This is a genomic window from Pedobacter cryoconitis, from assembly GCF_014200605.1.
In the GTDB taxonomy this organism is placed as follows: Bacteria; Bacteroidota; Bacteroidia; order Sphingobacteriales; family Sphingobacteriaceae; genus Pedobacter; species Pedobacter cryoconitis_B.
In genome coordinates, this window is sequence record NZ_JACHCE010000002.1 from 456,999 (window position 1) to 918,371 (window position 461,373).

Annotated in this window: 395 protein-coding genes, 6 tRNA genes, 1 pseudogene and 1 riboswitch (2 of these 403 running past the window's edge); of the genes and pseudogenes, 249 read left to right on the forward strand and 153 right to left on the reverse strand. The window is 39.1% G+C overall.

What is annotated here, in order from left to right; translation table 11 throughout:
• The 6 genes from HDE68_RS08050 to HDE68_RS08075 form a co-directional block, all read right to left on the reverse strand.
• A protein-coding gene (locus tag HDE68_RS08050; RefSeq protein WP_183880758.1) for a DPP IV N-terminal domain-containing protein crosses the window boundary here: on the reverse strand, positions 1 to 967 show its 5' portion. 1,151 nt of this gene lie to the left of the window's left edge; the window shows 967 of its 2,118 coding nt (coding positions 1-967); it begins with the start codon at positions 965 to 967; the stop codon falls past the left edge of the window.
• Between the two features lie 164 nt (positions 968 to 1,131).
• Positions 1,132 to 1,875, reverse strand: coding sequence for a DUF4377 domain-containing protein (locus HDE68_RS08055; protein ID WP_183880760.1), 744 nt, complete (start codon positions 1,873 to 1,875; stop codon positions 1,132 to 1,134).
• A gap of 155 nt (positions 1,876 to 2,030) precedes the next feature.
• A complete protein-coding gene (locus tag HDE68_RS08060; protein WP_183880762.1) occupies positions 2,031 to 3,095 on the reverse strand; it encodes a branched-chain amino acid aminotransferase in 1,065 nt (354 codons plus the stop codon).
• Positions 3,096 to 3,210: 115 nt separating this feature from the next.
• Positions 3,211 to 4,170 carry a tryptophan 2,3-dioxygenase family protein gene (locus HDE68_RS08065; protein ID WP_183880764.1) on the reverse strand — a complete coding sequence of 320 codons (960 nt, stop codon included), beginning with the start codon at positions 4,168 to 4,170 and terminating at the stop codon, positions 3,211 to 3,213.
• Entirely contained in the window at positions 4,170 to 5,468 is a 1,299-nt protein-coding gene (locus tag HDE68_RS08070; RefSeq protein ID WP_183880766.1) for an HAD-IB family phosphatase, read from the reverse strand. Before HDE68_RS08070 ends, HDE68_RS08065 begins: the two co-directional genes overlap by 1 nt.
• A 1-nt stretch (position 5,469) precedes the next feature.
• Complete coding sequence (locus tag HDE68_RS08075; RefSeq protein WP_183880768.1) at positions 5,470 to 6,438, reverse strand: NAD-dependent epimerase/dehydratase family protein; 969 nt, start codon at positions 6,436 to 6,438, stop codon at positions 5,470 to 5,472.
• Positions 6,439 to 6,511: 73 nt separating this feature from the next.
• Here HDE68_RS08075 and HDE68_RS08080 point away from each other — a divergent pair, with 73 nt between their 5' ends.
• The gene (locus tag HDE68_RS08080) at positions 6,512 to 7,699 is read left to right on the forward strand and encodes a formimidoylglutamase (RefSeq protein ID WP_183880770.1); all 1,188 of its coding nucleotides are present in this window, start codon (positions 6,512 to 6,514) and stop codon (positions 7,697 to 7,699) included.
• Here HDE68_RS08080 and HDE68_RS08085 read toward each other — a convergent pair.
• A complete protein-coding gene (locus HDE68_RS08085) occupies positions 7,590 to 8,477 on the reverse strand; it encodes a hypothetical protein (RefSeq protein ID WP_183880772.1) in 888 nt (295 codons plus the stop codon). The genes HDE68_RS08080 and HDE68_RS08085 overlap by 110 nt on opposite strands.
• 429 nt (positions 8,478 to 8,906) lie before the next feature.
• On the opposite strand from HDE68_RS08085, the gene HDE68_RS08090 reads away from it, so the two are divergent.
• Together HDE68_RS08090 and HDE68_RS08095 are read left to right on the forward strand one after the other, a co-directional pair.
• On the forward strand, positions 8,907 to 9,278 hold the full coding sequence (locus tag HDE68_RS08090; protein ID WP_183880774.1) for a DUF3592 domain-containing protein: 372 nt from the start codon (positions 8,907 to 8,909) through the stop codon (positions 9,276 to 9,278).
• Between the two features lie 85 nt (positions 9,279 to 9,363).
• Entirely contained in the window at positions 9,364 to 9,843 is a 480-nt protein-coding gene (locus tag HDE68_RS08095) for a hypothetical protein (protein ID WP_183880776.1), read from the forward strand.
• A 55-nt stretch (positions 9,844 to 9,898) separates the two neighbouring features.
• Here the strand turns inward: HDE68_RS08095 and HDE68_RS08100 are convergent, their stop codons facing one another.
• Positions 9,899 to 10,234: a hypothetical protein gene (locus HDE68_RS08100; protein WP_183880778.1), complete on the reverse strand. Its 336-nt coding sequence runs from the start codon at positions 10,232 to 10,234 to the stop codon at positions 9,899 to 9,901.
• 213 nt (positions 10,235 to 10,447) lie between these two features.
• Positions 10,448 to 11,722: a phosphoribosylamine--glycine ligase gene (gene purD / locus HDE68_RS08105; protein ID WP_183880780.1), complete on the reverse strand. Its 1,275-nt coding sequence runs from the start codon at positions 11,720 to 11,722 to the stop codon at positions 10,448 to 10,450.
• 231 nt (positions 11,723 to 11,953) lie between these two features.
• Here purD and secA point away from each other — a divergent pair, with 231 nt between their 5' ends.
• From secA to HDE68_RS08150, 9 genes are all read left to right on the forward strand, one after another.
• Positions 11,954 to 15,265, forward strand: coding sequence for a preprotein translocase subunit SecA (gene secA / locus HDE68_RS08110; RefSeq protein WP_183880782.1), 3,312 nt, complete (start codon positions 11,954 to 11,956; stop codon positions 15,263 to 15,265).
• A gap of 79 nt (positions 15,266 to 15,344) precedes the next feature.
• A complete protein-coding gene (locus HDE68_RS08115) occupies positions 15,345 to 15,770 on the forward strand; it encodes an SPOR domain-containing protein (protein ID WP_260171701.1) in 426 nt (141 codons plus the stop codon).
• 8 nt (positions 15,771 to 15,778) lie between these two features.
• Complete coding sequence (locus HDE68_RS08120; RefSeq protein ID WP_183880787.1) at positions 15,779 to 16,966, forward strand: M20 family metallopeptidase; 1,188 nt, start codon at positions 15,779 to 15,781, stop codon at positions 16,964 to 16,966.
• 9 nt (positions 16,967 to 16,975) lie between these two features.
• Positions 16,976 to 17,911 carry a hypothetical protein gene (locus tag HDE68_RS08125; protein ID WP_183880789.1) on the forward strand — a complete coding sequence of 312 codons (936 nt, stop codon included), beginning with the start codon at positions 16,976 to 16,978 and terminating at the stop codon, positions 17,909 to 17,911.
• 11 nt (positions 17,912 to 17,922) lie between these two features.
• Positions 17,923 to 18,723 carry a hypothetical protein gene (locus HDE68_RS08130; protein WP_183880791.1) on the forward strand — a complete coding sequence of 267 codons (801 nt, stop codon included), beginning with the start codon at positions 17,923 to 17,925 and terminating at the stop codon, positions 18,721 to 18,723.
• A gap of 131 nt (positions 18,724 to 18,854) precedes the next feature.
• A complete protein-coding gene (locus HDE68_RS08135) occupies positions 18,855 to 19,520 on the forward strand; it encodes an SGNH/GDSL hydrolase family protein (protein WP_183880793.1) in 666 nt (221 codons plus the stop codon).
• Between the two features lie 9 nt (positions 19,521 to 19,529).
• Positions 19,530 to 21,515 carry a DNA primase gene (gene dnaG, locus HDE68_RS08140; RefSeq protein ID WP_183880794.1) on the forward strand — a complete coding sequence of 662 codons (1,986 nt, stop codon included), beginning with the start codon at positions 19,530 to 19,532 and terminating at the stop codon, positions 21,513 to 21,515.
• Positions 21,515 to 21,877 (forward strand): YraN family protein, encoded by a 363-nt coding sequence (locus HDE68_RS08145; protein WP_183880796.1) that lies wholly within the window; start codon positions 21,515 to 21,517, stop codon positions 21,875 to 21,877. Before dnaG ends, HDE68_RS08145 begins: the two co-directional genes overlap by 1 nt.
• The gene (locus HDE68_RS08150) at positions 21,858 to 22,961 is read left to right on the forward strand and encodes a glutaminyl-peptide cyclotransferase (RefSeq protein WP_183880798.1); all 1,104 of its coding nucleotides are present in this window, start codon (positions 21,858 to 21,860) and stop codon (positions 22,959 to 22,961) included. Before HDE68_RS08145 ends, HDE68_RS08150 begins: the two co-directional genes overlap by 20 nt.
• Positions 22,962 to 23,002: 41 nt before the next feature.
• Here the strand turns inward: HDE68_RS08150 and HDE68_RS08155 are convergent, their stop codons facing one another.
• Together HDE68_RS08155 and pgi are read right to left on the reverse strand one after the other, a co-directional pair.
• Positions 23,003 to 23,548, reverse strand: coding sequence for a DUF4251 domain-containing protein (locus HDE68_RS08155; RefSeq protein WP_183880800.1), 546 nt, complete (start codon positions 23,546 to 23,548; stop codon positions 23,003 to 23,005).
• A 154-nt stretch (positions 23,549 to 23,702) separates the two neighbouring features.
• The gene (gene pgi / locus HDE68_RS08160) at positions 23,703 to 25,349 is read right to left on the reverse strand and encodes a glucose-6-phosphate isomerase (RefSeq protein ID WP_183880802.1); all 1,647 of its coding nucleotides are present in this window, start codon (positions 25,347 to 25,349) and stop codon (positions 23,703 to 23,705) included.
• Positions 25,350 to 25,636: 287 nt separating this feature from the next.
• On the opposite strand from pgi, the gene HDE68_RS08165 reads away from it, so the two are divergent.
• From HDE68_RS08165 to HDE68_RS08175, 3 genes are all read left to right on the forward strand, one after another.
• Positions 25,637 to 26,140 carry a hypothetical protein gene (locus HDE68_RS08165; RefSeq protein WP_183880804.1) on the forward strand — a complete coding sequence of 168 codons (504 nt, stop codon included), beginning with the start codon at positions 25,637 to 25,639 and terminating at the stop codon, positions 26,138 to 26,140.
• A gap of 121 nt (positions 26,141 to 26,261) precedes the next feature.
• Positions 26,262 to 27,339, forward strand: a protein-coding gene (gene prfB, locus HDE68_RS08170) for a peptide chain release factor 2 (protein WP_221300695.1) whose coding sequence is annotated in 2 segments (ribosomal slippage) — positions 26,262 to 26,321 and positions 26,323 to 27,339 — 1,077 coding nt in all. Because the reading frame shifts where the segments join, the coding sequence is not laid out codon by codon here.
• Positions 27,339 to 28,274: an alpha/beta hydrolase gene (locus HDE68_RS08175; RefSeq protein WP_183880806.1), complete on the forward strand. Its 936-nt coding sequence runs from the start codon at positions 27,339 to 27,341 to the stop codon at positions 28,272 to 28,274. Before prfB ends, HDE68_RS08175 begins: the two co-directional genes overlap by 1 nt.
• Here HDE68_RS08175 and HDE68_RS08180 read toward each other — a convergent pair.
• Positions 28,271 to 29,140, reverse strand: coding sequence for a transglutaminase-like domain-containing protein (locus HDE68_RS08180; protein WP_183880808.1), 870 nt, complete (start codon positions 29,138 to 29,140; stop codon positions 28,271 to 28,273). The two genes, HDE68_RS08175 and HDE68_RS08180, sit on opposite strands and share 4 nt — an antisense overlap.
• 45 nt (positions 29,141 to 29,185) lie before the next feature.
• Here HDE68_RS08180 and HDE68_RS08185 point away from each other — a divergent pair, with 45 nt between their 5' ends.
• A complete protein-coding gene (locus HDE68_RS08185; RefSeq protein WP_183880810.1) occupies positions 29,186 to 29,968 on the forward strand; it encodes an O-methyltransferase in 783 nt (260 codons plus the stop codon).
• On the opposite strand, the gene HDE68_RS08190 is transcribed toward HDE68_RS08185, so the two are convergent.
• From HDE68_RS08190 to HDE68_RS08225, 8 genes are all read right to left on the reverse strand, one after another.
• Positions 29,965 to 31,065: an outer membrane protein assembly factor gene (locus tag HDE68_RS08190; RefSeq protein WP_260171707.1), complete on the reverse strand. Its 1,101-nt coding sequence runs from the start codon at positions 31,063 to 31,065 to the stop codon at positions 29,965 to 29,967. The two genes, HDE68_RS08185 and HDE68_RS08190, sit on opposite strands and share 4 nt — an antisense overlap.
• Before the next feature lie 119 nt (positions 31,066 to 31,184).
• Positions 31,185 to 31,523, reverse strand: a complete 339-nt coding sequence (locus HDE68_RS08195) for a DUF6686 family protein (RefSeq protein ID WP_260171708.1) — start codon at positions 31,521 to 31,523, stop codon at positions 31,185 to 31,187.
• A 169-nt stretch (positions 31,524 to 31,692) separates the two neighbouring features.
• Positions 31,693 to 32,655 carry a hypothetical protein gene (locus HDE68_RS08200; protein ID WP_183880814.1) on the reverse strand — a complete coding sequence of 321 codons (963 nt, stop codon included), beginning with the start codon at positions 32,653 to 32,655 and terminating at the stop codon, positions 31,693 to 31,695.
• 177 nt (positions 32,656 to 32,832) lie between these two features.
• A complete protein-coding gene (locus HDE68_RS08205; protein WP_183880816.1) occupies positions 32,833 to 33,471 on the reverse strand; it encodes a hypothetical protein in 639 nt (212 codons plus the stop codon).
• A 99-nt stretch (positions 33,472 to 33,570) separates the two neighbouring features.
• Complete coding sequence (locus HDE68_RS08210) at positions 33,571 to 34,524, reverse strand: hypothetical protein (RefSeq protein WP_183880818.1); 954 nt, start codon at positions 34,522 to 34,524, stop codon at positions 33,571 to 33,573.
• A gap of 14 nt (positions 34,525 to 34,538) precedes the next feature.
• The gene (locus HDE68_RS08215) at positions 34,539 to 35,282 is read right to left on the reverse strand and encodes an HmuY family protein (protein WP_183880820.1); all 744 of its coding nucleotides are present in this window, start codon (positions 35,280 to 35,282) and stop codon (positions 34,539 to 34,541) included.
• An 11-nt stretch (positions 35,283 to 35,293) separates the two neighbouring features.
• Positions 35,294 to 35,944: an HmuY family protein gene (locus HDE68_RS08220; RefSeq protein ID WP_183880822.1), complete on the reverse strand. Its 651-nt coding sequence runs from the start codon at positions 35,942 to 35,944 to the stop codon at positions 35,294 to 35,296.
• A gap of 11 nt (positions 35,945 to 35,955) precedes the next feature.
• Entirely contained in the window at positions 35,956 to 38,295 is a 2,340-nt protein-coding gene (locus tag HDE68_RS08225; protein WP_183880824.1) for a TonB-dependent receptor, read from the reverse strand.
• 358 nt (positions 38,296 to 38,653) lie between these two features.
• Between HDE68_RS08225 and HDE68_RS08230 the strand changes: the two genes are divergently transcribed.
• From HDE68_RS08230 to HDE68_RS08240, 3 genes are read left to right on the forward strand one after another with little or no spacing between them, the layout of a single operon-like run.
• Positions 38,654 to 39,490, forward strand: coding sequence for a hemin ABC transporter substrate-binding protein (locus HDE68_RS08230; protein ID WP_183880826.1), 837 nt, complete (start codon positions 38,654 to 38,656; stop codon positions 39,488 to 39,490).
• A gap of 7 nt (positions 39,491 to 39,497) precedes the next feature.
• Positions 39,498 to 40,538 carry a FecCD family ABC transporter permease gene (locus tag HDE68_RS08235; RefSeq protein WP_183880828.1) on the forward strand — a complete coding sequence of 347 codons (1,041 nt, stop codon included), beginning with the start codon at positions 39,498 to 39,500 and terminating at the stop codon, positions 40,536 to 40,538.
• Between the two features lie 9 nt (positions 40,539 to 40,547).
• Positions 40,548 to 42,392, forward strand: coding sequence for a heme ABC transporter ATP-binding protein (locus HDE68_RS08240; protein WP_183880830.1), 1,845 nt, complete (start codon positions 40,548 to 40,550; stop codon positions 42,390 to 42,392).
• Between the two features lie 9 nt (positions 42,393 to 42,401).
• On the opposite strand, the gene HDE68_RS08245 is transcribed toward HDE68_RS08240, so the two are convergent.
• A complete protein-coding gene (locus HDE68_RS08245; protein ID WP_183880832.1) occupies positions 42,402 to 43,379 on the reverse strand; it encodes a helix-turn-helix transcriptional regulator in 978 nt (325 codons plus the stop codon).
• A gap of 157 nt (positions 43,380 to 43,536) precedes the next feature.
• Here HDE68_RS08245 and HDE68_RS08250 point away from each other — a divergent pair, with 157 nt between their 5' ends.
• From HDE68_RS08250 to HDE68_RS08345, 20 genes are all read left to right on the forward strand, one after another.
• Positions 43,537 to 44,517 (forward strand): deoxyhypusine synthase family protein, encoded by a 981-nt coding sequence (locus HDE68_RS08250; protein ID WP_183880834.1) that lies wholly within the window; start codon positions 43,537 to 43,539, stop codon positions 44,515 to 44,517.
• A gap of 251 nt (positions 44,518 to 44,768) precedes the next feature.
• Positions 44,769 to 46,064, forward strand: coding sequence for a c-type cytochrome (locus HDE68_RS08255; RefSeq protein ID WP_111634218.1), 1,296 nt, complete (start codon positions 44,769 to 44,771; stop codon positions 46,062 to 46,064).
• 46 nt (positions 46,065 to 46,110) lie between these two features.
• On the forward strand, positions 46,111 to 49,143 hold the full coding sequence (locus HDE68_RS08260; RefSeq protein WP_183880836.1) for a TAT-variant-translocated molybdopterin oxidoreductase: 3,033 nt from the start codon (positions 46,111 to 46,113) through the stop codon (positions 49,141 to 49,143).
• A gap of 23 nt (positions 49,144 to 49,166) precedes the next feature.
• Positions 49,167 to 50,639: an NrfD/PsrC family molybdoenzyme membrane anchor subunit gene (gene nrfD / locus HDE68_RS08265; protein ID WP_183880838.1), complete on the forward strand. Its 1,473-nt coding sequence runs from the start codon at positions 49,167 to 49,169 to the stop codon at positions 50,637 to 50,639.
• A 2-nt stretch (positions 50,640 to 50,641) separates the two neighbouring features.
• Positions 50,642 to 51,178: a DUF3341 domain-containing protein gene (locus HDE68_RS08270; protein WP_183880840.1), complete on the forward strand. Its 537-nt coding sequence runs from the start codon at positions 50,642 to 50,644 to the stop codon at positions 51,176 to 51,178.
• Entirely contained in the window at positions 51,150 to 51,758 is a 609-nt protein-coding gene (locus HDE68_RS08275) for a c-type cytochrome (protein WP_068403971.1), read from the forward strand. Before HDE68_RS08270 ends, HDE68_RS08275 begins: the two co-directional genes overlap by 29 nt.
• A 14-nt stretch (positions 51,759 to 51,772) precedes the next feature.
• A complete protein-coding gene (locus HDE68_RS08280) occupies positions 51,773 to 52,987 on the forward strand; it encodes a quinol:cytochrome C oxidoreductase (RefSeq protein ID WP_183880842.1) in 1,215 nt (404 codons plus the stop codon).
• Between the two features lie 61 nt (positions 52,988 to 53,048).
• The gene (locus tag HDE68_RS08285) at positions 53,049 to 54,314 is read left to right on the forward strand and encodes a cytochrome c oxidase subunit II (protein ID WP_183880844.1); all 1,266 of its coding nucleotides are present in this window, start codon (positions 53,049 to 53,051) and stop codon (positions 54,312 to 54,314) included.
• Between the two features lie 20 nt (positions 54,315 to 54,334).
• Positions 54,335 to 56,227, forward strand: a complete 1,893-nt coding sequence (locus tag HDE68_RS08290; RefSeq protein ID WP_183880846.1) for a cbb3-type cytochrome c oxidase subunit I — start codon at positions 54,335 to 54,337, stop codon at positions 56,225 to 56,227.
• Positions 56,228 to 56,312: 85 nt separating this feature from the next.
• Positions 56,313 to 57,371, forward strand: a complete 1,059-nt coding sequence (locus HDE68_RS08295; protein ID WP_183880848.1) for a COX15/CtaA family protein — start codon at positions 56,313 to 56,315, stop codon at positions 57,369 to 57,371.
• 17 nt (positions 57,372 to 57,388) lie between these two features.
• Entirely contained in the window at positions 57,389 to 58,291 is a 903-nt protein-coding gene (gene cyoE, locus HDE68_RS08300; RefSeq protein ID WP_183880850.1) for a heme o synthase, read from the forward strand.
• Positions 58,292 to 58,301: 10 nt separating this feature from the next.
• Positions 58,302 to 58,895, forward strand: a complete 594-nt coding sequence (locus tag HDE68_RS08305) for a heme-copper oxidase subunit III (protein ID WP_183880852.1) — start codon at positions 58,302 to 58,304, stop codon at positions 58,893 to 58,895.
• 30 nt (positions 58,896 to 58,925) lie between these two features.
• A complete protein-coding gene (locus HDE68_RS08310) occupies positions 58,926 to 59,633 on the forward strand; it encodes a cytochrome c oxidase subunit 3 (protein ID WP_183880854.1) in 708 nt (235 codons plus the stop codon).
• A 21-nt stretch (positions 59,634 to 59,654) separates the two neighbouring features.
• Positions 59,655 to 60,014, forward strand: coding sequence for a cytochrome C oxidase subunit IV family protein (locus tag HDE68_RS08315; RefSeq protein WP_183880856.1), 360 nt, complete (start codon positions 59,655 to 59,657; stop codon positions 60,012 to 60,014).
• Positions 60,011 to 60,718 (forward strand): SCO family protein, encoded by a 708-nt coding sequence (locus tag HDE68_RS08320; protein ID WP_183880858.1) that lies wholly within the window; start codon positions 60,011 to 60,013, stop codon positions 60,716 to 60,718. Before HDE68_RS08315 ends, HDE68_RS08320 begins: the two co-directional genes overlap by 4 nt.
• Positions 60,719 to 60,760: 42 nt before the next feature.
• Positions 60,761 to 61,333, forward strand: coding sequence for a DUF420 domain-containing protein (locus tag HDE68_RS08325; protein WP_221300696.1), 573 nt, complete (start codon positions 60,761 to 60,763; stop codon positions 61,331 to 61,333).
• Between the two features lie 132 nt (positions 61,334 to 61,465).
• On the forward strand, positions 61,466 to 61,717 hold the full coding sequence (locus tag HDE68_RS08330) for a hypothetical protein (RefSeq protein WP_068403944.1): 252 nt from the start codon (positions 61,466 to 61,468) through the stop codon (positions 61,715 to 61,717).
• A 15-nt stretch (positions 61,718 to 61,732) separates the two neighbouring features.
• Entirely contained in the window at positions 61,733 to 62,131 is a 399-nt protein-coding gene (locus tag HDE68_RS08335; protein WP_183880860.1) for a DUF983 domain-containing protein, read from the forward strand.
• Positions 62,128 to 62,790 carry a DUF2461 domain-containing protein gene (locus HDE68_RS08340; protein WP_183880862.1) on the forward strand — a complete coding sequence of 221 codons (663 nt, stop codon included), beginning with the start codon at positions 62,128 to 62,130 and terminating at the stop codon, positions 62,788 to 62,790. The genes HDE68_RS08335 and HDE68_RS08340 overlap by 4 nt, the downstream gene beginning before the upstream one ends.
• A gap of 2 nt (positions 62,791 to 62,792) precedes the next feature.
• A complete protein-coding gene (locus HDE68_RS08345; RefSeq protein ID WP_183880864.1) occupies positions 62,793 to 63,635 on the forward strand; it encodes an OmpA family protein in 843 nt (280 codons plus the stop codon).
• A gap of 85 nt (positions 63,636 to 63,720) precedes the next feature.
• Here HDE68_RS08345 and rfbC read toward each other — a convergent pair whose 3' ends face one another.
• The 3 genes from rfbC to HDE68_RS08360 are packed head-to-tail and all read right to left on the reverse strand — an operon-like array spanning position 63,721 to position 66,408.
• Complete coding sequence (gene rfbC, locus HDE68_RS08350) at positions 63,721 to 64,275, reverse strand: dTDP-4-dehydrorhamnose 3,5-epimerase (protein WP_183880866.1); 555 nt, start codon at positions 64,273 to 64,275, stop codon at positions 63,721 to 63,723.
• Between the two features lie 2 nt (positions 64,276 to 64,277).
• Complete coding sequence (locus HDE68_RS08355) at positions 64,278 to 64,580, reverse strand: DUF4286 family protein (protein ID WP_183880869.1); 303 nt, start codon at positions 64,578 to 64,580, stop codon at positions 64,278 to 64,280.
• Positions 64,581 to 64,596: 16 nt separating this feature from the next.
• Positions 64,597 to 66,408: a tetratricopeptide repeat protein gene (locus tag HDE68_RS08360; protein ID WP_221300697.1), complete on the reverse strand. Its 1,812-nt coding sequence runs from the start codon at positions 66,406 to 66,408 to the stop codon at positions 64,597 to 64,599.
• Between the two features lie 182 nt (positions 66,409 to 66,590).
• Between HDE68_RS08360 and HDE68_RS08365 the strand changes: the two genes are divergently transcribed.
• The 3 genes from HDE68_RS08365 to HDE68_RS08375 are packed head-to-tail and all read left to right on the forward strand — an operon-like array spanning position 66,591 to position 70,886.
• Positions 66,591 to 68,519, forward strand: a complete 1,929-nt coding sequence (locus HDE68_RS08365) for a prolyl oligopeptidase family serine peptidase (protein ID WP_260171710.1) — start codon at positions 66,591 to 66,593, stop codon at positions 68,517 to 68,519.
• 5 nt (positions 68,520 to 68,524) lie between these two features.
• Entirely contained in the window at positions 68,525 to 70,192 is a 1,668-nt protein-coding gene (locus HDE68_RS08370; RefSeq protein WP_183880871.1) for a sensor histidine kinase, read from the forward strand.
• 4 nt (positions 70,193 to 70,196) lie between these two features.
• A complete protein-coding gene (locus HDE68_RS08375; RefSeq protein WP_183880873.1) occupies positions 70,197 to 70,886 on the forward strand; it encodes a response regulator transcription factor in 690 nt (229 codons plus the stop codon).
• 88 nt (positions 70,887 to 70,974) lie between these two features.
• Here HDE68_RS08375 and HDE68_RS08380 read toward each other — a convergent pair whose 3' ends face one another.
• From HDE68_RS08380 to hemW, 8 genes are all read right to left on the reverse strand, one after another.
• Positions 70,975 to 72,264 (reverse strand): metallophosphoesterase, encoded by a 1,290-nt coding sequence (locus tag HDE68_RS08380; protein WP_183880875.1) that lies wholly within the window; start codon positions 72,262 to 72,264, stop codon positions 70,975 to 70,977.
• 48 nt (positions 72,265 to 72,312) lie between these two features.
• Positions 72,313 to 73,815 (reverse strand): sigma 54-interacting transcriptional regulator, encoded by a 1,503-nt coding sequence (locus HDE68_RS08385; protein ID WP_183880877.1) that lies wholly within the window; start codon positions 73,813 to 73,815, stop codon positions 72,313 to 72,315.
• Between the two features lie 15 nt (positions 73,816 to 73,830).
• Positions 73,831 to 74,928 (reverse strand): vWA domain-containing protein, encoded by a 1,098-nt coding sequence (locus tag HDE68_RS08390; protein ID WP_183880879.1) that lies wholly within the window; start codon positions 74,926 to 74,928, stop codon positions 73,831 to 73,833.
• Positions 74,929 to 75,117: 189 nt separating this feature from the next.
• The gene (locus HDE68_RS08395; RefSeq protein WP_183880881.1) at positions 75,118 to 76,002 is read right to left on the reverse strand and encodes a cupin-like domain-containing protein; all 885 of its coding nucleotides are present in this window, start codon (positions 76,000 to 76,002) and stop codon (positions 75,118 to 75,120) included.
• Positions 76,003 to 76,118: 116 nt separating this feature from the next.
• On the reverse strand, positions 76,119 to 77,000 hold the full coding sequence (locus tag HDE68_RS08400; RefSeq protein ID WP_183880883.1) for a cupin-like domain-containing protein: 882 nt from the start codon (positions 76,998 to 77,000) through the stop codon (positions 76,119 to 76,121).
• Between the two features lie 144 nt (positions 77,001 to 77,144).
• Complete coding sequence (locus HDE68_RS08405) at positions 77,145 to 77,696, reverse strand: fasciclin domain-containing protein (protein ID WP_183880884.1); 552 nt, start codon at positions 77,694 to 77,696, stop codon at positions 77,145 to 77,147.
• 33 nt (positions 77,697 to 77,729) lie between these two features.
• Complete coding sequence (locus HDE68_RS08410; protein WP_183880885.1) at positions 77,730 to 78,533, reverse strand: SDR family oxidoreductase; 804 nt, start codon at positions 78,531 to 78,533, stop codon at positions 77,730 to 77,732.
• A gap of 41 nt (positions 78,534 to 78,574) precedes the next feature.
• Positions 78,575 to 79,720 (reverse strand): radical SAM family heme chaperone HemW, encoded by a 1,146-nt coding sequence (hemW, locus tag HDE68_RS08415; RefSeq protein ID WP_183880886.1) that lies wholly within the window; start codon positions 79,718 to 79,720, stop codon positions 78,575 to 78,577.
• 192 nt (positions 79,721 to 79,912) lie between these two features.
• Here hemW and HDE68_RS08420 point away from each other — a divergent pair, with 192 nt between their 5' ends.
• From HDE68_RS08420 to gldN, 8 genes are all read left to right on the forward strand, one after another.
• On the forward strand, positions 79,913 to 81,088 hold the full coding sequence (locus HDE68_RS08420) for a metallophosphoesterase family protein (RefSeq protein WP_183880887.1): 1,176 nt from the start codon (positions 79,913 to 79,915) through the stop codon (positions 81,086 to 81,088).
• 61 nt (positions 81,089 to 81,149) lie between these two features.
• A complete protein-coding gene (locus HDE68_RS08425) occupies positions 81,150 to 81,698 on the forward strand; it encodes a histidine phosphatase family protein (protein ID WP_221300698.1) in 549 nt (182 codons plus the stop codon).
• A gap of 184 nt (positions 81,699 to 81,882) precedes the next feature.
• Positions 81,883 to 82,869, forward strand: a complete 987-nt coding sequence (locus tag HDE68_RS08430; protein ID WP_183880888.1) for a DUF4271 domain-containing protein — start codon at positions 81,883 to 81,885, stop codon at positions 82,867 to 82,869.
• A gap of 9 nt (positions 82,870 to 82,878) precedes the next feature.
• Positions 82,879 to 83,649 (forward strand): uroporphyrinogen-III synthase, encoded by a 771-nt coding sequence (locus tag HDE68_RS08435; RefSeq protein ID WP_183880889.1) that lies wholly within the window; start codon positions 82,879 to 82,881, stop codon positions 83,647 to 83,649.
• Positions 83,650 to 83,839: 190 nt separating this feature from the next.
• Complete coding sequence (locus HDE68_RS08440) at positions 83,840 to 85,210, forward strand: SUMF1/EgtB/PvdO family nonheme iron enzyme (RefSeq protein ID WP_183880890.1); 1,371 nt, start codon at positions 83,840 to 83,842, stop codon at positions 85,208 to 85,210.
• 24 nt (positions 85,211 to 85,234) lie between these two features.
• Positions 85,235 to 86,041, forward strand: coding sequence for a gliding motility protein GldL (gene gldL, locus HDE68_RS08445; protein ID WP_183880891.1), 807 nt, complete (start codon positions 85,235 to 85,237; stop codon positions 86,039 to 86,041).
• 44 nt (positions 86,042 to 86,085) lie between these two features.
• The gene (gene gldM, locus HDE68_RS08450; RefSeq protein ID WP_183880893.1) at positions 86,086 to 87,624 is read left to right on the forward strand and encodes a gliding motility protein GldM; all 1,539 of its coding nucleotides are present in this window, start codon (positions 86,086 to 86,088) and stop codon (positions 87,622 to 87,624) included.
• A 7-nt stretch (positions 87,625 to 87,631) separates the two neighbouring features.
• Positions 87,632 to 88,738: a gliding motility protein GldN gene (gldN, locus tag HDE68_RS08455; protein WP_183880894.1), complete on the forward strand. Its 1,107-nt coding sequence runs from the start codon at positions 87,632 to 87,634 to the stop codon at positions 88,736 to 88,738.
• An 88-nt stretch (positions 88,739 to 88,826) separates the two neighbouring features.
• On the opposite strand, the gene uvrC is transcribed toward gldN, so the two are convergent.
• The 3 genes from uvrC to HDE68_RS08470 are packed head-to-tail and all read right to left on the reverse strand — an operon-like array spanning position 88,827 to position 95,866.
• A complete protein-coding gene (gene uvrC, locus HDE68_RS08460; protein WP_183880896.1) occupies positions 88,827 to 90,632 on the reverse strand; it encodes an excinuclease ABC subunit UvrC in 1,806 nt (601 codons plus the stop codon).
• Complete coding sequence (locus HDE68_RS08465) at positions 90,633 to 92,858, reverse strand: penicillin-binding protein 1A (protein WP_183880898.1); 2,226 nt, start codon at positions 92,856 to 92,858, stop codon at positions 90,633 to 90,635. It abuts the gene before it with no gap.
• A gap of 2 nt (positions 92,859 to 92,860) precedes the next feature.
• Complete coding sequence (locus HDE68_RS08470; RefSeq protein ID WP_183880900.1) at positions 92,861 to 95,866, reverse strand: tetratricopeptide repeat protein; 3,006 nt, start codon at positions 95,864 to 95,866, stop codon at positions 92,861 to 92,863.
• Positions 95,867 to 95,939: 73 nt separating this feature from the next.
• Between HDE68_RS08470 and HDE68_RS08475 the strand changes: the two genes are divergently transcribed.
• From HDE68_RS08475 to HDE68_RS08520, 10 genes are all read left to right on the forward strand, one after another.
• A complete protein-coding gene (locus tag HDE68_RS08475; RefSeq protein WP_183880902.1) occupies positions 95,940 to 96,158 on the forward strand; it encodes an AtpZ/AtpI family protein in 219 nt (72 codons plus the stop codon).
• A gap of 49 nt (positions 96,159 to 96,207) precedes the next feature.
• Positions 96,208 to 96,597: a hypothetical protein gene (locus tag HDE68_RS08480; protein WP_183880904.1), complete on the forward strand. Its 390-nt coding sequence runs from the start codon at positions 96,208 to 96,210 to the stop codon at positions 96,595 to 96,597.
• A 14-nt stretch (positions 96,598 to 96,611) separates the two neighbouring features.
• Positions 96,612 to 97,742, forward strand: a complete 1,131-nt coding sequence (gene atpB / locus HDE68_RS08485) for a F0F1 ATP synthase subunit A (RefSeq protein ID WP_183880906.1) — start codon at positions 96,612 to 96,614, stop codon at positions 97,740 to 97,742.
• A 37-nt stretch (positions 97,743 to 97,779) separates the two neighbouring features.
• Positions 97,780 to 97,986: an ATP synthase F0 subunit C gene (gene atpE / locus HDE68_RS08490; RefSeq protein ID WP_041879754.1), complete on the forward strand. Its 207-nt coding sequence runs from the start codon at positions 97,780 to 97,782 to the stop codon at positions 97,984 to 97,986.
• A gap of 82 nt (positions 97,987 to 98,068) precedes the next feature.
• Positions 98,069 to 98,563 carry a F0F1 ATP synthase subunit B gene (atpF, locus tag HDE68_RS08495; protein ID WP_183880908.1) on the forward strand — a complete coding sequence of 165 codons (495 nt, stop codon included), beginning with the start codon at positions 98,069 to 98,071 and terminating at the stop codon, positions 98,561 to 98,563.
• A 25-nt stretch (positions 98,564 to 98,588) separates the two neighbouring features.
• Positions 98,589 to 99,137, forward strand: coding sequence for an ATP synthase F1 subunit delta (gene atpH, locus HDE68_RS08500; protein WP_183880909.1), 549 nt, complete (start codon positions 98,589 to 98,591; stop codon positions 99,135 to 99,137).
• Positions 99,138 to 99,182: 45 nt separating this feature from the next.
• A complete protein-coding gene (atpA, locus tag HDE68_RS08505) occupies positions 99,183 to 100,757 on the forward strand; it encodes a F0F1 ATP synthase subunit alpha (RefSeq protein ID WP_183880910.1) in 1,575 nt (524 codons plus the stop codon).
• 56 nt (positions 100,758 to 100,813) lie between these two features.
• Positions 100,814 to 101,695, forward strand: coding sequence for an ATP synthase F1 subunit gamma (atpG, locus tag HDE68_RS08510; protein WP_183880911.1), 882 nt, complete (start codon positions 100,814 to 100,816; stop codon positions 101,693 to 101,695).
• Between the two features lie 113 nt (positions 101,696 to 101,808).
• Complete coding sequence (locus HDE68_RS08515; protein ID WP_183880912.1) at positions 101,809 to 102,594, forward strand: 5'-nucleotidase, lipoprotein e(P4) family; 786 nt, start codon at positions 101,809 to 101,811, stop codon at positions 102,592 to 102,594.
• Positions 102,595 to 102,731: 137 nt separating this feature from the next.
• A complete protein-coding gene (locus HDE68_RS08520) occupies positions 102,732 to 102,947 on the forward strand; it encodes a hypothetical protein (protein ID WP_084359345.1) in 216 nt (71 codons plus the stop codon).
• 105 nt (positions 102,948 to 103,052) lie between these two features.
• On the opposite strand, the gene HDE68_RS08525 is transcribed toward HDE68_RS08520, so the two are convergent.
• Both HDE68_RS08525 and ruvC read right to left on the reverse strand, forming a co-directional pair.
• Positions 103,053 to 103,697: an FkbM family methyltransferase gene (locus tag HDE68_RS08525; RefSeq protein WP_183880913.1), complete on the reverse strand. Its 645-nt coding sequence runs from the start codon at positions 103,695 to 103,697 to the stop codon at positions 103,053 to 103,055.
• A gap of 31 nt (positions 103,698 to 103,728) precedes the next feature.
• On the reverse strand, positions 103,729 to 104,292 hold the full coding sequence (gene ruvC, locus HDE68_RS08530; protein ID WP_183880914.1) for a crossover junction endodeoxyribonuclease RuvC: 564 nt from the start codon (positions 104,290 to 104,292) through the stop codon (positions 103,729 to 103,731).
• A gap of 45 nt (positions 104,293 to 104,337) precedes the next feature.
• Here ruvC and HDE68_RS08535 point away from each other — a divergent pair, with 45 nt between their 5' ends.
• The 7 genes from HDE68_RS08535 to HDE68_RS08565 are packed head-to-tail and all read left to right on the forward strand — an operon-like array spanning position 104,338 to position 111,256.
• Complete coding sequence (locus HDE68_RS08535) at positions 104,338 to 105,315, forward strand: lysylphosphatidylglycerol synthase domain-containing protein (RefSeq protein ID WP_183880916.1); 978 nt, start codon at positions 104,338 to 104,340, stop codon at positions 105,313 to 105,315.
• A complete protein-coding gene (locus HDE68_RS08540) occupies positions 105,293 to 106,429 on the forward strand; it encodes a glycosyltransferase family 2 protein (protein WP_183880918.1) in 1,137 nt (378 codons plus the stop codon). Before HDE68_RS08535 ends, HDE68_RS08540 begins: the two co-directional genes overlap by 23 nt.
• Positions 106,429 to 107,538, forward strand: a complete 1,110-nt coding sequence (locus HDE68_RS08545; protein ID WP_183880920.1) for an ABC transporter permease — start codon at positions 106,429 to 106,431, stop codon at positions 107,536 to 107,538. The genes HDE68_RS08540 and HDE68_RS08545 overlap by 1 nt, the downstream gene beginning before the upstream one ends.
• A gap of 24 nt (positions 107,539 to 107,562) precedes the next feature.
• On the forward strand, positions 107,563 to 108,174 hold the full coding sequence (locus tag HDE68_RS08550; protein ID WP_183880922.1) for a ribonuclease HII: 612 nt from the start codon (positions 107,563 to 107,565) through the stop codon (positions 108,172 to 108,174).
• A 17-nt stretch (positions 108,175 to 108,191) separates the two neighbouring features.
• A complete protein-coding gene (locus tag HDE68_RS08555) occupies positions 108,192 to 109,394 on the forward strand; it encodes a glycosyltransferase family 4 protein (protein ID WP_183880924.1) in 1,203 nt (400 codons plus the stop codon).
• 41 nt (positions 109,395 to 109,435) lie between these two features.
• On the forward strand, positions 109,436 to 110,515 hold the full coding sequence (gene gcvT, locus HDE68_RS08560) for a glycine cleavage system aminomethyltransferase GcvT (RefSeq protein ID WP_183880926.1): 1,080 nt from the start codon (positions 109,436 to 109,438) through the stop codon (positions 110,513 to 110,515).
• 18 nt (positions 110,516 to 110,533) lie between these two features.
• A complete protein-coding gene (locus HDE68_RS08565) occupies positions 110,534 to 111,256 on the forward strand; it encodes a 2-phosphosulfolactate phosphatase (protein ID WP_183880928.1) in 723 nt (240 codons plus the stop codon).
• Here HDE68_RS08565 and HDE68_RS08570 read toward each other — a convergent pair.
• Both HDE68_RS08570 and gldB read right to left on the reverse strand, forming a co-directional pair.
• On the reverse strand, positions 111,251 to 112,045 hold the full coding sequence (locus tag HDE68_RS08570; protein WP_183880930.1) for a patatin-like phospholipase family protein: 795 nt from the start codon (positions 112,043 to 112,045) through the stop codon (positions 111,251 to 111,253). The two genes, HDE68_RS08565 and HDE68_RS08570, sit on opposite strands and share 6 nt — an antisense overlap.
• A 6-nt stretch (positions 112,046 to 112,051) precedes the next feature.
• On the reverse strand, positions 112,052 to 113,083 hold the full coding sequence (gene gldB / locus HDE68_RS08575; protein ID WP_183880932.1) for a gliding motility lipoprotein GldB: 1,032 nt from the start codon (positions 113,081 to 113,083) through the stop codon (positions 112,052 to 112,054).
• 113 nt (positions 113,084 to 113,196) lie between these two features.
• Between gldB and HDE68_RS08580 the strand changes: the two genes are divergently transcribed.
• The 3 genes from HDE68_RS08580 to HDE68_RS08590 all read left to right on the forward strand — a co-directional run bounded on the left by HDE68_RS08580 (position 113,197) and on the right by HDE68_RS08590 (position 117,214).
• A complete protein-coding gene (locus HDE68_RS08580) occupies positions 113,197 to 113,871 on the forward strand; it encodes a porin family protein (RefSeq protein WP_183880933.1) in 675 nt (224 codons plus the stop codon).
• Between the two features lie 6 nt (positions 113,872 to 113,877).
• Positions 113,878 to 115,515, forward strand: coding sequence for an NAD+ synthase (locus HDE68_RS08585; protein ID WP_183880935.1), 1,638 nt, complete (start codon positions 113,878 to 113,880; stop codon positions 115,513 to 115,515).
• A 640-nt stretch (positions 115,516 to 116,155) separates the two neighbouring features.
• Positions 116,156 to 117,214: a hypothetical protein gene (locus HDE68_RS08590; protein ID WP_183880937.1), complete on the forward strand. Its 1,059-nt coding sequence runs from the start codon at positions 116,156 to 116,158 to the stop codon at positions 117,212 to 117,214.
• Between the two features lie 55 nt (positions 117,215 to 117,269).
• Here the strand turns inward: HDE68_RS08590 and lnt are convergent, their stop codons facing one another.
• The 3 genes from lnt to rsmI form a co-directional block, all read right to left on the reverse strand.
• Entirely contained in the window at positions 117,270 to 118,898 is a 1,629-nt protein-coding gene (gene lnt, locus HDE68_RS08595; protein ID WP_183880939.1) for an apolipoprotein N-acyltransferase, read from the reverse strand.
• A 15-nt stretch (positions 118,899 to 118,913) separates the two neighbouring features.
• Positions 118,914 to 119,564, reverse strand: a complete 651-nt coding sequence (locus HDE68_RS08600; protein ID WP_183880941.1) for a PH domain-containing protein — start codon at positions 119,562 to 119,564, stop codon at positions 118,914 to 118,916.
• A gap of 91 nt (positions 119,565 to 119,655) precedes the next feature.
• Positions 119,656 to 120,366, reverse strand: a complete 711-nt coding sequence (gene rsmI, locus HDE68_RS08605) for a 16S rRNA (cytidine(1402)-2'-O)-methyltransferase (RefSeq protein WP_183881745.1) — start codon at positions 120,364 to 120,366, stop codon at positions 119,656 to 119,658.
• 44 nt (positions 120,367 to 120,410) lie between these two features.
• Here rsmI and serS point away from each other — a divergent pair, with 44 nt between their 5' ends.
• Complete coding sequence (gene serS, locus HDE68_RS08610) at positions 120,411 to 121,682, forward strand: serine--tRNA ligase (RefSeq protein WP_183880942.1); 1,272 nt, start codon at positions 120,411 to 120,413, stop codon at positions 121,680 to 121,682.
• A gap of 123 nt (positions 121,683 to 121,805) precedes the next feature.
• Here serS and HDE68_RS08615 read toward each other — a convergent pair whose 3' ends face one another.
• The 5 genes from HDE68_RS08615 to ileS form a co-directional block, all read right to left on the reverse strand.
• Positions 121,806 to 122,114, reverse strand: a complete 309-nt coding sequence (locus HDE68_RS08615; protein WP_183880944.1) for a hypothetical protein — start codon at positions 122,112 to 122,114, stop codon at positions 121,806 to 121,808.
• Positions 122,115 to 122,302: 188 nt separating this feature from the next.
• Positions 122,303 to 122,998 carry an SIMPL domain-containing protein gene (locus HDE68_RS08620; protein ID WP_183880946.1) on the reverse strand — a complete coding sequence of 232 codons (696 nt, stop codon included), beginning with the start codon at positions 122,996 to 122,998 and terminating at the stop codon, positions 122,303 to 122,305.
• 938 nt (positions 122,999 to 123,936) lie between these two features.
• A complete protein-coding gene (locus tag HDE68_RS08625) occupies positions 123,937 to 124,539 on the reverse strand; it encodes a lipoprotein signal peptidase (RefSeq protein ID WP_183880948.1) in 603 nt (200 codons plus the stop codon).
• The gene (locus HDE68_RS08630) at positions 124,539 to 124,922 is read right to left on the reverse strand and encodes a TraR/DksA family transcriptional regulator (RefSeq protein WP_041885291.1); all 384 of its coding nucleotides are present in this window, start codon (positions 124,920 to 124,922) and stop codon (positions 124,539 to 124,541) included. Before HDE68_RS08630 ends, HDE68_RS08625 begins: the two co-directional genes overlap by 1 nt.
• 5 nt (positions 124,923 to 124,927) lie before the next feature.
• Entirely contained in the window at positions 124,928 to 128,320 is a 3,393-nt protein-coding gene (gene ileS / locus HDE68_RS08635) for an isoleucine--tRNA ligase (RefSeq protein WP_183880950.1), read from the reverse strand.
• Positions 128,321 to 128,480: 160 nt separating this feature from the next.
• Between ileS and HDE68_RS08640 the strand changes: the two genes are divergently transcribed.
• The gene (locus HDE68_RS08640) at positions 128,481 to 128,735 is read left to right on the forward strand and encodes an isoleucyl-tRNA synthetase (protein ID WP_183880952.1); all 255 of its coding nucleotides are present in this window, start codon (positions 128,481 to 128,483) and stop codon (positions 128,733 to 128,735) included.
• Positions 128,736 to 128,807: 72 nt separating this feature from the next.
• On the opposite strand, the gene HDE68_RS08645 is transcribed toward HDE68_RS08640, so the two are convergent.
• The 6 genes from HDE68_RS08645 to HDE68_RS08670 all read right to left on the reverse strand — a co-directional run bounded on the left by HDE68_RS08645 (position 128,808) and on the right by HDE68_RS08670 (position 138,534).
• Positions 128,808 to 129,911, reverse strand: a complete 1,104-nt coding sequence (locus HDE68_RS08645; protein ID WP_183880954.1) for a C1 family peptidase — start codon at positions 129,909 to 129,911, stop codon at positions 128,808 to 128,810.
• A 145-nt stretch (positions 129,912 to 130,056) separates the two neighbouring features.
• Positions 130,057 to 131,907: an alkaline phosphatase gene (locus tag HDE68_RS08650; protein WP_260171714.1), complete on the reverse strand. Its 1,851-nt coding sequence runs from the start codon at positions 131,905 to 131,907 to the stop codon at positions 130,057 to 130,059.
• 18 nt (positions 131,908 to 131,925) lie between these two features.
• A complete protein-coding gene (locus HDE68_RS08655) occupies positions 131,926 to 133,449 on the reverse strand; it encodes a RagB/SusD family nutrient uptake outer membrane protein (protein ID WP_183880956.1) in 1,524 nt (507 codons plus the stop codon).
• Positions 133,450 to 133,469: 20 nt separating this feature from the next.
• On the reverse strand, positions 133,470 to 136,859 hold the full coding sequence (locus HDE68_RS08660; protein WP_260171715.1) for a SusC/RagA family TonB-linked outer membrane protein: 3,390 nt from the start codon (positions 136,857 to 136,859) through the stop codon (positions 133,470 to 133,472).
• Positions 136,860 to 136,963: 104 nt separating this feature from the next.
• Positions 136,964 to 137,923, reverse strand: coding sequence for a FecR family protein (locus tag HDE68_RS08665; protein ID WP_183880958.1), 960 nt, complete (start codon positions 137,921 to 137,923; stop codon positions 136,964 to 136,966).
• A gap of 68 nt (positions 137,924 to 137,991) precedes the next feature.
• A complete protein-coding gene (locus HDE68_RS08670) occupies positions 137,992 to 138,534 on the reverse strand; it encodes an RNA polymerase sigma factor (RefSeq protein ID WP_183880960.1) in 543 nt (180 codons plus the stop codon).
• A gap of 452 nt (positions 138,535 to 138,986) precedes the next feature.
• Between HDE68_RS08670 and HDE68_RS08675 the strand changes: the two genes are divergently transcribed.
• The 3 genes from HDE68_RS08675 (at position 138,987) to HDE68_RS08685 (ending at position 142,634) form a co-directional block, all read left to right on the forward strand.
• Positions 138,987 to 139,844, forward strand: coding sequence for a helix-turn-helix domain-containing protein (locus HDE68_RS08675; RefSeq protein ID WP_183880962.1), 858 nt, complete (start codon positions 138,987 to 138,989; stop codon positions 139,842 to 139,844).
• Between the two features lie 77 nt (positions 139,845 to 139,921).
• Positions 139,922 to 141,121 (forward strand): FAD-dependent oxidoreductase, encoded by a 1,200-nt coding sequence (locus tag HDE68_RS08680; RefSeq protein ID WP_183880964.1) that lies wholly within the window; start codon positions 139,922 to 139,924, stop codon positions 141,119 to 141,121.
• Between the two features lie 160 nt (positions 141,122 to 141,281).
• On the forward strand, positions 141,282 to 142,634 hold the full coding sequence (locus HDE68_RS08685; protein WP_183880965.1) for an aminopeptidase P family protein: 1,353 nt from the start codon (positions 141,282 to 141,284) through the stop codon (positions 142,632 to 142,634).
• Here the strand turns inward: HDE68_RS08685 and HDE68_RS08690 are convergent.
• The gene (locus HDE68_RS08690; protein ID WP_183880967.1) at positions 142,624 to 144,594 is read right to left on the reverse strand and encodes a glycoside hydrolase family 97 protein; all 1,971 of its coding nucleotides are present in this window, start codon (positions 144,592 to 144,594) and stop codon (positions 142,624 to 142,626) included. The two genes, HDE68_RS08685 and HDE68_RS08690, sit on opposite strands and share 11 nt — an antisense overlap.
• Before the next feature lie 321 nt (positions 144,595 to 144,915).
• On the opposite strand from HDE68_RS08690, the gene HDE68_RS08695 reads away from it, so the two are divergent.
• Both HDE68_RS08695 and tkt read left to right on the forward strand, forming a co-directional pair.
• Complete coding sequence (locus tag HDE68_RS08695; protein WP_183880968.1) at positions 144,916 to 145,869, forward strand: endo-beta-N-acetylglucosaminidase H; 954 nt, start codon at positions 144,916 to 144,918, stop codon at positions 145,867 to 145,869.
• 223 nt (positions 145,870 to 146,092) lie between these two features.
• Positions 146,093 to 148,105, forward strand: coding sequence for a transketolase (gene tkt / locus HDE68_RS08700; RefSeq protein WP_183880969.1), 2,013 nt, complete (start codon positions 146,093 to 146,095; stop codon positions 148,103 to 148,105).
• Between the two features lie 423 nt (positions 148,106 to 148,528).
• On the opposite strand, the gene HDE68_RS08705 is transcribed toward tkt, so the two are convergent.
• Genes HDE68_RS08705 through HDE68_RS08720 form a run of 4 tightly spaced genes read right to left on the reverse strand, consistent with a single transcriptional unit; the run spans position 148,529 to position 155,252 of the window.
• Positions 148,529 to 150,130, reverse strand: coding sequence for a SusD/RagB family nutrient-binding outer membrane lipoprotein (locus HDE68_RS08705; RefSeq protein ID WP_183880970.1), 1,602 nt, complete (start codon positions 150,128 to 150,130; stop codon positions 148,529 to 148,531).
• The gene (locus tag HDE68_RS08710; RefSeq protein WP_183880971.1) at positions 150,130 to 153,456 is read right to left on the reverse strand and encodes a SusC/RagA family TonB-linked outer membrane protein; all 3,327 of its coding nucleotides are present in this window, start codon (positions 153,454 to 153,456) and stop codon (positions 150,130 to 150,132) included. Before HDE68_RS08710 ends, HDE68_RS08705 begins: the two co-directional genes overlap by 1 nt.
• 43 nt (positions 153,457 to 153,499) lie before the next feature.
• Entirely contained in the window at positions 153,500 to 154,567 is a 1,068-nt protein-coding gene (locus tag HDE68_RS08715; protein ID WP_183880972.1) for a FecR family protein, read from the reverse strand.
• Positions 154,568 to 154,619: 52 nt separating this feature from the next.
• Positions 154,620 to 155,252: an RNA polymerase sigma-70 factor gene (locus HDE68_RS08720; RefSeq protein WP_183880973.1), complete on the reverse strand. Its 633-nt coding sequence runs from the start codon at positions 155,250 to 155,252 to the stop codon at positions 154,620 to 154,622.
• Between the two features lie 247 nt (positions 155,253 to 155,499).
• Here HDE68_RS08720 and HDE68_RS08725 point away from each other — a divergent pair, with 247 nt between their 5' ends.
• From HDE68_RS08725 to HDE68_RS08735, 3 genes are all read left to right on the forward strand, one after another.
• A complete protein-coding gene (locus HDE68_RS08725) occupies positions 155,500 to 158,613 on the forward strand; it encodes a SusC/RagA family TonB-linked outer membrane protein (protein WP_183880975.1) in 3,114 nt (1,037 codons plus the stop codon).
• Between the two features lie 35 nt (positions 158,614 to 158,648).
• The gene (locus HDE68_RS08730; protein ID WP_183880977.1) at positions 158,649 to 160,304 is read left to right on the forward strand and encodes a RagB/SusD family nutrient uptake outer membrane protein; all 1,656 of its coding nucleotides are present in this window, start codon (positions 158,649 to 158,651) and stop codon (positions 160,302 to 160,304) included.
• A gap of 104 nt (positions 160,305 to 160,408) precedes the next feature.
• Positions 160,409 to 162,667, forward strand: coding sequence for a GH92 family glycosyl hydrolase (locus tag HDE68_RS08735; protein ID WP_183880979.1), 2,259 nt, complete (start codon positions 160,409 to 160,411; stop codon positions 162,665 to 162,667).
• A gap of 71 nt (positions 162,668 to 162,738) precedes the next feature.
• On the opposite strand, the gene HDE68_RS08740 is transcribed toward HDE68_RS08735, so the two are convergent.
• The 4 genes from HDE68_RS08740 to HDE68_RS08755 all read right to left on the reverse strand — a co-directional run bounded on the left by HDE68_RS08740 (position 162,739) and on the right by HDE68_RS08755 (position 168,367).
• Positions 162,739 to 163,188, reverse strand: coding sequence for a barstar family protein (locus HDE68_RS08740; protein WP_183880981.1), 450 nt, complete (start codon positions 163,186 to 163,188; stop codon positions 162,739 to 162,741).
• A 4-nt stretch (positions 163,189 to 163,192) separates the two neighbouring features.
• Positions 163,193 to 163,603, reverse strand: coding sequence for a ribonuclease domain-containing protein (locus HDE68_RS08745; protein ID WP_183880983.1), 411 nt, complete (start codon positions 163,601 to 163,603; stop codon positions 163,193 to 163,195).
• A gap of 154 nt (positions 163,604 to 163,757) precedes the next feature.
• Positions 163,758 to 165,191 carry a SusD/RagB family nutrient-binding outer membrane lipoprotein gene (locus HDE68_RS08750; protein WP_183880985.1) on the reverse strand — a complete coding sequence of 478 codons (1,434 nt, stop codon included), beginning with the start codon at positions 165,189 to 165,191 and terminating at the stop codon, positions 163,758 to 163,760.
• Between the two features lie 5 nt (positions 165,192 to 165,196).
• Positions 165,197 to 168,367 carry a SusC/RagA family TonB-linked outer membrane protein gene (locus HDE68_RS08755; protein ID WP_183880987.1) on the reverse strand — a complete coding sequence of 1,057 codons (3,171 nt, stop codon included), beginning with the start codon at positions 168,365 to 168,367 and terminating at the stop codon, positions 165,197 to 165,199.
• A 319-nt stretch (positions 168,368 to 168,686) separates the two neighbouring features.
• A riboswitch (SAM riboswitch) is annotated at positions 168,687 to 168,799 on the reverse strand.
• Positions 168,800 to 169,226: 427 nt separating this feature from the next.
• On the opposite strand from HDE68_RS08755, the gene HDE68_RS08760 reads away from it, so the two are divergent.
• Both HDE68_RS08760 and HDE68_RS08765 read left to right on the forward strand, forming a co-directional pair.
• Positions 169,227 to 172,487, forward strand: coding sequence for a SusC/RagA family TonB-linked outer membrane protein (locus HDE68_RS08760; RefSeq protein ID WP_183880989.1), 3,261 nt, complete (start codon positions 169,227 to 169,229; stop codon positions 172,485 to 172,487).
• A gap of 7 nt (positions 172,488 to 172,494) precedes the next feature.
• Positions 172,495 to 173,952: a SusD/RagB family nutrient-binding outer membrane lipoprotein gene (locus HDE68_RS08765; RefSeq protein WP_183880991.1), complete on the forward strand. Its 1,458-nt coding sequence runs from the start codon at positions 172,495 to 172,497 to the stop codon at positions 173,950 to 173,952.
• Between the two features lie 83 nt (positions 173,953 to 174,035).
• Here HDE68_RS08765 and HDE68_RS08770 read toward each other — a convergent pair whose 3' ends face one another.
• A complete protein-coding gene (locus HDE68_RS08770) occupies positions 174,036 to 174,968 on the reverse strand; it encodes a universal stress protein (protein WP_183880998.1) in 933 nt (310 codons plus the stop codon).
• Between the two features lie 180 nt (positions 174,969 to 175,148).
• Between HDE68_RS08770 and HDE68_RS08775 the strand changes: the two genes are divergently transcribed.
• Positions 175,149 to 176,108: a GNAT family N-acetyltransferase gene (locus tag HDE68_RS08775; protein WP_183881000.1), complete on the forward strand. Its 960-nt coding sequence runs from the start codon at positions 175,149 to 175,151 to the stop codon at positions 176,106 to 176,108.
• Here HDE68_RS08775 and HDE68_RS08780 read toward each other — a convergent pair.
• From HDE68_RS08780 to HDE68_RS08805, 6 genes are read right to left on the reverse strand one after another with little or no spacing between them, the layout of a single operon-like run.
• Positions 176,105 to 177,448 (reverse strand): DUF58 domain-containing protein, encoded by a 1,344-nt coding sequence (locus HDE68_RS08780; protein ID WP_183881002.1) that lies wholly within the window; start codon positions 177,446 to 177,448, stop codon positions 176,105 to 176,107. The genes HDE68_RS08775 and HDE68_RS08780 overlap by 4 nt on opposite strands.
• 12 nt (positions 177,449 to 177,460) lie before the next feature.
• The gene (locus HDE68_RS08785; protein ID WP_183881003.1) at positions 177,461 to 178,438 is read right to left on the reverse strand and encodes an AAA family ATPase; all 978 of its coding nucleotides are present in this window, start codon (positions 178,436 to 178,438) and stop codon (positions 177,461 to 177,463) included.
• 2 nt (positions 178,439 to 178,440) lie between these two features.
• On the reverse strand, positions 178,441 to 179,610 hold the full coding sequence (locus HDE68_RS08790; protein WP_260171716.1) for a DUF4350 domain-containing protein: 1,170 nt from the start codon (positions 179,608 to 179,610) through the stop codon (positions 178,441 to 178,443).
• Between the two features lie 5 nt (positions 179,611 to 179,615).
• The gene (locus HDE68_RS08795) at positions 179,616 to 180,341 is read right to left on the reverse strand and encodes a DUF4129 domain-containing protein (protein WP_183881007.1); all 726 of its coding nucleotides are present in this window, start codon (positions 180,339 to 180,341) and stop codon (positions 179,616 to 179,618) included.
• A 1-nt stretch (position 180,342) separates the two neighbouring features.
• Complete coding sequence (locus tag HDE68_RS08800) at positions 180,343 to 181,218, reverse strand: hypothetical protein (protein WP_183881009.1); 876 nt, start codon at positions 181,216 to 181,218, stop codon at positions 180,343 to 180,345.
• A complete protein-coding gene (locus HDE68_RS08805; RefSeq protein ID WP_183881011.1) occupies positions 181,211 to 182,170 on the reverse strand; it encodes a stage II sporulation protein M in 960 nt (319 codons plus the stop codon). Before HDE68_RS08805 ends, HDE68_RS08800 begins: the two co-directional genes overlap by 8 nt.
• Positions 182,171 to 182,253: 83 nt before the next feature.
• Here HDE68_RS08805 and HDE68_RS08810 point away from each other — a divergent pair, with 83 nt between their 5' ends.
• Positions 182,254 to 182,985 (forward strand): RDD family protein, encoded by a 732-nt coding sequence (locus tag HDE68_RS08810; protein WP_183881013.1) that lies wholly within the window; start codon positions 182,254 to 182,256, stop codon positions 182,983 to 182,985.
• A 60-nt stretch (positions 182,986 to 183,045) separates the two neighbouring features.
• Here HDE68_RS08810 and HDE68_RS08815 read toward each other — a convergent pair.
• The 4 genes from HDE68_RS08815 to HDE68_RS08830 all read right to left on the reverse strand — a co-directional run bounded on the left by HDE68_RS08815 (position 183,046) and on the right by HDE68_RS08830 (position 184,458).
• Positions 183,046 to 183,123: transfer RNA gene (locus HDE68_RS08815), tRNA-Val, on the reverse strand.
• Positions 183,124 to 183,202: 79 nt separating this feature from the next.
• Positions 183,203 to 183,277 (reverse strand) — tRNA-Val (locus tag HDE68_RS08820).
• Positions 183,278 to 183,383: 106 nt separating this feature from the next.
• Entirely contained in the window at positions 183,384 to 184,109 is a 726-nt protein-coding gene (recO, locus tag HDE68_RS08825; protein WP_183881015.1) for a DNA repair protein RecO, read from the reverse strand.
• Position 184,110: 1 nt separating this feature from the next.
• Entirely contained in the window at positions 184,111 to 184,458 is a 348-nt protein-coding gene (locus HDE68_RS08830) for a diacylglycerol kinase family protein (RefSeq protein WP_183881017.1), read from the reverse strand.
• A gap of 197 nt (positions 184,459 to 184,655) precedes the next feature.
• Here HDE68_RS08830 and HDE68_RS08835 point away from each other — a divergent pair, with 197 nt between their 5' ends.
• The 4 genes from HDE68_RS08835 (at position 184,656) to HDE68_RS08850 (ending at position 189,776) form a co-directional block, all read left to right on the forward strand.
• Complete coding sequence (locus HDE68_RS08835; RefSeq protein WP_183881019.1) at positions 184,656 to 186,068, forward strand: sugar MFS transporter; 1,413 nt, start codon at positions 184,656 to 184,658, stop codon at positions 186,066 to 186,068.
• A 140-nt stretch (positions 186,069 to 186,208) separates the two neighbouring features.
• Positions 186,209 to 187,618: an alkaline phosphatase gene (locus HDE68_RS08840; RefSeq protein ID WP_183881021.1), complete on the forward strand. Its 1,410-nt coding sequence runs from the start codon at positions 186,209 to 186,211 to the stop codon at positions 187,616 to 187,618.
• A gap of 45 nt (positions 187,619 to 187,663) precedes the next feature.
• A complete protein-coding gene (gene rlmF, locus HDE68_RS08845) occupies positions 187,664 to 188,611 on the forward strand; it encodes a 23S rRNA (adenine(1618)-N(6))-methyltransferase RlmF (protein ID WP_183881023.1) in 948 nt (315 codons plus the stop codon).
• 22 nt (positions 188,612 to 188,633) lie between these two features.
• The gene (locus HDE68_RS08850) at positions 188,634 to 189,776 is read left to right on the forward strand and encodes a putative sensor domain DACNV-containing protein (protein ID WP_183881025.1); all 1,143 of its coding nucleotides are present in this window, start codon (positions 188,634 to 188,636) and stop codon (positions 189,774 to 189,776) included.
• Between the two features lie 63 nt (positions 189,777 to 189,839).
• On the opposite strand, the gene HDE68_RS08855 is transcribed toward HDE68_RS08850, so the two are convergent.
• The gene (locus HDE68_RS08855; protein WP_183881027.1) at positions 189,840 to 189,998 is read right to left on the reverse strand and encodes a hypothetical protein; all 159 of its coding nucleotides are present in this window, start codon (positions 189,996 to 189,998) and stop codon (positions 189,840 to 189,842) included.
• A 415-nt stretch (positions 189,999 to 190,413) separates the two neighbouring features.
• Between HDE68_RS08855 and HDE68_RS08860 the strand changes: the two genes are divergently transcribed.
• From HDE68_RS08860 to HDE68_RS08870, 3 genes are all read left to right on the forward strand, one after another.
• Positions 190,414 to 190,749 carry a PadR family transcriptional regulator gene (locus HDE68_RS08860; protein ID WP_183881029.1) on the forward strand — a complete coding sequence of 112 codons (336 nt, stop codon included), beginning with the start codon at positions 190,414 to 190,416 and terminating at the stop codon, positions 190,747 to 190,749.
• A gap of 4 nt (positions 190,750 to 190,753) precedes the next feature.
• Positions 190,754 to 192,343, forward strand: a complete 1,590-nt coding sequence (locus HDE68_RS08865; protein ID WP_183881031.1) for a PspC domain-containing protein — start codon at positions 190,754 to 190,756, stop codon at positions 192,341 to 192,343.
• Positions 192,344 to 192,438: 95 nt separating this feature from the next.
• Entirely contained in the window at positions 192,439 to 192,867 is a 429-nt protein-coding gene (locus HDE68_RS08870) for a CBS domain-containing protein (RefSeq protein WP_183881033.1), read from the forward strand.
• 20 nt (positions 192,868 to 192,887) lie between these two features.
• Here HDE68_RS08870 and HDE68_RS08875 read toward each other — a convergent pair whose 3' ends face one another.
• Both HDE68_RS08875 and HDE68_RS08880 read right to left on the reverse strand, forming a co-directional pair.
• Positions 192,888 to 195,494 carry a carboxypeptidase regulatory-like domain-containing protein gene (locus HDE68_RS08875; RefSeq protein WP_260171717.1) on the reverse strand — a complete coding sequence of 869 codons (2,607 nt, stop codon included), beginning with the start codon at positions 195,492 to 195,494 and terminating at the stop codon, positions 192,888 to 192,890.
• Between the two features lie 425 nt (positions 195,495 to 195,919).
• The gene (locus tag HDE68_RS08880) at positions 195,920 to 196,552 is read right to left on the reverse strand and encodes an NAD(P)H-dependent oxidoreductase (RefSeq protein WP_183881037.1); all 633 of its coding nucleotides are present in this window, start codon (positions 196,550 to 196,552) and stop codon (positions 195,920 to 195,922) included.
• 258 nt (positions 196,553 to 196,810) lie between these two features.
• Here HDE68_RS08880 and HDE68_RS08885 point away from each other — a divergent pair, with 258 nt between their 5' ends.
• Positions 196,811 to 198,025, forward strand: coding sequence for an OmpP1/FadL family transporter (locus HDE68_RS08885; RefSeq protein WP_183881039.1), 1,215 nt, complete (start codon positions 196,811 to 196,813; stop codon positions 198,023 to 198,025).
• Positions 198,026 to 198,045: 20 nt separating this feature from the next.
• Positions 198,046 to 199,368: an SGNH/GDSL hydrolase family protein gene (locus HDE68_RS08890; RefSeq protein WP_183881041.1), complete on the forward strand. Its 1,323-nt coding sequence runs from the start codon at positions 198,046 to 198,048 to the stop codon at positions 199,366 to 199,368.
• A 58-nt stretch (positions 199,369 to 199,426) separates the two neighbouring features.
• On the opposite strand, the gene HDE68_RS08895 is transcribed toward HDE68_RS08890, so the two are convergent.
• The 6 genes from HDE68_RS08895 to msrA form a co-directional block, all read right to left on the reverse strand.
• On the reverse strand, positions 199,427 to 200,341 hold the full coding sequence (locus HDE68_RS08895; RefSeq protein ID WP_183881043.1) for a hypothetical protein: 915 nt from the start codon (positions 200,339 to 200,341) through the stop codon (positions 199,427 to 199,429).
• 91 nt (positions 200,342 to 200,432) lie between these two features.
• Positions 200,433 to 202,013 (reverse strand): RagB/SusD family nutrient uptake outer membrane protein, encoded by a 1,581-nt coding sequence (locus tag HDE68_RS08900; protein WP_183881045.1) that lies wholly within the window; start codon positions 202,011 to 202,013, stop codon positions 200,433 to 200,435.
• An 18-nt stretch (positions 202,014 to 202,031) separates the two neighbouring features.
• Positions 202,032 to 205,217 carry a SusC/RagA family TonB-linked outer membrane protein gene (locus HDE68_RS08905; RefSeq protein WP_183881047.1) on the reverse strand — a complete coding sequence of 1,062 codons (3,186 nt, stop codon included), beginning with the start codon at positions 205,215 to 205,217 and terminating at the stop codon, positions 202,032 to 202,034.
• 206 nt (positions 205,218 to 205,423) lie between these two features.
• Positions 205,424 to 206,452 (reverse strand): FecR family protein, encoded by a 1,029-nt coding sequence (locus tag HDE68_RS08910; RefSeq protein ID WP_183881049.1) that lies wholly within the window; start codon positions 206,450 to 206,452, stop codon positions 205,424 to 205,426.
• A gap of 87 nt (positions 206,453 to 206,539) precedes the next feature.
• Positions 206,540 to 207,091 carry an RNA polymerase sigma factor gene (locus HDE68_RS08915; RefSeq protein WP_183881051.1) on the reverse strand — a complete coding sequence of 184 codons (552 nt, stop codon included), beginning with the start codon at positions 207,089 to 207,091 and terminating at the stop codon, positions 206,540 to 206,542.
• 192 nt (positions 207,092 to 207,283) lie between these two features.
• Positions 207,284 to 207,883 carry a peptide-methionine (S)-S-oxide reductase MsrA gene (msrA, locus tag HDE68_RS08920; RefSeq protein ID WP_183881053.1) on the reverse strand — a complete coding sequence of 200 codons (600 nt, stop codon included), beginning with the start codon at positions 207,881 to 207,883 and terminating at the stop codon, positions 207,284 to 207,286.
• Positions 207,884 to 208,188: 305 nt separating this feature from the next.
• Here msrA and HDE68_RS08925 point away from each other — a divergent pair, with 305 nt between their 5' ends.
• A complete protein-coding gene (locus HDE68_RS08925; protein ID WP_183881055.1) occupies positions 208,189 to 209,151 on the forward strand; it encodes an isopenicillin N synthase family dioxygenase in 963 nt (320 codons plus the stop codon).
• 54 nt (positions 209,152 to 209,205) lie between these two features.
• On the opposite strand, the gene HDE68_RS08930 is transcribed toward HDE68_RS08925, so the two are convergent.
• Positions 209,206 to 209,278: transfer RNA gene (locus tag HDE68_RS08930), tRNA-Thr, on the reverse strand.
• Between the two features lie 116 nt (positions 209,279 to 209,394).
• Entirely contained in the window at positions 209,395 to 211,212 is a 1,818-nt protein-coding gene (locus HDE68_RS08935) for a serine hydrolase domain-containing protein (RefSeq protein ID WP_183881057.1), read from the reverse strand.
• A 138-nt stretch (positions 211,213 to 211,350) separates the two neighbouring features.
• On the opposite strand from HDE68_RS08935, the gene mutL reads away from it, so the two are divergent.
• The 7 genes from mutL to HDE68_RS08970 all read left to right on the forward strand — a co-directional run bounded on the left by mutL (position 211,351) and on the right by HDE68_RS08970 (position 219,664).
• On the forward strand, positions 211,351 to 213,246 hold the full coding sequence (mutL, locus tag HDE68_RS08940; protein WP_183881059.1) for a DNA mismatch repair endonuclease MutL: 1,896 nt from the start codon (positions 211,351 to 211,353) through the stop codon (positions 213,244 to 213,246).
• A gap of 2 nt (positions 213,247 to 213,248) precedes the next feature.
• Positions 213,249 to 213,986, forward strand: a complete 738-nt coding sequence (locus HDE68_RS08945) for a rhomboid family intramembrane serine protease (protein ID WP_183881750.1) — start codon at positions 213,249 to 213,251, stop codon at positions 213,984 to 213,986.
• The gene (locus HDE68_RS08950; protein ID WP_183881061.1) at positions 213,979 to 214,845 is read left to right on the forward strand and encodes a rhomboid family intramembrane serine protease; all 867 of its coding nucleotides are present in this window, start codon (positions 213,979 to 213,981) and stop codon (positions 214,843 to 214,845) included. The genes HDE68_RS08945 and HDE68_RS08950 overlap by 8 nt, the downstream gene beginning before the upstream one ends.
• A complete protein-coding gene (locus HDE68_RS08955) occupies positions 214,845 to 215,954 on the forward strand; it encodes an endonuclease/exonuclease/phosphatase family protein (protein WP_183881063.1) in 1,110 nt (369 codons plus the stop codon). Before HDE68_RS08950 ends, HDE68_RS08955 begins: the two co-directional genes overlap by 1 nt.
• Before the next feature lie 72 nt (positions 215,955 to 216,026).
• The gene (gene cysS, locus HDE68_RS08960) at positions 216,027 to 217,487 is read left to right on the forward strand and encodes a cysteine--tRNA ligase (protein ID WP_183881064.1); all 1,461 of its coding nucleotides are present in this window, start codon (positions 216,027 to 216,029) and stop codon (positions 217,485 to 217,487) included.
• A gap of 12 nt (positions 217,488 to 217,499) precedes the next feature.
• Positions 217,500 to 218,357: a nuclear transport factor 2 family protein gene (locus HDE68_RS08965; protein WP_183881066.1), complete on the forward strand. Its 858-nt coding sequence runs from the start codon at positions 217,500 to 217,502 to the stop codon at positions 218,355 to 218,357.
• A gap of 419 nt (positions 218,358 to 218,776) precedes the next feature.
• Positions 218,777 to 219,664 carry a glycerophosphodiester phosphodiesterase family protein gene (locus tag HDE68_RS08970; protein ID WP_183881068.1) on the forward strand — a complete coding sequence of 296 codons (888 nt, stop codon included), beginning with the start codon at positions 218,777 to 218,779 and terminating at the stop codon, positions 219,662 to 219,664.
• Positions 219,665 to 219,935: 271 nt separating this feature from the next.
• Here the strand turns inward: HDE68_RS08970 and HDE68_RS08975 are convergent, their stop codons facing one another.
• The 4 genes from HDE68_RS08975 to HDE68_RS08990 form a co-directional block, all read right to left on the reverse strand.
• The gene (locus HDE68_RS08975) at positions 219,936 to 220,448 is read right to left on the reverse strand and encodes a hypothetical protein (RefSeq protein WP_183881070.1); all 513 of its coding nucleotides are present in this window, start codon (positions 220,446 to 220,448) and stop codon (positions 219,936 to 219,938) included.
• A 135-nt stretch (positions 220,449 to 220,583) separates the two neighbouring features.
• Positions 220,584 to 221,546 carry an AAA family ATPase gene (locus HDE68_RS08980; RefSeq protein WP_183881072.1) on the reverse strand — a complete coding sequence of 321 codons (963 nt, stop codon included), beginning with the start codon at positions 221,544 to 221,546 and terminating at the stop codon, positions 220,584 to 220,586.
• A gap of 2 nt (positions 221,547 to 221,548) precedes the next feature.
• Positions 221,549 to 222,916: a peptidylprolyl isomerase gene (locus tag HDE68_RS08985; protein ID WP_183881076.1), complete on the reverse strand. Its 1,368-nt coding sequence runs from the start codon at positions 222,914 to 222,916 to the stop codon at positions 221,549 to 221,551.
• Between the two features lie 63 nt (positions 222,917 to 222,979).
• Positions 222,980 to 223,564, reverse strand: a complete 585-nt coding sequence (locus HDE68_RS08990) for a hypothetical protein (protein ID WP_183881078.1) — start codon at positions 223,562 to 223,564, stop codon at positions 222,980 to 222,982.
• A 110-nt stretch (positions 223,565 to 223,674) separates the two neighbouring features.
• Between HDE68_RS08990 and HDE68_RS08995 the strand changes: the two genes are divergently transcribed.
• Positions 223,675 to 224,340 carry a hypothetical protein gene (locus HDE68_RS08995; RefSeq protein WP_183881079.1) on the forward strand — a complete coding sequence of 222 codons (666 nt, stop codon included), beginning with the start codon at positions 223,675 to 223,677 and terminating at the stop codon, positions 224,338 to 224,340.
• Complete coding sequence (rdgB, locus tag HDE68_RS09000) at positions 224,337 to 224,921, forward strand: RdgB/HAM1 family non-canonical purine NTP pyrophosphatase (protein WP_183881081.1); 585 nt, start codon at positions 224,337 to 224,339, stop codon at positions 224,919 to 224,921. The genes HDE68_RS08995 and rdgB overlap by 4 nt, the downstream gene beginning before the upstream one ends.
• Here the strand turns inward: rdgB and HDE68_RS09005 are convergent.
• Complete coding sequence (locus HDE68_RS09005; RefSeq protein ID WP_317617692.1) at positions 224,890 to 227,526, reverse strand: OstA-like protein; 2,637 nt, start codon at positions 227,524 to 227,526, stop codon at positions 224,890 to 224,892. The two genes, rdgB and HDE68_RS09005, sit on opposite strands and share 32 nt — an antisense overlap.
• Positions 227,527 to 227,630: 104 nt before the next feature.
• Here HDE68_RS09005 and tilS point away from each other — a divergent pair, with 104 nt between their 5' ends.
• The 3 genes from tilS (at position 227,631) to bshA (ending at position 230,707) form a co-directional block, all read left to right on the forward strand.
• Positions 227,631 to 228,965: a tRNA lysidine(34) synthetase TilS gene (tilS, locus tag HDE68_RS09010; protein WP_183881083.1), complete on the forward strand. Its 1,335-nt coding sequence runs from the start codon at positions 227,631 to 227,633 to the stop codon at positions 228,963 to 228,965.
• Positions 228,966 to 229,448, forward strand: coding sequence for a hypothetical protein (locus HDE68_RS09015; protein ID WP_183881085.1), 483 nt, complete (start codon positions 228,966 to 228,968; stop codon positions 229,446 to 229,448).
• Between the two features lie 110 nt (positions 229,449 to 229,558).
• A complete protein-coding gene (gene bshA, locus HDE68_RS09020) occupies positions 229,559 to 230,707 on the forward strand; it encodes an N-acetyl-alpha-D-glucosaminyl L-malate synthase BshA (protein ID WP_183881087.1) in 1,149 nt (382 codons plus the stop codon).
• 88 nt (positions 230,708 to 230,795) lie between these two features.
• Here the strand turns inward: bshA and HDE68_RS09025 are convergent, their stop codons facing one another.
• Positions 230,796 to 231,911 (reverse strand): lactonase family protein, encoded by a 1,116-nt coding sequence (locus HDE68_RS09025; protein ID WP_183881089.1) that lies wholly within the window; start codon positions 231,909 to 231,911, stop codon positions 230,796 to 230,798.
• A gap of 15 nt (positions 231,912 to 231,926) precedes the next feature.
• Entirely contained in the window at positions 231,927 to 233,450 is a 1,524-nt protein-coding gene (locus HDE68_RS09030; protein ID WP_183881091.1) for a pseudouridine synthase, read from the reverse strand.
• A gap of 294 nt (positions 233,451 to 233,744) precedes the next feature.
• On the opposite strand from HDE68_RS09030, the gene HDE68_RS09035 reads away from it, so the two are divergent.
• The 4 genes from HDE68_RS09035 (at position 233,745) to HDE68_RS09050 (ending at position 240,563) form a co-directional block, all read left to right on the forward strand.
• Entirely contained in the window at positions 233,745 to 234,455 is a 711-nt protein-coding gene (locus HDE68_RS09035; RefSeq protein WP_260171722.1) for a lytic transglycosylase domain-containing protein, read from the forward strand.
• Positions 234,456 to 234,621: 166 nt separating this feature from the next.
• Entirely contained in the window at positions 234,622 to 236,073 is a 1,452-nt protein-coding gene (locus tag HDE68_RS09040; protein ID WP_183881095.1) for a Gfo/Idh/MocA family oxidoreductase, read from the forward strand.
• Between the two features lie 151 nt (positions 236,074 to 236,224).
• Positions 236,225 to 239,068, forward strand: coding sequence for an excinuclease ABC subunit UvrA (uvrA, locus tag HDE68_RS09045; protein ID WP_183881097.1), 2,844 nt, complete (start codon positions 236,225 to 236,227; stop codon positions 239,066 to 239,068).
• 37 nt (positions 239,069 to 239,105) lie between these two features.
• A complete protein-coding gene (locus HDE68_RS09050; protein ID WP_183881099.1) occupies positions 239,106 to 240,563 on the forward strand; it encodes an NAD(P)H-hydrate dehydratase in 1,458 nt (485 codons plus the stop codon).
• Here the strand turns inward: HDE68_RS09050 and HDE68_RS09055 are convergent.
• The 3 genes from HDE68_RS09055 to lipA all read right to left on the reverse strand — a co-directional run bounded on the left by HDE68_RS09055 (position 240,556) and on the right by lipA (position 243,004).
• Complete coding sequence (locus HDE68_RS09055) at positions 240,556 to 241,503, reverse strand: anti-sigma factor domain-containing protein (RefSeq protein WP_183881101.1); 948 nt, start codon at positions 241,501 to 241,503, stop codon at positions 240,556 to 240,558. The two genes, HDE68_RS09050 and HDE68_RS09055, sit on opposite strands and share 8 nt — an antisense overlap.
• A 1-nt stretch (position 241,504) precedes the next feature.
• Complete coding sequence (locus tag HDE68_RS09060; RefSeq protein ID WP_183881103.1) at positions 241,505 to 242,056, reverse strand: RNA polymerase sigma factor; 552 nt, start codon at positions 242,054 to 242,056, stop codon at positions 241,505 to 241,507.
• A 69-nt stretch (positions 242,057 to 242,125) separates the two neighbouring features.
• Entirely contained in the window at positions 242,126 to 243,004 is an 879-nt protein-coding gene (gene lipA, locus HDE68_RS09065) for a lipoyl synthase (RefSeq protein ID WP_041880761.1), read from the reverse strand.
• 184 nt (positions 243,005 to 243,188) lie between these two features.
• Between lipA and HDE68_RS09070 the strand changes: the two genes are divergently transcribed.
• Positions 243,189 to 243,593, forward strand: coding sequence for an OsmC family protein (locus HDE68_RS09070; RefSeq protein ID WP_183881105.1), 405 nt, complete (start codon positions 243,189 to 243,191; stop codon positions 243,591 to 243,593).
• On the opposite strand, the gene ytxJ is transcribed toward HDE68_RS09070, so the two are convergent.
• The 3 genes from ytxJ to HDE68_RS09085 all read right to left on the reverse strand — a co-directional run bounded on the left by ytxJ (position 243,583) and on the right by HDE68_RS09085 (position 245,383).
• Positions 243,583 to 243,915: a bacillithiol system redox-active protein YtxJ gene (gene ytxJ, locus HDE68_RS09075; RefSeq protein ID WP_183881107.1), complete on the reverse strand. Its 333-nt coding sequence runs from the start codon at positions 243,913 to 243,915 to the stop codon at positions 243,583 to 243,585. The two genes, HDE68_RS09070 and ytxJ, sit on opposite strands and share 11 nt — an antisense overlap.
• 231 nt (positions 243,916 to 244,146) lie before the next feature.
• Positions 244,147 to 244,638 (reverse strand): 6,7-dimethyl-8-ribityllumazine synthase, encoded by a 492-nt coding sequence (ribH, locus tag HDE68_RS09080; protein WP_183881109.1) that lies wholly within the window; start codon positions 244,636 to 244,638, stop codon positions 244,147 to 244,149.
• Positions 244,639 to 244,711: 73 nt separating this feature from the next.
• Complete coding sequence (locus HDE68_RS09085) at positions 244,712 to 245,383, reverse strand: tetratricopeptide repeat protein (RefSeq protein WP_183881111.1); 672 nt, start codon at positions 245,381 to 245,383, stop codon at positions 244,712 to 244,714.
• A gap of 198 nt (positions 245,384 to 245,581) precedes the next feature.
• Here HDE68_RS09085 and recF point away from each other — a divergent pair, with 198 nt between their 5' ends.
• Together recF and HDE68_RS09095 are read left to right on the forward strand one after the other, a co-directional pair.
• Positions 245,582 to 246,685, forward strand: coding sequence for a DNA replication/repair protein RecF (recF, locus tag HDE68_RS09090; protein ID WP_183881113.1), 1,104 nt, complete (start codon positions 245,582 to 245,584; stop codon positions 246,683 to 246,685).
• Positions 246,678 to 246,968: a DUF721 domain-containing protein gene (locus HDE68_RS09095; RefSeq protein WP_183881115.1), complete on the forward strand. Its 291-nt coding sequence runs from the start codon at positions 246,678 to 246,680 to the stop codon at positions 246,966 to 246,968. Before recF ends, HDE68_RS09095 begins: the two co-directional genes overlap by 8 nt.
• Before the next feature lie 247 nt (positions 246,969 to 247,215).
• Here the strand turns inward: HDE68_RS09095 and HDE68_RS09100 are convergent, their stop codons facing one another.
• A complete protein-coding gene (locus HDE68_RS09100) occupies positions 247,216 to 247,926 on the reverse strand; it encodes an FKBP-type peptidyl-prolyl cis-trans isomerase (protein WP_183881117.1) in 711 nt (236 codons plus the stop codon).
• Between the two features lie 215 nt (positions 247,927 to 248,141).
• Positions 248,142 to 248,561: a nucleoside-diphosphate kinase gene (locus HDE68_RS09105; RefSeq protein ID WP_183881119.1), complete on the reverse strand. Its 420-nt coding sequence runs from the start codon at positions 248,559 to 248,561 to the stop codon at positions 248,142 to 248,144.
• 106 nt (positions 248,562 to 248,667) lie between these two features.
• Here HDE68_RS09105 and HDE68_RS09110 point away from each other — a divergent pair, with 106 nt between their 5' ends.
• The 22 genes from HDE68_RS09110 to HDE68_RS09215 all read left to right on the forward strand — a co-directional run bounded on the left by HDE68_RS09110 (position 248,668) and on the right by HDE68_RS09215 (position 279,458).
• On the forward strand, positions 248,668 to 249,681 hold the full coding sequence (locus HDE68_RS09110) for a DHH family phosphoesterase (RefSeq protein ID WP_183881121.1): 1,014 nt from the start codon (positions 248,668 to 248,670) through the stop codon (positions 249,679 to 249,681).
• A gap of 235 nt (positions 249,682 to 249,916) precedes the next feature.
• The gene (locus HDE68_RS09115) at positions 249,917 to 250,909 is read left to right on the forward strand and encodes an FKBP-type peptidyl-prolyl cis-trans isomerase (RefSeq protein WP_183881123.1); all 993 of its coding nucleotides are present in this window, start codon (positions 249,917 to 249,919) and stop codon (positions 250,907 to 250,909) included.
• A 70-nt stretch (positions 250,910 to 250,979) separates the two neighbouring features.
• Positions 250,980 to 251,747: a TatD family hydrolase gene (locus tag HDE68_RS09120; protein ID WP_183881125.1), complete on the forward strand. Its 768-nt coding sequence runs from the start codon at positions 250,980 to 250,982 to the stop codon at positions 251,745 to 251,747.
• Positions 251,748 to 251,753: 6 nt separating this feature from the next.
• A complete protein-coding gene (locus HDE68_RS09125; protein WP_183881127.1) occupies positions 251,754 to 252,770 on the forward strand; it encodes an asparaginase in 1,017 nt (338 codons plus the stop codon).
• Positions 252,771 to 252,783: 13 nt separating this feature from the next.
• Positions 252,784 to 254,193, forward strand: coding sequence for an MBL fold metallo-hydrolase (locus HDE68_RS09130; RefSeq protein ID WP_183881129.1), 1,410 nt, complete (start codon positions 252,784 to 252,786; stop codon positions 254,191 to 254,193).
• Between the two features lie 7 nt (positions 254,194 to 254,200).
• Positions 254,201 to 255,166: a YpdA family putative bacillithiol disulfide reductase gene (locus HDE68_RS09135; protein ID WP_183881131.1), complete on the forward strand. Its 966-nt coding sequence runs from the start codon at positions 254,201 to 254,203 to the stop codon at positions 255,164 to 255,166.
• 80 nt (positions 255,167 to 255,246) lie between these two features.
• A complete protein-coding gene (locus HDE68_RS09140) occupies positions 255,247 to 256,218 on the forward strand; it encodes a polyprenyl synthetase family protein (RefSeq protein ID WP_183881133.1) in 972 nt (323 codons plus the stop codon).
• Positions 256,219 to 256,290: 72 nt separating this feature from the next.
• Positions 256,291 to 257,742, forward strand: coding sequence for a M20/M25/M40 family metallo-hydrolase (locus tag HDE68_RS09145; protein WP_183881135.1), 1,452 nt, complete (start codon positions 256,291 to 256,293; stop codon positions 257,740 to 257,742).
• A 590-nt stretch (positions 257,743 to 258,332) separates the two neighbouring features.
• Positions 258,333 to 259,361, forward strand: a complete 1,029-nt coding sequence (locus tag HDE68_RS09150; protein WP_183881137.1) for a LacI family DNA-binding transcriptional regulator — start codon at positions 258,333 to 258,335, stop codon at positions 259,359 to 259,361.
• Positions 259,362 to 259,782: 421 nt separating this feature from the next.
• Complete coding sequence (locus tag HDE68_RS09155; RefSeq protein ID WP_183881139.1) at positions 259,783 to 262,767, forward strand: SusC/RagA family TonB-linked outer membrane protein; 2,985 nt, start codon at positions 259,783 to 259,785, stop codon at positions 262,765 to 262,767.
• 21 nt (positions 262,768 to 262,788) lie between these two features.
• Complete coding sequence (locus tag HDE68_RS09160; protein ID WP_183881141.1) at positions 262,789 to 264,369, forward strand: RagB/SusD family nutrient uptake outer membrane protein; 1,581 nt, start codon at positions 262,789 to 262,791, stop codon at positions 264,367 to 264,369.
• A gap of 41 nt (positions 264,370 to 264,410) precedes the next feature.
• On the forward strand, positions 264,411 to 265,448 hold the full coding sequence (locus HDE68_RS09165; protein WP_183881143.1) for a SusE domain-containing protein: 1,038 nt from the start codon (positions 264,411 to 264,413) through the stop codon (positions 265,446 to 265,448).
• 69 nt (positions 265,449 to 265,517) lie between these two features.
• Positions 265,518 to 267,992, forward strand: a complete 2,475-nt coding sequence (locus HDE68_RS09170) for a TIM-barrel domain-containing protein (RefSeq protein ID WP_183881145.1) — start codon at positions 265,518 to 265,520, stop codon at positions 267,990 to 267,992.
• Positions 267,993 to 268,006: 14 nt separating this feature from the next.
• Complete coding sequence (locus HDE68_RS09175; protein WP_183881147.1) at positions 268,007 to 269,860, forward strand: glycoside hydrolase family 13 protein; 1,854 nt, start codon at positions 268,007 to 268,009, stop codon at positions 269,858 to 269,860.
• Between the two features lie 71 nt (positions 269,861 to 269,931).
• The gene (gene pgmB, locus HDE68_RS09180; RefSeq protein WP_183881149.1) at positions 269,932 to 270,612 is read left to right on the forward strand and encodes a beta-phosphoglucomutase; all 681 of its coding nucleotides are present in this window, start codon (positions 269,932 to 269,934) and stop codon (positions 270,610 to 270,612) included.
• A 2-nt stretch (positions 270,613 to 270,614) separates the two neighbouring features.
• Complete coding sequence (locus HDE68_RS09185; RefSeq protein ID WP_183881151.1) at positions 270,615 to 272,936, forward strand: glycoside hydrolase family 65 protein; 2,322 nt, start codon at positions 270,615 to 270,617, stop codon at positions 272,934 to 272,936.
• A gap of 65 nt (positions 272,937 to 273,001) precedes the next feature.
• Positions 273,002 to 274,693 (forward strand): alpha-amylase family protein, encoded by a 1,692-nt coding sequence (locus HDE68_RS09190; protein WP_183881153.1) that lies wholly within the window; start codon positions 273,002 to 273,004, stop codon positions 274,691 to 274,693.
• A gap of 34 nt (positions 274,694 to 274,727) precedes the next feature.
• A complete protein-coding gene (locus HDE68_RS09195; RefSeq protein ID WP_183881155.1) occupies positions 274,728 to 276,077 on the forward strand; it encodes an MFS transporter in 1,350 nt (449 codons plus the stop codon).
• 114 nt (positions 276,078 to 276,191) lie between these two features.
• Positions 276,192 to 277,739, forward strand: coding sequence for a S10 family peptidase (locus HDE68_RS09200; RefSeq protein WP_183881157.1), 1,548 nt, complete (start codon positions 276,192 to 276,194; stop codon positions 277,737 to 277,739).
• 38 nt (positions 277,740 to 277,777) lie between these two features.
• Positions 277,778 to 278,740, forward strand: a complete 963-nt coding sequence (locus tag HDE68_RS09205; protein WP_183881159.1) for an acetyl-CoA carboxylase carboxyltransferase subunit alpha — start codon at positions 277,778 to 277,780, stop codon at positions 278,738 to 278,740.
• A 138-nt stretch (positions 278,741 to 278,878) separates the two neighbouring features.
• Complete coding sequence (locus HDE68_RS09210; RefSeq protein WP_183881161.1) at positions 278,879 to 279,112, forward strand: hypothetical protein; 234 nt, start codon at positions 278,879 to 278,881, stop codon at positions 279,110 to 279,112.
• A 52-nt stretch (positions 279,113 to 279,164) separates the two neighbouring features.
• Positions 279,165 to 279,458 (forward strand): YXWGXW repeat-containing protein, encoded by a 294-nt coding sequence (locus tag HDE68_RS09215; RefSeq protein WP_183881163.1) that lies wholly within the window; start codon positions 279,165 to 279,167, stop codon positions 279,456 to 279,458.
• 76 nt (positions 279,459 to 279,534) lie between these two features.
• Here HDE68_RS09215 and HDE68_RS09220 read toward each other — a convergent pair whose 3' ends face one another.
• A complete protein-coding gene (locus HDE68_RS09220) occupies positions 279,535 to 282,600 on the reverse strand; it encodes a DUF2723 domain-containing protein (protein ID WP_183881165.1) in 3,066 nt (1,021 codons plus the stop codon).
• Between the two features lie 232 nt (positions 282,601 to 282,832).
• Between HDE68_RS09220 and HDE68_RS09225 the strand changes: the two genes are divergently transcribed.
• The 4 genes from HDE68_RS09225 to pth all read left to right on the forward strand — a co-directional run bounded on the left by HDE68_RS09225 (position 282,833) and on the right by pth (position 286,175).
• Positions 282,833 to 282,903, forward strand: a tRNA-Gln gene (locus HDE68_RS09225).
• A gap of 73 nt (positions 282,904 to 282,976) precedes the next feature.
• On the forward strand, positions 282,977 to 283,918 hold the full coding sequence (locus HDE68_RS09230; RefSeq protein WP_183881167.1) for a ribose-phosphate pyrophosphokinase: 942 nt from the start codon (positions 282,977 to 282,979) through the stop codon (positions 283,916 to 283,918).
• Positions 283,919 to 284,012: 94 nt separating this feature from the next.
• On the forward strand, positions 284,013 to 284,591 hold the full coding sequence (locus tag HDE68_RS09235) for a 50S ribosomal protein L25/general stress protein Ctc (RefSeq protein ID WP_183881169.1): 579 nt from the start codon (positions 284,013 to 284,015) through the stop codon (positions 284,589 to 284,591).
• A gap of 1,023 nt (positions 284,592 to 285,614) precedes the next feature.
• Positions 285,615 to 286,175: an aminoacyl-tRNA hydrolase gene (gene pth / locus HDE68_RS09240; protein WP_183881171.1), complete on the forward strand. Its 561-nt coding sequence runs from the start codon at positions 285,615 to 285,617 to the stop codon at positions 286,173 to 286,175.
• Between the two features lie 10 nt (positions 286,176 to 286,185).
• Here the strand turns inward: pth and HDE68_RS09245 are convergent, their stop codons facing one another.
• The 5 genes from HDE68_RS09245 to HDE68_RS09265 form a co-directional block, all read right to left on the reverse strand.
• Positions 286,186 to 287,787 carry a response regulator gene (locus HDE68_RS09245; RefSeq protein WP_183881175.1) on the reverse strand — a complete coding sequence of 534 codons (1,602 nt, stop codon included), beginning with the start codon at positions 287,785 to 287,787 and terminating at the stop codon, positions 286,186 to 286,188.
• A 31-nt stretch (positions 287,788 to 287,818) separates the two neighbouring features.
• A complete protein-coding gene (locus HDE68_RS09250; RefSeq protein ID WP_183881177.1) occupies positions 287,819 to 288,655 on the reverse strand; it encodes a CheR family methyltransferase in 837 nt (278 codons plus the stop codon).
• A 1-nt stretch (position 288,656) separates the two neighbouring features.
• Positions 288,657 to 292,142: a response regulator gene (locus tag HDE68_RS09255; RefSeq protein ID WP_183881179.1), complete on the reverse strand. Its 3,486-nt coding sequence runs from the start codon at positions 292,140 to 292,142 to the stop codon at positions 288,657 to 288,659.
• A 172-nt stretch (positions 292,143 to 292,314) separates the two neighbouring features.
• Positions 292,315 to 293,001, reverse strand: a complete 687-nt coding sequence (locus tag HDE68_RS09260) for a LytR/AlgR family response regulator transcription factor (protein ID WP_183881181.1) — start codon at positions 292,999 to 293,001, stop codon at positions 292,315 to 292,317.
• Positions 293,002 to 293,006: 5 nt separating this feature from the next.
• Positions 293,007 to 294,509 carry a sensor histidine kinase gene (locus HDE68_RS09265; RefSeq protein WP_221300700.1) on the reverse strand — a complete coding sequence of 501 codons (1,503 nt, stop codon included), beginning with the start codon at positions 294,507 to 294,509 and terminating at the stop codon, positions 293,007 to 293,009.
• Between the two features lie 141 nt (positions 294,510 to 294,650).
• On the opposite strand from HDE68_RS09265, the gene HDE68_RS09270 reads away from it, so the two are divergent.
• The 3 genes from HDE68_RS09270 to HDE68_RS09280 all read left to right on the forward strand — a co-directional run bounded on the left by HDE68_RS09270 (position 294,651) and on the right by HDE68_RS09280 (position 297,894).
• The gene (locus HDE68_RS09270; protein WP_183881183.1) at positions 294,651 to 295,004 is read left to right on the forward strand and encodes an ArsC family reductase; all 354 of its coding nucleotides are present in this window, start codon (positions 294,651 to 294,653) and stop codon (positions 295,002 to 295,004) included.
• A gap of 161 nt (positions 295,005 to 295,165) precedes the next feature.
• Positions 295,166 to 295,903, forward strand: coding sequence for a hypothetical protein (locus HDE68_RS09275; RefSeq protein ID WP_183881185.1), 738 nt, complete (start codon positions 295,166 to 295,168; stop codon positions 295,901 to 295,903).
• A 29-nt stretch (positions 295,904 to 295,932) separates the two neighbouring features.
• The gene (locus tag HDE68_RS09280) at positions 295,933 to 297,894 is read left to right on the forward strand and encodes a M1 family metallopeptidase (protein ID WP_183881187.1); all 1,962 of its coding nucleotides are present in this window, start codon (positions 295,933 to 295,935) and stop codon (positions 297,892 to 297,894) included.
• Positions 297,895 to 297,964: 70 nt separating this feature from the next.
• Here the strand turns inward: HDE68_RS09280 and HDE68_RS09285 are convergent, their stop codons facing one another.
• The 7 genes from HDE68_RS09285 to HDE68_RS09315 form a co-directional block, all read right to left on the reverse strand.
• Positions 297,965 to 299,176 carry a DUF4374 domain-containing protein gene (locus HDE68_RS09285; protein WP_183881189.1) on the reverse strand — a complete coding sequence of 404 codons (1,212 nt, stop codon included), beginning with the start codon at positions 299,174 to 299,176 and terminating at the stop codon, positions 297,965 to 297,967.
• A gap of 29 nt (positions 299,177 to 299,205) precedes the next feature.
• Positions 299,206 to 301,584 (reverse strand): TonB-dependent receptor, encoded by a 2,379-nt coding sequence (locus HDE68_RS09290; protein WP_183881191.1) that lies wholly within the window; start codon positions 301,582 to 301,584, stop codon positions 299,206 to 299,208.
• A gap of 79 nt (positions 301,585 to 301,663) precedes the next feature.
• Positions 301,664 to 302,890 (reverse strand): hypothetical protein, encoded by a 1,227-nt coding sequence (locus HDE68_RS09295; RefSeq protein WP_183881193.1) that lies wholly within the window; start codon positions 302,888 to 302,890, stop codon positions 301,664 to 301,666.
• Between the two features lie 23 nt (positions 302,891 to 302,913).
• The gene (locus tag HDE68_RS09300) at positions 302,914 to 303,603 is read right to left on the reverse strand and encodes a hypothetical protein (RefSeq protein WP_183881195.1); all 690 of its coding nucleotides are present in this window, start codon (positions 303,601 to 303,603) and stop codon (positions 302,914 to 302,916) included.
• A 75-nt stretch (positions 303,604 to 303,678) separates the two neighbouring features.
• Positions 303,679 to 304,221, reverse strand: a complete 543-nt coding sequence (locus HDE68_RS09305) for a sigma-70 family RNA polymerase sigma factor (RefSeq protein WP_221300701.1) — start codon at positions 304,219 to 304,221, stop codon at positions 303,679 to 303,681.
• Positions 304,222 to 304,333: 112 nt separating this feature from the next.
• Positions 304,334 to 305,659 (reverse strand): mechanosensitive ion channel family protein, encoded by a 1,326-nt coding sequence (locus HDE68_RS09310; protein WP_183881197.1) that lies wholly within the window; start codon positions 305,657 to 305,659, stop codon positions 304,334 to 304,336.
• Positions 305,660 to 305,688: 29 nt separating this feature from the next.
• Positions 305,689 to 306,333 (reverse strand): hypothetical protein, encoded by a 645-nt coding sequence (locus HDE68_RS09315; protein ID WP_183881199.1) that lies wholly within the window; start codon positions 306,331 to 306,333, stop codon positions 305,689 to 305,691.
• Between the two features lie 118 nt (positions 306,334 to 306,451).
• On the opposite strand from HDE68_RS09315, the gene HDE68_RS09320 reads away from it, so the two are divergent.
• The 7 genes from HDE68_RS09320 (at position 306,452) to HDE68_RS09350 (ending at position 312,557) form a co-directional block, all read left to right on the forward strand.
• Positions 306,452 to 306,673, forward strand: coding sequence for a VF530 family DNA-binding protein (locus tag HDE68_RS09320; protein WP_183881201.1), 222 nt, complete (start codon positions 306,452 to 306,454; stop codon positions 306,671 to 306,673).
• 4 nt (positions 306,674 to 306,677) lie between these two features.
• On the forward strand, positions 306,678 to 307,379 hold the full coding sequence (locus HDE68_RS09325) for a carboxypeptidase-like regulatory domain-containing protein (RefSeq protein WP_183881203.1): 702 nt from the start codon (positions 306,678 to 306,680) through the stop codon (positions 307,377 to 307,379).
• Between the two features lie 170 nt (positions 307,380 to 307,549).
• Positions 307,550 to 307,963: a 30S ribosomal protein S12 gene (gene rpsL / locus HDE68_RS09330; RefSeq protein ID WP_008244597.1), complete on the forward strand. Its 414-nt coding sequence runs from the start codon at positions 307,550 to 307,552 to the stop codon at positions 307,961 to 307,963.
• 16 nt (positions 307,964 to 307,979) lie between these two features.
• Positions 307,980 to 308,447, forward strand: coding sequence for a 30S ribosomal protein S7 (gene rpsG, locus HDE68_RS09335; RefSeq protein WP_111633983.1), 468 nt, complete (start codon positions 307,980 to 307,982; stop codon positions 308,445 to 308,447).
• A gap of 16 nt (positions 308,448 to 308,463) precedes the next feature.
• Positions 308,464 to 310,578, forward strand: coding sequence for an elongation factor G (gene fusA, locus HDE68_RS09340; protein ID WP_183881205.1), 2,115 nt, complete (start codon positions 308,464 to 308,466; stop codon positions 310,576 to 310,578).
• A 62-nt stretch (positions 310,579 to 310,640) separates the two neighbouring features.
• Positions 310,641 to 310,946: a 30S ribosomal protein S10 gene (gene rpsJ, locus HDE68_RS09345; RefSeq protein WP_008244591.1), complete on the forward strand. Its 306-nt coding sequence runs from the start codon at positions 310,641 to 310,643 to the stop codon at positions 310,944 to 310,946.
• A gap of 288 nt (positions 310,947 to 311,234) precedes the next feature.
• A complete protein-coding gene (locus HDE68_RS09350; protein ID WP_183881207.1) occupies positions 311,235 to 312,557 on the forward strand; it encodes an outer membrane beta-barrel protein in 1,323 nt (440 codons plus the stop codon).
• A 71-nt stretch (positions 312,558 to 312,628) separates the two neighbouring features.
• Here HDE68_RS09350 and HDE68_RS09355 read toward each other — a convergent pair whose 3' ends face one another.
• A complete protein-coding gene (locus tag HDE68_RS09355; protein WP_183881209.1) occupies positions 312,629 to 313,255 on the reverse strand; it encodes a hypothetical protein in 627 nt (208 codons plus the stop codon).
• A gap of 78 nt (positions 313,256 to 313,333) precedes the next feature.
• Between HDE68_RS09355 and HDE68_RS09360 the strand changes: the two genes are divergently transcribed.
• The 33 genes from HDE68_RS09360 to dnaK all read left to right on the forward strand — a co-directional run bounded on the left by HDE68_RS09360 (position 313,334) and on the right by dnaK (position 333,148).
• Positions 313,334 to 314,170, forward strand: a complete 837-nt coding sequence (locus HDE68_RS09360; RefSeq protein WP_183881211.1) for a sulfite exporter TauE/SafE family protein — start codon at positions 313,334 to 313,336, stop codon at positions 314,168 to 314,170.
• An 8-nt stretch (positions 314,171 to 314,178) separates the two neighbouring features.
• A complete protein-coding gene (locus tag HDE68_RS09365; protein ID WP_260171726.1) occupies positions 314,179 to 314,565 on the forward strand; it encodes a DUF1634 domain-containing protein in 387 nt (128 codons plus the stop codon).
• 183 nt (positions 314,566 to 314,748) lie between these two features.
• Positions 314,749 to 315,366, forward strand: a complete 618-nt coding sequence (gene rplC, locus HDE68_RS09370) for a 50S ribosomal protein L3 (RefSeq protein ID WP_111633989.1) — start codon at positions 314,749 to 314,751, stop codon at positions 315,364 to 315,366.
• Between the two features lie 4 nt (positions 315,367 to 315,370).
• On the forward strand, positions 315,371 to 316,000 hold the full coding sequence (gene rplD, locus HDE68_RS09375; RefSeq protein ID WP_183881215.1) for a 50S ribosomal protein L4: 630 nt from the start codon (positions 315,371 to 315,373) through the stop codon (positions 315,998 to 316,000).
• A gap of 1 nt (position 316,001) precedes the next feature.
• Complete coding sequence (gene rplW / locus HDE68_RS09380) at positions 316,002 to 316,292, forward strand: 50S ribosomal protein L23 (protein ID WP_068403500.1); 291 nt, start codon at positions 316,002 to 316,004, stop codon at positions 316,290 to 316,292.
• 23 nt (positions 316,293 to 316,315) lie between these two features.
• Positions 316,316 to 317,140: a 50S ribosomal protein L2 gene (gene rplB, locus HDE68_RS09385; protein ID WP_183881217.1), complete on the forward strand. Its 825-nt coding sequence runs from the start codon at positions 316,316 to 316,318 to the stop codon at positions 317,138 to 317,140.
• Complete coding sequence (gene rpsS / locus HDE68_RS09390) at positions 317,140 to 317,406, forward strand: 30S ribosomal protein S19 (RefSeq protein WP_008244581.1); 267 nt, start codon at positions 317,140 to 317,142, stop codon at positions 317,404 to 317,406. The genes rplB and rpsS overlap by 1 nt, the downstream gene beginning before the upstream one ends.
• A 7-nt stretch (positions 317,407 to 317,413) precedes the next feature.
• Positions 317,414 to 317,776, forward strand: coding sequence for a 50S ribosomal protein L22 (rplV, locus tag HDE68_RS09395; RefSeq protein WP_183881219.1), 363 nt, complete (start codon positions 317,414 to 317,416; stop codon positions 317,774 to 317,776).
• A 5-nt stretch (positions 317,777 to 317,781) separates the two neighbouring features.
• Positions 317,782 to 318,642 (forward strand): 30S ribosomal protein S3, encoded by an 861-nt coding sequence (rpsC, locus tag HDE68_RS09400; RefSeq protein WP_041878513.1) that lies wholly within the window; start codon positions 317,782 to 317,784, stop codon positions 318,640 to 318,642.
• Positions 318,643 to 318,680: 38 nt separating this feature from the next.
• Positions 318,681 to 319,103 carry a 50S ribosomal protein L16 gene (rplP, locus tag HDE68_RS09405; protein ID WP_068403497.1) on the forward strand — a complete coding sequence of 141 codons (423 nt, stop codon included), beginning with the start codon at positions 318,681 to 318,683 and terminating at the stop codon, positions 319,101 to 319,103.
• 75 nt (positions 319,104 to 319,178) lie between these two features.
• The gene (gene rpmC, locus HDE68_RS09410) at positions 319,179 to 319,388 is read left to right on the forward strand and encodes a 50S ribosomal protein L29 (protein WP_068403496.1); all 210 of its coding nucleotides are present in this window, start codon (positions 319,179 to 319,181) and stop codon (positions 319,386 to 319,388) included.
• Between the two features lie 13 nt (positions 319,389 to 319,401).
• Positions 319,402 to 319,656 (forward strand): 30S ribosomal protein S17, encoded by a 255-nt coding sequence (gene rpsQ, locus HDE68_RS09415; RefSeq protein ID WP_037442595.1) that lies wholly within the window; start codon positions 319,402 to 319,404, stop codon positions 319,654 to 319,656.
• A gap of 1 nt (position 319,657) precedes the next feature.
• Positions 319,658 to 320,026: a 50S ribosomal protein L14 gene (gene rplN, locus HDE68_RS09420; RefSeq protein WP_041878524.1), complete on the forward strand. Its 369-nt coding sequence runs from the start codon at positions 319,658 to 319,660 to the stop codon at positions 320,024 to 320,026.
• Between the two features lies 1 nt (position 320,027).
• Positions 320,028 to 320,369: a 50S ribosomal protein L24 gene (gene rplX / locus HDE68_RS09425; RefSeq protein WP_068403495.1), complete on the forward strand. Its 342-nt coding sequence runs from the start codon at positions 320,028 to 320,030 to the stop codon at positions 320,367 to 320,369.
• On the forward strand, positions 320,369 to 320,941 hold the full coding sequence (gene rplE / locus HDE68_RS09430) for a 50S ribosomal protein L5 (RefSeq protein WP_221300702.1): 573 nt from the start codon (positions 320,369 to 320,371) through the stop codon (positions 320,939 to 320,941). The genes rplX and rplE overlap by 1 nt, the downstream gene beginning before the upstream one ends.
• Positions 320,941 to 321,210 carry a 30S ribosomal protein S14 gene (gene rpsN, locus HDE68_RS09435; protein ID WP_041878530.1) on the forward strand — a complete coding sequence of 90 codons (270 nt, stop codon included), beginning with the start codon at positions 320,941 to 320,943 and terminating at the stop codon, positions 321,208 to 321,210. Before rplE ends, rpsN begins: the two co-directional genes overlap by 1 nt.
• Positions 321,211 to 321,344: 134 nt before the next feature.
• The gene (gene rpsH, locus HDE68_RS09440) at positions 321,345 to 321,743 is read left to right on the forward strand and encodes a 30S ribosomal protein S8 (protein ID WP_041878531.1); all 399 of its coding nucleotides are present in this window, start codon (positions 321,345 to 321,347) and stop codon (positions 321,741 to 321,743) included.
• 18 nt (positions 321,744 to 321,761) lie between these two features.
• A complete protein-coding gene (gene rplF, locus HDE68_RS09445; protein ID WP_183881221.1) occupies positions 321,762 to 322,319 on the forward strand; it encodes a 50S ribosomal protein L6 in 558 nt (185 codons plus the stop codon).
• Positions 322,320 to 322,324: 5 nt separating this feature from the next.
• Complete coding sequence (gene rplR / locus HDE68_RS09450; RefSeq protein WP_037442582.1) at positions 322,325 to 322,678, forward strand: 50S ribosomal protein L18; 354 nt, start codon at positions 322,325 to 322,327, stop codon at positions 322,676 to 322,678.
• A gap of 18 nt (positions 322,679 to 322,696) precedes the next feature.
• A complete protein-coding gene (gene rpsE / locus HDE68_RS09455; RefSeq protein WP_068403483.1) occupies positions 322,697 to 323,215 on the forward strand; it encodes a 30S ribosomal protein S5 in 519 nt (172 codons plus the stop codon).
• 4 nt (positions 323,216 to 323,219) lie between these two features.
• Positions 323,220 to 323,399, forward strand: coding sequence for a 50S ribosomal protein L30 (gene rpmD, locus HDE68_RS09460; RefSeq protein WP_183881223.1), 180 nt, complete (start codon positions 323,220 to 323,222; stop codon positions 323,397 to 323,399).
• 107 nt (positions 323,400 to 323,506) lie between these two features.
• Positions 323,507 to 323,953: a 50S ribosomal protein L15 gene (gene rplO / locus HDE68_RS09465; protein ID WP_183881225.1), complete on the forward strand. Its 447-nt coding sequence runs from the start codon at positions 323,507 to 323,509 to the stop codon at positions 323,951 to 323,953.
• Between the two features lie 13 nt (positions 323,954 to 323,966).
• Complete coding sequence (gene secY, locus HDE68_RS09470; protein ID WP_183881227.1) at positions 323,967 to 325,310, forward strand: preprotein translocase subunit SecY; 1,344 nt, start codon at positions 323,967 to 323,969, stop codon at positions 325,308 to 325,310.
• Between the two features lie 6 nt (positions 325,311 to 325,316).
• On the forward strand, positions 325,317 to 326,102 hold the full coding sequence (map, locus tag HDE68_RS09475) for a type I methionyl aminopeptidase (RefSeq protein ID WP_183881229.1): 786 nt from the start codon (positions 325,317 to 325,319) through the stop codon (positions 326,100 to 326,102).
• A gap of 71 nt (positions 326,103 to 326,173) precedes the next feature.
• Complete coding sequence (gene infA / locus HDE68_RS09480; protein WP_008244555.1) at positions 326,174 to 326,392, forward strand: translation initiation factor IF-1; 219 nt, start codon at positions 326,174 to 326,176, stop codon at positions 326,390 to 326,392.
• Position 326,393: 1 nt separating this feature from the next.
• Positions 326,394 to 326,510 carry a 50S ribosomal protein L36 gene (gene rpmJ, locus HDE68_RS09485; RefSeq protein ID WP_010599887.1) on the forward strand — a complete coding sequence of 39 codons (117 nt, stop codon included), beginning with the start codon at positions 326,394 to 326,396 and terminating at the stop codon, positions 326,508 to 326,510.
• 81 nt (positions 326,511 to 326,591) lie between these two features.
• The gene (rpsM, locus tag HDE68_RS09490) at positions 326,592 to 326,969 is read left to right on the forward strand and encodes a 30S ribosomal protein S13 (protein WP_037442576.1); all 378 of its coding nucleotides are present in this window, start codon (positions 326,592 to 326,594) and stop codon (positions 326,967 to 326,969) included.
• A gap of 21 nt (positions 326,970 to 326,990) precedes the next feature.
• Positions 326,991 to 327,380, forward strand: a complete 390-nt coding sequence (rpsK, locus tag HDE68_RS09495) for a 30S ribosomal protein S11 (protein WP_041878538.1) — start codon at positions 326,991 to 326,993, stop codon at positions 327,378 to 327,380.
• Positions 327,381 to 327,445: 65 nt separating this feature from the next.
• Positions 327,446 to 328,054: a 30S ribosomal protein S4 gene (gene rpsD, locus HDE68_RS09500; RefSeq protein WP_041878578.1), complete on the forward strand. Its 609-nt coding sequence runs from the start codon at positions 327,446 to 327,448 to the stop codon at positions 328,052 to 328,054.
• A gap of 80 nt (positions 328,055 to 328,134) precedes the next feature.
• Positions 328,135 to 329,127, forward strand: a complete 993-nt coding sequence (locus HDE68_RS09505) for a DNA-directed RNA polymerase subunit alpha (RefSeq protein WP_068403471.1) — start codon at positions 328,135 to 328,137, stop codon at positions 329,125 to 329,127.
• A gap of 85 nt (positions 329,128 to 329,212) precedes the next feature.
• On the forward strand, positions 329,213 to 329,752 hold the full coding sequence (rplQ, locus tag HDE68_RS09510; protein WP_183881231.1) for a 50S ribosomal protein L17: 540 nt from the start codon (positions 329,213 to 329,215) through the stop codon (positions 329,750 to 329,752).
• Positions 329,753 to 329,865: 113 nt separating this feature from the next.
• Complete coding sequence (locus tag HDE68_RS09515; RefSeq protein ID WP_183881233.1) at positions 329,866 to 331,050, forward strand: class I SAM-dependent methyltransferase; 1,185 nt, start codon at positions 329,866 to 329,868, stop codon at positions 331,048 to 331,050.
• Positions 331,051 to 331,234: 184 nt separating this feature from the next.
• Positions 331,235 to 333,148: a molecular chaperone DnaK gene (gene dnaK, locus HDE68_RS09520; protein WP_183881235.1), complete on the forward strand. Its 1,914-nt coding sequence runs from the start codon at positions 331,235 to 331,237 to the stop codon at positions 333,146 to 333,148.
• Between the two features lie 179 nt (positions 333,149 to 333,327).
• On the opposite strand, the gene HDE68_RS09525 is transcribed toward dnaK, so the two are convergent.
• The 3 genes from HDE68_RS09525 to HDE68_RS09535 form a co-directional block, all read right to left on the reverse strand.
• Positions 333,328 to 334,227, reverse strand: a complete 900-nt coding sequence (locus tag HDE68_RS09525; RefSeq protein WP_183881236.1) for an NDP-sugar synthase — start codon at positions 334,225 to 334,227, stop codon at positions 333,328 to 333,330.
• 103 nt (positions 334,228 to 334,330) lie between these two features.
• Entirely contained in the window at positions 334,331 to 335,446 is a 1,116-nt protein-coding gene (locus tag HDE68_RS09530) for a M42 family metallopeptidase (RefSeq protein ID WP_183881238.1), read from the reverse strand.
• A gap of 103 nt (positions 335,447 to 335,549) precedes the next feature.
• The gene (locus HDE68_RS09535) at positions 335,550 to 336,785 is read right to left on the reverse strand and encodes a porin (protein ID WP_183881240.1); all 1,236 of its coding nucleotides are present in this window, start codon (positions 336,783 to 336,785) and stop codon (positions 335,550 to 335,552) included.
• Positions 336,786 to 337,098: 313 nt separating this feature from the next.
• Here HDE68_RS09535 and HDE68_RS09540 point away from each other — a divergent pair, with 313 nt between their 5' ends.
• The 3 genes from HDE68_RS09540 to can all read left to right on the forward strand — a co-directional run bounded on the left by HDE68_RS09540 (position 337,099) and on the right by can (position 339,769).
• The gene (locus HDE68_RS09540) at positions 337,099 to 337,377 is read left to right on the forward strand and encodes a hypothetical protein (protein WP_260171748.1); all 279 of its coding nucleotides are present in this window, start codon (positions 337,099 to 337,101) and stop codon (positions 337,375 to 337,377) included.
• Between the two features lie 77 nt (positions 337,378 to 337,454).
• A complete protein-coding gene (locus tag HDE68_RS09545) occupies positions 337,455 to 339,050 on the forward strand; it encodes a SulP family inorganic anion transporter (RefSeq protein ID WP_183881243.1) in 1,596 nt (531 codons plus the stop codon).
• A 5-nt stretch (positions 339,051 to 339,055) separates the two neighbouring features.
• Entirely contained in the window at positions 339,056 to 339,769 is a 714-nt protein-coding gene (can, locus tag HDE68_RS09550) for a carbonate dehydratase (RefSeq protein ID WP_183881245.1), read from the forward strand.
• Positions 339,770 to 339,828: 59 nt separating this feature from the next.
• Here the strand turns inward: can and pruA are convergent, their stop codons facing one another.
• Positions 339,829 to 341,457, reverse strand: coding sequence for an L-glutamate gamma-semialdehyde dehydrogenase (gene pruA / locus HDE68_RS09555; RefSeq protein ID WP_183881761.1), 1,629 nt, complete (start codon positions 341,455 to 341,457; stop codon positions 339,829 to 339,831).
• A gap of 164 nt (positions 341,458 to 341,621) precedes the next feature.
• Here pruA and lpxK point away from each other — a divergent pair, with 164 nt between their 5' ends.
• The 3 genes from lpxK to HDE68_RS09570 are packed head-to-tail and all read left to right on the forward strand — an operon-like array spanning position 341,622 to position 345,662.
• Entirely contained in the window at positions 341,622 to 342,683 is a 1,062-nt protein-coding gene (gene lpxK / locus HDE68_RS09560) for a tetraacyldisaccharide 4'-kinase (RefSeq protein WP_183881247.1), read from the forward strand.
• Positions 342,655 to 343,470 carry a purine-nucleoside phosphorylase gene (locus HDE68_RS09565; RefSeq protein ID WP_183881249.1) on the forward strand — a complete coding sequence of 272 codons (816 nt, stop codon included), beginning with the start codon at positions 342,655 to 342,657 and terminating at the stop codon, positions 343,468 to 343,470. The genes lpxK and HDE68_RS09565 overlap by 29 nt, the downstream gene beginning before the upstream one ends.
• The gene (locus HDE68_RS09570) at positions 343,470 to 345,662 is read left to right on the forward strand and encodes a putative porin (protein ID WP_183881251.1); all 2,193 of its coding nucleotides are present in this window, start codon (positions 343,470 to 343,472) and stop codon (positions 345,660 to 345,662) included. Before HDE68_RS09565 ends, HDE68_RS09570 begins: the two co-directional genes overlap by 1 nt.
• A gap of 3 nt (positions 345,663 to 345,665) precedes the next feature.
• Here the strand turns inward: HDE68_RS09570 and HDE68_RS09575 are convergent, their stop codons facing one another.
• Entirely contained in the window at positions 345,666 to 346,928 is a 1,263-nt protein-coding gene (locus HDE68_RS09575; protein ID WP_183881253.1) for an asparagine synthetase B, read from the reverse strand.
• Positions 346,929 to 347,114: 186 nt separating this feature from the next.
• On the opposite strand from HDE68_RS09575, the gene HDE68_RS09580 reads away from it, so the two are divergent.
• Together HDE68_RS09580 and HDE68_RS09585 are read left to right on the forward strand one after the other, a co-directional pair.
• Positions 347,115 to 347,576: a peptidylprolyl isomerase gene (locus HDE68_RS09580; RefSeq protein ID WP_183881255.1), complete on the forward strand. Its 462-nt coding sequence runs from the start codon at positions 347,115 to 347,117 to the stop codon at positions 347,574 to 347,576.
• Positions 347,577 to 347,579: 3 nt separating this feature from the next.
• Positions 347,580 to 348,113, forward strand: a complete 534-nt coding sequence (locus HDE68_RS09585) for a DUF5606 domain-containing protein (RefSeq protein WP_183881257.1) — start codon at positions 347,580 to 347,582, stop codon at positions 348,111 to 348,113.
• Between the two features lie 288 nt (positions 348,114 to 348,401).
• On the opposite strand, the gene rlmH is transcribed toward HDE68_RS09585, so the two are convergent.
• On the reverse strand, positions 348,402 to 348,875 hold the full coding sequence (gene rlmH / locus HDE68_RS09590) for a 23S rRNA (pseudouridine(1915)-N(3))-methyltransferase RlmH (protein ID WP_183881259.1): 474 nt from the start codon (positions 348,873 to 348,875) through the stop codon (positions 348,402 to 348,404).
• A gap of 149 nt (positions 348,876 to 349,024) precedes the next feature.
• Here rlmH and HDE68_RS09595 point away from each other — a divergent pair, with 149 nt between their 5' ends.
• Together HDE68_RS09595 and HDE68_RS09600 are read left to right on the forward strand one after the other, a co-directional pair.
• Positions 349,025 to 350,860 carry a MutS-related protein gene (locus HDE68_RS09595; protein ID WP_183881261.1) on the forward strand — a complete coding sequence of 612 codons (1,836 nt, stop codon included), beginning with the start codon at positions 349,025 to 349,027 and terminating at the stop codon, positions 350,858 to 350,860.
• Positions 350,861 to 350,951: 91 nt separating this feature from the next.
• Positions 350,952 to 352,289, forward strand: coding sequence for a GH1 family beta-glucosidase (locus HDE68_RS09600; RefSeq protein ID WP_183881262.1), 1,338 nt, complete (start codon positions 350,952 to 350,954; stop codon positions 352,287 to 352,289).
• Between the two features lie 72 nt (positions 352,290 to 352,361).
• Here HDE68_RS09600 and HDE68_RS09605 read toward each other — a convergent pair whose 3' ends face one another.
• Both HDE68_RS09605 and HDE68_RS09610 read right to left on the reverse strand, forming a co-directional pair.
• Positions 352,362 to 354,632, reverse strand: a complete 2,271-nt coding sequence (locus HDE68_RS09605) for an aconitate hydratase (RefSeq protein WP_183881263.1) — start codon at positions 354,630 to 354,632, stop codon at positions 352,362 to 352,364.
• A gap of 287 nt (positions 354,633 to 354,919) precedes the next feature.
• The gene (locus tag HDE68_RS09610; RefSeq protein WP_183881264.1) at positions 354,920 to 355,537 is read right to left on the reverse strand and encodes a polysaccharide deacetylase family protein; all 618 of its coding nucleotides are present in this window, start codon (positions 355,535 to 355,537) and stop codon (positions 354,920 to 354,922) included.
• A gap of 89 nt (positions 355,538 to 355,626) precedes the next feature.
• On the opposite strand from HDE68_RS09610, the gene HDE68_RS09615 reads away from it, so the two are divergent.
• The 6 genes from HDE68_RS09615 to ggt all read left to right on the forward strand — a co-directional run bounded on the left by HDE68_RS09615 (position 355,627) and on the right by ggt (position 364,695).
• Positions 355,627 to 357,003 carry a TolC family protein gene (locus HDE68_RS09615; RefSeq protein WP_260171727.1) on the forward strand — a complete coding sequence of 459 codons (1,377 nt, stop codon included), beginning with the start codon at positions 355,627 to 355,629 and terminating at the stop codon, positions 357,001 to 357,003.
• A 36-nt stretch (positions 357,004 to 357,039) separates the two neighbouring features.
• On the forward strand, positions 357,040 to 358,395 hold the full coding sequence (locus HDE68_RS09620; protein WP_183881266.1) for an efflux RND transporter periplasmic adaptor subunit: 1,356 nt from the start codon (positions 357,040 to 357,042) through the stop codon (positions 358,393 to 358,395).
• A gap of 75 nt (positions 358,396 to 358,470) precedes the next feature.
• Positions 358,471 to 359,469 (forward strand): NAD(P)H-dependent glycerol-3-phosphate dehydrogenase, encoded by a 999-nt coding sequence (locus HDE68_RS09625; protein WP_183881267.1) that lies wholly within the window; start codon positions 358,471 to 358,473, stop codon positions 359,467 to 359,469.
• 110 nt (positions 359,470 to 359,579) lie between these two features.
• On the forward strand, positions 359,580 to 359,897 hold the full coding sequence (locus tag HDE68_RS09630; RefSeq protein ID WP_183881268.1) for a hypothetical protein: 318 nt from the start codon (positions 359,580 to 359,582) through the stop codon (positions 359,895 to 359,897).
• Between the two features lie 206 nt (positions 359,898 to 360,103).
• Positions 360,104 to 362,884, forward strand: a complete 2,781-nt coding sequence (locus HDE68_RS09635) for a TonB-dependent receptor (RefSeq protein ID WP_183881269.1) — start codon at positions 360,104 to 360,106, stop codon at positions 362,882 to 362,884.
• A gap of 113 nt (positions 362,885 to 362,997) precedes the next feature.
• Positions 362,998 to 364,695 (forward strand): gamma-glutamyltransferase, encoded by a 1,698-nt coding sequence (gene ggt, locus HDE68_RS09640; protein WP_183881271.1) that lies wholly within the window; start codon positions 362,998 to 363,000, stop codon positions 364,693 to 364,695.
• Here the strand turns inward: ggt and HDE68_RS09645 are convergent.
• The 3 genes from HDE68_RS09645 to HDE68_RS09655 all read right to left on the reverse strand — a co-directional run bounded on the left by HDE68_RS09645 (position 364,684) and on the right by HDE68_RS09655 (position 367,524).
• Positions 364,684 to 365,019, reverse strand: coding sequence for a hypothetical protein (locus HDE68_RS09645; RefSeq protein ID WP_183881273.1), 336 nt, complete (start codon positions 365,017 to 365,019; stop codon positions 364,684 to 364,686). The two genes, ggt and HDE68_RS09645, sit on opposite strands and share 12 nt — an antisense overlap.
• Positions 364,976 to 366,871 (reverse strand): DEAD/DEAH box helicase, encoded by a 1,896-nt coding sequence (locus HDE68_RS09650; RefSeq protein WP_183881275.1) that lies wholly within the window; start codon positions 366,869 to 366,871, stop codon positions 364,976 to 364,978. Before HDE68_RS09650 ends, HDE68_RS09645 begins: the two co-directional genes overlap by 44 nt.
• Before the next feature lie 194 nt (positions 366,872 to 367,065).
• On the reverse strand, positions 367,066 to 367,524 hold the full coding sequence (locus tag HDE68_RS09655) for a DUF4293 domain-containing protein (protein WP_183881277.1): 459 nt from the start codon (positions 367,522 to 367,524) through the stop codon (positions 367,066 to 367,068).
• Positions 367,525 to 367,602: 78 nt separating this feature from the next.
• On the opposite strand from HDE68_RS09655, the gene truA reads away from it, so the two are divergent.
• From truA to HDE68_RS09730, 15 genes are all read left to right on the forward strand, one after another.
• Positions 367,603 to 368,361: a tRNA pseudouridine(38-40) synthase TruA gene (gene truA, locus HDE68_RS09660; RefSeq protein WP_183881763.1), complete on the forward strand. Its 759-nt coding sequence runs from the start codon at positions 367,603 to 367,605 to the stop codon at positions 368,359 to 368,361.
• A gap of 4 nt (positions 368,362 to 368,365) precedes the next feature.
• Positions 368,366 to 370,138, forward strand: coding sequence for an ABC transporter ATP-binding protein (locus HDE68_RS09665; protein ID WP_183881279.1), 1,773 nt, complete (start codon positions 368,366 to 368,368; stop codon positions 370,136 to 370,138).
• Between the two features lie 747 nt (positions 370,139 to 370,885).
• Positions 370,886 to 371,758 (forward strand): succinate--CoA ligase subunit alpha, encoded by an 873-nt coding sequence (sucD, locus tag HDE68_RS09670; protein ID WP_183881281.1) that lies wholly within the window; start codon positions 370,886 to 370,888, stop codon positions 371,756 to 371,758.
• A gap of 161 nt (positions 371,759 to 371,919) precedes the next feature.
• Positions 371,920 to 372,396, forward strand: coding sequence for a methionine-R-sulfoxide reductase (locus HDE68_RS09675; protein WP_183881283.1), 477 nt, complete (start codon positions 371,920 to 371,922; stop codon positions 372,394 to 372,396).
• 136 nt (positions 372,397 to 372,532) lie between these two features.
• Positions 372,533 to 372,931 carry a septal ring lytic transglycosylase RlpA family protein gene (locus tag HDE68_RS09680; RefSeq protein WP_183881285.1) on the forward strand — a complete coding sequence of 133 codons (399 nt, stop codon included), beginning with the start codon at positions 372,533 to 372,535 and terminating at the stop codon, positions 372,929 to 372,931.
• Between the two features lie 382 nt (positions 372,932 to 373,313).
• Positions 373,314 to 374,285 (forward strand): ribonucleoside-diphosphate reductase small subunit, encoded by a 972-nt coding sequence (locus tag HDE68_RS09685; protein ID WP_221300704.1) that lies wholly within the window; start codon positions 373,314 to 373,316, stop codon positions 374,283 to 374,285.
• Positions 374,286 to 374,362: 77 nt separating this feature from the next.
• The gene (locus HDE68_RS09690) at positions 374,363 to 376,741 is read left to right on the forward strand and encodes a ribonucleoside-diphosphate reductase subunit alpha (RefSeq protein ID WP_183881287.1); all 2,379 of its coding nucleotides are present in this window, start codon (positions 374,363 to 374,365) and stop codon (positions 376,739 to 376,741) included.
• A gap of 79 nt (positions 376,742 to 376,820) precedes the next feature.
• On the forward strand, positions 376,821 to 377,036 hold the full coding sequence (locus HDE68_RS09695) for a cysteine-rich CWC family protein (RefSeq protein ID WP_183881289.1): 216 nt from the start codon (positions 376,821 to 376,823) through the stop codon (positions 377,034 to 377,036).
• Positions 377,037 to 377,110: 74 nt separating this feature from the next.
• Positions 377,111 to 377,743, forward strand: a complete 633-nt coding sequence (locus HDE68_RS09700; RefSeq protein ID WP_183881291.1) for an ABC transporter ATP-binding protein — start codon at positions 377,111 to 377,113, stop codon at positions 377,741 to 377,743.
• Position 377,744: 1 nt separating this feature from the next.
• On the forward strand, positions 377,745 to 378,878 hold the full coding sequence (locus HDE68_RS09705) for a hypothetical protein (protein ID WP_183881293.1): 1,134 nt from the start codon (positions 377,745 to 377,747) through the stop codon (positions 378,876 to 378,878).
• Positions 378,879 to 378,973: 95 nt separating this feature from the next.
• Complete coding sequence (locus HDE68_RS09710) at positions 378,974 to 379,849, forward strand: carbon-nitrogen hydrolase (protein ID WP_183881295.1); 876 nt, start codon at positions 378,974 to 378,976, stop codon at positions 379,847 to 379,849.
• Positions 379,833 to 380,888: an agmatine/peptidylarginine deiminase gene (locus HDE68_RS09715; protein WP_183881297.1), complete on the forward strand. Its 1,056-nt coding sequence runs from the start codon at positions 379,833 to 379,835 to the stop codon at positions 380,886 to 380,888. Before HDE68_RS09710 ends, HDE68_RS09715 begins: the two co-directional genes overlap by 17 nt.
• Before the next feature lie 82 nt (positions 380,889 to 380,970).
• Positions 380,971 to 381,714: a 3-oxoacyl-[acyl-carrier-protein] reductase gene (fabG, locus tag HDE68_RS09720; protein WP_183881299.1), complete on the forward strand. Its 744-nt coding sequence runs from the start codon at positions 380,971 to 380,973 to the stop codon at positions 381,712 to 381,714.
• Between the two features lie 325 nt (positions 381,715 to 382,039).
• Positions 382,040 to 384,121, forward strand: a complete 2,082-nt coding sequence (locus HDE68_RS09725; protein WP_183881300.1) for a hypothetical protein — start codon at positions 382,040 to 382,042, stop codon at positions 384,119 to 384,121.
• 13 nt (positions 384,122 to 384,134) lie between these two features.
• A complete protein-coding gene (locus tag HDE68_RS09730) occupies positions 384,135 to 384,746 on the forward strand; it encodes a trimeric intracellular cation channel family protein (protein ID WP_183881302.1) in 612 nt (203 codons plus the stop codon).
• On the opposite strand, the gene HDE68_RS09735 is transcribed toward HDE68_RS09730, so the two are convergent.
• The 5 genes from HDE68_RS09735 to carA form a co-directional block, all read right to left on the reverse strand.
• Positions 384,743 to 385,042 (reverse strand): FtsB family cell division protein, encoded by a 300-nt coding sequence (locus HDE68_RS09735; protein WP_183881304.1) that lies wholly within the window; start codon positions 385,040 to 385,042, stop codon positions 384,743 to 384,745. The genes HDE68_RS09730 and HDE68_RS09735 overlap by 4 nt on opposite strands.
• Positions 385,043 to 385,125: 83 nt before the next feature.
• A complete protein-coding gene (eno, locus tag HDE68_RS09740; protein WP_183881306.1) occupies positions 385,126 to 386,418 on the reverse strand; it encodes a phosphopyruvate hydratase in 1,293 nt (430 codons plus the stop codon).
• Between the two features lie 110 nt (positions 386,419 to 386,528).
• Positions 386,529 to 387,620 carry an ABC transporter permease gene (locus HDE68_RS09745; protein WP_183881307.1) on the reverse strand — a complete coding sequence of 364 codons (1,092 nt, stop codon included), beginning with the start codon at positions 387,618 to 387,620 and terminating at the stop codon, positions 386,529 to 386,531.
• A gap of 12 nt (positions 387,621 to 387,632) precedes the next feature.
• Complete coding sequence (locus HDE68_RS09750; protein ID WP_183881309.1) at positions 387,633 to 388,400, reverse strand: ABC transporter ATP-binding protein; 768 nt, start codon at positions 388,398 to 388,400, stop codon at positions 387,633 to 387,635.
• Positions 388,401 to 388,499: 99 nt separating this feature from the next.
• Complete coding sequence (carA, locus tag HDE68_RS09755; RefSeq protein WP_183881311.1) at positions 388,500 to 389,612, reverse strand: glutamine-hydrolyzing carbamoyl-phosphate synthase small subunit; 1,113 nt, start codon at positions 389,610 to 389,612, stop codon at positions 388,500 to 388,502.
• A 260-nt stretch (positions 389,613 to 389,872) separates the two neighbouring features.
• Between carA and panB the strand changes: the two genes are divergently transcribed.
• The gene (gene panB, locus HDE68_RS09760) at positions 389,873 to 390,688 is read left to right on the forward strand and encodes a 3-methyl-2-oxobutanoate hydroxymethyltransferase (protein WP_183881313.1); all 816 of its coding nucleotides are present in this window, start codon (positions 389,873 to 389,875) and stop codon (positions 390,686 to 390,688) included.
• 2 nt (positions 390,689 to 390,690) lie between these two features.
• On the forward strand, positions 390,691 to 391,377 hold the full coding sequence (locus HDE68_RS09765; protein ID WP_183881315.1) for an RluA family pseudouridine synthase: 687 nt from the start codon (positions 390,691 to 390,693) through the stop codon (positions 391,375 to 391,377).
• A 16-nt stretch (positions 391,378 to 391,393) separates the two neighbouring features.
• Here the strand turns inward: HDE68_RS09765 and HDE68_RS09770 are convergent, their stop codons facing one another.
• The 6 genes from HDE68_RS09770 to HDE68_RS09795 form a co-directional block, all read right to left on the reverse strand.
• Positions 391,394 to 391,858, reverse strand: a complete 465-nt coding sequence (locus HDE68_RS09770) for a hypothetical protein (RefSeq protein WP_183881317.1) — start codon at positions 391,856 to 391,858, stop codon at positions 391,394 to 391,396.
• Between the two features lie 301 nt (positions 391,859 to 392,159).
• On the reverse strand, positions 392,160 to 393,578 hold the full coding sequence (locus HDE68_RS09775) for a glycoside hydrolase family 30 protein (protein ID WP_183881319.1): 1,419 nt from the start codon (positions 393,576 to 393,578) through the stop codon (positions 392,160 to 392,162).
• Positions 393,579 to 393,584: 6 nt separating this feature from the next.
• Positions 393,585 to 395,885 carry a glycoside hydrolase family 3 N-terminal domain-containing protein gene (locus HDE68_RS09780; RefSeq protein WP_183881321.1) on the reverse strand — a complete coding sequence of 767 codons (2,301 nt, stop codon included), beginning with the start codon at positions 395,883 to 395,885 and terminating at the stop codon, positions 393,585 to 393,587.
• A 57-nt stretch (positions 395,886 to 395,942) separates the two neighbouring features.
• Entirely contained in the window at positions 395,943 to 397,361 is a 1,419-nt protein-coding gene (locus HDE68_RS09785) for a RagB/SusD family nutrient uptake outer membrane protein (protein WP_183881323.1), read from the reverse strand.
• 13 nt (positions 397,362 to 397,374) lie between these two features.
• On the reverse strand, positions 397,375 to 400,284 hold the full coding sequence (locus HDE68_RS09790; protein ID WP_183881325.1) for a SusC/RagA family TonB-linked outer membrane protein: 2,910 nt from the start codon (positions 400,282 to 400,284) through the stop codon (positions 397,375 to 397,377).
• A gap of 269 nt (positions 400,285 to 400,553) precedes the next feature.
• Positions 400,554 to 402,461, reverse strand: coding sequence for a 7TM diverse intracellular signaling domain-containing protein (locus tag HDE68_RS09795; protein WP_183881327.1), 1,908 nt, complete (start codon positions 402,459 to 402,461; stop codon positions 400,554 to 400,556).
• Positions 402,462 to 402,597: 136 nt separating this feature from the next.
• On the opposite strand from HDE68_RS09795, the gene lgt reads away from it, so the two are divergent.
• Positions 402,598 to 403,434, forward strand: a complete 837-nt coding sequence (lgt, locus tag HDE68_RS09800; RefSeq protein WP_183881329.1) for a prolipoprotein diacylglyceryl transferase — start codon at positions 402,598 to 402,600, stop codon at positions 403,432 to 403,434.
• Here lgt and HDE68_RS09805 read toward each other — a convergent pair.
• From HDE68_RS09805 to HDE68_RS09815, 3 genes are read right to left on the reverse strand one after another with little or no spacing between them, the layout of a single operon-like run.
• Positions 403,424 to 404,620: an MFS transporter gene (locus HDE68_RS09805; RefSeq protein ID WP_183881331.1), complete on the reverse strand. Its 1,197-nt coding sequence runs from the start codon at positions 404,618 to 404,620 to the stop codon at positions 403,424 to 403,426. The genes lgt and HDE68_RS09805 overlap by 11 nt on opposite strands.
• A gap of 41 nt (positions 404,621 to 404,661) precedes the next feature.
• Positions 404,662 to 405,300: a hypothetical protein gene (locus HDE68_RS09810; protein ID WP_183881333.1), complete on the reverse strand. Its 639-nt coding sequence runs from the start codon at positions 405,298 to 405,300 to the stop codon at positions 404,662 to 404,664.
• 19 nt (positions 405,301 to 405,319) lie between these two features.
• Entirely contained in the window at positions 405,320 to 406,033 is a 714-nt protein-coding gene (locus tag HDE68_RS09815) for a YqjF family protein (RefSeq protein WP_183881335.1), read from the reverse strand.
• A 667-nt stretch (positions 406,034 to 406,700) separates the two neighbouring features.
• Between HDE68_RS09815 and HDE68_RS09820 the strand changes: the two genes are divergently transcribed.
• Complete coding sequence (locus tag HDE68_RS09820) at positions 406,701 to 407,042, forward strand: single-stranded DNA-binding protein (RefSeq protein ID WP_183881337.1); 342 nt, start codon at positions 406,701 to 406,703, stop codon at positions 407,040 to 407,042.
• A gap of 56 nt (positions 407,043 to 407,098) precedes the next feature.
• Here the strand turns inward: HDE68_RS09820 and HDE68_RS09825 are convergent, their stop codons facing one another.
• From HDE68_RS09825 to HDE68_RS09835, 3 genes are all read right to left on the reverse strand, one after another.
• The gene (locus tag HDE68_RS09825; protein ID WP_183881339.1) at positions 407,099 to 409,156 is read right to left on the reverse strand and encodes a TonB-dependent receptor; all 2,058 of its coding nucleotides are present in this window, start codon (positions 409,154 to 409,156) and stop codon (positions 407,099 to 407,101) included.
• Positions 409,157 to 410,476: a PQQ-dependent sugar dehydrogenase gene (locus HDE68_RS09830; protein WP_183881341.1), complete on the reverse strand. Its 1,320-nt coding sequence runs from the start codon at positions 410,474 to 410,476 to the stop codon at positions 409,157 to 409,159.
• 186 nt (positions 410,477 to 410,662) lie between these two features.
• Positions 410,663 to 411,898: an isocitrate dehydrogenase (NADP(+)) gene (locus tag HDE68_RS09835; RefSeq protein WP_183881343.1), complete on the reverse strand. Its 1,236-nt coding sequence runs from the start codon at positions 411,896 to 411,898 to the stop codon at positions 410,663 to 410,665.
• A gap of 129 nt (positions 411,899 to 412,027) precedes the next feature.
• On the opposite strand from HDE68_RS09835, the gene HDE68_RS09840 reads away from it, so the two are divergent.
• Positions 412,028 to 412,453 carry a hypothetical protein gene (locus HDE68_RS09840; protein ID WP_183881345.1) on the forward strand — a complete coding sequence of 142 codons (426 nt, stop codon included), beginning with the start codon at positions 412,028 to 412,030 and terminating at the stop codon, positions 412,451 to 412,453.
• Here the strand turns inward: HDE68_RS09840 and HDE68_RS09845 are convergent.
• Positions 412,445 to 414,286 (reverse strand): DNA polymerase III subunit gamma/tau, encoded by a 1,842-nt coding sequence (locus HDE68_RS09845; RefSeq protein ID WP_183881347.1) that lies wholly within the window; start codon positions 414,284 to 414,286, stop codon positions 412,445 to 412,447. The two genes, HDE68_RS09840 and HDE68_RS09845, sit on opposite strands and share 9 nt — an antisense overlap.
• Positions 414,287 to 414,495: 209 nt before the next feature.
• Here HDE68_RS09845 and HDE68_RS09850 point away from each other — a divergent pair, with 209 nt between their 5' ends.
• From HDE68_RS09850 to rplI, 5 genes are all read left to right on the forward strand, one after another.
• On the forward strand, positions 414,496 to 416,967 hold the full coding sequence (locus tag HDE68_RS09850) for a TonB-dependent receptor (RefSeq protein ID WP_183881349.1): 2,472 nt from the start codon (positions 414,496 to 414,498) through the stop codon (positions 416,965 to 416,967).
• Positions 416,968 to 417,038: 71 nt separating this feature from the next.
• Complete coding sequence (locus HDE68_RS09855; RefSeq protein ID WP_183881350.1) at positions 417,039 to 418,292, forward strand: outer membrane beta-barrel protein; 1,254 nt, start codon at positions 417,039 to 417,041, stop codon at positions 418,290 to 418,292.
• Positions 418,293 to 418,370: 78 nt separating this feature from the next.
• Positions 418,371 to 418,733, forward strand: coding sequence for a 30S ribosomal protein S6 (gene rpsF / locus HDE68_RS09860; RefSeq protein WP_183881352.1), 363 nt, complete (start codon positions 418,371 to 418,373; stop codon positions 418,731 to 418,733).
• Complete coding sequence (gene rpsR, locus HDE68_RS09865; protein WP_008244392.1) at positions 418,733 to 418,996, forward strand: 30S ribosomal protein S18; 264 nt, start codon at positions 418,733 to 418,735, stop codon at positions 418,994 to 418,996. The genes rpsF and rpsR overlap by 1 nt, the downstream gene beginning before the upstream one ends.
• Before the next feature lie 9 nt (positions 418,997 to 419,005).
• Positions 419,006 to 419,449, forward strand: a complete 444-nt coding sequence (gene rplI, locus HDE68_RS09870; protein WP_068403319.1) for a 50S ribosomal protein L9 — start codon at positions 419,006 to 419,008, stop codon at positions 419,447 to 419,449.
• 117 nt (positions 419,450 to 419,566) lie between these two features.
• On the opposite strand, the gene HDE68_RS09875 is transcribed toward rplI, so the two are convergent.
• The gene (locus HDE68_RS09875; protein WP_183881354.1) at positions 419,567 to 419,860 is read right to left on the reverse strand and encodes a hypothetical protein; all 294 of its coding nucleotides are present in this window, start codon (positions 419,858 to 419,860) and stop codon (positions 419,567 to 419,569) included.
• A gap of 35 nt (positions 419,861 to 419,895) precedes the next feature.
• Entirely contained in the window at positions 419,896 to 420,993 is a 1,098-nt protein-coding gene (gene tal / locus HDE68_RS09880; RefSeq protein ID WP_183881355.1) for a transaldolase, read from the reverse strand.
• A gap of 140 nt (positions 420,994 to 421,133) precedes the next feature.
• Here tal and mtgA point away from each other — a divergent pair, with 140 nt between their 5' ends.
• The gene (mtgA, locus tag HDE68_RS09885; protein ID WP_183881357.1) at positions 421,134 to 421,862 is read left to right on the forward strand and encodes a monofunctional biosynthetic peptidoglycan transglycosylase; all 729 of its coding nucleotides are present in this window, start codon (positions 421,134 to 421,136) and stop codon (positions 421,860 to 421,862) included.
• Positions 421,863 to 421,884: 22 nt separating this feature from the next.
• Here the strand turns inward: mtgA and HDE68_RS09890 are convergent, their stop codons facing one another.
• On the reverse strand, positions 421,885 to 422,364 hold the full coding sequence (locus HDE68_RS09890) for an ABC transporter ATPase (protein ID WP_183881359.1): 480 nt from the start codon (positions 422,362 to 422,364) through the stop codon (positions 421,885 to 421,887).
• A gap of 51 nt (positions 422,365 to 422,415) precedes the next feature.
• On the opposite strand from HDE68_RS09890, the gene HDE68_RS09895 reads away from it, so the two are divergent.
• Positions 422,416 to 422,892, forward strand: coding sequence for a hypothetical protein (locus tag HDE68_RS09895; protein ID WP_183881361.1), 477 nt, complete (start codon positions 422,416 to 422,418; stop codon positions 422,890 to 422,892).
• Here HDE68_RS09895 and HDE68_RS09900 read toward each other — a convergent pair.
• Genes HDE68_RS09900 through HDE68_RS09910 form a run of 3 tightly spaced genes read right to left on the reverse strand, consistent with a single transcriptional unit; the run spans position 422,816 to position 425,767 of the window.
• Complete coding sequence (locus HDE68_RS09900; RefSeq protein ID WP_183881363.1) at positions 422,816 to 423,655, reverse strand: MBL fold metallo-hydrolase; 840 nt, start codon at positions 423,653 to 423,655, stop codon at positions 422,816 to 422,818. The genes HDE68_RS09895 and HDE68_RS09900 overlap by 77 nt on opposite strands.
• The gene (locus tag HDE68_RS09905) at positions 423,645 to 424,445 is read right to left on the reverse strand and encodes a (Fe-S)-binding protein (protein ID WP_183881365.1); all 801 of its coding nucleotides are present in this window, start codon (positions 424,443 to 424,445) and stop codon (positions 423,645 to 423,647) included. The genes HDE68_RS09900 and HDE68_RS09905 overlap by 11 nt, the downstream gene beginning before the upstream one ends.
• 26 nt (positions 424,446 to 424,471) lie before the next feature.
• Positions 424,472 to 425,767 (reverse strand): 4Fe-4S dicluster domain-containing protein, encoded by a 1,296-nt coding sequence (locus HDE68_RS09910; RefSeq protein WP_183881367.1) that lies wholly within the window; start codon positions 425,765 to 425,767, stop codon positions 424,472 to 424,474.
• A 211-nt stretch (positions 425,768 to 425,978) separates the two neighbouring features.
• Here HDE68_RS09910 and HDE68_RS09915 point away from each other — a divergent pair.
• A tRNA-Phe gene (locus tag HDE68_RS09915) sits at positions 425,979 to 426,051 on the forward strand.
• 1,198 nt (positions 426,052 to 427,249) lie between these two features.
• Here HDE68_RS09915 and HDE68_RS09920 read toward each other — a convergent pair.
• A complete protein-coding gene (locus HDE68_RS09920) occupies positions 427,250 to 427,543 on the reverse strand; it encodes a hypothetical protein (RefSeq protein WP_183881369.1) in 294 nt (97 codons plus the stop codon).
• A gap of 317 nt (positions 427,544 to 427,860) precedes the next feature.
• On the opposite strand from HDE68_RS09920, the gene HDE68_RS09925 reads away from it, so the two are divergent.
• The 10 genes from HDE68_RS09925 to HDE68_RS09970 all read left to right on the forward strand — a co-directional run bounded on the left by HDE68_RS09925 (position 427,861) and on the right by HDE68_RS09970 (position 445,011).
• Positions 427,861 to 428,457 carry an RNA polymerase sigma-70 factor gene (locus HDE68_RS09925; RefSeq protein ID WP_183881371.1) on the forward strand — a complete coding sequence of 199 codons (597 nt, stop codon included), beginning with the start codon at positions 427,861 to 427,863 and terminating at the stop codon, positions 428,455 to 428,457.
• Between the two features lie 73 nt (positions 428,458 to 428,530).
• A complete protein-coding gene (locus HDE68_RS09930) occupies positions 428,531 to 429,562 on the forward strand; it encodes a FecR family protein (RefSeq protein WP_183881373.1) in 1,032 nt (343 codons plus the stop codon).
• 200 nt (positions 429,563 to 429,762) lie between these two features.
• Positions 429,763 to 433,200 carry a carboxypeptidase-like regulatory domain-containing protein gene (locus HDE68_RS09935; protein ID WP_260171731.1) on the forward strand — a complete coding sequence of 1,146 codons (3,438 nt, stop codon included), beginning with the start codon at positions 429,763 to 429,765 and terminating at the stop codon, positions 433,198 to 433,200.
• A 2-nt stretch (positions 433,201 to 433,202) separates the two neighbouring features.
• Positions 433,203 to 434,903 carry a DUF4397 domain-containing protein gene (locus HDE68_RS09940; RefSeq protein ID WP_183881377.1) on the forward strand — a complete coding sequence of 567 codons (1,701 nt, stop codon included), beginning with the start codon at positions 433,203 to 433,205 and terminating at the stop codon, positions 434,901 to 434,903.
• 9 nt (positions 434,904 to 434,912) lie between these two features.
• Positions 434,913 to 436,109 (forward strand): hypothetical protein, encoded by a 1,197-nt coding sequence (locus tag HDE68_RS09945; RefSeq protein ID WP_183881378.1) that lies wholly within the window; start codon positions 434,913 to 434,915, stop codon positions 436,107 to 436,109.
• A gap of 34 nt (positions 436,110 to 436,143) precedes the next feature.
• Complete coding sequence (locus HDE68_RS09950) at positions 436,144 to 437,238, forward strand: fasciclin domain-containing protein (protein WP_183881380.1); 1,095 nt, start codon at positions 436,144 to 436,146, stop codon at positions 437,236 to 437,238.
• A 4-nt stretch (positions 437,239 to 437,242) separates the two neighbouring features.
• Positions 437,243 to 438,481 (forward strand): fasciclin domain-containing protein, encoded by a 1,239-nt coding sequence (locus HDE68_RS09955; protein WP_183881382.1) that lies wholly within the window; start codon positions 437,243 to 437,245, stop codon positions 438,479 to 438,481.
• Positions 438,482 to 438,513: 32 nt separating this feature from the next.
• Entirely contained in the window at positions 438,514 to 439,512 is a 999-nt protein-coding gene (locus tag HDE68_RS09960) for a fasciclin domain-containing protein (RefSeq protein WP_183881384.1), read from the forward strand.
• 21 nt (positions 439,513 to 439,533) lie between these two features.
• Entirely contained in the window at positions 439,534 to 442,776 is a 3,243-nt protein-coding gene (locus HDE68_RS09965; protein ID WP_183881386.1) for a TonB-dependent receptor domain-containing protein, read from the forward strand.
• 33 nt (positions 442,777 to 442,809) lie between these two features.
• Complete coding sequence (locus tag HDE68_RS09970; protein ID WP_183881388.1) at positions 442,810 to 445,011, forward strand: IPT/TIG domain-containing protein; 2,202 nt, start codon at positions 442,810 to 442,812, stop codon at positions 445,009 to 445,011.
• Between the two features lie 174 nt (positions 445,012 to 445,185).
• Here HDE68_RS09970 and HDE68_RS09975 read toward each other — a convergent pair whose 3' ends face one another.
• The gene (locus HDE68_RS09975) at positions 445,186 to 446,118 is read right to left on the reverse strand and encodes an AraC family transcriptional regulator (protein ID WP_260171733.1); all 933 of its coding nucleotides are present in this window, start codon (positions 446,116 to 446,118) and stop codon (positions 445,186 to 445,188) included.
• 165 nt (positions 446,119 to 446,283) lie between these two features.
• Here HDE68_RS09975 and HDE68_RS09980 point away from each other — a divergent pair, with 165 nt between their 5' ends.
• From HDE68_RS09980 to HDE68_RS10000, 5 genes and pseudogenes are all read left to right on the forward strand, one after another.
• Positions 446,284 to 447,777, forward strand: coding sequence for an aldehyde dehydrogenase family protein (locus HDE68_RS09980; protein ID WP_183881389.1), 1,494 nt, complete (start codon positions 446,284 to 446,286; stop codon positions 447,775 to 447,777).
• A 44-nt stretch (positions 447,778 to 447,821) separates the two neighbouring features.
• Positions 447,822 to 448,873: pseudogene (locus HDE68_RS09985) on the forward strand (2,3-butanediol dehydrogenase).
• A gap of 6 nt (positions 448,874 to 448,879) precedes the next feature.
• Positions 448,880 to 449,260: a DUF779 domain-containing protein gene (locus HDE68_RS09990; protein ID WP_183881391.1), complete on the forward strand. Its 381-nt coding sequence runs from the start codon at positions 448,880 to 448,882 to the stop codon at positions 449,258 to 449,260.
• Positions 449,261 to 449,376: 116 nt separating this feature from the next.
• Positions 449,377 to 449,449: transfer RNA gene (locus HDE68_RS09995), tRNA-Phe, on the forward strand.
• 204 nt (positions 449,450 to 449,653) lie between these two features.
• Complete coding sequence (locus HDE68_RS10000) at positions 449,654 to 450,781, forward strand: Fic family protein (RefSeq protein ID WP_183881393.1); 1,128 nt, start codon at positions 449,654 to 449,656, stop codon at positions 450,779 to 450,781.
• On the opposite strand, the gene HDE68_RS10005 is transcribed toward HDE68_RS10000, so the two are convergent.
• The gene (locus tag HDE68_RS10005) at positions 450,751 to 450,969 is read right to left on the reverse strand and encodes a hypothetical protein (protein ID WP_183881395.1); all 219 of its coding nucleotides are present in this window, start codon (positions 450,967 to 450,969) and stop codon (positions 450,751 to 450,753) included. The two genes, HDE68_RS10000 and HDE68_RS10005, sit on opposite strands and share 31 nt — an antisense overlap.
• 78 nt (positions 450,970 to 451,047) lie before the next feature.
• On the opposite strand from HDE68_RS10005, the gene HDE68_RS10010 reads away from it, so the two are divergent.
• The 8 genes from HDE68_RS10010 (at position 451,048) to HDE68_RS10045 (ending at position 459,176) form a co-directional block, all read left to right on the forward strand.
• Positions 451,048 to 451,917: a helix-turn-helix domain-containing protein gene (locus HDE68_RS10010; RefSeq protein ID WP_183881397.1), complete on the forward strand. Its 870-nt coding sequence runs from the start codon at positions 451,048 to 451,050 to the stop codon at positions 451,915 to 451,917.
• Positions 451,918 to 452,025: 108 nt separating this feature from the next.
• Positions 452,026 to 452,445, forward strand: a complete 420-nt coding sequence (locus HDE68_RS10015) for an ester cyclase (RefSeq protein WP_183881399.1) — start codon at positions 452,026 to 452,028, stop codon at positions 452,443 to 452,445.
• 148 nt (positions 452,446 to 452,593) lie between these two features.
• Positions 452,594 to 454,333 carry a GMC family oxidoreductase gene (locus tag HDE68_RS10020; RefSeq protein WP_183881401.1) on the forward strand — a complete coding sequence of 580 codons (1,740 nt, stop codon included), beginning with the start codon at positions 452,594 to 452,596 and terminating at the stop codon, positions 454,331 to 454,333.
• An 11-nt stretch (positions 454,334 to 454,344) separates the two neighbouring features.
• On the forward strand, positions 454,345 to 454,971 hold the full coding sequence (locus tag HDE68_RS10025) for a gluconate 2-dehydrogenase subunit 3 family protein (protein WP_183881403.1): 627 nt from the start codon (positions 454,345 to 454,347) through the stop codon (positions 454,969 to 454,971).
• A 203-nt stretch (positions 454,972 to 455,174) separates the two neighbouring features.
• Positions 455,175 to 456,488: a gluconate:H+ symporter gene (locus HDE68_RS10030; RefSeq protein ID WP_183881405.1), complete on the forward strand. Its 1,314-nt coding sequence runs from the start codon at positions 455,175 to 455,177 to the stop codon at positions 456,486 to 456,488.
• A gap of 15 nt (positions 456,489 to 456,503) precedes the next feature.
• Positions 456,504 to 456,977, forward strand: a complete 474-nt coding sequence (locus HDE68_RS10035) for a RidA family protein (protein WP_183881407.1) — start codon at positions 456,504 to 456,506, stop codon at positions 456,975 to 456,977.
• A 1-nt stretch (position 456,978) separates the two neighbouring features.
• On the forward strand, positions 456,979 to 458,094 hold the full coding sequence (locus tag HDE68_RS10040; protein WP_183881409.1) for a D-TA family PLP-dependent enzyme: 1,116 nt from the start codon (positions 456,979 to 456,981) through the stop codon (positions 458,092 to 458,094).
• An 11-nt stretch (positions 458,095 to 458,105) separates the two neighbouring features.
• Positions 458,106 to 459,176 (forward strand): dipeptidase, encoded by a 1,071-nt coding sequence (locus HDE68_RS10045; RefSeq protein WP_183881411.1) that lies wholly within the window; start codon positions 458,106 to 458,108, stop codon positions 459,174 to 459,176.
• An 83-nt stretch (positions 459,177 to 459,259) separates the two neighbouring features.
• Here the strand turns inward: HDE68_RS10045 and HDE68_RS10050 are convergent, their stop codons facing one another.
• Together HDE68_RS10050 and HDE68_RS10055 are read right to left on the reverse strand one after the other, a co-directional pair.
• Positions 459,260 to 460,399: an acyltransferase family protein gene (locus HDE68_RS10050; protein WP_183881413.1), complete on the reverse strand. Its 1,140-nt coding sequence runs from the start codon at positions 460,397 to 460,399 to the stop codon at positions 459,260 to 459,262.
• Between the two features lie 19 nt (positions 460,400 to 460,418).
• Positions 460,419 to 461,373, reverse strand: the 3' portion of a protein-coding gene (locus HDE68_RS10055) for a RagB/SusD family nutrient uptake outer membrane protein (protein ID WP_183881415.1). Its footprint extends 833 nt past the window's final position; only the last 955 of its 1,788 coding nucleotides appear in the window; the start codon falls outside the window, past its right edge; its stop codon occupies positions 460,419 to 460,421.

A 461,373-nucleotide genomic window follows, 5' to 3' on the forward strand; every position in this document is an offset into this window, starting at 1 on the left:
CGGTTCTATCGGTTTTTAAGATATAATGTTTTTTATCTTCAAGGTAAGTGATACGGCCATCAAAGTCAAGATCTACCCACGAAGGTTGCTTTTCATCATAAATCTCTTTTTTAGCGCCGGTTTCTGGTTTAACAACATAGAATTTCAGGTTGTCCTGTCCACGGTTCATCCATTGTACCATCATATTGCTGCCATCATAACTCCAGTATGGCATACCGAAATACTGATCGTCTTTTTCGTTGAAATCTGCCCATACAATATCACCGCCTGCTGTCGGAACAAATCCTATTTTTACTTCCGGATTTGGATCTCCAGCTTTAGGGTAACGTGTTTTCTCTACATATCCATGCTGTCCGGTTGATCCGTTAAGGGGGACTACAGGCACTTTTGTATCATCGAAATGCATGAAAGCAAGATGTTTGCTATCCGGTGACCACCAGAAAGACCTGTATTCTGTAGGTCTGCCCAATATTTCTTCATAATAAACCCAAGAAGAATAACCATTGTAAATGACATCTGTACCGTCATTCGTATATCTGATCTCTTTACCTGTCAATACATTGACTGCGTACAGGTCATTGTTGCGGGTAAAAGCAACATATTTACCATCTGGCGAAAGTGTAGGGTTTTTCTCCTTATCCGGATTATTGGTTAAACGTTTAGGTTTGGCTTTGCCATATTGAATATAAACGTCGCTATCGATCACCATCACCTCTACATTACTTTTAGACGGTGGGGTATAGGCTGTACGCGCACCAGAGCTGATGTCTATGGTATAGAGTTGATTTTTATCGCCTTTTTCTACAAAATGGTTTTCATCACTCCAGCCATAAATTTTATTCAGATTAGTGGTCAGAGAGGAGCTGCGCCCCTGTGTTTGCTCAAAATTAAGTCTTTGCTGCTGTGCCTGCAGGTTGAAACTGATAGATAATCCGACAGCCAGACTAAATAGTAAAGAATTCTTCATGTTAAAAATTTAGTAGGGGCAAACATAATAAAGCTGATGCGCATTATTTGTATTGTTTAACAGATGTTACCATTAGCAATACAGATCTTCAGCCGGGCCCCGGAATTCTTTAAAGGGAGAGCGTTATTCTTACAGGAGGAAATTATTCTTTAGATGGGTCTGCGTTATTCTTTAGACGGTTCTGTTACAGGGCCGGTTTCCAGATCGGACATGCCAAACATCACGACCAGCTTATTGCCCTGGTAAAGATTTAAAGTCTGATCGGCAATGTCATATCTGAATGTTCTATCGTTCAGCATATTTACCAAATCGTTTTCCAATCTCATTTTTTCTTCAGAACAAGCCATCATAGTACTGCCGATCTGTTTAAAAGTGATTGCACCTTTACTGAATTCATAAGCACCAAAAATGTTGTTACAGCCAGCTGAGCCATTAAACCGCTGATCTTCTCTATGGAAAATCAGGTAGGCAGGGGACTGGTCCTGTGTAATTCCATTCAGCTGGATGAGGTTCCATTTATGGTTAAATACAAAGTTGGCCTCAGCGGTGTTCTGCTGTGTTCCACTACCCTGAGATATTTTTTGTTGTTTGATTACCCTTTTTAGTTTGTACAGGTACATAGAAGCGTCAGCAGGAACATTTGTTCTTTTGGTACGGGTAACTAAAAGTGTGTAGCGATAACCTGGTTTATAGCTGAAACCTGTTATCCCGCCATAGAAAAATTCCCAGTCTTTACTGGTTCTGTATTTGACCAGGTAGCAGGTTTGCGGCCCCATACCTGTGCAGTTTGCGCGTTCTTCTTTGATCACCATCTGGATATCCTCTGCTTTGGTATAACTGGAGAGTCCTGCTATAAAGGCAATGGTCAGAATTAATTTTGTACTGAAATTTTTTAATAGATGTTTCATTGTATGTGTATTCTAATTTACGCTAACATGATGTACAAATGGGACCATTTCCATAAATATAAAAAAAGGGATGCTCATAAACGATGAACATCCCCATTTTTATTTCGAAATTTTTTAGCCTGTAATGCTAAACAATCTCTTTGGTTTATTTTGAATTAAATTGCCCGGTTCCAGCCAAATTCATCAGCTGTAACGCCATAGCGGATATCATTTAATTTTTTAGCGATTGCAATAGAAACGGTACGTGTAGCAGGATCTGTCAGGTTATATTTTTTACCCTCATAAGTGATCTCGCTGATTTGTGTAACCGTAGCAGCAGTACCTACAGCAAAAGCTTCTGTTAATGTACCGTTTTCAATGTTCTCCAGAACTTCCTGTATCATTACCCTTCTTTCCTCTACTTCAATACCCATGCTTTTTGCCAGCAGGATAATTGTATCTCTTGTTACCCCATCCAGAATGGTTTCACGTACTTCGGGAGTTACAATTTTACCATTGATGACAAACATCAGGTTGGCAGCACCAGATTCTTCCAGATACTTGTGTTCTTTAGCGTCTGTCCAGATCAGCTGGTCAAAACCTTCTGCCTGGGCTTCAACTGTCGGAAGCATTGCTCTTGAATAGTTACCTGCTGTTTTTGCAGCACCTACACCACCATCCGCAGAACGGGTATAATGTGTTTCAATTTTAACTTTCAGCGGTTTGCTGTAATAAGGGGCACTTGGATTAGCAAGGATCACAAACTTATAAGTTGATGATGGTCTGACGCCTAAAACAGGGTCTGTGGCAAACATTACAGGTCTCAGGTATAAAGAATAATTCTCTTCAGACGGAACCCATGCTTTATCAATATCAAGTAATGCAGCAATACCCTGCATAAATACTTCTTCAGGAATAGTTGCCATCGCCATGCGGACAGCGGATTTATTGAAACGTGCAAAGTTCTTATCAGCTCTGAATACACTTACACTGCCATCGGCTTGCTTGTAAGCTTTCAAACCTTCAAAAATTGCCTGTCCATAGTGTAACGCAGAAATAGCCGGGCTCATTGGAATAGGGCCGTAAGGAAGGATTTCAAAATTCTTCCACTCACCGTCTTCGTAGTCAGCCACGAACATATGGTCTGTAAAAACTTTTCCAAAAGGCAAGTCAGTGTAATCTGTTTCAGCCAGTCTGGAATGACCAGCTTTTGTGGTTTTTATAGTTAATGTATCTATCACGGTTTCTCTAATTAAATCAGTACAAAATTACGAAATATTCGTCTTATAAAATATTTTATTTCTATTTATGACAGTTTTTCGTTGCAAATCAGGTTCGCTGTCATAAAAAAGGCATTTATTTTTTGATAGTTTTCAGGACGCTCAGTACCCAGGCCTTCCCCCATTCTTCCAGTTGTTCTTCTGTCCACAGAAAGGGGTAAAAGATCCTCTTCTGAAAACGCGGAGGCAGGTATTTCTGCCAGTTTGTGCCCCCGGTAGCAGCGATATCCACAGGATCTCTTTCCAGGTATCTTACCGCAGATTTATAATGTGATAAAGGCCATTCGACATTGACAAACAAATCCAGCTTTCTTAATTCTTCGGCTAACAGGCTTACATCCTGGCCATCGTTAAGGAATTTAGTATATAAAATTGAAAAGTTAGTCTGTTCCCGGTCTTTAACCAACTGCAGAAACTGCGCCGCATATTTATTGATAAACTGTTTTAAAGTCAGCGTTTGTTTTCCGCTGGCCAGTTCGGTTGCTCCAAATTTCCAATAGATGTTTTCAAACTTCTCTTCTATACTTGCACCAGCAAGTTCTTCTCTTTTACTCTTATCAACTAAGCGGGTAAAATCGGTTGCACAGATTTCTATCATCCGGTACTGACCAGATTGAAAACCACTGGCCGGTAATAATGACATCCTGAATTTAAGGAACTGCTCTTTTTCCATTCCATCTACCATGACATCAAAAGAACTGGTCAGGGCATTGAAATAGGCATTGATACGTTTCACACGTGCAGTGAAAAATTCTACTGTTAAAGCAGAATGTTCAGCAATCTGTTTGCATTCATGCAGGCACAGCTTAAAATAAAGCTCTGTAATCTGATGATACATAATGAAAATCTCTTCGTCCGGAAAGGGTGTTTTAGGGCTCTGAAGACTCAATAAGGTGTCCAGGTGGATATAATCCCAATAGGTTAAGAAATCAGCATAGAGCAGCCCGTCAAGATAGGCAGCCATATCCTGGCCCATAGCCTCATACTTTTCCTGTAGTTTATCCAGTTTGCTTTTTATTTCTGGTGTCAGTTCCATTAGTAAAGTACTCTGAATTTTATGGTTTGGTCAATCTTCTTTAAAGATTTAAAAAGGTCTTTGTCATATTCGGCATTGATATCAGTAATGGCATAACCAATCGTAGCATTGGTCATTAAAAACTGACCTACAATATTGATGCTGTGTTTTGCAAAAACAGTATTGATCTGCGCCATAATCCCCGGTACGTTATGGTGTACATGAATCAGGCGGTGTGAAGCGTCAATTCTTGGCAATTGCAGGTTAGGAAAATTACTGCTCAGATAAGTAGTTCCCTTATTCATAAAGTCCAGCATGCGTTTAGGAATAAAATTGGCATTCCTCGGGTTGTTTTTAGGATCTTCAAAAACCACGATACCCATAGCTGTACAGGCTTGTAAGTCCAGTTTACCTGCTGCGGCACCCAAATAACCTATCGTCTTTAGTTTTAATGCGATTTTTAACTTTTCAGGATCCATTTTCTCGCCTTTAGCCAGCAAAATCATATGGACATCCTTCACATATTTATCTTCAAAAGAAGTTTTATGACGAATAGAAAGACCGTCTTTTTTCAAAAGCATCAGGCTTTCTTCCGGAATATCCCCGATAGCCAGACACAAAATCCTGTTTTTAGGGTAAGAAATCGCCCTTGGCAGATTGTTAACATATAAGAACTCATCGAAACTAGGCGTAACATGGTCAGCTCTGCTTACAATACTTTCTCTGGAAATATTTTCTGTAAAAGCGTAAAATTTCTTGATCATCCCGCTTTCACGAAGCTGAAAATCAGAATAACCATCACCAATACCATAAAGTTCTCCCTCCAGGTTAAGGTGCTGCATCAGTTTTACTTTTCCACCTTCTTCGCTCAATGGGTTTGCATGATCATAATCTATAATCTTGCCGTCGCCAGTGGTGACGAAAGTATTGGCGTAAATATTTTCTTTTTTGATATGATACTGGCTTACCACAGGGGTAATAAATTCTTTAAATCCACCGGATACGATCAATACCTGGTCAGCATGTTTTTTAAAGAAAGCTGCATTGCGGGAGAAAGATTTTGATACTTTTTTCTTTAAGCGGGTTATCAGTTGTTTCAAATGATCTTCTGAAGCTTCCAGTAATTTTACTCTTTGCGCCAGACTTTCACTAAATGATAGTTTCCCTTCCATAGCCAGGTTAGTCAGGTCTTCAATCTTCTTGAAGATAGCTTCCTTATCCGGGTGTTTTTTTAGGGAGATACGGGCAAGCTCATCCAGAGCTTCTACCTGTGTGAAAGTGCTGTCGAAATCAATGATGTAAATATTCTTTTGCTTCATTTTAAAGTTTTTTTAAACCTGCACATACTTCCTGAATGCTTTGATGCAGGGGCTTAAAGGTGATACCCGTACTATTCCTGATTTTATCGTTACTGTAAAAACTAATATTTAAACTGCTTTTGGCAGCATCGCTGGTCAGTGCGGCTGCTTTTCCTGTAAACAGGGAGGCGAGTTTGGCTGCGCGCCATGCAATGCCAAGCATCCATGGTTTCGCTTCTTTGGATGGGGCTTTAACACCCATTCCCTGAGCAATTTCTGAAAAAAACTGCTTATAATGATAATTCTCTGCAGATATTGTAAATCTTTCGCCAGTAATCTCACTCTCCATCAGGATGATCATGCTTTTTGCAACATCTTCTACGTCTACAATCCCGGTTGCGCCTCTGGTATAATAGCCCAGGCCGTCTTTAACAAGTTTGAAAATTGCACCGCTGCCTGAATATCCGGCATTGGGACCGATAATTACTGAGGGGTTAACAATGACAGCATCCAGCCCTTCGGCCATGCTGCGCCAGACTTCCATTTCTCCTTCATATTTGGAAATTGCATAGGAGTGGACGGTAGCATCATATTCCCAGAAATCTTTTTCAGTAATCTGCTGCCCCTTTTTAGGTTCACCCAGCGCGGCAACTGAACTTACATGAAGCAGTCTTGCCTGATGGTAAACACAAAGATTTGCCACATTGCTGGTCCCTTCAATATTCACCTTTAATAAGGCTGCTTTATCTTTAGGATCAAAAGATACAATTGCTGCACAGTGATATACCTGGCTGATATGTTCAAAGGCATCCTCCAAAGCGGACAAGTCATTAATGTCAGCTACCACCCATTCTATCAGTGTATTGTCTTTTAGTAAGGCAGGAATTGTTGAGTTCTCCCTCTTAAGGGCACGTACCTTTTTGCCCTGCCCTGTCAGCTGATAAATGAGTTCAGATCCTAAAAATCCTGTGGCACCGGTAACTAAAATCATTTCATTTTTTTTAGGATGTTCATTAATATATGATCTCAAAAATAGATATTTGACGGCATAGATACCATTAATTATGTCCTTATCCGATTTTTTCTCTCCTTTAGCTCTCGAAAAATTCACACCTAAACAGGGCTTTTATACCAGTCAGATGGGTATGAAGGCTAGTTTTTATACTGAAAAATTTCCTGAACTGGGCGATAAAGAATTTGATATTGCTATTATCGGTGTCAAGGATGACCGTGCTGCGGTCAATAACAGTGGCTGTTCATTAGGTCCGGATTACTTCAGAGAGCAGTTCTATTTATTACATGAAGGTGCTTTTGAGAGCCGGATTGTGGATTTGGGTAATATCCTTGCGGGTGCGACAATTTCTGATACTTATGTAGCGCTGAAAATGGTGGTCACCGAATTGATGCGCCTTGATATTGTTCCGGTAATTATTGGTGGCGGTCAGGATCTGACTTATGCGCAGTACATGGCTTATGAAGCTCTGGAGCAGAAGGTTGACCTGGTCGTTGTAGATAGTAAATTTGATCTGGACGAAGACGGAACTGAGCCAGGGAATATCGAAACCAGATCGGATGCTTATCTGAACAGGATATTTATGCATCAGCCTAATTATTTATTTAATTTCAGTAATATAGGATTTCAGACCTACCTGGTGAACCAGGATAGTTTGAAGGTGATGAATAAGCTTTATTTTGATGTTCACCGTCTGGGTGAGTTTTTAACTGATGTGAGTTCTGCTGAACCGGTGATCAGGAATGCAAACATGATGAGTTTTGATTTTTCCTGTATCCGCTCTTCTGATTCTTCTGCAAATGGAAATGCCGGCCCGAATGGTTTCTATGGGGAACAGGCTTGTAAGATTGCGCATTATGCGGGATTAAATGATAAGTTAACCTCTGTCGGCTTTTATGAATTTAACCCCGCTTTTGATAATGGCAGCCAGTCAGCAATGCTGCTTGGTCAGATGGTGTGGTATTTTGTAGATGGTTTTTACAACCGTAAAAAAGATTTCCCATTAAATCCTAAGTCTCAATATTTAATTTATCGTGCAAGTTTGAATGATGGCACAGGCGAAATGCTTTTTGTAAAAAGCAAGAAGTCTGACCGCTGGTGGATGCAGGTGCCTTATCCTTCGGGGGTCTCTAAAAACGAAAGATTCCATCTTGTTCCGTGTAGGTACGAGGATTATACGATGGCTGTGAACGGGGAGATGCCTGATTTATGGTGGCGTACTTATCAAAAGCTGCTTTAGTCCAGCTGGATTGTGCCCAGCCTTTATTCTTCTCAAAGATAAAATCCCCTGCTGTAATGACTGCACTGCAAATTCTTGCCGGATTAAATTCTTTGTGATTGTAAAGTAACTTTAAATGGTGTTTTGTGAAGAAGTACTGAAGCACAATACTTGTAATACAAAGGCATCCATGGGGCAGTTGAAAGCTGAGTTTCTGTTTTTCCAGGCTTTTTTGTTCTTTGGTAAGCTCTATCTTTCTGTAATCCGGGCGTACAGATTCATAGCCGTTTTGCAGATCAATAGCAGTCATACTGATTGTGATCATACAGCTGTGACAGTTTTCTGGAAACTTTATTTCACCTGGGATATTGATTTCAGGTAAAGTTAAATTGAGCTCGTGACCTGAAAGGGTGATGACGGGCTCTACCCAAAGACTTTTATGCAATGGTGAATTCAAATTGAAATCGAATCCGTTTAACCTCGCAAAACCATCTGTTGTAAATTGATGAGTTTCGTTTTTCACGGGATAGTATTGGGAAAGTATTTCCTGGAGTTTTCTCGTTAAGCGATTAATCATTGGGCCATCGTGAAATCCGAAAATCATGTTTCTATTGGACCAGCGGATAGATTTGCCCAGCATACTTGCCCTTCCAAAAAGATAAGCCTTTTTTTTAGTGTCCGGGCTTTGCCTTACTGTCTTCTCGCCAGGTTTAGTCTGTACGATCTGTACATTTTTAAATTTTCTGAACACGAGGTTTTTTAGCTTTCCAATCAGGAAGTTGCCTTTGCGTATTGCCATAAGGTGAATAATTTAAAATGAATTTATGTTTTATTTTACTTTAAGTTAAGTTAACTTCTGTGTGAATCCAAATCAAGTAAACCTTAGTTCCATAGCCAGTCCACCTATTTTAGAAAAAAGGTGGACCTAACGTGGACTCACCGTGGACTCAGGGTGGACCCATATACCGGTCAGCACGGGTTTGACTGCTCTGGTTCACGGCTTTACGATATAAAGTCTGAGCTTATGTTTTGTCTTATAAGTATAGCTTTTGTTTATTTTGGCGTAATAAAATGATGTGATTAATTGGGTCATTGTTGTTTATATCGTATATTGGGTGACGTTTGCCTCTGTGATAAGGTTGTTTGCGTAATAAACAAGAATTGATACAATATTCCGGCTGGAATTAAAGGGAACGTGTTAAAGAATATGAATTATATGGTGATGTATATGTTAGCTGTAGGTTTACTGTTAACAGGTTTTGGCCTTTCTAAGATTTTTAAGAGAAAGCAGTATAAACGCTCCGGAATAAAGGTTGACGGTATTGTATCTGATATAGTCGCAAGTGGCAGGAATTATTATCCGATTGTTAGTTATGAAACACTGGATGGAGTGGAAGTTGTAGAAGAATATCCGTTAGGAACTTCCCCCTCTGCTTTTAGAAAAGGAGAGCGTATCGCTGTGTTTTATAAACAGGAGAATTGTAAGAAGTTTATCATTGATACTAAAAAGTCTGAATATATCGAGTTTGCTTTTGTAGCAGTTGGGGTGTTGGTTGTTGTTGTTGCAGGATTTTATTTAGTGGGGGGAGAGCTGTTTTAAGCTCTTAGAACCAGAAGATGTTTCTATTAAATAATGAGTTTAAAAAGGCATTTTTTACCTTTGTCGCATATCCCGCTAAAAATATATGGTTTACCCAATTAAAACAGCTGCACTACAAGAAAATCTTGACTTTTATGGAGAAGTAATCTTAATGGAGAAGAGGGCGACCCAATACATTACAGGGTTTCCCTGGTGCAGGGCTGTTATAGAATCATCTCTTTATTTCAATTTAGGCGAGAAACTATGTGTTTTCTTATACGAAATTGATAATTCTTCAAGTAAAGAAGATAATTTTCTCTGGATAGTAGTTGGTGATCTTCCATCTATGTATCTGGATATTTATGGGCCTAAAAATACTGTTCACGTACTTGCAGATTATGTTGATCTGGCTAAAAACTGGATATCAAATGTCGAAGCCGGTTTATCGGTAACGGGCTGTTATCCATTTAATATTGCACCAACTATAGAAATGGCAGATTTGCTGAAAAAGAGAGTGGTGTTAATAGAAAATGCGATTCTTGCGAATATGGATGAAATCGGGTTGCCAGCTGGTTTGAAGGCGTAGGTTCAAATTAATATCTGTAAATAATAAACCCGGCAGATAGCCGGGCTTATCTATATTACTCAATAAATAATTGGTTCACTACATACAGGGTTTTAGTACCATTGTCATAGCGAATCACTGCATTGGCCTTGCCATCAGCGTAGATCTTTCCTGTAATAGACGTTACGTTTAGCCAGGTGCCGCTGATGGTATCATATACTTCTGCGCTGGTAAAATTCTGAGCACTATCTCCAAACAAAGAGATAATATATCTGCCTTGCTTTACTTTGCCATAATTGATGCTTGTGCTTTTGGCCTTGACAATTAAACCTGTTGCTGCCATTACTGGCTGGAGTGTCAATGAGCCCAGCATACAGCCGGCAATCATTGCATTGATCATTAATTTTTTCATAAGGATATGATTAGGTGATTAATCCTAAATATATTTAATTATCCTGTGATTATTTCATGATTTATTATCGGATGTTTAATTTTTATGAAAATTATAAGTTAAACCGATTGACAAGGTATTAAGACAGGGATATGAATCAGGTTGGAGATATTCTTTAAAATAAAAGGCCCGGAACAATTGTTCCGGGCCTTTTTTAAGGTGAAAAATTTGATATTACATCAAGTCAAAACCTATATCTTCTCTGAAATATTTTCCGTCAAAATATATTCTTGCTGCATCGGCCGTTGCCGACTGCAGTGCTTCAAACATATTATCCTGTAAACTGGTAACCGCTAACACACGTCCGCCGTTACTTTTAATTACGCCACCCTCAGCAATAGTACCTGCATGAAAAGCTAAAGATTTGCGGATATTATCAATCCCGGTCATCACTTTACCTTTTTCATAATCTCCAGGATAACCGCCTGCTACAATAACAACTGTAGCTGCACTTTTCGGGCTGATTTTCAATTGAACATCTTTTAACTTCTTTTTCGAAGCTGCGATGAAAAGTTCTACCAGATCATTCTCAATTCTTGGTATCACACTTTGGGTTTCAGGATCACCCATTCTGCAGTTATATTCAATGATCATTGGTTTATCGCCAACTTTGAATAAGCCGAAGAAAATGAAACCTGTATAATCTATTTTATCTTTTTTTAATCCGTTTATCGTAGGAATAATAATACTGTTCTCTACTTCTTTTAAGAATTTCTCGTCTGCAAATGGAACCGGAGAAACAGAGCCCATACCCCCTGTATTCAATCCGGTATCACCCTGACCAATACGTTTATAATCTTTAGCTTCCGGTAAAATCACATAGTTATCACCATCAGTCAATACAAATACAGATAATTCGATACCTGTTAAAAACTCTTCGATAACTACAATTGCACCTGCATTTCCAAATTTGCCTTCGCTTAACATCAAAGTCAGCTCTGCCTGTGCATCTGCTTTGGTTTCGCAAATTAAAACACCTTTACCAGCTGCCAGACCGTCTGCTTTTAAAACAACGGGTAAGCTGTGGTTCTCAAGATAAGCTAATCCTTCCTGCAGCGTATCTTTAGTGAACGATTTGGATCCCGGATGCGGAATACCATGGCGTGCCATAAATTCTTTTGAAAAATCTTTGCTGCCTTCCAGTATAGCGCCTTCTTTTTTAGGACCGATCACAGGGATTCCTGCAAGTTTTTCGTCGGCCAGGAAAAAGTCGTGAATACCATTGACTAAAGGTTCTTCGGGCCCGACAACAACAAGCTCAATTTTCTCCGTTAAAACAAATGTTCTGATTGCGGCAAAATCATTCGGATTAAGGTTTACATTTTTACCATATGCTGCTGTGCCACCATTACCTGGTGCAATAAATAGTTTTGAGCATTGTTCAGATTGACTCATTTTCCAGGCGAAAGCACTTTCTCTTCCACCAGAACCTAATAGTAAGATATTCATATCAGCAAAGATAACCGCTTTGTCTAAAATTTATAAATTATTATCATTCAATCATTACCCCCGAATGACAAATTGTACTTGTCTGCTTAAATAAAGGCAATATAGCCCGTACAATTACAAGATATTTTGTAGTTTTATCCCTCGATAACTGCCAAAGTGACCTGTCCGCGGATATGGCTTGGTTGTTGTAAAATGATGATTTAAAAACAAATAAAAACATAAATAGAAACGATGCTAGGATTTTTAACCAAAGTTTTTGGAAGCAAATCAGAAAGAGATATTAAGGCAATCCAACCACTTGTCATTAAGATAAATGAAGAATACGCTAAACTTTCGGCTTTAAGCAATGATGAATTGCGGAACAAAACTGTCTACTTTAAGGACGTAATCGCTAAATCTTTAGCTGAAATTGATACCCAGATAAGTACACTGAAAACTAATGCTGAAGGTCAGGATTTATCTTTACCTGAAAAAACTGCCATTTATGAGCAGATCGATGTATTAGTAAAAGACAGAGATAAATCATTAGAAGTTGTATTGATGGAAATTCTTCCTGCTGCTTTTGCAGTGGTAAAAGAAACATCGAGACGCTTTTCTGAAAACCCAACACTTGAAGTAACTGCGTCGCCTTATGACAGGGAATATGCTGCACGCAGGGCGAATGTTAAAATCGAAGGTGATAAAGCTTTCTGGGCTAATTCATGGGATGCTGCGGGAAGTACTGTAGTATGGAACATGGTTCACTATGATGTTCAGTTAATTGGTGGTATTGTATTGCACAATGGTAAAATTGCTGAGATGGCAACGGGTGAGGGTAAAACGCTGGTAAGTACATTACCTGCTTACCTGAATGCTTTAGCTGGTCAGGGTGTACATATTGTAACGGTGAATGATTACCTGGCACGACGTGACTCGGAGTGGAATGGTCCTTTATTCGAATTCCACGGTATCAGAGTAGATTGCATCGATAAACATGAGCCTAACTCTCAGGAACGCAGAAATGCTTACCTGGCTGATATTACTTATGGTACGAACAATGAGTTCGGTTTTGATTATCTGCGTGACAATATGGCGCAGGAACCAGGACAACTGGTACAACGTAAATTGCATTTTGCAATGGTCGATGAGGTCGATTCAGTTTTAATTGATGATGCCCGTACTCCTTTAATTATCTCAGGTCCGGTTCCTTTTGGAGATCAGCATGAATTTCATGAGCTGAAACCAAGAATCGAACGTTTGGTAAATGCGCAGAGAGAGTATGTAACCAAAGCTTTAAATGAAGCTAAAAAATTAATTGCAGATGGTAAAACCGGAACCGAAGAAGGTGAAGGTGGTTTAGCTTTATTAAGAGCGCACCGTGGTTTACCGAAAAATAAAGCACTGATCAAGTTTTTAAGTGAAGGAAATAATAAAAATATCCTGCTTAAAACGGAAAACAGCTATATGGCTGATCAGTCGAAAAATATGCCTAAAGTGGATTCTCATTTGTATTTCTACATTGATGAGAAAAACAACCAGGTAGAATTAACAGAGAAAGGTATTGAGCTGATCACTAAATCTGGTGAGGATGAGCATTTCTTCGTATTGCCTGATGTAGGTACTGAAATTGCTGAAATTGAGAAATCAACTTTAGAAAGTGAAGATAAAGTTGCTCAGAAAGATGCACTAATGCGTGATTACTCTATCAAAGCTGAGCGTGTCCACTCTGTGAATCAATTGTTAAAAGCTTATACCTTATTCGAAATAGATGTTGAATACATCATTGATGAAGGTAAAATCAAAATTGTAGATGAGCAGACTGGTCGTATCATGGATGGCCGTCGTTATTCGGATGGTTTACACCAGGCTATTGAAGCTAAAGAAAATGTGAAAGTAGAAGATGCTTCACAAACTTATGCGACAGTTACTTTACAGAACTTCTTCAGAATGTACCATAAATTATGTGGTATGACTGGTACAGCAACAACTGAAGCTGGTGAGTTCTGGTCAATTTATAAACTGGATGTGGTAGAAATACCTACAAACAGGGTGATGTCAAGATTAGATGAGCAGGATTACGTTTACCGTACTGTTCGTGAAAAATATAATGCAGTTGCAGAAGAGATCGTTAAATTAACAGAAGCAGGCAGACCAGTATTGGTGGGTACTACCTCTGTAGAGATTTCTGAGCTGTTAAGCCGCATGTTAAAATTACGTGGTATTAAACACAACGTACTGAATGCGAAAATGCACCAGAAAGAGGCTGATATCGTAGCTGAAGCTGGTCAGGCAGGAACGGTTACGATTGCAACGAACATGGCTGGTCGTGGTACGGATATTAAATTAGGTGCTGGTGTTAAAGAAGCAGGTGGTTTAGCTATCGTTGGTACAGAGCGTCATGAGTCTCGTCGTGTAGACAGACAGTTACGCGGTCGTGCAGGTCGTCAGGGAGATCCGGGTTCTTCTCAGTTCTTCGTTTCGCTTGAGGATAACTTAATGCGTTTATTTGGTTCTGAGCGTATTTCTAACATCATGGTTAAAATGGGAATTGAAGATGGTGAAGTGATTCAGCATTCTATGATTACCAAATCTATTGAGCGTGCACAGAAGAAAGTAGAAGAAAATAACTTTGGTATCCGTAAGCGTTTACTGGAATATGATGATGTGATGAACTCACAGCGTTCTGTAATCTACGCTAAACGTAAAAATGCTTTGTTCGGTGAGCGTCTGGATGTAGACATGAACAACATGGTATTTGATGTTGCTGAAGATGTGGTTTCTGAATATAAAGAAGCGGGTAATTATGAAGGGTTCAAATTAGAGGTAATTAAAAACTTCTCTTTGGATACTGATATTACAGAAGCAGAATTCAGTTCAAGAAGTATCCATATTTTAACGGATAAGTTGTTTGAAGAAGCAACTACTTTTTACGCAAGAAAATCTGAAAATATCATCCTTCAGGCAATGCCTGTATTAACACAGGTATTTGAAGAACGTGGTGATCATATTGAACAGATCGTTGTTCCTTTCACTGACGGAATCAGAAGTATCCAGGTTCCTGTTGAATTGAAAAAAGCAATTGCTAATCATGGCAGAGAAGTAACGAAATCTTTTGAGAAAACTATCGTTCTTGCTTTAATCGACGAATCATGGAAAGAGCATTTGCGTGAAATGGACGAATTGAAACAGTCTGTACAGAATGCAGTTTATGAGCAAAAAGATCCATTAATCATTTATAAAATGGAAGCTTTCAACTTGTTTAAAAACATGTTGAACGCAGTCAATAAAGAAGTAGTAAGTTTCTTATATAAAGGTGGTATCCCGATGCAGCAGGAAGCTGATGACATCAGAGAAGCACAGGCACCTAAACCGGTAGCAAGCAGATTACAGCTGTCAAAACCTGAATTTGCATCATCAACCAGTACAGGAGATGTACAGTTTGATGATACCCGCGAGGCTGTTCCGCAACAACCGATACGTAAAGAAGTGACCATCGGAAGAAACGATCCTTGTCCTTGTGGAAGCGGCAAGAAATACAAAAACTGTCATGGTGCAGGATTGTAATTTGTAATAGACATAAAGAATGCCGATTTTTGTAAAAAGAAATCGGCATTCTTTTTTTATAATAGTTTTACCCCTTTCTATGAGATCATTTTTTACATTCATTATTTGTTGCTTTTCTCTGGCAGGTTTTTCTCAGAAAAGAGGAGAAGTAGTCATTGTTAAAGATCCGCTGATTGATAGCCTGATTGAAAAGAGGATTGCTTTAAACAAGAAAGCAGCTCCTGTGACCGGGCATAGAACTGGCGGGGCAATTGTGCCGCAAATGGGCTACCGTGTACAGGTATTTTATGGCTCAGACAGAAGGAAGACTTTTAATGAACAGGCACGTTTTAAATCAGCTTATCCAAAGCTGAATACTTATATTACTTATAAAGTACCTAATTATTATCTCCGTGTGGGAGATTTCAGAACACGTCTGGAAGCCCAGAAATTGATGAATGAACTCAGGTCAACCTTCCCGACTTTGTTTATTTTCAGAGAAAAAATCAATGCACCCCGTTTATAGCAAATCAGATGATTAACAAAGAACAGATTCAAAATTTAGCGCATACTATATTTCAGGACGTTGTCGGTTATCGCCAGCATCTTCACATGAATCCGGAACTTTCTTTTGAAGAGTTTCAGACCTCAGCATTTATTAAGGAGAAACTAACCGCATGGGGTATCCCTTTCACGAGTATGGCAAAGACTGGTGTAGTTGGCTTAATTCAAGGAGATCTGCCCTCGGAAGAGGTTATCGCCCTGCGTGGTGATATTGATGCCCTGCCAATCATTGAAGCAAATGACAAGCCTTATGTTTCAAAGAATCCAGGGGTAATGCATGCCTGCGGACATGACGTGCATACTTCATCTTTGTTAGGTGCTGCTTATATTCTGAATGAAATGAAAGCTGAGTTTGGCGGGACTATTAAACTGATTTTTCAGCCGGGAGAAGAAATGCTGCCTGGTGGTGCAAGTCTGATGATTGCCGAAGGAGTACTAGAGAACCCAAGGCCATCAGGTATCATAGGACAGCATGTAATGCCCTGGATTGACGCTGGAAAGGTTGGTTTCCGTTCTGGTATTTATATGGCATCTGCCGATGAATTATATGTAACTGTAAAAGGAAAAGGCGGACATGCCGCACAGCCTCAGCAAAATATTGATCCGGTATTAATTACTTCTCATATCATTGTTGCTTTACAGCAGATCGTAAGCCGTTATGCTGATCCAAGATTGCCATCTGTGCTTTCTTTCGGAAAGGTAATTGCGAATGGTGCGACTAATATTATTCCTAATGAAGTGAAACTTGAAGGAACTTTCAGAACGCTGAATGAAGAATGGCGTGCAGAGGCTAAACGCCTGATGAAGAAAATGGCCGAAGGTATTGCTGAAAGTATGGGTGGCAGCTGTGAGTTTAACATCATGCATGGTTATCCTTTTTTAGTGAATGAAGAAAAAATTAGTGCGAGTGCCCGTGGTTATGCTGAGGATTATTTAGGTAAAGAAAATGTTGTTGATCTGGATATCTGGATGGCTGCTGAAGATTTTGCTTATTATTCTCAGGTTACTGATGCTTGTTTCTATCGCTTAGGTACTGGAAATGAGGCTAAAGGGACTAAATATTCTGTGCATCATCCAAATTTTGATGTAGATGAAGATGCTTTAAAGATATCTACTGGTCTGATGGCTTATATCGCTTTAAAGCAATTAGGAAACTAAGGTTTGAAGATGAAGAGCCTGATCATCGCTACTGTTTTAATGGTAAGCTGGTATGGAGGATTTGCACAGCAGATTCCCCGTTTTAATCCTGATACGATTAAGACTATCCAGCTGGATTCTAATGTGAATATCGTAGCGCAGAAGTTAAGTGTGGAGACTTTTATTAAGGCTATTACCACGGATACGAGCTTCTATGCAGCTTTCAGAAAGATGAAAAAGTATAGTTTCATTGCTGAAAACAGGATTTTTACTTATGACAAGAAGAATAAGGTAAACGGAAAGATTTACCGCAAAATCAGACATTCTAATTCCGGCCCTGTAAAAATGGAATACCTGGTTAAACAGGATACGGGTAAGGTGTTTAAAAAGAATGGTAAGTATCAGTTGTATACGGTAGAGATGTTTGATTACATTTTTATGAATGCCTATAAGTCTGACTTTGTTCCTAATGCAGCTTCTGCTGCTCCGGCAGGTAAGGGCGATACCAATTCAGGTTATAAAGAGAAGTTGAAAACACTGATTTTTAATCCTGGAAAACCGGTAAAAGGAATTCCTTTTATTGGAAGTAAAACGGAGATTTTTACGGCAAATATGCGCCAGTATTATGATTATAACTTCCAGAGCGGAACTTATCTGGATTCTATCCCTGTATACCGTTTCAGGGTAAGTGTTAAAGATGATCTGAGTAAATGGACTAAGGACGGCCTGATGATTAAAGAGCTGATTACGATTTTTGATAAACGTGATTTTGCAATTCTTGGCCGTTATGTAGATATGAAATACAGCAATATGCTGTTTGATTTTGATGTGCAGATGAATATTGAAATGGGATATTTTGGAGATGATAAATTGCCAACCAAGATTACCTATCAGGGGAATTGGAATGTGCCTTTCAAGAAAGAGGAAAGGGCAAGCTTTTTGATCCTGCATAAAGATTATCACTAGAATTTTAAGGAATGACGCATCAGCAGATATTAGATAAACTGGCAGCCGGAGACTTAGTTTCCTGTATTGATGATGAACTGGCCAGATTGGTAGGCTGGTCAATGAATTGGGAATTGGAAACTGCAGAGCAGCAAATGGCTGATTTTCTTCCTAAATTATTGTCCCGGTGGAATTGTGTTTTGAATGCCGGGAAAGATGAGATTGATGCACATTATAAACAGAAAGTAGTTCTTGTATTGGCTGTATTACTGCATAAGTATGGTTTTAAAGATAAAACGATCACGGCGGAAGCTTTAAAAGCAATTGACAAATTGAATAAAGGTGTGGTGCTGAGTGATCATTTTTTCAGAAAAACGGATGAGATCAAAGCAGTTTTAAATTCAGCGCCTGTACCACTAAAAAAAAGACCAGGGCATCGCGATAGTATCACTTTCTACAGGCCAAAAGATGTCATTTCATTCCAATTGGATGGTCAGTTTTATGCGGCTTATATACACCGTTTTATGAGACAGAATGATTGCCCTGTTATAGAATTTTACGATCAGGTTTTTACGCAGGTTCCTGAATTAAAGGACCTGAAGAATTTGAAAGCCAGAGGGGCTGTCTATAATGATGGTATAGCAAGAATTTCCCTTGATGCTATTTATTTGATGAAATATCTGCCTGACCTGGCAAATCAGGTTCATCTGATTGCTGCAGGCGTAGAAGAAAAACCTTCAAATGACCATCTGGAAGAGTCTGTCGGGATATATGGAATGAGTGATATATTCCGGATACAAGATTCGATCAGGGGTATGTTCATGCCACGTTAAAAATCAAACATTACCAATAGGTCCGAAAGCTTTACCTAAAAAATAGCTAAATTGGTTACCTTTGTTACTCTGGGAATCTTAACCAGATTTCCGGCTATACAGACCTATTCTAACCTTCAAACCGCATGTTAATGAAAAGATTTATTCAAACAATGGCATTTCTGGCTGCAGGATGCCTGTTAATTACTTTTACGGCTATGAAAGCCAAATCTAAGAAGATTATTTTCTTTGGTGATTCGATTACTCAGCAAGGGGCCCAGCCGGGTGGATATGTTGATCTAATCAGCAAAAAACTAAGTTCCTCAACTTACGAGGTAATTGGTGCTGGGATTGGCGGGAATAAAGTATATGATCTTTATCTGCGTTTAGAAGATGATGTTTTAAATAAAAAACCAGATTTGGTCGTTATTTATATCGGTGTAAATGATGTTTGGCACAAACAGAGTTCTCATACGGGAACGGATCTGGATAAATTTGTGAAATTCTATCAGGCATTAATTAATAAAATTCAGACTAATGGTGCTAAAGTTGTCGTTTGTACACCAGCAGTTATTGGAGAGAAAAAGAATGGTTCCAATGAACTGGATGCTGAACTGGATAAATATTCGGCAGCGATCAGAGAACTGGCCACTAAAAATAAACTGGTGTTATGCGATCTGAGAAAGTTGTTTACGGAATATGATTTGCAGAATAATCCGCAGGATCTTGCAAAAGGGATCTTAACAACTGATGGAGTACACCTTAATGAAAAAGGGAATCAAACGTTAGCTGCAACATTGATACCGCTAGTCAAGTAATTTGTTTGAATGATATATCAGGATACTATTAACAAGATTATGGACACTTCCCGTATTGAGGAAGTTGTCGGTGATTTTGTGTCTTTAAAAAAGCGTGGGACAAGCTTAATTGGTAATTGTCCTTTTCATAATGAAAAAACACCTTCTTTTCACGTATCGGTAACGAAAGGCATTTATAAATGCTTTGGTTGCGGTAAGGGTGGAGACTCTGTGCATTTTATTATGGATCACGAGAAGTATTCTTATCCTGAGGCCCTAAAATATCTTGCACAAAAGTACAATATTGAGGTAGAGGAGACGGAAGAAAGCCCACAGGTAATTGAGGCTAACAACGCGCGGGAAAGTTTATATGTAGTCTCTTTGTATGCAGCAAATTATTTTGCCAACGAATTGTGGACTGGTGAACAGGGCCGGGCAATTGGTCTGAGCTATTTCAAAGAGCGGGGGTTCCGGGAAGATATTATTAAGAAATTTGAACTGGGATATTCTCCTGATCATTGGGATGCTTTAATCCTGAGTGCTGCTGCGGCAGGGCATAAGGAAGAGTACCTGGAAAAAACAGGTTTGGCTATCCGTAATGAAAAAGGAAAGGTCTATGACCGTTTCCGTGGAAGGGTAATGTTCCCTATTCACAATTTTACGGGCAGGGTGATTGGTTTTGGTGGCAGAACACTGAAAACGGACAAGAATGTTCCTAAATATGTCAATTCTCCTGAGAGTGATATTTACCATAAATCCAATGTGCTTTATGGTCTGTTTCAGGCGAAAAAAGCAATTCGCGATTTAGATAATTGTTATCTGGTTGAAGGTTATGCGGATGTGCTTTCTGTACATCAGGCAAACATTGAGAATGTGGTAGCCTCTTCCGGTACTTCATTGACCATAGAGCAAATCAGGCTGATCGGGCGCTTTACGAAAAATGTAACCATTCTGTATGATGGTGATGCTGCGGGTATCAAAGCTTCATTGCGTGGACTGGATATGATTCTGGAGGAAGGGCTGAATGTGAAGGTTGTAAACTTTCCTGATGGCCATGACCCGGATTCTTATATGCACAAGGTTGGTGCCGGTGTTTTTAAAACTTACATAGAGAATAACCGTAAGGATTTTATTCTCTATAAGGCCGATATCCTGCTTAAGGAGGCAGGTACAGATCCGATTAAACGTGCTGGTATTATCAGGGATATTGTAGAAAGTATCGCCAAGATACCTGATGAAATTAAGGTTTCTGTCTTTGTCAGGGAATGTAGTCATCTGCTCCAGGTAAGTGAGCATACACTAATGACCGAGCTGAACAAAATGCGGAATGCCAAATTTAAAAAAGGCAATCAGAGCAATCAGGGGCAACAATATCAAAGGCCATCAGCAAATAACCAGTCATTTTCTGCTTACCCGGACGGACCGCCGGATAATCTTTTTGATGATAATGCCGGGCCTGATCTTCCGGAGATGGAGGTTGTTGCTGATGATGATTTGCTGCAGGAGCATGAAATAATAAGACTTTTACTGGCATTTGGCCATGAGCTGGTGAGCTGGGATAATATCGATAATATGTACATCGGATCGTTTATCATGCAGAATCTGTCTGATGTAACTTTCGAAAATGAAATCTGTAAGCTGATTATTCAGAATTATAAAGAAGAGATTGAGAATGGGCATTTGCCTGTGGCGAATCAGTTTATCACCAATGAGAACCGTAAAATTGCTGATTTAGCGATTACTTTATCTACTTCTCCCCATTCACTCAGTGAGAACTGGTATAATAAACATCAGATTTACGTAAGGGATGAAACGGTGAATCTGAAGGCAACCATTCTTGGCGGCTTATATCATTTGAAAAAGAAGAAAGTTGAACGTCTTTTATTAGGGTTATTGCAGGAAATAAAGGCAGAGCCTGATCCGGTTAATCAGGATATTCTGATGGGAAAATATGCTTTTATGAAAAATGTGGAGCGTGAAATATCTAAGTTTTTAGGTTCTGTAGTCATTAAATAATGGCAGCGCATAACGAACTGGGAAAAACAGGCGAGCTGCTTGCTGCAAGCTATCTGGAAACCCGTGGTTATCGTATCCTGGAAAAAAACTGGGTCCATAAAAGGGCAGAAATAGACTTAATTGCTTTTTATGACAGTAAGCTTATTTTTGTTGAAGTAAAAACCCGTAGCTCTGTCAGCTATGGAGAGCCAGAGGATTTTGTGGACTGGAAGAAAGAGAAACAGCTGGAATTTGCCTCTTCTGTCTATATCGAAAGAAAGAACCATCAGGGGGAAATCCGTTATGATATTGTTGCAATTGTTTTTGAAAATGAACAACTTTATAAAATTAATCACATTGAAGATGCATTTTGGCCAAACTAATACGCTCGTTAAATTACCTAAATTAATCCTGTTGATCTGTTTGCTTACGGGCATTGCTTTCGTGATTTCCTGTAAAAATAGCGGGAGTCAAACGCAGGTACTGAGTTTCAAAACCCCTGAGCAGGGACAAGGTTATGGACTGGGTGAGGATGTTAAAGTACAGTTGGATGTGCCTGCTGATGAAAAAATCAGCAGTATCAGTTATTTGCTGGATGGTAAAGTTGTCGGGACAAAAAATGATGCAACTGCATTGACGATCAAAACTGATAGTTTATCTCTGGGCTATAAGCTGATTACAGCTATAGTGGATAACGGGTCAAAGAAAGATACAGCTACAATCAATATTGTGCTAAAATCGGCGGTTAAACCAACGCAGTTTAGCTATAAGGTGATCAATACGTTTCCGCACGATACAAGTTCATATACCCAGGGTCTGGAATATCATAATGGCCGTTTGCTGGAAAGCAGTGGTGAATATGGTTTTTCTACTTTAAAATGGGTGAACCTGCAGACTGGTAAAGCGTCTCCAAAGATTGAACTGGATAAGAAATTTTTTGGTGAAGGTTCAACACTGATTGGTGATAAGATAATCTTACTGACCTGGAAAGAAGATGTAGGTTTTGTTTATGACGCCAAAACTTTAAAGCAGGTAGGTACTTTCCCATATCAGAACAGCAGGGAAGGATGGGGACTGGCATTTGACGGGAAACGCATTGTCAAGTCTGACGGGACGAACAGAATCTGGTTTTTAAACAAAGATACTTATAAGGAAGAAAGCTATATTGACGTCTATGATAACAACGGACAGGTAGATCAGCTGAATGAACTGGAGGTTGTAGACGGGAAAATTTACGCCAACATCTACCAAACAGATAAAATAGCTGTTATAGACCCTAAAAGCGGCTCTGTGTTGAGTTATATTGATCTGACCGGAATCTTACCGGCAAAAGATAGATTTCCTAATACAGACGTCCTGAATGGTATTGCATGGGATGCTGCTGGCAAACGTCTTTTTGTGACAGGTAAGAAATTTAGCAAACTATTCCAGATACAACTGGTTCCGGCTGTCCCTGCTTCAAAGTAGGACTGATCTCTAAAAAAGAAGCAGTGCATGCAGAAGATTGATTACTGTCTGTTTTCCTTTTTTACTTTGGGCCAGTTGATATTTCCATTGTAGGTGATAGACTGCTGACTATTGCTTGTGATGGTGAGCGAAGCATTACCGGTTTTCGTAACCGAAAGTGTCAGTTTGTAATTGTCTTTAACATCTTTAGGGGTCATCTGGATCAGCCACCCGCCCTTTTTGGTTTTGGTACTTTTATAGCTGAAATCTTTAGAGGTAAACTTGATTCCGCTATCATTCGGATCTCCAATTTTAGGGGTATAAGAGCGGCCGTAATAAGGCAGATAAGCAACCAGGCTGTCTGGTGTAACCGATAAGTCGTAATTTGATCCGTTGAGATTGATATTGCCTCCGTTACCTACGTATCCTGGCATCCTGCTCATTACATTATTGATATCTGCTGCATTCAGTGGGCTTGCACTTGTCGCTGCAAATACATAATTTTTATCGCCAATAACTTTTGCTGTAGTTTCCTGATTAGTCTGTGCTTTGAGTTGCAAGCCTGAGAAAAGCAGGGTTATGATCAGAAAATTTTTAAACGTTTCCATTTGTGTTTATTTATGTGTGTAAAACTTAGAGGGTCTTTTGATTCAAAGGTTTAAACAATAATTAAAGATACAAATGAAAACGTTTATATGATAATGCTTTTTCGGTACTTAACTAGCTTTTTAATAGCTTGTTGTTGCTGAAAATGCTATTGGACTATCTCCATGTTTTATACTGGTTGATTAATCCGTTAGTAGAAACATCGTGCGAAGTCACTGCATCATTGTTCTTCAATTCAGGAAGAATGCTTTTTGCCAGCTGTTTTCCTAATTCAACACCCCATTGATCAAAACTGAAAATGTTCCATACAATTCCCTGAACAAATATTTTATGTTCATAGATTGCAATCAGGCTTCCAAGGCTGCGTGGTGTAACTTTTTTCAGCAAGATAGAGTTAGTCGGTCTGTTCCCTTCAAAAACTTTGAATGGTGCAAGTTTTTTGATTTCTTCTTCAGACTTACCTTCTTTTTTCAATTCGGCAGTTACCTGTTCTTCGGTTTTACCGTTCATCAGGGCTTCTGTCTGTGCAAAGAAGTTTGATAGTAAAATTGGGTGATGCTCTCCTATAGGGTTCAGGCTTTGTGCAGGTGCGATAAAATCGCATGGTATGATACGTGTTCCCTGGTGGATCAGCTGATAAAATGCATGCTGACCATTTGTACCTGGTTCACCCCAGATGATCGGACCTGTTTCGTAAGTTACGTCGTTACCATTACGGTCTACATGTTTACCATTACTTTCCATATCTCCCTGTTGGAAATAGGCAGCGAAACGGTGTAAATACTGATCGTAAGGTAAGATAGCTTCTGTTTCTGCATCAAAGAAATTAATGTACCAGATACCCAGTAAAGCAAGGATTACAGGAGCATTGTTCTCAAATGGGGTATGCTCAAAATGCTCGTCTGCTGCATGTGCGCCAGCAAGTAATTCTTTGAAATTAGCAAAACCTACACTTAAAGCGATAGGCATTCCAATTGCACTCCATAAAGAGTATCTTCCGCCAACCCAATCCCAGAAACCAAACATGTTTTCGGTATCAATACCGAATTCGGCAACGTCTTTAGCATTGGTAGATAATGCCGCAAAATGTTTAGCTACATCTTCTTGTTTTGCACCTTTGCCCAGGAACCAATCTCTTGCTGTATTGGCATTGGTCATGGTTTCCTGCGTAGTAAATGTTTTAGAAGCTACCAGGAAAAGGGTAGTTTCAGGGTCAACAGTTTTCAGGGTCTCTACGATATGTGTGCCGTCAATATTAGACACGAAATGCATTGTCAAATGGTTTTTATATGCTTTTAAAGCTTCAGTAACCATTACCGGCCCTAAATCAGAACCTCCAATACCAATATTTACGACATCTGTAATAGGTTTGCCTGTATAACCTTTCCAGGATCCGGAAATAATTGCCTCACTGAATTTCTCCATTTTGGCTAATACTTCATTTACATCATCCATGACATTTTTGCCGTCAGCATAAACTGGTTTATTGCTTTGATTACGTAATGCGGTATGTAAAACTGCTCTATCTTCTGTCTGGTTAATCTTTTCACCGCTAAACATTGCTTTGATAGCTTCATCCAGTTTACATTCTCTGGCAAGCTGCATCAATAATGCAAGGGTAGTATCATTGATCCTGTTTTTAGAGTAATCCAGCAGGATGTCTTCAAAAACCAGGGAAAACTTCTCAAAACGCTTTTCATCTTCTGCAAACAGTTGTTTTAAGTTTTTCTCATTGATATCAATGAAGTGATCGGCCAGGTACTTATAGGCCGCTGTCTCTGTGAAATTTATGGTTGGTAGCATAATGTTGGTGTTTCTTTCTGTAAATGTAATGATTTATGATGAACCTAAATGTCGTTAGAATGGGTTGCAATTAATAGTAAAAAGCACACTAAGGTTCAATATTTTACTTTCCGCTGTTGATTAAACGGGCGGTATCCGCTCAAATATAAGCTGATAGTTAATGTATTATAAAATTATACGTAATGACCTGATTTTGAAGAAATAGTGCGTTTTTTTAGTCTTTCTATGGTTTTTTTTATATTATATTTAATAAAAAAATAATAGTTCACCTATAAAAACTACCCATCATGCTAGAAAATTTAAATCAACTGGTAAAAGATAGTACTCAGGATGCTATCGTAAATAACACTGATATTCCTAATGAGCATAATGAGGCTGCTATTTCTGCTGCTTCGGGTTCTATTATAGATGCATTAAAGCAACAACTGTCTTCTGGCAACATTGGTGGCCTTGTGGATGCTTTTAAGGGTGGAAATATTGAAGGCAGTGCTGTTGCACAGGATGCTTCTGCAGGCTTTATTGATAAACTGGCTGGTATGGGCATTAATCTTGATACTGCTAAAGGAATTGCAGCTTCTGTTATCCCGGGGATAATTGGTAAGTTCATTAATAAGACAAACGACCCTAATGATAGCTCTTTTGATATCAAAGATGTGCTGAGTAAAATATCAGGACCGGATGAGAAATTTGAATTGTCTGATCTGACTAACTTGTTTACTGGCACTAAAGAAGGCGAAGCTGGTGCGCAGGGTGGTGGAATTGTAGATAAACTTAAGGGGCTTTTTAGCTAAACCTATAAATGAAATTCGGGAAAGGCTATCTGGACATTGTTCAGATAGCCTTTTGTATTTAGAACCTGTTTAAATTCAGATGCTCAAACTGTTTACGGGCTCTTTTTATATATTTGTGATTATGACAAAAGAACAAATACAGGATTTAAGGGACAGAGTAGCGTCGCTGAGGAGGCATCTTTGACGTCGAAACCCGACTCGAAGCTATTTATATAGAACAGGAGCTTACCTTACAACCAGATTTTTGGGATGATCCCAAAAAGGCTGAAAAGCATTTAGCGGAAATGAACGCTAAAAAAGTGTGGACTGATGCCTGGCAGAAAGTTAACGCTGAATTTGAAGATACTCAGGTGCTGTTTGATTTCATGCAATCGGGAGATGCCACCAAGGAGGAGATGGAGGAGCAATATGAAAGATGTTTGCACCTGATTGAGGATCTTGAACTGAAAAACATGTTAAGCAGTAAGGAAGATCAGCTGAATGCGGTGATGCAGATTACTGCCGGGGCTGGTGGAACTGAAAGCTGTGACTGGGCAGCTATGCTGATGCGGATGTATATCATGTGGGGCGAAAAGAATGGTTATAAGGTAACTGAACAGGATTTTCAGCCTGGCGAGGTAACAGGTGTGAAAACGGTTACTTTACAGTTTGCCGGTGACTTTTCTTATGGATATCTGAAGGGGGAAAACGGAGTACACCGTTTGGTACGTATTTCACCTTTTGATTCTAATGCACGCCGTCACACTTCATTTGCTTCTGTATACGTTTATCCTTTGGTGGATGATACGATTGAGATCGAAATTAAAGATGCCGATATAGAATTTGAAACTTTCCGTTCTGGTGGAGCGGGTGGTCAGAATGTAAATAAGGTGGAAACAGCGGTACGTTTGTATCACAAACCTTCTGGTATTGTAATTAAAAACCAGGAGTCACGTTCGCAGCTGCAAAATAAGGAGAACGCATTAAGGCTTCTTAAATCGCAATTATATGAAGCTGTAATGCGCGAAAGAATGTTAGCATCTGCGGCGGTAGAAGGCTCGAAGATGAAAATAGAGTGGGGCTCACAAATCAGAAACTATGTTTTACATCCGTATAAACTGGTCAAAGATCTGAGAACCAATTATGAAACTTCTAATGCACAGGCTGTCCTTGATGGAGAGCTGAATGACTTTTTGAAAGCATATTTAATGGAATTCTAATGAATAAAAGCTGGTTGCTACTTTTGATTATGGGTATAATAGGTATGAATGGGGTAAATGCCCAGGAAATAATGAAACTGTATCCGGGGAAAATACCAGGTGCAATTGCAGGGCCTGCTACTTATAAGCAAAAGGAAACAATCATTAATGGTAAAGTTTTTGGACTGAGCAAGGTGACTGATCCTTCGCTCAGTCTTTATAAAGCAGATCCGCTTAAAGCAAATGGTGCTGCTGTTATTATTTGTCCGGGTGGAGGCTATGCGTTTCTGGCCACAGACCATGAGGGAGAAGAAGTAGCACGCCGTTTTGCTGCTTTGGGTGTAACAGCCCTGGTATTGAAGTATCGTTTGCCAAGCGATACAATTATGACCGATAAATCTTTCGGGCCTTTACAGGATGCCCAGCAGGCAATTTACCTGGTACGCAAAAATGCAGCAGCATGGAATATTAACCCTGCAAAGATTGGGATTATGGGTTTTTCTGCTGGCGGACATCTTGCGGCTTCTCTTGCTGTTCATTATGGGGATAGTAAAATCAAGAATCCCGAAGGGTTAAGCCTGAGGCCAGATTTTGCTATTTTAATTTATCCTGTAATCAGCTTCACAGCCTCTGCACATACAGGCTCCGTAAAAAACCTGATTGGTGAAAAGGCTACTCAGTTACAAAAAGAATACTTTTCTAATGAGCTTCATGTCAATGCGCAAACTCCGGTAACTTTCCTGGTGCATGCGAATGATGACGATACGGTTCCGGTTGAAAACACGATTTTGTTTAATCAGGCTTTGACGAAGAATAAAGTTCCCGTTGAAACACATCTGTATCAGGCTGGAGGGCATGGTTATGGAATGCACAATAAGACAACTTCTGATGACTGGTTCCAGCGTTTACAGGAGTGGATGAGAGGTAACCATCTGCTGGAAGGAAAAGCAAATTAAATTTCCGGGTTAATCAGAATATCCTGTAACTCTTTTAATTCCTGAACCTTTTCTTCTGAGCCCAGATTTTCATAAGCTGAAATCAGGTTACGTATAATTCTGCGTATAATCTCTACATTACTGCAGGGCGCGTAAAAACCAGGTAAGGGCTGCAGGTTTAACTGGCGTAAAAACTGGTCTACATCATGTTTTCCGAAAATGGCGCCTTTATTGAATGCATTGATATAAAAAAGGACACCGAATTCATGTTCTTCCTTTTTGCTTTCATCGATATAACCGAGAATAAAATGCTGCGGCAGGTTGACACCATAAACAGGAATATCAAGTTTTTGGGCAATAGTGGCATATATAATTGCCAGTGAGATCTGGTTTCCTTTTTTGGTTTCCAGTACCTGGTTAATATAAGAATTCTGCGGATCGTGATGATTTTTTGTGTTCCCTTTGAAGCCGTGTATATTGTAGAAAATATGATTGATGAGCTTGATTTTCTCTACAGAACTCATTTCATATTGTAAACCAGTCCATATTTCTCTTTTGATCTCTTCAATCTGGTTGATGACTTTCTGTTCATCAAGATCGGGATACTGGTATCTGTTAAGGACCAGGGCTCCCTGTAAAAGGTCAAATGCACCACTCTGATACCAAAGGTTAAGATCTTCTTTTACGGTGTTAAACTGGATCTGGTGTACGATGTTTTCTATACGTTCCTGTAATAGGGTATCGAGCGATTTTTCCCATTCTGTTTCCAGAAAATGAATGACAGAAGTTCCATGTTCGAGCAGGCGTTTTGCGACCTGTTCGAAAACTTCCGGATCAGTATCATCGAGTAATTTGACGAGTGCTTTTATTTCTGAACTATTTTCCATTAAAAAATACCAATTAGAATGCTTCGTTTACCTATTTTTGCTTTTATGGCATTACAATTTATCAGCGATTATCTGAAGCATCGTTTAACTTCTAAAAGCAGACACGGAACCCATTCGCCTTTTGTTTACCATTTGGTAGATGAGGTAATTTACGATTTTAACTCCAAAACTGAATACAAAGGTATTGAGGAGCAAAGAAAAAAACTTTTAAATGACGATGATCTGATTACTGTAACTGATCTCGGTGCAGGTTCTCATCTGAATAAAAACCGTACAAAAAAGGTAAAAGAGATTGCTAAAAATGCTTTAAAGTCACCAGGACTTGCGCAGCTGATCTATCGCCTGGCAAAAAATAGTAAGCCTGCTAACCTGATTGAATTGGGGACTTGCTTAGGGATTACCACTGCTTATCTATCTGCTGCATGTCCTGATTCGGATATTGTTACGATTGAAGGCTGTCCTGAAACTGCCAAAAAAGCTTATCAGAATTTTCAGGACCTTGAACTGGATAATATAGAATTGCAGGTGGGTAATTTTGATGTTTTACTACCTGTGGTTATTGAGCAGGCCCCTCAACTGGATTTTGTTTATATAGACGGTAATCACCGTAAAGATGCAACTATCAATTATTTCAACTGGTGTCTGCCTAAGGTACATGAACACTCTTTACTGATCTTTGACGATATCTACTGGAGTAAAGGAATGAAAGAAGCCTGGGAAGAAATCAAGAACCATCCGGATGTTACAGTAACTGTAGATTTGTTCTGGATTGGTTTAGTTTACTTCAAAAAAGGACAGAAAAAAGAGCATTTTAAGATTAAGTTTTAGAATGCTTCGGCAAGACTCAGGTAAAATCCTGATTGTCTTGCTTCATTAGGTCTTTTCTCTCCAACTGCATAATCTGCTCTTACACTAAGGCCTTTGGCAGGATCGTAGAAGTATCTTACGCCAGCGCCATAAGAAGGCTTAAACTGCTTAAAAGAGAAATCGCCATTCGCAAAAACGCGTCCGCCGCCACCAAATGCAACTAAACCAAAACGATTGTTGTAACGGTAGCGTAATTCTGTTTGTGCAGCCAGTAAATTTTCATCTCTGTATCTGCCTGAGTAATAACCACGCATGATTTCATCATTACCAAGCTGTGGTAAAAGATAGAACGGGGTACTTTTACTTTGTATCGTGTAATAGATACCGTTTACACCTAATACGAGTTTCTTAGCGAGTGGCCAGAAATTGCGGACAATAACTTTGATCTGACTGCCTGTAAAATCGTTCCCGCCAAAGATATTTGGGGCATACTGGTAAGACACCCTTCCAAAAAAGCCTTTGGTTGGATAGTTATTTGAATTTCTTGTGTCGTAGGTTTGTGATACGCCCAGGAAAACCACTGAGCCCCCGTTCTGACCTAACACAGCAGGATCAGTATCATAAATCCCTCCCGGCACTTTATCTCTGAAATTATAGTTCTCATAGCCCAAGGATATGCCTGTATAGAAAAAGGGAAGAATGTTTTTTTCTACATCAAAGAATGCCCTGATCTGGCGTTGTACGAGCCTGTCTTTATTGGCTTCCAGTGTTTGGTTACCTATGCCAAAAAAGTCAAATGGCATACTTCTGAAACGCAGCTCGCTGATCAGGTGAAAAGCATTATGCTTAGTCCATACATCGCCCTTAAGGCTGACATTATAAGTGCTTTTTGTAGAGAAAGAAAGTACGGTTGAAAAATTAGAACTACGGTTTAAGGTGTCTTTTTTGTCCAGATAAGTTGAATAAAGACCGCCGACACCAAACTCCAGACCTATCTCCTGTGAATATCTTAGCAGAGGAAGAGGCATAAAACTAGCTTTACGCGTAGTGTCTACATCTTCTGATAACATGCGTTTGATCAGTTTCATTTGTCCAAATCCATGAAGCGTTGAGAGCATTAGGGTGGTGCAAAGTAAAAATTTTCTCATTAGAGGGTGCTGCGCGTAGTTATAACAGGTAAAATAAAGGCGCTAAAGTAAGCAAATTATGAGTGAGTTTTACAGTGCTTTATTTATAGCTATTGGTTTGTCCCCGGCTCTGTTCCCATCAGGGTATAAACCTCTTTCATAAATACAGCTTCATTTAACATGGAGCGAAAAGCGTCCAGCTCGTCATGTGTAAAAGCAAAGCTGATATCTTCGTTGGGTGTGCGTAATAATATTCTCTCCTTTTTGTCTGGAAAAGGAAGGCTTGTTTCTGCAAATGAAAAGTTTTCAATGATGTCTTTGAAATTCAGAAAGTCGTGGTGTGTGAAATTTAACAGGAGATTGTTATGCCATATATAAAATACATCGCAGCATGGGCAATGAGAAATTGCAGTGTCTTTTCCTGAACTTAAAACTATTGTTTTGCACATAATATTGCATTTTTGAGTTTAACCATTAAGCGTAAAATGAAAGCGTCTTCTGGAATAATTCAAACATAGCATATTATTTATAATAATTCTAAATAAAAGCTAAATAACCTGAATCACCGGCTTTAGCTATAGTGATTCAGGTAGAGAGGTTATGTATGGAGACGTTAATTTATTTAATGATCAGCCTGGTGTAAAGTGTATTTGTTTTGGCAGGATGATACATATCTGCGGTATAAGCGTAATTGAGAATGCTATATGTTCCTGCTGATATATTGTCCGGAATTCTGATTGTTACTGCCTGATCTGTTTTGGACTGAATAATCAGATTTTGTGGAGTTGACGTCAGGCTCGCGGATGCACTTACGGTAGAAAGTGTACCAATATTAATTCCTGACAGCGTAAATGTATCACCGGCTTTAAATGTTTTGGTATAAAGCAGGTCTGCTTCGGGGATCAGAGGTAAAACTTCTCCCATCAGACAGCGCCCTGAATAGATAGTGCGGGAACCGGAGACAATCTTTATTTTAAAGTAAGTTCCTTTTTTTAGTTTCCCGGAAAGAACTTCTGAGATAATACGTGTTTTGGCAATTGCTGTGATGACCATTGGGATTTCACTACCGCCTTCTAAATCAAGATAAACTTTGGTAGCCAGGCTGTCGGTTAGAAAATAATCGCCCTGAATATCAAGTTCTGTATCCGGATAAAAGACTCTTACTCCATTGTTATCATGTGAATAAAACGGAGAAAATCCAGAAATATATGGAATAGGCTGGTTGATCACTGGTTTAAGGGTATAAACTGTTTGTGAACCGTCCTGAGCGGTAACTGTATATTTAGTTGTTTCTTTAAAAGCGACCTTTTTACCTGATGCAGGAGAGATACTGGCCCGCTCTGCAACGGTAATCTGTGGGGTAATACTATCCGGAACCTGAGTGAAAGGTGGCCAGTAAACGGTGATGTCCTTTGCAGTGATTGCACCTTTTAAGGTTTCTCCATCATTTCCTTTCAGGCTAAAGCTAACCAGGTTACTGTAAGAATAATCAGTATATTGTTTTTTACAACTGGTGAAAAGAACGATAACTGATAAAATCAGTAAACCGGAAAATATTTTAATAGTGGATTGTAATTTCATTTTTTGGTTGGGTTTGCAAATTTATTTACTTTCGCAAATTATATTAATAATCATCCGGGTTAATTGCTTCGTCTAAAGGGTAATTAAGCTTGTGTTTTAGAAGGGAGCTGTAATTTTCGAGAAGAGCAGCTCCTTTTTAATTTCCTTTAATTCTCAGCAAATCTGGCAGGCACCCTGCTAAACTAATTTTTTGTAGTTAAATGAGATCTGACCGAAGTAGTTACCTGCTGTCGCTGGATCAGCTGAATAACCTACAGTAATGATTTGTAAAACATATAATTCTGTAGCTGCTGCTACCGAAGTACCTTTATATAACACGACATAACGATCTGCTACCGGACCTGAAAGATGTGTAGTTACATTGTAAGCATACCATCCTGGTGCTGATGTATTTGAACCTAAAGTAGTAGCTGGTTTTACATTTAATGTAGTAAATGCAGATTGAGCTATTGCAGCTAAACTAGTTGATGGTACGTCTGCATAAGCTAATTTATAAGCTCCACCTGTATTTGCATTGATATTACCGTCAAAAGATCCATTGAATGAAGCCTGGTAAGCAGATGCAGCTGTAGTTGTTGTATTATTGGCAAGATCAAAATAAACAGTTCCCCAGTTACCTGCTGAACCTCCCGGAGAAGATAGTGGAGTTGTAAATGCGCCTGTTACTACCGAATTGGCAGGGATTGCGTTTACTGCGTTATTAGTATTGTTTTTTAAAGATGTATTTGAAGTTTCGTTGTTGTCTTTTTTACAAGATGTAGCTAATACAGCTAACAGAGCGAACATTCCGGTTATTTTTAGAAAATTTGTTTTCATGTTTTTAGATTTTTAAGAGAATTTAATTTTTAATTAGGTATTGTTTATTTGCGTGGGACAGTTGCCAGCCCGGATGATTAATGTCTTTATTTTGATAGGTTACTTAGTAGGGTTAATTGTCAGTGGCATGGATTGTTTGAAATCATTGAAACCTGTAAATCTGGCGGTGAAAGCCACTGTACCATAATTACCTGTTGCCAGTGTTTCGGGTACTTTGATTACAGCTTCGGTACGTGAATAGGAGACAATAGGGAACTCTACCTCTTGCCCTTTAATATTTACACTGAAAGAAGTGAAATTGACGAATACTGAATTTCCGGCTTTAATCGTAAAGGTATCTCCTTGTTTGAATGTGCCTGCAGTGATTACGACGATATAGGGTTGAAGATATTTCAGCCTAACCGGATATTTTGATTGTGTTGAAATGCCTGATTTCTTTACTTTAATATAGTAAAGTCCCGTGTCTATAGCTGGTGGAATAATCAGTCCGGATAAGCTGTAGATATCCTCTATTGGATTGATGCTGAAATCAGAGCCTTTATCCATGTCAGTTTCCTTACTGGTGGTTTTACTGATCAGCGATACTTTAAGTTTATTCGGATCGGTGGTATAGAAATTCCCTATGATACTCATGCTTGTATTCAGGCCGTATTGAGCAGTTTGGGTTGCTGTAGAGCTTTCTTGTAAGACCAAAGGGTTAACCTGCTGTATTTTAATAACCAGTTTATAGGTCGTGCTGGTTTTATCTGCTCCGGTTACTGTATAGGTGGTTTTATCACTTAATACATCTACAGGCTCTACGGTTTCTTTTAAGGTAGCACCATCTGCTAACTTAACTTTTGGATCTATCGCATTCAGCTCATAATAAAATGGGATATAAACTGTAATGGTATGATCTGTTTCATCAATAACACCTGCAATATTTCCGTCCGAAACGGGTACATTATATTCCAGTATTTTACTATTGGAAAGGGCAGGTGGGGCTATAGTTTTTTTACAGGCTGCAAAACCGGTAAGTGACAGCAATAAATAGAGAATCGGGATACGTTTCATTATAAAATATGAGCTTATTTAATTTCAAATTTTGTACTTCCTTTAGGTACCAGGACATATTCAAATGTGAAGAACATGTGTGGTGTGCTTCTTAACCATTTATCGGCTGTAAAAGCATCTTTATAACAAGAGATCATTTTGATCTTTGCATAGTTTCCATTTCCTGTGCGTACAATGACGGTCCTTTTCTCTGGTAACGCATAGGCTACGTGTTGTTTTTCATAACTGCCATCACCTCTTCTTGTTCCGGCAAAATCATATTGATACCAGCCCATGCCTTCTCCGAAATCACCTGAGTCATCAGTGCCGATTAAGCTTTTTCCTGTTCTGAACTGCGCATCAGCCGGTACTTCTGTCACCTGATCAAATGGCTTGTCCAGGATAAGGATGCCACCTGATCCTGCACCACCGTTACCGTAGTTATTGGCATCTTTTCCATTGTTTCCGCTCATAAAGCTGTTATATAATCCGCTGAAAGCGATATCCCAGCGGGTAGTTTGAGCAAGATTGGCAGCTGTTACCTGTTTATTTTCCAAACTAAAATATAGCGTAGGTTGTGGTGCAGTAGGATTTGCATCATCTGTGGGCGCGGCAAAATTTTCTACACGTTGTAATTTGTAAAAGGGAACTGAGCCGGCTACCGGTGGGTCAACTGGTTTACCTGGTTCAGGGTCATTGTTTTTAGAGCAGGAGGTTAAAAACAGGAATAATAAGGGTAATATATAGAGGGGCTTAAATGGCTTTAGGAAAGTTCTCATATTCTTTTGGTCTAGTCTTTAGTGGATAGGTTTCTGCTGCCGTCTTGTTGTACGAAATAGCGGAAGGTAAAGTAGGGTGCAGGCCAGTTCAGATCGCTCACTGTAGCTGGTGCACCTTTATACATACTGATGAGTTGTAATTTGGCATATTTTCCATCCGCGGTTCGTAAAATATAGGTTCTGTTTTTGACCGGAACAGCGATGTGGGTTTTAAGTTCATAGAAATACCAGCCATTGCCTGCTCCTGAATCCCATCCTGCAGAATTAATTGCATTGTTGGTGAATTCTGTGTCAGAAGGAGCTTCTTTAATTTGATCATAGGCCTGATTAACGACAAACATTGCGCCTTTTGCTGCTGTACCTGGATTATTTACAGGGCTGTTTGGTGATATATAAGAATTATATTCTTTAGTAAAGGATATGTCCCAATCAGTACCTGATTTCTTGCTGACATCTATTTTTGCACCGGTTTTAAAGCTGAAATAGAAGGGCGCAAATTCTTTTCCGCTGCCTACTGTATTGCCTACATCGCCCGGCAGGTCATTAATTACTGTGCTTTTGCCATCCTCCAGCTGTGGTTTAATTTCGTCTTTAGTACAGGCTGTGAATAAGACCAGCATTGCAGGTAAGAACAAGGTTTGTTTAAGTAGTTTTATATTCATCTTGTGATTTTTTAGAGTTGATCTTTAAAGAATTTCCAGGTAATACCGCCTACGATTGTTCTTCCCTGCTGTGCAGGCATTAACTGATCCCGGTAATTGAGTAAGTTGTCGGCAGTAAGCTGAAGGGATAAATGTTTGCGGTAAAATGTTTTTTGAACGGATGCATTGAAAAGGAAGAAGCTGCGGACAAAAGTGTCATAATTGTCTATGAAATTGTTGGCGCGGTTGGCTTCCATAAAGCCGTATTTGCTGCGGTAGTTTACTCTGAAGGAACCTGTAAGGCCTGATTTTTCATGTTCATAAGTAAATTTGATATTAGCCATATGACGGGAGCGGTTGGCCATCCCGAAGTAATCGGCTCTGGTGGATCTTCGCATTTCGTTTTTGTCGGTATCATAGACCTGGCCGTAAAGTCCCTGACCTGTTTTGATAGAGTCTATTACACCGCGGTCTATCGCATAAAGCAGCTGATAACCGGCATTGATATTTAATGAACGTGTCGCAGCCCAGTTTAAGCTGATTTCTGTACCAGTTAGATAGGCTCTGGCGATATTGACATAAGAAAATATCTGCTGACCACTTGTTTTTGTAGCCACTTGTTCTGAATTGATGAAGTTCTTAATATCATTATAGAATACATTTACATCTAGTTTGACTGATTTAATAGCTGTAAATGTAAATCCTGTACTATAAGATACAGAGCGTTCTGGTTTTAACTGACCTACACGACTGGCAATTGGCCAGATACTACTGATCTGTCCTGCGTCTTTAAGGACTTGTATCTCTCTAGAAAATTCTTCAGCACCTAATACGGTATAGCCTGTTTGAAGATTGGTGAAGACCAGGTATAGCTGCTGGAAATTCGGTGTCTTGAATCCTGTTCCAATAGCTGCTTTAAAGGTTAAATCTTTGATTGGAGTATAACGGAAACCAATACTTGGATTGATCTTGCTGCCATATTTATTATGATAGTCGTAACGGGCACCACCGGTAATACCAATTTTATCACTTGTTTTCCAGTCTGCCTGCCAATAAGCAAAATAATTGCTCATGTCTTTTGATCCCCTGTAAGAAACATCGTTTAAATGTTCATAAGCTCCGCCGATACCGCCTGTCAGATTTAAGGTTTTTGTTAATTCGTGCGTAGCCTGTACTTCTGCTCTGTGGAGATATTGTGTAAATCTGTTTCCTGGGATAAGAGCGCCGCTGTTAAGATCTGTAATATCCTGTTCGGTCTGATAACGGGTAAGGTAATATTGTGTTTTTAACCTTAATCCATTTCTGAAGTTATTATTTAAGGATAGCGATCCGTTCAGATCACGTTCATCCATTACATCTGTACTTGGCCTTACTCCATAATTCAGCTCATTTACAGAGTGACGTGTGGTATAACGGCCATTGAAATTCAGTGTGGAAATTTCATTCAGCATATATCTGCCTCTGCCCTGCAACGAATAGCTGTCAAATGGTGGGGCAGTTTTACCTTCTTTTAAATAAGGATTGGCATTGAAACCATCGGTGCGGTAATAGTTGGCAGAAATATACGCTGATCCTTTTTTACCAGCAAAAGGAGTTTCGCCTTCAAGAGTTGCATCAACGAGATTATAACTTCCATAACGTAAGGCCGCAAGTCCTTGTGGCTGGGTGATATTTTTACGTGTAACAATGTTCACGACCCCTGCCAATGCTTCGCTACCATATAAACAGGATGATGCACCTTTAATGATCTCTATCTTTTCAATGTTGGATACGGTAATTCTGGAAAGGTCAAAATTTCCTGAATTACGTCCTACCATAGGCTGCCCATCAATCATAATCATGGTATAACCGCTGTCAAAACCCTGCATTTGTAAACCAACGGCTCTGTTTCCTGAGCCAATATCACTAACAATGGCCAGTCCGGTTTGTTCTTTTAATACTTCATCCAGTCTGCGGCTACCCATTTGTTCAATAGTTTTACGGGTGATGACTGTACTGGGCATAATGGAATGTACCATGTCTATCAGGTTGTCTGGATTATGATGTCCGGTGCTTATATTTACCTGATCTAATCCGTTCTCTGCGGTTTGCAGTTTGATATGAAGAGGTTTAGTATGGCCGGGGGCGATGTCCGTTTCTGCCGTATATGGGCTGAACCCTACTGCGGTTATTTTAATTGTATAGGTTCCTGTATAAAGACGGGTAAGTTCAAACCCTCCGTTTTTGTCACTTATTGCAACTCTGTGATCTGGTTCAAGCAGGACTGAAGCACCAGATAATGCATTATTCTTTTCATCTGTTACACGTCCTTTCAGTATGCCTTTTGTCTGGGCTTTTACTGTAATTGTGAACAGAGTTAGTAATAGCATCATGCTGTATATTTTTAGTGTTCCAGTCTTGTAGTACATTGTTATTTTTAATCGATCTAAATAAGATGATGAAGCAAAACTGGCTAATTAATTTCATATATGATTTGTTCAATGCGTATTAAGATTTATTCAAAACGTATTATCTTTTGTTCTATCCGTATTATTATTTTCTTTAATTGATCTTTTTTGCATCTGATTTTATACTGATAGTTTCATTAAACAGGTAATAAACAACATGTTTTTAATTTTAATATTATTTCAGATGGGTTTCCAGGTCAGAATACGGATAGAATAAATGGAAATGAACAACTTGTATTTAGATTGATTAAACACGTTGTTTGTATAAAGATTTTAAAATAAAATGAAGAAATTAAGCTGTTTGCTTTTAATGATTACCTGGTATTTGGGGTCATATGCTGCTGTTCCAAAGCGGATTATAACTTTGAGTGCTGCTTTGTCAGAGACTACTGATGCTCTGGGCCTTGGAAAAAATATTGTTGCTGTAGATGTGACTACTACTTATCCTGTCTTTCTAACTAAGTTACCGAAAGTGAGTAATAACAGATCTGTTTCTGCTGAGGCATTGATTGCTTTTGCCCCGGATCTTGTACTTGCACCTGAAGGCAGTGTGTCAAAAGAGATTCAATATCAGTTGAAATCGGCGGGCATACGTTTCGTAAGTATCAAACAGGAATATTCTGTGAACGGTGCCTTAAAATTTATCCGGCAGGTGGCTGAGGCTTTACAGTTGGCACCTAAAGGGGAATTGCTTGCTCGGCAAACAGAACTGAAAATTAAACAGGCATTAGCCGGTATAAAATCAGGCAGTAAACCTGCGAAAGTCCTTTTTATTTATGCCAGAGGTACCGGGGTAATGATGGTGGCAGGGAAGAAATCAAGTCTGGATGCAGTGATTAGTCTGTCCGGAGGTAAAAATGCAATTAATGAGTTTGAGGATTTTAAACCTTATACCACAGAAGCACTGGTAAAAGCTAATCCGGATGTCATCCTGATGTTCGATTTTGGATTAACCAGTCTTGGCGGTGTAAATGGGATTTTAAAAATGCCGGGTGTAGCACAAACTTCGGCTGGCAAGAATAAAAGGATTGTACAAATGGATCCGGCATTGTTAACAAATTTTAGTGTTCGCCTGGATCAGGCTATAACGGCATTGAATGGTAAGCTGATGGAGTTATAGATTTGTTATGAAACCTATTTTTGTTTATTGTTTACTAATTGCGGCTTTAATGGCCTCTTTATCTTTTTCTCTGGGATTGGGTGCAATGGATATTCCTGTTAAAGATGTCCTCCTGATTTTATTCCATAAGACAGGGCTTTTTAAGCACCATATGGTTCCTGAGCAATATGAAACTGTGATCCGGATTGTACGTTTACCAAGGGTCCTTCTGGGCGTACTGGTTGGTGCCGGTCTTGGGATATCGGGTGCCGCTGTTCAGGGAATTTTCAGAAACCCGCTTGCTGAACCTGGTTTGATTGGTATTTCGGCCGGGGCATCATTGATTGCTGTAGCCATTATTGCATTGGAAATAGGGGTGCTTTCAGGATTGGGTAATTTATTGGGTTACTATTTACTGGCATTTGGTGCTTTTGCTGGCGCTGGTATAGCGGCCATGCTGGTATACCAGATTTCACGTACCGATGGCAGGCCAAATGTGGCAACCATGTTACTGGCCGGCATTGCAATTAATGCACTTGCTGGTGCCTTAACAGGGCTAATTACTTATCTGGCTAATGAACAGCAATTGCGTAATATCACTTTCTGGATGCTGGGCAGTCTGGCTGGTGCTACCTGGGAAACTGTTTTAGCTTTATTACCTTTTATTGTAATCCCGGTCGTACTGCTGCCTTTTATGGGCAAAGCTTTGAATGCATTTGCTCTGGGTGAGGCACAGGCCGATCATCTGGGCCTGAAAGTTAACCTGGTTAAACGCCGGGTGGTTATCCTGGCAACAATGGCTGTTGGTGCTGCGGTAGCGGTGTCGGGGGTGATTGGTTTTGTAGGGCTTTTAGTGCCGCATACGATCCGTTTATTTATAGGTGTTGATAATAAATATGTATTACCTGCATCAGCTTTGCTGGGGGCGCTGATTCTGACCCTGGCAGATATGATTGCAAGAACTGTGGTTTCGCCGGTAGAACTACCAATCGGGGTGATCACTGCACTTTTAGGGACACCGCTGTTCCTTTATATTTTAATTAAAGACAAAAAGAAATTGCTTCAATAATATCTGCCAATGCTAACCGTAGAAAATATAACGTACGAAATCAATAACAGAACACTGATCAGGAATCTTTCTTTTAGCATGTGCTGTGGAGAAGTGGTCGCTATTCTGGGGGCTAATGGTGCTGGAAAATCTACTCTTCTGAAAATGCTGAGCGGGGAGAAGAAAAATGCAGAAGGAAATATTTTACTGAATGGTAAAGCAATTCATAGTTATGCTTCTGCTGATCTGGCTAAAAAGAGAGCAGTGCTGAGTCAGCATAATGTAGTGAATGTAGATTTTCTGGTCAGGGATATTGTCATGATGGGCAGATATCCGCATTATAAGAATAACCCTGGTAAAAATGACAGGAATGTAGTGCGGCAGACAATGGATGTTTGCGGGGTGAGTGAACTCGAAGAGCGCTCTATCCTGACTTTATCGGGTGGTGAACAGCAGCGTGTTCAACTGGCAAGGGTACTGGCGCAAATATGGGATTGCCCGGGCGCATTGCTGTTAATGGATGAGCCTGTTTCGGGTATGGATCTGCAATATCAGCAGCAGACGCTGGCTATCGTGACCGCATTGGCGAGAAAAAACTTTATGGTGATTACTGTCTTGCATGATATTAATCTCGCTGCACAATATGCGGACAGAATATTAATGTTGAAAAATGGGCGCAAGTGGAATGATGGCAGTCCTGCTGAAGTACTGAATACACGTAATGTTTATAATATATTTTCAATTGAAGCGGAAGTGAGTATTAACCGCCAGAGTTTAAAACCTTTTGTGCTTCCTAAGGAGGTACTGATAGATTCAAATAAATTTCATTCTAATTCATATCATATGAGTACTGATAACCTGAAAAATTTAAAAGAGACATACTTGTCTTATAAAAATGCTAATCCTGGAAAAAGAATCCGTGATATAGCTGCTGCACTCAACGTAAGTGAAGCGGAACTGCTGATGACTGGTTTGGATGAAACTGTTACCCGTTTAAGCCATGATTTCGAATCTGTTTTAAAAGCGGTGCCAACATTAGGCCATGTCATGGCCTTAACCCGTAACGAATATTGTGTACATGAGCGTAAAGGCGCCTATGAGAAGATTTCTTTTACTCCTCATGCTGGTTTGGTATTAGGGGACGATATCGATCTGCGTTTATTTTTAAGCGGCTGGAAATATGGTTTTGCCGTGGTAGAAGAAAAAACAACAAGTCTGCAGTTTTTTGACGGCCTGGGTGTGGCTGTTCATAAAATTTATCTGACTGAAAAGAGTAATAAGGACGCTTTTAAAGCTTTGGTTGATAATTTTACAGCCCACGATCAGCAGGCAGCAGTGCTGAGTAAAGATCAGCAGAGAAGACCTGCTGCAGGCAAACCTGATAGTGAGGTTGACCTGACTGGTTTTCAGGAAGGCTGGAATAATATGCAGGATACACATGAGTTCTTTATGCTGATGCGGAAGTTTGGGGTAAGCAGGATTCAGGCAATGCACCTTGCGCCAGAGGGAAGAACAAAGGAAATTGCCCTGGATACTTTTAAAGGATTGATTACTGAATGTGCAGAACGGCAGGTTCCGGTAATGGTATTTACTGGTAACCCTGGTTGTATACAGATCCATTCAGGACTGGTAACTAACCTGATGGAAAGAGGGGAGTGGTTTAATGTCCTTGATCCTGAATTTAATCTTCATTTAAGGTTAGATGGAATTTCGAGTATATGGCAGGTGGTTAAGCCTTCTGCTGACGGGGATATTAATTCGCTGGAAGTTTACGATAAGGATGGAGAGATGATTGTTCAGTTTTTTGGTAAACGTAAACCTGGAATTCCTGAACTGGAAGAGTGGCGTGAGATTTTAAAACTGGAATTAGCATAGTGTTAAACACTATGCTCTGACTCCGCTAGGCAGAATGCCAAAATACTTTTTAAATGCTTTACTGAAATTAGCCTGGTGTTTGAAACCGGTAAGACCTGAGACCTCATATACGCTCATTTCTTCTTCCAGTAGTAAACGCCTGGCTTTTTCCATACGCAGCCTTGTAATATAATCGTACATAGTTACCCCGTAGTACTCTTTAAAACCTGTACGCAGCTTAAATTCATTCAGCAGGATTTCTTTGGCCAGTTCCTTATGTGTGGGAGGACTTACAAAACGCTCATTTAATATATTACGTGCCTGTTCCAGCCGGTCAAAATCTCCGGTTTTAAAAAGATCCTGTTTTACTGTTCCGTTATCATTTCTCAGCTGTTCGAGCTGGTACATTAATAATTCCAGTATTTTGGACTCTGTATGCAGTCTTTTTAATTCGCCGGACTGACGGCAATCCCGTATTTCATTGATAACCCTTCTCATCTCGGGCGTGACTGCCATATCCTCATTGGAAAAAGAAGTAAATTGTCCTTTTTCTATATCTCTTACAAAACGTTCATGCAGGATGGAATGACGGTCGATCAGCGAGAAATAATAATCTTTCGAAAGCACAATCATAAAATAGGTATACTCTACTTTGGCAATTAATTCATGGTTTGCCTGGGTTGAAGGAATATAACGGATATTATGCCGGCTGTTGCCATGTGACGCTGTCGATATCTTTTTGCCGGATGCATTCTTATAAAAGATGAACTGGCTGGTAATTGTTTCTCCGTTAATATCTGTATGTATGTTGGTAGGCCCATCAAATAGCATGGTTGAGTGCATGAGGAACATGCCTCCGGTAGTGAGCTGGTAATTGACCATCTGTACCGGTGAGCGCTGTATCATCACCTGTTTTTCTGCAAGTATATTATTAGGAGAGTAAATGTCGGGCACGTCTTCGACGAATAACCATTCGTCGAGATCGGAAATTTTTGCTTTTACAATCATCTAATTTATTTTCCCAAATATACTTGTTTTATTTATAAGGATTCTAAATAAAAGAGCTTATTCATTAATACTGATGGTTCATTAACCGGGACTCGTTTTTAATAATATTTACTTATTTTTGCGGCGGTTTATACAAAACAGAATAATTTTAATTAAAATGAGCGTAACAAGAGGACCAATATCAAAATTCATGGAAGGGCATTACCTCCATTTCAATGCAGCAGCTATGATGGATGCAGCTAAAGGCTATGAAACGCATTTAGATGAAGGCGGTAAAATGATGATTACCCTTGCTGGAGCAATGAGTACTGCTGAACTGGGAATTTCATTAGCAGAGATGATCCGTCAGGACAAAGTTTCTATAATTTCATGTACAGGTGCGAATCTGGAAGAAGATATTATGAACCTTGTTGCCCATTCACATTATAAACGTGTACCTAACTACCGTGATTTAAGTCCTCAGGACGAATGGGATTTATTAGAAAACCATTATAACCGTGTAACTGATACTTGTATCCCTGAAGAAGAGGCTTTCAGACGTTTACAAAAACACATTCACGAAATCTGGTCAAATGCTGAGAAAGCAGGAGAGCGTTATTTCCCACATGAGTATATGTATAAAATGTTGCTGAGCGGTGTGCTTGAGCAATATTATGAAATCGATCCTAAAAATTCATGGATGCTTGCAGCTGCGGAAAAAAATCTGCCGATTGTAGTTCCGGGATGGGAAGATTCAACCATGGGAAATATCTTCGCTTCTTATGTGATGAAAAGCGAATTGCAGGCTTCTACTATGAAAAGTGGAATTGAATATATGGGTTACCTTGCTGACTGGTATATTAAAAACAGCGCAGGAAAAGGAATTGGATTCTTCCAGATTGGTGGTGGTATCGCAGGAGATTTCCCTATCTGTGTAGTACCTATGTTATATCAGGATATGGAAATGGAGAACATTCCTTTCTGGAGTTACTTCTGCCAGATCTCTGATTCAACAACTTCTTATGGATCGTATTCTGGTGCTGTTCCTAATGAAAAGATCACCTGGGGCAAGCTGGACATCAATACCCCTAAGTTTATCGTAGAGTCTGATGCAACTATCGTGGCTCCATTGATTTTCGCATGGATATTAAAAATGTAAATTAAAAATCCAAATCCTTATCTGGATTTTTGTCGTATAGAAAATCAGCAAATCTAAAAATTTGCTGATTTTCTTCGTTTAAAGCCATAAAAAGGAAAAGTTTAGAATGATTATAAATTGTATTTACTGTCATTTCTTTGTCATTGGTAACTTAATAAATTTTACTTTTGTGGACGTTTTGGTGAAGAACAAGAGTTTAAACATCAATACGTTCATTACAGTTTTTTAAAATAAAGCATAAAATACTCATTATGAGGAATATCTCATTGATCATTAGAAGAGTTTGGAAGTCGGCATTTATGTTTACGGCTCTATCTGTTTTAATCGTTTCTGGTACGCAAGCACAAGACGCAGTAGAAGGTAGAAAAATCTTCAAGGAAAAATGTACTTCATGTCATGCATTAGACCGCGATTTGATCGGCCCGGCATTACAAACGATTGTACCTACAAAGAGCGAAGCGTTTTTGTTGAAATGGATAAACAATGCTCCGGCATTTATCGCGTCGGGAGACAAAGAGGCTGTTGAGGCTTCGAAGTTCAATCCGAATGCTGATATGACAGCATTTCCTTCATTAACGCCTGAGCAGATTAAAAGTATCCTTGCTTATGTAAAAGTAGGTGAGCCTAAAAAAGTTGAAGCTGCTGGTGCTGCTACTGGTTCTGATGAAGTTTCAAACTTCTCAATCGTAGGGGTAATTGCAGTAATCCTGATCTCTATCATTGTATTAGTGATTCTGGCCAGAGCAATTAAAATGCTTGAGCGTCTGATCCTGAAAAAACAAGGTGTAGAAATCGAAGAAGACGAAGAGAAAACTTCAATGCTTGCTGGCATTGGTCAGTTATTCAAAAACAAGAAATTTGTTTTCTTTGTTATCCTGTGCTTAGTGATAAGCTTAGGTTCATTTGGATGGATGGGCATGTGGAACACTGGTGTTTCTACGGGGTACCAGCCAACTCAGCCAATTAAGTTCTCTCACGAGTTACACGCTGGTGTAAACCAGATTGACTGTCAGTACTGTCATGCAGGCGCATTTGAATCTAAAAATGCGACTATCCCTTCGCTTAATGTTTGTATGAACTGTCACAAGCAGGTTCAGGCAAGAGACAGCCATGATGGAAACATTTCTCCTGAGATTCAGAAAATCTACAATGCATTAGGTTATGATGCAGATAAAATGACTTATGACAAGTCTAAAGAAAAACCAATTGAGTGGGTACGTGTTCACAACCTTCCTGATTTCGCTTACTTCAATCACTCACAACACGTTGTTGTAGCTGAAGAAGCTATCCGTAAAGAAAAAGGGTTGAAACCAAACGAACCTGTTTGTTTTGCTTGTCACGGACCAGTTAATACAATGGAAGAGATCTACCAATATTCTCCTCTAACCATGAAATGGTGTATCAACTGTCATAAAGACACCAAGTTAGAGGTTAAAGACAACGCATTCTACACCAAAATTATTGAGGCTCATGAGAAAATCAAAAAAGGTGAGAAAATTACGCCTGCAGCGTTAGGTGGAATTGAGTGTGGTAAATGTCACTATTAATAGAGTTTAGTAAAAAGAACGTTCGATAAACAGTAATATAGCTTAAATGGAAAGCAATAAAAAATACTGGAAAGGCTTAGAGGAATTTAACAAGACCTCCGATTTTGTTGAAAACAACAAAAACGAATTTGCGGAGCCGCTTCCAATAGAAGATGTTTTAAATGAAGCAGGATTAAGTACAGTAACTCCTCGCCGTGACTTTTTAAAAGCCTTAGGCTTTGGTCTTGGTGCGGTAACACTTGCCGCTTGTCAGCCTGCTCCGATTCACAAATCAATACCTTACCTGATTAAACCTGAAGAAGTAATCCCGGGTATCCCGAATTACTATGTATCAAGTTATAATGGTCAAAGCATCCTGGTGAAAACCAGAGAAGGCAGACCGATCAAGATTGAACCAAATCCTAATGCAGGTGAGTTCAATTGCGGTACTGATGCTCAGGCTCAGGCTTCTGTATTAGATTTGTACGATGTTTCGAAACTTAAAGCGCCTGTATTAAAGAATGATGAGACTACCTGGGCGAAGGTTGATGCATTTGTAGCTGCAGAGCTGGCAAAAGCAAAAGCTTCGGGCAAGAAGATCCGCATTGTTTCTTCTTCAGTGTACAGTCCTTCTACTAAAGCAGTGGTTGCAGACTTTATAGCTGCTTATCCTGCAACAAAACATGTACAGTACGATGCAGTATCTTATACTGGTATCATCAAAGCAAATGAAAATAGCTTTGGTAAAGCTGTAATTCCTAAGTATAACTTCGACAAAGCTGACTTAATCGTAAGTTTTGCAGCTGATTTCTTAGGAACATGGATTAGCGGAGAAGAATTCACTTCTCAGTATGTGGCTAACAGAAACCACAAATCATTAGCAAAAGGTAAAATGTCACGTCACTTCCAGTTCGAAGCCGGAATGAGTCTGACAGGTACTAATGCTGATACACGTATCCCGGTAAAATTATCAGAGCAGGGTCCTGCACTGATTACCTTATATAATGCAATCACTGGTGGCAATTTAGCTGGTGGTTCTTTACCTAAGAACGGTACTGCTGAAAAAGCACTTAAACTGGTTGCTAAAGAATTAGTTCAGCAAAAAGGAAAAGCTTTAGTAGTATGTGGTTCTAACGATGTTTCTACTCAGATCCTTGTTAATGCGATCAACTCTGCTATTGGCAGTTATGGTACGACTATCGATTTAGATAATCCAAACAAACGTTATTCAGGTAACGATGCTGAATTTGCAGAATTCTTAAATGAGATGAACAGAGGCGAAGTTGCTGCTGTATTCTTCCTGGATAACAATCCTGCTTATGATGTGGTTAATGTGAAGTCATTCACTGATGGATTAAGTAAAGTTCCATTGAAAGTTTCTTTCTCAGACCGTAAGGATGAGACATCTGCTTTATGTGATGTAATTGCAACTAATCAGAATTACTTAGAAGCATGGGGTGATGCAAATAGCTACGAAGGATATTATTCTATCGTTCAGCCAACAATCAACCCTGTATTCAATTCACGTCAGGCCGAAGAAAGTTTACTGATCTGGTCTAACGCACCTGTTAAAGAATACTACCAGTATGTACGTAACAACTGGGAGAAAAATATACTTCCTGGTTTAGGTAAAAAATGGGATGATGTATTAGAAACCGGGGTATTTGCTTCGGCGCCTAAAACAGCAGGATCTTACAGCTTCAATCTTTCATTAGCCGCTGTTGCTCCATCAGTAGTGAAAAGCAGTGCTGCTTTAGCTAAAGATATCGAGCTTCAGGTTTATGAAAGTGTAGCGATGCGCGATGGTAAACATGCAAATAACGCATTTTTACAGGAATTGCCTGATCCGGTTTCAAAAGTAACCTGGGATAACTATATTGCTCTTGCGCCTAAATTCGCTGAGTCATTAGGAATTAAAGAATTTGATGTTGTTGACGTAAAAGGAAGCAACGGATATACAATCACTTTACCAGTTCTGGTTCAGCCAGGACAAGCACAAGGTACTGCTTCTATAGCTTTAGGTTATGGACGTACTAAAGTTGGTAAGGCTGGTGATAATGTAGGTAAAAATGCATATCCATTTGTAACTTTCAGCAATGGAACGTTACAGTATGCAAATACTGTAACTATTACTAAAACGGGTGCAACCAATGAGCTTGCACAAACACAGACTCACCACTCTTTCGAAGGAAGAAACATTATTCGCGAAGCAACTTTCAAAGAATATGTGAAAAACCCTTCTGCAGGTACTGGTAAGCATGACAGCGAACATAAAACTTACGATTTATGGGATAAATATGAGAAACCAGGAAATAACTGGGTTATGGCAATCGATCTGAATGCTTGTACTGGTTGTGGTTCTTGTATTGTTGCCTGTAACGTAGAAAATAATATCCCTGTAGTTGGCCGTGATGAGGTTCGCAGACGCAGAGAGATGCACTGGATCCGTATTGACCGTTACTATAGCTTTGAAGAAGGCGATAAGAGCGTGTCTGAGGAGAAAGAGATTGCACATATGGAAAACCTTGACCGTGTATCAGTTGTACACCAGCCAATGTTATGTCAGCACTGTGATCACGCTCCTTGTGAAACTGTTTGTCCTGTACTGGCAACGACTCACTCTTCGGATGGTCTGAACCATATGGCTTATAACCGTTGCGTAGGTACTCGTTACTGCGCAAATAACTGCCCGTACAAAGTTCGTCGTTTCAACTGGTTTAACTACTGGAATGATTCACGTTTCGATAACTACCTGAACAATGAATTTACTCAGCTGGTTCTTAACCCTGATGTAACTACACGTTCAAGAGGTGTTATGGAGAAATGCTCAATGTGTATCCAACGTATCCAGGCTGGTAAATTGTCAGCTAAGATTGCTAAACGTCCATTGAAAGACGGAGATATTAAAATGGCATGTCAGGAAGCTTGTTCAGCCAATGCAATTATATTTGGTGATGGCAACGATCCGGAATCGGAAGTATCGAAAGCATTACGTAGTGAGCGTATTTACTATGTATTGGAAGAAATCAATACACAACCGGGAGTAGGTTACATGACAAAAATTAGAAACACAGATTCATTACCAACAGTACAAGCGTAAGCTGATATTAAAGAAAACACATTATGTCAGGACATAACGAATCAATATTAAGAGAACCACTAATCACCGGCAATGATATCACGTATGCAAAAATTACGGATGATATCTTAATGCCAGTTGAGAATAAGCCCAACAGGGCCTGGTGGATAGGTTTTATAGTTTCCCTTATGGGAGCGACCTTATGGTTAGTTGCAGTAAGTTATACTTTCTGGAACGGTATCGGATCATGGGGTCTGAACAAAACTGTAGGATGGGCATGGGATATCACCGGTTTCGTATGGTGGGTAGGTATTGGTCACGCAGGAACACTGATTTCGGCAGTATTATTACTCTTCCGTCAAAACTGGCGTAACTCGATCAACAGGTCGGCAGAGGCGATGACGATTTTCGCCGTTATCTGTGCCGCAACGTATGTTGTATCCCACATGGGAAGACCATGGTTAGCTTACTGGGTATTACCTTTACCGAATCAGTTCGGTTCATTATGGGTAAACTTTAACTCACCACTGGTTTGGGATATGTTTGCAATCTCTACTTACTTCTCTGTATCCTTATTATTCTGGTACACAGGTTTATTACCAGATATTGCTACTATCCGTGACCGTGCGACTGGTTTACGCCGCAGAATTTATTCTATCTTCTCTTTCGGATGGAATGGTAACGTTAAAACATGGCAGCGTTTCGAGACTGTGTCTCTGATCCTTGCCGGTATCTCTACACCACTGGTACTTTCAGTACACACGATTGTATCTATGGACTTTGCAACCTCGGTTATTCCGGGATGGCACACTACAATCTTCCCTCCATACTTTGTGGCTGGTGCGATCTTCTCTGGTTTCGCCATGGTATTAACCTTATTACTGGTTGCCCGTAAAGTATTGGGTCTTGAGAACTACATCACTATGTTCCACATTGAATCGATGAACAAGATCATCATTCTTACCGGATCTATCGTAGGTGTGGCTTACATCACTGAGTTTTTTATTGCCTGGTATTCAGGTTCAGAATATGAAGCATATGCATTCATCAACCGTTCAACTGGTCCATACTGGTGGGCATACTGGATGATGATGACTTGTAACGTAATTTCTCCGCAGTTACTGTGGTTCAAGAAAATCCGTTTGAGCATACCTGCAACATGGATCTTATCTATCGTGGTAAACATCGGTATGTGGTTTGAGCGTTTCGTAATTATTGTAACCTCATTACACCGTGATTACCTTCCATCAAGTTGGGCCATGTTCTATCCAACATGGGTAGATGTGAGTGTCTTTGTAGGTTCAATCGGGGTATTCTTTACTTTATTCCTGTTGTTCTTAAGGGTTCTTCCTTCAATTGCAATTGCAGAGGTGAAACTATTACTTAAAACATCAAGTGAGCAAGCTAAACTTGCACAGATTAAAGAAGGTCATTTGGACAAAACTCACGTGAAAGAATACGTTGAGTCTTTAGAGAAATTTGATAGTGTTAAACAAGAAGAATACGCAAAAATATAACAATGAGTAATATCAAATATATTTTAGGCAGTTTTGGCGATCCTGACGAGATGATGCATGGCATTGAAAAGTTACAGGAGAACAACATTAAGATCCATGATGTTTATACGCCTATGCCTATCCACGGCATCGAAGCCAAATTAGGAGTTAAAAGATCAAGATTGGATATCCTTGCATTTTTCTGCGGGATAACCGGAACAGTATCAGCATTTGCACTGATCTATCTTACCTCGGTAGTAGACTGGAGACATAATATTGGTGGTAAACCAGCATTCGCATTACCGGATTTTATTCCGATTATGTTTGAGGTAACTATTTTATTCTGTGCATTTGGATTAGTAGGATCTTATTATGCATCTACTCACCTTTTCCCAGGAAGAGCGCCAAGAGTAATGGACTTAAGAGCCACAGATGATAGATTTATTATAGCTGTTGATGCTCAGGAAAACGGAGATCACAGTAAAATTGACGGATTATTAAAAGAAGCTGGTGCTATAGAAGTTAAGCACAATGAAAGGAAGTATATTAGCTATGAATAAGAATAAAATAGTTGCAGCCTCATTTGTTGTTCTTGCCCTCGCTGTTACAACACTTTCGTCTTGCAGGAATAAGAATAATCCAGGTTTGGAATATGCTAGAAATATGTATGATCATATTGCTTACGATCCTGATCAGCCGAACAAGAATTTTGCAAACGGACAAACTGCACAAACACCTCCTGCTAACACAAGTCCTGTAGGATTTGTAAAGTATGAGTATGCAAATACTAAAGAAGGTTATGAAGCCGCAGGTTTAAATCTGCACAATCCTTTAGCTAAGACACCACAGAATTTATTGTCAGGTAAACACTACTTTACTGTATTCTGCGGACCTTGTCACGGTGAAAAGGGAGATGGTAAAGGACACCTGGTTCAAATTGAGAAATTTACAGGCGTACCAGCTTATCATGGTGATGCAGCGTCATCACGTGGTGGCTTGATGAAAGATTTATCAGAAGGTAAAATCTATCACACTATCATGTACGGATTAAATAACATGGGATCACATGCTTCTCAGCTTACTCCAGATCAAAGATGGAAAGTAGTGATGTATGTTCAACAATTACAAAAAATACAATAGAAAAGCAGATATAAATGGGAACTCACAATTATAATTTCAATGAGCAGTTTGAGTTTACAGGAAAGGCTAAAAACTTAAGCATTGCAGCGATCCTAATCGGTATCGGTAGTATAGCTTACGGTTTTTCTGATCATGGACTCCATGAGCGGACTTTTGCCAACCTGTTACTTATGGCCTATTACTTCGCCTGTGTATGTATGTCAGGTGCATTCTTTTTAGCTGTTCAGTTTGTAGCGCAGGCAGGATGGTCTGCATCAATCTTACGTGTACCTCAGGCTATGGCAAAAACATTGCCTATCGCAGTAGTGATCCTGATCGTCGTTATCAGTCTTGGACTATACACACATAATCTTTATCACCACTGGAACGCACCGGGTCTAACTGATCCGTCTTCAGGTAACTATGATAAATTAATCGACGGAAAGTCTGCTTTCTTAAATGTACCTTTCTTTTTAGGACGTCAGGTAGTATTTTTAAGTATCTATTCTTTCTTCGCTATATTACTGTCTAAATTATCAACTAACGAAGATTTAGAGGGAGGGTTAAACTCATACACTAAAAGTTTTAAATACTCTTGTATATTTTTAGTTATCTACGGTTTCACTACACCAATCTTTGCATTTGATACAGTAATGTCATTAGAGGCACACTGGTTCTCTACGATGTTTGGATGGTATAACTTCGCAGCAATGTGGGTGAGCAGTTTGGCTACTATAGCTGTAATTATCATTCTGTTAAGAAAAGCAGGTTATATGCAGTGGGTTAACAATAGCCACCTTCATAACTTAGGTCAGTTTATCTTCGGATTCTCAATTTTCTGGACTTATGTATGGTTTGCTCAATTTATGTTGATCTATTATGCAAACATGCCGGAAGAAACTGTGTATTTTTACAAACGATTTGAGTTTTACAAGTTCTGGTTCTTTTTGAATTTAGTAATGAATTTCCTTGCCCCGGTTCTGTTATTAATGGATCGTGATAATAAAAGACAAGAAAATATCATGCTTGGTGTTTGTATCATAGTATTGTGCGGTCACTGGGTAGATTATTACCAGATGATTATGCCGGGTACTGTAGAATCACATAATGGTTTTGGTATTATTGAAATAGGAACAGCTATTGGTTTTGTAGGCTTGTTTACCTTTACAGTATTATCTGCATTAAGTAAGAAACCTTTAATTGCAAAGAATCACCCTTTCCTTCAGGAGAGTCTGAATCACCATTTGTAAGCCGGGTTAGAGTTATATACATTAATTTATAGTAGAAGTACATCGTACTACTTTTAAGAAAATGAGTTTAAGAAAATTTATAAGCAATAAGACAATAGCGGCCCTGGCAGTAATTCTTACTGTGTTTGCAAATACGAGCGCATTTGCACAAGAAGCTGCCGCCGGTGCTGCCGCTACGGCTGCGAAAAAACCTATTGATATGTTCCCGATCTATAAGACGGCAGCATTCTATACCCTGTTATTTTTACTGCTTTGCTTATTTATAGCAATAGTTGGTAAAGCAATGCGTGTATATGAATTAACGCGTGAAGCTCAGGATAAACCTGCAGGAATTAACTGGAATACTGTAAATGGTGTTCTGTTTGTGATTTTCTTAATCGTCGGATTGTACGGTGTTTATTTTGAATATACAGTTCACGGAAAGATGATTCTTCCGGATGCTGCTTCAGAGCACGGTGCGAAGATTGATCAGATGTTTAACATCACGTTAATCCTGACAACCATCGTATTTATCGGAACACACCTTGTATTATTCCTGTTCTCTTATTTCTACAAGAATACTGGTAAAAGAAAAGCATATTACTACCCGCATAATAATGCATTAGAGCGTATCTGGACAATTGTTCCGGCATTAGTGCTTACTGTATTGGTATTAATGGGATTCCTTACCTGGAGATCTATCTTCTATAAAATTGAAGATCCTAATAACAAACCATTGAACATTGAGATCACTTCTCAGCAGTTTGCATGGACAATCCGTTATCCTGGAGCTGATAAAATTGTAGGAAAGAAAAACTATAAATTGATTACCGGAACGAACAGTTTAGGTATGGACTTTAATGATAAAGACAATCTTGATGATCAGATGGCAGAGGAAATGGTTATTCCTGTCAACAAACCAGTAAGATTGATTCTGACCAGTAAAGACGTACTTCACAGTTTTTATATGCCGCATTTCAGGATTCAGTTAAACACTGTTCCGGGTATGACTTCTTATTTCGAATTCACACCAACAATTACTACTGCTGATATGCAGACTAAAGTAAATGATCCAGCATTTAAATTCTTGTTTTATTGCTCGAAAATCTGTGGATCTGGTCACTATAACATGCAAAAGGTTGTTAGAGTTGTTTCTCAGGCTGAGTATGATGCCTGGATAGTTAAACAACCTAAGTTTATCAATAACGATTTGAGAAAGCAATTTAACTTGCCAATCGTACCAGAACCAGCAGCTGCACCAGCGGCGGCGGCTCCAGCTGATAGTACAGCTAAAGCTGCGACAAGTGCTCCTGCTGTAGCAATGAATAAACCGGCTTTAAAAAAATAATTATACTGGAATAGCGCATTATGTCAACTATAACATTACACGATACACATAACAACGATCACCATGACGGTCACGATCATGGGCATCACGAACAATCTTTCATAAGCAAATACATTTTTAGCCAGGATCACAAGATGATCGCTAAACAGTTTTTAATAACTGGTATTGTTATGGCTGTTATTGCAATGGGATTGTCTATCTTATTTCGTCTGCAATTAGCATGGCCTGATAAAAGTTTCCCTATTCTTGAAACATTTTTAGGAAGATGGGCAGAAGGAGGAAGGATCAAACCTGATTTTTACCTTGCTCTGGTAACTATACACGGTACCATCATGGTATTCTTTGTACTGACCGCAGGATTGAGCGGTACGTTTAGTAATTTACTGATTCCTCTTCAGCTCGGTGTACGGGATATGGCATCGCCATTTATGAACATGCTTTCATACTGGTTATTCTTTATCGCCTGCGTTGTGATGATGAGCTCATTCTTTATTGAAACAGGACCTGCAAGTGCCGGATGGACAGTTTACCCTCCATTATCTGCTATCCCGAAAGCTATCTCAGGATCAGGTTTAGGTATGACATTATGGTTAATCAGTATGGTTCTTTTTGTAGCTTCTCAGTTAATGGGTGGTATCAACTATGTAAGTACTGTATTAAACATGCGTACTAAAGGTATGGACCTTTGGAAAATGCCATTAACTATCTGGGCTTTCTTATTGACAGCTATTTTAGGTATCTTATCATTCCCTGTTTTAGTAGCGGGTGTTGTGTTATTGATTTTTGACCGTAGTTTCGGTACAAGTTTCTATTTATCAGATATCGTTATGGGTACTCAGGTATTACCTAATGAAGGTGGTTCTCCAATCTTATGGCAGCATTTATTCTGGTTCCTTGGTCACCCTGAGGTATATATTGTAATTATGCCGGCTTTAGGTATCTCTTCAGAGGTTATCTCGGTAAATTCAAGAAAACCAATCTTTGGTTACCATGCAATGGTTTACTCATTAATCGGTATTACTATCCTTTCCTTCATCGTATGGGGTCACCATATGTTTGTAACGGGGATGAATCCATTACTGGGTGGTGTGTTTATGATCACGACGCTGATTATCGCTGTTCCTTCAGCAGTAAAAACTTTCAACTATTTAGCTACATTATGGCGCGGTAATATCAGGTTCACACCTGCAATGTTATGTGCGATTGGTATGGTTTCATTCTTTATTTCAGGTGGTTTAACTGGTATCTTCTTAGGTAATGCCTCTTTAGATATTAACCTTCATGATACTTACTTTGTAGTTGCCCACTTCCACTTAGTAATGGGATCTGCTGCAATCTTTGGTATGCTTGCTGGTGTTTACCACTGGTATCCAAAAATGTTCGGAAGAATGTTAAACGAGAAATTAGGTTACCTTCACTTCTGGGTTACATTTATCTGTGCTTACTTAGTATTCTTCCCATTACACTTCTTAGGTTTAGATGGTGTACCACGTCGTTACTATGCATTCACTGAATTTGAATTCATGCAGAAATGGGTTACTGTAAATATCTTTGTAACATGGGCTGCTATCGTTGCAGCTTTAGCTCAGGTGGCATTCCTGTTCAACTTCTTCTACTCAATTTTCAAAGGTAAAAAAGCAACACAGAACCCTTGGGAGTCTAACACCTTAGAATGGACTACGCCTGTTGAGCATATCCATGGTAACTGGCCAGGAGAAATCCCTACAGTATACCGTTGGCCATATGATTACAGTAAGCCAGGTGCTGAACATGATTTCATCCCTCAAACCGTTCCTTATTCTCAAACCATGAGCTCTAACATGCCACATGACTTTGAAGGAAACGCTGAATCTGAGCGCATCCAGAAAGAGTGGGAAGAAAAACAAGCAAAAGAAAAAGCAATACTGGATTAATCTCCTTTATTAAAATTATACAATGAGGTTATCTGCTTGAGTATCTACTTAGAACGATAACCTCATTTTTTTTAAAAGCAAACCAATGGTTCCTAAATCTGAAACGAGATTTATCCGGTTAAACCTGATTACCTTAATAGTGACGTTAGTACTCATCTTAGCAGGTGCAGTAGTACGCAGTACAGGTTCAGGTATGGGTTGTCCGGACTGGCCAAAATGTTTTGACCAATATGTTCCGCCAACATCAGTAGATCAGTTACCGAAAGATTATAAAGAGAAATACGTAGCAGGCAGGGTTAAGAAGAATGAGCGTTTTGCGCTTATGCTTGATAAAATGGGAAAAAAGGATGTTGCTGATAGCATTCGTCACGATATGAGCATAACTGTCCCCGAAGAATTCAATGCGGCTAAAACCTGGACTGAATATATTAACCGGCTTACCGGAGCTGTTACCGGATTTTTACTAATAGCAGTAACCGTTCTTTCATTTACGTACAAAGGCAAGGCTAAAAGGGTTATAGTATTAAGTATACTAAATCTGTTTATGGTAGTTTTTCAGGCATGGCTGGGCTCAATAGTAGTTTCAACTAATTTACTGGCCTGGGTCGTTACTGTTCACATGCTGCTTGCACTGGTCATGCTGGCGATACTGGTTTATACTTATTACTATGCACAGACTCTGTATAAAGAGCCAACGGTAGTTATTTCTAAAGTATTCTGGTTAAAGCTGCTGATTCTTGTCTCTCTTTTGTTAAGCGTACTGCAGATCGTTCTGGGAACAGAAGTAAGGGAAGCAATTGATGAGATTTCAAAAAACCTGTTATATCAGGAAAGAAATACATGGGTCGGGAAAATAGGGGATATATTCTCTTATCACCGCGATCTGGCGATTTTTGTAGTTGTACTGAACGTATTTATTTATCAGTTTGTAATGAACAAATTTGGTGGTAAAGCAACAGAGCTGAAGTTAGGAAATTCAATTGTACTTGTCCTGATGGTACAGATTGCAAGTGGATTATTATTATCTAATTTAGCATTGCCGCCAGCAGCTCAGGTTATACATTTAGTATTCTCAACAGTTCTGTTTACACTCCAGTTTTATCTTTATCTGCTGGTATACAGAACAAGTACTTATAATCAATAATATTAAAACACATAGAATTGAAATTATTTTTCTCAGATTTATCTAAACTCATCAAATTCAGACTTACTTTTCTGGTTGTGTTTTCTGCGTCAGTTACTTTTCTAATTGGCTCAAGAATGCAGGTTGCCAGGGGTGAGGTTCCGTCTATTGACTGGGGAAACTGGCTGATCTTAGTGGCCGGTGGATTTTTAGTTACTGCAGCAGCTAACTGCTTTAATGAGATTATAGAAAAAGATTTGGACAAACTGATGACCCGTACAATGGACCGTCCAATGCCAGCAGGAAGAATGACAACAGGACAAGGCCTTGTCCTTGGTTTGATCATGGGAATGCTTGGAACCTGGTTATTAGGAAAATTAAATCTTGAAACGGGGCTTTTATCTGTATTTTCTATCTTATTATATGCTTTTGTTTATACGCCTTTAAAACGTAAATCTCCAATTGCAGTATTTGTAGGTGCAATACCAGGTGCTTTACCACCACTAATTGGTTATCTGGCAGCATTAGGTCACACTACAAATTTTACACATGTAGATTATGAAGTAGCCGGAATCCTTTTTCTTGTTCAGTTCGTTTGGCAGTTTCCACATTTCTGGGCAATTGCATGGGTTCTGGATGATGATTATAAAAAAGCGGGTTTCAGGTTGTTACCAACCAAAAAAAGGGATAAAACAAGTGCATTTCTTGTTTTCCTGAGTACGTTAATATTAATACCTGTGAGTTTACTGCCTACCTTTTTCGGTTTTGGTGGTTATTATATCGCAGGAGTTTCCATCATAGCCGGAGTGATCTTTTCATTGCTGGCATTTAAACTACTGGTAAAACTGGATATAGACAGTGCACGTAAAGTTATGTTCTGTTCTTTCTTTTACATACCACTGGTTCAACTGGTTTTATTGTTTGATTTTATAGGTAAATAGTTTTTTTTATATGGTACATACATTAAAACAGGAAGACGTAGCGCAGGATAGATTAGCTACCTCTTTTAAAGCTAAGAAATTTGTTCTCTGGCTTTTTGTAGTGTCTTCAACGATTATGTTTGGAGGTTTTACAAGTTATTATATCGTTTTTGCGGCATCTAAAGGAAAAGGACATGGTTTAGTTCTTCCGGATGTCTTCATGTACAGCACAGCTGTGCTTGTACTGAGCAGTATCTGTTTATTTTTTGCGGCCAGAGCCGTGCGTCAGCAGAATATACAGACACAGAAAATATTTCTATGGTCAACTATGGTATTGGGGATTGCTTTTGGTTATCTTCAAGTCGATGCCTGGTCGGCATTATACCAAAGTGGTGCAACGCTGGTAAATAATAACGCAGCAATTTCAACAATTTACATTGTTTCAGGCATGCACTTACTACACATTTTTGCAGGTCTTTGTTTCATCCTGAACAGTCTTTGGGGTGCATATAGCAAAGTTCCTAAAGAAAATGCGGTATATCGCATAGAAATAGCCTCTATATTTTGGCATTTTATAGATATATTATGGATATATCTCTATGTTTTTTTACTTTTGAACAGTTAGACTTTTTAACAAACTATTACAATTTTTAAAATGAATTCATTATCACAATTAGATCAGGTAAAAACTACTCCATGGAGTGGCGGCCGTTCACCGTGGTCGGTAGAATACGGAAAAATAATGATGTGGTTTTTCTTGCTATCAGATGCATTTACATTCTCTTCATTATTGGTATACTACGGAGCGCAACGTTTCACAAAGTTTACATGGCCTGATCCGGATTTGGTATTCCAGTCTATTCCAGGTGTTATGGATTCTGGAGCACCATTAGTGTTCGTAGGTATCATGACTTTTATTCTGATCATGAGTTCAGTAACAATGGTATTAGCTGTTGAAGCTGGTCACAGACGTTCTAAGAATGAAGTTGTTGGATGGATGATTGCTACTATTATTGGTGGTTTCATGTTCCTTGGATGTCAGGCTTTAGAGTGGACTCACCTTCACCATGAAGGTTTCTGGTGGGGAACTATTCCTAAAGCAGAAGAATTACAGCATTTCTTTGTTGGTCCTGTGTCTAACGTTGCAGCACAACAGTTTGCTAACTTATTCTTTACGATCACAGGATTTCACGGATTCCACGTATTTACAGGTGTTCTATTAAATATTATCATCTTAATTATGACTATCAACGGAACTTTCGAGAAACGTGGTCATTACCTGATGATTGAAAAAGTAGGTTTATACTGGCACTTTGTTGATTTAGTTTGGGTATTCGTATTTACCTTCTTCTATTTAGTTTAATTTCCTTTAATAAAAAATATTATGTCTGAACATAACTTACAAAATACAGAAGAGCATGCACATGATGAGCATGCTGGCCTAAGCAAATCTAAAATCTGGCAGGTATTCTTTATCTTATTAGGGATTACTGTTGTAGAATTTATCATTGCATTAGTGATTTTACCAAAAAATCTGATTCCTCATACTGCTGGTAATATTGCTTATATCTTATTAACTCTTTTAAAAGCATATTATATTGTGGCCTACTTTATGCACCTTAAGTTTGAAAAAACAGGGTTGCAACTATCATTGGGGCTTGCATTTATATTTATTGCATACTTTATAACCCTGATGCTTATTGAAGGTGGTTATTTGCACATACACATGTCTTTTAACCCATGAAGTTTACCTCAATAAAAAAAATAATAATCCTGGTATCGATTTTAGCGGTACCGGGATTTTTATATTATGAACTGGTTGAACAAGGTAAAAACAGGTATAAACCCTTACCTTTTTTCGGCCCTAAGAAAGTAGCCGCTACTTTCCATTCTAAAAGAGGAAAACAGATACCTGATACTATTTATCATCAGTTACCTGATTTTAAATTTATCAATCAGCAGACAGATACAGTAAGCTGGAAGAACTATGAAGGAAAGATAATTGTCCTGAATTTATTCTATACCTCCGGAAATAACTATGCAGTAGAATTTGCTAATAAAGCAATGAACGTGTATGTAAATACCTATGCCAAGAATCCTTTAATTCACTTTATAGGTCTCAGTATAGATCCGGTAACAGATGCTCCGGCCAAACTTCTACCTTACGCTGATAAATTAAAAGCTAAGGCAGGTAAATGGGATTTACTAACCGGTGATAGTACGCAAGTTTATAACTGGATTAATAAAGGGCTTTATGTAGATGCCCAGCAGCATTTTGAAAAAGGTGAACGTAAATTCATCTACAGTAATTTATTTGTTCTGCTTGATCCGCAACACCGCATCAGAGGTTATTATGATGCCACTAATCAGGAAGCGCTCTCCAAGCTGAATGATGAAATAAAAGTTCTCGTAGCCGAAGAACTTAGAAATGTAAGAGACGGTAGGTAACCTGTAAAACTGGTTGCCCGAAGCTTTAAATAGATACACACCATGAACATTAATGACAAATTCTTTTTACGTCTGATCTGGATTGTTTCTGCAGTAGTACTTGCTGTAGTCATTGCCCTGAAGATTGTACCCCCACCAACAGTAAAGCCATCATTTATCTATTTATTACCGCATTTGATCGGTGGTATTAATGCGACTTGTGCAGTATTGCTGATCCTTTCTCTGATCTTCATCAGGAAAAAAAATATACAGGCCCATAAAGTCACTAACGTGATTACTTTTATCCTTTCCGCTATCTTTCTTATTTTTTACATCCTGTTCCATCTTTATGAAAAAGATACTAAATACGGAGATATAGATCATAATGGAATACTTTCTGCCGCTGAGCTTGCTGCTGTAAGCGGTACCAGAATGATTTATTTCTTTATTCTGATTACCCACATCATGCTGGCTGTAATTGTGCTGCCGTTGATCCTGATTAGTTTCTTAAGAGGATTCAGTATGCAGATCGAGAGACATCGCAGGATTGTGAGATGGGCTTATCCGGTATGGCTATATGTTGCAGTAACCGGAGTCATTGTCTACCTGATGATTTCACCTTATTATAATTTTTAAAAGGAACCCTGCATTTTTACATTAGACTTATGTAATGCAGGGTTTAATTGTTCGTTATATCTTATATTTGTCAGTATAGTAATTAACCCCATGAAACTTGCGCTTTGTAAGCTTCATAAACGATAGAATCCAATGAAAAGAGCTATTATATTCTTTATTCTTTTGGTTGCTGTAACAGCAGGAGCTGGTCTGCAGAAAGCTGCTGCACAATGTGCTATGTGTACAATCAGTGCAGAGCAGGGAACTCAAAACGGGAATACACAGGCTGTAGGCTTGAATACAGGTGTTTTATACCTTATGGCGATTCCTTACCTGATGATTGCAGCTATTGGCTTCTTGTGGTATAAAAGATACCGTCGTTCACAAGCTTCCCTGCGTTCCTGATCTCCTTCATTCTAAATGGAGAAAACAACAAAACTATATGCGCTTGTCAATGGTAAATGCCCGCATTGCCGCAGAGGGGATATCTTCACGGGTACTTTGTATGGATTCAATTTACAGCGTACAAATGATATCTGCAGTCATTGCGGACAACGTTACGAAATAGAACCAGGATACTTTTATGCTTCGATGTATGTTAGTTATGCCATGAACGTAGCGGAGATGATTGCCATAGGGATTGCCACTTATGTTTTTTCGGGAGGTAATCTTGAATTTGATTCTTTATGGCTTTACGTGGGGGTGATCTTTAGCGGATGCTTTTTACTTGCGCCATTCAACTATCGTTATTCACGGGTGATTTTATTACATTGGCTCTCCCCTAAAATTAGTTATAACGCCTATTACGATCAACCATGATTAAGCCAGAAACACTAGCTTTTTTAAGCGCAGTAGCAGCAAATAATAACAGGGAATGGTTTGCCCTGAACAAGGAATTCTATGAAACAGCAAAGGCTGATGTCATTCGTCTGGTTGATGAACTTATTCCTGTTCTGGCAGTCGTGGACCCCCGGTTTCCATTAGAAACACAAGCTAAGAAATGCGTAATGCGCATCTACAGAGATGTGCGTTTCAGTAAAAATAAAGACCCTTATAAAAACAACTTTGGAATTTCTTTTTCTGTAAAAAATGCAGAAGGAAAAGGACCGGAGTTTTACTTGCATCTCCAGCCTGGGAATTCTTTCCTGGCAGGTGGGTATTGGATGCCTGAGGCACCGCTGCTCAAGAAGATCAGAGAAGAAATAGACTACAATACCTCCGAATTTCTGGAGATCATTGAAGCTAAAAGTTTTACAGAACTGTTCAGTCTGAGTACACAGGATACTTTAAAAAAGGCACCTAAAGGATATGACCCTGAGCATCCGCAAATTGATTTGCTGAAACTAAAAAGCTATATCGCTGTCCTTCCGCTTACAGATGCTGAGTTATTAAAACCAACATTAGTTAACCATTTAAAAAAGGCTTTTACGGTTATTTACCCATTTGTCCGCTTTTTGCGGGGAGCCATAGCACCATAATTATGAAAAGAGTCATTTTGTTTTTAAGCATAGGCTTACTGGCCAGTGCATTTAGTTCATGTGTAGTTCTGTCGCCTAAAAAGTATAAAGCTTTACTGGCCAGGCAGGATTCTTTAAGCAATGGCTGGACCGGCGCACAGGGGTCTATTGACAATTTGCAGAGTGCCATCTCGAAATTACAGCGGGATACAGCAAATCTGAATGGACAGATCAATGAACTTCAGGGTAAATATAAAGCGATAAACGGCAGTTATGCGAAATTGAAGGATAATAGCTCTTCGGCAATCAGTAAGCTCTCAGAAGATCTTAAAAAGCGTGAACAGCGTCTTAAAGAAGTGGAAGAGGTTTTAAGAAAGCGTGATGAAGCATCTAATCAGTTAAAAGAGAAATTACAGCAGGCATTGCTGGGATTCTCTAAAAACGGATTAACTGTAGAGATGAAAAATGGAAAGGTTTATGTCTCTCTTACAGATAAGCTATTATTCCCTTCTGGAAGTATTGTGATTGATGAGAAAGGTAAACAGGCATTAACTCAGCTGGCTAAAGTATTAAAAGAACAGCCTGAGATTATTATTGCAGTAGAAGGGCATACAGATTCACAGAAAATCACTAACCTGGGCCAGATCAAAGATAACTGGGATTTAAGTGTATTGCGTTCTACTTCTGTAGTTCGTTACCTTACAGAAACTGAAAAAGTTGCAGGAGTAAGACTGACTGCTACAGGAAAAGGAGAGTTTCAGCCATTGGAGTTAAACACGACTCCGGAAGGCCGCAGTAAAAATCGTAGAATTGAGATTGTATTGTCGCCTAAACTGGATGAACTATACGATCTTATCAAGAAATAAGAATAAACAGTAAAAAAAAATGGTCTTCCGGATTAACAGGAAGACCATTTTTTTTTACTGTTTTAGAAAAGACGTTTGATCCCAATTAAAAAGGGCTTACAAAATCTTTAAATGAAGCTAGTACAAGATCTTTATCAGAAAGCAGAAGCTCTTCTTTAGTCAGCTCTTCACTCCAGTTGATATTCAGATCCGGATCATTCCAGATTACACCGCATTCAGAATCTTTATCATAATAGCTGGTCACTTTATAAGTGAAAATAGTATCATTTTCAAGCGTTAAAAAACCGTGAAGAAACCCTGGTGGAACCCATAATTGTTTGTGATTTTCACCACTAAGTACAATACTGAAATGCTGACCGTAGGTAGCAGAGTCTTTTCTAACATCTACTGCTACATCAAGTACTTTCCCTTGTATTACTCTAACTAGTTTACCTTGTGCAAAAGGTGCTTTCTGTGCATGTAAACCACGCAGCGTTCCTTTTTGCGAAAAGGATTGGTTGTCTTGTATAAAATCGGCATGAATGCCAGCTCCGGCAAATGCACGGGCACTAAAACTTTCGTAAAAATAACCGCGGTTATCCTTCCATATTTTAGGCTCAATGACAAAAAGGTCAGCTATTGGTGTTTGTACTATGTTCATAATTAGGCTATATATTCCATTACGGTAGTGAAAGAAACAAATTTATCCTTAAAACGTGTATTTAATTCTGCAGCAAATTCATTAGCGTGCTTTAGCTGATAAGCCTCATAATCTTCGATTGACTCCACAACATATTGAGCGCAATAGGTTACCCCCTCATTTGGTGAATCGACCACTTTTAATAATCTGCTGGAAACGAATAATCCAGTCGCCATCACTTCAGGAACATGCTCTTCTTGCATCCATTTCAGCCATGCCGCAGCAGAAGCTTCTTCAATAATCAGGGTTACATTGTATAATAACATGGGGCAAATATATAAACTAAGATTCAATATTATCACCTCTGATTCTCCTGAAATGTTTACGTGCTTCGGTCACAAACATGCTTCCCGGAAAATCAGTAATCAATTGCTGATAAAGTGTTTTTGCCTGTTCAGGATCATTGAGCTGATCTTCATATAATCCGGCAAGGATAAAAAGTGCTTCATCTGCCCAATTGCCTTTTTGCTGGTGGTTAATCAACTCTTTAAGTAAAGGAACTGCCAGCATAAAATCTTTGTTTTTGATATGAATGTCTGACTTAAACATCAGGATGTCGTCTGTAAGGCTGTTTTTTGGATATAAGAACGGGATGCTATCTACTTTGGCAATCGCTGCCGCAGAGAGATTACGGAATTGCAGTGCTTCGGCAGCTGCATACATTTTAAGTGCCAGTGTATCGGTAGCAGTCTCCAGGTGATCGGAGATCAGCAGGCTGAGATTAAGGGCGTCATTAGCGATTAACTGCTCTGTAGAGGCTTTTAATATGTCTGCCTGAGATTTGGCATAGCTAAAATTTCCCTGCTCAAATGATAACCTGGCCGATCTGTATTTGGCTTCCGTTCCTATATTTTGATTTTCAAACTCTTTAGCAACCTGTCCATACATCAGAATTGCCTCCCAGGGCTGCTGTGTAAGTCTGTAAATATCTCCCAGCTCTAATTTCATCTCGCCCATTTCAATACTGGAAATACCAGGTATCTTTAGTGCAGCTTCCAGCGCTGTCTCTGCTTTTTTGGGGTCCTGCAGATAATAAGTTTGCAGATTGGCCCATTTTCTCAATGCAAAAAGTGTTCTCGTATTGCTGCCATATTCGTCCAGAATCTCCTGATACTGGTCCGCAAGCAAGATAACATCCTTCTTATCACTCTTTCCTGAGCGAAGCAATTGGTATCTGGCATCAATCAGTGCTAATTTTGAAGGAAGATAAAACTCATTTTCCTTGCCTTTTAGTAGTAAATAACTATAAGCTTTGATCGCCATCTCATAAGCCTTATTGGATGTAAACAATTGAGCATGTTCAAATAAAATAGTCCCATTATCTTTAATTCTTTTATCCTGGGCTATTAATTGACGTAATGCCATTTCATAATCCTTCTGCTGTAGATATTGCCAGATCAGCAATCTGGAATAAGATTCGTTTTGCGGGTCCTTCTGCAGTCTTTTAAGTAAAGCCGTCTGGAGCATCAGATAATCTGCATTATTCTCAAATACGGAAGGGATTACCGTTTCGGCTTGTTGAAGCATTTGCGGCATAGTGGATAATGCATTCAAATACTCTTCACTTAGTTTGTTCTTATCTTTCTTAAAACGGTACAAACTCAATAATTCAAAAGTAAAGGCCTGATCATTTTTTAGATTTTTCCTGCCCTGTAAAAATACGGAGATAGCCAGATCATATTCTCCAAGCTGATAGATATCATTAGCGAGAGATCTGATTTTAGCTTCATCGTCGGGCAGGGTATGCAGCAGGTGATCAAAAGTTTTGGCAGAATTTTCAGGATCACCTTTTTCTTTATAAATCCGGCCCTGTATAAGTTCATATTTTAGTGTTCCTGGATTTTGTCTGATTAATTTTTTAATAGCCTTATCTGCGCTCTCATATTGCTTTGATTTCAGCAGGGCATTGAAATAGAGATCCAGATAGGCTTCGCTTTTTGTTTTAAACAAGAGTTTTTCCAGCAGAACAGCAGACTTCTGATATTCTCCATTTTGATAATATTGCATTGCCATTTCATTATCATTACTATCCTGAGCAAATAATGGAACTGAGCAGACCAGAAAGAAGATGATTGCAAATACTCTTTTTATCATATTGTGGATCATTCTGTATATCAAAAATAAAGATAATAAATTCTGTAAGCCTGACTTCAATAGCAATCCGGTATTTTAAATGTTACCTGTGGTTTCTTTAACAGCGATAAAATATTGCTATTTTGAGTCGCTCTCCATTTGCGGTTAAGGTAACAATATTAGTGTATTGCCCGTTTAGACAAATGGCGTTGCGTATTTTTGCAGACTACCAGAATGCTATGACCGTAAAGAAAAGATATTTATTCCTTGTTTTTCTTGCCCTTTTTAGTGCTTGCCGGCAAAACAGGCAGGTTAGGGTTATCCCTGTGGCAGACTTCTTTAAGTCACAGGATAAAGGAGCTTATGCAATTTCTCTGGATGGTAAAACGATGTCTTATCTAAAATTGCAGGGTAAAAAGCAAAACCTTTTTGTTGAAGACCTGTCCACAGGAAAATCGGCTCAGATTACACGTTTAAATGAAAAAAATATCAATTATTACTTTTGGGTAAGTAATGATGAAATAGTCTATTACAAAGAGAAAGCAGGGGCAGAGCGTTTATCAGATATTTTTATTATCAATAAAAATGGAGAAAACGAGCGTCAGCTAAATGATAATAGCAAAAGTCGTATGCACGTGCTTAAAGACCAGCTGATTGATGGTAAATTTTTGCTTGTATCATCTAATAAAAGAGATTCAACTGTATTTGATGTCTACCGGTTAAATGTAAGAAATGGTCATATGGATATGGCGGCTAAAAATCCAGGGAATATTACGAACTGGGTTACAGATTCCAAAGGTCAGATTCGTTTAGCAACTACCAGTGATGGTGTAAATCAGACCCTGCTTTACAGAGAAAATGAAAATCAGGCTTTCAGATCTATAGTAACCAATAATTTCAAGACCACATTTACGCCGATCGCTATCTCAGATAACAGGCCAAATATTCTTTATGCAATTTCTAATGTAAACAGGGATAAGAATGCGCTCATAGAATTGAACTGTATCAATGGAAAGGAAAGCAAAGTACTTTTTAGCAATGATACGCTGAATGTAGTAGATGCCCAGTATTCTGAATCTAAAAAAACAATGGCCTTTGTGATTTGTGAAACCTGGAAGAAAGAAAAGCATTATCTGGACTCCTCTGCCAGGAGGTTATATGCAAAACTGGATAAGCTGTTGCCGGGTACTGAATCAAAAATCATTGACAGGGATAAGGCGGAGAATACTTTTATTGTAAGAACTTTTACAGATAGAAACCCCGGATCTTATTACTTGTATATAGCAGATAAAGGAACCATCAGGAAACTCAGTGATTTTAATCCTTACGTTAAAGAAGCTGAAATGTGTGAAATGAAGCCAGTTTCCTATAAAGCCCGTGACGGACTGAAAATTCAGGGATATCTTACCTTGCCTATTAATAAATTACCGGAGAACCTGCCTGTTGTCGTGCTGCCGCATGATGGTCCGGGACGTAGAAATTCATGGGGCTATAATGCCGAAGTGCAGTTTCTGGCCAACAGGGGATATGCAGTTTTTCAGGTTAATTATCGTGGGTCATCAGGTTACGGAAAATCTTTCGCTGCTGCAGGATCAGGTCAATGGGGGGAGAAAATCAAGGATGATATTAATGATGGTGTAAGGTGGCTTATTGAGAATAAGATTGCAAACCCAAGAAAAATAGCTATTTATGGTACGGGGTTTGGGGGGTATATCGCGTTAAACAGTTTGTATTCAAGTCCGGGAATGTATGTTTGTGGCGGGTCTAACTCAGGAATAATTAACTTATTCAGCTATTTGAAAGCTATTCCCCCATTCTGGAAAACCAATTTGCAGATGTACTATGAAATACTGGGTAATCCGCTGACAGAAGGTGACCGGATGCGTCAGATTTCCCCTGTCTTTCATGCTGATAAGTTCAGGGTACCAGTATTTATAGCACAGAGCCCTAAAGATCCCAGAAGTAATTCGGGAGAAGCTATTCAGTTTGTAAAAGAACTTAAGAAACGGAACGTAAATGTAACTTACCTGGAGAAAGAATATAGTGAGTTCTCCCCGCAGGGTGAAGATGTTCGTCAGGCATTATATGCTTCATTAGAACAATTTTTATCTGCTAATTTGTCTAAGAAATAAGTTATATGAGTTCAGAAAAACAAAGCGGTTACCGTAAAAACTTTTCATTGATCGTGACCTTTATTCTGTTGATCTCTGTCTTGTTTATCCTGTCTCTATTCCTGGCTTATAACTTCAGTAAAAAATTTATAGAGAATGAATTTGTATCAGAAAAGGTAAAAGTATTAGAAGAAACGATCAAACCATACAATGAGTTCTTTCAGAATAAGGTCCCCGAAATTTCTTACTATAATGGATATCTTGATTCGGCCAGTGCATCAAAGTTTGTAGATACAGTAATCAATACTTATCCATTTGTTTCCAAAGTGGTTTTCTATGATTCCGAGATTGGGAATACCCAGGTTGGAGACGGTTTGAATACTGGTCATTTCGCTTTTGGTCCAAAATCTATTTATCAGTTCGGCGACCTGGTCCCTTTAGATTCCGTCAAACTGTTTTCGAGGGATGATACGAAAAAATTTAGCAGGGGTGATGATTTTAATGCTTTGGGTATAAAGCTGATCTCTTATATTGAAAGCCTGGATACGACAAAAGTGCCTAGCCAGGAAGAACTTTTTACCAATTTCAGCATTATCCGTTCTAATAAAATCACCTATTTAAATATTCCCAGACTGGAAGATCTGAAAGTGTATAAGCAAATGCTCAGACAAAAACTGAGTCCGTCGCCAGTTTATCAGCAGGATATGTTATCTTTTCATCTGGACCCCTATAAGCTCAGGATTATCAATACGCGTCCTTTATTATATCAAAATATAAGAATAGAGCCGCTCACTTACGATCCTTTAAATACTTCTACAGAATATGTAGCCACAGAGATTACTTTGCCAGGGCCGTTTTCAGATTATAAGCTTTATTTTATTTCTGCAAAATCATTTGTCGCTCAGGAGATCCTGAGTTATTTTATGCCTATTGCAATGGTCATGTTATTGTTCTATGGTATTTTAGTGCTTGTTACAGTCTTGATTTATAGAAATCTGAATATCAATCATAAGATGTTTAAGCTACAGTACGATTTTATGAATAATCTGACTCACGAGTTTAAAACTCCTGTGAGTGTCATTAAAATAGCGGGAAATAATATTAAAAGTGCAAGTTCGTTAACTGAACGTGAGCTTAAATTATATGGGAAAATTCTTGATGAAGAAGCCGATAAATTAAATGGGCTGATGAACAAACTCCTGGCTTTTACACAAATTGAAAACGGGGCCATACAGCTTAACCACGATACAATAAATATTGTGGATTTTATTGAAAGTACGATTGAATCGCATACGCTGAAACATCCTGATTTTGCCGTAACCTATGAAGTTACCGGGTTTTCAGCATTTGTTACTGATCCGGTATTACTGGGCAGCCTTTTTGATAATCTGGCAGAGAATGCCTATAAATATTCTCCGCCAGAACGGAAACGTTTACATATTGTAGCAAGAATGATCAAAGGAAAAGTGGTATTCAGATTTATAGATCAGGGAATTGGTATTCCTACACCGGAAATTAATAATATCTTTAAGAAGTTTTACCGCATACAGAACCAGTATAATCAAAATGGAAGTGTAGGCCTGGGCTTAGCCTTCTGTAAAGAGCTGGTGAATTTTATGAAAGGTGAGATTACAGTAAAAAGTAAAGTAAATAAAGGGACAGAGTTTAAAATAGTGTTGCCTTATAATAATTAATGATATGTCTAAAGGAATTAAAATACTGATCGTTGAGGATGATGAAAATTTAAGGTTTTTAGTAGTACACAGGCTGAAATCAGAAGGCTATGATGTCATGGAAACTGGTGATGGAGAGCTGGCGGTGAAAGCTATCATGGAAGAAAAACCTGATATTGTCTTATTAGACTGGATGCTGCCAGGTAAGCAGGGATCAGAGGTTTGTCAGGAGGTCCGTCAGCAGGGATTTGAAAACCTGGTTATTATGATGACAGCCAAAGCTCAGGATGTAGATAAGATCGATGCTTATACTTTTGGTGTCTCTGACTATGTAACCAAGCCTTTTAATATGGATGTACTGGTTGCTATGCTGGAAAGTAAGGTGAAGTTTCTGCTAAACAATGATAAATCAGAAATTCACCGTTTTGGCGATATGGAACATCATCCAAATATCCATACGCTTTACAGAAGCGGGAGGAAAATTGAGCTGACTATATTAGAGAATAGGATTTTACTGTATTTCCTTAGAAACCCGAATAAAGTGATTAACCGTGATGAGCTGATGCTGGTTGTCTGGGGATATAATTCTGATGTAAATACCCGTACACTTGATATGCATATTGTACGTTTGAGAAAGAAAATTGAATTGAACCCTGATAATCCGCAGTTACTGCAAACAGTAAGGGGAGTAGGTTATCGTTTTAATGCCGGATAATTAAACCGGTATTTAGATACCCTTAAAGATTACATGACAAACTTCCATATTAAGGCAGCTTGTCATGTAATATCTTTTAATAATCAGCCTAAGCTCTTTTAAGCGTGAAAATTGTAATCTCTGGTAAGATTCCTACTCTTCCGGGATAACCCAGGAAACCGTAGCCTACGTTCACATATAGCTGTTGTTTTTGCTCCTGATATAATCCTGCCCATTCTTTATAGATATATTCTATAGGACTCCATTGATAGTTTTCAGTACGTACACCAAATTGCATACCATGTGTATGACCGCTAAACATAGCATCTATCTGAGGGTACTTTGGCAGAACCTCTGCACGCCAGTGTGAAGGATCATGGGATAGTAAAAGCTTGACAGGAAGGTCATCCGTGTCTTTTGTGGCCAGATCCATGCGTCCATATTTAGGAAAGCGTCCCATGCCCCAGTTCTCAATACCAAGGATACCTATTTCTTCACCGTCTACCTTAAGTCTGCGGTGCTCATTCATGAGCAGGTCCCAGCCCATTAATTCGTGGGTTTTAATCACGTCTTTTAAGTTTTTGACTTTGGCAGGGGAAGATTCTTTTCCGAAGTGATAGTCACCGTAATCGTGATTCCCAAGAGATGAATAAACACCAAGAGGTGCTTTTACCTTGTCGAAAATATTCTGGTAGTCTCTCATCTCAGTAGCCATATCATTGACAATATCACCAGTAAAAAAGATGAAATCAGGCTTTTCTCCAAGCAGCATTTCAACACCGCCTTTTACAGCAGTTTTATTATAGAAACTTCCGGAATGGATATCTGAGATCTGTCCCATTGTAATACCGTCAAAAGCAGCAGGTAAATTTGGGAGTATCAGTGTTTTTCTTCTTATCTGGTAGTCATAGGCACCGGTAGCAATTCCCCAGGTCAATGAAGTCAGGGGAATTGCAGCTGCCACCAAACCCGCTTTAACGATAAATGCTGATCGGCTGATCGGTTCAGCAGCAGGAAAAATAGCTGTATCAGCAGCAGATACATTGGCATTGCTGTTACTTTCTGGATCAGCTGCAGGTTTTTTCAAACGCTTGTAAAGAGATATGCTTAGCCTGCGCAGGTCATCAATCACAAGAAAGGGCAGCATCACAATTTTGCAGGCTGTAGTCAGAAAGAAAGTCACCAGTATGATAGCACGGAGCGAAAGAAATAGATTCGAAAATATGCCCGCAAAGACACCAATCACCAATACAATCGTAACCCCCCAGTAAATACGGGTAAATCTTGTCTTGGCTTTTTCACTCCAGTTTTTGAAGACAGACAAAATTGCCTTGACAAAATAGAAATCGAATGCTATGATTAAAAGGCATCCTGCAATAAGAAAGGGTAATCTTCCCATTATTTAGATTAAGGTAAAAAAATATTTAAAGCGCTTTTTTATACAGAACTATGAATTGAAGTCAATATCATCATCGTCATCATCTTCAAGTTCAGTATTAAATAAGCTGTCAAACATATCAGAGAAACCAAAGCCACCACTCAGGTATTTTTTATTTAACTGTGAATATTCTGCTAAGCCATGTAATGCAAATTCCATTAATAACAAGGTCTGATTCGCGCTCAGCTTAGGATGAAACTTTTTAACTAAAGCGTTCAGCCCTTCAACCTGCATCAGTTCTTTTTTATATTGTGCTGCTGTCAGGTTATCAGCAATGTCAAGTGTATGTCCGTCCGTGAACCAGTCTGTAATCAATTGATAAGGATTTGCTGTTTTGCTTTTCTTTGCTTTCTCAGGGTCAGGGAAATAACGGTTGAAAAGACTTTTGATAGCTTTACCAATCAATGTGTTCGCCACTTTAGCAGGTCCTTCCAGTTCGCCTTCGTAAACTAACTCTATTTTTCCGGTCACTGCAGGGATAATACCAATCAGATCAGCTAACCTGACAAAAGTGTTTTCTTCCCCGTTAATCAGCATTCTTCTCTCAGCAGTGCTGATCAGATTTTCATAAGCTGAAATCGTTAAGCGTGCAGATACACCAGACTTCTGATCTATAAACTCACTTTTACGGGCCTCAAAAGCAACCTGTTCAATCAGATCTTTCACTAAACCATCAGCTTCAATTTTTAATTTCTGGGCTTCTGTAATTTTAGCTTCCTGGAAAGTAATCTTTCTGGAAATCGCAATCGTTTTTGGATAATGCGTAAGGATCTGACTTTCAATCCTGTCTTTTAAAGGAGTCACAATAGAGCCCCTGTTGGTATAATCTTCAGGATTGGCTGTAAAAACGAATTGTACATCCAGCGGAAGACGAAGTTTAAACCCTCTGATCTGAATATCCTTTTCCTGAAGCATATTGAATAAAGCCACCTGTATCCTTGCCTGTAAATCAGGAAGCTCGTTAATAACGAAAATACTCCGGTGTGCCCTCGGGATTAATCCAAAGTGGATCACACGCTCATCATTATAAGTTAATTTCAATGTGGCGGCTTTAATCGGGTCCATATCACCAATTAAATCTGCTACAGTCACATCTGGTGTAGCCAGTTTCTCTGTATAACGGTCCGAACGGTGCTGCCAGCTGATAGGTGTAGCATCACCATGCGCAGCAACTTCCTGTTTCCCATACCAGGAAATAGGGTTCAGCGGATCATCAAAGATTTCACTTCCTGTAATGTAAGGGATGTATTCATCAAGCAAGTTGACCATTAAACGGGCAATACGTGTCTTAGCCTGTCCCCTTAAGCCTAATAGCAGGATATTATGTCTGGATAAGATTGCAGTTTGCAATTCTGGAATAACAGTTTCGTCATAACCCAGGATACCTTCAAAACCAGCATCTTTATTCTGAAGCTGCTGAATGAGATTCTTACGTAATTCGTCTTTAACTGTTAATGAAGTATAATTTGAGGCTTTTAATTCGCCAAGAGTTTTAATTGAGGTCTGCTCCATATGTTTTCTTTCCGTTTAACGGACTGTTTTTCTTCTGTTTTTAATATAATCTTCAAAAATATATTCACCTAAACCAGTCAGGGAGCTGTAAAATGCCCTTCCGCCGTTTATTTCAGTAAATTCCCTTACAAATTGTTGCAGATAGGGGTCCTGAGCGATCATAAATGTAGTAATAGGAATATTCAGACGTTTACACTGAGCGGCCATGTTCAGGGTCTTGTTAATCACCTTTCTGTCCAGCCCCATACTGTTCTTGTAATAACGGCCATTCTCTTTCAGACAGGTCGGCTTACCATCAGTAATCATAAAAATCTGTTTATTATGGGTTTTTCGGCGGCGCAGCAGATCGGCTGCGAGCTCAAGACCAGCCAGTGTATTGGTGTGATAGGGGCCAACCTGCAGATAAGGTAAATCTTTAACTGTAATTGGCCAGGCATCGTTACCAAATACAACGATGTCTAAAGTATCCTTGGGGTAACGGGTATGGATCAGTTCAGCAAGGGCCATGGCTACCTTTTTTGCAGGAGTAATCCGGTCCTCGCCATATAAAATCATAGAATGTGAAATATCGATCATCAGCACCGTTGAAGTCAGTGTCTTATAATCTTTTTCCTCTACTTCAAGATCATTCTCAGTTAACGTGAAATTGCCGATACCGTGATTGATCTGTGCATTTTGTATAGATGCAGTCATATCAATCTGGTCAAGGCTGTCGCCAAAGGTATATTCACGGCGATCGGCGTTTTTCTCCTCTCCGATACCAGAAATATTACTGTTGTGATTGCCTTTACCTGCCTTTTTCAGTTTTCCGAAGATCTCTTCCAAAGCAGATTTACGAATAACCTGCTCAGTTTTGGAAGTGATGTCCATATTTCCATCTTTTGAGTTCTCCCTGATATAGCCCTTATCTTTCAGCTCATCAATGAAATCACCCATACCGTAATCACCTGTGGTAAACTTATATTGTTTATCAAGCTCGTTCATCCATGCCAGTGTTTCACCTGCATCACCCGCAGTATAATTCAATAGCTGGGTAAATAACTTCAGCATTTCATCAAACCCGCCCTTAGGCTTGTCATCTGCTTGAAAATTAGAAAAATGGAAACCTTTCATATTGTTATATATAACGGAATATCGAAGGTAAAAGTTTGCAGGATGATTAATGTTACCCGCTTGTAAAAATACCCTGCAGGATATTTTAAAAAAAATAAAGGTGTCCAGCATTGCTGGACACCTTTTTATGGGTTAAAGACTATCAATAAGCCGTAATTTGAAAGAGAATCAGGACACAAAAATGTGTGCTTATTTTTTCGGATAACCTTTGGCCAATGCTTTTTCGGCTCTTTTAACTGCTAATTTCTCTCTGAACTCAGCATAAGGAGCTTTCAGTGCCATTTTTAAAAGACTGTCCAGGCCACCTTTAATCGCCAGGTTAAATAAACTCTGTGCTTTTCTGATCGGAGAAGCATCCCATGCCCTTAAACTCAAAGAGAAAGAGCCATCCAGATATTTCATCCAGTGCCACATACCTGTAGGCATGAACAGCGTATCACCATGCTCCAGAAAAACTTCATATCCTTCTACACCTCTTAAAGCAGGGAACTTATCAAAATCAGGATTAGCTACATCATAGTCTTCCAAAGCATAGGTTGCATTAGGAATACAATAAAGACGCTCTTTCCACTTGTTATCAAATAATATGATATGTTTTCTGCCACCAAAATGAGTATGGAAAAGGTGTGGAAGGTCTATGTCATAATGCAGAAATGTTACTGAATTTGAACCGCCAAAAAACATGGCAGGCATACTTTCTATAAAACCACCCATTAAATCTTTAGGCAGGACGATGTCTTTGATCAGACTTGGTACATGCTTAAACAGGTTAAAGAAAAATATACGCAGTTCCGTAGGCTCAGATTTAATCAAATCAAGATAGTCACCGAAACGCATATGCGCTGCCGCTGAATTGATTGGTTTAGACGGGTCTACTTTTGCATTATCATATAAAGGGACTTCCAGGTTACCGGCAATTTCCTTCAGGTATTCAGTTGTCCACTTTTCTCTTGCAGGCCAGTCTTTTGTCAAGCCTTTAATGATCAGGGGTCTTCTAGGGTCTAAATAGTTTTTTTTAAAGTCTGCTGGACTGATATTCTCAACGGTATCTACCGGCTTTAATATAAAGCTCATAATCAAAAAAGATCTTGTTTGAGAACAAAAGTGTAAATTAAATTCTATTTATTTATATAAAAAGGCAAGGTATGACTCAGAAAAAATTTACTATCTAAGATTAAACTGATTCTTAATTAGGAAGGAACCTGTTCTGCAAGTGCTTTATTTGCCCTTTTAACAGCCAGGCGTTCTTTCCATGCCATGTATTTCTCTTTGAAATTAGCTTTCATAAAATCATCGAATTTACGCTGGATAGTCAGGTTATAAAGACTCCTTGCTTTTACTGCCCATGACTTATCCCAGGCACGCAGGCTGATAGAAAAAGATCCGTCCAGATATTTCATCCAATGCCAGTAACCCGTAGGCATAAATAGGGTGTCACCATGTTCCAGAAAGGCTTCTACACCCTTTACGCCTTTGAGCGCAGGGAACTTATCAAAATCGGGATTCTCGATATCATAATCTTCCAGTGCATAAGTAGCATAAGGAATCTGATAAAGACGTTCCTTCCATTTGTTTTCAAATAAGATGACATGTTTGCGGCCATTAAAGTGAGTATGGAAGATATGGGCCATGTCTATATCGTAATGCAGAAAAGTAACAGAGCCCTTTCCACCAAAGAACATATTTGGATAACTATCCAGAAAACCGCCCATCAAATCTTTTGGGGCGATATAATCTTTTAATAATTTGGGTGCTTGCTTAATCGGGTCAAACAGAAAGATACGGAGGTCTGTCGGTGTAGTTTTAATCAGGTCAATATAATCTGAAAATTTCATCTCTGCAGCTGCAGCGTTAATTGGCTTTGCAGGATCAGCTTTTGAGCTATCATATAGCGGGACTGTTTTGTCCCCAACCACAGTTTTCATGTAATCCATAGACCATTTCTGATACGCTGGCCAGTTCTTAGCCATGTTTTTGATTATCAATGGTCTGCGGGCATTGAGATAATTTTTTTCAAAATCCTCTTTGGAAATATCATCAACGCAATCAATCTGAGTTAAATCAAACTTCATGTTAAAATAATGTTAATTCATGTAAAATTATAGATTTTTCAAATTATGAACCAAAGAGTTTATAAAAAATAGAAAAATTCTGACAATAAAAAAACACAGCAAACGTTGCTGTGTTTTTTTTATTATTAGAAATGTTTTCTAAAATTAATTAGGCATCAAAACGCTGTCTATAACATGAATAACGCCATTTTTCTGCATTACGTTTGCGATAGTTACCGTAGCTGTTCCACCTTTTTCATCCGTCAGGATCAGTTTATCTCCGTCCATAGAAGCCCAGAGTTTTCCACCAGATACTGTAGTTAATTCAGCTTTTCCATTGCCTGCTTTAATTGCTTTAGCAATTGCTTTTGAATCCATTTTTCCAGCAACAACGTGGTAAGTAAGGATTTTAGTTAACATAGCTTTGTTCTCTGGTTTTAAAACTGTTTCTACAGTTCCTGCAGGCAATTTATCAAAGGCTTCGTTTGTTGGTGCAAAAACTGTGAAAGGGCCAGCACTTTTTAAAGTTTCTACAAGACCTGCAGCTTTAACAGCAGCAACCAATGTAGTGTGATCTTTTGAGTTTACTGCATTATCAACAATATCTTTATTGGCATACATTGCTGCACCACCAACCATTGGATTTTTTTGAGCGTAAACTGAAGTTGAAAATGCCATAGCTGCTATGACAAGTACAGGTAAGATGAATCTTTTCATGATTTTGTTTTATAGCAGGAGATACGGGGAATTTTAGCGCTTGGTTTTCTGATCAGTGATATTTATTCTTCTCATGTACCTGGAGAACCTCAGCGGAAAGAAACGTTTAAATAAAATACCCTTCACTTCTTTACCGCCCATATAAACTTCTTCTTTGTTTTGCTGAACAGCTTTAACGATTTCTTTAGCACAGTCGGCAGGTGAAAGACCATTTGCCTGATTTTCGTCCATTTTGCTATGTAAAGAGCCATTTGCAGTTAAGGCATTCAGAGAAATATTTGTTTTAATATAACCCGGGCATACCATTGTAATCTGGATATTTTTATCAAATACTTCTAAACGCAGCGAATCAAAGTAACCATGCAATGCATGTTTTGATGCGGCGTAAGCGGAGCGTAAAGGCGTACCAAATTTGCCCATCAAACTGCTGATACAAACGATTTTTCCACCGCCTTTAGCAATCATTCCAGGTAATACGGCCTTACTTAAAGTGACTGTTCCCCAAAAATTAACAGCCATAATTTTTTGTTCAACAGCCAGTTCTGTTTCCAGGGATAAGGAACGCTGGCTTAAGCCGCCACTGTTAATCAACAGGTCTATCTGTCCAAATATTTTCTGTGCATCCCTGGCTTTATCATTCAATGAGGCTGTATTTTCCAGATCCAGGGAAAGGACATGTACATTAATCTGATTTTTACAATTTCCCTTTACCCGGAATAGTTCATCCCTGTTACGGGACGAAATAATCAGTTTTGCACCAGCATTGTTATAAGCATATACAAGAGCTTCTCCAATACCAGAAGAGGCTCCTGTGATCCAGACTATTTTATCTTTCATTGAATGAATTGTAATTGTTCTTTAATGGTGATGAAGCTATCTTAATATTCCGGATGTTCATCTAAAAGAAACAGTTCCGAAGCGATATAATCCGCAAATAACTTACCATCGGGTGTAAGTATCAATTTATTGTTTTCATTTTTTAGCCAGTCCCTTTGTATAAAAGGAATTATGTTTTTTAGGGTATCCTCCAGAAATATCTTCCCGAATTCGTCACCTATTTTTTGTAAATCTGTGCCCCACATGGTACGCAGTGAAGTCATAATATACTCGTTAAAACGGTCGTAGATATCCAGGTCTTCTACAGTTTCTGCCAGTTTACCTAAGGCAAGCTGCTGCATATATTTAGCATTGTTCGCCACATTCAGGTACCTGATATTGCCATTGAAACCATGTGCCGAAGGACCAATGCCCAAATAAGGAATACCTCTCCAGTAATTGGTATTATGTACTGCATGGCGGCCGGGTAAACTATAGTTTGATATTTCGTAATGATCAAAACCAGCAATAGCCAGTTTCTCTGTCAGTGTGATAAACTGCGCAGCACTCTGTTCATCATTAACCGGTATTTGTTTTCCTTTTTTTATTGCTGCGGCCAAAGCTGTTTTGGGCTCTACCGTTAAGGAATAGGCCGAAATATGCGGGGTTTGCAGACTGATCGCTTTGTTTATATTGCTCAGCCATTTTTCATCAGTCAGTAAAGGAAAGCCATAAATCAGGTCAATATTCAGGTTTTCAAAACCAGCATCCTGACTGCGTTTAATACAGGTTTCAGCTTCTGTAGAATTATGTGCCCTGTTCATCCAGACCAGGTCATCATTGAAAAAAGATTGTACACCTATACTGAACCGGTTTACAGGAAGCTGACGCAATTGTGCGATTTTCTTCGCATCTAAATCGTCAGGATTAGTTTCAATGGTGATTTCAGCATCGGCTGCTATAGAAAAGTTTGAGGTGAGCGTATCAAAGATTTTAGCGAGTGATTTCTCTGGTAAAAGAGAGGGGGTGCCACCGCCAAAATAGATGCTGCCGATCTGCTGATCCGAGATTCTGCTCTTTTTTAAGAGGATCTCTTTGCAGATTGCATCTGTCATTTCATCCACATACTGTAGAGAAGTACTAAAGTGAAAGTCGCAATAATTACAAGCTTGTTTGCAAAAAGGGATATGGATATAAATTCCTGCCATTATGCAAAGGTAAGTGCAATTATATGTTTTTAGCTATTTTCTTTGCTGTGTAAATTGAATGTAAAGCAACCCCGATAAAACCATATTCAGTATTAATTAAATATCAATATTTGATTAATCTTTTCCTATTGGCAAATACACCACAGAGAAATAACTTCTTTTGCTTCCAGAAAGAAAATCAACCCTAAAACGATGAAAAATAATCAGATCCCAGTTTTTATACTGGCTGCATTGCTTCTTTTTGCAGGATGCAAAAAGAAAAATAATGAAGTTAATGAAGAGCCGGATATGTCTCCGGTACAATTTATTTTTACCTCCGATGCGCATTATGGTCTGAACAGGGCTACCTTCAGAGGAGGAGCTAAGGTCGATGCACATGTAGTGAATGCTGCTATGATAGAAAAAATGAACAGTCTGTCAGCGCTGACTTTACCAGATGATGGCGGGGTGAACGGTGGGAAAAAAATAGGCGCAGTAGATTTTCTTCTGGAAGCTGGCGATATCGCTAACCGGATGGAAACCAGTGCCAGTGTTCAAACGGCTGCACAATCCTGGGAGCAGTTCAGAATCGATTATCTGCAAAACCTGACCTTAAAGAATAAAAAAAATGAGAAGACCGAAATATTCATAGTTCCGGGAAATCATGATGTTTCTAATTCCATTGGATTTTATGGTGCAATGTCTCCGTTAACTGATGCCAGTTCAATGGCTAATATCTATAATCTGATGTTAAAAACTCCGTCACCTAAAACTGCTGAAACGTTTAACTACAATACAGATCGTATTAATTATTCAAAGGAAATAGCTGGTGTTCATTTCTGTTTTATTCAAATGTGGCCAGATTCTGCAGTCAGAATCTGGTTAACTAAAGATTTACAGAACGTAGCTAACAGTACACCTGTAATTATTGTTGCGCATGACCAGCCTGGTGTTGTTTCCAATCACTTTACAAATCCTAACGGTACATTTTCTATTAATGCGACCGATAAATTTGATAATGTACTGGATGAACATTTTAAAGATGGAAAGGTAACTACAGTGACCGCTACTATTGAACAAAAGGCTTTTGCAGCGTTTTTAAAACAGCACTCCAATATTAAAGCTTATTTGCATGGTCATGTGCATGAAAGTAAATTCTATGTCTGGAACGGTCCTGATAATGATGTCGCATTGAACGCGGTGAGTGCCGACTCTCCAATGAAAGGTCTGGTTTCTGCAATTGATGAGACCAAATTATCCTTCCAATTTGGTGTTATTGATCCTAAAACAATGCTGATGACGATCAGGGAATGTTTCTGGAACAGTAACCCTTCTACTCCTGCAGAATCAGTTAAATGGGGTAATTCTGTAACGATAAAACTTAGATAAAATGTAATAAAACAGGATAGCGGATCTGCATCTATCCTGTTTTATTGTATTTTTAGACCATATGAAAAATACTTTTTTAGCAATTCTGTATGTATTGTGTGGCTTTGTTTTACCCTTAACGGCAAAATCGCAAACCAAAATTGTAATTATCCGTCACGGTGAAAAACAAGATCAGAATGAAAATCTAAGCTGTAAAGGTCTTAACAGGTCTTTAAAGTTAACCAGTGTCCTGTATAAAAAAATCGGGGTGCCGGCTGCAATTTATGTACCTTCTATAGGCAATGGCAATAAAACAAGTCATTCGCGCATGTTTCAAACTATTACCCCCTTTGCAGTTCAATATAATATAAGCATTAACAGCAGTTTTGATGGTGCTGATTACGCAGCTATCGCCAAAGAACTCAAACATAAAAAAGGGACGGTATTATTAGTCTGGAATCATGGTAATATCCCTGCCCTGGCTAAAGCATTTGGTATAAAACATCAGAAATTAAACTGGAACCCGAACGACTTTGATTCTATCTGGATCATTACAGGTGACGGTAAAGACAAAGTGTTAAAGGCAGACAAAGAAGGAATCCTTCCAGGGGCTGCCTGTCCTGTTTTCTAAATCTCAGGTAGGGAAAGACATAGGGTTGACTCAACGTGGACCTGAACTGTAAGCGAAGTGGAGACATATACTTGTCATCCCCTGGGTTACTATATCCTGGCCGCTATTCTATCCTGATGCATGAATGTGAATAATAATATCTTAGATTTGCACAAAGAAATAATCCCGTTACTTTTATTGCCCGATGTATAAATATTTTCTAGTAACTTTTTTTCTGCTGTATATCACTGGCTTTGGAAAGACGAATGCGCAGGATCAGCCAGTGGTCAGAGATTCTACTGTAAAACGCTGGGTTTATAAACCAAGGGTGATCAGGGACTCTGCTTTTTTGGCAAAGCAGAAGTTTGTTACTGATTCTATCATGACCCATACCTGGATCCTTCCGGATTCATTAATCAATAAACATATCCTGATAGACAGTATTGTAAAAGCTAACGTTTTTGAGAAACTTGATCTTGATGCCTGGTTCAAAAAATATAGTAAACTTAAGAAAGTAAGTCGTTTTAGAACGGGCAACCCTTTGCTGAAAGGGCAGACCTGGGTACTCGGTTTTATCGTGCTTTTGCTGGTCATTTTTGCCATTCTCAGGATCTCTTTTGCGAAGCAATTACAGAGTATTATTCAATCTTTTTACAGCAATCGTGGATTAAATAACCTAAATAAAGAAGATAATGTGTTCAGTTCCTGGCCATTTTTGTTCTTATTTATTCAATTTGGATTCACAATTGGAATGTTTTTTTACCTCGTTGCACAATATTATCAGCTCGCTTATGTACATCAGGGTTTCCGTTTTTTTGTGAGCGTTTCCATCCTGATTGTTGTGCTATATGCTACGAAAATTCTTTTATTGCGTGTACTCGGACATCTGTTTAACATCCAAAAAGCCGTCCACGAGTACGTTTCTATATTATATTTGAGTTATTTTAACATCTCTTTAATCTTTATTCCACTAGTTGTAGCTTTTGCCTTATCACCAATGAAATATGGTATATACTACATAGTTATCTCTTTTATTTTGCTGGGGATAATCTTCACGTTTCAATTTATAAGAGCAGGAATAAATATTTTATCTCATTATCGGTTTTCTAAATTCTATTTATTTATGTACTTTTGTGCCCTCGAAATATGTCCTATTTTGATATTAATCAAGGCAATAGGATTAGAGCTGTAATTAGGTAAAATGCAAGAAAAAACAGAAGATAGGTTGCGTAAAGTAAAAAGTATACTGATAACTTTGCCGAAGCCGGAAACAGAGAAGTCCCCATACTTTGATTTGGCTAAGAAATACAATTTAAAAATTGATTTCAGATCCTTCATCCATGTGGAAGGTATTCCAGCAAGGGACTTTAGAAAAGACAAGATCACATTAGCTGATTTTACTGCTGTAGTATTTACAAGCAGGAATGCGGTAGATCATTTTTTTAGAATTAGTGAGGAAATGCGGTACGAAGTACCTGCAGATTTGAAATACTTCTGTATTTCGGAATCAACCGCGCTATATCTTCAAAAATATATCCAGTACCGGAAACGCAAGATATTTTTCGGAAAGCAGACCGCTGCCGATTTATCTGAAGTATTGAAGAAACATGCGGGGGAGAAATTCCTTTATCCGTGTTCGGATGTAGCTACAGAAGATACGATGAATTTCCTGTTGAAAAATGGATATGACCTGACACCGGCGGTATTATTTAAGACAGTAGTAAGTGATCTTTCTGATCTTGCTGAAGTGACTTATGATATGATCGCTTTTTTCAGCCCTTCCAGCATTCAGTCGCTATATACGAATTTTCCTGATTTCCATCAGAACAATACACGTATTGCAGCATTTGGAGTGAATACGCACAAGGCGGTTAAGGACAATAACCTGATCGTTGACATTGCAGCCCCTTCACCAGAATCACCTTCTATGATTATGGCTATTGAAAATTACATTAAGAAGTCCAATAAATAAGTACTGTTGATTTATTTTCCCAAATTGGGGAAAAGAGATCACGAGCCAATAATTTTAAAATCTGAAAAGCAAGATGTTATTAAATCGTTAACATCTTGCTTTTTTTGCTTTTAAGACATATATTTATCTCATAATAATTGTTTATATCAATCATATTTGATAAAATTGTTGTAAAATTGCTCTTGGGCTTATGAGGAAAATTTACACACTGGGTTTTTTATTAATTACAGCATTGTTTTCTAGCTGCGGAAAAGGTGGGCAAGGAGAGCTGGTTGGTGTATACAATAAGAAGTTCAACAACAAAAAAATGCCAAGAGGTATGGTCTATATTCCTCAGGGCAAGACGCTGATCGGCATGTCTGACGAGGATATTAACAACTCACAGACTTCCCCAAGCAGGATGACCTCATTCAGTGCGTTTTATATGGACGAAACTGAGATCACGAATGCTAAATACAGACAATTTGTGAACTGGGTAAGAGATTCAGTAGCTTTGACAACGCTTGGCCCAAGTGGAGCTCCTGGTTATTTCATTACTCCCAAAACTCAGACAGCAGGAGGAGCAAGCCTGACTTCGGGACAGAAAAATATTGACTGGAAAAAAGTTGGTAATGGTTCTGTGCTATGGAACGATAAAAAGGGTGGTTTAAGCGCTAAATTGAAGGATATGTATTATTCCGGAGATGATGCTTTACCAGGCCGTAATGATTTAGACATTAGAAAATTCAGATATTCTTATAGTTTCGTGAATCTTGATCTGGCAGAAGCCGGAAGAAAAGACCCGACTAAAAAACGTAAAGACTTTATTGAAAGTTATGTGGATTCACCAGATCCGAATAACCCTAACCAGTTTCCTTCGGTAAATGTTTACCCGGACACCATGGTTTGGAAAATAGATTATTCTTATTCTCAGAATGATCCGATGGTGAAATCTTATTTCAATCATCCTTCTTATGACAATTACCCTGTAGTTGGGGTAACCTGGGAACAGGCAAATGCATTTTGTGTATGGCGTACCCGCTTGTATGAGCCGGTTGCTGCTTCAAGAAAAATCCCCTTAAGCTCACGTCCTGAATACCGATTACCAACAGAAGCTGAATTTGAATATGCAGCAAGAGGTGGTAATGTGAAAACAAAATATCCCTGGGGTGGCCCTTATGTAAGGAATACGAAAGGGTGTATGCAAGCTAACTTTAAAGTAGGCAGAGGAAATTATTCTGATGACGGTGGTTTATATACCGTTAACGTGAGGTCTTATTTCCCTAACGACTATGGTTTGTATAATATGGCCGGTAACGTTGCCGAATGGACTGTTACAGCTTATAACAATTCAGCAGCACCTTTATTGCTGGATTTCAATCCGAACTTCACCTATGTAGCTAAAACTACAGACAGTAAATACCTGAAACGTAAAGTGGTAAGAGGCGGTTCGTGGAAAGACATAGGTTTCTTTTTACAGAATGCAGTAGGCACTTACGAATACCAGGACCAGGCAAGATCTTATATCGGATTCAGATGCGTATCTTCTTATGCAGGTACTGACATCCACTTCAAAAATTAAAAAACAACATCTATCTTTAGGAATATGGCAGCTAAAAAGAATTCTAACTGGTTACACTCAGCAATCTCATGGGGTGCGAGTATCGTAATTTTGGGGGCATTATGTAAAATCCTTCACATTGGAGGTATCTGGGGGAGTTATGCAATTGGTATAGGTTTAGGTGTTGAGGCAGCTTTATTCTTTATCACCGGATTTTTTCCGCCAGAGCCAGAATTAGCATGGGAAAGAGTATATCCGGAATTAAGAGAAGATTTTAAAGGTGAACTACCTGTAGCTACCGCAAGACCGGTTGCTGCGGCAGGACCTTCTTCTACAGCAGCGCTGGATAAAATGCTGGGCGATGCTAAAATCGGCCCTGAATTAATTGAAAGCCTGGGTAACGGTTTGCGTAGTTTTGGGACTCAGGTGGCTAACCTGTCGACAGTTTCTGATGCAGCAGTTGCAACGAATGACTTTGCAGGAAAAGTAAAACAAGCTTCTGCAGGTTTTGATCAGTTGAACGGTGCTTTCAGTAAAGCAACTTCACAATTGGTAGAACTGGGTGAGAGTGGTACGGCTTCTAAAGCTTACCATGAGCAGGTAAATAACCTGTCTAAAAATTTATCTGCATTAAATGCAGTTTATGAATTGGAATTACAGGATTCTACTTCACACCTTAAATCAATGAACAAATTCTATCAGAACCTTTCTGATACAATGGGTAACTTCAATGAGTCAATCGATGATTCTAAACAATTTAAGGAAGAAGTTGGTAAACTGGCTAAAAACCTGTCTTCGCTGAATGCTATTTATGGCAACATGCTGACAGCGATGAACCAGCCACGTCCATAAATCAGGTAATCAATTTATTTAATCACCACAGAGAACCATAACTAATGGCCGGAGGAAAAGAAACAACGAGGCAGAAGATGATCAATATCATGTATTTGGTATTGTTAGCTATGCTTGCGTTAAACGTATCTGATACTATACTGAATGCCTTTAAGAATATCAATGATAGTCTTGATTCGTCAAGGACGAATGTGAGCACGAGCATTGATCAGTTGTTCGCTTCATTTCAGAATACAAAACTTAAAGAAGAACCTGCAAGGGCACAGCCGATTTGGGAAAAAGCCAATCTGGCAAAAAAATATGCTGATGACCTGAATAGTTATATTCAGCAATTGAAACAGCAATTCAATACTGCAGGAGGGGGCATAGACCCTGAAACAGGTGATTTGAAAGAAAGAGGAAATCAGGATATCGCACAGGGCATTATGATTAATGCTAAAGAAGGCGAGAAGCTGAAAGCTAAAATCAATGATACCCGTGAAAAACTAATTTCATTATTAGAGAAAGATGACCGGGCACATGTTTCGTTTTCTTTGGATGCAAAAGATCCGGAGAAAAGTGTAGAGGGTAAAAAGAAATGGGAAGACATTAACTTTGGTGAGGGTACTCCTTTAACAGCTGCAAATACAGTATTGACTAAAATTCAGTCAGACACAAGAAATGCTGAGGCTGAAGTTGTTAAGAAATTATTCGGGAACATGGATAAGGCAATGGTAAATCTTGACCATTTTGAAGCCGTAGTTGTTGCACCAACTTCTTATGTTGTACAGGGGCAGCCTTATACTGCAGAGATATTTTTAACAGCTAGTGATACCAGGTCAAGTGCTGATATTTCTGTTGGCGGTAACAAATTACCAACTAAAAATGGTAAAGGAACATATACAGGTAGTACAGGTGCTGTGGGTGTGTTTAAATGGGCGGGGTCAATTCGTGTTAAACAAACAGACGGAACATTTAAGGAATATCCAACACCAACACAAACTTACCAGGTTGCAAAGCCATCGGCTACTGTCTCTCCTGATAAGATGAACGTAATCTATGCAGGAATTCCAAACCCGTTCTCTGTTTCGGCGGCTGGTTTCCCACTAGAAAGTGTAAAAGCAAGTATTTCGGGTGGCTCAATGAGCGGTTCAAATGGTAAATATAATGTCAGTGTTGGCGGCGATCAGATTGGTAAAGTGGTAAACATTACTGTTACAGCCAGCAACGCTGGTAAAACACTTAACCTGGGCTCGCAACAATTCAGGGTAAAGGCATTACCTACGCCAAAGGCCTTTATTAAAGGTAAATCTGGTGGAAATGTGGAACTGGAATGGTTATCAAGAGCTAACGTGATCGAAACTGAGCTGGATGATTTCGTATTTGATATTAAATATAAGGTCATCAGGTTTAACGCTACTTTTATTAATCCAAGATCGGATGCTGTGAACATTCCTAATAATGGTGGTTCTTTCAGCGGACAGATTAAAGGAGCCTTGAATTCAATCAAGCCAGGTGCAACTGTTATCTTTAAGGATATTATTGCTGAAGGACCTGATGGCAGACAAAAGAATTTAGATGGTATTACATTTACAGCTAAATAGAATCAAGATGAAAAATTTTTTATACCTGATCATCCTGTTGTTTCTGGGAACCGCATCTTTCGCGCAGAACAAACCTGTAAAACCAATTGTAAGTCAGCGTCCAAAAGTTAAACCAGTTAAAACTGCTGATACGCCTCCACTAACACCAGTTGCAGATCAGCCTGTTACACCAGCTGTACAGCAGGCCGTTAGTCCGGTGTCGGAAGCCGTTACGCCAGTGAATAACCCAAGGGCTACTAACCCTGTTGTCAATACTCCTGCTGTGAATTCAGTGGTGGCAAATTCACCTGTTGCAACATCAGCAGCTGCAGTTGCTGCTCCGCTGGTTAAAAAACCAAAAATTAAAACCCCGCCAAAAGATGGCTTTTTTGCCAGAAAAGACGTGGATAGCAGTGTAATGGTTCCTTATGCTGATGTAAGAGAAGAAGATGTATTTTATTCTAAGCGTATATGGAGAGAAATCGACTTGCGTGATACGATTAATTCAGTTTTAAATACAGAAAACGCGAAACTGATCGAGATTTTACTGGAAGCGATAGGAAATGAAGAGCTAACGGCTTATTCACCTAAAGATACCACTTCGGGGAAGCTGCTTGAGGATAATGACTCTTTCAAAATCGCTTTAACTTCGGCCGAGGCATTGAGAAATGCAAGAGGAACTTCTGAGGGGGAAGCTGATGCGAAAGGTAAAATCGGCGAACCTGTTCTGAAACGTTTAAGGGCGGACGAGTTTTTGAAATACAGAATTAAAGAAGATTGGATACTTGATGTTAAAAGATCTGTATTTGAACCCCGTATTGTTGGTTTAGCGCCATTAAAAATGGTTGAAGGGAATTGGCAGCCAGTATTCTGGATCTATTACGATGAGGCCAGAACTTTGCTAAGCAAAAAGAAATTGCAGGACCCGGCAAATGATGCTTCGGTATTAACCTTTGATGATTTCTTTGTCAGACGTTTGTTCTCCAGTAATATTGTGAAAGAAACTAACCCGGCAAATAAAACTATAGTGGAGATTCTGAATCAGACAGATCCTAAAGATCCAAGAAAATTATATGAATCTGAACGGATCAAAAAAGGTATGGCAGACTATGAACAGAGTTTGTGGGAATACTAAACCCTGATTTGTTACCATAAAGCATTAAAAAGAAAAAGCTGCTATCCTCCTGTGTGAGATAGCAGCTTTTTCTTTTTAATGCCGTTTTTTAAATGTCTTTTGGACTAAAGTGGGTAAGCAGGGTTTTAACCTGAGACTTGTTCAATACCTTTTCCAGTTCAGCTTCGGTTGCTTCTCTGATCTTTTTAACCGATTTGAACTGACGTAAAAGTTTATCGGCAGTAGTTTTACCAATACCAGGAATATCTTCCAGTTCTGTTTTTAAAGTGCCCTGATCTCTTTTCTTTCTGTGGAAAGTAATCCCAAAACGGTGAGCCTCATCACGGAGCTGCTGAATAACCTTGAGTGTCTCTGATTTCTTATCCAGGTGAAGCGGGTAGCTGTCACCAGGGTAATATAATTCTTCCAGTCTTTTGGCAATACCGATAACCGTGACTTTATGTTCTATCCCGAGTTTTTTTAAACTGCTTACTGCAGACGATAGCTGGCCTTTACCGCCGTCAATGATGATTAGTTGAGGTAGTGACTCCTCTTCTTCTAACATGCGCTTATATCGCCTGTAAACAGCTTCTTCCATCGTCGCAAAATCATTTGGGCCTTCCACAGTTTTTACGTTAAAGTGTCTGTAATCTTTTTTAGAGGGTTTAGCATCTTTAAAGACTACAATTGCCGAAACAGGATATGCGCCCTGGAAGTTAGAGTTATCGAAACATTCAATATGGACAGGCATTTGAGTAAGCATCAGGTCTTTCTGCATTTGTGTTAAAATGCGTTCAGATCTTAAGTCAGGATTTAGTTTTTCGTACTGATTCAGCTTTTCACGTCTAAAGAACAATACATTTTTATGGGAAAGTTCCAGCAGGTTTTTCTTTTCACCAAGCTTGGGAACTGTAAATTTTAAATTTTCATCTTTCAGTCTGATATCAAAAGGAACGATGATTTCTTTGGACGTACTGCTGAATTTTGTCCTGAATTCTGTAATGGCCAGTGTGAGCAGTTCTTCATCAGATTCATCCAGTCGCTTTTTAATTTCTATCGTCTGGGTCTGAATGATACTGCCATTCATAATTTTAAGATAATTCACAAAAGCATAACGCTCATCAGATGCAATACTAACCACATCAACATTGGTAATCGAGCTATTGACTACTGTCGATTTACTCTGATATTTTTCTAAGACAAGCAATTTTTTCTGATACAGATGAGCATATTCAAAATTCAGTTCATCGACTGCTTTTTTGATAATCTGTTTCACATCTTTGATTACATTGCCGATTTTACCATTCAGAATATCCTTGATCTCTTCTATATTATGCTCATAGTCGGTATCTGACTGATAAGCCTGGCAAGGGCCTTTGCAATTGCCGATCTGGTACTCCAGACAGACCTTAAATTTTCCGGCATTGATGTTTTCTTCGCTGAGTGGAAGATTACAGGTGCGCAGCGGATAAGTCTCTTTAATCAGGTCGAGGATGGTGTGCATCATTCCTACAGAGGCATAAGGCCCAAAATAAGTAGATCCGTCCTTAACCATTTTTCTGGTCCAGTACAAGCGCGGGAAAGGTTCTTTTTTGATAATAATCCATGGATAGGTCTTATCATCTTTCAGCATGATATTATACTTGGGCTGATGCTTTTTAATCAGGCTGTTTTCCAGGAGCCAGGCATCAATTTCCGTATCAACAATGGTAAAGGTAATCTTGCGGATTTTGGAAACCAATACCCTCGTTTTACCATTCATCTGATTATCATTATTGAAATAAGAACCGACCCGGTTTCTTAAATCTTTCGCCTTGCCGATATAAATAAGCGTATCCTCCTGATCCCAGTATTGATAAACACCGGGTTTATGAGGTATATCGGCCAATGCCTTTTTGTAATCAAAAATGCTCATTTAAAAACCCAGCTTCTTATCCAGTTCTGTTGTATCGGTTTGTTGCTGCTGATACTGGTTACAATCGTAAGTGATAGATACTCCGCTTTTTGGTACTTCGAAATCTCCTTTACCTACTTTTAATTTAGGATTAGCATATACTTTCTTCAAAAATCCACCAAAAATAGGCATAGCTGTTTTAGAACCCTCACCTTCTCTGGTGCTGATAAAGTGAAATGCACGGTCTTCGCAACCTGTCCATACACCCGCAACAAGATCGGGGGTAATCCCTACAAACCAACCATCTGAGTTGTTCTGCGTTGTTCCGGTTTTACCGCCAATAGGGTTTTTAAGACCGTATTTGCTGATCAGTCCATAACCATAACCGGTTTTAACCACACCTTCGAGCATACGTGTCATCACATAAGCAACATCTTCGTTCATTGCAGGGTGTTTCTGTGGGGTTTGAGAGAATAGGACCACTCCGTTTTTATCTTCAATTCTTAAGATATAAGTAGGTTGTGTCCAGACCCCTTTATTGGCAAATACGCTGTATGCACCAACCATATCAAAAACCGAGGCATCAAAAGAGCCCAGTGCAATGGAAGGATAAGCTGGTACATTCGAAGTAATACCCATATTTTTTGCCAGTGTTGCCACGGCAGTTGGACCTACCTGTTTCATTAAATAGGCCGCAATATAATTCTGAGAAAAGGCCAGTGCTTTTTGTAAAGTAATATAACCTGGTAAAGTACCGCCCGATTTTGGTGTCCATGGTGCACTTCCCGGAACTTCGATCGTAACTGGTTCGTTTAAGACCTGGTAACACGGAGAATAGCCATTTTCAATAGCTACAGAATAAGTGAAAGGCTTAGCTGTTGAACCCACCTGTCTTGTTCCCATTTTTACCTGGTCGTATTTAAAATGTTCGTAATTGATACCGCCAACCCATGCTTTAACATAGCCTGTTTTCGGGTCCATCGCCATCATGGCATTTCTTAACAGCAATTTATAATACTTCACAGAGTCGATCGGTTTCATCAGGGTATCCAGATTTCCTTTCCAGGTGAAAATACTCATCTCGGCAGGGGTATTAAAATCCGTTTTGATTTCTGCTTCTGACTTCCCTTCCAGCTGCAGGGCCTTATAACGGTCAGATCTTTTAATTCCCTGCTCAATCTGCATCTCTTTATCCTTGAAAGGGTTTTTGCCTTTCCAGCCTTTAATAAACTGCGCCTGCAGAACTTTCATCGCCTCTTTCTGAGCTTCCTCAGCATAGACCTGCATATCGTAATTGATCGTCGTAATTACTTTTAAACCGTCTCTGTCCAGATCGTATGGTGTACCATCTGCTTTTAAAATAGAGCGTTCCTGGAAAATTTTCTTGATATCACTTTTTAGTACGGCTCTGAAATAAGGGGCTATCCCGTCATTTACAGTTGCAGCACTGAATTTAAGAGCTAATGGTTTTGCTTTTTCTTCTTCGTATTGCTGTTGTGTCAAAAGATCTTCTTTCACCATATTTGACATCACCGTATTACGGCGGGCTAATGATCTTTCCGGGTTACGGGTAGGAGAGTAGCGGGTAATACCTTTTTGCAGTCCGACCAATGTTGCCGCCTGAGCTACAGTCAGCTGATCGGGAGTGGTATTGAAATAAACCCTTGCTGCAGATTTAATTCCATAAGCCTGGTTTCCAAAATCTACGGTGTTTAAATACATCGTGATGATTTCTTCTTTGGTAAAGTTACGTTCCAGTTTTACGGCAACAATCCATTCCTGGAATTTTTGCATCAGACGTTTAAAGAAATTACGCTGACGGCCTTCTTCAGAGAAAAGGTTCAGTGCTAATTGCTGTGTAATGGTACTGGCACCTTGTTTTTTACCAACCAGGTTATAAAATATAATGGTAAATGTACGTTTGAAATCGATACCTGAATGCTCTTTAAACCTGGTGTCTTCTGTAGAGATCAGGGCATTGATTACATTCGGGGAAATCTCAGGATAGGTTACATTAGAGCGGTTTTGTACAAAATAAGTACCTAAAACCCTTTTGTCTTCTGTTAGGATTTCAGTAGCCTGATTGCTCTTCGGGTGCTCAATATCTCTGAAAGACGGTAATGTTCCAAATAGCCCGAAGCCGATTGCAACAATAAAGATTGCAAACAGGATCACAGCTCCTATCAATAACTTCCAGAGCGTAATGTTATAACTTTTTATCTCTGCAGCCGAAATATTTTTGGTCATTTTTAGTAATTGTTTTTGTAGAAATCTAAATACTTAGTTACCAACTCCTTGTTCCGGAGCTTTTCGAAATTCTCCTTACTGATAATGAAGCTGCTGTAAATACCAGCAGGCACTTTCATAATCTGTTTTAATTGAGGAGTTATTCCGTCAGCGTAACTTTTTGCTTCTGCAAAACTAAGAAAGTTCCCAACATATATCAGTTGGTCATTGTCAAATTCTGTTAATTGATGTTTCAAACCAGCTCCGGGGAAGTTTCCGCGGTTAAACTGCCCGATACCAAAACGTGAAGAGCTTAGGGTTAAGCTGGCATCTGCAACATCGACCACAAAATAATAGACTTTAGAAATATCTGTACTGAATATTTTGTCTTTGACCGGAGCCGGTACAGGTGACTCTGCTAATTTTACAGGAGCAGTTGGACTTGTGACAGGCATTGTAATGGCTGGAACTGGTGTTTCAATTACTGGTTTTGTTTCAGCAACGGCAGTAGTGACAACAGGGGTAACCGGATCAGTTACGGGTTTATTGACAGGGTTAACAGGTGTTTCTTTGACGATTGCTTCCTGGGTTATTGCTGGCTGCACTACTGGTTGAATAACCGGTTTGGTCACTGGCTGTTGAACAACAGCAACTGGTTTCTCTTTTGCCGGCTGTACAATCGGCTGAAGATCTGGCTGCGCAGCAACCGGAACAATTTTCTCTGCCACTGGTGCAGAAGTAAAGAAACGGGGCTCGGCCGGATCAAAATCTGGTAAGGCAACTCTTCTTTTACGGAATTCATCCTGGTGAGTGGCAATATAAGCCAGGTGATCTTTGACTAAGGGCACAATTAATTTATCATCCGGATAAGTGCTGGTGATCGATTTAAAAGCAGCAGTTAAACTATCAATAGACTGTGTTCTTCCTATAGCTATTGCGCGCAGATAACTGAGTTGCGGGTTAATCAGGGCAGCAGGAGATTGGCGGATCGTTGAGTTAACTTCTGTAATTACCGACGGGAATGCTTTGCCTTCATAAAGCTCAAATACCTGGTTATATTTCTTAATACCTGCTGCTTCAAGATCTGATTGTTTCATAGAGTAATCAGGATCAAGAAGGGTTTTTGCATATATGCTTGCGGGAAACTTCTCCAATACCAGTGCTTTATATTTGGCTGCACTTGCAGGATCTGATTTTTTAGAGGCCAGGTATAAACTATAGTAAATAGAACCCAGGTGATTATTATCCGGGAACCGGCTTAGTATTAATTGATAAATACGGATAGCCTCCGGCTGATCATCCAGTTCCTGCTGATAAAAGCTTGCAATTTCATAATAAGCATCAATGATTTTGCCATTTGAAGCAGCCACAGCATCCGGGGTTAGCGGGATAGCGGCCAAATAATGTTTTCCGGTAGTGTCTTTGTCAGCTATTAATTTTTCAGCTCCGATCTTATCCGTCGGATAACCGTCGTTTTCTACTTTAGCAATACTTTCACTCGTGGTTTGTGAAGATGATTTGATACTTTGGCGCCAGTTATCTTCTAGTTTTCTATTGCCCCATTTGGTCTGGAAATCACTAAGGCCCCTGCTTAATGCAGCTGCGTTACTGAAATAAAATGAACTTGCTGTCTGTGCTGCTCCACCAAGGCTATTACGTCTTTGTGCATCTGGAAAAAGGTCATTTCTAAAAGCTCCTGAATTGGTTGCCACAGGGGTTACTTTAATCGCTGTCAGTTTTTTGATTTTGGCCAGACGGCCTGCTTCGGGTAATTTGGCGAGCATTTGCAAAGTATCCTGGAAAGCGATTACAGCATATCTGTCGGTAATATATTCCAGGTTCTGGCTTTTCTTTAAGATTTGTGCATATCCGGGATAGTTTTTAGGCAGTGTATTAACCGTACTGTCATAGTATGATTTTGCTTTCAGGAAGTCTTTATGTTTATTGAAATTTAGATCTGCCATCCTCAGATAAGACAACCCTTTCTGATAGTTATTCTTTGTACTGTTCCGTATTGATAACTTATAGTATTTTTCTGCTTCGGGGATATTATCTTCTTCTGCATAATCTTCTGCAATCTGATAATAAATCTGATCATGATAGTCCAGGTTTTTATCATCTTTCAACAGCGCAAGCAATTGCTTTTTGCGGTTTAAATGTTCTCCATTTAATATACCGGTAATTTTGATCCTGTTCAGATTGGCATTAAAATATAACTCAAAACCGGCATTGCTTTTTTGTACTTTGGTATAAAGCGCTAATGCCTGCTGATATTTTTTCTGTCTTTCATAGAGCTGGGCAAGTATATAAGTCCAGCGGATACGGTTACGGTGAAGCTGACTTTCTTTCACTGCATTTTCCAGTATAGGAATAGCATCATTATATCTGTTCTGATAAATATAAGACTGGGCAATGGTCGCCATAGGCTCAGACCGCTTTTTTTTGATCAGGGCCAGGTTATCATAAACAGTATCAAGGATAATCGCAGCATCGTCCATATTATTGAGCTGCATCAGGCTTCTTGCTTTCCAGTTCTGTGCAGTAACCAGCACATTCATATCTTTAGTATATGTTTTTGCTGTATAGTCGAAATATTCTTCAGCAATAAAATAGTTAGTTTTAAGATAATAGGCTTTACCCAGTAACAGATAGGCATCGTCTATATAATTGCTAAAAGCTTTGTCTGCGATAATTGCCCTTGATTTTTTGACGATAGCATCCAGTGCCCTGTCATTGGCAGGAGGATGAAGGACGGTTTCCGAACTGAATTTCTCCGGATCGGTATATACCGGTAAAACATCACTATAATTGTCTATATATGAATTATATGACTCTTCTTCATAATTATTGAGTATAACATTGGCATTATAGATATAGTTATAACGCGCAGTTAAATTTTGCATTGCCCTGCTCGTTGCCGTATCTTTAGGGGTACTGCAAGCCACTAAGAAAGAGCTTCCCAGGAAGAATAATAACAGTTTCAAATCGGAGCGTCTGAGATTCTTCAAATAAGTGGTTTGAGTCAACATTTAAAATATGTTAGAATGTATGCAAAAATATTTTATTCATCAATATTTCTATGCAAATTATTAATTTTTTACTATGAGCGATCCACAGAAGGATAAAAAAGCAACAAATTTTATAAAGTATACTGGAATTGGCTTTCAGATGCTGGCCACTATTGGTGTATTTGCCTTTGTGGGATATAAAATTGATAATTATAGAAATAGTGAAAAGCTGATTTTTACTGCATTGCTTGGTCTTTCTGGTGTGGTCATTTCACTTTATCAGGTTATCAGACAACTGAATAGTAAAGAGTAGCAGTTATATTCTCTGTTAATTTTAATACTTTTGTCAAAAAAAAAGTATTTTGAGTATTTTAAAGTTTACGTTGTACTATCTCATCTATTCGCTGCTCCTTGCCGGGGTAGCTTTTGCCTTACCTGTATTATTTCCAAAAGTTCCTTTGCTTGCAAATAAGTTCTGGTTACTGTTTGGTTTTATTGGCGGGCTTACCTATATAGCTTATATAATGGCTTATCTGGGGATAAAAATGGATCCTGAGACAGGTATAATGGCTATTATGGGGTCGATTGTTTTGAAAATGATATTTTCTATGGCTTTTGTCCTGATTTACAGCCTGAACACTAAAGAAAAGGGGTTGGTTTTCGCGCTCAACTTTTTTTCTTTATATTTATTGTTCAGCTTCTTTGAAATATACTCGCTGTTATGTAACTTGCGCCACCAAAATAATAAGTAAAAATCTGCCAGTAAATGGATTGTAGCCACGTTTTTGATTTTAAAGTTAATAGGTTAACCCTTGTTTTTACGCTTTTTTTAGCGTTATTCTTTGTAACACCCCTGTTATATGCGCAGGAAGACACATCGAAAGCAACCGTAACCGCTCACGCCGAACCAGAGGCTGAGAAAAAGTTCAATTTAGGTAAGTTCGCCTTACACCACATTGCGGATTCGCATAGCTGGCATGTAATCGGTGACACTTTTATTGGCCTGCCTGTCATTTTGTATACACAAGGTGGATTGGTAAGTTTTAATTCTGATGAGTTTCATGGAGATGATGAAGCGAAATTAGTAATTGAGCGTGCCGGTCAGCGTTTTGTGAAATTGCATGAAAAGATATACTATGCTTCTGAAACTGCAAATGCAGAAGGAGAATATGTAGAGCTTGATGCAAATCATCATGCAAAAAATGCACGTCCTCTTGATTTCTCAGTAACCAAGAACGTATGTACCTTATTACTATCTGTAGTAGTGATGCTGCTGGTCTTCTTAAATGTGGCCAACGGATACAAAAAAAGAAAAGGTAAATCACCAAAAGGATTACAGTCATGGATTGAGCCTCTTATTTTATTTGTAAGAGATGATATCGCAAGACCAAACTTAGGTCACAAGTATGAGCGCTTTATGCCATACCTGCTAACTGTGTTTTTCTTTATCTGGTTTAACAATATGCTGGGTCTGATTCCTTTCCTTCCGGGAGGAGCTAACTTAACAGGAAATATCGCAGTTACTGCAGTATTGGCTGTGATCACTTTAATCATTGTAGTAACCAACGGTAATAAGTATTACTGGAAACACATTTTTACACCTGATGTACCATGGTGGTTATATGTTGTATTGGTACCGGTTGAGATCATTGGTGTATTTACAAAGCCTATCGCTCTTGCTATACGTTTATTCGCAAATATTACTGCTGGTCACATTTTAATGTTATCACTGATCGGATTGATCTTCGTGTTTAATTCTGTATATGTTTCCGTAGTATCGGTTCCATTTGCTTTATTTATCGGAGCAATCGAATTGCTTGTTGCTTTTATACAAGCGTTTATTTTTACCATGTTATCTGCGCTTTTCATTGGAATGGCGATAGAAGAACACCATTAATAGAATTTTTTAACAACAATTAATATATATAATCATGATTACAGGAAGTATTGCTGCAATTGGTGCTGGATTAGCTGCTATTGGTGCAGGTGTAGGTATCGGAAAAATCGGTAGTTCAGCTATGGAAGGTATTGCTCGTCAACCTGAAGCAGCCTCTAAAATTCAAACTGCGATGTTAATCGCTGCTGCTTTCGTTGAAGCGGTTGCTCTTTTCGCAGTAGTTGTTGCATTAATTGCCAACTAAAAAAAATGGTCATGTACTTTGCAGGATTGCTGCAAAGTACATACTGTGATTTAAGAAATAAAGATTTAATATATATACTTAGATGGAATTATTAGTACCGGAAATTGGTTTAGTTGTTTTTCAGACAATAGCATTTCTATTGTTGATGTTTGTTTTGGCCAAATTTGCATGGAAACCTGTATTAGCGGCTATTAAAGAACGTGAGCATAATATCGATGAAGCTTTAAATAAAGCTGAATTGGCGAAACAGGAAATGGTACGCTTGGCTGCACAAAACGAGGAGTCTATGAAAGAAGCCCGTGCAGAAAGAGACTTAATGCTGAAAGAAGCAAAAACGTTAAAAGATTCAATCGTTAATGAGGCTAAACATCAGGCACATACTGAAGGAGCTAAATTAATCGAAAAAGCAAGAATTGAAATTGAGAATCAAAAGAAAGCTGCATTGGCTGAATTGAAAGATCAGGTTTCATCATTATCAATTGATATCGCTGAACGCGTATTGCGCAATCAGTTAGCTGATAAAGCTAAGCAACAGGATTTTGTTGCTGGTTTATTGAAAGATATTGAATTGAACTAATTCCCTGCCCACAAATTAAATTAACATGTCAGAAAATAAAGCAGCATCAAGATACGCCAAATCATTAATTGATCTTTCTACAGAGCAAAATGCACTGGAAGAAATGAAAAATGATATGGTGCTTATTGAGCAGGTTATTGATCAAAACAGTGAGCTTGAGGCGATTCTTCAAAACCCTGTTATTACTCTGGATAAAAAATATTCGATTTTGGATGGAGTTTTCGGTAAAAGCGTTCACGCAATTACCCGTTCTTATCTGAAACTGCTTGTCAGTAAAGGTCGTGCTGCTATTTTATTTGATACTACTAAAGCATTCGTAAGACAATACAATACACTCAAAGGTATTGTAACTGCCGAAGTATTATCAGCTATAGCACTAACCGATGCAAATAAAGCAGAGATTATCAGCGTGGTTAAAAAAGAAATTGGCGCAAACCAGGTAATTATCCAGGAAAAGATCAGCGATAAATTAATCGGTGGTTTTATCTTAAAGGTTGGCGACAAACAATTTGATGCCAGTATTGCTGGTAGTCTAAATAAACTAAAAAAGGAATTGGCCCACGGCGTGGTTTAGATCCGATAACAATATACAGAATTACAAAAGAAATAATATAAAATTATGGTAGAGGTAAGACCAGACGAAGTATCGGCAATTATCAGGCAACAATTGTCGGGCTTTAAATCAGAAGCCGAACTTGAAGAAGTTGGTACCGTATTACAAGTGGGTGATGGTATTGCCCGTGTTTATGGTTTGACTAAAGTTCAATCAGGTGAGCTAGTTGAATTTGAAACAGGCTTGCAGGGTATTGTTTTGAACCTTGAAGAAGATAATGTTGGTGTGGTTTTATTAGGCCCGTCAAGCACTATTAAAGAAGGTGATACAATTAAACGTACTAAAAAAATTGCCTCTATTAAAGTTGGTGAAGGTATGTTAGGCCGTGTAGTTAATACATTAGGTGAACCTATCGACGGTAAGGGACCAATCATTGGTCAGACTTACGAAATGCCAATCGAACGTAAAGCTCCTGGTGTAATCTACCGTCAGCCAGTTAATGAGCCTCTTCAAACAGGTATCAAAGCTATTGATGCAATGATTCCTATCGGCCGTGGTCAGCGTGAGCTGGTTATTGGTGACCGTCAGACAGGTAAGAGTGCTGTTTGTATTGATACAATCATCAATCAAAAAGAATTTTATGAAGCAGGTAATCCTGTTTTATGTATATATGTTGCTTGTGGTCAGAAAGCAAGTACTGTAGCAAACGTTGTGCGTACTCTTGAAGAGAATGGTGCAATGGCTTATACAGTAGTGGTTTCGGCTTCAGCTGCAGATCCTGCTCCATTGCAGTTTTATGCTCCATTCTCTGGTGCAGCAATTGGAGAGTACTTCCGTGATACAGGTCGTCCGGCACTGATCGTTTATGATGATTTATCTAAACAGGCAGTAGCTTACCGTGAGGTATCTTTATTACTTCGTCGTCCACCGGGACGTGAGGCTTATCCTGGAGACGTATTTTATCTGCACAGCCGTTTATTAGAGCGTGCTGCTAAAATCAACTCTAACGATGAGATCGCACAAGCGATGAATGATTTACCTGAATCTCTGAAAGGTATCGTTAAAGGTGGTGGTTCATTAACTGCATTACCTATTATCGAAACTCAGGCGGGTGACGTTTCTGCTTATATCCCAACTAACGTAATTTCGATTACTGACGGACAGATCTTCTTAGAATCTAACTTATTTAACGCAGGTGTACGTCCGGCGATCAACGTAGGTATCTCGGTATCACGTGTTGGTGGTAACGCACAGATTAAATCAATGAAAAAGGTAGCTGGTACTTTGAAATTAGACCAGGCTCAATACCGTGAATTAGAGGCATTCTCTAAATTCGGATCTGATTTAGATGCAGCAACTAAATCTGTATTAGATAAAGGTTCAAGAAACGTTGAGATATTAAAGCAAGGTCAGTTCTCTCCAATGACTGTTGAGAAACAAGTTGCGATCATCTATATTGGTACTAAAAACCTGATGCGTTCAGTTCCTGTAAATAAAATCAGAGCATTTGAAGCTGAATATTTACAACAATTGGAATTACGTCACCCACAAACATTAGCTGCTTTAAAAGCTGGTAAACTGGATGATGAGATTACATCTGTATTGGAAACTGTAGCTAAAGAATTAGCAGGTAAATACTAAATAAAATAAAAGAGCCTGTTTAATTTTTAAACAGGCTTAAAGAAGATTAAAAAAGAATGGCTAATTTAAAAGAAGTAAGAATTCGTATATCATCAGTGCAGTCTACGCAGCAGATCACCAAAGCCATGAAAATGGTTTCGGCAGCTAAGCTGAAGCGTGCAACTAATGCTATTATACAGTTACGTCCGTATGCTACGAAGCTAAAAGAGATCTTAGGGAATCTTTCTGCCAACCTGGAAGGATCTTCATCACCATATATCGAAGAACGCGAGCCTAATAAGGTATTAATCGTAGTTGTATCTTCAAACCGTGGTCTGGCTGGTGCATTCAATATGAATGTAATCAAGGCAACTAATAACCTGATCTCAGAGAAATACAGTGAGCAGTATAAAAATGGTAATGTAAGTATCGTAGCTATTGGTAAGAAATCTCAGGATTTTTACGAGAAAAGAAACTACAACGTGATTGGAAATAACAATGATGTTTATGCTGCATTAACTTTTGAAAACGTAACTAAAATTACTGATTCTATCATGGCCGGATTTAAAAACGGTGAGTACGACAGAGTAGAATTAGTTTATAACCGTTTCAAGAACGCTGCTGTACAGATTTTAACTACTGAACAGTTATTGCCTTTACCACAAAACGAAAAAGCAGAAGAAACTAATCAGCATCAGGTAGATTATATTCTTGAGCCTTCACAAGAGGAAATTGTAAAAGAATTAATCCCTAAGTCAATCAAGATTCAGTTATTCAAAGCGGTATTGGATTCTCATGCTTCAGAACACGGAGCAAGGATGACTTCAATGGATAAAGCAACAGAAAACGCAGGAGACCTGTTGAAAGCATTAAAACTTTCATACAACCAGGCACGTCAGGCTGCAATTACTACAGAGCTTACAGAGATTGTAAGTGGTGCTGCAGCATTGAACGGATAATATTCCCGTTTAAGTTATAAAGGAAAGGCCGTTATCTAATGATAACGGCCTTTTTACATATAAACAACGTTTTGGGGAATTTGAATAATTAATTTTGCACAAACATTTACATCATGACAAAATTCTTTTTCCAGGTCGCATTAACTTTTCTGCTTCCTCTAGATTTAATTGCACAGACTAATCCAGCTGCCCAGGCCGCAAAAGATTATACGATTGCTGTCGCATGGCAGCAGCATTCAGGAGAATACAGAGCATTATCTTTCCAGGCCTATAACTTCGCTAAACTGTCCTTACAGGAGCGTTTAAAAGGTGCTGATGCTTCAAAACCTAATTGTGTGGTTGTTGATATAGATGAAACAGTTTTAGATAATTCTCCTTTTCAGGGACATGAGATTCAAAAGGGTTTAAGTTATGCAGCTAAAGACTGGTCGGAGTGGACTGCTAAAGCAGCAGCTGATACCGTACCTGGTGCATTAGGATTTTTAAAATATGCACAGACCCAAAATGTAGAGACATTTTATATCACTAACCGTGATCAGGCAGACTATAAAGCAACTTTATCTAACTTACAGCGTTTAGGTTTTCCTTACGCTGACGACGCGCATTTAGTGGTTAAACAGGGTACTTCTGATAAGGAACCACGCAGACAGCAGGTATTGGGGAAATACAATGTCCTGCTGCTTTGCGGTGACAACTTAAGTGATTTTTCCAATGTCTTTTACAGAGAGGGAAAAAATACAAAAGAAGAAGTAGATAAAGCGCAGCAGGAATTTGGGAATCACTTCATCGTCTTACCTAACCCGATGTATGGTGACTGGGAGAAATTATTGTATAAAGGTGAACACCTGAATGAAACACAAAGAGCTCAGCAAAGAATTGAGGGGCTGAAAAGTTATTAAGAGCGCTAAATAAGCTGAGTATTCAGACCTGAACAGCCTCTGACAGCCTTTTGAACTTAATTCAATAAATTCTTAGTTGAACATGCTTTTTTTGTTGGAATAATATTAATTTTGCAACAGAATTAAAAAATAAAAAAATGGAGCAAACGCCAAAACACAATACTAAAAGCATGCAAAATGCAAATCAAACATCAATATATAAATTATTGGTTGCGGGTATCGTTGTGAGCATGTTAGGAGTTTATTTGCGTTTCGCATTTGACTCAACTACTTTATCTCTGGTATCATGGATCGTATTATTCCTTGGTGCATTTATTTGCTGCAAAGCAGTATTCAAAATCCTAGGTTCATAATTCCAGAAAATAAAAGAAACTGATTAATTTCAAATCGCTTCTCCAAAGAAAAAGCCTTCTGCAAATAATTTGCAGAAGGCTTTTTTATGGCACAGGATTTTATAATTAAATCCCTAAACAGTTATTGCTTTTGTAAAATACAGAAGTGCGGTTGAAAGTAGTTACTCCAGGACTCATTCCTGTAAAAGGTAAATGCTTAAATCCTTTTTCTTTAAAAAAAGTAAAAGCCTCAGCATAATCCGGACGTTCAGAATTATCCAATACAATTATACCATTTTCAGTAAGAGATAATATAGATTCTTTACAGCAGTTTACACGGTCTCTGCCATCAACAATAATGATGTTAAACTTCTGTTCAGTCGTAACAGCGCTCTTAGAATAATCTCCTCCACGAACCAGTTCGCAGTAGATCATTTTTACATTAGGTAGTTTGATATTTGCATTTCTTTCAAACCAGGCTTTGTCATGTTCTACAGAGGTCACTGATTTGGCATGTTTTGCATAAAACAAGGTTGAGTTTCCACAGCCAAACTCAAATATATCATGTTGTTTACCGATTCTGTCCTTAATGAAGTCAATAAAGGAGTAAGTTACCCATGGAATTGGTTCTCCATGTTCGTCTACAGCTGATTTTGTTTCCCGGGCTTTGAACCAGCCCACATCTGCTAAGTATCCTTTAAATCCCAGGGATAATAATGTGCGTAATTTGCTGGGATTAAATAGGGTCAGTCTTGATATATTATTATCCAAAATTGTAATTGATTAAAACTCAAATGTACTATTATTTAACTCTTTTCTGATTGTCTTTTGCAAAAGCATCCCATCCTGAATAAGATTTCCCGTTGCCGCTTGTGGATACCCTCTGGAAAGAATGGCACACCGCAACTGCCAGTCCATCTGTAGCATCAAGAAACTCTGGGGTTTCTTTGAAATTCAGCAGTCTTTGCAGCATCGCGGCAACCTGTTCTTTTCCGGCGCTTCCGTTGCCCGTAATAGACTGTTTGATTTTTCTTGGTGCATATTCAGTAATCGGCACATCCCTTGACAGGGCGGCTGCCATACAGATTCCCTGCGCCCTGCCTAGTTTAAGCATCACCTGTATGTTTTTTCCGTAAAACGGAGCCTCTAATGCCATCACATCTGGTTTATATTGTTCTACCAGGCCAACTGTTTTGGCAAAAATGCGCTGGAGCTTTAAAAAATGATCATCCAAATGATTCATCTTGACTATGCCCATTGCAATCAGTTCTATTTTGCTCCCCTTCTCTAAGATTACACCATAACCCATCACGGCAGTTCCCGGGTCGATACCCATGATTACCCTCTCCTTTTTTTTAGCCAACATAGAACAATATTAAGCATATTTGCACAATATAAAAGAAACGATAATTTGAGATCTGAATATAAACGTATATTTTCCTATGCTATTAAAGTAACAATTGTTGCTTTTGCATTCTGGTTCATCTATCATAAACTTACCTCCAACCAGAACCTTGAAAAATTCAGGGATATCATATCCACCATCCCGCGCATAGAAATTACTGCGGTAATTTCATTGGTTCTTTTACTTATGCTGGTCAACTGGGGGCTTGAAGCACTCAAATGGAAGCGGTTACTCCGGCAAATTGAAAAATTAAGCGTATGGCAATCCATTGAATCTGTCTTTTGCGGTTTAACACTGGCTATTTTTACACCAAACAGATTAGGTGAATATGGCGGGAGGGTGTTTTTCCTTTCCCCTAAACGCAGAATTATAGGAGTAGTGGCTATGGCAGTGGGGAATATCGGACAGATGGTACTGACCAATATTTTCGGTGCGATAGCTTTATGTATCTTCTTACTTCGTTTTCTTGATCTGGATTACCGGCTTAACTATGCAATTATAGTCCTGGCTGCCATGTTCTGCCTGTTTTTCCTGATTTTCTTTTTCAATATCCGCTGGTTAAACGGACTATTGCTTTCGATGCGTTTTACCAGGAAGTACAAGAAGTTTTATAGTATTCTTGGACGTTACCATAAGAAAGAGCTTTTTCAGATACTTATGTTTTGCCTGGCGCGTTATGTTGTATTCAGTACGCAGTACTTTATTATGTTTTACTGGCTGATTGCCGATATTCATTACCTCGACATACTAATGATGGTTTGTATCCTGTTTTTTGTACAATCGACCTTACCATCTCTTGATTTATTTGATATTGGGATAAGAAGTGCAACTGCGTCTTATTTTTTTAGCTTTGTAACCAAACAGGATGTCGCTGTGATTGCATGTACGGCAAGTATCTGGCTGATAAATATTATTATTCCTGCTATATTAGGTTCATATTTTGTTTTTAAATTAAATTTTTTTGGAAGTCTTAAGCGTCGTTAGTTACCTGTCTGCATTTTTAACCATTATATATCTTCTTGTCGTTGCCGGATTTATCAGGGGGTGGCATAAACTGATATCATTTAAATATAAACAGACTACAGGTTCTACAGCTGTTTCGATTATCATCGCTGCCCGTAATGAAGCTGAAAACATTCACCGGACTATTGAAGCCCTGCTTGCTCAGGATTATAACAAGGCGTTGACTGAAATCATATTTATTGATGACCATTCGACAGATAATATGGCAGAAATCGTTAAATCATATACTTCATCAGGAGTAAAACTGATCTCTCTGAAAGAAAATCAGGCATTAAATTCTTATAAGAAAAAGGCTATTCAGACAGCTATCGGACAAGCTACCGGAGATCTGATTATTACCACAGATGCGGATTGCCGGATGGGAACATCATGGCTTAAAACGATCATTGCGTTTTATGAAGAGAAACAATATAAAATGATTTCATCGCCTGTGGCCTATGATGAAGAGAAAAGTTTTTTCGAAAGGGCACAATCACTGGAATTTCTTTACCTGATTGGTTTGGGAGCCTCGACAATAGGGAACAAAAAACCTTCTACCTGCAACGGCGCTAATTTAGCTTATGAAAAAGCAGCTTTTTACGAGGTAGGTGGTTTTCAGGGCATAGATGATCTGGCTTCTGGAGATGATGAATTGTTACTGCATAAAATTGCTGCCCGTTATGATAACCGCATCGGTTTTCTGAGAAATTCTGATGCAATGGTTTATACCCATGCCAAACCTAATCTGGGAGAATTTATACAGCAACGCAAACGCTGGGCTTCAAAAAGTACACGTTATAAAAATAAATCTATCATTGTACTGGGTGTATTTATCTGGTTCTTTAATGTAAGTATCCTGTTGAACCTGCTGGTTGGCCTGTTCTTTATCGGCTTCCTTAAGATTGCCCTTGTGCAATTGCTCTTAAAAATCATTGTAGAGTTTATATTCCTGATGGATGTGACTAAATTCGCTAAAAGGAGAAGCCTGATGGTATTATTACCTGTACTTAATGTGCTTCATGTCCTTTATATCATCTATATTGGTATTGCCGGTAATTCGGGTAAGTATAACTGGAAAGGCAGAATGGTTAAATAATGGAAGAAAGTGTTAGCCCCTCAAAAAGAATATGGGTCAGGTTTAAGAGAAATAAACCTGCCGTTGGGGGATTAATATTTATTCTGCTGTTATTGGTCATGGGGCTTTTAGGTTATCTGATTACACCAGATCAGACGCCAATGGCGAATACGATGCATTTGCAATTAAGCAATAAAAAGCCGGGCAGGTCATTTCAGTTTCTGGTAATCAGTTATAATCCCGATTTTAAAAAGGTCAGTTTCCTGAAAAAAATGCTATTCGGGCAGGAAGCTGAATTCAAAAGTATTCCTATTACGGATTATAGGGTTGCTGGCAGCAAATTATGGATCAAAGAATATATCGGTGATGATGAAGAGGCCGCAGAAAGCAGTATTTCGCTTCCTGCAGACCACCAGGGATATCTTAAAACCCATATTTTTCAGCAAACATTCTGGTTGGGTACAGATGGTTATGGCAGAGATCTGTTAAGCCGTTTAATTCTGGGTATCCGTGTTTCTCTTTCCGTAGGTTTAATGGCTGTACTGATCTCCATGAGTATCGGCTTAAGTCTGGGAGCTATGGCAGGCTATTTTGGTGGAATTACAGATTCGGCTGTTAGCTGGCTGATGAATGTGATCTGGTCATTACCTTCCTTATTATTGGTTATTGCGATCTCTTTTGCTTTAGGAAAAGGTTTCTGGCAGATCTTTATTGCTGTAGGTTTATCCACCTGGGTAGATGTAGCCAGATTAGTCCGTGGACAGGTGATGGCACTTAAAGAAGCTGAATTTGTAGAAGCCGCAAGAGCATTGGGTTTTCCGGCATCGCGGATACTTATGCGGCATATCCTGCCAAATATCGCAGGGCCTGTACTGGTGATCGCTTCTGCCAATTTTGCTTCCGCTATTCTGCTCGAAACAGGATTGAGTTTTCTGGGTTTTGGTGCACAGCCGCCTATGCCGGGCTGGGGTGGAATGATTAAAGAAAATTACGGATATATTGTCATGGATGCAGCCTATCTGGCTATTTTACCGGGAATGGCTATTATGTTAACCGTTTATGCCTTTAACCTGATGGCGATAGGCCTGAGCGACGCTTTTAAAGTGAAATCTCCAGGTACACTGGTTTAAAAAATTCCTTTAACTTTGCCCGATATGTTATTGAACTGTTTTCAACAAGAATTTTTAGAAGCGGGTTGTGATGAAGCCGGCAGAGGTTGTTTAGCCGGACCTGTTTACGCGGCCGCAGTAATTTTACCGCTCGACTTTACTGCCGGAGAGTTGAATGACTCCAAAAAATTAACACATAAACAGCGGGTAGCTTTAAGACATATTATTGAAAAAGAAGCTGTAGCGTGGGCTGTAGGAATTGTTGATAACAACGAAATAGATGAAATTAATATCCTGAATGCTTCATTTCTGGCTATGCACAGGGCCATTGAACAACTGGTTGTTCAGCCAGGATATTTAAGTATAGATGGAAACCGTTTTAAAACATATCCTGATATTCCGCATAGTTGTATTGTTAAAGGAGATGGTAAATATTTGAATATTGCTGCCGCTTCTATACTGGCGAAAACACACCGTGATGAGTACATGGACAATCTTTCTGCACAATTCCCAGCTTATCAGTGGCAGCAGAATAAAGGTTATCCTACTAAAGTTCACCGTTCGGCAGCTTTGCTTCACGGGCTTACTCCATATCACCGTAAAACTTTTGCAATAAGTGATCCTGAAATAATTCTCGTTACAGATAATGCCGGATAATTCGTATTTTCACCTTATTGAAAACACTTATACTCAGCAACCGTGTTCCCTTTCCTCCAAACAGTGGTTATCCTATCGTAGTTTACAATACGATGAAAGGATTACTGAATCTGGGGGTGGATATTACTTTGTTCAGTATTAACACCAATAAACATCGTGTAGATGTAGATGACATCTATGATCCTGTATATGATCAGATTAAATTTCACTCTTTTGATCTGGATACGGAGGTTAATCTATGGGGTGCATTTTTCAATATCTTTTCCAATGAATCTTATAACGTCTCTAGATTTTACGATGACGATGCGGCGAAGCTGCTGGAAAATATTCTTCGTGAAAATGAATTTGATATTATCCAGTTTGAAGGGCTATTTGTGGTTCCCTATCTTGATGTTGTTAAAACAAACAGTAAAGCAAAACTGATTTATCGTGCACACAATATTGTTTTTGACGTTTGGGAAAGGTTAGCGAATTCAGAACGTTTTACACCCAGACGTAAATATCTCCAGTTTTTATCCCGCAGGTTAAAAATTTATGAGACTGAACAAATTAATCGTTTTCATCAGATTTTTGCAATCAGTCAGCCAGACCGTTTAAGCATTCTTTCTTTTGGCTGTGAGATTGGTATAGAAGTATTCCCTGTAGCCCTGGATTTCGAAAAATATACTATTGACCAGTCTAAAACCAGTTTCCCTACTTTATTCCATTTAGGGGCTATGGATTGGCGGCCTAATAAGGAAGGGCTGGAATGGTTTATAGAAGAAATCTGGCCGGATATAGAGAAACTAAGCTCAGAACTCCGGTTTTATGTGGCTGGTAAAAGTATGCCGCAGCATTTTTATGATTATGATTCCGATAACCTGGTCGTGGAAGGCGAGGTTTTCGATGCGATAGAATTTATGAATTCGAAGGCGATTATGATTGTCCCTTTGCTTTCGGGTAGTGGAATGCGGGTGAAAATCATTGAAGGTATGGCGATGAAAAAATGCATTATTGCTACGACCTATGCTGCAGAAGGGCTTAACTGTGAAAATGGTAAAGATATCCTGATTGCTGATACTGCTGATGAGTTTTACCGCTGTATTTTACAATGTATTACCCATCCGAACAGATGGCGTGAAATTGGTGAAAATGCCCGCAGGACAGCAGAAAGAGATCACAACCTGTCCACTATTTCGCTAAGGATGCTGAATGTCTATGAGCGATTAGTAAATGGATAATTTTTATGTACTTTTGCCCTCAATTTTAAGAGCAATATCGCATGAATAATACCGCATTAACAGAAAAACATATTTCATTAGGAGCCAAAATGGTTCCATTTGCAGGATACAATATGCCCGTTCAATACGAAGGCATTAATGCAGAACATGCTACAGTTAGAAAAGCCGTAGGCGTTTTTGACGTAAGCCACATGGGTGAATTCATCCTTAAAGGTGAAAATGCATTGGACCTGATTCAACGTGTAATCAGTAATGATGCTTCAAAATTATATGATGGTAAAGTTCAGTATGCTTATCTTCCAAACGAAGATGGTGGTATTGTAGACGATTTACTGGTTTACAGAATCGACGAAAAAACTTATATGCTTGTTGTTAACGCTTCAAACATTGAGAAAGACTGGAATTGGATTCAGAAATTCAATACACAGGATGTAGAAATGCACAATATATCTGACAAAACTTCTTTATTAGCGGTTCAGGGACCTAAAGCAGCAGAAGCATTACAAAGCTTAACTGATATTGACCTGGCTTCTATGGAATATTATACTTTCACTAAAGGCGTATTTGCCGGTATAGATAACGTAATTGTTTCTGCAACTGGTTATACAGGTGCCGGCGGTTTTGAGCTGTACTGTGATAATGAGCATGCTGAAAAGTTATGGGATGCCGTTTTCCAGGCAGGGGCAGCATTTAATATTAAGCCAATTGGTTTAGGTGCCCGTGATACTTTACGTTTGGAGATGGGTTTCTGTTTATATGGAAACGACATCGATGATACTACTTCTCCGATTGAAGCTGGTTTAGGATGGGTAACCAAATTCACTAAGGCCTTCACGAATTCAGAAGCATTGCTTGCTGAAAAAGAAGCTGGTGTTAAACGTCGCCTGATTGGTTTTGAAATGATTGACCGTGGTATTCCCCGTCATGATTATGAAATTGTTGATGCAGAAGGAAATGTAATTGGAAAAGTAACTTCAGGTACGCAATCCCCATCTTTACAAAAAGCAATTGGTATGGGTTATGTAACTAAAGCACATGCTAAAGAAGGTACTGAAATTTATATCAGCATCCGCAACACATCAATTAAAGCTAAAATAGTAAAGTTCCCTTTTTATAAATAATCCGCTGCCGCCCTGATCATGCAAAGAAAGATTGAAGTCTGTTTAACGCCTGCCCTTATAGATTTATACGCTATTGAGCATAGCATTGTCGTAGTTATAGATATTTTAAGAGCGACCTCTTCTATGGTTTATGGAATTGATAATGGCGCACAGGCAATCATTCCGGTAGCTCAGGTCGAAGAATGCATGAGTTATGCAGATAAAGGTTATTTGCTGGCAGCAGAGCGAAACGGGGAAATAGTTGAAGGCTTTGACTTCGGTAATTCCCCGTTTTCCTATACCGCTGAAAAAGTTGCGGGTAAAACTATTGTCCTCACGACTACCAATGGCACTAAGGCGCTTCATTTGGCCAGAAAACGTGCAAGTCGGGTGGTGATTGGTTCTTTCCTGAACCTTGGGGCTTTATGTGAGTGGCTTAAAACTCAGGAAAAAGATGTATTGCTGCTTTGTGCAGGATGGAAAGACCAGTTTAACCTGGAAGATACCATTTTTGCGGGTGCGGTGGTTAGTGAGCTTCGCCAGGGTTTTACACATTATGACGATGCTAGTGTAGCTGCAGAAGATCTTTATCTGCTGGCTAAAGATGATTTAAGAGCCTATATCCATAAATCTTCTCACAGCCACCGTATGGTTGCGCTGAATATAGAAGAAGATGTGAAATTCTGTTTGCAAACTAATATCTGCCAGACAATCCCTGTACTGGAAGGTGATCAGCTTGTCGCTTTGAATACTGGTTTATAAATTATCCGGAGTATTCAGTTCCTTTAACAGCGTTTTAAAACCTTCATGGTGCTGGATTGTTTTGAGCGTTTCCTCATAAGCAAGCCAATAAATTGTTTCAGCCTTTTTCATATCGAAAGTGCTGATTTCACCCATTCCTTTAGGTTCAATTAAAAGGTTACAGAAAGCTGCTTTCTGTTCCATGTCTTTGTTGACAGACATGAGGCCAGCTCTGGCCATTAAAGTGGTGATATGCGTGATGCTGTCTACCGGTTTCAGGTGATTGCAGGAAGATCCTATAATAAAATCGCAGTTGTTTAGTAAAGGCTCAACAGGGAAATTGTTCAGGATTCCTCCGTCTACATACATTTGTCCGTCGATCATAATCGGTTTGAATATTCCAGGGATACAGGAAGAGGCCTGTACAGCTCTGATTAAAGGTCCTTTGGTGAAATAGACTAATCTGCCCTCACTGAAATTTGTCGCTGTAATCGTCAATGGGATTTTCAGGTTTTCTATTTTATTATCCGGAAAAAACTCCTGCAGCAATTGCGCGGTATGTTCAATACTCACTAAACCCAGTGCGCCTAAAGATGGTCTTACGAAACGCAGCAGTTTTGTTTTCATAAAGACGTCCAGTGCATATTCAGGGTCAATTCCTGCAGCATAAAAAGCGCCTACTATAGATCCTGCACTTGTTCCGCTGATATGACTGAATGTTATTCCGGCATTGGTTAATGCTTTTAAAACACCAAGGTGGGCAATTCCCCTGATTCCGCCGCCAGACAAAACAATTCCTACTTTCTTCATATGCTCTTACATTTTGGGTTTATACTTTGCCCCGTTTAATATCTTTTGCGGATCCTGCTCTTTCATCAGTTCCTGCAAGGTAACCTTTGGATTTTCGGCCATATATTTTCTGACCATCTGCCAGCCTATCCATACCCCCAGCTTTGGGGCAGATTCATTTTTCAAACCCAGACCGGGCGTAAAAGGTGCCTCAGTAAGATACATCTGTATTTTCTGACTGTCTGTTTCAAATAAAAGATTATTCTCTATCAGGTATGCCCAGATATTGCCCTCAAAAGTTTTGCACCATTCCAGCTGTTTATCTGTGTATCCGATTTTCAGGGTCTCCGAAGTATTATCCGGTAATACCTGGTCCATAAAATACAAAATCTTTCCATTCTCTACCATTTTTGAAAGTAATGAATGGCTGTCGTCCTTTGATGGAAACAGTTCTTCTCTGGCAAAAGTTTCTGTTATTCTTGGTACTACATAATCGGGTGTAAACCGTCTTGATAAATATAATGGGACGCTTTTTACAATCGCTCTGTAAAATTTACTGTCTTTCCCTAAAAACATGTCGAGGCCTATACCCATATAGCCATCGCCAATAGGGGTTTGAACTGAGAAGCCAGAAATAAAAGAAATGAATTTGGGAACTTTGACCTGAGGATAGTAGTACTTAATGTATTTAAAGGTTTGGGTCAGTTCCTGTTCTATAGGTCTCATGTCTTTAAATACGCTGTCTGCTTCTGCATTCAGATCTGTATAAGCCTGATCCTTATAGAGTGTAGCTAAGATTTCAGCATCACTATAACTTTTGTCGCCCACCATTCTATGGATATAATCATCATAAAAATAGTTGTACTTTTTGCGCAGCAGCAAATCTGTTTCTTCTATATTTTTGTGTTTCCCTGCATATAAGTCCTGATCAAATCTTTCGATCTTAATATCAAGCTTTATATCATCGACATTAGGTTTACCTGCTTGTTTACAGGAAAAAAAAGTGGCTACACACAGAAAAATTAGATAGATTTGGAGATGTTTAACGTTATAGTTCATTGGTAACAAATATAAACAGATCAAGGAGTAAACCATCATGAGCAGGCTTCAAAAAAAAGATACAAATGCCTGTGATCTGCTCCAAACACTTATTATAAACAAATATGATACAAATGAAACAAATAGTTACTGGACTTTTACTGACATTTTTAACCACTGCAGCTTTTGCACAGCAAGGGCAGGAAACTTATTATGGTTTTAGATTAGGCCTGACAGCACATCCAACATTTGGCTGGGCTAAACCTGAGGGCGGTAAAGGCAACGGATTTAGTTTGGGCTTTTCTTATGGTCTGCTTGCTGATTTAAATTTTGCAGAAAATTACAGTCTGGCTACAGGACTGACAATTACGACAATCAATGGGAAGACTTCGGAAATTAATCCAAGCCCATTTTATAATGCGGCAGTTTATCCTGGTAATACTTTATATGATCTGAAATATAAAATGCAGTATCTGGAGGTTCCTTTGACGTTGAAATTGAAAACTGATAAGATAGGGGATGTACGCTGGTATGGACAATTCGGTCTTTCTAATGGTTTTAATATTGGCGCCAGACAGGATGTGTCAGTTGCCGGCAAATCTATTGTTAGTGATGAGTCTATTAAAAAGAATACTAACTTTTACCGCGCTGGTTTGATTGTTGGTGCAGGATTGGAATATGATGTCGCAAAACATACGAGTGTAACGACGGGATTAACGCTTAATAATGGATTTACTGATATTTCTTCTGCATCTGGCAGAAATGTTCGTAATCATTATATAGGTTTGAATATAGGGGTATTCTTTTAGCAGATTATGAAGATAGCATTAGCGCAGCTCAATTACCATATTGGTAATTTTGAAAGCAATACAAAAAAAATAATAGACCATATTAAACTGGCAAAAGCCGATGGGGCAGATCTTGTTGTATTTGCAGAGCTGGCAGTCTGTGGTTACCCACCGCGTGATTTTCTGGAATTTGAAGAGTTCATTTCTTTATGCGAGGATGCGGGAAAAGAGATCGCTGAACATTGTGACGGAATAGCTTGTATTGTAGGTTTGCCTGTACGCAATGAGCAGGCGGCTGGTAAGGATTTATTTAATGCAGCATATTTTATTGAAGATAAAAAGATAAGGTCGGTTGCTAAAAAAGCATTACTGCCTAATTATGATGTCTTTGATGAGTACCGCTATTTTGAACCTGCTACACAATTTGAGTGTATTGATTTTAAAGGGGTAAAGATTGCATTAACGATTTGTGAGGATCTCTGGAATATTAATAATAATCCGCTGTATGTTTCTAATCCAATGGATGAGCTGATTCAGGAGAACCCTGATGTGATGATTAATATCGCCGCTTCTCCGTTTTCTTATCAGCATGATGATGAACGCAGGGTTGTACTGTCGGATAATGCGAAAAAGTATAAGTTACCTTTGTTATATGTGAACCAGGTTGGTGCACAGACGGAGATCATTTTTGATGGCGGTTCTATGGTTTTTGACCAGGATGGAAATATGCTGGATGAAATGGATTATTTTAAGGAGCAGCTTAAGATTTATACGTTTGAGGAAGGGAATATTGAAGGGGTTGCTCAGGAGCATCAGCCAGTGTCTGATATCGCCCAGATTCATGATGCACTTGTTTTAGGGATTCAGGATTATTTTGTGAAGTCTGGCTTTTCTAAAGCGGTACTGGGCTTGTCTGGTGGAATAGATTCTGCGATTGTTTGCGCACTGGCCTGCCGCGCACTGGGACCGGAGAATGTGATGGCGGTTTTAATGCCGAGTAAGTATTCTTCTGATCATTCTATTAAGGATGCACTGGATCTGGTAGAGAATTTTGGCTGCAAACATGAGATAATTTCTATTGCGGAAGCAGCCGATGCTTTTGATAGCATGATGGCTGGCGCGTTTAAAGGTTTGCCTTTTAATTTGACGGAAGAGAATATTCAGGCAAGAAGCAGAGGGATTGTAGTGATGGCGATGTCTAATAAGTTTGGTTATATTTTACTGAATACTTCTAATAAAAGTGAGTGCGCTGTAGGGTATGGAACATTGTATGGCGATATGTGTGGTGCGATAGGAGTGATTGGAGATGTGTATAAGACGCAGATTTATGAGCTTGCACATTATATCAATAAAGATGGAGAGGTTATTCCTGAGAATACGATCGTTAAGCCGCCTTCGGCGGAATTAAGGCCGGGACAGAAGGATTCTGACTCTCTGCCGGATTATGATACGCTGGATACGATTCTTTTCCAGTTTATTGAACTGAAAAAGACTTCGAAGGATATTATTAAAATGGGGTTTGAAGAAGGGTTAGTGAGAAGGATTATTAAGATGGTGAATGGCGCGGAATTTAAAAGATACCAGACTCCGCCGATTTTAAGGGTTTCTCCGAAGGCTTTTGGTAGTGGTAGGAGGATGCCAATCGTCGGTAAATATCTTACTTAGGTTTCTTCTTCCAACTGTGAAGATAATAAAAACAGCCTTGCTGTATTTACTGGCTGACGTTCCCTCTGCGAGGGCCCTGATGCCAGAAATACAGCAAGACTGTTTTTTTATTTTAAAGATAGTTGGACGGAGAAACCCAACCGGATACAATGGCCCGGACTGATGGGCATTTAGATTGGTTGGGAAAGGAGGAAAACTAGGTGGTTAGCCTTTTTAGGATTGCTAATTGGTTATACTTTTAGGATAGCTGATTGGTTATACTTTTAGGATAGCTGATTGGTTATACTTTTAGGATAGCTGGTTGGTTATGCTTTTAGGATTGCTGGTTAGATAGACTTTTAGGACTGCTGGTTGGTTATGCTTTTAGGATTACTGGTTGGTTATACTTTTAGGATTACTGGTTGGTTGTACTTTTAGGATTGCTGGTTAGATAGACTTTTAGGATTACTGTTTGGTTACACTTTTAGGATTGCTAATTGGTTATACTTTTAGGATTGCTTTTGATCGGGCTTTTGGCTTGATTTATGGTGGGTTTTGATGGATTGCCTTGTGGTGATCATTTTGATGTTTTTGAATGAAGAAATTATCTGGGTCTGGCTTTTTTGTTATTTGTTTGATGTGCTTTTTTAGCGCAAAGTCTATGGGTTTTGAGCTAGCTAATCCGAAGGATTCTGTAGGGCTTATAGAGCAGCCGGTGACAATAAATTTAATGCCGGGACAAAATATGAAGACGCTTGGCCGCAGGTTATATCTTCCTATCAGATATATTGGGACTGATAAGGTAAAACTTAGGGTGGTCTTTGATACGGGGTCTCAGGGATTGATCCTGGAGGCCAAAAGCTTATTACCGGCTTCACTGGTCGCAGATACCGGAATTGTATTTAAGGATAAGGATTCTTTAATGCTGAATGGGATTACTGTAACCAGGACTAAGACCAAGTCCAGCTATGGCGGAACACGTTCCTACTATGGGAATATTGCTTATGCCCCGATTGTAATAGGGGACAAGATGGGACAGGTCAGGACAAAGAGAATGCCCTTTATTCTGGTTTATCACGGCGTTTATGACCTGACCGGAAAGCCTGCTAAGGTAGATCAGCATTGTGATGGGGTCGCCGGAGTGAGCTCTGGTGGGGAGATGAAGACAGGTTTGGTCTTTAAACGGGAGAATGTAGTTAGCCCCTTTAATTATTTGAGTTTTGGAAATAGTGTAGAGGCTGGGTTTATCCTTTCACCTCTTGACAGGGTTAAATGGGAAGGGGTTTCTGCTATGGAAGGAAATTCTGGACAGCCTTTACTGACTTTAGGGATCACTGAACAGGCAAAGAAAGGGTTTGTATTACATCGTCAAATGGCCGGAAATGGCCGGTTCTATCCCTATGTCAGGGGGATTATTAGCTATAGTGGAGTGGTAATTTCTCCGTCTTATGTTTTATTTGATTCAGGAAATCCTGCCGGAGGGGTAATTTATGAACCCGATAAAAGCAAGAAAGGGAAAATGGAAGCGGGAGTGGCAATCAGGTTTGTCAGTGATGAAGGCGCCATCTATGATTATGCAGTTAATAATAGCAATTATAAGACGACGCTTGATGCACGCAAAAGTAAATCGGTGTCTATTATAGGGATTAACTTTTTTCTGGAAAACTCCTTTATGCTAAATTATGCCAGTCACACTATCGGTATTAAGCCTGTTCTTTAATTTGTTTTTAAAGAAAGAGCAAATTGTTTATAGGGTGACCGGCTATTGTTTTTGTTTATGCTTTCTTCTTTTTGAAGAAGGTATTGTAAGGGATAAATAATGCCAGTACGATACCAATTATACCCAGAAGCTGAGCAATGATATCTCCGCTTTTTACATAAAGGGTAAGCTGATCATTCAGGTTCACATCCATTTTCAATGCGTCACGTGTCCACCATTTAGATTGTTTTACAATATCCCCGCGCTGGTTAATGAAGCCCGAGATACCGGTATTGGCAGAACGGACTACCCATCTGCGGGTTTCAATTGCACGCAGTTTAGCATACAGGAAATGCTGGTCTTTACCAGAGGTATTTCCCCACCAGCCATCGTTCGTGATGATCGCGATGAGCTGAGCCCCGTTTTTAACAGATTCTCCAATCCAGCTTCCCCAAAGGGATTCATAACAGATAACAGGTGCCACGCCTACGCCATTCTGAGAGTAAAATACACCTGGGTTTTCCTGCCATCCCCAACCGGAAACAGTACCTCCAAGGCCCGCAAAAACCGGGGCAAGGAAGGATAAGGCTTTTGGAAAGGGCATTTTTTCTACGCCAGGTACCAGTTTTGATTTGTGGTAGAACTGAACATTTGCCGAGTTCTCAACCTGCATAGCCGAATTGAAGTTGTCGTAGTATTGATTGTTCTCAGGATCGAATTTAGCTGAGATAGTACTTTTGTCATTGTAGAACTTAAGACTTTCTATTCCTGTGATCAGGGTCCCGTTTTTGTATTTATTCAGGAAGGATTGTGCAGCCATGTATTCTGAAGTACTGCGAATGCGATCCTCATTAGCATAACTGGGGATGGCAGTTTCTGGCCATATGAAATATTCTGTGTTGACCTGGGCTACAGAGTCTGATAAATGAGTCAGGGTTTTCAACTGCTCGGCAGGGGTAATGCCTCCCATTTTTTCGTAAGGATCAATGTTAGGCTGAACCACCACTACATTAATTGGCAGGCTTTTTTCTTTATAACCATAATATTTCACCAGGGATATCGCAGCCGGAACAATCAGGAAAATCAGCCAGCCCAATGCAGGTCTGATTTTGAGATAACCGGTATTGGATTTAAAGCTTTTATAAGCTTCGAATGCCAGGATATTACTAACCAGAATCCAGATTGAACCACCATAAACTCCGGTCGACTCATACCATTGCGCAAGCTGATGCATACCGGCAAGTCCGTTACCAAGGGTCATCCAGGGGAAAGCGAGGTCCCAGGTGGCATGTAAATACTCCATAGCCACCCAAAAGCTGACTAAAGCAAGGTAGGCTATACGTTTGTTACTGACGATAGTACTGAAACGGTAGTAAAGCCAGAAGGCAAAAGTCATTAACAGGGCTCCGAGTCCGTAAGGAATCAGCGAAATGACCAGCGCAACAGCAGGATTGTTATAGGCACTGATAGCGTTGTATACCCAATAGATGCAAGCGGTGTTCCAAACCAGAAAGGCAAGGCCCGCAGTCAGGAAAACCTTTTTACCTGTTTTCTTTTCTCTTTGAGCGATGATTTGATCCAATGCAATAAACAAGGGCACAAAACCGATGAAGAGAAGGGGGGCGGCAAAAGTATGCGGTGGCCATGCCAGCCATAATAAAAATGCAGTTAATAGGGCGAGCAGGTAGGTTTGTATCGCTTTCATGGATTGGGTATATGCTTAGAAAGTATCTAATATGTCGGCTTTTTTAGCCTCGTATTCAGCTTGGGTAATTAATTGTTTGTCGTATAAAGTTTTTAGCTTCCTTAGCTTCAGGGTAGTCTCATCTTCAGGCTCTTCTACGGGTACAGGTGGAACATAAGTCTCAGCCACAGGTTCCTCCGCAGGGATGCTTTCCGGAATAATTGTTTCGATCACAGGTGCCGCAGGTGCAGGTTGCTGTGCTCTTTTATCTTCAAGCTCAGCCTGTCTTAATTGCTCCTTGTAGGCTTCCAGTTGCTCGTAAGCCGCCTGATATAGTTTTCTTGCCTGTACTTTAGGGATATATTCAGTGATGATGTTCTCCCCATGCTGCGGTACACAGATGAATTTAGAACCAAATATTTCTTCTTTGAAAGAAATCTCCTTAATGCTTTTCCAGGAGATGTCCTTGAAGTTCATCGTGATACCGAAATTGGCAGGCTCACAATAAAAGATGCGTTTATTACTCACTACAATACAATCAGGAAGAAGATTTACTGCAGGTCTTTTTTGTACCGCAAGGTAGATCAGTTCTTCGTTGGTAGTCAGCATATCGTTCAGCTTGCCTAAAACTTTTTCAACAGCCTTAGGATCTTGCTCATCGCTCAAAAATCTATCTATTAAAATCATATTGTTTAATTTTAAGCTCTTAGAGCCTGTTTATAATTTATAAGAAACTGTTTAAGTCTAAACAGCTTCCATTGATTCTGCTCCACAGGAATTAATCCTTTTCGTAAGAGCGCTTTTCTTTCCTGGTTTCTTCTTTACCAGCAACACAAATTACAAATTCACCTTTTAAAATATTGTTTTCAAAGTGTGATTTTATTTCCACTAAAGTACCTCTAACGGTTTCTTCATACATTTTAGTCAGTTCCCTGCTGACAGAGGCCTGTCTCTCTTCCCCAAAAAACCGGGCAAATTCTTCCAGTGTTTTTAATAAGCGATGGGGACTCTCATAAAGGATGATCGTCCTTTCTTCGTCTGCAAGTTTCTTCATACGGGTTTGTCTGCCCTTTTTAACGGGCAAAAATCCTTCGAAAACAAAAGCATCTGTAGGCAAACCAGAGTTAACCAATGCTGGTACGAAAGCCGTGGCACCCGGTAAACATTCTACAGGTAAATCATTTTTTAACACTTCTCTGACCAGGAAAAAGCCGGGATCAGAGATTGCAGGTGTTCCCGCATCCGAGATCAGAGCCACATTTTTACCTTCCTTCAGAAATTTGATGATCTCTGAGGTAGCCTTATGCTCATTATGCTGATGATGTGAGTAGGCCTTTTTATCAATGCCGAAATGCTTCAATAAAGGGGCACTTGTACGGGTATCCTCTGCCAGAATAACATCTGCTTCCTTTAAAACGCGGACAGCCCTGAAAGTCATATCTTCAAGATTACCGATTGGTGTAGGAACCAGAAATAGTTTACCGCCCATAATATTCTCCAAACTCTTGTTATATTTGTTAAAAAAATTAAATAATGCTGCAAGTTAACTATATCCGTGAAAATAGAGAGAAAGTTTTAGAACGCTTAGGCGTCCGTAATTTCAAACAACCTGAACTGGTTGATGAAATTATCAAATTAGATGAAGAACGCAGACAGACTCAAACTTCGCTGGATAACCTATCCGCTATCGCTAATGCCAATGCCAAAAAGGTTGGAGAATTGATGCGTACCGGTCAAAAAGAAGAAGCTGAAGCAGTTAAAGCAGAGACTACCTCTAACAAAGAACATATCAAAACGCTTTCTGACCAGTTGAATGTGGTAGAACAGCATTTATATAATGCATTGGTACAATTACCTAATTTACCTGGTGAACAAGTTCCTGCGGGCGCTACACCAGAAGAAAATGAAGTAGTGCTGACGCATGGTGCTCCTGCAGAACTGCATGATAAAGCTTTACCGCACTGGGAACTGACGGCAAAATATGATATTATAGATTTTGAACTGGGAACTAAAATTACTGGTGCAGGTTTTCCTGTCTATAAAGGCAAAGGAGCCCGTTTACAGCGTGCCCTGATTAATTTCTTCCTGGACCGTGCTACAGAGCAGGGCTACAGAGAAATGCAGGTCCCTTTGATGGTGAATGAAGCTTCGGGTTTCGGAACAGGTCAGTTACCTGATAAAGAAGGACAGATGTATCATTCTACAGTAGATAATCTTTATCTGATCCCTACTGCCGAAGTACCTGTGACTAACCTTTACCGTGATGTCATTTTGAAAGAAGAGGAATTACCAATTAAAAATACAGCTTATACTCCTTGTTTCCGTCGTGAAGCAGGCTCATATGGAGCGCACGTACGTGGATTAAACAGGCTGCACCAATTTGATAAAGTAGAGCTGGTACAGGTAGTACATCCTGATAAATCATACGAAGTACTGGAAGAGATGAGTGCTTATGTACAGGAGCTTTTAAAAGATCTTGGCTTGCACTTCCGTGTATTACGTTTATGCGGTGGTGATATGGGCTTTGTTTCAGCGATGACTTACGACATGGAAGTATGGAGTGCGGCACAGCAGCGCTGGCTGGAGGTTTCTTCTGTTTCTAACTTTGAGGCTTATCAGACTAACCGTTTGAAATTAAGATTTAAAGGAAATACAGGAAAAACACAATTGGCGCATACTTTAAATGGTAGTGCTTTAGCCTTGCCGCGTATTGTAGCTGCCATTCTGGAAAACTATCAGACAGAAGATGGTATTAACATCCCGGAAGTTCTGGTAAAATATACTGGATTTGATCGTATAGATTAATCCTTTCGTCAATTGTAAACGTAAATTCTGCTGATCCTTGTTATTTATCTGCAGAAACGACCTGAAAAAGCGGGTGTTCAATAAAGAACACCCGCTTTTTCAGGTCAGTTAATCCTGGTTTGATTACAAGATCAGGATTAATAATAAAATGATGATAATAATTGCACCAACAGAAAGATAGATACCTCCACCCATACCGCGGGCTTGTTTTTTCATTTCTCTAAGTTCTTTGCGCAATTCTTTTTTCTCAGCTCTGGACATATTAGATTTATCCATTGCTCTGATTTCTTCTACACGGTTAGTGATCTTTTCCAGCTGAATTTTCTGTTCAGTGGTCATCTCAACTTTGTCTTTAGTTGTGGCAGCAGAGACTGTGTTCGCACTAACTCCTAAAAGGAAGACTAACAAGAAAGAGTAGATTAATTTTTTCATGGGTTTGTTATTTAAATTGTTGGGGTTTTGACAGATTAAGATTATAACAAAAAACCTACCAAATTGTTGGTAGGTTTTCTTTGTATTGAATTAATACTTAGTTGCCAGTATTTTAGCTAAATCGCGGGCAATTTAAATGAAGCAGCATTGGCATCAGGTCTAAATATAATGTATGCTGTAATAGTCACTTATTTAATTTCAAAAACTGTATTCATTACATAGCTCAATTTGATCTTCTTGAAATCGATCTCAGGTGCGCTGCCACCATCATCAGCCATAGAAGCTTTCATCATCATATTTGCACGGTAAACAGGGTAGCTCTCATTATTTTGTTCCTGAATATCGATTACGCTGCCCAATTGATTTCCCAGTGCTTCTACCAAATAAGTTGCTTTTGCTTTTGCAGCCTGTAAAGCTTTAATCTTCAATTCTTTCTTTAGCGGTTCAATTTTGGAATAATCGTAGCTATCCACATTGGTATAAGCTACACCTTTAGGGTCAACAGAACCAATGATCTCGTTCCATTTATTCAGGTCAGTAACCTTAAGGCGGTATTGTTTGCTCACTAAGAAATCAGGATTTTTCTTTTTCTCAGGGGCGGTATTGAAGCTCGATAAGCTATTGATTGTTAAATTCTCTTTAGAGATACCCGCAGATTGTATGGCATTATACAATTGTTTCTCAAGGTCTGTAATTTCAACTTTCTTCTTGCTGTTACCATCTTTCAGATATTCTTTCAGCGAGATGCTGAGATAGATAATATCCGGGGTAACTTCCGTTTCGGCGGTTCCAATAACGGTGATCTTTTTGCGTAAATCTACTTGTTGGGCTATAGCGCTAACACTGATTAGGGTAACAAAGGCAAAGACTAATAACTTTCTCATAATAATATTCAATTTGTGTGTATTTACAGATTAGATGTAAAAACCATGCCGATTCCATAATAAAAACCGAAGAATTTTAATTTCATCTAAATTAAGAATATTCCCCGTCCATACCCTCATTTATTTTATTCATAAAAAATCCCTGAGAATCAGGCCCTTTTGAGCCCATTCAGACAATTCCCTAAAGACCTAAACCCAATAATTCATTCACAATTAATTATAATTCTCTCTATATTGAACAGGCAAACACAGTCATGCCGTCAGAAAATAAATCCCGGTACCCCAATTATATAGTACACCTTATCCAAATAAAGCAGAAGTCAAGATATCTATGTGTCTTTTCGATTGTTTCCTGGCATGTTTTCAATAAGGTTTCTCCCGGGTTGTCTTCAATAAGGCTCTGTTACTTCGGTTTTCCCCTGAATTGTTTTCAATAGGTTTTCTCCTGTGTTGTCTTCAATAAGGCTCTGTTACTTCGGTTTTCTCCTGAATTGTTTTCAATAGGTTTTCTCCTGTGTTGTCTTCAATAAGGCTCTGTTACTTCGGTTTTCTCCTGACATGTTTTCAATAGGTTTTCTCCCGGGTTGTCTTCAATAAGGCTCTGTTACTTCGGTTTTCTCCTGAATTGTTTTCAATAGGTTTTCTCCCGGGTTGTCTTCAATAAGGTTATCTCTATGTGGTTATCTTCTAGTTCGCCAACCAACAACCCACTCACATTTAATCATATTTAATCTCTTTTACCAAGTTGGAAAGCCTTTTTTTAAGCTATTCAACAGGAGTAGAGGAATCAAAACAGGGGCAGTAATTTTGCTGGCATCAGGGCCCTCGCAGAGGGAACGTCCGCCAGTCAAAATAACTGCCCCTGTTTTGATTCCCCCTCCCTTAACCAAAAAAAGGCTTCCCCTTTCGGAAAAGCCTTTTAAATAAGATAAAATAACCTAATCTTCTACGACCTCATTATTCGGCCCAATCTCTTCCTTAACCTCTTCCTTAAAATACTTTTTCTGGAAGATAAGAATAGCGATTACCCCAACAGATATGGCAGCATCTGCGACGTTAAAAACCGGTCTGAAGAAAATATAGTCTTCTCCGCCCCATATAGGCACCCATTTAGGAAAGATACCCTCCATTATCGGAAAGTAAAACATATCCACCACACGGCCGTGAAACAGCGAAGCATAGCCATATATTTTGCCATAAGCAACAGAGTCAATGATATTACCTAATGCCCCTGCAAAAATCAGTGCGACATTAAGTATCAGTCCTCTGTGGTATTTGTGTTTAACCAGGTAAAACAGACCATATCCGATTGCTGCGACCGCAGCAATTCTGAATAATGATAAGGCAAGTTTTCCAAATTCACCACCAAATTCCATTCCGAAGGCCATTCCATTATTCTCCGTAAAATGTATAATAAACCAGTTTCCAATAATTTTGAATTCCTGGCCGATATACATATTAGTTTTAATCCAGGTTTTCAACACCTGATCTACAAGCAGAACAAGGAAGATAACCAGCAAAGGTTTAGAATAGCCTTTCATTATGCCTGCTTCAATTTAGCTTCCATGCTTAAAGTAGCATGAGGTACAGCGCGTAAACGTTCTTTCTGGATTAGTTTACCGGTTTCGCGGCAAATACCATAAGTTTTGTTCTCTATACGTACTAATGCAGCCTCTAAATTCTCAATGAATTTTTTCTGACGTGCGGCTAACTGATTGAGTTGTTCTTTCTCCAATGTGGCTGAACCATCTTCCAAAGTCTTGTAAGTACCTGAAGTATCTTCAGTACCATTAGAATTCGGGCTGCTCAAAGAATTCGTTAAGTTGAGAAATTCCTCTCTCGCCATACGCAGTTTATCCTGGATTAGTTCTTTAAATTCTTGTAGCTCGTTATCTGAGTAACGGGTTTTTGTAGGTTTTTCCATATTAATTATTGTTTTGCAATCAGAATCAGTAACTCAACTTCATCGATTACGATTTTGTTTCCTTTATCTAAATTAGTTGTCAAATTAATATCATCAGCCAATATTTCAGCGCAAATGTATGTTTTATTCTGTGTTACTGCTGCGGAGATCAAATTATGATTTTGTAAACTCACGGTAATACGATCAGTCACTTCAAAATTAAGTTCCTTTCTTAAATTCTGAATTCTGTTGATCAGCTCACGTGATAAACCTTCTTCTTTTAACTCTTCTGTTATTGTAACATCAAGAGCAACAGTGAGGTTACCAATATTTGTCACCTGCCATCCAGGAATATCTTCAGCAATGATTTCAACGTCCTCCAGCAAAATTACATAGCTGGTCTGAGGAACAAGGTAAGAACCTTCTGCTTCAAATTTGCTTAAATCCCCCGGGCTCATACCACTAATTGTTTCAGCTACTGATTTCATGTCTTTGCCCACCTTTGGTCCAAGAGCTTTGAAATTAGGCTTGATCTTTTTCTTGATAAAACCGGCAGTGTCAGTAATATATTCAATATCCTTGATATTAGTCTCAGATAAAATAATTTCTTTAACCAGTTCAACTCTTTCTTTGAAAGTTTTATCCAGTACCGGTAACAATATTTTAGCCAGCGGCTGACGTACATTGATACCCGATTTCTTTCTTAACGAAAGTGCCATAGAAGAAATATTCTGAGCAAGTTCCATGCGCTCATTCAATTCTGTGTCAATCAGTGAATTGTCACCCTCTTTCCACAAACTCAAATGCACCGACTGTTCAGCAGTTTTTTTATTCACTGATAAATTCTGGTATAACCAGTCTGCAAAGAAAGGTGCTACCGGAGACATCAATTGAGATACACTCATTAAACAAGTATATAATGTCTCATAAGCAGCCTTTTTATCATCAGTCATTTCGCCTTTCCAGAAACGGCGGCGTGATAAACGGATATACCAGTTACTTAAATGCTCGTCTACAAAAGTCTGAATAGCTCTTGCTGCTTTAGTAGGCTCATAAGTATTATAACTTTCATCTACTTCATTGATCAGATTCTGTAACAGGGATAAAATCCATCTGTCCAGCTCAGAGCGGTCCTTTACAGGAGTTTCATTATTTTCATCAATCTCAAACTTATCAATATTCGCATATAAAGCGAAGAAAGCATAAGTATTGTAAAGCGTGCCAAAGAACTTACGTCTTACTTCGTCCAGGCCTTCGGTATTGAACTTCAGGTTATCCCATGGAGATGCATTACTGATCATGTACCATCTGGTTGCATCAGCACTATAAGTATCGATTGTATGGAAAGGATCAACACCATTGCCTAAGCGTTTAGACATTTTGTTACCGTTTTTATCCAGTACCAATCCGTTTGAAACGACATTTTTATAGGCAATACCCTGATTACCGATACGCTCATTGATCGCTTTGATTTCGTCGCTGGTCTCACTTAACATGACAGCAATTGCATGTAAAGTAAAGAACCATCCACGGGTCTGATCTACACCTTCAGCGATAAAATCTGCAGGATAAGCATTTTCAAACTCTTCTTTATTTTCAAAAGGGAAATGCCATTGTGCATAAGGCATTGCACCACTATCAAACCATACATCGATCAGGTCGAGCTCACGGGTCATTTTCTCTCCTTTTGAAGAAGTCAGGATGACATCATCCACAAAAGGACGGTGCATATCTTTCAACTCAAAAGCAGCTTCCATAAAGCCAGCATCAACCGATTTTTTGATCTCTGCATTCAGCTCAGCGATAGAGCCGATACATTTTTCTTCCGTACCATCCTGAGTTCTCCAGATTGGCAGCGGAGTTCCCCAATAGCGGGAGCGTGATAAATTCCAGTCTACCAGGTTTTCAAGCCAGTTACCAAAACGGCCTGTTCCCGTAGCTTCCGGTTTCCAGTTGATAGTTTTATTCAAGGCTACCATTTTATCTTTTACCGCCGTAGTTTTAATAAACCAGCTGTCAAGAGGGTAGTACAAAATAGGTTTATCAGTTCTCCAGCAATGCGGATAACTGTGTTCGTATTTTTTAACGTCGAAAGCTTTGTTCTCTTCTTTCAGTTTAATGGCAATCAGGACGTCCGTAGGCTTGAAATCAGGGGCTTTACGTTCCTCATCACTATAATATTCTTCTTTTACATAATAACCTGCAAAATCAGTGACTTCGTCTACAAATTTACCTTGCTTGTTTACTAAAGGAAGTTCATTGCCCTGTTCATCTTTAACCATGACATAAGGCATATCATTTTCTTTCACTACACGAAAATCGTCCGCTCCGAATACAGCTGCAAGATGGACAATACCAGTACCATCTTCTGTAGTCACATAATCAGCAGGGATCACGCGGAATGCTTTTGCTTCTAATTCTGCATTAGTTACATAGGGCATCAGCTGATGATAGTTCAGACCAACCAGATCTTTACCAGTAAACTCGGCCGTGATCGTCCACGGAATCAGTTTATCACCACCTTTATAATCTTCGAAAGAAATGTCTTTAGCTTCTGCTTTGAAATGTTTTCCAATCAGGTCTTTAGCCATTATAACACTAACAGGCAGGAAAGTATACTGATTGAAAGTTTTAACTTTTACGTAATTTATCTTTGCACCAACAGCCAATGCGCCATTTGACGGTAAAGTCCATGGCGTAGTTGTCCAGGCGATAAAAGAAGTTTCTTCTGTATCGTTTTCAAATAATAAAGACATTGCCGGGTGCTGTTGTTCTTTTTTAATAGCGAACTGTGCAGTGATCGAAGTGTCTTTCAGCATTTTATAGGTACCCGGCTGATTCAGCTCATGTGAACTTAATCCTGTTCCCGCTGCAGGGGAATACGGCTGTACGGTATATCCTTTGTATAAAAGGCCTTTGTCGTAAAAAGTCTTTAAGATCCACCACAGAGACTCAATATATTCGTTTTCGTAAGTGATATAAGGTTTCTCCAGGTCTACCCAGTAACCCATTTTCTCGGTAAGGTCATTCCAGATGTCGGTATAACGCATCACCTCTTCACGGCAGGCCGCATTGTATTCTTCTACTGTGATTTTAACCCCGATATCAACTTTCGTGATACCCAGTTTTTTCTCTACAGCAAGCTCAATAGGCAATCCATGGGTATCCCAGCCACCTTTACGTTTTACCTGGAAACCTTTAAGGGTTTTATAACGACAAAAAATATCTTTAATAGCACGAGCCATGACATGGTGAATACCAGGCATGCCGTTTGCTGAAGGCGGGCCCTCATAAAAAGTAAATGGGTTAGATTTTGAGCGGGTAGAAATACTTTTTTCAAATATATTTTCTGCCTTCCAAAATTCCAGTATCTCTTCGCCTATCTTAGGTAGTTCTAATTGTTTAAATTCCCTATACATCAATCCAGTATCTTAAAAAAATGAGGATGCAAAGTTAAGTATTAAGAATTAAAAAAAGGTAGATATTAAGGAAATACATTGATCTTCAAAAACTTAAATTGGTTTGGTTTTTGATGTTTAAATTTATAGTGTATAAATTGATAACCATAATCTCAAGATCATGATCAAAGTAATGAAACTTCAAAAGGCGGTATTCGCCATTATTATAGCCATACTTGCACTTGTTGCTTACCTGATAATGAGTGCAAACGGGATTACATGGAGCAAATATATATTGGAACTTTCAGGATTATTCCTGATCCTGGGGGCACTGCTTCTTCTTTATCCTATACTATTTGCAAGAAAAGATAAAGAAGGCTGTGTGGAACTTGACCCGGATGTACCGGTTGAAACTGCAAAACCTGTAGAAGAATAGACAAATTAATAAATAAAAAAGGGGCTGTGTTTTATAAAATACAGCCCCTTTTTTGATGAATAAGATGAAAGATTACAACCCTAATTTTTTCTTTAATTCTTTAGTCAGCGCCGCTTTTGGAAATACCAGACTTACCGTGTTAATTGCAAAATAAGGTTCAGAAACTTCTATATATCCTTTGAGCGGACCTACTTCGCCCCATGAGTTTTTAACTTTAAAGAAGTACTTTCCATCTGCTGCCTGTTCTAAACCAATCAGGTGCATCAAGTGATTATCCTCTGTAGTTAGATTTTCATATAATTCCTGACGCAATTCAGGAGAATAAGCCTGTTCTTTAACAGCCGGGTTCAGAACAGGTAATTTAGCATCGGCAGTATCTGCAAATAAGATTGCATAACCTTTTTTCTGCTGAAAGTTTTTATTGCTCACATCAGCATCCCACATGACAGTGTAACCATCTTTTATGGCCGTTTTAGTCAGGTTAATCATTTCCGCTAAAGGCAGATTGTAAAAAGATCCATTTGCGAAATTATCAGGGGCTTCTAAAATGAACTGTGCATAATAGGGGTGATGGGTGAATGAAGTAATATTGACATAGTCATTCGCATCAAACTTCAATACCTCTTTAGCAAAAGTTTTAGCAGTATAGTTTTTTCCTTTATAATCAAAGTTAGCTGGCGGATTACCGATTTTCTGATTCAGAATCTGCTCAAAACCCTGCAGCCAGTTTGCAGCTAAAGGACGGTGTTTCAATACCTCATCAAGATATGATTTCAAGGTGTCTTTCAGGCCTCTGTGGTCAGGGATTTCGCCGGTTACCCCCTGAAAAGCATTTTGTGGCATTGCCCCGTAAAGAGAAATACCACGGATCAGGTCATGTCCCAGGCCACCCTCACTAAACTGCGCCTTGCCCTGACGTAAAATATAGTTTTTTGCTTTTTCTATATAAATGTTGCGTGCAATGTACATTTCAGAGAGATTAAATTCTCCCAGCCCTTTACGCAATTCCTCTGATTCGACCAGAGAAGTAGCCGAATAATTCCAGCAGGTTCCTGTTTTTCCCTGGTTTTTAACAGCTGTTGCTGCATTGATTTTAATGGGTTTCAAGGTGCTTTCCTGTGCTTGTGCAGACAGGATGGTGCCTAATCCAAAGGCCAGAAAGAGAATTTTTTTCATTGTATAAATAATTTTAGCAGCGATTATAGGTTTTTGATGCCCCTAAAATAAAAAAATACAGGGCATAAAAGAGACCGTATCCTTTAAGATACAGTCCCCTTTAGTATTCTGCCCGAAAAATAGGCTTAGAAATAGTTGTCTTTTATTACTTACCTGTAAATAATTTCATGATCTTTTTGAAGATCTCAGTATTGGAATAAGTACCGGTAAAGTCCCCAGAATGCGGGCCATAAGCATAAACAGGTACCATAATATTGGTATGGTCGTTTGTACTGAACTCTCCCTGAATTCTGCCTTCGGCAGCAGAAGCATCCAGTAAAGTTAATCCACCAGTTTCATGATCTGCTGTAATGAGCACCAGTGTTTCTCCATCCTGATCTGCAAAACGTAAAGCCTCAGCTACAGTCTTATCAAAATCGTGTAATTCAGTTACCACATATTTTAAATCATTGACATGGCCTCCGTAATCAATCTGAGCACCCTCAGTCATGATAAAGAATCCTTTTTTATTAGCGGATAACAATTTAATAGTGTGTTTTAACGACTGAGCAAGCATATCACCTCTGCCATCTTTTACAGGGCGGGTTGCTGAGTCCGGTAATAAAACCAATTGTTTACCACTGCTTTTCTGCTGGAAATCTGCTACCGATTTACTTAAAGTATAACCCTTGTTTTCCAGTTTTTTCATCAGACCGGTATCCGGATTCTGAAGAAAACTTTTTTGATTAGAACCTACAAGGATATCTACATGGCTATCCAGGAAATCTTTCGCTATCGCTTCATTGTACGAACGGTCCGGCTGATGTGCATAAAAAACAGCAGGCGTAGCATCAGTAATATCACCTACACTGATAATCCCACTTTTCAAACCATAGGTGGCTAAGGTGTCAGCCAGATTTGTACGTTTTTTATCATCCGTACCCATCCCGATATAACGGTTATTGGTTTTCTCGCCCATGGCAATAGCCGACCCGCCGGCTGCAGAATCTGTATTCCCTGAATTGGCAGCTGCGGTCTGTGAAAAACCACTGTTGCGCAGCATTGTGATATTCAGATTTCCATGGTTAGCAATCCATCCCGCATGGATCTGAGCCAGGCCCATACCGTCACCAATCAGCAGAATGATATTTTTTACTTTCTTATCTGCACAATCAGATTTATAAGTTGGCTGATAGACAGGATAAGCAACCGGATTTGTATACGTCAGTTTATCCTTACGCAAATAAAACTCATGCAATTTTTCCGGTACATCAGTATTGATCCAGTCTACGCCAAATTTCTCCAGTTCCAGCCAGGTATTCGGACTGTCCTGGCTTGCCCAGAAGCGGAAGGGTTTGCCTTTTTGATGTGCTGCATCAATTACTGCTTTTAGCTTAGCTGCATCAGGTCCGGTAGGTGTTCCTTTGCCATTCCAAACGGTATAGTTTTTTAAATCTTCACTGATCATAGCTACCCTTTTCAACTGTTGCTCTGTATAGACAGTCGTTGGACGGCCATCAAAAGAAATGATTAAAGGATAGTTTTTGAAATCTGCTGGTTTTGGCATATCCCCGCTGATCACAATACTTACTGCATCTGGATTAGCCGGTTTGTTTACCATATCCTGGAAAGGTTTCAATTCTTTCAGCAATTGTGGTAAAACATGCTCATGATCTTCTTTGATATCGATAACCAGCTGTAATTTTAATTTAGGATCTGCATAAGGATGGTTCCCATTTTGTTTGTACAACCTGTAAAGCGGTTCCAGATATTGTTTCAAAAGGGTCGCTTCAGGCTTGATCTCCTTCAATTCATGGGCAACATATAGCTGTCCATCCTTCAGAAATACATCAGCTTCAATAGAGCCCATGCCCGCGTAATAAGCGCGGAGCAATGGGATATTTTGTTTGTAATCATTATGGCTATGTCCGGAATTAAATGATAAAGGCTGTTGTGCCTGTACATTTACTGCCAGTAAAAGCAGTGCAAAAAAGGAATAGCCCGATAGTTTTTTCATGTGCTTAAATTTAGTCATTTACCAGCCGGCATTTTGTTTAATTACACCACCGCTGTTATCAATTTCTTTTTGTGGAACAGCCCATACATCATGTACCTGTGGATTAAATCTTCTTGCAGGCCATACTACTGCACCACTGTATCCATGCGCTGGCTGTGCATAAGCTGCTTCTGCATCTCCCCAGCGTACCATATCGCGGTGTCTGTCTGCCCATTCGCCAGCCAGCTCAAGCCGGCGTTCTCTTTTAAGGTCTGCAAGTGTCATTCCGTTTGCAACAGGAAGTTTTGCCCGTACGCGGATTCTGTTCAGTTCTTTATCACCAGCCCCTGCACCACGCTGCATAATTGCTGCTTCTGCTTTGATTAATAAAACCTCTGCAAAACGCAGTAAAGGAAGATTTAAATCTGTAGTAGGGTGGTCACCGCTTTGGCTGATATGTTTTCCTACCGGATCAGCAAAACTGAACGGGTCCATATATTTTCTGAACTGGAAACCAGATAAACTGTTGATTGATGAATAAACGTTGTCTTCACCAAAGTACATGAAATGATCTCCTGGTTTTAAGATGCTTGCCTCACGGCGGATATCACCGGCCTGGTAAGAATCATATAATTCTTTGGTAGGTACATAATAACCCCAGCCATTGTATTTTCCCCATCCTTTATTTTCCAGCATCACACCAGGAAGTATACTTCCCCAGCCACCTGCACCTGCAGGAGTAGAAACTGCTGACCAGATATATTCCGATCCCCAGTTGTTGGTTGCTTTGAACACATCGGCAAAATTTGGCATCAGTTCACGTTTTCCGAAATTGATCACTGAATCTGCATATTTTTCTGCATTGGCATAATCCTTTTTATAAAGAAAGGCTTTAGACAACACTGCCCATGCGGCCACTTTATGCGGACGGCCGTAGTCTACTGCTGCCAGCTGATCAAAATAAGGAAGATAGTTTGCTGCCTGCTGCAATTCGCTGATCAGGTAATCGTAATTCAGGTTCACATTTGCTGCTCTTGGTGTCGCATTCGGATCGTCCATATTAGCTCTGGTGACAATAGGGACGCCAGCTTTAGCATTACCATAATTAGACGCTAACTGGAAATACATATATCCGCTGGTAAAATAAGCTTCGCCAATCAGTCTCTTTTTTAAATTGGCATCCATTTCAATTGCAGGGACATAACGGATCACGTCATTTGCTCTTTTTATCGTGGCATATCTCATTTTCCATTGTCCTTCGGTATAATCCCCACCAATATAAGCAGAGTTAAAATCCCTTACGTTATCGCCCTGCGCTTTTACACGCCCGGTAATCATGTCATCACTTGCATTGATGAACCAGAAAAAACCACGTCCGTAAAAGTTTTCATCATCATACAGTTCGTACATGGCATTGGCACCTTTTACTGCATCGGTGCTGGTTTTCCAGAAGTTACCTTTTGACGGTGCGCCTTCTGGTGTAATGTCTAATTGTTTTTTACAAGAGCTGATCGTAACAAGTGTTAAACCAGCTATGAATATGTAGAGTAAATTCTTCTTCATTGTCGTTGAATAAATAAGGATTAAAAATTAAGACTTGCGCCAAACAGGAAAGTTCTTGCTTGCGGGTAACGGCCTACATCTACGCCATACTGATCCATTCCTACCTCAGGGTCGAAGCCAGAATAATTAGTAATCGTGAACAGGTTATTAGAAGTTACATACAAACGCAGGTTGCTGATTTTAGAAGTTTTTAACAGGTTTTTAGTGAAGGTATAACCCAGTGTAGCACTCTTCAATCTTAAATAAGAACCACTTTCCAGATAAAAATCTGAAGTTGTAGAGAAGTTACCATTCGCATCACTTGCCGATATACGCGGAAGGCTGCTGCCTGTATTGGTTGGGCTCCATGCATCCAGTACACCTTTTAGCAAGTTGTAGTTCTGACCACTTCCTGCATTCAATCCTGTATATTTTAAGGCATTGAACAATTTGTTCCCTTTCACGCCCTGAGCAAATAAATTCAGGTCAAAGCCTTTGTAGCTTGCATTGAAACTAAAGCCATAAGAGAAGTCCGGATAGGCACTGCCTTTGAATACACGGTCATTGTTATCAATTTTACCATCGTTGTTGCTGTCTACAAAACGGAAGTCTCCGGCTTTTGCATTTGGCTGGATCATATTTCCACTTGAATTTTTATAGTTTTTAGCTTCCTCATCCGACTGGAAAATTCCATTGGTCTGCACTACATAGTAAGAGTACAATGGCTGACCAACTTGTAAACGAACAGGGGTTAGTGTGCCACGTACGTTAAAATCTACCGCCCGGCCTTCTAAATCTGCTGGTAAAGAAACCAGGTTGTTATTCATTTTAGTGAAAGTGGCATTGATACTGTACTGAAATGCCGCCTCTGGTTTATTGTTATAGTTTAAGCCAACTTCGATCCCTTTGTCTCTTGATAAACCACCATTTTTCCATTGTCCGTCAACACCGGTTGTTCCTGATAAAGGCTGATAGATCAGCATATCTTTAGTATCCTTAATGAAATAGTCAGCAACCAGGGTTAACCTGTTTTTGAAGATACCTAAGTCAAGACCGATGTTTGTCTGTTTAGATTTGGCCCATGTTAAGTTAGAATTTGACAAAACATTCTCATAATAACCCTGGTATTGGACCGGGTTCAGGCCCATGTAAATCGTAGTCTGTTTAAGGTTTGGGTTAACTGCCTGAGCGGTAACACTGGCCAGGTTACCCAGACGGCCATAACTAGCTCTGATTTTCAAATTACTGATCCAGTCAATTGAACTTATAAAGTCTTCTTTGTTCATTAGCCAGCCTGCGGATGCAGAATAATAATTAGCAAAACGATTTTGCTTTGCAACCAAAGAAGTACCATCTCTTCTTCCGATTAGTGAAAGCAGATATTTGCTTTTGTAATCATAATTTGCACGGGCGAAGAAAGAAGTCAGTGCTTCTGAAGATACATCACTGGTTGGTAAAAATGGTATAGTTGCATTCACCATATAGCGGTACTTAGGAGATTCATCATCAAAACCCTGTGCAGAAACAGTCAGATATTCTGCGTGTCTTTTCTGATAAGAGAAACCGCCAATTGCATTCAGGTGATGTGAACCGAAATACTTATCGTAAGTAAGCACTTGTTCTGTCAGCAAGTCGTTAATTGTATTGGATGTTTGTGTAAGTTTATTAAAATCGAAGATCTTACCAATTTCAGGGACCTTAGTCTGGAAAGTTTTACTGTTATTAAAGGTTTTAGTGAAAGATAAGTTCGAACGGAATTTCAATCCTTTTAACAGATCAAGTTCTGCATAAGGATTAGCCACAATCGTATTCACAGGATTGCTGACATCCAGTCTTTGCAGGTAAGCTACCGGGTTGATAATATCCCCGTAAGCACCTGCATATTTTAAAGGCAGACCTGAGAAACCACCTTCTGGAGTGTAGGGTGCAACATTGGAAGGGTAAAATATAGCGGATATAATGGTACCAGTATATGCACTTTTTGTATTTGCACCGTTAATGTTAGGATTGTTAGAGTTTGATCCGTTTCCATTGGTATAATCATAGAATAGGTTTTCTCCTATTTTCATCCATGAATTGATGCGGTGTTCAGAGTTAATACGGAAATTATAACGGTTACCATAAGTGTTTAATAAGGTTCCTTCTGCTTTACGGTAATTGAAACTCAGGTAAAAATTCGATTTGTCGTTTCCACCAGTAATTCCCATGTTATAATCCTGAATTAATCCTGTTCTGAAAATTGCATCTACCCAGTCGGCACGGGTGATCTGTCCATCAGGATACTTAACTGCATCGAAAGCCTCTTTTCTAGGGATGCCCGCATTATCAGCAGCCAGATTTGAAACATCAGCAAATTCTTTTGCGTTTAATGACTTCAGCTTTTTCCAGGCAGTTTGTGTACCTACCTTAGCGTCGAAAGTAATATTTAGTTTCTGATTACTTCCTTTTTTGGTAGTGATCAGGATAACTCCACCCGAAGCCCTTGCTCCATAAATTGCAGCCGCTCCGTCTTTCAATACAGAAATAGACTCTATATCATTTGGGTTCAGTACCGGTGTACCATAAAATAGTGATCCGTCAATTACATATAAAGGATCTTCTCCGTTGATACCACCCTGACCACGAATATTTACTTTGGCAGTAGCCGTAGGGTCTCCACTTTCATTGACAACAACTACTCCAGGTGCTTTTCCTTGTAGAATGGTTCCGATATCATTCACTGATCTGGAGTTTAATTTATCAAGTGATACTTCTGCAACAGCTCCCGAAATAGTGGCTTTCTTTTGCGTACCGTAACCCACAACGACAACTTCATTCAGTTGTGAGTTATCTTCTATCAGCACAATATTGATAGCAGTTTTTCCTTCAATTTTTACCTGCTGTGTTTTATAACCGATCATCGTGAAGATCAGTGAAGCTTCTTCGGGGGCAGCAATACTGTATTTTCCATCAGCATTTGTTGTTGTACCTAAAGTTGTTCCTGATACTTTAACCGATACACCCGGCATAGCCAGTCCGGTAGAATCTTTTACCGTTCCGGAAACTGTACGGTCTGCTTTTTTTATTGGTGCTGGTATCTTTTTGATGATCACATAATCACCTTTTTCCAGACACTCAAATCCAAGTTTATGCAAGACCAGTTCAACTTTTTCATTCTTAAAAGTCTCGTTTAATGCTTGTTTATTAATCGACAGCTGATCCTGATTATAAACAAAATGAAGACCTGTTTTAGTCTCTATTTCTTTTAAGATTGCTTGTTGCGATTTCTCTTTGGTAATGGTTAGTGATACTGTAGCACGATCTAATTTCTGAGCCATTGTAGCAGAAGCGAATAGTGTTCCGCAAAAGGTACAAATGAGTGAGAAGACTAATAATGAATACTTCATGGCTTTATAAAGGGCTGTTAACCTCTTATAGGAGGGTGTTTTCATATTGTTAATTGGTTTTTTTTTGCGCGTTAATGAAATGATGAATTAAAATAATGGCGGGTGCTGATCTGACCAGCACCGGTTAAGGAATGGGATTTAGCAGTTCATTACTTATAGATTTTAAATGATTTATGATCAGGAGATATCTCATATTTAAGATTGTACAGGCTGGAAATGATGCTGATGATTTCTTCTGGTTTCTGCTTGCTGTGGAAGGTTGCCGTACAGCCAAGATCCCCAAGATGGGCAGGGCTCAGGTCAATTTTTATGCTGTAGATATACGCTAGTTTTTGCAGTGCCTGCTGCAGGTTCATCCCTTCAAATACAATCCTGGTATCCGCAACAGGCGCCTGACTGATAATTGCTGTTTCTTTGTTCTTATCATAAGTAATCTGCTGACCTTTGATCAATGTACCAAATACCTGATTTTTATTGCCGACAGCTACTTTTCCGGTGTTTACTAAAATATTCAGGGAGTTGGAAGCTTTAAAGGCGCGGATAGTAAATGAAGTTCCCAATACTTTGGTATAAATCTTTCCGGGTAACTGAACAGTAAACGGACGTTTTTCTTCATGGGCGATTTTGAAAAATGCTTCTCCTTCTTCGAGAGCAATCTCTCTGTTTGCAGCAGTGAATTTTGCAGGATAAGACAAACGGCTCGATGGGCTTAAAGTGATTTCTGAACCATCAGCCAATCTGATTGTCTTTTTCTCGTTTGCCCTGGTACTGGCTAATAAAGATGGAGCAGATAGTTTTTGCTGTTGAGGATGTTTAGGGTTTTTCCACAGGACTAAACCAATACTGCAGACCAGGATAACTGACGCGGCAAGTTGCAGAAAGGAGTTACTTCGTATAAAAGAGATGTTTGATCTGGCAGGAGCTTGTATCTGTGCTTGCAGGTTAGTCAGCATCAGGCGTTCTATAACTGCTTTTCGGCTTTGACTGAGTACCTTATTGTTTTCCTCATAAGTATTGTACCAGTTTTCAACCTGTTCAATCTCCTGGGGAGTAGCTTTAGCTTCTAAATATTTTTTCAGCAGCTCTTCTGCCAGTTTTTTATCTTCCATCTATTAACCTGTCAGTTAAAATGGAAGATCGTACCGGCGATTTGCGTTAACGTTAGGTTACCTTTATGTTAAAAGAAGAATATGGTCAGATAGGCCAGTCTTTTCCTGATAATTTTTAGTGCTGCGGTAAGCTGATTCTTTACCGTCTGTATAGACAGGTTAAGTTCTTCTGAGATTTCATTATTAGATTTTTCCTGCTTCCTGCTCATCGAAAAGATCTGACGCATCCGCTCCGGAAGCTCTGCTATGGCCTGATCAAGCTCCTGGTTAATCTCTTTGACAGTCAGTCTGTTGGTTGGGGTAAGCGCAGAGGTGTTACCCATCAGGGAAAGCAAATCTTCTGAGTACTTTTCTTTGGTAATATTAGCCCTGAAATAATTGATGACCCGGTATTTTACTGATCCCTGCAGGTAGGCGGCCAGGGATTCCCTGATTTCAAGCGTTTCTCTTTTTTCCCAAAGGGAGATGAAAATATCCTGGGTGATATCTTGCGCAATGTCTTCTGAGCCAATACGTTTGTATGCAGCATCAAAAACGTGCTCCCAGTGTTTCCTGTAAATAATTTCCATTGCAGTTTGATCGCCTTGTTTTAAGGAAGTGATGAGATCCATAGCTGTAGTGGGCATTTAATTTTGGGGCGAAATTAAAGTATTGGTGTTGTCTTAATGTTATGAAAAGAACAACCATTTACATACTGATTATATTATTTTTCTTAAATCCGGTACCAGAGTATGATTGTTATTGTTACTTGCGGTTGACCTGCTGTTGACGGGTCTGGGAAGAGTTGTAATCGGGCTCTACAGTGTAACGAGAAGCCATTGAAAGGGGGTTGGAAGGACCTTGGAAGGACATTGAAAGGACCTTGCGAGGACTTTAGTCCTTCCAACGTCCTTTCAATGGCCCTTCAATACCTTTTAAATGGTCTTTTTGAATATAACTTAAACGTAGGAACAAGGGTTGGATACTAATTCTGATGCATAAGAATGCAAGAGAAATTCGGGGTGAAGGAGCGGCCTGACATTAGGCTGCCTTATGGAAAAAGTTATCTTTGTATAGGCATATCATGGAAAAGAAAAGCAAACATATTCCTGTGAACAGATTACCTTCCGGAATCAGAGAAGGAATATTTATTGGAAGAATATTGTTTGATGGGCTCCCTGGTGCCAAAGAAGTGGAGCGGCCCCACCGGGACAACGGGCATTTATTCATTTTACAGGAAAAGGGAACAACACATCTTGAAATTGACTTTCAAAAATATAGTATAGCAGCCTCGTCTCTTATTTACATACACCCTGATCAGATACACCGTGTGATCGCATTTGAAGATGCAACGGTTACCAGCTGGATAATCACCAGCGAAAACCTGCAGCAGGAAAACCTGGATTTGCTGGCAGACCTCACACCTGTGAACGCTTTGTCTTTAAAAACGGAGACTTTCTCTATGATTTTAAAAACAGCGTCACTCTGCATACAATTTTCTGAAAGGAAACAAGAGAAGCTGTTTAATTCTATTCTAAAAGAAAGTTGTAATACCCTGGTCACTTTAGTCATATCTCAGTATCTGGCTCAATCTAAAAACACTGATAGCCATTCACGTTTCGAGCTCATCACCAAATCGTTCAAATCCTTATTAGAACGTGATTTTGCAAAGATAAAAAGTCCGGGTGCCTATGCTGAATGTCTGAATATATCTACTCCTTATCTGAATGAATGTGTCAAAACCGTAACCGGAAATCCCGTCTCATTCCTCATACAGCAGCGTGTTATTCTGGAAGCCAAACGTCTGCTTTGTTATTCTGATAAATCCATAAAGGAGATTGCAGCCGAACTCGGCTATGATGATTATTCTTATTTTACACGGTTATTTGTTAAAGTTACAGGGATGACACCTTTAAATTTCCGGGCTAAAAACCTCGATTAGTCCTGTATTCACTGCGTATCCGCATTGTTTACGCCTGATATAAGATGTTCCTTTGTCTCATTCAAAGAGATAAGAAAATGGAAACATCAAAAGCAATAAATCTATTACAAAATAAAGAAGTAGCTATCGTAGGTGGTGGCCCGGGTGGTTTAACACTGGCCAGGCTTTTACAGCTCAAAGGTGCAAATGTGAAGGTCTATGAAAGGGATTTTAGCAAAGACGCACGTGTGCAGGGTGCAATCGTTGATCTGCATTTTGAATCAGGTCTGAAAGTTATTGCAGCTGCAGATTTGATGGATGCTTTTAAAGCGAATTACATGACCGGGGCTGACCAGTACCGTATGCTTGATCAGGATGGGAATGTTCTTCTGGATGAACATAGTCAAGTCTCTGAACTTGGTTTTGGCGACGAACACTTTAGACCAGAGATTGACAGAGGGGCGTTAAGGAACATTCTGATAGCCGCTCTTTTGCCGGATACCGTTGTTTGGGATAGTCAGTTTGTAAGCATGGCACAGGTCAGTGATGGCTGGGAACTCCGGTTTAAAAATGGCAAAACAGCTACTGCAGCCCTGGTTATCGGGGCAGAAGGGTACCGCTCAGAAATCCGTTCTTATGTGACAGATATTAAAGCGCTGTATTCGGGGGCAACCATTATCCAGGGTGAAATAGATGATCCGCAAAAAGAATGTCCTGAAATTTATGCATTGGTTGAAAACGCTAATCTGATTGCAATGGGTATTGGAAAAACTATCTCCGTGCAGCCAAGGGGAGATGGGGGGCTAACGTTTTATGCTTCCTCTCTTTATCCCGAAAACTGGATCAAAACCAGTGGGATAGATTTCAATAACGCGGAAGAAGTATATGCTTATTTAATTAAATATTATGAAGATTGGAACCCCATATTTTTTACGCTTTTTAAGGCAGGCAGCCATTTTGTACCAAGGCCGTTAAATTATTTTCCTTTAGACCAGGATTGGGATACCAAACCAAACCTTACATTGATGGGAGATGCAGCGCATCTGATGCCTCCTTCGGGCGAGGGGGTGAATACGGCCATGCTGGATGCTTTGGATTTAAGTGAATGTCTTACCAGTGGTGAGTTTCAGGATTTACATAGCGCTATTGCAGCATACGAAAAAAGAATGCGGGCAAGAGCAGTTATATTAGGGAAGGAAGCAGTGGAGGGCATCAAAGATTTTGCTTCTCCTTCTGAAGAATCAATTCAAAAGTTAATTCTACAGTTTAGCCCAAACGAATTGTCAAATGATGCGTAAAAGCATCCGCAATTAAATTCTGACTTTGACTGGTATATACGTTTCGGGCTAATTTAAACAGGTTGTTTTCCTGGTATGAAAATTGATTGTTGATATCTGCCTATTTTTAAGGAGAAAGTTAATTTTTATTTGATAAATTTGGATCTATAAACAATCAGATATGTTCGCTAAAGAAGTCTACCAGGAAAGAAGAAATAAGCTTAAGTCAGTGATTGGTGAAGGGATTATCCTTTTGCCGGGAAATGAGGAAAGCGGAATGAATTTCAGGGATAACACTTATCATTTTCGTCAGGATAGTTGTTTCCTGTATTTTACAGGGATCAGCAGGCCGGGGCTTTGCCTTATAATTGATATTGATAATGATCAGGAGATTTTATTTGGAGATGAACTTACGGTAGATGATATTGTCTGGACTGGTGCATTGGAGACTATCGAAGCACAGGCTGAAAAAGCCGGGATTCCTTTTACAAGAAAGAGAACGGAAGTCATCAATGCTTTGACAGGAAACAGAAAAGTTCATTTTCTGCCGGTTTACAGAGCGGAAACTTCTATGAAACTGATAGATTGGGGGCTGACAGGGCAACCTTCTGTTGAGCTGATTAAGGCGATTGTGGCACAGCGTTCCATCAAAAGTGAACAGGAAATCCAGGAAATTGAGAAGGCCATTGGAATTAGTGTGCAGATGCAGTTAAAAGCGCAGGAAATTGCCCGCCCGGGGATGACTGAAAATGCAATTGCAGGTCAGTTACAGGCGGTAGCTATGGCGAATGGAGGCCAGCTTTCTTTTCCGAGTATTCTTACCGTCAACGGAGAGATTTTGCATAACCATGCAAGCAATACCGTTTTGAAAGACGGACAAATGGTTTTATGTGATTGCGGTGCAGAGAATGAGATGTTTTATGCAGGTGATTTAACACGTACTTTCCCGGTTGGTAAATCTTTCACGCCATTGCAGCAGGATGTTTATAATATTGTTCTGCATGCACAATTAAAAGCTGCCGAAGCACTTAAACCAGGAATTTTGTTTAAAGATGTGCATCTGCTTGCCTGTGAACATCTGGTACAGGGCTTATCTGATTTAGGTTTAATGAAGGGTGATCCGAAACAGGCTGTTGCTGAAGGTGCACATACTTTGTTTTTCCAATGTGGTCTTGGTCATATGATGGGGCTTGACGTACATGATATGGAAAACCTGGGTGAAGAATATGTAGGCTATACCGCCGAACTGAAAAAGAGTAAGGATTTTGGTTTGAAATCTCTTCGTTTAGGAAAAGCCCTTGAACCGGGTTTTGTTGTTACGGTAGAACCTGGATTATATTTTATCCCGGTACTGATAGACTCCTGGTCTGCTGAAAATAAACATGCTGAATTTATTAATTATGATAAGGTAAAGCAATTCAGAGATTTTGGCGGGATAAGAATTGAAGATGATTTCCTGATTAGCACAGCGGGAAGCCGTCTTTTAGGCCCCCCGCTGATCAAGAATTTAGCCGATGTTCATGCTAACCGATAGGCGTTAAAATAGCGGTATAACCGCCGCCGGCAGCCATATCGATATGAAGCGTTTCTCCGGCAATAACTTCTTTACTGATGAGCTGATAGTCGGCAGCATGTTTGCCGGCATTAATTCCATCTTTTAAGATTTCGATCTTATACTTTTTTCCCTCAAGGAAAGTCAGGGGGATATCAAAACCCCTGGCATCCCAATTGGTCATCCCACCTATATACCAGTTATTTCCATTTTTACGGGCAACAACTGCATATTCTGATATTTTGCCTTCCAGTGCAATTGTTTTATCCCAGACAGTTGGAAAACGGGCTATATAATGTGTGTATACTGGTTCTCTTAAATAATTGGAAGGATTATCACAAAACATTTGCAGCGGGCCATCATACAATACATACATGGAGGCCTGGTGAGCCCTTGTCCCTCTGCTCATTGGTGAAGTCATACTGATATGAAATTCATCTTTATTGCTGTTCAGCATTGCGCCGGGTGTATAATCCATTGGCCCTGCTACCATTCTTGTAAAAGGCAGGGTTGTATTGTGAACCGGAGTAATCGTTTCTTCCCATTTATTGTTTTCCATTCCTTTGACTCCTTCATAGTTGATGACGTTAGGATACTGGCGGTTTAATCCCACTGGTTTATAAGCTCCATGGAAGTCGATCAGTAATTTGCGTTTGGCAGTTTCCTGAGCTGCTCTTTCATAAAAATTAACCATGTATTGATCTGCCCTGGCCATGAAATCTACTTTCACTCCTTTCACGCCCCATTTCACATATTGGTCAAGAATGGCATCCATATGCTGGTCCAGAGGTTTCCAGAGGGCCCATAAGATTACGCCTACTTTTTTTGTTGTTGCATATTTAACGAGTTCTTCGATGTTGAGCTGCGGATTTGGTGCTAAAAGATCGGTCGTTGTGCGTGACCAGCCCTCATCCAGAATGATATACTCCAGACCGTAGGCTGCAGCAAAATCTACATAGTATTTATAGGTTTCGGTATTGATACCCGCTTTGAAATTAACACCATAAATGTTGTTATCATTCCACCAGTCCCAGGCTACCTTACCTGGTTTGATCCATTCTGTACTGGTTAGTATGTTGGGTTTTGCGAGCTTATAAACCATTTCATTTTCCAGTAACCCTTTATCCGAAGGACTGATAATAATTGTTCTCCAGGGAAAAGTTCTGTTTCCTGTTGTTTTAGCGTGATATTCTGCTTTTTTAACTATAATTTCTGCACGGTCTGAATTAGGTTTAGGTGTAGCTTCGAGGATAACTTTAGGAAAACGGCCTGTCAGTGTTTTGGTACCTGTTCCATATAAAAACAGATTTGGGTAATCATGAAGATCGGCTTCGGTAATCACCATTTTAGTGCCTGCAGGCGTAGCTATATACAACGGCAGATAACCATATTGTTCTTCGGGAATCTCTTCGAGTTTCGTCGGTTTGAAGTCGGCTTCATAATGTGATTGCAGTTCTGGGTTATTCTCTTTAGGAAGATAGATCCGGCAATTTTCATTGAAGTTGAAGGTTACTTCTTCATAATTGACTTCAATAGGCTGAGGGCCTAATTCAGTGACGAAGCGATAGGCTACACCATCGTTATAGGCTCTGAACTCTAAGCCATAATTACCCTTCATCACGAGTTTAAGTTCATTATAAACTTCCGGGATTAATTTATTACGGACAGGAATAATAGAAACGATAGTCTGATTGACAGATTTACTGACCGTTTTTGAAACAACGGGTACAATACCCGGGTTTTTGCCGTCCTTTAAGATCATGCTCATTGCACTGGGATTAAGCAGGATCTCCTGATCTTTCAAGACTGACCAGGTAATGTTTTTGCCAACCGATATTTTGACAGTGATTTTTTTATCGGGTGAGGTTAAAGTGTAGTCTTTTGCGAAGGCTGCGGTTTGAATAAGCAGGGCAAAACATAAAATTTTGATTGTTTTAGACATGGTGAAATTGGTTGTTTACAGGCTGTAAAGGTTTAGATTCGCTTTTGGTTTTTGCTAAAACCTATTAACGTATTTGGTTGATAGTTAGATAAATATAGTTATTTATCAGGTTTGACCAAATGTTTTGATTAACCTTGAAATGAGTTCGTATTTCGCTGATAAGTAAGTGTATATAAAAGAAATCCGGGCTATTGTTATGTTCAGAACAATCTCCTAACTTAGATTTGCTTAAACGTTTTACCTTTTTAAGAATTGAAAAGGTTTAACCGCAGAGTAACCAAATAATTAAACAACAATTAATCATCTACCAAATTAATTAGTATGAACACAAAATTCAATGCAATCTTAAAAAAGACTGCAATCACTTCGGTGAGTCTTGTTCTTTTAATGGCATCGGCCTGTAAAAAAGATCAATCAGCAATTTCAAATTCAGATCAAAGTCTTTCTGGAGCTAAAACAGAAGCAATTGGTCAGGCAGGCCCGCTTGGGGTTTGTTACGTCGAAGTCAACAGCAATGACATGTTAGAAGTTGGCAAGTATAAATTAGCTAATGGTAAGCAATTATTTGATATCGGGATTATTTTCGCTGCCAATATCAATTACAATACCACCACAAAAAAGGCAGAGCTATTTTTCAATCCGCAAGTAACTAATGTATTAAACAATAAGGCCACTAAAATTAAACCACTTCAGGATAAAGGGATTAAAGTTATGCTTTCTGTTTTAGGAAATCACCAGGGTGCTGGTTTCGCTAATTTCCCTAATCAGGCTGCTGCACAAGAATTTGCACAGCAATTAAGCAATGCGGTAACCACTTACGGACTGGATGGTATTGACTTTGATGATGAGTATTCAGAATATGGTAACAATGGAACGGGGCAGCCAAACTCAAGTTCTTTTGTATACCTGGTTACAGCGTTACGTCAGTTAATGCCTAACAAAATCATATCATTCTATAACATTGGCCCATCAGCTTCTAACTTATCTTATAATGGCGTAACAGTAGGTTCTAAAGTGAACTATGCATGGAACCCTTACTATGGAACTTATTCCGTACCTAATATCCCGGGTTTGACTAAAAGCCAGTTAGGCCCTGCGGCTACAGACATTATGGCAACGAGTGTTTCGACTGCAACTACTAATGCTACAAAAACTGTGAATGATGGTTATGGCGTTTACTTATATTATAATTTGACAAGTACTAATAAAGCTACTTATTTATCAAGTATCTCCAAAGCACTTTATGGTGGTCAGGCTACAACTTATACACCATAATACTAAATAATTACACACCAATGAATGAGGGGGCGCCAAAAGCGCTCCTTTTTTTATTCGGTTTAACCGGTTCCCGCCGGTAGGTTAACAGGGAATCCTGAACCAGCATAAAATCCTGTTATTAAAATATACTTGTTTATATTTATGTTCTGTCAAAAAACGAATTGTTTAAAACAAATCGGGCCTGGTGATCGTAGTAAATTATAACAATAAATACTTAGAAATGGATTCAAATCTTAACATTGAAGAATTAGCTATTAACACTGTACGTACATTATCAATTGATGCCGTACAGAAAGCGAACTCCGGGCATCCGGGTATGCCTATGGGTGCTGCACCAATGGGACATGTTTTGTATGCTCATTATATGAAGTATAACCCTAAAAACCCGGATTGGGCAAACAGGGATAGATTTATCTTGTCGGCGGGACATGGCTGTATGTTACAATACAGTTTATTGCACCTGACTGGTTTTAATGTAACTATTGATGACCTTAAGAATTTCCGCCAGTTAAACAGTAAAACTGCAGGTCACCCTGAATACGGTTTGATTGATGGTGTTGATGTAACTACCGGTCCGTTAGGGCAGGGTTTTGCAAATGGGGTAGGTTTTGCAATTGCGCAAAAGCATCTGGCATCCAGATTCAACAGACCGGGTTTTGACTTGTTTGATTATAAAATCTATGCGATATGCAGTGATGGTGATATGATGGAGGGCGTAACTTCCGAAGCTGCTTCTTTAGCAGGCCACCTGGAGCTGGGCAATATGATTTATCTATATGATGATAACCATATCTCTATTGAAGGAGATACCGATATTGCTTTTACAGAGGATGTAACCAAACGTTTTGAAGCTTATAACTGGCATGTACAGGAAGTTAGTGATGGGAATGATATTACCGCAATTATCAATGCAGTAAGAAATGCGAAAGCAGAGATCCACCGCCCGTCCTTAATTAAAGTCCGTACACAAATCGCTTACGGCAGTCCGAATAAGGCAAATACATCCGGCTCTCATGGTTCTCCGCTAGGTGCTGATGAGATCAGGTTAGTTAAAGAATTTTTTGGTTTTGATCCTGATAAATCCTTCTTCGTTCCGAAGGAAGTTGATGAATATTATCAGGCTGCTGGTCAAAAAGGAACAGAGGCCAATCAAAAATGGGATGAGCTTTTTGCCCAGTATAAAACTAAATATCCTGAACTTGCCGAAGCTTATGAGCAGGCGCATCATGGAGAATTACCAAAAGACTGGAAAAAAACATTGCCGGTGTTTGCCCCATCAAAAGATAAAATGGCTACCCGTCAGGCCTCAGGAAAAGTACTGAATGCAATTGCTGCCAGTTTACCAGGTCTGATAGGAGGATCTGCGGATTTGGCCCCATCAACTGATACCAACCTTAAAGAGTATACTTCTTTCACTCCCGAAGACCGCACCGGGCGTAACTTCCACTTTGGTATCCGTGAGCATGCCATGGGTTCTGCCCTTGTAGGTATGGCCTTAACTAAAGGTGTTATACCTTTTGGAGCAACGTTTCTGATGTTTTCAGAGTACATGCGTCCGCCAATCCGTTTGGCAGCCATCATGAAAATCAGGCCTATCTTTGTATATACCCATGATAGTATTGGCCTTGGAGAGGATGGTACCACACATCAGCCTGTGGAGCAATTGATTTCTCTGCGCTCCATCCCAAATATTACTTTGATTCGTCCTGCCGACGCCAATGAAACTGCGCAGGCATGGCGTGTAGCTTTGGAGCATAAAGACGGGCCTGTAGCCCTGGTATTTACCAGACAAGGTTTGCCTGTACTGGACCAGGAGAAATATGGAAAAGCAGAAAACCTTGAAAAAGGTGCTTACATCCTGTCCGAAGCCGAAGGGAAGACTGCAGAATTAATTCTGATTGCTACCGGTTCTGAAGTAGCCCTGATTCTTGATGCACAAGCCAAACTAAAAGAAGAGGGAATAGCGGCCCGTGTAGTAAGTATGCCATCCTGGGAACTTTTTGAAAAACAAGATGCAGCCTACAAAGAAAAAGTTTTCCCGAAAGCGATCCGTAAACGTCTTGCCGTAGAAACCGGTTCCCCATTGGGCTGGCATAAATACGTAACTGACGAAGGAGATATCATAGCGATGCATACTTTCGGAGAATCTGCACCAGCAGAAGAACTTTACAAAGTATTCGGTTTTACAATCGATAACGTCGTTACAAAATCTAAAGCGTTATTGGGTAAATAGTAGTATTGATTCAAAAGTAAAAATACAAGCCCCTTCAACACAAATTGAAGGGGCTTGTATTTAAAACTGATAATAAAATGGACATAAAACAGGAACATGTCCATTTTTCTTTAAAATCTGAACATGTTACCCAAAATACTAATCTAAGTGGTTTAGTCTCTCCAAAGGTTCTTTCAAAAAAATGTTCCTGCAAAGGATATTCTTTCAAAAGTGTTTCCTTCAAAAAAATGTTCCTGTAAAGGATATTCCTTCAAAAGTACCAATCCAACAAATAACATCATAACCTCCATCTAACCACCATACCCATCCGTGGATAATGAAATAAAAATTTATGCTAACATGATGGCATAGCATGGCCGTTGCCCCGAAGGGCAAAAGGAAATGCAGCCAGAATGTAGCATAAATTTTTATTTCAGGAGGAACTTACTGATCCCACCACACCCTCGAAGTCAGCAAATCGCCCCCTGGCAACCTTGCTACAGCGGCCTTATAATTATCCGTATTATTTAATACCTCTGTCGATAAATAAATCAGTCTTCTGGGAATCGTTCCATTGGTTACATTTCCAGGGTAATTAACAGGTGTTAGTCTCGGATAGCCCGATCTTTTCCAATTCAGCCAGCTCTCAATAAAGTTAAAATAAGTACCTGTAGTGACCCAATACTGCGTATTAATCATTTCAAAAGCCTTCTCATTACTGGATTCATCAAGCGGATGCTTCGTCACATAATCATTAATCACTGCATCCGGGATTTCCGCCAGTTTATCCAATTGTCCCATTCCTTTTAGTGCACCACGTAACCCATTTGCATAATGTCCGGCTGCGGTGCCCGGAATATTCCATCCTCTGACTTTAGCTTCAGCCATTAAAAACTCTGTTTCCGCGTAAGTCATGACAAAATTAGGCCCTCCAAGTTTCAGATAAACAGAAGTTCTGGGTCTTGAATATTTTCCAAGCGGTGCAAAATCGGCACCTGTGCCTGTGCCGCCGGGATAGCCTGCGTATTTGCTGATATCATATGCGCCACCTGATAAATCATAGCCATTAGGTAAGCCAATCTGAACTGCAGGATCAATATTTCCAGTAAGGTTCTCATTGATATTATTTGCCAGTCCATTTTGCGGAACCTCGGCAATTACACCCAGCCTGGGGTCATTGGTTTTTCTTAATTCGTCAATTAAAGTCTGACTCCATCTTACCTCCCTGTAATCAGATACTGTTCGCAAAGCCAGAGAAGTACCGTTCTGGCCATCCAGATTTGATTCATCAGTCATAACCAGTGTATTATCACTAATATCAGAAAACAACCCTGCTGCTGCAGCTTTCTCTACCCAGGGCCTGGCTTTGTCGGGTGCGACCTTCGTTAAACGCATCGCAACCCTTAACATAAGTGCATATCCGAATTTCTTCCATTTGATGATATCACCCTGATAAAAAAGATCGGCTGTGGGTTTCGGTTTTGCAGGGTCTAAACCATTAATTGCCTTATCCAGATCGGTCAGCATTGAATTATAAATATCCTCCTGTTTATCGTATACCGGGTATTTAATTCCATCCCTTGCTTTCGAAGCCTGTGAATAGGGCACATCTCCATAAGTATCTGTGATCCTTTGTAAGATTAATACGAACATAATATCGCCGATATTAATCAGGTTTGAATATTTAACAGGGTCATTTTGTTTAGCCAGGCGCTGCATTTCTCTGATGGTAGAAGCATCGGCATAGCCTTCCTCAAATATTCTGCCCTGATAATCTGTAAAACTACCTGCGTTTACATATTTATCTCCATTATTATAATATAAATAAGTAGAGGCCAGGAGCTGCATCATCGTACTTTGATAAAGTAATTGATAATAACCTTTATTAGAAGATTTGAACTGGGCTGTAGAAAGCAGTTCATCCGGATTGTAAGATTCTCCGGGTGACTTTGTCGGGTCTGTATTGATTTTATCCAGTTGTGCTTTGCTGCAGCCAAATTCAGTAACTATTAACAAACTTAGCAGGAGTGTGCAAATCTTCTTCATTATTTCTTTGAGGGTTGAAATTTGAAATTGACGTTGATACCGAATGTCCGGACAGCAGGAAAAGAGGCGCCTTCTATACCCGCATAATTCAGGCTGGAAGCAAATTCTGATTCCGGATCAATGTTTTTAGTGTATTTAACCAGTGTAAATAAATTTCTGGATACCAGATCAATAGAAATGGAATTGAAAGGTGTTCTTTTTAATTGATGCGCGGGGATAGTATAACCTAAAGTAACCTGTCTCAGTTTGATGAAGCTACCGTTCAATACAGATAATGCTGAAATATTGGTTGCTAGCTGAGGATAATAATTATAAGCAGGTACATTGGTTGTATTTATTGTGCCATCAGGGTGTACGCCTGCTGCTACTATACCGGTCTCTCTGCCTTCGAGCGTAGCTTTATTCAAGCCAAACACATAAGAATAGTTTTCTGTGGCTGATAAAATCTTATTTCCATATTTGAAGTCAATCTGCATGGAGAAGCTGAAGTTCTTATAGTAAAAATTGTTACTAAACCCACCATAGACATTGGGCAGCGTACTGCCCATAGGTTTTAAATCTCCACGTACCGGAATACCGTCAGAACCGATAATTATATTTCCCTTTGCATCCCTTAAATAATCATAAGCCATAATCTGGGTAACCGGTTTTCCAACTACCATCGCTGTATATGCATTTAATGGTCTGTAAGTACCTGCTAATGCATATTGACTGGAGCCGTCAATTGATAATAGCCGGTTATCAATATGACTGATATTGAAGCCTGTCCGCCATTTGAAATTCTTATGGTCAATGACTATACCCTGTAAAAGTACTTCAACACCCGAATTACGGGTCTTTCCTAAATTAACATAGGCAGAAGTAAAACCAGAGGTGACAGACTGTTTTGCATTAATAATTTCATTATGAGTAATGCGGTGGAAATAAGTAAGATCAAAAAAGAGACGGTTATTGAACATTTTTAAATTAATTCCCGTTTCAAATTCATTCAATGTAAAAGGTCTGAGGTTATAATTAGGCAGATCTCTGGAAAAATTACCAAGAGGAACCCCATTGACATCACTTGTCGTATAATAATAAGTTTGCGTGGTATAAGGCTGTATCGGTTCTCCACTGGTTTTTGCAAAACTGGCTCTCAATTTACCATAATTCAGCCCCGTTAGTTTCAATAGATCGGAGAAGACGAAACTAGCTGAAACACCCGGAACAAATATACCACGGTTGTTTTGGGGCAGGGTAGAGTAGACGTCATATCTACCGGTTGCAGAAAGATTCAAATAGTTTTTATAGCTCAGATCTGCGGTGTAATAAGCTGATTCTGTGACGATTTTAGCATAAGTATTGTTTTTAATTATAGTCACAAGATTTGAAGGTGTATACACATAGGGGATGATAAATCTTGATCCCATCAGCCCATCCGATTCTGCTAATCTCTTTCGGAAATTCGTTCCAACAGAAACATCAAGCTTAAGATCCTGAGTCAGGTTTCTGTTGGCAGCCAACAAGAAATCACTGTTTAATTCTGATATTCTGGATTTTTTCAGCGTATTGATACCCCCTTCTCCATTTACAGAAAATGCTGCACCAGTTGGTATAACACCTAGTATATTGTCATTGCTTACATCATAACCCAGCCTGGCCTGAAGATAAATCCAGTCACTAAACTTATACTTAGCAGAAGCAGATGAAATAAAACGATTGCGGCTAGAATAATCTGCCTGTTTATTCAGAACGAAATAGGGATTAGTTTTATATTCATCATCGTTCCACGGGGTTTCGGCACCTGTATTAAGATTATAACCAGGGGCTAAAATGGCCTGGTTAATATTTGTAGCTAATGCAGCAATGCCATAATTTGCATTTAAAGGGCCGTCACTCAGGTAAGATCTGTTTTTATTATACTCACGAATATAATTTCCGTTAAAGGTGACGCTTAGTTTTTTTGTCAGGTCATGTGTAGTGTAAAGGTTGACAGTTTTCCGGTCTAGACTACCATTTCTGATAATAGACTGCTGATTTAGATTGGAGGCCGATAAATGAATACTTCCCTTTTGTCCGCCATGACTTATCGAAACGGTATTTGTAAATGCAGGGGCCGTTCTGTAGAATTTCTGAATATTATCTTTTACTGCCGAATAGGGGTATTTATTGCCATCAAACTGAATTACAGGCTGGTCATCGAGCTTTTCTCCCCAACTGTACAAACCAGAGGCCACGGCTGCGGCAACAGTTTCTGGTCTGTGATTCTGTGTGCCCTGACCATATACATATTGAAAATCTGTATTGTTAACCGCTTTATCAAAAGATAGATTAGTATTATATTCTATGGCTGTACCTGAGTTTTTTCCTGCGCTTTTAATTGTAATCAGAATTACACCATTTGCTGCACGTGCCCCATATAATGCTGAAGCTGCGGAGCCTTTCAAAACAGTAATTGTCTCTACATCATCCGGATTGATATTGCTAATTCCGTCTCCATAATCTGCACCCCCGTATTCATTTGCGCTTCCACGCTGGGTATTGTCAATGGGAACTCCATTAACCACAAACAATGGAGAACCGGCAGTCATACTTGCTGCCCCGCGTAATAATATTCTTGCGGATGAACCTGGTCCGCCATTTACGCCACTGATATTTAAACCTGCTACCTGGCCTTCCAGTGCATAAACAATATTTGATTCTCTGGCTTTGGTTAAAGAATAGCCATCAATGGCAGAAATAGCATAGCCGATTTTACGTTCTTCTTTGGGAATATTTAAAGCAGTAATCAATACTTCGTCCAGGTCATTTTTTAAAGGGTGCAAAGAGATTTCAACAGCAAGGTTTTCTTTGACAGGAAATTCGCGGTGCTGATAACCTACCTGGCTTAATACAAGAATAGCGTTTGGGGCTGCGGGAATAGAAAACTCACCTTTAGCATCTGTTTTTGTGCTGAAGCGCGTACCCCGGACCTTAACTGATGTTCTTGCTATAGGAATAGAATTTTCATCTGTTATTTTTCCTTTAACTAACCGGATGGCCCGGTCTTCTGCGAGTGGCCTGATTGCAATCAGGTTATTCTCTAATAATTTGTAGGTAAAAGCAGTGCCTTGCAGGAGCTGGTCCAATACCGCAAAAACCTCTTTATCCTTAACTTTAATAGTTATTTTTTTTGTGGGTATTTGAGCCTGACTATAAATGAAATGATAAGACGTCTGATTTTGTATGGCATCAATGATCTTCTCAAAACCTACGGATTTTAATTTCAGAGTTACCTTTGTTTGTGAATAGGCATTCAGGGTAATCTGCAGCGCAAAAAAAATCAGCAGTTTTACTACGGTCTTCATCTATAACATTTACGCTTTTGTAACCCATATCGCTTTAGCGAGATTATTTTACAGCGTAAAGATAGATAGTTTTTCCTTGTATTTTATATTGAAAGGGGGTAATGACCTGTAATGCTTTTAAGGCTTCTGATAAAGTCTCTTTTTCAAATTCTCCGGTAAAACTGGCATCTTTCAGTTTGTCGGATTCAAAGACGAAGCTGACATCGTACCATCTGGCTAAACGCAGGCTTAACAGAGAGAAATTTTCATTTTTGAACAAGAGTTTGTTATTCATCCATGAGGTTTCAAGAATGGCATTTTTATCATCTTTATAATAAGTCATTGGCCTGATACTGTATATATCTCCATTCAAGTGTTCTGCACTGCTGTCTGCTGCATGAATTAAAGTGAATTTCTCTGCAGGGTTAAGCAGGATATGTTTTGCTGGTCTCTTGTTTAGTGTGATTTCTACTTTCCCTCTCAGCAAGGTAGTTTCAGTTGCCTGTTCATCATCATATGATTTCACGTCAAAAGCAGTCCCCAAAACTTTTATACTGATGTTTTTAGTATGTACAATAAAAGGATGCTGATGATCTTTGGCGACATCAAAAAAGGCTTCCCCACTTAAATAGACTTCTCTTGTCCCCCCTTTAAAGGAAGCGGGATATTTAATTTCACTTGCGGCATTCAGAGTGACTTTACTTCCATCGGCAAGAACCAGTGTGGAAGTTTGTCTGCCTGGTGTATATGTTTTTTTCCAGGCTATAGCCGTGGTTTTATCTGACAGGCTATTTGATTTGAAAAACTGATAGGCGAAGAATGTACAAAGTCCAAAAATGAAAATAGCAGCAATACGGTACCATTGTCCGAATGTTCGAACAACTGGTTTTGAATTAAAAATCGGTTTAGGTTCGGTCCCAACAACATTGATTCTTTCTTTTATTTGCCGAAAAATGAAATCCATATTTTCGTAAGGACGATCTTGTTGCTTAAAATAAATGATTAAAGATTCATATTCACGTCTGTAATCTTCATTTTCTGCAAGTATTGCCATAAAATGCTGATCGTCATGGGCAGAGATCTCTCCCGATAATTTTTCGCTAAGTAATTCAGTGAATCTCTGATCAGTCATTGGACATTATTTATACTTTGTATAGAGTAGTACCCTTTTTTGTTAAAATTGCTTACAAGAATTGAAAAATATGTAAAAAAAATATTAAAACTATTAAATTAAGTGTATTATCGCTCTTCGCGTCCTTTGTATAAATATGGTGATAAGCTTTGAGACTTATTCTTAATTTGTCTATTGCCCTGAATAATTGTGTTTGTACTGTTCTTGGTGAGATTTCCAGAATTTCTGCCACTTCCTTATATTTCATGCCATTTTCTTTAATCAGCTTAAAAATAATCCGGGCTTGTTGCGGAAGTTTGTTGATCGCCTGGTCTAATTTATAATGCAGCTCTTTATTTTCCAGCTCCTTTTCAGGATCTGCATGGTGCATAAATTGAAACTCATTGGATGGCTCTATTTCTACCAGGTGAACATTGGCATTTTTCTTAATATATTTCAGAGATTGATTCCTGACCGCAGTAAAAAGATAAGTTTCAAGATTGAGAATTACCGTTTCTGCCTTCCTGTTTTCCCAGCAGCGCACAAGAATATCAGAAATAATCTCTTCGGCTACTTCTTTTTTTCCTACATAATAAATGCAGAATTTGATCAGCCTGTTGAATAAAAGATAGTATAAAGCTTCGAAAGCTTTAACGTCGTCTTCCACGCAAATCTTTGTCCATAAGGGAGATAAGTCAGGTTTCAAGGCCTCTTGGAATTAATAACAGTTATAAGAATTGGCAAGATAAATAATTAAAATAATAAATCGATGATTGTTTAAACGCTTGCTAATTCGATTTTATTTAATAAAAAGTGATTTTCTTGTAGGCAATTATTACTTAAAAGGGGTCTCTCCCTTAACATGTATTTTTTTTAGGAAGATATATGAGGTGCCTTCATCGGTTTTTGAGGGCAAAAGAGCTAACCAAAATATTTAACTGTAATCAGCAAAAATGAAAAAAACATTACAATTGACGTGTTTACTACTTTACGCTTCGTCGCATGCTTTTGCAACGGTAAAGTCAGATCATCCTAAACTATTAACTCCTTTAATGAATATTCCAGGTTTCTCTGCAGCCGATCAGGTGAAGGGAACGGTGCGTGATGCTACTGGAACTACTTTACCAGGAGTGTCGGTTCAAGTAAAAGGGACTAAGCTGGTTACGCAAACGAATGCGTCCGGACAATATGGTATAGCCGCTAAAGCAGGCGATATCCTTGTTTTCTCTTATATAGGGTATGATAAGCAAGAAATCACAGTTGGTAGTCAGACTACTGTTGATGTGGTATTGAAATCTAACACACAAGAATTGAATACGGTAGTGGTAACGGCTTTGGGTATCAAAAGAACAAGCCGTTCAACAACTTATTCTACACAACAGGTTGACGGTGACGAGCTGACCAGAGCAAAAGATGCCAACTTAGTGAACTCACTAAACGGTAAAGTTGCAGGTTTAACGATCTCACGCAGTTCATCAGGTGTGGGTGGTTCAGCAAAAGTAATCTTAAGAGGAAGTAAATCAGCTTCTGGTAGTAACCAGGCGCTGTATGTTATTGATGGGGTTCCTATGAATAACAGTATTTCGAGTCAGGCCGTTTCAAGTACAGGAAATGGTGCTTCGACACAACCTAACTCTGCTTACGGCGGAAGTACTTCTTATGATGGTGGTGACCCGATTTCTAACTTAAACCCAGAAGATATTGCGAGTATATCTGTGTTGAAAGGTGGTTCGGCAGCTGCATTATATGGTAGCCAGGCTGCAAACGGTGTAATTATCGTAACTACGAAGTCGGGTGAAGCCGGAAAAGCGAAAGTTAATTTCACTTCGGGTTTCAGTATTGATCAGGCGGCAACGAAACCAGAATTTCAAAATAAATACGGCCAGACTTCGGGAAACTCCAGCCAGAGCTGGGGCCCTGCTATCACCAATGGTCAGGATAATTTAAAGTCGTATTTCAGAACGGGACAAAACTATACGAACTCGATTAGTTTATCTGCAGGTTCAGAAAAATTACAGACTTACTTTTCTTATGCTAACACAACTTCATCAGGCATTCAGCCAGGAAATGAGTTGAGCCGTCATAACGTCAATCTGAAAGAGACAGGAAGTTTCTTCAATGACAAACTGACTATTTCCGGAAACGTAAACTATATCAGACAAAAAATTAATAACTCTCCACTGATTGGTCTTTACTTTAATCCATTGACAGGATTGTATTTATTCCCAAGAGGGCTGGATATTAAACCTTACAAAACCGGATTTGAGCAGCTTGATCCAACAAGAAACCTGAATACACAAAACTGGCCTTTCTTATCGGAAGATATTCAGCAAAATCCATGGTGGATTAACAACAGAAATCAGAATGAGCTGAACAGAGATCGTCTGATGCTGAACGTGAGTGCCAAGTATAAAGTAAACCCATGGTTAGATATTCAGGCCCGTGGAAGTATGGATACTTATACTGATACTTATGATCAGAAAAACTATGCAGGAACTTCGATCACGTTAACGGATAAAAACGGTAGTTATGTATATTCAAACAATAATTCAAGACAGCAATATGCTGACGTTATCGCAAATTTCAATGTTCCGTTAGAACACTTCAAGATCACAGGAACTGTGGGTACAAGTATCCAGGACTTTTATGATAACGGAGTTACTTTTAACTCAGGAAAAGACGGATTAAACATCCCTAATAAATTCGTAATCCAGAATTTTAAAGCATTAAACCCATTAAATTCTGGGAATACATATAACCATAAACAAATACGTTCAGTTTTTGCAAGTGCAAGTGTTGCATTTGATAACTGGATCAACTTAGATGCAACAATACGTACAGACTGGTCTTCGGCTTTAGCTTTTACTACTGGTAATCCTTTTTCTTATCCTTCGGTAGGTATCAACTTTATCATTAACGAAAAACTGAACTTACCACAATGGGTTAGTTTTGCAAAAGTTCGTGGTTCTTATGCACAGGTAGGTAATGATGTACCAAACTATGTAACTAACATTCTGAACTCTTTTGGTGCAGGTGGTGGAATTTCAACGCCAATAAGATCTTCTTTTGTGGATTTAAAACCTGAGCGTACTAACTCTCTTGAATTTGGTACGGAATGGAGGTTCTTCAGCAACCGTTTAAACTTTGACTTTACATTCTATAAAACAAATACCAAAAATCAGTTCTTTACAGCTGACGCTTCTCAGGCTTCGTTGTTTAACCAGTATTATTTCAACGCTGGAAATGTACAGAATAAAGGTATAGAAGTTGTTTTAGGTTATGACATCTTAAACGGAGATGGATTGAAATGGAAAACAACGGTTAACTATTCCATGAACAGAAACAAAATCCTTGCGCTTTCTCCAGAAATCAATGAGTTTACTTTAAGTGGTGCTTCTGGTGCTAACTATGTTTCTAAATTTAAAGTAGGCGGGTCGTTCGGTGATATCTATGGTACTTCACTGAAACGTGATGATCAGGGAAGAGTATTAATCATTGATGGAAAACCTACAGCAGCTGACGGTGGTAATAACACTTTCCTTGGTAATGCAAATCCAAGATGGCAGTTAGGATGGGGTAACACATTCAACTATAAGAATTTCTCTTTGACTTTCTTGCTTGACGGTAAGTTTGGTGGCAAAGTAATGTCTATTACGGAGTCTATGCTGGAACAATATGGTGTAGCTAAAGTTACAGGTGATGCCCGCGATCAGGGTGGTGTTTCTGTGAACGGTGTAGACCAGGCAGGAAACCCTGTTTCTAAAGTAGATGCTCAGAAATGGTACAGTGTTGTAGGTGGTAGAGAAGGTATTTCGAGCGAACACATGTACAGTGCTACAGTGGTACGTATGAGAGAATTATCTTTTGGTTATAATATACCTATGAAACCAGGTTTCATTAAAAACCTGAAGTTATCTGTTACAGGCAGAAACTTATTTTATCTGTACAAGAAAGCTCCGTTTGATCCCGAGTTGAGTATGTCAACTGCAAATGGTCTTTCAGGTGTAGATATCTTTATGCCGCCAGCTTTGCGTAATTATGGCTTCTCTTTAAATGCTAACTTTTAGTAACCAGTTGTTTTTTTAACAATAAGACAAAGAAAATGAAAACGAAATTCAATATATCAATTCCGGCAAACAGGTTGCGCGTAGCAGGCGCGTTATGCCTGGCTGTGTTGACCATTACTTCCTGCAAAAAAAGCTTCGAAAATATTAATACAGATCCTGTAGGTATCTCAGATAAAGAATTAATTGCTGATTATAATGATCTTAAATTCTTCTTTCAGATGGAGCAGAGATCAATTGTTAACTTCTCTGGCGGTGGTGATCCAAACTCTTACCAGGTTCAGCAGAATTTAAATGCTGATAACTTTTCTGGTTACTTTATGTCACCTACTCCATTTAATGGTGGTAATAACAATACCAACTATTTCATGGTTCAGGGCTGGAATGGTGAGGCATTTAAAGTAGGCTATTTAAATATAATGGCTAATGTCAGAAAACTGAAAAACAACGGGATCGACCAGACTTATCCATCAGTTTGGGCGGTATCTCAATTGATCAAAGTTACGGCGATGAGCAGAGTGACCGATATCTATGGTCCTATTCCTTACAGTACTGTAGGTTTAAAGGTGAATAACCCTTATGATAGCCAGAAAGATGTTTATTATCAGTTCTTCACTGAACTGGATGATGCGCAGAAGAAAATTAACGACTTCGTATCAACAGGTAAAACTCTTCCTTTTAGCTTTAGTGATTTTGATTTAGTATACAATGGAAACCTGGCTACCTGGTTAAAATATGCAAACTCTTTACGTTTGAGGTTAGCGATGCGCCTGGTCAAAGTTGATCCTGGAAAAGCTCAGTTAGAAGGGGAGAAAGCAATGAATCCTGCAAATGGAGGATTGTTAACTTCTCCTGCAGATAATATGGCAGTTAAAGTTCTTGGTGTAGGGTTCAGCAATCCATTGGTATTTATCTCTCAGGATTGGGGAGATACAAGAATGGGTGCTGCAATTGAATCTTACTTATCAGGTTATGCAGATCCAAGATTACCAAAGTATTTTGATAAGTCTACGGATAAGAACTTAGGCGGACAATATAAAGGAATCCGTATCGGTACAAATATTGTTTCCAAAGATGACTATGTTGGTTATTCTGGTTTGAATGTGAGCAATGGAACACCGACCTTCTCGAAATCAAGCCCTGTTCAGTTAATGACAGCTGCAGAGGTTTATTTCTTACGTGCTGAAGCTGCCCTGAGAGGGTGGGCTAATGCAGGTGGAAGTGCTCAAAGCTTATATGAACTAGGTATCACAACTTCATTTCAGCAATATGGTCTGGGTGATGCGAGTACTTATATCAATAATGCTACGAATGTTCCTGCAGCTTATGTTGATCCTAAGAATGCAGTAAACAATGCGCCTTCACCAACTTCTATTACCGTGAAATGGGATGGCAGTGCTACCAATGAGCAAAACCTGGAACGTATTATTACGCAGAAATGGCTGGCAATTTTCCCTGAAGGTCAGGAAGCATGGTCAGAATACCGTCGTACAGGATATCCAAAACTTTTCCCTGTAGTTCAAAATAACAGTGGCGGTACAATCAATACTGCAATTCAAATCAGAAGATTGCCATTCCCACAGAACGAACGTAATACTAACAGTACTGAATTAGATAAAGGTATCCAGTTATTGGGTGGCCCTGATAATGGTGGTACAAGATTATGGTGGGATGTAGCCAAACCGAATTTCTAAAATCCGGTTTAAAACAATAAAATTACACGCACCGGTCTTTTTATCGCCTGTTTCTGGCATAGAAAGACCGGTGTTTTTTTATTTTTACAGCTTATATATTTACAATGAGTAGAAAAAAAACAGGTCTGATATTTATTTGCAGTTTGATTTTTAGTTTTAATCTGAGTGCACAAAGTAATTTAAGTCAGTATGTAGATCCGATGATAGGTTCGGATGCACATGGACACGTATTTGTTGGTGCTAATGTACCATTTGGTGCAGTACAGTTAGGCCCTACAAATATTTTTGAGGGCTGGGACTGGTGCAGTGGGTATCATTATTCAAGTAATACCATTGTTGGTTTCACCCATACACATTTAAGCGGTACGGGAATTGGTGACCTGAACGATGTACTGGTTATGCCGGCTACAGGTAAGGTGCAATTGGATAAAGGGACTAAAACTGATCAGAAGAACGGGTATGTATCTACCTTCTCTCATGCAAATGAGGTAACTAAACCAGGCTATTATAGCGTTGTTCTGGATAAATATAAGATCAAAGCAGAACTTACGGCTTCGGAGCGGGTTGGTTTTCACCGTTATACTTTTGCTCCAAAACAGGATAATCCACATGTGATGCTGGATCTGAGTGATGGTATAGGCTGGGATAAACCTGTAGAAACTTATATCAGGCAGATTAACAGTACTACTTTGGTCGGTTATCGTTTATCTACCGGATGGGCCAAAGATCAGCGCTTATACTTTGCTGTTAAACTTTCACAACCTTTAAGCAGTATGTCACTTTATGACAGTACGCAGGTGGCTTCTTCTGTTACGGAGGCTAAAGGCAGAAAAATTAAAGCGGTATTGAATTTCAAAGCTATTGAGAAAAATATCCTGCAAATGAAAGTGGGTATCTCTCCGGTGAGTTATGAAAACGCATTAGCTAATATCACTGCTGAGATTCCTGCATGGGATTTTGCTAAAGTAGTAGCGGCTGCAAATACGAAATGGAATAAAGAGTTGTCTAAAATTGAGATCGAAGGCAGCAAAGAGACTAAAAAGGTTTTCTATACAGCTTTATACCATACCATGATTGCCCCATCCTTATTTAATGATGCCAATGGCGATTACCGTGGTACTGATAAGAAAGTTTATCATAAACCTGGATTTGATAACTATACTACTTTTTCATTATGGGATACTTACCGGGCTTTTCATCCTTTGTACACTATTGTACATCCTGATAAAGTATCAGACATTATCAATTCATTTCTGGCTATCTATAAACAACAGGGAAAATTACCAGTATGGCATTTAATGGGAAATGAAACCAATACCATGATCGGATATCATGCGGTGCCGATTATTGTAGATGCTTATCTGAAAGGTTTCAGAAAATATGATACTGAGCTTGCTTACGAGGCGATTAAACATTCTGCGATGCAGAAAGAGGACGGTATAGAATATATACAGCAATTGAAATATATTCCTGCCGATAAAGTGAATGAAGCGGTGGCAAAAGGGCTGGAATATGCGATTGATGACTGGTGTATCGCCCGTATGGCTAAAGCAATGCATAAAGAAGAGGACTATGTTTATTTTAGCAAGAGAGCTAAATTATATGCTGAATATTTTGATCCGAAAATAGAGTTTATGCGTGGTAAACTTGCGGATGGCAGCTGGCGCAAACCTTTTGATCCTGTTGCTTCTAAACACCGTGAAGATGACTATACAGAAGGAAATGCATGGCAATATACCTGGTTGGTTCCACAAGATCCGGAAGGCCTGATCCGCTTGTTTGGTGGTGAGGGTGGTTTTACCAGGAAACTGGATTCTTTATTTAGTATCAGTTCTGTAGTAGAAGCAGGTGGTTCTCCTGATATCAGCGGGTTGATCGGGCAGTATGCGCAAGGTAATGAGCCCAATCATCATACACCTTATCTATATGCTTATGCAGGTAAACCATGGAAAACTGCACAGGTAGTACGTCAGATCACAGATTCATTGTATACTGCTAAACCAGACGGTCTTTGTGGTAATGAAGATCTGGGACAGATGTCATCCTGGTATGTGTTTTCTGCTTTAGGATTCTATCCTGTTAATCCGGCTAACGGAGAATATGTATTTGGTTCTCCATTAATCGATAATGCAGTTATTAATCTTCCGGGTGGTAAGAAATTCGGAATTAAAGTGGTTGGTAACGGGCCGAAAAATAAGTATATCCAGAAAGCGATGTTAAATGGCAGGCCTTATACTAAAAACTATCTGAGACATGATGCGATCGTAGCAGGGGGGATGCTGACCTTATATATGGGTGATCAGCCATCTGCAACATGGGGAGTTAGTGAAGCAGACCGGCCTAAATCCGGGGGGGCTGAATAAGACCTTCTTTGTTATAAAAAAAGGGTTGCTCCATGAGCAACCCTTTTTTTATAACGTTTATTTGAGCATGACTATTTAGCTTCGTGATAGCTGATATTCAATTTCTCCAGTTCTGATACTGTTGCAGGTGTTTTCTCAATGTAGATATTAAACACCGCTTTATTTCTGAAATCTTCTTCACCGGGATAATTAGGAACGTTATCCCATTGCTCGGCTACATCGTTCAGCAAATTCATTAGATTAGTTTTCCGGGCAAGATCTTTTTCCTCACACAAGAAAAAAGAGTAATTACGAACTATAATAGCGAACTGAGATTCATTTAACCAGCTTAAATCATTCAGCAGTTCTTCCAGTGAATCCAGGCTGCTGCTGTAATAATCGGGGAAGTCCAGTTGTTTAGCTATTTCGTGAATAAATTCATCCACAGTTACAATTTCACGGCCATCTATCCGGACAATATGTGTATTGTCTTTAATCAGGTCCTTTTCTTTTCCGGCTTCAAAGAGGCAATATCCGTTCATGTTTTTAAAATTTTGTAAATGTTTTATAATGATCTCCTGTATAATAACGAATGCCATCAGCTCCGATTATAATCCGTTCCGCTCCTCTGTTCTTTCCTCTGACCTTAGGATTGATGTCATACTCTTTATAAGCTACACCCGGAGGTAATCTGCCTTCCCGGTTCTGAAACACTGTTCCGCCAACGTATCCCTGTGGGGCCTTGTTGTTTTTAGCTACATAAGCAGCAACTGTATAGGCCTTTTGAGGGACACCAGCTACCTTAATGTTATCTTCGGCGTCTGTATCTGTTGATGATAAAGTACTTATTGCTGTTTTGTTCTGCTGTGCTGAGATCGTTTGATCGTTTGAAGAATGGGCTCCTCTGCAAGAGAAAAGCAGCACACAGCAGGTTATTAAGGTTAGTAGAATTCTCATATCCTTCTTTTTTAGCGACTAAAATCCGGACTGTATAAGAGTCCCCTTAAATATCAGTCATTTAAATGATAAAATTATAAGATTCTGAATATTTAATAGAATGATAATCAGAATAAAACATATATCAATGTGATGATATTTAAGGGGATAGATATTAATTTACATCAAACCAGAGTTTGGTGGTTAAAGCATCTGTTCCCTGATGTGCTACTGCAGCATTATAAGCATCAGGATTTAAGGACTGCTCTGTACCAGGATAAATAAATCTTACCGGTATTTTGCCATTTAATGATCCTGCTACTGCCGGTGTCAATATCGGGTAATCCAGTCTTCTCCATTCCGCAAAGGCTTCCAACCCCTGACCAAATAAGGCGATCCACTTCTGGTTCCCTATTGATTTTCTGAAATTTGAAGGATTATACTGCACCTCTGGTCTGGCCTGATAAACTGCAATATCTGCCGGAGAGATGCCATACTGCGATAAGGACGCGGCTATAGCCTGGTTGTAAAGTGAAGCTGCATCCTCGTTTGTAAAACCTCTTGCTGCTGCCTCTGCACGGTCAAATAGTACTTCTGAATAGCTGATAATCACAGCCGGTGCAGTTGGTGCAAGAAAATAAGCACCTGGTTTTGAAGTGCTGGTTAAGCCAAGGGCAGAAGCATCACCTGGCAGTAATCCATTAGGTACACCTGTATAAAGCTGGGTTTTAACAGCTTTACTTGCATATACTGGCAGACGCGGGTCATTTAAGGCCGTTAGCTGATCTACAACTGTTTTACTCACCCGGTAATCGTCACGGGTGTCAAACAGGTTACTGATTGGATTCTGATTAGGAGAAGCTTTATAATTTAATTGTGCATTCTCCAGATTCGAGCTGATATATGTTCCGCCTTCGGCTTGTATAGCTGCAATAACCTGTTTTGAAATTTCCGGTTCACGATCAGCAATGCGCAGTGCAATTCTTAAACGTAAAGAATTGGTGAACTTTTTCCAGGAAGCAATATTATTTGCATAAATAACGTCACCCAAAATTGGTTTTCCAGCAGGGTCTAAACTGGCCTGTGCTGTTTTCAGATCGTTTAAGATGCCAAGATATACATCTCTTTGCGTATCGTATTTTGGGGTCAGGTATTGATTAATATCACCGGCCTGTGAATAAGGAACATCACCATAAGCATCCGTTTCTAAGGCAAAGATCCATGATTTAAGTACCAGGGCAACACCTTTATAATTGGTATTTCCCTGGGCATCTGCCAGTTTAACCAACTGATTCAGATTGACAATTCCCAGTCGGTATCCGGTTGTCCATAAATCCTGAAAAGAGGTATTGCTAAAAATATATCTATCAGGATCTGTATATTGGATTTTGGCCCAGTGCTGTACAAAAAGCAGGCTTGAGTTCATATTATTGGTAGCACCCCAATAAGTATCTGATGTGTTTTTAATGGCTGCTGTTAACAGAAATTCAGGCTGTGCAGTTGCTGAAGAATTCGGGTTCACATTGGTTTCATCCAATGCTTTTTTGCAGGATGCTGCTGTAATAAGCAATAGGCCTGACAGTAACAGAGGTATATATTTTGTTCTCATGGAAATTAGAATTTGAAGTTAAGATTGAAACCCATTGTGCGTACAGTAGGTAAGCCAAGATCTTCCAGACCTTGTCCGTTACCAGTATTAAAAGCGGACTCAGGATCTATGTTAGGAACATTCTTGTGCAGGATAAATAGATTTCTGCCTACGGCCGAAATAGTGGCACTTTGCAGGCCTATAGATTTAATCCATTGTGATGGCAGGGTATAGCCTAATTTTATCTCTCTTAGTTTAATATAGGTTGCGCTGTAAACAGAAGCCTCATCTATATTATTGAATGATTTATAATACTGACTAGCTGGTATAATAGTATTGTTTGGTGTGCCATCTGCTAAGAATCCTTTGAAGATCATTCCATCGTCATATACTTTTGCACCTCCCGGAGCTGCTGCGCCCGGGCTAACCTGTACGGCATTACCTGCGGCATTTTTATAATAACTTAGTCCTCCGTTTTCAGTACCGCGTCCCGGAAGGGTAGAAGCTAAAACACCTGTATAAGTCCCTGTACTGTTGGTTCCTGAATAAATCTGACCACCAATATGTGCATCAACCAATACGCTTAAACTGATTCTTTTATAAGTGAAAGTATTGGTAATACCACCTAACCAGTCTGGTGTGTATTTTCCAAGGATTTTTTTAGCAGGACTTGCCTGTGGCGTACCGTCAGCTCCAACAATGATATCTCCGGCAGCATTTCTTGCATAAGCGGTACCGAAAATTGTTCCATATGGCTGTCCTACAGTTGCCAGGATCTGAACAGACCCGTCCGACCCCAGCTGGTAACTTTTTAAGTCCTTATAAAGTTCTTTTACTTTACTGCGGTTCATCGAGTAATTCACATTGATGTCCCAGCTAAAGTTTTTTGTTTTAATCGGTGTAACGCCTAATTGAGCTTCAATTCCTTTATTGTTAATGGTTCCGCCGTTAACCAGTTTTTTTAGGAAACCAGTGGCCGAACTCACATCCAGACTTAAAATCTGGTTAAAACTGTTGGTATTATATAAACTTAAGTCAAAACGTAATCTGTTTTTGAAAAAGCCCAGTTCAAAACCTGCTTCTGTTGAATTGGTTGTTTCTGGTTTCAAATTAGGATTCAGATCTGTGTCACTCAGGTTTTGCTGTGGATTACTATCAAATGGTGCAGTAAATGCATAGTTGTTATCTAGCTGGTAAGCAAAGGCATCTTTACCCACCTGAGACCATCCACCGCGAAGTTTGGCGAAGTTTAAAACATCACCTTTAATATCAAATGCTTCGGTAAGAATTAAACTTGCATTTACTGAAGGATAGAAATAAGAGCGGTTTTGAGGAGGCAGGGTAGATGACCAGTCATTACGTGCTGTTAAGTTTAAATAGGCGTAATTTCTGAAACCCAGCTGAGCAGAACCAAATGTACTATATACCCGCTGTTTGTTATAAACGTTAGAGGAGATCAGCGGATCTCTTGAATTACTCAAAGTATAAAGATTGTTAACAGCCAGTTTAGGGGCTTTTTGGTCATTGTTCTCGATCGTGGTTGTCCGTATATTTCCACCTAATAAAACGTCAAGGTTAAAATCTGAACTTAACTTTTTAGTATAATCCAATCTTCCTTCGGTATTGTTCTCACTAAAAGTATAGGCATCTTCTTCGTAAGAACCAAATGGAGTACCGTTAGTTCCATAAGCAATTTTGATCTTTCTGCGGTCTGTATAATAGTCGTTTCCGGTTCTGAAATTCGCTGATAAACCATCAATGATCTTATAGTTTATTTCTGCACTTCCAATCAGCCTGTTACGGATCTGACCAACAGTATTCTCATAGGCAACAAAGTATGGATTACTGTAATAGCTATTATTCCAGTTGATATTATTTCCATTCGCATCTTTGTAGGTCTTTAACTGACTGACATCAACCTGGCGGCCAAACCAGGTAAATTGAAGCATGGTACTGCTGGCTCTTTTTCCTCCCGAACCAGGTAAGTTTGCAGCACTGCTGTTCACATAATTGGCTGAGGCATTGAAAGTCAGTTTTGGGGTTATTTTATAAGTTGCATTTAACAGGAAAGAGTTTTTTGATTGCGAAGAGTTAGGAATAACCCCGGTTTGATCCAGGTTGTTATAAGAAAAACGTAAATCATATTTATCTCCAGATCCTGAAATCGCAATACCATTATTCAGGGTACGACCTGTATTAAAGAAGTCACGTACATTATTTGGATGTGCAATAAATGGTACTGGTACACCATTAGAGTTGAACTGTGGGATTAAACGTCCGTCTAATCTTGGGCCCCAGCTTTCATCTACGCCGTCATTAATACCTCCGCCTTTACCATCTACATAGCTGAACTGGCCATTAGCACCTTGTCCGTAGGAGTTCTGGTAAGAAGGAATCGTTAATAAAGTAGAGAATGTAGCATTTGAATTTACACTGATACCTAAACCCTGACCACTCTTACCTTTTTTAGTGGTAATCAGGATTACACCCGCAGCAGCTCTGGACCCATAAAGGGCAGCGGCATTGGGGCCTTTCAATACACTCATAGATTCAATATCCTCCGAATTGATGTCTGAAATCGTATTAGCAAAATCACGCGAACCACCTGTGCCTAAATTTTGAGAGTTATCTACAGGTACTCCGTCAATCACAAACAGTGGCTGATTATTATTTGATATAGAAGTTTCTCCCCTGATAATAATCCTCGAAGAACCCATATCACCCTGGCTGTTCGTTACCTGTACGCCAGCTATTTTGCCCGAAAAGGCATTAACCAGGTTGGTTTCTTTTGCTTCGGATAAATCTTTTGACTTCAGCTCCTGCACTGAATAACCCAGCGATTTCTTTTCTTTAGGAATGTTTAAAGCCGTAACAACAACCTCACTTAGCGCATTGGAAGACTCCTCCAGTTGTATGGCAATGGTTTTTGCAGATGTTACTTTGATTTCCTGATTGCTATACCCAATGGATATAGCTTTGATGATATCATTGGTTTTGGCAGCGATACTGAATTTACCGTTACCATCTGTCTGGGTACCAATATTTGTCCCTTTAACGATAATACTTACCCCTGGAAGAGGTAGCCCGGTCGATTTTTCTGTGACCACTCCAGAAATTTTTTCTGTTTGTGCGACAGCAGTCTGTACGATTATAAAGGATAATATGATCCCAAATAAGTATTTGTATGTTTTATACATATAAAATTAAATAGCGGAATGATTTTCCGGATTGAAAAAATGGTGTGTTTGTTTGAAGATCGCTGAACAGCGATTATTTGTTATGCGTTAACAACAGCAGTTTTTCTGCATATAGCTGTAAGACTGCATATATAGAAGGTACATTGGAGCATGGCTGCTCTTTAAATGATTGTGTAATTGTGTTTTCATCGAATTGTATAATTGGTGTGTTTAGTTTCATCTGTATTTATGATCCTGTATTCTTTGAAGACTCTGCGTTATCAGAAATGATTAAGGAAACAGATGATAGTAAACCACGATATGGTTTTTTTATAGCTATCACTTATCTTTTCCGCTTAATGTGGATAGGAGTTAGCACCTTTTACACAGAATAAATGTATATAGGTTGCTAAGACTTCACAGGGCCTTTCCCTCGGTCTTTCTGGATAAGTAGAAATCAATGAACAACTAAATCGTCTGCAAATATATAAATAAACTACTAAATCTATAGTATTTATTTGTTTAATAGTTTTTCTGATATTATGCAGACAATTGGCCTGAATTCTTTAGGGAGAATTCATGAATTTCTGAGAATGTCAACTAAAATTGGTTAAACGTTTTAATAAAAAAGAACATTTCCCTTTATAGTGACATAATGTAAAATAGTTAATTGCCTGGATAAGGTGATTTCTCAATTTATTGCGTTTTTCATATATTATTTGATGTTTTTTAGCAAAAAACATAATTTTTAATAAGTAAATGGGTGGTTTTTTTTGTACTACGCATGTAACTTTTATGTTAAAATAATTTAAAATTATTTTTTTTGACTGCTAAATTATTTTATCTTACAGCCGAATCACTAATAAAACCTAAATTTTTTATGAAAAAAAGACTACTATTTTTCTGTGTCTTTTTGCTATTTGCTATACAAGTAAATGCGCAAGATAAGACAGTAACGGGGACGATCACCTCAAAGTCGGACGGGATGCCACTCCCAGGTGTTACAGTCCGTGTTAAAGGAGCAAAACAAGGAGCGATGAGCGCTACAAACGGAAGATTTACTATTTCCGCACCAAAAGAATCCACTACACTTGAAGTTAGTTACATTGGTTATGTTGCGCAAAGCGTAACTATACCGGCATCAAACGTTGTTAATGTTTCTTTATCCGAAGATTCTAAACAACTGGACCAGGTTGTTGTTACAGCAATGGGAATTTCACGGAAAAAGAATGAGCTGCCATTCGCTGCTCAGGAATTGAAGGCTGAAGAAATCACCAGAACAAGAGATATTAATATTGTAAACTCATTAGGCGGTAAAGTTGCCGGTTTAGATGTTAAACGTAGTAATGCGATGGGCGGATCAACAAATATTGTTATCCGTGGATCTAAATCCATTACTGGTAATAACCAGGCTTTATTTATCATTGATGGTGTCCCTGTATCAAATGCAAGTTCTAATACTGCCGATCAGACATCAGGTCGTGCCGGTTATGATTATGGTAATGCCGCATCAGATATCAACCCTGATGACGTAGCTTCAATGACTGTGCTGAAAGGTGCGGCTGCTACCGCATTATACGGATCAAGAGCTGCCAATGGTGTGGTAATCATCACTACAAAAAAAGGAAGTAAAAATGGGACTAACATTACTGTAAATAGTGGTGTGACCTTTGGCAAAATCGATAAATCTACTTTTCCAAAATACCAGAAAGAATATGGTCAGGGATATAACTCTCCGGCTACTGACGGAGACGGTAATGTTGTGCCTACACCGGGTTTCTGGTATAGAGATGTTTTTGGTACTGGTAAAGTAATGACTCCTCAGTTTAGTTCTGATGCTTCATACGGTCCTAAATTTGATCCGAATCTGATGATTTATCAATGGGAGTCACTGGACCCTTTTTCTCCTAAATACAAAACAGCTACCCCATGGGTAGCAGCTGCTAATGACCCTTCAACTTTTTTCCAGACTGCTGTTACTTCTAACCAAAGTGTGAGTATAGACGGAGGTGGTGAGAAAGGTACCTTTAAAATTGGTTACACCCGTAACGATGAAAGAGGAATATTGCCAAACAGTAAAATCACTAAAAACCTGTTTAACTTCGGGTCTACTTATGAGATTGCTAAAAACTTAACAGTAAATGCTTCCGCCAACTATTCTAAAGTTGACGGTTTAGGACGTTATGGTACAGGTTATAGCGGATTAAACCCTATGCAGGGTTTTCGTCAATGGTGGAACGTAGCTGCAGATATTAAAGATCTGAAGACTGCTTACGAAAGAAACAATAAAAATATTAGCTGGAACTGGGGAGATGCAACTGGTACAGGCCCGATCTATGCTGATAACCCTTATTTTAACCGTTACCAAAACGTTGCAAGTGATACAAGAGACCATTACTTCGGTAATGCCGGTCTGAATTATAAAGTAAATGACTGGTTTGATGTTGTTGGCCGTGTATCTTTTGACGGAACTTCGACCATGCAGGAAGAACATATTGCTATCGGAAGTACACAATTACCTCTTTATTCCCGTACTAACGGAACATTTGCGGAAACCAACTTTGACCTGTTGCTGAATTTCAACAAAAAAATCTCTGAAGATATTTCATTCAAAGGTTTATTGGGAGCCAATTTACGCCGTAGTAAATTAACAAGCATTACAGCAAAAACAAATGGAGGTCTGGTTGTTCCTAACCTGTACGCGTTGTCAAACTCAGTAAGCCCGATTGAAGCTCCGCTGGAATTATTGGAAAGAAGAGCAGTTGATGGTGTTTTTGCAAGTACTACATTTGGTTATAAAGATCTGTTCTTCTTGGATGCAACGATCCGTAGAGATCAGTCTACAACTTTACCTACTAATAAAAACTCTTTCTGGTACCCTTCAGTAGCAGGAAGTTATGTGTTCTCTAATTCATTAAAAGACCTGACCTGGTTATCTTATGGTAAAGTGAGGTTAAACTATGCCGAAGTGGGTAATGATGCACCTCCTTTAAGTGTTTATGATACCTATGCCAAACCAACTGCATTTAATTCTATTCCATTTTTTGCAGTGCCAGATACCAAAAATAACAATGATTTAAAACCAGAGCGTACTAAAAGTATAGAAGCAGGTTTGGAAACAGCCTTCCTGAACAGCCGTTTAGGGTTTGATCTGACTTTCTACAAAACAAATACAGTAGATCAGATTACACCAGTTCAGGTAACTTCTGCAACAGGTTTCTTAAGGAAATATGTGAATGCGGGTGAAGTACAGAATAAAGGGGTTGAGGTATCAGCATTCTTTATTCCGGTAAAAACTAAAGACTTCTCCTGGACATTGAACGTAAACTGGTCTATGAACCGCAGTAAGGTTGTTTCTCTTTTCGAAGGCGTATCCAATATACCTTTGAATTATGCTTCTTCAACAGGTGCGACTGGATTATCAGGTGCTGTTACGTATAATGCTGCAGTTGGTGAGCCATACGGTATTATCCGCGGAACAAATTATATTTATAAAAATGGCCAGCCGGTTGTAAATGCCAATGGATATTATGCAGCTACAGGAAGTGCCTCAGAAATTATCGGTGATCCTAATGCAAAATGGATGGGTGGTATCGGAAACACGTTCAAGTATAAAAATGTTTCCTTAAACTTCCTGATTGATATCCGTAAAGGTGGAGACCTTTGGTCACTGGATCAGTGGTATGGCCAGGGAACTGGTCTGTATGCTGGTTCTGCAGGAACAAATGATTTGGGCAATCCTTTAAGAAATACACTGGCTAATGGTGGTGGTATTGTTTTACCAGGTGTTTTAGCTGATGGTACACCAAATACAAAACGTATTGATGTATCTAACTCAGGTAATTCGGCTTATGGTTATCCAAACAACCCTCCACGTGCTTCAGCAATCTATGATGCAGGTTATATCAAATTAAGAGAGGTAGCATTAAATTACTCTTTACCTGCTAAATGGGTAAATAAACTGCGTGCATTCAAAGGAATTGATGTATCACTAATCGGACGTAACCTTTGGATCATCCATAAAAATGTTCCTTTCGCAGATCCTGAAGATGGTTTAAGTTCAGGTAATATCCAGGGCTATCAGAGTGGATCTTACCCGGCGGTAAGAACAGTAGGTTTCAATGTTAGATTTAAATTATAAGCAGAATATGAAAAAAATATATATCATTTTAGTAGCAGCAGCATTTTTCAGCTCTTGTTCTAAAAACCTGGGAGACTATAATGTCGATCAAAAAAAGGCGACTGTGGTTCCCGGTGTTACGTTAATCTCCAATGCGGAGAAAAACTTTACGGATATCCTAACCACACCAAACGTAAACTCAAATGTATTCCGCTTTTACGTACAGTACTGGACAAGTACAGAATATCTGGATGAGCCAAGATATAATTTAACAGCGAGACCTATACCTGCTGCACTCTGGGATGCGATTTATCAGAAAGTAATTGTCAACCTGAGAGAAGGTAAGAAAGTTATTGGTGCAGATCCATTATTGAATGCTGATATCAAAATCAATCAGCTTGCGCAGGCAGAGATTCTGGAAATAATGGCATGGTCCACTTTGGTAAATACATTTGGAAATGTTCCTTACTCTCAGGCAATGGATATTTCCGTAGTTAATCCAAAATATGATGATGCTGCAACTGTTTATAATGACCTACTTGTACGTTTAGATGCTGCATTAGGAAAATTAAAAACTTCTGCTACAGGTTTAGGAACGGCTGATATCATTTATAAAGGTGATATCAATGCATGGGTTAAATTCGGTAACTCTTTAAAATTGAGATTGGGATTGATCATTGCGGATAAAGACCCGGCAAAAGCAAAAACTACAATTGAGTCTGCAGCACCTAATGTTTTCAAAAGTGCTGCTGATAATGCAATCTTTAAATATCTTGGCAGCCCACCAAATAACAATCCTATTTCAACAAATGCGAATATCTTGCTGACAAAAAGGAAAGATTATGTAGGTGCTAAGCCTTTCATTGACAGGTTAAATGCTTTAGCAGATCCACGTCGTAAAGGTTTCTTCACGACAATAGGAGGTAATTTTGTGGGTGGAAACTACGGGTATTCTAACTCTTTTGGAAACTGCTCTACAATGACTGACAAAATCATCTCTTTAGATTTTGAAGCACTATTGCTTGACTATCCTGAAACTGAGTTTGCATTGGCAGAAGCTGCTGCAAGAGGTTTCAGCGTTGGCGGTACAGCTGCTGATCACTATAATAATGCGGTAACCGCTTCTATTATTTACTGGGGTGGAACTGTGGCTGATGCGACAACTTACCTTGCACGTCCTGATGTTGCCTATGCAACAGCCGGAGCAACTTACAAAGAGGTAATTGGTACTCAGAAATGGATTGCCTTATACAACAGAGGCTTTGAAAGCTGGACAGAATGGAGACGTCTGGACTTCCCTAAATTATTGCCACCAACAAACGCTACTGCGCCTCCGGGACAATCTGTACCAGACGGTTTAGTTATACCTAAACGTTTAATTTATCCTATTGGAGAGCAAACGCTGAACGGTGCTAACTATACAGCAGCATCTGCTGCAATAGGTGGTGATGCCGTTACTACAAAACTTTGGTGGGATATGTTTTAATCCTGATCAACTCATATGAAAAGAAGGCCGTATCATCATTGTATGATACGGCCTTCTTGTTTACAAGATATTTTTCTGCCTTATTAGCTAATAGCCGAAGCGATAATATTCTCCTGATAACCCAGTTCCACATCAGTAATTAACCGCTCTGCAATGTCCTCATGGCAAGGATATACTAAAAGCGGCAGATTAATGTTTGCTGCCATCTTCTGTGTATTACTCAGATTAAGCAGTTCTTCCAGGAAACTTTTATGGCGGTGTACCATGACAAACATATCGCAGGTAACATGCTCAGTAAGCCATTTCAATCCTTCTTTAAGCGGAACCCCTTTAACTGTTCTGTAGTAGATTTTAGGATAATTTATTTTGTTCGATATTTCTTCCAGAAAGTTAGTGACCAGCTTTTTAGTAGAATCTTCTGTTGTTCCAGGAGTCTGTACATAGGCTAATGTAATATCCGCATGAGAAGGCTTTGCAAGTTCTGTAAGTGCATGGACAATCTCCAGATCACTCTTACTCATATCGGTAGCAAAAATCAGCTTATCAAGATGCTTAAAGAACTGGTTTTCTGGTACCACTAACACAGGTAGTGATACAGAACCTATAATATCGCGCATATGATTGCCCATAATTAGAGAGGCCAGTCCTTTTCTATGTGTGCCCATCACCAGCAGCATCACATCTCTGTCAGCGGCTATTTTATTTACTTGTCTGAATAAGGGGCCTTCCTGGCTTTTACAGGAGATTCCTGGTTTGAAGGCATTGATAGGTAAAGTTGATAACTCTTCTTCCAGTCTGCCAGCCAGTAATTTCAGCTGTTCTTCACTGTCTTGCTGCAAATTATTAAAATTCTCCATTGACCAGTACACCTGCCCCCCAAGCGGTTCTGCAGCTGGTACTAAAAAAGAATTATACAGTGTGATGTTGGTTTGGAGGTGCTGGGCAAGACGTAAAGCATATCTTGCTGCATTTTCTGCTCTTTCTGAAAAATCAGTTAGTACGGTTATCGTTTTCATAACGGAGAATATTTAAAATTTACTGTTATAAAGTTGAGGAATAATGGGTTGCGGAACTGTGATAGTTATCATGTTATGGTATGATACTGGTCATCATTATGTTTTTTTGACAGGATATATTTTGAATAATAAAAATCATTGCTACATTTACGTAATTAGTTACGTAAATGTGTTTATATAATGGAATTCTTTAATCAGGTAGGTAAAAAAGCAATAGGAAGCAGATTGCGCATGTTAACAGAAAAGATAACAGAAGATGCAGCTCAGATTTATAAATGTTATGATATTGATATGCAGCCTAAGTGGTTCCCTGTTTTCTATGTGTTATCACAAGGAGAGGCAATGACGATTACTGCAATTGCTAAAGAGATTGGTCATTCTCATCCTTCGGTAAGTAAGATTATTGGTGAAATGGCAAAAAATGGTCTGGTCAACGAAAAGAAAGATGAAGCTGATGGCCGTAGAAATATGGTGAGTCTTTCGGCAAAGGGAGATGAAATAACCGTAAAAATACAGAATCAGTATGCAGATTTAGATCAGGCAGTGGCCGATATAGCCGCTCAGTCAAGAAATGATTTATGGAAAGCAATGGAAGAGTGGGAGTTCTTATTAGGACAAAAAACACTTTTGCGCCGGGTGCAGGAGATTAAAAAAGAAAGAGAAAGTAAAGAAGTAACTATTGTGGACTATATGCCGGCTTATCAGCAGGCATTCAGAGCCCTGAATGAACAGTGGATTTCAAGCTGGTTTAAAATGGAGCAGGCCGATTATAATGCACTTGACGACCCTCAGGGTTATATTCTTGATAAAGGGGGGTATATACTGGTTGCCTTATATAAAGGAGAGCCTGTTGGAGTTTGCGCCCTGATCAAAATGAATGATCCTGACTATGATTACGAACTGGCAAAAATGGCTGTATCACCTGCTGTACAAGGCAAAAGTATTGGATGGCTACTTGGAAGTGCAATCGCTCAGAAAGCAAAAGAACTCGGTGCTAAGAAGATATATCTGGAGAGCAATACGATTCTTAAACCAGCGATCAATCTGTATCATAAACTGGGATTTGTTAAAGTCGCAGGACGTATTACCCCATATGAACGCTGTAATATCCAAATGGAGCTCAAACTTAACCAGGATTAGATTTTTTGCTGCGCCTTTATTGCCAGATACCGGTTAACAACGTTGATCGTTAACTTATCTGGTGCGGTAAGCATACACAGGATACCATGTTTTGAAAGCTCTTTGACCATTAACCGCTTTTCGTAGACAAATTTCTCTGCAATAGTTTTAATGTAAATACCTTCTACATCCTGAGCTGGTGTTTCACTCATTGATTTGACTTCTGTGTTCTCAAAGAATACGATCAGCAGGAGATGAAATTTAGCGATGTGTTTTAAAAATGGAAGCTGTCTGTGTAAGGCAGACATGCTTTCATAATTGGTGAAAAAGACAAGCAGGCTGCGTTGTTTGATCACTCTTCTTACTGCCAGGTTCAAGGATTCAATATTGCTTTCCAGGTACTGTGTCTTCTCTTTATACAGGACTTCCATTATTTTACCCAGCTGGCCGGGTCTGCGGTCTGCAGGGACTATACTTCCTATCTTTTCTGATAAGGTGATTAATCCAGCTTTATCATCTTTTAATAAGGCAACATTGGAGAGTACCAGGCTCGCATTGATCGCATAATCCATCAGGCTCAATCCTTCAAAAGGCATTTTCATTGTCCTTGATTTATCAATTATACAATAGATATGCTGAGCTTTCTCATCTACAAAAGAATTAACCATGAGTTCCCCTTTTCTGGCTGTCGCCTTCCAGTTGACAGTCCGGTAATCATCGCCCTGCACATAAGTTTTTACCTGGTCAAATTCCATACTATGTCCAATACGCCGGATTTTTTTAATCCCTATTTCAGTCAGTCTGTTGGATATCGCTAACAGCTCATATTTACGCAGTTGGAGAAAGGAAGGATAAACCGGTATGGTATGCTCTTTTCCAAAATTGAATCTTCTGGAGAGCAGGCCGATTGGTGATCTTACATATAAGCGGGTCTGACCAAATACATATTCTCCTCTTTTAGTTGGTCTGAGTTTATAGGTAATGGTTTGCTGTTCGCGTGTTTTTAAATTGCTTTTGAACCATAAATCTCTTTTTTGAAACTGAAAGGGGATCTCATCTATAATTCCAATAGTCACCGGGAAGCCGAAAAAATTCTCTACATAGATATGAAGCTCATTTTCATCTCCGTTACTTAGTCTTTCGGGAAGATCGCGGCGGAGAAATACCCCTTTACCTCTGAATAATAAGCCCAGATCAATAAAGATCAGTAAAACCAATACCCCAAAGCAGATATAAGGAAGATCGCCAAGCCAGGGCAGAAAAAATGTAAACAGGAATAAGCTTACGCATAAGCCTAAACCGGCAAACAGTCTTTTATCCAGGAAAAGATCGGTGTAATATTTGTCGAACAAGTCTTTCAATCTCTTTGCGGTTTATCTTGGGATCTCTATTTTTTGAATAATCTGAGCTACAATATCGGCCGTAGTCAGCCCTTCCATTTCTTTATCAGGACTCAGCATAATGCGGTGCGCCAGTACAGGGGCTGCCACTTTAATAATATCCTCTGGAGTCACAAAATCACGTCCCTGCATGGCAGCAATTGCTTTGGCCCCATTAATAAGGGCTAAAGAAGCACGGGGAGAGGCACCCAGGTAAAGTGATTTGTTGTTCCGTGTTTCATGTACAATTTTTGCTGCGTATTCAATCAATTTAGGCTCTACATGTAAGGCTTTGATCATTGTACGACAGGTCTTGATCTGGTCTATACTTAAAACAGGTTTAATCTCTTTGAGTTCGTTTTCCAGTTTATGCTGATGCTGTCTCGATAAAATGATAATTTCTTCTTCGAGTGTAGGGTATTGAATCTCAATTTTGAATAAGAACCTGTCCAGCTGAGCTTCGGGCAATCTGTAAGTTCCTTCATGTTCAACAGGGTTCTGGGTAGCCAGTACCATGAAAGGCTCATCCATTGGGTAAGTCTGGCCATCTACAGTGATCTGACGCTCTTCCATGACTTCAAATAACGCAGATTGTGTTTTTGCAGGTGCCCGGTTAATCTCATCAATCAGGATGATATTACCGAAAACCGGACCTTTTCTATAAGCAAAGGATGCTGTCCGGGGATCAAAAACAGAGGTCCCCAAAACATCAGAAGGCATCAGGTCGGGCGTAAACTGAATTCTTGAAAATACAGCATTAATACTTTTCGCTATCAATTTAGCACTCAACGTTTTTGCGACTCCCGGAACACCTTCCAGCAAAAGGTGGCCATCGGCCAGAATGCCGGCAATCAGAAACTCAATAGTATCTTTTTGACCTACAATGATATGGCCAATTGACTCTCTGATCTGTTCTACTGCCAGATTAAGCTGTGTGAGGTCGGTTCTTTGATTTGATGTTTCAGCTTCCATTATTATTTCGCTTGATTATAAAATTTCTCTATTAGTTTGTTCAGTTCAATAAGCAGGAGGTCAGTAACCTTATTTCCGCTTTGAATTCCATTGATGACTGAAAATAATTCTCTGACGGTCTCTTCTTGTACACCTGAGATCAGGATTAAAGAAGAAACCAGTTTCCCGTCTGTTTTTAAAGTTTTCAGACGATAGGTTAACCGGATAAATTCCAGAAAGTAATTGATTTTCTTTTGTGCTATATCCTGGTTATCCCGTTCCTGGTAATATACTTTTCCGACCACCTTTACAAAATCGGCAGAAGCGTTTTTTAAAGGGAGTAAAACAGGAATAACCCTTTGCCTGCGCTTGATTTCATAAATCACAAAAATCAGCAGTCCGGTCAATGACAGATAGTAGGCCCAGCGGAACTGGTCATATTTAAGGAATACACTTAATATAGAACCATTGTCGGAAGTGCTGGCTGTATTATGTTCATCCCAGATCAGTGTTTCCGTTTTTTGCAGGTAGGAGAGAGCTTTGGCGGTATAAGCTGCACCTGCAGGGTTTAATAAACTATAATTAGTTAGTAATTGCGGATTTGGTAAAATGTATAAAGCCCCTTTACCAAAAGCATATTTTACAAAATTGACATCGCCTTTTCCATTTCTCCCCAGCACAGTACAGCGGGAGCTATCAAGCCTGGAAAAGTACTGATCTCCTATACCTTTTTCAAAGACATAACCCTGTTTTGATTTCAGAGAAGGATTGACAAAATTGATAGGTTCAGATTTCAGTCTGGGTATAAAGTTGTTGTTAATCTCTAGTTTCAGCGTGTCGTTAAGTAATTTACCGAGATCAAATGCAGCCATGAATACCTGATTACCCCGGGCCATAAATTTCACCAGTTCCTGATAATCCAGTTTATCAAACTTCAGGTTGCCGGCAATAAAAAGATAAGAAGTGTTCTGATACCTATTATTTTTCAGGGTATTATATACTGGTAACCTTGATGTTTTGAAAACTGCTTCCGGAAAAATAGCCGTCTTTTCATGGTTTAAGATATAAAGCCCATAAGGGATTTTATCTTCCTTTAAATAACTTGGAGACCAGTCTGTTGCTTTAGGTTTATAATATTGTGCAACCAGGTACAGGATCAATGCAGTGGCACTGCCAATAAGATATAATTTCATCCCCCTCATCGTATTCCTGTATTAAACTGGTCATAACTGTTTTTTACTTCTTTAAAGTTCTCCTGGTCAATAAAGAATTCGCCATACCAGATGTATTCAAATTGCGTCGTAAGGAGGCTGAATTGTTCTCTTTGATACGGATCGGTAAGCTCTTTGATATAAGTCTGATTGGTCTTTTCTGGTTGCCAGTTAATCAGGTTACTATTATTTAATTTCTTAAGAGACCGCAAATACATCAGTCTGACTGCCATTCTGTAATTTGAAGTGAGGATTGCTTTATCGATCTCGGTATTGAAATCTATTTCGTGGATATTATCAGAAGCTGCGACATAAGGAACGGCTATAGTTTTTGATTTTCCAGTAAAAATATTGAAATCAACTCCAGTAAATTTCATGACTACAAAAACAATCAATGCAATGAAAACGGCAATAATAATATATCTGAACATACTGCCCGAGTAATTTGCTGTTGCAATACCACTAAACTGTCTCCAGAACCAGGCCCAGAACTTATTCCATAAACTATCATCTACCGGTATTGTCTGGTCATATCTGAAATCGGGCTGTTGTCTGTAAGTGTCGATTTTCAGGGTATCAAAGTGTCTGAGCTGTAATTTACTGCTGTCATTTTTGAGCTGTTCTGTTTTTAATGCTATAGGCTGACCTGCCTGAACAGGAATGGACTGCAGGGTTAAAAAGAAAAGCAGCAAGATGACTGGATATTTAAGCATACTAGTATTCTTCTTTGCTATGGAAGGGGGTTTCATCCTGACCCATTTTCTGAATACGTTCCATTAAACCGCTGCTGTTCTGACGTTCGGACAGGTTAAAATAACAAAATGAAACGCCTACTATAGGTATAATCATAAAAACCTTGCAAAGTTCCTGCAAAATGGAAGAAAAGATAATTAAACCAGTACTTATTCCTTTAACGCCTCCAGTCAGTGTACTTACCATCACCATAATTGTAGCCGGTAAAGAGGCAAAGGCAGAAGTTGCATAAGTAATCACCCAGATGATCAGTAAGGTCGCTGCGGTAGTCCACCATTGCTCTTTTAAGAGTTTGAAAGACTTGCTGAATGCATAACCCAGACTGGCATTTTCAAAGATCATAACTGGAGTCATCAGTGATATTGCAGGAAACAGGTAAAGTCCCGGAACAAGGCACATGACAAGACTGATAATGATGAGCAGACTAAGCAGTATACTACTGCCAAATATCCGGAGAAAGTAATATCTGAAATAGCCCCATACTTCATCTACTTCAGGCGCAATATTTCCCTTCTCAATATATAAGGCTATAAAGCTCAGGATAGAAACATTAATTGCCGTATAGAACACTGATCCAATTAGTGCAACAAAAAAATAACTGATTGTCGCATAACCTGCCAGTCTGCCCAGGGTATCCCTGGGATCTATATTTCTCAATGATGTTTGCAGGCTAGTCTGCTGTACAATTAACGCAACCATCCCGGCAATAATAAATATGCCGCAAAAATAAACGAATACTTTAAGCAAGGGCTTGAAATTCTCTTTACAAAAGCGGACGGTATCATTAATTATTTCGCCAAACTCTCTGAGTTTTTTGAATTCTACTTTTTCAGACATTTTTATGGGTTTGATTACGTTTTGAGAGAATTGAGGGGTACAGGATGACGTACCAGATGATAAAAACAAGAGATACACCAAGGATACTGATACTTAACCACAGGGGCATTTCGGTATGACGGGTAATAAAACCTTCAAAAAAGGCAGCGATCAACAGGATTGGAATTAAACCCAGGGCAATTTTTGTCCCATCTTTAGCACTTTGTTTAAAGGCCTGAAAACGGGTATAGGTTTTTGGAAAAAGAAGACCATGTCCCAGTACCAGGCCAGCTGCTCCGGCGATAATGATTGCGGAAATTTCTAAGGTACCATGAATCCAGATGACCAGAATAGATTCTGTTCCCAGCCCTTTACTGAAAAAATAGTATTCAAAGGAGCCTAACATAATCCCATTTTGCAGCAGATAGTAAATAGGGCCAATCGATAAAAAGATCCCGCTTACAAACATCAGCAGCGATACATAAATATTATTGGCAGCAATAGAAAAAAACATAGGGAATTCAGAGCTATGTTTATATACGCCGAAGGGGTCACCTTTAGCAATATTTTCATTGGTCATATTGACGTAGCTGTCACCCAGAATAAGCCGGATAAAATTATCATCGTATTTTGCAGAAAGTGCACCTATTGATGCAGAGATAATGAAAAAAATAAAAGCATATGCAATCTGCAGCCGGTAGGTATAGAAAAGCAGCGGCAATTCAAATTTCCAGAAATTGACAAATCTGTTTTTCTCTTCTTTTTTATTCTTATAGATGGATTGGTGCAGGAGCGAAGCCAGACCATTTAAATAAACAGTGGTTTTGGATTTCGGATAAAAGGTTTTGGCATAAGAAAGATCATTGGTAATGTCAATGAAGCGATCTGCAACCTCATCCGGACTGGTTGCGGGTGAACGTTCATAGGCCTTCCATTTCTCAGAATTCTGTTTAACGAACAAAGCCTCCCTCATGTCGAATCTAATTTTCTGTTAAAATACTGACAAAAAGTGATTTTGCAACAAAAAATTAAATATCAATATTATATTTGAACTTAATGGAAACAATAAAAGTAAACACCAGTCAGCAGGTAGATATTGACTATCCTGTTGCAGGATTGGGTGAACGTATAGCGGCAAGAATGATTGATTTTGGTCTGCTGATCGGGGTACTTTTAGTATTCGTTTTATTTGCCGGATTGATCACCAATCCAAAGACCAATGTTTTTTTTATTGGGCTGATGATCATTTACGCTGCAGCTTATGTTTTTTATCACCTGATCTGTGAGATTTTTTTCAATGGGCAGAGTCCGGGGAAAAAGTTAATGAAGATAAAAGTGGTGAGCCTGGATGGCGGACAGGCAAGTATAGGCCAGTATTTTATCCGCTGGTTATTCAGGCTGGTTGATTTCTGGTTATCAGGACAAGTGGGAGGGTTATTATGTGTGGCACTATCTGAGCATAAACAGCGGATTGGAGATTTGGTTGCAGGAACAACTGTGATTAAAACCGTAGGGCGCACCACATTAGAAGAAATTGCTTTTGAACCTGTAGAAGAAGAATATATCCCTGTTTTTGCTAACGTACATTTGTTAAATGATCAGGAGATGGAGCTGATCCATGAAGTACTGACTACTTATTACAAAACGGCGCATTATGAGCTTATTTATGCAATGGCCGATAAAATTAAAATGCGTCTTGGTATAAGTTTACCAGCAGGTATGCATGAGCTGGCTTTTTTGAATACCGTTGTTAAGGATTATAACCAGGTAACTTCGGTTGCACAATAAGAATTTGGGATAGGAATCAAACAAAAAAGCCTTTCAGTATTACTGAAAGGCTTTTTTGTTTGGTGGGAGATACTGGGTTCGAACCAGTGACCCCCTGCTTGTAAGGCAGGTGCTCTGAACCAGCTGAGCTAATCTCCCTTTGGTCCTTGTCATTTTAGCGCCTTGACCTGGCGTGGTTTAAATAAAAACCCTTCTGTTTTTTGAAGGGCTTATTTAGTGGGAGATACTGGGTTCGAACCAGTGACCCCCTGCTTGTAAGGCAGGTGCTCTGAACCAGCTGAGCTAATCTCCCCTTTGGTTCTTCTTAACATTGATCTGGCTATTTGACTAACCTTCTTCGTTGTTGGGAGTGCAAATATACACCTCTAAACTAAAACTCCAAAACTTTTTTAATATTTTTAAGATAAGATCTCTTCTAATATTTGGTGAGATTTTATTTCTCCAAAAGATGCGGTGTGTAAGGTGTAGTATATCAGTATTTTATCGAGGATAAGTCTCCTTGTTGTATTATCTATTTTTATTTCATTTAATTTTTCAAAAGGGGTGATGAAGAGTAAAATAAATAATTCTGCGGCTGTTTTTTCTATAAAATAAGGATGAACAGGGGTCAGTGATTTAAATTCCCCCTCTTGTAAATCGAAATAACTCTGGTCGCTTTTAGTCTCCAAACTCGGTGCAAAACCTAAAAACCTGGAAAGTTTTAATAAAAAAGCAAGGTGAAAGTTGGCACTTGCCTGATCTGTTTCATCAAACCAGGATATGGCATTGAAGATATAATCAAATATATTTTCGTCCGCATGCTGCTGACGTATACTTTTATAGAGTACTTCATTCAGAAAAATAGTGATCGTACTTTTGATAATATCGTAAGGAATAGTACGGAATACAGGAGAAGGCCTGAGTTCAGAAATACGCTGTATACTGGAATTGGTTTTGTGATAAACAACCATATCTACCAGGTGAAGTGCCTGCAGCATATTCATTTTAATCTTTGCTTTTGGCTTCTTTACGCCATTAATCATATAAGACTGAATGCCGAATTTGGCTGTAAAGATTTGTACCACTACACTGTTTTCACTGTATAATGTTGTTTTTAAGACTATCCCACGGGTTTTGTGGAGCATATCAGCTTAGTTTTGGAATAAAAATAATAGCTGCAATAATAACTGAGATAAAAGCAGCTACAATTACAGCGCCGGCAGCCACATCTTTCACTTTTCCAGCCTTTGGGTTGAAATCCGGAGAGACCAGGTCAACCAAAAGTTCAATTGCAGTGTTTAAAAGTTCGGCAACCAATACAAGACCAATGGCCAAAATAATCCATAGCCATTCATGGCCAGAGAGTTGGAAATACCATCCTGCAATTCCAACCAGCAGCGTAGCAACCAGGTGGATTTTAAAATTCATTTGCGTTTTTACGGTATAAGCAATTCCGGATAACGCATATCCAAAACTCTTGATTAATCTTCGCATAGTATTAGCTGTCGATCAAACTTACTGAATTAAATAAATATTTGGTTTTAATACCCTGATACAATGTTATTTTTACCTAATCAACACAATTTTCCGTCCAGGAAACAGTTTATTTTCTTTTATTTGCTGATTCGATTTAGAAGCTGCTAAAAACAGCTCTTTTCAGCAATTAACTCATTCAGATATTTTAATCAAACATGGAAACCACTACTCCCGTTAAAAAAAATAGTTCTATTATCCCTCTTGTTACAATGACGCTCCTTTTCTTTATGTGGGGATTCATCACCTGCATGAATGATATTTTAATTCCGCATTTAAAAGTGCAGTTTAATTTGAACTTTCAACAATCAATGCTGGTTCAGTTTGCTTTTTTTGGTGCATATTTTATCGGGTCATTAATTTACTTCCTGATCTCCTATTTCAACGGGGACCCGGTTAACAAAGTTGGTTATAAGAAAGGAATTATTGCAGGAGTACTGCTTTCGGCTGTCGGTTGCTGTCTTTTCTATCCCGCAGCAACCCTTTCCATTTATGGGGTCTTTCTGGCTGCCTTATTTGTGCTGGGTTTAGGCTTTACCATTTTACAGATCACTGCAAATGCTTATGTGACTTTATTAGGCCCGGAAGAAAGTGCATCGAGCCGTTTAAACCTGACACAAGCTTTTAACTCATTCGGAACCACAATCGCCCCGATTCTGGGCGGACATTTAATATTTACCCTATTCCTTGAAAAAAACGGGGCTGCATCAGCAGATTCTACCCGTATCCCTTATCTGATTTTTGCCGGTATCCTGGTTCTGCTTGCCATAGTAATCAGTAGGGTAAAACTTCCATCTTTCAGTAGTGAGGAATCATCAGAGCGGGGTCTGGGAGCCTTGAAATTCCCGCAATTAAAAATGGGTATCTTCGGGATTTTCTGTTATGTAGGTGCAGAAGTTGGAATCGGAAGCCTGCTGATAGCATTTATGGAGCAACCGGATGTAACCAACCTGACAGAAGTAGTCAGCAAAAACTACCTTGCCCTGTACTGGGGCGGAGCAATGATCGGAAGGTTTTTAGGCTCAATCTCACTTAGTGAATTGCCACAGGCAAAAAAGTTGATTTATATGGTACTTACCGCAGCAGCTGTATACTTACTGGTCTTCAGTATCGTTGACCTTACTTTTGCACAAACAAGTTTCTTTATCGTCTTTATTGTATTGAACATTATTGCCTTTGTGATCGGTAAATCTGCTCCGGCACGTACGCTGGTAATCTTTGCAGGGGTGAATATCGCGTTATTACTTGTTTCAGTTTTCAGTAAAGGGAGCATGGCTTTATACCCGATTTTAGGTATAGGCCTGTTTAACTCTATTATGTTCTCTAATATTTATACCCTGTCAATTTCAGGTTTAGGAAAATACGTTAGCCAGGGATCATCTTTATTGGTAATGGCAATTTTAGGTGGTGCTTTATTACCATTAATTCAGGGCAGTATTGCCGATGCTATGGGAATTCAAAGTTCATTCATTTTGCCGGCACTATGTTACCTGTACATCCTGATTTTTGGATTGTATTGTGCTAAACGCGGACATGGTGCTAATGAAAAAGCCGTAAGAACAAATCATTAAACGCTTAATTGCAAGTTATGAAACCTCCTGTTTAATTAAAAACAGGAGGTTTTTGTTTTTATTAACAATATAGTAATGCCAGGTTCAAGTTAACCGCATAGCCGAAGAATACTTTTGGGCTGTTAAATCAGAACAAGCTTATGAATAGAAGATCATTACTCAAAGGAGGTTTGCTGGCCGGATTAGGTCTGCCATTTTTATCACCGGCACAATTGTTAGCTCAGCCGAAGCCATTCGCTAAAAAGGCAAAGAATGTGATTATGCTGGTCAGCGATGGTATGAGTACCGGTACATTGAATATGGCAGATCTGTATGCAAACCGCGCCTTTGGTAAAGGGACCAACTGGATACAATTATACAAAGATTCTAAAGTTACCAGGGCATTGATGGATACGGCATCTGCCAATTCACTGGTTACCGATTCTGCTGCTGCAAGCTCTTCGTGGGGCGGAGGGATGCGGGTTAAAAACGGCTCTTTAAATGTGGGCCCGAAAGGGGAAATGCCACAGCCAATTTTACAGAAATTTAAGCAAAGCGGTAAAAAAGCAGGTTGTGTAACCACCGTTCCGGTTACACATGCTACCCCAGCAGGTTTCTGTGTAAATATAGACAGCCGTGACGGACAGGATGAGATTGCAGAAATGTACCTGAAATTGAAGTTCGATGTGATGTTTGGGGGTGGTGCTGAACATTTTAACGCTAAAAGAAAAGGCGGAAGTATTCTTCCTGAATTTCAGGCACAGGGGTTCAAAGTAGCTCAGAACAGAGATGAAATGTTAAGTCTTAAAAACTCTGGTCCTGTAATCGGCCTTTTCGCGGCCGATGGCTTACCTTATGAAATAGACCGTAAAAACTCTCCTGAACTGATGAAAACTGTTCCTTCATTAGCTGAAATGATGAATAAGGCAATTTCGCTGATGAAAGATAATCCCAAAGGATTTGCGCTTCAGGTTGAAGGTGGTAAAGTAGACTGGGCAGCACATGGAAATGATACCGGAGGTTTAATTTTTGATCAGTTAGCCTTTGATGAAGCTGTAGGTGAGGCAATCGCATTTGCAGAAAAAGATGGAGAAACATTAGTCATTATCACTACAGACCATGGAAACTCGAACCCTGGTTTATTTTATGGCGACACTTATAAAGACTTTGACCGTATTCAGCATTTTAAACATAGCAATGAATGGATACTGAATCAGTTGAATAACACTTCGAGTGAGAAAAATGTAACTGAATTAATTGAAGCAGGTACAGGAATTGGAATTACCGCTGCCGAAGCCAAACAATTACTTACACATTTTTCGGATGTGATTCCCGGTGAATTATACAATGCTGCTAACCTGCCATTTAATGAACTTGCAAAAATTCAGGGAAAATATACACTGGTTCAATGGGCAGGAATGAACCATACTGCAGATTATGTAGAACTCACCATGTTTGGTCCTGGCAGTGAGCTGTTAAAGCCATTTATCAAGAACTATGAACTGCATAATTTCATGTTAAATGCTGCTGCAATGCCAGCAGAGTTTTTAGCACCTGCCTTTAAATCGTAGGGTAATCTGTCAATTAACGCTTACCTTTGAGGTAAGCGTTAAATTATGTCTGTTGAAAAACAAATTCTGCATCCCCGAAATCTGCACCGTTCAAGGTACGATTTTCCACAATTAATTAACAGTTGTCCGCAACTGGAACCTTTTGTATTTATTAACCCTTATGGAGATCAATCTATAGATTTTTCAAATCCTAAAGCAGTAAAAACATTAAACAAAGCCCTGCTGATTCATTTTTATGGCTTATCAGACTGGGACATTCCTGAAAACTATCTTTGTCCGCCTATTCCGGGCAGGGCCGATTATATTCATTATCTGGCAGACTTGCTGGCATCTGTCAATGGAAATGAGATTCCAAAAGGCAATACCCTCAAAGTACTGGATATTGGAGTGGGAGCAAACTGTGTTTATCCGATTATCGGACATCAGGCATACGGGTGGTCATTTGTAGGTTCTGATGTTGATAAGAGGGCGATCAGTTCGGCAGAAAATATTGCTGCAATTAACCCTCCGCTGGCCAGGGATCTGACTTTCAGAATCCAGAATGCCCCGGCAAACATCTTCAAGGGTGTAGTAAAACCCGGAGAGTTATTTGATATCACGCTATGTAATCCGCCATTTCATACCTCTGCCGAAGAAGCACAAATGGGCAGTCAGCGTAAAGTCCGTAACCTGGGTAAACAAAAGGGAAGAGAAGTAGTGCTTAATTTTGGTGGCCAGAGTTCTGAATTATGGTGTAAAGGCGGTGAGGTTGAGTTTATCCGGAAGATGATAGAAGAAAGTGCACAAATTGCAAAACAATGCGTTTGGTTTACCAGTTTAGTTTCCAAAAGTGCGCATCTTTCGACAGTTTATTATGCACTGGATAAGGTAGGTGTTAAAGGTGTGAGAACTGTAGAAATGGCTCAGGGACAGAAACAGAGCCGTTTTGTGGCCTGGACATTTTTGTCTGCCGATGAGCAGTCAGAATGGAGCAGAAAGCGATGGAAAAAATAATTTAATATCTTAACTTTAAGCCATGATCTATAAACCTACTTATCAGGCGGCACAAATTATCGCTCCTAAAGTTGAAGCCATCTTTGCGCAGCATCTTGCTGCAGCCAGAGAAAGTGGGGAGGAAGATCTTGCTCCTTTGCCTTCGGCAGAGATCGTAGAGGCTATTATTGATGCTACCTTTTGGGCAAGCATCCGTAAAGAAGAAGGGCATTCCCCGAAAATTTCACTGGCTTTTTTGCCTCCCGCACAAGGGGGCAGTCCATTACTCTTTAAGAACCGCCTGCCGCTTAATCCGACCATTCTGACCAAGATTGCTCCGGGTGTTGAGCGTGCAGGTATTCATATTGGGGTCTGGCAGGAAGATGGAGAGCTTTATATCTGGGGGACCACTACAAGTATCCCTAATTTCTGTTTTGTATTAGATGTCTCGGAACCTGCACTGCTGGTCATCAAACACCGCAGGATATATGGATTTGGGAAATTTACCAATATAGCTGTACTTAAGGGCGATCAGATTAAGATTGTCGATGTCAATAGTGCAAGACATCCGGATTGTCCGCCTATGTTACTTTCTTTACTGGACCTTACTGCACCTTCTTACTGGAATGACACTGTGAATGTGCTGATCCAGCTTGCTGTATCTATGCGTTCACATCAGCGTGGAGGTACTTTGCTGGTCGTACCCAATGGAAATAAAAACTGGTTGCAATCTATTATTAAACCTATTCAGTATGCTATCCAGCCGGCTTTTTGTGGTTTATCCAATTTATTGAAACAAGATAGAAAACAGGCCAGTCAGATCTTCTGGCAGACTGTGCTCAAAAGAGAGGTAGAGCATCTTGCAGGGCTAACTGCTATTGATGGGGCCACAGTAATCAGTGATGATTATGAGCTTCTGGCATTTGGCGCTAAAATAGGCCGGGCGAAAGGCAAAGAACTGATTGAAGAACTATCATTTGTTGAGCCCATTGCTGGTGGCGGAGCTATCGTAATGCACCCGGCAAAAGTAGGGGGGACACGTCATCTTTCGGCTGCACAGTTTATACAGGATCAGAACGATGCTATAGCACTGGTTGCTTCACAGGATGGGCATTTTACCATTTACTCCTGGTCTCCTTTACAAGAGCGTGTAATGGCGCACAGGATAGATACACTGTTGTTGTAGACATAAAAAAAGCGTTCATCAAAAGATGAACGCTAAAAAAAATTAATTATATTATTTAGGTTCTTAAGAAAAGATAATTGCTCCGGCAATCACCGCCAGGAACAGGATAATCATGACCACTCTATCGATATTAACCCATTGTTTTTGAGTTATCGCTTTTTCTTGTTTCACACGCTCATGCCTGGCAAAGGTGTGAGTTAACAGATTCAATTTTATAAGCATATCTGAGTATTTAATGACCACTAAGCATAAGGCAAACGCTGAGCCAAAACCCTCAGATTATGTTAAAATGTTGATAATTATTTCTTTCTGTTGATAGTGCTTTTTTATTTTATAGAAAAGAAGGCTTTTTCAACAACTATATGACAATCAGTTGATTGCCTGTGTACTATTTAGACGACAATTTTGTCCGGAAATTTTGGCTGTTATTTGTCTGCCTCCACATCTTTTGGCCCTTAAAATCTTTATTTCAAATTGTAAAACCGGTCATTTCTGACTGATAATCAGCTTCAAATATCTTCCTGAATTATTTTGTAATAAAATTATTAACCTTTAAATCAGGTATTTATAAATTTATTTTGTTTTTATACAGTACTATGTATTGCATATTACTATATAAAACACATAACTTTGAATTATGATAGCAGAAAATACACAAACGCAAATGCGCAAGGGCATACTCGAATATTGTGTGCTCCTGATTATATCAAGGGGAGAAATTTATGCCTCTGATATTATCGCCGAATTAAAGTCGGCAAAACTACTGGTTGTTGAAGGAACGCTTTACCCGCTTTTGACCAGGTTAAAAAACAATGGGCTGTTAAGTTATAACTGGGTTGAGTCTACTTCCGGTCCGCCCCGTAAATATTATACATTGACACCTTTAGGGACCTCAATACTGTCCCAGCTAGACGGAACCTGGCAAGAATTATCATTTGCAATAGCGAAATCAAAGAACCAAACTAACCCTTAGAACCATGAAAAAGACATTGAATATAAATATCGGCAACTCGATCATCCACATTGAAGAGGGTGCTTATGAATTGCTTACCAGTTATCTGATAGAGGTTAAACAGCATTTCGGGAAAAGCGCAGATGATTTTGAAATCGTTTCAGATATCGAAAACAGGATTGCTGAAATGTTTACTGAGATTTTGCATACTCAACAAAAGCAGGTGATAGAACTGGAAGACGTTCAGGTAGTGATTGGTTTAATGGGATCGGTTAAAGATTTTGAAGAAGGGGCAGAGGAAGAGCCGGCTACTGATTTTAATAGTCCTTATACCACTGCATTTGCAGAACGCAAAATCTATAGGGATACAGATGAAGCGATGGTGGCAGGGGTCTGTTCTGGTCTGAGCCATTACCTGAAAATGGATGTCAGTATATTACGTATCGTTACTGTTTTATCGATCTTTTTAGGTGGGTCGGGCTTAATCGCTTACCTGGTATTATGGATTGCAATACCAAAAGCGTCAACCAGAGCCGAAAAAATGGCCATGAAAGGGGAGGCTGCTAACTTACAGGGTTTCAAAAGAAGTTTTGAAGAAGAACTGTCAAATTTAAAAGATAACCTTAAAAATGCGAATGAACATCTGCAGCCTTTAGTTAAGCAGTCGGGTAATTTTATTACAGAGTTTATCACTGTTCTGGGAACCTTTTTACAGGGATCGGGAAAGATCATTTTTAAGTTCATTGCTATTATATTGATGATTACCGGATCAGTTTTGCTCCTGGGTGATTTCATCTCACTGGCTGCAATATTAGGCGTATGGTATTCGGGGGTGACACAGATTTTTCCTTTGAATATTATTAATGGATCTTACCTGACGTTTTTCAGTACCGCTGTATTTTTTGTAATCGGTATTCCGCTTTTGGGCGTGATTTTACTTTCAGTCAGAGTAGCTTTTAACACGCGTCCGATTCATCAGATGGTATCTTATGGTTTGTTGTTAAGCTGGTTATGTGCACTTTCTGTTGGTATTTTCTTTGTCGCAAAAGTGGGGAGTGAATTCAAAGAAGAGGCGACCTTTGCACAAACTTTGTCACTCCAGGTACATCCGGTATACACATTGGAAATAGATAAATCTATGTTTTTCAGCAAAGAAGATAGCTTGCGTTTACAGTTGAACTCCACAGCTTATGCAGGTAAAATTATTCAGAAAGATCCCGAAAGATCTACCTCGGCACCTAGAAATGTAACGATCAGAATAGAAAAAAGTGATAACAATATTCCATCGGTTACAGAGAGTTACAGCTCAAAAGGAAAAGATTTTGCGAGTGCATTAAACCAGGCGAAAAATATCCGTTACGACTTTATACAGAAAGATTCACTACTTAAATTCAGTCCTGAAGTTCATCTTCAGAAAAATGCTTACTGGAGAGATCAGCATGTAGAGCTGTTGATTAAATTACCTGTAGGGACTAAACTAAGAATCAATAAAAATCTTGACCGTTATCTTAATGGATATTCTTTATGGGATTGCGACGACGAAAATTTTGTAGATGACAGGTATGAAGGCGTGATGACCGGCGAAGGGTTAAAATGTCAGATAGAAAAGAAATAGCATCCGGGGGTTTTAAACTGATAAAAAACACAGGTTAAGCGTATACTATTTAAGATTTTTTTTAGTAAATTTAATTAGCTAATTCTTAACCTGTTATGAAAACCGTAAAACAATTACTCAGCACTAAATCCGCACAGATCTTTTCGGTTACAGCAGAAACGTCTGTTCTGGATGCCCTTAGCGTAATGATGGAAAAGAACATCAGTGCGCTGCTCATTCTGGAAGGCAGCCAATTATCAGGCATATTTACAGAAAGAGATTATGCACGCAAGATCGTTCTAAAGGGTAAAACCTCTGCCGATACTTCTTTAAGTGAAGTCATGACCGCACATCCGATTACGGTTTCGACAGGCGACAGTCTGGAACATTGTATGAAGATCATGACAGACCGCCATATCAGGCATCTGCCTGTTGTAGCAGAAAACCTGGTCATTGGGATGGTCTCTATTGGTGATGTAGTTAAATTCATCATTGAAGACCAGAAACAGACCATTTCCCAATTAGAAGGTTACATTAACAGTTAGGTTTCCCGTTAACACAGTTATTATTTAACTGTGTAACGGTAAATATAACGGCCAACATTACCATTGGCATCCAGACCTTCAATAACTGCTCTGTAGGTACCTTTGCCGTCTGCGTTATAGAACTCAAGCACTGTATCGCCTGTGGCATTGGTTACAACTTTAGGATTCCAGTAAATGGTTGTTCTTAAATCGTTACCAGTATAAGAACTGGTTTGAGTCAGGTATTTAGGGGCATAGAATTCTCTTGTTTTCGTATATCCTTTAGGAGTAAACTTAAGCATATTGCTTTGTGGCATCATTTTCTTTAAGTCAGCAAGGCTCATATTAGACTTAGGTATTTTTTTCGTGTTCACGACGATTACACCATTGCAATTATAATTCTTGAAAACAAGACCCAGCTGATCTTTTAAGAAGATCTCTACAGATTCTACATCCGATGGCTGCACACTGCTCAGATTAATCGCATCTACTGCATTTCCATTAATAAATACCTGTACCGGCGTACTTTTGTTCCCCTGCATATAATCGCGGGTAATGAAAAACTTATCTGTATCAAAAGTAAGGCCCATAGCCATTGTTTTAAGACACATTAACATATCGTTACAACCCGAAAACCGTTCTCCGTCAATCTGGTGATCAGGCATCATGCTAAGCCCGGTTAAAGCGGTATAATCTGCATGGCTTGGCTTTTTAACCGTTGCCCCTGTAATTTTCACCTCTTTAAGGGTACGCAGATTGCTGTATTGTTTTTTACTATTATCCAGGTAAGCTGATAAAGTACTGTCAATATTGACAACTTCGGTTGCCAGGTTCGGATTATTGGTCACCTCAGGGAATGGAGGATTATCCAGAACAATCATCATATTGCTTCCTGCAGCATTATATTTTGCATTAATCAATAGTTCTGCACCATCTTCAAAAACAAGGTTAGGGAAGGCAAAAAGACCAGAGTTTGTGGTCAGGGTTTCTGATGAAAGTGTTCTGCCCGGACTGGTCAAACGTAAAGCCCCTTTTCTGACCGGCATTCCTGTCCTGTCTCTCAGCATACCTGTGATGCTCATTCCCTGTTCAGGAAGAAAAGTATTTGCAGGGAACCTGCCAGCCATGATCTCTTTATAAGAGAAACGGCGGTACCCCTGCGTAAGCATTAGAACATCCAGTTCTGCACGTTTTTTCTCGTCTGTTTTAACAAAGTAATAGTTAGGGCGTTCAACGAATCCCTGCAGATCGGAAGTAAGCAGAAGAGAACTTAATATTGTTGTTTCTGTGTTTTCATCTACAGGTACTTTCTGCTGATCAGTGACACTAACCGAGAAATTTCCAACCAAACGTTGTGTAGAATCTTTAGCAGAGACAGTCATCCTTACTTTCTGTCTGACTTTATAAGCCGGAAGATCTGTTTTTAAAGTCAGGTTCATTGCATTTTTGTGAAGCACAAAAACAAGACGTTCGCTGATCGGTTCACCGGTTGCATTAAAAAGGGTTAACTGAATAATCCCCGAAGGAAATTTGTCCGTTGGTATTTTAGCTGCTGTAACTTGTGTCAGCAGTTTGGATTGGGCAGCATAATAAACCTGACCGGCATTTTGCGCTACGAGATAAACACTTTTACCCTGATTTTGCTTGAAGTAAGTATCACTGGCTACAATTTTAAAATTGATCAGGCCAGGATTAGTGGTGTTTGCCTGTACAGAGATTCCTGATTCAACTGCTTTGGGTAAGCTGATTACTTTTTTAGTGCCATCACTGAAAATTACCGTTGCATTATAGGTTTTACCAGCCTCAGTATTCAGGTAAAATGTGCCCATACCTAAATGGGTTGAGTTGAAAGCAGTAATCTGATTACCGTCACTGTCAGCTATTGTGCCTTTGGCTTCAATAGCCAAACCATCTTGTTTAATTGCCTTAAAAGCTATCTGAGTTGGTATACCCTGAATGAGTTCGCCACCTTCCGGAAAAAACTGGATATCAGTAGCTGCTGTTTTTGGTTTCAGTACAAAAGAAGAATTAAGGATTTCCTGGTTACCCATATTTAATTCGGTAGTCAGATCACCTTTGGTGATTATTTCATTTTTACGCGGACTGATGCTGATTTTTAAAACACCATTCTGGTCGGTAACCCCTTTACCTTTACTAACTACTTCGTAGTTTGAAACTACGCTCCAGGTAACCGGCTTATTCGCGAGGATTACTTTATCCAGGTTCTTGAACTGGATTTGTGCATTGATGACCTGGCTTTTATCAGTCTGTACGTTATTGTAGGTTAAATGGGTAATTAATTTTTTGTCAATTGCTTCCCCGATTGGAATAGTTTTGGTGAAAAAGTAATCGATACTGGAGTTAAGCATCCAGGTGGTATAGGCTCTTACATAGTAATTTCCTTGTTTGAAATTTACCATATCAAGCTCCAGACTTCCATAAGCCATACTATTGGTTACGGGTAACTTCAATGATTTTACTAAAGAGTCCTGACTATTCAAAACGTCCACATAAACCACTTTACTTAATGGCGAAGGAATGTTTTGTTCAGAAGTAAGGTAAGCTTTGAAAAACAGGGTATCAGCTACGCTATAATAAGGTTTATCGAAATGAAGATAAACTTTTTCCACAGGGTGCTGTTCTGCCATAATCTTGGATTTATTAAGAATAGAGCTTAGCATAGCGGTGTCCTGTTGAGCTGATGCCTGGAAGTTCAGAGAAAAGCAAAGTATAGAGAGTACAAATGATAGTTTAAAGTAGTTCATGAATAGCTTATGATACAAAATTAATCTTGCTAATATATTGAATTAAGCAGGAGGTTCCATAAGATCTTTAACCTTTAACATATTTTGACATTTACAGAAGGATTTCTGTTTTAGGGGAAGACTTGTATAAGCGTAGGGGATGTTTCCATATCCACTCTGGTGTAATTCCATAGGGAGTCTACCTATTTACCGCAAAAAGGTGGACTCATACCCTAGTCAATACGAACAGGTCCACTCGCTAATGTTTAATAAAACATAAAAAAAGGGAGTCTGGTTTCCCGGACTCCCTTTCAAAATATAGAGTGAGTTTAGTTATATTCGATCACGAATTCATTATGCGGGGTACGAACTTTTTTCAGGTTAACCAACCAGTCTTCACTTTCACTTCTGTAACCTAATGGCAGTAAAGTAACACTGCGAAGCCCTCTTTGTCTTAAGCCTAATAACTCATCCAGTTCTGCAGGATTAAATCCTTCCATTGGAGTCGCATCTACTTTTAATAAAGCAGCTTCTGCAAGTGCAATACCGAAACCAATATAGGCTTGTCTTGCGGCATGGTTAAAGTTTACTTCTTCAGTTCTTGTAGTATAGTTTGAGCTCAGTTGAATTTCATAATCCGATGGAGTTTCATCAGGCAGGCCGCGTTCTGCATTTGCACGTGCAAAAGTAGCTCTGATGTTCTGTTCTGTATAATTCTCCCAGGCTGCGAAGATCAGCAGATGTGAAGAATCAACTATCTGAGATTGTCCGAAAGCTACAGTCTGGATTTTGGCTTTTAATTCCTGGTTAGTAACCACTATTACTTTAAATGGTTGAAGACCGGAAGAAGTAGGAGCAAGACGTGCTGCTTCAATAATTTGGTCAACCTTTGCCTGAGGGACCTTTTCTCCGTTCATTTTTTTTGTTGCGTACCGCCATTTAAGCGCATCTATTAAACTCATAATTTTATTATTCTAAGGTTATAATGCTGTTACAACATCTAATTAATAACAGTGTTAACAAATGTAAGCATGTTATGCAATTTTGATGAAAAGCACTGCTGATTTTACTTTGGTATGATATTGAAATTCTGTGCTGAACTAAATGAATAAAAGAAAACTGTCATAAGATTTGGATAAGTTTTATTTATTTAGTAAAATCGTTAATTGTTATGCTTGCATAAATAATAGCAGATGCTTATCAATTAATACTAACCAAATATGAAAAAGATTTTACTTAGTTTTTTACTGGCAGTGCCTATTCTGGGCTACTCCCAATCCTATCAGGTTAACCTTCAGGGACAAAAGCAGACCGCTATGGGCGGTGCAGGTACAGGGGTTGCTTTAGATGAAGCAGCAGTTTTCTTTAACCCGGGTGCTGTATCATTTTTAAAGAAGAATGGGGTGCAGGCAGGGGGAAGTGCAATTTTCCTGAAAGCTGCTTTCAAAGAGAATGGTTCTAATATCACAGAATATACAAAAGATAAAACCGTAGTAGACCCATCGGCCTATGCTGTATTTGGTAATCCAAATAACAGGCTTCGTTTTGGTTTGGGTGTTTATGTGCCATTTGGTGGTGCCGTACACTGGGACCCGAACTGGACTGGTAAGTATACCGTGACTTCATTAGATCTGCAGGCCATCTATGTTCAGCCTACTTTGAGTTATAAAATTACGGATCATATCGGTATTGGTGCGGGGCTGGTTTATTCGAGAGGAAAGGTTGATTTGAAAAGAGCGGTTCCTCTTACGCTGAACGACGGTACTTCTGCTACTGCGCAGCTTAAGGGACATTCCAATGATTTTGGCTGGAATGCAGGTATCTATGTAGAAACTGTATCTGGCGTAACCATTGGTGTTTCACACCGGTCACAGGTAACTGCAAAGGTGAAAGACGGAGATGCGATTTTTAGAGTTCCCGATGCATTAAAAGATGGATTTCCGACCAGCTTTAGCGCTAACTTACCTTTACCGGCAACCTCTTCTATTGGTTTAGGATTTTACCCGTCTTCAAAAACAATTATTGCAGTTGATGCAAACTGGGTTCACTGGAGTACGTATAAAGTACTGGCTTTTGATTATAACAACAATTCAAGAATTCCAAATACAAGTTCTCCAAGAAACTATCATGATGGTGGTGCGGTACGTGTAGGTATTCAAAATATGGCTACAGACCGTCTGGCTTTAAGATTAGGTGCAGCTTATGCATTTACACCAGTAGGCAAAGGTTATGTAACGCCAGAAGTTCCTGATGCTAACCGTATCCTGTTAAGCGCAGGTTTAGGTTACAAGGCATCTGAAAGATTCAGTATTGATTTGTCTTTCTTGTATGAAAACATCAAATCAAGGAATGAAACCAATTTTGAAACCAATTTAAGCGGAGCTTTCAAGACTGTTGCTTATATCCCTGGTTTAGCTTTATCTTATAAATGGTAATCACCTTTCAGAAAAACATTATGAACTCGAAATTTATATTCAGAAGTATTCTTGCAGTCGCTGTTGTTACAGCAGCATCCTGCAAGCCAGAATTAAAAACCGCAACCCCCAGCAAAGGAAATGCTGATTTTTCAAGATATATCTCCGTTGGAAACTCTCTGACATCAGGCTTCGCAGACAACGGATTATACCTGGAAGGACAGCAAAATTCATATCCGTTAATGATTGCGACACAAATGCAGACAGTAGGTGGCGGTGCCTTCAGTACACCTTTCTTTAACGCAAACCAGTCGGATGGTACAGGTTATAAAAAGCTGTCAGGTTTTACCGCTACAGGCGATCCTGTAATTACAGATGTACCTGCTCAGGCAGTGATTGGTTCGGCAACTGTACCAGGTTTCGGTACCGTACCATTATTTACAAAATATACAGGAGACCTGAACAATTACGGTGTACCGGGAATCAGGTTAAACAATATTACCCTTACTTATTATGGAAATTTAAATCCCTATTTTGAGCGTTTATTGCCTAATACCTCACCTGCAAATACTATCCCGTATTTGAGTTTTGTAACCGCTAAACCTTATACTTTTTTCAGTATGTGGTTAGGTAACAATGATGTTTTAGGTTATGCAACAGGCGGTGCTTCAGTTCCTGCTGATTTTCCTACTGACAAAGCACTTTTTGCACAGTTATATAATCTGGCTGCAGGTACGATGGTCAAAGGTGGAACTGGTGGTGCGGGAACAGCTAAAGGTGTAGTTGCGACTATTCCTGATGTTTTGAGTACTCCTTATTTTACAACAGTTACTTTAAAAGCATTATTAACAGCTGTTCAGGCTTCAGCACCAACAGTTCAGGCTATTTTTATTCAGCCTGGCAGCGGAGCCCCAAGACCTGCTACAGCAGATGATTACTTCCTGCTTCCATTAAAGGCTGCAAACGTAATTGGAAAACCAAATGCAGCAGGTATTCCATATGGCTTGCATCCGCTAAATCCGGTTGAAAGTAAATATGTACTGGATAAAGCTGAGGCTGCTGTAATTGTAGATTATACCAATTCTTACAATGCAACTATCAAATCTGTAGCAGCAGCAAATGGTCTTGCTTTAATGGATGCGAATGCATTATTCAAAAGTTATGCAGCAGGTAGAGTTGTGAATGGCGCAGCGGTTAGCGCGGCTTATATTACAGGAAACCTTTTCTCTCTGGATGGGATTCACCTGACTCCGCTGGGTTATGCAATTGTTGCGAATGAATTTATTAAATCTATCAATTCACAATACGGTTCAAGTATTCCAATTGTAGATGTGACTAAATACAGAGGAGTGAAATTCCCTTAGTTATTGTCTCTATAAAGAAAAAGGCAATTCTCAATTAAGAGAATTGCCTTTTTTTATGCTATAAATCTCCGATCTTTTTCTCCGATCCAAAATCACAGGCAGCACAGCCATTTGTTTCCAGTGCATTGTTACCCACACAAGAAGTGTAATTCCAATAATTACGATCTCTGTATAAAGGGCCCGGACCAATACCCCAGTCGCCATTGAAACTGAACTCATCTTTATTACATCCCATTCTAACCAGGTTTTTAGAAGTCAGCACTTCATCTTTACTTCCATCCGGATTTCTGTAATCGCCATAATAACTGCATTCAAACCCTATAATTGTTTTAGATCTTGAATCGTGGTATAAACCATGAGCTATTTTACCTACATAAGCTTCCACTCTTTTGCCTTCGGTTGTACTTCTCCAGTTTTTAGTAAACCATCCTTTATGCTGGAAATAAGTCACTGTAACTACACGCTGGCTTTGTTTATCAATTTGTATCACCATATGTTCAAGATCATAATTATGACCTCCTAAGTTACCGAAACATGGTCTCTGACGTTTATAAGCCCACCAGTATTCAATGAAAATACGATTGGGGTCAGTTGGATGAGCTTGTACATCATAATAAGTCGGGAAGTCCATACTTCTGGATTCCGGATCTTTTTCAAATACTAACTTTCCACCACATACAATACTGGATTGAAGTGTGTTTGCCCAGACATCTTCAACAGAGGTAGGGTATTCCGGAGCAGCACGGTCAAATTTCAGCAGCGGAGCAAATTTTGCTGCCCATACATCTGCTTCATTACCGTTTATTCTGTTCGGGCTTTCCTGACAGCTCGCACAAAAAGAGGTTGGTGCAGCGTTGACCCAGGTCTTTGAAGACTTGGAACCGCTTACTTCGAGTTCCTCCTGAGCAGACTTCTTACATTGCACCAGTAAGGTAGCTAAGGCTAATAATAGTACCGGATAGATTTTTTTCATGGTTTTAGATTTTAGATTTTGTTTTAAGATAAGGCATAGCATGGGCATAAGACGTTAAAAACATCAGTCATGCTGTATAATTTAAATGGTTTTAATAGCCCGTGTTTTGTTTCAGATTTGGGTTCAGAATACGTTCTCCTGATGGAATCGGGAATATCCTTTTATAAGTATTCTGGTCTGTTTTATATCCCCAGCTCCCTTCATATTTACCAAAACGGATCAGGTCATTTCTTCTCCAGGTTTCCCAGTTCAGTTCGCGTGCGCGTTCTCTTAATAATTCATCAAGGGATATAGACGTGAATGCCTCTGCTTTTCTTTTTGTTCTGAGTTCATTGACAATTCCTAAAGCTGTTTGTCCGTTAGTAGGGGCAGCTCCTCTCAGTATAGCTTCAGCTTTCATTAATAAAATATCAGCATATCTGAAAACGGGTACGTCATTTCCTCCGTTGTTAGTCGTAGCAGCAGCATCCGGCGCATACTTGTTATTGCGGATTCCTTTAGCACTTCCTAAAACATCACTTCCTACATCAAAATTCTGAACATTTACAAAGGTGATCTGAGGAGAGAATTCCAGTTGCCATGAAATTTGTGTTGCCCCATCATCGCCGCTATAATTCGCGTCAAGACCTTTTTTTGTGGTGCTGATCAGAATTGGTTTACCCGAATTGTCAAACTGTTTTCCTGTTAACCAGACATTGTTCCTGACATCAGTTTTACTGTCAAAATTTGCATAGAATTCTGGCAGCGTACTGGTCGGTCCGCTGATTCTCCATGGCAGCCCATATTTTGCAGATAAAGCATAATGCAGGTTGTACCAGGTAAAACGTTGTCCAGGAGCCTGAACATTATCATAAGGGATAGCAAAAATAAACTCAGAAGTTGCCGGACCGTTGTCAGCTTTGAATATACTTGCATAGTCATCGGCCAGGGCGAATTTGTTTGATTTAATCAGCATATCGCACATCGCAACAGCATCATTATTTCTCTCCGTACCAGTATAGACCTCTGCATTCAGATACATTTTGGCTAAAAGGGCATAAGCAGCAAATTTAGTAGGACGGCCATAAGTAGATTTATCATTCACCTCACTTAAACGTGGCAATGCGTCTTTAACTTCTTTTTCAATAAATGCAAATACGTCTTTACGGCTCTGTGTTTGCGGCTGGTTGGCATCTCCAAATTTTGTAGTCAGTGGGATATTGCCATAAACATCCATCATCAGATAGAAACAAAGTGCCCTTAATGTTTTAATTTCAGCTGCGATATTTAATTTTGATTCACTGTCTGGTGACTGCTCAAATAAAGCAAGTATCTGATTACAGCTGCTGATGGTACTGAAACCCCAGCTCCATACGCCGGCAACCTGAGGATTGTCGGCATTCCAGGTATGGTAGTGAAGCTGCTGATAACGGCCTCCATCAAACCAGTTACTTCCGCGGGTTGGAATAATAGCCTCATCGGTACTTAAACTCTGTATCTGCCAGTAAGTAGTTGCAAACTGATCCCTGAATTTAGCATAAGCAGTACCCGAAGCCAATAAAAACTGTGCCTCTGTTTTAGGGAAATTTGCAGGAGTAAGTTCATTTTCAACAGGTACCTCAACTTTAGTACAAGCAGAAAATAAAAGGGTAACGGTCATCACCGTTAGTATAGATCTTATTAATTTCATCATTTCTATTATTTAACCTGATTAAAATGAAAGATTTGCACCAAAAAGGAAAGAACGGGTACGTGGATAATAGTTTTTATTATCTATACCAGGTGTTAAACCGCCCATGCCTATCTCCGGATCAATACCACTGTAACCTGTGATTACTGCGATATTATTTCCTGTAACATAAAACCTCAGTGACTGTATTCCTTTTATTTTTGGCATCGTATAACCCAGTGTCATATTATCCACACGCAGGTAAGATGCATTTTCTATATACCTGTCCGAATAACGGTAGGCATAGGCATTTGCAGGACTTTCATCTTTCGAATAAACTGGCAGGTTATATGTTTTACCATCTGCAGGACGGTTTAGATCGGCAAGTGTAGCGTTAAAAACTTTTCCTCCCAATGAGCTTCTAAGAAAGATATTTAAATCAAATTGTTTATACGTAAAAGTATTGCTCCAGCCCAGTAATAATTTAGGTTGTGCGTTTCCTGCATAGTAATAATCAGTATATTCTTTTGGAGAAGTGGTCAGTGCACCACTCTTATCATAGTATTGAGATACTCCTTTACTGTCTTTACCTGCATATTTAAAGGTAAAGAACTGTCCAACAGGATATCCTGGCTTTAAGATCTGAACAGTTGTTCCTGACTGGCCTTGTCCACCTGGTGAAGCCTGTGGAATAGAATCCAGTTTGAAGGTATTATTTGATAATGATAAAAGTTTGTTCGCATTGTGAGCCATGTTAAATGAACTTTGCCATTTAAACTTATCAGACTGAATAACCTTTGCATCGATAGTCAATTCGACCCCTTTATTGCTGATAGAACCTACGTTGGCTGTAAATAAATTGCTGTAATATTGTGTAGAAGAAACAGGGTAATCCCAAATCAGATCACTCGTTTTTTTATCGTAGTATTCAGCAGTTACATTTACTCTTCCTTTTAAAATTACCGCGTCTATTCCGGCATTGAACATCGCTGTTTTTTCCCACTTCAAATTTGGATTGGCATTTTGGTTGGCACCAATAGAATTGATAAAGTTTCCATTATAATAGAAGGTACCTGAAGTTCCGTAACGAATCTTTGAAATCAATGGGTTAAATCCTAATGAGTTTCCTGTAACCCCGTAACCTGCTCTGAATTTCAGATCCTGAAAAACCTGCTGTGATTTCATGAAAGGTTCTTCAGTGATTCTCCAGGCAACAGAAGCCGCAGGAAATGTTCCCCAGCGGTTGTTTGCCCCGAATGCTGAAGATGCGTCCCTTCTTACAGAAAATTGTGCAATATATTTACCGGCATAGTTATAATTTAAACGGCCATAAAAAGATATTAATCTTAATTTTTGATAGATGTTATCTCCCCAGTCTGTTTTGAAATTGCCAATCGGACTTCCAAGACCAATATTGCTGTATCCTAATTCATCTGTCGGGAAATTCCTATTGTTAGCCTGGAAACCATCATTATTGACATCTTCCTGGATACTGTAACCAGCAAGTACATTCAGCGCATGTTTATTCAGCTGCTTGTTGAAGGTTAAGAAGGTTTCACCGGTTTTACGTGTGCTCTCATAAGCAGAGCGATAGGCTTCACCATTTAATCCTTGTTTTAAGGTGTAAGTACTGTTATAATAAGTTCCACGGTTATTCAATTCTTTTTGGGTACTTAAGCTGACATCGTATTTAAACCCATAAGGTAATTTTACTGCTGCGGTAACGTTAAGCAGGGTGATTGTAGTTTTTAATCTGTCTTTAGCATTAGCAAGCAGAGAAACCGGGTTATAATATTGTACACGTTGTAAGTTCTCAGAATATACACCGTCCTGCATCACCGGGACAGTTGGTAAAAACCGCAGCGAATTATAAAGTACCAGGTCCTGATTTGGAATCTGATCTGAATTACTGCTTGAATTACTCAGGTTTAATCCCAGTTTTAAGTGATCATTCAAAACACTCTGAGATAAATTAAGGCGGCCGATTAACCGGTCCAGAGCACTTCCCTTTAAAATTCCTTTATCATTAAAATAGTTTAAACCAGCACTGTACTGTGTTTTGTTATATCCGCCGCTCAAAGAGATGTTGTGGTTCTGTATTAATCCGCCCCTGGTAATTTCTTTCTGCCAGTCTGTATTTGCCCCTTTGGCATCTGCAGGATCAAGGCTGATCTTGTTTTTATCCAGATAAGCGGTCAGTTCCTGCGCATTCATCATTTTAAGGCTCCTTGAAATGTTCTCTGTACCGGCATAACCGCTGTAGCTTACTATAGGGTTTCCTGATTTACCACCCTTGGTCGTAATCATGATTACCCCGTTAGATGCGCGTGTTCCATAAATGGCAGTGGCCGATGCATCTTTCAAAACACTGATATCTTCAATATCATCGGGAGATACCAGTCTGAAATCAGCTCCAGGGACACCGTTAATCACATAAAAGGGTTCCTGAGCAGCACCTACACGTAGTGTGGAAGGCCCGCGTAAACTCATGGTAGGAGTAGCATTCGGATCGCCGGAACGGGTGATATTCAAACCGGCAACCTTGCCCTGTAAGAGCTGGGCAGGATTGCTTAATCCTCCTTTGTTAAAATCTTCCTGGCTTACTTTAGTCACCGATGTACTCAGTACTTTGCGGGACTGTGTACCATAACCAACTACTACAATTTCGTTTAACTCTTCCTGATTACCAGTTAAAGCTACATTGATAGAGGTCTGATCAGCACTGACTTCATAAGGTTTATAGCCGATGTAATTAAAAACCAGGATATCCTGTGCTTCGGTACTGATGGTGTATTTACCGTCTGTATCAGTCACAGTTCTTTGCTGTTTGTTTTTTACGATGACCGAAACACCAGGAATGGTCTCTCCGGTTGTAGCGTCCGTCACCTTTCCGGTAACGGTAATCTGTTTTTTTGCTGTCTTAACAAATATGGTTTTATCATCAATCTCGAAAGTCAGTCCGCTTTGCTGGCCTATTTTACGCAGCACATTTTCTAAAGGCTGATTTTTCTCAGCCAGTGTAACCGGAAGATTCAGGGTTTTTTCAGACGCACTGTGTAAAAAGTGATAGCCTGTTTGTTTTTCAATTAGGGCAATAACGTCTTTCAGTGGTTTCCCTGATACATTAATAGTACATAAAGGATGGTCTGGCGTGTTAGCCCGGATATTGTGGATACACAATAAAAACAGACATAAAAAACAAGTCAGATATTGTTTGATTCTTTTCATTAATTGGTTGTGTTTTGACAGGAGATAACCATCGCATATCCCTGGGTTTGGGATTACCGTAAGGTTTTCATACTTTTGATTTAATCGATAATTTAATTGAGTTCTTCGCAGGAACTGATTAAAAGAGCCTTGTGTCCCGATCTTATCGGTATGCAGGGCTTTTGTGTTTTTGTAGATTTATTTACGCATAGTTTATCTTTAAAAGGTTAATTACATTTTCCGGTGATATAAACCGTTTTCTCTTTTATTTCCCAGCTGATTCCTGAGATATAGCTTAGTCTTTTTAAGACTTGCGTAAGCGCCATTCCTGCAAATGAACCTTTGAGTTTACAGTCTTTCAGGTCTGCATTTTTCAGGTCAACCTGTACATTGTACCAGCGGGAGATTTTCTTTGCAGCTTCTGGCCAGCTTTCATAATCCAGTGTGAGTGTGTTATCTTTCCAGCCGGCAGCATATTCTTTAATAAAAGGCTTAACTAAAGAAGACTTATCTTTTTTGTCATAGACAAGCTGATCTCCTGGTTTTAGGATCTGTCTTTTTCTGGCATCATTATCTATATCAACCTGTACTTTTCCTTCTACCAGGGAAACTTTTGCAACTTCGTCATCAGCATAGCCTGATACGTTAAATTTTGTACCTAATACCAGGGTCTGGATATTTCCGGAATGGACAATGAAGGGCTTTTCAGGATTTTTTTCTACTTCAAACCAGGCTTCTCCTTTGAGCAGGATTTCTCTGTTTTTATTACCGTAATCAGAAGGGATTTTGATAGAGGATAGCGTATTGAGCACAACAAGAGAGCCATCGGGAAGGGTGATATTCATTTTTTGTCCCGCAGCCGTATGTTTCTCTATATAAGTGATTGCATCCGGTTTGAAAGTCATACTGGAATCGGACTGGTAAAACACAAGGGCAAGACATAGCAATACCATTGCAGCAATTGCTGATAACCATGCCATGTTTTTACTGATCGTATATACCTTTTTTGAAGAAATGTCTTGCTGTAAAGGTATTTCTGCTGCGTCCATACGTTGATGGAGACGCGCTAAAGCATTTTGTGCTTTAGGTATATTGTTATTTATTTTTTTACCTGCATTCCATAGCTCAGCTATCTCATTGAACCCTTCGGCAAATTCTTTATCGTTCTGAACTTTTGCCAGGAGCTGCTGTACTTCATCATCACTTATTGAACTTTCCAGGTATCCGATAATTAACCTGTAGTCATATTCATCCATTTATCCCTTTTTTTAAGGAGGTTGCAAAAAGAGGGTAGATTGATTACAGGAAATTTCGATTTAATATAATGGTAATATGGTTAATGATTATTTAACAAAGGTGATCTTGTCACGGATGTATAAAATGGCCCGGTAAACCATCGTTCGGACTGTTGGCAGGCTTTTGTTCAGCGTTTCTGCGATCTCTTTGTCAGAGAGGTGATGTTTCCATTTGAGAAGGAATACAATTTTTGTTTGTTCAGGGAGACCTGTAATGATATATTCTATCATTTTTGTCCTGTCTTTCAAAAAGAGCTTTTCATCCGGGCGTGACAAATCTGCGTCTGGTAACTGGTCTGCGTATTCTGTTGTTAAATAGCTGATCCCTTGATTATTCCTATATAAATTGTTGATCTTATTTCTTAAAGCAGCATACAGATAAGCCCGTAAAGAGGTATGGATAGCAATCGTTGAGCGTCGCAGCCAGAGGTCAAGAAAGAGGTCGGAAACAGCATCTTCGGCATCATTTTCTTCACATCCGCCAGATTTGCAGAAGCCAATCAGCGCAGTATGGTATTTGAGAAACAGCAGGTCAAAAGACTTCCTGTCACCATTTACTATTTGCGCAAATAATTCCTTATCGTCATGGACGTTCTGCATGAGAACAATATTAATACACTGATATCAGGATTTTTGGCTAGATATGTTATCATTTAATTAATTATCTGTTTCCTGAAATCAGAAAATGAATTATCCGGCGGGATTGGGCTGAAAAAGAAAATCCGCTCCATAACTATAATATGAAGCGGATTCTTATAAATTGATTTTGTTTCTATGGTGATACCAATCGTATTAGTGTTTCAGTTTTGCTTTAAATATCTTTTCCAGCTTTTCCATTTTTGGAAGGATGACCAGACGGCAGTAGGGCTGATTAGAATTCTTATTAAAATAATCCTGATGATAATTTTCAGCTACATAAAAAGGCTCTGCTTTTGTAATCTCAGTTACCACTGGTTTGCCATAGGCATTTGTTTTATTTAATTCAGCTTTATATTGTTCTGCAGCTGCTTTTTGCTCAGGGGTGTGGTAAAAGATTACAGAACGGTATTGTGTACCCGCATCAGCTCCCTGACGGTTTAGTGTGGTCGGGTCATGGCTCTTCCAGAATACTTCCAGCAGCTCATCATAAGAGATTTTAGCAGGGTCGTAGGACAATTCAATAACTTCTGCATGTCCTGTTGTACCGGAACAAACATCTTCGTAAGTTGGATTAGGGATCTGTCCGCCTTCGTATCCAGATTTTACGGCACTTACGCCGTTCAGTTTTTGGAATAATGCTTCTGAACACCAGAAACATCCCATGCCAAAGGTTGCTTTCTGTAATTTTTTCTGCTGTGCATTTGCACCGCTGACTGATAAAAAGATTAGTGCGATGATGGTGAAATATTTCATTTTTTGTGTGTTTTTAAAATAAACGGATTTACTGCTCCGGTATGCTGTATAGCCCATACAAATTTACTGGATTGATACTAACTTATACGTACCTTAAAAGACTATGGTTTGCTGATGGCTGTAATTCGGGCTAAATTGACAGTGTTCTGATAAACGTTTTAATTCTTAACAATAAATACCTTCTTTATGAAATTGTTAATAACTTAAAATGTTGTAAATTAGTAATATGTGCTGTAATAATTCACATTAGACAACTTTATTAACAATTGTTTTATAATTTCGATTCAAACATTAAGCAAAATATTATGTCTACACCTTATATTCCAACCTTAGATCTTGGTTCTTATATTGACGGAACAGAACACGACCGTAAAAAGTTTTCTGATGAATTGGGCAGAGCCTTTAATGATTCAGGATTTGTGACCATTACAAACCATGGCCTGAGCCAGGAGCTGATTGATAAATTATATCAGAATATCCAGGGCGTTTTTCGTTTACCAGCAGATCAGAAAGCTAAATATGAAAAACCAGAGCTTGCCGGACAACGTGGTTACACAAGCCCGGGTAAAGAAACAGCTAAAGGTGCTAAAACAGCAGATTTAAAAGAATTCTGGCAAATTGGTCAGACTGTTGTTGACGGAGATCCTATTAAATATGAGTACCCTGACAATGAGTATCTGGAAGAAATCCCGGGATTCAATGAAGTAACAAATGAAGTTTATCAAAAACTGGAAAGCAATGGTAAACATCTGTTAAGAGCTATCGCTACTTATTTGAGTTTACCTATTGATTATTTTGATCAGCATGTACATAATGGAAATTCTATCTTAAGGGGTATTCACTACTTCCCGATCGAAAATCCTGATGCTTTACCTGATGATGCTGTTCGTGCAGGTGCACATGAAGATATTAACCTGATTACTTTGTTAATCGGAGCAAGTGCTGACGGACTGGAAGTATTAACACGCAGTAATGAGTGGTTGCCAATTAAAGCACATCACTCTGATATCGTTGTCAATGTAGGTGATATGTTACAGCGTTTAACGAATAACAAACTTCGTTCAACTACACACAGAGTGGTTAACCCACCAAGAGAGCTGATGAAAACTTCACGTTTTTCAGTTCCTTTCTTCCTTCACCCACGTTCTGATATGGACTTAACAAGTCTTGATTCTTGTGTAGATGAAGCACATCCAAAACAATATACTGACATGACAGCCGGAGAATACCTGGACGAACGCCTGAGAGAAATAGGCTTGAAAAAGTAAAATATCAGGCATAAAAAAAGGGTTCATGTAAATGAACCCTTTTTTTATATTCCGAGCCTTCTATCGGGATCGAACCAATGACCTACTGATTACAAGTCAGTTGCTCTACCAGCTGAGCTAAGAAGGCTTTAATGCACGGTTATTCGCTAACCGGGTGCAATTATAGAAAAATTGATCCTGAATACAAAATCTCTTCTTTAAAAAAATCGCTTTAATTTTATATCTCCCTGTTTTATAGGGATTTTATTTTTGCATCCCTTTGTCGATTGCGTTGTTAATTACGTCCTCAATTCGCGAACGGATACCCATACTTACTAATTTGTTGGTCACCGAAGGGTTGACACGGTTGGATAAAAATACATAAACCAGACCTCTTGCCTGGTCTACCCACACTGCAGTACCCGTATATCCGGTATGTCCGTAAGTTTGTGAAGAAGCTGTTGAGGAAGGATATTTCTTTGCTAAATTCGGGTCCCAGCGGTCAAAACCCAGTCCTCTTCTGCTCACATTTGATTGCTGCGCAGTAAAGGACTCTACAGTTTGAGGTTTGAAATATTGCTGACCGCCATAAGTTCCTTTGTTCAGCAGCATCTGATACATGATTGCCATGTCATTTGAACTGGCAAATAGACCCGCATGTCCTGAAACACCACCCACCAGTGCGGCACCCTGGTCATGTACATAACCAACCAGTAATGTTTTTCTGAAATAGGTGTCGTTTTCTGTAGGGATGATCTGATCCTTGTTAAATCTGTTTCTTGGCAGGAAGCCAGCGGTCTGCATCCCCAGCGGTGCATAGAAATTTTCGGCTGTATAATCATTCAGATGTTCTCCGCTGATCTGTTCAACAATATCTTTCATCACATACATGCTGATATCACTGTAAACATATTTGCCCCTTGTTCTGATTGGTGCGTTAAGCATTTGCGGCCACATCACATCTTTGAAATAATCTTTCCTGATAAAATAGCCGTCAGCTACTTTAGTCGGGTAGGCTGCGGAAGAATCCGGACTGTGGTCTGTAGGTTTTACACCATCATGGAAAGCGATATAAGGGATAAAGCCAGCCTGGTGCAGCATCACATCCCGAACCGGTATGCTGTTCATTGCTGTAGGTCTTGCCAGGGCAATATAGGCGCCGATATTTGTATCTAATTTAAGTTTGTTTTCTTCCACTAAGCGCATGACCATAGGCGTGGTCGCTGTAATTTTAGTCACAGAGGCGAGGTCAAATATATCTGTCACCTTATCAGCAGGGCCGCCATAAGTATGTGTGCCATAGGCTTTGTTAAAGATTACTTTGCCGTCTTTTGCTACTAAAACTACCATGCCTGGAGCTGCCCTTGCGGCAATTGCTTCGGCTGTAATGTTGTCGATTTCTTTCAGGTTGTCGGAATTTACGCCTGCATCTTCCGGAACGGTATATTTCAGACGGGTTACTGTTGTGGTATAACCAGACCCGGCGGTATATTTTCCGGAAATATTGCGGGGTAATTTGTTGGTTGCGGCTATTCCCCCAAAAATAAGCTGAGGTACCAGTGAGGCTGCCTGTATGCTTTTATCCTGGCTCCAGACCAGTGGGGCGCTTAAAGAATCAAATGGGGTCAGATTAGTCTGCTGGCCATATAGCGCAACAATCACCGATTTAGTTTTGGCCATCGAATTGATGAAATTTATATATTTCGCTTTCGTGGTTTCCTGATCCGGGATTGAAATGATTACAGTATTGAAAAATTTAAGGTCATCTTCCAGTTTTCCCAGTTCAGGAGAATTCTCATATCCTGCAGAGCTGAAAGAGGTGACTTTCGCGTATTTATTCAGTAAACTATCTGCCGTATGCTGATATAAAAAGCCAAGACTAACTGAAGCGATATTCTTTTTTTCTAAGCCTGTCAGCGGAATGATCCCGTTTTGATTATTTAGTAAAACAGTATGCTGAAGGATATTAGAATTGACTTTTAACAGTTCTTCATTTTTTTGATGTTCCTGTGCGCAGGCACTAAAGGAAGAAATGGCAAGAAAGCAAACAGTGATAGTTTGAACAAGATTGTTTTTGTACATAAAAAGCTTATAGTTCATTCAGAACGCTAAATATATAAAAAGCTTGTACTGGCTTAGTCATTAAATGGTATTTATAATCAAAAGATTTATGTATAAGGCTTATTTTCGTTAAATTAGCGACCTTTACCAAGGAAATAAATGTCAGATATAATACAACTTTTACCCGAGAGTGTTGCGAATCAAATTGCTGCCGGAGAGGTAGTTCAGCGACCTGCATCGGCAGTGAAAGAGTTGATGGAAAATGCCATTGATGCGGGGGCGAATAAGATACAATTGATCCTTAAAGATGCTGGAAAAGCGTTGATTCAGGTGATCGATAATGGATGTGGAATGAGCGTTTCTGATGCACGTAAGTGTTTTGAGCGTCATGCAACTTCGAAAGTGCGTAAGGCAGAAGACCTGTTTGCGATCCGGACCATGGGTTTCCGTGGGGAAGCAATGGCGTCTATTGCGGCTATTGCGCAGGTAGAGATGAAAACCCGCCGTTATGAAGATGAGCTGGGTACGCTGATCGAGATTGAAGGGGCAACGATCACTAAACAGGAACCTGTTTCTACACCGCAGGGAACAAGTATAAGTATCAAAAACTTATTCTTTAATACTCCGGCAAGACGCAACTTTCTGAAGAGTAATCCGGCCGAAATGAGACATATCATGGACGAGTTTCAAAGAGTATCGCTGGCTAACCCTGCGATTGCTTTCACGCTGCACCACGATGGTATGGAGATTTTCAGGTTACCTTCATCTGCTTTAAAACAAAGAATAGTCCATTTATTTGGAAATAATTATAATGAAAGACTGATTCCTGTTGAAGAGGATACTACAATTATCAATCTTAAAGGCTTTATTGGTAAACCACAGTTTGCCAAGAAAACCAGGGGTGAACAGTTCTTTTTTGTAAATAACCGCTTCATTAAGGATGCTTATCTGAACCATGCGCTGAATAAAGCTTATGAGGATTTACTATCAGATGATAACTTCCCTTTCTATGTGCTGTTTATAGACATTGACCCTGCTAAGATTGATGTTAATGTACATCCTACTAAAACAGAGATCAAATACCTGGATGAGAAGTCGATTTATGCGATTATTCACTCTGCAGTAAAAAGATCTTTAGGCAGGTTTAATATTAGCCCGACTATCGACTTTGACCAGGAAACTGCTTTTAGCGGAATGATCAGTCCTAAGTCTCTGGATGAAATTATCCCGCCAAGTATCAGTTTCAATCCTGATTTTAATCCTTTCGCTGCCGAAAAAACTGCCGATAAAGGCTTCTCTGATTTTAAAAATACAGAAAGCAGTTTCGGGGGCGCAGATACCGGTTTCAGAAATACAGAGAGCAGGTCACATCAGCCGGTTGCTAAGAACTGGGGTTCACTTTACGAAATTTCTAAAGAGAAACCTGCTGAACAGGTGAAGATGGAGTTGCCAGGCAATGGTCCTGATGATAAATATGCACCTCTACAGAAACAGCTGATGCAGCTGCACAATAAATATATCATTTCGCAGATTAAATCGGGTTTAATGCTGATTGATCAGCAGGCTGCACACGAAAGGATATTATATGAGCGTTTTAGCATAAACCTGGAAGACAGGAAAGGTGCTTCGCAGCAGAGTTTATTCCCGCAGACAGTTACCTTAAGCCCTAATGATTATGAGCTGGCCAAAAGTTTGCTGGATGATATCAAGAGCCTGGGTTTTGAAGTCCGGGAGTTTGGAAAAAACACTTTAGTGATCGAAGGGATTCCTGTTGATCTGGGAAGTAACCAGATTAATGAGACACAGCTTTTTGAGCATTTAATTGAAGGGTTCAAAAACTCTCAGCAAGAATTGAAACTGGATAAAAGAGATGCGCTTGCGCGTAGTATGGCAAAAAACAGTGCAATTAAAAGCGGTGTTGTTTTAGGTCAGCAGGAAATGAATATGCTGATCGAACAGTTGTTTGCCTGTAAAGCACCGAACTTCAGTATCAGCGGAAGACCTGTAATACAAACCATGTCATTGACAGAAATAGATAGAAAATTTGATAAATAATGATGAATAATATTCATATACCTCCAGTTGTTAAAAACCTTCTGATCATCAATGGACTGTTTTTCGCAGCTAAATATATTTTTCAATCTAAAGGGATTGATCTTGATCTTCTTCTGGGGGCTTTTTATTTTGACTCTCCGTTGTTTAAGATCTGGCAGCCGATTACGTATATGTTTATGCATGGGAATTTTACCCATATTTTATTCAATATGTTTGCTTTGTTTTCTTTTGGTTCAGTATTGGAAACCAGATGGGGAACCAAGCGGTTTATCAATTTTTATCTGATTACCGGTTTAGGTGCATTAGCTTTACAGTGGGGCGTACAGGCTTTTGAAATTTATCAGATGACAGGTTCTGCGATTAACCCCGGAGCTGTAACTGTTGATATTGCTAAAGGAATGGCTTCCTTAAATCTCAGGGGTTTAACTCCTGAACAGAGTGAAACCTTTTTAGGGATCTACTCTGGCCCTATGGTAGGTGCTTCGGGAGCTATATTTGGTTTGCTGGTTGCTTTTGGAATGTTATATCCGAATGCAGAATTGTACATCATGTTTATTCCGGTACCAGTGAAGGCTAAATATATCATTCCGGTATATATTCTGATAGAGCTGAGTTTAGGGGTAGCTAGTTTTCAGGGAGACTCTATAGCACATTATGCCCATTTAGGAGGTGCATTGTTAGGGTTTATACTCGTGAAGTTATGGAAAGAGAAAAATACATTTTACGATTATTATGACTAAGAAAAATCTATTAGAAGACCTGAAATATAAAGTTTTCCAGTCTGGAAATCCGGTGTTTTTTTACATTGGGATCAATACGATTGTATTTGTCGCAGTTGCCCTTTTTGGGGTTACGTATTTTCTGGCCGGAAATACCAATGTCCGGTTCCTGGATTATGTGGGTGAGTATGTTGCTTTTCCTGCGGCATTGCCCAAACTTCCTTTCCGCTTTTATACGGTACTGACTTATCAGTTCTTCCATAATGATATTTTCCACATATTATTCAATATGTTATGGTTATTCTGGATGGGCAGGATCTTTTTGGACTTCCTGAAACCACGCCAGTTTCATTTCGTATATCTTGCCGGGGGAATAATGGGGGCAGTCATTTATGCATTGGCTTATAATATTTTCCCTGTTTTTGCGCCGCATGTGTATGCCGCTACACTCATCGGTTCGTCGGCATGTGTCATGGCTATTGCAGTGGCTACGGCTACTTTGGTCCCGGATTATTCGATGAACCTGATGTTTATCGGGAATGTGAAGCTGAAATATCTGTTAATGGCCTATATTGTCATTGACCTGATCAGTATTGCTTCTCAGAATCCAGGGGGGAGTTTTGCACATCTGGGTGGGGCTTTGCTTGGCTTTGTTTATATTAAATTGTTGCAGGGCGGAAATGATTTAAGTGGCTGGTTTGAGCGTAAGCCAGTATTAAAAGTCGTTAAAAATGATAAACCTAATTCCGGAGCAAGGAATAAAAGTAATAAGGTTAACCAGAAAGAGGTTGATGCTGTTCTGGATAAAGTTTCCAAATCAGGCTATGATAAATTAAGTAAAGCAGAGAAGGAGATTTTATTCAAGGCGAGTAAGGATTAATGAAGAAACGCAAGCTTACATTTCTAGGGAAGATCACACTACTGATCGGGATTATTGCTGCCTTTGCCTTGCTATTAGGGATACTGGCCGGAAATCTTGATCCGCGGGAACATGAACTCATCGCTTTCTTTGGGCTTGCCTATCCTTTCGTCTTATTAATCAATGTCATCATTATTATTTTCTGGATTTTACGGGGCAGAATATTATTTGCCTTATGTACGATCGCTGTTATACTGATTGGCTGGCACCCGCTGATTGCTACTGTAGGCTTTGTAGGTGAATCTGGTGAAGGGCCTAAATCCTCTCCCGAACTGATCAGGATGATGACCTATAATGTGCATAGCTTTAAACCTTATGGAGAAGCGAGCAATGAAACGGTAAAACAGCAAATGCTGGAGGTTGTAAAAAATGAAGACCCCGATATTATCTGTTTTCAGGAATATTATACCCGGCGCAAGGGAACATTTGCCATTACAGACAGCCTGAAACGCATGCTGAAAACTTCCAATTATTATTTTATCCCTTCCTCACAAAACGATTATGAAGCTACTGGCCTGGCTATTTTCTCCAGATATCCGATAGTGAATAAAGGAAGTATCGTGTTCAGTACCAATCATGGAGGCAATGCCAGTATATATATTGATATCATGGTAAATAAAGAGCGGGTAAGGGTTTATAATGTGCATCTGCAATCTATCTCTTTTGATAAACAGGATTATAATTATCTGGATAAAGTAACGCAGAAAATGGATACCGAGATTTTACCTGCAAAGCGGATTGTCAGCATGCTGAAAACGGCATTTCTAAAAAGAAGCGGTCAGGTTGATATCATGAAAGATCATATGAAGACTTGTAAAACCCCTTTCCTGATTGCCGGAGATTTTAACGATACACCAGCTTCATATGCAGTTACGCAGCTTACTAAATCTTTACACAATACATTTGTGGAGCAGGGAACTGGCTTAGGGCGTACCTATAATGGGAAATTCCCTAATTTCCAGATTGATTATATCTCGGCAACGCCAGCTTTCAAGGTAATTAACCACCGCATTATACAGGCCAGGTTATCTGATCATTTCCCTGTAAGAAGTGATTTAAGAATCAACTAATATACCCGCAAATTTTTATCTTTGTTATCTTGGGCCCAGCATATTCGTGGGCTAAATAAAAAATATATACTAATGGAGAACGGTTTACAGCTTTACAATACCCTTACGCGCAAAAAGGAGAATTTTGAACCCTTAAATGGCCACCATGTGGGCATGTATGTTTGCGGTCCTACTGTTTATAGTGATGTACATCTGGGTAATTGCCGTACTTTCATTTCTTTTGATTTAATTTTCAGATACCTGAAATATATGGGCTTCAAAGTTCGCTATGTACGTAATATTACAGATGCGGGCCATTTGGAAGGTGATCGTGATGAAGGTGATGATAAGTTTGCTAAAAGAGCAAAACTGGAGCAACTGGAGCCGATGGAAATTGTTCAGAAATATACATTGGGGTTCCATGAGGTATTGAGAATGTTCAATACACTGCCTCCAAGTATTGAGCCAACTGCAACCGGTCATATCATTGAGCAGATTGAAATGATTAAGGATATTATCGCCAATGGCTATGCTTATGAAACAAATGGAACGGTTTACTTTGATGTCGAAAAATATAGTAAAACTTATAACTATACGGTATTGACCAATCGTAACCTGGACGATATGATGGCGAATACAAGAGAGCTTGACGGACAGGACGAGAAACGTGGAAGACTTGATTTTGCTTTGTGGATTAAGGCTAAGCCTGAAACATTGATGCGCTGGCAATCTCCATGGGGCCTTGGCTTTCCTGGCTGGCATATTGAGTGTTCTGCAATGAGCGCGAAATATCTGGGTGAAGAGTTTGATATTCATGGTGGTGGAATGGATCTTGCAGCAACGCATCATACCAATGAAATTGCGCAGTCAGAGGCTTGCTACCATAAACATCCTGCTAAATACTGGATGCATACCAATATGCTGACTGTTAACGGACAAAGGATGTCTAAATCGTCTGGTAATGGTTTTATGCCTTTACAATTGTTTTCTGGTGATCATCCTTTGTTAACTAAAGGATATAGCCCAATGACAGTTAAGTTCTTTATGCTTCAGGCACATTACAGAAGTACACTGGATTTCTCAAACGATGCACTGGATGCGTCAGAAAAGGGATTCAGAAGATTGATGAATTCATTGAGCTTACTGGAAAAACTGGTTCCTGCTGCAAATAGTGATTTTGAAATTGAGCCGATCGGATTAAATTGTGTGAAAGCAATGAATGATGATTTCAACAGTCCGGTTGTTATTGCTGAGCTGTTTGAAGCGGCAAGGATTATCAATACTGTTTATGATGGAAAGGCTGGTATTTCTGCTGCCGAACTGGAGAAATTAAAACAGTTGATGCAGGACTTTGTTTATGATATCTTTGGACTGAAAGATGAAGAAAGCTCAAATACAGAATTAAATGATGTATTGGACATGGTGATTGATATCAGAAAAAGTGCAAAAGAGAATAAAGACTACGCTACTTCTGATAAAATCCGTATAGGTCTTCAGGACATCGGTATTCAATTAAAAGATAGTAAAGAAGGAACTACCTGGAATAAATTATAAATAATATTAAACATGATCAATAAAATTATCTGCACGCTAATGGCTGCAACCTGTACTTTAGGCGCATTCGCTCAAAATACAGATGGAAGTACGGGCTCATTAGTGAAAGCGGAACAGGAATTTGCAGCGAAGGCTGCAAAGGACGGTGTTAAATCTGCATTCAATGCTTATACGGCAAATGGGGCATTGGTATTCAGACCTAATCCGGTAGATGCAAAGACATTTTACGCCAGTCAGCCTGATGATAAAAATCTGAGCTGGGAGCCTTCATATGCAAGAGTTTCGCGCAGTGGCGACTGGGGCTTTACTTCTGGTGGTTATACCTTAAATGGAGAGACAAAATCTTATGGTGAGTATCTTTCTGTATGGAAAGCAATTAATGGCAGATGGGAACTTGTTTTGGATTTGGGTGCTGAACACCATAAACCTTTACAGCCTGTAACTACGCATTTTGTGGAGCCTAAAGATTACTTTAAACCAAAATTTAGTGGTCCAAAACAAGTTGCTGCTGGTAAAGATATTATCCTGACAACAGAAAAAACACTGGATGCAACTTTGAAATCTTATGGAATTGCTGCTTATGGCGGATTCCTGAACCCTGATGCAAGAGTTATCTTTCCTGGTTATGAACCGGTTATAGGAAAAGATAAGATTATTGCTTTCTATAATAGTATGGTGAGTAAAATGAGCATCAGAACTGTAGGTGCCGATAAAGCACTGGGCGGTGATCTGGCTTATACTTACGGGATAGCGACGATTGATTACAGAACAGATTTAAGAGAAAGCTTTAATTATGTTTTTATCTATGAGCGTCAGCCTGATTATAACTGGAACCTGATTCAGCAGATATACACGCCTGCAGAACGTTAGGTTTCTTAGAGCCTGTTTAAAATTCATCTGATAATTTGTTTATGCTTCTTTTTAGCTGCAACTTCGTTCTATTCATTTCAGGTAGGAAGGCTACCAGAAAGAAATAGAACTTGTTTCGCTTAAAAATAAACTATAAAAAATTTTATCATCTAAATTTAAACAGGCTCTTATTTCCGAAAAAAAAGGGTTTCTTAGTAAGGTTTAGATTTTAAACTGATACTAAGAAACCCTTTTTTTTATTACTGGATTTTCAGCAGTTAGTATTTACGCAGTGGTAAAAAATCAATTACAAGGTACTGTGATGACTGAACCACTGACAGAACTTAAATGAATTATATCATAAATGTGGTTTAACCGTTAAATGATCAGGAGCTGTTTAAATGATAATGAAAGTAAACGGCCCCTTAAAGAGAAGAAATATGAAGAAACACTTACTGTTAGGAATTGCATTTTTGTTGAGCCTGCAAGGTTATGCGCAGACATTTGATAAACAGGGACAAAGAGGGGCAAGGGGGTTAATGCCCGAAAATACGATTGGTGGGATGCTCAGAGCCCTGGATCTTGGGGTAACAACTTTAGGGATGAATGTCGTGATCTCTAAAGATAAACAGGTCGTGCTTTCCCATGAACCTTATTTTAATAATGAAATCAGTCTTACCCCGGATGGAAAGGAAATTCCTTTGAAAGATGAGAAGAAATATAATATGTATGAGATGGATTATGACCAGATCCGTAAGTTTGATGTGGGAAGTAAGGTACATAAGCGTTTTCCCGGTCAACAGAAAATTAAAGCATATAAGCCTTTGCTAAGTGAAGTGATTGATTCTGTGGAAGCCTATGTTAAATTACATAAGCTGCCTAAACCTAATTATGCAATTGAGATTAAAACAATCAGAAAAGGAGATCTTGAATTTCATCCCGAACCTGCGGAGTTTTCTCAGCTGGTGATGGATGTAGTGGAGAAAAAGAAGATGAACAAAAGGACGGTTATACAAGCTTTTGATATCAGATGTCTGCAATATGTACATGATAAATATCCAAAAGTGAGAACGGCCCTGATGATCGATGAGAAGGAAGATTTTGAAAATAATATTAAAGATTTAGGGTTTAACCCGACGTTTTATAGCCCGTATGCAGTGCTGGTAGGGAAAGGGCTGGTGGATAAGTGTCACGCCGCAGGGGTGAAAATTGTACCGTGGACAGTGAATAGTTTGAAAGATATGGAGTATATGGTGGGGCTGGGGGTCGATGGTATCATCACCGATTTTCCTAATCTATTCCAGCAGTTGGAATTGCCGAAAAAATAGTGCTTCCAATTCTATAGTCTAAACTGAAAAAAAAAGCTGTTGTTGTTTTTCTGACGGACGTTCCCTCTGCGAGGGCCCTGATGTCAGAAAAACAACAACAGCTTTTTTTTTCGAAGTCTAACTGTTAAATTGTTTAGCACGATTGGGCAGGAAATCCAAATGATGAATAAAATGGACAATTGGCTCTTCATTTGGAGGTTGGATGGCTAGGAAGAAAGGTTAGATACGCTTTTGACGAAGCAAAATGGAAAAACCTTTGACGAAGTAACCTTTATTTACATTGATGTATTAACCTCACGATTTCATCTAATTGCTCCTCGCTGTAACCATTCGCAGTGCTTGCCCGGATAGAGATTCTGTTTTTAAAAATATTGTCGTTGTAGAGGACGAGCTTCCACGCTCCCCCGGTTTTGCTAACATCGTATTTATAAGCGCCTCCCGCTTGGTCTAATTCAACGGTAGTGTATTTTGTTTGCGCCCAGCTATTTGTATAAGTATAAACTAATGTTTTAGTGAGAGTTGAAATACTTACACTGATGGGGGCTTTATTAGTGCACACAATCAGCACGAGAATGGATAGGTTAATACTCTCAAAGAGGGTAAATTCATGGAGGTTATGTATACGTATTAAGGTGAAGAGGGATGCTATTAACAAAAAAAGGAGGTAAAAAGCCCATTTTTTGATTAGACTGATGGGTTTGCCATTTGGCAGGAATATTTTTGGATCTGATAAAGGCAGATCAGTCGAATCGTCTTGTTGCTTCCCGTTTTTTAGATTTTCCATCTTTTAGGTTCTAACCAGCCTGATATTCTGTTTTTTAACGGATATAAATATCGCTGTTACACAAATGTAATAGATAACTAAATTAGTTCAAATAGCTGATATTGGGCTTTACCTGAATAGTAAGGTATAGATAGGTTAAAGGAGGTTCTTAATGATTTTTTCCACAGACAGGCCTTCTGCCTCAGCACGGTAATTTCTTACGATACGGTGGCGCAGGATAGCCTCTGCGACTGCCTGTACATCTTCGATGTCAGGAGAGTATTTACCAGAGATAGCAGCATGACATTTTGCACCCAGAATAAGGAATTGAGAAGCTCTTGGGCCCGCTCCCCAGTTTACATACTGGTTAACCTCAGCGGTAGCCAATGGGCTTCCGGGACGGGTTTTTCCAGTGAGCTTTACGGCGTATTCCAGGACATTATCTGTCACAGGGATCGTACGGATCAATTGCTGGAAGAACTGAATCTGATCAGCATTAATTAGTTTTTTTAACGTAACAGGGTTATTGCCGGTTGAGTTTTTGACGATAATAAGCTCTTCCTGGAAGCTTGGGTAAGTTAGCAGCACGTTAAACATGAAACGGTCAAGCTGGGCCTCAGGGAGTGGATAGGTGCCTTCCTGTTCAATAGGGTTCTGGGTAGCGAGAACGAAAAAGGGTTTAGGCAGGATGTGTTTGTGGCCTGCTGCAGTAACGGATTTCTCCTGCATCGCCTCAAGGAGCGCTGCCTGGGTTTTTGGAGGGGTTCTATTGATCTCATCTGCAAGAACAATATTAGAGAAGACAGGACCTTTGATGAATTTAAAGTTCCTGTCTTCTCCTAAGATTTCTGAGCCAATAATATCTCCTGGCATCAGATCGGGAGTAAATTGTATTCTGTTAAAATTAAGGTCCAGCACATCTGCTACTGTTTGTACCAGTAATGTCTTTGCCAGTCCGGGTACGCCTACCAATAAGCAATGTCCACTGCTCAGGATAGAGATGAGTACCGACTTAACAGCCTCGTCCTGCCCAATAACGACTTTACCAATCTCATTTTTTATGTTCTTATAGGATTGATGAAGGGCATCAACTGCCTCTTTGTCGCTATTGTACTGCATAGTTATTTTTTTTCTTCCGACATTGGTTTAGTCCAGATCTTTAACTCATCACATGAGGTATAATCAGGATCAATTCTAATGTAAGTGTTTTTTCTGCGTTTTTCAAACCATTCGCTCATTACACGATCCATTTTTTGTTGCTGAGCCTTTTCCTTGAATTTTGTATAATCCTGCTCAAGGTTACCTTTATGTGGTGGAATCTTAGATTTCAACAGGATAATCTTGTATCCTTCTTTTCCATCTGCTCCTGTAAATGGTACTGGTCTTGAAACTTCGCCAACTTTCATGGTATCTACAACAAGAAACACTTTAGGGTCCAGTTTGTCTGCTGGAATAAATGTCGTTCTCGCAGTTACGTTATCAGCAAATAAAAGCATCCCCCCGTTATATTTGGACTCTTTACTCGCTGAGTATAATGATGCAGCAGCAGAGAAACTGAGTTTCTTGGCAAGTACATTGTTGTAAACACTATCTGCATGTAACTTAGCACGGTCTAAACTCTGTGGGGTAGTCTGAGGGCGGATCAGAATATGACGGGCATGTACCTGCTCTCCCCTGCGTTCTACAACCTGTAAAATGTGGAAACCAAAGTCTGTCTCAAATACCGGAGAAAGTTCTCCCGGCTTTAATTTAAATGCATAGGCTGTAAATTCTTTAGCCATCATCGTACGGTCAAAGAAACCTAAATCACCACCCTCTGGCGCCGAACCCGGATCTTCTGAATACGTTTTTGCTAAAAAGCCGAAGTCTTCTCCACTTTTCACACGCAGCCTGATTGCATCCAGCTTATCAAAGAAACGCTGCTTCTCTGATTTAGTAAGCTCCGGATTAATGACAATCTCTCCAACCTCGTACTCTGCAGGAATATCAGGTAAGCTGTCTTTTTTATAAGAATCGAAATATTTTTTTACTTCTACAGGAGTAATGCTCACTTTCTCAGTGATCGTCCCCTGCATTTTGTTGGCCTGCAACTGATCTTTTACGTCAGGTCTCAGCTCATCTTTATATTGTAATACAGAACGGTTCAGGAATTCTTCCAGTTTATCCTGGCCTCCCGCACGCTGAATCTGGTAACGCATTCTTTTATCCAGCTCATCGTCTACCTGCTTATCGTCTACCATTACGGAGTCAATATTTGCCTGTTGCTTTAATAAGTGTTGAACCAGCATTTGCTGAAGGATATAACATTTTACCTTCTCATCAACCGGATTTCCTGAATTCAGGTACATGACGTATTGTTGATTTAATTCAGATAACAGGATTACATCACTTCCCAATACCGCAATCACCTTATCTACGCTCTTTGTTTGGGACTGTACATTTAAAAACAAGAAGAGCAATCCGCTTGCTATCAATAAAATTTTCTTCATTATACTATTTTCAATTATATTTTATTTGCAAATTTACTATTATTCAATGATTTGTCTGCGGTATTATCTGATCAGTTTGCTTAATACATTCTGATCGATGGTTATTTTATATTTCTTCCGCAACGCTGTTACCCAATTACACTCCAATTGCTTTTGATAATCCTGTGCCGCTTCACCTTTACTGTCTTCATAGGATAAGGAATAATTCTCAATATGTGCATTGTAGTACTCATGTATCAATTTATCATTATTGTCAACCCCATCCCATATTTTCTTCTCAGATATATTGAAAAGTAAAAGGGCCTCACAAAACTCTTTGGTTACCAGCGAAAAGTCTGCTTGTTTAGCTTCTGGCGGTGCTGAATCCAATAATGCTTTCTCGTAATTTTTTGTTTCTGAAATATAAGTACTGTCTTTATCTAATCCCGCTTCCCTGGCATCCAGAACTTTAAGCTTAAAATCAATGTATATATTTAAAAATGAGATTAACTCTGTCAGCGTTGGTTTAGTATTTTCAGGTCGATGTTTCTGATATACCCATACAAATTCCTTCTGACTAACAGGACTGCCATTGATCACAGCTACGCTTTGAGCGACAGTACTGAAATAGAAAAAACAGAGAACAAGAATAAAACAGATTTTTCTCACAAAAGGTTTAAATGGTATTTTTAAGGTATAAAAGTAATAAATTAAGGCACTATAATAAGATATTTAACTAATTTTAACACAAAAATTATTTCCCAAAAAAGGCATAATTCATGGGTGAACAGTTAACTACCAGTGCAGAAGCTCTTCGTTTATTTTTTACGGAGGATATTTACCTGGTTAATAGTGATGATATCATACTTTCTGAAATACAAACTGAGACGAAATCTGCTCCTGTAATTCAGGTTGCAGCACCTCCTGTAGCTGAGACTAAAGCCACTGTTGCAGAGGTTGCGGTCCCTGTTATAGAAACCGTTATTCCTGTTATTCAAACGGAGAGCCCGGTTACTGAACAGCCGAAACCTGTGGCCAAAACTGCAACCGCCGAACCTGTCGTTTTTAAATATCTGGGCAAGAATCAAAAGAATATTCTTATCCTGGTACACGATGATCAAAATGATGTCAGTACAGACAAAGGCAAAGAATTGCTGAGAAATATTGTGAAAGCACTTCAATTAACGGCAAATGATTTTGCATTATTGAATTATGCGGCCTACAAGAATACGGGTTTTGAAGAACTTCAAAGTTTTTTCAAGCTTAACCTGGTCCTCTCTTTTGGCGTTAGCTCTCTAAATCTTGGGATGAAGGAACATCCTGTGAACGAAATTATTATGTATGGCACTGCACAGCTTATTTTTTCTGCAAACCTGGATCAGCTTGCTGATGATCAGACCGGAAAGAAAACATTGTGGGGGAGCCTTAAGAAACTGTCGATATGATCAGACAATTAGTCTTTGCGACCAATAATCTAAATAAAACGAAAGAAGTCAGTACCCTGCTTGCCGGTCAATACGAAGTGTTGAACCTGAAAGATATTGGCTGTACAACAGATATTCCTGAAACAGCCGATACATTTGCTGGTAATGCAGGCTTAAAGAGTCATTTTGTAGTAGAAAACTTTAACCTCGATTGTTTTGCTGATGACAGCGGACTGGAAGTGGAAGCGCTGAACAATGAGCCGGGGATCTACTCTGCCCGTTATGCAGGGGGAAGGGGAGATGAAGCAAACCTTGACCTGGTCTTACAAAAAATGCAGGGTCAGCAGAACAGGGCTGCACGTTTTATTACCGTCATCTCCTTAATTCAAAATGGCAGGGAATCTCTCTTTGAAGGAACCATTCAGGGTACCATCAGAGAAGAAAGCTCAGGTATTAACGGCTTTGGTTATGATCCTATTTTTCAACCCGATGGTTATGAGATCACTTTTGCCGAAATGGATATGGAACAGAAAAATAAAATCAGTCACCGCGCAATCGCTATGCGTAAGCTTATTGCTTTTTTAAAGGAACAGGCTGTTTAGTTAAAGAATCTGCCTTTTTGATTAATGCAGGCAATACCTTTTGGATGGTGTCTGCAATTTTTGGCGGTACTTTTTCGATCAGCTTTAATGGATTGATATTCTTTTTGAGTGAATCAACTGTGTTGTTTAATGAATCAGTAGCTTTTTTCAAAACAGCTGGATCAGTATCTTTAGCAGCTTTCCTGATCATGCCCCCTGCACCAGGAACCTGATCATTAATGGCATCAATTATCCCATCTTTCTGATCTTTGACAACCGGCTTGCCTGGTGTTTTTACACCTGGTTTTGCAGGAGTCTTGCCTGTGGTTTTTACTGGTGCTTTGGGTTTGGCTATTGCCTTAGGATTGGTAATATCCCTTTTGGAACGCGGTCGTAATTCCGGTTTCCAGATAAAGCCTGTTAGAATTACATCTTGTTTAATATCAGCTACAGGTGTTGTTGCACCCTCCACGTCTTTGATGGGGACGACATCAGCGATCTCACTATTTTTAAAATTAACCTTAATCCTGCTGCTGATAGTCTGGTTCATCTTATCGTATTTCTTACCATCGTCAGTTTTTGTAAAATAGACACTTTCTGCATTTCCATCAACATACATGCTTTTCAGTGAGCCGTCTTTAAAAAAACCAGTTATCATTTTACCCTTAATCTGATTAAACTTGGCAGAATCAGTATCCACATTGACTGCGAATGCTTTGCTGATCACCTGGACAGAGTTTATCTTTTTATTCCTCAGCTGCAGATAAATTGTATCACCTGTTTGTTGTGAACTCTGAGACCAGATGATCGGGTTCTTATACCAGCGTAAGGTTGAATCTGCACTTGTGTAAAAAAGAGAATCTGCTTTGGCCTGCATATTCGATTTAAAAACATTCACGTGGTGATATGCTTTAATAATCCTGGTAAGGACAGTGTCCGCCGGATTAAATGGCAGACTATCTTTTGCTGTTTTTTTGATCACAGCTTTTAATCCAGACCTGACTTTTGCTGTATCTGTCTTGATTTTTGAAATGTCTGTTTTAATTTTTGCCGTATCAATTTTAATTTTTGCTGTATCAATTTTTAGCGGAAGGCCTGTCTTTAAAACAGATGTTTTCAGGCTATCGCCTTTCAGCAAAGGAACCCCCTTTTTAATCACTGAATCGACACCTTTCAGGATGCTGGTTTTCTTTCCTACAGAATCTGTTATCTTTTTAAGATCGGGCTTGTTAGCATCCACAGCTTTTTTTAACTGCTCAGGGACTTTTAGCTCCTCCGCCTTTTTCATGATGGAATCGATTGTTTTTATGGGGACCTTCGCTTTCAAAAGACTATCTCTTTTCAGACTGTCCCTGCCACTTAAAACAGGTTTTATGCCGTTTTTAGGGTTTTTCTTGTCATCGGCAGGTGCTTTCGGGTTTTTAGCATTCGCACCAGCCGGAGCTGCAGGTTTTTTTGTGTCACCTGCTTTCTTTTTACTGCCTACTTTGCTACCCTCACGATCTTCCTCGCCCAGTTCATTATCTTTTTTAATTACCGGGCCTTTAATCAGTTTTAATGTCTTTTGCATGACCATTTGTGTCTCGAGCGTATCTGCCCCTAACCACAGACTATCTGCACGTTTTACATTTTTGACCGTAATAGAATCACTTGTCCCCATACCGGCATAGGCATTTTTGGTCACCAGGGTTCGCTGATCTTTCTTAAAATAGAAGCCCAGCTGACCATGCATCAGCATTTTATCAACGGTATCTTTGAAAACAATATTTCTTACTGCCTTACCATATCCTGCAATCCCGTCATAATACAAACTATCTCCTTTAAGAGATCTGCTGCCTGAAGTGTAAAGATTGTTTTTACCGAAATAGGCATAAGTAGTTTTAGTATTATATGCCCCGTTTTCTGTATACAGATTACCTCCATCTTTCTCTTTGATATTAGTAGGGCCATAAAAATAGGCCCAGTTGGAGAAGGTATTATATCTTAGTGTATCAGATTTTATCGTACTCTGCTCAGTAACGACCAGCACATTATAGCGAAAATAAGCATCTCTGCTATTCGCAAAATAATATCCGTTTTTACTGGTTATCGTCGCATCCTTATTGACAATTTTACCTCCGCTTACATAAGTGCCAACTTTAGGCGCCATGGCATAATCCAGTACATTTGTCGTCAGTACAGAAGTTCTGTCCAGCAAACGGACATTACTGGTTAAGTGGGCCTGTTTTGAATTTCCATCGTAAGTAAGAAAGTCTGAATAAATATTTATTGTATCTGCCTGATTGATGTGTACATTGTTAAATGCCTCGAAATAATTCTTCGCAGTGTAAAAAACAGCACTGTCACAGGTAAGGATTGCATTGTCCTGCTTGAATACCGGTTTCCTGAGATAAGTAATGTCTGTTTTAGTAATGATTTTACTCCTTTCTGAACTTTGCAGAATGATTTTTGTCCTCTGCTGCGCAGTTTGAACAGTATTATGCTGTGCAGAAAGAGAAAATGGAAATATAAAAAACAGGAATACTGCTGCAAGCCTGATCGTCAGGTTACTGTATAATGCATTCATAGCTGCACCATGAATGTTAAAAAACGTATTTATTTTACCGGAAACGTGTATTTTTTGCACAATACAAAGTTAGTTTTTTGCTTACCATTATGGTAGCCTGTTTAAAATTTATCTAATAATTTGTTTATGCTTCTTTTTAGCAGCAAATCTCCTAATTTTGGACGATGTTACCTTTGCAGAATTTCCTCGATTACATCTGTCAGAATTCCCTGTTCGATCCGGACCAGCGAATTCTTTTGGCCGTTAGCGGAGGTAAAGATTCGGTTGTCATGGCTCATTTTTTTAAGGAAGCTGGTTTTAAGTTTGGAATAGCACATTGTAATTTTGGACTTAGGGATGAAGAGTCACAAAGAGATGAACGTTTTGTCAGCTCCCTTGCTGTTCAGCTGGAGGTACCGCTGTATGTAACGCATTTCGCAACTAAAGCGTATGCTGCCGAACATAAAGTGTCTACTCAGATGGCAGCCAGAGACCTGAGATATCACTGGTTTGAAGAAATCAGACAACAGGAAAGTTATGCTTATATTGCTGTTGCCCATCATCAGGATGATGCCATAGAAACAGTTTTACTCAATCTGGTCAGAGGCACAGGTATTGCAGGTTTACATGGCATTCTGCCTAAAAGAGATTATCTGATCAGACCATTGTTGTTTCTTTCGCGTGCAGGAATTGATGAAGCCGTACAGGAGAATAATTATGATTTCGTAGAAGATAGTTCTAATTCAAGCACTGCCTATGCCAGAAATAAATTGCGGTTGGGTGTAATTCCGCTGCTTAAAGAAATCAATCCCAATCTTGAACAGACTTTTGAACATAATATTCTTCGTTTTGCGCAGACCGAAATAGTTTTGCAGCAAACGGTTGCCCGTATCAGGACAGAGATTTGTGCCGAAAGAAGAGAGGGGATATACTTTTCACTGGAGAAAATTAAAGCACTGCATCCTCAACAGCTTCTTTTATTTGAATTGCTGAAAACTTATAATTTCACAGAAGCGGTAGTGGAGGATATTCTGAATTCTTTAGAGAAACAAAGCGGTACTTCATTTTATAGTTCCAGTCATCGTTTAACAGTAGACCGTGATGAATTGATTCTGACTGTCGCCGGAAAAGAAGAAATTTATACAAATAAAGTTATTCATCTTTCGGATACAGAAATTCCATTCGGCAGCCAGATTTTTAGTATTACTTATTCCGATGAACCTGCTTTTGAGAATAATCCTCAGAAAGCATTTATAGACGCTGATCAGCTGATCTTTCCGCTCATCGTCAGAACATGGCAGGATGGAGATCGTTTTATGCCTATAGGCATGAGAAATTATAAGAAATTAAGTGATTTCTTTATTGATCAAAAAATACCTCTGCCCCAAAAAGATAGTATTCCAATTCTGATTAACGGGAATGGCGATGTGGTCTGGGTTGCGGGTTTACGTCAGGACAATCGATATAAAGTAACTGCTACAACAAAAAAAGTCGCTATATTCGAACAGAAATTAAATTAAATGGGCAATAAGTACGCTTTTCTGGAGAAACAATATATAGGCAGGGATTACATCAGGATATGTATCCGGTTGCTAATGGCCGCCTTCTGTTTTGGCGCATACGTGTATGAAAGAGACCGTGATAATACACAGGATTTATTTCTTGTGGTAGGTTTTGGTATCATTGGTATATCTATTGCCTTATTATTTCTGATTCAGTATAAAACTATCATTCACAATAAAAGTATGATCATTGACGGTCTGTGGACAGCCAAAAAGGTCAAAATAGATTTAAATAGTATTACCGATGTCCGAAAAGATACTTACAGCAGTTATCTTTTCAATAATCCGGTTTATAACCTGCACCGTAAAGGAAGTATTCGTTTTTATTCTTCAGGGAAAGATGCAGTTGTACTGACAGACCGTGACGGACTGGAATATTATATTGGTACCCAAAGACCAAATGAAATGCTTTTGGTCATTCAGGCCGAAATGAAAGATTAATTCTGTCACAAATCAAATAATTGCAATTGTTTAACACAAAGATCAGTTTTAGTACTGTAATTTGCGGGTGAAACAGTTTAATTAAAACTGTTATAGATAATCTATAATTGATGAAAATAGGTATTGTTTGTTACCCTACATTTGGCGGTAGCGGTGTTGTCGCTACAGAATTAGGAAAGGCATTGGCTGATGAAGGACATCAGGTCCATTTTATCACCTATAGCCAGCCTGCAAGGTTAGACTTTTTCTCTGCTAACCTTTATTACCATGAAGTATCTGTCCGGGATTATCCCTTATTTGACTATGCACCTTATGAATCTGCATTAGCCAGTAAACTGGTAGACGTGGTTAGGTTCGAAAATCTGGATATACTCCATGTACATTATGCAATTCCACATGCTTCTGCTGCTTTTATGGCGAAACAGATCCTGGAAACCTATGGTATTTTTATACCATTTGTAACCACGCTCCATGGAACTGATATTACACTGGTAGGGAAAGACCCGACTTATAAACCTGTGGTTACATTTTCTATCAATAAGTCTGATGGGGTAACTACTGTTTCCAACGATCTGAAAGAAGATACGAATAATCATTTCGATATTACAAACGAGATCAGGGTAATTCCGAATTTTATAGATTTCAGCAGATTCAGTCTGAAGCCAAAAGATCATTTCAAGAAAGCTATAGCGCCTAATAATGAAAGAATCCTGATCCACACTTCTAATTTCCGTAAGGTAAAAAGAACGGCGGATGTGATCAAAATGTTCAGACTTATCCTGAATAAAATCCCTTCTAAATTATTAATGGTAGGGGATGGACCTGACCGTGCTAACAACGAGCAATTGTGCAGAGACCTTGGTATCTGTGACCATGTACGCTTTTTGGGAAAACAGGATGCTGTGGAGGAAATTCTTTCTGTAGCTGATTTATTCCTGATGCCTTCCGAAACAGAGAGTTTTGGTTTAGCCGCATTAGAAGCTATGGCTTGTAAAGTGCCTATCATTACTTCGAATGCTGGTGGTTTGCCAGAATTGAATGTAGATGGCTTTTGCGGATATATGAGCAACGTTGGTGATGTAGATGATATGGCAAACAAGGCTATTATGATCCTTGAAAATGACGAAGTGTTGAATACGTTTAAGGAAAATGCTTTTAAAAGGGCACAGGACTTCGATCTGAAAAAGATATTACCGCTGTATGTAGATTATTACAATGATATTATAGCGAAGAATCTAAAGTTACAGGCTGTCCTGTAAAGTTCGGCCCGTATTATTTAAAGCAAAAAAGCCCGGTAATATTAATTACCGGGCTTTTATATTTTTAGAGATTATGTTTATACGTTATCTATTTTTTAGCTACAAATTCGAAACAGACAGGAGCCCCTATATCGATTCTTTTTCCACTATCTGTTAAAGCACCAGTTACTTTATTACGTTTAAAGATGACCACGTTATTGGTATACTGATGACCAACTAAAAGCCAGTTACCACTTGGGTCAATGACAAAAGCTCTCGGGCCATTACCCAGCGTGCTGGTCTGACCTTTATTAATCAGATGACCGTTACTTTGAACAGCGAATGTTGTGATCGTATTGGCAGTACCTCTGTTACTTGTATATAAGAACTTGCCATCAGCAGAAAGCTGTATGTCAGAACCTCCATTTTCACCTTTAAAATCTCTGGCTACCATAGAGATCTCCTGGATCTTTTTGAACACACCGTCAGTATAACTGAAAACGGTTACCTCTGGTATCATTTCCTGTATCAGGTAGGCAAATTTACCATTACTGCTAAAGGTAATATGTCTCGGTCCGCTGCCAGGTTTGATACTGATGCTGTCTTTTAAAACCAGTACATCATGTGCCGAATCTTTATGATAAGCATAAGTATAAACTTTATCTTTTCCTAAATCATTAGAGATCACATAACGATGATCAGGGCTAAAACGCACCATGTGAACATGTGCACTGTTTTGCCTGTCTTTGTTTACGCTTGATCCGATATGTCGAACAACCTGTTTCGCAGGAGTCAGTGCACCATTTGCCTGTCTGCCGAAAACACCAATAGTGCCTCCGCTATAATTGGCAATCAGTACATTTTTATCATCTGCAATCAGGTAACAAGGATCTGCACCTTCTGATTTTTGTTTATTTAAGAATCCTAATTTTCCTGTAACCGCATCAAAACTAAAAGCACTTACCATGCTTTTGTCTCCGTTCTCATTTACTGCATAAACAAATTTACGGTCTGGCGTAACTTTAAGGTAGCTTGGATTAATCACGTTCTTCTCTACATTATTCAAATGGAATGCAGCATTGGAAGTGTTAAAATCGTAAACATAAATCCCTTCACTTTTACCAGGAGCAGTATATGTTCCTACGACAAGATGATAATCTGCCTTTTGTGCCTGAGCAGAAAAGTAACAAACGGTAGCGGTTAACAGACAAAGTAGTTTTCTCATAAATCGGGCTATAATTTACTGGATCAGATGTTTGATCTGAATCAGTTCATGTTCTTCTAAAAAGCGCCATCTTCCACGTGGAAGATCTTTCTTGGTCAGGTTGCCATAAACCACACGGTCTAATTTAACAACTTCATAACCCAGGTGTTCAAATATTCTACGGACAATCCTGTTTTTACCACTGTGGATCTGGATGCCAATTTCACGTTTAGAACCTCCGGCAACGTAAGATACAGAATCTGGTTTAATAATACCATCTTCTAATTCCAATCCGAACTGAATTTTGTTCAGGTCACCCTGACTTAAGCTTTTACTTAATTCAACATGATAGATTTTAGTAATACCATTTCTTGGATGAGATAATTTATCTGCTAAATCACCGTCATTGGTCATTAATAAAAGTCCGGTTGTGTTACGGTCTAAACGTCCTACAGGATATATACGTTCTCTGCTGGCTTTTTCAACCAATGACATGACTGTACGACGCTCCTGAGGATCATCAGTAGTAGTAATATAATCTTTAGGTTTATTTAAGATCACATAAACTTTCTTTTCACGTTTCAATAATTCACCATTGTAACGTACTTCGTCTTTACCCGGATCTACTTTATGTCCCAGTTCAGAAACCGGTACCCCGTTTACAGAAACAACACCAGCAGCAATCAGTTCATCTGCCTTACGACGTGAACAAATACCAGAGTTGGCGATGTAACGGTTCAAACGGATTTTTCCGTCATCTATAGTATTACTTTCCTTGCGGGCACGCATAACAGGTGCCGATTTAGCAGCAAAAGGCCTTGGCGCACCAGAATATGGTTTTGCCGGCGCACCTTCTTCTCTCTTTCTGAAAGGTCTGCTGTCTGTGCTTCTGGAAGTATTCTTTTTATCATCGAAAGTTCTGAATGGTCTTTCGCCATCAGTACTGAAATTGTCTTTCTTTATATAACTACGGCCTTCATTTCTTGGCATTTCTTTAGAACTGCCTTCTTTAAATGCACGTGGTTTGAATGTTTTGCCGCCAGCACCTCTTGATGAGAAGCTTTTCGCCTCACCATCTTTACCTGCTCTTGGTCTGAAACTGCTTTCGCCATCTCTTGGAGGTCTTGATGAGAAGCTTTTTGCATCGCCATCTCTGCCTGCTCTTGGTCTGAAACTGCTGTCACCGTCTCTTGGTGGTCTTGATGAGAAGCTTTTTGCATCACCATCTCTGCCTGCTCTTGGTCTGAAACTGCTGTCGCCGTCTCTTGGTGGTCTTGCTTTGAAATCTTTAGCATCGCCATCTCTGCCTGTTCTTGGTCTGAAACTGCTATCACCATCTCTTGGAGGCCTCGCTTTGAAATCATCACCATCTTTGCCGGCTCTGGGTCTGTAATTGTCCTTTCCAGCACCAAATTTACTCTTGTCGTTCCCCTCTTTATCCCCAAACTTGCTTTTACCTTTGTAAGAGCTATCTGCTCCACTACGGCCTTTACCTGTTGTGCTTCGGTTTCCCGGTTTGGACTTGTCATCCCGACTGTTCCTGTTGTTGTTATTTGTCATGATACGCTGTTAACCACATAATTAATGCGGGGTGCAAATTTAATAAAAATCGAGCAATTAGTCATTTATATTTTCATGTTGTCAGTTAAAAATAAAATCACGGCCTATGGGTGTTTAAACGTTGATTTTAAAGCTTATTCTTGTAAAATGTTGATAATTAGCTTAATATACGTTACATTTGCAGGCGTTTTATAATTGTTCACCAAAAAAAGGAGGAAAATGATAAAGAAACACATAATAACATGTTCAATAATTTTAGGATTATTGGTTATGGCAAAAGTGTTTGCTTACAACATGCCCCAAGCATTTAAAAGTCACAAAAAAGGACTTAACAACACTACAAAAAGTATTACCACTACTACCACTACTATTACAGAAGAGCCTGTAAATCTGATGGCTCAGTTAAATTTTGCAGAAGAAACTTTACCTGTGGGTGACATTCGGGTGGAGCGAAAAATGAAGAAAACTCTTGCGGGATATAATTACAGTAATCTACAGACAAATCGTCTGCACCGAATGGCCGCAGAGTGGTTCCCGATTATCGAGCCGATTCTTGCTGCTTATGGCATCCCAAATGATTTTAAATACATGCCTCTTGTTGAATCTGGTTTACAAGGCGGAATGTCTCCGAAAGGAGCAAATGGAGCCTGGCAATTTATGCCTGGTACTGCACGTACTTACGGACTCAAAGTCAACTCAGAAGTTGACGAACGTAAAAACTTACGTAAATCCACTATAGCAGCCTGCAAATACATCAAAGAATTGTACGGCGTTTTTGATAGCTGGACTTTAGTTGCTGCAGCTTACAATGTTGGTGATAACCACATGAGAAAGCAGATCGACAGACAAAATCAGGATAATTATTTTAAGATGAAGCTTAACCGGGAAACCGGGGGATATGTTTATAAGCTTATTTCGATGAAACAAATTATTCAGGACCCTTCACGTTACGGTTACCGTGCTTCTCCAAAAGGAGTACTGGCTATGAATACCCAGAGTGAATAGGAAATCAGAATGAAATAGAAAAGCCGGCTTAAGCCGGCTTTTTTATGCCTGTTCAATAACAAATCTCTCTGCTCAGTTAATAATTCTTTTACTTTCTTTTAATTTACACGTGATTTTGATACGTTGTAAAACGTATATATTTAGTGAGTTTAAAAATACTCTTCTAATGAAATCTGTTATACGTATAATATTAATTGGTATCGGCCCCCATTCAAAACGCGTCTATCTCCCTGTACTTACCAATTTAAGGAAGAAATTCAAGGTTGAAATCCTATTGGCAGTTGATGTTAAATCTGAAGAAAAGAAGATCAGACATCATTTCGAAAAAAATGATTATAAGGTCAACACCTTATTTATTGATCCTTTTACTGGTCAGATACCAGAAACCCTAAAAGCTGAGCTGGATCAGTTTGTTAATGATAATGATATCAATGCAGTTATTATAGCCACCGAACCATCGGTTCATCATGTTTATGCAGAATGGGCTTTAGGTTTAAAACTTCATATTCTAATGGATAAACCAATCAGTACGAGAGAAAATGCAGTTTCTGATCTGGAACAAGCGCATGGAATCCTTGCTGACTATCAGAACCTGCTGAAACTTTACAATGACTTCCAGTCTGAGAAATCGACTATCTTTTCTGTTAATGTTCAGCGGCGGTATCATCCGGGTTTTCAGTGTGTCATGGAGAAGATCAAAGAAGTGGGCGAAGCAACCAATTGTCCTGTGACCGCTATCAATTCCAGTCATAATGATGGACAATGGCGTTTGCCGTCAGAAATGGTTTCTCAGGATTATCATTCCTATAATAAAGGGCATGGAAAGATGTCGCATAGCGGTTATCATTTATTTGATATCGTTAGTCAGCTTTATCATTGCACTGGCATCACTGACAAGGCACCAGACCATATGGAAGTTATCAGCTCACTGATTCAGCCCGATGGCTTTATTACACAGATGAACGAGCAGGATTATCTGACTTATTTTGAAAGTGACTACAAAGATGTGAAGACCTACGACGATCAGCAGTTATCGGAGATTTTTCAGAATTACGGAGAGATTGATGCAACCATCATGGTCAGAATGCTCAAAGACAAGAAAAACATTGCTAATATAACCATCAATCTATTGCATAACAGCTTTAGCAGAAGGAGCTGGGTGATACCTGATGCGGACCTTTATAAAGGAAATGGCCGTGTAAAACATGAATATCATAATATTCAGCAAGGCCCTTTCCAAAGCATCCAGATTCATTCATACCAGGCTAAAGACAAACATCAGTATAACAGCAGGAAAGATCACAAACCAGGCGGAAATAATCATTTTGATATTTATATATTCCGGAATATCGGTATGCTGGGAGGAGAACATCCGCTGGAGGTGATTACAATGAAAGATCTTTCAGCAAAACACAATCTGGATGATTCCAGGCTGTTAACTGAACAGGCCAAAACGGCAGTCGTTGAAGAATTTCTTAATTTCATTCACGGACATGTGGATAAAAAAGACCTGGTCTCCAATATTGACAGCCATCTTGACGGCGTTAAAATGATGTCAGCTTCTTATGTTTCACATATTAATCATAAAGCCGGTAAAAACCCGGTTGTGAATATTTAAAAACACGCCATTGTCATACCCATGTTTCTTTGATCCTATCCGTTTACAATAAATAAACCACGATAGGCTATTAAAAGAAAAATGGGTACTTTTGTGGCTGCAAATTTGCTTTCTTTATTTTAAAGATTTCAAGAGCGTTTTTTAGATATATATGAGCAAAAATACCATCGACCTGGGTGAACAAAAAGATGTTGAAGTATACGGTGCAAGGGTTCACAACCTCAAAAATATAGATATTTCCTTTCCGCGTAATCAGTTGGTTGTCATCACTGGTTTAAGTGGAAGCGGTAAATCATCTCTTGCATTTGATACGATTTATGCCGAAGGACAACGTCGTTATATGGAAACTTTCAGTGCATATTCCCGTCAGTTTATGGGAGGTATGGAAAGACCGGATGTAGATAAAGTTTCAGGATTAAGTCCTGTAATTGCTATTGAACAGAAAACGACGAGCAAGAATCCAAGATCTACTGTAGGGACCATTACAGAGATTTACGATTTCATGCGTTTACTATACGCCCGTACTGCAGATGCTTTCTCTTACAATACCGGAGAGAAAATGGAGCGGATGAGTGAAGATCAGATTCTGAATAATATTTACAATAAATATGACGGTGTTGCAGTCAATATCCTTGCCCCTGTAGTTAAAGGCAGAAAAGGGCATTACCGTGAACTGTTCGAGCAAATACGTAAACAAGGATATGTTAAAGTTCGTATTGACGGAGAAATACAGGATATGACTCCAAAAATGCAGGTGGACAGATACAAGATCCATGATATTGAAATTGTAGTAGACCGTCTGTTGGTAGATAGAAAAGATCATAAACGATTAATAGATTCTGTACAGACCGCAATGCGGGTAGGTAAAGGGATTATTAAAATCAGCGACAAGGAGAATAATGTTTCTCATTTCAGCCGCTTTTTAATGTGCCCTACTACCGGGATCTCTTATGACGAGCCGCAACCAAATAGTTTTTCTTTCAACTCTCCGTATGGAGCCTGTGAGCAATGTGATGGTTTAGGTTATATTTTCGTTGTAGACAGAGAATCTGTGATGCCTAATCCTAAGCTGAGTATTATGAACGGTGGATTGGCCCCGCTTGGAGAATACAGGGATATCTGGATGTTCCAGGTGATTAAAGCACTGGCAAAGAAATATAACTTCTCTCTTTCTACCCCTATAGAAAAGTTAAGTGAAGAACATATCCATATCATTCTGAACGGAAGCCCTGATTTGCTTTCTGTAGCTGTTGAATATAACAAATGGAATGTACAGAACTATCAGATCACTTTTGACGGGATTATTAAATTACTCGAAGAGCAAAACGAGAAAAAAGGAGAAGGGGCTGTTGATGATATGGAGACGTTCCGGAAACTTAAAACCTGTCCTTCCTGTAATGGTGCAAGGCTGAAAAAAGAAAGCCTGCATTTTAAAGTAGACGGTAAGAATATTTTTGAACTGGCAGAAATGGACATTAATAGCCTGAAAGAATGGTTCACTAATGTAGAAAGCCGTTTAAATGAGAGACAGAATACCATTGCCAAAGAAATTCTAAAAGAAATCAGGACCAGGCTGGGCTTTCTGACTGATGTAGGGCTGAATTATCTTTCACTGGACAGAACAGCAAGAACATTATCAGGAGGTGAAGCACAGCGGATACGTCTGGCCACACAAATCGGGTCACAATTAATGAATGTCATGTATATTCTCGATGAGCCAAGTATTGGTCTTCATCAGCGTGATAATGAGCGGTTGATTGGCGCGCTGAAAAACCTGCGTGATCTTGGAAATACAGTGTTGGTGGTAGAGCATGATAAAGACATGATTCTGGAAGCAGATTACGTTATTGACGTTGGTCCGGCTGCTGGTTTACATGGTGGTCAGATTGTTGCCGAAGGAACCCCTGCAGAGATTCTTAAATCAGGAACACTGACTGCGGCCTATCTGAATGGAAATAAAGAAATTGCAGTGCCTGCAAAAAGAAGAAAAGGAAACGGGCATAAACTATCTATCATCAAAGCCAGTGGTCATAACCTGAAAGAAGTTTCGGTGGATTTTCCATTAGGTAAATTTATCGCGGTTACCGGAGTTTCCGGAAGTGGTAAATCAAGTTTGATCACAGAGACACTTTATCCAATTTTAAACCACCATTTCTTCAGAGCGAAAAAACATCCTTTGCCTTATGAGAAGATCAATGGCATCAAAGAAATAGATAAAGTAATTGAAATTGATCAGGCGCCAATTGGCAGAACACCAAGATCAAATCCATCTACTTATACTGGTGTTTTCTCCGATATCAGAAACTTATATGTACAACTGCCTGAAGCTAAGATAAGAGGGTATAAACCCGGCCGTTTTTCTTTCAACGTCAAAGGCGGAAGATGTGAAACATGTCAGGGGGCGGGAATGAAGGTTATTGAAATGAATTTCCTTCCTGATGTGCATGTACCTTGTGAAGAATGCGGGGGCAGAAGATATAACAGGGAAACGCTCGAAGTACGTTACCGTGGTAAATCGATCAGCGATGTATTGGATATGAGTATTGAAGATGCCTGTGCATTTTTTGAAAACATGCCTGTTATTTACCGTAAAATCAAAACCTTAAAAGATGTTGGACTAGGGTATATCACCCTGGGGCAATCTTCCACTACTTTATCGGGCGGTGAGGCGCAAAGAGTTAAGCTGGCTACTGAATTATCTAAAAAAGATACTGGTAAAACCTTCTATATTCTGGATGAACCGACAACTGGCCTGCATTTTGAAGATATCAATGTACTGTTAGGCGTACTCAATGAGTTAGTAGACAAAGGAAACACTGTCCTGGTTATTGAACATAACCTGGATGTAGTTAAAGTTGCAGACTGGGTTATTGATTTAGGAGAAGAAGGCGGAGCAGGTGGCGGAAGAATCATTTTTGAAGGTACGCCGGAAGGCCTGATTCAAAATCCAATCAGTTTAACAGGGAAATTCCTGAAAAAAGAAATGAAACATTAGTCTATTTTAAATGCAGAACCTGATTAATCAAGAGCAGATGCGTTCAGCAGACGTATTTACCGTTAAAAATCAAGAGATATCAGCTATTGAATTAATGGAAGCTGCGTCGGAAGCTTTTGTTGGAGAATTTATAAAAGAGATTACCGGCGAAGATACCCCAATAGATATCTTATGTGGTAAGGGAAATAACGGGGCTGATGGATTGGCTATAGCCAGAATCCTTAAAGATAAAGGATATAACCAGGTCGGCGTTTATCTGATTGATTTCTCAGGCAATGAGACCGAAGAATATAAAATAAACCTGAACCGTTTAAAAGATCTGTGGTTCCCTTTAACTACAATCAAGGCTGTTGCAGAGCTGAAAACTTTGAAAAATGGAGTTATCATTGACGCTGTTTTAGGCTCTGGTTTGAATAAAGCACTAAGTGGTCTTTATCTGGAACTGGCGCAGTTTATTAACGGATTAAATGCCCGGGTAATTGCAGTAGATATACCTACAGGTTTTCCGGCAGAAGGGATCTTAGATCAGAGTAATGTTTATATCAGGGCAGAACTGGTTATCTGTTTTCAGCGGCCAAAGCTCAATTTCTTCTTTCCTGAATCTGCCAATGCTTTAGAACGTTTCAGGGTAGTTGAGATCGGCCTTGACGAAGATTATATTGAAAGTCTGGATTCTCCCTATAAACTTTTAAATGGGTCTGATATCAAAGCTTTATTTAAACCGAGAAAATCTTTTACACATAAAGGTACTTATGGCCATGCATTAATTATTGCAGGTCAAAAGGAGACTATGGGAGCTGCGATTCTTGCTGCTCAGGCCTGTCTTTATGGAGGGGCAGGATTGACCACGCTTTCTATCCCTGAAAGCGGATTAACAGCTTTAAATACAGCTCTGCCAGAAGTGATGTATATCAACCGTACCGCATTACAGGGGACTGAAAAATTCAATGCTGTAGCGGTGGGGCCAGGTTTGGGTACTGGTACAGAAAGTGCTGAACTACTAAAAAGCCTGTTAAAATTAAAGAAACCCTTAATTATTGATGCTGATGCCTTACACTTGCTTGGGAATCAGAAAGATTTATTGAAAGAAGTGCCCGAAGGTTCCATATTGACCCCTCATATGAAAGAATTTGATCATTTATTTGGTCAGCATGATTCCTGGTGGGCCCGTTTAGAAACCGCAAGGGAACAGGCTATTGAATTGAAATGTGTCATCGTACTTAAAAACCAATATACTTTTATCGTCAATCAGAATGGGAAAGTAATGATCAATTCAACTGGAAATCCAGCAATGGCACAAGGTGGAATGGGAGATGTACTAACAGGATTGATTGCTTCATTTTCGGCTCAGGCTTACCTGGCTGAGCAGTCTGCCTATACGGCCTGTTATTTACATGGATTGTCCGGAGACCAGCTTGCGGTGTCAAAAGTTTCTGTGAAAGCATCAGCAGTCGCAGAACAGATACCTGAAGTACTAAAAGGATTAATTAAATAGATACGCCACCCATAGCAACCATCTTTTCCATTGTAGGACTGATACTGCCTCCGCGTTTTTCAAGAGTTACTGCAAATGCTTGTGCATTTCCAACTTCTTTCATCGCAACCAGCAGTTTTTTAGGTTCAGCTGTTGCATCGAATACACCAAGATCTACTGGTTTGCCATCTACAATTGCCCATAACTGATATTGATGAGCTGCATCATTTTGAGGAAGGGCCATTTTAGTGTTGTCCACCATAACATGCTGTCCTTGTTTATGCCAGTAAACCATCATGTTAGCCTGAGGAGAGATTTTAGTTCCGGCAAGTTTAACAGCTTTCCATGTTGGATCTGCTGCAATCGTTGCGATTTCCTGTAAATCTTTATTCTCATCTTTCATAAAGCTTACTGTACTTGCAAACTTCTCTTTGTCCACATTTAAAGCAAGGATTTGCTGATTGGCAGTGGTTAACTTATCATGTGTTGAATAAAGGGCAACTACGCTGACAACTAATAAACCTACACAGGCAACCAGTGCGTATCTCAGCGTTTTTATCGTCGAAGCCGCGTGATCAGCATTTAAAGGAACAATCTTAGCTCCATGATTTATCGCTGAACCAGAATTTATCGCAGCATGATTGTTTATCGATGAGCTATGATTTAATGAATGGTGATTTATTGAACTGTGATTTACCGGAGCTGATCCTTTATCCGTATTTACTTCGTTAGCGGAAATACTGATTTTCTCAAAGATTTGTTTATCCAGCCCGCTGGTTGGTTCAATAGCATGTTTAATCGCATACTGTTCCATAGCAACTTCGATCGCACTAATTTCTGCTTTAACTGCAGCGTATTTAGTTGCCATCTCTTCAACTTCTTGCTGTTCACGGGCATCTAGTTGCCCGAGAACATAAAGTTCAAGTATGCCTGTTTCGATATATGCTTTTGCTTCTTCCACTTTAATTAAAATGCTTTCTTAATTCCATAATAGCCATCCGGATACGGGTCTTAACCGTACCTAATGGTAAATTCAGTTCCTCTGCAGCCTCTACATGAGTATAGCCCTTAAAATAGACCATATCCAACACACTATTGAATTCAGGTTTAAGTGCAGTAACCATGTCTTTTAAACCCATCGTGTCAGCATTAAAAGTTATCTTTCTTTGCTGGTCAATGAAATCTACGTTATTTTCTATGTCTTGGTTTTTATTGGCATTCCTAAAGTCTTTGGAACGTAGCTTATCTATGGAAAGATTACGTGCAATATTAATCATCCATGTAAATAAACGGCCTTTAGAACTATCATAGTTGTCCGCAGAGTTCCAGATTTTAATGAAAGTATCCTGTAAAAGATCCTCAGCAATTTCAGAATGCTGTACAATTCTAAAGATTACACCTAGCAGTGCACCTGAATACATGTCGTATAGTGCCTGAATAGCGATCTTTTCGCGATCTTTCAGTGCACGCACCAGATCTTCTTCTGTAAGGGATATTTTTTTATTCGGTGCCAATGTTTGCTAATATACAGAATGTCTAACAAGTTCAAACATATTTTTGTTTTGTTTGAAATGTCTAAGCTACTAAAAATCGAAAAGGTGTTTCTCTGCATGGTATGAAGAACGGACTAATGGACCGCTTTCTACATATCTCAAGCCTTTTGCCATTCCAATTTCTTTATATTTAGCAAACTGATCAGGATGGATCCAATCTACAACCGGGTGGTGATTACGTGTTGGCTGTAAATATTGACCTAAAGTCAGGATATGTACACCATTGGCAACCAGGTCATCCATTGCTTCCAGTACATCATCTTCAGTTTCTCCCAATCCAAGCATGATACCTGTTTTAGTTCTAAGACCGAATTCTGATATTCTTTTCAGACATTCCAGACTTCTGTCATATTTAGCCTGAACACGTACCTGTTTAGTTAAACGGCGTACAGTTTCAATGTTATGTGACATGACCTCAGGACGCTCTTCCAATACACGGTAAAGGTTATCCCAGATACCTCTGAAATCAGGGATCAAGGTCTCTAAAGTTGTCGAAGGACTTTCTCTGCGAATAGCCTGTAAAGTTTCTGCCCAGATAATAGATCCGCCATCTTTTAAATCATCACGGTCTACCGAAGTAATTACGCAGTGTTTTACCTGCATTAATTTAACAGAGTTGGCTACACGGTTAGGCTCATCTGTATCTACAGCTTTTGGTCTGCCTGTTGCTACTGCACAAAATGAGCAGGAGCGGGTACAGATATTACCAAGGATCATAAATGTTGCCGTACCAGCGCCCCAGCATTCGCCCATATTAGGACAATTACCGCTTTCACAAATGGTATGTAATTTATGTGTATCTACAAGACTACGCACTTGTGCATACTCTTTACCTACAGGAAGCTTAACTCTAAGCCAGTCTGGTTTACGTTGTACTGTGTTTGCTGAAACAACCGGAAGTTCGATCATGCAGCAAAGTTAAGCAATAGGTTTCAATTGTTATAAACATGAAATGTATGTAAGGTGTAATGTTATGCTTAAATAGCAGGAAAATATGACAAACGGAAAGAAATAGATAGCCTCAGATTGTTGGCTTCGTAAATAATTTATGTTAATCTTGTATTACAGGTTTATAAAAGCCCGGAAAAACAATATGGCAACTTCAAAAATAACTTACAACGGAGGGCTGAGAACCAGCTCTGTTCATTTACGCTCGGGAAATGAAATTATTACAGACGCACCTGTGGATAATAAAGGTAAAGGCGAAGCATTCTCACCTACAGATTTGCTGGCTACCTCACTGGGAAATTGTATGCTCACTATCGTAGGTATTGCAGCCGCAGAACACGGCTTTAATATTGACGGTGCTACTTGTGAAATTACAAAAATCATGGCAGAAGGGCCAAGAAGGGTAGCAGAAATCATTGCTGACTTCCAGTTTCCTGCAAATAACTATACTGAGAAAGACAAAAAGATTATCGAAAGAGCTGCAAATACCTGTCCGGTATTTTACAGCCTTCACCCTGATTTAAAGAAAACCGTTACTTTTAATTATTAATAAGTTCGGCCACTTCATCTGCTGAGATGTCACTATGTGAGGCATCCAATACGCAATCACCATCCTTGATTAATAAAATCTGAGGAGATTCATGATGAACCTGAAATGTTTCAGCTATCTGTGCAGAAATTGCACGGTGGCTGATCAGGTCCAGGAAATAAAGGTTGGTGTCTTCAGGAATCACTTCCCAGTCAAGCTCAAACCTTTTTTTTGCCATCATACTCACTGAACAACGGGTGCTGTGTTTAAAGATTAAACTATAACCCGCCTGCGTTTTTATGTCACTGATCTGATCTGGATCAGTAATGTTCTTCCACTCCATCAAATTTCTATTTTAAATTATATCCGGCTTACTTTCTCCGGTTGCCTTTTGGATACGAACTGTATGCCGGGCAAATACGGTTAGAGCAAGACTCTAAAACTATTATTGCAAAGAATACTCCAAGCAATACGATTGCTATCTTTTTCATCAGTATAGATTTTATTTTCTACCGCTAATCTACACTATTCCAGAAAATAAAACAATTCAGTATTAAGGGCTTTTAAATAAAGCTTAAGCTGTTTCCAGCAAATGAGCCATTTTTATTGCCGTAATCGCTGCTTCATCTCCTTTATTACCATGTTTACCACCAGATCTGTCTAAGGCCTGTTGTAAGTCATTGGTCGTTAAAACACCAAAAATAACTGGTTTGCTATATTTAATACCTACTTGTGTTACACCGTTAGCTACTGCATCACAGATAAAGTCGAAGTGTTTGGTATCACCCTGGATTACACATCCAAGACAGATAACCGCATCAAGATCGGCATGTTTCTTTAATAAAATCTCGGCTGCACCTGTTAATTCAAAACTTCCCGGAACCGCTATAGAACGAATATTTTCTTCTTTAACGCCATGTTTTAAAAGTGTTTCCAATGCACCTTTGTAAAGACTGCCTGTTACATCCGCATTCCATTCAGCTACTGCAATAGCAATTTTATAAGCTCCACCATCAGGGACAGTAGTATGAGAAAAGTCGGACAGGTTTTTTAATTGTGTTGCCATGAGACAAAGATAAGTATTAAAACAAAAAAAAGGCCCGCATAAAATGCAGGCCTTTGTAAAAATATGTGGAATATTATTTTCCTTGTGCAGCAGTAGCACGAGCAATATACTCGTCAATCATCACAGCTTCCTGACTTGCAGGGAACTCATTTTTGATTTTGTTATAGGCTTCTTCTGCATTTTTGAAGTCTTTTTGTGATTCGTAAACCAATCCTAATTTTTTAAGGAATAAAGGAGAAGTAAATTTGTTGCTTGATTTTTCAGCCGCTTTCTTGTAATAAGTAATTGCCTGGCTATAATCTTTCAGTTCACTGTAAGCATCACCTAACATTCCTAATGCCAGCGGATCTGCAACAGGACTTCCTGTTTCTGAATATTTACCTAATACCTCAGTTGCTTTTTTGTATTCACCTTTACGTAAATAGATTCCGCCAAGATATAAGTTAGCTAAGTTAGCTGATTTTGTATTGTTGTATTCTTCAGCGATTTTCTCAAATCCAGGATAACCTGCATCGCCCGAAATAGCTTTATTAGCCAGAGAATCTACCCCAACATATTGTTCTGCTTTGTACATTTTTGCAGAAGCTTCCTCAGCTCTGCCTTTCAAATATACATTCTGATACCAAAAGTATATGATCACTAATACGATTACCGCTGCGGCAATGAATAAAAGGCTTTTAGAGTTTTCCTCTAAAAATGAACCTTTTCTAACGTTATGATTTACTTCTTTTTCTGTTGTGGACATTTTATTAATAAAAATTAAGGATTGCAAAAATACATTTTTCGGTTAAAGTATCAACCTCTTTTTCAGTATTTAAATAAAAATTTTAAACGCGCACTGTTTTAGAACCTCCTGAATTAGATGTGAATAGGATAATGGTGAAACAAATCTGTGTATCAGCTTCTTTTAACAAACCTAAAAGGTAACTTTGCAGTTCATACTATGTGGTTAAAAAATATTACTCTGCTCAACTTCAAAAATTATTCGGATGCTGATTTACGGTTTTCAAAAACAGTGAATGCATTTATAGGAAATAATGGTGCCGGGAAGACCAATTTACTGGATGCGATCCACTATTTGTGTCTTTGTAAGAGCTATTTTAATCCTATTGATAGTCAGCAGATCAAAACTGCCGAAGAACTTTTTATGATCCAGGGGGATTTTGACCGCCAGGAAAAAAATGAGAAGATCACCTGCGGGGTCAAGAAAAATCAGAAGAAACAATTCAAGAGAAATAAAAAGGAATACGATAAACTGGCTAATCATATCGGGCTATTCCCGCTGGTAATGATTTCACCTTATGATGTCACCATTATCATGGATGGAAGTGAAGAAAGACGCAAATTCATGGATAATGTGATTTCTCAGACAGATTCGCAATATCTGGATGAGCTGATGCAATATAACAGACATCTGCTGAACAGAAATGCGCTGTTAAAACAGATTGCAGTTACCCGCCGTTATGATCCGGCATTGCTGGAAATATTTAATGAGCAGCTGATTAGCTGCGGAGAGAAGATTTTTGCAAAGCGCAAGCAGTTTATGCTTGATTATATAGAGTTGTTCAACAAATATTATCATTATCTGACCGCCGAGGCAGAAGTCGTTAACCTGACTTATCAGTCTCAGTTAAATGATACCCCATTCGAAACTTTACTGCTTCAATCTGTAGAAAAAGATAAAGTCCTGGAAAGAACGACAACCGGGATACATAAAGACGATCTTATTTTTACCATCAGCGACATGCCGCTTAAAAAATTCGGCTCACAGGGGCAGCAGAAATCTTTCCTGATTGCTTTGAAACTGGCACAATATGCCTATGTGGAAAAATATAAAGGTTTTAAACCTTTGCTGCTGCTGGATGATATCTTTGATAAGCTGGATGAACACAGAATGCATAAATTGATGGAAATGGTTTCTCACCACGACTTCGGGCAGATTTTTATTACGGATACCGGAAAAGAAAGAGTACTTAATATCTTTGATAAGATCAAAGTTCCTGTAACTTTATTCGAAGTAATTAACGGAGCCATACACCATGCGTAAACCTAATGACATGACCCTTAAGGACGCCATTTCAAAAATGCTGTCTGTATATAAGATTAAAGGGAAGTTTGATGAAACAGGCGTCGTTGCGATGTGGCCTGAAATTATGGGCACTGCAATCGGAAACAGAACCACGCAGATCTATATTGCGCATAAGAGGCTGTTTGTCCGGATTGAATCGTCAGTGATCAAGAATGAGCTCTTAATGGTAAGAACCGGCATCATCCAGAAACTGAATGAACGTGCCGGTTCAGAGGTCATCAATGAAATTGTATTCTTGTAGAACTTAGTTGCCGCTTCCGCCGCCAAAAATTTTACTGACCACCCATATGATTAGGGCCAGCACTACAACAACTACAATTATACCGGACCAGACTCCGGCCTTGAATATACTCTCTACAAGTTGACAGCTACTTAAAGTTGTCATTATTAAAGCCACAAGGGCAAGGGGTAAATATCTTTTCGTGTTCATAGCAGATTAATTAGTCTTCTTTGAACAAGTAATCCTGGAAATGGTTTTTAAAAAAAAATTATTTACTGTTTACTTTTAATAATTCAACTTCAAAAATCAGCATACTATAAGGAGGTATATCCTGTCCCATCGGGCGTTCGCCGTATGCCAGGTTATAAGGGATAAAGAATTTATATTTAGAACCAGGGGTCATTAACTGTAAACCTTCTGTCCATCCCGGAATAACTCTGTCTACACCAATTGAAAGTGGTTCTTTTCTATCATAAGAACTGTCAAACTGTTTTCCGTTAAGCAAAGTACCCTTATAGTTTACAGTGACATTATCTGTTGGTTTCGGGGATGCCCCGTTCCCCGGGCTAACCACTATATATTGTAAGCCGCTGGCCGTACTTCTTACACCGGGAACTTTTAAATTACCTTCCAGGAAGTTCTTTTCTTTAGCAATTTCTGCTGCATATTTTTCCATCGTAATTCCTTTAAACAGGTTACCAATAACTTTTTGTGAAGATTGTTCCGTTAATAAAGGTGCATGACCCTGAAAAACATCTTTTAAACCTTTCATCAGTAAATCATAGTTCAGTGCTTTAACACCATTGGCTTTTAAACCTGAGGCCATGGAAAATCCAAAAGCATAACTCGCTGAATCCGTAATGCCAGTCATTTTTACCGGGGCAACTGTTGCTTTTTTAGTTGCAGGCTTACGTTTAGTTTGTGCGGTTGCCGCATATCCGCATAAAGGGATCAAAAGGGTAATGGCTAATTTTTTCATTGCTATAAGAGGTTCGTTTATTTTAGTTTGGGCTCCTTATATTTTAAAACGGGGGCTGATTTTAACGAAACCATCATGTGCGGCAGAGCAGAAACTGAAATGAACAGGAATCAGGTAGCGCAGGATAGCTTCATCACCGTTAAAAAAACAATTAGACTATAATGAAAATAAGCACCCTTTTGAGGTGCTTAGATTAATAATTTATTCGGCAGGAACTAGAAACGTTCAGCAGCAGTAAAGAAGAAATCTCCTTCAATTGCAGCATTTTCGTTCGAATCAGATCCGTGAACAGCGTTTGCATCAATAGATTTAGCATATTTCTGACGGATAGTACCTTCAGCTGCATCAGCTGGGTTTGTAGCACCGATCAGGTTTCTGAAATCTTCAATTGCGTTATCTTTTTCAAGAATTGCAGCTACGATTGGACCAGAAGACATAAAGCTAACTAAATCACCATAGAATGGACGATCTTTGTGTACTTCATAGAATTTACCAGCAGTTTCTTCTGTAAGTTTAGTGTATTTTAAGGCAATGATTTTAAAACCAGTAGCAGTAATGTCATTGATAATTGCTCCGATATGTCCATTTGCTACTGCATCTGGCTTAATCATTGTAAATGTTCTGTTTGTAGTCATCTTTGTGTTATTTATTTTGCAAAATTACATTTTCTACTGTTAATATTAAACACCAAAATTTAAACCTCTTGTTATTCATTAAATTATTAGATTTGCAACGAAAATTATGCTATCCCTTTCCCAACTTAAAACATTGCTGGCAACGCCGCAAAAAATTGTAATTACTACACACCATAAACCTGATGGCGATGCTATGGGCTCTTCTTTGGGCTTATATGCTTATCTGATCCAGAAGGGACATCATGTAACCGTAATTACCCCAACAGACTATCCGTATTTCTTACACTGGTTACCAAATAACTCGGATGTACTGATTTATACGGATGCGAAAGAGGAAGCAGAGCAATTAGTTGCTGATGCTTCTTTGGTTTTTTGTCTGGATTTCAACACTTTAAGCCGTATCAACGAACTTGGTGAAGTAATCCGCAATTCATCTGCTTATAAAATTATGATCGATCATCATCTTGATCCTGAGGATTTTGATGATTACAGACACTGGAGTATCAATGCTTGTGCAGCAGCGCAGCTGGTTTATGACTTTATCGTCAATGAACTGAATGACGGCGAATTAATGAACAAGGACATTGCTACCTGTCTGTATACCGGAATTATGACCGATTCTGGCTCTTTCCGTTTTCCTTCTGCCACTTCAACAGTTTACCGGATTGGTGCTGATCTGATTGATGCAGGGGCTGAACACTGGCGTATTCATCAGCTGGTATATGATAATGCAACAGAAAACCGTTTGCGCTTTCTGGGTAACTGTCTGACTAATAAGCTGGAGATTCTGAGAGAATATAATACAGCTATTATCTCTGTGACTGCCGAAGAATTAAAGCGTTTTAGTATTGTTACCGGTGATACAGAAGGTATTGTTAATTACGCACTTTCTATCAATGGGATCAAATTAGCAGCTTTTATCATCGAAAGAACGGATAAAGTTAAATTATCTTTGCGTTCAACAGGAGATTTCCCTGCAAATGAGATTTGTAAGAAGTTTTTCAATGGCGGCGGACACCGAAATGCTGCCGGCGGATATTCTGATAAGAACCTGGACGATACTGTAAACTACTTTAAATCAATTTTATCAGAGTATAAAACTCAATTGTTGCTTAATTAATTTAAAGTTTGCTTAAACTTGCTCTTTGTAAAAGAAAAAACAACTAAAATAAAATAGTGCGTAAAGCTGATATTGTATAAATTGCAGGAAAGCTGGGGCGTGCTTTAGGAAACGAAAATAAAAAACAATAAATCTGAAATGAAACCATCATGTGCAGCAGCACACAAACCGAAATGAAAAGAAATCGGGTAGCATATGATAGCTTCATGACCATTAAAAAAACAATTATATTCCAATGAAAAAAACATTAGTAATTCTTTTTGCAGCTACACTTGGTTTAGCGGCTTGTAACAACTTCAAAAAAGGTCCGGGAGGCCTGATGTACACGATCCACAAAACTGAAGGAAAAGATAAGATCGTTGAAGGTGATATCATCAAAATCAATGCAATTCAAAAAACTGAAAAAGATTCAGTAACCAGCAGTACTTATGATATTCAGCAGCCAGCTGTATTTCCAGTATCTAAAAAACAATGGGCAGGAGATATCTCTGATGCTTTAATGTTATTAGCAGAAGGTGATAGTGCTACTTTCAAAATTGACCTGGATTCAATGGCTAAATATTCAAACCAGCCAAAACCAGCTACACAAAAAGATAAATACATGGTTTTCACTGTGAAAATCGAAAAAGTAATGCACAAAGCTAAAGGTGAAGCTGATTCAACTTTCCAGAAAAAAGCTACTGAGTTTTTCCAGAAAGATTTCCAGGCAACTGTTGCTAAACATAAAGCAGCTGAGGCAGGAAAAATCAAAAACTTCATTGAAGAGAATAAATTAAAAGTACAAACTACTGCTTCTGGTTTACAGTATGTAATTACTGCTCCTGGTGATGCACAAAGAGCTACACCTACAGATACTTTAATGGTAAATTACACTGGTAAATTACTTACTAAAAAATCAAATGGTAAAGAAAGCATTTTTGATACAAGTGTAGAGAAAATTGCTAAAGAATCAGGTAAATACAACCAGATGGCACAATATGGCCCACGTCCATTTACTATTGGAAGAGCAATTCCAGGATTCGACGAAGGTCTTAAATTAATTGGAAAAGGTGGAAAGATCACTTTGATCATCCCTTCAAAATTAGCTTATGGTGAAGGCGGAATGCCTCAGGGTGGTATCACTCCATTCTCTCCACTGGCTTTTGATGTTGAAATTACTGACATCAAAAAACCTACAGGAGCACCAGCGCCAGCAGCACCGGTTATGGCTCCTGCAGCTAAAAAATAATTTTGATTTTAATCATTACTATAGACCCTGTCCGGATTACCGGACAGGGTTTTTTTATTAACTTTGTTTTATGTTTTTAACCGATACGCATACACATTTGTATTACGAAACGGAAGAAGAAAAGCAGGCATTACTTTTTCAGCGCTGCTTTGAAAATAAGATAGACCGCTTATTTCTTCCTAATGTAGATATCTCTTCCATCGCAAAGATTGATGATCTGGTCAGAAAGTATCCGGATAACTGTTTTGCTATGGCCGGACTGCACCCCTGCGAAGTCAAAGAAGGATATCAGCAGGTGCTTGCAGAAATCTATAACAGTATTGAAGGCCGTAAGATTTACGCCATTGGTGAGATCGGTATAGACCTTTACTGGGATAAGACAACACTGGCCATACAGCAGGATGCCTTCAGGGAACAGATCAGATGGGCCAAAGCATTAAAGCTTCCTATTGTGATCCATTGCCGTGAAGCCTTTGATGAAGTCTTCGAAGTCCTTGAATCCGAAAAAGGGGATGACCTGAGAGGGATTCTTCATTGTTTTACAGGTAACCTGGAGCAGGCAAAAAGAACAATCGAATTGGGTTTCTATCTTGGTATAGGCGGAGTTGTTACCTATAAAAAGGCAGGTCTGGATGAAGTGCTTTCGCATATTCCTTTAGAACACCTGGTACTGGAAACAGACTCACCTTACCTGGCACCGGTGCCTTACAGAGGGAAACCTAATGAAAGCAGTTACCTTGTACATATTGCACAGAAAGTTGCTGATATTTATCATATTCATGTGGAACAAGTCGCAGAAGTAACTACAGCCAATTCTATAAAAATATTTAACGTCTAGCCCTACATGACAAAAATTCTCATTATCTATACAGGTGGAACTATCGGTATGGTCAATAACCCGCTGACGGGTTCATTAATTCCTTTTGATTTCGAGCAGATCCAGCAGAATGTACCTGAGCTGGCCCGTCTGAATTATCATCTTTCAGTTCATTCTTTTGATCCCATTCTGGATTCCTCGAACATGGATCCGGTTATCTGGGCAGAGCTGGCAGGGATTATTGAAAAGACCTATAATGATTATGATGGATTTGTGGTCTTACATGGTTCAGATACGATGGCCTATACGGCCTCAGCATTGAGTTTTATGCTGAAGAATCTGGCAAAGCCAGTGGTACTGACCGGTTCGCAGTTGCCAATCGGTGAAATCAGAACAGATGCCAAAGAAAACTTAATTACTGCACTGGAAATCGTGGCTACCAAAAATAACGGGGTTGCAATGGTACCGGAAGTATGTATTTATTTTGACTATCAATTGTTCCGTGGTAACCGTTCTATTAAATATAACTCGGAGAAATTTGAAGCTTTTCAATCTCCTAATTACCATATTCTGGCAGAAGCAGGGGTAAACCTGTCATTTTATAATAACTATATCAATGAGCTGCCAAAAGAGCCTTTACAGGTGCAATCAAATTTCAATGCAAATATTGGCGTATTGAAATTGTATCCTGGTATTACGGCACAGGCTGTTCAGGCGATCACCAGATCTGCCGTTGATGCCATTGTACTGGAAACTTTCGGATCGGGCAATACAACGACTGCACAGTGGTTTATCGATAGCCTGCAGGCTGCCATAGATCAGGGTAAATTAATTGTTGATATTTCACAATGTCAGGGAGGTTCAGTGGAACTGGGTAAATACGAAACCAGTAAAAAATTGCAGCAAATGGGCATTATCAGTGGTTTTGATATGACATTTGAAGCTACAGTTACCAAACTAATGTACTTGATGGGTCAAAATCTCACAAATACTGAAATTGCAGGGCTAATGGAGCAATCTTTGCGCGGAGAATTAACAGCGTAATAAAAATAGACTAATGAAGATAGAGCAAATTTATACAGGCTGTCTGGCCGAAGCAGCTTATTATATTGAAAGCAACGGAGAGGCAGCGATTATTGATCCTTTAAGAGAAGTACAGCCATATCTTAAAAAAGCTAAACTGGCAGGCGCTCAGATTAAATATATTTTTGAGACACATTTTCATGCTGATTTCGTGTCAGGACATGTTGATCTTGCCCAGCATTCAGGAGCTAAAATTATTTATGGCCCTACCGCACAGACTACATTTGATTCTTATATAGCAACCGACGGCGAAACCTTTAAAATCGGGGAGCTGACGATTACAACTTTACATACTCCGGGGCATACACCAGAGTCTACTACTTATCTGCTGAGTGATAAACAGGGTAAGCCTTACTGTATTTTTACAGGAGATACTTTATTTATTGGCGATGTGGGCAGACCGGATCTGGTACAAAAGGGTGCACTGACTGCCGAAGATATGGCAGGTACACTGTATGATTCCCTGCATACAAAAATTCTTACTTTACCTGATGATGTCCTGGTTTATCCGGCACATGGGGCAGGTTCTGCCTGTGGTAAACATATGAGTAAAGAAACGTTTGATACCCTTGGCCATCAGAAGGAAGTGAATTATGCACTGAAAACTTCTGGCCGGGAAGATTTTATCAAACAAGTAACGGAAGGTACTTTACCACCACCACAATATTTTGCAAAAAATGCAGCTATCAATAAAAACGGCTATGAAAGCTTTGCTGACGTTAAAGAAAAGGGATTAATCCCGATGGAGCCGGAAGAGTTTGAAGCAACTGTAAATCATGTGGGTGCATTGATTCTGGATACCAGAGATCCACAGGAATTTGCTAAATCTTTTATCCCTTCGTCAATTAATATTGGTTTGAACGGACAGTTTGCTCCCTGGGTTGGCGCATTGATTACCGATTTGAAACAACCTTTGTTATTAATTGTAGAAGAAGGCAAAGCCGAAGAAGCAATTACCCGTTTAGCAAGGGTAGGTTACGATGAGACGATCGGTTATCTGGCAGGTGGAATAGCTGCCTGGATAGCTGCCGGTAAAGACGTGGATACCATTGATTCCATTGCAGTGGCTGATTTTGAGGACGTGGTATATACAAATCCTGATCTAAAAGTACTGGATGTACGTAAACCCGGTGAATATGAAGCGGGGCATCTGGAATGTACACTGACCCGTCCGCTGGATTATATCAATGACTGGACAAATGAGATTAATCCGCTTGAAACCTATTATATCCATTGTGCAGGTGGTTACCGTTCTATGATTGCCGCTTCTATTTTAAAAGCAAGAGGGGCAGACCGTGTAATTGATATCAAAGGGGGTTATGCTGCAATCCGTTCTACAAGTTTAAAACGGACAGATAACTCTGTAAAAGAAATTAAATCCTGATTTGTTAATGGAAGAATATGATGTTCTGATCATAGGTGCAGGCCCAATCGGCATGGCTTGTGGGATAGAAGCCAAAAAGGCAGGACTTAAATATGTGATTATAGAAAAGGGTGCACTGGTTAACAGTCTGTATAATTACCCTGTTTTTATGACTTTTTTTTCTACTTCCCAGAAGCTGGAGATTGGTGAGGTTCCTTTTGTAAGCATCAGCCCTAAGCCTAACCGGAATGAAGCGGTAGAATATTATCGCCGGGTGGCGGAAAAATTTGATTTACAGATCAATCTTTTTGAAAAGGTAGAGGAAGTGAATAAAGTATCTGCAGCAGCATTTGAAGTCAGGACTTCTAAAAGAACTTATAAAACTAAAAATGTGATTATTTCCACAGGGTTTTATGATGTGCCGCTATTAATGGATATTCCGGGAGAAAATCTGCCTAAAGTGGCACATTATTATAAAGATCCGCATTTATATGCTTTTCAGAATGTTGTGGTCATCGGGGCAAATAACTCTGCTATAGATGCTGCATTGGAAACTTACCGTAAAGGGGCAAAAGTAACTTTAGTAATCCGTAATGCTGAAATTGGTTCTTATGTGAAATACTGGGTACGCCCGGATATAGAAAACAGGATTAAAGAGGGAGAGATCAAGGCTTATTTCAATGCAGAAGTGACTGCTATAGCAGAAGATACTGTAACGATCAAAACACAGCAGGAAACGCTGACACTGGAGAATGACTTTGTGATTGCGATGACTGGTTATAAACCTGATTTCGCGATGCTCAGAAAATTGGGTGTACAGCTTGAAGGTGAATCTTCTGCACCTGCATATAATCCTGAAACAATGGAAACAAGCCTGCCTGGTTTATACCTTGCGGGTGTAGTTTGCGGCGGTATGGACACGCATAAATGGTTTATTGAGAACTCCAGGGTACATGCAGAACAGATCTTTAAACACATCACGCTTCAACATTAATCGTAATAATTTAATTTTAAAATTTCATTCAACCAGAATTAACTGAATTTAGTTAAGTTTGCACATATTTTCAAACCTGAATGCCGGGAATAAATCAGATTAAGAAACCCATAGCCGCAGATATAGCAGTCTTTGAAGAAAAATTCAAAGCTTCAATGCATAGTGACGCCCCATTACTGGATCGCATCACACACTATATCGTCAAGAGAAAAGGTAAACAGATCAGACCTATGTTTGTATTTTTTGCCGCTAAACTTTGCGGTGGGATTATTGAATCCACACACCGTGGAGCTGCTCTGGTAGAGTTATTGCACACTGCAACGCTGGTCCATGATGATGTGGTGGATAATGCCTACGAACGCAGAGGGTTCTTTTCAATCAATGCTTTATGGAAGAATAAGATTGCTGTACTGGTAGGTGACTATCTGCTGGCCAAAGGTCTTCTGCTTTCTGTAAACAATAATGAATTCCGCCTTCTGCAAATCGTTTCTGAAGCTGTAAAGCAAATGAGCGAAGGAGAACTATTACAGATTGAAAAGGTGCGCAGAATGGATATCAGTGAAGAACTTTATTTTGATGTGATCCGTCAGAAGACTGCATCGCTGATTGCTTCCTGCTGTGCCTGTGGTGCTGCATCGGCTGGTGCTGACGATGAGACTATTGAAAAAATGCGCTTATTCGGTGAAAAGGTGGGTATTGCCTTCCAGATTAAAGATGATACTTTCGATTTTGGTACTGATGATGTGGGTAAACCTCTGGGGATAGATATCAAGGAGAAGAAGGTTACGCTTCCACTAATCTATGCTTTAAACCGTGCGGATAAGGCAGAGAAGAAGAAAATGATCAACCTGGTAAAAAACCATAATGATGAACCTGCCAAAATACAGCAGATCATTGATTTTGTGAATAGCAAAGATGGGGTACATTATGCGACAGAGAAAATGACGCAGTATCAGCAGGAAGCATTTGATATCTTATATACTTTTGAAGAAAGTGAGGCCAGAACAGGCCTTGAACAATTGGTCCGCTATACTACGGAACGTAAAAAGTAACAATTTCTATACACGATATTTTTGTGTTTATATATTTTAATTAAAAGCTTATTTTAATCGAAATATATTTCCATGAAGATTTTTTCCTCTCTCTTTCTTGCCGGGCTGGCAATTTCTGCGCATGCCCAGGATAATTACAGTAAAGCCTTTGATCAGATCAATACTGATGTACAACAGCATTCCAAAGCTTATAGTACATTGAAATCTGCTACGGAGACTATTGGCCACCGCTTAACGGGTTCTGCCAATGGGGCCAGAGCGGAAGCCTATGCTTTTAATTTATTTAAGTCTTATGGTTATGATGTGCGCTATCAGCCTTTCGAAGTGGAAAGCTGGAGCAGAATCAGTAATGAAACGAAAATAGGGGATGGAGAAGGTTCTTTGAAGGCTATACCTTCGGTAGCTCTCGCACATTCGCCGGTAAAATCGGCTGTTACAGCTGAAGTGATAGATTTGGGAAATGGCCTGGAAGATGATTATGTGAAAGATGGAGGGAAGGTTAAGGGAAAAATTGCTTTGGTTTATCTGGGGGTGTTACCGGGATCGCCGCAAGGAACTCCTTCTTTACATCGTTCTGAAAAGACAGCTATTGCAATTCAGCATGGCGCAGTAGGGATTATCATTATCAATGGAGTAAAGGGTGGTGTTTTGCTGACCGGTACGGCTTCTGTAACGGGCAAACTGATTACAATTCCAGCGGTGTGTATCGGATTGGAAAATGGTATAGCGATTAAAGAGCAATTGAAGTCAAAAGCGCAATACGCGAGTTTAAATATGACGAATTTCTCGGGGATGATTAAAGCGAGAAATGTGATCGCTACACTGAAGGGTGAATCGCTTCCACAGGAGAAGATACTTGTCGGCGGACACCTGGATAGCTGGGATCTGGCTACGGGTGCCATTGATAATGGAATCGGTTCTTTTGCTGTGATGGATATGGCAAGGTCTTTTAAAGCACTTAATTTGAAAACGAAGCGTACGGTTGAGTTTATTCTTTTTATGGGCGAAGAGCAGGGTTTGTTAGGGTCTAAGGCTTATATCGCCCAGGCGGAAAAGAAACATGAGTTAGAGAAGGTAAGGTTCATGCTGAATTATGATATGACGAACGATCCTAAAGGGTTTGCAACAAGCAGGGTAGAGATGAAGGGCGCGTTTACGGATTGGGGCAGCCAGATCGCTAAAATTGATACAGGTTTTAAGAATTTGTTTGTTGCTGGTGCATGGTTACATAGCGACCACCAGCCTTTTATGCTGGCAGGAATTCCTACGGGCGGTGGCACGGGCGGCCAATTGCCGAACCATTCGGGACAGTTTTATCACTCTGATGGAGATAGCTTTAAATTGGTGGATGAACAGGGTTTGAAGAATACGGTAAGGTATAGTGCCATGCTGACTTATGCGCTGGCCAATACGGAGGTTATTCCTGTAGGAGTACAGACTGAGGATAAGTTGAAGAAGTTTTTACAAGAGAACAACCTGGAAGAGCCGCTGAGGATTGCAGGGGAGTGGCGTTGGGGGGGCTAAGTCTACCCTAATAAAAAAAGGTATACCATGTTCGGTGGGCATTAATTTCCTGAAGAAGGAAAAGAACGCTATTCCCTCACATTGGTATACCTTTTTTTTATACGATATCCTGTTGCAGGATGGCCGGGAAGATGGGTTAGGTAGAAGATAGTTATGCAGGAAGAAACCTTTGATTATACTGGATGGAATCCTGTCTGATTTAGGATGAGCTATTACCACAATGTGGTTAAATACTATGGTTAGGCTATAGTATTTAATTTTTATTTAAAAAGTAATTCACCTTAAATTCAGTGTTTATCCGATAAAAATTGAATGAGGTCTGAAGCACCCCTGAAAGAGCTTCGAACAATGTCTCGACAAGGTATGTTTACTGTATTGATAGTCAGTGATTTATGATTGGGTCGTTTGGTCTGTTTTTGAAGTGTTTTTTTACGCTTAAAGGGTTAATTTATGGTGTCTTCATTCTTATACAATGGCCTGGCTTACTGCATTCTAAAAATGAGGGCAGTGTGAGGGGGCCAAATTATTAATTAGGAGAGGTTACCGATTTTCGATTATATTTACCCTATAAAATAATTGCAGGGGCGTAGATGCGTAATATCAACATAAAAGAACTGGCGAAAGCGCTTAATTTATCGACTTCAACTGTTTCCAGAGCATTTCGGGATAATAGTGATATCAGTAAAGAAACCAAAGATAAAATATTGGCGGCTGCAAAAGAACTGAATTATCAGCCAAATCATTATGCAAGCAATCTAAGAGAACAGCGCAGTAAAACTATTGCTGTGATTGTTCCCGAACTGGCCAATAATTTCTTTGCACAGGTTATTCATGGAATTGAAGGGGTAGCCAGAGCTAAAGGTTATCATATTCTGATCTATGCCACGGATGATGAGTATGAGAAGGAAGTTTCCTTTATCAGACATCTTCATAATGGAAGAGCTGACGGGATTATTATGTCCGTATCTGGCGAAGCCAATGATCATAATTACCTGAATGAGCTCCACCAGAAAAGACTACCGCTGGTTTTCTTTGACAGGGTATATGAAGATATTATTACACCAAGAGTCATTACCAATGACTATGACAGCAGCTTCTCTGCTGTACAACATCTGATTAAACAGGGGTGTGAACGTATTGCCTGTTTAGTTATTAATAAGAACCTTTCAATCGGTAAAACCAGGATGCAGGGGTATCTGGATGCACTGGCAAAATATAAGATCCCTTTTGATGATCGCCTGATCGTAGATTGTACCAATAGCTATAAAAGGAATAATGTAATTCTGAAGGATATGCTGAAAAACCTAAAACCTGACGGGGTATTCACTTCTGTAGAACGTCTGGCCTTTGCGACTTACTATGCCTGCAATGATCTTGACATTAATATCCCCGGACAGGTCAAAGTTGTGGGCTTCTCGAGCCTGCAGATCGCACCTTTACTGAACCCTTCCTTAACTACAGTTACCCAGCCATCTACAGAGATTGGAGTGGAGGCAGCATCGCTTTTATTCAAAATGCTGGAGCGCCCTGAGACAGTCAATGTCAATGAAAAAATCATACTCGAATCCAAACTTGTGAAGCGAAATTCTACAGCCTCCGGAACGTTAAAAAAACGTTAAATTTCTATAAAAAAATCGTGTGTTTTTGAGCAGAATATTTTAGGTTTCTCCGGAAATACGCAGAATTCCAGTTTTTTTTTCTGTCGTCATTGTTAATAATGTTCTCTAAGTTCGGGAACGTTCCCGGTATCGTTCCCGTAAAACTGGTCAAAAATGGCTTAGTGTAAAAAAAACACTTTTATGAGGTCTTATTTTGATTTAATATTTTGATTATCAGATGTTTATTTAGATGTTTTTGGAATATTGATGAAAAAGTTGGTAGAATTTATTAGGGTTTTTTTGATCTTTTGAAATATTAAATATTGTGTTAAAAAATTATTTGATATAAAATTTTGAAATATGATCCCCGAATGTAAATTTACGATGTGTGTGATACACACCCTGGATTATCCAAATATATAACCAAAAAAAACTATTAAATATGAAAGTATTTTACGTGATGAGGTATTGTCTGCTACTGGTTTTTACCATCACAGCATTGACTGTACAAGCACAAACCGGTTCAATCACTGGTAAAATTGTTGATGAAACCGGTATCGGCCTTCCGGGAGCATCAGTACTGATCAAAGGCCAGGGCAGAAGTGCAAGTACAGATGCCAGCGGTACCTATAAAATTACTGGTGTTGCCAATGGCCCGGTTACCCTGACTGCTAGTTATATCGGTTACAGTTCTATTGATCTGAATGTAACTGTAAAAGGAAATACTGCAGCAAATTTCTCCCTGAAACCAGATGCACAAAACTTAAATGAAGTTGTCGTGATTGGTTACGGTTCGGTACAAAAGAAAGACCTGACAGGATCAGTTACCACGGTAAGCTCAAAAGATTTCCAGACGGGTAATATTACTTCTCCGGAACAACTGATCGCAGGTAAAGTAGCCGGTGTATCTATTGTATCCAATGGCGGACAACCAGGATCAGGAAGTGTAATCCGTGTACGTGGCGGAGCCTCACTAACTGCAAGTAATGATCCTTTGATCGTTATTGACGGTGTCCCTTTTGGTAACAATCTGACTGTTGGTGCTACAAGTGGTAATGTGATAGCTGGGGTTGGTAACCCTTTAAGCTTAATTAACCCGAATGATATTGAAACTTTCACCGTATTGAAGGATGCGAACGCAACTGCGATATATGGATCAAGAGCTTCGAACGGGGTTATTCTGATTACGACCAAAAAAGGTAAATCTGGTGAGCCTTCAATTGATTTTAGTACTGTAAATTCTTATTCTACTGTAGCTAAGAAAGTAAGCGTGTTAAGTGCAGATCAGATTCGTGCTTATGTAAATGCCAATGGTAATGCTGCACAGAAAGCATTATTAGGAACAGCGAATACAGATTGGCAAAATGTAATCTATAACAGCGCTTTCACCACAGATAATAATCTGAGCATTTCAGGAAGCTTTAAAAATGTGCCTTATAGAATTTCTGGTGGTTACCTGGATCAGAAAGGTCTGTTACGTACCGACCGCATGACAAGGGCCACTGCAGGAATTACCGTAAACCCGACTTTCTTTGATAACCATCTGAAAGTAGACCTGAATTTAAAAGGATCTTTAAGCGAAACCCGTTTTGCGAATACAGATGCTGTAGCTTCTGCAATTTCTTTTGATCCTACACAACCGGTATATGCAAACAATGCCTATGGAGGTTATTATGAGTGGGTAGGGTCTACAGGGCAATTAAATCCTAATGCACCTAAAAATCCTCTTGGATTAATTGAAGAAAAAGAAAATAATGGTAAAGCAGACAGGAGTTTTGGTAATTTAAGACTGGACTACTCTTTCCATTTCTTACCAGAATTGCACTTCAATGTAAACGGTGGATACGATGTGTCTAAAGGATATGGAACAGTAAGAGTTCCTGAATATGCAGCGCAAAGTAATGCAACATTAGGAACGGCTACTCAATATGAGGCAGTGCAGCACAATAAAGTAGCGGAAGCTTTCTTTAGCTATAATAAAGATCTGAAAAGCATCAGAAGTAATATCAATGCAACTGCCGGATATGGTTTTTACGAGAACTCTACGACAACTTATAATTTTACAGACTATAATGCAATTGGTGTAGTACAGAAAGTCCCTGTATTTCCTTTTGATACCCAACAGAACAGATTGTTGTCTTACTATGGACGTTTAGTATATACTTTTGCTGATAAATATATCCTTTCGGGAACGATGCGTTCTGATGGATCTTCTAAATTCAGCGAAGCCGGAAGATGGGGCTATTTTCCATCAGCAGGATTTACCTGGAGAGCAATTGATGAATCATTCTTAAAAGACAGCAAAGTTTTCTCTGATTTGAAAATGCGTTTAAGTTATGGGGTTACTGGTCAGCAGGACGGTTTTGGTAACTATACTTATCTGCCTAACTATTATACCAGCGTGAATGAATCGCAGTACCAGATCGGAGATAAGTTTTATCATATGTTTACTCCAATTCAATATGATAAAGACCTGAAATGGGAAACTTCTACAACTTATAACGCAGGTATTGACTATGGATTTTTCAATGGGAGAGTTTATGGTAGTGTAGATGTGTATTACAAAAAAACGAAAGACTTGTTAAGTCTTGTACCAATTGCAGTTGGAACAAACTTTAGTAACCAGTTATTAACTAATGTGGGTAACATGGAGAATAGAGGTATTGAAGCAAGTATCAATGTAGGTATCATTAAAACAGATGATATCAAATGGGACATGGGCTTCAACTTTACTTACAATAAAAATAAAGTGACCAATCTGAGCCTGAACCCGGACCCTAACTTTAAAGTAGGTGCTGGTGATATTACTGGTGCAACCGGTACTACGTTAAAATGGAATGCGCCTAACTATAACCCAGGTTCTTTCTTCGTCTATAAACAGGTTTATGGTTCAGATGGAAAACCTCTGGAAGGTGTATATGCAGATCTTAACCATGATGGGGTAGTGAATGATCAGGACAGATATTTCTACAAGTCACCTGTACCTAAATATATAATGGGCTTCACCACCTCATTTACCTATAAAAAACTAACATTAAGTACAGTGTTACGTGCTAATATTGGTAACTATATTTATGACAACGTTTCCTCTAATCTTGGTGTAAACAGAAATATATTAAGTCCTAGCGGATTAATTAATAACGCAAGCACTACGTTCTTCGATACTAATTTTTCGAATAACCAATACCTGAGTGATTATTATATACACAATGCTTCTTTCCTGAAAATGGATAATGCTGGTCTTGCCTATAACTTTGGCCGTTTCTCACCAAATTCAAAAGCAAATCTGCGTATCACAGCAAATGTTCAGAATGTATTCGTAATCTCTAAATACAAAGGGATTGATCCGGAAAACAGTACTGGTATAGATTATAACTTATACCCAAGACCAAGAACTTATAGTTTAGGTCTTAACGTAGGATTTTAATAATATAAATTTAAGAGAGAGATGAAGAATCTATTCAAAATATTTGCGGCTACGGCCGTATTACTGGCCACCTTCTCGTCTTGTAAAAAAGACCTGAATTTAAAGCCAACTAACGATATCACTTCGGATGTCGCTTATTCTACTCCTGATGGGTACAAACAAGTTTTGGCTAAGATCTACGGAAGTTTCGCTACCACAGGTGGCGGAGGCTCAGGATCAAGTGACCTTGGTGGTATTGACGCTGGTGCTTCTGATTTTATCCGTTTATACTGGAATGCACAGGAATTAACTTCTGATGAAGGTATTTGTGTATGGAATGATCCTGGAGTTTATGATTTAAACTATCAGACTTATACTTCTGATAATGTGATTCTGCGTGGTTTATATACCAGAAGTTTATACCAGATCACTGTAATCAATGAGTTTCTACGTGAAAGTACACCTGAGAAATTGGCTTCCCGCAATATCACAGGTACCGATGCGACTAATATTGCAGCTTACAGATCGGAAGCCAGATTTTTACGTGCTTACCAATACTGGGTACTGATGGATATGTTTGGTAACCCACCATTTATTACCGAAGCAAATGACATTGGTAAAGTTGCACCTCAGCAAATCAAACGTGCAGATCTGTTCAAATATGTAGAAAGTGAATTGTTAGCGATAGAGCCAGAATTAAAAACTACAAATGAATATGGAAGAGTAACCAGAGGGGCTGATGAAATGTTATTATCACGTGTATATCTGAATGCTGCGGTTTATACCGGAACGGCTAAATATACAGAGGCTGCTGCTTATGCAAGCAAAGTAATCTCAGCTGGTTATACCTTAAATCCTGTTTACAAGAATCTATTCCTTGCTGATAATGATCAGAATAATTCTGAGGTGATCTTATCGATCAACTATGACGGAACTTTCACTCAGAATTTTGGTGGTACTACTTTCCTGACCAACGCATCTATCAACGGTGATATGAACCCTGCAAGTTTTGGTGTACCAAGTGGTGGCTGGGGCGGTATACGTACACGCTCAACACTGCCTGCTCTGTTTGGGATTACCGGCGCTTTCACTTCTAATCCGGATTCAAGAGCCATGTTTTATGGTGATAAAGCTGCAAATGATGACGTAGCCGTATTTACTGATGGTTTACGTGCTATAAAATTCAGAAATGTGAATAAAGCAGGTGTTACAGCACCTTCAAACAATGGAACTTTCTGTTCTATAGATTTCCCGCTGTTCCGCTTACCGGAAGCTTACCTGAATTATGCAGAGGCTGTACTGCGTGGTGGTGCTGGTTCAACCAGCCAGGCTCTGACTTATGTTAACCTTTTACGCCGCCGTGCTTATGGTAATGATTCTGGAAATGTAAGTGCATTGACTTTAGATAATGTTTTGGCAGAAAGAGCAAAAGAATTCTTCTGGGAAGGTTACAGACGTACAGATTTAGTACGCTTTGGTAAATTCACTGATGGTTCTTACCTATGGCCTTATAAAGGTGGTGTTAAAGCTGGGCGTGGTACAGATGCAAGCCGCAGTATTTTCCCATTGCCATCTGCAGATTTGATTGCCAATCCTAATCTATCTCAAAATCCAGGTTATTAATCATGTCGGGTTCAGCTGACAAAACATAAATAGATAAACAGATGAAATCATTATATATAAAAACCATGACCTATAGCCTTTTGATGCTATTATTTGTGTCATGTAAAAAGGATGAGACTAAAGTTGTGGCCAGCAATGGTACAGCTCCGGTTTTTACAGCTACGCAAAGCACGCTGGTATTAGACAGTGCCAGTGCGAAGAAAGATGCGGTTGTTTTGAACTGGACAGCATCATCCTTTAATTATAGCGCAGCCATATCCTATGCTGTACAGCTTGATCTTGCCGGCAATAATTTCAGCGGACCTAAAGAAGTAGCATTGAATACTGCCTTAACAAAAACTTTTACTGTTGCCGAAATCAATAACCTGGTTAACCAGCTTGGACTGACTCCTGGTACTGCAGGTAAAATAGAAATGAGGGCTAAAGCGAGTATCGGTGATGTTTTTGCACCTGCTTATTCGAATGTATTAACGCTAACGGTAACACCTTATCAGATCATTATCGATTATCCTTCACTATATGTTCCTGGATCTTATCAGGGCTGGGACCCGAAAAGTGCTTCGAAAATCTCTTCGGTAACTGATAATAAAATTTATGAAGGATATATTAATTTCCCTGATGCAAGCACAGACTTTAAGTTTACTCCACAACCTGACTGGAATGGCGTAAATTATGGTACTTCATCACCAGGTACACTGAATGCCGGAGGCGGAGACAACCTGCATCAGGATGGTGCTGGTTATTATCTGGTCAAAGCCGACACTAAAGCATTGACTTATTCACTGACCAAAACAGTCTGGGCTGTAATTGGTGATGCGACAGGTTCAGCTTCCAGCGATACGCCAATGGCTTATGATGCTGTTAATAAAGTGTGGACAGTGACTAAAGCGCTATCAGTTGGTTCATTTAAATTCAGAGCCAATGGTACGAATGATATTAATTTTGGTATCAGTAAACAAGTAACCGGTAAACCGGTATACAATGGTGATAACATTCCTGTTGCCACAGCAGGAACTTACAAGATCATTTTAAACCTGGCTATTCCGGGTAACTATACTTACAGTCTGATTAAACAATAAAATAAGAAATGCCCTGAATTTATTCAGGGCATTTCCTTCGTTAATTCCTATTAAACTTTTCCGATCCATATGAGAAAACTGTCTACGATCCCTAAGCTGCTGTTGTTTTTAACCCTCCCTGTTCTGGGCTTTGCACAAAGTAACCCGGTGCTGGGCACAGGAGATATTACATCGGTGAATATTGCCGGCCAGAAAGTATCTTTTACTACAACACATGCACATGGAGAAGTAACAGTTTACAGTCCTGCTGTGATCAGGGTCAGATTAGATCAGAAAGACCTGGGCAAAGACTTTTCTTATGCAGTGATTTCCAAACCGGTTAAAACCAATGTTACGATTACTCAGAATGAGCAGGAGATTACAGTAAAGACCGATTCCCTGAAAGCCAGGATTACTAAAAAACCTTATAGTATTACTTTTTACACTTTAGACGATAAAGTGATCAGTCAGGATGAAAAAGGACTGACTACTTCGTGGGTATCCAATGAAGTAACGACTTACAAAAAAATGCAGGAAGGCGAACGTTTTGTTGGCCTTGGCGAGAAAACAGGTAACCTTGACCGTAAAGGCAGCGGTTATACCAACTGGAATTTTGATGCCTATGGTTATTCGACCGGACAAGATCCGATTTACTCCACTATACCTTTTTATATGGGGATACATCATGGTTTAAACTATGGTATATTTCTGGACAATACTTACCAGAGTGATTTTAACTTTGGGGCCAGCAACAACAGATTCTCTTCTTTTGGTGCGCAGGGTGGTGAAATGAACTATTATTTCATCTATCATCAGCGTCTGGCAGATATCATTACCTCTTATACCGCCTTAACAGGCCGTATGAACCTGCCTCCGCTCTGGAGTTTAGGTTATCAGCAAAACAGATATACTTATTACCCTGAAACAGAAGTTTTCCGCATTGCGCAAACACTGAGGGAAAAGAAGATTCCGGCAGATGGAATCACACTGGATATCCATTATATGGACCAGTATAAATTATTCACCTGGGACAAATCACGTTTCCCGAATCCGCTGGCTATGAATAAAAAGCTGGCAGCTATGGGTTTTACCACAACGGTTATCGTAGATCCGGGCATTAAAGTAGAAAAAGGTTATCAGGCTTACGAAAGCGGCCTGAAAGAAAATATTTTTATTAAATATCCGGACAGTACAAATTACTCTGGCCAGGTTTGGCCGGGCTGGTGCAACTTCCCTGATTTTACCAGCGAAAAAGGAAGATCATGGTGGAGAAACGAAGTTAAGTTTTTTGCGAATACAGGTGTTTCAGGCATCTGGAATGACATGAACGAAATTGCTACCTGGGGAAATAAGATGCCAAATAATGTTTTGTTTGACTATGATGGTGCAATTGCAAGTCATAAACAGGCACATAATGTCTACGGGTTACAAATGGCACGTTCAAGTTATGAAGGGGCTAAAGCGTCTATGGGCAACAAACGTCCGTTTATTTTGACCCGTGCAGGTTATGCCGGATTACAACGTTATACCGCAATCTGGACCGGAGATAACCGTCCTGAAGAAGATCATATGTTATTAGGGGTACGCCTGATTAATAGTTTAGGTTTAAGTGGTGTCCCTTTTGCCGGAATGGATATCGGCGGATTTATTGGTACGCCAGGTAATTCACTGTTTGCAAGATGGGTACAGATTGGTGCATTTAATCCGTATTTCCGTAACCATGCTGCTGTCAATACACAGTCTTCTGAACCCTGGACACATGGCGAAGAAGTATTGGAAGTTTCAAGAAACTACATCAATCTCCGTTATAAACTGATGCCTTATCTGTATTCAACTTTTTTCGAAGCTACCCAGAATGGTTTACCTGTGATGAGAACACTGGCGATTGATTATACATTCGATGCAAAAGTATTTGATACGCAATTTCAAAATCAATACCTGTTCGGTAAATCCTTTATGGTCCTGCCATTTGAAAGTACTAAGGAATTTGGAAATGCCTATTTTCCTAAAGGATTATGGTATGATTTGTATACGGATGAAACACAGACTGGTGGAACAGAAAAGATCCTTCGCCTTTCTAAAAACAAGCTTCCTGTATATGTGAAAGAGAGCAGTATTGTACCGATGCAATCATTGGTTCAGTCTACGCAGGAGAAGCCAGCTGATACCCTGGTACTGCATATTTATAGAGGAGCTTTGACGAATTCTTTTGTATATTATGAAGATGATGGTCAGACTTTTAATTATGAAAAAGGTGATTTTTATAAACGTAAAATCACCTATGATCCTATAAAGCGTAGTATTATATTTGAGCAGGCAGAAGGATCATTCCCATCGAAATTTAACCAGCTTAAAATTGTTTTTCATGGTTTCAGTGAAGCAGATAAAATAACGGGTTCAACAGCTCAATTAAATAAAGGCCAACAAATCAAGGATGAATTTAATTCGTTCATGATACCAATTTCTCACTTCGATCCTCAGGGAACTGCAAACCCCGCAGAAGGAGCAAAGGTTAAGAGTTTAATCCTTAACAATGCTTCGGCACAGTTTGTAATTACCTATTAAAAACCCCCTTAAAAATGAAGAAACTATTAATCGTACTATTTGTTCTGTTTACTGCAAATGCATGGGCACAGGCTAAACCGGACCATGTGGAGCCCATGTTCTGGTGGGCAGGTATGAAAAACCCTAAACTTCAGCTATTGGTTCACGGCCAGCGGATCGGTGAATATACCGTGAACCTGAATTATCCTGGTGTAAAACTGATTGAAGTTCACAAAGTGGAGAATCCAAATTATCTGTTTATTGATCTGGAAATTGCTGCGGATGCTAAAGCGGGTAAGTTCCCGATTTCTTTTATGGATAAAGGGAAGAAAGTATCAGAATATAGTTATGAATTGAAAAACAGAGATAATTCCAATGCCCGTATTCAGGGGGTAACGGATAAAGATTTTATCTATTTATTAATGCCTGACCGTTTCTCGAACGGAGATAAATCAAATGATATTGTTAAAGGGCTTGCGGAAACTACACTGAACCGTGATTCGATGTATTACCGTCATGGCGGCGATATTCAAGGGGTAATTAATCACCTGGATTATCTGAAAGAGTTAGGTGTAACTACGATCTGGATGACTCCGGAGATAGAAAATGATATGGCAAAAGCTTCTTATCATGGTTATGCAGTAACAGATCATTATAAAATAGATCCGCGTTATGGTACCAATGCTTTATATAAAACTTATGTGGATAAGGTACATGCGAAAGGGTTAAAAGTGATTAAAGATATAGTACACAATCATATTGGAACAGGACATTGGATCTTTAAAGATATGCCAATGAAAAACTGGGTAAATCAGTGGCCGGTTTATACACAGACGAGTTACCGTGATGAACCGGTTATGGATCCGCATACTTCGGAAGCTGATAAGAAAAAACAATTGGATGGCTGGTTTGTACCCAGCATGCCCGATCTGAATGAAAGAAATCCTTATGTACAAAACTACCTGACCCAAAATCATATCTGGTGGATTGAATATGCCGGAATTGACGGGTTGAGACTGGATACTTATGCTTATAATGATCCTGCATATATGGCCGACTGGGCTCTGAAACTTAAAGCCGAATTTCCTCACTTGTCTATTTTTGGAGAAACTTTAGTTAACTCTGTACCAGCACAGGCTTTCTTTACACAGGGAAATACAGTAAACAGAGGTTTTGATACACATTTACCAGGTGTAACAGATAACATGATGAAAAGCGCGGTTTATGAAGCGCTGAACGGGACAAATGGCTGGACGGATGGTGTTTTCAGATTATACAATATCGTTTCACAGGATTTTCTATATCAGGATGCAACAAAGAATGTAATCTACTGGGATAACCATGATATGAGCCGTTTCTATTCTATGATCAAAGAAGATATCAATAAGTATAAATCAGGTATGGCGCTATTATTGACTATGCGTGGTATCCCTCAGCTATACTATGGAACAGAGATCCTGATGAAAAACTATTCTGATCCTGATGGACTGGTACGTTCAGACTTTCCGGGAGGCTGGGCTGGTGATGCAAAAGATAAATTTACTGCTGCCGGCCGTAATGCACAGGAAAATGAAGCATGGAATTTTGTAAGTAAACTGGCTGTTTACAGAAAGAACAGTCCCGCACTGCAAAATGGAAAGATGATGCAATTTGTGCCTGAAGATGGAATGTATGTTTATTTCAGGTACCTTCCTGAAGGAAATGGGGTTAAAGATGTGATGGTGATCTTAAATAATGAAGATAAAGCTAAAACACTGGAAACTTCAAGGTTTGCAGAAAGAATGAAAAATACAGGCTCGGCTGTGAATGTGATCAGCGGAGAAAAATTAAATACAGTTAAAACGATTAGTGTACCAGCTAAAACAACACTGGTACTGGAATTGAATTAGAATTTTTAATTGCTTAGCATTTAAATTTTGTAACATGGAGCCAGCAAGCTTCATCTATAATAGAAATAAGAATGGAACATATAAATATAGCCTGCATTTTTGATCTTGACGGAGTATTGGTAGATACGGCTGTTTATCATTATCAGGCATGGAAGAAACTGGCAAACTCACTGGGTTTTGATTTTACAGAGGCACAAAACGAACAGCTTAAAGGGGTAAATAGAATGCGTTCTCTGGATATGATTTTAAACTGGGGTGGAGTGGAAAAGACGGCAGCTGAAAAGGAAGAACTGGCTACTTTGAAAAATAGCTGGTATGTAGATATGATTAGTAAGATGTCTGTCTCGGAAGTATTACCAGGATCACTGGATTTGCTGAAAGCATTGAAAGCTCAGGGAATTAAAATTGCCTTAGGTTCGGCAAGTAAGAATTCAGGATTAATTTTGGAAAGAACTGAAATAGCACATTTCTTTGATGCGATTGTAGATGGTAATTCGGTGACGACTTCAAAGCCTGATCCGGAAGTTTTTATTAAAGGAGCAGAATTATTAAATGCAGATCCGGCAGATTGTATTGTTTTTGAAGATGCATCTGCTGGTGTACAGGCAGCAATTGCCGCAAAAATGGCTGTAGTAGGTATCGGAACGGAAGCGAATTTGCCAGGGGCAGATGAGTTTCATAAAGACCTTTCGACAATCACTGTCGAAGGGCTGATTAATTTAGTAAAGCATAAGCATAGCGTAAAAGGGTAAACATGAAGAATTATATACAAGCAGAACAGTGGAACATCATTGAGAATGGTTTTGATTCTCATTTGAATAAGATATCGGAAAGTATATTCAGCCTTGGTAATGGCCGGATGGGACAACGTGCAAATTTTGAGGAAACTTATACCGGTGATACTTTACAGGGAAACTACGTTGCAGGTGTTTATTATCCGGATAAAACCCGTGTAGGCTGGTGGAAAAACGGATATCCTGAATATTTTGCCAAAGTATTGAACGCTGCAGACTGGATGGGTCTGGAGCTTCGGTTAGATGGAGAACTTTTAGATTTAAATTTATGTAAAGTAACAGCTTTCCAGCGTTTGCTGAACATGAAAGAAGGTTACCTGGAACGTACATTTACTGCAGAACTGGCTTCGGGTAAACAAGTGCAGGTAAAGGCTAAACGTTTCTTCAGTATTGCGAATGATGAAGTTGCAGCGTTACATTATCAATTAACCCCGCTAAACTTTTCCGGAAAACTGGATTTAACTTCTTTTATTGATGGAGATGTTAAAAACCAGGATTCAAACTATGAAGAGAAGTTTTGGGATGAGGTGAGCAGGGTACAGGGTACAAAGGGTACTTATTTGACTTTACGCACTAAAAAAACTGAATTTGATGTTATTACAGGGGTGAAGACTCTGGTAATTAAAAATGATAAAGCGGTTGAGCTTTCTATTGATACAACCAATCTTGAGAAATATCTTTCTGAAAGCGTTTCCATAGTGCTAACAGAGAATGAAGGAATTGATATCTATAAAATAGCAACTAATCTTTCTTCACAAAATTATCCTGCTGCTGACCTGCAGGCAAGAGCCGAAGAAGTGGTGAATGCTGCGGTAGCTAAAGGTTTTGATGAATTATTAAAAGAGCAGGCTGCTGCCTGGGCAACCAAATGGCAGGAAGGAGATATTATTATAGAGGGTGATGTAGCTGCACAACAGGCAATCCGTTTTAATATTTTCCAGTTGAATCAAACTTATACCGGAAAAGATGCACGTCTGAATATCGGTCCTAAAGGTTTTACCGGTGAGAAATACGGAGGTTCTACCTATTGGGATACCGAAGCTTATTGTATTCCTTTCTATTTATCGACCGCTCCGCAGGAAGTTTCTAAAAACCTGTTGGTTTACCGTTATAAACACCTGGAAAAAGCAATTGAAAATGCAGAGAAATTAGGCTTCAATAAAGGTGCGGCTTTATATCCGATGGTAACCATGAATGGTGAAGAATGTCACAATGAATGGGAAATCACCTTTGAAGAGATTCATAGAAATGGAGCTATCGCTTTTGCGATCTTCAACTATATCAGGTATACAGGTGACGTTGCTTATCTGAAAGAATTCGGATTAGAAGTATTGATTGGTATCGCCCGTTTCTGGAAACAAAGAGTAAACTGGAGTGCTGATAAAAAGCAATACGTGATGCTGGGTGTGACCGGGCCTAATGAGTATGAAAATAATATTAACAATAACTGGTATACCAATACATTAGCCAGCTGGTGTTTAAAATATGCTGCTGAGGCTGCCGGAATTGTGAACGCAGAAGATCCGGAACAATATCAGCTTATTGTGGCTAAAACTTCTTTAAAAGAGGCGACAGAATTTGCAGATTGGAAAAAGATCTCTGAAAATATCTACCTGCCATATGATGAAGAGCGGGGGGTGTTTTTACAACAGGATGGATATCTGGATAAGGAGCAGATCCTGGTAAAGGATCTTCCTGCTTCAGAGCGCCCGTTGAATCAGAAATGGAGCTGGGACAGGATTTTGCGTTCTTGTTTTATTAAACAGGCGGACGTTTTACAGGGCATGTACTTCTTTGAGGATGACTACGACATGGATACTTTAAAACGGAATTTTGATTTCTATGAATCACGTACCGTACATGAAAGTTCTTTATCGCCTTGTGTACATAGTATTTTAGCGGCTAAACTGAATGATGGTGACCGGGCCTATGAGTTTTATCTGCGTACTTCGCGTTTAGATCTGGATGATTATAATAATGATACGGAAGATGGCCTGCATATTACTTCGATGGCCGGAACATGGATGAGTATTGTTGAAGGATTTGGTGGAATGCGTGTCAAAGAGAATACGCTTTCGTTTAATCCTTTCCTTCCTGAACAATGGACTTCATTCGCTTTTACAATCGGATTCCGCGGAACTCAGTTCAATGTGAAAGTCACTAAAGATGAAATTATAATCAATACAACAAGTAAAGAGTTGGTGCACATCAATATATTTAATAAGTTACACCCTGTTTCGGCAGGTGAAACAGTAATTAATTACAAAGGGCTATTGGTATGATGAAAACCCGTTACTGGATTTTAACCATAGTTATTTTACTGTTTTCTGGATTTATAAATAGAGGTATGGCGCAGAATAACAAAAAGATAATGATTTACCAGCTTTTACCAAGGTTATTTGGTAATAAGCAGCAAAGTAATATTCCTTACGGAACGATTCAGCAGAATGGCAGCGGGAAATTCAATGATATCACAGCGCAGGCCCTGGATGGAATTAAAGAACTGGGGACAACACATGTGTGGTTTACAGGGGTAATTTCTCATGCGACTTTAACGGATTATAGCAGTGCCGGATTACCAGCCAATAATGCGAAAGTAGTGAAAGGCAGAGCGGGGTCTCCGTATGCCGTAAGAGATTATTATGACGTAGACCCTGATTTGTCAGTGAATGTGGCTAACCGGATGGCGGAGTTTGAAGCATTGATCAAAAGGACGCATGAGAAAGGGTTAAAAGTGATTATTGATTTTGTCCCTAATCATGTAGCCCGTCAGTATCAGTCAAAGATGAAGCCTGCCGGGGTTAAAGATTTCGGAGAGGGGGATGATGTACATGTGGCTTTTAGTGCGGCCAATGATTATTATTATGTACCGGGAAAGGATTTTGTAGTTCCGGCCCCGAAATCTGATCAGCAAACACCGCTTTCGGTTTTGCAGCAGCAGAATTATACGGAATCGCCTGCTAAAGCAACAGGAAATAATGTTTTTTCAGCAAGCCCTTCGGTAGATGACTGGTATGAAACTATAAAACTGAATTATGGGGTAGATCAGGTGAATGGGGCGAAACAGTATTTTGCACCGACGCCGGCAGTATGGACTAAAATGAGAGATATTTTGGTTTACTGGACAAAGAAAGGGGTAGATGGTTTCCGTTGTGATATGGCGGAGATGGTTCCTCTTGAATTCTGGCACTGGGTAATTCCGGAAGTTAAAAAGGTAAATCCTGAACTGATCTTTATCGGGGAAGCTTATGACCCTTCTACTTATAAATCGTTTCTGACTACTGGTAAATTTGATTATTTATATGACAAGGTTGGACTGTATGATGGTTTGAAGAAACTAATCAGAAGTGAAGATCAGGCCGATGTAAATGATATCAGAAAAGTATGGCAGCATGAAAGTGCGGGTTTTGGAGATCAGATGCTGCGTTTCCTGGAAAACCATGATGAGGAACGTATTGCTTCTGCTGGTTTTGCCGGACAAGCCGAATTGGCATTACCTGCAATGGTTGTTTCTGCTACTTTATCCGGCGGGCCGGTGATGACTTATTTTGGTCAGGAAGTTGGTGAACCGGGCAGAGGTGCAGAAGGATTTGGCGGAGAGGATAACCGGACTACTATTTTTGATTACTGGGGTGTTCCTGAACATCAAAAATGGATGAACAACGGGGCTTTTGATGGCGGACAATTAGTTGGTGCGCAAAAGGAGTTGAGAAATTACTATAAAAAACTGCTTCAGTTTGTAGGTGCATCGGAAGCTATCGCCAATGGTCAGTTATGGGAAATCCCGGTTGGCGGCAATATGAACAAAAGGATGTATGGTTATGTCCGTTATACTGCTAATCAGCGTTTACTGATCCTTGTCAATTTTGACCGTCATTACAGGATGGAAAGCCAGGTACAGATTCCGGCAGAGATTTTACAGAACCGTCCGGTTACTAACGCTGTTGATCAGCTTTCCGGCCAGAAATTAAATGATATTAAAGAGAATACAGTACCTGTCTGGGTATTGCCAATGAGTGCGCAGATTATCGCATTCTAAGAAAGACCTGAACCGCTAAACCAAACCAATCCTTATGGAACTAAATAAAGCCGCTGCCTCCAAACCAAAATTGTCCAATGCACAGATCTTTAATATGAGTGCTGGCTTTTTTGGGATACAGTTTGGTTTTGCTTTGCAAAATGGAAATGCTTCAAGAATCCTGCAGACTTTTGGTGCAGATGTGGAACATCTATCCCTTTTCTGGCTGGCAGCCCCTTTAACAGGGATGATTGTACAACCGATTATTGGTTATTACAGTGATAAAACCTGGAACCGTTTTGGCAGAAGGAGACCTTATTTCCTGATTGGCGCAATTTTAACGGCTATTGCTTTGATCCTGATGCCTAATGCAGGCGCTATGGCGAGTTTCCTCCCACCGATTATTATCGGGGCAGGAATGCTGATGATCATGGATGCCTCTATTAATGTGGCGATGGAGCCTTTCAGAGCTTTAGTTGGGGATAAATTACCGGAAAGTCAAAGAAGTTTTGGCTTTTCGATGCAGACTTTTTTAATAGGAGCGGGTGCCATATCGGGTTCGTGGCTACCTTATGTCTTCTCTGAATACCTGGGCGCTTCGAAAGTTGCAGCAGCAGGACAGGTGCCGCATAATGTAATTTATTCCTTTTATGCGGGTGCAGCCATCTTACTGATTACGATCTTATGGACGGTATTGTCCACTAAAGAATATCCGCCGGAGGAAATGGCTTTATACCATGCTGGGGAACCAGAAGCAGAGGAACAAAAAGGTTTATTGTCTATTCTGACGGATTTCTCGAATATGCCTTTAACGATGAAGCAGTTGGGACTGGTTCAGTTTTTCTCGTGGTTTGCACTGTTTTCGATGTGGGTATTTACTACGCCTGCTATCGCTCAGCATATTTATAAAGTGCTTCCCGGCGATACTTCTTCGGTTAAATTTGCTGATGCAGGGAATTGGGTAGGTATTCTGTTTGGTGTTTATAATGGGGTTTCGGCTATTTATGCCTTGATTTTACCTTCTATCGCCAGGGCAACCAGCCGTAAAGTAGCTCATGCTTTTTCTTTACTGGCGGGTGGTGCAGGATTGCTGTCTATTTATTTTATTAGTAATCCGGATTATCTGATCTATTCTATGATTGGTATCGGCCTTGCCTGGGGGAGTATCCTTTCTATGCCCTATGCGATTTTATCGAGTGCGATACCTCCGCGTAAAATGGGTGTTTATATGGGAATATTTAATTTCTTTATCACGATGCCACAAATTGTCAATGGTATTTTTGGCGGGATCATTGTGAAGCAGTTTTATCATGGAGAAGCTATTTACGCGATTGTTCTTGCCGGAATATTTATGATCCTGGGCGCAATCTCTGTATTATATATACAGGGAAGTAAAGAAAAGTAAATATCTGTTTATGCTGAGTAAGGGGATAATATTCGGAAGAGTAACATTTTTAAGGGATTAACATAGATTTCTGATCTTATTTTGATATTTGAGGACCTAAACAATCCGATTGAAATGAAGATATTTTATACGTTAATCCTGGCTGGATTGTGTGTTTGCTATACGGCGACTGCACAAAAGATGCAGCCAATCAAACCTGTTCCTGAAACTAAGAAAGCTGATAGTTCAGCAAACAGTGAAGTAAATTCCCGTAAAATAGTTACAGAAAGTGCAGTAGTTACACAGCATCAGGTTACCATTAAAGGACAGCGTGTCCCTTATAAAGCGATTACCGGCACTTTACCAGTATGGGATGAGGCGGGTAAAGCTATAGCTGGCCTGTTTTATACTTATTATGAAAGAACAGATGTCAAAGATAAAACCAACAGGCCACTGGTGATCTCTTTTAACGGTGGTCCCGGTTCTGCATCAGTATGGATGCATATTGCTTATACCGGGCCTGTATTGTTGAATATTGATGACCAGGGGTATCCAGTGCAGCCTTATGGATATAAAGAGAATAAGTTCTCTATACTGGATGTGGCTGATATTGTCTATATCGACCCTGTAAATACGGGTTATTCCAGAGCAATTAATAAAGATATTCCGGGTAGTAAGTTTTTTGGCGTCAATGCGGATATTAAATATCTGGCAGAGTGGATCAATACTTTTGTAACCCGCAATAACCGCTGGGGTTCTCCTAAATTTCTGATTGGTGAAAGTTATGGTACTGCCCGTGTCTCTGGTTTAGCCCTGGAACTTCAAAATTCGCAATGGATGTATTTGAATGGTGTGGTACTGGTTTCACCAACTACGCTTGGGATAGAAAGAGGAGACGCCCTGTCTGCTGCTTTACGTTTACCTTATTTTGCTGCTGCTGCATGGTATCATAAAATGTTGAAACCTGAATTTCAGGACCGGGCTTTAAGGGCATTATTACCGGAAGTAGAACAGTTTACGATGAATGAACTGATCCCTGCTCTAGCTAAAGGAAGCCAGTTGGGTGAGGAACAGAAAAAAGTAATTGCAGCAAAAATGGCTGCCTATGCCGGCATTAGTGAAAAAACTATTTTACAGCATAACCTGGACGTACCAGCTGATTTTTTCTGGAAAGAATTACTGCGTGATCAGGGCTTTACCATCGGCAGGCTGGATTCAAGATATCGCGGGATGGATAGACAGGATGCAGGGGAAGGGCCTGATTATAATGCAGAGCTGAGTTCCTGGTTACATTCTTTTACGCCTGCAATTAATATGTATATCCGCAATGAACTCAATTATAAGACTGACCTGAAATATAATATGTTTGGCTCTGTTTATCCATGGGATAATACAGGAAACCATACTGCAGAGAATTTACGGGATGCAATGGCACAAAATCCTGCTTTGCATCTGTTTGTACAATCTGGTTATTTTGATGGTGCATGTGATTATTTTAATGCAAAATATAGCATGTGGCAAATGGATCCGGGAGGGAAATTAAAGGATAGAATGAGCTGGGAAGGGTATGAAGGAGGCCATATGATGTATTTAAGAAGTGCTGATCTGCAAAAAGGAAATGACGATCTGAGAGACTTTATTAAAAAATCTTTACCTAAAGCAGGAGTCGCTTCGAAATTTTAGACTTTTCTAAATAAAATACCTATTTTTACCGCCCACTTATGGAACAGATAAAAACGTCATTTGATTTTGAAAAACCTATTGCTGAACTGATGCAGCAAATTGAAAAGGTTAAACAGGTTGCTGATAAAACAAAAGTAGATATGTCTGCTACACTGATTGAGCTTGAAGATAAGCTGTCTAAAACGCAGAATGCACTTTATGCAAGTCTTACAGGCTGGCAGGAAGTACAGTTGTCACGTCATCCGGAAAGGCCTCAGACGCTTGACTATATTGGAATGATCTGTGATGATTTTATTGAATTGCACGGTGACCGTACAGTAAGGGATGATAAAGCGATTATTGGTGGTTTTGCTACTATTGGTGGCGAAACAGTCATGGTTATTGGTCATCAGAAAGGTAAAAACACGAAGGAACGTCAATACCGTAATTTCGGAATGGCTAATCCTGAGGGATACCGCAAAGCTTTAAGGCTGATGCGTCTTGCAGAAAAATTCAACAAACCGGTTATTTCTTTTATTGATACAATGGGTGCTTATCCTGGTATTGAGGCAGAGGAACGCGGACAGGGTGAAGCAATTGCAAGAAACCTGATGGAAATGTCGGTCCTGAAAGTACCTATTATTTGTCTGATTATTGGTGAAGGTGCATCAGGTGGTGCATTGGGTATCGGTATCGGTGATAAAGTATATATGCTGGAGCATACCTGGTATTCGGTAATTTCTCCGGAATCATGTTCTTCTATTTTATGGCGCAGCTGGGACTTTAAAGAGAAAGCAGCGGAGTGTTTGAAGCTGACTTCGAATGATATGCTGAAAAACAAACTGATTGACGGTATCATTAAAGAACCCCTGGGAGGTGCACATCAGAATCCTGCTGCAATGGCAGAGACAGTGAAAACTCAGATCCTGAAAGATATTAAGGCTCTTGGAAAAGAGAAAACAGAAAAGATGATCTCTAATAGAATTGATAAGTTCTGCGCTATGGGCGTAGTTGTTGAGTAATTCAAAATACAAGAAGAAAAAGGCTCAGATAATTTATCTGAGCCTTTTTTTTGGATTTTTTTTTATCTGAACAAAACGTTAAACCTTCATGATTTGCCAGAGTCAGAAGGTTATAAATGTTTATTTAATTTGGAATTTATGAAACTCACCAGATTTTTCATAGCAGCATTAGTGATGATATCCTTCAGTACTTTAGCAAAAGCACAGTCTGTAGTTGAAACTGTTTATCCTGGTCATTACTATCGAAGGGTAGTGGTTGTTCACAGGCCGGCTATTGTGGAGCGCGTTTATGAACGCCCTGTTTATTATTATAACTACAGGCCATCAGCTTATTACAGACCATATCGTCATTACTATAGACATTGCTGGTAAAAGAGCTTTAGCAGCAGGAGTTTATTTTTTTATGGATTTTAATTAAATGATGATGAAAAAGATAAGATATGTTACGGTACTACTGTCGTTATCAGTTATGTTATTCGCCGCTTCCTGTGCTCCTTCCTATTATGTGGCCAGCCGGCCTGTTGAGCCAGTCTATGTGCGTCCGGTTGCACCCTATCCAAATGCTTATTGGGTGCCGGATGAGTGGACATGGAGAAATGGAGTATATATACATGTTAATGGCTATTATGTCCGGTCAAGACCTAACCATGTTTATGTTCGTGGATATTGGCGTCCGGGAAGGCGTGGCTACGCCTGGCACAGAGGGCACTGGAGGTAGGTTTTCTTACCTTTCCTATCAACAAAAAAAAGCCTGCCGTATTGTACGGCAGGCTTTTTTTTGTTTGTAATTTCTGTTATTCTTCCGGAGATTGCTGCGCAGGACCTTGTGGTTCCTGAGCCTGCTGTGCGAAGTAGATCGAGAATCTCGATTCCAGTCCCTGGAACTGTTGTGCCAGTTTCTGAGATAACTTAGTTTGTTTTTGTTGTGCTGTAGTTTTAACCATCTGGTTAAGGAACTGTAAGCCCAGCTGAACATTTTGTCCGCCTACAAATCTGTTTTTGCTTTTGGAAACGTCAGCCAGATAAGTTAACTCTTTCTGGATATAATCCGCCGATTTCTCAATCAGCGCATTAGCTCTGTTAGTGTCTCCTAAGATATACAGGTTTTCTGCAAAGAAGTAAACTCCCATCATAGAGCGCATACCATAGAAACGCTCAGGCATTACTTCGAAATAACGGGTTACTACTTTTTTCGCATCAGCGATTTTTCCTTCTTTAATTAATCCGGAGATTGTAGTGTTGAATACATTGTTGAAAATAGAGATATCATCTGCAGACTGCGGATCAAGGTAGCTTGCATTTTTAACATTACCCCATTTGAATTTGGTGTACATGTTATGGTAAAGAATATCTGTATTCACTAAATCGCCCCTGCTTGATGCTGAATCCGTTTTAAGCGGTAATAAACGCATAGCCAGACCTTCAGTATATAAATAGTTGTCTAAACCATTAAACTGGTCAGAAGGAACTGTACTTGCAAAATAAATAGGTCTTTTCCAGTTGTTATGTACCAGGATGTCCAGCATGGCCAGTGTACCTTTGGTGACATAACTTTTGTTAAATGTCCATTGCATTACAGGGGTAATTTTTGAAGCATCTGCTGCTTTAACTGTTCCTGTTTTAATTACATCTTCCGGGTTAATGGTTAGCTTGAAGTTTTTAGTAGGAATGAAATTCTCTTTAGTTCCGTTTTGCAATGGAATTTTATCATCATCGTCATCTGATAATAATACATCAAGAATGTTTTTTAATTCTACTGAACCTGCAAGTTTGTAATCCTGGTAATACATTACATCTCTCACACCTTGTACGTATTGAGAAGGTTTCATGCTGATAGGAAGTGGTGCAGATTCGTTCTGCTTACGTTTCATGCCGTCAATGTACCAATCTGTATCAAATAAACTCAGGTTGACCAGTCTTACGTCAGGCCTTACATTTTCTACCTCCTGGATATACCAGAGCGGGTAGGTGTCATTATCACCATAGGTAAACAGGATCGCATTCGGGGCACAGGATTCCAGGTAATCAACTGCAATATCATGTGCAACCATTTTCTCAGAACGATTATGTGCTTTCCAGCCTTGTGCGCCCATAATTACAGGACCTGCAAATAAAGATATGGTAGTGGCAGCAATCGCCCCATTTTTTGGTGTGATTTTACTGAATACCCATTCTCTTAAGGCCAGTACTCCGAAACCGACCCAGATGGCAAAGGCATAGAATGAACCTGCATAGGCATAATCCCTTTCTCTTGGTTCCAGTGGTTTCTGGTTCAGGTATAAAACAATAGCCAGACCTGTAAAGAAGAATAACAGACCTACTATACCAGCATCTTTTTCATTGCGTTTGAAATGCCATACTGCACCTAATAATCCTAAAATTAATGGAAGGAAGAAGAAGCGGGTATAAGCACTGCTTTCTGCAATAGAAGGAGGTAAATGACTCTGGTCGCCCAGCATCATGGCATCAATAGGTTTAATACCACTTAAAAATTGTCCCTGGTAAATACCAGCACCCTGATCATCGTTTTGACGGCCAACAAAGTTCCACATGAAATAACGCATGTACATGTTGCCGATCTGGTATTTAAACAGGTAAGAAATGTTATCAAATAAGCCAGGGAAGTGGCTGTCATCAAAACCCATCAGGCCTTTATATTCCTGTACGTGTCTTGGATCGTCACTATACATCCTTGGGAAAGGGGTTACTCTGTCATATTCATAGTCGGTTTTTTTACCGGCAACTTCGTATTTGGTATCTCCTTTTCTATAAATGTTTTTACCTTCTTTAAGACTAACTTTCTCAGAGTTGTAATTAGGACCGAATACGAGTGGTCTGTCTCCGTATTGCTCTCTGTTCAGGTAACTTAAGAAAGAGAATGCATTGTCAGGATTACTGTTATTCAGATTAGGGTTTGCTTTTGCTCTGATAATGATCATTGCGAAAGAGCAGTAACCGAAAATAATCAGTGCTGTAGAAAGGAATGCAAGGTTTAGTGTCTTGTTACGTTTTTTAATGGAATAGGTAATCCCCCAGGTTAAAGCACCTATTAAAAGGAGTGCAAAGAAGATTACACCGGTTCCGAAGCCCAGCCCTAAAGTATTAACGAAGAATAAATCAAAGTAAGCACCAAATGAAACTACGTACTGTATGATACCATATTGCACAAAGGCAAGAATCAGTACACCCACAAAGAAAGTCTTTACAATTCCGAAGTTAGTAGGTTTTGGTGTTTTCTTGAAATAGTATACAAAGGCTATCGCAGGGATAGTTAGTAAGTTTAATAAGTGGATACCGATGGATAAACCCATGATATAGGCGATAAACAATAACCATCTGTCTGCACGGGGCTCATCTGCATTGGCTTCCCATTTCAGGATACCCCAAAATACGATCGCTGTAAATAGTGAAGATAATGCATATACCTCAGATTCCACTGCCGAGAACCAGAAACTGTCAGAGAAAGTATAAGCCATAGCACCTACAACTCCGGCACCCATTACTGTAATCAGGTTTCCTGTAGTCAGGTCTGCATCAGTTTTAATGACCATTTTTTTAGCCAGAGCAGTAATTGACCAGAATAAGAACAAAATAGTTGCTGCACTTGCAAGCGCAGAACCCACATTCATAAAATAGGCAATCTTATGAATATCGCCGAAAGCAAATATCGAGAAGAAGCGCTGAATCATTAAAAATAAAGGTGCACCCGGTTGGTGAACGACCTGCATTTTAAGTGCAGAGGCTATAAACTCTCCACAGTCCCAGAAACTTACCGAAGGTTCTAAGGTAAGTATATAGGTGAGGGCCGCCAGGACAAAGCACATCCATCCTGTAAGGTTATTAATTTTCGAATAGTTCATTTCTTTTTTATTATAAAATTTTGGCTTCTAAAAATGCAGCCGAAAATAATCAAATAGATTGATAATAGTACATATATCAATTCATATTAACAAATTTTAATGTGTTAGGGTGGTTTAAAGGCTGTTTTTAAAAATATTTCATTTTTTTTTGCGGAAGATTTGCATTTATCAAAAAGGTACGTATATTTGCATTCCCAAACGAAACAACTCATGGTTGGTTTGCTAGGAAGATTGCCCGATAGTATAAAGGTAGTACAACGGTTTTTGGTACCGTTTGTCTAGGTTCGAATCCTGGTCGGGCAACTAAACAATATATCGGATTGTGAGTAATCACAATCCGATTTTTTCGTAACCCAGCATTGATACCCGTCTAATCATGCCATTGCAATTTAATCCCGTTAAACTTTTCGCCGGAACCGGTACAAAAGCATTAGCACACAAAATTGCCGAAAGTTACGGCAAACCACTCGGTAATGTAACCTTAAGCAGGTTTAGCGATGGTGAGTTTCAGCCCTCATATGATGAAACAGTTAGAGGATGCGACGTATTCCTTATCCAATCTACCTACCAGCCTTCTGATAATTTAATGGAACTTTTGTTGATGATTGATGCCGCAAAGAGAGCTTCTGCGCATTATATCACTGCTGTTGTTCCTTATTATGGTTTGGCCAGACAGGACAGAAAAGATAAACCAAGAGTTGCTATAGGAGCAAAGTTAGTTGCCAATTTGTTGAAATCTGCAGGTATTCACCGTATTATGACGATGGATTTGCATGCAGCACAGATACAGGGTTTCTTCGATATTCCTGTGGACCACTTAGATGGTTCAGTGATTTTTGTTCCTTATATCAAAAGCTTAGGCCTGGAAAATCTGACTATTGCTTCTCCGGATATGGGTGGATCTTACAGAGCACGTACTTTTGCCAAGTTCTTTAATGCAGAGGTTGTAATTTGTGATAAACGCCGTAAACGTGCCAATGAAATTGAGTCTATGTCAATTATTGGAGATGTAACCGGAATGGACATTGTGCTGATTGACGATATTTGTGATACAGCAGGAACACTGGCTAAAGCTGCGGCTTTAATCATGGAAAAAGGGGCAAAAAGTGTAAGAGCGGTTTGTACACACCCTGTGTTATCAGGTAAGGCTTATGAGACTGTTGAAAATTCTCAGCTTACGGAACTGATTGTTACAGATACTATTCCTTTAAAACAGGAAAGCCCAAAAATCAGAGTACTGAGTACAGCTGGTTTATTTGCAAAAGCAATTGCGAATGTAAATGAACACGGTTCAATCAGTGATCTGTTCAGAGTTTAATATTAATAACAAATAAATATAAAACAAGATGAAACCTGAAGGGTCTGCAAGACCATGAAAGCTTCATCTCCATTAAAAAACAAATTAAAACAAGATGAAAATAATCGCAATTAGCGGTTCTCCAAGAGAGAACGTAGGGAAACGCGATGCTAAAGAGCTTCGCTATGAAGGTAAAGTTCCTGCAGTATTGTATGGTGGTAAAGAACAAGCACATTTTGCTGTAGTTATTACAGAATTAAAAGATGCTATTTACACTCCAGAAGCAAACTTTTTAGAAATTGATATCAATGGTACAAAAACCAAAGCAATCATAAAAGAGTTACAATTTCACCCATTAACAGACGTATTATTACACGTTGATTTTCTTCAGTTATTTGATGACAAAGATATCGTTATGGAAATTCCTGTAAAATTAACAGGTACTTCTCCAGGTGTTAAAATGGGTGGTAAATTAGTTCAGAAATTACGTAAACTTCGTGTTAAATCTTTACCAAAAGATATGCCACAGGTAGTTGAAGTAAGCATTGCTAAATTAGAAGTAGGTAACTTATTCCGTGTACGTGACCTTGCAAAAGGTGCTTATACTGTTACTAACACTCCAGAAGATACAATCGTTTCTGTTGGTATGTCAAGAGCTCTTAAACAAGCTGAACAACAAGCAGGTAAAAAATAAGCTGATCTTTTTCAGTTATTTAAAAGCAGCACTGAATTTCAGTGCTGCTTTTTTTGTGGGTTATTTTTCTGCCGATAGGAGAATTGTTTCAAAAATGGGATCAAGTCATCAACTTGTGGAGCAGTCTCTTTTTAAGCATAAATTCTGACACGCTAAACAGAAAGTCTTTGCTATCAGGGATGCTCTGATGGCTCTGGAAGTTGCGCTGAAAGCTTTCAATTTGCATGGGAATGACTCAGCAGAAACAAGGCCTGGCAGTTAGTAAATAAATTCAAAATAGGTAAATAATCAATCTATATCGGCCGGGTACTGTCCGGGTACTGTTCGGGTACTCGTTAGGGTAAGAGCAATGCTAAAGTAACGTAAGAGCATGGCAAGTCCAAGTAAAAACAACTAGTTGAAATGACTTAGAGTTACTATTCTTAAAGGCTGTTTACAACCTGTTCTTACACCGACCACTACTCAGGCACAACCAAATCATAACCGGATGAAGATTAATGAAATTATAATTTTCCCTTTGACTAACCCATGGACAATTGCGGACAATTGCAGACAGCTGCGGACAATTACGGACATTTTTTACTCATCAGGATAATCTATAACGCGAATAGCTTACATTGGTAGAAAGGCATTTATTTATTATGGGAAGTTTAACGGGTAAATTTTCAAAGGGAATCCTGGACGATTTCATTTTTAAGGCAGCAGTCTGGAGTACGGGTTGTTTCAAAAGTTCTGTACCGGGCACAATGAAACAATCAATGGAAACCGAAAAAAACAGGATCTTTCCTCCCCCTAAGAATTCCGCTGAAGCGTTGACCGATCTCTGATCAAAGTAATCAGGGCGTTGAATAATGATAAATTGAACTATAAAATCAGGAAGTAATTAGCTTATTAAAGAATCGTAACCATCTGCTTTGAACTCAAAAAATATCAAACCCAAAACTTGAAATTTCATCCTTAATCCACAAGTTTATGACTTGATCCCAAAAATGGCAGATTTGATAGAAACTGTTATCTTTGGACATGAAATATTTGATAGTTGGTCTGGGGAATATCGGATCAGAATATGCGGGTACCAGACATAATATAGGTTTTGAAATTGCAGATGAACTGGTTAAAGGGCTTGGTGGTTCGTTTTCTAATATACGTTTAGCTTATTATTCAGAAGTCTCATGGAAGGGCAGAAAACTTCATGTGATTAAACCTACAACTTACATGAACCTGAGCGGAAGAGCGGTAAACTACTGGATGCAGGAATTGAATATCCCTTTAGAAAATGTATTGGTTATTGTAGATGATATCGCACTGCCTTTAGGGAAATTACGTCTTAAATTAAAGGGCAGCAGTGCCGGACATAATGGACTGAAAAGTATTGAAGCGAGCTGCGGAGGACAGGATTATCCAAGATTACGTTTCGGTGTAAGTGATAATTTTCCAAAAGGCAGACAGGCTGATTATGTATTAAGCGGATTTGATCAGGATGAACTGCCTGAACTGCCTGCACTGATTGAAAGAAGTGTAGCACTGATCCAGAGTTTTGTGACTGTTGGACCAGCTCATACGATGACTGCTTTTAATAAATAATAAAAAAACATTAAACCATTAATGTCTTTTTATCTATAAAATGTGTGATTTTTTGATGTAATAATCTTAATTCAAAAGGTTTGCTTAATACATCGTTTGCACCCGCATCAATTGCCGCTTTTTTATCATTTTCCATGACTGCTGCAGAGAAGGTGATGATAGGGATATCTTTCTTGCCGGCTATAAAATCTGTTCTGATCAGTTTGGTGGCCTCCAGCCCATTCATGACAGGCATGAAAGTATCCATAAGGATTAAATCATAGTTATTATCTCTAAGCTTATCTAGTGCTTCCTGTCCGTTATCTACAAAATCGGCCGTCACTTCCCAGTCTTTCATGATTTTAACGATCAGAAATTTGTTAATAGGGTTGTCCTCGGCAACCAGAATCCTTACATTACTGAAAGGAAGGAGCTTTTCCTGTGTATTTTCTTTGGGCTGAGGAATATCCTGCAGTACTTCATACCAATTGACAAAACAGAAAGTGCTGCCCTGACCTTCAATACTGTCTACAGTGAGTATTCCACCTTTTAACCTGGCCAGGTTTTTAACAATAGACAAACCAAGGCCCGTACCACCAAAATTTAAAGCAGTATTATCATCTGCCTGTTCAAAAGTCTCAAATATTTTATCAATTCTATCTGCAGGAATACCTATACCAGTATCGGTCACAGAGAACCTGATCTGCAGGTTATTTCCTTTACGGTCGATGATTTCTACTTTGAGTGTTACACTGCCTTTATTGGTGAATTTAATAGCATTACCAATCAGGTTCATCAGAATCTGATTCAATCTTAAAGAATCTGCCGATACATTTTTAGGCAATTCGGGATCAAAAATAGTAATCAGCTCAAGGTCTTTTTCTTTTGCCCTTATGCTTAACAGATTATTTACTGCATGACAAACCTCAACAATATCTGTAGCTGTACGGTTGATCTTAAACATACCGGCGTCTATTTTCGATAAATCGAGGATGTCATTAATTACACCAAGTAAAGAGTTGGACGAGATCTGTAAGAGTGAAATCATCTCATTTTGCTCAGGAGTAAGTGCTGTTTTTTCCAATAGATTGGCCAGGCCAATTATACCATTGATAGGTGTGCGTATTTCGTGGCTCATATTGGCCAGAAAATTTTCTTTTATCTTTTTTCCCTGTTCTGCAAGTTCTTTTGCTTTGATCAGGTCTTTCTGATAGGCTTCAAGTTGTTTATTCTTTTTAACAATATCTCTTTGTGTCCTTACAAACTGTAAAAAGGAATCTACTTTTGCAGAAGTCACATAGGGGTTTAGTGGTTTATATAAATAATCAACTGCTCCTGTATTGAGTCCTTTTACTGCATACTTGGCATCAGTTGAAATTGCTGTTACGAAAATAACCAGAATGTCTTTGGTCCTGGGGTTGCTTTTTAAGATCTCTACCAGCTCGAACCCATCCATTTCAGGCATCTGAACATCTACCAGAGCAATCGCAATATCCATCTCCCATGCCAGTCTGAGTGCTTCATTAGGCAGGGTAGTAGATATAAGATTTACATCATCTCTTTCTAATAAGGCTTCCAGGGCGATTATATTTTCGGGTCTGTCATCAACAATAAGAATGTTAATCTTTTCCATAATTTTAAGGGTGGTATCTTTTTGAAAAGATCTATGCTATTTTCTGGTAAATATTATTTTTTTGATCTACGATCTTAAAGCGTCCGATTTCGGTATTTCTAAGGGTCTCTTTTAAACCTAAACAAAGAAAGCCAAAGTTAGCTAAACTATTGTAAAAAAGATCAATCACCTTTTTTTGCAGGGTTGAATTGAAGTAAATCAGCACATTTCGGCACGAAATCAGCTGGAACTCATTAAATACTCCGTCAGACGCTAAATTATGCGCCGAAAACAACATGTTTTTCTTCAAGGAATGATTTATTGAGGCAGCTCCATAACGTGCGGTATAATAATCAGAGAGCGTATGTAATGCTCCTGTTTTCTGATAATTTTCTGAATAGTGTTTCATTTTTTGCAAGTCGTATATTCCATTTTTCGCAAATTCTAAAACATCTGCATTAATATCTGTTCCGTAGAAAAAACTTCTTTCGTACAAGTTCTGTTCTGAAAACAGAATGGCAAACGAATAAAGCTCTTCTCCGGTCGAACAACCTGCATTCCAGACCTTTATTCTTTGATAGGATCTCAGATAAGGTATAATATGCTCAGTAACTGATTTGTAAAAGGGAGGATCCCTGAACATCTCTGTTACATTTACGGTTACTTCAATTAAAAAGTATTCAAAGTAATCGTGGTCATTTGTCAGTAATGTACGTAATTCAAACAAACTCAGTTGTTGCAGCTGCATAATTCTTGTCACCCTTCTTTTGAGAGAGGCAGCAGAATAATTACTGAAATCAAAACCATGTATATTGTTAATGAAGTCAGTGAGACTTTCTAATTCTTCGTAGCTAATTACTTCTTCGGGATTCGCTGCTTGTTGTTCCATATTAACTTAGCCAGACTCTTAACATAGACAACAACTGGTCAATATCCACTGGTTTGGCGATATAATCGTTAGCCCCTGCTTCGATACATTTTTCACGATCGTTCTTCATAGCTTTAGCGGTTAACGCTATAATTGGCAGTTTCTTATATTTCTTTTGCTCTCTGATGGTCTGCATTGCTTCATAACCATCCATTTCGGGCATCATAATGTCCATCAAAACCAGATCAATAGTTTCTGTTTCCTCTAGTTTTTCTAATGCTTCTCTACCATTGTTGGCAATTACAATATTGATATCATAAACTTGCAAAGCACTCGATAAGGCGAAGATGTTTCTCATATCATCATCGGTAATCAGAATTGTTTTACCTTTCAATGCCTTCTCTATGGTAGATACTGTTTTTGTTTTAGATGTACCTTTGACAGTCTGGAAATTATCCTGTTTTTTCAGCTTATTCATAAACAGGCTTACTTCGTCGATCAATCTGTCATTAGATTTATTCGACTTCAATACCATGGCTTCCGAATATTTCATGATATGTGCTATCTTATCCTGATCAAGCTCCATTGCGGTATTGATAATTACCGGGATATGGGTAAACCGGTCTTGTGTTTTTATCCGGTCAAGTAAGTCAAATCCTGAGATATCAGGGAGATTTAAATCGAGAATGATACAGTCAAATGTCTGATCTTCCAGCATCTTTAATGCCTCCTGACCTGTAAAAGCCTGTGCAACTTCAATCCCTTTTTCTACCAGCTGCTCTTTAACTGCAAGACTTTGCAGCTCATGGTCTTCAATAATCAGTACAGTCTGGAAGTTGTACAGGATGTGACCTGAGTTTAAAACAGAGAAAGCATGATCAAGCTGGTCTTCTTCTATTGGTTTTTTTAAGAACCCGATGGCTCCTTCTTTTAAAGCTTTTTCACCTCTGACTTCTCCGGCAGACATCATATGTACAGGGATATGTTTGGTCAGCGGGTTTGATTTTAACCGGTTTAGGATATTCCATCCATCCATCACAGGCAGCATGACATCCAGAATAATTGCATCCGGAAGTTTGGTAGTTGCCATATCCAGACCTGTATCACCACTATGGGCAAGAAGTGGCTCAAATCCTTTTTCTATAGCATAATCTTTCAATACGTCAGCAAAAATCAAGTCATCTTCAACAATTAATAAGGTCTGTTTCCTGTTTTTATTGACCGGGTTCAGTGCCGGGGCTTCTGCTATAAATGGTATTGATACAGGCGCAGTTTGCTGTTGTTTAAGTTCATAGGGTGTCCCTGAAATTTGTTCATCAGGGATCACCGGCAGATATAGGGTAAAACAACTTCCTGTTCCCGGTTCACTCCTTACCTGTATTTCTCCACCTAATATATTTGCAAGTTCTTTACTGATCGACAAGCCAAGACCGGTTCCGCCATATTTTCTACTGGTTGTACCATCTGCCTGTTTGAAGGCTTCAAAGATTAATTTTTGTTTATCTGATGGAATGCCTATTCCAGAATCTTTTACACTGAATGAGATGACCTGTTGATTTGTATTTTTAAGCTGGTCTGAATAGAATTTAATTTGCTGGTCGGCAATACTGATATCCAATTTAATCTCCCCATGTTCGGGTGTGAACTTGAAGGCATTGGATAAAAGATTTTTAATAATTTGTTCTGCTCTGGATAAGTCAGTTAGCATTCGCTCAGGTAATTCGGGGCTCAGTGTAATCTGATAAGCTATCTTTTTGCTTTTGGCAATCTCTGTAAAGAGAGATTCCATGTTTTGTTTGATTTCCAGAGGTCTTACCTGCTCAATATTCAGATCAACTTTACCTGATTCGATTTTAGACAGATCAAGAATGTCATTAATTAAGGTTAATAAATCACTGCCGGCATTGTGAATCACCCCGGCGTATTTAAGCTGTTCATCGTTTAGATTTTCAGGTCTGTTTTCTTTTAATATCCTTGCCAGGATAAGGATACTATTGAGTGGTGTACGCAATTCATGGCTCATATTAGCCAGAAATTCAGATTTGTATTTGCTGGATACTTCAAGCTCTTCTGCTTTTAAGCTCATAGCTTCCCGGGCTTCATTAACCGACATATTACGTTCTTCCAGTAAATTTGCTTTTTCTTCCAGCTCTGCATTAGTCTGACGAAGTTCTTCCTGCTGTACTCTAAGTTCTTCTTCGGAGGCTTGCAATTCTTCAGATTTGTGAATCAGTTCTTCGTTGGTAGTCCTTAATTCTTCCTGCTGACTTTCCAATTCTTCTGCTTGTTGCTGTGTCTGCATAAACAGATCACGTAACTGAGCCCTTGCAACTGCGCTATTAATACCAACGCCTATGCTTTCTGTGATAATATTTAAGAAAGTGCTAATGATTTCAGAAGGTGTGGTAAGTAAGCCCAGCTCTATGACTGCAATAATCTCTTCTTCGAATAAGACAGGGAGTACAATGATTGTATTTGGTGCGGTATTGCCCAAACCAGACGATATTTTCAGGTAATTTGCTGGTATCTCATCTATTTGTTTAATTCGTTTTTCTAAGGCAGCCTGACCTACCAGACCTTCGCCGATAGCAATTTCTTTAATCTTGCCTTTTTTCTCAGGATAAGCGTAACCGCCAGTTAACTGTAAAGTCTGTCTTTTGGGATTAAACAAGTATAATGCGCCTACTGAGGCAGATAGATAAGTACATAATTCGGTAATCACATGAGTGGAGAGTTCGTCAATTTCCTGTTCTCCGCGCATGGATTCATTGATGGCAGAGGCACCGGAAAGTAACCAGTTCTTTTGTTTATTCTGTTCTGAAAGTGCCTCCAGTTGATTGTTATTCTCTCTAATCGTTATTTCTGTTAGCTTTTGTTCATCAAATGTTCTTTTGATAAAGGTGAATAAGTACAGAATTAATCCAAAAATGATCACCGAACTGATAATAACGACAATTGTAGATTGTATAGCGCTATTGATCCTTTTGTCTGTTCTGATTTTTAAGAGTACTTTTTCTGCCTGTATAGCATCATGGTTAGTTCTAAGCAGGCTCGTTTTAAATACCCTTCCCTTATCGGTAAGAATCATTTTGACCGCAGAATCTTTGCCGAGCGTGGTATTGGTCTGGAGAATATCCTCCATATCTTTTACTTTTTGTGCGGAATACAATTCAAGAGAATCCAGGCGCTGCTGCTGATCCGGATTGTCGGTAGTCATTCTTTGGATTTCCTTTACCTTAGGGATGATCTGGTGAATGTTTTTAGTGTAGGTGTCAAGGTATTCGGCACGTTGCGTAATGATATACCCTCTAAGAGAGGTTTCAGAATTTAATAATTTCAATTCTATTTCCTGTGCAACATCAATTACGTCGTAAGTGTGGTTTTCCCATCTGGCATCTTCATTCATGAGCTGAATGCTGATGTAGGAAGTGACTGCAGAGATGAGAACAAATAAAAGGGAAATAACAAATCCTGTTAGTACCTGTTGTTTAAATGTTAATTTGAACATATTTGATTGAAAATCTGATGATTAATATGGCTGATTATCCGGTGCCTGTCTGGTGTTTATGATGAACAGACCTGAAATAACGGACAATAATACAGATAAATACGCATGGATCAGGACTTAGTCTGAAATATGCCGGTTGTTTTTAATCACTTGTTAAAATTTTAAACTTCTTTTAGAATTCTTGCAGGCATTGGGCATAGGTAGGTCCTATAGGAATAATCTTGTCACCAATCCATACCTGGTTCCGGTCAAATCTGGTGACTGCATTTTTGGCTACAATAAAAGCACGGTGTGTACGGATGAATTTTTTGGCAGGCAGCAGGGCATGCATCTCACTGATTGGCATCCTGGTACTGAGGGATGAATTGTCCAGTAAGTTAATCTGGGTGTAATTGCCAGCAGCTTCGATAAACAAAATGTTATTAATCTCTACTTTAATCTGTTCGTAGCCATCTTTGATGAATAGATATGCAGATGACTGGGGGCTATTATTTGCCTTTTTACGCAGACTATGTAATTCTTCTGCCTTATTGCAGGCTTTTAAAAAACGCGCCAGCGAAAAAGGTTTAAGCAGATAATCGAGTGCATTCAGTTCGAACCCTTTAACTGCATGTTCTGCATAGGCGGTTGTGAAAATAACCAGTGGTGGATTACTTAAGCTGTTCAGGAAGTCAATACCATTGATATCGGGCATCTTGATATCAAGAAAAATAAGGTCTACTTCATTTTGCTGTAAAAAAGCAATAGCATCAAAGGCATTTGTAAATACAGCCTGCAATGTAATAAAGGAAACTTTAGAGGCGTGAGATTTTACCACATCCAATGCTATCGGCTCGTCATCTATGGCTATGGCAATCATTTTTTTTAGTCCAGGTTCAACGTTAAATGTACAAAAAACTCCTTGGCGCTTTCTCTGATGATCAGTTCATGCTTTTTAGGGTAGAGTAAATTTAAGCGTTGTTTTACATTTTGAAGGCCTATGCCACTATTTATTTTTTCGGGATCACCATCAGCCTTCAGGTGGATACTATTGTTAACGTCAAAGTATAAGGTCTTTGCTTTGGTTTGCAGGGTGACTTTAATATGGGAAGGAGATTGCAGGCTGATCCCATGTTTGAATGCATTTTCAACGAAGGGGATTAATAGCATAGGTGAAATTTGTAAATCGGCCAGCTGTTCTTCAATTTCTGCTTTGATCAGAATATCTACAGTGGTTGAAGTTCTGAGTTTTTGCAATTCTATGTAATTATTTAAATAATCAATGTCCCTGGTGAGGGAAATTTTGTCCTGCATATTTTCATGCAGCATAAAACGCATCATATCTCCCAGTTTCTGTATACCTTCTCCTGTACGGTCGGCCTTTTCTTGTAAAGCAGTTCCATAAAGAGTGTTTAAAGCGTTAAAAAGAAAGTGAGGATTGATCTGAGATTTAAGAAATCCAAGGTTTGCATCCGACTTGCCTAATTCTTTTTGTAATGCAAATATCTGCTGATCGGTAGCATTTCTTGTTTTATAGATATACCAGGCAAGGGGGGTACTGATCATCAGCTGGGCGGCTATATGAAAAGCATTAACTATAGGAAACATTTCGCCTCTTCCGATAATCACAACAGCTATTAATCCTAATGGTATGGAAAAGAGAAGGGTTAGCAAGATGTTTTTACCAAAAAAATGACGGAATTTTTTACCCTGAGCAAGAGTGGTTGGGATCAGATAATAAATACTATAGATAGTTAAAAAGGTACAGGACCCGATGACTAATGTCCAGCAAAGGATAACCTCGAAATCTACGCCTATGGTGAGCCAGACCAATAGACCGGCAAACCAGAAAGCGGATGCAAATGCAATCTCAAGTTTCATCCTTTTATTACTTTCTTCTTCTTTATGTTCTATCAATTGTATGATCAGCTTCTTTAAGGCCACATAGATGGCAGTCAGAACGATCACCCAGCCTGCATAAGCGAAACCTTTAAAAAAAATGTGATTATATGCTTCATCCAGATTATCATATTGTACCAGCATATAGGCGTGACTATAGGTCTGCGCGATACTCAAGACTAATCCTGAAAATAAGTAAACGCCAAATAGAATGGAAAGGTTAATACCTGTGTTTTTCTTTTGATATAATGGCGGCAGACAGCAGAAATTGAGCAGTAGAAAACTGAAATAAAGAATGGAATATTTATACAATCCCGGCAGGAAATAATTGGAAAGATAACTAAAGCTTACTCCGGCTTCTTTAAAGTTGTAGGGAGTTGAAATGTTATTATCAGAACCATTTGAAATGAGCATCATTACAGCAAAGCCGTAGAGCATGCTAGTTGTCCAGAATTCTATTTTGCCTAAATCTTTAATGTCTATTTTCATATTGCTGGAATTAGCTGTTGTATTCGGATTCCTCTGCAATAGTACAAAGCGTTTCTCTTTATACCGTCAAAATGTGATGAATGCCTCAAAAAATGTGACGAATTAGGAAATATCGGTATCTTTAGCTTTTATATTATACAGATGATAGTTTACGGAATTCCAAATTGTAATACAGTTAAAAAAGCAAGAACATGGTTGACAGGTAATGGCATAGCCTATGAATTCCATGATTTTAAAAAGCAGGGTATCACTGCTGAAAAACTTCATGAATGGTGTGCTGCTTTTGGCTGGGAAGTAGTTTTAAATAAAAAGGGTACGACCTGGAAAAAACTGACAGCTGAGCAGCAGCAGGAAGTTAAAGATGAAAAATCGGCCGTTGCTGTTTTATTGAACCATACGAGTGCGATTAAAAGACCTGTTATAGAGCAAAACGGTAAAGCTATCCTGATTAGCTTTGATGAGGAACTGTATAGTAAATTATTGACTGCTGTTTAAATTGTTCTGCTGTAAGGGAACAATTACCTGTTAATTTTTGTTAAAAAATAAGATGCAGAGGCAAACTGGATTATATTTGAGATCTGCACCTGTAAAAAACCACGTATGTTCCCGAATTCTCTATACAGGGAAATGACCGGAATAGCGAAAAATCAAACACAATGAAAACGTTTAAGCGATTAATTGCCGTATTGTTTCTGACAATACCGCTATATACATTTGCGCAGACCGGTATAACGGGTGGCGTATTTGATTATGACAACAAGAGTTTCCCTTTGCAAAAAGTAACTGTAAGAAACCTGAATAATAAGGAAAGTACATTTACTGGCGCTGCCGGACAATTTACAATTAAGGCTAACAAGGGTGATTTGCTGGAGTTTTCTTTACCTGGGTTTCATACGGATACTTTGTATCTGACCAATATGCTTTCTAAAACTATTTATCTCCCTGCTTCGTCTACACAGCTGAAACAAGTGGATATTCAAAGTGCAAAACTTTCTAAGGATCTGAACCTGAGAAATCCTAATGCCAAAGGTTTTGAACGTGTACATGGTATTTCTCCAACGCAAAACATTCAGCGTGCAGGAGGAATTGGCCTGGCATTCGGCTCTGGAAAAGTAAGAAGAGAAAAAGCTAAGGAAAGGGCACTGGAAGAGAAAGGCGCATATGAGGCCGAAATCAGTCAGTATTTTAATGAGGAACATGTTAGCAGTTTAATCAAATTGCAGGGCCAGGAGCTTAAGGAGTTTATTGAACTTTACCGGCCTACAGTAGAGAGAGTCAAAGCTGATGATCCTTTCAATTATGATTACTATATTGCTGTTGCTTATCAGACCTGGTTGAAGTTGCCTCCGTCACAAAGAAAACTGCCTCCTATGAAAAAGCTGGAAAAGAACTAGCCTACTCAGCAAACATTAAACCCGATATAATGAACCATCAATTTATCCAGAAAACACTCCTTTTTGTAGTGTTTTTTGCTTTTAGCATCAATTCGCAGGCACAGGTTGCCGATAGTAAGTACGATCCGCATTTGGCTTTCAGCCCTTTGTTTTATACACAAAATGGAAATGAGTTCCGCTCAGCAAGTGGTTATCCAGGCGCTAAGTATTGGCAAAACCGTGCAGATTATAATATTTCTGCTGTTTTGGATGATCAGAAAAATACTGTGACAGGTACAGTAACGATTACTTATAAAAATAATAGCCCGGACCAGCTGCCTTATATCTGGTTACAGCTGGATCAGAATCTTTTTGAAGAGCATTCAAGAGGAAATGGACTGATAAAGGCGGGCAGCCGTTATGGTGCAAGAGGAGAGAAGGTAAATGGTGGGTATAAGATTGCTGATCTTGCGGTTTCTCAGAAAGCACAAGGGGTTAAGTTTAGCTCTATTGTTGAAGATACGCGTATGCAGATCCGTCTGGATAAGCCTTTGGCACCAAATGAACAGCTTACCATAAAAATGAATTACTCTTTTGTAATCCCGATTAATGGATCGGACCGTATGGGACATCTGGTTACTCAGAATGGAGAAATATATTCTATTGCACAGTGGTTCCCGAGATTATGTGTTTATGATGATGTACTGGGCTGGAATACGCTTCCATATTGGGGAGCAGGAGAATTTTACTGTGAATATGGAGATGTTAATTTTAGTGTAACTGCTCCTGCCAGCCATATTTTAATGGGATCTGGTGAGCTGCTGAATCCTGAGGAGGTATTTACTCCTGAGCAATTGAAAAGATGGAATGCAGCAAAATTAAGTGATAAGACTATTTCTATACGTACGGCCGATGAAGTGACGGATGCTAAGTCCCGCCCTGCAAAAGATAAGTTAACCTGGAAATACAGAATGTCTAATACAAGGGATGTAGCTTTTGCTTCTTCTAAAGCTTTTGTGCTGGATGCAGCAAGAATTAATCTGCCAAGTGGTAAGAAATCACTTGCGGTTTCTGCACAGCCGGTAGAGAGCAATGGTCAGGATGGTTATGGAAGGGGTGTAGAGTATGTAAAAGCTTCTATAGAACATTATTCGAATAAGTGGTTTGAATATCCTTATCCGATGGCTGTTAATGTGGCTTCGAATATTAGTGGGATGGAATATCCGGGGATAGTTTTTTGTGGCTGGAAGGCTAAAAATGCGCAGGCATGGGGTGTGATAGATCATGAGTTTGGTCATAGCTGGTTCCCGATGATTGTGGGTAGCAACGAACGTAAATATGGCTGGATGGATGAAGGTTTTAATACTTTTATTAATGGCCTGGCTTCGGAAGCTTTTAATAATGGAGAGTATAAAAAACCACATGATAATATGCAGGCTGCTGCTAAGTATATGGCGAAACCTGAAAGGGAGTTTATTTTGTTAAGCCCGGATGCAATGATGGAAGCTAATATTGGTGTGAATTTATATAGTAAACCAGCATGGGGTCTTCAAATCCTGAGAAATGAAGTTTTAGGTGCTGATCGTTTTGATTATGCATTTAAAAATTATATTAAACACTGGGCCTTTAAACATCCTACACCATTTGATTTTTTCAGGTCTATGGAGAATGGTGCTGGTGAAGATCTTTCCTGGTTCTGGAAAGGATGGTTTCTGGAAAACTGGAAAACGGACCAGGCAATTACGAGTGTAACACCGGTGAAAAACGGCGGACAACTGGAGAGTTATAATATTGTTATAACTAACCTTGAGCAAATGCCAATGCCGATCATTTTACAGGTTAAGGATAAAAATGGTAAGGTGGATACAATTAAAATACCAGTGGATGTCTGGATGAGAAATAAGAGCTGGACAATTAATTACCCGACTACGGTTGAATTGCTTTCTGCGGAGTTAGATCCTGAAAAGGTTTTTCCGGATGTGGATGTAACGAATAATACGTGGTTTAAATAGTTTTTTTTAATTGCAGGAAGCCCCGGTATCAGTAAAATGGTACCGGGGCTTTTTTATGATTTATTATTTTCTATTTAATTTTGTCTAAGCGTGATAAACTGTTGATCCCTTCTATTTTCAGGCCTTTAGTGATTACAGAGGTAGCTGGATTATACTGATAAACGAAGACACCATCAGTGGTTTTTGCAGCTATAGATACTTTCCCGTCTTCAAGCAGCACGTCTTCCGAGAAACCAAACATACTTTTTGGGATATTCAACTTGGTTTTAGTTTTGTTAACGACGTCTACAACATAATAATCCATGATGTATGATTTAGTGTAAGATTCCCAGTTTACAATCTGGCTTCTGTCAAGAACTTTTACAATTGCTTTTCCGTTTCCAATGTAGAATAGGCCAAGAGCTTCTTCTTTTGTTCTTTCTGTAAGTTCATAGAAATAATCAGGGTCAATCTGTGTTGCACCGCTTTTAACACGGAAGATACCAAATGGCTTATTTTTAACGTCTGTTGTCCAGGTATTTGGAGAAGCCATAAAATAAGATATACCATTGTCAACAAAGGAGTTTGACATATTCAATGAATAATGCTCAGGAAGAGTGAACCTGGTGTCTTTGGTTACTTTGATATTATTCATTGCAGGGTAATCGAATGTTGCCAGGTAAGTTGTATCTACCGGTAGATCACCTGCATTCGCATTCTGAGTATAGGTCAGGTTTATTTTGTTGTCTACGATAGTTGCTCCATATCCCCAGAAATAATGGTCTTTAAGTAAACCCGGTACATTGATTTTACCACTTGAGGTAATAGTCATTGTCTCTACATTAAGAATCGCATATTCAAACTGGATGGATGCGTTACTGCTGAATAGAATAAGGGTTTTATCGTCTTTCCATTTGTAGAAGCTGGAATAATACGCCCAGCTGATCTGAGTGAATGGGATCTCTTTAACGATCGTGTTGACCTTGTTATTGGAAGTATATTTAACCAGGTTTCCAGTGTCGTCGTTTCTACCATAATAGAATCCATTCTTAGTAGTTATTGTGGTAAGATTTGTACCTACGCCTATACCAAGAAGATTAGCGGTACCGCTTGTTAATGACCCAACTTGAAGCAGGTACTCTGCAGCTGGGTTACCTGCTGATACTCTAAGGCTATATGTGCTTTCTGTTACCGGCTTTTCATCAGGTGTACTGGTGTTTGTTTCACTTTTTTTGCAGGATGATAATCCTGAAATGATTATTGCTGACGCAAGTAAGGGGAATAATTTGTTGGCTTTTAACATAATATGGTTTGATTTTTAATTGTGTGGGCTTATTTAATAAAGTAGCGTAGTTTCAGGAAAACTGATCTTCCTGGTTTTTGTAATCTGAAATTGTCATAGGCAATTACATTGGTCAGATTGAAAGATTCTGCCGAAATATTGTATTTGCCATCCATAAATGAATAGGATAGTGAGGCATTATGGATTAGCTGACTCGGGATCTGATTGTTTGATTCTTTACTCCCAAGTGATTCCCATCTGAGGTAAAACCAATGGACGTATTGTGTTGACCAGTTAAACTGTAAACGTGAATGTTTGCCAATCAGATCATTTTTACCAATTCCGATATTGGCATTTCCATAAATCCATGGCTGATTTGGAATTCTGTCGTTAATTGCAGGGCCGCCGGCTTGTGTCTCTCCAAGGTTGCGGGCATTTTCGTAACTGGCATTGACAGAGGCTTCGAGCAATTGGCTATAGCTATATCTGATTTCTGCTTCAACGCCTTTTATTTTTGTTTTACCTACGTTTGAATAAACAGTAAATTTACCAGAAGGTACACCCATCAGGATAAAGTCTTTGGCATCTCTGTAGAAGTATGAAGCTTCTACGGCTATTCTATGAGCGTTGTGCTGGTAATTATAATAAAGTCCTGCGTTGATGTTTTTACTCTTTTCAGGTTTTAATGCACTGTTTGCTGCTACGGTAATACCATCTCCAAATAGCTCGTCTGGTTCCTGTAAACGGTAAGCATTCTCATAGGAAGCTTTAATACCTGCATTTTCTATGATTTTAAATCTGGTAGCTATTCCATAACCAAAATTGTTCTGGTTGATGCGGCTGTCTTCCTTTGTCCAGCCGTTACCTGCGCCCAGTGAAAGTGCGTCAGGTACGAATGCACTGTATCCATAGTATTTTGCGAATGGGGTAATGGTCAGCCTGTTGTTTAACAGATTATTTTGATAAGCAAGACCTAAAATGTTTTTAGTGATGGTGTTGGGTACTGCAAATGGATTGTTCTGCAGTTTTCCAATATCTTCTTTAGATGAACGTGCAAAATGACTATAGGTGTAGTTCAGATTAAGGCTCTGATGCGCATCAATCTCATAAGCAAAGTTTGCTCTGATTGTTGTTGCGTTATTTTTAAAACGGGTAATTGTTTTAACACCGCCAATTTCACCGGCAATTAATTCCGGAGCCCCAATTCCTCCCCATCCGTATTTGTGAGAGGCAGTGTCTGTGACTTTGTATTGGGTAGAAGAATAGGAAGCTGTCGTATTCAATGAAAGGCCTTTGATCAGAAAGTCTTTTTTTCTGTATTTCAGGCTTGGCATGAAGAAGTGTTCCCGGTTATTTACCCCACCGTAAACGATGTTCTGGCTTGCACCTGTTTGTATCTCTTTGTAAAGGGAAGAGTAAATAAAACCAAGGGTTAGCTGATCTGCCCATGATTTGTTGATTACACCAACATCAAACTGGCCCATGGTAGTTTTATAGGCGTCATGGAAACGGTAAGCGTCTTTTTGTACAGTTTCTCCATTTTCATTAACCTGTATCGGCGCACCGTATTTTGGGTTATTGCGCATTAAATAATCATTATCTGAATAATTATGATAACCACTGAAATTAAAGATTAGTCCAGTTTTGTCTGCTGTATACCTGCCTGAGAGTGCAGCCCGGCTGGTATTGAATGAGCCATAGCTAAAACTGGCGTCCAGAAACTTTTTAGTATGCTGGTCAGTGACGATATTTATCGCTCCGCCCAATGCATCAGATCCTAGTTCTACAGGTACAACGCCTTTATAAATTTCAATGCGTTCTGCAAGGTTAACCGGGATGTTGTTCAGGGACATTGCGGTTCCAAATGTTTCCATAGGTATGCCGTCCAGAAAGAACTTGACTTGTTTGCCTGAAAGACCGTTCATTGCAAATTTAAAGTCTGACCCCATTCCGCCCTGCTCTCTTATCTTGATTCCAGAAGTTCTGTTCAGGACCTGGTTTAAATCGGCAGTGGTATTGGCAAATTTTTTAAGGTCTATGGTATTCACAGCAAAACCTGATTCTTTGAGCTCCTGACTTTTTGTTTTACCGGTAATGGCGACATTGTCAAGCTCCTGAAAATTCTTTTTTAAGGTAAAGGATAGCGAAAGCTGCTGTCCTGATTTGAGGGCTATTTGTTTGGTAGTTGAAATATAGCCCATGTAAGAAGCTATAACTACATAATTGCCGGGAGGAATTTGTGTAAGCTCATAATACCCGTCAGTATTTGAAACGGTCCCTGTTTTAGTGTTTTTTAATACGACTGAGGCTCCTGGGATTACAGCTGTACTGTCTTTGATGTATCCTGAAATTATAGCACTTTTTTGTGCGAAGGCTGTAAAGGATAAAAAGGTTATAGCTAGCGATAGTAGAATTTTACGAAATGACATCTTTTCTAATCTGGTGTGTTTATACTGTTAGTAGCATAATCACCACTTTCCCGAAGGTGGAAAAGAAAAAAAGTTTGCTTTAATTCAGTTTGTCGGTCCGCATGATAAAATCAGTGTCCCCTGCCAGCTGTAACCCCTTTCTAAGGGTACCTGTAGTTATATTATAGATCCATATATAATTGCCATGTAAGGTGGAGTTCACAGCAATGTAAGCGAGGTTACCTTCTACAATAATACATTCTCTTCTGGTTCCTTTATCTAATGGAAGAGCTAGTTTTTTAATATCCTTTTTAAGCAGATCAATAACATAAAATTCGAAATGAGCGGTATTGTAATGGTCGCTTAATCCTTTGAACAAATCTTTTCTTTCGCTTCTGATGATCGCTTTGTGGTTGCCCAGATACCAGATGCCGTAGGCATGGTTCTGGATTACTGAACCTGAAATATTGAAGAAATAGGATTTGTCAGGAGCTTGGTCCCCTTTATTAATCCTGAATATCCCTGTGGGCAGTTCCGGCCGGTTTCCAAGTGCTATACCCGGGCAGGACATAAAATAGTAGTCTCCCTTTTCGTCATTGAAAGCATAGGACTGTATAGTATTGATCCCGCCGGGAGAAGTGGACCTGGTATCTTTGTCAGTTTTAAGCAGCGTCATCTCCGGATATTGGAGAACTGATACATAACTCGTATCACTGGTGCTGTAATTGGAAGCACCCAGTTGCTGATTATAACTATAACCGATCAGCAGTTTATCTTTTCTGAGTTCTGTGAAGCCTATGGATATGGAAGTGAATTTCCCAGACGGATGCGGAATGTTAATATCACCTCCCGATATTCTGGTCATGGCTGCTGCATTTACTTTCAAATATTTTACCTGAGTATAATCTGCTTTGTTTAGGCCGGTTAGTAAAAGAGTGTCTCCGGCAATCCATTTGCAGTTTTCAATGGAAAAATCTTTCAATGGCATGGCGGCAACAAGAATTAATTGTTTTCCGTTGATTTTGTATTTTTCAAATGATGCTTTTTTTCTGCTCAGATGATAATAATATCCTTCGTGAACAATGACATCACGATCCATTACTTCTCCATTTAATAGAGCACCCCGATCTTCTGGTTTTATTGTTCCACTGCTCAGGGAGTCTATCTCCAGAAGATACTCTTTACCATCTTTGGCCAGAATATAGATACTGTATTTTTTTTTCGATGGATTTAAATCTTCTTTTTCCTGTTGATGGCAGGATGAAAAAAAACAGCATAAAATAAGTGAACAGAGCAGAAGAGCAGCAGTTTTTGCCGTATGGTGCATAGCTAATATTGTTATAAGATGCTTTAGATTTTAAACTTACTGATAATCTGTTTTTGAAGTACGGGGGGCAGATCCATGAGGTTTCTTTCGTTGATGAGGATAAACTGGTCATGCTGAGATTTACCATTCATTGCGATATAGGTCTGACCTGTCTTGAAAATTACTTTTCCTCCGTTCCCTCCTATATTCAGTTCAATATCTTCTTTGGGTGAAATTAGAATGCTCCCTGAAAAATCAATGATCCCTGTCTGGTAGTTTATTTTTGCGGTTGATTCCGGGGCCAGTGCAATACAGTAGGCTGCGGATTCGATATGTCTTACATCCATTAGAGAATTATTATTTACAGAGACAAACTCTAAAGGGGCTGCAGGGGTAAAATAAACTCTGTAACTGATGAATGAAATGAATCCGAGAATAAGAGAAGCAGCTATGACTTTTTTCCAGGTAATGGTATACTCCGGTTTTAATTTCGGGATTTTGTTTGCAGGTGTAGTTTTCTGGTCTTGAGGTGTGGTTTTTTGCGCTTCGAGTGGAAATATAGTTTGAATCTCTGCCCACATCTGTGCTTTATGTTCTTCCTTATTTTCGGTAGCCGGAAGTTGTAATTCCAGATCTGTTTCTTCAGAAAATAGCCAGTTCTCTACGGTTTCACATTCTTTGGGGGAACATTCGCCGAGGTGGTATTTTTCTATAAGTTCCTTACTGATCTTCATGCTGGCTATTCTTAATACAAACTTAGATAAAATATAAGTAGCATAATATAGGATTTTCCGTAAGCCGGATTGAAATTAAATAGCGTAACTGGCAAGACTGAGTTTGAGCATATTGGTGGCCTTATGAATATGGTATTCAACGGCGCGTTCAGAAATCAATAATGAGGAGGCGATTTCTTTATTGCCTAAGCCTTCTTCGCGGCTCATTTTATAGACCCTTTTACATTGACAAGGGAGCTTTTCCACAATGGTGCTTACTTTTTCTTTAAGATTGTTGAAAAGGATATGTTCTTCAGTGCAATTGGTTGACATCTTGCAATCCTGCATTTTGAGATCCATATGTTTCTCCCTGCTGATTTTATTTCTGATGTATTCAAAACTCTTGAATTTAGCACAACGGACAAGATAATGCTCGGTTTTTTCAAGTTCGAGATTTTCCCGGCGTTCCCACAGGGACTTGAAGATATCCTGAACCATTTCTTTTGCGGGTTCAGTTTCCCTGATGCTGTTATAGCATACAGCATAGACTTTTTCCCAATAGAGATTATAAATCCATTCGAAATTTTTCTTATCGATAGAAATGGAAGTAAGTGAATCTATGCTTTTTATATCTGCCAATGGAAGGGTGTATTGTCGGGCAAATATAGTTTATTTATAATGATTACAAATAAACTTGTTGAATTCTCTTTTATAATTCTTTGAGTGGTCTTTTAAACTGATCGTATTGATTTTAGCGGGCCTGGGATGCAGGCGGACGGCTAACTGTGAGCGGATCATTAAAGCTTATGGTTGTGGTATCTCCCGAAGCTTCTGTTTCGTAAATCTGAAGATCAAAGTAACGGGCTGCTGCAATCATATGGTCAAAGATATCTGCCATGATATATTCATAGTCTGCCCATTTTGTTGTACTGGTGAATACATAGATTTCAATTGGCAGACCGTTGGGGGTAGGGGCAAGATGCCTGACCATCATGGTCATTTTTTTATGTGTTCCTGAATGTGAATTGATATAGTTATCAATGTACTTCCTGTAAAGTCCGGCGTTGGTGAGGTTTCTGCCGTTGATTAAAAGTGATTTGTCTATTCCTAAACGTTCATTGTTTTTATCAATATCCTTTTGTCTGTGTTCGATATAACTGGTGAGGGACTGGATCTTTTTAAATTCTTCTACTTCGGCCGGAGTGATAAACCGGATAGTTGCCTGTTTAATTAGAATTGCCCTTTTAATCCTTCTTCCCCCCGCCTCGCTCATCCCACGCCAGTTCTGAAAAGAATCTGAAATCAGGGAATAAGTAGGAATAGTGGTAATGGTCTTATCAAAATTCTGAACTTTAACGGTAGTGAGATTAATAGCAATGACATCACCATCAGCTCCGTATTTTGTCATGGTAATCCAGTCTCCGATTCTTACTGTATCGTTGGCTGTGACCTGGATACTGGCTACAAAACCCATGATGGTATCTTTGAACATCAGAAGCAGTACTGCTGAGATCGCACCCATTGCAGTGAAAAAAGCAATGGGAGATTGTCCGGTCAGATGAGAGAAGATGACCACTGCACCGATAAGGTAAAGGATCATCCTCGCGACCTGAATATAACTGTCTATTGGCTTTTCACGGAAAGTTGGTTTGGTACGCAGATCATCGCCACTGGCTTTAATTAATGCCAGCAGCATCCAGATCACGATGAATACCATATATACATCTGTAATGGCATTCATAGGTTTGATCATATCAGGGAAATCCGAAAATAAAATCGGAATAACTGCATTGACCAGAATCAGGGGTGCACATTGCGCCAGGAAATGGGGAAATCGGTTATTGAGTAAATGATGAAAGAATTTGATTTTTGAACGTTTACTGAAACGGATCAATACAATACGTAACAGCCGTCTAACCACATGGTGGAAAATATATACGATAATCAGCAGTGCAAAAAGAAGCAGGAAAAGATTGACAAATGCTGCCAGATCTTCAGGTACACCCCATTTTACCAGCAGGTTATAGGTCCAGCGGCTTGTCGTACTTAAAGTATAGGTAAATCTAAATTCTCTCATGCTTTAACTGTGCAGGTTTAAAGCTGTGTTTAGCGTGCTTTAAAAAAACTTTCTTTTAATTTCTGTGCGTCTATGATTGGTGCAGGTTCGTCCAGTCTGATTAACCAGCCTTTTTGTTTGAGTAAGGCGATTTCTACTTTGGCCACAGAAAGATCTTTCCCTTTAATGTTTTCGCGGTAGATTAGTGGTGCAGGTGGTTCAACGTTTGCAGTAGTGGAAAACAGAACTTCAATATTAAATTTTGGCCATAACTGTATGTCACCAAGATTTGCTGAGAAGATCTTTTTAGCACTGTGAGCCGGAATAACGGCTGCAAATTCACCTTTATAGTTTCCTCCTTTTTCTGTAGTAAGCGTAGCCAGTACCTGGAAAGAAGTTTCATTTAATAAGTTGAAATGGGCAACTGCTGTACTGTGCTGATCGGTTACCAGACCAAGATAAATTCCTTCTTTGATAAATTCTGCAACGGGAACAACTACAGTCTGACGGTTGGAGACTACTGTATTCTCATCCGGAATTTCACCATGTACTAAAGTCACTTTAGAGGCTTGTACCGGAATTTCAAAATCATTTGAATCAGTTACGCCAATCGTGTCTTTGTCAATTATGCGGGTAATATACCCTTCTATATTTTCGTCTACAAAACGGACGAAATCACCTAGGTTCAAGTTCATATCATTGTTTTTTTAAGGGAATACTAATGTTATTCATACAAACCTAAGGAATTATATAGAATAAATGGGTTTGGCGCAAATTCGCTAAGTTTTTTATCTTTGCAGTAAGGAAAAATTTATGTCGGAAGAGAAACAGGTTAATAATCCACTACACGGGAAAACATTGGAGTTTATTCTTAAACAACTGGTTTGGCATTATGGATGGCCTGAACTGGGTGCACTGATTAAGATTGCCTGTTTTAATAATGACCCAAGTTTAAAATCAAGTCTGACCTTTCTGAGGAAAACGGAATGGGCACGTAAAAAGGTTGAGAAGCTTTACCTGAATACTTTTCATTAGCCATATGCTTCGCCGGCTATGTTTGTTCAGCTTTATCTTCTTTTTTTATACTGGCGCTAAAAGTCAGCAGTTACAGGGAACTGTCTCTGACAGGGCTACTCAGTTAAGACTGGAACAAGTAGAAGTATTTAATCAGCAGACAAGGAAAAAAACAACGACGAATGCTAAAGGTGAATTCAGTATTGCTGCTGCGGCTAACCAGGTAATTATCTTTTATCAGCCGGGTTATTTACCTGATACACTTTTTCTGGTTGACCTGAAACCTGTGAAAAGATATCTTTCGCTGAATAATAAACTATTACATACAATAGAAATTAAAGCGGGTGCTTTTAACCCGGAGGCGGAGTATGCTGATGTGTACCGGAAAGCCCGGTTTGCAAAATTAGCTCAGAATAAACCTTTTATACTTTCTCCTTCCGGGCTCTTTGGAAAAGAGGGCAGGGATGCAAGGCGGTTTAAACGTAATTTGGAGAGAGAAAAAAGCGAACGTAAAATAGATGAGCGTTTTAATGAGCGTGCGGTTACGGCACTGACCCCGTTAAAAGGAGCAGAGCTGGATTATTTTATGGTGCTATACCGGCCTTCATTAAAAGAGCTGGATAAATTGGATGAAGAGGATTTTAAATTCTATTTAATAAATGCTTATAAAACGTTTAAAGCTTTGCCCGAAGCACAAAGAATTTCTCCTTCTCTAAGGGAAAAATAAATATTCTTGATCTCGTAAATAGCCTGTAAGTCTGTGTTTTCGTTTTTTTATGTTTCAAAGGGATTAAATTATAGTTAACCCCTTGATTTATAAAATGTATTGTCTTACCTTTGCAGTCCCTTATTGAGGGGTAAAGTTTTTAATAAAAATATAGAAAAAAACAAAAAACAATGCCAACCATTCAACAATTAGTTAGAAAAGGTAGAGTAGCACTGGAGTTCAAGAGTAAGTCTCCTGCGTTGGACAGCTGTCCACAGCGAAGAGGTGTATGTACACGTGTATATACCACTACCCCTAAAAAACCAAACTCAGCAATGCGTAAAGTTGCACGTGTACGTTTGACCAATGGAAAAGAAGTTAACGCTTATATTCCTGGAGAAGGTCACAACTTACAGGAGCACTCCATTGTATTGATCCGTGGTGGTCGTGTTAAAGATTTACCAGGTGTACGTTATCACATCATCCGTGGAGCATTAGATACTTCAGGAGTTGCTGGTCGTAACCAACGTCGTTCAAAATACGGTACTAAACGCCCTAAACCAGGACAAGTAGCTGCCGCACCAACAAAAGGTAAAAAGAAATAATTAGGAGGAACAGAAAATGAGAAAGTCAAAACCAAAAAAGAGAATTATCCTTCCTGATCCGAAATTTAACGATGTTCAGGTGACGAGATTTGTAAATAATATGATGTACGATGGAAAAAAATCTATCGCTTACTCTATTTTTTATGATGCAGTAGAATTAGCTGAGAAAAAATCTGGTGAAAATGGATTAGAAGTATGGAAACGTGCTTTAACTAATGTAATGCCTGCAGTAGAGGTTAAGTCACGCCGTGTTGGTGGTGCTAACTTCCAGGTTCCTACAGAAGTTCGTCCAGACCGTAAAATTGCTTTAGGCATGAAATGGTTAATTTCTTATGCACGCAGACGTGGTGAAAAAACCATGAAAGAAAAATTAGCAGGAGAAATCGTTTCAGCTGCTAAAGGTGAAGGTGCTGCAGTTAAGAAGAAAGAAGATACGCACAAAATGGCTGAAGCCAACAAAGCGTTCTCACATTTCCGTTTTTAATTATTGAAAACATAAGATGTCAAGAGATTTAAAATTCACAAGAAACATTGGTATTGCTGCGCACATTGATGCTGGTAAAACCACTACTACAGAGCGTATCCTTTATTATGCTGGTGTTAGTCACAAAATTGGTGAAGTGCACGAAGGTGCTGCAACCATGGACTGGATGGCACAGGAGCAGGAGCGTGGTATCACTATTACTTCTGCTGCTACTACAGTTGGCTGGAAATATAGAGGACAAGATTACCATATTAACATTATCGATACACCGGGTCACGTGGATTTTACCGTTGAGGTAAACCGTTCACTTCGTGTATTAGATGGTTTGGTATTCTTATTTTCTGCGGTTGATGGTGTTGAGCCTCAATCTGAAACTAACTGGCGTCTGGCTAACAACTACAACGTTGCCCGTATTGGCTTCGTCAACAAAATGGACCGTTCAGGTGCAGATTTCTTGAAAGTTGTTGGACAGGTTAAAAGCATGTTAGGCAGTAACGCAGTTCCTTTACAATTACCTATCGGTGCTGAAGAAGGCTTTAAAGGTGTAGTTGATTTAATCAACAACCGTGGTATCGTTTGGAATGAGCATGATAAAGGTATGACCTTTACTGAAGTGCCAATTCCAGAAGATATGCTGGATGAAGTTGCTGAATGGAGAGAAAAATTATTAGAATCTGTTGCTGATTACGATGAGACTTTGATGGAGAAATTCTTCGAAGATCCTAACTCAATCACAGAACGTGAGATCCTGGATGCTTTACGTAAAGCAGTATTGGATGCTAAAATTGTACCTATGGTTTGTGGTTCATCTTTCAAAAACAAAGGTGTTCAGACTATGCTTGATTACGTGATGGAATTATTGCCTTCACCAATGGATCAAGAAGGTGTAATTGGAACTAATCCAAACACAGGTGAAGAAATTTTACGTAAACCAAGTGAGGCAGAGCCTTTTGCAGCTTTAGCATTTAAAATTGCAACAGATCCTTTCGTTGGTCGTCTTTGCTTTATCCGTGTTTACTCGGGTAACTTAGAGGCTGGTTCTTACGTTTATAACGCACGTTCTGAAAACAAAGAGCGTATCTCCCGTATCTTCCAAATGCATGCAAACAAGCAAAACCCTATTCCAAATGTTGGAGCTGGTGATATTGCTGCGGTTGTAGGTTTTAAAGATATCAAAACAGGTGATACACTTTGTGATGAGAAAAACCCAATCATTCTGGAGTCAATGGTATTCCCTGAGCCAGTTATCGGTTTAGCTATTGAGCCTAAAACTCAGGCTGATGTTGATAAATTAGGTATCGGATTATCTAAATTAGCTGAAGAAGATCCTACATTCAGAGTACAAACTGATGAGGATTCTGGTCAGACTATTATCTCTGGTATGGGTGAGCTTCACTTAGATATCCTGATTGACCGCTTAAAACGTGAGTTTAAAGTAGAGGTTAACCAGGGAGCGCCACAGGTTTCTTACAAAGAGGCAATCACTGGTACTGTTCAACACCGTGAGACGTATAAAAAACAATCAGGTGGTCGTGGTAAATTCGCGGACATTCAGATTGTTATTTCGCCAATCGATGCTGACTTTGAAAAAGGTGGTTTACAATTCGTAAACGAAATTACTGGTGGTTCTATTCCTCGTGAATTTATTCCTTCAGTTGAAAAAGGATTTGCTGCTTCAATGTCTAACGGAGTTTTAGCTGGATACCCACTTCCGGATATGAAAGTTCGTTTAATTGACGGTTCATTCCACGCAGTCGATTCAGATGCTTTATCTTTCGAACTTGCCGCTAAAATGGCATACCGTGAAGCATTACCAAAATGTAGCCCAGTATTGATGGAGCCAATCATGAAAATCGAAATCTTAACCCCTGAAGAAAACATGGGTGATGTTATCGGTGACATGAACCGTCGTCGTGGTCAGCTTTTAGGTATGGATACACGTAATGGTTCTCAGGTAATTAAAGCAACTGTACCACTTTCTGAAATGTTTGGTTATGTAACTCAGTTACGTACAATCACTTCAGGTCGTGCAACGTCTACTATGGAGTTCGATCACTATGAACCAGCTCCAAGAAACGTTATGGATGAAGTAATTGCTAAATCAAAAGGCAGAATCAAATCTGCTGAGTAATAAAAAATAAACCGGCCGCCTGTTATTAATAGCTCTAACAGGCAGCCTTAAATAAAAATAAAATGAGCCAAAGAATCAGAATTAAATTAAAATCTTACGATTACAATCTGGTAGATAAATCTGCTGAGAAAATCGTTAAGACTGTAAAACCTACGGGTGCAGTTGTTAGTGGACCAATTCCATTGCCAACAGAAAAGAAAATCTTCACTGTTTTACGTTCACCACACGTGAACAAAAAAGCACGTGAGCAGTTTCAATTATGTGCATACAAACGTTTGTTAGATATTTATAGCTCTAACTCTAAAACTGTTGATGCGTTGATGAAACTTGAATTACCTAGCGGTGTTGAAGTAGAAATCAAAGTTTAATGCTTTTTTAGATTACAAAGAAAAAGGCCTGTGGAATTTCCGCAGGCCTTTTTTTGGTTTCCGTTGTTATTGGAATCCTTGTCTTTTCTATTTTATTCTTGTGATGATTGCTTTATTATTATGAAAAAAGACCTTTCCGTTTTGGAAGGGTCTTTTTAGTAGTAACATATATTTGAATTATTTTTATTGGTTAATTGACTGTTAATTAGTGTTTTGTGCTTTGTGTTGATTTGTGGCACTGGCTTGGATAAGCTGGTAAATATTAAAAATAAATACACCTCATTCGTAATGAAAAAACTAATACTGGCAATAATTGCTCTAACTACTGTTACGCTAAATGTACAGGCACAACAAGACATCTTAAAAGTGAAAAAAGATACAGTGGCCCGATCACTGCCTTCACCTATTGATTCACCTCCTTTTCCAAGTTCAGAGTGGGACGGTGCTCCTCTGATTGGTGTGAACTCTGAAGCACCAAACTATCCTTTGCAAAAACTACTGGGGCTTAAGGGACGTTTTAAAATATATGGATGGCTTGATTTCGGTGGCAATATAAGTTCATCGAAACATTCCAATGCCCCTGAATCTTATGATTTAGTGCCCAATGGTGTCGGACTGGATCAGGCTATTATCAAAATAGAAAGACAGCCTAATACGGTGCAGACCAAACATTTTGATTATGGTTTTTTGTTGACGAATATATTTGGTACAGACTATCGTTATACGACTGGTAAAGGTTATTTCAGTGACCAGTTATTGAAGCATAATAATAAATATGGTTATGATCCTGCTGAAATCTACGGATTGCTTTACTTTCCTAAAGTAGCGGATGGTCTGGTTTTAAAAATAGGACGTTTTATTTCTCCTGCTGATATTGAAGCGCAGTGGGCACCTGATAATTATTTGTATTCACACTCTCTGATGTTTACAGTTGATCCCTATACTTTTACCGGTGTGCAGGCCACTTTTAAATTAGGAGCGCACTGGCAGTTAATGGCAGGGGCACATGCGGGTAATGATATGGCTCCATGGAGTAATTCAGCGAGTATTAATGGCCTGCTGATGGCACGCTGGGTATCGGATGATAATAATAACTCTCTTTTCGGAGGGATCAATTCACTGGGATCAGGAAAGTATAAAAATAACCATGATAATCTGCAGATGGCTGTGGCTACCTGGGGACACCGCTTTAGCGGTCGGGTGCATATGATGACTGAGGTTTATTATATGTGGCAAAAGGATGCATTGGTTGGGGGAACTGTGATAGACGGACCTCCAAAAGATTTTTATACCGGAGTAGGTGCCGGGAATCTGATACCAGGAACTTCACAGGCTGTTGGGGCGGTTAACTATTTTCAGATTAAGTTCTCTGCGAAGGATTACTTGTCTGTACGTAATGGCTATTTGAGTGATCCTCAGGGAAACAGAACTGGTTATGCTACTCAGTATTCAGATCATACGATAGGTTTTGTGCATCACTTTAATAGTTTGATCATGATCCGTCCTGAAATTAGATATGAGCATGCTTATAAAGATGGGATAACTCCATATGATAATGGTGTTAAAAAGGATCAGTACACTGCCGCAATGGATATAATTGCGAGATTTTAATGTAGTGTGAATTTAAGTTCTTTTATAAAAAAAAGCCGCTGAAAAAGTTCAGCGGCTTTTTTTATGAATTGTTATTGAAGCCCACGGCTTTTATAATCATCAAGTTTATTACGTTCATCTTGTAATTCTCTGGCTAATTTCTTTTCTTTTTCATTAGCCTTCACTTTATAAGCCTGATATTCCTGAGAAATTTCTTCATACAGGCCGCTTCTATATTTTGCTTCGTGAATATTTTTGGCAGACCTGATGGTTACAAAGGCAAAGCCTAATGCCAGTACGATAATCAGTGTCCATACAATTGTGTTATAAGTCCCTTTGGCAAAAGGAATGCCTAAAAAGGTGATTTCATTAACTTTTGAATTTGAGGTGGCCAGTGAGCTTTGATTTCCCCTGATCTGGTTATTGAGGTCGGTAATTGTTTTAGCCTGCTCGGCAACTTTAGCATTTACAGTTTTATAAGTATTGCGTTCTTTCCGGATTGAGTCAGTGACGCTCTTATAAAAAGATGCAAGCCTGTATGGATTGATCAGTTTATAAGTGTTAAGTGTTTTTGATTTTGAAAGCATAAACTCATACTGACCTCTTAAGCTTGGGTCGGCTTTTGTGCTGTCAACAGGAAGTTTTACCTGGGCACTGGCCTGCATAAATGATAGGTTAATCATCACAAGGGTAAGGAGCGGGAATAAGAATTTGTTCATTTGGAATAGGTTATTTATAATTTAACAATGAGATTTTAATTTTATTGTGTTTTGATTGTAGATAGTATATTTGTCTCAATGTCGGTATTACTATTTACAATTATTGTTTTGGCGGGTGCTTTTTTAGCAGGACTTGTTGGTTCTTTAACAGGCCTGGGTGGGGGAGTGATCATAATTCCCTTATTAACACTGGTTTTAGGGGTTGATATTCATTATGCTATAGGCGCTTCTATTGTTTCTGTAATTGCGACCTCATCAGGTTCTGCGGCAGCTTATGTTAAAGAAGGGATAACAAATATCCGTATTGGAATGTTCCTGGAAATTGCCACGACGATAAGTGCGGTGATTGGTGCAATAATTACCGTTTATATCAATCCCGGATATATTGCTGTGATCTTTGGATGTATCCTGCTTTTCTCTGCGGCAATGATGGTACGTAAAAAAGTGGACCACTCGGATGATAAAACAACTGGTATATTAGCTAATTTCTTTAAGTTAAACGGAAGTTATCCCACTGCCGGCGGTACAGTTAAGTATGGCGTTCATAATGTGGTGGGCGGCTTTATAATGATGTTCGTGGCTGGAATTATATCCGGTCTTCTGGGGATCGGTTCTGGAGCTTTAAAAGTGGTGGCGATGGATAATATTATGCGTTTACCATTTAAAGTCTCTACAACAACCAGCAATTTTATGATGGGAGTAACTGCTGCAGCGAGTGCGATTGTTTATTTACACCGCGGACAAATTGATCCCGGTATTGCTATGCCAGTTACTTTAGGTGTATTGACGGGGGCGACAGTGGGTTCTAAATTATTAGTAAAAACGAATACAGACAAACTAAAGGTTATATTTGCAGTAGTGGTAACTTTTCTGGCGCTGCAGATGATTTATAACGGACTGGCAGGAAAACTGTAATGAAGCAAATGGGTAAACATTATTTCGCAGATAAGGATATACAGGTAATTCTGGGAACATTACTCCGGGTAGGTGTGATTGCTTCTATGCTTGTGGTTTTTATTGGCGGTCTGATTTATCTGAGCGGATACAGCCGTGAAATCATTGATTACAGTGTTTTTAATCCTTCGAAAACCAAATATTCTTCTATTCTCGCTATCTTTCAGGGCTTGAGTGTATTAGACGGAAAAGCGATCATCCAATTCGGAACTTTGCTACTGATTTTTACACCGGTTACCCGGGTTGTGTTTTCGATTTTTGGCTTCCTGATTGAACGCGATTATTTATATGTGCTGATAGGCGTGTTTGTATTGTGTGTAATTCTGATCAGTTTGAGTAACAAGCTGGTAGGATAAATAATGGCTTAACTGCGTTTTATCCGATCTCTCCAAAAATAATAGCATTTATTTGCAAAATAAATTCGCTAACTATTTGATCATTAAGATTTATTTCTTATTTTTGCCCTCCCTTAATAGGGATGTGTATCCACCTTGAACGAAGCCCTACTGCTTCGATGGGTGTTAAATTAAAAAAAGAAAATGTCAGGTATTATTGGAAAAAAAGTAGGAATGACCAGCATTTTCGACGCCGATGGAAAAAACATTCCATGTACGGTGATCGAAGCTGGGCCTTGTGTAGTTACACAGGTTAAAACCGCAGAGAAAGACGGTTACGTTTCAGTTCAGTTAGGCTTCGATGAAGCTAAAGAAAAGAACACCACCAAGCCTTTGAAAGGCCACTTTGCGAAAGCAAGCACAACTCCTAAACGCAAGTTGGTAGAATTTGAACCGTTTGAAGAATCGTTGAATTTAGGCGATACTGTAACGGTTAATATTTTTGCTGAAGGCGATTTTGTTGATGTAGTTGGTACTTCAAAAGGTAAAGGTTTTCAAGGTGTTGTGAAACGCCATGGATTTGCGGGTGTGGGTGGACAAACTCACGGTCAGCATAACAGAATGCGTGCGCCAGGTTCATTGGGTGCGGCTTCGTATCCAGCACGTGTATTTAAAGGTATGCGTATGGCAGGTAGAATGGGTGGAGATAGAGTGAAGGTTCAGAACTTACAGGTTTTGAAAGTTTATGCAGATCAAAATCTTGTTGTAGTTAGTGGTTCCATTCCAGGAGCTAAAGGTTCTTACGTAATCTTAGACAAGTAAGCAGATGGAATTAAATGTAGTAAACATTTCAGGAAAAGAGACAGGTGCCAAGGTGCAACTTCCTGAGTCGGTATTTGGTGTAACACCTAGCGATCATGCAATTTATTTAGATGTTAAACAGTATTTGGCTAATCAACGTCAGGGTACTCACAAGTCTAAACAACGTAATGAAATCGCTGGTTCAACACGTAAATTGTATAAACAAAAAGGAACTGGTGGTGCTCGTGCGGGTAGTATCAAATCTCCATTGTTTAATGGTGGTGGTCGTGTATTCGGTCCTCAACCACGTGATTACAGTTTTAAACTGAACAAAAAATTAAAATCACTGGCACGTAAATCTGCGTTGTCATACAAAGCTCAGGATTCAAACATCCTTGTTTTAGAAGATTTTACTTTTGACTCAATCAAAACTAAAAATTACATCTCTTTAGTTAATGCTTTAAGCTTAGCTGGTGAGAAAACTTTATTGGTTTTACCTGTTCAGGATAACAATATTTATTTATCAAGCAGAAACATTCAGAAAGTAAAAGTAATTACTGTAGATCAGATCAATACATATGATGTATTAAACTGTGGTAAACTTTTGTTAACTGCAAATACTGTTAAAACATTGGAGGAGGCATTTGCCAAGTAATATGGAATTTTTAAAGAAACCAATACTAACCGAAAAAGCATCTGCACTTACAGAAAAGTCTAGCCGCTTTACTTTCCAGGTTGAACACAAAGCAAATAAATTGCAAATTAAACAAGCTATCGAAAAAATGTATGGTGTTAACATCCTTGCAATCAATACTATGATTGTAAACGGAAAGTTAAAATCAAGAAATACAAAAGGTGGTTTAGTTACGGGTCGTAGCCCGAAATACAAAAAAGCGATTGTTACTCTGGCAGCAGGTGAAACAATTGATTATTACGCGAACATTTAATAAGAATTGAATATTTTATAACTATGGGCTTAAGAAAATTTAAACCAGTCACTCCGGGTACCCGCTTTAGAGTTGGGGCCAGTTTTTCGGAGATTACAGCAACCAAGCCCGAAAAATCATTGGTTGTTTCTTCTAAGAAATCGGGAGGACGTAACAATACAGGAAAGATGACTATGCGCTACATGGGTGGTGGTCACAAAAAATCTTACCGTTTAATTGATTTTAAACGTGATAAGTTTGATATTCCTGCAACAGTTGCTACTGTTGAATACGATCCAAACCGTACTGCACGTATCGCATTATTACATTATGCTGATGGTGAGAAGCGTTACATTATTTCGCCAGAAGGATTACAAGTTGGGCAAAAAGTATTATCAGGTGATACTGCAACTCCAGAAGTTGGAAATGCTTTAAAATTATCAAATATTCCATTGGGATCGATTATACACAACGTGGAGATTCATCCAGGTCGTGGAGCTCAATTGGCTCGTAGCGCTGGTGCTTATGCACAATTAGCTGCTCGTGATGGTAAATATGCTACATTGAAAATGCCTTCAGGTGAGACAAGATTAATCTTGACTACTTGTTTAGCTACTATCGGATCTGTTTCAAATTCAGATCACGCAAATGAAGTATTAGGTAAAGCAGGTCGTAAACGTTGGTTAGGACGTCGTCCTAGAACACGTCCAGTTGCGATGAACCCTGTCGATCACCCAATGGGTGGTGGTGAAGGTCGTTCATCAGGTGGTCAGCCAAGATCAAGGAATGGTATGTATTCTAAAGGCTTCAAGACCCGTCAACTTAAAAAATACTCAAATCGTTTCATCATAGAGAAAAGGAAGAAATAATGGCTCGTTCGATTAAAAAAGGACCTTATATTGACCATAACGTAGAGAAGAAAGTAGTATCTATGAATGATTCAGGCAAAAAGTCTGTCATTAAAACTTGGTCACGCAGATCAATGATCTCACCAGATTTTGTGGGTCATACATTTGCAGTGCATAACGGTAATAAATTTATACCGGTATACGTAACAGAAAACATGGTTGGTCACAAGCTGGGAGAGTTTGCTCCAACCAGAACATTTAGGGGTCACTCTGAAAAGAAAAAATAATTAAGAGATGGAAGCAGTAGCGAAATTAAACAATTGTCCAACCTCACCACGTAAGATGCGTTTGGTTGTAGATCTTATCAGAGGTGAGCGTGTTGAGAAAGCATTACATATTTTAAAATTTACCAATAAAGAAGCTGCAACAAAAGTTGAAAAACTTTTATTATCAGCTATCAAAAACTGGGAAACTAAAAATGAAGGTTCTCGCCCTGAAGAAAACCAATTATATGTGAAAACTATAATGGTTGGTGGCGGCCGTCAGTTGAAAAGACTGAGACCAGCACCTCAAGGTCGTGGTTACAGAATACGTAAGCGTTCTAACCATGTAACTTTGGTAGTAGATAGTAAAAACGTTGAAACTCAAACTAATTAGTAGAAATGGGACAAAAAGCACATCCAATAGGAAACAGGTTAGGAATCATCAGAGGTTGGGATTCTAACTGGTTCGGTGGCAACAACTATGCTGACAAATTAGTTGAGGACGAAAAAATAAGAAAATATCTTTCTGTGCGTATCGCAAAAGGAGGAGTAGCTAAAGTAGTTATCGAACGTACGTTAAAACGTATCACTGTAACTATCCACACTGCCCGTCCAGGTATCGTGATCGGTAAAGCAGGAGCTGAGGTTGATAAAATCAAAGAAGAGTTAAAGAAATTGACTAAAAAGGAAATTCAAATTAACATTTTTGAGATCAAACGTCCTGAGCTTGATGCACAACTGGTAGCAGAAGGTGTAGCAAAACAATTAGAGGCAAGAATCTCTTTCCGTAGAGCCATGAAGTCAACTATCGCATCAACAATGCGTATGGGTGCTGAAGGTATCAAAATAATGACTTCAGGTCGTTTAGGCGGAGCAGAGATGGCTCGTAACGAGCAGTATAAAGAAGGAAGAATTCCTTTGCATACTTTCCGTGCTGATATTGACTATGCATTAGCTGAGGCATTAACTACCTATGGTAAGATTGGTGTTAAAGTATGGATCTGTAAAGGCGAAGTTTATGGTAAACGTGATCTTTCTCCAAACATTGGTGCAGTAAGTAACGCTCCTGGTAAAGGTGGCAGACCTGAAGGTGCTTTTGGTGCAGGTGGCAGAGACAGAGATAACCGTGGCGGTGGTGACAGAAGAAACGACAACAAAGGTGGTCGTGGAAGAGGTCCAGGTCAGGGTGGTCCAGGTCAAGGCGGTCCAGGTAGAGATAATAGAGGCGGAAATACTCCTAACAGAGGTCCTCGTAAATAATTAGTTAACAGATCGTTTTACGATAATATTAAGATAAAATGTTACAGCCAAAAAGAACGAAGTTCAGAAAGATGCAAAAGGGCAGAATGAAAGGTTTAGCTACACGTGGAGCTGAATTATCATTCGGGTCTTTCGGGATTAAATCTTTAGAGGCGACCTGGATTACAAGTCGTCAGATAGAGGCAGCCCGTATTGCGGTAACTCGTTTCATGAAACGTGAAGGCCAAGTGTGGATTAGAATTTTCCCGGACAAACCGGTTACTAAGAAACCAGCTGAAGTACGTATGGGTAAAGGTAAAGGTGCTCCAGAGTACTGGGTAGCTGTTGTTAGACCAGGACGCATCATTTTTGAAGCTGAAGGTGTATCTTTAGAAGTTGCTAAAGAAGCAATGAGATTAGCTGCTCAAAAATTACCTATCCAAACAAAATTTGTAGTACGTAGAGATTACGTAGAAGCATAAAAAAAAGTTTTGGGGTCAATGTTGTAAGTAACTTGTTATTATAACCGCTAGACCCAGAACATAAAAATTAATAAAATGAAGAACTCAGAAATCACAGGGCTTTCAAAAGAAGAACTAGTAGTCAGGATTGCAGAAGAGAAAGAAAACTTAGTTAAGTTAAAATTTGCACATACAATTTCGGCTATAGAGAATCCTACCCGTATCACTAAGGTAAGAAAAGACATCGCCCGATTAAATACTGAAATGACTAAGCGTAATGCTGAGTCAGCTAGTGAAACTAAATAACTTTAGAGTCGAAATGGAAAGACAATTAAGAAAAACAAGAACCGGGTTGGTGGTAAGCAACAAAATGGATAAATCTGTTGTTGTAGCGGTAGAACGTAAAGTGAAACACCCGATCTATGGTAAGTTTGTTAAGAAAACTACCAAATTTATGGCTCATGACGAGAAAAACGATTGTGGTATTGGTGATACAGTACTTATCATGGAGACTCGTCCGCTGAGTAAAAACAAGAACTGGAGATTAGTGGAAATTTTAGAGAGGGCTAAATAACATGGTACAACAGGAATCAAGATTAAACGTAGCCGACAATAGCGGCGCAAAACAAGTATTGGTTATCCGTGTACTTGGTGGAACCGGAAAGAGATACGCTTCTATTGGTGACAAAATCGTTGTTACCGTTAAAAGTGCATTGCCTTCAGGTAACATTAAAAAAGGAACCGTTTCTAAAGCAGTTGTTGTAAGAACAAAGAAAGAGATCAGACGTAAAGATGGTTCTTACATCCGTTTCGACGATAATGCAGCAGTCTTATTAAATGCACAAGATGAGCCGCGTGGAACACGTATTTTTGGCCCGGTAGCGAGAGAACTGCGTGAGAAACAATTCATGAAGATTGTATCATTAGCACCGGAGGTATTATAAAATGAAAAATAAAGTAACTGTTCAACCAAAAATTAAAATCCGTAAAGGAGATTTAGTAAAGGTTATCGCTGGTGATTCAAGAGGCCAGGAAGGTAAAGTGCTTTCAGTATTAATTACTAAAAGCAGGATACTGATAGAAGGTGTTAACCTTGTATCTAAACATACAAAACCAAATGCTGCTAATCCTAACGGAGGTATCATTAAAAAAGAGGCTGCTCTTCATATTTCTAACGTTGCGTTAATTGATCCTAAATCAGGAAAAACTACGCGTGTTGGCAGAAAGCTTAACGCTGATGGGAAATTAGTTAGGGTATCTAAAAAATCAGGAGAGGAGATCAAATAATGACTTACATACCAAGATTAAAGACTAAATACAAAGAGGAAATTGTAACTGCTCTTAAAGAGAAGTTCAATTACAAAAGCGTAATGCAAGTTCCTAAGTTAACTAAGATAGCTGTCAACCAGGGAGTTGGTCGTTTCTCTGTAACTGACAAAAAGATTATGGACAGTTCTATTTTAGAAATGACTACAATCACAGGTCAGCAGGCAGTAGGTGCGAAATCTAAAAAAGATATCTCAAACTTCAAATTACGTAAAGGTATGCCAGTAGGTGTACGTGTAACTTTACGTGATAACAACATGTTTGAGTTTTTAGATCGTTTAATTTCCGTAGCTTTACCACGTATCCGTGATTTCAAAGGTATTAATGATAAAGGTTTTGATGGAAAAGGTAACTACACATTGGGTATTACTGAACAAATCATCTTCCCTGAGATCAACATCGACAAAATCTCTAAGATTTTAGGTATGGATATTACCTTTGTAACTTCAGCAACAACTGATGTTGAAGCATTGGAACTTTTAAAGCAATTTGGATTACCGTTTAAAAACCAAACCCTTAATACAGATCAATAATGGCAAAAGAAGGTGTAAAAGCTCGCGAAATTAAGCGCCAGAGATTGGTAGCTAAATATGCAGACAAACGTGCAGAATTAAAAGCTGCAGGTGATTTCGAAGGATTAGATAAGTTACCAAAAAACTCATCACCAGTACGTTTACACAACCGTTGTAAATTAACTGGCCGTCCACGTGGTTACATGCGTACTTTCGGTATATCAAGGGTTACATTCCGTGATATGGCATTAGCAGGAAAAATTCCTGGAGTTACCAAAGCAAGCTGGTAAAATCGTTTTACGTTAGAGAGTTTTACGCATCATGCGTTTAACTTCTAACGTTATACGTTTAAATAGAAAAATTAACCGATGGAAGGTCGCTCCGAATAGTTCGGAAAGGAAACCACTATCACAAATCAACAAAGATGAATACAGATCCAATAGCAGATTATCTTACAAGAGTAAGAAATGCCATTAAGGCAAATCACAGAATTGTAGAAATTCCTGCATCAAATCTTAAAAAGGAAATTACTAAAGTACTTTTTGACAAAGGTTACATTGCCAACTACAAGTTTGAGGAAACAACAGTTCAGGGAACGATTAAAATCGCTTTGAAATACAATCCTATAACTAAAATACCTGCTATCCGCACTTTAATGCGTATCAGCAAGCCAGGTTTAAGGCAGTATGCAGGCGTTGATAATATGCCAAGAGTATTGAACGGTTTAGGTATCGCTATCTTGTCTACTTCTAAAGGAGTTATGACTGATAAAGAAGCAGCCAGACTAAACATTGGTGGCGAAGTTTTGTGTCACGTTTATTAATTAAAGGAGGATAGCAAAATGTCAAGAATAGGAAAAGCCCCAATTAATGTACCTGCTGGAGTAACAATTACAGTTGATAAAGACAATTTAGTAACTGTAAAAGGCCCAAAAGGTGAATTACAACAAGCAGTTGATGCAGACATCACTGTTACTCAGGAAGACGGTGTAGTTACTGTAACACGCCCGACTGAACAAAAAAGACACAAAGCATTGCATGGTTTATACCGTTCATTGTTAAACAATATGGTTATTGGTGTAACAGAAGGTTACAAAATCTCTCAGGAATTAGTTGGTGTGGGTTACCGCGCAACTAACACAGGTAATACACTTGATCTTGTTTTAGGTTTCTCTCACCATTATGTATTCCAATTACCGGAAGAGATTAAAGTTACTACTACTTCAGAAAAAGGTCAGACTCCTAAAATTATTTTAGAAAGTATTGACAAACAACTGATTGGTCAGGTTGCAGCGAAAATACGCTCGTTACGTGCACCAGAGCCATATAAAGGTAAAGGTATCAAGTTTGTAGGCGAAGTGTTAAGAAGAAAAGCAGGTAAATCAGCTTCTAAAAAATAATCATCATGGCAGGGAAAAAATTATCTCGTAGAGATCGTATAAAAAAAGGAATCAGAAAAAGACTTACCGGTTCTGAAAGCCGTCCACGTTTATCAGTTTATAGAAGCAATAAAGGAATTTATGCTCAAATCATTAACGACGTAACTGGAAGCACAATCGTATCAGCATCATCATTATCAAAAGATTTTTCTGGTAATGGAAACAAATCAGAGCAATCTGTAGCTGTAGGTAAATTAGTAGCTGAAAAAGCAATCGCAGCTGGCATTAAAGAAGTTGTTTTCGATAGAAATGGCTATTTATACCATGGTCGCGTAAAATCGTTGGCAGAAGGTGCCCGTGAAGCTGGTTTAGTATTTTAATCTGAAAATAGGATAAGAATGTCAACTATCAATATAAAAAGAGTTAAGACTAGCGAGGTCGAATTAAAAGACCGTTTAGTTAGTATACAACGTGTTGCCAAAGTAACCAAAGGTGGACGTACTTTCAGTTTCTCAGCTATCGTAGTTGTTGGAGATGAAAACGGAATCGTAGGTTATGGTTTAGGTAAAGCAAAAGAGGTAACTGAAGCTATTGCTAAAGGTATCGATGATGCTAAAAAGAACTTGGTAAAAGTTCCTTTATTAAACGGTACTGTTCCTCACGAACAAATCGGTAAATTCTCAGGTGGTTTTGTATTAATCAAACCAGCTGCAGTAGGTACTGGAGTTATCGCGGGTGGTGCAATGCGTGCTGTATTAGAAAGTGCTGGTGTACACAACGTATTAGCAAAATCAAAAGGTTCATCAAATCCTCACAACGTGGTAAAAGCAACAGTAGATGCTTTAACAAAAATGCGTGATGCTTATACCATCGCTCAGCAACGTGGTGTTGATTTAAACAAAGTTTTTAACGGATAAGAACATGGCTAAGATCAAAATAACCCAGGTAAAAAGTATCATTGACAGAAGCGAGCGTCAAAAAAGAACTATGCAGGCATTAGGTTTAAAAAAAATGAACCAGTCTGTTGAAGTTGAAGCTAACGCTGCTATCATTGGGATGGTAAGAAAAGTGAATCACTTAGTAGCTATCGAAAGTATATAATTCGCAGAGGTTGTAAATTAGTTTAATTTTGCTAATTTGCAACCTTTGTATATGTTTAACCGTTGCCCTGATTAGTGAAAGCGAAGGGCAGCACAATAAGTTTCAAAATGAACTTAAGTAATTTAAAACCTGCATCAGGTTCTACTAAAAACAGTAAGAGAATAGGTCGTGGTACTGGTTCTGGTCGTGGTGGTACTTCCACTCGTGGTCATAAAGGTGCTGGATCACGTTCTGGTCACAAAACTAAAATCGGTTTTGAAGGTGGTCAGATGCCATTACAACGTCGTGTACCTAAGGTTGGTTTCAAACCAATTAACCGTGTTGAATATGTAGGCGTTAACTTAGACGTGTTACAAGGTTTAGCGGAAAGATTCAGCTTAACATCTATTGATTTTGCTACTTTGCAAGATCATGGTTTAGCACACAAAAACGATCTTGTTAAGATCTTAGGACGTGGTGAAGTAAAATCTAAAATCGAAGTTAAAGCACATGCTTTTTCTGCAACTGCACAGAAAGCTATTGAAGCTGTTGGAGGCTCAATAGAAAAATTGTAATTAATTATAATTAATGAAGAAGCTCTTTACTACTTTAAGTAATATTTGGAAAATTCAAGAATTAAAAGAGCGTATAGTATTTACGCTCGTAATTCTTTTGGTCTACAGGTTCGTTTCTCACGTGGTTTTGCCAGGTGTGGATGCAACAGCTTTAGGCGATAATCAGAAATCTGGAATCCTGGGTCTGCTGGATATGTTTGCTGGGGGATCATTCTCCCGCGTATCTATTCTTGCGCTTGGGGTAATGCCATATATTTCTGCATCAATTGTAGTTCAGTTATTAGGTATCGCTGTTCCTTCTTTCCAGAAAATGCAAAAAGAAGGAGAGAGTGGCAGAAATAAACTAAATCAGATTACCCGTTACTTAACTGTAGCTATTACAGCTGTTCAGGCTGTTGGTTATGTAAAGACTCAGGTTCCTCAGGAAGCAATTCTTATTGACCACACTTTATTCTTCGTTCTTGCAACATTTGTTTTATCTGCGGGTACTTTGTTTGTAATGTGGTTAGGGGAAAAAATAACAGATAAAGGTATAGGAAATGGTATTTCACTAATCATTATGGTTGGTATTATAGCACGTCTTCCAGTAGCTTTACAACAGGAAATCAGTTCAAGACTTCTGGGAGAGGGTGGTGGTTTAATCGCTCTTGTTCTTGAAATCGTAGCACTGTTTGCTGTGGTAATGTTTACTATCCTTATTGTTCAGGGTGTCCGCAAGGTTCCTGTTCAGTATGCGAAACGTATTGTTGGTAACAGACAATTCGGTGGAGTAAGACAATATATCCCTTTAAAAGTGAATGCTGCAGGTGTAATGCCTATCATCTTTGCTCAGGCACTGATGTTTATTCCAACTACAGTAACTCAGTTTTTTCCTAAGCTGCAGAATACCTGGTTAATCCAGTTTAGTGATCCTACTTCACTGGCTTATAGCTTAACATTTGCATTTTTAATCATTGCTTTCACATTCTTCTATACTGCGATTACTGTTAATCCGGTACAGATGTCTGATGATATGAAGAAAAATGGCGGTTTCATTCCCGGTATTAAACCAGGTTTGTCAACTTCATCATTCATTGATGATGTAATTTCTAAGATCACCTTTCCAGGTTCAGTATTCTTAGCTATTATCGCTATCCTTCCATCGATTGCTGTAAAATTTGGTATCAAATCTGAATTTGCGCATTTCTATGGTGGTACTTCCCTGCTGATTTTAGTAGGTGTTGTATTGGATACTTTGCAACAGATTGAAAGTTATTTATTAATGCGTCATTATGATGGATTAATGAAAACAGGAAGAGTAACAGGTCGTACCGGTGTAGCCGCTGCAAATACAAGCAGCAGCAGTGCTGTAATTTAATATTGAATGTCTAAGGTTTATTATAAGTCTCCCGAAGAGGTAGAGCTAATCAGGGAAAGCTCATTATTAGTGTCTAAGACGCTCGCAGAAGTTGCGAAAATCATAGCACCGGGGGTTACAACGATGCAGTTAAACAAACTCGCGGAGACTTATATACAAGATAACGGAGCAATCCCTGCATTTCTAAACTATAACGGATTTCCATATTCACTTTGTATTTCTCCTAATGAGCAGGTTGTTCATGGATTCCCAAGTGACTATGTGATACAGGAAGGTGATTTAATTTCTGTTGATTGTGGTGTTATTAAAAACAATTTCTTTGGTGACTCGGCTTATACTTTCTCTATCGGAGAAATTAGCCCTGAACGTCAGAAACTTGTTGATATCACTCAGGAATGTTTAAAGCGTGCCATTGATAAGGCTGTTGTCGGATCCCGTATCGGTGATGTCGGATTCGCAGTTCAGTCCTTAGCGGAGGAGAACGGTTTTGGTGTAGTGAGAGAGCTTGTTGGTCATGGTGTTGGTGTTAAATTGCATGAGAAGCCTGAAGTACCAAATTACGGGAAACGGGGCACAGGGATGAAATTAGAGGAAGGAATGGTAATTGCCATAGAACCAATGATTAATGCCGGTACAGCTAATGTAAAGTTTTGGTCTGATGGATGGACTGTTACTAGTCGTGATGATTCACCGTCGGCACATTTTGAACACACAATCGCTGTTAAAAAGGGTAAAGCAGACGTTTTATCAACCTTTTCATTTATTGAAGAAGTTTTAAAAGAAAAAAGGTAAATAATTAAATATTTTTATTTAATTTTGCAACCCTGTTTAATAGCAGCTAATCAAGTAAAAATCAATATTATATGGCTAAACAAGCCTCGATTGAACAAGACGGTGTAATAAGAGAAGCATTATCAAATGCCATGTTTCGCGTTGAGCTGGAAAATGGTCATGAGATTATTGCCCATATCTCAGGTAAAATGAGGATGCACTACATCAAGATATTACCAGGGGATAAAGTAAAATTAGAGATGTCGCCTTACGATTTATCAAAGGGCAGGATTACTTATAGATATAAATAAAATGAAAGTTAGGTCATCAATTAAAAAACGCAGCGCTGATTGCAAGATTATTCGTCGTAAAGGTAAACTTTACGTAATCAACAAGAAAAATCCTAAGTACAAGCAGCGTCAAGGTTAAGAGAAAATTATTGAGGTATGATTAGATTGAATGTACAGGTTACTCAATCTGTCGTCAATTAATCAAACATTTAGTACAAATATGGCAAGGATATCAGGTATAGATTTACCAAGAAACAAAAGAGGCGAAATTGGACTAACTTACATCTTCGGTGTAGGCAGATCAACTGCTCAGCGTATATTAACTGAGGCAGGTATCGATTTTAGCAAAAAAGTACAAGACTGGTCTGATGATGAGTTATCAGCGATTCGTACAATCATTAACGACGGAATTAAAGTAGAAGGTGCTTTACGTTCTGAAGTTCAGTTAAACATTAAACGTTTAATGGATATTGGTTGTTACCGCGGATTACGTCACAGAAAAGGTTTACCAGTACGTGGACAACGTACTAAGAACAATTCTCGTACTCGTAAAGGCAAGAGAAAAACAGTTGCTAACAAGAAAAAAGCTACTAAATAAAATTAGTAACGAATAATAATTATGGCTAAGAGTAAAAAAGTAACCAAAAAGCGTATTGTTGTTATTGAACCAGTTGGTCAAGCACATATCAATGCGACTTTTAATAATATCATTGTTACCCTAACAAATAACAACGGTCAAACTATTTCATGGTCTTCAGCTGGTAAAATGGGCTTCAAGGGTTCTAAAAAGAACACTCCATACGCTGCCGGACAAGCTGCATCTGATTGTGGTAAAGTAGCTTTTGATTTAGGTCTGCGTAAAGTAGAAGTTTTTGTTAAAGGTCCAGGTTCAGGTCGTGAGTCTGCAATTAGAACATTGCAAATCTCTGGTATCGAAGTTACCTCAATCAAAGATATTACACCGCTTCCACACAATGGATGTCGTCCTCCTAAGAAGAGAAGAGTTTAATTTATTAATTTTTAAAGCTAAGAGTCTGCAGCTTAAGGTTGTATGATACTTTAAAACAAAAAGCAATGGCAAGATATACAGGACCTAAGTCCAAAATCGCGCGTAAATTCAGAGAACCAATTTTCGGTCCTGATAAAGTATTAGATAGAAAAAACTATCCTCCTGGACAACATGGTGCGTCTAAAAGAAGAGGTAAACAATCTGAATATTCAGTACAGTTAATGGAGAAACAAAAAGTTAAATACACTTATGGTGTATTAGAACGTCAGTTCCGTAACTTGTTTACTAAAGCATCTTCCCGTCAGGGCATTACAGGTGATAACTTATTACAATTATTAGAAGCTCGTTTAGATAATACAGTTTATAGATTAGGTATTGCAACTACTCGTTCTGCTGCACGTCAGTTAGTTAGCCATAAACACGTAACAGTGAACGGTGAAGTAGTAAATATCCCTTCTTATCAATTGAAAGCTGGTGATGTTGTTGCAGTACGTGAGAAATCTAAAACTCTTGAAAGCATCACTAATTCAGTAGCAGGAAGAGTAATCAATAAGTTTAATTGGTTAGATTGGAATGCATCAGAATTAAGCGGTAAGTTCTTAACTTATCCAAATCGTGACGAGATTCCAGAAAATATCAAAGAAAACCTTATTATAGAGTTGTACTCTAAGTAATAAATTTAGTTAAAGCCTTTTATACAGGCTTTAACTATTTTACGTTACATAATTTTAATAACGATCTAAAAACATTATAAATGGCAATTTTAGCATTTCAGAAACCCGATAAGGTCATCATGCAGAAATCAACGGATTTCGATGGTATATTTGAATTTCGTCCTTTAGAACCCGGTTTCGGTGTAACAATTGGTAATGCCTTGAGAAGAATTTTACTTTCTTCTTTAGAGGGCTATGCCATTACAAGTATTCGTTTTTCTGGCGTATCACATGAATTTTCTACAATGAAAGGTGTTGTAGAGGATTTAACTGAAATTATCCTTAATTTGAAACAAGTTCGTTTTAAAAAAGCTGGTGATTCAGGTGAATCTGAAAAAGTCTTTATTGTAGTTAATGGCCAGGATCAATTTCTTGCAGGAGATATAACTAAATTCTCTAACAACTTCGAAGTCCTTAATCCGGAATTCGTAATTTGTAATATGGAGAAATCAGTTACTTTAGAGGTAGAATTAACTATCAATAAAGGACGTGGTTATGTTCCAGCTGAAGAAAACAAAATTAATGATGCTGTAGTTGGTGTAATTGCAATCGATTCGATTTTTACTCCAATGAAAAATGTAAAATACACGATTGAAAATTATCGTGTTGAACAAAAAACAGATTATGAAAAATTAATTTTAGATATATCTACTGACGGATCTATTCATCCTGAAGAAGCATTAAAAGAAGCTGCTAAAATTTTAATTCAGCATTTCATGCTGTTCTCTGATGAGAACCTGGTATTAGAATCTCAAGCTAAAGAAGAAACTAAAGAAGTTGATGAAGAAATTTTACATATGCGTAAAATTCTTAAAACTGAATTAGTTGACCTTGATTTATCAGTTCGTGCGTTAAACTGCCTAAAAGCAGCTGATATCCGTACACTTGCTGATCTAGTTTCTTACGATGTAGCTGACATGTTAAAGTTCAGAAACTTCGGTAAGAAATCATTAACTGAAATTCAGGAATTAGTAAAATCTAAAAGCTTATCATTCGGTATGAATTTAGGTAAATACAAACTGGACGAAGAATAATTTCAACAGACAAATAACAAATTGTTAATAGGCTGTAATTCCCTCTTTAATTAAGAAGAGACGGTACAGACTAAATAGAAAAAAAATGAGACACGGTAAAAAACACAATCACTTAGGCAGAACTAAGTCCCATCGTAAAGCGATGTTGGCTAACATGGCCTCATCATTGATCAAACACAAAAGAATCTCTACTACTTTAGCAAAAGCAAAAGCTTTGCGTATGTATGTTGAGCCTTTGATCACTAAATCTAAAAACGATACTACTCACTCTCGTCGTACTGTTTTTAGTTATTTACAGGACAAAGATTCAGTTACTGAATTGTTCCGTGACGTAGCTGCTAAGGTTGCTAACCGTCCAGGTGGTTATACCAGAATTATCAAATTAAACAATCGTTTAGGTGATAACGCTGAGATGGCATTAATTGAACTTGTTGATTACAACGAAGTTTACGGTAAAGAAGCTGCTGCTGAAGAAAAGAAAACAACTCGTCGTGGTAGAAGTAAATCTACTACTAAGAAAGCTGATGCTACTGACGCTCCTGCTAAAGCAGAAGCTGCAGTTGAAACTGAGGCTGTTGTTGAAGCTCCTGCAGCTGAAGAAACAAAAGAAGATAAAGGAGAATAATATTCTTCCTCATCAAAATACAGAAGGCCCTGTTCTTAATTGGACAGGGCTTTTCTTATATATAAGAACATCGTAAGAGCCTGTTGTTTAAACAGGTTGTAAATTTATAATTTATGTCCAATCAATCTATCCTTCAGGATTTCCAGAAGCAATTAGCGGAGAGTATTCCGGCTAATGTATTTGTAAAGATTTCCCTTGGCAATTACCAGGGAAATGATAAGGAACTAAAGAATGTATATGTCCGCCGGATAAAGATTAAAAAAGTAGAAATGCTTTCTTTTACTTACCGGAATAAGACAAGGGATATTGTCAAGAATTTTTCGATTGAGGACGGTCTGACCAGGATTGGTCATTTCATCAGCAATGATTTTAAAATCTGTACTTTTTTTAGCACAGAGAAAGAAGTGATTGTTGAACATGATAAAAAAGGAGTGATCACGGTTAGAGAAAGATTCATCAAAACGCAGGTTCCGGTTCTGCTTTCTCATGATAAAGAGAAGAAAAGGCTGATTCAGCCTGCTGGCAAAAATTACTTACAGGAATTAAATATTACTGATGCAACCGGAGCTGTTTATAAAAATGCACAGGATAAGTATAAGCAGATTAATCAGTACGTGGCCTTATTAGATCCACTGATCAGGACTCTGCCTGCCGGGAAGTTCAAAAAGGTGGTGGACATGGGGTCTGGTAAGGGATATCTTACTTTCGCTTTATATGACTATCTGGTTAATGTATTAAAGATTGAAGCAAGTGTTACCGGGGTTGAATATCGTCAGGACCTGGTGGACTTATGTAATAAAATAGCTTCGAGGTCAGATTTTGAAGGACTTGATTTTGTTCAGGGGACTATAGAAGATTATGCTTCGGAAGAGATTAACCTGTTGATAGCTTTACATGCCTGCGATACGGCCACGGATGATGCGATTTATAAGGGGATTAAAGGCAATGCCGAACTTATTGTTGTTGCACCCTGTTGCCACAAGCAAATCAGAAGACAGATAGAAAAAGGGAAGGCTGTAAATGAGCTGGACTTTTTAACGAAGTATGGTATCTTTTTAGAGCGCCAGGCAGAGATGGTGACTGATGGAATCAGGGCGTTAATATTAGAATATTTTGGGTATAAGACTAAGGTATTTGAATTTATTTCAGATGCACATACTCCAAAAAATGTACTGGTTGTAGGGGTGAAAACCAAAGAACAACCAGTAGCTAAAGAAGAGATTCTGGAGAAGATTAAACGGACAAAAGAATATTTTGGCATTGAGTATCATCATCTTGAAACTTTAGTCAAGTTTTGAGGTATTTACAGCCATAGAAAATGTCAATTATGACAACCTGTCAGAATTGTAAAAGGTTTTTATTTACATTTCAACTAAAATCTAAAAACCAGTGCCTGTTTAACTGACAAATGCCAATTGGCACATTGCTTGTTAAATAGAATTAGGAAATAAGAATTCATAACATAAACAAAGATAAAATAGCATGTCAAAAATTATTGGTATAGACTTAGGAACAACAAACTCTTGCGTAGCCGTAATGGAAGGTAACGAACCTGTAGTTATAGCCAACAGTGAGGGGAAACGTACAACGCCATCCATTGTTGCTTTTGCAGAAAATGGTGAGCGTAAAGTAGGTGATTCTGCAAAACGCCAGGCAATCACTAACCCAACAAAAACAATTTATTCAATTAAGCGTTTCATGGGCAGCAGCTTTGCTGAGGTTGCTAAAGAAACTGGTCGCGTACCTTACAAAGTTGTTAAGGGTGACAACAATACTCCACGTGTTGAAATTGATGACCGTAAATATACTCCACAGGAAATTTCTGCAATGATCTTGCAAAAAATGAAAAAAACTGCGGAAGACTTTTTAGGTCATGAAGTAACTGAAGCAGTTATTACTGTTCCTGCTTATTTCAATGATGCTCAACGTCAGGCTACGAAAGAAGCTGGTGAAATCGCTGGTTTAACAGTTAAACGTATCATCAACGAGCCAACTGCAGCTGCTTTAGCTTACGGTTTGGATAAAGCACATAAAGACATGAAAATTGTTGTGTTTGACTGTGGTGGTGGTACTCATGACGTTTCTGTATTAGAATTAGGTGATGGTGTATTTGAAGTAAAATCTACTGACGGTGATACGCACTTAGGTGGTGATGACTTTGACCACATTATCATTGACTGGTTAGCTGCTGAATTCAAAGCTGAAAATGGTATGGACCTTAACCAGGATCCAATGGCATTGCAACGTTTGAAAGAAGCTGCTGAAAAAGCTAAAATTGAGCTTTCAAGCACTACTTCTACAGAAGTTAACTTACCATATATTACTGCTGATGCAAGCGGACCAAAACACTTAGTTAGAACTTTAAGCCGTGCTAAATTTGAGCAATTGGCTGCTGACCTGATCAAACGTACTATCGAACCTTGTAAATCTGCATTGAAAAATGCTGGTTTAAAAACTTCTGATATCGATGAGATCATTTTAGTAGGTGGTTCTACACGTATTCCTGCTATTCAGGATGCAGTAAAAGCATTCTTCGGTAAAGAGCCATCTAAAGGTGTAAATCCTGATGAGGTTGTAGCTATCGGTGCTGCAATTCAAGGTGGTGTTTTAACTGGTGAAGTTAAAGATGTATTATTATTAGACGTAACTCCTCTTTCTTTAGGTATTGAGACTATGGGTGGTGTAATGACTAAACTAATTGAAGCTAATACAACTATTCCTTCTAAAAAAGCAGAAACTTTCTCTACAGCTGCAGATAACCAGCCTTCGGTAGAAATCCACATCTTACAAGGTGAGCGTCCAATGGCTGCTCAGAACCGTACGATTGGCCGTTTTATCTTAGACGGTATACCTCCATCTCCACGTGGTGTTCCTCAGGTTGAAGTTGCTTTTGACATTGATGCGAATGGTATCTTACACGTAAGTGCAAAAGATAAAGCTACTGGTAAAGAGCAAAAAATTCGTATTGAAGCTTCATCTGGTTTAACAGAAGAAGAAATCAAAAGAATGAGAGAAGAAGCTGAGCAAAATGCTGATGCTGATAAAATTGCTAAAGAAGAAGCTGATAAAATTAACAGCGCTGATGCTTTAATCTTCTCAACTGAGAAACAATTAAAAGAATTTGGTGATAAAATCTCTGCTGATAAAAAAGCTCCGATTGAAGCTGGATTAGCTAAATTACAAGCAGCACACGCAGCAAGAAGTTTTGCTGATATTGATGCAGCTCAGGAAGAATTACAAGCAGCATGGAATGAAGCATCTGAAGAGATGTACAAAGCTGGTCAGGATGGCGGTGCACCTGCTGAAGGTGGTGCTCAGTCTAACGGTCAAACAGCTGATGCTGCTGATAACGTTACTGATGTTGACTTCGAAGAAGTAAAAGACGATAAAAAATAATCGAATTGTAACCATATAAAAAAGAGGGTAACTGAAAAGTTATCCTCTTTTTTTATGCGCTGTCTTTTCTAAGCTAAATCTTGACCAGACCTTATGGGATAATATTTTAATGATAAAAGGCCTTAAAAATTAATTTAAAGCCTTTTAACAGATTATTATAATAAGGTATGGTTTTTATGTTAATTCCACAAATTCTCAGGGTAAACGCCGTCTTTGATCAATTGATCAATACATGCCTGTACGATAGGTTTATCTTCTTTATAAGTTACTCCAAACCATTTACTATCTGTAGGAACAACTTTAAAGTCTGCCGTTTCTGAGCTCAGTAAACTATCTGCTACCAATGGAATAAAGAACTCTGCTTTCGGGTTGTCTTTATTTGCGTGGGCGAAGTCTCTGAAAAGTTCTTCCGAAATCTTAAACATTTCTGGTGTGAAGCCCCAGAAGTTCATCGATACGCGTGTATCTAATGATAAAGGATATTGTTTTTCATCTTCTTCATAGATAATAGCCTCTCCATCACGGAATACTTTAGTACGCTCTATTACTTCTTCCAGGTAACCATCTGCGCTAACTTTACAAACACCACGTGATACAGAACCGTAGTCTGATAAAGTTTTGCCAATTTCGTAACCAATCATAGAATAGTTGCTGCCGCTAACTTCGGTAGTTAAAAATTTAACCATTTTCTCATAAGCATCCAGACCATAGAAATCATCTGCGTTAATTACACAGAATGGTTCTTTTATTGCATGTCTTGCTGCAAGTACAGCATGGGCTGTTCCCCACGGTTTACTTCTTTCTATTTCAATATCAATTCCATATTGTTTAAGATCGAAATTCTGAAATACATAGTCCGTTTCAATTTTTCCTGCAAGTTTCGCATCAAAAATAGCTTTGAAGTTTTCTACATATTCTTCTTTGATAATAAACACTACTTTCCCAAAGCCGGCTTTGATAGCATCATAGATAGAATAGTCGATTATGGTCTCGTCATTAGGGCCAAAACCATCAATTTGTTTCATGCTGCCATAGCGACTTGCCATACCGGCTGCGAGTATTAATAAGGTAGGTTTCATTGATTTTTATTTTTTTAGTTCAGGACATTTTTAGACAATAGTCTGTCATAAAAAAGCGTGTCTGAAAGATCAAACACGCTTAATATTTGGTGAAGATAAGATCTTATTTATTGTATTTAAAATCGTGGTCTTTTTTTATGTTCAACAAAGAGTGATAGATCAGACTAATCACATTATCTACATCTTCTTTATGGATCATTTCGACTGTTGTATGCATATAACGCAAAGGTAGTGAAATTAGTGCTGATGGTACACCACCATTTGAATAAGCAAAGGCATCAGTATCAGTTCCTGTAGAACGTGAGGAAGCCTGGCGCTGGAAAGGAATTTCATTTTTCTCAGCAGTCTCGATTAATAGTTTATTCAGGTTAGTTTGTACTGCTGGTGCATAGGAAACTACCGGACCTTTACCGCAGGCTAAATCTCCTTGTGTAATCTTATTGATCATCGGTGTGGAAGTATCGTGGGTTACATCAGTAACTATAGCAACATGTGGTTTAATCCTGTGTGCAATCATTTCTGCACCTCTCAGACCAATCTCTTCCTGTACAGAGTTCACAATATACAAAGCGAAAGGTAATTTCTGTTTGTTTTCTTTAAGTAAACGTGCTACCTCTGCAATCATAAATCCACCTGCACGGTTATCTAAAGCACGTCCTACATAGTAGCGATCGTTCAGAACCATAAATTCATCCTCGTAGGTAATGACGCAACCTACATGGACACCTAATGCTTCAACTTCTTCTTTAGTGGTACAACCGCAATCCAGAAAAATATTCTTTAAAGCAGGTGCTTCTTCTTTTTCTCCTGCACCACGTGTATGAATTGCAGGCCATCCGAAAACAGCTTTCACTAAACCTTTATCAGTATGAATATTTACACGTTTTGAAGGAGCGATCTGATGATCCGAACCACCATTTCTGATTACATAAATTAAACCGTCACTGGTGATATAGTTTACAAACCATGAAATTTCATCAGCATGTGCTTCTATGACTACTCTATATTCTGCTTTTGGATTAATAACGCCTACTGCTGTTCCGTAGTTATCGATAAAGCTTTCATCGATATAAGGCTTTAGATAGTCTAACCAAAGTTTTTGACCAGGGTATTCAAATCCTGTTGGGGATGGATTATTGATATATTCTTCAAAAAACTGAAGTGATTTCTTAGTTACGACAGATACATGTTTCTGCTTCTCGTCTTTCTTTTTAGCCATCTTTATATTTTTATGATAAACAAATATATAAAGATGACTTTAAGCATGACAGCATAAGTGGTTATTTTTTATTATAATGAGCTATTTCCCTATATCTGGCAGATTACCAGCGATATTGTAAACGTGTGGTAAAGACATCATCTCTGATATCTTTATTATAATCTGTTAATTGGGTAGGGGAGTTGATTACCCGTTCATTATAAACGGTAAGCTTTAGTCTTGAACTAAACAGATAAGTCATACCATAGCCGAGTGTCCTGAATTTAATATCGCCGGCAGTGGTATTATTGTTCAGCATCCCAATCTGACTTTCACTTATTTTACGATTAGGATCATAGACATCGTATGCAAGTAAAGCGCTGAATTTGCTTTGAAGGATTTGCTGTGTAAACCAGATATAATAGCCAGAAAAATTACGCAGATAAAGGTCTGTAGCGGGCTGAATAGAAAAACTCTGGCTGGCGAGCGTTCCACTTACTGTGCTTGAAGAGGCTACCCCTGGCTGTGTTCCTGCAACATATTCGGCTTTAAGACTAGTTGTCCCAAAAGTATTGTCATATTGGATCTGAATATTTCCACCATAATAATTTCTCTTTAAATTAGAGCCTTTTATTGAGGGATCAGTGTTTTTTGTGAACCCGTTTCCGTTATCTGAATAATAGGTATCCGTATTACTGCGGACCGAACCCTTATAAATTGAACCTCCGAAACCGATATGAAGTTTTTTATTGGCAAGACTATCAAATTTAAAAGATAGATTACCAATAACATCTTTTTTGGAGTCATAATCTCTGGCGAAAAGCCCGCTTCCATTAACAACTGCCAGATCCATATTAAGAAAGCTGAGTTCTTTAATAGGCTGGTAGGATAACATAGCTCCAATATCGCGTTCGCGTGGCATGATAGTTTGAAATACTCTTGCACGTTCGGGGAAATCTCTATAACCTGAAGAATATACAATTGAATAACCGAAGGGTCTGTTAAAAAGACCTGCTGTTAACTGAAACCTTCTGTTATCGGGTTGATGGAGCTGGATAAATGCATCCATTAATTGCACACCATTCTGGGTAGCATCAATCTGAAAAACTATGCTGGAATATTTATCTACGCGGTCGATTTTAAGACGGCCCCTCCGGATCATAAAACGGTTATCCGAGTTTTCTGCAAAGTCACCCCCGGAAAAAGACGAAATCCCTGGCGATTGTGCCATCTGAAATTGTGTCTGAAGATAACCGGTAATCTTAATGTCATGGATGTCATAAGAAGATGGGGCATTGTTACTTTGACTGAAGACTAACAGCGGATAGAAGAAAACCAGGGTTAGCAGACTTTTTTTCATAAATATTTGTTGTTTTTTAACAATAATGAAAATTCATAAGCTTTGAAAAGCTCATGCAGGTTTCATTAATTCATAGGTTTAGGAATTGCGAAAGTACAGTTATTGCTAAATTAATTCATCATGTATTCTGTAATTCTAAAAAGGCAATCTGATACCCAAAAACTTAATTACATTTTTTTTACATATTTTATTGATAAAAAGTGCTTCTTGGTATTACATTTGGAAACTAAAAAAGCTGAATACACACGGGATGTCCTTTTATAAATATCGATTACATATTGTTATAGCCTTCATAAGCATCTTCACTGTGAAGATGATTATTTCTGCTGCACCAGTATTTGTCGGTCATATGGATAAAAACACTATTAAAAGTGTTATTCTCCAATTGGAGCAGGAACATAGTTCTGATTGTGATTCAGGAAAGTCTTTACTTAAATTTATCGATTATAAACCGATTGATTTTCATAACACCTATACTTATGTACCGTTACTGGTAGATTTCGGAATCAGGAACTGTTATATTGATCACTTTAAACGGTACGTAAATCCTTATCATCCTTCGGTACCCACACCGCCGCCTAACTTTTCTTAATTTTTACAGATTATAACGGCTAAACCTATGGTTTAACCGCAATTAAATAATTATAAGTAATAATTAGCAGGAATGTTATGCAGAATGGAAACTCAATCTCCTCAAAGGTTGGATTGAAGAAATATATCTTAAAAAAGAATTTAAAGCGCGATTTCCCGGCAAGTATTGTCGTGTTTTTAGTGGCCCTGCCTTTGTGTCTGGGTATAGCCCTGGCTTCGGGCGCACCGCTGTTTGCGGGTATTGTGACAGGTGTAATTGGGGGAATAGTAGTCGCTAGTGTAAGCGGATCTCAATTAAGTGTAAGTGGTCCTGCTGCAGGTTTGACAGTTATTGTATTAGGTGCGATAGCTCATTTAGGCAGTTATCAGGTATTTTTACTGGCCGTAATGCTGGCTGGACTAATGCAGGTCATTCTTGGGTTTGTAAAAGCAGGAACAATCGGTAATTACTTCCCCTCCAGCGTAATTGAAGGGATGCTTGCTGCAATTGGACTGATACTGATACTTAAACAATTACCACATGCATTAGGTGTTGATACAGATTTTCTGGATGAAAATTTAAGCAATGGTCATATGTATAGTGTGGTTGGGGAAGCATTAAAACTACTCAATCCTGCTGCTATAATCATTACTGTGCTTTCTATTGCTATTCTGATCTTTTGGCCAAAATTCAAAAAGCTGAGTGTGGTACCTGCGCCGTTACTTGTTGTAATGTTAGGTATAGGGTTAAGCTTGTTTTTTCAGCAGACACAATTTGCTTTAAGAGCTGAGCAAATGGTTAGCATCCCTGTAGTAAATGGATGGACAGAGTTTTCCGGTTTGTTTACTATGCCTGACTTCTCGGCGATTCAGAATAAGGAAGTATGGATAGTTGCCTTAACAATTGCTGTTGTGGCAAGTTTAGAAACATTGCTGAGTATCGAGGCTGTAGATAAGATAGATCCTGTAAAAAGGGTTTCACCAACCAACAGAGAGCTAATTGCACAAGGAGTGGGAAATATGACAAGCGGTTTGCTTGGCGGATTACCAATGACCTCTGTAATTGTAAGAAGTTCTGCAAATGTGAATGCAGGTGGAAAAACTAAGATGTCTGCCATATTACATGGTTCCTGGTTATTATTATCTTTCCTTTTTATACCGGGACTGATCAATATGATTCCACTGGCCTGTCTGGCAGCAATTCTGCTGGTAACAGGATATAAACTGACAAGAATCAGTTTGTTTAAACATATGTACCATAAAGGCTGGGACCAGTTTGTTCCATTTTTTATAACGGTAATTGCCGTTTTATTGACTGATTTATTGAAAGGTGTGGCTATTGGTATGTTGTTATCAGTGTTTTATCTGCTTCGTACCAACATGCGTAATCCTTTCTTTTATAAAATTCAGGAAGAAGGAAATAAAAAAAATCTGAGAATTAAACTGTCTGAAGAAGTTTCGTTTCTGAACAAGGCAGCAATACAGGTTGTATTGACAAAAATCCCTCAGGAAACCAATGTAATTATTGATGGAAGCAACTCCAGATACATTCATCCGGATGTTTTGGAAACCATCTACAATTTTAAGCATAATGCTTATACAAAGGGGATTATCGTTACCTTAGTAGACATCAAAGAACATTATATAGTACCAAAAATAACTAACAAAATCATTGAAGATATTCATAAAATATAAATATTATGTGCGCAAAATTAGAATCTCATAACCACAATATAACTTACGAAGGATTATTACAGGGAAATAAAGACTGGGTAGCGTCTACTTTGGCTGAGGATCCAACCTTTTTCGACCGTTTATCAGCAGGACAGAAGCCACCGATTTTGTGGATAGGATGTTCAGATAGCAGGGTTCCTGCCAATCAGATCACCAATACCAATCCGGGAGACATTTTTGTTCATCGTAACATTGCAAATGTTGTAGTGCATACGGATATGAACATGTTAAGTGTATTGGATTATGCAGTAAACGTATTGGAAGTAGAGCATGTTATTGTTTGTGGACATTATGGCTGTGGTGGTGTTGCGGCAGCACTAGGTAATAAACAATTCGGAATTATTGATAACTGGCTTAGAAATATTAAAGATACTTATCGTTTGCACTACCATGAACTGGACAGGATCTCAAATGAGAAAAAACGTACAGACAGACTGGTAGAATTGAATGTAATAGAAGGTGTATTTAACCTGACAAAAACATCTATTGTTCAAAACAGATGGGGAAATGGTAAAAAACTAGGTATCCATGGCTGGGTTTATAGTCTGGAAACAGGATTGATTAAAGATTTGGGAGTAACTACAGAATCTAACGATCACATTTCTTCTGTATTTAAAATAGAAGGACTAACTAAGCCTAAAATAGAAGTGCAGGCTAAAACAACTACTGATCAGAAATAATTCAGCTATAAATAATAGTATAAAAAAGCCGGTATTAACCGGCTTTTTTTATGTTTTGATTATCCCATGAATGGGTAACGGTAATCCTTAGGCGGATCGAATGTTTCTTTGATTGTACGTGGAGAAGCCCAGCGTAATAAGTTAATCATTGAACCAGCTTTATCGTTAGTACCTGAACCTCTGGCACCGCCAAATGGCTGTTGACCAACTACAGCACCCGTACATTTATCATTGATATAGAAGTTACCAGCTGCATTACGTAGGGCATAAGATGCTTTTTCGATAGCATAACGGTCCTGAGCAATCACAGCACCAGTTAAAGCGTATGGAGAAGTGGTATCAATAATTTCTAAAACCTGATCAAAATCTGCATCATCATATACATATACACTTAAAACAGGTCCGAATAATTCTTCGCACATGGTTGTATATTTAGGATCATCAACTACTAAAACTGTAGGCTCAATAAAATAACCTTTAGATTTATCATAGTTTCCACCTGCAATGATTTCTACTCCCTTATCAGCTTTTGCCTGATCAATATATTTTGCCAGTTTAGTGAAAGAGCGGTCATCAATAACAGCATTGATGAAGTTACCGAAATCTTCAGTTCCACCCATTTTGAAGGTAGCAAGATCACGCAGCATCAGTTCTTTAATTTTTGGCCATAGACTTTTCGCGATGTAAGTTCTTGAAGCAGCAGAACATTTCTGTCCCTGATATTCAAAAGCACCACGTAAAATAGCTGTACTTGAAACCTCAGCATCCGCAGAACCGTGAACAAGAATAAAATCTTTACCGCCGGTTTCACCTACAATACGAGGATATGTTTTGTACTTGTGGATATTTGTACCTATCGTTTTCCAGATATTCTGGAATACAGCAGTAGAACCGGTAAAGTGAATACCAGCAAAGTCAGGACTGTTGAAAATAACTTCACCAGCTTCAGGGCCATCTACATAAACAAGGTTAATAACCCCGTCAGGTAAACCAGCTTCTCTGAAAATTTCCATTAATAAATTAGCTGCATAAACCTGAGTATCCGCAGGTTTCCAAACGACAACGTTGCCCATTAATGCTGCTGATGTTGGCAGGTTTGCCGCAATAGCAGTGAAGTTAAAAGGAGTCAAAGCAAAAACAAAACCTTCTAAAGGACGCTGTTCAACTCTGTTCCAAACACCTTTAGGTGATACAGGAGGTTGTTGTTTATAAATGTCAGCCATATAACTTACGTTGAAGCGTAAGAAATCTATCAGCTCACAAGCTGCATCAATTTCAGCCTGATAAGCATTTTTTGACTGGCCAAGCATTGTTGCCGCATTTAATTTATAGCGGTATGGGCCTGAAATTAACTCAGCGATCTTTAAAAATATAGCTGCACGTTGTTCCCATGGCAAGTTTTCCCATTGAGGCTTTGCTGCTAATGCCGCATCTATTGCCTGTTGTACATGAGTTTTGTCGCCTATGCTATATTGTGCTAAAACGTGTTGGTGATCGTGCGGTGGAGTAACTGTTCCTTTTTTATCAGTATGGACTGCTTTGCCACCGATATACATTGGGATGTCACCTTTTTTTGAACGTGCTTCAGTTAAAGCAGCTTTCAATAATTCACGTTCTTTACTTCCTGGTGCATAACCTAAAATAGGTTCGTTCTCAGGTGTTGGTACGTTAAAAAATCCTTTGAGCATGATATAATATTGTTGTTTGTACAAAGATAGTTTTTTATTTTATTGCCTGTCAATCCATTCTACTATATGATATTCTTCTAACAGACAATAGGGCGGCAGAAAATAATTCTTATTTTTGAGGAACTGTTTAAATTTAGCTGATAGCTTTAAGCAGCTTCCATAACATGATAAAATACGCCCGGTTACTATTACTGCCCTTTTCTGTGATCTATGGTATAGTGATTATTTTTAGAAATAAACTCTATGACCTGGGGTTTTTCAAATCCACAAAATTTGATATACCAGTTATATGTGTAGGAAACCTGGTGGTTGGCGGTTCAGGAAAAAGTCCAGTTACTGAATATCTTGTGCATTTGCTGGCTGATTATAAAATTGCAATTTTAAGCAGGGGATATGGACGTGATACCAAAGGCTTCTTATATGCAGACCAGACTTCTACAGCAAAGTCAATAGGTGATGAGCCTTTGCAATTTTATCATAAATTTCCGCAAGTAACAGTTGCCGTTTGTGAAGACAGAGTTAAGGGAATAAAGCAGCTGAAAGATGCACATGATGTGATTATACTGGATGATGCTTTCCAGCATAGAAGGTTAAGCCCGGGTTTTAGTATTCTTCTTTTTGAATTTCAAAAACTATTAGAGACACAGTTTCTGCTGCCCGCCGGAAATATGAGAGAACCTTTCCGGGGTTATAAACGGGCAGATCTTTTGCTGGTTACAAAATCGCCCTGGCAAATAAGTGAACTGCAAAAAGAGCAGTGTAGCAGTCACTTTAATAAATCAGCAGTTTCTAATCAGCTTTTCTTCTCTTCTATACACTATAAAGATTTGCAGAGTCTTTTCAGTTCAGCTACGCTTAATATTGAAGATCTGAAAAATAAAAAAATCTTTTTACTGACAGGAATAGCCAATCCAAAACCCTTGTTTGACTATCTATTGCAGTTTTCTCCAGCTATTGAGCATCACGATTATCCGGACCATCATTCATTCAGTTCGGGAAATTTGAGTAAATTGGTAAAAGCCTATATTCAGGATCAGGCGAAAGAAAAAATTATTATCACAACAGAAAAGGATGCGCAGCGTTTATTTGATGTTACAATCAAAGAATTACTGTTAAATTTGCCTGTATTTTATTTGCCTATCAATATAAATATTGAGGCAGACTGTAAAAAAACATTTGACCAAAAGATACTAAAATATGTTTCAGACACTACACGAGACCGTTGAATATATAAAACTAAAATGTGATAATTTCCAGCCGGAAATAGGAATAGTACTTGGAACCGGATTAGGCGGACTTGTAAATGAGATTGAAGTAGAATTTAGTCTGATGTATTCTAATATTCCCAATTTTCCGATTTCGACTTTAGAGTTTCATTCAGGAAAATTGATTTTTGGAAAGCTAAATGGTAAAAAGGTAATTGCTATGCAAGGCAGATTACATTACTACGAAGGATATTCTATGCAGCAGATTACTTTTCCGATAAGAGTAATGAAAGCGCTGGGTATTCAGCATTTGTTTATTTCAAATGCAGCGGGTTCTTTGAATGCTGATTTTAAGAAAGGCGATCTGATGATTATCAATGATCATATCAATTTGCAGCCCGAAAGCCCGTTACGTGGAAGAAATGATGCTGATATGGGACCAAGATTCCCTGATATGAGTCAGCCTTATCAAAAAGATTTTATCAAACGTGCCCTGGAAATCGCAAAAGAAGAAAAAATCACCTGTCATCAGGGAGTTTATGTTTCTGTGACAGGCCCTAACCTGGAAACAAAAGCAGAATACAACTATTTACGTATTATTGGTGGTGACGCAGTAGGGATGAGTACTGTTCCGGAAGTCATTGTTGCCAATCATATGAGTATTCCTGTTTTTGCAATTTCAGTATTGACCGATGAAGGATTTACAGATGTGCTTGCTCCGGTAAGCCTGGAAGAAATTGTAGAAACAGCAAGAACTGCTGAGCCTAAAATGACAAAAATATTAAGCCAGTTAATTCTTTCTTTATAATGCGTAAAACCATTGTTTTATTTCTTTTGAGCTGTCTCTTTTTCGGGGCGAAGCAAGCTATTGCTCAGGATTTGAAGACTTCTGTGAATCAAAATAAAGAATTGGATTCCTTAAGAAGTAAACTTGAAAATAGTAAGGATTCGGTTGTTTTTACCTCCAGGTTTGTTCGTTATACAACGCTGCAGCTCACTAAAGATAGTATTCAGACATTGGCGCTGGATACCAGTTTAAGGGGAATGCAGAATTTCAGTCCTATAGCACAGCCCAGAAGGCCGACGCTCAATACCGGAAATATCGGGTTAGCTGCTAAAGATCTGTTATTTGTACCTTCAAAGACAATTGGCTTTGATCCTGGATTTCATTCACTGGACTGGTATGCCCTTGGAAATAATGATATCAAATATTATCAGGCAAGGACACCATTCAGTAATCTTTATTTTGCAGGGCAATATAGCGGAGAAGGGGAGCAGATCTTTAAAGTTATGCACACGCAGAATATTAAGAAAAACTTAAACGTAGGTGCAAGTTATAACCGGATCGGGGCTAATGGATTTTATCCCAGACAAAGGGGAGATGTGCTGAACGGTACTTTTTTCAGTTGGTATACTTCGCCAAATAAAAGATACGCACTTTATGCAAATGCTATCTTTAATACCTTGAAAGCTTTTGAAAACGGATCGATTGTAAATGACGATATCTTCGGGAATAATCAATTGTCTATAGACAGGATGTCTCAGAGTGTCAGGTTATCTGCTTCGAGGCAAATCTACAGAAAGAACACCTTTTTCCTGAAACAAACTTATTTTGTAGGTCGTATTGATACTCTGGATCAGGAAATCAGTAAAAAGATTCTGCCTACCAATAAGATCTCTTATACAATAAAATATGATAAGGATTCTTATGCTTTCCAAAAGAATGAATCGGATGATCATACCGTATTGCCGGCAGGGATGCGCGATCTTACTTATACCAATGACAGTACTTCGGTAAAGCATATCCAGAATGAATTTATTTATAGTTTCTTTCTTCGGGGGAAATCCAGTTCAGTAATCAAAAATGAGTTAAAGCTGGATGCGGGAATACGTCATGATTTCTATAATTACTCCCAAATGGTTGGTGTATTGCCTACTACCACTACCAATACCAATACTGATGATAAAGGAGTAGTTACTACGACTACAACTACTATTAATAACAAGTACTTTTCTAATTATACAAAATCATTTCAAAACGTTACCCTTTTAGGCTCTGCAGGTTACAGGTTTAGTAACCGGATAGATCTGAACGTTGATGTACAGCAAATATTTCAGGGCAGACAGGCAGGAGATTTTATGTATGAAGCTAAAAGCAATGTGCTGGTTAGTCATAACCTGGGCAGGATAGTTTTAGGGGCTTATTTACAGAATAAATCACCAGAAGAGATTTATGATACCCATTACGGAAATCATTTTGGGTGGACCAATAGTACTGTCGATCCTAAGTACGTGGATTATAGAAACACTCCTGCTGTTATTGCTAGTAAGGCTGATTCCAATATATTTATCATTAGTCCGTTCAACAGAACAAAAACTGTAAACCTGTCCTTTAAATATATCAATGATAAACTCGGATTGGATGTTGGTGCAGAATACTATATGATTAATAACTATTTGTATTTTTTGCAGGGAAATACGACAGTTGATTCGCTTACGATCAGACCAATGCAGGAGTCAAAAAGTATTAGTGTATTAAAGCTGACTTTAGGGAAGAAATTTACTTATGGCAGGTTTAATCTTGACAGTTATATTGTTTATCAAAAGACAAGCAGACAAGATATTATGCCAATGCCCGATTTTTATACTTTTAACAGTCTGTACATGAAAGCAACTGTTTTTAAAGTATTAAAGACTGAATTTGGGTTTGACGTAAGATATAATTCAAAATATGTGAATTACTCCTATTCGCCAGCAGTCAGCCAGTTTTATATCCGGCAGTCGGCTCCGGATGCGAAGATCCAGTATAAGCCAGTTAAATTTGATAGCTATCCTATTGTAGATCTTTGGGTAAGAGCGAGCTTAAGAAAAGCAAATATCTTCCTTAAATACGAATACGTTAACCAGGGGCTCCAGTCTAAAGGATATTATACTGTCAACAGATATCCAATGCCGGATAAATTATTCAAGATTGGACTGAGCTGGAATTTCTACGACTAAGCATCAGGTTTTCTGATGTTTTTTCTTAGCTGCCGGAAATAATACATTATTCAGAATCAAACGATATCCAGGTGAATTAGGATGCAGATTTAAATCAGTGGGAGGGTCACCCACTGCATGCTGATAATCTTCAGGGTCGTGGCCACCATAAAAAGTGAACTGTCCTTTTCCAATATCCCCATGCAGGTAACGGACTTCAGAAACTCCTTTATTCTCACCTAAAACAATGATATTAGGTTTAACAAGACTTTTTCTGAAAGCTGTTGTCTGGCCCATAAATCCTTTAATCACCCGGTCATGGTCCTGTGTTAACATGGTTGGCACAAGATCTGATTTAGCTGAAAATTCAAATAAAGTGAAGTAATCATTCTGTTGTGTCAGGGTTCTGGTTTGGGTGACATCAATATCAGAAAACTCGTAATTTGCAGGATTAGGATCTAATTTAAAGTCTTTAAAAGCAAGGGTCTTATTATAATCAAGCTTTGACTGTGCATTCGGATCAATCGCATCTCCATCAAACATGCTTGCGCAGATATCCACTCCATCTGCCGATAAAGCAATATCAAAACTATCAGTGGCAGAGCACATCGCGAAAAGGAAACCACCACCAGCACAGAACTCCGTCATTTTCTTAGCTACAGCAAGTTTCATTTGAGATACTTTGCTGAATCCATTTCTTTTTGCTGTTGCCTCCTGTGTTTTTACGTCTTCTCTATACCAGGTGGCATTCTGAAAAGCACTCCAGAAACGGCCATACTGTCCGGTGAAATCTTCATGATGCAAATGCAGCCAGTCATAGCCACTTAGTTTATCTTTTAATACTTCATCATCATATACAATATCATAAGGGATTTCTGCATAGGTAAGCACCATCGTTACCGCATCATCCCAGGGCAATTTACTTTTTGGAGAATAGACAGCGATTTTTGGAGCTTTTTCGAGTTTAACCATTTCCATGTTGACCGATGGGTCACTGATTTCATTGAGCAGGGTAGTCACCTTACCATCAGCCAGTACCTGAAAAGAAACTCCCCTTGTTTTACACTCATCTTCGACAAGCTTACTGTATTTAATCAAAAAGCTACCTCCACGATAGTTTAAGAGCCAGCTTACCTCTGCATTTTGTTTGATGCTCCAATAAGCAATGCCATAAGCCTTGAGATGATTTTTCTGATCCTCATCCATATAAATCAGAATTGATGAGGCTTTTACCGCCAGTGTTAAAGTTAGAAATAACAGGAGAAAAAAACTCTTTTTTAAAATCATAAGCAGAACAGATCAGGTACGAATCTAAACTTTTAAACAAGCTCTAAGGGCGTAATTGAAATTTTTATTACTAATAAACGTTAAAATGAATCATTATATATACATTTATAGGTTGGATGGTTTTTTAAACCTTTAGTTTATCTAGTCATTTCAATTTACTAAATTTGACCATTACAAAAAAGGAATATGAGCAAAGCAATAATAAAAACAGAAAAAGGCGACATGACTGTCGAGTTTTATGACAATGATGCCCCTAACACAGTTGCGAACTTTAAAAAATTAGCAAATGAGGGGTTTTATGATGGAATTACTTTTCACCGTGTAATTCCTGATTTCGTAGTACAGGCAGGATGCCCGAATTCCAAAGATGCAGCTACAGCTCATTTAGCTGGAACTGGTGGTCCTGGTTATAAGATTGACTGTGAACTTGATGGTGGAAACCAACATCATGAGCGTGGTGTATTATCTATGGCACATGCAGGTAGAAATACAGGTGGTTCACAATTTTTCATTTGCCACAGCAGATCAAATACTGCACATTTAGACAGAAACCATACTTGTTTTGGTAAAGTTGTTGAAAATGTAGACATTGTTGACAGCATCAAGCAAGGAGACAGAATTTTAGGTATAGAAGTGATAGAAGATTAAGATATGAATTTAAGAGGAATTGTAGCCGTATCTGGCAGACCAGGTTTATTTAAACTTGTTGGACAAAATAAAGCAGGTTATGTACTGGAAGGCTTAGATGCTCAAAAGGTTAAAATTGTAACTAGTATCTCTTCTACTAAACTGGCTTCATTAGAAGATATTACTATCTACGGTGAAGATGAAGATTTAAAGCTGATTGATGTTTTAGCAAATATTGCTGTATTAAAAGGTGAAGTTGCTGATGCGAAAGCTGATGCAGCAGTTTTAAGAGCATTATTCGTTGAGGTTGCACCTACACACGATCAGGAAAAGGTTTATACTTCAGATATGAAGAAAATCGTTACCTGGTACCACTTATTAAAGGATCTTCCTTTGTTTACAGAAGCTGCTCCTGGAGCTGTAGAAGGTGTTGAGGCGGTAAAGGCAGCAGAAGATAAGAAAGTTAAGGCTACGCCTAAACCTTCAAATGCTAAAGCTCCTGTTAAAACATCTCAGCCGGCTAAGAAAGCTAACATGACAAGTAAAAAAGGGGTTTAATACTCTCCTTTTAATTACCCATAAAAAAACCGGATGTTTATCATCCGGTTTTTTTATGGGTAAGAATTCCTGTGTTAAGCATTACAAATAATATACGATGAGCAGAAATGCGATAATTGAAACTATAATAGCAATCGCAAAAGTCAGGCGGTTATCTGTTCTGCTTCTGAATCTGTATTTTCTTTTAAAATCTCCTGGTTGCATAAAATTCCTTTCTTTTTAATAGGTTATTATAATGATGCATAAAGCAAAATATTCCATAATACTCATTTGAATAAATATGGATTTTTATTCGTGGTGATAAGGCTCTCCCTTTAAGATACTGAATGCCCTGTACAGTTGTTCCACAAAAAACAGGCGGACCATCTGATGAGAAAAAGTCATATCTGATAAAGATATACTTCCGTTTGCTCTTTTATACACACTTTCATCAAAACCATAAGGTCCTCCAATAACAAAAATCATATGCTGAACACTTCCTATCATTTGTTTATTTAAATAGTTTGCGAACTGGACAGAAGTATATTTTTTCCCTTTTTCGTCCATTAAAATGACAGTATCGAGATTGCTGACCTGTTTTAGAATCAGTTCAGCTTCTTTAGTTTTTTGCTGTGCTTCTGTTAAGTTCTTGGTATTCTTGACATCAGGGATCACAACCAGGCTAAACCCAATATAGTGCTTTAACCGGTTAAGATATTTTTCTATGCCTTCAATCAGATACTTGTCTTCAGTTTTTCCAACAACGAGTAAAGTTATTTTCATTCAATATTAATCTGCTAGTATAGTAATTCCTATATTTAGAAACGCCGGGACAAGGAGGCTGTTTGGATTTGTATGATCAGGAATATATCATTAAGATCTAAACAACAGCCAAAATCTTAGCGCTTTTAATAATTATAGGATTCAAAGATATGGTAAAATCTAAAGATAGTATTTTAAAGGACTATCAAAATAACGTTGCAATTCAGGAAACACAAATTAAAGAACTGCATAAAACCCTTAATAACATCTCTTTATCCAGATTAGGTCTGTTTATTATCGAAATACTTTTAGTCAGCATTACTATTTATTTTGGTTATCACTGGGTAACCGGCCTGCTGATGTGCCTGCCTGTCTTATGTTTTATGGTTATTGTGAAACGCCAGAGCGCTAAAGAAAATGAACTTAATTATGCAGAGAAACTACTCTTTGTATTTCAGAATGAAGTAAACCTGATCGTTACCGGTAAAAATAAATATAAAGAAGGTAAACATTTTGAAGACGAATATCATCCATATTCATCAGATCTTGATATTTACGGACATTCCTCTTTATATGCATTTATCAACCGTTCAAACACTGTGAACGGTATGAAGCTGCTTGCTGACAGCTTGAGTAAACCAGGCAATCCAGAGACAATTATTGAACGTCAGGAAGCAATTGCAGAGCTGACCAGGAATATTGACCGTACTTTCCATTTCAGGGCGGGGCTTCAAAATCATAAACCTGAACAGCTGGAAATTATTGCCTATAAACTGGAGCATCAGCTGCCGGAACAACTGAAATTTACGCACAAGCCTCTTTTGAAGATTTATACAGCAATTGCACCTTTTCTATCTGCCGGATTTATTCTGCCGGGCATATTATATGGTGGTGTATATTGGGAAGTATTAGGACTTTATGCACTGATCAATGTAATTTTAAACTTTGCTTATCGTCATGAGATTGGTAAAATATACATGGGATTCAGTAGAAGTGCAAGTTTGCTTAGTGCGATTTCAGGAACTGTAAAGTGGACAGAAGAGTTAAAATGGGAGAGCAAATATATTCAGCGGTTCTCTGCAGAAATAAAGAGTGAAACACCTTTAAGTACACAAATTAAAGAGCTGTCTGGCATTATCAATGCATTCGATGTAAGGCTGAACGTTTTGTTAATGATTATGTTTAACATATTCCTTTTGTGGGATTTCAGATGCTCCATCAGACTTGATCAATGGTTTATCAAATCTTCGAATCAGCTGATCAGAGGATTATATACCATTAGTCAGTTTGAAGAATTGATATCTTTTGCCACATTCAATCATAATGAACCGGATTTTACATTCCCGGTTATCTCAGACACTTTTCATTTCGGGGCCAAAGAGTTGGGGCATCCACTGATTACAGAAAATAAGCGGGTTGTCAATACTTATAGTTTTAATAGTCTGCCAACTGTTGATATTGTAACCGGATCAAATATGGCCGGTAAGAGCACCTTTTTACGCACGGCCGGTATAAATATGGTCCTGGCTTTTGCCGGGGCTCCTGTATGCGCTAAATACATGAAGGTGTCGATCTTCGAAATCCTTACGTATATGAGGATTAAAGATTCATTGAATGATCAGACCTCAACATTCAAAGCAGAGCTCAACAGATTAAAAATGATTCTTGAAGGCGTAACCACATTATCTTATCCTTTAGTACTGATTGATGAAATGCTGAGAGGAACAAACAGTAAAGATAAATACCTGGGATCAAAGGTTTTTATCCAGCAAATGATCCTTAAAAAAACGCCAACGCTCTTTGCTACACATGATCTTCAGTTATCAGAAATGATTGAAAAGTACGCAAAGGAAGTAAGAAATTATCATTTTGATATTCAGTTGTCAGAAGGAGAGATGAATTTTGATTACAAACTTAAAGATGGAGCCTGTAAAACTTTTAATGCAGCGCTGCTGTTGAAAGAGATAGGTTTGAGTTTCAATCCTGATGAATCAGACTCCCGGTAAGCTGCTGGATTTTAATCAGACTATAACTTTACTGTAAACATAACATGAAGTTAACATCAAATTCTCATATTGCCTGTTATAGAATTCAGATATGATTAAAGCATCCGACTTTGGTGACGATTTTTCGTGGGGCGTGGCTACTGCCGCTTTACAGATTGAAGGTGCAGCAGATATGTATGGTAAGGGCCCATCTATATGGGATACCTTTTCTAAAAGATCTGGTAAGATTAAAAAAGGGCATAATCCGGCTATGGCCTGTGATTTCTATCATCGGTATAACGAAGATATTGCACTGGTTAAATTGCTTGGATTTTCTGTATTCAGGTTTTCAATCTCCTGGCCAAGGATACTTCCTTACGGTAAAGGCATTGTTAACGATGAAGGAATCAGGTTTTATCATAACGTGATCGATGAATGTCTGGAACAGGGGATCACACCTTACATTACCTTATACCACTGGGATCTGCCAGAAATACTGGAAGAAGAAGGGGGCTGGACGGCATTTTCAGTTAATATGGCATTTAATGCTTTTGTTACACTTTGTGCTCAGACCTATGGAGATAAAGTAAAAAACTGGATCGTGCTGAATGAACCTTTTGGTTTTACTTCTCTGGGTTATATGCTTGGCGTACATGCACCAGGTAAAACCGGATTAACCAATTTCTTTTCTGCAGTTCATCATACTGCTATTGCTCAGGCCGACGGAGGACGTATCTTACGTGCAGAAGTTTCTAATGCAAATATCGGGACTACCTACTCCTGTTCAGAAATTATTCCCTATACGCAGAGCGATGCTGATATTCTGGCGGCCTCACGTGTAGATTGTCTGATGAACAGGCTATTTATAGAACCTGCATTAGGAATGGGTTATCCGGGGCAGGAATGGGAGGTCATGGAAAAATTTGCGATTTCACACTCTACCTGGAGACATACAGAGCGGTTAACATTTGACTTTGATTTTATCGGTTTACAGAATTATTTTCCACTAACCATAAAGTACAATGCTTTTATACCAGTGGTACAGGCCTGGGAGGTGAAAGCTAAAAACAGAAAGAAACCCTATACCGCTATGGGCTGGGAAATTAACGGAGACAGTTTTTATAATATTATTAAACAGTTTGCTTCCTATCCCAATATCAAAAACCTGATCATTACAGAAAATGGGGCAGCCTTTCATGATAAGCTGGCAGGTGGTGCAGTAGATGATACTGAGCGTATAGAATATTTCAGGCTCTATCTTTTAGCAGTATTAAGAGCCAAAAAAGAGGGGATTAATATCACAGGATATATGGCATGGACACTGCTCGATAATTTTGAATGGGCAGAAGGATTTAATGCCAGGTTTGGTTTAGTACACAACGATTTCAAGACGCAGCAGCGAACCATAAAATCATCAGGATACTGGTGGCAGGAGTTTTTGAAGAAATAAGCCCCAAAATAAAGGCATAAAAAAAACTCCCGTTTTAAAGCGGGAGTTTTTTTATAAATTATAAAACTATAATTAAGCCTGAGCTACTTGTTTACGGATAATATTCAATGCACCACCGGCTTTGAACCAGTCGATCTGCTGTGCATTATAACTATGGTTAACTTTAAACTCTTCTTTCGTTCCGTCAGCATGGTTTAATACCACTGTTAAAGGTACATCAGGAGTGAAAGTTGTTAATCCAACGATATCAATTACATCATCTTCGCGGATTTTATCATAGTCTTCCTTGTTAGCAAATGTCAAACCTAACATTCCCTGTTTTTTCAGGTTTGTTTCGTGGATACGTGCAAATGATTTCACCAATACTACACGAACACCAAGGTGACGGGGCTCCATTGCAGCATGCTCACGTGAAGAACCTTCACCGTAGTTTTCATCTCCAACTACAATCGTTCCGATATGATCTGCTTTATAAGCACGTTGTGTTGCTGGAACAGGGCCATATTCACCAGTTAACAAGTTTTTAACCGTATCAGTTTTATCATTGAAATAATTCACTGCACCGATCAGCATATTATTAGAGATATTATCCAGGTGACCACGGAATTTCAACCATGGGCCAGCCATAGAAATATGGTCAGTTGTACATTTTCCTTTTGCTTTGATCAGTAATCTTAAACCTTTAAGGTCTGTACCTTCCCATGGAGTAAAAGGATCAAGCAATTGCAGCCTGTGAGAAGTTGGAGATACTAAAATCTGAACACCACTTCCATCAGCTGCTGGTTCCTGATAACCTGCGTCATCAACAGCAAAACCTCTTGGAGGCAATTCAAATCCTGTAGGCTCGTCAAGTTTTACCTGCTCACCATTTGCATTGGTTAAAGTATCTGTCAGCGGGTTGAAGCTTAAGTCACCTGCAATAGCTAAAGCTGTTACTAATTCCGGAGAACCAACAAAAGCAAAAGTGTTCGGGTTACCATCAGCACGTTTCGCAAAGTTACGGTTGAAAGAGTGAACGATAGTGTTTTTCTCTTGTTTCTCCGAACCTACTCTGTCCCACATTCCAATACAAGGTCCGCAGGCATTTGTAAATACTTTAGCGCCGATTTGTTTGAACACATCAATAAATCCATCACGTTGTATCGTGAAACGGATTTGCTCAGATCCAGGGTTAATACAATATTCAGATTTAGCCGTTAAGCCTTTTTCTGCAACTTGTTTTGCAACACTTACTGCTCTTGAAATATCTTCGTAAGAAGAGTTAGTACAAGATCCGATCAAACCAACGTCGATTTTCATCGGCCATCCGTTAGCTAAAGCAACCTCTTTCATTTTTGAAATAGGAGTTGCTAAATCCGGAGTAAAAGGACCGTTCAGATAAGGCTCAAGTGTAGATAAGTCAATTTCAATTACCTGATCAAAATATTTAGCAGGATCAGCATAAACTTCAGCGTCACCAGTTAAATGTTCTTTCACAGCATTGGCAGCATCAGCAACATCAGCTCTGTTTGTAGCACGTAAATAACGTTCCATGCTTTCATCATAACCGAATGTCGAAGTTGTAGCACCGATTTCAGCACCCATATTACAGATGGTACCTTTACCAGTACAACTCATATTAGTTGCACCTTCACCAAAATATTCAACAATAGCGCCAGTACCACCTTTTACAGTAAGGATACCAGCTACTTTTAAGATCACGTCTTTAGGTGAAGTCCAGCCGCTTAATTTACCGGTTAACTTGACACCAATTAATTTAGGAAATTTAAGTTCCCATGGTAAACCTGCCATTACATCACAGGCATCAGCTCCACCAACACCAATCGCAACCATACCTAAACCACCAGCATTTACTGTGTGTGAGTCGGTTCCGATCATCATTCCACCTGGAAAAGCATAGTTTTCCAATACCACCTGGTGAATAATACCTGCACCTGGTTTCCAGAAACCAATACCGTATTTATTTGATACCGAAGCAAGGAAATCAAATACTTCTTTACTTTCTGTATTTGCAGCAGGAAGATCTTGCTCTGCACCTAGTTTTGCAGTAATCAGGTGATCACAGTGTACCGTTGAAGGCACAGCAACTTTCGGTCTGCCAGCCTGCATAAACTGCAATAACGCCATTTGCGCTGTTGCATCCTGCATAGCTACACGGTCAGGAGCAAAATCTACATAATCAGTACCCCTTACATAGGAGGTATTTGTATTTTCATCCCAAAGGTGGGTGTATAAGATTTTTTCTGAGAGTGTTAAAGGTCTGCCTACTAATTTACGGGCCGCCTCAACTCGGGGACCAAAGTTTGCATACACCTTTTTGATCATTTCTATATCAAAAGCCATTGATAATATGTGTTAAAAGGTAATATAATTTAAATTATTTGTAGCGAATTTACAAAAAAAAACAGGGTCAGAGTAACCTATATAAGTTCATTATATTATTTATACATGTTCTAAATAAAATAAATGCTCTTCTTCTATTCAATTCAGCAGCAGGCTGTCCATAAATGAACGATATCGTTCATTTATGGACAGGTGTTTTTAGACATCATGCTTCCAGAAGAGGACAGGGCGTATAAAAACACCTGTTTTGCTTTTGGCCTGAACTTCGATAAAGGGTATTAAAAAAATTAAAGCGTATGGAACTTATAACCCTGAGCGGTTAAATATTTTAAGGCAGCTGGTAAAGCAAACTTTAATCTGTCAAATGCTTTCAGACTATCATGGAATACAATTATAGATCCATTCCTTGTGTTTTTGATCACATTCTCATAGCATTTTTCAGGAGAAAGATTAAGATCAAAGTCTCCGCTCAGCACATCCCACATAATCAGATTAAGCTGTGGGTTAATTTTGCGGATTTCTTTAATCTGAGATTTTTTTATTCGTCCGTATGGCGGACGAAAAAGATCTGTTTTCGTTAATTTCTGGCAGTCCAGGAAATTTTGAACATAGGTCTTATTCTCAGTTTTCCAGCCTTTTAAGTGGTTGAAAGTGTGATTTCCGATAGCATGACCTTCATTTTTAACCTGTTCAAAAATTTCAGCATGTTTGTTTATATTGTCACCAATACAGAAGAAAGTCGCCTTGCAATTGAAACTTTTTAAAGTATTTAAAACAAACTCTGTAACAACAGGTATAGGTCCGTCGTCAAAGGTTAAATAGACGACTTTGTCATGCCTGCTTTTGTTCCAGACTAAAGATGAATAATACCATTTTAATAAAAGAGGTGATTTAACCAGATACATTGACCAAATGTAAGAAATTACAAGTGGTTGTAAAGAAATTGATAAAATCGATAAGTTGTTTATTTAAGAAAAATATAAAACCAATGAAAATGTTTACTAATAATACGATGTTCTCAAAATTAGCTTTTGCCGTTACTTTTAGTTTGGTAACGATAGGTATGTCTGCTAACCTGCATGCGCAGGAGACGCTTACCATTCAGGATGCTATTGACCGCATGCTGGAGAATAACCTGAATATTAAGCAGTCTTCACTTAACGTGTCAACTGCAGCGGTGAACCTGGAGCAGTCGAAAGCGGCCCTTTACCCAAGCGTGAGTACAGGTGTAAATAATAACTTTAACTATGGACGTAGTCTGAATCCGGCAACCAATCAGCTGATCACTCAGAATTTTTATCAGGGAGATGGTAATCTTACTGCTTCAGTAGATGTCTTTGGAGGTTTTGCAAAAGTCAACCAGATTAAGCAGAATAAAATCTTATTGGCTGCAGGGAACAGCAATCTGGATAAGATGAAAAATGATCTTATTTTACAGGTGGTTACTGCTTATTTTCAAGTGATATTTAATACTGACTTATTAAAAGCATCTAAAGAACAACTATTAGTTGCGCTGGAAACAGAGCGACGTGAACAGTCTTTATTAGATGCAGGAAATAAAACCCTGGCTGACATTTCTCAGGCAAAGGCTCAGGCAGCTACAGCAGAACTTAATGTCACTAATGCCCAAAACCAATTGACTATTTCTTATCTGACGCTTTCACAGTTAATGGAAATGCAGCCGGATGCTCAGAATTATACAGTGGTTAAGCCAACGATTAAAGATATTGCAGAAGCACAGAAGGTATACGATGCCAATGATGTTTATAATACATCTCTTTCATTTTTTCCGGATATCAAGCTGGCTCAGTTAAACAGAGAAGCAGCCGAAAAAGGTGTCGATGTGGCTAAGGGAAGTCTTTATCCAAAGCTTTCACTGGGCGGCGCGATAGGGTCACAATATTCTTATTCTATAGGTCAGAAATCACCATTGCTTACTCCTGATGCACATTTTAATGATCAGATAAGTAATAATTTTTATCAGGGCATTCAGGTCTCTTTAAAGTTCCCTATTTTCAATGGTCTTACTGCAAGGTCAAATGTGAAAAGAGCAAGGATCTCTTACGAAACCAGTAAAGTAAGTGAGCAGCTGGCCAAGAACAATTTAAATAAAGTAATCGCTCAGGCAGTAGCCGATTTAAGGGCCGCTGACAGCAGATATAAATCAAATGAAAAAACCTTTAATGCGCAAAAAGATGCTTTCAATGTAATTGAACAGCGTTATGCTGTAGGATTGGTAAATTCATTAGATTATAATACTTCAAGAACAAATAGAAACAAAGCAGAAGTTGATTTTATACAGTCAAAATATGATTTACTGTTTAAATCAAAAGTTATAGATTATTATTTAGGAAAACAGATAGCCTTTTAATTAAGCCCGCAATACTCAAAAATAAAAAAGAAAGAAATGAAACTAAAACACATACTCATCGCAGTAGGGGCGCTGGTCGTCTTACTAGTTATCGGAGCCATGACCGGAGTAATAGGCGGTGATAAAGCTGAAAAAGTTACTTTAGAAAAAGCTACAGTCAGAAAAATTGTTGAAACAGTTACTGCAAGTGGTAAAATTAAACCAGAAACGGAAGTTAAAGTGAGTTCCGAGGTATCCGGTGAGGTTGTTGAATTGCGCGTTAAAGAAGGTGATGTAGTTAAAAAGGGACAACTTTTATTCAGGATCAGACCTGATGTATTGAAGTCTGGTTTAGACAGGGCGAGTGCATCTTATAGCGCACAGCGTGCAACTGTTGGTTCATCCGAAGAGCAGTTAAAACAATCTCAGGCCAATTTTGTAAACCAGGAGGCAATTTTCAAACGTAATGTGGAGCTATTCAAGAAGAAAGTAATTTCACTGGCAGAATATGATGCTGCTAAAGCAGCTTTTGTGACTGGCAGGACTAATCTTGAGGCTGCAAAACAGGCTGTTGTTGCTGCAAAATATAATCTTGCACAAATGAGTGCAGGTGTGCAGGAAGCGAGTGCTAACCTGGCAAAAGCAACCGTATTCTCACCAGTTGACGGGGTTATCTCTAAATTATCAGTAGAACTTGGAGACAGGATTTTAGGTACTGCACAATTTGCAGGTACAGAGCTGATGAGAATTTCCAACCTGAATTCTATGGAAGTAAACGTTGATGTGAATGAGAATGATATTAACCGTGTAAACGTAGGTGATAGTGCAGCAATCCAGGTAGATGCATTTGATGATAAGAAATTCAAAGGAGTTGTTACTGAAATAGCAAGTTCTTCGAAAGACATCGCTGTGGCAGCTACAACGGTTGACCAGGTGACTAATTTTGTTGTAAAGGTTCGTATTTCAGCAGATTCATATAATGGGGTTAAAGGTGGTGCAAAAGATCTTCCTTCACCTTTCAGACCGGGATTGTCAGCTACCGTTGATATTCAAAGTTCTTCTGTGAAAAGTTTGTCAGTTCCTATTATGGCCATATTTGTTGAAGGGCTTAAAAAAGATGCTGCTAAAGAAGACAAAGGGGATGAAGATCCGGCGGCAGATAAACAGAAAAGTAAACTGACAGATAAAGCAGTTAAGCAATATCTATATACCTATGCTGATGGTAAAGTGAAAAAAGTTGAGGTGACAACCGGTATTCAGGATGATAAATATATCCAGATTAAAGGTGGTCTGAAAGAAGGGACAGAGATTGTAAGCGGTCCATATTCAACTGTTCAGAACAAACTGAAGGACGGTATGAAAGTAGAAAAAGACGTTAAAGATCAGTCAGTTTCCAAATCAGCTAAGAAGTAAAACAAGCTGTTCGCAATAAATTAAGTAATTTGTCCCGGTTTAAAACATTAAGCCGGGATTTTTTATTTATATATCATGATACCAAAAGTCGCAATGATTGGTGGCGGTAGTTGGGCAACTGCTGTCATAAAAATGCTTTCAGATAATCTTACAGAAAAAGAGATCTATTGGTGGCTGCGTGATACCGCATCTATTGCACACCTTAAGCAATACAAACACAATCCAAAATACCTGAGTTCAGTAGAGCTGAGAATACCAGAAGATAATATCTCCAGTGACATCACTCATATTATTAAACAAGCCGATTATGTAATTCTGAATGTTCCAGCGGCTTTTTTAAAAGAAACTTTGCGGGGCGTTACTCCAGAGATGCTGGCGGGTAAAAAGATCGTTTCAGCGATTAAAGGAATAGTACCCGACGAAAATCAGATTATCGGTGAATTTATGCACGAGAAGTTCAATGTTCCCCTGAATGATATCCTGGTAATCAGCGGACCATGTCATGCAGAAGAAGTTGCACTTGAAAAACTATCTTACCTGACTATAGCCTCAATTAACCTGGAAATTGCAGGCAGTTTCTCGAAATTACTGAATACAAGATATATCAAAACCAATATATCGGATGATATTTTTGGGACTGAATATGCTGCGGTACTCAAAAACATTTATGCCGTAGCCAGTGGTATCTGTCATGGTATTGGTTATGGGGATAACTTCCAGGCCGTATTGATTTCAAATGCAATCCGCGAGATCAAGCGATTTGTAGAAGCTGTACATCCTATCAATCGTGATATCAAAGAATCTGCTTATTTAGGAGATCTTCTGGTCACTGCTTATTCTCAGTTTAGCCGTAACCGGACTTTCGGAAATATGATAGGAAAGGGTTATACCGTTAAATCTGCCCAGCTGGAGATGAATATGATTGCTGAAGGATATTACGCAGCGAGTTGTATGCATGTGATCAACAAGAAATATAAAGTAGAAATGCCTATTTGCCGCGCTGTTTATGCGATCCTCTATGAACGTCATTCTCCGCAGATTGAAATGACATTATTAACAGAACAATTAAATTAAAACAATATAATTATCAGATTGTTATATACAGTATACCGCTGTATAAAATTCAGTTTCCAGCGAAGAGAAACTGCATTTCTGCAAATGGAAACTTAAAAACAATCTATAATATGAACAAGAAATATCTAGTGGGTTTATTAACCCTGGCATTAGCGGGTACAGTCTCTCTTTCTACTCAGGCACAGGAAAAAAAGAAAACTGTTGGTGAAAAAATCGGAAACACAGCTTCGGCAGTTGGTAATAAGACAGCAGAAGTTGCAGTAAAAGGAGTTTCAAAAGTAGGCGACAAAACCTATAAAGGTAAAGTTGCACCAGATGGTTCAGATGTTTATATCAATGGAAAAAACCGGAAGTATTATATAAACAAAAAAGGAGCTAAAGTTTATCTTAAAGCTTCTCAGATTAAAGACAAACCAGCTGGCAAATAGTCAGATCGTAATCATAAATGCAATCCGGATCGAAAGGTCCGGATTTTTTTTGCTCTTTTTTATCAACTATTCGTTAAATGACCATCTGTTTTTATTAATGTCTACTGAATAAGTAGTTTTTAATCAGAATAAGAATATATTTGAAAAAGCTGATAACCAGAAACCTGTTTATTGACAAACCTAAACCCAAACCTAAACAATTGCATATGAAGATTAAACTCTACTCAATCATCCTGTTTTTTACAGCTCTTGCACTGACCACGCAAGCCCAAACCATAAGAGGCACGATAAGTGACACCTCTCAAACGATTATAGGTGCTACCATTTCTGTAATCGGTACAGGCCAGAAGGCAGGTACAAGCAGCACAGGAAAATATCAGCTTAAGCTGGCAAAAGGCGGCACTTATACTGTCTCAGTTTCTTATATAGGTTATCAGACACAGCAAAAGAAAATCACGATAGCCGAAAATGAGACTAAAGATCTCGACTTTCAGTTATTATCCAATGATAATAATCTTGAAAATATAGTCGTATTAGGCTCAAGAAGTGCGCCGAGATCCAATTTGGACACTCCGGTTCCGGTTGATGTTGTTGATATTAAAAAAATCACACAGAACATTCCCCAGGTTTCACTGAACCAGATCCTGAATTTTATAGCCCCTTCTTTCACCTCAAATGTGATGAGTCTGACCGATGGAACAGATCATATTGACCCTGCATCCTTACGTGGCTTAGGACCGGACCAGGTATTGGTTTTAATCAATGGGAAAAGAAGACATACTACTGCCCTTGTGAACATTAATGGAAGTTTGGGTAAAGGGTCTGTAGGTACCGATCTTAATGCAATTCCTACTTCAGCTATAAAAAGAGTAGAAATTCTGCGTGACGGAGCTGCGGCTCAGTATGGATCAGATGCAATTGCAGGAGTGATCAATATCATCTTAAATGACGATGTAAATAAACTTACAGCTAATGTCTCTGGCGGAGGGTATACCGGCAAACATTCTGATGGCCTTGATGGTCAAACTATACAGGCTAATGTAAACTATGGGGTGAAATTAAGTGATAAGGGAGGTTTCCTGAATCTTGCAGGTTCTTACGATTACAGAGATTTTGCTTCCCGTACGACACCTTATCGTGGTGTCATTTATACAGATTATAACAATCCGGGCTTATATCCAACCCCTACCGGCGTTGATATTACCGATGCCGAACTGGCAAGAAGAGGGCAGACCAGATCTGATTTTGTACCGAATATCGGGCAATCAAAAAACAGGGGAGGGGCACTATTCTTTAACTCAGTTATTCCTGTTGCACAGGACGCCGAAATCTACGCTTTTGGAGGGGTAAACTATAGAAATGGGATCTCTAATGCCTTTTACCGTACCCCGCGCCAGCTCAACCAGAATAATGCCATTATTTATCCAAACGGATTTTTACCAGAAATTGTAACAAACAGTCTTGATCAGTCTGTTGCAGCTGGTATCAGAGGAAAATTAGGAGAGTGGAAAGCAGATTTCAGTAATACCTATGGTAGAAATGTAATCGATTTTAAAACAGCGAATAGCTTAAACGCCTCAATGCTCACCGCTTCACCTACTTCATTTGAATCAGGAGGTTATGAGTTTGCACAAAATACAACCAATTTAGACTTTACCCGTTTCTTTAAAGGTCCTTTAAATGGAATCAACGTAGCTTTCGGATTTGAAAACAGATATGAAAATTATAAGATCAAGCCAGGAGAAGAAGCTTCATGGAGAAATTACGGCAATGCACTGCAGGTAGGGGTAGACGGCACAGGCAAGCCAATTCTCATTCCAGATGCGAATGGTAATATCTCCACCCGTTTTGCACCTAACGGTGTTGCTTATGCAGGCGGGGCACAAGGTTTCCCTGGAATCAGCAATGCAAATTTAACCAACGAATCCCGTAACTCGATTGCAGCCTATGGAGATGTGGAACTAAACTTCACAGAAAAGCTATTGGTAGATGCGGCAGCACGATTTGAAAACTATTCAGACTTTGGTTCTACACTGAATGGTAAACTGGCGGCCAGGTATAAATTCTCTGATAAATTCCTGTTCCGTGCTGCGGCAAGTACAGGTTTCAGGGCACCCTCTCTTCATCAGCAATACTTTAGTTCTACCTCATCAGTTTATATAGATGGGAATATTGTAGAGTCAGGGACTTTTGCAAACGACAGTCGTATTGCACAGCTGCTGGGTATCCCTAAATTAAAACAAGAAACCTCTAAAAGTTTAAGTGCAGGATTCACTTCTAATCTTGGGAAGCTAAAAATTACCGTTGATGGTTACTTCATCAGAATCAATGACAGGGTAATCTATACCGGACAATTTACAGGAAATAACTCACCAACTGCATCGCCGCAGGACAAAGAGATTTATGACCTGTTACGTTTAGCAAATGCGACCACTGCAAGATTCTTTGCCAATGCCGTAAATACAGAGACCAAAGGACTTGATGTAGTCCTGTCCTATAATACTGCTTTGGGTGCAGGTAACCTGAGAACAGACTGGGCAACGACTTTTACTAAGACCTCTATTGTAGGCCCGGTACATGCATCTCCGTTACTTGCAGGCAAAGAGAGTACTTATCTGGATGATGCCAGCCGTATTCTGATTGAGAAAGTTACTCCACGTATAAAATCCAATCTTACCTTCGATTATACCATCAATAAATGGAATGTTTTTTTGCGTAACGTATACTTCGGTAAAGTTTCTCAGCCTACCAACGTTGTTGCCAACAGACAAGAGCTTACAGGCAGGGTAATTACAGATATAGGAGCAGGTTATAACTTAACTAAAAATCTTAAAATCACTGTAGGGGCAAACAATTTATTTGATGTTTATCCTCAGGAATTATTATTGGGTTCACAAGGAACCTCAGGTATATTATATCCTAATCAGGCGCCACAATTTGGTTTCCTTGGCAGATATGTATTTACAAGACTATCACTGAACTTTTAATTCCGATATAATTCTTTAAATTTAATGCGTTTTCCTGCCGCTGAGTTTTGAGTCAGCAAATCTTAACAGGCTCAAAACTCAGCAGCAGGAATTTTTTTATAATTTATCTTAGAATGAAAACAAAAACATCATTATCAAACCTGTTGTTAGCACCCTTATGTCTGGGGCTATTGGTATCCTTTACAGCAAAGGGGCAGGAAAACCAGTTTAAGCATGCAGCCGTCGTTACTGCACATCCGGAAGCTTCTAAAGTAGGGGTTGCAGTTATTAAACGTGGCGGAAATGCAATTGATGCGGCAATAGCCGTACAATTTGCCCTGGCTGTAGTTTATCCGGATGCGGGGAACATTGGTGGTGGTGGTTTTCTGGTTTACAGGGGTAAAGGTGGAGATTCTGATGCTCTTGATTATAGAGAAAAAGCTCCTGAAAAAGCATCCAGAGATATGTATCTGGATGCTCAGGGAAATGCAATTACTGATAAAAGCCTTTACGGTGCATTAGCAACAGGAATTCCCGGAACTGTCGATGGGATGGTAAAAGCCCATAATAAATATGGTAAACTAAGCTGGAAAAAAGATATTCAGCCTGCTATAGAGCTGGCAGAAAACGGGTTTCAGATTACTGCTCAGCAAGCTTCAGAATTAAATGGTCTTAAAGAAGGATTCTTAAAATACAACCAGAAGCCGGTAGCCTTTGTTAATAAGGACGGTTTGTGGAAAGCTGGTGATTTATTAAGACAGCCACAATTAGCAAAAACTTTAAAACTGATCAGGGATAACGGCAGAAAAGGTTTTTATGAAGGACCAGTTGCAGCGGCGATAGTCGCTTCCATGCAAAATACCAAAGGTGTAATCACAGCAAAAGATTTAAAAGATTACCAGTCTGTATGGAGAAAAACCGTAACTGGTAAATACAAAAACTATACAGTAATCTCTATGCCTCCACCGTCCAGTGGTGGTATCTCATTAATTACGATGTTACAGCAGGTTAGTGATTACCCATTGAACAAATGGGGTTTTCAGAGAGACTCTACAGTGCAGCTTATGGTCGAAGTAGAACGCAGGGCCTACGCAGACCGTGCGACCTATTTAGGAGATCCTGACTTCTTTAAAGTGCCTCAGGCTGCCCTGTTAAACCCTGAATACATCAATTCAAGAACTAAAGGAATCAGTTTTGACAAAGCTACCCCAAGCTCCGGGGTAAAACCTGGTATTTTGGCCCCTATAGAGAGAGAAGAAACTACGCATTACTCCATCATAGACAGCGAAGGTAACGCAGTATCTGCGACAACAACATTGAACGGTGCTTATGGATCACTTGTGGTAGTAGATGGTGGTGGTTTTATCCTGAACAACGAAATGGATGACTTCTCTGTAAAACCGGGTACTCCAAACATGTATGGTCTGGTTGGCGGGGAAGCCAACTCAATTGTTCCCGGCAAGAGAATGCTGAGTTCAATGACCCCGACAATTCTGGAAGAAAACGGGAAATTAAAAATGGTTGTAGGGACCCCTGGAGGATCAACTATCATTACCTCAGTTTTCCAGACGATATTAAATGTACTGGTCTTTGGACAAAACATGCAGCAGGCAGTTGCAGCCCCAAGATTCCACCACCAGTGGTTACCTGATGAGGTATATGTGGAAAAAGGAGCAATTGACAATGCTACAAGAGTCAAACTAGAATACAAAGGCTATAAAATAACAGAGCGTAAGCCGATGGGACGTGTAGATGCTATCCTGGTCAAGCCAGACGGAACCCTGGAAACAGGTGCAGACCCAAGAGGTACGGATAAAGGTTTAGGCTACTAAAACCCTCAAAAAACATAAACCTGCCAGATTGACTCCGGCAGGTTTTTTTATGCGCTTAATAACGCGCCAACCAACAAATGAAAGAGTTTTGGCGGTATAACCTATGCGTGAAGAAGGAAGGAGAAATGCCAAAAGAAACTGCAAACATTTATACCTTAACCCAAATATCAAATCAGACAAGCCTATTTTATGGTTCCTTTTTTTATTCCCCTCCCCAAAAACCCTTTCAAAAAAAAACAGCCCGATAAATCGGGCTGCTAATTTTATATTTAAGTTGAGATTAAGATCTGCGTCTTCTTTCGCCAGTTCCGCTTCCGCCTTCACGTGGTTTACCAGAGAAATCTCTGAAACCTCCAGCGCTGCTTCCACCTTCGCGTCTTCCGCTTCCGCCAGAATTACCGCCACCGTAGCTTTTTCTTTCGCCACCGCCGTAACTCTTTCTTTCACCACCACCATAGCTTCTTCTTTCACCGCCACCGCCAGAACTTCTTCTGTCGCCACCGCCGCTATAGCTTCTTCTTTCACCGCCACCTCTTCTTTCGCCACCTTCAGGAGCGTCGCCAGATTTTTCAATTCTAACACTACGGTTATTGAACTGGATGTCTTTGAAATTTGCGAACAATGAATCAACAATAGCATTTTCAACTTCAAAGAATGAATAAACACCTTTAAGGTCAATTTTACCAATGTTTTTTCCACTGATTTTACCATTGTTACATACAAAAGATAATAAGTCACCTCTTGTAAATTCATCTACCGAACCTACGTTGATAAACAAACGGGTAAAATCACTGTTTCTAGCACCTCTTGCGCCACGCTCAGAACGTTCACCACGTTCGTCGTTAGCAGCTGCATTTAAATCAGGTGCATTTTTGTAATACTCTAAAAAGCGGTTAAACTCTAAAGATGCAAAACGTTTGATCACTTCTTCTTTGCTTAATTCAGCAAATTCATCCATGATTCTTGGGATGTACTGCTCAATTTGTGCTTCATTTACTTCAACATTGTGAACTTTGTGAACCAGTGAGAAAAGTTGTTTTTCACAAACATCAAATCCAGTAGGTAATTCAGCTTTAGTAAATTGTTTACCGATGATTCTTTCAATCTGACGGATTTTTCCAGTTTCTTTAGAGTTGATGATACAGATTGAAACACCAGATTTACCAGCTCTTCCTGTACGACCACTTCTGTGGGTATAACTTTCAATTTCATCAGGTAATGAATAGTTAATAACGTGGGTTACGTTGTTAACATCGATACCACGTGCTGCAACATCAGTAGCAATTAATAATTGCATGTTACGGTCACGGAAACGCTGCATAACTTTATCACGTTGTTGTTGTGATAAGTCACCATGCAAAGCATCAGCATTGTAACCATCCTTAATTAAGTTCTCAGCAACATCCTGTGTATCCATTTTGGTTTTACAGAAAACTACTGCGAAAATTTCAGGGTTGAAATCTACAATACGTTTCAAGGCAGCATATTTATCTCTGGCACGTACTACATAGTACTCATGCTCAATATTTACGTTACCCGTGTTTTTGGTTCCCATAGTCAACTCAGTAGGGTTGTCCATGTAGTTTTTAGCTATTCTTCTAACCTCAGGAGGCATAGTAGCTGAAAACAACCAGGTTTTTTTGTCGTCAGGTGTAGTAGACAAGATATCATTAATGTCTTCCTGGAAGCCCATGTTTAGCATTTCGTCAGCCTCATCAAGAACTACATATTTCACACTGCTGAAATCTATAGCCTTACGACCGATAATGTCTAACATACGACCCGGTGTAGCTACAACTACTTGTACACCGTTTCTAATTTCACGCAATTGCTGCACAATGTTCGCGCCACCGTAAACGGCAACAACACTAGCACCAGGCGTGTTTTTTGAGTAATTTTTGATGTCGCTGGCAATTTGTAAGCACAGCTCCCGAGTAGGGCATAGAATTAAAGCCTGAGGCTTATTCATCTTGAAGTCAATCAGTTCAATTAGCGGCAAACCAAATGCTGCTGTTTTTCCTGTTCCTGTTTGGGCCAAACCAACAAAATCATTATTGCCCTCTAACAGCACAGGAATAGCTTGCTCCTGAATAGGTGTTGGATTTTCGAAACCTAAATCCTTTACGGCATTAACAACGTCATCACTTATCCCCAATAATTTAAATGGGTTTATCATTTTAACTTTATTTATTAAGCCGCAAAGGTAAGCTTAATTTTTGGTATTTGTTTGGTACATAACCAAATAATAATTATAAGCTTAACTTTTTGAGTGTTAATGGTTAGGCTATTTGACCTTTAAGTAAAAAAATTAGCAGATAAAAGGGGTTAACCAGCCAGCAAAAATTGTGATGTTACAGCCAGTGGGGCCGTTTATCTTAGTCTGTCTGCCGATCTGATTAGTTTATCATCCTGATTAATACCCCGGATTGCAAGCAGACAGAAAATAATGGAGAGCAAGGGTAAAAATGCGCCTGTCCCGATAGTAGAACTTTGTAAAAGGTTAGGTGTATTGAGTGCATAACTTGCTGTCCAGCCAATCAGAACAAGGATTAGGATCAGCGTAAGCAGGACGATACGTTTTTGTAATGTTCTGTTTTTGAAATTGAAGATATTGGCCAGGCAAATGAGTGCTGTAAGAATTGTTCCCCCAAAAAGTGCAGTAAAAGATGCCGTTTTCTGGCTGATATTATTAACCTTCTGATAAATACCACTAATCTGGAATGACAAATCCCCGGTATTGCCCTGCACAGTTAAAATAGGTAAAATTAACAGTAAAAACAGTGCAGCAGATGCTAAAAATAACCAGATGGATTGGACTCTTTGTATCATATCAATTTAATAATTTCCAACAAATATATTAAAAGACATTAAACGTCTGTCTTGTTAAGCGGAAAAAAGTATTTTTGCATTACATTGAATACACAACGTTTTTTTATAGAATTAGCCTACGATGGAACAAGCTATCATGGCTGGCAGACGCAGCCGAATGCAATAACCGTTCAGCAGGAACTGGATAGAGCTTTATCTGTTTTCTTCAGGCAGCCTGTTGAAACATTAGGCTGTGGCAGAACCGATGCAGGTGTTCATGCCAGCAAATTTTTTGCGCATGCAGATTTGCAGGATGTCACAGAAGCAGCTGCTATGAATGCAGTGGGAAGCCTGAATTCTCTTTTGCCTTACCCTATCGCTATCAAAAGGATCTTCGGTGTTTCACCGGTGGCGCATGCACGTTTTGATGCGACAGCCAGATCTTATGAATACCATTTTCATTTCCATAAAGACCCTTTCAAGCTGAACCGGTCATGGCTCTATAAGGGTAAGCTGGATATTGAGGCTATGAATATTGCTGCGGCAGCGCTGTTAAACTATACCGATTTTACTAGTTTTAGTAAGTCTAATACTTCAACGGCTACAAATAATTGTAAAATTACCGAGGCTTATTTCCGTGAAACGGCTGATGGGCTTATATTTACTATCTCAGCAGACCGCTTTTTAAGGAATATGGTCCGTGCAATTGTTGGAACCTTAATCCTGATTGGCAGAAAAGAGATAGGACTTGCGCAGCTGGAAGAAATTATAGGAAGTAAAAACCGGAGTAATGCCGGGCAGTCAGTACCTGCCTGTGGTCTTTACCTCGTGAATATCATTTATCCTTTTGTAAAATAATTATATGTCGAAAATTACAGGTGATGCGTTAAATGTTGGCTTACTGAAAAGGGTTTTTCAGTATGTAAAGCCTTACCGCAGCATATTTATCTGGTCGGTTATTTTAACCATACTGCTTGCGCTGATTGCGCCGGTAAGACCATTCCTGATCAAATACACCTTAGATAATTATATTCTGAAGGGACAGCACAGCGGATTGGTGATGATGACCCTGCTGATGCTTTTTTTACTGGTTGTACAAAGTGTCATTCAGTATAGCCACACACTGCTGACCAATACGCTCGGGCAGTCTGCTATCCGCGATCTGAGGATTAATGTATTTAATCATATCACTAAGCTCAGACTGCAATACTTTGATAAAACTCCGATAGGACAACTGATTACCCGTACAGTATCCGATCTGGAAACTATATCCGATATTTTTTCGGAAGGTCTGATTGTTATCATTGGTGATATACTACAGGTCATTGCCATCATAGCAGTCATGTTTTATGCAGACTGGGAGCTGACAGTGGTTGTGCTGCTGCCTATGCCACTGCTGATTATGGCAACCTCTGTATTTCAGAAATCTATTAAATCTGCATTTCAGGAAATCAGGACTGAAGTTTCCAACCTGAATACCTATCTGCAGGAACATATCACAGGTATTTCTATCATTCAGTATTTTGCGAGAGAAGACCAGGAATTCCGTAAATTCAAAAAGATCAATGCCCGTTACCGCGATGCAAATATTCGTTCAAACTGGTATTATTCCATCTTCTTTCCTGTCGTAGAAATTATATCTGCCATGTCACTGGGTCTTTTGGTCTGGTATGGTTCCAGAAGTATACTTAGTAAACCTCTGGATGTTACCCCCGGTACTATCGCCGAATTTATTCTTTATATCGGCATGCTTTTCAGGCCAATCAGAGAGCTTGCTGATAAATTCAATACGCTGCAAATGGGGATGGTAGGGGCGGAGCGCGTATTTAAAGTATTAGATACGAAAGAGCTGACTACAAATAGCGGGACTTATCAACCAGAGAAAATGGCTGGTAATATCTCTTTTGATAAAGTTTGGTTCGCTTATAATGACGAGAACTATGTGTTAAAGGATCTTACTTTTGAAGTAAAGGCGGGGCAGACAGTGGCCATGGTAGGTGCTACCGGAGCCGGGAAATCTTCTACCATTAATATCCTGAACCGTTTTTATGCGATTCAGAAAGGGGAGATTAAAGTAGATGGTGTCAGTATTGATGATTACGAGTTAAGCTATCTGAGAAATAATATTGCGACTGTACTGCAGGACGTTTTCCTGTTTTCTGATACTATTTTTAATAATATCACCTTGAATAATCCAAAGATCACAATGGATGAGGTGGTAGACGCTGCACAAAAAGTAGGCGCACATGATTTCATAGAGAGACTTCCGGGAGGATATCAGTATAATGTAATGGAGCGTGGTGCAACGCTGTCGGCAGGGCAGGCACAGCTGATTTCATTTATCAGGGCGCTAGTGTATAATCCATCGATTCTGGTGCTGGATGAAGCAACTTCTTCTGTAGACACAGAAACGGAAATGCTGATTCAAACGGCTATCGATAAGTTAATGAAAGGGCGTACTTCTATTGTTATTGCCCATCGCTTGTCAACAATACAGAAAGCAGATCAGATTATTGTGCTGGATAAGGGCGAGATTAAGGAAATTGGTAATCACCAGGAGTTACTGAAACTGGACGGGTATTATAAGAAATTGTACGATTTGCAGTTTCACTCTGTTGGGATTGTCGCTAATTAAGGTTTGTCTAAAAGATCATAAAAAAGTAACAGGTGTATTCGGCCTACGCTCCATGCCGGAGCTGATGCCCGAATACACCTGTTGCTTTTTTATGATGACATTTTTAACCCCTCGGGGGCGCTCCTTTGTTGGTTGGTGATCATGGTTCGTGTTCATGAGCTTAGCACTTAATATTGATACTTTGCATGATAATTTAATAAACAGGGGTGCTTATGCTTACAATTTTTTACGATACTGCATATTATTAAGATATTGCATATTGTTAAGTATCAACACACACAATTAAGCATAAGATGTCAATATATATTTACTAAGTATAAGGTATTCTATCAAACAGGTTCACCATAAGTGAGAAGTCAAATTATCTTTTTGACTAAAAAACAATATTATTTCTTTACTGGGTGTCAAATTTTGTACTATCCAACTATCCTGCTAAATAATTAACCCATCTAACTTAACCTTCATTTAACCTGATTCTCTCCGGATAACCACCAACCAGGTCTTCCTTAATTTTCACCTGTCTAACCCTTAAACAAGTCAGATATCGAAATAAAATAAGAGTATAGTAGTTTTTTGGCATCGTTCCTGTTTCAAGGAACGCCAGCCATAAAACTACTATACTCTTATTTTATTAAAGTTTTCTTACGCCACCCCCTTACTGCTGAGAAACATTCTTTTCATTATAATTGGAAATGCATTTGCCATTCCATTCAATAATCTTAGATTTGCATAAAAAATTATAGATACATGAGTGTTTTAGTAAATAAAGATTCAAAAGTAATTGTACAAGGTTTTACCGGAAATGAAGGTACTTACCATGCTTCACAAATGATAGAATACGGAACTGACGTAGTTGGCGGGGTAACTCCTGGTAAAGGCGGACAAACTCATTTAGACAGACCGGTTTTTAACACGGTTAAAGATGCGGTTGATCAAGCTGGAGCTAATGTATCTATTATCTTTGTTCCACCTGCATTCGCTGCAGATGCTATTATGGAAGCTGCTGAAGCTGGAATAAAAGTTATTGTATGTATTACTGAAGGTATCCCTACAAAGGATATGATTCAGGTTAAAGAATATATTGCTGGAAGAGATTGCCGTTTAATCGGTCCAAACTGTCCGGGTGTTATTACTGCTGATGAAGCTAAAGTTGGTATCATGCCAGGTTTTATCTTCAAAAAAGGTACAGTAGGTGTGGTTTCTAAATCAGGAACATTAACTTATGAAGCAGTTGACCAGGTAGTGAAAGCAGGTTTAGGTATCACTACAGCAATCGGTATCGGTGGAGACCCGATTATCGGAACAACTACTAAAGAAGCTGTTGAATTGTTAATGAATGATCCTGAAACTGAAGGTATCATCATGATCGGTGAAATTGGTGGTGGTATGGAAGCTGAAGCTGCGCTTTGGATTAAAGAACATGGTACAAAACCAGTTGTAGGTTTCATCGCTGGTCAGACTGCTCCTGCGGGACGTAGAATGGGTCATGCTGGTGCTATCGTTGGTGGTGCTGATGATACAGCTGCTGCTAAAATGAAAATTATGGCAGAATGCGGAATCCGTGTAGTAGAAAGTCCTGCTGAAATCGGTGAAGCTATGGCAGAATTATTAAAGAAATAATCCTTCTTAAATCAAGAAATTGCCCAGGCAAGATCTAATATAAAAGAGGTTCGCATCAAAACGAACCTCTTTTTTTGTAAATGCATTTTTATCATGTATTTGTCAGCTTAAATCAGCTTTGTGCTAAAAACTATGAGCTGCCGTTTAAACGTATATAGCGTATGAGAACGATCATCAGTAAATCAATATTTATAGCGGGGCTGGTTTGCATTTGCAGCCTGATGGCCTGCGCTCAGAAACAGGAAAAACAACCTACACCCAAAAACACCGGCAAAATGGAATGGAATAAACTAACTGCAGAAGAAGAGGATGTAATTGTGCACAAAGGCACGGAATATCCAGGAACAGGAACGTTACTAAAAAATACAGCAAAAGGGACTTATATCTGCAAACGCTGTAATGCACCCCTTTACCGTTCAGAGTCGAAATTTGAGTCTTCATGCGGCTGGCCAAGTTTTGATGATGAGATCAAAGGGGCGGTAATCCGTATTCCGGATGCAGACGGATCACGTACCGAAATCGTCTGCGCAAACTGTAAAGCACACCTTGGACACGTGTTCATAGGGGAAGGGTTTACAGCAAAAAATACACGTAACTGTGTGAACTCAATTTCAATGAATTTTGTTCCCGATAAATAGCTTTTAAGATAACTTAAACCCTGTAAATGCCCTCTGGTATTTGTGTAAATGCCCGATGATCAGATCATTGGGCGTTTTTTTTTGGTGGGATGTAATTTTTTTGCTTACCTTTGAAAGTTCACCAACAAAATTAAATATGAAATATTGTTTGCTTTTATTGAGTATGTTCCTGTTCTTGCGGGTTGACGCACAGGGAGATACTACAACGCTAGACAGTACAACGTTAGACCTTGCTACGCGAATAAAAACAGGAATGGCAACCTATTATCATAGGAAGTTTGAAGGCAGAAGAACTACCAGCGGAGCCAAATACCGGAGAAAGAAATTAACAGCTGCACACCGCACACTTCCCCTTGGTACAATCGTAACCGTAACCAACATCGCCAACGGAAAATCAGTAGATGTTGAAATCAATGACAGAGGCCCTTTTACAAAAAGATATATTATCGATGTTTCAGAAGAAGCCGCTAAAGAGCTGGGTTTTTACAGAAAAGGACAATCCAAAGTAAAAATCAGCTATGATAAATCCTCTTAAATCCTGAATATCAGGTCGCAATAGTCAGATTTGCGAATGTTATTAACAGCTTTTTAATGCTTCTTTAATAACAGCAGAAATCAATAACAACTTTACAAAGTAAATTAACTGTAATTTTTGTCTCCGCTTGTGGATAACTACGTCCGCTTGTTAACAACTATTGCTAACGTTTAAAAGCATCAAAGTTTATATTTGTTTAAACAAAAATTCTGACATAATTATCAATAATTTGTTAGGTAACGGTTTAGTAATTAGTATTTTATAGTCAAATGCAAGCCCTTATTATATTTAAATCTTATGATTTGCTGATTCAGTCTACTAAAAGGACTGTCTGAGAGGATTTACACATATTGACATCGTTTATTACCCTTATAATATACCCATGGAAGAAGAAGTATTACTGAAAGAGAACAAAGATCGCTTTGTACTTTTGCCAATTAAGTATCCGGCAATCTGGGAAATGTACAAAAAGAGTGAAGCTAGTTTTTGGACGGCAGAGGAGATTGATCTGTCTGATGATCAAAAACACTGGGATAACCTTAATGATGGAGAGCGCCACTTTATCTCTCACATCCTGGCATTTTTCTCAGCCAGCGACGGCATTGTAAATGAGAATCTTGCAGTTAACTTTATGAGTGAAGTCCAGTTACCAGAAGCACGCTGCTTTTATGGTTTCCAGATTATGATGGAAAACATCCACTCTGAGACTTATGCTTTATTAATTGATACTTATATCAAAGATGAAGCTGAAAAAGACAGACTGTTCCACGCCATTGACACTGTACCTTGTGTAAAGAAAAAAGCAGAATGGGCATTACGCTGGATCGACGGAGGAAACTTCGCAGAACGTCTGGTTGCTTTTGCGGCTGTAGAAGGTATCTTCTTCAGTGGAAGTTTCTGCTCTATTTTCTGGCTAAAGAAACGTGGATTAATGCCAGGTTTAACCTTTAGCAATGAGCTGATCTCAAGAGACGAAGGGATGCACTGCGAATTTGCCTGCCTGCTTTATAAAATGCTGAAAAACAAACTTTCTCAGGAAGCAGTTCATGGTATCATCAAAGATGCTGTTGAGATAGAGAAAGAATTTGTAACAGATGCATTGCCGGTTGCACTGATCGGTATGAACGCCAAACTAATGTCTCAGTACATTGAATTTGTGGCTGACAGATGGTCAAGTGAATTAGGCTATGATAAAATATATAACGCTACTAACCCGTTTGATTTCATGGAAATGATTTCATTACAGGGAAAAACCAATTTCTTTGAGAAACGTGTTGGTGATTACCAGAAAAGTGGTGTGTTGACGTCTTCAGAAGACAAAGCTTCGGCTTTCTCTCTGGATGATGATTTTTAATAAAAGAATATAAACTGTTGCCTATGTTCGGAATTGCCTTGAACAACAAGAATAAGCAGCATAAAACCTAAGAAAATATGTTTGTAGAAAAAAGAGATGGTCGCAAAGAAGCGGTTCGGTTTGATAAGATCACTGCCCGCATCGAAAAGTTATGTTATGGCTTTAATGTAGAACTTGTTGATCCTATAGATGTAGCCAAGAAAGTAATTGAAGGATTGTATGATGGTGTTACAACCTCAGAATTGGATAATCTTGCTGCTGAAACTGCTGCCTCTTTAACGACTAAACACCCGGACTATGCTTTATTAGCCTCAAGAATAGCCGTGTCAAATCTGCATAAGAATACCACGAAATCGTTCTCAAAGACGATGGAAATGTTATATAGATATATAGATCCTAAAACTGAAAAATCTGCTTCTCTAATTGCTGAAGATGTTTGGGAAGTTATTCAGGCAAATGCTGATCTTTTAGACAGCACAATTATTTATGACAGAGATTTTGGTTTCGATTACTTTGGTTTCAAGACCCTTGAAAAATCGTACCTGCTTAAAATTAACGGTGAAATTGTAGAACGCCCTCAGCATTTATTTATGCGTGTATCTGTAGGGATTCACAAAGGTGATATCGATAGCGTAATTGCTACTTATAACCTGATGAGTGAGCGTTGGTTTACCCATGCTACGCCTACCTTATTTAATGCAGCAACACCTAAACCTCAAATGTCATCCTGTTTCTTATTATCTATGCAGGATGATAGTATCGAAGGAATTTATGATACTTTAAAACAAACTGCTAAAATCTCACAAAGTGCTGGCGGTATTGGTTTGAGTATCCACAACGTAAGGGCTACAGGTTCTTATATCAGTGGAACAAACGGAACCAGTAATGGTATCGTACCTATGCTAAAAGTATTCAATGATACTGCACGTTATGTAGATCAGGGTGGAGGTAAACGTAAAGGTGCTTTCGCAATCTATCTGGAGCCATGGCATGCAGACGTATTCGCTTTCCTTGATTTACGTAAAAATCACGGTAAAGAAGAAATGCGCGCACGTGACTTATTCTATGCACTTTGGGTTTGCGATTTATTTATGCAGCGCGTAGAAGAAAATGGCGAATGGAGCCTGTTCTGTCCACATGAAGCACCAGGACTTGCAGAATGCTGGGGAGAAGAATTTAACGCGTTATATACCCGTTACGAAAAAGAAGGCCGTGCCCGTAAAACAATCAAAGCTCAGGAATTATGGTTTGCTATCCTGGATTCACAAATTGAAACCGGAACTCCTTACCTGTTATATAAAGATGCCGCAAACGGTAAATCTAATCAGCAGAATTTAGGAACTATCAAAAGTTCTAACTTATGTACTGAGATCATTGAGTATACCTCTAAAGACGAAGTTGCGGTATGTAACTTAGCTTCACTGGCTTTACCAAGATATGTAATCAACGGAGAATTTGACCACCAAAAATTATATGATGTAACTTATCAGGCTACTTTAAACCTGAATAAAATTATTGATTATAACTTCTACCCGGTAGAAGAAGCAAGGAACTCTAACATGCGTCACAGACCGGTTGGTTTAGGTGTACAGGGACTTGCAGATGCATTTATCTTAATGCGTTTACCTTTCGAAAGTGAAGGCGCAAGAGAACTGAATAAAGAGATTTTTGAAACGATTTACTTTGCTTCAATGACTGCTTCGCATGATCTTGCGGTTAAAGACGGAGCTTATGAAACTTTCAAAGGTTCTCCTTTATCAAAAGGTAAATTCCAGTTTGATCTTTGGAACGTAACTCCATCGAGTAACCGTTGGGACTGGGAAACTTTACGTAAAAAAGTAGTTAAAGACGGTGTACGTAACTCTTTATTGGTTGCGCCAATGCCTACAGCTTCAACTTCTCAGATTTTAGGTAACAATGAATGTTTTGAACCTTATACTTCAAACATCTATACAAGACGTGTATTGAGCGGTGAATTTATCGTGGTTAACAAACACTTATTGAAAGATTTAGTTGCTTTAGGTTTATGGACTCCGGCAATGAAAGACAGAATTATTTTGGCTAACGGTTCTATCCAGGACATCGTTGAAATCCCTGATTATATCAAAGAATTGTATAAAACAGTTTGGGAAATTAAAATGCGCAGTATCATTGATATGGCAGCCGATCGTGGTGCTTATATCTGTCAGTCGCAATCCCTTAACTTGTTTATCAACGCACCTAACACTTCTAAACTGACTTCAATGCACTTCTACGCATGGAAGAAAGGATTAAAAACAGGAATGTATTATCTGCGTACACAAGCTGCTTCTCAGGCTGTTAAATTCACAGTAGAGAACCAGGCTGGTAAAAACATGGAACCTGTAATTCCGGAACATATCGGACAGGTGGTTGAAGAAATCACTGATGGTCCGGTTTGTTCAATGGAAGAAGGCTGCATCAGCTGCTCAGGATAATCTAAATCTCATAAAATAAAAGGCAACAAGTACGGTAATTCAAATTACCGTACTTTTGTTGTATTATACCTCTTTGTAAATGGCCAAACACGAAATTATACCATGCGAACGTTGCGGTGTACCTATTGAGTGCAAGGCTAATTCCTATACTAAGTGTCAGTGCAGCATAGTATACCTTGACCTGAATGAAGTTCAGTATATCAGCGAGCATTATGATAGCTGTCTTTGCGCTAAATGTTTGTTCGAATTGCAACAGGAATACAGGGATTCTTTAACACAAACTTCGTCTTCATAAGCGCTGTATCCCCGTTTTTTTTAAAGCCGTAACAATTTTCATTTGCCGCTGTCCTAATACCCTAAAGGTACAGTATGCTCAGATTTGTCAATTTTCAGAAATCATATCATTCCTTTCCTGCTTTAAAAATAGCTGACCTTACTATTGAGCCTGGTATTTACTGGATCAAAGGAGCTAATGGGTCCGGAAAAAGCACTTTGCTAAAAACAATAGCCGGAATACTGGATTTTAAAGGAGATATTATTCTTCACCCCGATATCAGCGTGAAAAGACAAACCCTTGCTTTTCGTAAACTGGTTAATTTTGCGGAGGCCGAACCTGTTTTTCCTGAATTTTTAACGGGTAAAGAAATGGTCCGTTTGTTCGCTGAGGCGAAAGGAGCTGCCAAAGGACAGGAAGACTATTATATAGAAAGCATGAAGATGCAGTCTTATATCAACCGTCCGCTGGGAACCTATTCGAGTGGAATGCTGAAAAAACTATCTCTGATCCTGGCCTTTTTGGGGCAGCCTGAAATTATTTTACTGGATGAACCCCTGATCACTGTAGATGTAGAATCGCTGGAAGTTCTTTATCAATGGATTGCTGAAAAATATTTTAAAGATCAGACCAGTTTTCTTTTAGCTTCCCATCAGCCTCTTGAAAGTATAATACTGCCGGCTGTAAAAGAGATTTTAATCGAACATCAATCCTTAAAACTTAATTGAGATGTCCGGATCGCTCACCAGGGTATTGCTTAAAATATTTGCTTATCGCTTTTACAGGGAGCAGTCCGGGCTTTTGCTTTTTCTGTTTGTCACGATTATAAGTTATTGCTTCTTTATCAATACTGCGGGTGTTTATCAAATGGAAGAATCTACATTTTATCATTTGATGTTAATGATGACTTTTATTATCACCCCGGTAATGATGCTGCTTGTTTTCGCCTGCTGGCTGATTTATACGATCAAAAGCTGGCGATATGTAGCTGCACAATTACAGCTGGAAAATAACCAGTTCCTGTTTTATGGTATTACCTCTTTCAGTAAGGCCAGACAGTTCAAAAGCTGGTTTTGTGTACAGTTAATGATCTCTCTGCCATTTTTAGGTTATTGGCTTTTTGCAACGGTACTGGGGTTCATTTATCATGCAAACCTGATTCCTGCAATTACACTGGTATATATCTTGTTATTGGCTTCTATAAGTGCATGGCTATATGTATATCTGGTTAACCGGATTAATAAAACCAGGAAATCTGCTTTGCTGATCAGGATGAGCAGTAAGCTGAGCAAACCTTTTTCAAGCCTGTTTATGTATCATTTGTTTGACCGGTACAAACTGATTTACCTGCTGACTAAAATAGCATCCTTATTAGTGATGACTGGTATACTCTATATTTTTGCTGATTTTAAACAGGATTTACGTGTGCCTTATCTGATTATGCTTTCTATTGTGACCTTACATAGCGTGCTGATTTTTCAGGAACACCGTTTTAAAGAGACCTCTCTGAGTTTTGCCAGAAATCTCCCTTATAACAGGTCCCGTCTGTTTTTCAATTTTTCCTTCATCTATTTTCTGCTTATTCTGCCCGAATGTATTTGGTGTTTATCTAAATTTCCGTTGCCTGCAGCTCTGGAAATGCTGTTTTTTGGACTGAGTACAGCACTGCTTTTCCGCAGTATATTACACCTGATGGGTTTGAGAATGTACCGGTACCTGTTATGGGTATTCGGATGGTTTATGTTATCATTCTATATCATCATGTTTGACTTGCCCAGATTAGCTTTTAGCGCAAGCCTGCTTATTTCGTATCTTCTTTTCTACCGATATTATTATAAGCCGGAGACGTATATAAAATTCTGATTTTAAGCCCTTTTTGATGCCTGAGAGACCCTTTTCAGAATAATGGACTACAGAAAATTTTTTCTGTTAACTTTGTGGTCACAAAAATTCAAAGAATGGCTAAAGTACAAGTTGGATTGGTGCAGATGACCTGTTCCAATAACAAACAAGAAAATTTAGATAAGGCGATTGCAAAGATCCGCGAAGTTGCGGCACAGGGAGCCCAGGTGGTTTGTCTGCAGGAGCTTTTCACCTCATTATATTTCTGTGATGTTGAAGATTATGAAAACTTCAAATTAGCAGAAACTATTCCAGGCCCGTCAACCGATGTTTTATCGGCTGTTGCCAAAGAATTAAACGTAGTAATTGTTGCCTCTCTATTCGAAAAAAGAGCGGAAGGATTATATCATAATACTACGGCTGTTCTGGATGCTGATGGTGCATATTTAGGTAAATACCGTAAAATGCATATCCCTGATGATCCTGGATTCTATGAAAAATTCTATTTTACTCCTGGTGACCTGGGCTATAAAGTTTTCAAAACTAAATATGCAAAAATAGGAGTTCTGATCTGCTGGGATCAATGGTATCCTGAAGCAGCAAGAATTACTGCTTTAATGGGCGCTGATTTCCTGGTTTACCCAACCGCAATAGGATGGGCAACTACACAGGATGAAGAAACTAATAAAGAACAATATAATGCATGGCAGACTATTCAGCGATCACATTCCATTGCGAATGGTGTACCTGTAGTAAGTATTAACCGTGTAGGTGAAGAAGCTGGTGTTGCTTTCTGGGGAGGGTCATTTGTATCGAATCCATTTGGTTCACTTTTATACCAGGCTTCGCACGATAAAGAAGAATTAAAAGTCGTAGAACTTGACTTGTCTAAATCTGACAGTTACAGAACACACTGGCCTTTTTTACGTGACAGAAGAATTGAAACTTATTCACCAATTACCAAAAGATATATTGATGACGAGTCTATTTGATAACTCTCCGAAGAAAGCCGGATATAGCTTTCCAGCTGAATGGGCAAAACATGAAGCAACCTGGTTAACATGGCCTCATAAAGAAGCCTCATGGCCTGGTAAGATTGATACGATTTATGCACCATATTGTGAATTTATCAAAGTTGTAGCCCGTGGAGAGAAGGTAAGGATCAATGTGAACGATGAAGCAACCAAAGCTTTTGCCATTTCGAAACTGGAAGAAGCTGGTGCAGATTTAACACAGATTGAATTCTATTTCAACCCAAGTAATGATGCCTGGTGCCGTGATCACGGACCTGCTTTTTTATTAAACCCAAAAGCGGAACAGCAGAAAGTAGTTATTGACTGGGGGTATAATGCATGGGGTGGAAAATATCCTCCTTATGAGCTGGACGATGTTATACCTACGCGTATTGCAGATCATTTTGGCTTACCGGTATTTAATCCGGGTATTGTAATGGAAGGCGGATCTGTAGAATTTAATGGGGCAGGAACTATTTTAACTTCCAGAGCCTGTCTGTTAAATCCAAACAGAAATCCACATCTTAACAAGGAACAGATCGAAGAATATCTGAAAGAGTGTTACGGCGCAGAACAGGTTTTATGGGTTGGAGATGGTATTGTCGGAGACGATACAGATGGCCATATCGATGATATTACCCGTTTTGTGAATGCCAATACAGTATTGACTGTTGTGGAGTCAAATCCGCTGGATGAGAACTATATTCTTTTAAAAGAGAACCTGGAAGAACTGAAAGCAATGCGTTTATTAAACGGAGAGGCTTTAAACATTATCCAGTTACCAATGCCATCACCGGTTATACATGAAGATACCCGTTTACCAGCTTCGTATGCTAATTTCTATATAGCAAATGCTGCGGTAATCGTACCTACTTTCAGAGATGTAAATGATTCGATTGCATTAGATATTATTAAAGGTGCTTTTCCTGACCGTGAGGTTATTGGAATTGATTCTACAGATATTATCTGGGGGCTGGGAAGTTTCCATTGCTTAAGCCAGCAGGAACCGGCAATTTAAGATTTTCCGAAAAGCTGGATTCAGATTGGATTGACGGATTTAAACTTGAACTAACCATTATTAAATAACATACAAACACTAAATGAAACTATTAGAAGGAAAAACAGCATTAGTTACTGGTGCTTCAAAAGGAATAGGCCGCAAAATAGCGGAGAAATTTGCAGAACAGGGTGCGAATGTTGCTTTCACTTATTTGTCTTCAGTAGAAAAGGGAGAAGCATTAGAGCAGGAATTACAATCTTTCGGAACTAAAATCAAAGGATACCGTTCTGATGCCTCTAAATTTGATGAAGCAGAAAAACTAATTAGTGATATCGTTGCTGAATTTGGTACTATTGATATCGTTGTAAACAATGCCGGAATTACTAAAGACGGTTTGTTGATGCGTATGAGCGAAGAAAACTGGGATGACGTGATCAACGTAAACCTGAAATCTGTTTTTAACGTTACTAAAGCAGCTTCAAAAGTGATGATGAAAAACCGTAAAGGATCTTTCATTAACCTGAGCTCAGTAGTAGGTGTACAGGGAAATGCAGGACAGGCAAACTATGCAGCTTCTAAAGCAGGTATCATTGGTTTCTCTAAATCTGTTGCTAAAGAATTAGGCTCAAGAAATATCCGTACTAATGTAGTTGCACCTGGATTTATCCGTACAGAGATGACTGATGTATTAGATCCTAAAGTTGTCAAAGGCTGGGAAGAAGGTATTCCATTGAAACGCGCCGGTGAACCAGAAGATGTAGCAAATGTTTGTGTATTCCTTGCTTCTGATATGAGTGCCTATGTAACCGGGCAGGTATTGTCGGTTTGCGGTGGTATGTTATAGGGTATCATTTCATATAATTTATGGTAAAGGGTAAGAATCTTCCTGTCAGGGGATGGGTTCTTACCCTTTTTCTTTGGGGATGAAAACTGGTTCGGCGCTGAGGGGAAAAGAGCGTAAAAAAATGTTAAACACCAGAATTAAACACTTTATACAGGCTAAATCCAGCTCAATGCAAACAAGTTCTGAACAAGACGTGAAAGAGGACTTAACAAAGGTCTGGATAAGGCGCTTGTAGTGTGTTGATTTGCAGTTAGTTACGATCGCTTCGTTTTTGGCCTTTTTAGGGCTTGAAAATCACCATAAATCAGCATCTTTACTCTAACCTATGAATGAGACCTTTAACCTTTATACCTTCCTTGCATTTACTGGCTGCTTAGCTACTGGTTTATTTTTTGCCTGGCTGCTCTATTGGAGGGAGTCTAATCTGACGCGTCAGTTAAGGATAGGTTTAGCTATTGGCAGAACGGTAACGATGTCTTTGATCCTGTGGCTTTTGTTCTCTCCACTGATTCAGCAAATAAGTTATACACTGGAAAAGCCTGTTATAGTTATCGCTCAGGATAATTCTGAATCTATTGGTGCTTTTACACCAGCTGGATTTGACAGCCTTAAATACAGAAAAGATGTTCAGCGGCTACAGGCCGGACTTTCAGATAAATATGAGGTAAGAGGCTACAGCTTTAGTGATAAGGTAACTGATGGGCTTGATTTTAGCTATAAAGGGAAATTAACTAATGCTACTCAATTAATTAAACAGCTTAGTGATGAGCTGATGAATAAAAATGTTGGCGCAGTCATTCTGGCTACAGATGGCGTATTTAACAGGGGAGGGAATCCGGCACAGGAGCTGGCTTCGCTAAAAGCACCTGTTTATACCATTGCCCTGGGTGATACGATTCCCAAAAAAGATATCTTAATTAGCGCTGTAAATGTCAATGACCTGGTTTATCTGGATAATGATTTCAGGATGGAAGTACAGGTACAAGCTTATCAATGCAATGGTGTTCCTGTTAAATTAACTGTGCTGGAAGATGGGAAAAAGGTTCATGAAGAGACGGTGAGCGTAAATTCTGAACTGTTTTCGAAAAATATTCCGGTTAATCTGAAAGCTTCAAAAACGGGTCAGCATAAATATATCATTTCGCTGTCTCCGGTTGAAAAAGAGATTTCGGTGAAAAACAACATTTTTCAAACTTTAGTGGAGGTTATTGATGAGCGTCAGAAAGTATTAATTGCTGCTGCGGGCCCGCATCCTGATCTGGCAGCACTCAAACAAGCAATCAGTCTGAATAAACACCATGAAGTTTCTGTAGTACTGAATGATGATTTGCTAAAGATTGATCCTAAAGGATATGGATTGATTATTTTATATCAGTTGCCGGATAATCAATTCGATGCGAATACTTTATTGACTAAGATAAAAGCTGAAAAGGTTCCTGTATGGTATATCATAGGAGCGCAAAGTAATCTGAACAGGTTTAACCAGGTGCAGCAGCAAGTTAGTTTTTCGGGAAATAATGCCATTCAGTATCAATATAGTGATGTAGATAAAAACCTGTCCATTTTTGATTTAGATCCTGCTTCCCGTAAAATAATTGAAAATTTTGATCCGCTGCAGGCACCTTCTGGTTTATTTAAGGGGCTGGGTAACCAGCAGGTTGTACTGGATCAGCGCAATGGCAAAATGAAGACAGACCGTCCGGCTTTATTTTTTATGAATGATAACGGGCGTAAAACTGGTTATCTGATTGGCGAAGGTTTATGGAAGTGGAAACTGTCAGAAGCCCGTGAAAATCCTCAGACCCCGGTGTTCAATGAGCTGCTTGGCAAAATCACACAATATCTTTCTGTGAAGGACGACCGTAGAAAATTCAGGGTAAGGCCGGTTAAAAATACGTTTGAAGAGAATGACCGGATACTCTTGAATGCAATACTATACAATGATAGTTATCAACCGGTAAATACACCTGATGTCAATTTACTGCTAAAAGATGAAAAAGGAAAGACTTATAACTTTACCTTTTCCAGATTTGAATCTTCCTATCAGCTGGATGCTGGTATATTGCCTCCTGGTAATTACAGCTATACAGCCAGTACTTCACTGGGAAGCCAGCATTATCAGGATAAAGGTTCTTTTTTTGTAAATACCTTAACTGCCGAATTTCAGCAGACACTGGCAAATCATCAATTATTATATCAGTTAGCCAGCCAGACCAATGGAAAATTGTATCTTCCAGACCAGCTTTTAAAAATTAAGGACGACCTGCTTCAAAGTAACCAGTTAAAAACATGGAGTTACGAAGACCGTAAGTATGAGGAATTAATCAATTTTAAGAGTTTATTTGTACTGATTTTAGTATTGCTTAGTATAGAATGGTTTGTACGTAAAAGAAATTCAGCGCTGTAATAAAGATTAATTTATGGAATTTACTACCTCTCAGGTTATAGAAATTTTAGGGACTATTGCTTTTGCGATATCCGGATCATTTTCTGCTATTCAGCGGCGCCTTGACCCTTTTGGTGTATTAATTATTGCTTTTGTAACTTCTATTGGTGGCGGTACTGTCCGCGATTTACTGTTAGGTGATACACCCGTTAAATGGATGAGAGACGTAAACTATTGTTTGCTGATCCTGGTGACCTCTCTGCTGACTATAGTTTTAAAAAGACACCGCAAGAGGTTTACCGTTACATTGTTCCTTTTTGACTCTATGGGGTTGGGGCTATTCACCATATTGGGAATTCAAAAGGGGATTGCTTTTGGTTTGAGTCCGGGGATATGTGTGGCATTGGGTACGATTACTGGTTGTTTCGGCGGAATAATCCGGGATACTTTACTGAATACAATCCCTTTGATCTTTAAAAAGGAAATTTATGCGACAGCCTGTATCCTTGGCGGGATTCTGTATTTTACCTTATTGTTCTTTAACCTGAAAGCGGACGTGGCAAAAGTGTTGGTTATCGGGTTTATTTTCGCACTCCGGGTAGTCGTAGTCCGTTATAAACTGAGTTTGCCAAGATTTGGGTATTAGTCTTTAGGAGTAGCTCTGATGATCACAAAGACATCTTCATTGTCTTTCTTCATAAAGTATTTTTCCCTTGCAAATTTTTCTGCCGTATTCAGATTGGTGTTCAGCTCGTTCAGATCTTTTTTCACCTCGGCAGTTTGCTTTTCATAGAAATCTTTCTCTTCCTGCAGTTTATGAACTTCTGTACGGTACTCGTATTGAGAAAGCATGTCGTTCTTATCAAAGAACATCATCCAGACTGCGAATGCCACAGCAGAAAGAAAGTATTTGTTGCGAAAGATTTCCAGTAATCTGTTCATATAAACAAAGATATAAATTATAATACAAAAAAAGCATAGCCGTTTCCGACTATGCTTCCTATGCTAAAACTGAAAAATCCAGCTTATTTTTTCAAGAATTTGAAATCTTTACCAATAAAACGTGCAGCAGAACCTAATTCTTCTTCAATACGTAATAACTGGTTGTATTTTGCTATCCTGTCAGAACGTGAAGCTGAACCGGTTTTGATCTGACCACAGTTTAAAGCTACTGCTAAATCAGCGATAGTTGTATCTTCAGTTTCTCCTGAACGGTGACTCATTACAGACGTGTAACCATTGTTTTGAGCCAATGATACAGCGTTGATAGTTTCAGTCAATGAACCGATCTGGTTTACTTTGACTAAGATAGAGTTAGCAATGCTTTTATCGATTCCCTGTTGTAAACGTTTTACGTTAGTTACAAACAAATCATCACCTACTAACTGTACTTTGTTACCGATAGCTAAAGTTAAAGCTTCCCATGCATTCCAGTCATCTTCATCTAAACCGTCTTCAATAGAGATGATAGGGTATTTGTTAGCCCAGTCAACCCAATATTTAACCATTTCGTCAGAAGTTAATTTCTCACCTGATGATTTATGGAAGTTGTAAGTTTTAGTTTTTGAATCATACATCTCAGATGCAGCTGCATCCATAGCGATCCAGATATCTTTACCAGGAGTGAAACCTGCAGTTTCAATCGCTGTTAAAACAGTTTCGATTGCTTCAACGTTTGAGCCAATGTTTGGTGCAAAACCACCTTCATCACCAACATTTGTTGAATAACCTTTTTTCTTTAATACGTCTTTCAGGTGGTGAAATACCTGAGTTCCCATTTGTAATGCTTCAGAGAAGCTGCTGGCACCCAATGGCATAATCATAAACTCCTGGAAGTCGATTTTGTTATCCGCATGTGCACCACCGTTTAAGATGTTCATCATTGGAACAGGTAATGTATTTGCATTTACACCACCGATATAACGGTATAATGGTTGTCTGCTTTCTGCTGCTGCTGCTTTAGCTACCGCTAAAGAAACACCTAAGATTGCATTTGCACCTAAATTTCCTTTGTTTTCTGAACCATCAAGGTCAATCATCGCCTTGTCAATCAGATTTTGCTCAAAAACATCGATACCCTGAAGTTCTTTAGCTATTTTCTTGTTCACATTCTCAACGGCTTTTAATACACCTTTGCCCATGTAAACTTTCTTATCTCCGTCTCTTAGCTCAACAGCCTCGTGTTTACCAGTACTTGCACCAGATGGTACAGCAGCACGGCCCATTTGGCCATTTTCAGTGATTACTTCTACTTCAACAGTAGGGTTACCTCTTGAATCGAGGATTTGCCTTGCATGAACATCAATAATTAAACTCATTTTAGTTGTTTTAAGTGTTTTTATCTCCTTAGTGTAAATAATACAATTACCAGGTGATGATCAAAGTTAAAATAAAATTATAAATTATCAGGATTGATTTCCCTATAATTTTATTCCCACTTGAATACCTTCACCGCTACCGCGTATATTCCTATCCCCCAGATCACCATGATTAAAATCTGTTGTTTCACATCCCATAGCCCTGCGCCTTCAAAAGCAACTTGTCTCATTGCATCGTTTAAATAGGTCAGCGGCAATGCCCTGCTGATTGGTTGCAACCAGTTTGGGAAGTTCTCTATAGAGAAGAACGTACCAGATAATAAAAATTGTGGTAAGGTAATAATATTTGAGATAGGAGGGATTGTACTTTCGCTTTTTGCTATACCTGAAACGACGAAACCAAAGCCCATAAAAACAATCACACCAATGGTGGATAGGATCAGCATGTTCAGGACTGTCGTGACTCCATGTACGAGTGTAAAATGGAATAAGAAGTGACCAATCAGGATAATGAACAGCGCCCCGATTAAGGCAAAACCGATTCTCGCAAGTCCTTCGCCAAGGATAATACTTGATCTTTTTACCGGCGTAGCAAAGAAACGTTTAATAACCAGGGTTTGTCTTAAACTGAAAAAGACGAAGGCTGTTCCAAACACACCTGTGCTCAATAAAGAGAAGCCAAGCTGTCCGGGCAGGATAAAATCAATGGTACGGTAAGTTCTGCCATGAACTGTACTTTCTTTCAGCTCTGCTACTGATGGCTTTAAATCTTTCGTATTTAAAGTATACATCAGGTTGTTTAAGATAGATTTAAGGATATTCCCTTTATCCATCGAGGCAGATGTGTATTTTACATTTGCTAAATAAGCAGGTTCAGCGATACTGTTTTTACGGACATCAATTACACCTGCAATAGTTCCTTTTTCCAGACGCTGCTGAATTTCCGCGTTATTTTTATCTGTAATTAAATGCACTACTGAGGTATGTTGCAGGGCGATAATCACAGGGTTCTGCAGGTCAGATTCTGGTGCTACGGCAAGATCTAATTTTACACCTCCGCCTCCCAGAAAACCAAATACAAGGATGAAAATCAGTGGAAAGGCCAGTGTGAAGACTACAGCCGAAGGGCTGCGGGTAATAGATCTGAAACTTGCCTTAGCGAGTGCCAGTGTGGCTTTAGTGTTGTTATATGATTTGTTCATTTTTGAGCTCATTTAGCCTTCACGCCATTCCTGGCCTGTAAGATTGATAAATACATCTTCGAGATTAGCTTTCTTTACTTCTTTTTTTCTCTCGAATCCACTGTTGATTAACTGATCTATCAGATTGTCAGGAGTGTCCAATGCAATGATTTCACCATGTTCTACAAAAGCGACACGGTCACAAAGCTGCTCTGCTTCATCCATATAATGGGTGGTCAGTACTACCGTTGTTCCATTGTTCCTGATGTCGATAATCAGGTCCCATAAGTTACGGCGTGCCTGAGGGTCAAGTCCCGTTGTAGGTTCGTCCAGAAAGATAATTTTAGGAGAATTCAATAAAGTAGTCGCAATAGAAAAGCGTTGTTTCTGTCCGCCAGAAAGTGCTTTGAATTTTGCTTTGGCTTTATCCTGAAGATTTACTTTCTCCAGCATCTCCATAGGTTTGATGTTTACGCCATATAAACCGGCAAAAAGTTCCATCAGCTCCACAAGGTTCAGGTTGGGGTAATAACCCGCTGCCTGTAATTGTACACCAATAATCCTTTTGATTTCGTTGGCATCTTTATCTACAGAAAGGCCATCTACTGTGATTTCTCCCGAAGTTTTCTCCCGGAGTGTTTCGATAATTTCTAAAGTAGTCGTTTTTCCTGCACCGTTAGGGCCCAGTAGTCCGAAGATCTCATTTTGATAGACGTCGAAACTAATCCCTTTGACTGCTGTGAAGTCAGCATAATTTTTTACCAGATTACGGACACTGATAATGGTATTCGTTTTATCCATGAGATAAATGTAATAAGGTTTAATGTAAAAAGGATTGATGTGACTCAATCCTTTCTTAAAATGTCGGTAAAATGATGGTTAGAACCGGTGATTACCGATCTACCAGCTTAATTCACCTTTGATCAGGCTCACAAAGTCATCAAATAAATAACGTGAATCATGCGGGCCAGGTGAAGACTCCGGGTGATATTGTACCGAGAATGCTTTTTTGCCTTTCACACGAATTCCTTCGATAGACTGGTCGTTTAAGTTGATATGGGTGATTTCCACTTTGTCAGAATTTCTCACTTCTTCGGGGATTACACCGAAACCGTGATTCTGAGAAGTTACTTCGCAGTGGTTTTTAATAATATTTTTTACCGGGTGATTTAATCCCCTGTGGCCGTTAAACATTTTCATCGTACCAATTCCATTAGCCTGAGCTAATAACTGGTGGCCTAAACAAATACCAAATAATGGTTTGTCTGAAGCAAGAATTTGTTTAACAGTTTCAATAGCATAAGGCATTGCCGATGGATCTCCAGGGCCGTTAGACACAAAGTAAGCATCAGCTCCCCATTTGTCCATTTCTTCAAAAGTAGTTTTTGCAGGGAAAACCTGTACGTATAAATCTCTTTCGTCGAAATTACGCAATGTGTTTTTCTTGATTCCGAAATCCAGGGTAGCTACTTTATAAGTTGCATCTGGTGAACCGTAGAAATAAGGTTCTTTGGTCGAAACCTGTGAAGATAATTCTAGTCCGTCCATAGAAGGCACTTGCGCTAATTTAGCTTTCAGTTCTTCGATATCAGTAATTTCAGAAGAGATAATCGCATTCATTGCTCCCTGATCTCTGATTTTTCTTACCAAAGCACGGGTATCGATATCAGATATTCCAACAATGTTTTCATCCTGGAAATAATCCTGTATAGATTCATTAGCCTCTTTACGGCTATAACCGATGTTGTAGTTTTTGCAAACTAAACCTGCAATCTTAATCGAATCTGATTCGATTTCTTCTTTATGAATTCCATAATTACCAATATGGGCATTCGTAGTGACCATGATTTGTCCGAAATAAGATGGGTCAGTGAAAATTTCCTGATAACCCGTCATTCCTGTATTGAAACAAATCTCTCCTGTTGTTGTACCAATCTTTCCGGCAGCTTTACCGTGGTAAACAGTACCGTCAGCCAATAACAGGATAGCAGGTAACTTGGTGTAGTTAGTCATCGTAATTAAAATGAAAAATAAAGTTTAAAAAAGGGATTAATGAACGAAGATTTGCGGTTTTGATGTCGCTATAATGATTAACAAATGTGCTGTTGTTTAACCCGTTCATTTCGGGATACAAAGATAGCTTTTTCATCTTTAAATCCATATTTTTTTTATCAGGATTATATTGTTACATCAGATATCGCTCATATATTAAAGGGTTAGGGTAATTTTCTCGATTGAATACCCTAATTTTGCTCCCCTAAAAGCATAAATTTATGTCTATACACAAAGAAGTAAAGCGTATTACAACCCACATTCTGCAAGAAATGAAACAGAGTGGTGAGAAAATATCGATGTTAACTGCTTATGATTATTCCATGGCTACGGTTCTGGATGATGCAGGACTTGATGTTTTATTGGTTGGTGATTCAGCTTCAAACGTAATGGCGGGCCATGAAACTACTTTGCCGATTACACTGGATCAGATGATTTATCATGCACAGGGTGTCGTTAGAGGCGCAACACGTGCTTTTGTCGTAGTGGATCTTCCTTTTGGTTCTTACCAGGGTAATTCAAAGGAAGCTTTAAGCTCTGCAATCAGGATTATGAAAGAATCAGGTGCCCACGGCGTAAAACTGGAAGGTGGAACTGAAGTTGTAGATTCTATTTCGCGTATTATTACTGCGGGAATTCCGGTTATGGGCCATTTAGGTTTAACACCTCAATCAATTTATAAATTTGGTACTTACACTGTAAGGGCTAAAGGGGAAGCTGAAGCAGAAAAACTTAAGGTTGATGCCCAGGCTTTACAGGATGCTGGTTGTTTTGCAGTTGTATTGGAAAAAATACCTGCAGCATTAGCTAAAGAAGTTTCTGAAAGTCTGCATATCCCGGTTATCGGAATAGGTGCTGGTCCGCATTGTGACGGACAGGTTTTAGTTGTAAACGATATGATCGGATTAACTAAAGGCTTTAAACCACGTTTTTTACGTCAGTACATCAATCTGTATGACGGAATTTTAGATGCCGCAAAAGCATATATTAAGGATGTGAAAGCGAATGACTTTCCAAATGAAAAAGAGCAATACTAAAAATGTCGGTAACTGATAAAGATGTACTTTTCGAAGATAATCACCTGATTGCAATTTGCAAACGTGCAGGTGATATTGTCCAGGTTGATGAAACCCGTGACGAACCATTGGAAGATATGGTGAAAAGATATATCGCTAAAAAATACAATAAACCTAACAGTGCGTTTCTGGGAGTGGTACATCGTTTAGACCGTCCGGTAAGCGGGGTGATCTTATTTGCTAAAACAAGTAAGGCGCTGGAAAGAATGAATGCCATTTTTAAAAACAGGGAAGTTAAGAAAACTTACTGGGCGGTTGTACGCAACCGTCCGGCCAATATTTCCGGAACTTTAGTGCATTGGCTGGTTAAAAATCCAAAGACAAATGTGGTTACTGCACATAACACAGAAGTTCAGGGGAGTCAGCGTGCTGAATTAAGCTACAGACTGCTTGGTGAGCTGGGCGGTTATTATCTGATCGAGGTTGATCCTTTAACAGGACGTTCTCATCAGATCAGGGTGCAGCTTTCTACTTTAGGCTGCCCGATTGTGGGTGATAATAAATACGGCTACCCTCGTGGCAGCCGTAAAGGAAGTATTTGTTTGCATGCCAGAAGACTGCAGTTTCTTCATCCTGTTAAAAAGGAACCGGTAAATATCTTTGCCAAACTTCCTGTAGATGGGTTTTGGGAACGTTTTGAATCCTTTTAAGGATTCAAAACACTTTTTATTTACAGGCTACCGGTGATAAGGTAATATCCCCAAATTTAAGACCTGCCAGATTGGTAAATACTCTTCTGCCATCAGCTTCCTGACTTGGCCCGTAACCTTCTAACAACTGATCTCCTTTTTTGACAAATGCAACCTGTCTGTAAGAGGTAGTTCCTTCAGACTGAAAAGTATAATCAGCAATGATCGTATCTCCTTTGATTATTCCTGCGATAGTACCGGCATTTTTATCTTTCTCATAAAAATTATAGTTTAAGCTACCTGCTACTGCATTTCCTGCGGTAATCAATGATAAAGAAACAGTGTCTTTATCTTTAATATAAACATAACAGGTTTTTGCTTTGGAAGCAGTCGTATCAGGAGCTGTGGCCAGACTGTCTATTTTTTGTTCTGTAGTTTTATTTTGTTTACAGGCTGCGAAAAGCCCTGCCAGTATAACTAATGATAAGATTGTTTTTTTCATATTGGTGTTTTTGTACAGAGATTACCTGCTAAAAATAAGTATACGGTTTATTTAGCACAAGAGTCTGGCCAAAAATAATTTCTGCCAATGGTAATAATTATTGTCGGACTAATATTTGTTTTGAAATCATTTGTAAATTGATCTTATGATTTAAAATTTATAAATATTTAATAGAGCGTTGTGACATAACATTTAGGATACCTGCAAAAGAAAAGCTCTGTTTCGCAATCTTTCCATTAAAAGGAAATGATTGTGAAACAGAGCTTGTTTTATTTGTAAAGCTTTTTAAACGTCCTGGTTGTTACCAAACATAAGTCGCAACAGCACCAGCCGGCAATGTAGTCTCCACTGTTTTTCCTTTATACTGAATGTTAAAAGTCTTTTCAGCAGAGTTCCCATTGACAACGATCAATGCGGTCTTTCCATCAGGAGTCCTGAAAGCTACGTTTTCTAAATTGTCAGTAATATTAGAACCAATTCTATAAGATCCTGGTCTCACAAATTTAGAAGCATGACCAATAATGTAATAAGCTACATTTCTGGTTACCTCAGGAGCTATTGTGATCGCCCCTAAGCAAGTTGTACAGCCTCCAACGGTATGTGGCCCATAAGAAGGATCGGCAGCTACATTCCACTCTAAAACGTTTCTGCTCCAGTTACGGGTCGCTCCGATAATCAGGGTAGAAACATGCCATTTTAAATCATCATCGAATTTACCAGGACCGCCAACCCATTGCTCTGTGAAGTACAGATTTTTATCAGGGTGTGCCTCATGAACTTTAGACAATGCAGTGATCTGGCCGCCATATAAATGGAAAGCTGATCCGTCCACATATTGTTTCGCCTGTGGATCATCCAGAATTGTAATCGGATAATCAGGGCGGTCTGCATTATGATCGTAAATGATAATCTTTGTTTTAACACCAGCAGCTTTAAATACCGGGCCTAAAGCAGTTTTAATAAATACAGCCTGGTCTTTGGCTTCCATATACATACTTGGTACATTTCCAGGATGCAAAGGCTCGTTCTGAATAGTGATCGCATCGATCGTAATTCCCTGGGCTTTCATCGCATGGATATACTTCACCAGGTATTTCGAATAAGACTCATAATATTCTGGTTTCAGACTTCCACCTTTAAAACTGTGATTAGTTTTCATCCAGGTAGGGGCAGTCCATGGAGAACCCAGAATTTTTAAATCTGGATTAATAGCCAGGATCTTTTTCAGGATAGGTACTAAATCCGTCATTTCTTTCGCGATAGAGAATTTATCCTGATTAATATCAGTCTGTCCCTCTGGCAATTCATTGTAAGTAAAGTTATCTGCACTCAGATCAGAAGCACCGATACTGATTCTCAAATAACTTACACCGATACCGTTTTTCCTGGGAGAGAACAATTCCTGTAATAAGGCATCTTTAGTTTTTGCATCCAATGCGTTGATTAAGCCCGCACTTCCACCAGTTAAAGTGTAGCCAAAGCCATCAATCGTTTGGAATTTTTGTGTTTCATCAACTTTAATTACCGGATTGGCAGATTGCGCTGTACCAAACTTTAAAGTTGCCGGCTGTTCTTGCAGTAAGGCTGATTTATCGCCTTTAGTCAGCCAGTACTTAACTTCTCCATTAACAGCAGCAGACCCGTTAGAATCTGTAGCTGTTCTTTTTGCTGAACACGCAGCCAGCGTGATCGCAAAAGCAAATAAGATATTTCTCTTCATAATTAATTACTGGTTGTAAGTAAAATTGATTTTCTGATCAGCAATTTGTACGGTAAAATCTCCGTCTTCTGTTACTTTTTGGCCTTCTGGATTAATAAAGCCTAAATCATCAGCAGTAATTTTAAAAGTTACTGTTTTAGTTTCACCAGCTTTAAGTTCTATTTTATCAAAACCTCTTAAACGTTTTACATCCGGACTAACCAGGGTAGCAACCAGGTCTGAAGTGAATAACAATACACTTTCTTTACCGGTAACTTTACCTGTATTGGTTACATCCACAGCAATTGTTAAAGTTTCTCCTTTTTTCAAATTAGCAGTACTTAATTTAACCGGACTGTATTTGAAAGTCGTATAGCTTAAACCAAATCCGAAAACATATTGAGGATTATAATCTGCATCGTAGTTATAAACACCTTCTGTAGTAGAACGTGACTCTGATGGCTTATGGTAATAAGTGAATAAAGCATTTGGATATTGCGGATAAGTATAAGGCAGTTTACCTGATGGGTTTACTGTACCTAAAAGGACATCAGCAATAGCATCACCCCCAAAATTTCCTGGTAAATAACTTTGTACAACAGCACTCATTTTCTTTTCAAACTTAGAGATCACTCTTGGACGGCCTTCGTTTAATACTAAAATGATCTTTTTTCCAGTTGCAGCAAGTTTTTGTGCAAGCTCAGTTTGAAGATCTGAAAGATAAAGGTCACTTAAATTACCTGGAGTTTCTGTATAAGAGTTCTCTCCTAAACATAATACAACTACATCCGCATCTTTTGCTGCGGCAATAGCTGCATCCATTTGATCTGCGTATTCTTCAAAGTATTTGCCATCCATTTTATAGCTCACACCTGGTACATAAGTCACGTTTTGTTTACCTGCTTTAAGTTCCAGCGCTTTCAGGATCGTGTTATATTTTGCTGCAAATTCTTCAACTTTTTCTCCCTGCCACGAATAAGTCCATGCACCATTCAGTGTTCTCATAGAATTGGCATTAGGACCTGTAACCAGGATCTTCATTGATTTATTCAATGGCAATGCCTGATCAGTGTTTTTTAATAAAGTAATAGACTCGGCAGCTGCCTGGTAAGAAGCCTGTTCAAATTCCTTACTTCCAAACTTAGGATAATCTTTAGGATTGGTTGTTGGTTTATTGAAAAGATCCAAATCAAATTTTACCTGTAAGATTCTTCTTACTGCATCATCAATACGGCTTTCTTTAACTTTACCTTCTTTAACCAAAGCAATCAGGTCATCACAAAATGGCTCATAGTTATAAGCAACCATTGACATATCAATACCTGCATTGATCGCAATTCTTACTGCATCTTTATTGTCTTTAGCTACATGATCTCTTTTGTAAAGGTTCTCGATATCACCCCAGTCAGTAACTGCTAAACCTTTGAAGCCTAATTCTTCTTTTAATAGTTTAGTCAGCAGGTTATAGTTGGCATGTACCGGAACACCGTTGATAATACCCGAGTTAATCATAATAGTTTTAGCACCTGCCTGAATAGCAGCCCTGAAAGAAGGTAAGTGGTATTCTCTTAAAGCCTGATCAGAAATATAGGCAGGAGTTCTGTCTTTACCCGAAACCGGTACCTGGTAACCTAAAAAGTGTTTAATTGAAGAAGCGACACGGTATGGGTTTGAAACATCATTATTGTCTCCTTCCAGACCTTTTACAGCCTGAATACCCATTTCGCTTACTAAATAAGGATCTTCTCCAAAACTTTCCCACTGACGTGGAAAACGCGGGTCAGCACCTAAATCCAATAAAGGAGAAAAAGCCCATGGAATAGAGCTTGCACGGGTTTCGTAAGCAGTAATTTCAGCTCCTTTACGTACAAGGCTTCTATTAAAAGTTGCTGCCTGGCCTATTTGCTGAGGGAACATCGTTGCACCGGCAGTATAAGTTTCACCATGAATCGCATCAATACCATAGATTACAGGAATACCATTCTTATTCCCTTTCATCGCAGTCTGCTGGATTTTGCTGATAATTTCATACCAGACTTTAGTCGTTCTGGCTCTGTTGTTTGAGGTATTTAACACGGAGCCCAGCTTATATTGGATCAATGCCTTTTCCATTGCCTTTTGATCCAGTGAAAATGGCTCTGTACTGGTATAACGGTCATTACCTGCGCCTATAACATCTAATGTTATCTGGGCCATCTGACCAACCTTTTCTTCAAGAGTCATTTTCTGAAGCAGGCTTTCTACTTTGGCATTGTTCTTCGTCTGGCTATTCGCCACTCCGCAAGAGATCAATAATAAAAGGGCTGAGAGGGGTTTTTTTAAATACATTTCAATTTTTGACTTAATTAAAAGGCAGCCTGAGCTGCCTTAAGGATTGATTTTTTATTATCTGATATTAGGATTTCTATCTATTTCCTTTTGTGGAATAGGGAAAAGTAATTTTTCAGGTGTTACATTATAGTTTAATGGTGCTCCTTTACCATCTAATTGTGCATTCATCACTGCAATTGCCCTGTTTGTTCTTAATAAATCAAACCAGCGGTGACCTTCAAATGCAAGTTCCAGTCTGCGTTCTTTTTCAATAGCCAAACGCATTGAAGCCTGATCAGCTGCAGGTGTACCTGATAGCTTTACCCTTGCTCTGATCTGATCTACAATCACCTTTGATTGTACCCATCCTGCACTGCTGATCTCATTCAGTGCTTCAGCTTTTAGCAATAGAATATCTGCAAGACGCAGGATATAATTATCACTTTTATCATCTGCTCTGTATTTATTGATGAACGGATAGTTACTTTTTGGCCAGTAGATATCTGACCAGCCGTCTGAACTTACATTTCTAAAGAGAACACTTGAGTTTTTACGGATCAGGTCTCCTTCATCGTCAAATGCCTTAACCAAATCATTCGATGGTGTGTTAAATCTTTTCCAGCCTGTTCCGGTAATGATACCTGGCATCCAGTTACCATGCTCGCCACCATTTCCCTGAAATTGCAGTTCCCAGATAGACTCTGAATTGTTTTTGTTAGCGATATCAAATAATCCATTAAAATTAGGAAATAATGAATATCCGCCAGCTATAGTTGCATCGCAATACTGATTAACTTTTGTCCAGTCCGGGGATGGCATGGTTGCATACACTTTGGCAAGTAATGCATTTGCCACACCTTTTGTAAAAATACCCTTATTGGCAGATGTTGCACTTGCATTTGCTACTGCAAATTCAAGATCTTTGATAATTTGTGCATAGATCTTGTCTATAGCAACCTTAGGCTGCTGAGTATCTGCAAGATTTGTAGGGGTTTTTAAAATCAGGGGTGCAGCTCCGTATAAACGTACAATGTTAAAGTACATATAAGCACGTATTCCGCTTGCTTCACCAAGAATCTGATTTCTTCTGCCGCTGGCATCTAATGAGGGATCAGGTACTTTTGGTATGTTTTCTATAACCTCATTCGCGTTTTTAATATCTGAATAAAGTGATGACCAGTCACGGTCAACATTTCCATTCGTTGAATTTGTTGTGAATAAGTCTAGCTGGATATTAGCAGGATTATCACCGCCAGCATAAGCATTATCAGAAATTACATCACCATTGGTCATGAAATCCCAGATGTGATAATCATTGTACATGCCATCATAAACGCCTTTCATTAATTTATTGGCGCCTGCAGCATCAGTTAAAGCAACCTCTCCGGTAATTTTATCAATAGGATCTTTGCTTAGAAAGTCCTTTTTACAGCCAGATTGTATGGAAAGGACAAAAGCCCCGGCTGCGATCAGTGAATATATTTTTAAGTTCATTTTTTTTCTAAGATTAAAAGCCAACATTAACACCTAATAAGAAACTTCTTGATTGTGGATAAGTTCCATAATCAACACCCATGTCAGGGCCGTTTGCATCGTAACGGCTTACTTCAGGGTCTAATCCACTATATTTAGTGAAAGTCAGAATGTTATAGCCTGTAGCGAATATGGTTAGTTTATCCATTTTTAACTTTCCTAATGCTGTCTTTCCAAAATTGTACGATAGAGTCGCAGTTTTAAGTCTAAGATAAGAAGCATTCTCTACAAATCTGCTGGATGTCAGTGAATTGGTATTTGTAAATGAAGAAGTAGTTAACTGTGCTTTTGGGATATCTGTAATCTGTCCAGGAGTAGTCCATCTGTTTAATACAGCTGCTGACTGGTTTTTTGCATCATACATTCCTTCCAGTTCAATTCTTGAAGCATTAAACAACTGATTGCCTTGTACACCCTGGAAAAATACAGACAGACCGAAGTTTCCATAAGTGAAATTGTTGTTTATACCATAAGTGAATTTAGGCTGTGCTGATCCGATAAACTGACGGTCGCCGTTATCTCTCTGTCCATTGTTGTTGGTATCCTGATAAGTCGCATTACCAGTTTTTGGATCAACTCCTGTGAATACATAACCATAAATACTTCCTAACGGGCGTCCAACCACAACTCTTATGGCAGCGTCGCGTTCAAAGATTCCACCATAATCAAGGGATTGTGTTGTATTTCCAAGGCTGGTTACTTTATTTCTGTTCAGGGAGAAATTTAAGTCTGTCGACCAGGTGAATTTGCTTTTTACAATGTTTTTGGTAGATAATGCAAACTCTAAACCTTTATTTTCCATTGATCCAACATTCAACGCCTGTGTTCCTAATCCCGAAGAGGTAGGTAGTTGAACTTTCACTAAAAGATCATTGGTCTTTTTCAGATAAGCATCAGCTGTGAAAGTTAATCTACTATCAAACATCGTTAAATCGATACCGATATTAGTTTGTGTGGTCTTTTCCCATGAAAGCTGATCATTTGCAGGCTGATCGAGTGTATAAGAATTCTGTGCAGTGATCTGATATAGTTTCATATATGCATAGTCTCCGATACCTTCATCATTACCAACTTTACCCCAGCTACCACGAATCTTTAAATCATTGATCGTTTTACTGTCTTTCATGAAGTTTTCTCCTGATATTCTCCATCCTGCAGAAACAGAAGGGAAATAACCAAATTTATGACCAGGGGCAAAACGCGAAGATCCGTCAGCTCTGAAGTTAGAACTCAGTAAATATTTGCCATCAAAAGCATAATTAACTCTTGCTAAATAAGACTGTTTAGCCCATTGAGAACGCTGTGGTATTTTTGGGGCAATTGATGGAGCAATTGGAAGACCTTGCTGATCTACAAAACGGGTAGCTGAATATTCCAGATAGGTGTAATCAGATTCCTGGATAGTATAACCGGCCATTGCACCAAAAACATTTTTACCAATTGTTTTATTATAACTCAGGATATTTTCATTTAACCATACATGGTCATTGGTCTTGTTGTTATTATAGATCCCTCTTTCGGTACGTCCGTAAACTGTTTTAAAAGGATCAAGGGTATAATCATAGTATTCATTTCTAACATTCGTACTAATGGTAGATTTAAAAACTAAATCTTTATTGAAATTGATCTCACCGCCAAATGCACCGATAAACTTTAATTGTCTTCTTGTGTTTTTAGAACCAAATGCATTTCCGATAGGGTTTTCATATCCCCCCGGTACTGGTGTATAATTACCATTAGGATCAAAAATAGTTAAAGTAGGTGGTGTAGTTAAAGCTGCCAGTATGACACCTCCTTTAGAAATTCCGGCGTTATCTGATACATCAATAGACTTATTAGAAGTTAAAGCAGCAGTAACGTTGAATTTTAACCAGCTGGTCATGCGCTGGCTACCGTTAAAGTTGAAACTATATCTATCTAATTTTGCAGGGGCAACAACACCTTTGTCTTGCTGATAACCTGAAGATAAATAATATTGTCCTCCTTTAGTTCCGCCAGATAGCGATAACTGATAGTTATTTTGCTGTCCGGTTCCAAAAGCTTCTTTTTGCCAGTCAGTGTTCTGCGTACCGCCAAATTCAGTGTAACCCAGATCTTTCATTAATGAAATGTATTGATCACTGTTTAAAACTTTTTGTTTTCTCCAGAAGTTAGATATACCTGTAAATGCATTAAACCCAACCTTCACCTGGCCTGCAGTACCTTTTTTAGTTGTAATCAATACGACTCCATTTGCACCGCTTGAACCATAGATGGCAGCTGCCGATGCATCCTTTAAAATGGTCATCGTTTCGATATCGTTTGGATTGATGAAACTTGCATCTCTGGAAGTAACACCGTTAATAACATATAAAGGACTGTTTGATGCAGTCAAAGATGTATTACCACGAATACTTACCGAAATACCAGCACCTGGCTTACCAGATTGAGAAGTAACCTGTACACCTGCTGCTTTACCCTGAAGGGCTTGCAGTGCATTGGTTACAGGTTGATTCTGGATATCTTTAGCAGAAATAGAAGATACTGCTGTAGTCAGGTCTTTCTTAGTCTGTGTACCGTAACCAACTACGATTACTTCATTTAACTGTTGATTGTCGTCTGCTAGTTTTACACTAACATTTTTACGGTTGCTTATTGCTTCTTCTATTGTCTTATAACCTATAAAAGAAAAAATAAGGGTACTGTTTGCTGGTGCAGATAAAGTATAGGAACCATTTCCGCTGGTTACCACACCATTGTTAGTTCCTTTAACCTTTACCGAAACTCCCGGTAAGGGCAGGCCCTGATGATCTTTCACTTCACCTTTGATGTTGATGTTCTGTGCTAGTGCCACAGAGATCCCGCATAAAAGACAAATGATAAAAAGAGTAAAGTTTTTAGTCATGATTTGCTTGTTTATATTTGTGTTTGATTGTTAAAGTTAACGCCTAATATCTGTTAAAAACAAGATAATCGGTAAATATATTTTGCGTAAAATACTGATATATAGATTGTTATAAACTATTTGATACGCTTCAATACCGTAGGATTAATTCTGGTTTATAGCTGATTTACAGGAGTTAGTGAAACATAATCTATCCGCCGCATCCGGTAAACGATACGCTCTGATACCCTTTAAAATTAATACGATTCTTGAGAAGAATTTATTGGCTTTTATTCGAGAACAAGCTGACTCCATCCATTTTTACTGACCTTTTTTAAGACTGCTTTTCTTTCTTCCATCAGAATTTTAATCTTTGATCCATAAGTCCAGCAGGTACTTTGACGGATATTCAAAATTTCGGCGAGCTTATGAGAGGAGATCTTTCCTTTACTGGAGTAGATCAGGAAGATCATATAGAAAGCTTTATTGATCGGGATACGGGTATTTTGAAAAACAGTATAGGCAGTAACTGATTCTTCGTATCCGCATTTACTGCATCTTCTGCTAAATGCAATATGTCCGGTATAGAAATGTGTGTTTTTACATTTGCGGCAGGTATAGCCATCTTTCCATTTCAGCTCGGAAAGGAAAAGATTACAGCTTTCTTTGTCAGGATAAATTCTGCTGAATTCTTCAAAATCGACATCTGCAGACATCACCCGGTCACGGGTTACTTTCTCCACATTAGTCTGCAATTCCTGGTTATCCTGCTCCAGCAGGACATTCATCCTGGATATTTCTTCGGCCTGTTGTTGTAAACGGTCATTGACAGCAAGTAATTCTGCATTTTTAGCTTCAATAATGAGCGATTTGTGAAATACTTCTTTAGTACGTTCCTCTACTTTAGTTTCCAGTTGCTGGTTTAAGGTGTCTTTCAATTTGGCATTTTCTGCCATCTGACGGATGATCTGGCGCTGTACTTTTTCTTTCTTTGTTTTCAGGATACGGACTTTATCGCCAATGGCAAAAGAAAGAAAGACCATTTCCAGTACAAAACAGAAACTTAAGCTATAATAGCTGATTACGCCAAAGTTTAGCCATTCAAACCCTAACATGATCAGGAATTTTAAGGTAAAACCAATAAACAGGAAGCTATAGCCCAGCACAAAGAAACGTGCAGGTTTATAACCTTGTTTATAAATGTAAATACCGGTATAAAAGGCAACAGCTAAGGGGATAAATTCAAGGAATTTATAAGTGAATAAAGAGCGGTCAAAAAACAGACTGTAAAGGAAAAGTACTGTTCTGATACCGATAACATATAAAATGAATTGATTTAGTCTTGGTGCTTTAGCTTTAACAAGTAATAATTGTTTGGTAAACAGCAGGGCAAACAGACTCGTAGCATATAAGGCAAAGGCATAGGCAATCTGGTTCCATGCAGTGGCAGCAGACCAGAGATACTGATAGGCAATACCATCTGTACTCATTTCAAAGAAGCCTACACTTAAATTATAAAGTACATAATAGAGGTATTGTCTTTGCCGGATAGCAATAAACATGATCAGGTTGTAAAAACTAAAGACCAGGATCATCCCATAGAAGATACCGAAGTAAAAGTACTCGTCAAGGGCGTAAGAGATAAACCAGTCTACGCTTCTTAGTACGATGATGGCATCAGATATTTGTGAGGACTTGAATTTGAAATAATAAACTTGTGTTTCATCGTTGTCGTTATTGATATAAAGCTCGAAATTCTTATGGTGAACTTCCCGCTGATCAAACTTAAACTGATCTCCAAATTCTTTGATCTCATAAGTTCCATTTTTTTGAGGTAAATAGGCAGTTACATGATCTATAGTCTGATCGAAAAATTCAAGCAGATATCTTTTATTGGCTTTGCTATTGTGTTTAATCTTAATTTTAAACCAATATGTTGCTTTCAGATCTGTGGTCTGCGGTGTGCTTTTTAGACTTTTTGTGAAACGGTGTTCGTAATCTTTACCACTGATTTTTTCAAAACTCAGCTTGTTCGCTGTATCTTTTAACCATTCTATCTCGTTGAAATTAAAGATGTGCTGATCTACATGATCGTTGACTGTAACAACTTTCTGTGCATAGATAGCCGGGCTGAGAACAAGAAGTAATAGTGCTGTTATAAAAACGCGTAAAAGAGAGTGAGTGAACTGGTTAAACATAAATGAATAAAGAAGCCCATGGCATTTGGTACAGAAGCAAATATAAACTTAATTTGATTGCAATTCTGCAACGTTATTGCATATGTCTTTATATGGTCTATATTTGCAGGCATTAATACAAAATTTTTAAGCAAATATGAGCATAGCGACTATAATATGGAACCCCGGTGATTCAATAATTGATTTAGGATTTTTTGCCTTAAAATATTACTCTTTGTTTTTTCTTCTTGCTTTTGTTTCCAGCTATATCGTTGTGAAAAAACAATTTATTAAATATGGTATTGATGTCGAACTGATGGACTCTTTAACCATATATACTGTTTTGGGAACTTTAATTGGTGCGCGTCTTGGTCACGTACTGTTTTATGATTTTGCTTATTTTTCTAAGCATCCGCTGGAAGCAATCCTTCCGGTTACTTTTTCTCCGCACTTCCGGATCACGGGTTTCCTCGGGCTGGCAAGTCATGGCGGTGGAATAGGGATCATGCTGGGTTTGATTTTATTTAGTAGAAAGTTTAAAATAAAATTGTGGTTCCTGCTGGATCAGATTGCACTGGTTGTTCCGCTGGCAGGTACTTTTATCCGTTTGGGAAACCTGATGAATTCAGAGATTATTGGTAAGCCAACTGATGTAAGCTGGGCTTTTGTGTTTTTGAGAGATGATAATATTCCGCGTCACCCTGCACAGTTATATGAGGCTATTGCCTATTTATTGATCTTTGGCTTCGTATATCTGCTGATGAAAAAATACCCAAGATCATCTGGTTTTTATTTCGGACTGGTTATCTTCCTGATTTTCTGTTTCAGATTGGGTATTGAATTTATTAAGGAAGATCAGTCTGCTTTTGAGGCGGGTATGTTTTTAAATATGGGACAATTGTTAAGCATCCCCTTTATTTTAACAGGAATGGTCATTATGTATCTTAAAAGAAGTGAACCTGAGAATACACCGATGAAAACCGTTAAGCAATAACGGTTTTCATTTTTGTTCTGTTGTTTAACAGCGTAGTCAATAACATACAAAGCAGAAATCCTCCAAAGGCTAATCCCGCACCAACATATTGTGGAGAAGTAAAACCATAGGCTGCAATTGGCATACCACCTAAAAATGCACCAAGCGCATTTCCGGTATTGGCACTGGCCTGCATAGAAGAGGATGCTAACATTTCGGCTCCTTTTGCTGCGCCTATCATCAGCATTTGCATGGGTGCAATAACAGCGAATGCAAGGGCGCCGGTAAGGAAAGTCAATAAGATAGCTGCAATTTTAATATGGCTTAAAAGGGCAACTAATATCAATGTCATAATCATTGCCAGTAATAAATAACTGGTTGTTTTTAAGGGTGAAAATTTATCCGCCAGGCGGCCACCTGCAAAATTACCTACTGCCATTCCAAGACCTGCAATCACCATAATCGGGGTAATCATATTACTGTTGAAATGAGCTACTTCGGTCATTAATGGCGCTATATAACTGATCCAGGCAAATAAACCCCCTGTACCTATTGCAGAAATTCCGATAATAATCCAGAGCTCTGGTTTCTTGAAAACTTTAAGGCTGTCCGAAAATTTGGTTTCTGATTGTGAAGGTAATACGGGCAACCATAGTTTGATGCTTGCTGCGGTAATCAGGGCAATTACTGAAACGATCAGAAATGAGATTCTCCAGCTTACATTATGACCAATAAATGTACCTAGCGGTACACCGATGATATTAGCTATGGTTAAACCGGCAAACATAACTGATACTGATTTAGCTTCACTTCCAGGATCGGCCAGTCTGCTGGCAACTACTGCACCTATACCAAAAAAGGCACCATGTGGTAAGCCTACTAAAAATCGTGCAACAAGTAATAATTGATAAGTAGGGGCGAAACTGAATAATATATTTCCACTGGCAACGGTTATCATCAGACCGATCAATACCTTTTTGGGTGGATATTTACCTAAAACAGCAACCATGATCGGAGCTCCGATAATCACACCTAACGCATAAATGGAAATTAGATTCCCTGCTGAAGGAATACTTATTTTGAGGGTTTTGGCTACATCGGGCAATACCCCCATCATCATAAACTCTGTCATTCCCAGGCTAATGCCGCCCAGGCAGAGTGTGATCAGACTTATCTTTGTGTTGGTAATTAGCTTCAGTAATTTCATAATGGCCGCAAAGATAAGATTGTTAGAGCCAATTATGTGGTTTACAGATTTATATGATACGGATATGAAATTTCTATCAGATCTTCAATCAGCTGGTCCCAGTCTTCCAGTTCACCTGCAAGAGATAAAACCATTTCTTTAGTTAACGGTTCCTGATTAAAAATACGGGTGACGGTATCCAGTGGAATTCCAGTTTCCGGATAACTTCCTTTAAAATAAACTGATGCCCATTCCAGATAGGTAACAGGCTTTCCATCCAGCGGAGTAAGCAGTTCTGCAGAATGATCGTCATTTTCTGCCAGAATTCCTGTTGTCCAGGGCTGACCGTTTAATTGCCATACTGAAAATGTAGTACCCGCAGAGTTTACTGGTTCTCCAAAAATGAATTCATGGAAGGCTTCTGGCAGCTGATCAGTCAGGTTAGCTTTTTCTCCTTGTTCTGCTTCTGAAAAATAACCATTAATTACTGCCCCTTCATTTCTGAATAAGGCCAGTAACTGGTCACCTTCTCCATTGCGCATTTCAAAGAATTCTTCTCCTTCACTCCACTGACTGTTATAAGAGTAGTAACGGTAAGTCCAATCCTGACAAAGTATGGCATCTAATACTGCCATAGCTTTGCAGGCTGATTGTAGTTTTTTGTTGTCCGGCAACAATTGAAGGTCTGATGTATTGATCATAAATATTTAAATAGGGTTCTTAGCCCTGAATTTCTTTTTTGCCTTCTACAGAAATATCTGAACCTTCTGCCAGCATTACTGATAGGGGTTGCTGGTGGTTTAAACAATCAAATTCCGGTCCGTAGGTATGGGCAAAATCTACTGCAATTTTAAAGTCTTTTACTTTATATTGTGCCCATTTAGGGTGTTTTACCTCATATTCATTGGTTTTGGTTTCATCAACTTTGGTATAACCCCAGTAATGATTGGTGATGAAATCGGCTTCGCTGTCAGGTACGATCTCTGATAATGCCTTATTTGCCTTTACAGTGAAAACCTGCCATTCATTTTTGCATCTCCAGCTATATTCCACTTCTCTTTCATCTTCTGTTTCCGACCAGCGGTGCGTCATTGGCATAGCTTCATAATGTTCATGATAAACAGTATTTGCTACTACAGAAAGTGCAAATTTAGGCACTATTTCTTTAATAAAAACTACACCCCGTTTTACGGCATCTCCATCTTTATACTTCACATAGAAACGCAGGTTTACTTCTTCAAAATTTGCATGAAAAGGAACGCTGAAGCCCAATAGTTTGGTGTTTTTAAAAAGGAAACCTATTAAACTTACGTAACAGGTGTCATTCCAAATGTCCAGCTCTGTACCTGCTGGCAGGTAAGGGCGTAAGATTTCTTGATCGATAGCATAATTAGCTATAGCTAATTTTCTCCATTCTGCGGTTAAAAAACTCATTAAAGGTTAGGTCTAAATTGATTGATAAGCCAAAGTACTAAACCTAAACGATATTGAGGTACTAACATTGAAATAACCTGTCATTCGAATTTCAATATTTAACGATAGAATTATTGTTTTTCGCTATTGTGCAGTAAATGAGAGACTTGTTTTATTGTTAATTCTTGCTCATTTAGTCGGATATAACCGTAATTATAACAACAAATACAAATTTTTCCGTTTTGTTCTTCTAACTGATGAGTGAAAAAGCTGAAATTGAAACCAGTTGCTGAAAGCGTGTGTAATGTTGTGAATTTAATCCCTTTCTGATTAAATTGTTCCAGAATCGAGGTGTTTCTTTTCAAAATACGGTTGATATCTCTAAAATTTGTACAGCGATCTCTGTTTATGGCATTGTTATAATGACACCTGCAATGATCGTCACAAAATTTTTTATCCGTACGCCCTATAAGTTTGGTCCCGCAATCCTGACAATATTTCATAGGGGTAAAGTAATCCGTTTCGGGTAAAACTTGTTAGTTATTTATTCTTTGGAGGGCTGTCTATCCGATTATAACCGTTTAACGAACGACTAGTAATTATTCCCTTTTCATCTTTGTTTGACAAATTGCTTTAGAATTTATTTTATAGTTTTTTGAAAACAGGTGTTTATGTAATACAAAGAAAGATGGATAGAGTAAGAAACAGTGTGCGTTTAACAGGTTATGCGTCCGCAGATCCGATAATTGTTAATTTCGCTACAGGAAAAAAAATGGCCAGATTGAGTTTAGGTGTGCATGAGTTTTATAAAAATGGTTTAGGAGAAGCGGTGGATCAGACGCAATGGTTCAACCTGATTTTCTGGAATCAGAAGGTAGATCTGGTGGAGAACGTGGTAAAAAAGGGTGCTGCAATGCGGGTTGAAGGGAAACTAAGTGCACAGACTTATACGGATAAAAATGGCGATCAGCGTTATACGACTGAAATTGTGATTCATAAACTCGAGGTGATCGATAAATATGAACTATAACAGGTTATTCCCTCCGGACCTTTTTGATGGGGGGAACAACTGTTTATAGCCGGATTTTAGAAATGAACATTTAATCCTCCGTAAAAACTTCTGGTGGCTGCCGCATTGAAGTATCTTCCTCCTGCGGCATTCAGATCGTTGCCCAGACTGTATTTTTGATTGAGCAGATTATCTGCCCCTGCAAAAATTTCTACCTGAGTATTTGCAATCCGGAGTTCTTTCCAGCCTATTTTGCTCTGGACAAGATGATATGCGCTGGCATATGCGGTATTTGCATCTGTTAGCGGGAGTTTTGCAGTATAATTGTATTGAAGGAAAATATAGAACCTCTTTGGTAATTGTAAATCTATTGATGTCACAATTACATTTTTTGGTACCCCTGTCAGATCTTTACCTGATAAATCTATTGTGCGGTCCAGATAATGGTCAAATTTAAAATGACTTAGTGTATAGGCTGTATTGATTGATAAAGCCCTGATTATGGTAGTTGTATTTGGTTTAATCAGTATGGCTGAAATAGAGGTCTCCAGTCCCAATTGTTTTGTGCCGCCTGCATTAATGAAATATTCTGTTGCATTTTCATTTAACCTTCTGACAATTGCATTTTTCAGGTGATAATAAAAGCCATTCAGATCTAGCGTGATCCTTTTATTTGCTGTCTGGTACCTGATCCCAGTTTCATAGTTCCATCCACTCTCTGGTTGTAAATTAATATTGATCACATTATCTGATGCTCTTATTTCTGCCAGTGTTGGTGGAGAGTAACCTCTGCTCACAGAACCGCGCAGGGATAGATTTTTTGTAAGTAAATAGGAGAGGGCAGCTCTTGGCATAAACTGCAACTCGAAATTCTTGTTTTTTTCTGGAATCAGAACAGGTGCGAGTCGCTTATAACTGAAATGGTACAAGTTGGCACTGGCTGATAATTCCACAAAGAGTTTACGAAAGATATCCACATTTAAATGTGCATAACTAAAATTGGTTGCAGCATTTAGCTTGTCGGATGCTTGTAAGTTGGCAGGTGTTCCGTAGTTATTATCTGAATTATCGATGTTTGAGTGGGTTTTGGAGGCTTCCAGGCCTAAATTAAATCTCCAGGAGATATCCTCTGTTTTTTTAAAGTATTCCACATATGTTCTGATTCCGAATGTGGATTCCTTTCTATGTTCATAATTTGTAAGGAAAGGATTTTTGAAATCGGTATAGGAAGTAAAGACTGAAACCACATGTTTGAATTGCTTATTGATTTGCCAGCTGTTAGTAATGCCGGCATAAGAAGTTTTGCTGTAAATTCCGGCCTGTTGTTCGGCTGCACTCCTGATTGCGCCTGCTGCTGGTCTTGATAACCGGGGATTCAGTTCATATTCTGCAGCTGTTAACCCTCCCGGGGTTTCATACTGTAAATCACTATAGAATAAGAGTGCAGTCAGATTTGCTTTAGCTGAATAGGCCCATTTTTGATGAAGCTGGAAATATTTACGGTCCATTCCACTATGATCACGGTAACCGTCACTTCTTTGGTAGGACTGATTGAAACTAAAACTGTAATTTTTCCAGCGTTTACTCAAATTCAAATTTTCATGGAATAAGCCAAATGAACCACCTGTAAGATTGAAGGTAATTTTTGTACTATCTGTTTCTATAGTGTTTGGGGCAATCAGAACTACTCCTCCTGAGTTTGCTCCATAGATACTGCTTTGAGGACCTTTCAAGAGCTGAATATTTCCTATTGCGGATAAATCAAGTGCATTCAGATAGGTATTACCACCTGCATCAGTCAGCGGGAATTCGTCAAAGTAAATCTTTACATTTCTGACTCCAAAAGGAGAACGTAATAAACTGCCACGTATTGATAACCTGTAACTTCCCGGTGAACGCTCTTCCATTCGTACACCCGCAATGGTATTCATCGCTGAAACCAGCGAGCTGTTAGGTTGTTGGTCAAGGGCTGCTTTATTTAAAAGCGCAACAGCCCCTGTTGCTCTTAACAAGGGCTGAGTAGAAAAATAAGGACGAATAACTACCTCTTCAAGTTTCTTTGCTGTATCCTGTTTAATCTGGCTAAAGCTGTTGATTGTAAGTGTTAATAAGATAAGGGTAATGATTTGCTTCATTTATTTAGCTGCAACTCTCCATACCGTACTACTTACATCATCAGCTACCAATAGGGCACCGTCATTAGCTACGGCCACACCAACAGGTCTGCCATAAACCTCGCCTTTGGCCTCGTCTGCAATAAAGCCTGTTAAGAAGTCTTCTAATTTTCCGGCTGGTTTCCCATTCTTAAAGGGAACAAAAGCTACTTTATAACCTGCCAGTACTGACCGGTTCCATGAACCATGCTGGCCAATGAAGGCTCCACCCTGATATTTTGCCGGAAATTTGCTATCTGTATAAAAAGCCAGGCCTAAAGAAGCTGTATGTGAACCCACAGCCAGATCAGGAACAAGGGTAGATTTAACTAATTCCGGGTGCTGACCTTTTAGTCTTGGATCTTCATGCTGCCCGTAATAAGAATATGGCCAGCCGTAAAAACCACCTTGTTTTACACTGGTGATATAATCAGGTACAAGATCATCTCCAAGTCCATCACGTTCATTGACCGCTGTCCATAGCGTATTTGTGCCAGGAGCCCAGGCTACACCTACAGGATTTCTTAATCCGGCAGCATATATTTTTTCGCCGGTTCCGTCAGGATTAACCTCCAGGATATTTGCACGGCGTACTTCATGCTCCATTCCATTTTCTCCTGCATTACTTCCCGATCCTACGGTGATATAGATCTTAGAATGGCCGGCATTGGTAATCAGATTTCTTGTCCAGTGATTGTTATATCCACCGGCAGGCAAATCCACAATCTTCTTACCTTTTGCAGTAATTTTAGTATCGCCTGTTTGATATGGATATTTGTATAATCCATCTGTATTGGCAACATAAAATGAATCGCCAATAATCAATACGCCATAAGGCTGATCAAGTCCTGATAAGAAGGTAGTTTGTAAATCAAATTTGCCATCCTTGTTGCTGTCTCTGTAAAGGAGCACTGTATTTGCACTTGAACCGCTTACTTCTGCTTTATCTTTTCCGCTTAAGGCATTGGCTATTTTCTCTTTAGTATTCCGTTCAGAGTTTGAAAGTACGACCAATATATCTCCGTTAGGGGCAATGTAGATGTTTCTTGGGCTTTTGATGTTTCCTGCAAATTTAGTTACTGTAAACCCCGCCGGTGCGACAGGGGTTTTTCCTTTGGGCCAGCCTATAACTTTACTGAATTTAGTTTTTGAAGCATCCGGGTTTGGTGCAGGCAGGTTTAAAGCACTGTTTGTAGTGGTATCATTGCCACTGGTATCTGCTTTTGCTGTACTTGTTTTAGTTTGAGAATTACAAGAAAGCATAAAAGGTACAACACCGATTAGTAAAAGATATTTTTTCATAGTTAGCTGATCAATATATTTTTTAACAAGTTAGTTAAAAGGATGTTTCAGGAAAAATATATTTTTTAGGACAGCTTTCATATTTATTAACGATTTCAAAAGGAAATGTTGAATCAAAAGGGGGTAAAATAAAAAATGCCCCTGATTAACAAGGGCATTTCATTCAATAAATAACTCTTTAATTGATTAACCTAATTTTGATTGCAGGTTTTCATCAATTGCAGCTAAGAATTCTTCAGTATATAAGTAATGTTTACCATGTTCTACTTGATTACCATGGATACAAACAGCTAAATCTTTAGTCATTTTTCCACTTTCAACAGTTTCAATACAAACTTGCTCTAAAGCATGACAGAAGTTAATTAATGGCTGGTTATTATCTAATACACCACGGAATTCTAATCCTCTTGTCCATGCAAAGATAGAAGCAATAGGGTTTGTAGAAGTTGGTTTTCCTGCCTGGTGATCACGGTAGTGACGGGTCACTGTACCATGTGCTGCTTCGGCTTCCATAGTTTTTCCATCTGGAGTAACCAGTACTGAAGTCATTAAGCCTAATGAACCAAAGCCTTGTGCAACTGTGTCAGACTGAACGTCTCCATCATAGTTTTTACAAGCCCAAACAAAGTTACCATTCCATTTTAAGGCAGAAGCTACCATGTCATCGATCAAACGGTGCTCATAAGTAATACCTGCTTCTTTGAATTTAGCTAAGAAATCATTTTCATAGATCTCCTGGAAGATATCTTTGAAACGACCATCATATTTTTTAAGAATAGTATTTTTTGTAGATAAGTATAAAGGCCATTTTTTGATTAATGCCTGATTGAAACAAGCATGTGCAAAACCACGGATACTTTCGTCAGTGTTGTACATTGCTAAAGCAACACCATCACCTTTAAAGTTATATACGTCAAATGACTGAACTTCTCCACCATCTTCTGGTGTAAATGTCAATGTAAGTTTACCTTTTCCTTTGGTTACTAAATCGGTAGCACGGTATTGGTCACCGAAAGCATGACGTCCGATACAGATCGGTGCAGTCCAGTTTGGTACTAAACGAGGAACATTACTCATCACAATTGGCTCACGGAAAACAGTACCATCTAAGATATTACGGATGGTTCCGTTTGGTGATTTCCACATTTGTTTCAGGTTGAATTCTTTTACGCGGTCTTCATCAGGAGTAATGGTAGCACATTTGATACCTACACCATATTTTTTAATGGCTTCAGCTGAATCAATAGTTACCTGATCATTGGTCTCATCACGGTATTCTATACCAAGATCGTAATATTTAATATCAAGATCAAGATAAGGTAAAATCAGTTTATCCTTAATGAATTTCCAGATGATACGGGTCATCTCATCACCATCTAACTCTACAACTGGCTGGTCTACTTTAATTTTTTGTACAGACATATTATGGTTTCAATTTTAACTTTATAAAAAAACAAAGATATAAATTTTGAGTTTATCGCCTCATTTTCGCGTAAATTACCAAAACAAATGAAGATTAAGTAACGTTATATTGACATAAAACATTAAGCTATGGTTACAGACGCAAATAATGCAGGTGAGGGCAAAGGATCTGGGGATAAACTCCATAATTCTGACTTAGGAGAGACAAAAGATTTTAATCAATTATCTTTTAACAAAGAGAAGAATAGTTATGAACTGGATGTAAAAGGTGATAATAAAGATTACGATCACCCGCTTCCATATGATACGACTGCGGAGAATGGCGGCGATGAGAACTCAGATTATGACGAGGCTAATCCTTATGTTGGTGATGAATATGCGACATGGGCAGAAAAGAGAAAAGCCGAGCTGGATAACCAGGGCATGCACATCGATCACGGTAATATAGTAGAAGTCAATGCTGAGGATGAATTTTTAGCCAGAACACCCGAGGATGACCGTACAGATCTTGATGAAGAAGGCTATCCGGTAAATGACGAGCCTAAGTTAAGGTAGCAGGTCCAGATTAAGGCGCTTGCGCAGTTCTTCAAGTTTAGGATTCTTTTCTAAAAGATAGTGGTATTTTTCAATACTGGTGTATAATCGGTTTTCAATTTTATTCTCTACTCTTTTAGTAACGATTCCTACACTGAAATTCTTTAATCTGGTTCTCAGAAAGTTTAAAAATTCTACCAGTTCATTTTGTAGAATGCTTTCCTGAGCAAGATTAGTTATTGACACAGTGATCTGATCGGGTTTGGTTAATTCAGGATCATTTGTGGTCAGGATAGTATAAAAGTTAATTTTATTTTCTTCTTTAACTTTCTGTACATACTCTTTCCAGAGAACCATTAGCTCTTCATGCGTAAAAGGTTCTTTTTCCTCTCCGAACACAAATTTTGGTTCATCACTTTCTATGCCGCCGGCTGCATTTGTCAATGCAGTAAGAGATGGAATTAATGTTCCTCCTGTCGTATTTCCGGTAGGATTAGGTTTTAAAGCAATCTTATTAACAGAATTTAAATTCGGAGTTACTGAAACACGGTTGGTAGCTGAAGGGTTAACCTGGTTTGCTGATGGAGCAGGCTTAGAAGCTGTTTCTATAGGCTTAGCAGTCATTCCTGCTGGAGGTGGCAGAGGCTCAGGCCTTTCCGTATTCGCAGCAGATTCAGTTTTTACATCAGTTTTTTTTTTAGTCTGATCTGTGTCAGTTGCTGTTGTAGATGCTGTATGAGGGAGTTGTGCAAGTTGCAGGACGGATGGAATATGGCACATCTTGATGAGTGCAAGTTCTACCTGTAACCGCTGGTTTTTGCTGTTTTTATAAGTAAGGTCACACTGGTTAGCTAAATTGAGTGCGGTAAGGATAAACGATACTTGTACCTGCTGACTCTGTGTGATGTATTTTTGTTTTATATTTTCACTGACCTCCAGTAGTTTGACGGTCTGAGGGTCTTTGCTTACCAGTAAATTCCGTAAATGACCTGCCAGTCCGTTGATGAAATTATTACCATCAAAACCGTTATTCAGGATTTCATCAAATAAGATTAATGCCTGGCTCACATCTGCAGTGTTAAGATATTGGGTTAACTTGAAATAATAATCGTAATCCAGAATATTCAGGTTGTCGATTACTGATTTATAAGTCAGATTTTTATTGGTATAACTTACAATCTGATCAAACATGGAAAGTGCATCACGCAAACCTCCGTCTGCCTTTTGGGCAATGATGTGAAGTCCGTCAGCTTCTACAGTGATCTGTTCGCGTATAGCGATTTTATTTAGCAGCCCCGAAATATCATCTACCTGGATTCTGTTAAAGTCAAAAATCTGGCAACGTGAAAGAATAGTTGGTAAAATCTTATGTTTCTCTGTAGTCGCTAATATAAATATAGCATAAGAAGGTGGTTCTTCTAATGTTTTCAGGAATGCATTAAATGCATTTGCTGAAAGCATGTGTACCTCATCTATAATGTAGATTTTGTATTTACCTGCCTGGGGCGGGATACGAACCTGCTCTATCAGACTTCGGATATCGTCTACTGAATTGTTGGATGCGGCATCCAGTTCATGGAAATTGAAAGAATGACCAGTTTGAAAAGAAACGCACGAATCACAGGTTCCGCAGGCCTCAACTTCATTGGTTAAATTGGTACAGTTAATCGTTTTGGCAAGAATCCTTGCACAAGTCGTTTTACCTACACCTCTTGGACCACAAAAAAGGAATGCCTGGGCAAGCTGATTATTTTTGATCGCATTTTTTAAAGTTCCGGTAATGTGGTTTTGTCCGACAACTGTTTCAAACGTTGCTGGACGATACTTACGGGCCGAGACAATAAAATTTTCCATTTCACTGCGAAATTATAAAATTTTTATGGAGCAGAAGGGATTTTAGACAAAATAAAATCAAAGATGGTGTAGTTAAAGGCAGCATTGAATGTTATGAAGTCAATTATAGATATTAGGCTTGTTTGTTTTTATTTTTAGTATTGTATAATTATATAAATTAGTTAAATCTAATTTATTAGATTTGCACGAACTAAAAATAAAATATAATTATGCTGAAACACGTTTTAAAACAATTAATGGTCATTTCCTTTCTTCTTGTTTCTGTCAGTTCTATGGCACAGAATATCGAAATCTCAGGAATGGTTAAGGATATCAATAGCAATGAAGCTATTGGTGGAAGTAATATTAAACTCAAAAATTCTAAGCGTTCTGCTGTTGCCGATAAACAAGGGAGATTTCAAATGTCTGTTCCTCAGCAATTCAAAGGAGGAACTCTGCTGGTCTCTTATCTGGGTTATAAACCGGATACTATATTAATCGATAGTAATAAAAAATTTTATGAAATATTATTGCATACTAAGGCAGACGCACTCAGTGAAATTGTTGTTACTGGTGTATCCAGAGCTACTTTGTCGAGAGAGAACCCTGTGCCGATTGTAAGTGTATCTAAAAAGAAGATAGAACAATCTTCGGAGAGTAATATTATAGATGTGCTGGTTCGGAACGTTCCAGGTCTTAATGCTGTAAAAACAGGCCCTAATATCTCAAAACCTTTTATCAGGGGTTTAGGATATAACAGAGTGCTGACTTTATATGATGGAATCCGTCAGGAGGGGCAGCAATGGGGAGATGAACATGGAATTGAAGTGGATGCCTATAATATTGAACGTTCTGAAGTCATTAAGGGGCCTGCAAGTTTGATGTATGGGAGCGATGCGCTTGCGGGAGTAGTTAGCCTGATGTCATCAATGCCGTCTGTAACAGATGGTCTGCTGCATGGTAAAGTTCTTTCCGAATATCAGAGTAATAATGGTTTAATCGGTAATGGTCTGGGCTTATTTTATGCGAAAAATCATTGGTCATTTGCTTTGCGCGGCTCTTATCGTATAGCTAAAAACTACAGTAACGCTATAGACGGCAGGGTCTATAATACGGGATTCCGGGAAACAAATGCATCTGGTACTGTACGTTACCAGACTGGTAAAGGTAATTCAACACTGAACCTGAGTCTTTATGATAATATTCAGGGGATTCCGGATGGCAGCCGGGACTCATTAACCAGAAAGTTTACTTATCAGATCCATGAAGGAGATCTGGATGATATCAAAAAACGCCCCATTGTTTCTGATGCAATGCTGAATTCTTATCAGCTGAGTCCTCTGCATCAGCATATTCAGCATTACCGGATATATAGTAATAATCATTATGCGGTTGGTGAAGGAGATATTGATTTCATGCTTGCTTTCCAGCAAAATATTCGCAGAGAGTATAATCACCCTACAATGACCGATCAGGCTGGAATGTTCGTCAGGTTGAATACATTAAATTACGGGGTGAAATATAATGCGCCTAAATTCTTAAATACGGAGTTCACATTCGGTATAAATGGAATGTACCAGAATAACCTGAATAAGAATGCGACAGATTTTCCAATTCCTGATTACAACCTGTTTGACGCAGGAGCTTATATTTTTGCTAAATGGAAATATGAAAAATGGACAATTGGGGGAGGGATAAGATCTGATCTGCGTTATTTAAATGCACAGGATTTTTATACCTCAACAAATCCTCAAACCGGTTTTGGTCAGCATGTTTCACTGGCACAGGATCCAAAAGCAAATCTGCAATTCCCTTCTTTTAGTAAATCTTTTGGTGGGATTTCATTAAGCCTTGGGAGTACTTATGAGCTGAGTGATCAGGTAAGCCTGAAGGCTAATGTTGCAAGAGGGTACCGGGCACCCAGTATTACAGAATTTGCTTCTAATGGATTAGATCCGGGGGCACATATTATTTACCTGGGAAACCGTGATTTTAAACCTGAATTTTCTTTGCAGGAAGATATAGGTGCAGATATAACGCTGAAAGATTTGTCCATGTCATTCAGCATTTTTAACAATAATATTCAAAACTACATTTATCTGAGTCAGCTGTTAGATGCGGATGGAAATCCGGTCATCAGTGCGCAGGGAGATAAAACTTATCAATATCAACAGGCTTCTGCACAACTTTATGGATTTGAAGCTACTTTTAGTCTGCATCCTGAGTCTTTGAAAGGCTTTTCATTTGATAATTCATTTTCAGTTATCAGGGGATATAACAGAAAACAAATATTTAAAGATAAGAAAACAGGTGGAGAATATTTACCACTTATTCCGCCAGTCAGGCTATTAAGCAGTGTAAGTCAGGATATCAGGCTTAATTCAAAGTTGTTCTCAGAAATGAATTTTAGAATAGAGGCAGAATACAATGGAGCACAAAATCGTTATCTGGCTTTGAATGATACAGAAACTGCTACTTCGTCTTATCTGCTTTTCAATGTTGCTGCCGGGACAAAGATTAATTATTCAAAAAAGCATACACTGCAATTGCAATTACAGGCTAATAATTTATTGAATGAAACTTATCAGTCTAACCTGAGCAGGCTTAAATATTTTGAATATTATGAGCATTCACCAAATGGGTACAGAGGTATACAGGGGATGGGCAGAAGTATTGGGATAAAAGCTATTCTTTCATTTTAACGACAATTAAATATACCTTTGATCTTTTTGTAATTAACCTTATAATAAATCACTGTATTTTAACTAAATTAATGAAACTCTTTCTATTAGGTATTTTATTGAGCATATCTGCTCTCTCTTTCGCTCAGTCCAATTTTCAAAAAGGATACGTTGTCAACAATGAAAAAGACACACTCAGAGGGTATATTGATTACAAAGAATGGGATTTAAATCCTGGCAAAATAGCTTTCAAGACTGATTTGGATGCTGGAATCCAGGATTTTACCGTGAAAAACTCTTTGGCGTGGGCGGTTACCGGTTTGGAGATTTATCAAAAATATGAAGTAGAGGTCAGTATGAGCCAGGTAGATGTGAGCCGTCTTTCTGTAGGCCGGGATAATTCAAAGGCAAAGAGTGTTGTCTTTTTAAAAGTATTGCAGACCGGTAAAAATGCGACCTTGTTTTCTTATACTGATGGAATTAAACAAAGGTTTTACCTGCTGGAAAAAGATGAATCTATACCTTACGAACTGGGTTCACAGTTATATATGAAATCTAAAGAGGATAATTTAATGGTTACTGACAACCAATATATCAGACAGCTTGGTTTAGTGATGACTAAACTGAATGTGGGTACTGAAGCTGAGCGCCATAGTTTAGAAATTTCAAATTATGGAATAAAGCCTATCATGAATGCTGTTGCTGTGATTAATGAACAGCAATTGATTAAAACTAATAAAAATTCAGCTGTAAGATTTTTTGCAGGAGCAGGATTGAATATGAGCAGGGCTCATTATAAAGGTGATACTCCTTTCGCTTTACCGGGTGCCGAAAGCAAGGTTTCGCTGATGCCTTTAATCACGGCAGGTTTTGATCTTTTTGCTAATCCGGCTATAGGCAAACTGATTTACAGAGCAGAATTATCTTTACTGATGGGTAAACATGAAGCGACAATCAGAGAACCTTCTCCTTCTAAAACCTATATGACTCATACTTTTAATCAGTTCACCATTAATATTACCCCTCAGATCATCTATAATTTCTATAATACAAATCGCTTAAAAGCATTTGTAGGTGGCGGGCCGGGACTTAATTTTTCGGGCTACAGCAATAACAAAACGACATTGTATAGCAATTCAGGAAATGAAACCGAGCTTACTTCCCGTAAAATTGATCTGGAGAAATTCAATTTCTCGTTTCCTTTTACCGCTGGTTTAGTCTTTAATAAAAAAGTAGAGATCTCTGCAGGTTACGCTTTTGCTTCACCAATTACAAATTATAGCAGTTTCAGTATTAATATGCAGCGTTATCGGGTTGGTGTTAATTACCTGTTTGGCAAGCTTTAAATGTTTTGAATTGTAGAAAATTATTCCTAAGTTTGCATCCCTGTTTAAGACAGGATTTAACATAAAATAATCATAACAATGAATCAGTACGAAACTGTTATCGTTCTAACCCCGTTGTTGTCAGAAGAAGTTGCGAAAGAAGCATTAGCGAAATTTAGCAAAATCATCACTGACAGCGGTGCCGAAATTGTTCAAGAGGACAATTGGGGTTTGAGAAAATTAGCGTATCCGATTGAAAAAAAAGCAAGCGGATTTTTCCACCTTACAGAGTACAAATCTTCAGGTGAATTAATTAACAAATTGGAATTAGAACTAAAACGCGATGAGCGTGTTCTTCGTTTCCTTACCATTAGATTAGACCGTCACGCGGTTGCTTATAATGAGAAGAAACGCAGTGGTGCTTTTAACAAAAAACCTAAGAAAGAGGAGGCTTCTGCATAATGGCTAAAGATCAAATACAATATGTTACCGCTCCAAAAGTGGACGATAACAGAAAAAAATATTGCCGTTTCAAAAAGAATGGTATTAAATATATTGATTATAAAGACGCAAACTTTTTGTTAAAATTCATCAATGATCAGGGTAAAATTTTACCTCGCCGCTTAACCGGTACTTCATTGAAATTTCAACGTAAAGTGGCTCAAGCGGTTAAACGTTCTCGCCACATTGGTTTGTTACCTTTCGTTGCTGACCAATTAAAATAAGAGCTGAACATGGAAATTATATTAAAACAGGACATCAAATCTCTTGGAGAGAAAGATGATATTGTAAACGTAAAGCCAGGTTACGGACGTAACTACCTTATCCCACAAGGATTCGGTGCTTTAGCTACTCCATCTGCTAAAAAAGTATTAGCAGAGAATTTGAAACAAGCAGCGTTTAAACAAGATAAAATTAAGAAAGATGCTGAAGGTATCGCAACTCGTTTAGCTGATGTTAAATTGAGTATCGGTGCTAAAGCTGGTGAAACTGGTAAAATCTTTGGTGCAGTAAACACTATTATGATTGCTGATGCATTAAAACAACAAGGTTTTGATGTTGACCGTCGCCGTATCACTTTCGAAACTGAACCTAAATTTGTTGGTGAATATATCGCTAACTTAAACTTACACAAAGAAGTGAAAGTTAAAGTTCCTTTCGCAGTTGTAGCTGAGTAATCTCATCTTAAACGAATATAAAAAAAGCGTTCCGATAAAATCGGAACGCTTTTTTTATGCTTTAGCTTTAGAGAAGACTTTAATAGCTTCTCTGATGCAAATGATAAAGAGAAGCTATTAAAGTCTTCTTCTTTTAGATCTGTTTTCGTCAATTACTCTTCTGATCTCTTTGATATCTTTCTTTGAGAACCCATGAATTTCTACCTTATTACCATTAACGAATAAACGTAAGGTTGCAAATCCAATCATCGGTGAATCAACTTCGATTGAGGTAATGTCTTCGTAATTCAGATATTTAGAGTCTCCACTAAATAAACCCGGTACTTTGATCTCAATACTATTCTCTTCTAAATAGATCTCTGCCGGAAAAACCTTGTTTCCCTCTGAGAGCCTTGATGCTGTAAACTTCATTTTCTTTAATCTGAATGTAACGGCAAATCTAGTTATTAAGCTAATTGTTTTTGCTTTTCTATTGCATTTAATAATTTTTCATAAGGCGCATTGAATTTTTCTATACCCTCGTCCTCTAATTGCTGGGTTAGTTTCGCCAGATCAATCTCTTCATGGCGTAACTGGGCAAGAATAGCAGACGCACCTTCAAGGTCTATCTCCAACCTGTTTTCGGGGTCACCATGATCGCGGTAAGCTTCCAGTGTTTCCATAGGAATGGTATCAACTGTATCAGGGCCAATCAGGGCTTCCACATATTTGGTGTCTTTAAAGGCGGGATTTTTACTGCTTGTACTTGCCCAGAGTAAACGCTGCGGTTTTGCACCCAGTGCAGCAAGTTTTTCCCATCTTTCACCGCTAAATACCTGTTTGTAAATTTCATAGGCCTTTTTTGCAGACGCAATGGCAACTTCACCTTTTAATTCACCCAGATGTTTCTCGTCCAGTATAGGATCAATTAAAACATCTATACGGCTTAGAAAGAAGCTCGCTACCGAAGCAATACCTTTAATTGACTCTCCATTAGCGGCACGTTCTTCCAGACCTTCTATATAAGCGTCAGTTACTTTTTTATAGCGCTCCAGTCCAAACAATAAGGTCACATTGATATTCAATCCTTCAGCGATGGTCTTTTTGATAGCTGCCAGCCCGGGTTGTGTACCCGGAATTTTAATCATTACATTTTTACGGTCTACTTCTTTCCAGAGTTGTAAAGCCTGTTTGATGGTACCTGCTGTATCTAATGCTAACAATGGAGATACCTCCAGACTGGCATACCCATCAGTACCTTTTATTTCTTCATTATAAACAGGTAATAAGAGATCTGCGGCCTGCTGAATATCTTTAATAGCAAGACGGTAAAATATATCTTCGTTACTGATATTCTCTTTTGATAATTCTGCAATATCCGCATCATAATCAGAACTGCTGCTGATTGCTTTTTCGAAAATTGCAGGATTAGAAGTCAGGCCTCTTACTCCGTCAATTTCAATCAGTTCTTTTAATTTACCGGATTTAATGATTTCACGATCAATAAAGTCGAGCCAGATACTCTGACCATAATCATGTATTTTTTTTACTTTATTCGCTTCCATATTGTATTCTTTTAATTAAAAACAAGGGATAAGTCTGAATGTTTAAGCTGCTTTAAATATATGCACTGAAATGACAAATCCATATCAACAATTTTATCATCCGGATTTAAACAGCTTCTAATTTTATTTACCTTTGGGCGATGGCTAGAAAACGCGGCAAAAGCAGTAAATCAAGAAAGTTTGATTTCAGAAATTTACCTATACTCATAGGGAAATGTATTTTATGGTTTTTCTTAAGTACGATCCTCTGGGTACTGGCTTACCGGTTTATTAACCCGCCATTTACTTCTTTAATGATCCTGCGTAATATTGAGCGTAAATCGGATGGGAAAACTTTTAAAACAGAAAAAGACTGGGTGAAACTCAGTGAAATGTCTGATCAGATTAAACGTGCTGCCATTGCTGGTGAAGACCAGAAATTTGTTCATCACTGGGGCTTTGATATGAAAGCGATCGGAAGGGCTTATAGTGCCAACAAAGAAGATAGTACGAAAGTTAAAGGCGGAAGTACAATTTCTCAGCAGACGGCCAAAAATGTGTTTTTATGGCCAGGCAGATCGTGGATACGTAAGGGTTTTGAGGCTTATTTTACAGTCCTGATTGAGATGATCTGGAGTAAGCAGCGGATACTGGAGGTTTATCTCAATGTTATAGAGATGGGGGATGGTATTTATGGTGCCGAAGCTGCCTCACAAAGTTATTATGGAAAGTCATGCAGGGACCTGAACAGATCTGAAGCTGCATTGATTGTAGCCTGTTTCCCTAATCCCTTGCGCTGGACCCCTTCGCATCCTACTCTATATATCAGACACAGACAATATCTGATTATGAAAAATATCAGAAACCTGGGCCCATTAAAATTTAAGTAAAATAGAATAAGGTTTTTGCAGATTAAATTAAATCTGCAAAAACTTTATGATGCCAGCTCTCTTTAAAAGGGACTTCCCATTTCGTCTGGAAATCTTCCAGAGTTTGAACCATATTGTTAAACACAATAGAATCCGGTGTTATATTTTTAATGCTGATCAGCGTTTCAAAATCTTCTTTATTCACTACAATCACCTTTCCGTCTACTTTGTAAGCCATATTGAAGCGGTTAAATAAATCTGCTCCATATTCGCTCTCAATTCCTTTGATGATCCTTACCGAAGCGTCAATTGAACAACCGGTAGCGCCAGCTGTAGACTCATCTACGGTGAAAATAATGAAATAATTGTATCTGATTTCTGCTTTTGCCTGCAATTGATGGCCATGGGCTTTCCATTGCGCAGTAAAACCGTCTAATTGTTGTTGAATTGCACTAACCTCCTGGTCACTGAATTCACGATCGCTCTGATAGATCCAAACTTTTGATTGTGGAGAAAAACTCATATTACAAATTTAACATTTTATTTAAATTGACATACCCAAATAGTAACTGAGATGAAAAAGTTTACAATCTCCTTAAAAATAGCCGCGTATGCCTTGCTATGCACTGTTTTTCTCTCTTTTTCAGCTTACGGACCAACTGAAGAAGAGGCCGTTTATGTGCAGCAGAAATTGTATGATCATTATAATGCAGAGGCGAAAGGAGGGCTTATCAAAAAGTATGAACTCCATGTTACCAACACTGGCTTTTGCCGTTATAAGTGTTTCTTTAACAATGGGAAGATAGAATATTTCTCTTTTAATTTTTTAAAATACAAGGATATAGATTATGCCGGAACTTCGCAGTCAGGTACTTTAATATTGCGGACAAAAGGGGATGATGTCATTGTGCAGACTTATAATGATAGCAAGGGCGGGGATATTGATAGTATGGCCACTTTTATGGCCATACCACTTAAGAATATTGAGCCCGAAGAGCTGAATCAGCTAATGGAGAAATTTCAGCAGATGAGTTCGAAGCTCCGCCAATAGTAAACAATGGAGTTTCCATATCACGCGAAGCTACAATGATCATCGTATCCTGCGCATGTTCTTTAAACAGGTTTTCTACTAAAACAGGATTATTATTATCTTTTGATAAGTGGGCTAATAATAAATGCGTAAGCCTGGCCGGACGTGAGTTAATAAACAATTCTAAGGCCTGTTTATTACTTAAGTGACCAAAACCATCGCTAATTCTCTTTTTCAGATAATAGGGATAATTCCCTTGCTGTAAAAGTTCCTCGTCATAGTTTGTTTCCAGAAATGCAGCATCACATTGTTTAAAATGATGGGTCAGCTGTTCACATACAATGCCAAGATCGGTAAAAACGCCCACTTTAATATCTTCGCACGAAACCATAAAGCTATGTGGTTCTGCAGCATCATGTATTTTAGGAAAACAGGTAATCTGTAAAGAGCCTATTTCTACAACCTGGTGGCTGGTGAAAGAATTCACCAGATCTTCTGGTAGTTCCAGTTTACTGTTCCCAATAGTTCCAGGAGTAATATAAACCGGGATTCGGTATTTTTTGGCCATGACAGTTAAGCCACGGATATGATCACCGTGTTCGTGGGAAATAAAAATAGCTTTGATTTTGCCCATGGATAAACCCAGGCGAAGCATCCTTTTTTCTGTTTCCCGGCAGGAGATTCCAGCATCTATAAGTACGGCTTCCTTTGCATTACCAATGTAATAGCAATTGCCGTTACTGCCCGAATTTAATGAAGTAATAAAAAGAGGGTTACAACCCATTTGCTCTTGCTGTAATTTCTGCTATATCTAAAACCTGAACATTTTGATTCTGTTCTTTCATTTTAACACCGTCACTTAACATGGTCATACAGAAAGGACAACCTGCAGCAATGATATTGGGACTGGTTTCCAGTGCTTCTTCAATTCTTTCGATATTGATGTCTTTGTTCCCTTTTTCTGGTTCCTTAAACATTTGAGCACCGCCAGCACCACAGCAAAGACCATTAGATTTACAACGTTTCATTTCAACCAGTTGCGCGTCTAATACTTCTAATGCTTTTCTTGGAGCTTCATATATACCATTACCACGGCCCAGATAACAAGGATCATGATAAGTGATTTTTTTACCTTTAAAACTTTCGCCCCCTTCAGCTTTCAGTTTACCTTCATTAATCAGGTCCTGAATTAATTGTGTATGGTGAATCACTTCATAACTGCCACCCAGACCAGGATATTCGTTTTTGATGGTATTGAAGCAATGCGGACAACCAGTCACGATCTTTTTAATATTATAACCGTTCAGTACTTCAATATTTGTCATAGCCTGCATCTGGAACAGGAATTCATTTCCGGCACGTTTAGCAGGATCTCCGGTACAGCTTTCTTCTGTGCCCAATACGGCATATTTAATGCCTACGTGATGAAGTATTTTACAGATATCACGTGTTGTTTTTTGGGCACGCTCATCATAACTACCCGCACAGCCTACCCAGAATAAGATTTCAGGTTCTTCGCCCCTGGCAATCATCTCTGCCATTGTAGGTACTTCTATATTTAGTTTCTCGCTCATTATTCAGCTTGAGTAATAGATTAAAATTAATTTTCTTTAGCCCAGTTCAACCGGTCAGCAGGAGAATATTTCCATGGAGCCCCGTTGTTCTCAATATTTCCAAGCATTGCATTGATACTTGATGGTGCCTGAGATTCTTCCATTACAGCATACCTTCGAAGGTCTGTAATGATAGCCAGTGGATCAATGTTGATAGGGCAGGCTTCTACGCAAGCATTACAGCTGGTACAAGCCCATATTTCTTCTCTGGTGATATAATCATCAATTAATGATTTCCCATCGTCGAAGCCAGCTCCGGTTTTATCAATGTTTTTACCCACTTCTTCCATACGGTCACGGGTATCCATCATTATTTTGCGTGGAGAAAGCAGTTTACCTGTAATATTAGCAGGACATACTGAGGTACAGCGTCCGCATTCAGTACAGGTATAAGCGTTCATCAGGTTTACCCACGATAAATCATTCACATCTTTTGCACCAAACCGGCCTGCTTCTGCTTCAGGAGGGGTGAAAGATGGATCAAGCATCGCCTTAACCTCATTGGTTACGCTTTGCATATTGCTGAACTCACCTTTTGGTTCCAGGTTAGAGAAGTAAGTGTTTGGAAAAGCAAAAAGGATATGGAAATGCTTAGAATAAGGCAGGTAGTTCAGGAAGGCAAGAATACCTAAAATGTGAAACCACCAGCAGCCTCTTTCAATGGCAATAAGACTGCCTTCACTTGCTGGTAATATATTTTGCAGGAACTGACTGACCGGGAAAGAGCCAGCTGTTATATAATGATGGGCACCCATAGCCTGTAATTTGGCATCCGCTGCATTCATTAACAGAAATGCTGACATCAGCAGAATTTCTGTAATCAGGATGTAATTGGCATCAGATTTTGGCCAGCCTTTCAGTTCCGGGCTATTTAATCTTTTTAGTTTTAGAATATTTCTTCTGATCAGGAAAATTGCACAGCCAACCCATACACCCAGGGCGAGGATCTCAAAAGAGCCTATCAGAAAGTTGTACAGACTGCCCAGGCCTCCGAAAACACGGTGGGTACCGAATATCCCGTCAATCATAATTTCGAGTACCTCGATATTGATGATTACAAAACCTATATAAACGACAAAATGCAGCGCAGCAGGAATTGGACGGACCACCATTTTGCTTTGCCCAAGGGCAACCCTGATCATGGTCATCAGTCTTTTTTGAGGCTGGTCGGTGCGGTCTGCCGCTTTCCCGATTTTAATATTGCGGATCACCTTTTTCAGGTTGAAGCTGAATAGTGCGATTGCCGCTAAAGTGATTGCTATAAATAGAATTTGTGAAATCATTATTTGGTTAATCTTTTACAGTCATGCTAAGTTAAAATAATTAGCAGTAAAAAAATACTATGCTTGCATAATTATTTTAAATTTAGAGCAGTTTTAAATAATTCTGGGGCCTTTTTGAATTATTTTCAGAAAAAGTTTTGCAATTCAAAAAAAGAAACTACATTTGCACTCCCAACCGAGGGGAACATGCTCAAACATGTTGAAATAAGATGGTGCGGTAGCTCAGTCGGTAGAGCAAAGGATTGAAAATCCTTGTGTCGCCGGTTCGATCCCGGCCCACACCACTTCTTCTAAAAGCTTCAGATTTCTCTGAAGCTTTTTTGTTTTAAAAGATATTTTAAATATTAACCTAACCCCCTGGGGCACCACTGCCTCCGCCTCCACTTAAGAAAAACGTATAAGGATTTTGTTTAAAGGATTCTTTTTTAATGCATGCTTTACACTGGTCGTAGGCAGCAGGGCCATATGATTTTTCATAAATGTTTGGAATTAATTTAAAATCAGCTGGTACAATACTATAGGAGGGTGGCGGTACAAAACCGGATCAAGTCATAAACTTGTGGATTAGGGATTAAATTCCAAGTTTTGGGTTTGATATTTTTTGAGTTCAAAGCAGATGGTTACGATTCTTTAATAAGCTAATTACTTCCTGATTTTATAGTTCAATTTAACATGATTAAACGCCCTGATTACTTTGATCAGAGATCGGTCAACGCTTCAGCGGAATGCTTAGGGGGAGGAAAGATCCTGATTTTTCCAGGTTTTCTACTTTTACGAAAGTTCTCTAATTTTTTTTCGGTTTCCATTGATTGTTTCATTGTGCCCGGTACAGAACTTTTGAAACAACCTGTACTCCAAACTGCTGCTTTAAAAATGAAACCGCCCAGGATTCCCTTTGAAAATTTACCCGTTAAACTTCCCATAATAAATAAATGCCTTTCTACCAATGTAAGCTATTCGCGTTATAGATTATCCTGATGAGTAAAAAATGTCCGCAATTGTCCATGGGTTAATCAAAGGGAAAATTATAATTTCATTAATCTTCATCCGGTTATGATTTGGTTGTGCCTGAATAGAGATCGGGGTGACACCACGTTGAGAACAGCCTTTAAGCATAGTAACTCTAAGTCATTTCAACTAGTTGTTTTTACCTGGACTTGCCATGCTCTTACCTTACTTTAGCATTGCTCTTACCCTAACGAGTACCCGGACAGTACCCGGGCAGTACCCGGCCGATATAGATTGATTATTTAGCTATTTTGAATTTATTTACTGACAGCCCGGCTTTGTTTCGGCTGAGTCATTCCCATGCAAATTGAAAGCTTTCAGCACAACTTCCAGAGGCATAAGAGCATCCCTGATAGCAAAGACTTTCTGTTTAGCATGTCAAAATTTATGCTTAAAAAGAGCCCGCTCCGCAAGTTTATGACTTGATCCACAAAACCACCAATCAGATTGACAACTATAAACTGATTTTTTATATCAGTAATTGGAATAGTCAACTGACCGTTTATAGACTTCAACATCTTTATGTATATTATCATGAAGATGTTTTGTAATGGAGAAAGGAACTGTATTCATGATACAGATGCCTGATTCTATATTCGTTACTACCTCCAGAAAGAGCTGGGCATGTCCCGGATCATGAATATAGACCCTGTTTCCCGGATAAAAGTCACTGATTATAATTTTAGTACAGGAATTTGGTAAAATTCCATTCACCGTTACTTCGACAGTTTCGCCCTGTCGAACGGCATGTGCAGAGAAGTTAATCATAATGTTTTTTTTTACTATTATAATTTTATTAGCTATAAAAAACATACTTAAATTCGATTTAATCAATTGATTGTCAGTGTTTAATTAAATTAAGATGTTTTAAATTGAAAATAATAGGTTATTTTTTTTGAATAAAATTCCACTTCATTCAGTCAGGGGAGTTGAATTCTATTTACCTCAGATGATGACATCAAAGCTTTGCAGTTTTTTATTTTTAACTTTAGGATACAAGAGTGTTTTAATAACTTAATATTCTCTTAATATACAGAAGTTTTTTCCCTGTTACTTTTGCGACCAAGAGATTCTTTGGTTAGCAAATGTCAAAAATAACAAACGATTTATCTGATAAGTTTCTGCTGGAAAAATACCGTACTGGTAATACTGTAGCCTATAACGTACTTTTTAAACGCTATTATAATTCACTTTATAGTTTCGCTTTAAAAAACCTGAAAGAATCCTGCGTAGCAGAAGAGCTCGTTATGGATGTTATGATGGGGTTATGGAAAAAGAAAGGCGAAATTATTATTGAAGATGATCTCAAAGCTTATCTCTACCGCTCGGTAAAGAATGCGATCTATAATCATTACCGTAAAAAAATATTACCTACCGTTTCTTTAGAACTGGTCAGGGATCATATCACTTTAACTTCTACAGCTGTTGATTATCAATTGAACAGCAGAGAGCTGGAAAACTTTTATCGCCAGAAAATCAGTCAGCTCAGTCCGCAGCGCCGCAAAGTTTATGAACTGAGCAGAGATGAGGATATGAGTTATGCTGAAATTGCTAAAAATCTGGATCTCTCTGTAAACACCGTTGAAAACTATATGGTGGCTTCACTCAGCTTTTTTCGTAAGCAGCTAAACGAACATGCTGATTTTACACTACTGATAGTCCTTTCTGTACTATTTAATTAATTTTTATTTTTTTTCATTTCCTATAGGTGGTAGCTCCGGTTAATTGTGTTTTACTTATTGAACGACAATTAGAATGCAATCGGATATTACACAAAAGAACTTAATCAGGAAATACATTAATCAGGATTGTAGTCCGGAAGAACTGGAAGACATGAAAAAATTAATGCTGCTTCCGGGTACGCAGCAACTTTTTGATGAAGTGCTGGCAGAGAGCTGGACTGGCTTAGTGCAGGAGAAAGATATTGATCAGCCCATATTAAATGAAAGACTTAAAGATTTTTATCAGCGGCTGGAAACAGAAGAAGGCTCGGCCCTGCGAAAGACAAATTCGGAACAAACTGTTATCCGGAAAATAAAAAGAAGAAATTATTTACAGTATGCAGCTGTACTGGCGCTGTTTATTTTCAGTTTCGCAACCTATAGTTTGTTAAAGTTTAAAAAAACTCCCGTTCAGGGATTAGCGGTGTTGCGTCAGGTAGTGAATGCTAACGGACAGCGTTCCACAGTAACTTTGCCAGATAACTCTGAAGTTTTTCTGGGTGCTGGCAGTAAACTTGTTTTCCCGGATAAATTTGCTGCGGGCAGCAGAGAGGTTAAACTGGAAGGTGAAGCATTTTTCCAGGTCACCAAAAATCCAAAGAGACCTTTTATTATCCATACCGGCAATGTGCAGACCAGGGTGCTGGGAACTTCCTTTAAAATTGAAGCATTTAAGAACCGGCCAATTACTGTCGCTGTAGCTACAGGAAAAGTAAGGGTTGATGAGTATACAGGACATCTGGTTAAGTCACTTGCCATATTAACCCCCGGACAGCAGGTTACCTGTCTGATGGGAAATGCGATCATCTCAAAAACAGTCATCGATAATGTAAAGGCATGGAAGGATGGCAGACTGGTATTTAACAAACGCACTTTACAGGATATCACCGCAGAGCTGGAACGCTGGTATGATGTGAAAATAATTTATAAAAATAAAGCTAAGGCAGAAGAAGAACTCAGTGTTGTTTTGCAAGCAAGTGTTCCCCTGCGTAAAATTATGGAAGTGCTGAGTGCTACAGGTCATTTCCATTATAAAATCAATGAGAAAAATATTACGATTAATTAAAGAAAGGGAAATTATGTAAAATTCTACAAACATAAATGCTCCCCGCCTGAAAGGCAGGAAGCAAATTTAATGACCAAAAACCGTGTGATTTCGACGTCCTCCGGTTTCAGTAAACAGATCATCGCCTCGCAGCGAATAAACCCGTAATGTTCAAAAATATGCAAAAAGGATTAAATCATTATCCTTCAATTCAATTTATTATGAGATGCTCTTTTGTAATCATTGTAGTCCAGCTTACTTTTTTAAGTATTCTCGCGGCGAATAATGTAAAGAGCCAGGATCTTGATCATAAAATAAGCCTGCGTCTGGAGAATGTTACCGTAGCAGAAGGCCTGTCTGCCATAGGCAAACAGGGTAATATTAAATTTTCAGTCAGAGAGCAATCCATGAAAATGGTGACAAAGAATGTAACCCTTGTTTCTGCTCAGATTACAGTAAGAGAAGCGATCAACCGACTTTTAATTCATACTGGTTTACAATATAAACTTGTAGAAGGTTATGTCGTAGTTGATCAGAAGCCAGTACCCATTATAATTAGCGGGACTGTTACCGACGAAAACTCAAAAGAAACCCTGATCGGGGTAAGTGTGAAGATCAAAGGAACAGGTAGTGCGGTATCAACTGATGCAAACGGTAAATTCCGTATGACTATACCCGAAGGGGGGGCTGTACTGATCATTTCTTATATGGGATATCAGACACGTGAGGTTAGGGTAGATGGAAAATCAAAAGAAATCAATATTAGTTTAAAGGCATCTTCAACCCAGTTGGGTGAAGTCACAGTTCAGGCAAGGAGAAAGACCAATACTGAGTCTGCCGTATTAGATGAAAGAAAAAAATCAGCTACAGTACAGGATGCGATATCTGCTGTACAAATAGAGCGTACAGCGAGTATCACAACTACCCAGGCTTTACAGCGGGTATCGGGTGTAACTGTTACTGATGATAAATATGTTGCGATCCGGGGATTAGGGGACAGGAGTGTAATTGCGCAGCTGAACGGTATCCGTCTTGCTTCTTCAGATCCGGACCGCAGTGCAATTCCCCTGGACCTTGTCCCGGCCTCGCTTTTAGATAACATTACTATTTATAAAACTGTAACACCAGATAAACCAGCCGATGCGGCTGCGGGTATCGTGGAACTAAAAACTAAATCAGTACCAGACAGTATGGTATTTGATCTGATTATGCAATCCGGTTTTAATTCTAATATAGGAATAGGCGGAAAGGTGAATAGTTTTTATAACAGTGATATGGGCTTTTTAGGTAATAATATCAATAAAAAGAACCTTTCACAGGATTTCTTAAATCTGGCACAGCAATATAAAGGTGGTTTACCTCAAATTCAAAAAATGATTGCCAATAGCGGTTATAGCCCTGCGGTAAAACAGGAAGTTAACCGCATTAATGGAATTATGCAGGGATTTGATCCGGTTTTAACAACAGGTTACAAACAGGCGCCCTTAAACCAGTTGTATTCTGCCACTTTTGGTAACAGTTATAAACTGTTTAAAACACACAAATTGGGTGTAATTGCAGGTGCAAATTATTATCGCCGTACCACAGATATTTATAACGGGGATATCCAGCAGTATAGTATTTACCAGGGGGTGGTAACCGGAAATCCTCAGGTGAGCAGTCCACGAAATATTCCAAATTATATTACGCCGAATAGCCTGTTTATGGGCAAGTATCAGACTTATAAGGAGAATACAGGTACAGAGACACTGAACTATGGCGGCCTGTTAGGTTTGACTTACCGCTTTAGTCCGCAGCACGAGATCAGTATGCAATATCTGGGCAGCTGGGGTGGTGAAACACAAGCTACAAATATGAGGGGGAGATATGAATATACCGGGTTACCAGGAGAGGTAAACAGTACTATTTATTCCTTAAAACAATCTTACCGTAAGCTGAATACTTTCAACTTACAGGGAGAGCATAAATTTTTAAAGGGAGAATATTCTCCAAGATTAAGTTATAATATAGCGAGTTCAAAAGCTGGCCAGAATGATCCTGATTATCGTTTTGTTACCCTTGCAGATTATGCTCCACGTAGTGATTCGTATTATGGACAGCCTCAAACGGGGCCGATTGCTGCCAATCCGGGAATGGGATCTACCAGGCACCTGTATGCACTTTCTTCTGGTTATGTAAACGGATTTGGTGCTTATGGTATTATCCAGGCAGAACCTAACGGCCGCCGTTATAGAAATCTGGATGAAACAAACTATAATTATAAAGCAGATGTAAGTCTTCCATTCAAGTTTCTGGGACAGAAACAGGAATTCAAAACGGGGGTTAATTATTTGAACCGCGACCGTGTATTTACAGAGAATGTACTTTTCTTACCAGGCTCTAATTTTTCTTCTCTGGGTTCTTTACCATTATATACTGTAGAAGGGAATCTGAACCGTTTGGTCAGCAACGAAATCATCGGTATCCATGCGATGACCCCTGGTACAGGTGAAGGTGCAGGGCCGGTTGGCGGATTTTTATATAACAGTCAGAAATCGCCAAATAACTATACAGGTTTCTTTGAAACCAAGGCAGCCTATGCTATGCTCGATTTAAAAGTAATCCAGGATCTGAGAGTTACAGGTGGATTACGTTTTGAATCTACCAATATCCAGTCCAAAGTAGATACAGCAGGCGTTTTTCTTGATCCGGCGTTAACTACGCCTGGAGCAGGTGGTGTTCGTATTCCTTTATCACTGACAAGCCCTAATTCAGTTTACAAAACTGGTTACAAGCCATTTTACTCTTTAAATATGACCTACAGCTTAAAAGATAAAATGAATTTCAGAGCCGGATACAATACCACACTTGCCAGACCTGAACTCAGAGAAATCACCAATGTATTTGAATTTGATGCTTTTCAGATGGGATTGGTTGTAGGTAACCCTAACCTGGTTAATCAGTCTACTCAGAATCTTGATTTCCGCTGGGAATATTTTCCGAATAACGGAGAGGTAATAGCAGTCTCCCTATTTGGTAAACGTATCAAAAATCAGTTATACAAAGTATTTAGTTTAAAGACCAGTGGCCTTGCCGCAACTTATCCTGAATATCCGACTATCAGGTTCGAGAATGACCCGAATATTGGTAAAGTATGGGGAGTAGAATTTGAAATTGTAAAAGATCTGGGTAGAATCTGGGACCCGCTTAATAATTTCTTTATTGGCTCAAACCTTTTACTGGCACAAAGTGATATTAAAAAATCACCAGAACGTTTAGAAGCGAACCGCTCTTTAGACAGACACACGCCAGATAACAGTCCGTTGTTTGAACAAGCTCCTTATTCTATAAACGGCTGGTTAAACTATAACAATAAACGTTCAGGTACAAGTCTGACAGGAACCTTTAATATGGTAGGAGAGCGCCTGGTACAAATCAACCTGACCGGTGAACCTGATCTCTATACACGTCCTGTACCAGTACTTGATTTTGTGTTCAGTCAGCGCATTTTAAAGCGCGTGATTTTTAAAGGTTATATCAAGAACATGCTAAACCCAGCAGTGCAGACTGTATATGCAAATCCCGGAACCGGTGGTACATGGTACGGGAACAAATACATCAACCGGAGTTTCAAGCGCGGTACTGAATTTATGATGGGATTCACTTATAACTTGTTTTAACAATGAAAGAACTAAAGAAATATCTTAAAGTAACTCCTTTGATGCTGGTTTCGCTACTGGTTCTGGCTGGTTGCAAAAAAGAAAAAATAGACTCCGGATATGATAACCGTGTTATAACCGATGCACGTAAAAGTTCATCTGTAAGAATTATCAATCTTTCAGGATATAATCAGGTAATAGCAAATGGAGATACACTGACTAACTATATCATCAGAAAACCTAACGATCCTCTGGAGTCTTTTTATCCGGGTACGAATTACTTTCCTGACAATGGGCGTTTAGGTACGACCTGGAATATTCAGCAGAGTTTTTTAAAAAACGGGACTGCTAAAGTATTGGTAGAGCGTATTGCCTATCAATCCGCAAAGGATACATTGGGACTGAATGTGAAAGAAGATGCACAGCCAGCAGATTACTATTTGCTGCCAGGGGCAAATGTACAGGTAACTGGTCAGCCAGACTTTATCAAAGTGCCAAGATCAATTGCGGCAGCTTCTAACCCGGCCAGTTTCAAGGTCAGGATACTGAATCTTTCCGCAACAGTAAAGCCTGAACAGGGAATGGAAAGTATTAACGGGCCGATGAGCCTGGCCTGGGCTGATGGGACGCTCATCAGCAGTAAAACCAATAATATTCTTCCGGGACAGTATTCAGACTATATTGAACTGCCTTATACCACTGCTCAGTTAAAGGTACTTACGCCTGCTGGTATACAGGTGCCTGGCTTTGGTGATGGACAAATTCTGAATCCTTCAACTTCAACTATAGAAGGACTGACTATGACTTATGTTCCTATAAAAACTTATGTTCCGGGTGGGGTCTATACCATAGTTGTCGCAGCCAGAGAATTTAAGATTCCTTACAGAAGTTCTAATACAGGAGAAACTGTAACAGGATATCAAAACAGCTTAAGAGTGATCAACGATGTCAGCGAACCAGTAAATTTAACCTACGGACGTCTGCAAGCTGTAAATGCTATTCCGGGGATCAATGGAATGAAGGTATTGGTGAATGGAAAAGCGCTTGGGGCACCAATGAACTATACCGCACAAACCAGCTATGAACCTTTCGTGATCGGAAATTATAAAATTGAAGCAACAGATGCTTCAGGAACTGTAATTGCAAGTAATTCTTTAAATCTTGGTGCCAATACCAATTTTACACTGTGGGTGCATCCTGATGCCAGCGGTAAAACAACGATCAGTGCAGTGGCCAATGACCTGAGCGGGACCTTGTATGCAGGTACCGGCAATGGCGATGATGCGACTTACTCCCGTTACACGGCAGGCTTCCCGTTCAATATCCGTTTTTTAAATCTTTGTCCGGATATGCCTTATTTATCACTGACTACTAACAATGCACAGGATTTTCAAGGGCCATATGGATTTAATACTGCTGCAGTGAAAAACCTCAGACCTGGCATATTTCCTATAGAATTCCCTTATGTCATACCTCCGTACGATGCGAAGCCTTATCAGATTCTGGCATTCCGTTCTTCGCCAACGGTATTTCCTGGAACCTGGGCAAGTGATATACCCGTAGTGAACAGTAAGGATTTAATAGCAAGACCAGAACTATATGTCAGGGGGAATCTGCCCAATCAGGAGCCGGGTTTTTATACGATAGCCTTAGTTGGCAGTACAAGCCCGTCTGCACCTGCTGACAAGAAAGCAAAAATGATCATTGTGAAACACAGTAAATAGATGTTAGTTATGCCACAATCAAGATTAAAAAATATCCTGTTAAGCCCGATAATCCTATTGCTTTTTGCAGCAGGGTGCAGCAAGGTAGAATATGCAAAAATAGATGACCCGGCTTATTTAAGAGTTTTTAATAACCTTAATTATACCATAGGCCTGGATAATAAAGATGAGGCTGTGCCCTTTCTGACTATGCTGATAGATCCGGAAATGGATAAGGATGGGATACCGGTAAAAGCTGCTGTTAAAGGCGACTTTCTGGATCAGCGTGAACCTTATGCCCCGCCATATCCTTCCCATATAGGAACAGGCATTTCTTATAAAAATGTAGAATATCCGGGAAAAGAGAATGTACTGGTCGGTCCGATACTTAATGGTTTCGATCTGAGCAGCTGGGCCCAGATTCCTTCCGGTAAACACCGGGTTGTATTTCTGTTCAGACCGGTTAATAATGTTCCTTTTTTTGACCTGGACACTAAGCTTAAACGGAGTGTTTTAATAGATACAACGATGGTCCTTGACGCAAAGGAAGTATATACGCTGCATGTCCTTCAAAAGAATTTTGTGACCAAGAAGAACGGCGTTTATTTAAGAAAAGAGAATTTTCATAAACTGTCCTTATCAGACTCTCTGGTTTATGTCAATTTTTATAACATGAGTGCAAAGGGTTTTGTGAATGCCAGTAAAGATCAGAAAACAAGCTATAAAAAATCAGGAGCATTATATGGTGGAATTAAAGATGAGATGAATATTTTTTATTCTTTATATACCAGTGAAAAAACGATGAAAGGTCCTGTGTATGGTTATCAGAATATATTATTAGGTAAACTGACCCGCAACTCAGAAGTTCTTGAAGTTAGCCCGTATTATAATTTTCCGCTGTTTGCAGATGGCAAATCCAATGGAAAATTTACTAATATCTGGCAGCGGCTCGATCTGATGACACCAGGAATGGACCCTGCAAATAACCCATATGAAGCCTTTCAAATGGAGACCGATGGAAACTGGGCTCCGGTTAACTGTATGACAGATGGGAAATCACAGCTGATAGGTAATGATAATGCTGCTCAATTACCGAATATGATTGTAAATATTCATTCTGGTGTTTATAATCCGCGCTCATTCTCTACAGTAAACACGATTGAGATTGTCAATGGGAATGTTTATCTCACTACTGTGCAGCGGAAATATGCACCTCCAATTTATTAACCTGGAAGATCAGACCTTAAATAATTAAATTCTAATGAATACTAGAAAATCAATCAAAAAATTACTTCTGCTGATCCCTGTTTTATTGCTGCTGTTTAATTCCTGCAAGCATGAAGACCTGGAAATTGCAAAAGAAAATGAGAATTTCAGGCTAGCCTCAGATTTTATTAAAAATAATTATGACATGAGCCTTTTTTATGCCGCTATAGAAAAAGCAGGCATGAAAGCTCAACTACAGGGGCCAGGTCCATTTACAGTGCTTGTACCTAATAACCTGGCATTTCAGCAGATTGGAATCAGCAGGCCATCTGATTTTGACAAGATGAATCAGGATAGTCTGAAAAGTCTCGTACAGCGCCATGTTCTGAATTACCGTCTGCTAACCAGGGATATCCCTTTAAATGGAGTAGATATCCGGTATCTTACCCTTGCGGGAGAGGAGCTCTATACTACTTCTTCAAATTTTAACCCCAAAGGGTTTGCGAATTATCAGCTTGATCTTTTTTTCAATGGAGCTGCTGTTGTTAAAGAAGATGTGAACCTGGCTAACGGAGCTCTTCATGTCATCAATAAGGTGATGAAATATACACCTAAAAGTACCGTGCAGGACTGGCTGGCCAAACGTCCTCAGTATAGCATTTTTGTCAGCGGGTTAAAAAAATTCGGTCTTTGGGACAAATTAGCAACAGCAGGCCCTTTTACCGTGTTTGCGCCTCAGAATAAGGAATTTGAAGCCAGCAATATTACCGAAGCTTCTATTGCTGCCTTAAACACAAAGAATTATAATGGCAAAAGGCTTTTTGGTGGATATGTTATGGATAAAAAGCACTTCTTTATTTCTGATTTTTTTGCTTTCAAGTTTATCAATGATGAAACTGTCTTTATCAGAAAAGTGGATGATGATAACTGGCTGATGATTATGAACTCTGCTTCAGATTCTTTTAACAGGCTCAATACATTGACACTCAACTTAAGGACGCCTGTTGATTTTTATACAAACTACAATACGATCTATGCTTCAACCCCGGGGTTATCGGATAATCTGACAGACAATGGACTGGTACATGATGTTCAGGGACTTTTACTCTTACCTGAGCAGGCGCTAATTAATAACTCACCAAATAACTAAGCAAATGAAACTGATCAAATTATTAATGTGCTGCTTGCTTATTGTTATGCTGGCATCATGCAGAAAAGCAGAGTTTATGCCCGAAGAAGAAGGGCAGCCTGTACCACATACTGATATTACGATTACTTTAAAAGAAGTGTTAACTGCTTCTCCCTATACGCTGTTCAAGGCGGCCTGGCAACGCAGTAATATGGACAAGATTATAAAGGCAAAAGGAAATAAGGTTCCTTTGATTTTACTGGTCCCTTCGGATGCTGCCTTTATTGCAGATGGATTAACGCTGGAGGTTATCAATAAAACAACCCCCGAACTACTCGATAGCGTCTTGTTGTACCATGCTATAGCAGGAAATATGAAGGTAGAGGATTTCAAGGTAAGTGAAAATCGTTTTACAGGCAGAACCATGCTTGAAAATCCAAATCTGAGAGTTAAACCTGCAGTTTCAGGAGAGTCACCATTTGACATCTATATATATCTGCACTATTTAAAATATGCTGACGGAGGACTTTTTATTAACGGTAAAAAAGAGAGTACTACAGCCCCGGTGCAGGCGAAAGATGGTGTTTTATGGCCGGTAGATCATGTACTGCATAAACCTGCCAAAACAATTTTACAGGTATTAGAAGAAGATGGGCGTTTTGGGATGTTTCTGGAACTAAACCTGCGTAACGACGCATTAATTACAGAATTTAGTGAGGGAGCTGTTTTTCATGATTTTACACAGGGAATAACCTTAGCACCTTTTGCGAATTATAATGTGGTTTTCAATTCTATTTTCGCTATTCCTGACGAAGTTTTTCATCAGGCAGGCTTTAATACAGTAGATGATGTTTTAGCCCTGAACGACAGGAATCCAACTCCTTACTTTGATTATGATACTTATACACTGATAGGTGGACTGGCAACTGATACATTAGTAGCTTATAATCGCTGGGGCGCTACGTTTTCTTATAATGACCCTCAGTCAGGAAGAGGAGAGCAGGGGTTAACTAATTTTTACACGAATGATCTGACCAATAACTTGTTGTCAAATTATACTATAGTTAGCTCGGGGGCTTATGGCAAATTACCCGTTTATACGAATCCATTGGAATTTAGTAAAGAAGGAGGAACAGTAAAAGTGAAGGTTAAGGGAGCCAATTACCCTGCTGCAGCAATTACAGATCCGGATATCAATACCATAATGGGCCCTGTGCATGTGGTAGACCATTTTATGGTGCCTAAGGGTTTCAAATTGAAATAGCTTATCAATACTAAAGATTTAACAGCAGACCAATGAATAACTATAAATATATTTTACTGTGTTTACTCGCTTTTAGTCTGAGCCTGTACAGTTGTAAAAAAGATAAAGAACAAACTAAAGACGGAGATACCAATAAGATCAGTACTGTTGTAGCTGATAACTTTAATCTATCTATCTTCAATACGGGCCTTATCAGATCTGGTTTAAAAGCCAGATTGCTGGAACCAGGACCTTTTACTGCAATTACCCCTTCGGATGCCGCTTTCGCACTGGCAGGTTTTAAGACCGCTGCGGATGTTTTAGGTGCAGAACCGGCAAGGGTTTCTGCGATTATGAATTACCATATCCTGGATGGGAAGTATGAACTGAATAAACTGCCTTTTTTGTTTAATCAGGAGATCCGTTCAGGTAATGGAGGGAAGCTCTTTGTTACCCATTGGGTAAAAGGTGCAGATACAGTACTGACTATTAATGGTTCAAAAGTAATCTCGCAAAACATCAGGGCGTCCAATGGCCTGATACAGGTAATTGACCAGATGCTGGAGCCTTATACACACGAACTGATCATCGATGCGATTGCTTCTGACCGGAATGTAAGTCTGTTTTATCAGGCACTTCAACGTTCGGGGGTAATTGAAACCTTAAAAGGCAAGGGCCCTTATACAATATTTGCACCAAACAATGCTGCTATGACCACATTTGGTTTGCCTTCACTGGAGGCTATCAATCAGATGGATCCGGCTGTATTAGCAACTGTAGTACGTTATCATATCCTGTCAGACCGCAGGTTTATTTACGATTATGTACTCAGTACAGGTAGCTCTATGCTTACTCAGCAGACCATGCTGGATGGAAATTCAGTTCAAATCAAGCTGATCGATGTGTACTCCCCTCAGGGAGCTACTAAAAGTATTAGTTTAAAAGGAACGGGTAACACGACAGAAGTCCAGCTGGATCCCACTAAAAAAGATGTGCTGACAGGAAATGGTGTATTGCATACCATTAAGAATGTACTGAAGATCACACAGTAATTAAACATTAAGATTTTAGAGATGACATTAACTCAGATATTCAAAAAAATAAGTGTGCTCTTGTTTTTGCTGCTCCCCTTTATGGTTAGCGGGCAGGAAACCAGCGGAACATTAAGCGGAACAGTATATGATGCAGCAGGACAGACATTGCCGGGTGCATCTGTTATTGCAATTCACCAGCCATCAGGTACTAAATATGCCACATCGGCCGATAAAAACGGACGTTATTATCTGACTAACCTCAGGATAGGCGGACCATACATTGTAGAAGCTGCGATGATTAGTATGAAAAGTGACAAAAAAGAAGGAATATCCATTCGTTTAGGGGCGGCTATTCAACTGAATTTTGCATTAACTGACCAAAGTCAGCAGCTGGCCGAGGTTACAGTCAAAGCGACCAAAAGAGGGGCGCAGGCAAGTACTTACGGATCGGGTAAAAATATCAATGCAGACCAGGTCCGTAATATGGCAACTGTATCACGCAGTATTACCGATATCACCCGTCTGGTTCCGCAGGCAAGTAAAGACAATAGTTTTGGAGGGGCCAACTTCAGGTACAATAACGTCACTATTGACGGAGCGGTAAATAATGATGCTATCGGTTTCAGTCCGTCTTTAGGTGGACAATCCGGTACTTCTGGTATGGCAGGAAGCTCTACCCGCACCAATCCGATTTCTCTTGATGCGATTGAGGATATGCAGGTTTACCTTGCGCCTTATGATGTGAAGATTGGTAATTTTACCGGTGGTTCGGTCAATGCCGTAACACGCAGCGGAACCAACACTTTAAGCGGGTCTGTTTATGGTTTTGGCCGTAACGCAGCGTTAACAGGAAATGACCGCGTAGGTACATTAGGTAAAATGAATAGTGATTTCTCTGATTATCAGACCGGTTTCCGTGTAGGTTTTCCAATTATCAGGAACAAATTGTTTTTCTTCAGTAATGAAGAGATTACCCGCAGGAATGACCCAACTCAATTAAACGTTGGACAGTTGGAAACCAGCCGTATACTAACAATCGCAGATGCAAATGCAATTACTGCTGCGGGTTTTATTGACGCTGGTACTGCCGGAGAATTTACTACCTATGCCAAATCCCGCAAGTTCTTTAATAGGATAGACTGGAATATCAGTGATAAACTTCAGCTGGCTGTAAGAAATAATACAATTATCTCTGAAGCTACCCATATGGACCGCGATCAGCAGGATTTCAGGTTCAGCAGCATGGCCTTTTTGCAGAAAAATAAGCAGACAGCTACAGTTGCAGAATTGAAAAGCAGAATGAGTAATAGCCTCTCAGGTAATTTTCTGGTTGGTTATACCCGTGTAAATGACTCCAGAGATCCACTGGGTGACCCAAGCGCACCACAGGTACAGATTATGGGCCGTACGCCTGGTACAACTATTTACCTGGGAACAGATCGTGAGGCAAGTATCTTTAACATGAAACAGCGCACATTAGAGCTGACAGCGAACCTGAACTGGAATATCGGTAAACATACACTGACTATGGGTACGCATAACGAGTTGTACAAAATCAATTACGGATTTGTAAACTCCTGGAATGGGAGGGTTGATTATCTGAGTATAGATGATTATTTGAATAATAACCCTTACCGTGTGAGAGGTTCTTACAACTATACCAATAACAACAGAGATTATATCCTGAATAATCCGGGTGCAATTTTTAATGTGAATATGTATAGTGTGTATTTCCAGGATGAAATCCGGGTGTCAGATAAATTAAAAGTGATTCCGGGTCTGAGAGCAGATCTGACAGACCTGCCGCAAAGACCAGGTCTGAGTGATAAAACACATACCGCATTGACAGACCCTAATTTTGGGACTACCTATACCTATACACCACTTAACAGAATTGGAAATAACTTTTTGAATAAAGTGCAAATCTCTCCAAGAGTTGGTTTCCGTTATGACTGGTTAGGTGATCAGAGCCTGATTTTAAGAGGAGGAGCTGGTTTATTTACAGGAAGAATCCCTATGGCCTGGTTAGCTTATGCCTTCTACAATACGGGGGACAGTTATGGCGGATTTGATCAGAAAGCAGATCAAAAACCATTTGTACCGGGTACAAATCCGCTTAAAGGCGGTCCTAACGGTATTGGTGGTTTTATCCAGGAGAACGGTGCCATCATCAATAATCCTAACAGTGGTAAAACACAGGCAGATTTAGTAGACAATGGTTTTGTAATGCCTCAGGTATTAAGAACAAGTTTAGCGCTGGACTATACCACAGCAAGCCAGTGGAAATTTAGTGTAGAAGCAATCTATACCAAAAACATCAAAGATGTACTTTTCCAGCAATTGAATGTTCAGGATAATCCAACTTATTATCCTTATGATAAATTGCGTCAGCAGCCAATTTACAGCGGTACAGTAGATCCGCGTTTTTCTAATACTTATTTACTGAGCAATACCAATAAAGGTTACAGATACAGTTTAACAGGAAGTATCAGTAAAACTATTGCAGATGTATTGCAGGCTTCAGTATCCTATACTTACGGACAGTCAAAAGATCTTTCAAACGGAGTACGTAACTCGATGGAATCCAACTGGCAGTTAAATCAGTCATTAGTACCTAATAACCCAGGTTTGGCTAACAGTAATTTTGATATCAGAAACCGTATTGTAAGTAGCATCAGCTATAATAAAATCTGGAGTAAAGCAGGCAGAACCAATGTGTCCTTATTTTTCAGTGCACAGTCGGGCAGTCCTTTTACTTACGGAATTGTGAACAACAGTGTACAGGGATTACCGCAGCAGGTGAGTTTAGCTTATATTCCGCAAAGAGAAGAAGCTATCCGTTTCTTCCAGAACAATGCTTCGGGAACCGCAGCACAGCAAGCCGCAGCTTTTAACCAGCTGATTGACGGTAACGAATATCTAAGCAGCAGAAGAGGTGATTATACAGAAAGAAATAAAGGCCGTACACCATGGAATGTACAGGCAGATCTTCACTTATCGCACGATTTATTTATTAACAAAAACAACAAGCAGTTCATTACCCTGACTGCTGATGTAATGAACCTGACTAATCTGATCAATAAGAACTGGGGGATACAATATTTCTCACCAAATACTTTCAATTCTACTTCGAGTGTGGGCCTGACGCCAACTTTGTTCCCACCTCAGCAGAATCCTGGCGGTTATCCGGTTTATACATTTAATGATCCGGGACAACCTTATAGTATTGATTATTATGGATCAAGAACACAGGTGCAATTGGGTGTAAGATATACTTTTTAAAAGACGGGGATGAACCTACATATAAAAAACAAAATGAAGAATCATTGGATATCCAGACAAGCCTTAATTTATAGGGTTATTTGTAGCTTCGGTATAGTAATACTGTTGTTTGCTGCCTGTAAAAAAGACCATACCGAGCCGGTTAAAGAGCCCGTAAAAGTCACTGATTATTATCCTAACAGCGGGAATAAAGGAACACTGGTTACAGTAGAAGGTACAGGTTTTGGCGGTGACGTGTCAGCTGCCTTTTCAGGGACAACCGCAGATATTGTAAGTAGTACAGCTAAAGCTATTGTCATGAGGGCACCTGCCGGCGGTACAAGCGGAGATATCGTGATGAAAGTAAACGGTGAAACAATTACTATTGGTAAATTCACTTACCAGGAGCTGACCATTAAAGGGATCAGTCCTAAAAATGGTGCTGCCGGAACACATATCCGTATTTCGGGAGAAGGTTTTGGCAGTCAGTCGGGGCCTGCGCAAGTATTTATTAATGGAAAAACTGCCCTGATAGTGAGTGCCAGTGATACTTTACTGGTTGCAGAAGTACCAGAAGCAGCAGGAACCGGACCGGTGACCGTAAAGGTAAACGGTAAAGAAGCATCCGGACAGACTTTTAAATATCAATCTATAACAGCTATTAAACCACTTACCGGAGGAAAAGGAACACATGTACGCATTACAGGTTCTGGATTTGAAGAACTGGTACAGGGTAATTATGTTGATTTTAACGGTAAACAGGCTTTAGTAGTAGAAGCTGCAGATGATCATCTTATTGTGATCGCACCGGACGCGGTAAATACTGGTCCTGTATCTGTGACGATCAATAGCCAGAAAGTGACCGGGCCTGCATTTACAGTCGTAGCCTCACCGGTAATTCTGAGTGTGAGTCCGCTGAGTGGTCCGGCTGGTGCAGTAATGACCATTACCGGAACAACATTCAGTACCTTTACAGACGAAAATAAGGTAACAATCAATGGTAAACAGGTTGCATTAATCGCAGCAACTCCTACCAGGATCACCCTGACTATTCCTGGTGGTACTGGAAATGGTAAAATTGTACTGAGTGTAAATGATCAGGTAACTGAAGGACCTGAATTTAAAGATCAGAGTCTGGGTATTTCAAAATTAAGTCCTGAAAATGGTCTGGCAGGTACAAGGGTAACTATTACTGGTACAGGTTTTAATGCTGCTGCCGGACAAAATGCAGTAACCTTTAATGGTAAAAGGGCAACTGTAGTTAGTGCTTCAGAAACCAGTCTGGTTGTTATTGCACCAGAAGGATTTACTTCCGGACCATTAAAAGTTGTAGTTGATGGTCAGACCACCTTTGCTCCCGCAGACTTTAACCGTGCCGGGGTAATTACACTGGCAGGTGGACCAGGTAAGAATGACTTCGTATTTGATGGAAGAAGCGGTGCGATTACCGTAGATACCCATGGAAATGTATATGTACTGGAAGCAAAATTAAACCGGGTTAAGAAAGTTACCCCTGACGGAACTGTTTCTATTTTTGCAGGAAGCCCGTCCGGACAATCAGGATTCAGAAATGGAACAGGGACTGACGCACTTTTTAGCTTAAATGTAGGATCAGGTATGGCTATAGATGATCAGGATAACCTGTTTTTGAGTGATTACGCTAATCAAGTGGTCCGGAAAATCACCCCACAGGGAGTTGTGAGTACATTTGCCACCAATATAGGATACAGCAGCAAGATCGCTTTCGATGAAAAAGGTTTCTTATATGTAATTAATGGATTTTCTAATGCATTGAGATTTGATAAGAATGGTCAGAGATCAACGGTTAATCTCAGTGGAATATTGGAAAGTTCAAGACCGGCAATTTTTGGCGATACTTTCTATGCAGTGAGCAACGAATCAATTTATGTGACCAGCACTGATTTCACGGGTAAAAGAAACCCAAGTCTTTGCGGTGCTAACTATGGCTACGCAGATGGTATTGGACCAGCAGCAATGTTTACCGATATCAATGGTTTAACTTCTGATGGAAAAGGAAATATCCTGATCGCTGATAATGGTAACCGTGCAATCAGAAATGTCAATATTTCAACCAGAGAAGTAACTACTATTGCAAAATTTGTTACTGGCAGCAATGATGGAAGTCTTGGTGAGGCCCGGTTTGGCTCTATGGGAGATATAGCCATTGGCAAAGATGGAACGCTGTACATTATTGATTACAATAACAATGCAGTAAGAAAAGTTTTCCTTAAATAAGATCTTATAATTTGATTATGCGCTCTATCGGGTCTGGCATTTGCCGGGCCCGATTTTAATTCAGGCTATTTATGCAAACTACAGATATCGCAATATTGATTTTATCTATTGCAGATTTAATTATATTAATTGTTATGCCATTGATCGATAAGAAGCTTTATAACAGCAAATGATTTATCTGTAATTTTTTATGCCAGACAACTGGCCCTGATAGCTGCCCGGAGTTATTCCTTCCAGTTTTTTAAATACACGGATAAAATAATTGGCGTCACTGAAGCCTAAGTCATAACTGATGGCTGCAATCTTTGAACCTGGTCTGGCCAGCATTTGCTTAGCCCGGCTGATTTTTTCGCTCAGAATGAAATCATTTGGACTGATGCCCAGCTCACGTTTAAATAACCTGTAAAAAGTGGCTTTGCTCATACAGGCTTTGCTGCTTAAGCTACTGATGTTTATTTTTTCACTTAAATTAGCTTTGATATAACCTATGACATAAGCCAGGGGATTTTGATTCGTATCAGTATTTTGCTGATCAATAATTTTTAAATTCTGCGTTTGCATAATTCTGACCAGTAATTCTTTCAGGGTCAGATCTGCCAATATATCTTTCTCTTTTGATCCTTCACCGCAAATCCTGATCATCTTATTGATTAAAAATGAGATCTCTTCATTATTATAAAAATGATACTCATCATAATTGAGTGCCCATTGCTGGCCATCGGTTACTTTTGGAAAATATTCATTCAGATAAAGGATAGTCTGCTTGATCTGATCATGGTCAATAGCCAGGGCGATACACTGCGCCGGGTTCTCACCCGATGCTTCGGGGAAATCGATTTGCATAGCCTGCGATGGAGGAATGATCACGGTCTCTCCGGGGAGGTATTCAAAACCTGCCTTATTAAACAGATGCATTACCTTTTTACCACGCAGCATGCTGGTGATGACAAAGTCATTAAATATTAGTGGAACTTTATAAGACTCAGAATAAGTTTCAAAAACATTCAGTTCACAGCGTTCAAGGGTATAAGCTGTTCTGTTTTCGACTAAGGTTTGTAAGTTAGCTGTCTTGCTCAGGCTAACAGGATTTAATTTATGCTGCATCATAACCTATAGGTTTGGTTAGTTCTAAGAGGCGTATACTCAAATATAAGTTTTTCATCTGGCTTACCAATTGTGCAACGATAATGCTACTACTTGCTACAATTGTCCTATCTCCACTTGCCGTTAGCCTTTAGGTTTGTATAAACCAAATCATAAATTCATACCATCATGGAAAGACCGGCATTTAAATCACATTATGATAATTTTATCGGAGGCAAGTTTGTCCCGCCAGTCAAAGGCATATACTTTGATAATATCTCTCCTGTAGACGGGAAAGTATTTACCAAAGCAGCCAGATCAGGTAAAGAAGATGTAGAACTGGCGCTGGATGCTGCACATGAAGCCTTTAAAACATGGAGTAAAAGTTCTCCGGCCTATAGAAGCAATATACTGTTGAAAGTTGCGCAGAAAATCGAAGATAATTTAACTTACCTGGCTACAGTAGAAACTATAGATAATGGTAAGGCTATCAGAGAAACACTGGCAGCCGATTTACCACTTGTTGTAGATCATTTCAGATATTTTGCCAGTGTAATCAGAGGAGAAGAAGGTACTATAGCAGAACATGATGAGCATACTGTAAGCATAGTGCTGCATGAACCAATTGGAGTTGTTGCACAAATTATCCCCTGGAATTTTCCTTTGTTAATGGCAACCTGGAAAATAGCCCCTGCATTAGCAGCAGGCTGTTGTACTGTGGTTAAGCCCGCAGAACAGACACCGGTTTCTATTATTATCTTAATGGAGCTGATTGGTGATATTCTGCCTCCTGGTGTATTAAACATTGTCAATGGTTATGGACTGGAAGTAGGGAAACCTTTAGCGACTTCTTCCAGAATTTCAAAAGTTGCTTTTACAGGAAGTACAACTTCGGGCCGTTTAATTATGCAGTATGCTGCTGAAAATATTATTCCCTCTACGATGGAGCTGGGTGGGAAATCACCTAATATATTTTTTGAGTCTGTAGCTGATCAGGATGACGAATTCTTTGATAAAGCAGTAGAAGGGGCAGTCATGTTTGCTTTAAACCAGGGAGAAATCTGTACTTGTCCTTCGCGCCTTTTAATACAGGAGAGCATTTATGATCAATTTATTGCCCGGGTAATTGAACGTACCAAAGCGATTAAAACTTTAAGCCCATTAGATCAGAATAGTATGATGGGGGCGCAGACTTCCAATGAGCAGTATCAAAAGATATTATCCTATATCAAAATAGGAAAAGAGGAAGGGGCAGAAGTTCTGATAGGCGGTGAAATCAATAAATTACCCGGAGATCTGGAAAGAGGTTATTATATCGAACCGACAATCTTTAAAGGGCATAATAAGATGCGGATTTTTCAGGAAGAAATTTTCGGGCCTGTGCTTTGTGTAACTACATTTAAAACTGTAGAAGAAGCCATTGAAATTGCGAATGATACTTTATATGGGTTAGGAGCTGGCGTATGGACACGTGATGCACATGAGTTATATCAGGTGCCACGTGCTATACAGGCTGGCAGGGTATGGGTGAACCAGTATCATGCTTATCCGGCCCATGCACCGTTTGGAGGATATAAGAAATCAGGTTTTGGCAGAGAAAATCATAAAATGATGCTTGACCATTACAGAAGCGTTAAGAATATGCTGATCTCTTATGACAAGAACAAATTAGGGTTCTTTTAAATTAATTATTATTAAAAACCATTTTATATATGTCAGTTCCCGCTATGAAAGCTGCCCGTTGGTATGCCGCTAAAGATATTAGAGTAGAAGATGCCCCTATACCCTCCACAGGTAGTAAGCAAGTGAAAATAGAAGTACAGTATGCAGGGATTTGCGGTTCTGATTTGCATGAATATGCACACGGGCCTATGCTAATCCCTGCAAATGTGCCTTATCCTTTAAACGGGCATATCGGAGTTACTACTTTGGGCCATGAATTTTCGGGTGTGGTAACCGAAGTTGGAGAAGAGGTTAAACAAGTGAAAATAGGAGATAGGGTAGTTGTAGAACCTCTTTTCAGAAACCCCGAAAGTCCTTTTATTGTTACCGGGGAGTATAACCTGTCAGAACCTCTTGGTTTTGTCGGACTAACTTCGAACGGTGGTTTTGCCAGGTTTGTTGTCGTAGAAGATTATATGGTACATGCTATTCCGGACAATATGAGCTTTGAGCAGGGGGCATTGGTTGAACCAGCTGCGGTAGCTGTATATGCAGTAAAAAGCAGCGGATTAAAACTTGGGCAGTCTTGCGTGATATTTGGTGCAGGCCCGATAGGTTTACTCTGCGTACAGGCTGCAATTGCAGCTGGTGCTGCAACTGTGATCGTTGTGGATGTGGCAGAAAAACGTTTGGAGAAAGCACTTGAAATTGGTGCTACGCAGGTCATCAATGGAAAAGAAAAGATGTTTCGGCTCAGGTTAAGCAACTCACTGCCGGCGGTGCAGATATTTATATTGATGCAGCAGGTGTACAGGCAACATACGATGCGGGAATTGCTAGTTTGAAAAATGGAGGAACCGCATTATTAGTCGCTCTTTTTGGAAAACCGGTTACAACGAATGCTTTTGATCAGGTTGTGCGTGAAATTACGATAAAAGGCACTATAGCTTACCGCAATATCTTTCCAGAGGTGATCCAGCTGATCCATACTGGCAGAATGCCTGTTGAAAAGCTGGTGACTGCAAGAATTGAGCTTGAAAACATCGTAGAAGATGGGTTTGAAGCACTGCTGAACAATCCTACACAGGTGAAGATATTAGTTAAAATTGCTAAATAAAAAAATATGGGCAGCAAGAGAATCTTAGTTACTGAAAAAGCCATCGGTGTAATCAATCAGTTGAAAGCAGAATATGGTGAATTATTTTTTCATCAGAGCGGGGGATGCTGTGAAGGCTCTTATCCGCATTGCTTTGAAAAAGGAGGTTTTCTGATTGGTTCTAATGATGTTTGCCTGGGAGAAATTGAAGGATGTAAGTTCTATATGGCTGGTGATCAATTCGAATACTGGAAACATACCCAGTTAACTTTAGATGTAATTGAAGGGAGAGGCGCTGGTTTCTCCCTTGAATCAACTTTAGATATGGGCTTTATTATACATTCAAGGCTGTTTAGAGACGAAGAATTGGCAACGTTGGAGCCCGTAAATCCGGACCCGGAAGAATAAAAATGCATTATTTTTAAATAAAAGTGCTTAACCGTTTTGAAATTCAAAAAAAGAAACTACATTTGCAGCCCACCAACCGAGGTGGGGCATGATCGAAATCATGTGAATAAAAGGATGGTGCGGTAGCTCAGTCGGTAGAGCAAAGGATTGAAAATCCTTGTGTCGCCGGTTCGATCCCGGCCCACACCACTGCAAAAAGCTTCAGAGAAATCTGGAGCTTTTTTGTTTTTAAAAGCTTTTTGGCGATTCTATTTAATACCCTCATCATTATCCTGAATACAATTACTAATCTCATGAAGATTATCTATGCGTAGAATAAACGTCTTAATCTCCGCAAATAATGCGGAGATTAAGACGTTTTACAGCTATTATCTGGTATATTTAACAGCATATATGCGAAGATTCAATAAATATATACATCAACTACCTGAATGGCCCGGTTTCTTTTGGACTGCAGGTCAGCTTTCCACCTTGTTGGCTAATGTCAGGCACATTCAGGGAAGATTATTAGGTAAAATGGAGGGAATAAAATTTAATCTTCAAAGTGAGGCTACCCTTGAAATTCTGACACAGGATGTTTTAAAAAGCAGTGAAATTGAAGGAGAAATTCTTAGCCCGGATCAGGTAAGGTCTTCTATCGCCAGACGATTAGGAATGGATGTTGCCGGTCTGGTCCCTTCAGATAGAAACGTTGACGGTGTAGTTGAAATGACGCTGGATGCTACTCAGCGTTATCGGGAGGAATTAACTGAAGATCGTTTATTTGGATGGCACGCCGCATTATTTCCGGCAGGGCGTAGCGGAATGCACAAAATTGTTGTTGGTAACTGGCGCAATAATCGTAAAGATGATCTGATGCAGGTCGTATCCGGCGCTATGGGTAAAGAAAAAGTACATTACCAGGCACCAGACTCTGATATAGTGGGATTAGAAATGAAAAGATTTTTGGACTGGTTCAATGCAAATCAGGACATTGATCCAGTATTAAAGGCAGGGATCGCACAGCTGTGGTTTGTAACCATTCATCCTTTTGAGGATGGGAATGGCCGTATCGCAAGAGCAATTACTGATATGCAACTGGCAAGAGCTGATGCAAACTCACAGCGTTTTTATAGCATGTCGGCGCAGATTCGCAGGGAAAGAAATAGCTATTATGATAGTCTGGAAAACACACAAAAAGGATCATTGGACATTACAAAATGGCTGCATTGGTTCCTTGATTGTTTTGGAAATGCCTTAACGGCAACAGATCAGACTTTAGTTAAAGTATTTCAAAAGGCAGGATTTTGGGATAATCTAACAGATATTGCCTTAAATGAACGTCAGAAATTGATGCTGAATAAACTACTGGATGGATTTGAAGGTAAATTTAATTCTTCTAAATGGGCTAAAATTGCTAAATGTTCTCAGGATACAGCCGTACGTGATATACAGGATTTAGTTGAAAAAGGTATTTTAACTAAAGAGTCTGCAGGCGGTAGAAGTACAAGTTATACCTGCTCCCTGTCTTTATTGACATGATCAGCAAGTTTAAAGCCTGTATCTCCTTTTTTCTTATCATCTAAGAATAGTAATACAACTAAAGAGATGATCGGAATCAGAAATGAGATGAAAAACCAAAACCAAAAACTTCTGCCCTGACTCTTTGCAAAGATTCCAGCGATAGTTTGTGGTAATAACAACCCCATTAACAGAAGTAATTCGGCCATAAAAATTTTAAAGGACTAATTTAATCATTATACCTGAAATAGGTTTATCTTCAATTGTTCAAATTCTTTGATGATAAGATGGCCCTGAATATTTATAATTTACCCTATGATTTAGCACCAGGAACAATCAACCCGGATAAATCTGTAATTATCAGGTGCTATAAAGCACAGCACAATACCGTCAGGAATAAAATTATTCTGCATCAGAACATGATTAATTTATTAATCAGCGGGACTAAAACAATTACTTATCCCGAAGGTACGGTGACCGTTCAGGAAAAGGAATTTTTAATACTTTCCAAAGGGAACTGTCTGACTTCCGAAATATTGCCTGAACATGGTTTATTCAGTAGTATCCTGCTTTATTTTAGTCATGAGCTGCTGGCTGATTTTTTTATTAAATATAAATCCTCTTTAAAAGGGGAAGAGCCAACTGATCAGAAACCCTATCTTATTTTTAAACAAGATCCGTTCATTCTGAATTATATTAATTCTCTGGACTTGCTTTTACAATCCGGGGTAGCTCTGAGTGAAGAATTCAATTTACTTAAACTCGAAGAGCTGCTGCTTTATCTGCTTAAGTTATATCCGGCAAAATTACGCTCGCTGCTTATTGTTGCAAAGGATAATGAAGATATGCAGTTAAGAAAAACTGTAGAAAGTAATATCGGGCACACAGTCACTATCGAAGAGCTGGCATTTTTATGCAACTCCAGTATGTCCACTTTTAAAAGAAGATTTAAGCGTATCTATAATACATCCCCTCAAAAATGGCTGTTACTGCGAAAATTGCAGTTTGCTGCTGAGCTGTTGAAACATCCGGACCAAAGACCAGGGATCATATATCAGAAAATAGGGTATGAAAACCACTCGAGCTTTACACAGTCTTTTAAACAGCATTATGGGATGACCCCCAGACAATATCAGGATTTGAACGTCAAGCCTTAAAGTTTGAACTTCCAGCCCTATTGTACGTTTTTAATCCATTTTATCTTTGTATTGTAACAAAGGGGGAGTATTGATTCACCCCCCGGGCAAACAAAAAATAAACAAAACATGGAAACTCAACTGGAAAAAAACAAGGCAGTAGTTAAACGCTTCAATCTCGAAGTCATTGAACAAGGCAACCTGGAAAGCTTTAAAGAATTAATGAATGAGCAGTTTATAAACAGAACAGCTCCGGAAGGTGCCGATAATGGTCCGCAAGGGATGATTTATACCTTTAATCAGGTTTTAAGACCAGCTTTTCCCAATTTAAAGGTGATCATTCATCAGCAGATTGCAGAAGGTGACCTGGTGACCACACATAAAACAATTACAGGAACCCATTATGGTCTGCTAATGGGCATACCAGCTACCGGCAAGAAAGTAAATATTCAGGTTATTGATATAGTCAGGGTTGTAAATGGTAAATATATTGAACATTGGGGTATGAATACCCTTTCAGCAGTTTTGACTCAATTAAGCCGCACTTAGCTTTCTGATCCACCTTTTGAGCAGCTCCCGGCAGTAGCATGAGGTATCAGTAACTTATTTGATAAAAACTAAGAAATTTAATTTTTAAATTCTAAATTACGTACACCAAATACGAGCTAAAACCATTTAATATATAAAAGCAGGTAGTATGAACGAATTTCAAATTAAAAAGTCAGACGTCGAATATGACGCCATAATAGTTGGATCAGGAGCAGGAGGGGGTATGGCAGGATACGTACTGGCTAATGCTGGTCAAAAAGTGCTTATGCTTGAAGCAGGTGCCTATTTTGACCCGCGCCTGGATGCGCAGCAACTAAAATGGCCATGGGAATCTCCAAGACGCGGTGCAGGAACTGTACGCCCATTTGGAGATTTTGATGCTGCTTATGGAGGCTGGGAACTTGATGGAGAACCCTACACCCAAAAAAATAATTCTGAGTTCGCCTGGTTCCGTTCAAGAATGCTGGGAGGCAGAACCAATCACTGGGGACGTATTTCTTTAAGAATGGGGCCAGAGGATTTTAAATGTAAAGACGGGCTGACTGATGACTGGCCGATTACCTATGCAGAAATCAAACCATTTTATGATAAAGTTGACCGTTTAATCGGGATCTATGGAACTGTCGAAGGGATAGAAAGTGAACCTGACGGGATCTTTATGGCCCCGCCAAAACCAAGGTTAAACGAGCTGTTTATTAAAAAAGCAGCTAAGAAAAATGGCGTAACTGTAATTCCTGGCCGGGGTTCTGTATTAACAGAGGCCTTACCAAATAATAAAGACCGTGCCCCTTGTTTCTATTGCGGACAGTGCGGCAGAAGCTGTAAAGTTTATGGTGATTTTTCTTCTTCTTCTTGTCTGGTTATACCAGCAGTGAAGACAGGAAACCTGACTGTAATCACCAATGCAATGGTTCGTGAAGTATTAACTGATAAAGCTGGTCTGGCTACAGGTGTTTCTTATGTGGATAAAACCACTATGGAAGAGCATCAGGTGAGAGGGAAAATCGTTATCCTTGGAGCCAGTGCCTGCGAATCTGCCCGTTTGCTGCTTAATTCTAAATCTGTGGCACACCCTAACGGCCTTGCAAATAACAGTAACGTAGTAGGTAAATATCTGCACGATTCTACAGGAGCAAGTCTGGGTGGTTTTCTCCCGCAATTATTAGATCGTAAACGTTATAATGAGGATGGGGTAGGAAGTGTTCATATTTACTCTCCGTGGTGGCTTGACAATAAAAAACTGGATTTCCCGCGTGGTTATCACATTGAATATGGTGGCGGATTACATATGCCGGGTTATGGTTTTGGTGGCGGTATCGAAAATATGAACGGTGCAGTACCAGGCAAAGATGGTAAAATGAAAGAAGCTGGTGGTTATGGTGCGGGTCTGAAAGATGATTACAGACGTTTCTTTGGTACACAGGTAGGCATGGCAGGACGTGGAACTGCAATAGCCAGAGAATCTAACTATTGTGAAATAGATCCTAAAGTTGTAGATAAATACGGTATACCAGTGCTTCGTTTCAATTATAAGTGGGCTGTTGAAGAAGTCAAACAGGCTAAACATATGCAAGAAACCTTCCAGGAAATGATGCATACTATGGGCGCTATTGTAACTTCTAAAATTCATGGTCCGGAAGATAATTACGGATTAGAAGCACCAGGTAAAATCATCCACGAGGTAGGTACTGTAAGAATGGGAGATGATCCAAAAAAATCTGCTTTAAATAAATGGTGCCAGGCGCATGACTGTAAAAACCTGTTTGTTGTAGATGCTGCTCCTTTTGTACAGCAGGGCGATAAAAATGCAACCTGGACTATTCTGGCTTTATCTATGCGTACAGCAGAATATATCCTTGCAGAAAAGAAAAAACTAAATCTAAGCTAACCAAAATAGACATGAACAGACGTGAATCACTAAAAGCCATTGGCTTAACGGCTATAAGTTCAGCAGTATTGCTGGAAGCTTGTAAACCAGGGGCACTTAAAACAGAAAAAGCAGCAGATGAAAAAGCCGCTGCCCAGCCAGGCAGAGAAGCTTTCGAGGTAGAAAGAGATAATGCCTTAAACGCTGCAAAGTTTTTTAATGAACATGAGATGGCTACTATTGCTATCCTTTCAGATATTATCATTCCTAAAGACGAAAAATCAGGAAGCGCAACAGATGCTAAAGTCCCTGATTTTATTGAGTTCATCGTTAAAGATATTCCTGAGCATCAGATTCCTATGCGTGGAGGGTTAAAATGGCTGGACATCCAATGTCTTAACCGTTTTCAGAAAACTTTTAAAGAGGCATCCGGGAAACAGCGTATCGAAATGGTGGATGATATTGCCTATCCTAAAAAAGTTAAACCCGGTATGCAGCAGGGAGCCGCTTTTTTCAGCTTAATGAGAGACCTGACAGCTTCTGGTTTTTTCACCACAGAAATGGGGGTAAAAGACTTAGGTTATGCGGGGAATGTGCCCAATAAATGGACAGGAGTACCTGCTGATGTGTTAAAGCAGTACGGAATGGAAAACGTTTAATATTCAGCTCGAATTGTAATAACCAGAAAACCCTATTCAAATAGGGTTTTCTGGTTATTACAATTATCAACTGCTAAAATAAATTGGAAAAAAATCAACGTTTTAGCATGCTCAAAAATTCAGTGAAAGCTTAAAAAATTGTATATTCCCATCTGTAACATCTTCATCGATGGAGGTTTATATATTTTTAAAAAAAAAGCTGAATGACTCTTATCATTGTACTGTTGTGCATCCTCTTACTGATTATTATGGTGTCCGCCCTGCGGATCAATGCCTTCCTTTCTTTTCTCGTTGTATCTATCGTAGCTGGTATTGTACTGGGTATCCCGCTAAATAAAATTGCCGGTTCTGTAGAAAAAGGCATAGGAGATGTACTAGGTTCTTTACTCATTATCATTACTGTTGGCGCCATGTTAGGAAAACTGGTTGCAGACAGCGGGGCAGCCCAGAGAATCGCTTCCGTTATTATGAATATCTGCGGAGAAAAGTACATTCAATGGGGAGTAGTGATCACCGGATTTCTGATCGGTATCCCTCTTTTTTACGGAATAGGTTTTGTGCTGATGATCCCGCTGATCTTCTCTGTAGTTTACAAATACAAGCTGCCCGCAATTTATATCGGTCTGCCCATGCTTGCTGCCCTTTCAGTAACCCATGGATTTTTGCCGCCGCACCCTTCGCCATCTGCTTTAGTCATACAGTTTAAAGCAAATATGGGGCTTACCCTGCTGTATGGTTTAATCGTTGCCATACCAGCAATTGTTATTGGCGGACCTCTTTTTGCCAGGACACTCAAAAATATTCCTTCCACTCCTTTACAGAGTTTTGTCCCTGTTGAAAAACCAGAGAGCGAACTGCCCGGAACATTCAATAGTTTCTTTACAGCGCTTTTGCCTGTCTTGTTATTGGTTATTGCAGCTGCATTCTCATTTTTTGCCAGCCGGATGCCCGAAATGGCCAATATCATGTCACTTGCAGGAGAATCAAATGTAGTCATGCTGATAGCCCTGGTTACAGCAACACTTACACTCGGTATATGCCAGGGAAAGAAAGTGACTTATCTCATGGACCTCTATGGAGAAGCGATTAAAGATGTGGCTATGATCCTGTTGATTATCGGAGGCTCAGGTGCATTAAAGCAAATACTGGTAGATAGTGGGGTAAGCGGACAGATTGCCATCATGTTAAAAGAACTGCACATGCAGCCCTTGTTTTTAGGCTGGCTGATTACTGCTGTCATCAGGTTTTGTGTGGGCTCAGCTACAGTTGCAGGGTTAACAACCGCAGGGATAATCTTACCCTTAATGATCGCAACCAATACCAATCCCAACTTAATGGTACTGGCAGTAGGGGCAGGAAGTTTAATGTTCTCCCATGTTAATGATGCGGGATTCTGGATGTTCAAAGAATATTTTAATCTCAGTCTTAAAAATACATTTAAGTCATGGGCGTTAATGGAGTCAATAGTTGGGATCGTAGGCCTGATAGGCGTACTTTTATTAAATCAAATTATCTAAAGAAATAAATAAGCAATGGAAAATTTAAGTGCAGAAGCGCAATTTGCAAAATCAGGATTAACATTACCACCGGCACCAACCCCTCTTGGTGTTTATAAACCTTACCTGATAGACGGTAAATATCTTTATTTATCAGGTCATGGCCCTGTAAACAACGATAAAAGTCTGATTATTGGCCGTATTGGCGCAGATCTTAACCAGGAAGAAGGAAAGCTGGCAGCAAGACAAGTTGGCTTAACCATGTTGTCTACAATCAAAACCAATCTGGGTACTTTAAACCGGGTAAAAAGAGTAATCAAAGTTTTGGGAATGGTCAATTGTACCCCGGACTTTGAAAAACATCCTTTCATTATCAATGGCTGCAGTGAATTATTTGCACAGGTATGGGGCGAAGAAAACGGAATTGGTACACGCAGTGCAGTAGGGTTTGGTTCATTACCAGATAATATCCCTGTAGAAATTGAAGCGATGTTTGAATTACATGAATAATATGGACAAAAAAGACTGGTATCTGATTGATCAGGTGGATCAGCTTGATTCACCTGCCCTGGTATTTTACCAGGAAAGGATGACTGCGAATATTGAAAAATTAAAGCAGAGTATCCATGATATAAGCAGGCTTAGACCACATGTTAAGACACATAAAACAAGCGAAATTACCTTGCAGCTACTTGCAGCCGGTATCACTAAATTTAAATGTGCAACTATTGCCGAAGCAGAAATGCTGGGTATGAGCAAAGTACCGGACGTATTGTTGGCTTATCAGCCCACAGGGCCTAAAATTGATAGGTTTATTCAATTGATAAAAACCTATCCGGCAACTTCTTTTTCTTGTCTGATAGATAATGAGTATTCATTAAAAGCGATTGCTGCGGCAGCTTTGGCAGCAGGAATAACTGTAGGTGTTTTTGTAGATCTGAATGTCGGTATGAACAGAACTGGCATCCTTCCTGAAGATAAAGCTTTAGCACTCTATGAATCTGTAACAGCCGAAAAAGGTGTGGAGGTTTTAGGTTTGCATGCTTACGATGGTCACATTCATGATGCTGATTATATGGTAAGAGAAAATAAAGCGGCAGGTATACTGGATGCGATCAGTAAATTAACAGCGCAGCTTGTCCGCAAAGGGATAGCAGAACCAGTCATCATTGCTGGCGGCACACCAACTTTTCCTGTTTATGCAAAACTGGAAGATATAGAATGCAGTCCGGGGACTTTTATTCTTTGGGATAAAGGATATCAGGATGCTTTTCAGGAACAGGATTATCTGACTGCTGCGGTAGTGCTGACCCGTGTAATTTCATTGACAGATGCGACAAAAGTTACGGTAGATCTTGGGCATAAATCTGTCGCTGCAGAAAACGTACTGAAAAGAAGGGTATATTTTCTAAACGCAACACAGGCAGAAGCTGTCAGTCAGAGTGAAGAACACCTGGTTCTTGAACTGGGGCCGGATCATGGTTTTCAGATAGGCGATGTTTTGTATGGTTTACCTATACATATCTGCCCAACGGTAGCACTTTACGGTCAGGCGACTATTGTGACCAATCATAAAATAACAGGAGAGTGGAAGATAATTTCAAGGGAGAGGAAGATTAATATTTAATTTTTAAGCTGATGTTTACTATAGATGCACACCTCGATTTAAGTATGAATGCACTGGAATGGAACCGCGATCTGCGTTTACCAGTTTCAGCTATTAATGAAAGAGAACAAGGATTGACAGATAAACCCGACAGGGCTAAAGCTGTAGTTTCTTTGCCCGAACTGAGAAAAGGTAAGATCGGTCTGGTTGTTGCTACCCAGATTGCACGATATGTAGCTCCCGGAAATAATTTACCCGGCTGGCATTCTCCAGAGCAGGCCTGGGCACAAACCCAGGGGCAGCTGGCCTGGTATAAAGCCATGGAAGAAGCAGGAGAAATGGTACAGATCAATAACCTGGACAGCCTGGAAAAACATGTGCTTTTATGGGAAAGCGAATTGGCGGATGAAAAGAAACCCATTGGATACATTTTAAGCCTGGAAGGTGCAGACTCTATCGTCACTGTTCAGCATCTGGAACGTGCGCATGCTTATGGTCTTCGGGCTGTTGGCCCTGCACATTATGGACCGGGAAGATATGCACAAGGTACTGATGCTACAGGTTTTATGGGTGCAAAGGGGCATGAGCTGCTTAAAGAAATGGAACGTCTGAACATTATTTTAGATGCTACACATTTGTGCGATGATAGTTTCTGGGAAGCACTGGATCATTTTAGCGGGCATATCTGGGCATCTCATAACAATTGCAGAGCTCTTGTCAATCACAACCGTCAGTATAGCGACGGACAAATTAAAGCATTGGTTGAACGTGGTGCTGTCATTGGACTGGCACTAGATGCCTGGATGATGGTCCCTAACTGGGTAAGGGGACAGTCTACACCAAAAAGTACAAACTGTAATCTCGAAGTTATGGTCAACCACTTAGATCATATTTGTCAGATTGCAGGTAATACACTGCATGTAGGTATCGGTTCAGATCTGGATGGTGCTTTTGGAAGAGAGCAATGTCCATATGATGTGGAAAACATAGCAGACTTACAGAAAATACCAGGACACTTAGAGAAAAGGGGATATTCAGCAGAAGATATCCGGAATCTGATGCAGGGTAACTGGCTTCGTTTCTTAAGGAAAGCATGGCTTTAACCGAATCAGAACGCCTTATTGTGATTAACTAACAAGTTATCCACATTTTATGTGGATAACTTGTTAGCGTTAAAATTACAGCATTAAACCTTGATATAGATTTTACGTTTGTCAAGTACATAAGCAACAAGCCAACATACTAGCATAAAGCTAATTGCGAATAATAATGAACCAATCGGGCCTGGTGCAATCACCTGAAAGAAATTAACATTTATCCACTTCGTAAAATGTAATTGTGGAAAAAGTAAATCGATAATAATCAGTAATAAGTCTGAAACGATATAGATGAACAAAGGATTTTTTCCAAAAATCACAAAGAATTTTGTCCATTTAACAGACTGTCTGACCTCGATTATATAAAGGAGTACACCAATAATCATCAGGTCAAGTCCGGTGGTTACCATCACAAATGAACTGGTCCATAATTTCTTGTTGATTGGTAATACTGCATTCCAGCAAATAGCGATCAAAACGAATAAACTTCCCATCAGGAAAAGCTTAGCTATACTTTCATACCCTTTCCCTTTTTCCTGAATAAATTTACCGGCAAAATAGCCGATAATCACATTCACAATGGACGGAATTGTACTCAGTACCCCTTCAGGATCAAAGGCAATATGTTTACCATTCATAAAATCGCCATGGTATAAATGCGATTCTCCAAGCAGCAATTTATCCAGATAATAACCTGCATTACCTGTCATAGTGAATTCAGCACCAGGATCTCCAAAAACTAATAAGCAAATCCAATAACCTACCAGGAAGAGAACGCTCATCCAGATGACAGTTTTTCCTGATAGGTAGTGGATCATTAGCGAAGCAATTCCAAAACACAGCGCTATTCTTTGTAAAACACCCAGGATACGGGTATTTTCTATGGATGCAAATATGATATGTCCTTGTTTATCATATTTAAAAAACGGAAACCAGTAGATGAGGAAACCGATCAGGAAAATTAAAAAAGTACGTTTGAATATTTTCAGCAGCACCTGGGAATTATCCATCTGACTAAATCTTTTCATAGAAAAGCTCATGGCATTCCCTACTGCAAAAAGAAACGAAGGGAAAACCAGATCTGTCGGGGTAAACCCGTGCCAGGCTGCATGTTCAAGTATACCAAAAGGTATTGCGCCTCTTCCAGGAGAATTTACAATGATCATGAAACATAAAGTCATGCCACGGAATACATCCAGGGAAAGAAAACGCTCGGTTAATGGTTTCATAGGCTTATTTTATTTAGAGCTAGTTGTAGCCGGGATTTTGTGTAAGTACTTTCGCACTGCCTTTCAGGCTCAGGTCAATTTGACGCTGAGGAATCGGGTAATACTCATTTCTTCCAGTTGTGAATTTACCTCTTCTTACGTCAGAAGTTAACTTACCCTGGTAATTAAAATAGGCATTCAACTCTTTGTCTGCAAGACCCCAGCGTACCAGGTCAAAAAAGCGATGTCCTTCCATAGCCAGTTCTATTTTGCGCTCATAGTAGATAGCACTCAGTGCATAAGCCTGACCCTGACTGGCAAAATCGCCCGCAGGGTATTCACTGATTTTATAATTTGCAGCCGGAATATCAGAGAAGCCCCCCATTGGATTGCTATCATCTTTATATTTATAAACCCAGCCTTCTTTATTCGCAGCCCTTGCTCTTACCCTGTTTACATATTGCTGTGCTGTAGCCAGACTTCCTGCCTGAGCTTCACACTCGGCAGCCTGTAACAAGACGTCTGCAAAGCGGATAACCAGATAATTAATTGCTGATCCTGGTGCCCAGGTAGTTTTATCTGCATCTGTCGCAGCTGTTTTTTGCCAGTATATATTTTTCTTTGGTCCATAAGGACCGCCATAACTCTGGTCCCTGATCCATGCTGCACCAGGATAATTACCCCAGTCCAGGTAAGGAACGCCACGTCTGCCTGCTGTCCAGTCTATCCTTGGATCAAGTGTGCCCTGATCTGGTGTGAAATCGGCCCCTCCGCTAACACCCATGTCATTTTTAACTGCATAGTCGTTGTAATTGGAAAGATAAGGTAAGCCCGTCACTTCATTTGTCCTGAACCTGTTTACCAGATCAATAGATGGCTGGAAGAAACCGCAGCATCCAAAAGGACTGCCTCCATAAGGGAAATTCAGCATATCACCATTATTTCCGCTTGTCGGACCCGAAGGGTCAGCATTAGCTGCCATCTGTATCGTAAAT

Coding starts and splice junctions, on each gene's coding strand:
- HDE68_RS08520 (WP_084359345.1), top strand. CDS start 102,732: ATGGAGCAAACGCCAAAACACAATACTAAAAGCATGCAAAATGCAAAT.
- HDE68_RS08935 (WP_183881057.1), bottom strand. CDS start 211,212: ATGTACAAAAACAATCTTGTTCAAACTATCACTGTTTGCTTTCTTGCC.
- HDE68_RS08895 (WP_183881043.1), bottom strand. CDS start 200,341: ATGAAAAAAATCTATCCGGTACTATTATTAGCCTTAGCTACCTTACTG.
- HDE68_RS09795 (WP_183881327.1), bottom strand. CDS start 402,461: ATGTTTAACCAGTTCACTCACTCTCTTTTACGCGTTTTTATAACAGCA.
- rplX (WP_068403495.1), top strand. CDS start 320,028: ATGAAAAATAAAGTAACTGTTCAACCAAAAATTAAAATCCGTAAAGGA.
- HDE68_RS10050 (WP_183881413.1), bottom strand. CDS start 460,399: ATGAAACCATTAACCGAGCGTTTTCTTTCCCTGGATGTATTCCGTGGC.
- HDE68_RS10040 (WP_183881409.1), top strand. CDS start 456,979: ATGGACAAAAAAGACTGGTATCTGATTGATCAGGTGGATCAGCTTGAT.
- HDE68_RS09775 (WP_183881319.1), bottom strand. CDS start 393,578: ATGAAGAGAAATATCTTATTTGCTTTTGCGATCACGCTGGCTGCGTGT.
- HDE68_RS09315 (WP_183881199.1), bottom strand. CDS start 306,333: ATGAACTTGAACCTAGGTGATTTCGTCCGTTTTGTAGACGAAAATATA.
- rlmF (WP_183881023.1), top strand. CDS start 187,664: ATGTCTGTTGAAAAACAAATTCTGCATCCCCGAAATCTGCACCGTTCA.
- rplR (WP_037442582.1), top strand. CDS start 322,325: ATGGCAGGGAAAAAATTATCTCGTAGAGATCGTATAAAAAAAGGAATC.
- HDE68_RS09255 (WP_183881179.1), bottom strand. CDS start 292,142: ATGTTCAAATTAACATTTAAACAACAGGTACTAACAGGATTTGTTATT.
- gldN (WP_183880894.1), top strand. CDS start 87,632: ATGAAAAATTTTTTATACCTGATCATCCTGTTGTTTCTGGGAACCGCA.
- HDE68_RS08950 (WP_183881061.1), top strand. CDS start 213,979: ATGACTAAGAAAAATCTATTAGAAGACCTGAAATATAAAGTTTTCCAG.
- HDE68_RS08245 (WP_183880832.1), bottom strand. CDS start 43,379: ATGATTGTAAAAGCAAAAATTTCCGATCTCGACGAATGGTTATTCGTC.
- HDE68_RS08755 (WP_183880987.1), bottom strand. CDS start 168,367: ATGTATAAAACATACAAATACTTATTTGGGATCATATTATCCTTTATA.
- HDE68_RS08085 (WP_183880772.1), bottom strand. CDS start 8,477: ATGGCAATACGCAAAGGCAACTTCCTGATTGGAAAGCTAAAAAACCTC.
- rpsN (WP_041878530.1), top strand. CDS start 320,941: ATGGCAAAAGAAGGTGTAAAAGCTCGCGAAATTAAGCGCCAGAGATTG.
- HDE68_RS08885 (WP_183881039.1), top strand. CDS start 196,811: ATGAAAAAGATTTTACTTAGTTTTTTACTGGCAGTGCCTATTCTGGGC.
- HDE68_RS08860 (WP_183881029.1), top strand. CDS start 190,414: ATGATAGCAGAAAATACACAAACGCAAATGCGCAAGGGCATACTCGAA.
- rpsD (WP_041878578.1), top strand. CDS start 327,446: ATGGCAAGATATACAGGACCTAAGTCCAAAATCGCGCGTAAATTCAGA.
- HDE68_RS09830 (WP_183881341.1), bottom strand. CDS start 410,476: ATGAAAAAATATCTTTTACTAATCGGTGTTGTACCTTTTATGCTTTCT.
- HDE68_RS08620 (WP_183880946.1), bottom strand. CDS start 122,998: ATGAGAAAGTTATTAGTCTTTGCCTTTGTTACCCTAATCAGTGTTAGC.
- HDE68_RS08660 (WP_260171715.1), bottom strand. CDS start 136,859: ATGAAAACACCCTCCTATAAGAGGTTAACAGCCCTTTATAAAGCCATG.
- uvrA (WP_183881097.1), top strand. CDS start 236,225: ATGAGCAAAAATACCATCGACCTGGGTGAACAAAAAGATGTTGAAGTA.
- HDE68_RS09635 (WP_183881269.1), top strand. CDS start 360,104: ATGAAGATTAAACTCTACTCAATCATCCTGTTTTTTACAGCTCTTGCA.
- rpsJ (WP_008244591.1), top strand. CDS start 310,641: ATGAGCCAAAGAATCAGAATTAAATTAAAATCTTACGATTACAATCTG.
- rpmC (WP_068403496.1), top strand. CDS start 319,179: ATGAAGAACTCAGAAATCACAGGGCTTTCAAAAGAAGAACTAGTAGTC.
- HDE68_RS08375 (WP_183880873.1), top strand. CDS start 70,197: ATGTCTAAAGGAATTAAAATACTGATCGTTGAGGATGATGAAAATTTA.
- fusA (WP_183881205.1), top strand. CDS start 308,464: ATGTCAAGAGATTTAAAATTCACAAGAAACATTGGTATTGCTGCGCAC.
- HDE68_RS08710 (WP_183880971.1), bottom strand. CDS start 153,456: ATGAAGACCGTAGTAAAACTGCTGATTTTTTTTGCGCTGCAGATTACC.
- pruA (WP_183881761.1), bottom strand. CDS start 341,457: ATGCTCAAAGGATTTTTTAACGTACCAACACCTGAGAACGAACCTATT.
- ruvC (WP_183880914.1), bottom strand. CDS start 104,292: ATGTTGGCTAAAAAAAAGGAGAGGGTAATCATGGGTATCGACCCGGGA.
- HDE68_RS08550 (WP_183880922.1), top strand. CDS start 107,563: ATGTTATTGAACTGTTTTCAACAAGAATTTTTAGAAGCGGGTTGTGAT.
- HDE68_RS08075 (WP_183880768.1), bottom strand. CDS start 6,438: ATGATTTTAGTTACCGGTGCCACAGGATTTTTAGGATCTGAACTCATT.
- HDE68_RS08545 (WP_183880920.1), top strand. CDS start 106,429: ATGGAAGAAAGTGTTAGCCCCTCAAAAAGAATATGGGTCAGGTTTAAG.
- HDE68_RS09175 (WP_183881147.1), top strand. CDS start 268,007: ATGAAGAAACTATTAATCGTACTATTTGTTCTGTTTACTGCAAATGCA.
- HDE68_RS08750 (WP_183880985.1), bottom strand. CDS start 165,191: ATGAGAACAAAATATATACCTCTGTTACTGTCAGGCCTATTGCTTATT.
- HDE68_RS08665 (WP_183880958.1), bottom strand. CDS start 137,923: ATGGAAGATAAAAAACTGGCAGAAGAGCTGCTGAAAAAATATTTAGAA.
- HDE68_RS09765 (WP_183881315.1), top strand. CDS start 390,691: ATGTCGGTAACTGATAAAGATGTACTTTTCGAAGATAATCACCTGATT.
- rplV (WP_183881219.1), top strand. CDS start 317,414: ATGGAAGCAGTAGCGAAATTAAACAATTGTCCAACCTCACCACGTAAG.
- HDE68_RS09735 (WP_183881304.1), bottom strand. CDS start 385,042: ATGAACAGATTACTGGAAATCTTTCGCAACAAATACTTTCTTTCTGCT.
- HDE68_RS09195 (WP_183881155.1), top strand. CDS start 274,728: ATGGAACTAAATAAAGCCGCTGCCTCCAAACCAAAATTGTCCAATGCA.
- HDE68_RS08745 (WP_183880983.1), bottom strand. CDS start 163,603: ATGAGAATTCTACTAACCTTAATAACCTGCTGTGTGCTGCTTTTCTCT.
- HDE68_RS09110 (WP_183881121.1), top strand. CDS start 248,668: ATGCTATCCCTTTCCCAACTTAAAACATTGCTGGCAACGCCGCAAAAA.
- HDE68_RS09185 (WP_183881151.1), top strand. CDS start 270,615: ATGAAGAATTATATACAAGCAGAACAGTGGAACATCATTGAGAATGGT.
- HDE68_RS09850 (WP_183881349.1), top strand. CDS start 414,496: ATGCTGAAACACGTTTTAAAACAATTAATGGTCATTTCCTTTCTTCTT.
- eno (WP_183881306.1), bottom strand. CDS start 386,418: ATGAGTTTAATTATTGATGTTCATGCAAGGCAAATCCTCGATTCAAGA.
- HDE68_RS08235 (WP_183880828.1), top strand. CDS start 39,498: ATGAAACCTATTTTTGTTTATTGTTTACTAATTGCGGCTTTAATGGCC.
- msrA (WP_183881053.1), bottom strand. CDS start 207,883: ATGAAATATTTCACCATCATCGCACTAATCTTTTTATCAGTCAGCGGT.
- recF (WP_183881113.1), top strand. CDS start 245,582: ATGTGGTTAAAAAATATTACTCTGCTCAACTTCAAAAATTATTCGGAT.
- HDE68_RS09900 (WP_183881363.1), bottom strand. CDS start 423,655: ATGGGTTGTAACCCTCTTTTTATTACTTCATTAAATTCGGGCAGTAAC.
- gldB (WP_183880932.1), bottom strand. CDS start 113,083: ATGAACTATAACGTTAAACATCTCCAAATCTATCTAATTTTTCTGTGT.
- HDE68_RS08395 (WP_183880881.1), bottom strand. CDS start 76,002: ATGAGCTTTATATTAAAGCCGGTAGATACCGTTGAGAATATCAGTCCA.
- HDE68_RS08275 (WP_068403971.1), top strand. CDS start 51,150: ATGAAAGGAAGTATATTAGCTATGAATAAGAATAAAATAGTTGCAGCC.
- HDE68_RS08400 (WP_183880883.1), bottom strand. CDS start 77,000: ATGAAGTTTGATTTAACTCAGATTGATTGCGTTGATGATATTTCCAAA.
- HDE68_RS08340 (WP_183880862.1), top strand. CDS start 62,128: ATGATTAAGCCAGAAACACTAGCTTTTTTAAGCGCAGTAGCAGCAAAT.
- HDE68_RS09140 (WP_183881133.1), top strand. CDS start 255,247: ATGCCGGGAATAAATCAGATTAAGAAACCCATAGCCGCAGATATAGCA.
- HDE68_RS08420 (WP_183880887.1), top strand. CDS start 79,913: ATGAAAAATAATCAGATCCCAGTTTTTATACTGGCTGCATTGCTTCTT.
- HDE68_RS09605 (WP_183881263.1), bottom strand. CDS start 354,632: ATGGCTTTTGATATAGAAATGATCAAAAAGGTGTATGCAAACTTTGGT.
- HDE68_RS09875 (WP_183881354.1), bottom strand. CDS start 419,860: ATGAAGTTTACAGCATCAAGGCTCTCAGAGGGAAACAAGGTTTTTCCG.
- HDE68_RS08915 (WP_183881051.1), bottom strand. CDS start 207,091: ATGCAGAACGTCCATGACGATAAGGAATTATTTGCGCAAATAGTAAAT.
- HDE68_RS08385 (WP_183880877.1), bottom strand. CDS start 73,815: ATGGAGCAGACCTCAATTAAAACTCTTGGCGAATTAAAAGCCTCAAAT.
- HDE68_RS09095 (WP_183881115.1), top strand. CDS start 246,678: ATGCGTAAACCTAATGACATGACCCTTAAGGACGCCATTTCAAAAATG.
- HDE68_RS08290 (WP_183880846.1), top strand. CDS start 54,335: ATGTCAACTATAACATTACACGATACACATAACAACGATCACCATGAC.
- HDE68_RS09710 (WP_183881295.1), top strand. CDS start 378,974: ATGGCTAAAGTACAAGTTGGATTGGTGCAGATGACCTGTTCCAATAAC.
- HDE68_RS08580 (WP_183880933.1), top strand. CDS start 113,197: ATGAAACAAATAGTTACTGGACTTTTACTGACATTTTTAACCACTGCA.
- HDE68_RS09300 (WP_183881195.1), bottom strand. CDS start 303,603: ATGAAGATCAGTAAGGAACTTATAGAAAAATACCACCTCGGCGAATGT.
- ggt (WP_183881271.1), top strand. CDS start 362,998: ATGAAAACAAAAACATCATTATCAAACCTGTTGTTAGCACCCTTATGT.
- HDE68_RS09945 (WP_183881378.1), top strand. CDS start 434,913: ATGCCACAATCAAGATTAAAAAATATCCTGTTAAGCCCGATAATCCTA.
- HDE68_RS08865 (WP_183881031.1), top strand. CDS start 190,754: ATGAAAAAGACATTGAATATAAATATCGGCAACTCGATCATCCACATT.
- HDE68_RS10015 (WP_183881399.1), top strand. CDS start 452,026: ATGGAAACTCAACTGGAAAAAAACAAGGCAGTAGTTAAACGCTTCAAT.
- HDE68_RS09990 (WP_183881391.1), top strand. CDS start 448,880: ATGGGCAGCAAGAGAATCTTAGTTACTGAAAAAGCCATCGGTGTAATC.
- HDE68_RS09675 (WP_183881283.1), top strand. CDS start 371,920: ATGAGAACGATCATCAGTAAATCAATATTTATAGCGGGGCTGGTTTGC.
- HDE68_RS08080 (WP_183880770.1), top strand. CDS start 6,512: ATGTCCTTATCCGATTTTTTCTCTCCTTTAGCTCTCGAAAAATTCACA.
- HDE68_RS09245 (WP_183881175.1), bottom strand. CDS start 287,787: ATGGAAAAGATTAACATTCTTATTGTTGATGACAGACCCGAAAATATA.
- HDE68_RS09610 (WP_183881264.1), bottom strand. CDS start 355,537: ATGTATCTGGTTAAATCACCTCTTTTATTAAAATGGTATTATTCATCT.
- HDE68_RS08810 (WP_183881013.1), top strand. CDS start 182,254: ATGGAAACAATAAAAGTAAACACCAGTCAGCAGGTAGATATTGACTAT.
- lpxK (WP_183881247.1), top strand. CDS start 341,622: ATGATAAAATACGCCCGGTTACTATTACTGCCCTTTTCTGTGATCTAT.
- HDE68_RS08840 (WP_183881021.1), top strand. CDS start 186,209: ATGAATAGAAGATCATTACTCAAAGGAGGTTTGCTGGCCGGATTAGGT.
- HDE68_RS09925 (WP_183881371.1), top strand. CDS start 427,861: ATGTCAAAAATAACAAACGATTTATCTGATAAGTTTCTGCTGGAAAAA.
- HDE68_RS08655 (WP_183880956.1), bottom strand. CDS start 133,449: ATGAAGAAGAATTTACTCTACATATTCATAGCTGGTTTAACACTTGTT.
- HDE68_RS08570 (WP_183880930.1), bottom strand. CDS start 112,045: ATGAAGAAAGTAGGAATTGTTTTGTCTGGCGGCGGAATCAGGGGAATT.
- HDE68_RS08325 (WP_221300696.1), top strand. CDS start 60,761: ATGAACATTAATGACAAATTCTTTTTACGTCTGATCTGGATTGTTTCT.
- HDE68_RS09190 (WP_183881153.1), top strand. CDS start 273,002: ATGGCGCAGAATAACAAAAAGATAATGATTTACCAGCTTTTACCAAGG.
- carA (WP_183881311.1), bottom strand. CDS start 389,612: ATGACTAACTACACCAAGTTACCTGCTATCCTGTTATTGGCTGACGGT.
- HDE68_RS10030 (WP_183881405.1), top strand. CDS start 455,175: ATGACTCTTATCATTGTACTGTTGTGCATCCTCTTACTGATTATTATG.
- HDE68_RS08735 (WP_183880979.1), top strand. CDS start 160,409: ATGAGTAGAAAAAAAACAGGTCTGATATTTATTTGCAGTTTGATTTTT.
- rpsK (WP_041878538.1), top strand. CDS start 326,991: ATGGCTAAGAGTAAAAAAGTAACCAAAAAGCGTATTGTTGTTATTGAA.
- HDE68_RS10035 (WP_183881407.1), top strand. CDS start 456,504: ATGGAAAATTTAAGTGCAGAAGCGCAATTTGCAAAATCAGGATTAACA.
- HDE68_RS08705 (WP_183880970.1), bottom strand. CDS start 150,130: ATGAAGAAGATTTGCACACTCCTGCTAAGTTTGTTAATAGTTACTGAA.
- HDE68_RS09275 (WP_183881185.1), top strand. CDS start 295,166: ATGAAAACGTTTAAGCGATTAATTGCCGTATTGTTTCTGACAATACCG.
- HDE68_RS09715 (WP_183881297.1), top strand. CDS start 379,833: ATGACGAGTCTATTTGATAACTCTCCGAAGAAAGCCGGATATAGCTTT.
- HDE68_RS08370 (WP_183880871.1), top strand. CDS start 68,525: ATGAGTTCAGAAAAACAAAGCGGTTACCGTAAAAACTTTTCATTGATC.
- HDE68_RS09540 (WP_260171748.1), top strand. CDS start 337,099: ATGATTATTTCTGCTGCACCAGTATTTGTCGGTCATATGGATAAAAAC.
- HDE68_RS08100 (WP_183880778.1), bottom strand. CDS start 10,234: ATGAAAAAATTAATGATCAATGCAATGATTGCCGGCTGTATGCTGGGC.
- HDE68_RS08615 (WP_183880944.1), bottom strand. CDS start 122,114: ATGAAAAAATTAATCTACTCTTTCTTGTTAGTCTTCCTTTTAGGAGTT.
- pgmB (WP_183881149.1), top strand. CDS start 269,932: ATGGAACATATAAATATAGCCTGCATTTTTGATCTTGACGGAGTATTG.
- HDE68_RS08315 (WP_183880856.1), top strand. CDS start 59,655: ATGTCTGAACATAACTTACAAAATACAGAAGAGCATGCACATGATGAG.
- HDE68_RS08765 (WP_183880991.1), top strand. CDS start 172,495: ATGAAAAAAATATATATCATTTTAGTAGCAGCAGCATTTTTCAGCTCT.
- HDE68_RS09220 (WP_183881165.1), bottom strand. CDS start 282,600: ATGAACTATTCGAAAATTAATAACCTTACAGGATGGATGTGCTTTGTC.
- HDE68_RS08515 (WP_183880912.1), top strand. CDS start 101,809: ATGACAAAATTCTTTTTCCAGGTCGCATTAACTTTTCTGCTTCCTCTA.
- HDE68_RS09780 (WP_183881321.1), bottom strand. CDS start 395,885: ATGTATTTAAAAAAACCCCTCTCAGCCCTTTTATTATTGATCTCTTGC.
- HDE68_RS09930 (WP_183881373.1), top strand. CDS start 428,531: ATGCAATCGGATATTACACAAAAGAACTTAATCAGGAAATACATTAAT.
- fabG (WP_183881299.1), top strand. CDS start 380,971: ATGAAACTATTAGAAGGAAAAACAGCATTAGTTACTGGTGCTTCAAAA.
- HDE68_RS08740 (WP_183880981.1), bottom strand. CDS start 163,188: ATGAACGGATATTGCCTCTTTGAAGCCGGAAAAGAAAAGGACCTGATT.
- HDE68_RS09545 (WP_183881243.1), top strand. CDS start 337,455: ATGCAGAATGGAAACTCAATCTCCTCAAAGGTTGGATTGAAGAAATAT.
- HDE68_RS09050 (WP_183881099.1), top strand. CDS start 239,106: ATGCGTTCAGCAGACGTATTTACCGTTAAAAATCAAGAGATATCAGCT.
- HDE68_RS08225 (WP_183880824.1), bottom strand. CDS start 38,295: ATGATGCTATTACTAACTCTGTTCACAATTACAGTAAAAGCCCAGACA.
- HDE68_RS09975 (WP_260171733.1), bottom strand. CDS start 446,118: ATGATGCAGCATAAATTAAATCCTGTTAGCCTGAGCAAGACAGCTAAC.
- HDE68_RS08855 (WP_183881027.1), bottom strand. CDS start 189,998: ATGCTTATAAAATTGAATCTGTTAACTCACACCTTTGCCAGGCATGAG.
- HDE68_RS08185 (WP_183880810.1), top strand. CDS start 29,186: ATGGCATTACAATTTATCAGCGATTATCTGAAGCATCGTTTAACTTCT.
- HDE68_RS09820 (WP_183881337.1), top strand. CDS start 406,701: ATGGATAGAGTAAGAAACAGTGTGCGTTTAACAGGTTATGCGTCCGCA.
- mutL (WP_183881059.1), top strand. CDS start 211,351: ATGTCAGATATAATACAACTTTTACCCGAGAGTGTTGCGAATCAAATT.
- HDE68_RS08900 (WP_183881045.1), bottom strand. CDS start 202,013: ATGATGAAATTAATAAGATCTATACTAACGGTGATGACCGTTACCCTT.
- HDE68_RS09120 (WP_183881125.1), top strand. CDS start 250,980: ATGTTTTTAACCGATACGCATACACATTTGTATTACGAAACGGAAGAA.
- HDE68_RS08835 (WP_183881019.1), top strand. CDS start 184,656: ATGGAAACCACTACTCCCGTTAAAAAAAATAGTTCTATTATCCCTCTT.
- HDE68_RS08355 (WP_183880869.1), bottom strand. CDS start 64,580: ATGTTATTATACAATGTAACCCTGATTATTGAAGAAGCTTCTGCTGCG.
- HDE68_RS09815 (WP_183881335.1), bottom strand. CDS start 406,033: ATGAGTTTTTTAACCGCAGAATGGAGAAAATTAGCTATAGCTAATTAT.
- HDE68_RS08690 (WP_183880967.1), bottom strand. CDS start 144,594: ATGTCTAAAACAATCAAAATTTTATGTTTTGCCCTGCTTATTCAAACC.
- HDE68_RS09805 (WP_183881331.1), bottom strand. CDS start 404,620: ATGAAATTACTGAAGCTAATTACCAACACAAAGATAAGTCTGATCACA.
- HDE68_RS09350 (WP_183881207.1), top strand. CDS start 311,235: ATGAAAAAACTAATACTGGCAATAATTGCTCTAACTACTGTTACGCTA.
- rplD (WP_183881215.1), top strand. CDS start 315,371: ATGGAATTAAATGTAGTAAACATTTCAGGAAAAGAGACAGGTGCCAAG.
- HDE68_RS08440 (WP_183880890.1), top strand. CDS start 83,840: ATGAGGAAAATTTACACACTGGGTTTTTTATTAATTACAGCATTGTTT.
- HDE68_RS09355 (WP_183881209.1), bottom strand. CDS start 313,255: ATGAACAAATTCTTATTCCCGCTCCTTACCCTTGTGATGATTAACCTA.
- HDE68_RS08590 (WP_183880937.1), top strand. CDS start 116,156: ATGGGTTTTGAGCTAGCTAATCCGAAGGATTCTGTAGGGCTTATAGAG.
- HDE68_RS08130 (WP_183880791.1), top strand. CDS start 17,923: ATGACGCATCAGCAGATATTAGATAAACTGGCAGCCGGAGACTTAGTT.
- HDE68_RS08775 (WP_183881000.1), top strand. CDS start 175,149: ATGGAATTCTTTAATCAGGTAGGTAAAAAAGCAATAGGAAGCAGATTG.
- rpsF (WP_183881352.1), top strand. CDS start 418,371: ATGAATCAGTACGAAACTGTTATCGTTCTAACCCCGTTGTTGTCAGAA.
- HDE68_RS08880 (WP_183881037.1), bottom strand. CDS start 196,552: ATGAGTTTAATAGATGCGCTTAAATGGCGGTACGCAACAAAAAAAATG.
- HDE68_RS09935 (WP_260171731.1), top strand. CDS start 429,763: ATGAGATGCTCTTTTGTAATCATTGTAGTCCAGCTTACTTTTTTAAGT.
- pth (WP_183881171.1), top strand. CDS start 285,615: ATGAAATATTTGATAGTTGGTCTGGGGAATATCGGATCAGAATATGCG.
- HDE68_RS09565 (WP_183881249.1), top strand. CDS start 342,655: ATGTTTCAGACACTACACGAGACCGTTGAATATATAAAACTAAAATGT.
- HDE68_RS09575 (WP_183881253.1), bottom strand. CDS start 346,928: ATGATTTTAAAAAAGAGTTTTTTTCTCCTGTTATTTCTAACTTTAACA.
- rplF (WP_183881221.1), top strand. CDS start 321,762: ATGTCAAGAATAGGAAAAGCCCCAATTAATGTACCTGCTGGAGTAACA.
- HDE68_RS08645 (WP_183880954.1), bottom strand. CDS start 129,911: ATGAAAAAAATTCTCTTTCTGGCCTTTGGATTAGGCACCATCCTGTCT.
- HDE68_RS09890 (WP_183881359.1), bottom strand. CDS start 422,364: ATGAGTTTTTCTCCACAATCAAAAGTTTGGATCTATCAGAGCGATCGT.
- HDE68_RS09030 (WP_183881091.1), bottom strand. CDS start 233,450: ATGACAAATAACAACAACAGGAACAGTCGGGATGACAAGTCCAAACCG.
- HDE68_RS09920 (WP_183881369.1), bottom strand. CDS start 427,543: ATGATTAACTTCTCTGCACATGCCGTTCGACAGGGCGAAACTGTCGAA.
- HDE68_RS08410 (WP_183880885.1), bottom strand. CDS start 78,533: ATGAAAGATAAAATAGTCTGGATCACAGGAGCCTCTTCTGGTATTGGA.
- HDE68_RS08470 (WP_183880900.1), bottom strand. CDS start 95,866: ATGTTGACTCAAACCACTTATTTGAAGAATCTCAGACGCTCCGATTTG.
- HDE68_RS09840 (WP_183881345.1), top strand. CDS start 412,028: ATGGTTACAGACGCAAATAATGCAGGTGAGGGCAAAGGATCTGGGGAT.
- atpH (WP_183880909.1), top strand. CDS start 98,589: ATGTCAGAAAATAAAGCAGCATCAAGATACGCCAAATCATTAATTGAT.
- HDE68_RS08295 (WP_183880848.1), top strand. CDS start 56,313: ATGGTTCCTAAATCTGAAACGAGATTTATCCGGTTAAACCTGATTACC.
- secA (WP_183880782.1), top strand. CDS start 11,954: ATGCTAGGATTTTTAACCAAAGTTTTTGGAAGCAAATCAGAAAGAGAT.
- HDE68_RS08175 (WP_183880806.1), top strand. CDS start 27,339: ATGAATAAAAGCTGGTTGCTACTTTTGATTATGGGTATAATAGGTATG.
- infA (WP_008244555.1), top strand. CDS start 326,174: ATGGCTAAACAAGCCTCGATTGAACAAGACGGTGTAATAAGAGAAGCA.
- HDE68_RS09825 (WP_183881339.1), bottom strand. CDS start 409,156: ATGAAGCAAATCATTACCCTTATCTTATTAACACTTACAATCAACAGC.
- HDE68_RS09205 (WP_183881159.1), top strand. CDS start 277,778: ATGGAACAGATAAAAACGTCATTTGATTTTGAAAAACCTATTGCTGAA.
- HDE68_RS09770 (WP_183881317.1), bottom strand. CDS start 391,858: ATGAAAAAAACAATCTTATCATTAGTTATACTGGCAGGGCTTTTCGCA.
- HDE68_RS08390 (WP_183880879.1), bottom strand. CDS start 74,928: ATGAAAGGTTTCCATTTTTCTAATTTTCAAGCAGATGACAAGCCTAAG.
- mtgA (WP_183881357.1), top strand. CDS start 421,134: ATGGCTAGAAAACGCGGCAAAAGCAGTAAATCAAGAAAGTTTGATTTC.
- HDE68_RS09150 (WP_183881137.1), top strand. CDS start 258,333: ATGCGTAATATCAACATAAAAGAACTGGCGAAAGCGCTTAATTTATCG.
- HDE68_RS10020 (WP_183881401.1), top strand. CDS start 452,594: ATGAACGAATTTCAAATTAAAAAGTCAGACGTCGAATATGACGCCATA.
- rpsM (WP_037442576.1), top strand. CDS start 326,592: ATGGCAAGGATATCAGGTATAGATTTACCAAGAAACAAAAGAGGCGAA.
- HDE68_RS08790 (WP_260171716.1), bottom strand. CDS start 179,610: ATGAAATTATATCTTATTGGCAGTGCCACTGCATTGATCCTGTACCTG.
- HDE68_RS08055 (WP_183880760.1), bottom strand. CDS start 1,875: ATGAAACATCTATTAAAAAATTTCAGTACAAAATTAATTCTGACCATT.
- rplN (WP_041878524.1), top strand. CDS start 319,658: ATGGTACAACAGGAATCAAGATTAAACGTAGCCGACAATAGCGGCGCA.
- uvrC (WP_183880896.1), bottom strand. CDS start 90,632: ATGAGCATTTTTGATTACAAAAAGGCATTGGCCGATATACCTCATAAA.
- HDE68_RS08830 (WP_183881017.1), bottom strand. CDS start 184,458: ATGCGAAGATTAATCAAGAGTTTTGGATATGCGTTATCCGGAATTGCT.
- HDE68_RS08260 (WP_183880836.1), top strand. CDS start 46,111: ATGGAAAGCAATAAAAAATACTGGAAAGGCTTAGAGGAATTTAACAAG.
- HDE68_RS10045 (WP_183881411.1), top strand. CDS start 458,106: ATGTTTACTATAGATGCACACCTCGATTTAAGTATGAATGCACTGGAA.
- HDE68_RS08215 (WP_183880820.1), bottom strand. CDS start 35,282: ATGAGAACTTTCCTAAAGCCATTTAAGCCCCTCTATATATTACCCTTA.
- HDE68_RS08805 (WP_183881011.1), bottom strand. CDS start 182,170: ATGAGGGAGGCTTTGTTCGTTAAACAGAATTCTGAGAAATGGAAGGCC.
- HDE68_RS09690 (WP_183881287.1), top strand. CDS start 374,363: ATGTTTGTAGAAAAAAGAGATGGTCGCAAAGAAGCGGTTCGGTTTGAT.
- HDE68_RS09145 (WP_183881135.1), top strand. CDS start 256,291: ATGAAGATTTTTTCCTCTCTCTTTCTTGCCGGGCTGGCAATTTCTGCG.
- map (WP_183881229.1), top strand. CDS start 325,317: ATGTCTAAGGTTTATTATAAGTCTCCCGAAGAGGTAGAGCTAATCAGG.
- HDE68_RS08250 (WP_183880834.1), top strand. CDS start 43,537: ATGAGCGTAACAAGAGGACCAATATCAAAATTCATGGAAGGGCATTAC.
- rpsH (WP_041878531.1), top strand. CDS start 321,345: ATGAATACAGATCCAATAGCAGATTATCTTACAAGAGTAAGAAATGCC.
- HDE68_RS09700 (WP_183881291.1), top strand. CDS start 377,111: ATGCTCAGATTTGTCAATTTTCAGAAATCATATCATTCCTTTCCTGCT.
- HDE68_RS09535 (WP_183881240.1), bottom strand. CDS start 336,785: ATGAAAAAAAGTCTGCTAACCCTGGTTTTCTTCTATCCGCTGTTAGTC.
- HDE68_RS09215 (WP_183881163.1), top strand. CDS start 279,165: ATGAAAAAGATAAGATATGTTACGGTACTACTGTCGTTATCAGTTATG.
- HDE68_RS09705 (WP_183881293.1), top strand. CDS start 377,745: ATGTCCGGATCGCTCACCAGGGTATTGCTTAAAATATTTGCTTATCGC.
- HDE68_RS09585 (WP_183881257.1), top strand. CDS start 347,580: ATGAATTTAAGAGGAATTGTAGCCGTATCTGGCAGACCAGGTTTATTT.
- HDE68_RS09680 (WP_183881285.1), top strand. CDS start 372,533: ATGAAATATTGTTTGCTTTTATTGAGTATGTTCCTGTTCTTGCGGGTT.
- gldL (WP_183880891.1), top strand. CDS start 85,235: ATGGCAGCTAAAAAGAATTCTAACTGGTTACACTCAGCAATCTCATGG.
- HDE68_RS09725 (WP_183881300.1), top strand. CDS start 382,040: ATGAATGAGACCTTTAACCTTTATACCTTCCTTGCATTTACTGGCTGC.
- HDE68_RS09980 (WP_183881389.1), top strand. CDS start 446,284: ATGGAAAGACCGGCATTTAAATCACATTATGATAATTTTATCGGAGGC.
- HDE68_RS09280 (WP_183881187.1), top strand. CDS start 295,933: ATGAACCATCAATTTATCCAGAAAACACTCCTTTTTGTAGTGTTTTTT.
- tal (WP_183881355.1), bottom strand. CDS start 420,993: ATGGAAGCGAATAAAGTAAAAAAAATACATGATTATGGTCAGAGTATC.
- HDE68_RS08270 (WP_183880840.1), top strand. CDS start 50,642: ATGAGTAATATCAAATATATTTTAGGCAGTTTTGGCGATCCTGACGAG.
- rpsE (WP_068403483.1), top strand. CDS start 322,697: ATGTCAACTATCAATATAAAAAGAGTTAAGACTAGCGAGGTCGAATTA.
- HDE68_RS09265 (WP_221300700.1), bottom strand. CDS start 294,509: ATGAAAATAGACATTAAAGATTTAGGCAAAATAGAATTCTGGACAACT.
- HDE68_RS09620 (WP_183881266.1), top strand. CDS start 357,040: ATGAAACTAAAACACATACTCATCGCAGTAGGGGCGCTGGTCGTCTTA.
- HDE68_RS09625 (WP_183881267.1), top strand. CDS start 358,471: ATGATACCAAAAGTCGCAATGATTGGTGGCGGTAGTTGGGCAACTGCT.
- HDE68_RS09160 (WP_183881141.1), top strand. CDS start 262,789: ATGAAGAATCTATTCAAAATATTTGCGGCTACGGCCGTATTACTGGCC.
- HDE68_RS08875 (WP_260171717.1), bottom strand. CDS start 195,494: ATGGCAGAACAGCACCCTGTGGAAAAAGTTTATCTTCATTTCGATAAA.
- rpsR (WP_008244392.1), top strand. CDS start 418,733: ATGGCTAAAGATCAAATACAATATGTTACCGCTCCAAAAGTGGACGAT.
- HDE68_RS09170 (WP_183881145.1), top strand. CDS start 265,518: ATGAGAAAACTGTCTACGATCCCTAAGCTGCTGTTGTTTTTAACCCTC.
- HDE68_RS08310 (WP_183880854.1), top strand. CDS start 58,926: ATGAATTCATTATCACAATTAGATCAGGTAAAAACTACTCCATGGAGT.
- HDE68_RS09955 (WP_183881382.1), top strand. CDS start 437,243: ATGAAACTGATCAAATTATTAATGTGCTGCTTGCTTATTGTTATGCTG.
- HDE68_RS08345 (WP_183880864.1), top strand. CDS start 62,793: ATGAAAAGAGTCATTTTGTTTTTAAGCATAGGCTTACTGGCCAGTGCA.
- rpmD (WP_183881223.1), top strand. CDS start 323,220: ATGGCTAAGATCAAAATAACCCAGGTAAAAAGTATCATTGACAGAAGC.
- HDE68_RS08640 (WP_183880952.1), top strand. CDS start 128,481: ATGATCAAAGTAATGAAACTTCAAAAGGCGGTATTCGCCATTATTATA.
- gcvT (WP_183880926.1), top strand. CDS start 109,436: ATGAATAATACCGCATTAACAGAAAAACATATTTCATTAGGAGCCAAA.
- HDE68_RS08065 (WP_183880764.1), bottom strand. CDS start 4,170: ATGGAACTGACACCAGAAATAAAAAGCAAACTGGATAAACTACAGGAA.
- HDE68_RS09570 (WP_183881251.1), top strand. CDS start 343,470: ATGCGTAAAACCATTGTTTTATTTCTTTTGAGCTGTCTCTTTTTCGGG.
- HDE68_RS09615 (WP_260171727.1), top strand. CDS start 355,627: ATGTTTACTAATAATACGATGTTCTCAAAATTAGCTTTTGCCGTTACT.
- HDE68_RS09025 (WP_183881089.1), bottom strand. CDS start 231,911: ATGAGAAAACTACTTTGTCTGTTAACCGCTACCGTTTGTTACTTTTCT.
- HDE68_RS08905 (WP_183881047.1), bottom strand. CDS start 205,217: ATGAAAAGAATCAAACAATATCTGACTTGTTTTTTATGTCTGTTTTTA.
- HDE68_RS08800 (WP_183881009.1), bottom strand. CDS start 181,218: ATGTCTGAAAAAGTAGAATTCAAAAAACTCAGAGAGTTTGGCGAAATA.
- HDE68_RS08125 (WP_183880789.1), top strand. CDS start 16,976: ATGAAGAGCCTGATCATCGCTACTGTTTTAATGGTAAGCTGGTATGGA.
- HDE68_RS09845 (WP_183881347.1), bottom strand. CDS start 414,286: ATGGAAAATTTTATTGTCTCGGCCCGTAAGTATCGTCCAGCAACGTTT.
- HDE68_RS08925 (WP_183881055.1), top strand. CDS start 208,189: ATGTCTACACCTTATATTCCAACCTTAGATCTTGGTTCTTATATTGAC.
- HDE68_RS09785 (WP_183881323.1), bottom strand. CDS start 397,361: ATGAACTTAAAAATATATTCACTGATCGCAGCCGGGGCTTTTGTCCTT.
- HDE68_RS10005 (WP_183881395.1), bottom strand. CDS start 450,969: ATGGCCGAATTACTTCTGTTAATGGGGTTGTTATTACCACAAACTATC.
- atpA (WP_183880910.1), top strand. CDS start 99,183: ATGGTAGAGGTAAGACCAGACGAAGTATCGGCAATTATCAGGCAACAA.
- HDE68_RS08190 (WP_260171707.1), bottom strand. CDS start 31,065: ATGCTCTCAACGCTTCATGGATTTGGACAAATGAAACTGATCAAACGC.
- rpsC (WP_041878513.1), top strand. CDS start 317,782: ATGGGACAAAAAGCACATCCAATAGGAAACAGGTTAGGAATCATCAGA.
- HDE68_RS09855 (WP_183881350.1), top strand. CDS start 417,039: ATGAAACTCTTTCTATTAGGTATTTTATTGAGCATATCTGCTCTCTCT.
- HDE68_RS09895 (WP_183881361.1), top strand. CDS start 422,416: ATGAAAAAGTTTACAATCTCCTTAAAAATAGCCGCGTATGCCTTGCTA.
- tkt (WP_183880969.1), top strand. CDS start 146,093: ATGGATTCAAATCTTAACATTGAAGAATTAGCTATTAACACTGTACGT.
- dnaK (WP_183881235.1), top strand. CDS start 331,235: ATGTCAAAAATTATTGGTATAGACTTAGGAACAACAAACTCTTGCGTA.
- HDE68_RS08670 (WP_183880960.1), bottom strand. CDS start 138,534: ATGGATCTCATCACTTCCTTAAAACAAGGCGATCAAACTGCAATGGAA.
- rpsS (WP_008244581.1), top strand. CDS start 317,140: ATGGCTCGTTCGATTAAAAAAGGACCTTATATTGACCATAACGTAGAG.
- rplQ (WP_183881231.1), top strand. CDS start 329,213: ATGAGACACGGTAAAAAACACAATCACTTAGGCAGAACTAAGTCCCAT.
- HDE68_RS08870 (WP_183881033.1), top strand. CDS start 192,439: ATGAAAACCGTAAAACAATTACTCAGCACTAAATCCGCACAGATCTTT.
- HDE68_RS08730 (WP_183880977.1), top strand. CDS start 158,649: ATGAAAACGAAATTCAATATATCAATTCCGGCAAACAGGTTGCGCGTA.
- HDE68_RS09580 (WP_183881255.1), top strand. CDS start 347,115: ATGAGCAAAGCAATAATAAAAACAGAAAAAGGCGACATGACTGTCGAG.
- HDE68_RS09505 (WP_068403471.1), top strand. CDS start 328,135: ATGGCAATTTTAGCATTTCAGAAACCCGATAAGGTCATCATGCAGAAA.
- rpmJ (WP_010599887.1), top strand. CDS start 326,394: ATGAAAGTTAGGTCATCAATTAAAAAACGCAGCGCTGATTGCAAGATT.
- HDE68_RS08230 (WP_183880826.1), top strand. CDS start 38,654: ATGAAGAAATTAAGCTGTTTGCTTTTAATGATTACCTGGTATTTGGGG.
- rplP (WP_068403497.1), top strand. CDS start 318,681: ATGTTACAGCCAAAAAGAACGAAGTTCAGAAAGATGCAAAAGGGCAGA.
- HDE68_RS08115 (WP_260171701.1), top strand. CDS start 15,345: ATGAGATCATTTTTTACATTCATTATTTGTTGCTTTTCTCTGGCAGGT.
- HDE68_RS08200 (WP_183880814.1), bottom strand. CDS start 32,655: ATGAAATTACAATCCACTATTAAAATATTTTCCGGTTTACTGATTTTA.
- HDE68_RS08435 (WP_183880889.1), top strand. CDS start 82,879: ATGCAAGAAAAAACAGAAGATAGGTTGCGTAAAGTAAAAAGTATACTG.
- rplI (WP_068403319.1), top strand. CDS start 419,006: ATGGAAATTATATTAAAACAGGACATCAAATCTCTTGGAGAGAAAGAT.
- HDE68_RS09940 (WP_183881377.1), top strand. CDS start 433,203: ATGAAAGAACTAAAGAAATATCTTAAAGTAACTCCTTTGATGCTGGTT.
- ribH (WP_183881109.1), bottom strand. CDS start 244,638: ATGGCAACACAATTAAAAAACCTGTCCGACTTTTCTCATACTACTGTC.
- serS (WP_183880942.1), top strand. CDS start 120,411: ATGCTGCAAGTTAACTATATCCGTGAAAATAGAGAGAAAGTTTTAGAA.
- HDE68_RS09810 (WP_183881333.1), bottom strand. CDS start 405,300: ATGATCAATACATCAGACCTTCAATTGTTGCCGGACAACAAAAAACTA.
- rplB (WP_183881217.1), top strand. CDS start 316,316: ATGGGCTTAAGAAAATTTAAACCAGTCACTCCGGGTACCCGCTTTAGA.
- HDE68_RS09230 (WP_183881167.1), top strand. CDS start 282,977: ATGCCATTGCAATTTAATCCCGTTAAACTTTTCGCCGGAACCGGTACA.
- HDE68_RS09695 (WP_183881289.1), top strand. CDS start 376,821: ATGGCCAAACACGAAATTATACCATGCGAACGTTGCGGTGTACCTATT.
- HDE68_RS09015 (WP_183881085.1), top strand. CDS start 228,966: ATGGGCAATAAGTACGCTTTTCTGGAGAAACAATATATAGGCAGGGAT.
- HDE68_RS08095 (WP_183880776.1), top strand. CDS start 9,364: ATGGTTTACCCAATTAAAACAGCTGCACTACAAGAAAATCTTGACTTT.
- HDE68_RS09835 (WP_183881343.1), bottom strand. CDS start 411,898: ATGTCTGTACAAAAAATTAAAGTAGACCAGCCAGTTGTAGAGTTAGAT.
- HDE68_RS08685 (WP_183880965.1), top strand. CDS start 141,282: ATGTTCGCTAAAGAAGTCTACCAGGAAAGAAGAAATAAGCTTAAGTCA.
- ytxJ (WP_183881107.1), bottom strand. CDS start 243,915: ATGGAGTGGAAGAACATTACTGATCCAGATCAGATCAGTGACATAAAA.
- HDE68_RS09630 (WP_183881268.1), top strand. CDS start 359,580: ATGAACAAGAAATATCTAGTGGGTTTATTAACCCTGGCATTAGCGGGT.
- HDE68_RS08945 (WP_183881750.1), top strand. CDS start 213,249: ATGAATAATATTCATATACCTCCAGTTGTTAAAAACCTTCTGATCATC.
- HDE68_RS09165 (WP_183881143.1), top strand. CDS start 264,411: ATGAAATCATTATATATAAAAACCATGACCTATAGCCTTTTGATGCTA.
- HDE68_RS08995 (WP_183881079.1), top strand. CDS start 223,675: ATGGGTGAACAGTTAACTACCAGTGCAGAAGCTCTTCGTTTATTTTTT.
- HDE68_RS08305 (WP_183880852.1), top strand. CDS start 58,302: ATGGTACATACATTAAAACAGGAAGACGTAGCGCAGGATAGATTAGCT.
- HDE68_RS08070 (WP_183880766.1), bottom strand. CDS start 5,468: ATGAAGCAAAAGAATATTTACATCATTGATTTCGACAGCACTTTCACA.
- HDE68_RS08795 (WP_183881007.1), bottom strand. CDS start 180,341: ATGCTTAAATATCCAGTCATCTTGCTGCTTTTCTTTTTAACCCTGCAG.
- HDE68_RS09595 (WP_183881261.1), top strand. CDS start 349,025: ATGGTAAAATCTAAAGATAGTATTTTAAAGGACTATCAAAATAACGTT.
- HDE68_RS08090 (WP_183880774.1), top strand. CDS start 8,907: ATGTTAGCTGTAGGTTTACTGTTAACAGGTTTTGGCCTTTCTAAGATT.
- HDE68_RS08335 (WP_183880860.1), top strand. CDS start 61,733: ATGGAGAAAACAACAAAACTATATGCGCTTGTCAATGGTAAATGCCCG.
- HDE68_RS08220 (WP_183880822.1), bottom strand. CDS start 35,944: ATGAATATAAAACTACTTAAACAAACCTTGTTCTTACCTGCAATGCTG.
- HDE68_RS08280 (WP_183880842.1), top strand. CDS start 51,773: ATGGGAACTCACAATTATAATTTCAATGAGCAGTTTGAGTTTACAGGA.
- HDE68_RS09070 (WP_183881105.1), top strand. CDS start 243,189: ATGGCAACTTCAAAAATAACTTACAACGGAGGGCTGAGAACCAGCTCT.
- HDE68_RS09950 (WP_183881380.1), top strand. CDS start 436,144: ATGAATACTAGAAAATCAATCAAAAAATTACTTCTGCTGATCCCTGTT.
- HDE68_RS08240 (WP_183880830.1), top strand. CDS start 40,548: ATGCTAACCGTAGAAAATATAACGTACGAAATCAATAACAGAACACTG.
- rdgB (WP_183881081.1), top strand. CDS start 224,337: ATGATCAGACAATTAGTCTTTGCGACCAATAATCTAAATAAAACGAAA.
- HDE68_RS08600 (WP_183880941.1), bottom strand. CDS start 119,564: ATGATTTTAATAGATAGATTTTTGAGCGATGAGCAAGATCCTAAGGCT.
- HDE68_RS08165 (WP_183880804.1), top strand. CDS start 25,637: ATGCTAGAAAATTTAAATCAACTGGTAAAAGATAGTACTCAGGATGCT.
- tilS (WP_183881083.1), top strand. CDS start 227,631: ATGTTACCTTTGCAGAATTTCCTCGATTACATCTGTCAGAATTCCCTG.
- pgi (WP_183880802.1), bottom strand. CDS start 25,349: ATGCTACCAACCATAAATTTCACAGAGACAGCGGCCTATAAGTACCTG.
- HDE68_RS09790 (WP_183881325.1), bottom strand. CDS start 400,284: ATGACTAAAAACTTTACTCTTTTTATCATTTGTCTTTTATGCGGGATC.
- HDE68_RS09035 (WP_260171722.1), top strand. CDS start 233,745: ATGCCCCAAGCATTTAAAAGTCACAAAAAAGGACTTAACAACACTACA.
- lnt (WP_183880939.1), bottom strand. CDS start 118,898: ATGAAAGCGATACAAACCTACCTGCTCGCCCTATTAACTGCATTTTTA.
- HDE68_RS08715 (WP_183880972.1), bottom strand. CDS start 154,567: ATGACTGATCAGAGATTCACTGAATTACTTAGCGAAAAATTATCGGGA.
- HDE68_RS08135 (WP_183880793.1), top strand. CDS start 18,855: ATGAAAAGATTTATTCAAACAATGGCATTTCTGGCTGCAGGATGCCTG.
- rfbC (WP_183880866.1), bottom strand. CDS start 64,275: ATGAACATAGTACAAACACCAATAGCTGACCTTTTTGTCATTGAGCCT.
- cysS (WP_183881064.1), top strand. CDS start 216,027: ATGGAGAACGGTTTACAGCTTTACAATACCCTTACGCGCAAAAAGGAG.
- HDE68_RS08285 (WP_183880844.1), top strand. CDS start 53,049: ATGAGTTTAAGAAAATTTATAAGCAATAAGACAATAGCGGCCCTGGCA.
- HDE68_RS09085 (WP_183881111.1), bottom strand. CDS start 245,383: ATGTCCACAACAGAAAAAGAAGTAAATCATAACGTTAGAAAAGGTTCA.
- HDE68_RS09325 (WP_183881203.1), top strand. CDS start 306,678: ATGCTTCGCCGGCTATGTTTGTTCAGCTTTATCTTCTTTTTTTATACT.
- HDE68_RS08980 (WP_183881072.1), bottom strand. CDS start 221,546: ATGCAGTACAATAGCGACAAAGAGGCAGTTGATGCCCTTCATCAATCC.
- rpsG (WP_111633983.1), top strand. CDS start 307,980: ATGAGAAAGTCAAAACCAAAAAAGAGAATTATCCTTCCTGATCCGAAA.
- HDE68_RS09235 (WP_183881169.1), top strand. CDS start 284,013: ATGAAAATAATCGCAATTAGCGGTTCTCCAAGAGAGAACGTAGGGAAA.
- HDE68_RS08155 (WP_183880800.1), bottom strand. CDS start 23,548: ATGGAAACGTTTAAAAATTTTCTGATCATAACCCTGCTTTTCTCAGGC.
- dnaG (WP_183880794.1), top strand. CDS start 19,530: ATGATATATCAGGATACTATTAACAAGATTATGGACACTTCCCGTATT.
- HDE68_RS08475 (WP_183880902.1), top strand. CDS start 95,940: ATGAGCGATCCACAGAAGGATAAAAAAGCAACAAATTTTATAAAGTAT.
- HDE68_RS09125 (WP_183881127.1), top strand. CDS start 251,754: ATGACAAAAATTCTCATTATCTATACAGGTGGAACTATCGGTATGGTC.
- HDE68_RS09130 (WP_183881129.1), top strand. CDS start 252,784: ATGAAGATAGAGCAAATTTATACAGGCTGTCTGGCCGAAGCAGCTTAT.
- HDE68_RS08465 (WP_183880898.1), bottom strand. CDS start 92,858: ATGACCAAAAATATTTCGGCTGCAGAGATAAAAAGTTATAACATTACG.
- HDE68_RS09515 (WP_183881233.1), top strand. CDS start 329,866: ATGTCCAATCAATCTATCCTTCAGGATTTCCAGAAGCAATTAGCGGAG.
- HDE68_RS09200 (WP_183881157.1), top strand. CDS start 276,192: ATGAAGATATTTTATACGTTAATCCTGGCTGGATTGTGTGTTTGCTAT.
- HDE68_RS09290 (WP_183881191.1), bottom strand. CDS start 301,584: ATGTCATTTCGTAAAATTCTACTATCGCTAGCTATAACCTTTTTATCC.
- HDE68_RS09745 (WP_183881307.1), bottom strand. CDS start 387,620: ATGAACAAATCATATAACAACACTAAAGCCACACTGGCACTCGCTAAG.
- HDE68_RS08195 (WP_260171708.1), bottom strand. CDS start 31,523: ATGTGCAAAACAATAGTTTTAAGTTCAGGAAAAGACACTGCAATTTCT.
- lipA (WP_041880761.1), bottom strand. CDS start 243,004: ATGATCGAACTTCCGGTTGTTTCAGCAAACACAGTACAACGTAAACCA.
- atpF (WP_183880908.1), top strand. CDS start 98,069: ATGGAATTATTAGTACCGGAAATTGGTTTAGTTGTTTTTCAGACAATA.
- HDE68_RS09210 (WP_183881161.1), top strand. CDS start 278,879: ATGAAACTCACCAGATTTTTCATAGCAGCATTAGTGATGATATCCTTC.
- atpB (WP_183880906.1), top strand. CDS start 96,612: ATGGATTGTAGCCACGTTTTTGATTTTAAAGTTAATAGGTTAACCCTT.
- HDE68_RS08625 (WP_183880948.1), bottom strand. CDS start 124,539: ATGAAAGGCTATTCTAAACCTTTGCTGGTTATCTTCCTTGTTCTGCTT.
- HDE68_RS08975 (WP_183881070.1), bottom strand. CDS start 220,448: ATGGAAAATCTAAAAAACGGGAAGCAACAAGACGATTCGACTGATCTG.
- HDE68_RS09105 (WP_183881119.1), bottom strand. CDS start 248,561: ATGACTACAAACAGAACATTTACAATGATTAAGCCAGATGCAGTAGCA.
- rplW (WP_068403500.1), top strand. CDS start 316,002: ATGGAATTTTTAAAGAAACCAATACTAACCGAAAAAGCATCTGCACTT.
- HDE68_RS08985 (WP_183881076.1), bottom strand. CDS start 222,916: ATGAAGAAAATTTTATTGATAGCAAGCGGATTGCTCTTCTTGTTTTTA.
- HDE68_RS08565 (WP_183880928.1), top strand. CDS start 110,534: ATGCAAAGAAAGATTGAAGTCTGTTTAACGCCTGCCCTTATAGATTTA.
- HDE68_RS08725 (WP_183880975.1), top strand. CDS start 155,500: ATGAAAAAAACATTACAATTGACGTGTTTACTACTTTACGCTTCGTCG.
- nrfD (WP_183880838.1), top strand. CDS start 49,167: ATGTCAGGACATAACGAATCAATATTAAGAGAACCACTAATCACCGGC.
- HDE68_RS10010 (WP_183881397.1), top strand. CDS start 451,048: ATGGCCCTGAATATTTATAATTTACCCTATGATTTAGCACCAGGAACA.
- HDE68_RS08145 (WP_183880796.1), top strand. CDS start 21,515: ATGGCAGCGCATAACGAACTGGGAAAAACAGGCGAGCTGCTTGCTGCA.
- HDE68_RS09965 (WP_183881386.1), top strand. CDS start 439,534: ATGACATTAACTCAGATATTCAAAAAAATAAGTGTGCTCTTGTTTTTG.
- HDE68_RS08425 (WP_221300698.1), top strand. CDS start 81,150: ATGAAAAATACTTTTTTAGCAATTCTGTATGTATTGTGTGGCTTTGTT.
- HDE68_RS09310 (WP_183881197.1), bottom strand. CDS start 305,659: ATGAGAGAATTTAGATTTACCTATACTTTAAGTACGACAAGCCGCTGG.
- HDE68_RS09155 (WP_183881139.1), top strand. CDS start 259,783: ATGAAAGTATTTTACGTGATGAGGTATTGTCTGCTACTGGTTTTTACC.
- HDE68_RS08360 (WP_221300697.1), bottom strand. CDS start 66,408: ATGATAAAAAGAGTATTTGCAATCATCTTCTTTCTGGTCTGCTCAGTT.
- atpG (WP_183880911.1), top strand. CDS start 100,814: ATGGCTAATTTAAAAGAAGTAAGAATTCGTATATCATCAGTGCAGTCT.
- HDE68_RS09905 (WP_183881365.1), bottom strand. CDS start 424,445: ATGAGCGAGAAACTAAATATAGAAGTACCTACAATGGCAGAGATGATT.
- HDE68_RS09970 (WP_183881388.1), top strand. CDS start 442,810: ATGAAGAATCATTGGATATCCAGACAAGCCTTAATTTATAGGGTTATT.
- HDE68_RS09750 (WP_183881309.1), bottom strand. CDS start 388,400: ATGGATAAAACGAATACCATTATCAGTGTCCGTAATCTGGTAAAAAAT.
- HDE68_RS08120 (WP_183880787.1), top strand. CDS start 15,779: ATGATTAACAAAGAACAGATTCAAAATTTAGCGCATACTATATTTCAG.
- bshA (WP_183881087.1), top strand. CDS start 229,559: ATGAAAATAGGTATTGTTTGTTACCCTACATTTGGCGGTAGCGGTGTT.
- HDE68_RS08785 (WP_183881003.1), bottom strand. CDS start 178,438: ATGGAAGCTGAAACATCAAATCAAAGAACCGACCTCACACAGCTTAAT.
- HDE68_RS08675 (WP_183880962.1), top strand. CDS start 138,987: ATGGAAAAGAAAAGCAAACATATTCCTGTGAACAGATTACCTTCCGGA.
- HDE68_RS08630 (WP_041885291.1), bottom strand. CDS start 124,922: ATGGAAAAACCTACAAAAACCCGTTACTCAGATAACGAGCTACAAGAA.
- panB (WP_183881313.1), top strand. CDS start 389,873: ATGTCTATACACAAAGAAGTAAAGCGTATTACAACCCACATTCTGCAA.
- HDE68_RS08205 (WP_183880816.1), bottom strand. CDS start 33,471: ATGAAAACAAATTTTCTAAAAATAACCGGAATGTTCGCTCTGTTAGCT.
- HDE68_RS09960 (WP_183881384.1), top strand. CDS start 438,514: ATGAATAACTATAAATATATTTTACTGTGTTTACTCGCTTTTAGTCTG.
- HDE68_RS09270 (WP_183881183.1), top strand. CDS start 294,651: ATGATAGTTTACGGAATTCCAAATTGTAATACAGTTAAAAAAGCAAGA.
- HDE68_RS09685 (WP_221300704.1), top strand. CDS start 373,314: ATGGAAGAAGAAGTATTACTGAAAGAGAACAAAGATCGCTTTGTACTT.
- HDE68_RS09295 (WP_183881193.1), bottom strand. CDS start 302,890: ATGCACCATACGGCAAAAACTGCTGCTCTTCTGCTCTGTTCACTTATT.
- rpsL (WP_008244597.1), top strand. CDS start 307,550: ATGCCAACCATTCAACAATTAGTTAGAAAAGGTAGAGTAGCACTGGAG.
- ileS (WP_183880950.1), bottom strand. CDS start 128,320: ATGTATAGGGAATTTAAACAATTAGAACTACCTAAGATAGGCGAAGAG.
- secY (WP_183881227.1), top strand. CDS start 323,967: ATGAAGAAGCTCTTTACTACTTTAAGTAATATTTGGAAAATTCAAGAA.
- HDE68_RS08405 (WP_183880884.1), bottom strand. CDS start 77,696: ATGAAAAGATTCATCTTACCTGTACTTGTCATAGCAGCTATGGCATTT.
- HDE68_RS09260 (WP_183881181.1), bottom strand. CDS start 293,001: ATGATTGCCATAGCCATAGATGACGAGCCGATAGCATTGGATGTGGTA.
- HDE68_RS09530 (WP_183881238.1), bottom strand. CDS start 335,446: ATGGCTAAAAAGAAAGACGAGAAGCAGAAACATGTATCTGTCGTAACT.
- rplO (WP_183881225.1), top strand. CDS start 323,507: ATGAACTTAAGTAATTTAAAACCTGCATCAGGTTCTACTAAAAACAGT.
- HDE68_RS09250 (WP_183881177.1), bottom strand. CDS start 288,655: ATGGAACAACAAGCAGCGAATCCCGAAGAAGTAATTAGCTACGAAGAA.
- lgt (WP_183881329.1), top strand. CDS start 402,598: ATGAGCATAGCGACTATAATATGGAACCCCGGTGATTCAATAATTGAT.
- HDE68_RS08890 (WP_183881041.1), top strand. CDS start 198,046: ATGAACTCGAAATTTATATTCAGAAGTATTCTTGCAGTCGCTGTTGTT.
- sucD (WP_183881281.1), top strand. CDS start 370,886: ATGAGTGTTTTAGTAAATAAAGATTCAAAAGTAATTGTACAAGGTTTT.
- HDE68_RS09655 (WP_183881277.1), bottom strand. CDS start 367,524: ATGATACAAAGAGTCCAATCCATCTGGTTATTTTTAGCATCTGCTGCA.
- HDE68_RS08695 (WP_183880968.1), top strand. CDS start 144,916: ATGAACACAAAATTCAATGCAATCTTAAAAAAGACTGCAATCACTTCG.
- HDE68_RS09650 (WP_183881275.1), bottom strand. CDS start 366,871: ATGATAAACCCATTTAAATTATTGGGGATAAGTGATGACGTTGTTAAT.
- HDE68_RS08850 (WP_183881025.1), top strand. CDS start 188,634: ATGATCTATAAACCTACTTATCAGGCGGCACAAATTATCGCTCCTAAA.
- rlmH (WP_183881259.1), bottom strand. CDS start 348,875: ATGAAAATAACTTTACTCGTTGTTGGAAAAACTGAAGACAAGTATCTG.
- HDE68_RS08965 (WP_183881066.1), top strand. CDS start 217,500: ATGATCAATAAAATTATCTGCACGCTAATGGCTGCAACCTGTACTTTA.
- rpsQ (WP_037442595.1), top strand. CDS start 319,402: ATGGAAAGACAATTAAGAAAAACAAGAACCGGGTTGGTGGTAAGCAAC.
- HDE68_RS08970 (WP_183881068.1), top strand. CDS start 218,777: ATGAAGAAACACTTACTGTTAGGAATTGCATTTTTGTTGAGCCTGCAA.
- HDE68_RS09360 (WP_183881211.1), top strand. CDS start 313,334: ATGTCGGTATTACTATTTACAATTATTGTTTTGGCGGGTGCTTTTTTA.
- HDE68_RS08150 (WP_183880798.1), top strand. CDS start 21,858: ATGCATTTTGGCCAAACTAATACGCTCGTTAAATTACCTAAATTAATC.
- purD (WP_183880780.1), bottom strand. CDS start 11,722: ATGAATATCTTACTATTAGGTTCTGGTGGAAGAGAAAGTGCTTTCGCC.
- HDE68_RS10025 (WP_183881403.1), top strand. CDS start 454,345: ATGAACAGACGTGAATCACTAAAAGCCATTGGCTTAACGGCTATAAGT.
- HDE68_RS08650 (WP_260171714.1), bottom strand. CDS start 131,907: ATGAAAAAACTATCGGGCTATTCCTTTTTTGCACTGCTTTTACTGGCA.
- gldM (WP_183880893.1), top strand. CDS start 86,086: ATGGCCGGAGGAAAAGAAACAACGAGGCAGAAGATGATCAATATCATG.
- HDE68_RS08320 (WP_183880858.1), top strand. CDS start 60,011: ATGAAGTTTACCTCAATAAAAAAAATAATAATCCTGGTATCGATTTTA.
- HDE68_RS09115 (WP_183881123.1), top strand. CDS start 249,917: ATGAAAAAAACATTAGTAATTCTTTTTGCAGCTACACTTGGTTTAGCG.
- HDE68_RS09040 (WP_183881095.1), top strand. CDS start 234,622: ATGAAATCTGTTATACGTATAATATTAATTGGTATCGGCCCCCATTCA.
- HDE68_RS09135 (WP_183881131.1), top strand. CDS start 254,201: ATGGAAGAATATGATGTTCTGATCATAGGTGCAGGCCCAATCGGCATG.
- HDE68_RS09285 (WP_183881189.1), bottom strand. CDS start 299,176: ATGTTAAAAGCCAACAAATTATTCCCCTTACTTGCGTCAGCAATAATC.
- HDE68_RS08955 (WP_183881063.1), top strand. CDS start 214,845: ATGAAGAAACGCAAGCTTACATTTCTAGGGAAGATCACACTACTGATC.
- rplE (WP_221300702.1), top strand. CDS start 320,369: ATGACTTACATACCAAGATTAAAGACTAAATACAAAGAGGAAATTGTA.
- HDE68_RS08760 (WP_183880989.1), top strand. CDS start 169,227: ATGAAAAAAAGACTACTATTTTTCTGTGTCTTTTTGCTATTTGCTATA.
- hemW (WP_183880886.1), bottom strand. CDS start 79,720: ATGGCAGGAATTTATATCCATATCCCTTTTTGCAAACAAGCTTGTAAT.
- rsmI (WP_183881745.1), bottom strand. CDS start 120,366: ATGGGCGGTAAACTATTTCTGGTTCCTACACCAATCGGTAATCTTGAA.
- HDE68_RS09730 (WP_183881302.1), top strand. CDS start 384,135: ATGGAATTTACTACCTCTCAGGTTATAGAAATTTTAGGGACTATTGCT.
- HDE68_RS09665 (WP_183881279.1), top strand. CDS start 368,366: ATGTCGAAAATTACAGGTGATGCGTTAAATGTTGGCTTACTGAAAAGG.
- HDE68_RS08585 (WP_183880935.1), top strand. CDS start 113,878: ATGAAGATAGCATTAGCGCAGCTCAATTACCATATTGGTAATTTTGAA.
- HDE68_RS08330 (WP_068403944.1), top strand. CDS start 61,466: ATGAAAAGAGCTATTATATTCTTTATTCTTTTGGTTGCTGTAACAGCA.
- HDE68_RS08255 (WP_111634218.1), top strand. CDS start 44,769: ATGAGGAATATCTCATTGATCATTAGAAGAGTTTGGAAGTCGGCATTT.
- HDE68_RS09525 (WP_183881236.1), bottom strand. CDS start 334,227: ATGAAACCTACCTTATTAATACTCGCAGCCGGTATGGCAAGTCGCTAT.
- HDE68_RS09365 (WP_260171726.1), top strand. CDS start 314,179: ATGGGTAAACATTATTTCGCAGATAAGGATATACAGGTAATTCTGGGA.
- HDE68_RS10000 (WP_183881393.1), top strand. CDS start 449,654: ATGCGAAGATTCAATAAATATATACATCAACTACCTGAATGGCCCGGT.
- HDE68_RS09600 (WP_183881262.1), top strand. CDS start 350,952: ATGATTAAAGCATCCGACTTTGGTGACGATTTTTCGTGGGGCGTGGCT.
- HDE68_RS09320 (WP_183881201.1), top strand. CDS start 306,452: ATGTCGGAAGAGAAACAGGTTAATAATCCACTACACGGGAAAACATTG.
- HDE68_RS08380 (WP_183880875.1), bottom strand. CDS start 72,264: ATGGGAAGATTACCCTTTCTTATTGCAGGATGCCTTTTAATCATAGCA.
- HDE68_RS08910 (WP_183881049.1), bottom strand. CDS start 206,452: ATGGATGAATATGACTACAGGTTAATTATCGGATACCTGGAAAGTTCA.
- HDE68_RS08430 (WP_183880888.1), top strand. CDS start 81,883: ATGTATAAATATTTTCTAGTAACTTTTTTTCTGCTGTATATCACTGGC.
- can (WP_183881245.1), top strand. CDS start 339,056: ATGTGCGCAAAATTAGAATCTCATAACCACAATATAACTTACGAAGGA.
- HDE68_RS08770 (WP_183880998.1), bottom strand. CDS start 174,968: ATGAAAACGATAACCGTACTAACTGATTTTTCAGAAAGAGCAGAAAAT.
- recO (WP_183881015.1), bottom strand. CDS start 184,109: ATGCTCCACAAAACCCGTGGGATAGTCTTAAAAACAACATTATACAGT.
- HDE68_RS09100 (WP_183881117.1), bottom strand. CDS start 247,926: ATGAAAAAATTAGCCATTACCCTTTTGATCCCTTTATGCGGATATGCG.
- HDE68_RS08680 (WP_183880964.1), top strand. CDS start 139,922: ATGGAAACATCAAAAGCAATAAATCTATTACAAAATAAAGAAGTAGCT.
- HDE68_RS09910 (WP_183881367.1), bottom strand. CDS start 425,767: ATGATTTCACAAATTCTATTTATAGCAATCACTTTAGCGGCAATCGCA.
- HDE68_RS08365 (WP_260171710.1), top strand. CDS start 66,591: ATGGCGTTGCGTATTTTTGCAGACTACCAGAATGCTATGACCGTAAAG.
- HDE68_RS08210 (WP_183880818.1), bottom strand. CDS start 34,524: ATGAAACGTATCCCGATTCTCTATTTATTGCTGTCACTTACCGGTTTT.
- HDE68_RS08180 (WP_183880808.1), bottom strand. CDS start 29,140: ATGGAAAATAGTTCAGAAATAAAAGCACTCGTCAAATTACTCGATGAT.
- rplC (WP_111633989.1), top strand. CDS start 314,749: ATGTCAGGTATTATTGGAAAAAAAGTAGGAATGACCAGCATTTTCGAC.